This is a genomic window from Paractinoplanes tereljensis, assembly GCF_016862435.1.
Classification (GTDB): domain Bacteria; phylum Actinomycetota; class Actinomycetes; order Mycobacteriales; family Micromonosporaceae; genus Actinoplanes; species Actinoplanes tereljensis.
Map to the genome: position 1 here is coordinate 113,585 of NZ_BOMY01000022.1, position 454,394 is coordinate 567,978.

The following is a 454,394-nucleotide window of genomic DNA, read 5'->3' on the forward strand; positions in this document are numbered from 1 at the left end:
CGAGCAGCTGGCTCAGGCGCTCGTAGCTGAGCTGGTCGGCGACGCCGTCCGTGCACAGCAGATAGACGTCGCCGGCCAGCAGGCTGACATTCAGGATGTCGGGTTCCGGGACCGACGGGTGCCCGAGGTAGCGAGTCAGGCGGTACCGCGCGACCTTGGCCTCATCGGAGTCGGCGGTGAACCAGCCATGGAGAAGACCGAGCCAGGCGATGGTGTGGTCGACGGTCAGGAGTTCTAGAAGGCTCTCGCGGAGCCGGTAGGCGCGGGAGTCGCCGATCTGCACGATCCACGCCGACTCCTCGGCCGCGAGCGCGACGAACGCGGTCAGGGTGCAGCCGGTCAGCTCGTCCAGGGTGCTTGCTGCTCGGCGTACCTCGGCCTGGGCGGAAGCGACCGCCTGCCGCAGCGCGGCAGGTGCGGGAGCCAACTCGGCGCCGGCGAAGACGTCGACCGACGTCCGCCCGGCGGCGGCACTTCCGGGGCCGGCGCCCATGCCGTCGGCCAGGACCGCCAGCGGACGGCCAGGATCCAGGTGTACGACGTCGTAGTTGTCGTCGTAGTGATTGCCGACGACGCTGCCGGCCGCCGCGGTGAGCCGATGCCCGGCGGCCGTCCAGGCCACCTTCTGAATGTCCACCCGCTCTTCTTAGCTCACTTCGGTGTGCAGGAAGGCCCGGGCCGCCGCAACCAGCCCGTCGGCGTCGTCGGCGTGGAACCGGATCTGGGTGACCGGCTCGCCGCGGGTCTTCTTCACCGGCACCACCAGCGGCCGGGCCAGCACCACGTCGACCGTGGTGCCGCTGGCCATGCCGAGCGACAGCACGCCGTCCTCGACCTGGGTCTGCCCACCCGGCGGCAGCGACCGGGGCCGGACCCGCACCGATTCGACGTCGGTCCAGGCCACCGGCAGGTCGAGGGTGATGCTGTTGCGGATGCGCAGGCCGGCCGGCCCGACCAGGTGCGGGTAGACGCGCATGGTGGCGGCGAGGCCGACCATCCAGAACAGCCCGTAGCAGCCGACGAACAGCGAGATGGCCCGGACGGTCGCCCACGGCAGCATGAGGTGCAGGATCGGGATCTCGATGGCCGACACGATCAGCAGCACGGCCAGGATCATGGTGACCGCGCCGGAGTACTGGAACGGGACGGTGCCGGGCGGCAGCGTCACCGGGCGGCGGAACACCCAGCGGAACAGGGCGATCCACAGGCGGACCTCGTACATGATGACGAACTTGACGATGCGCATCAGAACGGGCTCCTCAGGCCGAGTGCGTGCAGGGTGCCCAGCACGTCGTCGAGCCCGGCGACCAGGCCCGCGAACCTCTCGGGCGGCATCGCGGCGAACAGCTGCCGGCTGAACTCGCGCTGCTGGGCGATCAGCGAGTCGACCGCGGCGGTGCCCTTCGCGGTGAACGTGACGAGCACGGCGCGGCGGTCGGCCGGGTCGGGTTCACGGGTGACGAAGCCCGTGGCGACCAGCCCGTCGACCAGGCCAGTCACCGTCCGGGGGCTGATCTGCATGGCGGCCGCGATCGCCTTCTGGGAGCAGGGCCCGATGCGGCGCAGGGTCCAGAGCAGCGACGTGCGCGACGGGGTGAGCCCGTCGGTGGCCAGCCCGCGGTGCATGTCGTCGTTGAGCATCACGGTCAGCAGGAGCAGCCGATCGAGCGCCGCGTTATATGAGTCATCATCATAATGAGCCATGCTCACTATGCTAGCAGCACTACCTCTGTAGTGAATCTAACTACGATGGTAGTTTGACGGCATGACGAGCCGCCGGGACACCCTGCTCGACGCCGGCGTCCAGATCATCGGCGAGCGCGGCCTGCACGCGCTCACCCACCGCGCGATCGACGCCGCCGCCGGCCTGCCGGCCGGCTCCGCGTCCAACCTGTTCCGCACCCGCGACGCCCTACTCGACGCGATCGTCGAGCGTTTCGCCGAGCGGGAGCGGGCCGACGCCGAGGAGATGTTCGGCAGCGGGCCGCCGCGATCCGCCGAGGAATTGACGCAGGCACTCGTGCGGTTCGCCCGGCACGCGACCGGGCCGGGGCGGGCGCTGACCCTGACCCGCTACGCGATCCTGGTCGAGGCCGGCATCCGGCCCGAGCTGCGCCAGAAGCTCGGCTCCACCGGCGCCGGCGTCAACGCCTGGTTCCGGGCCTGGCTGCTGCTGGCCGGCTCAGCCGACCCCGACCGGGACGGCCCGGTCATCATGAACCACTGGACCGGCATCGTCCTGCACGAGCTGGCCAACCCGGCGCCGGCGTTCGACCCGTCCGGGCAGATCCGCACCTTGATCGAAAGCCTGGTGGCGCGATGAGCCGCGACGAGATCTGGCAAGCGATCGACGCTCAGCGACTGGCCTTGGCGGCCATCCTGGACGACCTGTCCGCCGACGAGTGGCAGGTGCCGTCGCTCTGCGCCGGCTGGACGGTGCGGGACGTGGCCGCCCACCTGACGCTGCAGCAACTCGGGCTCCGCGATCTCGGCGCGATGATGCTGAGCTGGCGCGGCAGCATGGACCGGACGATCGCGCACGCCGCCCGCCGGAAGGCACGAATGCCGACCGGGCAGCTCGTCGCCGAGCTCCGCGGCATGGCCGGCTCCCGGCGGCACACGCTCGGCGTGACCTACCTGGAGACGCTCACCGACATCCTGGTGCACGGCCAGGACATCGCCGTCCCGCTCGGTCGCGAGCTGGTCATGCCGCCCGCGGCCGCGGCCGTCGCCGCGACCCGGATGCTGACCATGCGGATCCCGCCGCCACTCCCCGCGGCCCGCCGGGCGAAGGGCGTGAGACTCGCCGCCACCGATGTCGACTGGTCGTTCGGCACGGGACCGGAGGTGAGCGGCCCGATGGAAGCGCTTCTGTTGGCGGTAACCGGGCGGGGTGTCGCGTTGCCACGGCTCGCCGGTCACGGCGTACCCAGGCTGGGTCTTTGATCTTGATTTGATGTGAAAAGAGAAACACCAGGCCCCGCTCCTCGTGGGAAGAGAGCGGGGCCCGGCGTTTATGGGGGCGGGTAACGCTTACTTAGAGCGCCGGGTAGGCGTTGGCCATCAGCTGCTGGAACTGGGCCGAGAACCAGGCACCGGAGATCGGGGCGTTCGGGAGCGCACCCGACAGGCTGTTGCCGTTGCGGGCATTGCCGGTGTAGGTCGGGTCGCACATCCGGTCGAAGCCCTTGCCCTCGTCGTTCGGGATCAGCGAGGAGGAGCCGTCCGACTCACCCGGGGGCTTGACCCAGACGTACGCGTCGATGCCGGCGGCCGGAGCGGCCTTGGGACGCTCGCCGAGGCCCGCACCGGACTGGTTGCACCAGTTACCGGCGTGGATGCGGCGGTCGATCCGCGACGCGTTGACGTAGGTGTCCACGACGGTCGAGGTGCTCGCCGCGGTCGGCCGGGCCGAACCGCCCCAGCCGTTGCGGGAGGTGTCGATCAGCATGCCGATGTTGGAGTTGAAGCCGATCGAGACCAGCTTCGTCCGGAACGCCTGGGCGAAGGTCAGCTCGTCGGTGTACTGGTTCCAGTCGACCCACTTGGACTGCCGGACGCTGGTGCCGCCGACCGTGGTGGTGGGCTGGACCCACGGCTCCTGCAGGGCCGAGTAGTTGGCCGTGTTGGTGATGAAGCCGGTGACGTTGTTGACGCTGCCGGAAGCCTGCGCGGCCTGCAGCATGATGTCCGCGGTCGGGCCGAAGTTCGAGTCCCAGCCGATCCAGCCGTGGTGCGCGGCGTCCACGTAGTTGTACGAGTTCGCGAGCGCGCCGAGCTTGTTCAGGGCGTAACCGACACCCTGCACGTACCCGCCGTTGGCCTTCATCGTGTCGCACGTCGCCGTGCCGCCGGCCTGGCCGGAGGTGTTGGTGACGAGGTTCGGCAGCGAGTCGATCTCGATCACGTTGATGATGCGGAGCGACGCGTACTTGGCGTCGGCCTCGATCGCGGCGATCGGGTCGATGTACTCGGTCTTGTAGCGGGGCAGGTCGTTGACGCCCAGCTCACCGTTGGAGGCGAGGGCGGCACAGTCGCGGCCCGGCAAGTTGTAGATGACCAGCTGGATGTAGCCGGCGTTCTGCGCGAGCGCGGCGTCCAGGTGGGCACGCAGACCCATCGCACCGTTCGAGCTGCTGTCGGTGGTGCCGGCGATCGCGGCGATCCGGTCCAGCCAGACGGCGGTCGGGTTGTTCGAGACGCGGCTGCCGCCAGTCTCGGCGTCGGCCTTGGCCTTCCACTCCGGGTTCACGTAGCCCTTGGCACCCGAGTACGGGTTGTCGACCTTGGCGCCCGGGTTACCGGTCGGGCCGGTGGTCGGCGACGTCGTCGGCGACGTGGTGGGCGTCGTCGTCGGGGTGGTGGTCGGCGTGGTCGTCGGCGTCGTGGTCGGGACGCTTCCGGTGCAGGCCGTACCGTTCAGCTTGAACGACGACGGCGCGGTGTTCGTGCCGGAGTAGTTCGCGTTGAAACCGAAGTTGGCGGTGGCGTTGGTGCCGAGCGACGTCGACCAGGACGGGTTGGTCGCCGTAACGTTCGCACCGGACTGGGTGATGGTGGCACTCCAGCCCTGCGTGACCTGTTGGTTGCCCGGGAAGGCCCAGGTAACGTTCCAGCCGTTCGAGATCGGGTCGCCCAGGTTGGTGACGGTCACGTTCGCGGTGAAACCAGTGGACCACTGGTTCACCGAGTAGTCGACACGGCAACCTGCGGCCGCACTTGCGCTGGTAGCGGCAAAGATGCCGACACCAGCGACCAGTGAGGCCGCGGCGGCCGCGGTCAGTCCGCGGATGAGGACAGGTCTCATGTGGTGGCTCCTCGAGACATGCGATGGCGCGCCCTGGCGCCAGGGGGATCAGCCGTTCGCGTATCGAGGGGCATCGCTCCCGGCTGTTCGCACAGCATTACATGGGAGCGCTCCCACCGCAATCACTCAGATACTCCTCGGAAACATTTGTTTGCCCTCCCAGGTGGGAGCCGGGTCACCAGAGTTGTAGACCTCTGGCCCGGGTGTCGTATAACGGGCGCATGCGGATTTTCGAACTGCTCGAGGCGCTGGAAGAGATAGCCACCGCCAAGGTGAAAGTCCGTCGCGGCGCCGTCAACATCCACCAGCCGGCCCTGGGCGACACCGCTGTCCTGGAACCGGACGACGTGACCGAGGCGGCCGCGGTCTTCGTGCCGACCGGTGCCCCCGCGATCCAGCTGGACATCCAGCGCCACCGCGAGATCATTCCGCTGATCGTCACCGACGACGACTTCGTCTTCACCCCGGTCTACGCCGACGCGGTACTCGCCGAGGGCGCCGAACTGCGGGTCCCCGCGATGCCCAGCCTGATCTCATATTCCGAGATGCACCGCGACGTCCGCGCCTTCGGTAAAGCGATGGACGAGGAGCAACTCGAGCCGGACATGCTGGCCGCGACCCTGCTCGCGCACCGCTGCTTCCTGGCCGGCGCGATCCGCGTCGGCCTCTGGCCGGTCCGCGCCGCCGCCTGGTGGGAATACGCGAATGCCCGCATCGCCCCACGAATGCCGCTGCCGCCGTTCCGCCCCGACGAGGTCTGGGACGACCTGATGGCCGACGTAGCCGAGGCCAGACGCCAAACCGAACAGGCCAAAATCCTCTGACGGTACGGTCTTCCCCGCCCCCAACCGCACCGGCGGCGTCCCGCCGCGGGGCCCGGCCTGGCTGCAACGCAAGGCCGTCCCCCGCCACCGGCCCGGCGGATCAAGGCCTGGGTCGCCGGTCTACGCCGGGGTCACCGGCGGCTGGCTCGACCAGGGGAAATTGATCCACTTGTCGGTGCGCGACCAGACGTACTCGCACTGCACGATCGACTGCGGCTTCTCGTAGATGACCGCGCAGCGCGCCTCGGCCACGTGCCCCTCGCAATAATCCCGGACCAGCTTGAGGGTGGCTCCGGTGTCGGCGACGTCGTCGACGATGAGCACGGTGGCGCCGGAGAGGTCCACGGTCTGTGGCACCGGCGGAAGCATTACCGGCAGATCCAGCCGCTCGTCGACACCGGTATAGAACTCCACGTTCACGAGATGCAGATTCTTGACGTCGAGGGCATAGCTGACCGCCCCCGCCGGAAGCAGCCCGCCCCGGGCGATGGCCAGGATCAGGTCGGGCCGATAGCCGTCATCGGCGACCTGCTGCGCCAGATCCCGCCCGGCACGCCCGAAGTCGTCCCAGGTCAGCGTCTCCCGCTCGGTCATGCCCGCTCCCCCACTCGCTGATTTCGCCGCTCACGCACTTCGCCGTTCACCGGCTGGCCGATCGCCGTGCTGCCCGGTGCGAGCGCCACGACTCGTAATGATCCAGCACGGTCTCCGCGGCCGGCCGGTAGGTCAGGCCCAGCTCGTCGACGCTGCGGTGGTTGTCGACCGGGAACCGGATGCCGAGGTGCTTACGGATGTAGTCCGGGGTCAGCCCGAACCGCGGCCCGAGCACCCGCACGGCCCAGTCCGGCACCTGGTGGCGCGGCAGCCGGAGGTGGCGTGGGTAGCGGTCCCGGATGATGGTGCCCATCTCCTGGAACGACACCATCTCCGGCCGGGCCAGGATGTAGCGCCCGCTCGCCGAGGGCAGCGCGGCCGCCCGCACGTGGGCGAGCGCCACGTCCCGCACGTCGACGAGGGTGAAGCTGAAGTTGGCCGCGCCGTAGAAGAAGTAGCCGCTCATCAGCTCGTTCATCAGGAAGAGGCTGCCCGAGTCGGACGCCGGCGTGAACGACGGCCCGAGAATCAGCCCCGGGTTGAGCACCACCATGTCGAACCGGTCCTGCGCACCCACCAGCCGCCAGGCTTCCTGCTCCGCCTGCACCTTGGCAAAGTGATAGGGGTTGTTGGCCAGAGTGCTAGAAGTGTTGAAGTAGCGTTCTGAAAGAGTCCGGCCAGCCATCTGCTCCACGTCGACGTAGTCGCCGAAGATCGCCCCGACCGTAGACGTGAGCACCAGCCGCTCGACGCTAGAACTCTTCGCCAAGGCTTCTAGAACGTTCCGAGTGCCCTGCAGCGCCGGCTCGAGCACCTGGTTGCGCCCGTCGGAGATCTTCTCCGGCATCAGGAACGGCGACGCCACGTGAAAGACCACCCGGCACCCGGCCACCGCGTCGTCGAACGACCCCGGTTGCAGCAGATCGGCCCGAAACAATTCGAGCCGCCCCGGAAACTCATCACCCAGTCGCCGCAGCGGCGCTGTCTTGACCGGATCGCCGGGATCCCGCACGGTGGCCCGCACCGCATACCCGTCACCGAGAAGCTGCCGCACCAGATGGCTCCCGACAAACCCACTGCCACCGGTAACCAGAACAGTGTCCGCCATGAATAGATCCTTCCGCCCCACCGCCCCAATCTCAAGATCGCCCAACGCCGGGATCCACATCCGCGTCGATCAGGAAGATCGTTGCGGTCGCCGAGACCAGGGCGGCCACCACGATCACCACTCCCGGCGCCGGCCAGCACCGACCCAGCCACCACGAAGGCGACACCACCCAGCCGGGCGGCCGGAGCTGCCAGCGCGACGAGGCTGATTCCGGCCGCGCCGACCAGGGACGCGGCGACCAGCACCCGGCCGGTGCCGAAGCGGCGGGCCAAGCCGGGGCCGACCAACGCGCCGGCCAGGAACCCGCCGCCGGTGGCGGCCACCGCGAGGCCGAAGACCGCGGCACCGAGATCGAGAGTGCGCACCACGAACAACAGCAGCGCGGCCAGCAGCAGCCTGCGCCGGGACACCCGGTCGGCGAGCAGGCCGACCGGGATCGCCAGGAGCAGGAACGGCAGGGTCCGGGCGGCTGCGGCCCGGGACGTACGTCAGGACAGGTCGAAGGTGGCTACCACGGGGGCGTGGTCGGACTCGGGGAACTTTCGGTCGGTGGCGAAGGACTGGGACTCGTCGTGGAGGAGCTCGTTGTGGATCTCGGAGCCTCGGTAGAAGGCGAGCAGGTTGCGGGTTACCAGCATGTGGTCGAGCATGTTGCCCTGGCCCTGGTGGAACAGGGTGTAGCGGCTCGATGACGGGATGGTCTGCTCGATCGGGACCAGCACCCGGCCGGACAGGCCGCCGTTGCCGGTGTCCTCGACCTGGCCGCGGATGGCCAGCACCGGGATCTCCTCGGGGGTGGCGTTGAAGTCGCCGCCGACGACGATGCGGGCGTCCGGATCGTGGTCGAGGATCTGGTCGACCAGGCGGCGTACCTCCAGAGCCTGGCCCATCCGTTTCATCGAGGAGATGAAGGCGCCCTCGGCCCACGAGTCGGCGCTGCGCCAGGTGAAGGTATCGACCATCTGGCCGGGGATGTCGGTGGGCAGTTTCGACTTGAGGTGCACGTTGATCACGTGCAGCGGGCGGCCGCTGACGTTGAGTTCGACGTGCAGGATGGGTCGTTCGACGCCGATCTCGATGGCGAACTGGTCGGGCGGGACGGCGGTGAGCCGGCGGTAGGTGGGCGCGGCGACCAGCTCGTTGCGCAGCTGCTGGCGCGAGAGCACCGGCAGGTGGGTGGCGACGACCAGGTTGCGCTCGTTGTAGACGCCGTCGTCCTTCGGTTTGGTGCTGACCAGCTCGGCGCCCTCGAGCGCCGTACCGGAGAGCAGAGCGCGCAGGGCGTGCAGGGCGCGCGGCTGGCCGGGCCGTTCCTGGCCGTGCACTTCCTGGAAGAGGGCGATGTCGGCGCGCAGGCGCTGGATCTGCGGCCGCATGAGGACGATCCGGTCGGCGAGATCCGGAGTCTCGTCGAAGTTCTCGAGGTTGAACGTCGAGATGCGCAGTTCCGTCATGCCGTCAAAGTAAGCCCGTGAGCAGCACAAACACCCGGATCTGTCGTAGATCGTCCAGCATGGAGCGGGGTCGATGCGTCGACCCCGCTCCATCGAAACCTAGCTGCCGGAAACGAACAGCTGCTGGATCTCCGTGGCGGACAGCGCACGGTCGTACAGGTGCACCTGGTCGACGACCCCGTCGAGGTAGTCGACCGAGTTGCCGCCGTACTTGCCGCGCCCGATCACCGTGTTGCCGGTCGGCGCCGCCTGCGGCGTGCACGCGCCGGCCGTGCCGGCCAGCGCCCCGTCGACGTAGAGCCGCAGCTCGCCCTTGACGGTGTCACGCACCCCGACCAGGTGGTACCACTTGCCGACCTCCGGCTTGAACCCGGCGAGCGCCCGCACGCCGGCGAAGCTCATCGCGAACTTCTGGTCGGCGCCGGAGTACTGCAGGAAGAAGTCGCTGTTCGACGGCCCGTCCTGGCTGATCACAGTCTGGAAGGCGCCGTCCGCCTTGTCGAGCTTCACCCAGGCCGCCGCGGAATAGTCGGAGGCGGTGTCGAGTACCGGCTTACCGGCATCCAAGAACTGAGCCCCGTCAAACGAGACGCCCTGCCCGGAATGTCCCTCGACAAACGAAGGTCCGTTAACCGGCGTCAAAGATCCATACGAGCCATCGAGCGGCCAGAACGCGATCCCGGTCAACCCCGGAGTGCCGGCCGGCGGCTGCGGCACGTTCGCCCCGGACCCGTCGGCCGACGCGATGATCTTCTTGTTGATCGCCCGCACCTGCCGCAGATCCATCTTGGCGAGCTGCCGGTCGTAGGTGAAGAACCCGTTCAACTCCCCCTCGACGTCGGTGATCTGGGTGTAGATCGCGGCGCTGATCCCGCAGTACTTGGCCGAGGTGATCACCGCCTCCTGATTGGCCACGTACTTGGCGGTCAAAACCGAAGAATCAGGCTCCATCTCGTACGCCTGACCGTCCCCGAACCACATGTGGTTGGACGTCTTGAGCCCGAACCCACCGTGCTCACCATCGATAGCGACGCGCGTCGACGAGGGCGCCGGGGTGGCCGGACCGAGGTACTGGTGGAAGTCGATCACGTCCCCCGCGCCGGAGTCACCGTGCGAGTTGCAGCAGTTGACGCCGCTGTGCGCGTTGACCAGCCGAGACGGGTCCTGCGCCTTGACCGCGGTAGCGATCCGCCCGGTGTCCTCCCGGCTCCACTCGCCCCAGCCCTCGTTGAACGGCACCCAGGCGATGATCGACGTCCAGGACTGGTGTTCGCGGACCATCTCGTGCAGCTCGGACTCGAACTGCGGCCGCCACTCGGCCGGGATCGGCCCGGTGTTGGCGGCCGGCATGTCCTGCCAGACCAGCAGCCCGAGCTTGTCGGCCCAGTAGTACCAGCGGTCCGGCTCGACCTTGATGTGCTTGCGCACCGCGTTGAAGCCCATCGCCTTGTCCTGCTCGAGGTCCCAGCGCAGCGCCGCGTCGGTGGGCGCGGTGTTCAGCCCGTCCGGCCAGAACCCCTGGTCAAGGTTGGCCTGGTTGAACAGGATCTTCCCGTTCAGGGTGATCCGGAGCTTCCCGTCGGCGCCGGCCGCGGTGCCGACCTCGCGCATCCCGAAGTACGACCCGACCGAGTCGACGGCCTTACCCCCGGAGATCAAAGAAACAGACAGGTCATAGAGGTACGGGTTGTCCGGCGACCAGAGGCGGGCACGGGGCATGGGCAGCGTCAAGACGGTGTCCGCCGCCCCGGAGACAGAGCCGCCACCCTTCACGGAAACACGCGTGCTGAGACCCGTACCCCCCGAAGTGTTGACCTTGATCTTGACGTTGGCCTCGGAGACCGAGGGCGTCACGGTCAGCGAGGTGATCGAGGCGGCCGGCGTCGGCTCCATCCAGACCGTCCGCCAGATGCCGGAACTGCCCTGGTAGAAGATGCCGCGGTCGCTGGTGCGGCGCTGCTTGCCGATCGGCTGGCCGGTGGCGTCGGTGAGGTCCTCGGCCCAGACGATCAGCTCCTGTGGCCCGGTGGTGAGCGCGTCGGTGACGTCGACGTCGAACCCGTCGTAGCCGCCCCGGTGGGTGGTGACCTGGACGCCGTTGACGAACACCTTGGCGTCGTAGTCGACCGCCCCGAAGTGCAGCTGCAGCCGGTTGGCGGTGCCGACCTTCCAGCCGGCCGGGACGGTGAAGGTCCGGCGGTACCACATGCGGTCTTCGTGGCGCTGAATGCCGGAAAGGGCAGATTCGATGGGGTACGGGACGAGGACGCGCTCGCCCAGCGCCTTACCGGCCGGCACCGCCTCGCCGACGGCGGCCTTGGCGAACTCCCAGACGCCGTTGAGGTTCTGCCAGCGGTCCCGGGTCAGCTGCGGGCGCGGGTATTCGGGCAGGGCGTTGTTCGGCCCGACCTTGTTGGTCCAGGGGGTGGCCAGCGGCGGGATGCCGGCGTGCCAGGCGGTGGCGTCGGCCTGCACCTCGGAGGTCAGGGCGGGGGTGTCGGGCTGGTCAAGAACGCCGGGAGCGCTCGACGCGGGGGCCGACAAGGTCAGGAGGAGGGCGGAGGCGGACGCGGCGGCCAGCAGCCACCGGCCCCGGACATGTTTTGTCACGCGCGTTTTCCCTTCGGAGCGGAAGAGTGCGCTCGTGTTTCACCATGAGCCAACACAGCTCAACAACAGCGCTCAGGTTTCGTCAAGGTTTCACGGTGATCTATGTCCAAGGGGGCAACGCCTCCGGCAGGCGGTAGGGAAGGCGCAACCGAACTGCGACCGGCCCTGTGCCGATGGCCACTCAACCGCCAGCGCCAAGTGCCGACTCATAGGCCATGAGCGTTAGCAGTGGTGTGCGGCCGGTGGGCGCCGTGCTCGGATCGTCGGGGGCGCCCGGCGCCGTCGACGACCCGCAGGACGCCCTCCTCGCGGGCCTCGTCGCGTTCATGACCAAGGACACCCCGTCCGTGCAGCACGTGCTCGACCTGGCCGAGCCGTTCCTGCAGAACGCGGCCGGGCTGACCGCCGCCACCGTCTTCGAGCTCGACTCCGAGACCGGCCTGCTCAACCCGACCGCCCGGGTCGGCGCGGCCGGCGGCCGGGACCTGCTCACCGCCGGCAAGGTGTTCCGGATGGCGGCCGGCGCCGCGCCGCTGGTCGACGCCGATCGGATGGCGATCCGGCTGCGCATCGGCGGGCAGACCGTCGGCGTGCTGCTGCTGACCGGAACCGAGCTGGCCGTGCTGCGCCCGGAGACCATCTCCCCGCTGGCCCTGCACTTCGCCACCACCCTGCAGGGCATCGCCGCCGAGAAGCAGCGGCAGTTCCTGTCGCACGTCTCCACCACCATCCGGCGGCTGTTCGAGCAGGGCATGGCGGCCACCAGCGTCGAGGCGGCCGGCCGCACCCTGGTCACCTGCACCACCGAGGCGTTCCGCACCGACTACGGCGTGCTGTGCCTGGTCGACGGCGACGGCAACATCCGGTACGTGCACAGCGTCGGCATGCCCGACGGCGACGCCCCCTTCCGGCACCTGATCGGCACTGCCGCCACCAACTCACCGGTGTGGCGGGAGATCAGCCAGGGCACGCCCGCCCTGGTCGCGGACAGCACCAACGCTGCCGTGCTGACCGGCGGTTTCGTGCGCACCATGGGCCTCAAGTCGTACATCGCGATCCCGATGATGTCGGCCCAGGGCTGCCTCGGCATGATCATGTGCGGGGACACCGGCAACACCCGTGACTGGACCAGCCGCGACCGCATCCTGGCCGAGCAGCTCTCGGTCGAGGGCGCGCTGATCGTGGACAGCGCCGGCATGCGCCAGGCCGCCCAGGCGCACGTGGCGCAGCTGTCCCACCAGGCTTTCCACGACTCGCTGACCGGCCTGCCGAACCGCTCGTACCTGCTGGAACGCGCCGAGCAGGCGGTCGGCGAGGCGGCCTCGACCGGCGGCCGGGTCGCGCTCATGCTGCTCGACCTCAACGGTTTCAAAGAGGTCAACGACACCGCCGGCCACCAGGCCGGCGACGAACTGCTGCAGCAGGTGGCAAAACGCCTGCTGGGCACCGTACGCGACAACGACGTGGTCTCCCGCCTGGGCGGCGACGAGTTCGCGATCCTGCTGACCCGCGACCCGGACGAGGAGATCGCCACCCGGGTGGCCAGCCGGATCGTCGACCGCCTGCGCGAGCCGTTCAGCATCGAGGGCGGAGAGGTGAGCATCGGCGGCAGCGTCGGCATAGCCCTGTACCCCGACGACGCCGACGCCTACGACGACCTGATGCGCGGCGCCGACGCCGCAATGTACGAGGCGAAACGAGACACCAAGAAGCTGGGCGGCGGCAGCCGCCGAGCCCACCGCGACGCGGACTAACCGAACATGGCGACGATTGGCAGGCCGATCAGGACGCCGCCGATTATCAGGCCGGTGCCGAAGCGGCGGGTTTCCGGGAAATAGAGGCTGCCCGCCGCTACCAGCAGGAACAGGGGCACCCAGGCCCAGTAGGTCAGGTGGGCGCCGGACAGGGCCGGGATGACCGAGGACGGCACCACCGTGCTGATGCAGGGGCCCAGGCAGCCCGCGCCGAAGCCGGCCGACAGGCCGGCTACCAGGGCGCGGTCCAGGAACGGCTGCGGGATCGGGGGCGACGCGACGGTGAGGATCGGGTCGTCGTCCGCGTGCCGGACCAGGGAGATGACGTAGCCGGCTGAGTCCTGCGCGACAAGCAGGCGGCCGTCCAGGCCTTCGGCGTCCTCGATGTGTGCGCCGGAGTCTCGCCACAGCTCGGCTACCACCTCGAACACCTCGTCGTCGGCCTCCGGCAGGCGGCCGCCGCGCAGGATGCGGATGCCCGAGGTGGTCGGCGGGGTGCGCAGGAACTGGGCCGGGACGGTCTCCAGGCGCAGGCCGGGGTAGGCGTGCAGGGTGGTCTCCAGGCGCTTGTCCACGCCCTGGGTGACCTCGGCCCGGCTGGGCCCCGCTCGCTGCACCACCTGGGCAGAATGTCTGATAAGCGGGCATATTTCAGGTTTTTCAGAAAACGATCAACTCGCTCCGTCCGCCACCCGCGACACGCGAACACGCAGCTCATCGCCCGGCTCCGGCAACCCGGGGATGCGGCCCAGGTCCTCGCGCAGACCGTCCAGCCAGACCCGCAGGTCGGCGATGGTGTACAGGTCCTGGCCCAGGTCAGTGGGCCATTCCACGGCCGCGGGCAAAGGCTCGACCACGGTGCGCCGGTGCGCCGACAGATCGGCGGCGGCCCGGTCGTAGCGGCCCGCCACGTCGGCCGCCGCGGCGGTCAGCGGGGCCACGCACGGCAGCAGCCCGCCGGCCGGGCAGGATCGCACGAGCGCCTCCGCACCGCGTACCGCATGGTGGCCGGCCAGCAACGTCGCCTGCCAGTCCACCGCGGCCGCGGGGTGTCGTTCGCTCTGGTACAGCGCGAACGACGCGTCCGCGAGCTGCCCGGCCAGCCGGGCCTGCGGCAACGCCGCGCCCGGCGTCTGGCCCTCGGCCATCACCGCGACAGTCTCCCGGATCACCCCGGCCGACGCGCCCAGGAACGTGCCGGCCGCCCGGTGCAGCTCGCCGCCCCCACCGCGCGGCCAGGCGAACAGCCCGGCCAGGATGCCGATCCCGGCGCCCAGCAGCACATCGAGCACGCGAGCCTCGGCGAGCCGCCAGTCGACCGGTGTGACCTGGGCGAACACCAGCGTGATGACGAGCGTGAACAGTGCCTGCGACCAGCCCAGCCCGAGCAGCGGCCCGGCCGCGAACCCGACAAGCATCACCACCGGCAGCACGAACGCGTAGACCGTCGGATGCACGCCCACCACCAGCAGGACCGCCGCCACCAGCGACCCGGCCACCGTCCCGACCAGGGCGGGCCGCAGCGCCGATCGGGTCTCGGCAGCCGAGGTGCGCAGCACGGTCAGGATCGTCAGCAGGACCCAGAACCCGTGCGACAGATCCAGCTCACCGGCCAGCAGCCGGGCCACCGCCAGGGCGGCGGCCAGGCGCAACGCGCCCTGAAAGGCGACGGAGCGAGGCGTGAGATTTTCCCGCAGGCGGTGCCAATAAAGGCTCGGGGTGCTTCGGTACGCGTACCAGAACGGTCCCGTCGGATCGACATGGGCCGGGCGCTCGCCGGCCGCCAGCCGGATCGCGACGACAAGGGATTTCGTCCACTCCCCCAGCGCCAGAGCCAACGCACCCAGCCGCAGCCGTTCCGGCGCGAGCCCGCTCGGGTCGGTGTTCATCCGGGCGATCCGGAAGTCGCTGAGCGCCGCCGCGACCTGATCGGTGTCCGGCAACGGCCCCTGCCCCCGTAGCCACGCCGCCGCCGAGGCCGTACAGCCGGCGGTCCGCCGTACCAAATGGGTTGCCGCCGGCAGGGTCACCGCCTCGTGTTGCTCGGTGAAGAAAAGGTCGACGGCCCGGCCGAGCAGCAGGCGGGCGGTGCCGGCCGCGGCGCTGAGCGCCCGGTCCCGCCGCCCGGCCGAGGCGGGCCGCTGAAGCGGCGGCAGCCGCGAGGGACGCAGCGCGTCGGCCCGATCGGTGGCCTCCGGAAGGAGTTCGGCCAGCCGGTCCTTGGACTGGTGCTCCCAGGAGTCGGCCACCGCGGCCAGGCAGGCGGCCAGACTGTCGATCGCGTCGGCCAGCCGCGCGGTGTACGGCGTCGGCACCGGGTCCGGCCAGAGCGTCACCTCGGCCACCGCGAACAACACGATCGCGCAGGTCACGCCGGCCAGCCGGGACCGCAGCGACCCCGGGTCGTAGGGCGGGAAGCACGGCAGGATGTAGAGCAGCTGCATGCCGGCGGCGAGCCCGGCGAGCCGCGGCCCGCCCACCCCGACATAGCTGACCACAAACCCGAACAGGAACATCCCGGCCGCGGCGGCCACGTTGCTGACGCTCAGCAGCGTCCCCAGCGAAACCAAGATCCAGGCCACCGGGAGTACGGCGAGAAGAGTGCCGGCCCGGCGCTTGGGCGTACCCGGGATCTGCGACAGCGCACCCAGCGCGACCGCCCCGAACAGCGCGTAGGGCGCCATGGCCGGCGCGTCCAGCAGGTACCGGCAGACGTAGAAGCCGAGACAGGCGACAAGCGTCACGCGCGCGGCGCGGCGTACCGCCAGAAGTTGCGGGTCCCGCCGCCGAAGCCAGCCCATCGGCTGATCCTAAAGGGGTACATCGAACGGCGGTGGGAAGTGCCGCTCCGACGCATGGTCGCCGCGGCCCGGGGCTGCAACCGTTATGTCGTGATTCGATGGAAGCTCGCGGCGGCCGGCTCGCTGACCGTTGTCCTCCTCGCGAGCGGCAGCTACCTGATCTATCTCGGCGCCGGCCCGGGCGCCGCAACCGCCGGCCCGCCCCACGTCCTGGCTTCGGCCGATATTTCGGCCGAATCGCTGCGGTTGATCCACGAGCTGACGGTGGCCGACTGCCCTGAGTCAGCGGCCGGCGCGGTGGGCGTAGGCCCAGATGGCCCGGTCGACGTCCGCGACCCCGGCATCGTCCGGCGAACCCGAGCCGAACAGCTCCGCGCGCAGTTCCTCGGACGGCCCGTCCTCGGCCAGCAGCCACAGCTCAGTCTCGTAACCCACGGGGACGCCGTCCGCGACGGCCTGCCGCAGTTTGTCCCGGTCGAGCCAGCCCAGCACGACCGGTAGCCGCTCCCCCAGGCGCGCGACCAGCCGAGCGGTGACCGTCGCGCACGCGGCCCGATCGGCAACCACCCACTGCTCGACGAAGTCTTCCCCGTCCACCCAGTCGGCCGGGTTCACCCGCTCCCACCAACTGCCGTGCGAGCTGTCCGGCCGCGTCCCCGGCGGGTACCCGTCGTGCCGCCAGATCGGTTCGAGCAGAAAGGCAAGGTTCACAAAGAACTGCGTGTCACCGAGAAACGACCGATGCGGCTGCAGCTCAACGATGACCACGTCACCGCCCGAGTTGTAGCGGCGAAAAACGAGCCCGTCCGCCTCGAACCCGAACTGCCGGAGGTGCGCACCCAGCAGCCGCGCACACGTCTTCAGGACCGCTCCCGCCACGGCCGGATGTCTACCACACCTCTTGTAGGCTGCGCCGAATGATCGATCTGCCGCATGAGCCGTCGGGGCTGGAGAAAGCGACCTGGACCGCGGCCGACTTCGCGGTTATGGGCTGGCATGACTGCCGGGTTCGGGCAATCAGCGTCGGTGAATACGAGGACGGCACGCTACCGCCGGCCCGGGTGCTTCTCGACCTGGACTACATCGTGCGGTGGGTGCATCCGGCGGCCGACCAGGAACCCTTCACGTTCTGGGTCTTTCCGGCGACGCTGGTCTTCGACGGTGCCTCGGACATCACCGGTGAGCTGGGGCCGTTGCACGAGGTCTTGGAGATCGCCGACATCCATCGCGGAGAGCAGACGGACGGTGAGCCCTCGTGGCACGTCGAGGGCCAGAACTTCGACCTCCGGCTCCGTGCCGCCGGCTACACGCAGTACCTCCGGCGGGCGCCGCTGCACGTGCCCCGGATGATGCTCACCTCCGCCGAGCGCGGTGGGATCAGCTTCGACGAGCGCGCTTTCGCCTGAACGGTTGGCGTCAGGCGATTTCTCGGTCGCCGAGGCGGACGGCTACTACGCCGGCGATTACCAGGATGCCGCCGGCCAGCTGGGCCAGGCCGGGGAGCTGGTCTACCAGCAGCCAGGCGAACAGGACCGCGGCGACCACCTCGAGCAGGGCCACGAAGGACGCCACCCGGGAACCCAGCAGGCGGATCGCGGCCACGCCGGTCGCGTAGGAGATGGCGGCGGTCACCACGCCCAGCAGGAGCAGCGGGGCCCACCAGGGCAGGCTGCCGAACGCGTACTCCGTCGGGGCGCTCGTCGCGTGCATCGGCAGCAGGCCGGTCGCGGCCAGCAGGCCCAGGGTTACCGCGCCGACGACCAGGCCGGCGCCGGCCAGGGCCAGCGGCGGGAGGCCGCTTCCGGTGTCGGCGGAGATCAGGAAGTACGCGGTGGCGCCGATCATCGCGGCGAACGCCCAGGCCACGCCGGACCAGGCCAGGTCGGCGCCGGAGACCAGGTCGAGCACCAGGACCAGGCCGGCGGCGGCCAGGACCGCGCCGATCACCGTCAGGCGGCTCGGGCGCTGGCCCTTGGTGATCCACAGCCAGGCGACCACGGCAGCGGGAGCGGTGTATTCGATCAGCAGGGCCGGCGCCACGTCCATCGTGGCCACGGCGGAGAAGTAGCAGAACTGTGCGCCGGCGACAGCCAGAACTCCGTACAGCAGGATCTGGACGGCCTGACTGCGAAGCAGGTGCCACTTGCCGCGCAGGGCGACCACGGTGAAGGGGGCCAGCGCGAGCGCGGCGATGGCGATCCGGGCTAGCACGATCGCGCCGGGGCTCCAGCCGTTGGCCAGCAGGCCGGTGGCGAGCGGGCCGGAGAGGCCGAAGGTGGTCGCGGAGAAAGCGGCCAGCAGAATGCCGCCGCTGACGCCGACCGGGATCGTGCGGGTGTCATTGGCTATCTGCGTCATGACACATGACGCTAGGAAGTTGTGCGTAAGATGTCAAGGTGCTCTTAGCCCATGACACAGAGGCGGCGCTGCAGGCGGTGGTCGAGCTCGTCAACAGCGGCGAGGACCCGGACACGCTGCTCACGATCGACGACGTCGACGCCTGGTACGCGAAGTATCGCTACAGCGGCCGGCGCGACGGTGACCAGGCCGAACTCGACCAGCTGCAGGCCGCTCGCCCGCTGCTGCGCTCACTGCTGAACGCCGACCGGGACACGGCCGCCGCGATGGTCAACCGGATGCTGGCCGAGGCGGGCGCCATCCCGCAGCTGGTCCGGCACGACGACCTCGACTGGCACGTGCACGCGGTGGCCGCCGACCAGCCGCTGGTGACCCGGGTGGTCGTGGAGACCGCGATGGCGGTCGCCGACCTGGTCCGCGGCGACGAGATGTCCCGCCTCGGCCTCTGCGCGGACGACGACTGCGCGGGCATCGTTCTAGATCTCACCCGCAACCGTTCTAGACGTTTCTGCAGCACGACGTGCGCCAACCGCAACGCGGTAGCCGCCTACCGCCTCAGACAAAAGCACTCTCTCCGGTGACCGCGCGGCCGACGATCAGGGTGTTGATCTCGCGGGTGCCCTCGTAGGAATAGAGGGCCTCGGCGTCGGCCACGAAGCGGCCGATGTTGTAGTCGAGGACGATGCCGTTGCCGGCCAGCAGTTCGCGGGACCAGCCGGCCACCTCGCGCATCCGGGTCGTGCAGTACGCCTTGGCCAGTGCGGAATGCTCGTCGCGGTAGCGGCCGTCGTCCTGCAGCTGGGCCAGCCGCACGCACATGCCCAGTGACGCGGTCACGTTGCCGGCCATCCGCACCAGCAGGTCCTGCACCAGCTGGAAGGCCGCGATCGGCTTGCCGAACTGCTGGCGCTCCTTGGCGTAGTCCAGGGCGATCTCGTAGGCCGCCAGCATCACGCCGACCGCCTCCCAGGCCACCCCGCTGCGGGTCGCCCGCAGCACCTTGGCGGTGTCCTTGAACGAGTTCGCCTGCTGGAGCCGATCGGCCTCGGGCACCCGGACGCCGTCCAACACGATGTCGGCGTTCTGCACCGTACGCAGCGCGATCTTGTTCTCGATCTTCGTGGCCGTGAACCCGGGTGCGTCGCCGGGCACGACGAAGCCCTTCACCTGGTCGTCTGCAACGTCGCGGGCCCACACCACGATCAGGTCGGCGAAGGTGGCGTTGCCGATCCAGCGTTTCTGGCCGTTCAGGATCCACCCGGAACCGTCGCGGCGGGCGGTCGTGCGCAGGCCGGCGGCCACGTCGGAGCCGCCGGTCGGCTCGGTCAGCGCGAACGCGCCCACCTGATCGAAAGCGGCCATCGAGGGCAGCCAGCGTTCCTGCTGGTCCGGCGAGCCGCAGGCCTTGATGCTGCCCATCGCCAGGCCGGCGTGCACGCCGTAGAAGGTGGCCATCGAGGCGTCCACCCGGGCCATCTCCAGGGCCAGCCAGCCGTTCAGCAACGACGACCCCGGGCGGCCGGCGATCTCCAGATCGGCGTACCGCTTGATCAGCTGCGAGGGGAAGGCCGCGCGCGACCACTGATCGTTCGCGATCGGGGCCACCTCGGCGGCTAGAAAGGTGCGGACGCGTTCCACAACTGCGGCCTCGTCCTCCGAAAGGAGGTCCTCGAAGCTGTACAGATCTCCAGCGAGCATATTCCGTACCTACCCCGTCAGCGTCTCTCCTAGACTTGCCCACCATGCTCACCATGCAGGACGCACTGGCCCGGTTGACCGCGTATTGGACGGAACAGGGTTGCCTGACCGTCCAGCCGATGAACACCGAGGTCGGGGCGGGAACACTCAACCCCGCGACGTTCCTGCGGGTGCTCGGGCCGGAGCCGTGGCGGGTCGTCTACGTCGAACCGTCGGTGCGCCCGGACGACTCGCGCTACGGCGAGAACCCCAACCGGCTGCAGACCCACACCCAGCTCCAGGTGATCCTCAAGCCCGACCCGGGCAACCCGCAGGAGCTCTACCTGGGCAGTCTCGCCGCGATCGGGATCGACGTGGCCGCGCACGACGTCCGGTTCGTCGAGGACAACTGGGCCTCGCCCGCGCTCGGCGCCTGGGGCCTGGGCTGGGAGGTCTGGCTGGACGGCCTGGAGATCACCCAGTTCACCTACTTCCAGCAGGCCGGCGGGGTCAATCTCGACCCGGTCAGCGTCGAGATCACCTACGGCATCGAGCGCATCATCATGGCGCTGCAGGACAAGAGCCACTTCAAGGACATCGAGTACGGCCGGGGAGTCTCCTACGGCGAGGTGTTCGGCCAGGGCGAGTACGAGATGTCCCGCTACTACCTCGACGACGCCGACGTGGCCGCCAACCGGCAGCTGCTCGAGCTGTACGCGGGCGAGGCCCAGCGGATGATCGATGCCGGACTGCCGGTGCCCGCGCACACCTACGTGCTGAAGTGCTCACAGGCGTTCAACGTGCTCGACTCGCGCGGCGCCGTCTCCACCGCCGACCGGGCCGCCGAGTTCGGCCGGATGCGCCGGCTCGCCGGGGAGGTCGCCAAGCTGTGGGCGGCCCGCCGCGAGGAGCTGGGCCATCCGCTGGGCCTGGCCGCCGTGCCGGCACTCGCGGCGCCGGTCGCGCTGCCCGCCGAGAAGGACGAGACCCGGCTGCTGGTGTTCGAGATCGGCACCGAGGAGTTGCCGCCGGCCGAGTGCCGGGCCGCCCTCGGCTACCTCGAGCGGGAGATCAAGAACGGTCTCGGCGGAACCCGCCTCGCCCACGGCGACGTGCGGGTCTTCGCCACGCCGCGGCGGTTGGTCGCGGTGGTCGCCGACGTCGCGGCCCGGGAGACCGATCATGTACGCACGGTGCGCGGTCCCAAGCTCGCGCAGGCGTACACCGCCGACGGCAGCCCTACGCCCGCCCTCCAGGGGTTCCTGCGCGGCCAGGGGGCGACCGTCGAGCAGGCCGCCGAAGGGGACTTCAACGGCGTACGCCATGTGGTTGTCAACAAGCCGGAAGCCGGCGGCGCGGCAGCCGCCGTCCTCGCGCCGGTGCTCGCGAAGGTTGTCACCGGCCTGCGGGGCGCGAAGAACATGCGGTGGAGCGACCCGCAGCTCTCCTACAGCCGCCCGGTCCGCTGGCTGCTCGCGCTGTGGGGCGACGACGTCGTGCCGGTCGCGGCCGGCACTCTCGCGGCCGGCCGGGAGACCCGGGTGTTGCGCACCGCGGCCACCCCGGTGCTGACCATCGAGTCGGCCGAGACCTTCATGGAGACGCTGGCCTTCAACGGCATCGTCGCCGACCCGGAGGACCGCACCGAGCTGATCGTGACCGGCGCGCAGGACGAGGTGTACCCGGACGGCAAGATCGACGTGCGCGGCGAGCAGGCGCTGATCGACCAGATCACCTACCTGGTGGAGGCGCCGACGCCGCTGCTCGGCACGTTCGACGAGTCGTACCTGTCGCTGCCGGACGCGGTGCTGACCACGGTGATGCGCAAGCATCAGCGCTACCTTCCGGTGCGCGACGCCGAGGGCGCGCTGCTGCCGATGTTCGTGACCGTCGCCAACGGGCCGGTCGACGTCGAGCTGGTCCGGCAGGGCAACGAAGCGGTGCTGCGGGCCCGCTACGAGGACGCGGCGTTCTTCTACCGGGCCGACCGGGAGGTTCTGCCGGCCGACATGCGCGCCCGGCTGGACCGGCTGACCTTCACCGACAAGCTCGGCTCGATGGCCGACCGCGCGAGCCGGATCGCCGCGATCGCGCTGGCCCTGGCGGCCGACCTCGGGCTGTCGTCGGCCACCCTGGACCGGGCCGCGGCCCTGGTGAAGTTCGATCTCGGGTCGCAGCTGGTCACCGAGATGACCAGCCTGGCCGGCGTGATGGCCCGGGACTACGCGCTGCACGCGGGCGAGGCGCGCACCGTCGCGCAGGCGGTCTACGAGGCCGAACTGCCCCGCAACACCGGCGACGACCTGCCGGCCTCACTGCCCGGCGCGCTGCTGTCGCTGGCCGACCGGCTCGACCTGGTGGCCGGGCTGGCCGCGACGGTCGGGCTGCCGACCGGCAGCAGCGACCCCTTTGCCGTACGGCGGGCCGTGCTCGGCCTGCTCGCGGTGCACCGGGCGCACCCGGCCCTGGCCGGCCTGTCGCTGACCTCGGGGCTGCGGGCGGCCGCCGCGCTGCAGCCGGTCGAGGTGTCCGCCGCCGTGCTGGCCGCGGCGGCCGACTTCCTGGCCAAGCGGTTCGAGCAGGCCCTGGTCGAGGAGGGCTACCCGGTCGACCGGGTGCGGGCCGTGCTGCCGCACGCCGACCGCCCGTCGGTGGCGGTCAACCTGCTCACCCAGCTCGCTTCGGTGTCCGCGAACCCGGACTTCGTGGCCGTGGCCGAGGCGATCCAGCGCTGCCGCCGGATCGTCCCGGCCGGGACGATCGCCGGTTACGACGCCGGGCTGCTGAAGGAGCCGGCCGAGATCGCCCTGCACGAGGCGGTGTCCGCGGTGACGCCGCCGGCCTCGCCGGACCTGTTCGAGTTCACCGGCGCGGTGGCCCGGCTGGCCGCCCCGCTGGGGACGTTCTTCGACGAGGTCTTCGTGATGGCCGACGACCCGGCGCTGCGGGCGGCCCGGCTGGGCCTGCTGGCCACGGTCCGTGACCTGGGCGAAGGGCTGCTCGACTGGTCGGAGCTGCGCTAGACCCTGGGGATCGCCCGGCCGCCGCCGTAGAGGTAGCGGCCGCCCTCGAGGAACATCGCCGTCGGATGGACACCCTCGTCCGTCTCGACGGCGACGAAACGGTCACCGCCGACGGCGAGGTTGCGGACGGTCTTGGGTTTCTCGCCCGCCTCGGCGGCGAGGCCCTTCGGGATCCAGGTGATGTCCAGGCCACCGTCGGCGGCGGCCACGTCGTAGCGGGCGAGCGGCCCCTCGAAGCTGCCGACGTAGGGGGCCGGATCGAACGGCACCGGCTCGGCCGGCGGCCGCAACCGGTCCGGCAGCCGGATGCCGGCCGTGTCGGCGAGGACGGCGGCCAGCACCTCGTCGATCAGCGGCGTGGCGTCGCCGCCGTTCGCGTTGATCGCGACGACCACGTCCCGGCTCGGCACGATCCGCCAGCAGGTGCTCTGGCCGATGGTGCCGCCGTCGTGCCCGACCACCAGGACGCCGTCGTGGTCGAACAGCTCGAAACCGAGACCCCAGCGGGCCACGTAGCGCTCGCCCATCGCGGGCACCGTGACCTGCGGCTCGAGCATGGTCGCGAAGGTGCCGGCCGGCAGAACCCGGGTGCCGTCGGCGGCCACGCCGTCGGCAAGGAACATCCGGCCGAACCGCACCAGCTCGCGCGGCGCCGCGGCCGGGATCGAACCGGCCGGGGCGTTGGACCGGGGCAGACCGATCCGGGAGACCTGCCGCTCCTCGCCGACGTGACCCACCGCGGCCCGGAACCACAGGCCCTCGTCCAGATGCAGGGCCATGTGCGTGACGCCGAGCGGCTCGACCAGCCGCTCCCGGGCGACCGACTCCCAGGTGCCGCCCCGCAGCGCGGCGACCATCGCGCCCAGCACGACGAAGCCGGAGTTGGCATAGGAGTGCATCGCTCCGGGCGGATGCACCTGTGGGGCGTTCGTGTGCATCCAGGCGATCAGCTTGGCGACGGCGTCGTCGCCGCGACCGGTGTCCTCGAACAGGTCCCCCTCGAAGCCGCCGGTGTGCGACAGCAGCTGGCGGACCGTCACGGTCGCGGTCGCCGTCTCGTCCACCACGCCGAACGACGGCAGGTAGTGCCGGACCGGCACGTCCAGCTCGACCAGCCCGTCGGCCACGAGCTGCATCACCAGCGACGCCGTCCACACCTTGGTGACCGAGCCGATCTGGAACACGCTGTCCGGTGTCGCGTCGACCCCGGTGTCCCGGTTGACCACGCCGGTGGCCGCCTCGAACAACTCCCCGCCGGCCCCGACCGCGACCGCCGCACCCGGCACCCCGTGTCGTTTCGCCGCCCCGTCGAGCAATCCCTGAAGGTCCATATCGACGACCGTACCGGCCCCCGGCCAGAATGCATTCTTCTGCAGGATGCATCAAGTTGCGTTCTCGGTTGCCGATCAGTAGCGGTGCGTGACCACCCCGTCATTGCGTTCGCGAAAGGCGCCCCCCGTGAAGAACCCGTCCCGCCGTAGATTCGGTGACCTCCCCACCGGCGTGAAGATTCTCAGCTCGGTCGGCGTAGCCGGCGTAGCCGCCCTGGCCATCGGCATCACCGGCCTGATGTCGCTGTCGAAGGCCAGCTCGGCCGCCGACAAGATCTACAAGAACAACCTGCTGTCGGTCAGCGCCCTCGGGGACGCCCGCGCCGCCGCTATCACGGCCCGCCTGGACACCGCCAGCCTGATGCTGGCCACCGACGCCGCCTCCACCCAGAAGTACGCGGCCGCGTTCAAGACCGACTCGGCGACGTTCGGCACCGCCATCGACGCGTACCGCGCGGCCAGCACCACCGACGTCACGGTCGACGCCCTCGTGCAGGACTGGGACGCGTACGTGACCGCGGTGCAGGACAAGCTGATCCCGGCCGCGGAAGCGGGTGACACGGCCACCTGGAACCAGGTACGCACCGACACGGTGGTGCCGCTGATGGAGAAGATCGGCGCGAACGTGGAGAGCCTGCTGGCCGCCGAGAACACCGAAGCGGCAAGTGCCGACGAGGCCGCCCGCAGCGCGTACCAGGACAGCCGTACCCTCTCGATCGGCCTGATGGTCGGCGGCCTGCTGCTGGCCGGCCTGATCGGCCAGCTGGTCAGCCGGTCCATCGTCCGTTCGCTGCGGAAGGTCGAGGAGGTGGCCGAGGCCCTCGCCGAGGGTGACCTGACCCACCGCACCAGCCTGACCAGCGGCGACGAGCCCGGCAAGATGGGCCGCGCGCTCGATGCCGCGGTCGACCGGCTGCGCACCACGGTGTCGACCATCAACAACTCCGCGACCGACCTGGCCGCGGCCACCGAGGAGATCTCGGCGACCGCCGAGCAGATCGCCGGCTCGGCCACCGAGACGTCCCGCCAGGCCGCCGCGGTGTCCAGCGCGGCCGGCGAGGTGTCGGTGAGCGTCACCACGGTCTCGGCCGGCGGCGAGGAGATGGCCGCCGCGATCCGGGAGATCTCCCAGAACGCCAGCGAGGCAGCTCGGGTCGCCACCGAAGCGGTCGCCGCGGCCACCGCCACGTCGGCCACGATGAACCAGCTCAGCGTCTCGTCGGCGGAGATCGGCAACGTGATCAAGGTGATCACCTCGATCGCCGAGCAGACCAATCTGCTGGCCCTGAACGCCACCATCGAGGCGGCCCGGGCCGGCGACGCGGGCAAGGGCTTCGCGGTGGTCGCGTCCGAGGTCAAGGACCTGGCCCAGGAAACCGCGAAGGCCACCGAGGAGATCTCCCGCCGGGTCGAGGCCATCCAGGCCGACGCGGGCGGCGCGGTCTCGGCGATCGAGATGATCACCGACGTGATCGGCCGGATCAGCGACTTCCAGACCACCATCGCGTCCGCGGTCGAGGAGCAGACGGCCACCACCGCCGAGATGAACCGCAGCGTGATCGAGGCCGCCGGCGGCACCACCGAGATCTCGCAGACCATCACCGGGGTGGCCGACGCCGCCCACCACACCAGCGAGGGCGTGGCGCACACCAAGCAGGCCACCGCCGAGCTGGCCCGGATGTCCGGCGACCTGACCAGCCTGGTCGCCACCTTCAAGTACTGACCGTGCACCCCGGCCGCCGGCTCTCGCCGGCGGCCGGGGTTTCATGCGGCGAGAACGCTTTTGATCATCACCGTCGTGCTCTGTTGATCGAGGCACCTCCGGCTCAGCTGCGCGAACACGTCGCGGTACTGCCCGACCTCGGCCGGCTGCCGGACGAACTGCCTCGACCGGATCGGACCCTCCACATAGACGATGTCCGGATCGGCGCCGCCCGGGAACTCCAGAATCGCGATGGACACACCCAGCAGAGCGTGTTCGCCGGCGTCGTACGGAAGAACCCGCAGCGTCACGGTCGGCAGTTCCGATACCGCGAGCAGATGGCGCAACTGCTCGGCCATCACCTGCCGGCCGCCGATCGGGCGGCGAATCACCGACTCGTCGACGATCGCGAAGAGTTTCAGCGGAGGGTCCTCGCGGAGCCGGCGTTGGCGGGCCAGGCGCAGCGAGGTGATGCGGTCGATGAGCACCAGTCGCTCGGCCGACAACGACACCGCGAACAGCGCCCGCATGTACGCCTCGGTCTGCAGCAGTCCCGGCAGGACCACCGGTTCCCAGCTGCGTATCGCGGCGGCCTCCGCCTCGAAGCCGACAAAAGAGTCCGGCGGAAGAATGTCGCGATATTGGGTCCACCAGGACTGCTCGCGCGACGAACGGGCCATGTCCACCAGGGAATCCCGGTACTCCCGGTCGTCAACGCCGTACATGTCGAGGAGATCGCGAACGTCGCGCGGGGTGACCGAGACCTTGGCCGTCTCGATCCGGGTCACCTTGGCCGGGTGCCACTCGAACCGCTGCGAAACCTGCTCCTGGGTGAGTTTGGCCGCCTCGCGGCAGCGCCGCAGTTCAGCGCCCAGACGGCGGCGGCGCAGCGTCGGTCCCTCGGCTCGGGGCACCGGCCCATCATATTCAGTCGTCCCGGTGGATGCGCAGGTCGCGTTCCAGTTCGGCGATCGTGCTGCGGAGGTCGTCCAGGCGTTGGGTGATCATGATGCGGTCGATGTCGTCCGGGATGCCGTCGCCGTCGTCGTCGGTGGCCAGGGCTTCGGTCATCTCCAGGCGGCGGGCCTCCTCCATGGAGTTGACGATGACCGCGATCAGGATGTTCAGCAGCAGGTTGACCGTGATCAGCACGTAGCTGACGTTCCAGCCGTGCTTGAAGAAGTCCTGCGGGCGCTTGCACGCGACGGTGATCGGCATCAGCGCAGGCCGGCGGCCATCTCCAGCAGGTGGCTCAGAACCGCGTCGCCCGAGGTGCGCAGGCCGTCGTGCTCGTGCTCGTTCGTCACCCACGTGCGGACACTACCCACGGCGGCGGCCGTCTCCAGGGATAGGCCGGCATCGACGTACATGTCGTCGGCGTAGACCGCGGCCAGCACCGGCACCTCGTTGGCGGCCAGCCGTTCGCGGTCGTAGAGGACCGGCCAGTCGTCGGACTCGGCCAGCAGGTGGGCGGCGGCCGCGAACGGGCGCAGGGCGGCGATCTGCTCGAACATCCAGGGGTACATCATCTCGCCGGTGAACAGCAGCGGGTCGGCCTCGGCGGCGAACGCCGGGTAGTTCTTGATGGCGTGCGACGCGGCCCAGCCGGTCGGGCCGTTGGCCTGGCCGTAGCAGTACTCCTGCAGGGCGAACAGCGGCTGGTCGATGAAGCCGGTCAGCGCCATCACCTCGTACCGGAAGGTGTCCGACAGCCGGTCGCCGTGCCAGGCCTCGTCCAGCAGCCAGTGCAGCTGGGCGTAGCCGTCGCTCATGCCGAACATGCTGCCGAGGAAGCGGAACCGCTCGACGGTGAGGCGGTCACCGTCGGGCAGGCGTACCTCCGCTTGGGTCAGATGGTCGGCGATGCGGCGCACCGCGGCCGCGTCGGCCGGGAAGGCCCGGTAGAACTCCGCGTTCTTCGCGGCGACCCGCGGGTAGGTGCGGGCGTAGACCTCGTCGGCGGTCGTGGCCAGGCCCGGCAGGCCGCCGGTGATGAAGCAGTTGCGCAGGCCCTGCGGGGCGGCCGACAGGTACGCCAGGGTGACGAAACCGCCGTAGCTCTGCCCGAGGGTGTCCCATTTGGACCCGCCGGCCAGTTGCCGGCGCAGGATCTCGGCGTCGGCGACGATGCTGTCAGCCCGGAACAGGCGCAGGTAGGCGGCGAGTTCCTCCGGGGACCGGCCGGCCGCCTCCAGACGCGAACTGCGGCCGGTGCCACGCTGGTCGAGCAGCAGCACCCGGTGGGTGCGCACGGCCCGGCCGATCCAGCTCTCGGCGCGCACCGGCCGCGGCGACTTGCCGCCCGGCCCACCCTGCAGGAACAGCAGCCACGGCAGGTCGTCGCCGGCCCGGTCGGCCGCCACCACCTCGCGGGCGAACACCTCGATCGTGCCCTCGTCCGGCCGCCGGTGGTCGAGCGGCACGGCGACGGTGTGATCGGCGAAGCGCAGCCCCGGGTGAGCGATCATCAAAGCAGCCTATCGAGGCCGTACTCGAAGCGTTCCGCGAAGCTGTCCACGCTCAGCTCAGGCAGCACGCGGCGCAACGCGGGGCGGTCGCCGACCTCCAGCTCGCGGGTGAAGCGGGCCGGTGCGGCCTGCTCCTCCTGGGTCAGGCCGAGGGTGAAATAGATCAGGCTCCAGCACGTCCAGGCGGCGTCGCGCTCCGCCATCCCGCCGTCGAGCAGCGCGCCGACCAGCGCCTCGGCGACGTCGAGGGTGGCCGGCTCGGCCGCGTAGGTGCCGGTCACCACGGCCGCGCCGTCGCGGTGGGCGAGAAGGGCGCCCCGGTAGCGGCGGACGATCTCGGCGGCCCGCTCCCGCCAGCCGGCCGGCAGGCCTTCGAGGCTTACGCCTCCGATGATCGCGTCGGCCATCAGCTCGCCGAGCCGGGCTCGGCTCTTGGCATGCCACAACACCGAATTCATCCGTACGCCGAGCCGCTCGGCGATCGCCCGGAGGGAGACGGCGGCCGCGCCGTGCTCGTCGAGGATCGCCAGGGCGGTCCGCACCACATCCCCTTGACTCTTGGTCACTGACCAAGTGTACTCGGCCCATGAATTTGGTCAGTGACCAAGAGACCGATGTCGTCATCGTCGGAGCCGGCCCGACCGGGCTGTGGCTCGCCGCCGAACTGCGGCTGGGCGGCGCCACCGTCACCGTGCTGGAGACCCGCACCGAGCGGGACCCGAACTCGAAGGCGTTGACGATCCACCCCCGCACGATCGAGATCCTCGACTGCCGCGGCGTCGCGGAGACGTTCCTGGCCGAGGGCGTACGCATCCCGAACGGCCACTTCGGCGGACTGCCCGACCGGATGGACTTCGCGGTGCTGGATACGCCGTACCCGTTCACGTTGGCGCTGCCCCAGGCCCGTACCGAAGAATTGCTGGAAGCCCGCGCCCGTGCACTAGGCGCGACCATCCGCCGGGGTTGCCGGGTGATCGGCCTGGCCGATCGCGGCGTCGAACTGGCCGGCGGCAAAACCGTGCCGGCCCGTTTCGTGGTCGGCTGCGACGGCACCCGCAGCGTCGTGCGCACCGCGGCCGGCGTCGACTTCCCCGGCACCGACGCCACCACCTGGGGTTTCCTCGGCGACGTGGTGCTCGACGAGCCCCGGCTCGCGAACTACGCCGGCCCCGACGGCGGCCTGATGATGGTGCCGATGGGCGGCGGGATCACCCGGCTGGTCGGCGCGACCCCCGACACGACCGGGCCGGGCGAACTCGGGCTCGACGAACTACGCGCCTCGGTGCAACGCATCGCCGGCACCGACTTCGGCATGCGCGACCCGGTCTGGCTCTCCCGTTTCGGCAACGCCACCCGGCAGGCGGTGACCTATCGCCGGGGTTCGGTGCTGCTCGCCGGCGACGCCGCCCACCAGCACTTCCCCACCGGCGGCGTCGGCATGAACGTCGGCATCCAGGACGCCCACAACCTCGGCTGGAAGCTGGCCGCGGTGGTCACCGGCCGCGCCGCCGAGCCGCTGCTCGACACCTACCACGAGGAACGGCACCCGGTCGGCGCCGCGCTGCTCGAACACACCCGGGCGCAGACCGCCCTGATGACCGGCTGGACGCCGGAGGGCCAAGCGCTGCGGGCGTTGCTGAGCCGCCTGATCGCCACCGCCCCGGACATGTCCCGGCAGCTGGCCGAGCGTCTGTCCGGCTTGGACGTGGCCTACGCAACCGGCCGCCGGGTGCCCAATCTGGACGGCACGCTCTTCGAGCGACTGCGCACCGGCCAGCACATCAAAACCGAAGCAGGACTGGTACGACCGGACGGACACCTGGCATGACCATCGAACGCCTCAACCCACCCACCGTCTTCGCCATCCCCGACCTGATCAGCCAGGCCGTGACCGTTGGCGGCCTGCTCTTCCTCTCTGGCCAGGTCGCCTGGGACACCGACGGCGCGCTGGTCGGCGCCGGCGACCACGCCGCCCAGGCCGCGCAGATCGCCGACAACATCACCGCGCTGCTGACCGCGGCCAGCGCAGCCTGGGCCGACGTCATCAAGGAGACCATCTACGTGGTCGACTACCGCCCCGACCTGGTGCCGGCCATCTTCACCGCCCTGCGCCGAGGCCCGGCCCCAGCCAGCACCCTGGTCCCGGTCCCGGCCTTGTTCCAGCCGGGCTTCCTGCTCGAGGTCGAGGTGGTCGCCGCAATCTAGACACCTTTCGCGCTCGAGGTCTGGCGGTCCGCACTCGCCGGCAGGCGCCGGCTCACCGCGCCGACCAGGACGAACACCAGCCCGTTCGACACTTTGCTCTGCTCATAGGTGAGCAGAGCAAATCCCGCCGGGGGTGGGCGTGTGGTTGCGCGGCACGTGCCGGAGTTGCACGCCGGTCGGGGGCCCGCCCGCGTGGGGTCGGGCCCGCCCGCAGCGGGCGCGCGGAGGGTGAGTCGCACCGTGCGGGACCGAGTGCCACGGGACTGAGCCGGCGCGTACGGAAAAGGTTCAGCTCTTCTTTTCGACCTGGGCGGTCAGGGCGTCCACCTTCGCCGTCAGGATGGCCAGGTCTTCCAGGAGCTTGGCGAAGACGCCGTCCGGGGGGAGGGGGTCGCCGCCCTTCGTCGTGCCGACCATGGCGGCGAACCAGACGTCGCCGGTGATGTCGGCCAGGTTGCGGGTGTAGGTCGAGCCCGGGGTGTTGGTGCCTGGCATGCGGTAGTCGGTCGTCACCTCCTTGCCGATGGCGGTCAGCCGGGAGTCGATGGCCTTCTGCGTCTGGGCCACGACCGTGTTGGTGATCCAGGTCTTGTCGGCAGCGGTCAGCGCCACGGGGATGTCCTCCAGGTGCCAGGAGGCGGTGCTCGCCTCGAGGGATGTCGTGTACGAAGCGGAGAAGTGAGCGTGTTCGGTGTGCGGGCTGGCGCCGGTGTAGGTCTTCTGGACCCAGTCGGAGCTGGCCGACCAGATGCGCTTGTTCCAGATGATGTAGCGCAGCCGCTTCTCGGCACCCGACCGGCAGCGGCCGAGCAGGAACTGCACGACCTTCTCCATGGTCAGGTCGCTCTCGTTCAGGTTGTTGTCGACGTCGATCGCGTGGACCTCGTTGACCTTGTCGGCGTCGTGGATCGGCACCGAGCCGGTCTCGTCCGGGTTGTGGTCGGACGAGGTCTGCGAGTGCGCGGTGTCGCCGATGCTGCCGTCGCTGGCCCTGTCGCGCTGCGGCGCGATCCGGTCGAACTCCGCGAACAAACTCTTCAAGCAGGGAATGAGAACCCAGCTTGCCATCGGGGGACCTCCGGGAGCTGATCAAGGTAGGCGAGCGGAACTGTACTGCGATGTTCACCCACCCGCACTCAGCGCAAACGTCACCCCGGAGATCCACAGTGGTGATCCACACCAGCCGTTTGGCCGACTAGCTGCGCAGATACCGCAAATAGCACGACGGTGTGCCAAATTCTAAAGATCCCTCCGAAGGGGACCTCACCTAGAGTGACGAAATGGACCCGCACCTGTTCGCCGGTATCCCGGTCACCGACTTCCCCGCCGCCCTGAGCTGGTACGAGAAGTTCCTCGGCGGGCCGCCCGCGTTCTTCCCGAACGACATCGAGGCGGTCTGGAACATCGGCGACGGTCGCTCGGTCTACATCGTCGTCCGGCCGGAGCACGCCGGCCACAGTCTGGTCACGCTGTTCGTCGACGACTTCGACCGATGGGTGGCCGACAAAGCGGCGCGCGGGGTCGAGCCGGCCAGTCGGGAGGAGTACGAGAACGGCGTACGCAAGGCCGTCTACCGCGACCCGGACGGCAACGAGTTCGGCGTCGGCGGCTAGCCGTCTGGGGGTAATCCCCCAGGTGAAGACGCCGGTCAGCCGGATCCCGGCCGGTCACCTCGATGCCTAGCGTCATCTTCCGTAAGCACCGACTACGGAAGGAGCTACCGGTGATCGAGGCCCGGAATCTCACCAGGCGATATGGACCTACGGTCGCGGTCAACGCGCTCAGCTTCGACGTGCGGCCGGGCAGTGTCACCGGCTTCCTCGGCCCCAACGGGTCGGGCAAGTCCACCACCATGCGGCTGATCCTCGGGCTGGACCGGCCCGACGCCGGCCGGGCCCGGATCGGCGGCCGCCGCTACCGCGACCTGCGGTTCCCGCTGCGCGAGGTCGGCGCACTGCTGGAGGCCCGGGCGTTCCACCCGGGCCGCAGCGCCCGCAGTCACCTGACCGCGATGGCCGCCGGCAACGCGATCCCGCGAGGCCGGGTCGACGAGGTGCTCGACATGGTCGGCCTGACCAGTGCGGCCGGGCGGCGGGCCGGGAAGTTCTCACTCGGGATGGGACAGCGGCTCGGGGTCGCCGCGGCGCTGCTGGGCGATCCGGCGGTGCTGCTGCTGGACGAACCGGTGAACGGACTGGACCCGGAAGGGGTCCGGTGGATCCGGGAGCTGCTCAAGTCACTGGCCGCGCAGGGCCGCACGGTGTTCGTGTCCAGCCATCTGATCAGCGAGATGGCACTGACCGCCGAGCGACTGGTGGTGATCGGCCGGGGGCGGCTGCTCGCGGACACCACGGTGGCCGAGATGTCGGCCGGAGCCGCGTCGCTGGAGGACGCGTTCTTCCGGCTCACCAGCGAGGCCGTCGAGTACCGGGAGGTGCCGTCATGATCGCGCGGGTGGCCCGGATGGAATGGATCAAGCTGCGCAGCCTGCGGTCGACCTGGTGGACCCTGGCGGTCACCGTGGCCGGGACGGTCGGTATCGGCGTCGCGGTGGGCCGGAACAGCCGGGACGCCGCCGTCGACCTGACCAACAACGCGCTGGCCGGGGTGGTCCCCGGCGTACTGCTGGCCGGAATCCTCGGGGTGCTGACGATGACCGGCGAGTACAGCTCGGGAACGATCCGGGTCACCCTCGCTGCCGTACCGCGGCGGTCGGTGCTCCTGGCCGCGAAGGCGGCGGTGTTCGGGGTGGTGGCCCTGATCGTCGGAGAGGTCGCGTCGTTCGTCGCGTTCTTCGCCGCGTCAGCCAACGTAGGCCACGGCCTCGCGGCGCCCACGCTGGGTCAGCCCGGCGTGCTGCGGGCGGTCGTGCTGACCGGCGCCGCGTTCAGCCTGATCGGGCTACTCGGGCTGGGTCTGGGCGCGATCGTCCGGCACAGTGCGGCCGCGGTCGGCGTGCTGGTGGCCGGCGTGTACGTGGTGGTCCAGGTCATCGGGTTCCTGGCGCACGGCGTCGCGGCGTACATGCCGATTCTGATTTTGGCGAATTCGCTGAGCACGACCAGACCGGTGGCCTGTACCGACTGCCCGCAGTTCTTGTCGGCCTGGGCCGGCCTCGGCATGCTCTCGCTGTACGCGGCGATCGCCCTGGCGATCGGCGGCTGGCTGCTGGCCCGGCGGGACGCGTAAGTGGAGGATGGCGGCATGGGTCGATCGTTCCTCCGGCGGGCCGGCCGCGAGCTGCTGTTCGGCCTGGCCGGCCTGCCGTTCGCGGTGATCAACCCGGTCGTGCTCTTCATCGGCACGGTGGACCTGATCTGGCTGGTGGCGGCCGGCGGCCGGGGCAACCCGTCCCCGGCCGAGATGGCCGCCGCCGCGATCGGCGTGGTCCTGCTGTTCGTTCTGCTGGCGGCAACGCCGGCCGCCCGGCGGCTCGGTGAAGTGCAACTCGCCCTCGCGGCCCGGCTGCTCGGGGTCCGAGTCGAAGGACGGCCGGCGGGATGGCGAGTCATCGCCTACCTGTCGGCCAAGCTGCCGGTCGCCCTGCTCCAGCTGTACGCCGTGTTGCTCTGGGTCGGCGGGCTGGTCAACCTGAGCTACCCGCTGCTGTGGGGTGCGTTCCGGAACCACCCGCCGGGGACGAGCCTGAGCCCACTGCCGGTGTTTACCCCGTTCGGGATGTTCGGCGACGGCACGTTCCAGGTGGCGACCTTCCCCGGCACGTTCGCCGCCGCCGGAGCCGGAGCGGCGATGCTGCTGGCCGCGCCCTGGGTGACCCGGGCCGTCACGGCGCTCGACGTCTGGCTGATCCGGGGCCTGCTCGGGCCGGGGCGGCTGGCCCGGCGGGTGCACGACCTGGAGCTGAGCCGGGCGCTGGCGGTGGACGACTCGGCCGCCCGGCTGCGGCGCCTCGAGCGGGACCTGCACGACGGCGCGCAGATGCGGCTGGCCACCCTGGCCATGAACCTGGGCATGGCCAGGGAGAAGCTGGACGGCGCCGACCCGGACACCGCGGCCGCCCGCGAGCTGGTCGACGCCGCGCTGCGCGGGGCCAAGGACGCGCTGGGCGACCTGCGCGGCCTGGTTCGCGGGATCCACCCGCCGGTGCTCGACAACGGGCTGGCCGACGCGCTCGCCTCGCTGGCCGCCGACAGCGCGATCCCGGTCGAGCTGGAGGTCGGCATCCCGGTCCGGCCCACCCCGGCGATCGAGTCCATCGCCTACTTCTGCGCCGCCGAACTGCTGGCCAACGCGGCCAAGCACAGCTTCGCGACCAAGGTCGCCGTCCGGGCGGCGGGCCGGCCGGAGATGTTGCTGCTCAGCGTCGCCGACGACGGCACCGGCGGGGCCGACCCGGCCCGGGGCAGCGGTCTGTCGGGCCTCGCACAGCGGGTGGCCGTGGTGGACGGTGGACTCACCATCGCGAGCCCACCGGGCGGCCCGACCACGATCACCGTCGAGCTGCCGATGCGCGCATGACCGTAAAAGTGGTGATCGCCGAGGACGCGGTTCTGTTCCGGGCCGGGCTCACCCGGCTGATCGAGGACCACGGGCACCGGGTGTGCGCGGCCGTCGGCGACGGTGACGCGCTGCTGGCCGCGGTGGCCGAGCACCGGCCCGACGTGGTGGTGGCCGACATCCGGATGCCGCCGACACACACCGACGAGGGGCTGCGGGCCGCGCTGGAGATCCGCCGCACGCACCCCGGCACCGGGGTGCTGGTGCTGTCGCAGTACATCGAGACCAAGTACACGGCCCGGCTGCTGGCCGGTAACGCGGCCGGCGCCGGATACCTGCTGAAGGAGCGGGTGGCCGACGTCGCCGAGTTCGCCGACGCGCTGGCCCGGGTCGCGGCCGGCGGCACCGCACTCGACCCCGAGGTCGTCGGTCAGCTGCTGCGGGTCAGCCGACGGGCCGACGGCGTGGCCGCGCTGACCGGGCGGGAGCGGCACGTGCTCGCGCTGATGGCCGAGGGCCGGTCGAACGCCGGCATCGCCGGTGCGCTGGTGGTGACCGGCGGAACCGTGGAGAAGCACGTGGCGAGCATCTTCGACAAGCTGGGCCTGCCGCCGGGCGAGGCCGACAACCGCCGCGTTCTCGCCGTCTTGCGCTACCTGAGTGGCTAGGCCGCTCGAAGGGTCAGTCGCAGCAGGTTCTCGTTGTCGGCGGCGTACTGCGCGAACATCGTGAACGTCGGGAAGCTCCACTGGCCGGTCGTGCCCGGGTCGGGGCGGCCGAGCGCGGCCATCAGGCTGTTCCGCTTCGGGATCGTCCCGCCCCGGCCGGGAATCGCGCCCGGGTAGGGCTGGAAGCCGGCGTCGCCGTGGAAGTGCAGGAAGATCATCGCGATCCGGCCGTAGTCGTCGGCCAGCAGCGAGACGCCCAGGTCCGGGGAGAGCAGTGACCGCGCCGGTCCGGCGCCGAGCCCGGGCAGCAGCGCCCACTCCCGCAGCACCTCCTGGGTCAGGTAATCACCGAGGTGGCGGCCCAGGAGAAGCGTCAGGTCGGTCCGGACAGCCAACGGCGGGGGCGGCGGAGCCGGCGCAGGCGGGGGCGCGACCGGAACGGGAACAGCAGCATGACGTGGGCCGGCAAACGGAAATCTCATGACCTACTCCGCCCGTGAGCGCGCTCTGGCCACACCGTATCGGCGCGGTGATTACCCCCGAAAGATGCTTTCCGATTCGTTTCCTTGATCGCCATGTCGAGGTCGCCGTCACGACGTCCGGGTCCAGTCGACTGCCACGGGGACCGCCGGCGACGGACGCCGGGTGCGAAACCCCGTGGAGGAACTCGTGGCAGACCGACGTCAGGTGCTGCGTATGGGCGCCGTCGCCGCCGCCGCACCCGCGCTGGGCACGGCCGTCGCCCCGGCGGTGGCGCACGCGCATGGGCACGACACCAAGACCACCGAGGTCTTCGGCCACCGTGGTGCGTCCGGTTACCGGCCGGAGCACACGCTCGCGTCGTACGAGCTGGCCGCCCGGCTGGGTGCCGACTATCTCGAGCCCGACCTGGTGTCCACCAAGGACCACGTGCTGGTCTGCCGGCACGAGCCGGAGATCGGCGGCACCACCGACGTGGCGACCCGGCCCGAGTTCGCGGCCCGTAAGAAGACCGTGCTGCTCGACGGGATCAGCGTCACCGGCTGGTTCACCGAGGACTTCACCCTGGCCGAGCTGAAGACGCTGCGCGCGATCGAGCGGCTGCCCGCCGTCCGCCAGCGCAACACCCTCTACGACGGCCTGTTCGAGGTGCCGACGTTCGAGGAGTTCCTGGCCCTGCGCGGGAAGCTGTCGAAGGAGCTGGACCGCGACCTGGGTGTCATCCCGGAGACCAAGCACCCCACCTACTTCCGGCGGCTCGGCCTGGAGCTGGAGACCCCGCTGCTGCGTTCGCTCGACCGGGCCGGCCTCAACCGGCGCGGCGCGCGGGTGTGGATCCAGTCGTTCGAGGCCGCCAACCTCAAGGCCATCCGCTCCAAGGCCCGGGTCAACCTGGTGTTCCTGACCAGCGCGGCCGGCAGCCCGTTCAACGACACCAGGACCTACGCGGACTACCTGACGCCGGCCGGGCTCAAGGAGCTGTCCGGTTACGTCGACGGAATCGGCCCGGACAAGAGCCAGGTGATCCCGCGCAACGCCGACGCCACCCTGGGCACGCCGACCAGCCTGGTGAAGGACGCGCACACGGCCGGCCTCAAGGTCGTCCCGTACACCTTCCGCGCGGAGAACCAGTTCCTGCCGGCCGACTACCGGGTGGGCACCGACCCGAACGCCTACGGCCGGGCCATCGCCGAGCAGATCACGTTCCTGAAGACCGGCATCGACGGCCTGTTCACCGACCAGTCCGACATCGGCGTGCTGGCCCGCAAGCTGCGCTGACCGCGGTCACGACGCGAGCGAGGCCCGGATCTTCGACATCAGGATCCCCTCGTTCGCGTCGTACCGGCCGACCTCCCGGTTGAGCTTGCGCACGTTGAAGTTGCCGCTGTGGTGCAGCGCGAACACCCGCCACTCGTCGTCGAAGACCGGGCTGCCCGAGCTGCCGCCCTCGGTCGGGGTGCGGTAATGCGCGACCCGGTCGTCGAAGTCGAGCAGCCGGGTGTCGTGCAGCGAGAACGCCACGTCCGACCGGCCACCCGGATAGCCGATCACGAAGGCCCGGTCGACCGGCGGTTCGATCAGGCCGGCCGTGCGCACCGGCAGCGGCACGATCGACTCGTCCGGCGGGACGGGCAGTTCCAACAGCGTGGCGTCCAGGTCAGGGACCGGCGAGGTCCACAGGACGTTGCCCAGCGGGTGGCGGGACGACGGGTCGTCGACGCCGAGGAACGACGCGTAGCACTCCCCCGGGTTCAGCCGGTCCGGCACCACGTGCGCGTTGGTCAGCAGCACCCGGGCCGGCAGCCCGGCGGCCAGGTCGCGGCCATCCAGCAGGAACCCGGTGCCGACCCCGACCCCGGTCGGCGTCTCCACCCGGGCGACCGCCCGGCAGCGGGTCAGTGCGGTCCGCAACCACCTCGTCGTACGGAATTGGTCGTCGCTGAAATTCTTCTCCAGGACCTCGTCGATGGCCCGCATGCTCTCGCTGCCGACGACGTCGGCGGTCAGGTCCACCCAGCCGCCGCTGGCGGCCAGCTGGCGCGCGCGCAGCAGCGGCAGCACCTGCCGGCCCGGCGGCACGTCCGGGGCCAGCCCGTGCAACAGCTGGAACTGCCGCAGGGTGGTGTTGACCTCGAACGCGTCCACGCCCGGGTGCGAGAGGTAGCGGTTGAGCCAGTCGAACGGGTCCCGGTCGAGGATGAGGCAGGCCTCCACCGCGCAGGCCAGCTGCCACTGGTCGGCGGACGGGCCGATCCGGGCGAGGATCTCGGCGGCCAGCGACCGCGCCTCCGCCTCGGGCCGGGCGAAGCCCTCGACGTGCGTGCCGTCGGCGGCGGCCAGCCGCAGCATGGCCGCCGCGTTGATCCCCGGATAGTGGTTGGTGGCCGGGTCGTCGAGATAGGTCGAGCGGTACCAGCGGACCGCCTCGCGCAGGTCGAGCGGCGATCCGCCGGCCAGGTAGCGGGCCTTGTGCACGCGCCCGATCGCGGACCGCACGTCGGCGTCACCCCGGATGATCTCCGGTGGCATGCGCAGCAGGATCGCCTCGGCCGCCGCGACCCGGCCCTGGTCGAGCAGGGCGAGTGCGTACAGATAGCGGATCGGCGGCCGGTCCAGGCCGCTGCGCAGCAGCGACTCGGCCAGCGTGAGCAGCACCGGCACGTAACCCTTGTGCTGCAGGCGGCGCAGCAGCGCGACGGCCGGCTCCAGCCAGGCGTCCCCACCGCCGCGCTCGGCGATCACCTCGGCGAACTGCGCGGCCGACGCGGCCACCTGCCGCCGATCGAAGTTGCTGAACGCCTCGTCGCATCGCCGCCGGTCGGCCTCGGTCCACCTCTTCATCGTGGAGTCAGGTTTCCGGTCGCACGGCGAGCGGTCAAGCCGTGCCACTGTCGGATGACCGCATCGACAATGTTGATCAGTACAGTACGCTGCATGCTTGTGAGCCCGGAGCGTCTGCGGCTGGCCAATGACCACGCGGCCGTCGCCGTGCGCCCGGCCGGTCTGGCCGATCTCGCGGCCACCATCGGAACGCTCGGGCTGAGCCGGCCACGGCCGGTGGTGGCGGTGGTCGGCGGCGCCGGCCTGATGGACGACGACGATCTCACCGACCTGTTCGCGCACCTGATCGCGACGGCGATCAGCGAGATGGGCGCGGTCGCGGTGGACGGCGGCACCGACGCCGGCGTGATGCGCATGCTCGGCCGATCCCGGGAGAGCGAGAGCCGCGCGTTTCCGCTGGTCGGGGTGGCTGCACTGGGCACGGTGATCTTCCCCGGCAATCCGGGCGGCGCGGAGGCGGTGCCACTCGAACCGCATCACTCGCACTTCGTGCTCGTGCCCGGCGCCGATTTCGGCGACGAGGCGCCCTATCTCGCCCGCACCGCGACGCTGCTGGCCGGCGGCGCGCCGTCGGCCACGATCCTGGTCAACGGCGGCGAGATCGCCTTCGAGGACTGCCTGCTCAGCGTCGCGGAACACCGCCCGGTGCTGGTGCTGGGCGGGACCGGCCGAACGGCCGACCGCATCGCGGCCGCTGCCGCCGACCCAGCTTCCTGCCGCGACGAACGCGCCGTCGATCTAGCGCTTTCCCCATGGGTACGCGTGACGGACGTCCACAACCGCAGGGCGGCCGTCACGAACCTACTGAAACTCCTGCGATCGGGTCCCGAGATCTAATTCAGTGCTTGGGCACGATGGTGGGGTAGATGTGCTCGAAGCTCAGCGCCTTGCCGAAACCGGTCGCCACGATGAACGTGATGCCGAGCAGCACGCCCAGGATCACCACGGCGAACAGCCCGTAACCGAGGGTCTTGCCGGCCGGCCGGACCACCCCGCCGGCGTCGGCCCAGGCCAGCGAGCGGATGCCGAGGGCGAACAGCACCGGCAGCCCGGCCCCGAGCAGCAGTCCGGCGAGCAGCACCCGCCACGCCCCGTCCAGGGCGAATCCGAGGTTGTGCATCAGACGCGGCCCTTCGTCAGTTCCGGGGTGGGCAGGGTAGCCGGGACGTCGGCGGCGTGGACCGGCACCGCATCGGGCACCGGTTCCTCCGCGGCCACCGGGTCCCAGTCGTCGTTGACGTTGTGGCTACCGACCGGGGCGCGGCGCGAGCGGAACCAGACCCCGATCGCGGCCGCCACCAGCACGGCGAAGACCACGAGCGCGCCGGCCAGGCCGCCGATCAGGTGCCCGATGCCCCACATCGCGGCGCCGACCACACCGGCCGCGGGCAGGGTGATCAGCCAGGCGGTGACCATCCGGCCGGCGACCCGCCAGCGCACCTGGGCGCCGGGGCGGCCGAGGCCGGAGCCGAGCACCGAGCCGGTGGCGACGTGCGTGGTGGACAGCGCGAAGCCGAGGTGGCTGGAGGCCAGGATGACCGCAGCCGAGCTGGACTGGGCGGCCATGCCCTGGGCCGGGGCGATGTCGACGAGGCCCTTGCCGAGGGTGCGGATGATCCGCCAGCCGCCCAGGTAGGTGCCGAGCGCGATGGCCAGGGCGCAGGCGACCTTGACCCAGAACGGGATGTTCTTGGTGTCGGTCCAGTCGCCGGAGGCGATCAGGGCCAGGGTGATGACGCCCATCGTCTTCTGCGCGTCGTTGGTGCCGTGCGCCAGCGAGACCAGCGAGGCACTGCCGATCTGACCCCACTTGAAGCCCTGGTCGGTGTAGCGGGCGGCGAGCCCGGCGGTGATCCGGTGGATGATCCAGGTGCCGACGAGCGCGACGAACCCGGCGATGGCCGGGGACAGGATGGCCGGCAGCAGCACCTTGCCGACCACGCCGTCCAGCTTCGAGCCGTCGCCGTTCCAGTTGACCCCGGCCCAGCCGAGCCCGGCGATGGTGGCGCCGATCAGGCCGCCGAACAGCGCGTGCGACGAGCTCGACGGCAGGCCCAGCAACCAGGTCAGCAGGTTCCAGACGATGCCGCCGACCAGGCCGGCCAGGATTATCAGCAGCAGCGCACTGCCGCCGTCCGAGACCAGCGCGGCTTTCGGCGTACCGTTCGAATTCTGGATCTTGACCACGGCGTTGGTGACGGTGAGCGCCACCTGCACGGACAGGAAGGCCCCGACCAGATTCAGGATGCCGGAGAGCGCGACCGCGGTCTTCGGCTTGAGGGCCTTGGTGGCGATGGTCGTGGCCATCGCGTTCGCGGTGTCGTGGAAACCGTTGGTGAAGTCGAAGGCCAATGCCGTCACAACCACCAGGGCGAGGACCACCGAAGCTTGTGTCACGTGGGTGATCGTCGCTCGGCATTCTGTGCGGTTTCTAGAGGATGAACGTCACCTTTTCGATGTTCGATCCTCGTTAACCTCATGTTTCCCAAAGATGAACTCTAGGTAGTTTTTTAGCTACGCAGAGCGAACGGCCGGGTGCTTTGCACCCGGCCGTTCATGTGAGGTTCATCATTCCGTGGGTGGATCCACCAGCGGCCAGCCACCGGCCGCCAGATGCGCCGACACCCGGGCCACGTCGGCCGGAGTGGCGGTCTGCAGCATCGATTCGCTGATCAGCTCCTCGATGTCCGAGGCGCTGATCGGGTCCTCGGAGACGACCGACTGCTCGGCGAGTTCCTTGGCGATGCCGCGGATCTCGTCCTCGGTCAGCTTGCGGCGCAGCACCCCGAGCAGGGCCACGTAGTCCTGCCGCGGGACACCGGTCGGATAGCCGGCGCGCAGCCACTCCACGCTGCGCGTCAGAAAGTTCGAACGATCGCTCAACGCAGGCTCCCAGTCAGTGCTTGTCGATGATCGTCGGGTAGATGTGTTCGAAGCTCAAGGCCTTGCCGAAACCACTGGCCACGATGAACGTGATGCCCAGCGCGATGCCGAGCAGCACGATCGCGAAGAGCACCCAGCCCAGAACCGTGCCGATCGGCTGCGGCTTCGGGCCGGTGACGCCGCTCTCGTGCACCTCGGCCTCGCCGCCGGCCCCCCAGGCGAGGGACCGGATGCCCAGCGCGAACAGTAGTGGCAGCCCGGCCCCGAGGACGAGCCCCGCGAACAGCACCTTCCAGGCCCCTTCGAGGGCGAATCCCAGGTTGTCGCTCACGATGCACTCCCTGCGCCGGCGGGAACCTTCTCCGCGTCCGGAGCGCCTTCCCACTCGTCGTTGACGTTGTGGTGCCCGACCGGCTCCCGGCGGGACCGCAGGTACATGTAGACGGCCGCCGCGACCAGCAGCAAGAAGATCGCGATGGCCCCGCCCAGGCCGCCGATCAGGTCGCCGATGAACCACATGACCGCGCCGACGATGGCCGCCGCGGGCAGCGTGATCAGCCAGGCCGAGATCATCCGGCCGGCCACCCGCCAGCGCACCTGCGCGCCCGGCTTGCCGACGCCCGAGCCCAGGATCGAGCCGGTGGCAACGTGCGTGGTGGACAGTGCGAAGCCGAGGTGGCTGGAGGCCAGGATGACCGCGGCCGAGGCCGACTCGGCCGCCATCCCCTGCGGCGGCGCGATCTCGACGAGACCCTTGCCGAGGGTACGGATGATCCGCCAGCCGCCCAGATAGGTGCCGAGCGCGATGGCCAGGGCACAGGAGACCTTCACCCAGAACGGGATGTTCTTGGTGTCGGTCCAGTCCCCCGTCGCGATCAGCGCCAGGGTGATGACACCCATGGTCTTCTGCGCGTCGTTGGTGCCGTGCGCCAGCGAGACCAGCGAGGCACTGCCGATCTGGCCCCAGCGGAACCCGTTGTCGGTGAACCGCTGCGCGACCCCGGTGACCACCTTGTAGATCAGCCAGGTGCCGACCGCGGCGATCACACCCGCGATGACCGGCGACATGATGGCCGGCAGGATCACCTTCCCGACCACACCGTCGAGCTTGGATCCGTTGCCGTTCCAGTTGACCCCGGACCAGCCGAGGCCGGCGATGCTCGCCCCGATCAGGCCGCCGAACAGCGCGTGCGACGAGCTGGACGGCAGGCCCAGCAGCCAGGTGAGCAGGTTCCAGACGATGCCGCCGACCAGGCCGGCCAGCACGATGATCAGGAGTGCCTCGCCGCCGCCGGCGGTGAGCGACTCCTTGGGCGTACCGTCCGAATTCTGGATCTTCACGACGGCATTGGTGACGGTCAGCGCGACCTCGACCGAGAGGAACGCACCGATGAGATTGAGCAGACCGGAGAGGGCGACGGCCACCTTTGGCCGCAGCGCGTTCGTAGCGATGGACGTGGCCATCGCGTTCGCGGTGTCGTGGAACCCGTTGGTGAAGTCAAAACCGAGAGCGGTGATGACCACCAGGGCCAGAATGACCGTTGACTCTGTCACGACGTCAGCCTCTGCCCGTAAAGGTCAGACCTGAAAGACCCCTGAGCAGGGCAGATTAGTGTTCTTCCGGGGTTGGGACGCTGTTTACCGCCGGGAACAGCCGCTGCACGGCGGCGACGATCGCGGCCCGGCGCGCCGCCAGGAACGAGGCGCGGTCCTCGGTGGAGTCCAGGCCGACGTGCGGCTGGGCGGCCCAGGACATCGCGATCTGGTTGACGAAGACCAGGATGTCGATCGGGTCCCAGGCCGGATCCAGGTCGCCGGCCTGCTGTGCGGCTCGCAGCTGGTCGATCTTGCGGCGGATGGACAGCTGGAACGGGTCGTCGGGCTGGGGCGCGTCGGAGGTGACCTCCAGCTGCCCCCAGTTCATCAGGCGCAGGCGCTCGGGGTGCGCGACGAAGTAGTCGTGGATGCGGCCGGCGTAGCCCGGTAGATCGGTGGGGTCCAGCCGGGTGGCCTCGGCGATGGCCGCCAGCTCACGTGCCGCCACGAACCGGTAGAGGGCGTCCTTGCTGCGGTAGTAGGCGTAGACCCGTTCCTTGCTGGTGCGGGCGGCCCGGGCGATGCGTTCGATCCGCGCCCCGGCGATCCCGTGCTGGGAGAACTCGGTGGTGGCGGCCGCGACGATCCGGTCGCCGGTCGAGTCGGTCATGGTGACCATGGTAACCAACCGAACCGTTTGGTTTGGTGGCGGCACGTTGCCGGGGTAGCGTCCTCCGTACCGAACCGTTTGGTTTGACTCGGAGGAGCATCCCATGCAGCAGCGCACTCTCGGCCGGCACGGCCTGACCGTCTCCGCCCTCGGCTACGGCGCGATGGGCCTGCATCTCGCCTACGGCCCCGGCGACGAGCAGGAGGGCATCGCCACCATCCGGCGCGCCTACGAGCTCGGCGTCACCTTCTTCGACACCGCCGAGCTGTACGGCTGGGGCGAGAACGAGAAGGCCGTCGGCAAGGCGGTCCAGGGCTTCCGCGACGACGTCGTGATCGCCACCAAGTTCGGCTTCACCCACAGCTACGGCTTCGACAGCCGGCCCGAGCACATCCGCGAGGTCGTCGAGAACAGCCTGCGCTACCTCGGGGTGGACACCATCGACGTGCTCTACCAGCACCGGGTCGACCCGACGGTGCCGATCGAGGACGTGGCCGGCACCGTCAAGGAGTTCATCGACGCGGGCAAGGTGAAGTACTTCGGGCTCAGCGAGGCCGGGCCGGAGACCATCCGCAAGGCGCACGCGGTGCAGCCGGTCTCCGTCCTGCAGACCGAGTACTCATTGTTCGAGCGGGAGGTGGAGAGCCTCTTCCCGACGCTGAATGAGCTCGGCATCGGCTTCGTGCCGTACTCGCCGCTGGGCCGGGGCTTCATCACCGGCGCCGCCAAGCCGGCCAGTGAGTACGACGCTACCGACATGCGCCGCAACGACCCGCGCTGGCAGCCCGGCAACTACGAGAAGAACCTGGACGCCGTACAGCGGCTTGCTGATCTTGCTGCCACCAAGGGTGCGACGGTCTCCCAGCTCGCCCTCGCCTGGCTGCTCGCCCAGGGCGAGCACATCGTGCCGATCCCCGGTACCCGCACCACCGCCCGGGTCGAGGAGAACATCGGCGCCGCCGACCTGAAGCTCACCGACGCCGACCTCGCCGCCATCGCCGAGATCCTGCCGACCGGCGGGTTCGGCGCCCGGTACGCCGGTGGCAGCATGCCCACCTGGGTCTGATCGCTCATAAAGCGGGGCTCACCGCCGAAGGGGTCGGCGATGAGCCCCGCCGCCGACCTGTCGCTCCCCCGCCACCGCCGCACCGTCGAGGCGGGGCAGTTGATCGCGCGCGGCGCCGGCATCCTGTTCACCGCGATGCTGATGGCCGGTGTCTTCCGGGTCTTCCCGAGCGGGATGCCGGCCGGCCTGGTGGTGGCGTGCGCCGCGATGATCGCGCTGATGGCGGTGGCCCAGACCGCGGCCGTGGTCAACTACCGCCGCCCGACCGGCCCGCAGTACGCCTGGTGCAGCGCGGTCCAGGTGGTCTCCGACCTGGTGGTGATGTGCACGTTCGTGGCCGCGATGCGGGTCTACGCCAACACCACCACCTGGACCGCGCTGATCGTGCCGGTGGTCGCCGGGGCCTTGCGTTTCCGACTGCCCGGCGCCCTCGCCACCTGGGCGGTGACCTCGGCTTTCCTGCCGTTCGCGCTGCGGGTCGGCGGGCACACCATCGTCCCCGGCGACCTGACCTTCGCGATCCTGATCAACCTGGTCATCGCGTTCATCAGCGGCACCCAGTCCGGCGCGTTCGCCCGGCAGATCGGCGAGCTGGACGAGGCTCGCCGCGCGCTGGAGCACCAGGCCGGCCACGACCCGCTGACCGGCCTGCCCAACCGCACCCGCCTGGCCCAGTTCGCCGACGCCGAACACGGCCGCGAGCTGACGGTGCTGCTGCTCGACCTGAACGGCTTCAAGCAGGTGAACGACGAGCTGGGCCACGCCGCCGGCGACGAACTGCTGTGCGAGACCGGCCACCGCATCCGTGCCGCCCTGCGCGCCGGCGACCTGGCCGGCCGGGTAGGCGGCGACGAGTTCCAGGTGCTGCTCCCCCAGACCGGCCCGGCCGAGGCCGCCGAGGTGATCGCCCGCCTGCGCGCCGAGATCACCCGCCCGGTACCGGTAAGCGGCGGCCAGGCGACGGTAGGCGTCAGCATCGGCGCCGCCCACCGCCAGGCCGGCCAGGACCTCACCCTGGAAACCTTGGCCGCCCAGGCCGACCAGGCGATGTACCGGGAGAAGTCGGCGCTCAGGCCCGCAGGAACGTCAGGACGGCCAGCACCCGGCGATGCTCGCGCTCATGCTGGACCAGCCCGAGCTTCGTGAAGATCGACGTGACGTGCGCCTCGACGGTCTTGGTCGCCAGGTGCAGGTCGGCGGCTACCGCGGCGTTGGACAGCCCCTGGGCCATCAGCCCGAGCACGGCCCGCTCCCGGTCGGTGAGCGCGTCCAGCGGGTCCCGCTCGCGGCGCCGGGCCACCAGCCGGGCCACCAGCTCGGGGTCCAGGACGGTGTCGCCGCGGGCCACCCGCCGCACGTCGGTGCCGAACGCGGTGAGGTCGGAGACCCGGTCCTTGAGCAGGTAGCCGACGCCGCCGTCGAACTCGGTCATCAGCCGCAGCGCGTGGTGCACCTCGACGTACTGGGACAGCAGCATCAGGCCGACGCCCGGCGCCGACGCCCGGATCGCGGCCGCGGTCTCGATGCCCTCGGCCGCGAACCCGGGCGGCATCCGCAGGTCGATCACGGCGACGTCGGGCGGGTCGGCGCGCACCAGGCCGAGCAGCGCGGCCCCGGTGCCGGCCTGCCCGGTCACGGTGAACCCGACGTCGGTGAGGATGCGGGCCATCCCCTCGCGGAACAGCACGGCGTCGTCGGCCAGCATCACCCGCACGGAATCACCGTCCGCAGCCGGGTGCCGGCCGGCCCGCTCTCGACCCGCAGCCGGGCATCCAGCGTCGCCAGCCGGTCGGCGAGGCCCTCGAGGCCGCTGCCCGCTCGAACCTCGGCCCCACCGCCGCCGTCGTCGGACACCTCGACGACGAGGCCGCCCTCGGCGTCCTCGACCCGAACCGCCACCGCCTCGGCCCCGGAGTGCTTGGCCGCGTTCGTGAGGCCCTCGCTGACCACGAAGTACGCCGTGGACTCGACCTCGGTCGGCAACCGCCGCGGCACCGACATGGTCAGCCGCACCGGCAGCGCCGATCGGTCGGCCAGGAACTCGATCGCGGCCGCCAGCCCGTCCTGGGTCAGCACGGCCGGGTGCAGCCCGCGCGCCATCTCGCGGAGCTCGGCGATGGCCGCCAGCAGGCGGCGGCGTACCTCCTCGGCCCGCGCCCCGACCTCGGTGTCACCGGCCAGCCGCACCACCGCGCCGAGCTCCATCGCGACGGTCACCAGCCGTTGCTGCGCGCCGTCGTGCAGGTCCCGCTCCAGCCGCCGGCGAGCCGCGTCGCCCGCCGCGACCAGGCGCTGGGCGGTGGCCCGCAGCTCCAGCACCAGCCCGGCCTGCGCGGCCAGGTCCCCGACCAGCCGCGACTCCGCGGTGGTGACGGCCTCCCCCGGCGCTTTCGTCACCGTGATCGCGCCACGGAACCGTCCGTCGTGCCGGACCGGCGACACCGTGATCGCGCCACCGGACCGTCCGTCGCCCCTTTCTGCTGGCTGGACCGGCGCGGCCGGGCGGGTGGGCAGGTCGGCCAGGGTGCGCGGGCCGGGTGGCAGCGGCGTGCCGGGTGGCCAGATCGATGCCGCCCGGAGCTCGTCGGCCGGGCCGGTCCACAGCGTCACCTCGCGCGCCCCGACCGCGTCGGCGACGGTGCCGCAGATGCTGTCGAGCAGGCCGCCGGCCGGCGCGGTGAAGTGCGCGGACAGCCGGGCCAGAGCCTCGTAGGGGGTGGCGCGCCGGCCGTAGACGACCCGGTCGGCCAGCCGCTGCACACGCCGGCGCAGCGGCTCGAAGGCGACCGCCACTCCCCCGGTGGCCAGCAGCGACAGCAGCGTGCCGTACCCGTCGACCAGCCGGCCCGCGCCGGTCACGACCACGGCGTAGGCCGCGGTCACCAGCACCGCCATCGCGCCGAACACCAGCGACTTGTTGATCACCGGATCGATGTCGTAGAGCCGATACCGAAGGATCGCGGCGCCGGCCGCCACCGCGAGCAGCGGCGCGGTCAGCGTGCCCGGAACCGGCGACCCCCACACCGCCAGGCCGACCACCATCACCGCGGCCGACACCGCCGCCGCGTACAGGAACCAGCGCAGCTGCCGGGTCTCGTCCCCACGGGCCTGCCGCACCCGCACGACCACGCAGACCACCCAGGTCAGCTGGAACAGCAAATAGCCCACCGGCCGGGCGACCCGGTAGAAGGCGTCCGCAGCCGACTGCCCGGCCAGGTCGAACGGAAAGTCGGCAACCAGTCCGGTGCGGGGCCACTCGACCGGCCACAAGGCCGAGACCACCGACAGAACCAGCCCGATCGCGGCGAGGCCACCGACGACCGGCACCCACCGGCGGGACGGCAGCCGCCCGGTCGGGAAGCACATCACCGCCACACCGACAAGCACCAGCACGAGCGGCAGCGGCCAGACCCCGAACCAGCCGACCCAGGAAGCGCCCGGCAGCGGCCCGTCCCGCAGCCCGTACTGCCGGCCCGCGAACATCACCGCGTGCGCGGCGCCGACCGCCACGAACAACCGGCCTTCCCGGTTGTCCGGGCGGCGGCGCAGCACGTAGAACCCGACCGCGGCGAACGAGACGGCGATCAGTCCGTTGTGCAGGTTGCCGAGATGGAAGCCGAGCACGAGGCCACCGGCGACCAGCACCGCGGTCGCCGCACCCACCACCCAGCGCAACACGTCTGTATGGTGCCAGCGCGCGGCCCCGATGTGATCAGGGTTAACCCGGCAGTTGTCGAGGGCCGGCCCCGATGCCGGCCCGCTCCGGCTCGACGACCGTGAGCGACATGACTTCCACGCCCCTGGACCGCCTGCTCACCGGATCGCTTTTCGTCGCGCCCGCCGTCTACCTGACCGCCGACCTGCTCTACGCGACCCGCGGCTGGGACGATCCCACCGCCGCCGTGGTGCACGTCCTCGGCGCCGTCGGCTACACCATCGTCCTGGTCCGCCTGGTGACGCTGGGCGATGGCGTCCTGGCCGCCGTCCTGCTGGTGGTCGGCGCGTTCGGCGCGGCCGGTGACGTCGCCTACGGCTTCAACACCATCCACGTCTCGCTCGGCGACACCGACCTGGTCGACGCCACCGGCGCCGCCACCCTGATCAAGCCACTGGGCCTGTGCTTCCCGCTGACCCTGTTGCTCGGCGCGGTGGTCCTGCGCGGCAAGGCCCCGACCTGGGCGGTCACCCTGCTGGCAGTAAGCGCCCTGGCCTGGCCGGTGGCCCACATCGGTAACATCGGCTGGCTGGCCGTAGCGGTCAACGCCGCCCTGGTCACCGCACTCGGCGCCGTCGCGCTGCAGTCCCCGACCCGCCCGGCCGCGTCCGCGTCGCCATCGGCGGCAGCGATCCCGACGGCGGAGCCCGGCCGATCCGGCCGGTAGGCAGTCCCCGGCCGGGCCTGGGGGGCAGGCCCGGCCGGTGCGATCTCAGGCTGCCGGGGTGAGGACCACCTCGTCGGTGCCGGTTTGGGGTGGGGTTCCGGTGTCGGTGTAGGACGCCACGAAGACCGCTGTCAGGTTGGCGGAGCCGGCGTGGCCGGGGTCCAGGAACGTGGTTATCGAGCCGGTGCAACCGGACGATGTGGACAGTGGGTGGCCGTGCTGGTCGTGGCCGAGGATGTAGGTCACGGTTACCCGGGCGCAGTCGACCGGGGCGTCGTCGGTTACCGCCACCTGGTAGGTGACCGTGTCGCCGAAGCTGAACGGCTGGTCCTCGGTCGGGGTCACGAACCGCACGACCGGGGCCAGGGTGCCGACCGGGAGGATCACCTCGGCGCCGGCCGAGCGGCCGGTGCTGTCGGTGACCTTGAGGACCGGGCGGTAGTTACCGTTCGCGGTGAACGTGTAGCTGGCGTTGGGCTGCCGCGAGTCGACGCGGCCGTCGGCGTTGAAGTCCCAGGCGTACGCCAGCGGGTCGCCGTCGGGATCCACCGTGCCGGCGCTGGAGAACGCGACGGTGAGTGGCGCCTGGCCGCTTGTCGGCGTCGCCGACGCCTTGGGGATCGGGGTGCGGTTGCCGCGGACGTAGTCGATCCGCGCCAGCTGGGCGTCGGGGTTCTCGCTGAAGTAGCCGTCGCCGTATTCCAGGACGTAGAGCGCGCCATCCGGGCCGAACTCCAGGTCCATCGGGTTGTCGAAGACGATCTCCGGGAGCACCGGGTCGACCTGGGTGACCTGGTGGCGGCGGTCGAGGTGGAAGGCCTTGACGTAGTCGCGGGTCCACTCGGCGAACAGCGGCAGGCCGTCGAACGTCTCCGGCCACTTGACCCGCGAGCGCAGATGACGGTCGAAGTTGTAGGCCGGGCCGCCCATCGGGCCGATACCGCCGGTGCCCAGTTCGGGCCAGGCGGCGGTCACGCCGTACGAATAAATGACCTCGGCCTTCTCCACCGGTGGCAGGTTGCGCAGGCCGGTGTTGTGCGGTGACTCGTTGACCGGCTTGGCGCAGTTGAACGGGGCTCCGGAGACGCCGGTGGCGAAGTCGTAGTCGACGTACGGCTGGTCGGGCGCGACGCAGTACGGCCAGCCGTAGCTGGCCGGTTTGTCGATCGCCATCCAGCGGCCCTGCCCGGCCGGCCCGCGCGCCGGGTTGGCGACCTGCGCGTCGGGCGAGTAGTCGGCCAGGTAGACCACGTCGGTCTCCGGGTCGACGGTGAACCGGAACGGGTTGCGCAGGCCCATCGCGTAGATCTCGGCCCGGGTCTTCGGGGTGCCCGGCTTGAACAGGTTGCCGCGCGGGATGGTGTAACCGCCGTCCCGGCCGACCTTGATCCGCAGCAGCTTGCCGCGCAGGTCGTTGGTGTTGCCGGCCGACCGCTGGGCGTCGAAGACCGGGTTGCGGCCGGCCCGCTCGTCGATCGGGGCGTACCCGTCGGAGAAGAACGGGTTGCTGTCGTCGCCGGTGGACAGGAACAGGTTGCCATCGCTGTCGAAGTCGATCTTCCCACCGACGTGGCAGCACATCCCCCGATCGGTGGCGACCTGCAGGATCTTCTGTTCCGAGCCCAGCACCAGGGTGTTCCCGACCAGCTTGAACCGGGACAGCTGCAGATAGCCCTTGAACCGGGCGAAGTCGGCGGCGGTGCCGGTGGACGGCGCGTCGCCCTCGTTGACGGTCGGCGTGGTGGGATCGTCGGCCGGCGTGTTCAGCACCGGTGAGTAGTAGATATATACCCATTTATTTCGGGCGAAATCCGGGTCTACCGCGATGCCCTGCACGCCTTCCTCGTCGTGCAGATACACCGGGATGGTGGCAGCGAGGACGTTGCGGCCGGTCGACGGCTCGTGGATGCGGACCGCGCCGTTGCGGGCGGTGTGCAGCACCCGCCCGTCGGGCAGCACGGCGAGCGCGATCGGCTCACCCGGGAAGTCGTTGAGGGTGACCTTCTGGAAGTCGGAAGCCGGCGGCAACTCATGGCCCGGATGGGCCAGGGCCGCGGTCGGCACGGCCAGGAGGGCCGCGCCAACGAAACCAACCAGTCCGGTACGGCGGAACATCAGAACCGCAACCCGGCCAGGTAGTTGTACCCGACCCGGGCGGTGTCGAGCGCCTGGGCCGGAGTGCGCGGCGGCGACCCGGCGTCGTCCCGTTCGACGATGTACTCGATCAGGCCGGCCTCCCGCGAACGCGCGAAGATCCGCCCGAAGTCGATGAGCCCGTCGCCGGGGTCGGCGAAGCTCGCGTTGATGTCCAGGTCCTTGACGTGGACCTGCTTGATCCGGCCGCGGTGCTCGCTGATCAGGTCGACCGGGTCGTGCGCGCCCCGGAACGCCCAGAACAGGTCGACCTCGAGGTGCACGTTTCGCGGGTCGGTCTCGCCGGTGAGGATGTCGAAGCCGGTCAGCTTCGTCCCGGTCTGCCGGAAGAACTCGGCGTGGTGGTTGTGGTAACCGAAGTCGAGCCCGGCCCGGCGAGCCAGGGCGCCGGCCCGGTTGAGGTCGGCGGCGAACGCGCGGTAGACGGCGGCGTCCCGGATCGGTCCGGTGGGGCCCTGCCCGAAGAACGGGTGGACGATGAACTTGTTGCCGACGATCGCGGCGTCCTCCAGCGAGCGCTGCCACGCGGACGCGTCGAACGGCTGCGGGATGCCGACGTGGCCCGAGGTGGCCCGGATGCCGGCGTTGTCGAGCGCGGCCCGGAACTGGGCGGCGGTGCGGCCGACGAAGCCGGCGTGCTCGACCCTCGTGTAGCCGATCTCGGCGAGCTCGGCGAGGCTGGCCTCCAGGTTGACCTGGAGCTGATTGCGCAGCGTGTAGAGCTGCACGCTGATCTGGTCGCGCGGCACTCGGTGAAGTTTCCCGCCGGCCGAGGCTGCTGACGGGGTGGCAAGCGTGGTGGCGGCACCGGCGGCTGCGGCGGCACCGAGGAGTTGGCGGCGATTCATTGACGCTCTCCTTTGAACGGCTATCCGGGCAGATTACCGAGAAGTTTCGTCCACAGTGAACCCAAGTTTCTTCATATCCAGCAAAAGTTCTCGAAGTCTCGGCAAAACTACGCAGAGTAATTTTTTTGCGGAGATGCAACGTATTACTGGGTGCGGCACGTCTTTTACCGTGAAGCGCCGGAGCCCCCGGGGGACAAGTGAACAACGAATGCTTGAGGGGACCGGAAATGAGCCTTACCGGATTCGAGGCGATCACGCCCGAACAGCGCGACGAATTCCAGCAGGAGGGGATTCTGCTGATCCGCGGCGCGCTGACCGAGGAGCACCGGGCCCGTCTCGAGGAGGCGGTCGACCGGGTCTACGCCGACGAGCGGCAGGCCGGGCGGCTCAAGTCCGACGGCACGCTGCACATGCTCGGCTTCCTCGACCGGGACGAGGAGTTCGGCGAATTGCTGACCCAGCCGAGCACGTTCCCGTACATCTGGGGGCTGGCCGGCTGGAACATCTACTCGCACCACAACCACCTCGACGTGACGCCGCCGTCACCGCAGGAGGAGGCGCCGGCGTGGGGCTGGCACCAGGACGGGTACCGGCAGAATTCGGACCCGGAAGCCCTGGTCGGCGACCCGCGCCCGATGCTCTCACTCAAGGTGGCGTATGTCCTGTCGGACCTGTCGCGGACCGGCCGGGGTGCCACCAAGGTGATCCCGGGCAGCCACCTGCGCAACACCCTGGAGCGCACCGAGGGCGACCCGCGCGGCACCGTCGAGATCACCGCGAACCCGGGCGACGCCTTCGTCTTCGACCGCCGGCTGTGGCACTCGCGCTCGGTCAACCGCAGCTCGGTGACCCGCAAGATGCTGTTCGTCGGCTACACCTACCGGTGGATCCGGCCGCTCGACGACATGCCGGTCGACAAGGACGGCGCGTGGTGGGCGAACCGCACGCCGGTCCAGAAACAATTGCTCGGCGAAGCAACCCACACCGCCAATCACTGGGGTGTGAATTGGGACGGATACATCGACGAGAAGATCCCGCTGCGGCACGAATTGCAAACGCGCGGCCTGCTCGACCGAACAATTCCGTGGCTCCGATAGCCAAACACGGAGCGTAGTCTCGACGGCCCACCCGGGCCAAGAGTAGGGCCGGCGAGCAAGCCTCCCACCCACGGTCCGCCAGCCCCCTGGCGGTCAAAGGTGGGGAGGCCAGGCCGGGCCGGCGGAGTAGCGACCCCGCCGGCCCGGCCGCCGAAGATCAGGAGATGCGGGATTCCGCGTCGACCCGGCTGATCGCGTCGACCAGGATCGCCAGGCCCTCGCGGGCCTCGTCCCCGGAAAGCGTCAGGGCCGGGCCGATCCGCAGCACGTTGCCGTAGAGCCCGCCCTTGCCGACCAGCAGGCCGCCGGCCCGGCACTCGTCGAAGACCCGGACCGTCGCGACCGGGTCGGGCTCGCTGGTGCCCGGCCGGACGAACTCGACCCCGATCATCAGGCCGCGCCCGCGCACCTCCCCCACGATCGGCACGTCCAGCGCCCGCAGCCCGTCCAGGATGATCGTGCCGACCTCGGCCGCGTTGGCCTGCAGGTCGTGCGAGAGCACGTAGTCGAGCACCGCGTTGCCGGCCGCCGCGGACAGCGGATTGCCACCGAAGGTCGAGAAGCTGATCGCCGGCACCGCGTTCATCACCGAGGCCCGCCCGACCACGCCGCCGAGCGCGAAACCGTTCCCGATCCCCTTGGCGAAGGTGACCAGGTCGGGCGTCACGCCGTGGGCCTGATAGCCCCAGAAATGCGACCCGGTGCGTCCCCAGCCGGTCTGCACCTCGTCCGCGATAAGCAAGATCCCAGACTCATTCAAGACCTTCTGGTACGCCCCCAGCACTCCATCGGGAGCAGCCACGAAGCCCCCGACTCCCTGGATCGGTTCGGCGATCAGCGCGGCCACGTCCCCGGCGGTCACCGTCGCGAGCACCTCGCGCAGGTCGTCGACCGCCGCCTCGGCCAGATCCCCGTCGGACAGCCCCACCATCCGCCCGCGCAGCCGGTCGGCCGACGCCAGCCAGGACACCGTCAGCGGGCTCAGCGAACTCGACGACCAGGACCGGTGCCCGGTGACGGCCATGGTGGCGAAGGTGCGCCCGTGGTAGCTGTTCTTGATCGCCAGGATCTGGTTGGAGCGACGGGCGTTGGTCGCCATCAGCAGCGCGGTCTCGTTGGCCTCGGTGCCGGAGTTGGTGAGGAACACCCGGGCGTCCGGGATGCCGGAGAGCCGGGCGATCTTCTCGGCCAGCTCGACCTGCTGCCGGATCAGGTACAGCGTCGAGGTGTGCACCACGCCGGTGCTGAGCTGCCGCTGCACCGCCTCGTTGATCTCGGCGATGTCGTACCCGATCATGTTGGTCAGCACGCCGCCGAAGAAGTCCAGGTAGGTGCGGCCGTCGCTGCCTACGACTCGCCGTCCCGAGCCGGAGACGATCTCGATCGCGTCGTCGCCGTAGTAGATCGGCATCCAGTCGGGCAGCACGGCTTTGTGACGAGCCAGCAGGTCATCGGTCATCGGGAGACTCCAAGCGATCAGCGCCAGCCGCGGGGGTGCTGGCGGGTTCGGGGGCCGCTGCCGCGGCTGTCCAGGATGGCCGCCGAGGCGAGGGCGTCGGCGAGTTCGTCGTAGCCGTCGGCGACCAGTCCAGCCGTGACACGAAGGTGGTCGCTGTCGATCGGGGTGACACAGAACGGGGCACCGGGCGCCACCGCGATCCCCTGCGCGGCCAGCGAGACGAGCGCGATCTGCTGGTCGTCGACCGCCATCCACAGGTTGATGCCGTCGCCGGCGGTGGCGGTCACCCCGCGGTCGTGCAGGCGGGTGAGCAGGGCCGTGCGTCGCGCGGCGTACGCCTCCCGGGCGTCGGCGACCTGCGCGGCCGCGATCGGGTCGGTGAGCAGATCGAGCAGCACGGCCTGCAGCAGCCGGCTGGACCAGCCAGGGCCGAGGTGGCGCCGGTCGGCGACCGCGGCGACCACGCCGGCCGGTCCGCCGATCGCGGCCAGCCGCAGGTCGGGCCCGTGGCTCTTGGAGAAGCTGGCGACGTGCACGGTCCGGTCCGGCAGGTGCGCGCCGAGGCTGACCGGGGCCGCCGACGCGATGTCGCCGACGTGATCGTCCTCGACCACGGTGACCGACGGGAATTCCTTCAAGACGCGGGCCAGCGCGGCGGCCCGCACCGAAGTCAGGCTGGCGCCGGTCGGGTTGTGGGCCCGGGGCTGCAGGAACACCGCGACAGCCGGGTGTTCGACCAGGACGCCGTGCAGCCGGTCGGGTCGCATGCCGGATGAGTCCATCGGCACCCCGATGACCGTGGCGCCGACCGTCTGCAGCAGGTCGAGCAGCGGCGGGAAGGCCGGATTCTCCACGATCACGTGGTCACCGAAGCGAACCACGGCGGCGATCACCCGATCGAGGGCGTCCAGCGCGCCGTCCACCACGGTGAGCCGCTCGGGCCGGAACGGCCAGCGCTCGCGCAGCACCGCCTCGAGCTCGGGCAGCACCGGGGCGTCCAGGTAGCCGGCGGTCAACCGGCCGTCGCCGAGCCGCTTGAGCGCGTCGGTGAGGTCGGGCAGCAGGTCGTGGTCGGGCACCCCGGTGGACAGATCTTGCGACACCACGGCGTGCGCGCCCATCTGCGCGTACCGCCAGCCCTGGCGGGGTCCGCCGGGCATCGCCACGAACGTGCCGGACCGGCCGCGGGTCTGGATCGCACCGGCCCGGGCCAGGCTGCGCCAGGCCTCGCTGACCGTGGTCGGGCTGACGCCGAGCTCGCGGGCGACGTCCCGGACGGTGGGCAGCCGGGTCCCGGCCGGCAGGCTTCCGGCGCTGACCAGACGGCCGACGGCCGCGGCAATTCCCCGGGCGCTGCGATCATCCACCGCCCCGGCGATTAGCGCGATCAAGTTTGCCTTCCTGAAACATTTTGTAACGTACGGGCAATTGTTCGGCTCGATGTGTGTCGTTAGTGTCCTACGGCATCTGAACCTGACAAGCAAGACCTAGCGAAGGCCGTATAACGGGGAGTAGACAACTGATCACAGGCGCTCCACCGTGCCCGTGAGCTGTAACTAGATCAAGGAGGGCAGTCATGACCGACATCGTCCGCGCCGCTCTGGTCCAGACCACCTGGACCGGCGACAAGGAATCGATGATCAAGGCGCACGAGGATTACGCCCGTGACGCCGCCGCCCAGGGGGCGAAGGTGATCTGCTTCCAGGAGCTCTTCTACGGCCCCTACTTCTGCCAGGTGCAGGACGCCGCGTACTACGAATATGCCGAATCCATCCCCGGCCCCACGACCGAGCGTTTCCAGGCCCTCGCGGCCGAGCTCGGCCTGGTGATGGTCCTGCCGATGTACGAGAAGGAGCAGGAGGGCGTCCTCTACAACACCGCCGCGGTGGTCGACGCCGACGGCAAGTACCTCGGCAAGTACCGCAAGCACCACATCCCGCAGGTCAACGGCTTCTGGGAGAAGTTCTACTTCCGGCCGGGCAACCTCGGCTTCCCGGTGTTCGACACCGCGGTCGGCAAGGTCGGCGTCTACATCTGCTACGACCGGCACTTCCCGGAGGGCTGGCGCGAGCTCGGCCTGGGCGGCGCCCAGATCGTCTTCAACCCGTCCGCCACCAGCCGCGGCCTGTCCAGCTACCTCTGGCAGCTGGAGCAGCCGGCCAGCGCGGTGGCGAATGAATACTTCATCGGCGCGATCAACCGGGTCGGCATCGAGGAACTCGGCGACGACGACTTCTACGGGCAGAGCTACTTCGTCGACCCGGAGGGCAAGTTCGTCGGCGAGGTCGGCGACACCCACAACCCCGAGCTGATCATCCGCGACCTCGACCTGGGCCTGATCAAGACGGTCCGCGAGCGCTGGCAGTTCTACCGCGACCGCCGCCCGGAGGCCTACACCCGGACGGTGGAGCTGTGACCATCCTGATCAAGGGCGGGACGGTCGTCGGGCCGTCCGGCCCCTACTCCGGCGACGTGCTCGTCGACGGCGAGACCATCGCGGCGATCTTCGCACCGGGCCAGGCTCCCGAGGGCCCGGAGATCATCGACGCGACCGGGAAGTACGTGATCCCGGGCGCCATCGACGCGCACACCCACATGCAGATGCCGTTCGGCGGCACCGAGGCCAGCGACACCTTCGACACCGGCACCCGGGCCGCCGCCATCGGCGGCACCACCACGATCATCGACTTCGCCATCCAGCGGTACGGCGAGGTCGTCCAGGACGGGCTGGCCGCCTGGCACGCCAAGACGGCCGGCGAGTGCCACATCGACTACGGCTTCCACATGATCGTCGGCGGGGTCGACGACGACTCGCTCAAGGCGATGGACTACCTGGTCGCGAACGAGGGCATCAGCAGCTTCAAGCTGTTCATGGCGTACCCGGGGGTCTTCTACTCGGACGACGGCCAGATCCTGCGGGCGATGCAGAAGGCGCGCGAGAACGGCGCCATGATCATGATGCACGCCGAGAACGGGCCGGCCATCGACGTACTCGTCAAGCAGGCCCTGGAGCGCGGCGAGACCGACCCGATCTTCCACGGCCTGACCCGGCCGCAGGAGCTGGAGGCGGAAGCCACCAGCCGGGCCATCTGGCTGGCCAGCGTGGCCGCCGACTGCCCGCTCTACATCGTGCACCTGAGCGCGTCCAAGGCGCTGGAGCAGGTGCGCAACGCCCGCGACCTGGGCCGCAACGTGTTCGCCGAGACCTGCCCGCAGTACCTGTACCTGACGCTTGAGGACCAGCTCGGCGCGCCCGGCTTCGACGGCGCCAAGTGGGTCTGCTCGACGCCGCTGCGCTCCGGCAAGGAGAGCCACCGCGCCGACCTGTGGCAGGGCCTGCGCACCAACGACCTCTCCGTGGTCTCGACCGACCACTGCCCCTTCTGCATGAAGGACCAGAAGGAGATGGGCATCGGCGACTTCTCCAAGATCCCGAACGGCATCGGCAGCGTCGAACACCGCGTCGACCTGCTCTACCAAGGCGTCGTCGACAAGAAGCTGTCGCTCGCCCGCTGGGTCGAGACGATCGCGACCACGCCGGCCCGGATGTTCGGCATGTACCCGAAGAAGGGCATCATCGCGCCCGGCTCGGACGCCGACATCGTGCTCTACGACCCCAACGGCCGCACCCGGATCAGCGTCGAGACCCACCACATGAACATGGACTACTCGGCCTGGGAAGGCTGGGAGATCGACGGCAAGGTCGACACCGTCCTGTCCCGCGGCGAGGTCCTGGTCAGCGGCGGAAACTACCAAGGCCGAAAAGGCCGCGGCAAGTACGTCCCCCGCTCGCTCAGCGATTACCTGGTCTGAGGGGCGCACGATGGATATCGGAGTCGTTTTACAGAACGACCCGCCCGCCCGGGGCGTGGTCGAGTTGGCCAAGAAGGCCGAAGCGGCCGGCTTCAGCCACGTGTGGACGTTCGACTCGCACGTGCTGTGGCAGGAGCCGTTCGTCATCTACTCGAAGATCCTCGACGAGACCGAACGCGTAATCGTCGGGCCGATGGTCACCAACCCGGGCACCCGGGACTGGACCGTCCTCGCCTCGACCTTCGCCACCCTCAACGAGATGTACGGCAACCGGACCGTCTGCGGCATCGGCCGGGGCGACTCGGCCCTGCGGGTGCTCGGCGCCCAGCCACAGACCCTCGGGCAGCTCCGCGAAGCGGTCCAGGTCATCAAGGGCCTGGGCAGCGGCGAAAAGGTCACCCTGCGCGGCAAGGAACTCCAGTTCGCCTGGGCGCCCGACTCGCGCCTGGAGGTCTGGGTCGCCGCGTACGGCCCGAAAGCCCTGGCCCTGACCGGTGAGGTGGGCGACGGCTACATCCTGCAGCTCGCCGACCCGGACATCGCGGCCTGGATGATCGGCGCGGTCCGCGCCGCCGCCGAAAAAGCCGGCCGGGACCCCCTCGCCATCAAGTTCTGTGTGGCCGCGCCGGCCTACGTCGGCGACGACCTCGAACACCAGCGGGAACAGACCCGGTGGTTCGGCGGCATGGTCGGCAACCACGTCGCCGACATCGTCGGCCGCTACGGCGAGGGCGGGGCGGTGCCGCAGGCACTGACCGACTACATCAAGGCCCGGCAGGGGTACGACTACGCCGAGCACGGGCGGGCCGGCAACAGCCACACCAGCTTCGTGCCCGACGAGATCGTCGACCGGTTCTGCATCCTCGGCCCGGTGGAGAACCACCTCAAGAGGCTCGAAGAGCTGAAAGCACTGGGCGTGGACCAGTTCGCCGTCTATCTCCAGCACGACGCCAAACTGGAAACCCTCGAAGCGTACGGGTCACAGATCATCCCGGCGTTCGCGTGAGAAGAACCCTGTACGTCCTCCTCGGCGTCGCGATCTTCGCGGCGCTGTGGGAGGGCTACAAACTCGTCGGCAGCCCCGACGGCACGGTGCTGTTCGGGGTGCGGTTCCTGCCGCGCGCCGACGACCTCTCCATGCCGCACCTGTGGACGGTGCTCCAACGGCTCGGCCGGCCGGAACTCACCGGCGGCGACCCGGTCTGGATCGTGGTGCTGCACGCGTGCGCGTTCACGTTCGGCATCACCGCGGTCGGCTTCCTCGGCGGTGCCCTGGTCGGGCTGCTGCTCGCGGTCCTCATGCAGCAGTTCCGGATCGTCGAACGCGGCCTGCTCCCGTACGTCATCCTCAGCCAGACCGTGCCGCTCATCGCGATCGCGCCGCTGATGGCCGGCTGGGGCGGCACCATCATGCCGCCCTGGGCCACCGTCTCGGTGATCGCGTCCTACCTGGCGTTCTTCCCGGTCGCGGTGGGCCTGCTGCGCGGACTGCAGTCGCCGACCGCGAGCGGGGTGGAACTGATGCGCAGTTACGCCGCCGGGTGGTGGCGCACGCTGATCAAGCTCCGGCTGCCGGCCTCGCTGCCCTACCTGTTCCCGGCGCTGCGGCTGGCCGGCGCGGCCGCCGTGGTGGGTGCGGTGGTCGGCGAGATCTCCACCGGCACCCGCGGCGGCATCGGCCGCCTGATCATCGAGTACTCCCGCGAGGCCACCTCGGATCCCGCGAAGGTCTACACCGCGATGCTCGGCGCGGCCCTGCTGGGCCTGTTCGTCGCCGGCGTCGTCAGCCTGCTGGAAGTGCCGCTGATGCGGCACCGGCGCCACGTGGAGGTGGTGACTCTGTGACCGCAGTGGTCGTGGACAACGTGACCAAGGTCTTCAACCAGGGCAGGTCCGACGAGGTGACTGCCCTCTCCGATGTCGAGTTGACCGTGGGCGACGGCGAGTTCGTCTCGCTGATCGGGCCCTCCGGGTGCGGCAAGAGCACCCTGCTGCGCCTGGTCGCCGACCTGATCCAGCCCACCACCGGCACGGTCACCGTGGCCGGTAAGAGCGCCGACAAGGCGCGCCGCGACCAGGACTACGGCATCGCGTTCCAGCAGGCCGGGCTCTTCGAGTGGCGGACCGTGCTGCGCAACGTGGAACTCCCCCTCGAACTGCGCGGGCTGAAGAAGGCCGAGCGCCGGGCCAAGGCCGAGGAGATGCTCGCGCTGGTCGGTCTGGCCGACTTCGCCGGGCACTACCCGGCCCAGCTCTCCGGTGGCATGCAGCAGCGGGTCGCGATCGCCCGGGCCCTCGCCGTGCAGCCGCCGCTGCTGCTGATGGACGAGCCGTTCGGCGCGCTCGACGAGATGACCCGGGAACGGCTGCAGACCGAACTGCTCGGCATCTGCGCGAAGACCGGCACCAGCACCGTCTTCGTCACCCACTCGATCTCCGAGGCGGTGTTCCTGTCCACCAAGGTGGTGGTGATGTCGGCCCGGCCCGGCCGGATCACCGCTTCCATCGACGTCGACCTGCCCGCCCGCGACGAGGCGGCCCGGCAGTCCGAGAAGTACTTCGAGCACGTCACCGCCGTACGGCAGGCTCTGCGAGGCGTACCCGCGAAGAGCGCGACATGAAGTTCCTGCGCAGTGTCCTCCCGCCGCTGGTCGTCGGCGTAGCCGCGATCGCGGCCTGGCAGTTGACCGTGACCCTCGGCCGGATCGCGCCGTTCATCCTGCCCGCCCCCAGCGCGATCTGGGCCGAGCTGGTCGAGCAGAAGCAGAACGTCTGGGAGGCGGGCCTGGCCAGCGGCGAGAACGCGCTGATCGGGCTGGTCGCCGGGGCGATCCTGGGAGTGCTCGCGGCGATGGCGGCCAGCCGGTTCCGGCCGCTCGCCGAGGTGTCCATCCCGTTCGCGGCGTTCGTCAGCGCGCTGCCGATCATCGCGCTCGCGCCGATCCTCAACAACATGTTCGAGGCCACCAGCAGCATCCCCCGCCGGCTGGTCGCCGCGATCATCGTGTTCTTCCCGGTCTTCCTCAACACGCTGCGCGGGCTGCGCGAGGTCGACCCGATCCACCAGGAGCTCATGCACACCTACGCCGCGAGCGGCTGGACCTTCGCCCGCAAGGTCCGGCTGCCCGGCGCGCTCCCCTACGTCTTCACCGGCCTGCGGCAGGCGTCGTCGCTGGCCGTGATCGCCGCGGTCGTCGCCGAGTACTTCGGCGGGCTGCAGGACGGGCTCGGCTCCCGGATCACCTCCGCGGCGTCGTTCACCGCCTACCCCCGTGCCTGGGCCTTCGTGGTCGGCGCCTGCCTGCTCGGACTCGCCTTCTACCTGACCACGCTCCTGCTGGAGCGGCTCGCCATGCCGTGGCGTACACGGCTGATCTCCTGATCTTTTGATCTTCCAAAATTCCCTCGGAGGTTCTTTAATGCGCAAATTCCGGATATTTACTGCTATCGCCGCCACATCCGCTCTCATGCTCGCCGGCTGTGGTACGGCCGACGAGGAACCGACCACGACCGCCAGCAACGGCGCCCTGACCCCGATCAAGCTGCAGCTGCAGTGGTTCTTCCAGGCTCAGTTCGCCGGTTACATCGCGGCCGTCGACCAGGGCTTCTACAAGGAGCAGGGCCTCGACGTGCAGCTGCTCGAGGGCGGCACCGACATCGTGCCGCAGACCGTGCTGGCCACCGGCAAGGCCGACTACGCGGTGGCCTGGGTGCCGAAGGCGCTGGCCTCCCGGGAGCAGGGCGCCGGGATCACCGACGTCGGGCAGATCTTCGGCCGCTCCGGCACCTACCAGGTGGCCTGGAAGGACAGCGGGATCACCTCGGCCGCCCAGCTCAAGGGCAAGAAGGTCGGCAACTGGGGCTTCGGCAACGAGTTCGAGCTGTTCGCCGGGATGACCAAGGCCGGGATCGACCCGGGCAAGGACGTCACCCTGGTGCAGCAGCAGTTCGACATGCAGGCGCTGCTCAAGCACGAGATCGACGCGGCCCAGGCGATGAGCTACAACGAGTACGCCCAGCTGCTGGAAGCGAAGAACCCGAAGACCGGCAAGCTGTACACGGCCGATGACTTCTCGATCATCGACTGGAAGACCGAGGGCTCGGCCATGCTGCAGGACGCGGTGTGGGCCAACACCGAGAAGCTGAACGACCCGGCCTATCAGCAGCAGACCGTGAAGTTCCTGACCGCCACGATCAAGGGCTGGGCGTTCTGCCGGGACAATGCCGAGAAGTGCCGCGACATGGTGGTGGCCAAGGGCTCCAAGCTCGGCAAGAGCCACCAGCTGTGGCAGATGAACGAGGTCAACAAGCTGGTCTGGCCGGCCACCGGCGGGATCGGCGTGATCGACGACGCGGCCTGGAAGCAGACCGTGGACATCTCGCTGACCACCAAGAACCAGACCGGTGACACCGTGCTGAAGAAGGCCCCCGAGGGTCTCGCCTACACCAACGACTACATCAACCAGGCGATCACCGCGGCCAAGGGGGCCGGCGTGGACGTCAACGGCGCGTCCTTCGCGCCGACCACCGTCACCCTCACCGAGGGCGGCGCGTAAGCACCTACAGCGGGATCAACCTAGCCGCGAGGGCGACCGCAGTGAGGTCGCCCTCGCGCAGTTTGGCCGCCGCCCGGGGTTCGCCCATCGTCTCCAGCCGGAAGGCGGCCCCGTCGATCAGCGTCTCGTCGCCGTTGAGCAGGCGGCGGGCCATCTTCGACTGGGCCGGGCTCAGCTCGGCATAGGCACACTGGTCCAGCGCGGTGATGGTGTCGTCGTCGAGCGTGCCGGCCAGCGCCCGCTCGGTGACGATCTTGAGGAGCCAGGTCGGCCACCACGAGTACTTGCCGACCACCAGGCCGGCCTGGACCGCGGTCTGCGGGCTCTGCCCGGCGCGCAGCAGCCGCACCGCGAGCGCGTTGTCGAACCGTTCCAGGCGCAGCGCCTTCACGAACGCCTTCAGCAGGACCTGGGTGCCGACCAGCGGCTCGGCCTCGGCGGCCGCGTCGGCCCAGCGGCCGTCCAGCGCGTGACACAGGGCGTACGCCGCCTCGGTGCCGGTCTCGTCGCCGGTGGCCCGCTCGGTCAGCCGTTCCACCGTCGCCACCAGGCGATGGATCGCCCGCATGGCCCGTACCTTGAGTTCCTCGCTGAGCGGCTTGTTGAGGTGCAGCACCACCACCTCGGCCGCGATCTCGGCCTCCCGCCGCAGCAGCGGCGACGGGATCTTCGGGATGATCACGTCGGCCATCGCCTCGGTGATCGAGGCCGCGTCGAACCGCTCCGAGACCTCTTGGAACTGCGTCCACCACTCGGTGGAGTGCCCGCGGTACTGAGCGGACTGCGCGGCCATCGCCATTCCTGGAAACACGATCGCTGCTCCTTCCGCTTTGTTGTGCGGGTTTCTAATCGTCCGGGGATTGCTCGGTATTAGGACGGTTGCGGTTGTCCTCGGTCACGTTGCCGATCGGTAGTTCGCTGATCTCGGCGGCCGCGGTGGTGACCGAGTGCTGCGGCGCGGGCCGGTCGGTGACGGTGTGCCAGAGGCCCCGGGTGCGCGAGGCCTCCCGAGTGACCAGGTGGACCGGTAGCGGGGGCGGGCGGAACGGGCCGCTCCCCCAGCGCACCCAGATGGCCAGCCGGCCGGCCGCCGCCTCGGCTAGCAGCTTGTCGACCGTGCGCTGCCGGTCGAGGCGGTCCACCTCGATCGCGATCGGCTGCTCCCCGGGCCGCGCGCACGCGACGTCGAGCACCGAGTGACCCTTGAGCGGTGCCGGCAGCGGGAACACGCTGGGCGCCCGCCGGTAGACCCGCCAGCCCTGGGATTCACCCCATGCGGTGACCGCGTCGACCAGCCGGCTCGTCGCCTGGGCCTCGTTCAGGTCGGCGAACTGCAGTCCGGCCAGCCACTGCTCAAGAGAATTGGCCTCGTCCACCGCCGTACCTTAAGCGGTGGCCTTTTCCCGCTGTGCGGCCAGCAGGCGGGTCATGTCCTCGGCCGGCATCGGCCGGGCCAGGTGGTAACCCTGGCCGAGGGTGTAACCGAGGCCGAGCAACCGGTCGGCCTGCCCCTGGTTCTCGATGCCCTCGGCCACCGTGTCCAGGCCGAGCGCGCCGGCCATCTGGATCACCGCGCGGGCCACCGCCTGCCGGGCGTTCGCCTCCGGGGTGCCGTCCTCGTCGAGCTCGATGCCGTCGACGAACGACTTGTCCAGTTTCACGATCGACGCCGGGAAGGCCCGCAGCAGCGACAGCGACGACTCGCCGGTGCCGAAGTCGTCAAGCGCCAGCCGCACGCCCATGTCGTGCAGCCGGTGCAGGGTCTGCAGCACCTGCGGGCCGCGCAGCACCGCCGACTCGGTCAGCTCCAGCACGATCCGCTCGCAGGGCAGCCCGGTCTCGGCCAGGATCTGCCGCACGTCGGCGAGGAAGTCCGGGTCGTGCAGCTGGCGCACCGACACGTTCGGGGCGATCTTCTGCAGCGCGTCCGGGCCGAACTCGGCCAGCCAGGCGGCGGTCTGCCGGCACGCCTCGCGCATCACGAACCGGCCCAGCGGCACGATCAGTCCGGTGCCCTCGGCGGCCGGGATGAACTCGGCCGGCGAGACCAGCCCGCGGGTCGGGTGCTGCCAGCGGACCAGCGGCTCCACCCCGATCACCCGGCCGGTGGCCAGCTCCATGATCGGCTGGTAGACGAGCCGGAACTCGTCCGCGTCCAGTGCCCGGCGCAGCTCGCCGCCGAGCTGGGCGTGCGCGAAGACCGGCTGTTCCATGCCCCCGGTGTAACGGACGTAGTTGGCCTTGCCGCGCTGCTTGGCCGCGTACATGGCCACGTCGGCGTCGCGCAGCACGGTGTCCAGCGGGGTGCCGGCGTTAGCAGTGGCGATCCCGATGCTGGCGTGCACGAGCAGGTGGTGGGCGCTCATCGGGCCGCCGAACGACTCGAGGATCCGTTCGGCCACCGGCTCGCCGATGAGGTCGCCCTCGAGCAGCACGGCGAACTCGTCACCGCCGAGCCGCACCGGCAGGCCGTCGGCGCCGGTCGCGACGCGCAGCGACTCGGCCACCGCGATCAGCAGGTGGTCGCCGATCTCGTGGCCGAGTGAGTCGTTGACGGTCTTGAAGTCGTCCAGGTCGACGAGCAGCACGGTGGCCGGGCCGCGCTCCAGGGCGGCACCGAGCCGCTCCCGGAACAGGCCCCGGTTGGCCAGGCCGGTCAGCCCGTCATGGGTGACCTCGTGGCGCAGCCGCTCCTCGGAGGCGCGCTTCTCCCGCAGCAGCCGGTGGTTCTCCCGGGTCGCCACCAGCTGGCGCACCGCGACCAGGCCGTTGACCAGCACCGCCGAGGTGATCACCAGGCGGCCGGTCCAGCCGAGCTCGTGGTGCCACAGGAGGCTCAGCAGCGGGACGTCGACCGCGGCGATGGCCAGGTAGGGCAGCCAGGTGTTGGCCCGGCGGGGCTTGGCGCCGGTGGCGATCCACTGACGGCGCACCGCGATGGTGGCCAGCAGCGGGGCGAACGGCATCACCACGGCCTGGGTGGGGATGACGCTGTCGGCGCCGCCGGCCACCGACACCAGGGCGATGCCGGCGCCGACCATGCCGCAGGAGCCGATCAGCCGGATCGCCACCCGATCGACCGGGCCGCCACCGATGTACGACACCTTGGTGATGCCGCCGACCGCGAGCACGAACGACATGCCCAGCAGCACCAGCATCTGGGCGCTCCAGCCGGCCGACGAGCCGATCATCGGGGCCAGGCCGAAATGGAAGAGCAGGGTGCTGCAGCCGAAGAACGCGATCGACCGGTCCAGCCACTGCTTCCAGCGCTGGCTGCCGCTGCCGATGCCGAGCGGGACCCGGGCCACCGACCACATGGCGACCAGGAACGCCGAGCCGACCAGGGCGGCGGACGAGAGCGGCATGTCCGGCAGCACCGGCTGCTGCCGGAACCCCTCCATCGCGAGGATCGTGTAACCGGCCGCGACCAGGGCGAACGCGATCAGCAGCCCGCGCCAGAAGCGGCGGGCGACCGGGTCCAGCGCGACGGTCCGGATCAGGCGGTAGACGCTGTGTGCGGCCACCGCCGCCCCGAGCGGCATCGCGATGTAGGCGAGGGCGGCCGGCCCCGGCCCGCCGGCCAGCCAGGCGAGGTACCACGCGGTCCAGACCAGCAGAATCCCGCCCGTCGCCACCAGGTGCAGCTTCGGGGCGCGGGATTCTGGGTTCACCTGATTCGGTTCGGCGATCCGAGCCGTCACTGTAGGACTTTGGGCGTTCACGCTGCGTGGATAGCGCGCTGGTCGGCCAGCATCGCGGCGACCTGAGCCGGGCTCATCGGCTCGGCCAGGTGGAAGCCCTGGCCCAGCGAGTAGCCGAGCCGGCGCAGGCGCTCGGCCTGCTCCTCGTTCTCGATGCCCTCGGCCACCGTGTCCAGGTCCAGCGCGCCGGCCATCTGGATCACCGCGCGGGCCACCGCCTGCCGGGCGTTCGCCTCCGGGGTGCCGTCCTCGTCGAATTCGATGCCGTCGACGAACGACTTGTCCAGTTTCACGATCGACGCCGGGAACGCCCGCAGCAGCGACAGCGACGACTCGCCCGTGCCGAAGTCGTCAAGCGCCAGCCGGACACCCATGTCGTGCAGCTCGTGCAGGGCGCGGGACACCTGGTGACCGCGCAACACCGCCGACTCGGTCAACTCCAGCACCAGCAGCTCGCCGGGCAGGCCGCTGTCGGCCAGGGCGGCCCGTACGTCGTTGACGAAGTCCGGGTCGTGCAGCTGCCGTACCGACACGTTCGGGCCGGCCTTCTGCAGCACCTCCGGGCCGAACTCGGCCAGCCAGGCGGCTGCCTGCATGCAGGTCTCGCGCAGCACGAACCGGCCCAGCGGCACGATCAGGCCGGTACGTTCGGCGGCCGGGATGAACTCGATCGGGCTGATCACCCCACGGGTCGGGTGCTGCCAGCGGACCAGCGCCTCCACCCCGATCACCCGGTTCAGGTGCAGGTCGACGAGCGGCTGGTAGACCACGTGGAACTCGCCGTTCTCCAGCCCGCGGCGCAGCTCGGCGCCGAGCTGGGCGTCGGCCACCACCGGGCGTTCCATCTCCGGGGTGAACCGCACCCAGTTGGCCTTGCCCCGCTGCTTGGCGGCGTACAGGGCGGTGTCGGCGTCCCGCATCAGGTGATCGAGCGGGGTGCCGGCCGAGGCGGTGGCGAGCCCGGCACTGGCGTGCATCAGCAGCCGGTGCTCGCTGAGCGAGCTGCCGAACATCGCGCCGATCCGGTCGACCAGGTCCTCGGCATCGACCGCCGGGTCGTCGATCAGCACCGCGAACTCGTCGCTGGCCTGCCGGGCGACCAGGCCGTCCCGGCCGACCGCCTCGATCAGTCCGTCGGCCACCGCCACCAGCAGGGCGTCGCCGATCTCGTGGCCGAGCGAGTCGTTGACGGTCTTGAAGTCGTCCAGGTCGACCAGGACGACAGTGGTCGGCCCGCTCTCCAGGGCCAGGGCCAGCCGGTCGCGGAACAGGCCACGGTTGGCCAGCTGGGTCAGCGCGTCGTGAGTGGCGTCCCAGCGCAGCTGCTCCTGCGCCACCAACTGAGCGGCGATCAGGCGCTGGTTCTCCCGGTAGGCCATCAGGTGCCGCAGCGAGGCGAGCAGGGTGACCGACACAGCCAGCAGCACGACGATCCGGCCCGGCCAGCCCATCGGCCCGAACACCGTGATGACCAGCGGGATGTCGACCGCCACCACGGCCAGGTAGGGCAGCCAGGCCTCGCGCTTGGCCTGCGCGCCGGAGTAACGCCACTGCCGGGCCACCGCCCAGACGATCAGCAGCGGGCCGAACGGCAGCAGCACCGACCGGCCGAAGTCGGCGACGTGGTGCCCGGCGTGGGCGGCCACCATGGCGTACGCGGCGGTGGCCAGGCCGCTGCAGGCAACCAGCCGTACCGCGGCCCGGTCGACCGGGCCGCCCGGCACGTAGGCGACCCGGCTGATGCCGACCGCGCTCATCAGCAACGCCAGACCCACCATGATCTTGGCTCGCAGCGGCCACGGCTCGTCCGCGTTGACCAGCGGGCCGAGCGCGGCGAACCAGAGCAGGGTGGCGCAGCCGTAGAAGGCGATGAGCCGGTCCAGCATCCGCTTGCGCCGCTCGGCCCGGGAGATCCGGCCGAGCGGAACCAGGCTGATCGCGGCGATCGCGGCGATCAGGCCGACCGCGGTGAACGCGGTGGCGAACCCCGGCGTCCGCGGCGGTTCCGGGTAGGCGGCGATGGCATAGCCGGCCTGCACACCCCGCCCGATCGCGACGGTGACCTCAAGAACCAGGATCAGCCGCCAGAACGTACGGGCGGCCGGCTCCAGCGGCACCCAGCGCAGCAGCGCCAGGATGGCCACGGCACCGGTGGCGGAGGCGAGCGGCGATCCGAGGTAGGAGGGCACCGAGGAACCGAGTCCGAGAACCCGGTAGGCCAGGTACCACAGCACGGAAAGCCCCGCGATGCCGGCGGTGGCCAGCACGTACGGGCGAGGCGAGGGCCGGCGGAGGGTCATGCGCCTGAAATCGGCTGAGCGCGCCGTCACTGTAGGACTTGCACCACTCGCGAGATTTCACCTCGTCGCGGCGGGCACGGACGGAGGATGGGCGGATGGAGGATGGGCGGGAAGGGGAGATCCGGACGCGGCTGGCCGATATCGGCGGGCCCGAGCCGGGCGACGGGGAGCGGGCGCTGATGGCGCGGCTGGTCCGGTCGTTCGTGGGCAAGACGCCGGCCGGCGTCGAGCTGCTCGGGGAGCTGCTGCGCGGCGGTGACCCGGAGGCCGTACGCGATCACGCGCACAGCATGAAAGGGTCGGCCGCCAACATCGGCGCCGACCAGCTCGCGGCGATCTTCCGCGAGGTGGAGGATGCGGCCCGGGACGGTGCCGTCCCGGATCCGGACCTGACGATCGGGCGGCTGGCCGCCGAGCAGGCCCTGGTGCTGGGCCTGCTCGAGGACGTCGCCGCCGAGCTGGAGCGGGTCTAGCCGTTCAGGTCACTGTCGGCTACTTCGAGCGGGTTGAGGGCGCCCGGGATGGCCAGCACCGGCTCGATGATCTCGATCATCCGGGCGTAGTTGTCCAGCCGGTCGAGCAGCAGCGACGTCACGGTCATGCCGCGGCCGATCAGCACCAGGCCGTTGGTGGCCGCGATGTCCTCGGCGACCCGCATGCCGACCTCGAGCTCGGCCACCTTCAGGCCGCGCACCTGCTTCTCGGCGACCTTGTCCAGGCCGTTGACCTCGCGCAGCGCGCTGAGCACGTTCAGGGCGCTGTGGTCGCGGCACTCGAGCACCGTGATGGCGCTCTCCAGCTCCATGCCGCGGCTCTCGAGGGTCTCGAAGTCCATCGCGGTACGGATGACGTCGATGGCCGCCTCGATGAGCGGCGACTGCGGCTTGGACGGGTCCTTCACCCGGCCGGGGGCGAGGCCGCGAACGATCTCGAGGACGTCCTCCATCATCGGGATGCCCTTGAGCAGCTCCACCGCGACGCCGGGCATGGCGTCGATCATGTGCTGCTCCTCCTCGGTGCACGGGAGGCCCTTGTCCAGCTTGGCGAGCACGCTCGGCGGGATGGTGACCGCGCCGAGCTGGGAGGCCATCGCGGCGACCTCGATCTCCCAGAGCGCCTCCAGCTGCATCGTCACGCACAGCTCGGAGACCCGGGTGCGGATCCGGCCGGCCCGGGCGAACGCGGCCGGGCTGGCCAGCTCGAGACAGCCGAAGACGGCCTGGATGCTGGACTTCAGGGTGGTGTCGAGCAGGTGCCGCTCGGTGGTGGTCCGGCCGTTCAGCTCGACCGCGTCCTGCACGGTGGCCCGCAGCTCGTCCGACTTCACCGGCTTGGCCAGGTAGCGGTAGACGCCGCCGTCGTTGATGGCGGAGATCGCGGCGCTCAGGTCGCTCTGCGCGGTGTGCAGCACCCGGGTGGTGTCCGGGTATTCGAGCTGAACCCGGCGCAGCAGTTCGACGCCGTCCATGCCGGGCATCCGCAGGTCGCTGATCACCGCGGCGACCGGGCCGGTCTCGGCCAGCACCCGCAGCGCGTCGTCGCCGCTGGCTGCGGTGAGCACCTTGTGGTCGCGGCGCAACTGCAGCGCGAGCGCCTCGAGGATCTCGTTCTCGTCGTCGACCAGCAGAACGGTCGGACGCCCATGCTCGTTCACCATCGTTTAGACCCCGCCCTGTGTGCGCTGGCTTACGTCCGAATATTCGGACGGAAGGCGCCACCGGATGAGCGTTATCCGCTTATCGGGCGGCCGGTTCGGGTGGAGATGTGCGGGGGTGGCTTGATCCCGGGCGGAAGCAACGGGTCGGCAACCGGGGTGCCCCAGGTCGCGACGACCGGCAGGCGGCCGGCCCAGAGCCCGAGCGCGGCGTCCGGGCCGTCACCGTCGTCCGGTGGCCCGTCGCTGATCTTCACCGACGCCTCGGCGAGCGGGATCGCCAGCAGCGTGGTGGCGGCTAGTTCCTTGTTCGACGGGCGCCGGGTGTAATCCCACTGCCCGGGGGCCACGTGTTCGGTGAGCAGGCGCAGGCCGTACAGCAGATCGTCGGGGTCGTTGATCTTCTCTGGAATGCCGTAGATCATCGCGCTGCGGTAGTTGATGCCGTGCTCGAAGACCGAGCGGGCCAGGATCAGGCCGTCCAGCACCGTGACGGTCACGCAGACCTCCGCGCCGGTGGTGAGGCTGCGGCTGGCCACCGACCCGTGCAGGAAGATCCGCTGGTGGTCGTACCCGTAGACGGTCGGCACCACCATCGGATGGCCGTCGACGAGCACGCCGAGGTGGGCGACCAGGCCGGCCGCCAGCACCTCCGGCAAATCGGCCGGATCGGTACGGCCGTTGTCCTTCATCCGGCGGTGCCGGGTACGCGGTGTCGGGGACAGCATCCGCAAACCGTAGGTCAGGCGCTCACCGCGTGGTGGGCCGGGCAGCTCCCGTTGGCGATGTGCGCGTGCGGGCCGCGGTCGGCCAGCTCCTGGATCACCTCGCGCAGCTTGTCGTTCGGGCACGGTTTGAGCAGTACGGCGCAGCAGCCGGCCTCGATCGGCTGATTGTCGCCGGGGTGCAGATGGCCGCTGAGCATGACGATCGGCAGGTCGGCCAGGTCGGCGCTGCGCCGGATCGCCCGGGTGAGTTCGAGGCCGTCCATCTGTGGCATGCCGAGATCGGTCAGCAGCACGTCGGGGCGCTCGGCGACAGCCTGCTCCAGCGCGGCCAGCCCGTCCGGTCGATGGACCACGGTATGCCCGGCCCGGGTCAGCAGCCGGCTCAGAATCACCGCGATGTCCTGGTCGTCCTCGGCGACTAGTACTACGGCCATGGCACCAGCATGCGCCGCGTCTACTACAAGATGTGGGGGTTTGCGGGTTATACCTTGACCGCCACGCCCGCGATGAGCGAGTGCCGGGCCACCTCGCCCGCCTCGTCCGCGCCGGGGCCGGCCCGCCAGTCCACGGCCGGCACCACGCCCGGTTCGAGCAGCGTCCAACCGCCGAAGAACGCCCGGAACTCGTCGCGTTCGCGCAGCATCATCGGCGAGGTGGTGTGGTTGTAGAGGCGCAGCACCTGCTGGGCGTGCGGCGGTTCGTCGGCCTGGCGGCAGGCGTGCGACAGCGCCAGCCAGCTGCCCGGCGCGAGCGCCTCCCGGTAGCGCTCGAGAGCCAGCCCGAGCCGCTCGGTGTCCGGGATGAAGTGCGCGACGGCGACGGCGAGCAGGCACACCGGCCGGCCGAGGTCGAGCGTGGCGCGCACCTCGACGGCATCGAGCACCGCGTCCGCGTCGGTGAGGTCGGCGTGCAGCACGGCCGCGCAGTCGCCGGCCCGCCGGGTGTGCGCCACCGCGACCGGGTCGATGTCGACGGCGACGATCTTCGCGGCCGGCCGGATGGCCTTGACCGTGGACGGCACGTCTCCCGGGGCCGGGATGCCGGCGCCCAGATCGAGGAACTGGTCCAGGCCGGTGGCAGCGGCCGCGGTGACCACCCGGTTCAGGAAGGCGCGGCCGGCCCGCAGCACGGCCGGCAGTTCCGGCATGGCCGCCAGCGCCACCCCGGCGGCCTCCCGATCGGCCGCGAAGTTGTGGCGTCCGCCCAGGTAGTAGTCGTAGACCCGGGCCCCGCTCGGCCGTTGCGGGTCCACCTCGACATCCATGGAGGGGAGCGTAGGGAAACCGCATCCTCGGCGCTGGTCGAATGGTTAAGGTAGGTCCGGTAATGGGGGAAACGTACGGTATTTCGGGACCTCAGCTGGACGAACTGCTGCGGGCGATGGTCCGTACCGCCCATGACGCGATCTTCGCGGTCGGCCGTGATTTCACCGTCCTGTTCTGGAACCCGGCCGCCGAGGCCCTCTTCGGCTACCGCGCCGACGAGATCGTCGGGCACAGCGTCGACGTCCTCGTCCCACCCGACCGGCAGGCCGACCAGCGCGAGATGCTGCTGCTGATGGAGTCGGGCGCCCGGCTCGAACGGTTCCGCACCCGTCGCCGGCACCGCGACGGGAGCTGGCTGCAGGTCACCCTGACCATGTCGCCGCTCTGCGACCGCGAGGACTACATCGGCTACACCGTGATCGCCCGGGCGGTCAGCGCCCGGGAACGCCACGAGTCCAGCTTCCAGGCGCTGGTGGAGGCCGCGCCGGACGCGTTCGTCGGGGTCGGCGACGACGGCCGGGTGGTGCTGGCCAACACCCAGGCCGAGACGCTCTTCGGCCTGACCCGGCACGGCCTGATCGGCAAGGAGATCGACAAGCTGCTGGCGCCGCCGCTGGGGGCCGAGGGTGACGCGCACGCCAACCGGGCCGACGGCAGCACGGTTCCGATCGAGGTGTCGTTGAGCGTCCTGCCCACCGACGACGGCCGGATCCGCTGCGCGGTGATCCGGGATATCACCGAACGGGTACGCGCCAACGAGCGCGTCCAGCAGTTGCAGGCCGAGGCGCAACTGCAACGGGTCCAGCGCCTCGAGGGCCTCGGCCAGCTGGCCGGCGGGGTCGCCCACGACTTCAACAACCTGATCGCGGTGATCAGCAACTACGCCATGTTCATCGCCGAGGCCGCCGCCGACCACGGGCTCGACGAGATCGCCGGGGACGCCGCCCAGATCGTCAAGGCGGCCCAGCGCGGCGCCGACCTGACCCATCAGCTGCTGGCCTTCGCCCGGCGCGAGGTGGTGCGGCCCCGGCCGCTCAGCCTCAACGACGTGGTCATCGACATCGAGGCGATGCTGCGCCGCTCGATCGGCGAGCACATCCTGCTCGACCTGAACCTGGACGCCGGCCTCCCGACCATCACCGCCGACCCCGGCCAGCTCGACCAGGTGCTGGTCAACCTGGCGGTGAACGCCCGGGACGCGATGCCGCGCGGCGGCACCATCACGATCGAGACCGACGACCTCGTGGCCGACCCCGGCCACTTCGTGCGGCTGAGGTTCAGCGACACCGGGACCGGCATGCCGCCCGAGGTGATCGAGCGGGCGTTCGAGCCGTTCTACACCACCAAGCCGGCGGGCAAGGGCACCGGACTGGGCCTGGCCACCGTCTACGGCATCATCACCGCGGCCGGCGGCGACCTGAGCATCTCCTCCAAGGCCGGGCTGGGCACCACGTTCACCATCCTGATGCCCACCACCGACGCCGAGCCGGCCGCCCCGGCCGAGCCCGAGGCCGCGCCGGTCGACTACCGCCGCGGCACCATCCTGGCCGTCGAGGACGAGCCGGCCCTGCGCGACGTGCTGCAGCGGATCCTGGCCGGCGCCGGGCACGAGGTGCTGATCGCCGCGGACGGCCCGGCCGCGCTGGCCCTGGCGACCGGGCATCCGGGCCGGATCGACGTACTGCTCACCGACGTGGTGATGCCGCACATGCTCGGCAAGGACCTGGCCGAACGCTTCCTGGCCGCGTGCCCCGGCGCCGGCGTGCTGTTCATGTCCGGCTACGCCCGGCCCGCGCTCGCCTCGCAGGGCACCCTCGACCCGGACGTACCGCTGGTCGAGAAGCCGTTCTCCAAGAACCAGCTGCTCGCCGCGGTACAGCAATGCCTCGACCGGCCGTAACATTTCCGACCATGACGGTGATCGGGTTCCTGCACACCGCCGACGTGCACGTGCCGGTCTTCCACGACCTGCGGGCCGAGCTGGCCCCGGGCTGGGCCGACCTGCACGTCGTCGATCCCAGCCTGCTGGCCGACGCTCAGGCCGCGGGCGTCACCGCCGAACTGGCTGCCCGGGTCGACGCCCGGCTGCACGAGCTGGCCGACCGCGGCGCCGACCTGATCGTCTGCACCTGTTCCTCGCTCGGCGAGTACGCCGAGACCCGGACGGCCGACCTGGGCGTTCCGGTGCTGCGGGTGGACCGGCCGATGGCCGAGGCGGCGGTCGCGGCGGGCTCGCGCATCGCGGTTCTGGCCACCGTCGATTCGACGCTGGCGCCGACGGCGGCGCTGCTGCGCGCGGCCGCCGAACGGGCCGGGCGGGTGGTCACCCTGATCGAGACGCCGGTGCCCGGCGCGTGGTCACTCTTCGAAAAAGGCGACCTGCACGGGTACGCCGTGCAGGTCGCCGATCAAGCGCGGGTGGTCGCTCCGCGGGCCGACGTGATCGTGCTGGCGCAGGCCAGCCTCTCCCCCGCCGCCGCGATGCTCGCCGATCTGCCGATCCCGGTGCTCACCAGCCCGCGAACCGCGGTTGCCCGGGCCATCGCGACCTTGTAGAGGTCCCTACGGAGCTCAGCGCTCGGCGAGCTCTTCCTCGAGTTCGCCCTCGTGCTCGTCCTCGGCCGGCTGGCGCTGGGCCGGAACCGGCTCCTCGCCGTCGTCGGCACCGTGCCGCGGGGCGGCCGACACCGGCGCCTCGGCCTGCTCCGGGAGCTCGGCGTTGACCTGGGGCTGGTCGACCCAGAGGGCGCGCAGCTGGCCCTGCATGAAGGTGGTGAGCCGCTGGCGGTACTCCCGGTCGAAGTGCTCGAGCGCCTCGATCTGCTGCTGCAGCGCCTCACGCTTGGTGCCGAGGCTGCCGACCACGTCGTCGTACCGCTGGCGGGCCTGCAGGTTGAGGTGGTCGGCGTTGGCCTGGGCGTCCTCGTTGATCTGCTCGGCGCCGGAGCGGGCGTCGGCGACGATCTTCTCGGCCGAGCGGCGGGCTTCCTCGGTGCGCGCGTGCGAGTCGCGGGCGATCTGCTCGGCGGCGGCGCGGGCGTCGGTGAGGATCTTCTCGGCCTCACGGCGGACGTTGTGCGCGTGCGCCTGGGCGTCACGGGCGATCTGCTCGGCGGCGGCCAGCGCGTCCGTACGGATCTTGTCGGCCTGGTGGTGAGCGCGGGCGACATGTTCCTCGGCGGTGCGCTGCGCCAGCGTCAGAACCTGCAGGGCCTGGTTGGGGTGAGCCTGCGGGGGCGCGACAACCGCCTGCTCCGAGGTCTGACCTTCCGCGGACGTCCCATTCAGCAGCACTTTTACTCGATCCTTCATGCGGTTGTCGGACAAGGAAGACCTCCGTACGTACGAGCCGATCCACGAGGCCTAATCGCACGGGCACTGGCTTGATTCGGCCGGGATGCTACCAACTTGAGAAGGCGTTCCGCGAGACTGAACGGATCGTGATAAGGCTTTTACCGAAAATGCTGGTGGCGCCGTGTTTCCGGTTCGAATGCATGGTCCGAATCGGCAGCCGGCGTCACCCGTCTGTCGTAGTCGGAACGGCGGTGCGGCGCAAGGGCCGGGCGCCACTACCCTGAGATGGTGGCAGACGACGCCGTGACCTCCGCCATACGCGAGGTGCTCTCCGTTATTCCGGCGGGCTGTTCCTGGCTGCGCCCGGTGAAAAATCCCACCGGCGAGGTCGTCGACTTCGAGGTGGCGGCGGCCAGCGGCAGCGGTCACGACATCTACCGCCGCGGCACCGGCCGGGTCCACTCCCGGCTCAGCGAGCTCTATCCCGGCATCGTCGACGGCCCGCTGTGGCGGCTCTACTTCGAGGTGCTGAGCACCGGCGAGCCGGCCCGGATGGATGAGTTCCGCTACGAGCAGGAGCAGGCCGGTTTCACGCCGCGCTCGGTCTTCGACGTCAGCGTGCATCCGGTGCTCGGCGGCCTGCTCGTCTGGTGGCAGCGCCTCGACGAGGACCGCCGCCGGATCGAGCGCACCGAGCAGCTGGGCAACCTGGGCTGGGCGGAGTACGACCTGGTCACCGGGGAGAGTCAGTGGTCGCCCGGGGTCTACCGGATCTTCGAGCGGGACCACGCGCTCGGCCCGATGAGCCGCGCCGAGCAGGCCGCCGCCATCCAGGTCGACGACCGCGGCCTGGGCGAGGCAGCCTGGCAGACGATGGAGGTCGGCGGCGTCTCCGACGTGACCGTCCGGTTCCGGGTCGGCGCGACGGTCAAGGACCTGCGCATCCTGTCCGACGTGCTGAGCGACGCGGCCGGCACCCCCATCAAGATCCACGCGGTGGTGCAGGACGTGACGGCGCGCGAGCAGTCCCGCGGCGCCATCGAGCGGCTGAGTGACCAGCTGCGCAGCCGCGAGCTGACCGCGCTGGCCGAGCACCGCCTGGCCGCCCGGTTGCAGCACATGATCCAGCCGGTGCCGGAGGCGCCGTTCCCACTGCCCGGCCTGCAGGTGATGGTCGGTTACCTGCCGGCCGAGCGGGCGATCCGGGTGGGCGGCGACTGGTACCACGCCCAGGAGCTGGGCGACGGCCGCGCCGTGCTGGCCGTCGGCGACGTGGCCGGGCACGGGCTCGCGGCCGCGAACAGCATGGCCCACCTGCGGTTCGCCCTGATCGCGTGGCTGGCCATCGGCATCGACGAGCCGGCCACGCTGATGCGCCACCTGAACAGCCTGTGCACCCGCCTGCGGGTGACCGGCACCGCGGTGATCGCCGTCTACGACCCGGCGAACCGCGGCCTGACCTGGGCCCGGGCCGGTCATGCCGCGCCGCTGCTGGCCCGGGGCGGCGTCACCATGCCGCTGGAGATGCCGGCCGGCCTGCTGCTGGGCGCCGATGACGACTCCACCTACCAGGTGCTGACGCCGTGCCTGTCGGCCGGTGACCTGCTGCTTCTTTACACCGACGGGCTTGTCGAACGGCGCGCCTTGGGCGTGCCGGCGCTACTGCCCGAGGTGATGGGCATCCTGGGTGCGGCCTCCACCGACCACGGCGACCAGGCCCTGCCGGCCCTGGCCGCCCGCCTGAACCGGCCCAGCCCCGACGACGACACCTGCACGGTGGCCGTCCGCGTGCTCTAGTTTCGCGTGCTCTGGTTTCGCGTGCTTCAGAGCAGCATGGTCAGGCAGATCGCGGTGCCCTCGGGGCTGCTGGAGATGCCCACCTCGTCGCAGATGCGCTCGACGATGGCCAGGCCTCGGCCGCGCGGCTGGTCGGCGGCCGGCATGGCCCGGCCGAACGACGGCGGCGCGCCCTGGTCGACGATCTCGCAGAGCACCCGGTCGGGCTCGGCCCAGATCAGCACCCGGCCGCCACCGCCGGTGTGCTGCAGGGTGTTGGTGGCCAGCTCGCTGACCGCGACGATGAGCAGATCGCCGCGCAGCCGGGGCAGGCCGAGCGCGGCCGACTCGAGGCGCACGAACTCGCGCACCGCCGCCAGGTCGCCCGGCTCGAAATAGGCCTTCTCGGCCGGGCGGGTCGCGGCGGCCGGCGGGTCGGCGGGTGTCGTCATGAGGTCTGGCCGCCCGTCTGCCCGTTGCGGCTCAACAGGCCGCCGACGCCGGTCAGGTCGAGCACAGCCGCCACCGAACCGGTCGGGTTCTCGACGAACAGCCGGCCACCGCGGGCGACCGCGGCCCGGTGCGCGGCGACCAGGCCGTGCAGGCCACTGGAATCGAGGAAATCCACCGCGGTCAGGTCGACGACGACGGTGTCGCAGCGGTCCACCGCGGCCAGCAACGCCTCGCTCAGCTGGTCACGCACCGCCAGATCGCAAGCGCCCACCAGCGCGACCCGGACATGCTCGGGCCCGTCGGAAACCGTCGCCGCGAATTCAGCCATCGGCCGTAGCTCCCCCTCGTCTGGCAGACCGCCGCCATCATGTCACCCGCCGACGCCCGGTTCCAACGGGTTCCAACCGCCGAGCGACGCCCCTGCGCACCCTTTCAAATAGTTCGGGCACTTTGACAGCCTAAGGGTGCTTAGTATCGTTATGTCTGATCAACACTGACGGGGGACGAGCCATGAGAAAACGACGTCTATGGATCGTCGCGCTGGCCGCGACGCTCGCCGCCGCCCCCGTCGGCGGCACTCCCGCGCGGGCTGACGGCGGCCTGGTGGCCTACTGGGCGATGAACGAGGAGCCCGGTTCCCGCTACATGTACGACAGCAGCGGCAACGGCCTGCACGGCAACATCGGCACCGAGGTGGTGACCGGCCGCAGCTACGGCGACGGCCTCGGTTACGGCTTCGGCCGCCTCCAGCCGGACACCCCGCCGACCCACCCCCAGCACCTGGTGGGGGTGGCCGACTACGCGGCGCTGGACCCGGACGACCGCGATTACTCGGTCTCGCTGCGGATCCGGACCATCTACCAGTTCGGCAACGTCGTACAGAAGGGACAGGCGACCGCCGCCGGCGGCAGCTTCAAGATTCAGATCCCGAGCGGCAAGGTGCAGTGCTGGTTCCGCGGCTCGGCCGGGCAGGTCCTGGTCACCGGCCCGAAGCCGATCAACGACGGCAACTGGCACACGGTCACCTGCACCCGCTACGGCTCCGGTGTGGCCCTGGCCATCGACGGCGTCATGGCCGCCAGCAAGGCCGGCCCCACCGGCATGATCTCCAACGCGTGGCCACTGTCGATCGGCGGCAAGCCGAGCTGTGACCAGGTCTCGGTCGGCTGCGACTACTTCGCCGGCGACCTCGACTGGGTGCGCATCGACGCGGCCGGCCACGACTGGTAGCGCTTACGACACGCTCCGATAGTTCGAGCAAAGGCTTTCCCTCCGAGGTTGACACTCGGGGATGAACCGAGCGAATGTTCGACGATGAGCGATGACTGGCCCGCCGCGGGGACCCTGCTGGCGACCCGCTACCGGCTCGTCGTTCTCCTCGAGACCGGCGGCATGGCACAGGTCTGGCGTGCCACCGACGAGTTGCTCGGCCGCCCGGTCGCGATCAAGCTGGCGGCCGGCCCGCAGGTGGCCTGGCGCGAGGCCCGGATGGCGGCCAAGCTGTCGCATCCCAACATCGCCGCGGTGCACGACTACCGCGAGGCGGTCCGGGACGACGGCTCGGTCGCGCCGTTCGTGGTGATGGAGCTGCTGGCCGGCGAGACGGTCGCGGCCCGCCTGGAACGCGAGACCTTCAGCTGGCCGGAGGCGGCCCGGGTGGGCGCGGCGGTCGCCGACGCCCTGGCGGCCGCCCACGACAGCGGCGTGGTCCACCGCGACATCAAGCCCGGCAACGTCATGCTCACCCCCACCGGCGTCAAGATCCTCGACTTCGGCATCAGCGCGACGGCCGGCGAGCCGGACGACGACGACACCGGCGCCACCTTCGGCACGCCCGCCTACGTCGCTCCCGAACGCCTGGACGGCATGCCCGCCGAGCCGGCCACCGACGTGTACGGCCTGGGCGTCCTGCTGTTCGAAATGGTCACCGGCGACCCGCCCTACCCGGTGAACACCTGGGAGGAACTGGACGAGGCCCGCCTGACCGGCCCCACGACACTGCCCGACTCGTTGCCGGCCGACTTCCGCGCGGTGGTGAACCACTGCATGGAGGAGTCCCCCACCGACCGCCCCGGCGCCGACGAGATCCGCTTCACCCTGACCGCCCTATGGCTGGCCGACCAGCCAGCCGACGAAAAGCCCTCCACCCAGCCCGCTCCCGCCCCGCCCGAGGGCGCCCCGCAGCCTGGCCCGGACGGCTCTCCGCCCGGCCAGAGCGGCCCGCAGCCCCGCCAGAGCAGCCCGCAGCCCGGCCAGGGCGGCCCGCATGGTTCGCAGCACGCACCGGGCCGCCCGTCGCGCGGCCAGGGCACGTCACAGCCCGGACCGGGCAACCCTCATCCCGGACCGGGCAGACCGCAATCGGCGCCGGGCACCACGATTCCCGCACCGGCCCGCCCCGAGCTGGAGCCGGTTGCGGCCGGCGCCCAGCCCGGCATGCATCCCCGCGTCGCACAGCTCTGGTCGGGCGAGCCCCGACCCAATACCCGCCCCGGATACGTGGCCGGCCGGGCCGCTCCCGCCACCGTGCCGATGTCCGAAAAGGAACACTCGGTGGAGGCCCCGCCCCGCCGCGTCGGCATGATCGTCGGCGTGCTCGCCCTGCTGCTCGCAGCGATCGGCGCCTACACCCTGATCAACCGTCCGAAGACAAAGACCGACGCGAACCCGCCCGCACAGCAGATCAACCCCGCCACGCCCCGCTACTCCCCCGGCCCGACCACGGCGGCCACCACCACCGCCCCCACCACCCCGCCGGTGGTGCCCAAGACCTCGATAGTCCCCAAACTGAGCTTCGACGACGCCGTGAGCCGACTACGCACGTCGGTCGAGGACGGCGCCGCGACCGGCGACATCCGCGGCGACGTAGCCACCGACCTACTCAACCTGATCGCCAACCTGGAGCGAGCCGGCAGCAAGGACGTAGACGCGCGCATCGAGGAGATCCGCCTGAAAATCACCCAACGCGCCCGCGAGGGAGCCAGCAGCCTAACCGCAGCGCGCGCCACCATCCTGCGAGCCCGCCTGACCGATGTAGATCGCGCCGCCGGCGCCTAGGGCCTGTCCTGCCGATCACGAGGGGCTGCGGCGTGGCCCAGGTGGCGCCTGACGGCGGCCGCGAAACGACCACATACAACACCGGTATGCGGCCGCTTCGCGGCCGACGCCAGCCACCACCTGGACCTCGCCTCGCTCCCGCGTGATCGGCAGGACAGGCCCTAGCCCCACCGCCCGCCACCCCGCCGCCCGCCGCCCGCGATGCGGGACGCCGGCCGTGCGGTCCGGATCTGTGGGGCCGATCGCCGCTGGGGTCCGCCTCGCTCTCGCTTGAACGGGCGGGCAGACCCCTGCGGAAGGTCAGGCGGAGCCTCGGATCACCAGGCGGGTGGGCAGGACTATGCCGCCGTCGTCGTTGTCGTAGCCGTCCAGCTTGGCCAGCAGGAGTCGGACCATTTCCCGGCCCATCTCCCCTATCGGCTGGTCGACGCTCGTCAGCGGGGGCTCGGTGTGCAGCGCAACCACCGAGTCGTCGAAGCCGATCAGCGCTACGTCCTGGGGCACCCGCCGGCCGTAGTGGCGCAGCACCCGCAGCGCACCCGCCGCCATCGTGTCGGAGGCGGCGAAGACCGCGTCGACGTCGGGGTACTGATCCAGCAGGCGCTGCATGGCGGCCTCGCCGCTCTCCTGGCTGAAGTCGCCGAACGCTACCGGGCCATCGCCGACCACGTCGCGGTAGCCGTCCAGGCGGGCCAGGCCGGCTGCCATGTCGAGCGGGCCGGTGATCGCCGCGATCCGGCGGCGGCCCTGGCTGCGCAGGTAGGCGACGGCCTCGCGGGCGCCGGCCCGGTTGTCGGCGTCGACGAACGTGCCGCTGTCGGTGTGCATCGGGCGGCCGACCCGGACGGTGGCGACCCCGCGGTCCTCCAGCAGGGCCGGCAGCGGGTCGTCGCCGTGCAGCGAGAGCAGCAGCGCGCCGTCGACGTGCTGGCGGGTGAGGTAGCCCTCCAGGCGGCGGCGTTCCTCCGGCGCCTGGGCGATCATCAGCACCATCTGCAGGTTCCGGGCGACCAGGACCGACGAGATGGACTGGACCATGCGGCCGAAGAACGGCTCGGCGAAGAACCGCTCGCCCGACTCGAAGATCACCAGGGCGACCGAGTCGGTGCGCTGGGTGACCAGGGTGCGGGCGGCCCGGTTGGGCACGTAGCCGAGTTCCTCGATGGCGTCCTCGACGGCGGCCTTGGCGCGTGGGCTGACCTGGGCCGATCCGTTCACGACGCGGGACACCGTGCCACGGCCGACGCCGGCGCGCAGCGCCACCTCTTCCAGGGTCGGCCGTCCGGAAGCCCTGCTCCGGTCCGTGGTCATCGGTGACACCTCCTCCGCGCGACTGGTGGTCGCGCCCGACACAAAGTACCTGGCATATGCAGCCCCGAACATGATCGAGACAGCCAAACCCTATTAGCCATGTAGGTCACTCCCGGTCAAGGCGCCCTCGTCGGGCACGGTGAACCGCCGGAGCGCGGGTGTGCTCACGGCAATCAGTACGGTGGCGGCGAGCGCGGTGGCGCCGCCGATGGCCAGTGCCGCGCCGCCCGAGGTGGCCGAGGCCACCAGGCCCGCGCGGAGATTTCCGAGCTGCGGTCCGGCTTCGCCGACCATCGCCTCCAGCGCCGAGACGCGCCCGCGGTAGGCATCCGGCGTGGTGCTTTGCACCACGGTGCCCCGAGCCACGACGGCCCAGGTGTCGGCCGCCCCGGCCACAGCCACAAGCAGGAGTACGACGGAGAGCGTCCCGACCGTGCCGACTACCCGTGGACCGAGTGCCACCAGCCCGAGGCCGCCCAGCGCGAGTGCCCAGACCGCGCCGCAGGTGAGCATCAGGCGGCCGGGGTGGGGGCGGCCGGTGGCCAGGCCGGACAGGACCGAGGCGGTTACGCCGCCGGCGGCCAGGGCGGTGGTGAACAGGCCGAGGATCTCCGGGCGGTCGCCGAAGAGCTCGGCGTTGACCACCGGGAACAGCGCGATTGGCATCGCGAACAGGGTGGCCACCAGGTCGGCCAGCAGCGCGCCGCGTACCGCGGGAGTGCGCGCCGCGTACGCCAGACCGGCCCGGACCGCTCGGATTCCGGCCCGGCCCGGCGAGGCCGGCACGCCGGACGGCAGGCCGGCCAGGCCGATCAGCGCCGCCCCGAAGGTCAGCGTGTCGAACGCGAAGCACCAGCCCACCCCGGCCAGCGCGGTAAGTCCGCCGGCGGCGGCCGGTCCGAGCAGCATGGCCAGCTGGAACGACAGGTGGTTGAGGGCGAGCCCGGCGGCCAGCCGCTGCCCGGACAGCAGCGCCGGGATGAAGGCACGCCGGGCCGGGTTGCCGAGCGCACCGAGAGCGGAGGCGGTAGCGGCCAGCCCGAGCACGGCCGGCACCCCGCCGACCCCGGTGAACACCACCGCGGTCATCGCCGCGCCGACCAGGATCTGCCCGCCGGTGCAGCGCATCGCGAGCCGGCGCCGGTCGACGTGGTCGATGAACGCGCTGCCGACCAGCGAGAGCAGGATGAGCGGCGCCGCGATGGCCAGCCCGAGCAGGCCGACCACGGCGGCGCGGTGGGTGGTGTCCCACAGGTAGTAGACGCTGGCGAAAGCGCCGAACTGGCCACCGAAGCCGGAGGCCGTGCTGCCGATCCACAACCGGCGGAATGTGCGGTTCTCCCGCAGCGGCCGGAGATCGACGAGCGCCTTCACGCGGGCACGCTAGCAAACATTGTGATGGGAGCGCTCCCATGACACCATGACTTCACATTAATTACCGGCAGTGGAGTTGTTACGGATGCGCCGAGTCTGGTTCGGGGGGATGGCCGCGCTGCTCGCGGTGGCCGTGGTCGTCGTCCTGCGCGCCGACAACGAGACGGCCGCGCCAGCCGCCGTACTGGACCCCAGTACACCGGTCGGGCAGCGCGTCGACGAGCTGTTGTCGCGGATGACGCTGGCCGACAAGCTCGGCCAGATGACCCAGGCCGAGCGGGCCGGCGTCACGCCCGACCAGGTCACCGAGTATCGCCTGGGCTCGGTGTTGTCCGGCGGCGGCTCCGCCCCCGACGACAACACCCCCGCCGGGTGGGCCGACATGTACGACGCCTACCAACGCGCCGCACTGGCCACGCCTTTGAAAATCCCGATGCTGTACGGGGTGGACGCCGTGCACGGCAACAACAACGTCCCGGGGTCGACGATTTTCCCGCACAACATCGGCCTGGGCGCCACCCGTGACCCCGAGCTCGTGCAGCGGATCGGCGCCGCCACCGCCGAGGAGGTCACCGGCGCCGGTCCGGACTGGACGTTCGCGCCGTGCCTGTGCGTGGCCCGGGACGACCGGTGGGGCCGCACCTACGAGTCGTTCGGTGAGGACCCGGCCATCGCCTCGTCGATGACCACCCTGATCACCGGTCTGCAGGACGGGCCGGCCCCGATCCTGGCGACCGCCAAGCACTACCTCGGCGACGGCGGCACCACCGGTGGCGACGACCAGGGCAACACCGAGCTGTCCGAGGCCGAGCTGCGCCGCATCCACCTGCCGCCGTTCCAGGCCGCGGTCGACCGGGGCGTCGGCTCGGTGATGATCTCGTTCAGCAGCTGGAACGGGGTCAAGGCGCACGGCAGCAAGTTCCTGATCACCGACCTGCTCAAGACCGAGCTCGGGTTCGCCGGGTTCACCGTCTCGGACTGGGCCGGCATCGACCAGCTCGACGGCACGCCGGGCTTCACCCAGGACGAGGTGGTCACCGCGGTCAACGCCGGCCTGGACATGCTGATGGTCCCGGAGAACTGGACGACGTTCCTGGACTACCTGCGGGCCGCGGTCGAGGCCGGCGAGATCCCGATGGCCCGGATCGACGACGCGAACCGCCGCATCCTCACCCAGAAGTTCAAGCTCGGCCTGTTCGAGAAGCCCTTCGCCGACCGCGCGCTGACCTCGACCGTCGGCAGCGCCGAGCACCGGGAGCTGGCCCGGCAGGCGGTGCGCGAGTCGCAGGTGCTGCTGAAGAACGCGAACGACACACTGCCGCTGGCCAGGACCGGCGGGAAGATCTTCGTGGCCGGCAAGAGCGCCGACGACATCGGCAATCAGAGCGGCGGCTGGACGCTGACCTGGCAGGGCGCGAGCGGCAACACCGTGCCGGGCACCACGATCCTGCAGGGCATCCGGGACGCCGCCGGCTCCGGCACGACCATCACCTACGACCGGGCCGGGGCCGGCGTCGACGGCACCTACCGGGCCGCGATCGCGGTGATCGGCGAGACCCCCTACGCCGAGTACGAGGGTGACCGTCCCGGCGGGCTCGGCCTCGACGCCGAGGACACGGCAGTGCTGGCGAAGCTGCGCGCGGCCGGGGTGCCGGTGATCGTGGTGCTGGTGTCCGGGCGGCCGCTGGACGTCGCTTCGCTGGTCGGTGGCTGGGACGCGTTCGTCGCGGCGTGGCTGCCGGGCAGCGAGGGGGCGGGCGTCGCCGACGTGCTGTTCGGCGACTACGCGCCGACCGGGCGCCTGCCGGTGACCTGGCCGGCGTCCGCCGCCCAGGAACCGATCAACAACGGGGACGGAAAGGCCGGGCTTTACGCGTACGGCTATGGCCTGTCCTTTGATGATCGGGAAGCGGACACCGCCCCGCCCAGCTCGCCCGGCACCCCGGCCGCGACCGCCTCGAAGTTGCGCTGGATGGCGGCCACCGACACCGGTGGCAGCGGCCTCGACGGCTACGACGTGCTGCGCGACGGCGCGCTGATCGGCACCACCGTGGCCACGTCCCTCTCCATCGCGAAGCCCTCCCCCGGCGTGCACGAGTTCACCGTCGTGGCGCGCGACAAGGCCGGCAACCGCTCGGCCCCCTCATCTCCGCTGGTGGTCACCGTCCCCGACCCCCGCGGATGCAAGGCACGTGACGGCATCTGTGTCGTGACGTGAACTCCCCGTTCCCCCCACCCTTGGAGTCCCCATGATCCGACGTGTCGCCCTCGCGGCGGCCGCAGCCGGCGCTCTCATCGCCGGCCTGATCACCGTGGCCGCGATGCCCGCGACCGCCGCCACCGGCGGAACCGGCACCGGCTACCTGCACACCAGCGCTAACAAGATCATCGACAGCACCGGCGCGACGGTCCGGCTGACCGGCATCAACTGGTTCGGGATGGAGACCGACAACAAGACGTTCCACGGTCTCTGGGCCAGCAACCCGTGGCGCAGCCAGGTCGACACGATGGCCGTCAACGGCTACAACACGCTGCGCATCCCGTTCTCCGACGACGCGCTCAAGGCCGGCGCGACCGCCACCGGCATCAACGACTACGTGAACCCGGACCTGATCGGGCTCTCGCCGCTCCAAATTCTGGACAAGGTCATCGCGTACGCCGGGGAAAAGGGCATGCGGGTCATCCTCGACCGGCACCGGCCGACCGCGGCCGGGCAGACTGCCCTTTGGTACACCGCGGCGGTGCCCGAAAGCACCTGGATCGCGAACTGGAAGTCGCTCGCGCAACGGTATGCCGGCAACACCACGGTGATCGGCGCCGACCTGCACAACGAACCGCACGCCGAGGGCACCAACCCGGCCGCGACCGGCGCCTGCTGGGGCTGCGGCGTCCAGGAACGCGACTGGCGGCTGGCGGCCGAACGGGCCGGCAACGCGATCCTCGCGGTGCAGCCGAACTGGCTGATCTTCGTGGAGGGGGTGTCCTGCCCGAGCGGCGGTCTGTCCAACGTGTGGGACAACGACACCAGCAACGACGAGGACTGCGGCTGGTGGGGTGGCAACCTGTCCAAGGCCGGCGAGTTCCCGGTGCGGCTGTCGGTGGCCAACCGGCTCGTCTACTCGCCGCACGAGTACGCCACCTCGGTCTACCACCAGGCCTGGTTCGACGCCGCGAACTACCCGGCCAACATGCCGGCGATCTGGGACCACTACTGGGGCTACCTGTACAAGCAGAACATTGCGCCGATCATGATGGGCGAGTTCGGCACCACGCTGGCCAGCGACATCGACAAGGTGTGGCTGCAGAACCTGATGGCCTACACCGGCACCGGGGTCAACGGGATGTCGTTCACGTACTGGTCGTGGAACCCGAACTCGGGTGACACCGGCGGCATCGCCAACGACGACTGGACCACGATCAACCAGGCCAAGCAGGCCATCCTGCAGCCGTACCTGATCGCGCCGGTCGCTTCCGGGGGCGGCACCGGCACGACCTCGCCGACCGTGTCGGCGTCGGTCTCGACCTCGCCCAGCACGCCGACCACCACCGGGGCCTGCACCGTGGTCTACAAGCAGGACAACGCGTGGCAGGGCGGGTTCCAGGGTTCGGTGACCGTCAAGAACACCGGCACCGCCGCGGTCAACCCGTGGTCGGTGACCTGGACCTGGCCGTCCGGGGTGACCCTTGGCAGCGGCTGGAACGCGACGGTGACCCAGAGCGGGACGTCGGTGACCGCGGCGGCTCCGACGTACGCGGCGTCGCTGGCCGCGGGCGCGTCGGTGACCATCGGCTTCGCCGCGAACGGGACGGCCAGCACGCCGGCCACGGTGAAGCTCAACGGCGCGGCTTGCGCCTGACGATGACCGAGCGGTGCGGATCACACGGGCCGGTCCGCACCGCTCTCCCGCGCCTGGTGGGACGCCGGCGCGCTCGCCGACGGGCGCACCGCCGGGCCCGCCTGCGTCTTCTTCCCGCGCGCCTCGACCCGTGAGGCGAGGTAGTCGCTGCCGGACCGGGTGCCGTTGACCGTGATGCTGAAGCCGGTGCCCAGGTCGGCGACGGTGCCGGTCTTGCCGTTCACCCGGATCTGGGCGTTGCCGGTCACCGTGACGGTCATCGACTTCTTGCTGCTGATCTTGATGGTCACCGTGCGGCCGGACACCGCGGCGACCGTGCCGGTGGCCGAGAACCGGGACGGCCGCGACAGAGCCTCGTAGGCGGCGGCGTGCCCGGCCGACGAGGTGGGCGCGGCGACCGCGACCGTGGCGGCCGCGGGGATGACGACGGCGGTGACGAGGGCCGCCGCGACGGCAACGCGTCGAAGACGCACGGGTGACTCCTTGATCGGGGGAGTTTCATCCTTCCCCCGCTCGGTTGCGATTCCGGTTGCCGCCCGGTTGCGGCCGAACCTGACTGGGCGGTGCGGACCGGCTGGGCCGGTCCGCACCGCTCACCCCTTCCCGGAGGCTCAGTCGTCGTCGCCGTGGTGCCCGGAGTCGTCCGACGCGGACGGGCTCGCGGTCGGACTCACCGTCGCGCTCGGCGACGGGCTTGCCGTCGGGCTGCCCGACGGGCTCGGCTTGATCCGCTTGCCGCGCGCCTCGACCCGGGCGGCGACATAGTCGGTGCCGGACTTCGTTCCGGTCACCGTGATGCCATAGCCGGTGGCCAGGTCGGCGACGGTGGCGGTCTTGCCGTTGACCCGGATGCGCGCGTTGGCGGCCACCGTAACGGTGACCGTCGTACCGCGGAGGCCCTTGGTGCCGCCCTTGACCTTGATCGTCACCGTGCTGTCGGCGGCGCTGACGACCGTACCGGTCGCGGAGAATTTGCTCTTCTTGCCGGCCTTGCTGCTGCTGGACGACGGCTCGGCCTCGGGGCGGTGGGCGGCGCTCAGCCCGCTGCCTCCGGACGAGGCGAACGCGACCGTGGCGGCCGACGGGACGGCTACGGCGGTGGCCAGGGCCGCGGCGACGGCGATACGGCGAAACTGCACGGGCAACTCCTTGATCGGGGGGTGTTCCGATCGTTGCCCTGCTCGGGTGCCCGCCGGGTGCGGAACCGGGTGCGGCCGGGTTGCGCTACCGGCGGGCCCGAGCGACTACAGCAGGCCGCGCTCGTGGAACGCGGCGCGGGTCTTGGCGGCGGCCCGCGGGCCGTAGAGCTGCCGGGCGGTGTCCACGGTCCGCTTGGCCGCCTCCGGCATGCTGATCGTCGGGTTGAAGAAGAACTGCGACTCGAGGATCACCCGGTTGGCGGTGGTGCGGCCGAGCGCCCGGTTGACGTCCCACAGCGCGTGCGACCAGATCTCGCCGTCCGCGTGCACCTCGCCCTCCAGATCGGCCGGGTAGACCTTCGGGGTGTCGGTGCGGCGCAGGCAGTGCGGGGTGTCGTCGGTGTATGAGGTGGCGTCCCAGTCCATCACGCAGGCCCACGGGGTGACGGCGGTGTTCCGGCTGGTGGCCTGGGACATGGTGACGGCCCAGTAGTCGCCGAAGCCCTCGCCGATCGAGCCGGCCTCCTCGGACTCGCCGAAGCCGGGCACCTGGTCGTCCTGGATGGCGTGGCCGTACTCGTGCCAGATCACCTCGTTGTCCTCGGCGTCGTCGACGCCGCCGGTGCCGAAGGTGATGCCGTCGACGCTGCCGTCGTAGTACGAGTTGTCGTCCTCGTACCCGGTGGTGCTGAAGTCCTGGGGTTCGTTGTTGACGTCGCGGAACCCGAGCCGGTGGATGTACTCCTGGGTGCTGGTGATGCTGTAGTACGCCATCACCTGCTCGAAGCCGTCCTGGGACCGGTTGAACACGAAGTTCCGGTTGCGGGAGGTGACCTGGCCCTCGCTGACGTTGTAGGCGTACGCCCCCTGCAGTTTGTCGTTCTTCCGGTCCAGTTTGGTCAGCCGCACCGTGCGGTAGGCGCGGGCGAACTGCGGGCCGTCCGCGTTGTCGTTGTCGGTGAGCGACTCGTTCTGCAGCTTGACCACCGGGTTGGGGTCGAAGACGCGGCCCTGGCCGTCGTGGTTCTGGCCGTCGTTGTTCTGGGCGGTGTTCTTCTCCTGCAACACGCTGCCCGAATCGGCGTCGACCAGGGTGCGGTAGGTGCCCTTGCGGGTCGGGGTCAGCGTCAGCCAGGCGAGCTTGGCCGGGCTGCCCGGCACGATCACCAGGTGGGCGCTGTCCGGCTGGCCGCCGAGACGCCCGGCCACCGTGGACTTCGCGCTCTGCGCGGTCAGGTCGGCGGCGGTCCCGTCCAGGCCGGTGACGGCCTTACGCCCGTCGTCGGCGGTCTTCTGCCCAGCGGTGTCGGTGTGCGTGGCGTAATAGCCGCCGAAGACCGGGATTCCCCCATAGGTCTGTTGGTACCAGGTGTGCGTACCCAATAAGGACTGGCGTGTCTGGACCGCGGTCAGACCGTCCGCCGCGGGCGGCGCGGCCTGCGCAGCCGTCCCCCCGACGGCGACCAAACCCAGTGTGACCAGCGGCGCTAACACTCGAACTGCTCTGTTCAAGGAGACCCCCCACGTCGATTCCTCCGAAGGGGGCGATGCTATCAACGTATCCGCATTGATCAATTCCGGACGCGGGGCAGGCGGATCGAGATGGTGGCGCCGTGCCCGGCGGCGCTGTCGATGGTGAGGGTGCCGTCGTGCGCGTCGACGATCGCCTTGACGATGCTCAGGCCCAGCCCGGCGCCCTGCACCTCGTGGCGTTCGGCGGCGGCCGCGCGGCGGAACGGGGCGAGCACCCGCTGCTGATCGGCCGGACTGATGCCGATGCCGGTGTCGCGCACCTCCAGCACCGCGTCGTCGCCGTCGATCACGGCGGTCACCCTGATCCAGCCGCGCGGGGTGAACTTGACCCCGTTGAGCACCAGGCGTTCCACCGCCTGGCCGAGGCGCTGCAGGTCGGCGCGGACCAGCACCGGCTGGTCGGCGACGGCCGAGATCTCCAGGCCGCGGCCCTCGGCGAGGACCCGATTGCGGGCGACCGCGTCGCGGGCCAGTTCGGCCAGGTCGAGGGTGGTGCGGTCGAGCACGAGTGAGCTCTGCCCGGCCTGCGCGGCCAGCAGCATGTCGTCGACCAGGGCCATCAGCCGGTCGGAGTTGCGCCGGATGCGGTCGAGGAACTGCTGGTTCTCCGACGGTGGCGACTCGGGGTCGCCGAGCACCTCGAGGTAGCCGTTGATCGAGGTCAGCGGGGTGCGCAGTTCGTGGGTGACCCGCGAGATGAACTCGTCCTTGATCCGGTCGGCGTCGCGCAGCCGCTCGTTGGCCGCGTCCAGGCCCCGGGCGTACTGGCGCAGTTCGAGCTGGGCCATCACGTGCCGGGCCAGGGTGCGCAGTCCGGTGCACTCGGCCGCGTTGAGCAGCCGGGGCTCGAAGTCGATCACGCAGAGCGTGCCGAGCGGCTGGCCGTCCGCGGTGATCAGCGGGGCGCCGGCGTAGAAGCGGATGTACGGCTCGCCGACGACCATCGGGTTGTTGCGGAAGCGCGGGTCGAGCCGGGCGTCGGGCACCTGCATGACCTCGCCGGCCCGGATGGCGTGCGAACAGAACGAGTGCTCGCGGGCGACCTCGCAGGGGTTGTCCATGCCGACGCTGGCCTTGAGCCATTGCCGCTCGCCGGAGACCAGGCTGATCGCGGCGGTCGGGGTGCGGCACAGCTGGGCGGCGAGCACGGCGATGTCGTCGAAGTCGGCTTCCGGCGCGGTGTAGAGCACGTCGTAGTCGTGCAGGGCGGCCAGCCGCTGCCTTTCCAGTTGCGGATCCGCAACCAACATGTCCGACATTTTACGAACCTCCGGGGCCGGCCGGGGCGTTCCGGCCATACAGGTCCACTCGGCCGCTGGTCGCAGGTGCTGAGCCTAATCCGGGGTGCAGGCCGGTGCGGACCGTGGCAACCGGATGGCAACCCGGCCGCACTGTCCTTGACCCTTTCGCAACCTACCGTCTGAGCTGCATAAACGTATCGAGAGGACGGGTTGCCATGGCCGTAATTGTCGCCGCCGAGGACGACGTCGATGTCGCGGACCTGCTCACCACCACGCTGAGCCGGGCCGGACACGTCGTTCACATGGCCGGCAACGGCCCGCGAGCCCTGCAGATGGTCGCCGAGTGCCACCCCGACCTGGTCATCCTCGACCACGGGATGCCCGGCATGACCGGCCTCGACGTGGCTCGCCGGCTGCGCGCCGACGACGCCACCTCGGGGGTGCCGATGATGATGCTGTCGGCGATCACCCCGGACGGCGCGCGCGAGGTCTTCGACCAGGTGCTGCACAAGCCGATGCCGTTCCGGCAGGTCGTCGACGTGGCCCGGGACCTGCTGGACACCAGCCGGCCGCGACTGACCACCGGCCGCGCCCTGACCGACCCGGAGCGGCTGGCCGCGGTGTCCCGGCTGCTGGCCGAGCCGGACCCGGTCGACGAGCTCAGCCTGGCCCTGGAGATCGCCAACATCGCCGAGGCGACCCGGGCGCAGGCCGCCGTCGTCGGCCTGGTGCTGGACAAGGCGCTGCAGACGATCACCTCGGTGGGGCTGCCCGACCTGGTCGTGGAGGCCGGCGGCGCACCCCTGGACTGGACGCCGTGCGGCGTGCTGGCCGGCACCGACCGGCCGATGCTGTTCGACGACCTGATCACCGACCCGATCTTCCGGGACATCCCGATGGTGACGTTCTCCGGCGTCCGCTCCTACGCGGCGGTGCCGATGCACTCCCCCGAAGGCCTGGTCGTCGCGGTGCTCGGGGTGATGGCGCCGGAGCCGGGCCGGTTCGGCGGCGGCACGCTGGACCTGCTGCGGGCGGCAGCTCCGCGGCTGATGAAGCTGATCGACCGCCGCCGCTGAACGGTCAGTTGCCGCGCCGGTGCTCGAAGATCAGGTGGGTCTCGGTGCCGGCCACCAGGTGGGTGCCGCTGAGCCGCTCGGTGATGATCGTGCGCAGGTCGCTGACGTCGGCGGTGGCCACGTGCAGCAGGAAGTCGTAGGAGCCGGAGACGAAATAGACGTCGCGGACCGCCGGGATGCCCGCGAGGGACTCGGCGAACTTGCCGATCGCGTCGCGGGCGTCCGACCGGATCCGCACCGCGATCATGGCCTGGATCGGGCGCCCGATCCAGGCCGGATCGACGTCGGCGTGGAAGCCGCGGATCGCGCCGAGCTCGCGCAGCCGGCGGATGCGGGTCAGGCAGGTGGACGGCGCGATGCCGACCCGCTCGGCGAGGGCGTTGTTGGGCATCCGGCCGTCGACCTCGAGCAGGGCCAGCAGGTCCAGATCGATGGGATCAAGGGCCCGAAGATCCTTCGGCAGGTCCGTCATGATCGACGCCTTTCCTGCAGCAAGTTTCGTTTCGGCTATCGGTGCAGAATCTTATTCGGTCCCGTTGCGCAATTACTGCACATCATTTCACTCTAGTCACACGAACCGCGAGCCCTGAAGGGACCGGAAACATGTTGATCGGCGTGCCGACCGAGGTCAAGAACCACGAGTACCGGGTGGCCATCACCCCGGCCGGGGTTGCCGAGTTCGTCCGGCGCGGGCACCAGGTGCTCGTGCAGGCCGGCGCCGGCGACGGTTCCTCGATCACCGACGACGACTTCGCCACCGCGGGTGCCCGGATCGTGCCGGACGCCGACAGCGTGTGGGCGCAGGCCGACCTGCTGCTGAAGGTCAAGGAGCCGATCGCGTCGGAGTACCACCGGCTGCGCGCCGGGCAGGTCGTCTTCACCTACCTGCACCTGGCCGCCGACGCGGCCGGCACCAAGGCCCTGCTGGACAGCGGCACCACCGCGATCGCGTACGAGACGGTGCAGCTGACCGACGGTTCGCTGCCGCTGCTCGCCCCGATGTCCGAGGTGGCCGGCCGGCTCGCTCCGCAGGTCGGCGCGTACTCGCTGATGCGCAACTCGGGCGGCCGCGGCGTGCTCCCCGGCGGGGTTCCGGGCGTCAGCCCGGCCAAGGTGACCGTCATCGGCGGTGGCGTCTCCGGCGTCAACGCGGCGACCATCGCGCTCGGCATGGGTGCCGACGTGACAGTGCTCGACCTGAGCGTGCCCCGGCTGCGGCAGATCGACGCCCAGTTCGGCGGCCGGGTCAAGACCCTGGTCTCCAGCTCCTACGCGATCGAGCAGCAGGTCATCGAGGCCGACATGGTGATCGGCGCGGTGCTGGTGCCCGGCGCGAAGGCCCCCACGCTGGTCAGCAACGACCTGGTGAAGCGGATGAAGCCCGGCTCGGTGCTCGTCGACATCGCGATCGACCAGGGCGGCTGCTTCGAGGACTCGCACGCCACCACCCACGAGGAGCCGGTCTACAAGGTGCACGACTCGGTGTTCTACTGCGTGGCGAACATGCCCGGCGCGGTGCCGAACACCTCCACCTACGCCCTGACCAACGCCACCCTGCCGTACGCGTTGCGGCTGGCCGACCTCGGCTGGCAGACCGCGCTCAAGCAGGACCCGGCCCTGGCTCTGGGCCTCAACATCCACGCCGGCCAGTTGACGAACGCGTCGGTCGGCGAAGCGCTGGGCCTCCCTTCGGTAGAGGTCTCGACCGTCCTCTGAGCTGGCTGGCTCCGCTTCGCTCCGCGGGCAATCGCCCCTTTGGGTCGATGAGGAGGGACTTTGCGGACCCAGCAACGGAAAGGGCCGCCCTCGGGCGGCCCTTTCTGCGTCTACAGGTGGCGCGCGATCTGCGACAGGTCGGCCGGGCTCAGCCGGTCGGACGACGTGTTGGCCTGGTGCCAGAACGGGTAGCGCAGCGGCTCGCCGCTCACGTCGTCAAGCGCCTTGACCTCGTCCTCGGTCAGCACCAGGTCGGCCGCCGCCAGGTTGTCGCGCAGCTGGTCGTTGGTGCGCGCGCCGACGATCACCGAGGTCACGCCCGGCTTCTGCACGATGTAGGCCAGGGCCACCTGAGCCGCCGACACCCCGTGCGACTCGCCGATATTCACGGCCAGCTCGATGGTGTCGTACAGCTTGTCCTCGTCGTGCACCGGCGGCTCGGACCACTCGGACAGGTGCCGGCTGCCGGCCGGCGCCTGCACCCCCCGGCGATACTTGCCGGAGAGCAGGCCGCCCGCGATCGGGCTCCACACCAGGATGCCGACGCCCTGGTCGATGCAGGCCGGCACGATCTCGGCCTCGACGTGCCGGCTGTGCAGCGAGTAATAGATCTGGGTGCTGGCGAACCGTTCCAGGTTCTTGAGCGCGGAGACCCCGAGTGCCTTGACCATCTGCCAGGCCGCGTAGTTCGAGCAGCCGACGTAACGCACCTTGCCGCTGCGCACCAGGTCGTCCAGCGCGGTCAGGGTCTCCTCGAGCGGGGTGTGCCCGTCCCACTCGTGCACCTGGTAGAGGTCGATATAGTCGGTCCCCAGCCGGCGCAGGCTCGCCTCGGCCGCGCGGATCAGGTGATGCCGGGACAGGCCGGCGTCGTTGGGGCTGTCCCCCATCGGCATCCGCGCCTTGGTCGCGATCAGCCAGTCCTCCCGGGAACTGCCGAGCGCCTGCCCGACGATCTCCTCGGACAGGCCCGCCGAGTACACGTCGGCGGTGTCGATCAGGTTGACCCCGGCGTCCCGGGCGATCGCGATCTCCTGTTTGGCCGCCTCCACGTCGAGATTGCCGACCGGGGTGGCCCAGCCGGTGCCACCGAAACCCATCGTGCCCAGGGTGAACGTCGAAACCCTCAGGCCGGTCCGACCAAGCTGCCGGTACTGCATCGTCATCGCCCTCTCTGCGGTGCCTTCAACCTTTGCCAGCTTTGCCAGCCTTTACCCGGCCGAGCCCGGTTGACAAGTTTGGCTAACGCTATTAGCTTTAAGCTAACGCAATTAGCCAACCAGGGAGACGACATGACCGAGTACCTCAGCACCGGCGGCGGCACCATCGCGTACGAGGTGGCCGGCGACGGCCCCCTCGTCGTCCTCGCGCACGGCATGGGCGACAGCCGGGCCTCCTACCGCTTCGTGATCCCGCAGCTGGTCGCCGCCGGTTACCGGGTCGCCGCCGCCGACCTGCGCGGCTGCGGCGAGTCCAGCACCGACTGGCCCTCGTTCAGCCGCACCGACGTCGCCGACGACCTGATCGCCCTGATCCGCCACCTCGGCGGCCCGGCCGTGCTGGTCGGCCAGTCGTTCTCCGGCGGCTCCGCCACCATCGCCGCCGCCCAGCACCCCGACCTGGTCAGCGGCATCGTCGAGCTGGCGCCGTTCACCCGCGCCCAGTCGATCAAGCTCGGCGACTTCCGGGTCAAGCGTTACCGGGCCGGCACCACAAGGCTGCTCGGCACCGCCATCCTGGGCAGCGTGAAACTGTGGCTCAGCTACCTCGACGTCGCCTTCCCCGGCCGCAAGCCGGCCGACTGGGCCGACCAGACCGACCGGATCCGGAGCATGATGGGCGAGCCGGCCCGGATGAAGGCGATGCAGAAGATGGGCATGTCCAAGCCCACCGACGCCGGCGACCACCTCGCCCGCGTGCAGTGCCCGGCCCTGATCGTGGAAGGCTCCCTCGACCCGGACTGGGCCGACCCGCGCGCGGAGGGAGAGGCGATCGTGGCCGCGCTGCCGAACGCCGAACTCGCGGTGATCGAGGGCGCCGGGCACTACCCGCACACCCAGTACCCGGACGAGACCGTCGCGCTGCTCCTGCCGTTCCTGGCCCGGACGGCCGCGCGTGCCTAGGGCCGGCCTGAACCAGGCGACCGTGGTCGCGGCGGCCGCCGCCCTGGCCGACGAGATCGGCTACTCCGCGGTGACCATGGGCCTGGTCGCGGAACGCCTCGGCGTGCGCACCCCGTCGCTCTACAAGCACATCGGCAGCCTCGCCGAACTCGGCCACGGCATCGCCACCCTGGCCATGACCGAGGCCGCCGACGCCATCCGGGACGCGGTCAGCGGCCTCTCCGGCCGGGACGCCCTCGACGCGATGTGCCGGGCCTACCGCGACTACGTGCTCAAACACCCCGGCCGTTACTCCGCCACCACCGGCGAGCCGGCCACCGGCCCGGACGACCCGCTCGCCCTGGCCGGTGAGCGGGCGATCGGGGCGATCTCCGCGGTCCTGCGCGGTTACCGGATCCCGGCCGGCGAGATGGACCACGCCCTGCGCACGGTGCGCAGCCTGCTGCACGGCTTCGCCACCCTGCAGGCGGCCAACGGGTTCCAGTGGGACGCCGACGCCGAGGAGAGCTTCACCTGGCTGATCGACTTCGCCCACCGCGGCCTCACGTCCACGTCACCGGGCTCCCGGTCGTGAGCGAGGCGGCACACAGCCGCCGCAGCATCCCCAGCACGTGGGCGAAGTCGGCCCCGGACCGCGTCCGGACCTCCACCGCCAGCCACCGCGGCGTGGTCGGCAGAAAGCTCGCGAACGGCGTCATGCCGGCCAGCCGGACCGTGCCGTTCTCGCCGGTCAGCTCCAGTTCCCCGCCCGGCAAAGCCCGCTGCTCGAACCGGGTCGCCCGGAAAACCGTCACCGGCGGGTCCTCCCGGGCGTCGAGCACGAAAAAGCCGTCCTCGTCGGTACCGCCCCGATAGCGAGGCCCGGTGAACCGCCCGTCGCCCAACACCGTGTCACCAGCCTCGACAACCAGCACGATCTCGTCCGGCAAGCGGGCCTCGCTCTCGAAGACCTCCAGTTCGGCGAGCACCTGCGGCACCTCCTCGGCCGGGATGAAACCGTCGTTCGTTACCGGCAGACGGCGCAACAGCACGGGTAAACCCGCCTCCCGCAGCGCCCGGGCGAGATGCCGGGTGCCGGACCCCAGATGCTCCCGCGCCACCGTCATGTCCTCGTGGGCACAACCCGTCGACAACCAGTGCTCGACCTCCCCGTGCGCCTCCGCGGTGTCCCTGGTCCACTCGGCCAGCAGGCCCAGCCGCCCGTATTCGTCGAACCCGACCGGCCCGACCGCCGGCGGCGTCGCCAACCCGTCCCGCCAGCAACCGCAATGCACGTAGGCGTCGATCCCCATCAGGCCCTCCCCCGAGCGGCAAGCCAGCGGATTGCCGCCGGCCTTGCCAAAATAGACGCATGGCTTCCGACACCGCGCATCCGGCTGAGCGCATCAACCGCTCCGCCGCCGGCGTGTACGCGTACGTCTCCGACCCGGCCAACATCACCGAGTGGGCGCCCGGCCTCGGTGGAAAGGTGGAACAGGTCGACGGTGACTGGTTCGTCGAGACGCCCGGCGGCCGGGCCAAGGTCGTCTTCGCCCCGCCGAACGAGTTCGGCGTGCTCGACCACGAGGTCACCTTCGCGAGCGGCGAGACGTTCTACAACCCGCTGCGCGTCGTCCCGTACGGCGAGGGATCGGAAATTGTCTTCGGGGTTCGCCGGTCCCCCGGCGTCTCCGACGCCGACTTCGACCGCGACGCCGGCGCGGTCGCCACCGACCTGGCCCGCCTCAAGGACATTCTGGAGGCGCACTGAGCAGCGCCCGCACCGCGTCGAGATAGACCGCCAGCACCACCGGGATCGCATCGACGCGGATCCGCTCGTCGGTGCCGTGCAGGCCGCGATAGTCCACGCCGAACCCGGCGGTCGCCGGGATGCCCAGGCCGGCCAGGTAGTTGCCGATGTTCGACGGCCCGGCCACCTTCGTGCGCAGGGCCAACCCGTGCCGGGTCGCGGCGGTCCGGATCGCCGCCGGCAGCGGATGGCCTTCGGCGAGGGCGTACGGCGGCCAGGACGTGACCGCCTCGAGAGTGGTCGGCCTCGTCCCCGGCCAGTCCCGGTCGACGGCGTGCGCCACGGCCTCGAGCAGCCGGTGCGCGTCGTCGTCGCCGAAGTCCGCCGTGGTGCGCACGTCGACCCCGACCGAGCACCGGTCCGGCGTGACCGAGAACCCCTGCCCGCCGCCGATCTCGGTGACGGTGAGCTTCGCACCCGTGCCGTCCAGGGCTTTGGTCGCCGACAGCGCCGCGACCAGGCCCGCGGCCTTGACGATCGCGTTCGGGGTGGCGGCCCGGCCACCGGAGTGCGAGGCGACACCGTGCACGTGCAGCCGGACCCGGTGCACCCCGCGGCCCCCGACGACCAGCGTGTCGATGCCCGGGTAGCCGATGATCACCCCGGCGGGTTTCTCGGCACTTTCGAAGTAAGCCTTCGCCCCGCCGAACCCACCCGTGTGCTCGTCCAGGTCGAACAGCAGCACCAGAGTTCCAGCCAGCCGGTCCCGCCCTTCTAGAACTCTCGCCGCGATGTGGCAGAACACCGCCACCGCGGTTTTGGAATCGGCGGTGCCCCGGCCGTATAGCCAGCCGTCCCGTTCTACAGGTATGGCCGGCGGTGACGACCAGGCGCTCTCGTCCCCGAAGGGTGCCGTGTCCAGGCAGGCGTCCAGCACCAGCCGCGGACCCGGCCGCCGCCCCACGACTTCGCACACCACCGCGACCTCGGCCCCGGCGCCGTCGCGCAGCACCCGCGGGTCGAGGCCGTGCTCCCGCAGCCACCCCTCGACCACCCCGATGACCGGCCCATAGGAGTCGAGGCCACCCCGGCTCGGCGCCGCCACGAGGTCTTTCACCAGCCGCAGAACCGGCCCAGCCTCATCGTCGATCATCACGCCCGATTGTCGTCCCGTCCCGGGCCTCGGCGATCAGGAAGGCCGCCACCGCGTCGAACGGCTCCAGCGAGCGCTCGGCCCGGGACAGGATCACCGCGCCCTCGGCCGCCGCCACCACCGTCGCGGCGAACGCCTCCGGGGTGGGATGGCCGCCGAGGGCCAGCAGTTCGGCCAGCCGGGTGCGCCACGAGCGGAACACCGCCGCGGTCCGGGCCATCATCTCGTCCGAACGGGTCGCCACGGTGACCGCGAGCACCGCACAGCCGGCCGTGGTGTCGCTCTCCTCCAGCAGCGACCGCCAGAATCCCAGATAGGCCTCGGTCACCCGGTCCGGACCGGACCCGGCCAGATCGGCCAGCGCCCGGAGGGTGTCCTCCCCGGCCGAGTCCAGGGCCGCCTCCACCAGCTGGTCCTTGCCACCCGGGAAGTGGTGGTAGATCGAGCCGCGCGGCGTCCCGGTCGCCTGCAGCACCTCGGCGAACGAGGTGCCCTGCAACCCCTGCCGGGCGAGCAGCCGCACCGCCCCGTCGATCATTCGTTCCCGTACGCTCCCGGCCACGCGCAGCCCCCTCCGCTTTCGCCGACCCACCCCTGGTCGCCCGGCACACACCGGCTAAAGCGTCCTAGGAGGCTGGGTTACCGAATCCTCCACGGCCCCAGTCCTCTGTGGAGTAATTCGACAGGCAGGTTACGACCATGTAGCAAGTCCCGCACGGGCGACCCCATTCGGATGAGCCGCGGTACGCCTGGTGCCGCCCGCTCGTTGGTCTGGTCGTGCGGGATCTTCTGGAACGTCGCGGTATGGATATCGCCCTGATCTTCGGCCTGACCGTCTTCTACGGACTGTTCATCGGCGTCGCGCTGAGCAAGTAGGAACCCGCGGCGGGCACCGCGCCCACCGCGAGAAACGCCACCACGCGGCAGGCCGCCGAGCCGCCGCTACCACCAGGCTGCGCCAGCCCGCACCGCGCCGGGCGACGCCAGGCTGCACCGCGCCGCGCCGCACCGCACCGCGCCGGGCCGGGCTGCACCGCGCCGTGCCGGGCTGCACCGCATTCACGAAAACCGATATGCCGCTTATTTTCGGCCGCCGCCCGACCGGCCAAGCCCGACCTTGTCGAGTTGCCGTCCGCGCCAAGCAGCAGATCCACAAGATCCAGGGCCACCGGGCCACCGGGCCACCGGGCCACCGGGCCACCGGGCCACCGGGCCACCGGGCCAGCCGTTAATTTCCGGCGCCGCTCAAATGACCAAGCCCGACCTTGTCGAGTTGCGGTCCGCACCAAGCAGCACAACCACAAGATCCAGGGCCCCACCGGCCCACCGCCACCGGGTATGCCGGTATGCCGGGTTCGCGGCCTATTTTCGGCCACCGGCCGACCAAGCCCGACCTTGCCGAATTACGGTCCGCACCAAGCAGCACAACCACAAGATCCAAGGCCCCACCGGGCCGCCGGGGTTCACGGCCGGGCTGGCGAGGCTGTTTCTGAGGTCGGTGGCGGGAACGCTGGTGATGGCTCCGCGGAGGGTAGCCCCGCGGGCAATGGAGCGGCATCGCCGGCGGCCGGGACGTAGTCCTCCAGCAGGGCCGGAGTCAGGCCGGCCCGCTTGATGGCCCGCAAAGCGGCCAGGAAGTCCTTGATGAACGCCGGCCGGAAGTGCATCAGGATGATGTCGCCGGCCTGCACCGAGTGACCCTCCTGGTAGCGGACCTTGCCCTCGTGGACCGTCTCCTTCCACATGAACGCGGCCGTCATCCCGCACTCCTTGGCCACCCGCAGCGTGGTCGAGTCCTTGTCGCCGAACGGCGGCCGGAACAGCACCGGCCGGCGGCCGTACCACTGGGCGAGCCGGTCGGCGCCGTCGCAGATCTGGTGCTTCTGGAAGCCGTACGAGCGGCCGGCCAGCTCGGGGTGCGAGACGGTGTGCGCCTCGATCACCGCGCCGTAGGAGCGCAGCCGGTCGAAGAAGGCCGGGTCGTCGTGGATGGCGTCGGTGGTCAGGAACAGCGTCACCGGGATGTGCGCCGCGGCGAACAGCTTGATCGCCTCGGGGTTCTTCAGGTAACCGTCGTCGATGGTCAGGAACGCCACCGGCTGGGTGACCGGCACCCGGGACAGGAACGGCACCTGGTCCCCCGGCGGGAGGACGATCGGTTCCGGCGCGGGCGGCGGCAGGAATTCCGGTACGTCGGTGAGCTTCCAGCCCACCGGCGGCGGCAAGGCCGAGGTGGGGATGGCCATCCCGGAGGTGACCCCGATCGGCCCGCCGGGAGTGGCGGTGTCCAGAGTGGGCCCGGTCCAGGACGGCAGCGGGGACGGCGTGACCGGCGGCGACCCGGACGCGGACGGCGACGCCGACGGGCGCAACGCCTGGCCCGCGCTCCAGCCCCCGGCGGCCGGCACCAGGATCAGCACGGCGAGGACGGCACCCACCACGATGCGGCGCCGGGACAGCTGGATCACTCGCGGCACCCTACTCGGCGGCGGCAAACGGTCAGCTCGCCAACCGGAACACCTCCGCGTGCAGCTGCCGGGCCGGCACCTTCAGCTCGCGCAGGCTGCGCAGCACCGCGTCGGCCATCCCGGCCGGCCCGCAGATGAACACGTCCCGCTCCACGATGTCCGGGACCAGCTCGGCCAGGCCGGCCGGGCTGAACGGCTGGTTCTCGGCGGTGGTGCGGCCGGTGAGCAGGTGCAGGCGCATACCGCGTACGGCAGCGATGTTGTGCATTTCGCCCAGCAGGACCGCCTCGGCCCGGTCGCGGACCCGGTAGAGCACCACGACGTCGCCGGTCAGGCGATCGTCCTCCATCAGTGAGCGGATCGGGGTCACCCCGATGCCGCCGGCGATCAGCACCGACTTGCCGGTCACCCGGCGGGCCGAGGTGAACGCGCCGTACGGACCCTCGGCAAAAACCCTCGTGCCGATCGGCAGCTGGCGCAACCCGGCGCTGGTGGTGCCGATGCCCTTCGCCGTCAGGCGGAGGGAACGGCCATCCGGCGCGGCGGAGAGTGACCACGGATTGACCTGCCACCACCGGTTGTGACCGAGGAACCGCCACAGGAAGAACTGGCCGGCCCGCGCGTCGAGCCGGCCGAGGTCGTGCCCGGTGACGTAGACCGACACGACGTCGTCCGCCTCGGGCACCACCGCGGCGACTTTCAGCTGGTGGCGGGCGTTGCGCACGAGCGGCGTCAGCACCCGGCCGGTGAACAGCGCGATCAGCGCGAACGCCCACAGCCCCCACCAGTACACCTGGGTGAGGATGTTGGTCTTGAACGCGCTGCCCTCGTAGATCTGGTGCACGATGCCCAGCGTGATGACCACGTAGACCAGCAGGTGCACGGTGTGCCAGGCCTCGTAGGACAGTTTGCGGCGGGCGATCCGCACCGAGAGCCCGGCCACCACGACCACCAGCACGGCGGCGATCATGCCGAGCAGCACCGGCATCTGCTTGGCTAGGTTGGGGATCTCGGCGAAGAACGAGATCTTGTCGAGTTGGGAGTAACCCAGCATCACGAACGTGGGATGCAGCAGGACCAGCCAGAACAGGGTGAAACCGGTCCACCGGTGCCAGCTGGTGAGCTTGTCCATGCCGATCCGGCGATCGAGGTACGGCAGGCGGGCGATCAGCAGCAGCTGCAACGCCATGACGAAGGCCAGGTGCAGGCCGAAGAAGCGGCCGATCGAGGTGAGCGTGTTGTGCGCCGGCGTGGCCGGGGTGGCGAACATCAACTCGACGATCACCAGGTTGGCGATCAGAAATATCCAGAGGGCGAGATGGGCACTGCGGGCGGGCGTGGCAGGTCGGGTTTGTGACGGACTGACGGCGATCATCCGAATCTCCCGTGTTGGCATGGCCAGCGTGTAACCACAGGTAGCGGACGTAGGGTCAGCGCGCAATCGATCTGCTGACAAGTGGGTTGGCACTGTCCGGGAATACTGGTCACGCGCTCGGACTCACCGGGCCGGTGAGGAGCGGGTTGATGACGGGGGCGGCCGGGCCGGGCGACGGGACGAAGCCGGACACGACCGGAATGTCGGGCGGAGGCCAGGCGAAGGGATCCGCGCGGGTCACTCCGGCGGGGACGCCGCCGGCTTCAAGCCAGGGCCGGGTGTACGGGGGTCAGCCGGCCGCGCCGAGTTCACCCGCCCCGCCGAGGGCGTCGGGCAAGGCATCCGTGCCGATGTCACCGCCGCTTCCGGCCGCGCAGCCCCTGGGTAGCGGGCAGCCGATGCAGTGGGCGCAACCTGCTCCGGCGGCCCCTGCACCGGCACCGGTGGCGGCAACTCCGGCGACTCCAGCAACGGGGACGAAGAAGCCGAAGCGGCGTAAACGGCTTCTTCTCGCCGTACTCCTGCCGGTCGTACTTTTATTGGCTCTCATGGGTGGCGGCGTAGCCGCGCAGTTGCACCGCGCGTTGCCGGCCGCCAGCCTGACCACCGACGTGGCCGCGTCCCTCAAGATCCCCGGCAAGCTGCCGTCGATCCCCTGGCCGGCCAAGGGATCGGCCGAGTTGTTGATCGAGGGAATGGGCCGGATCGGCGGCTCCGGCGACAACGATCCGGAGCCGATCGGCAGCGTCGCCAAGGTGATGACCGCCTATCTGATCCTCAAGAACCACCCGCTCAGCGGCGACGACGAGGGCCCGACCCTCACCGTGACCAGCGCGGACGTGGCCGACTACAACGCCCGCATCCCGCTCGGCCAGTCGCTGGTGCCGATCACGGTGGGTGAGAAACTGACCGAGCGTGACGCCCTCGAGGCGCTGATGCTGCCGTCGGCCAACAATATCGCGCACATGCTCGGCGTCTGGGATGCCGGCTCGCAGGACGCGTTCCTGCAGAAGATGAACGACGCCGCCGCCGAGCTCGGGATGACCGGAACCCACTACACCGACCCGTCCGGCTATCTGCCGACCACCATCAGCACCGCCGCTGACCAGGTCACCCTGGCCCGGGCCGCGCTCAAGGACGAGGTCTTCGCCGAGATCGTGGAGATGCCGTCGGCCACCATCCCGGTCGCCGGCAAGATCAAGAACTACAACGATCTGCTGGGTGAACTGGGCGTCTTCGGCATCAAGACCGGCTCGACCGGGGAGGCCGGCGGCAACCTGGTCTTCGCCGCGCGGCTCACCGTCGGTGACCAGAAGCTGATCGTCGTCGGCGCGGTCTTCAACCAGCCCGGCGCGCACACCCCGGAGCAGCTCGCGAACGTCAATACCGTGGTCCGCAAGCTGCTCAAATCGGTGCGGACGTTCGTCAAGGAGTACACCCTGCTGGCCGACAAAGCGGTCGGACAGGTGAAAACCGCCTGGGGTTCCACGGTGACGGTCAGCCCGGCGATCCCACTCAAGGTGATCGGCTGGCCGGGCCTGACGGTCAACGTCAAGACCACCACGTCGGCGCCGGCCTCCGGGGTCACTCAGGGCCAGGTGGTGGGCGCGGTCGAGGCCTCGGGCGTACGGGTGGACCTGTCCACCGACGCAGCGACCGCCGAACCCACGTTCTGGTGGAAGGTCAAGCGGAAGCCGTAGGGCCTGTATCGAGGTAGGGACCGGGCTGCGGCGTGGCCCAGCCGCCGTCTGGCCGCACGGCGCGAACACCCAGATACAACACCGGTATCCGGGCGCCCGCGCCGCGCACCCAGACGACACCTGGACCTCGCCTCGCTTCGGCCCCTACCTCGATACAGGCCCTAGCGGAGGTGGGCGGCGAACCAGGTGGCCGTCTCCTCGGCCACCACGGCGAGCGCGCCGGGCTCCTCGAACAGGTGCGTCGCGTCCGGGACGATGTGCAGCTCGGCGCGCGCCGTCATGGTTTCCCGGGCCTGCTCGTTCAGGTCGAGGACGGCCACGTCCTTCGCGCCCACCACGAACAGGGTCGGCGCCTGGACCTGCACGATCACGGGCCCGGCCAGGTCGGGGCGGCCACCCCGGGCGACGATCGCGTGCACCCGGTCGGGGCGGGCCGCGGCGGCGACCAGGGCGGCCGCCGCGCCGGTGCTGGCCCCGAACAGTCCAACCGGCAGCATCCGGGTCTCCGGCCGCTCGGCCAGCCAGTCGACCAGGCCGATCAGCCGGTCGGCCTGCATCCCGACGTCGAACCACAGGTGATGACTGCGGTCCTCGCTGACCTCCTCGTCGTGCGAGAGCAGGTCGACAAGCAGCGTGCCGAGGCCGCGCCGGGCCAGCTCGTCGGCGACGTACTGGTTGCGCGGGCTGAACCGGGAGCTGCCACTGCCGTGCGCGAACACCACCACGCCGTGCGCCCCGCGAGGCAGGTGGAGGTCGCCCTCCAGCTCCGTGCCCGCGATCGACGCCATCACCATGCCGACGACATACCCCTTCTTAGGCGTGCCATACCTCTCTAGTCCGGCAATAATCCGCGTAACGCCCGTTCGGCGGTGGGGAATTCGACGGCTCGGCCGCTGAACAGCTCGCCGTACAGGACCGACTCCATGATCCGGACGTAGAGGAAGGCCAGCGGGAAGAGATCGTCACTGCTGCGGCCCGCGCCCGCCTCGACGAAGATGTCACGCTGAGCCAGGATCGCCCGGCGGTGCACCTCCCCCGACGGGGTGAACAGGACCCGGGCGGCGGTCTGCGGTTCGGCGCCGACGAACCGGCGCATCGACCGGGCCGCGCGCAGCCGCTCCGCGAAGCGCCGGGACACCTCGATAACGCCGTCCGGCCCGCGCTGCCGGCGGGCCGCCCGGGACCGGGCCAGCAGCCGGTCGCCGAGAAGCCAGAGGGCGTTGCCGAGCAGCGCGTCCCGGCTGCCCGCGACCCGGTAGAGGGTGGCCCGGCTGACCGCCAGCTGGGTGGCCAGCATCTCCATGTCGACCGACCCCTGCAACCGGAACTGGCGAACCGCGCCGCGCACCACCTCGCCGTGGCCGATCACCCGATGAGATTCCTTCACGCTCGCCTTTTGGGTTTCTTTCACGCTCGCCTCGCAGAGCTCGCCCGGAATCGAGATAACACCGCCCGGGCCGATCCGGTTCAACCGCCCCGGCGCTCCTGCGACCGCCGTCTCACGGTCGCCCCGATATTCGACCGGCCCGCGGCCACGGCCCGTACCAGCGGCCACCAGAAACCATCGTGGGGAGACACCATGCGAAGAAACCTCCGAACCATCGCCGGCGCCACCGCCGGCCTGGCCCTGGCGGCCGCCGCGGTCACCCTCATCCCGAACGCCGACGCGGCGACCGCGGCGTTCCGCCGCGGACCGGACCCGTCGGCGGCGAGCATCCGAGCGACCAACGGGCCGTTCACCATCAGCCGTACGACGGTCGCCCGGCAGAGTGGTTTCGGCGGCGGCGACATCTTCGCCCCGACCGACACGAGCCAGGGCACCTTCGGCGCGGTGGCGATCGCCCCCGGCTTCACCGCCACCCGCAGCAGCATGGCCTGGCTGGCCCCGAGGATCGCGTCCCAGGGCTTCGTGGTCTTCAACATCGACACCCTGACCACGTCGGACCAGCCCGCCCAGCGCGGCCGGGAGTTGCTGGCCGCCCTGGACTTCCTGACCGCCACCAGCACCGTGAAGTCCAAGATCGACAAGAACCGGCTGGCGGTGGTCGGCCACTCGATGGGCGGCGGCGGCACCCTGGAGGCGGCCAAGTCCCGGCCGTCCCTGAAGGCGGCCGTCCCGCTGACCCCCTGGGACCTGACCAAGAACTTCGCCGGCGTCACCGTACCCACCATGATCATCGGAGCCCAGGCCGACACCATCGCCCCGGTCCGGCAGCACTCGGAGCGCTTCTTCGCCAGCCTGCCGTCCAACGTCGACACCGGCTACCTGGAACTGGCCGGCGCGTCCCACTTCGCCCCGAACATCCCGAACACCACCATCGCCTCCACCAGCGTGGCGTGGCTGAAACGCTTCGTAGACGCGGACACCCGCTACGAGCAGTTCCTCTGCCCCGGCCCGGCAACCAGCGCCACGGTAAGCCAGTACGAGACAAACTGCCCGCACCGCGGCTGACCACAAGCGTGGGTGGTCCCGCAGGCGGGCGGGACCACCCACCCGGCCGCCGGAATCAGCGCCGGGAGTAAGGGTCGCGGCCGGGGCTGCGCACCGCGGCCGCCGCGGCCTCGGAGATCTCGGCCGCGACGCCGGACAGCAGGTAGACCCGGGTGGTCGCGTTGCCCTGCGGAGTCAGGAGGCCGGCCCGGGTCAGCGCCTGGATGTCGCGGATGGCCTGATCACGGCTGAGCCCCTCGTCCTGCTGGTAGGTGCTTCGCCGGACCTCACCGAGGGCGGCGGCGTAGAGGGCCGCAAGGACGCGTTCGGGCAGGCCACGTTGGGCGGCGAGCGCGCCCAGATCGGTCCACAGCCGCGCAGTCCACTCGCAGAGTCGTTCTACCCGCCGGGCCTGGCGGTGGTGTGAGGCCAGGACGTACCGCAGCCAGGGGCGAGCGTCCCGGTCGGGAGTCCCCTGGGCGGCGCTCAGCGCCGCGAAGTACCGGACCGTGTTGATCTGTTCGCCCAGCCACTCCTCGATCGAGGAGAACTCGGGAGCCAGTTCGCCGGACCGGGCCAGCACCAGGGTGTGGACCGCGCGGGCGGTGCGGCCGTTGCCGTCACGCCACGGGAGGATGCTGACCAGGTTCAGGTGGGCCATCGCGGCCCGCGCGTATACCGGGGCGTCCAGATCGCCCGCACGCAGCCATTCGACCAGCTCACCCACGAGGCCGGGGACCAGGTCGGCGTCCGGGCCGGTGTAGGCGCGCGAGATGTGGATGCCGCCCTGGCGGTAGCGGCCCGGCCATTTCGCCGGGCGACACTTGGTGATCATGAAGTGCAACGAGGAGAGGAGGGTCTCCGAATATTCGAAGAAACCCAGCTTCGGGGTCTGCCGCACGTACGTCATCGCGTCGCGGTAGCCGGCGACGGCCTGCCTCGTCTGCTCGCTCGTGCTCGCGGACATGGGTGCGTGCTCGACGAGGGCCCGGGCGTCGGCGTCGCTGATCGTGAGGTGGTCGATCGCGTTCGATCCCTGGATTGCCGCGGCGAACAGGCTGCGGCGCAGCTGTGCCTCCCAGCGTGGTTTGGCGTTCAGCCGCGCGCCGAGACCCGACTGCATGGCTTCCAGTTCGCCGAGGACCCGCACGTCTTCCGCATCCAGCGGAGGCATCGCGAAAAGCACGCGACAATACTAGGCGTGGGTACAGGGTCAGGGTTGGCTGACCCCCGGGTCGCCGTCTTCGATGTGGCCGGTCAGGTGGCGTATGTACGTGGGGTTCTGGTCGCTGGTTACCGTTATGTCGTACCAGTTGTGGCGCTGCGGTAGGTGGCGGACCTGGCTCTGGCCGGGGTTCAGGCGGATCACCGCGTGTTCGCCGTTGTAGGCGTCGGTGAGGATCACCCTTGTCGCCTTTGGTGACGGGTTGGCCAGGGTCAGGCGGTCCTGGCGCACCGAGACCTCTACGCCGGCGGCGCGGAAGCGGCGGAAGAAACCGTTCGGGCCGTGTACGCCCAGGTCGGCGTTGTCCGGCCAGGTGCCGGTCAGGTGGGTTCGGGCCGCGGCCGTGTACGTTCGCGGGTCGCCGCCCGCCTCCGTCACGTAGAAGACCGCGCCGGCCCGGCCCCGGCTGGTGAAGGTGACCCGCATCTGACCGGCCGCGAAACGGGCGTCGGCGGCCAGGTCGTAGTGCAGCGGCCGGGCCGGGCGTAACCCGGGCTCGGGTGTCGGCAGCTTCGGGTCGGCCGGCGGAGACGGCACGTAGTCCGGGTGGCGGTCGCGGTCTGCCGGCGCGTACGCCGAAGTGTCTGGCAGTTTCGGCGCAGCCGGGCGGGTTTTGCGGAAGTCGAAGGCGGCCGTCAGGTCGCCGCAGACCGCGCGCCGCCACGGCGAGATGTTGGATTCGTGCACGCCGAAGCGCTTCTCCAGGAACCGGACGATCGAGGTGTGGTCGAAGACCTCGGAGCAGACGTAACCGCCGGTGCTCCACGGCGAAACCACAAGCATCGGGACTCGCTGACCCAGGCCGTACGGGCCGGCGACGTGCCCGTTCGAGGCGGGCAGGAACTCGTCGCGCAGGTCCACGGTGGAGTTGCCGGCGGTGGGGTAGGCGGGCACGGCGTGGTCGTAGAAGCCGTCGTTCTCGTCGTAGGTGATCAGCAGGGCCGTTCGCGCCCAGACCTTCGGGTCGGCGGTGAGCGCGTCGAGCACCTGGGCGATGTACCAGGCGCCGTAGTTGGCCGGCCAGTTCGGGTGCTCGGTGTACGCCTCGGGGGCCACGATCCAGGACACCTGCGGCAGCTTCCCGGTCAGCACATCGTTGCGCAGCGGGGCGAACATGTCCTCGCCGGCCTTGATGTTCGTACCGGTGCGGGCCTTTTGATAGAGCGGTGAGCCGGGCGATGCGTTGCGGTAGGCGTCGAAGTACAGCAGCGAGTTGTCGCCGTAGTTGCCGATGTACGGGTCGGAGGTCCACCCCCAGTAACCGGCGGCGTCGAGCCCGTCCCCCACGTCCTGGTAGATCTTCCAGCTGACGCCGGCCGTCTCCAGCCGCTCCGGATACGTGGTCCAGTTGTAGCCGAGTTCGGCGTTGGTGACGACCGGCCCGCCGCCGGTGCCGTCGTTGCCGGTGTAACCGCTCCACATGTAGTAGCGGTTCGGGTCGGTCGGACCCATCAGGCTGCAGTGGTACGCGTCGCAGATGGTGAAGCTGTCGGCCAGCGCGTAGTGGAACGGGATGTCGTCGCGGGTCAGGTACGCCATCGTGGTCGCGGTCTTGGCCGGCAGCCACCGGTCGTACCGCCCGCCGTTGAAGGCTTCGTGCCCGTCGTTCCAGCCGTGCGGGAGATCCTGCAGGAACTGCAGGCCCAGGTCGTCGGCGTCGGGCCGGAACGGCAGCACCCCGTCCTGGTTCCACACCGACCGCCCGTCCGGCAGCGTCACCGGCGTACGGTCGCCGAAGCCGCGCACCCCGCGCAACGCGCCGAAGTAGTGGTCGAACGACCGGTTCTCCTGCATGAGGACCACGACGTGCTCGATGTCCGCGATCGTGCCGGTGCGCCGGTCGGCCGGGATGGCGGCGGCCCGGGCGATGCTCGGCGACAGGGTGGCCATGGCGGTCGCGCCACCGGCCAGCGCCAGGAATCCACGGCGATTGATGCGTTCCATGCCGGCCAGTCTCGACCGGCTGCCCCTAACTGCGGGCTGCGCCCAGGCGAATTCTGGTCCAGCGATGAGCGACACTATCCCGAATGGATGACGGTTACTGGCTGCCGACCCCGCTCGGCGTCGAGGAGCGGCTGCGGCAGACCGCGGACGGGTGGGACGAGCTGCACCTCTATCAGCTCTACCTGCCGGAGGTGCCGGCCGAGGTGCGCGGTTTCCGGCATCTGCGCACGGCGTACCTCTACAACTGTGACCTGCCGGCGCTGCCGGCCTGGCTCGCCGAACTGCCCGAGCTGAGCCTGCTCGACGTGTCCCGCAACCGGCTGACCGAGGTGCCGTTCGCCCTGCTGGCCCGGACCGGTCTGGAACTCCGGATCAGCGGCAACCCACTCGACCTCGGCCGGGCGTTCCGCACCCTGGTCGAGAACTACAACGAGGCGCGGTTCGAGCAGGTGGCGGCGGCCTGCTCGGCCGAGGTGACCATGCACCTTCCGGGCGTGCGCCCGGCCCACGGCACCGGCCCGGACGGCGTCGCCCGGATGCTCGGGGACGCCTACCCGCGCTTCGGCCGGCTCGAGGTAGTCGAGGCCGGAGCGGAACGGGCGGTGGTCAAACCGGCGCGGGCCGCGCCGATCCCACTGCGATTGACCTGGCGGTACGGCCGCCTGCGCACGGTGATCGGCGGCCTCAGCTGAGGCGGTTGCGGTCGATCTCCGGCTGATGGCGTACGGCCCAGTCGGCCAGGGCCGACAGCGGTTCCAGCAGGCTCTCCCCCAGCGGGGTCAGGCGGTATTCGACGCTGGGCGGGACGGTCGGATGGACGGTCCGGGAGATCAGACCGTCGCTCTCCAAGGACCGGAGGGTACGGGTGAGCATGCGCTGGCTGATCCCGGCAATCGAGCGATGCAGGTCGTTGTAGCGGTACGGCCGCTGCCCGAGCAGCGTCAACACCAGAACCGACCACTTGTCCCCGACCCGGCGCAGCAGGTCAGTCACCGGACAAGCCGCATGCTCAGCAACCGGAATCGGAGTGGGCAGCCGAGTGGCGAGCATCGAGGGCACACCAGTGTTCGTACCGGACATGAATCTGCCTTCTTTCGGCCGCTCGCGGCCGTCGCGAGGATCGTCTTGTGAGCGTAATTCTGATCAGCGGTGGAACGAACGGGATGGGGCTGGCGCTGGCCCGGTCTCGGGCGGCCCGCGGCGATGAGGTCATCGTGCTGGGCCGGGATCCGCGGCTTCTCGGCGGGACGGGGCACTTCCTGCGGGTGGATCTCAGCGATGTCGCGGACACGCTGCGGGTCATTGAGGTCGTTCGGGAGCGGTGGCCGGTGGTGGACGCGGTCGCGCTCTTCGCCAACGGGCAGGGGCCGCGGCGGGTGGAGACCCGGCAGGGGCTGGAGCGGACGTTCGCGCTCTACTACCTGAGCCGCTATCTGCTCGGGCGGGCCTTTCGCGATCGGGCCGCGGTGATCGTCAACGTGGCGGGGGTCGGGATCACCAAGGGCACGATCGCCTGGGACGACCTTCAACTGACCCACGGGTACGGGATGGTCCGCGCCCAACTGCAGGCGGGGCGGCTCAATGACCTGCTCGGGGTGGTGCAGTCCGGCGCGAAGGCGCGCTACGTGCTGTACCACCCGGGCTTCACCCGCAGCGGTGAACTTTCCCCCTTGCCGGCGCCGCTGCGGGTCGCCATCAAGGTTGCCGCCGCGCTGAAAGCCCGGCCCGTCGAGGAGTCCATCCGGCCTGTTCACGGCTGGCTCGACCACCCGCCGGCGGCGCCTCTGACGGCCGTGGATCGGGGCCGTGAGCTGCCGCTGAGCCTGTCCACGCTGGATGCCGGCCAGGCGCGGCGGCTCGAGTTATCCACAGAGCAGATTTTGCTTCGTGCCGGTGCTGTTCGGTCCGACTAAGTTTCGTCGTGGCGACCGAGCCTGGACCGAAGGGACCTGTGGGTGGGAAAGAACAGCCGGGAGCGGCTCAAAGCCAAGCGGAAGGCCGGTGATCCACTGGGGATCTTCAGGGTGCCGGGCCTTCCGGACCAGCGCCAGGTCGCCGAGCGGCTGATCGACGAAGCACTCGGTGCTCGGCACCACCGGCAGGTGGATGCCTTCGAGGACCGACTCGACCTGCTCGCGGAAGGCACCGGTGGCCCGGCGGGAGTGCAGGTGGTGAACCGGGCGCTGTTCGGGCGCCTGCTCCAGGAGGTCGCCAATGCGTGGCGGCGGGGCTGGGAGCCGGCCGAGATCGTCCGGGCGGTTCGCCGGGACGGCTCGGCGGGGCACGGCCGGCTTGTCACCGACGTCATCGCGGCCCGGCTGCGGGAGTTTCCGGCCGCTTCCGTCCCGCCGCGCTGGCAGGTGCAGCTGGCCGCGCTCGACGCGGTCGTGTGGTGGGAGCACGACGACCTGTTCCCGTCGCTCTGGGGTGCGCGGCACAGTGTCGACCGGACCACGACGGTCCAGACGATGATCGACGTGTTGCTGGTGCTGCTGACGATGATGCCGGTCGAGCCGGCCGGGCCGCTGCCCGGCGACCCGCAGCCCGTCGTGGCCGACGCCGGCCGGCTCGACCAGCGCATGCTCGACCGGGTGCGGGCTCTGCTGGCGAAGGCCGAGTCGACCGACTTCCCGGAGGAGGCGGAGGCCTACACCGCCAAGGCGCAGGAGTTGATGACCCGGCATCGCATCGACCACGCGCTGCTGGCCGCCCGGTCGGGTGCGCGTGATCGGCCGGCCACCCGGCGCGTCGCGGTCGACAATCCGTACGAGATGCCGAAATCGCTGCTGCTGCAGGTGGTCGCCGAGGCCAACAGCTGCCGGGCGGTGTGGATGAAACGGATCGGCCTGGTCAGCGTCATCGGTTTCGCGCCCGATCTGGACGCCACCGAGCTGCTGTTCACGTCCCTGCTGGTGCAGGCGACCAGGGCGATGACCGGGTCCGGTTCGCGCACCGACGCATACGGCCGCAGCACCACCCGGTCCTTCCGGCAGTCGTTCCTGACCTCCTACGCCCACCGCATCGGCGAACGGCTAACCACCGCGTCGGACGAGGTCACCGAGGCGGCCGCCGCCGCGGAGACGGGCCGGGAGCTGCTGCCGGTGCTCGCGGCCCGCACCGAGGCGGTCCGCGAGGCCGTCGCCGAGCAGTTCCCGGAGATGACGACCGTCCCGGCCGCCGCCAGCAACCACGAGGGCTGGGCGGCGGGCCGGGCCGCCGCCGACCGCGCGGTCCTGAACGGACGGGACGAACTCAGCAACCGGTGACACCGGTCCCACCGTCGCGCACGATCGGATGACGGGCTTCTCCTGGTGAGTTGATCGCTCGCTACTCTGCGAGCAGAGACTTGGAGGGGCTTTGGCACGTTTGGTTCTGACCGATGAGGAAGCAGCCATCTGCGAGGCCGTCGGCGTGCGAACGTTCGTCGAGGCCAGAGCATCGCTCGCCCGAGGCGAGGTGACCGACGCGCGGTGGGACGGGCCACGGCGGCGGGCGTCCGGACTGGTGCACGGGCCGGTCTCCGGCCGGGTGCGGGCCTCGGTGGTCATCGGGCCGGACGGCACCGTGAAGAGCATCGACGGCACCTGTGCCTGCATGTTCGCGCCCGCCTGTGATCACCCGGTGGCGGTGGTGCTGGCCGCCGGCATGAGTGCTCCGGAGCAAATCGCCGCCCGTTCCTGGGAGTCGGCCCTGACCTCGCTCGTCGGGGACACCGCTTCCGCGGGACGCGCGAGCAGCGCCGAGGTGGGCCTGCAGTTCGAGCTCGAGACCGATCCGCGACGGCTGGCTCTGCGGCCGGTCGTGCCGGGACAGACCGGCTGGGTTCGCGGTGGCATCCACTGGCAGTCGCTGGACTACGTGGTACACAGCCAGTCGCCGCACACCCAGCAGCACGTGGCGCTGCTTCAAGAGTTGCGGTCGCAGGTGTACGGCTCCCCCCGCGGCATGTACCAGTACGGGTACAACAACCGGGTCATCTACCTGGACAAGTCGCCGAGCCGGCGGGTGTGGGACATCCTGCGCGAAGCTCAGGACGCGGGGCTCCCGCTGGTCTACGTGGGAAAGGGCGCGGCGCCGGTGGTGGTGCGGTCCGAGCCGGTCCGGTTCTCGGTACGCGCCGATCGCGATTCGGCCGACCTGCGGTTACGGCCGGTTCTCACCGACGGCGCCGCCACGCTCGACCCGGACCGGCTGATGCTGATCGGGGAACCGGCACACGGTGTCGCGTGGTGGGCGGACGGGCCGAAAGGAGCGCGGCGGTCGTTACGGCTGGCGCCCACCGCGCGGCCGATAACCGCGGAGGCGGCGTTGGCGCTGGCCGCTCCGGCGATCGTCGTTCCCGCCGAGGAGGAGCAGCGGTTCCTGCGTCAGTACTACCCGGGTCTGGCACGTGCGGCCGAGGTCGTGGCGATCGGTGACTCGGTGCAGCTGCCGGACCTCGACCGGGCGACGCTGACGATGACCGCGGACCGGCTTCCTGGGCACCGCATGTCGGTGACGTGGGACTGGGTGACGTCGATCGGGACAGACGAGCACCGGGAGCCGCTGAACAGCGGCCTCGACCTGACGGCCGTACGGGCCCGGACGCTTCGGGCGGCGACCGCCGCGGTCACCGGACCGGCGTACGGGTTGACGGAATCGACGCCGGACGGCCCTCGCCTGCTCAGCCGGGCCGTTGTTGCCGGCGATGCCATGCTTCGCCTGCTCCGTGAGGTCTTCCCGCGTCTGGCCGATGTTCCCGACGTCAAGCTCGAGCTTCGGCTCGACGACGACGGCCCGGACTACGTCGAGGAGACCGAAGCGCCAATCATCTCGTTCGCCGGCGCGGACGGCGATGCGGGAGACGGCCAGCCCGACTGGTTCGACCTCGCGGTCCGGGTGACGGTCGGCGGGGAACAGGTCAACTTCCAGGATCTCTTCATCGCGCTGGCCGCCGAACAGGAGTTCCTGATCCTGCCGAGCGGGCGGTACTTCACACTCGACCGGCCGGAGTTCCGGCAGTTGTCCGACCTGATCGCCGAGGCTCGTGCCCTGCACGACGCCCCGGCCGGCGTCATGCGGGTCGGCCGCTTCCAAGCCGGCGTGTGGGCGGAACTGGCCGAGTTGGGGGAAGTCTCCGGTCAGGCGGCGAGCTGGCAGGAGTCGGTGCGGGCGTTGTACGAGGCCGGTACCGGACCGGCGTGCCCGGTACCGGCGAGCTTGAATGCCACCCTCCGCGACTACCAGAACGACGGTTTCCAGTGGCTCGCCGCGCTCTACCGGCATCGCCTCGGCGGTGTGCTGGCCGATGACATGGGACTGGGCAAGACAGTGCAGACGCTCGCGCTGGTAGGCCACGCGGTGGACGAAGGCCGGACGGACGCGCCGTTCCTGGTGGTCGCGCCGGCGAGCGTGGTCGGGAACTGGGCCGCCGAGGCTGCCCGATTCATCCCGGACCTGGAGGTACGCACGATCCAGCAGACCGATGCCCGCCGCGCCGACACTCTGGCGGATGCGGTTGCGGGCGCTCAGCTGGTGGTCACCTCGTACACGCTGTTTCGTCTGGAGTACGACGCGTACGCGGCTCTGCCCTGGGCGGGGTTGATCTTGGATGAGGCGCAGTTCGTCAAGAACGCGGCGTCGCAGGCCCATCTTTGCGCGAAGCGGTTGCCGGTCGATTTCAAGCTGGCCGTCACCGGCACACCGCTGGAGAACCACCTGGGTGAGCTGTGGGCGCTGCTGTCCATCACCGCGCCCGGGCTGCTGTCCCGGCTCGATCGTTTCACCGATTACTACCGCCGGCCGATCGAGCAGGGCCACGATCAGGAACGGCTGGCCCAGCTGCGGCGCCGCATCCGGCCTCTCATGTTGCGACGGCGGAAGTCGGAGGTCGCCGGGGAACTCCCGGCCAAGCAGGAGCAGGTCATCGAGCTGGACCTCAACCCGCGGCATCGCCGGATCTATCAGACCTACCTGCAGCGGGAACGGCAAAAAGTACTCGGCCTCCTGGGTGACCTGCAGGGGAACCGCTTCGAGATCTTCCGATCGCTGACCCTGCTGCGCCAGGCCAGCCTGGACGTGAGCCTGGTCGATCCGCAACGCCAGGCCGTCCCGTCGACCAAACTGGACGCGCTTGCCGAACGGGTCGCCGACATCGTGGCCGAAGGACACCGGATTCTGGTGTTCAGCCAGTTCACCCGTTTCCTAGGGTCCGCCCGGCAGAGGCTGGAGAACGCCGGGATCGCCTGCTCCTACCTGGACGGCAAGACGACCCGCCGGGCCAAGGTGATCGCTGACTTCAAGGCCGGGACCACACCGGTGTTCCTGATCAGCTTGAAGTCCGGTGGCTTCGGCCTCAACCTGACCGAGGCCGATTACTGCATCATGCTGGACCCGTGGTGGAATCCCGCGACCGAGGCACAGGCCACCGACCGGGTCCATCGAATCGGCCAGACGCGCAAGGTCATGGTCTACCGACTCGTCGCCAGGAACACCATCGAGGAGAAGGTGATGGCGTTGCAGGCGAAGAAGGCCGAGCTGTTCAGCAGCGTTCTCGACGGTGGAGAGTTCGCCTCCGCGGCGCTGACCGCGGAGGACATCCGAAGCCTCCTCGACTAGCGGTCGGCCAGTTCGTAGCTGCGCCGGACCGGGGTGATGTAGACCGACGCTAGGCAGCCGATGTGGAGAAAGGGTGGGCACGCGACGCGAGTTCTGTGGAGGACGTCAGCTGTCGAAGCCGACCCCGAAGTGGTCGAGCAGCCGCAGCCACGCGCCGCGCCGGCCGCCGTTCTCGTCGGCCCGGATCATCTGGTGCCGGGTGAGCGCCACCACCGGCCAGCGCAGCGGCTCCGGCGGGAACGGCACCCCGCGCCGGCGCACCATGGCCAGCTCGGTCAGCTCGGACGGCTCGCCGCGCAGCAGGTCGAGCGCCACCCGCGCACCGAACCGGGAGGACGCCACGCCCAGGCCGGTGTAGCCGACCGCGTACGCCACCCGGCCGCCGTGCGCGGTGCCGAAGATCGGCGTGAACCGGCTTGTCGAGTCGATCACCCCGCCCCACCGGTGGGTGAAGCGCAGCCCGTCGAGCTGCGGGAACGTCGCGAAGAACTGCCGGGCCAGCAGCTCATGGGTGGCCCGGCGCTGCTCGTACTCGGGGCGGACCTGGCCGCCGAAGTGGTAGATCGCGTCGTAGCCGCCCCACAGGATCCGCCCGTCCGCGGTCGGCCGGTAGTAGTGGAACTGGTTGCCGTTGTCGGTGAGCCCCTGCCGTTCGGCCCAGCCGATCGACGCCCACTGCGCGTCCGACAGCGGCTCGGTGACCAGCACGTGGTCGTAGACCGGCAGCACCCACGGGCGGATCCGGCGCAGCGGGGACGGGAACGCGTTCGTGGCGACCAGCACCTTCCCGGCGCGTACCGGACCGCTCGGCGTACGCAACTGCAGGCCGCCGCCGGAGCGCCGGAGCCCGGCCACCGGGGATCGGTCGAACCGCCGCACGCCGAGCGTGTCGGCCAGCCGGGCCAGGCCGAAGACCAGCGCGGCCGGGTCGACCAGTCCGCCCGACTCGTGGATGCGCAGCCCACCCAGGTAGGTGGGCGAATGCACGCCGGCCCGGGCCTGCTCGGCGTCCAGCAGGGTGACCCGGTCGCCGAGCTCCCGGTGCGCGCCGGCCAGCCCGGCCAGTTCGCCGAGGTGGTGCGGGGCCAGCGCGAACGTGGTCTTGCCGACCAGCCGCAGGTCGGCCTCGATGCCGTGGTCGGCGACCGTCTTGGCGATCTCGGCGAGGTTGCGCCGGCCGAGCTCGACCAGCCGGGGGAAGTCGGCGGGCCAGCGGGCCCGGCCGTGGCCCAGGCCGTGGGTGAGCGATTCGCTGAGGAACCCGCCGTTGCGGCCGGACGCGCCGTAGCCGACGTGCCGCGCCTCCAGGAGCAGCACGTCCGCGTCCGGATCGTCCAGCTTCGCCTGCACGGCCGCCCACAGTCCGGTGAAGCCACCGCCGGCGATCACCAGGTCGGCGCTGGCTCCGGCGGGCACCGGCGGCCGGGGTTCGGGGGCGTCGGGCCGGTCGGTCCAGAAGACCGCGGGCTGGGCGTCCGCGAGCGAACGGGCGATCACGCCGGTCCTTCGATCAGGATGCAGTCGTTCGTCCGGCCAGGGGGCCTCTCGAGCAGCGAGAGTATGGTCAGATTGCGTTCGGACATGAGCGCTCCATCCGGGCTCGGATCTGAATCTGAATTCAAACAGGCAGGACGATGACGACTCCCCGTAAGCGCCGCGCCGACCGCCAGCAGGACCTGATCGAGGCGGCCCGCCGCGCGATGGTGCTGCACGGCACCGACGGCGTACACCTCAAGCAGGTCGCGGCCGAGGCCGGCCTGACCTCCGGCGCGGTGCTCTACCACTACTCCGACCTGCAGGACCTGCTGCTCGACGCGCACCACGCCGGGATGGAGCGGTTCTACGAGCACCGGGTCAAGCAGATCGCCGAGGTCGACGACCCGGTCGAGAAACTGGTGGTGACCGTCCGCTCCGGGCTGCCGTCCGGTTCGGACGACACCGACGTGCGCCTGCTGTGCGAGCTGGGTGGCGCGGCCGGCCGCAACCGGGTCTACGCCGCCCTGCTCACCACGCTCTTCGACCGTCAGGTGTCGATGTACCAGACGATCCTGGAGTCCGGGGTGCTGCAGGGCGTGTTCACCCTGGCCGACCACCCGGTCACCATCGGCCGCAACCTGGTGGCCCTCGAAGACGCCTACGGCTACCGGATCGTGGCCCGGCATCCGAGCATCGGCGTCGCCGAGGCGGAGGAGCTGATTCTGAGCTACGCACGCGGGATGACCGGCAATCCATTGCAGGTCAAGCGGCGGCGGACGCGGCGCTGACGGCCGGCGGGATCAGAACCGCCTCGGCCTCCCCCCAACCAAGATCAACGGCCTGATCCGGTACGAAGCCCGGCGCGCCCGGCCGCTGCACCTGGACCGGCTTCTCCCGGCCGGGCACCCGCACCGCGAACCGCGACGTGCCGCCGTAGAAGCTGACGTCCAGCACCGTCCCGCGCAGCACGGCGTCGTCGAGGCCGGTGCCGATCCGGATCTGCTCCGGCCGCACCGCCAGCACCGCGGCATCCCCGGTGGCGACGATGTCGGGGACGCTCGGCGTACCGGGCAACAGGCTGCCGGCCAGCAGGCCACCCTTCACCGCCGTACCGTCGAAGAAGTTGTTCCCGCCGATGAAATCGGCGACGAAGTGCGTGCGGGGCGCGCCGTAGAGGGCGACCGGGGTGTCGATCTGCTCGACCCGGCCGTGGTTGAGCACCGCGATCCGGTCGGCCATCGACATCGCCTCCTCCTGGTCGTGGGTGACCACCGCGAAGGTGATGCCCACCTCGTGCTGCAGCTGCTTGAGCCAGAGCTGCATCTCGGCCCGCACCTTGCGGTCCAGCGCGGACAGCGGCTCGTCGAGCAGCAGCAGCCGGGGCCGTTTCACGATCGCCCGGGCCAGCGCGACCCGCTGGCGTTGCCCGCCGGAGAGCTGGTGCGGGCGGCGTTTCGCGGCGCCGGCCAGGCCGACCCGGTCGAGCACCTCGCCGACCCGCTCGCGGATCTCGGCCCGGCCGGCCTTCTCCCGCTCCAGGCCGTACGCGACGTTCTTCTCGATGCTCAGGTGCGGGAAGAGCGCGTACGACTGGAACATCAGGTTGACCGGCCGGCGGTGGGCCGGGATCGCGGTCAGGTCGTCGCCGCCCAGGGTGACCGTGCCGGCGTCCGGCGATTCGAACCCGGCCAGGATCCGCAGCAGCGTGGTCTTGCCGCAGCCGCTCGGGCCGAGCAGCGCGAAGAACTCGCCCTCCCGGATGTCGAGCGAGACCCCGTCGAGGGCGGTCACGTCGCCGAAACTGCGGCGTACGTCGGTGATCGTCAGCAGGGAGGTCATCGGCGCTCCGTCAACCTGGTCAGTCGCTGCACGGCCAGGATCGCGGTGAAGGTGACCGCGAGCAAGACCGTGGCGAGGGCGTTGATCTCCGGGGTGACCCCGAAGCGAACCATCGAGTAGATGACGATCGGCAGGGTCGGCGACTGCGGACCGGCGGTGAAGAAGGCGATCACGAACTCGTCGACCGAGAGGGTGAAGGCCAGCAGCGCGCCGGCCACGATGCCGGGCGCCAGGGTGGGCAGGGTGATCCGCAGGAACGTGGTCAGCCCGTTCGCACCGAGGTCCCGGGAGGCCTCCTCCAGCGCCGGATCGGAGACCGTCAGGCGGGTACGGACCACGGCGGCGACCGCGGCGGTGCCGAACACGGCGTGCGCGAGCAGCACCGAGTACAGCCCGAGGGTGAGCTGGATCAGCGAGTAGAACGCGAGCAGCCCGATCGCCATCACGATGTCCGGCAGGATCACCGGCAGGGTGGCGATCGCGTCCAGGACCTTGGACCGGGTGTGCCGGGCCAGGCCGACCGCGAGCAGGGTGCCCAGCACGGTGGCGATCGCGGTCGAGCCGGCCGCCACGATCAGGGTGTTCACCAGGCCGGTGCGGATCTCCTGGTCGCCGGCCAGCTCGCCGTACCAGTTCAGGCCGAAGCCACCCCACGAGTACGGCGAGTCGCCGGCGTTGAACGACATCGCGACGACGACCAGGATCGGAACCCAGAGGAAGACGTACGTGAACCAGAACGGGATCCTCTTAAGCACGGTCCGCCCCCTGCAGCCGGCGGCCGCTCCACGCCTGGATCAGCAGCAGCACCGCCAGCATCGCCACCACGGCCAGGGCCAGGGTGGCGCCGAACGGCCAGTCCCGGGCCTTGAGGAACTGATCGCGCACCAGGTTGCCGACCATCGCGGTGCGGCCGCCGCCGAGCAACTCGGGCACCACGAAGTTGCCCAGGCTGGGCACGAAGACGAAGACGCAGCCGGTCAGCATGGCCGGCAGGGTCAGCGGCAGGGTGACGGTGAGGAACGCGCGGGCCGGCCGGGCGCCCAGGTTCGCCGCCGCCTCCAGCAGTTCGTGGTCCTGTTTCTCCAGGGAGGCGTACAGCGGCAGCACCATCAGCGGCAGGTAGCTGTAGAGCAGCCCGGCGATGATGGCCGGTTTGGTGTACAGCAGTTGCAGCGGCTCATCGACCAGTCCCCAGCCGGTCAGCGCGTCGTTGACCAGGCCGGCCGGGCTGAGCAGGACGATCCAGGCGTACGTCCGGATCAGGAAGTTGGTCCAGAACGGAAGGACCAGCGCGACCAGCGCGATCGTCTTGGCGCGGGCCGGGAGACGCGCGATGACGTACGCCGTGGGATAGCCGATCAGCAGCGCGAGCAGGGTGGTCACCCCGGCGATCCACGCCGAGGTGACCAGCACGTCCAGGTAGAGCGGGTCCACGGCCCGGCGGAAGTTCTCCGTGGTCGGCTCGTAGACCAGGCCGCCGAAGCGACCCCGCTGGAAGATCGTGTAGCTCAGCACCAGCGCCAGCGGCACCACCATCAGCGCGGTCAGGTAGCCGAGCCCCGGGCCCAGCAGGGTGATTCGCTCCAGCTTCGCCTTCATCGTCAGCTGGCCGTCACTTCGGTGACGATCCGGCTGTACTGGGTGGCACCCTCGGCCAGGTCGACGAGCGTCTCACCCTTGAGCAGCTCGGCCGGGGTGGTGCCCAGGTTCGGGTACTTCTTGATCAGGGCCGGGTCGATGGCCTCCATGGCGGCCTTGTTCGGCACCTTGTAGAGGATGTTCTGCACCGCCCAGGAGTGGATCGCCGGGTCCAGGATGTAGTTGATCAGGGCGTGCGCGGCCTCCTTGTTCTTGGAGGTCTTGAGGATCACCATGGTGTCCACCCAGAGGTCGCTGCCCTCCTTCGGCACCGTGAACTTGATCTTCGCGTTGTCGGTGATGCCGTAGTTGCACCAGCCGTCCCACGCCTCGACCAGCGCCGCCTCCCCCGACACCAGCCGGGAGTAGAACGTGGTGTCGTCGTACGCCAGCAGCGACTTCTTCGTCGTGACCAGCTGCTCCTTCACCTTCGCCATCTCGGCGGCGTCGGTGGTGTTGGCCGAGTAGCCGAGCGACTTCTGGGCCGGCAGCATCAGCCACCGGTCGGTGCCCAGCATCGTGGTCTTCTTGGCCAGCGCCGGCTTCGGGTTGAGCAGGTCGTTCCAGCTGTCCGGCTCGTACCCGGTCAGGTCGCTGCGGTAGCAGAGCCCGGTGGTGCCCCAGGTGTACGGCACCGAGAACTTGTTGCCCGGGTCGTACGCCAGCGTGGTGGCCTCCGGGTAGAGGTTCTTCAGGTTCGGGATCAGGTCGGCGTGGATCGGCTCGACCAGCCCCTGCTCGGCCAGGGCCTGCGCGAACGGCCCGGAGACGAACGCGACGTCGATGCCGCTGTCCCCACCGGCCGTCAGCTTGGCCATGATCTCTTCGTTGGTGGCGTGCTTGGTCACGGTGACCTTGGTGCCGACCTTCTTCTCGAAGGTGGCCGGCAGGTCGGCCGGCATGTAGGCGTCCCAGTTCGAGACGGTCAGAGTCTGCTTGGTGAGGTCGGCGCTCGGGTTCAGGGTGTCGGGAGCGGCTTGCTCGGTGGCGTTCTCGCCACCGCCGCACGCTGCCGCCGTCATGAGAAGCACGGTGGCGGCGGCCCCGGTGAGGGCACGACGAATCGAAGGAATGCGTGACACGTGGTTCTCCTCCAGGTGGGAGTTCCGGCCTGGCGGCTGAGTGTTGCAGCGCAACTCAACTAACGCAAGACTTCGAAACATGCCCATGACCTGGTAATTTCAAATTTACTTTGAACCAGAGTTCAGCAAATCACCCGCAGAAGTCCGTGCCGGCGGAGACCGGACGCCAGGTCTCCACCTCGGCGCGCTGGGTGTCCAGGACGGACGTGATCGCGGTGATCGCATCCGTGCCGAGCATCAGCAGCTCGGGGGCCTTTCCGCTGTTCACCACGGTGATCAGTGCCCGGGCCGCCTTCGCCGGGTGACCGTGATGCCGAGGGGTTCCAGTTCCTTGCGCAGCGAGCCCGACATGCCCTCCAGCGCGGCCGGTGATGAGCCACGTTGTCATGCCGAAGCCTCCAGGCGGATGGTTACCGGTGCGGCCTTCTCGCCGACGACCGTGCCGACGATCGCCGGGCCGTACGAGTCGTATTTGGTGTGGTAGGCGCGATCCAGGTCGGCGCCGGTGGCCGGGTCGGCCAGGGTGAAGGTGACGTCGCGTTCGACGCCGCCGGCCTGGATGCGGCCGGTGCCGGCCGCGACGGCCCGGCGGAACCACGGGTTGCCCGAGCCATACGCGCTGCGCACGTACAACTCGTCGCCGGAGCGGACCACCCAGATCGTCACGTACTGCCGGAGGGTGCCGTTTGCGCGGCGCGACGCGATCCGCAGTTCGGTGGCGTCGCCGATCGCGGCCAGTTCCTCATCGGTCCAGCTCATTCGCCAACCTCGCATTCCAGCTGGCCAGCAGCTGTAGGGAATCGTATTCGGGAGTGCCCGGCGCGGCGTGGTACGCGTTGAGCCGCAGGCCGGTGTCGGCGGTCAGGTCCATCGACTCGTAGCCGAGCGTCAGGTCGCCGACCTCCGGGTGGTGCAGGCGTTTCACACCCGCTCGGTGCAGCCGCACGTCGTGCGCGGCCCACCAGGTGCGGAAGAGGTCGCTGCGGGTGCTGAGCTCGCCGATCAGGTCGGTGAGCTTCCGGTCGTAGGGGTCCCGGCCGGCCTCGCCACGCAGCAACGCGACGACGTCGGCCGCCAACTCTTCCCAATCGATGTAGAACTCTTGGGCGGAGGGTTCTAGAAAGATGAACCGAGCCATGTTCGGTGTCCCGGAAGAGTTCTGGAACAGTGGCGCGAAAACGGCCCGCCCCAGAGCATTGGCGGCTAGAACGTCGAGCCGGCCGTTCCGCACATAGGCCGGCGCGAGAGTCATCGCGTCGAGCAGGAGTTGCACACCGGGCCGCACCGTCGACGTCGTCCGGCGCCGGCCGCGCACGGTGGAGACCGTCGCGTTGGCGGTGCGGGCGAGGTCGAGCAGGTGGGCGCGTTCGGCCTCGTCGAGGTGCAGGGCACGGGCGAGCGCCTCGAGCACGCTGTCCGAGACGCCGGAGAGGTTGCCGCGCTCGAGCCGGGTGTAGTAGTCGATGCTGACGCCGGCCAGCATCGCCACCTCTTCCCGGCGCAGCCCGCTGACCCGCCGCCGGGCCCCGAAGTCGGGCAGCCCGGCCTGCGCCGGGGTGATCTTCCCGCGCCGGCTGGTCAGAAAGTCGCGGATCTCCGCCCGGTTGTCCATGCCCCGACGCTACGACGCCGCGCGCTGGGCAGGGAGGTTCTGTCAGTACCGGGTTACGCTGCCGGGCATGGCGGAGATGCGGCGGTGCCCGCGATGCGGCCATCCGACCCGTGCCGACCGGATGGTCAAGGGGTACGGGCGGGACTGCGCGGCCCAGCTGGGCCTGATCGGGAGCTCGGTCGACGTCGGCCATGAGGGGCCCGATCTGCTCGACGTGCTTGGCGAACTCGGCGAGGACGCCTGCGACGGGGCGGATCGGCCGGCCGACCGCTAGGCCTGGAGCGCCGGTAGGCGTACCGAAAAGGTTGTTCCCAGATGTGGTTGGCTCTCCACCTCGATGGTGCCGCCGTGGTCGGTGACGATCCGGTGGGCGATGGTCAGGCCCAGGCCGGTGCCGCCGGTGGCCCGCTGCCGGGCCGGGTCGGCCCGCCAGAAGCGGTCGAAGACGCGCCGCAGGTCGCCGGGGTCGATGCCGACGCCGGTGTCGCGCACGCTCAGCACCGCCTCGCCGTCCGCCACGTACGCCCGGACCAGGATCTGGCCGCCGCGGTCGGTGTAGCGGATGGCGTTGGACAGCAGGTTGCCGAGCACCTGACGCAGCCGGTCGCTGTCACCGTCCACCCAGACCGGTGCGGGCGCGTCGGCGGTCAGCGTCACGCCGGCCTCGGCGGCCACCGCCCGGTGCGCGGTCGCGGTCGTCGCGGCCAGGTCGGACAGGTCGAGCGGGGCCCTGGTGTAACCCAGGTCGCCGGCCTCGGCCAGGGCCAGCACCTGCAGGTCGTCCAGGATCCGGCGCTGCAGCAGGGTTTCCTCGTGCAGCGACGCGAACAGTTCCCGGCTCGGCTCGACCACGCCGTCGGACAGTCCTTCCAGGTAGCCACGGAGGTTCGACAACGGCGTACGCATCTCGTGGGCGACGTCGGCGACCAGCCGGCGCTGGCGTTCCTCGCTGCGTTGCACCGCCTCGGCCATGGCGTTGAACGACGCGGACAGCCGGGCCAGTTCGCCGCGGCCGCGGGTGGGCACCCGCACGTCCAGGCGGCCGCCGGCGAGCAGCCGGGACGCGTCGGTGAGGCGGTGCACCGGGCGGCTGATCCGGCGGGCGATCAACGCGGTGCCGAGCGTCGCGACCGCGAGCAGGCCGACGGCGCCGAAGATGGCCGGCCGGCCCAGCTGGGTGAGGTCGAGGTCGTCGCGGCCACCCAGGAACAGTTGCAGCGGTACGGCCGAGGTGGTGGCGACGGCGTTGCCGAAACCGGCGGTCAGGCAGACATCGCCGTTGTACATCACCGCGCGTTTGGCCGTGCAGGCGTAGAAGCTGGCGTTCACGTCGGCCTGCCACGAGGTGTCCCGGAGGACCTTCGTGGTGGCCTCTCTCAGGCAGGCCGGGTCGGCTGCCATCTGGGCCTCGGTCAGGTAGGGGGCGTCGCTGGTGAGCAGCACCGGATCGGCCTTCGTCTTCGCCGCGTGGCAGCGCACCATGACCAGCGAGGCCCGGTACTGGGCGACCTGACGGGCGGCGAGCCACGGGGCGCTGCCCCGGGTCGGGTCGGTCGGCGCCGGGCCGTAGATGTCGGCCAGGAAGTTCTTCTTGATGATCACGTACGCCCCGGGGTCGCCCCCGGCCCGGAAGGTCGACGGGTCCAGGGCCGGACGCGGGTCGATGGTCAGCGACGCGCCGCGCACTCCGCCGGACGGGCGGCCCTGCATGGTGTCCGAGTCGACGAGCACGCCGCCGTCCTCGGTGCGCAGCTGGATGTGCAGGTCGGTGCGCTCGGCCAGGTCGGCGACGACCGCGTCGACCCCGGGCCAGTGGCCGTGCCGGAGGCCGTACGCCTGGATGGTGTTGATGATTTCGTCCTGGTGTTGCACCTGGGCCTGGCGGGAGCGGACCACCTCACGCTGGGTGAGGCTCAGGGTGAGCCAGGCGGTGGCCCCGATGGCGGTCGCCGCGACCAGCAGGACCAGCAAGAAGATGCGCAGCCGGAAGCTCACCGGTCGGCCAGCCGGTACCCGCGGCCGTAGACGGTCTGCACGTAGCGTGGTTCGGCCGGGTTCTGTTCGATCTTGCGGCGCAGGTTGACCACGTGCGCGTCGACGGTGCGTTCGGTGACCTCCTGCTCGAAGCCGAACGTCTTGTCGATGATCTCGCCCCGGGTGAAGACCCGGCCGGGTTCGCGGGCCAGCAGTTCTAGAATGCCGAACTCCTTGGCGGTCAAACTCACCGGTGAGCCTTCTATCCGTACCTCGAACCGGCCGGCGTCCACCTCGATGTCACCGACCCGGACCACCGCGGTCTTCGGATCACCGGCGCCGATCCGGCGCAGCAGCGCCCGGACCCGGGCGGTGAGCTCGCGCGGGCTGACCGGCTTGGCCAGGTAGTCGTCGGCGCCGATGTCCAGCCCGAGCAGCATGTCGTTCTCCGACGAGCGGGCGGTGACCAGCAGGATCGCGACGTTCGACTCGGCCCGCAGGATCCGGCACACGTCCAGGCCGTCGACCAGCGGCATCATGATGTCCAGCACGATCAGGTCGGGCTTGCGGGCCCGGGCCTGCTCCAGCGCGGCCCGGCCATCACCGACGGTGAGCACCTGGTGGCCCTCCCGCTCCAGATAGAGGCGGATGAGCTGCGCGTGCTTCGGGTCGTCGTCGGCCACGAGAATACGTGCGGTCACGACCGCATCATGACTCAGCGGTACCGGGACGGCCAAGAAATGTGCGGAACCTGTGAAGATCGTGGCCGGTTCCGATGCCCGCATCGATCTTGATCGGTTCCGCACAGGTTCCTCACAACCGGCGCCCTACCGTCCCGCCGCATGTGTGGATTCAGCGTCTTCGTGAGCAGCCGGGCCCAGGCCGGCCCGCCCGACCCGGACACCGTCGCCGAGTTCTCCCGCGCCCTGGAGACCATGCACCACCGGGGGCCGGACGACACGCGGGTCGAGTACGCCGACGGGATGGCGTTCGGGTTCAAGCGGCTGGCCATCGTCGACCGGGCGGACAGCGCGCAACCGCTGCACTACCAGGGCCGGTGGACCGTCGTCTTCAACGGGGAGATCTATAACTATCGGGCGCTGCGAGCAGAACTCATCGGCGCCGGAGCGGTCTTCACCACCAGTGGAGATGCAGAAGTGCTGGCCGCCGCGTTCCACCACTGGGGTGCGGCCGCACTGCCCCGGCTGCGCGGGATGTTCGCCTTCGCGGCCTACGACCACTGGACCGGAACCCTGCACGCCGCGCGCGATCCGTTCGGTATCAAGCCGCTTTACATCCTGGAGACCACCGACGGCGTGTTCCTGGCCAGCGAGCGCAAGGCCCTTCAGCCGTTCAGCGGTGGCGAGCTGGACACCGATGCGCTCGCTCACTACCTGACCTTCCAGTACGTGCCCGAGCCGATGACCCTCGACCGTGAGGTACGCCGCCTGCCGCCGGGCCATCGGCTGACCTGGACACCGAGCGGCGGCCTGCGTCAGGAGCGGTACTTCCGGCCCTCGCTGCGCCCGCTCAAGCTGCAACCCGAGGTGGCCTACCAGGCGATCCAGGACGCGCTGCGGGACAGCGTCCGCAAGCACCTGCAGGCCGACGTGCCGGTCGGCGCGTTCCTGTCCAGCGGCGTCGACTCGTCCGCGGTGGTCGCCCTGGCCCGCGAGGTGCACCCCGACCTGCACGTCTTCACGGCCGGCTTCGCCCACGAGGGCTACTCCGAGATCGAGATCGCCACCGACACCGCCCAGCAGCTGGGCGTACGGATCACCCCGACCGTGGTCACCGAGGACGACGTGATCCGGGAGCTGCCGCGGATCATCCACCTGCTCGACGACCCCAGCGGCGACCCGTCGCTCATCCCGCTGTACTTCCTGGCCCGCACCGCGTCGCGGTACGTGACGGTCGCCCTCTCCGGCGAGGGCTCGGACGAACTCTTCGGCGGTTACACGATCTATCGCGAACCGGCGTCGCTGGCCGGGATCGAGCGACTGCCCGGCGGGATGAAGCGCGGCCTGCGCGGGCTGTCGCACGTCATGCCCGAGGGCATGCGCGGCCGAAGCTTTCTAGAACGCGGCACCACCCCGATCGAGGAGCGCTACTACGGCAACGCGCGCATCTTCTCCCCCGAGGAGAAGGCCTCGCTCATGCGTTTCACCGCCGAACCCCACACTTCGATAACCCAGCGGCTGTACGCCGAGACCGCCGACGTCGACGATGTGGCCTCGATGCAGTACGTCGACCTGCACACCTGGCTGCCCGGCGACATCCTGCACAAGGCCGACCGGATGTCGATGGCGCACTCGCTGGAGTTGCGCGTCCCGTTCCTTGACCAGGCCGTGTACGCGGCCGCGGCCGGCCTGTCCACCGAACTGAAACTCCCGGCCCACAGCCGCACCACCAAGCACGCGCTGCGCGAGGCGATGCGCGGCATCGTCCCCGAGTCGGTGCGGTCACGGCGCAAGCTCGGCTTTCCCACGCCGACCCGGATCTGGCTGAAGGGCTCGATCGGCGACTGGGTCGGCGGCCTGCTCGCCGATTCCCGGGCCGGTCACCTGCTCGACCTGAACTACGCGCTGCGCCTGCTGGCCGACCACCGGGCCGGGCTCGCCGACAACTCGCGCAAGGTGTGGGCGGTGGCGATGTTCTGCCTCTGGTACGCGGTCAACGTGGACCGCTCGATCAACCCGCACGCCGGCCATGTCGATCGGACGCCGTCCGCTCCGACTCTTTCCAAAGAGAGGAGTACGGCATGAAATACCTGATCCTGGCCCGCGGCCCCTGGGACGCCCACCTGGCCACCGAGATGATCGACGCGGGCGTGCACGTGGCAGCCGAGGGCCTGACCGGCCCCGACCTGGCCCACGGCACGCTGGCCACGCCCTTGGTGACCGGTTTCTACCTGATCGACTGCCCCACCCGCTCCGAGGCCCTGGCCTGGGCGTCCCGAACTCCCGACACCGAGCTGCGCCCGGTCGAAGACCCAGGCGGCCACGAGTTCTAGCCACCGGCCCGCACAGTTCTAGCCGGCCGCCCGCATGGGTTGTAGCCTGCCGCCCGCATGGTTATAGCTGGTCGCCAGCATGGTTCTAGCTGGCGCCCGCATCGTTCTAGCCTGCCGCCCGCACGGTTTAGCCGGCCGCCCGCATGGTTCTGGCCGGCCCTCAGCATGGTTCTAGGCGGCCGTCAGTTTGGCGCGCACGGCGTCGGCGGTGGGGTGGCCGATTTCGGCGAGGGTGGCGGTCGCCTGGGTCCACGCCTCGCGGGCCTCGTCGAGGCGGCCGGCGGCCTGGTGTGCGTCGCCCATGCGGTCCAGGGTTTCGCCCTGGCCGTGCCGGTCGCCCAGCTCGCGGTAGATGTCGACGGCTCGCTGATAGTCGCGGACCGCCTCGTCGGGCTGGTCGGTCCGGGCGTGGATGTAGCCGAGGCTGTCCAAGGTCTCGGCCACGCCGCGCCGGTCGCCGGCCGCGGTGAACCGGGAGACCGCCTCGGTGCAGTGGCCGAGGGCCGCGGCGGTATCGCCGAGCAGCGACTCGTACCAGCCGAGGCAGTTCAGCGCGTAGGGGTAGATGTCCAGGTCGCGGGCCAGGTCGAGGGCGCGGGCGGCGGCGGCGCGGGCCGGTTCGAGCCGGTCCAGGATCTCCAGCAGCCAGGACAGGTCGAGGTGCGAGTTGGCCTGGCCGCGGCGGTCGCCGATCCGCCGGAACAGGCCGATTGCCCGGCCTAGGTGGCGGTGCGCATCGTCGTACGCCCCGAGTTGGATCTCGGCGCGGGCAATCGCCCGCAGCGCCTTGGCCTGGGCCTGTTCGTCGGCCAGCCGGGCGGCCGCGGCCAGGGCCGAGCGCTGCCCGGTGATCTGGTCATGCCAGTGGCCCTGCCGCTGCAGGTAGGTGGTGAGGTGGTAGGCGAGCGGGATGACCGCGCCGGGCAGCCCGGCCGCGGTGGCCTCGGCGAGCATGGTGAGCAGCGGCTGGTGCCGCCACCGGAACCAGGCCATCGCCTGGTCGGCGTCCGCCAGCGGCTCGACCGTGATGCCGTCGGCCGGCGGCGGCAGCGGAACCGGCGCGCGAGCCGGGTCGAGCAGCAGATCGGCCCGCGCGGCCGTGTGCACGTAGTGGCTGATCATCCGGCCCCTGGCAAGCTCCCCCTCGTTCTCCGGCGCCGTGTTCGTGAGGTCGGTGGCGTAGGCGTGCAGCAGGTCGTGGAGGGTGATTTCGCCCTCGATCAGGCTGGCTCGGCGCAGCTCGGCAACCAAGGCGCTGACCGGGGCGCCGGCCAGGGACGACGCGGCGGCCGGCGACACGTCCGGGACCGGGTGCAGGCCTAGCAGGCGGAACAGGCGGGCGGCCGGCGCCGAAAGGGTGCGCAGCGACGCGGCGAACAGCTCGCGCAGGTCGGTGGCTGGGTCGTCGCCGGCCGACAGCAGTTCCGAGGCCAGGTGGGACAGCGGCATCGTGGGATCGGCAGCCGCCCGCGCGGCCGCCAGGGAAAGCGCCAGGGGCAGGCCGGCCGCGCGGTCGATCAGGCCGGCGATCGCCTCCGGGTCGCCGGCGACCCGGGCGGCGCCGAGTCGTCGCGTCAGGAAGCGGTGCGACTCGGCCCGGGACAGCAGTCCGAGCCGCAGCGACCGGGCCTGCGACGTGGTGACCAGGCCGGTCAGCGGGTCGCGGCTGGTCACCAGTACTACGCAGCCGCCACCGCCGGGCAGCAGCGGCCGAACCTGCTCGGCCGAGCGGGCGTTGTCCAGCACCACCAGCACCGTTCTATCCGCGAGCAGGCTGCGATACAGCGCGCTGCGGTCGTCGAGCTGGGCCGGGATCCGCGCGGCCGGCACCCCGAGCGCGTCGAGGAATCCGCGCAGCGCCACGCCCGGACCCAGCGGCCCACTGGGATCGAATCCGCGCAGATTCACGTAGAGCTGACCGTCCGGGAAGCGGTCCCGGGCCGAATGTCCCCAATGGACAGCGAGGGAGGTCTTGCCTACGCCGGCGGTCCCGTGGATCACGCACACGGCGCCGAGACTGTCGAGAGTGTCCAGTTCGGCCCGGCGGCCGGTGAACCCGGCCACCCCGGCCGGCAATTGCGCGGGCACGGAACGCGGCGGACCGGCAGGCCGTCCGCTCATCCGGGCGTACGCCTCCCGCAGGCGCTCGCCCACCTCGACGCCGAGGTCGTCCAGCAGGCGGCGGGCGATCTCCTGGTAGGTGGCCAGCGCGGCTGCTCGCTGGCCGTCGGCGGTGAGCGCGCGGATCAGCTGGGCGTGCAGCTCCTCGTGGTAGGGGGTGGCCTCGGCGGCGGCCCGCAGCTCGGCCAGGACGGCCCGGAGCTCGCCGGGGCGGTTCTCCGCCTCGGCCCAGCGCACCAGCAACTCCGTGCGCTCCTCCAGCAGGGTCTCGCGCACCCGGCGCGCCCACTCCCCCGGAATGCCCGCCAGGGCTACCGGCTGCCAGCCGGTCAGCGCGCGCCGTAGCAAAGCCGCCCGTTCGCCCGGGTCGCCGGTCTTGCCGGCCTCGATGACCAGGCGCCGGCTGACGTGCAGGTCCACCAGGTCGGGTTCCACCTCGGCCCGGTAGCCGCCGGCGGCGTAACGCAGGGTGACCGAGTCGGGCAGCCGGCCGCGGAGGCGGGTCGCGTACGTCGCGATCAGGTTGCGGGCCCGCTTCGGCGGGTCCATCCCCCAGATGCGGTCGATCAGCACGTCCACCGGGACCGGGCGGCCCGGCTCGAGCAGCAGGCAGGCGAGCAGGCAGCACTGTTTGCCGGGGCCCAGATCGATCTCCCGGTCGGCCAGTTCCAGAAGTGTCGGGCCGAGGATGTGGAAGAGGAGCCGACCGGGCACCCCGCCACTACAGCACGTATTCCATCGATGGTCCATCCGAAATCCATCGGGGCACGCGAACCTGTGCGGCGGGACGGTGCATCGTCTGGGGGCGATGCACCGGCGCGGGTCTCGTCTCGGGGGAGATAAGCACGATGCCCAATGTCGTCATCATGTCGCGTTACCGGGTGCTCGGCCCGGTCCGGATCACCGGGAAGCCGGCCGCGCCCTGCCCGCCGAAGGCACGGGAACTGCTGGCGCTGCTGGTGCTGAACGCCAACCGCCCGGTGCCGTACTCGGCTATCACCTGCGAGTTGTGGGCGGGCGATCCGCCGCCGTCGGCGCGGGCCAACGTGCGCACCTACGCGGCCGGGTTGCGGCAGGCGGGAGCGCGGGTGACCGCGACCGGCGACGGCTACTGGCTGGCCACCGACCCGCATGACGTGGACCTGGTGCGGTTCCGGGCGGCGGTGGCCCGGGGGCGGGCGCTGCGGGATGCCGGTGACCGGATGGCGGCGGTGGCGACCTTCCGGGCGGCCGCGGCGATGTGGCGCGGGCAGGCGCTCGGTGACATTCCGGTCGGCATGCTGCTGCGGCCGTGGCAGGCGGCCCTCGACCGGGAACGCGTCATCCTGACCGAGGAACTGGCCGCGCTGCTCGACCGGGCGCCCCTGGTTTTGTCTTGAGGCGCTGGGGCCGGGCCCGCCCGGCGCGGGCGCGCGGAGGGTGAGTGTCGCTCAGCGGGACCGAGTGCCACGGGACTGGTCCGACGGCGTACTCATAAAGGTTTGAGCAGGCGGCCGAAACGGCTGCGATGGAAGACCAGCGGGGAGGGTTCGGCCTGGCCGGTGTGGGTGGCGGTGTGCAGTTGCAGCAGGACGATGGTGTGGTCGCCGGCCAGCACCTCGCGGTAGATGGTGGTGTCGAAGTGGGCCAGGCCGTCGTCCAGCAGGACCGCGCCGTCGTCCGTCGCGGTCAGCGACAGGTTGTCGAAGCGATTGTCGACCGGGCCGGCCAGCTGGCGGGCTACCGCGGAGTGATGGTCGGCCAGGATCGTCACGCCCAGATGGGGGGCTCGGCGCAGGTCGGGCCAAGTTTTTGAGGCGTTGGCGATGGAGAACGAGACAAGCGGCGGGTCCAGGCTCACCGAGGTGAAGGAACTGGCGGCCAGGCCGGACGGGACGCCGTCGACCAGGGCGGCCACCGCCACGACGCCGCTCGGGAAGATGCCGAACACCTCGCGCAGCCGGGCCGGGTCCAGGTCCTGATTGGTACGCAAACTGGTCATGAGGCGGCTCCGAACGGTACGGCTGAGCCCACCCGGCGAGCCGGTGCGGGGTGCTGCCAGCGGCCGCGGCGGGTCAACTCGGGGAGTACCCCCTCGCCGAAGTGGTACGCCTCCTCGAGATGTGGGTAACCCGACAGCACGAACTCGCTGATGCCGGCGGCCGCATATTCCTCGATGAGGTCGGCGATCTGCTGGTGGCTGCCGACCAGGGCGGTGCCGGCGCCGCCGCGGACCAGGCCGACCCCGGCCCACAGGTTGGGGTAGATCTCCAGGCCGTCCTTGGTGCCGCCGTTCAGCGCGAGCATCCGCTTCTGGCCCTCGGAGCCGCTGCGCTTGAGACCGGCCTGGATGCGGCGGATCTGGTCCTCGGGGATGCCGTCGACCAGCCGGCCGGCCTCGGCCCACGCCTCGTCGGCGGTGTCCCGGGCGATGGTGTGCAGGCGGATGCCGTACCGGAGCTCGCGGCCCTGCTTGTCGGCCAGGTTGCGCACCCGGTCGATCTTCTCGGCCACCGCGGCGGGCGGCTCACCCCAGGTGAGGTAGACGTCGACGTGCCGGGCGGCGACGTCGAGGGCGGCCGGGGAGGAACCGCCGAAGTAGACCTCCGGCAGCGGGTCGGGGATCTGGGCCAGGGCCGCGTCCTCCAGGCGGTAGTGCCGGCCCTCGTGCGTGATCGTCTCGCCGGACCACAGCGCCTTGATCAGGTGCAGGAACTCGCCGCAGCGCTCGTAGCGGGCGTCCTTGTCCAGGTAGTCGCCGTACATCCGCTGCTCGTGGTCCTCGCCGCCGGTGACCACGTTGAGCAGCAGCCGGCCGCCGGAGAGGTTCTGGAAGGTGCCGGCCATCTGCGCGGCCAGGAACGGCGCGATCAGCCCGGGCCGGAACGCGACAAGGAACTTCAGCCGCTCGGAGAGGCTGCTGATCATGGCGGTGGTCAGCCAGGCGTCCTCGCACCAGGCGCCGGTCGGGGTCAGCGCGGCCTCGAAGCCGAGCTGTTCGGCCGAGCGGGCGATCTGGCCGAGGTAGCCGACCGAGGCCGGCCGGCCGCCGGACATGGCCGGGGTGCCGTGGCCGCCGCCGACGATCTGCCGGCCGTCGCCGCCGTTGGTGGGCAGGAACCAGTGGAACTTGAGGTCGGTCATCGCTCACCCCTGACGTCGCAATCTCTACCGCAAATATAGGCTTAGTGGATTATGCTTCCGCAAGGTGCTGGATGGAAGGCGTTGCTTATCACCCCGGCGCCGCCCCCTCTCACGGACGGAACGCTACATGCGGATCGAGCAGCTGGAATACCTGGCCGCGGTGACCCGCTTCGGCTCGCTGCGACGAGCCAGTGAGCGACTGCACATCTCCCAGCCGGCGATCAGCGAGGCCATCCGCAAGCTCGAACGGGAACTCGGCGTCACCCTGCTCGACCGGCACCGCTCCGGCGCCCGGATCAGCCTGGCCGGCCGCGAGCTGCTCCAGCCGATCGTCGACGTCCTGGAATCGGTCGAACGGCTCAAGGCCGCCGCCGGCGACCAGCTGGCCACCCGGCGGCTGCTGCGGATCGGCACGGTCAACGCCGGTACGGCGACGCTGGTGCTGCCGGCCGTGAAAGCGTTCCAGGAGGCGAACAGCCGGGCCGCCGTCGAGGTGCGCAACCTGCAACAGGACGAGATCCACGTGGCGCTGGCCGAGGGCACCCTCGACCTGGGCCTGGTCAACCTGCTCGACGGCGACGACGCACCGCCGGACTTCGAGGTCACTCCCCTGCTGGCCGGCCGCCCGGCCGCGGTCCTGCCGGCCGGGCACCCGCTCGCGGCGAAGGCCGAGGTCACGGCGGCCGACCTGCGGGCCGAGCGGTTCGTGGCGATGCGGTCGGGCTATCTGATGTACCGGTTCGCGCACCGGCTCTTCGGCTCCGACCTGCCGGCCTCGTGGCACTCCACCGACGGCGCCGAGATGGGCAAGATGATGGTCGCCGAGGGCATCGGCCTCACCGTCCTGCCCGATTACAGCGTGCGCGGCGACCCGCTCGAACAGGCCGGGCTGATCGTGACCCGGCCGCTGGCCGGCGACGACACGGTGGTCACCATGGTGGCCCTGCACCGGCGCCAAGCTCGGGTCCCACCGGTCGTGCTCGAGCTGCTCGAACACCTTCGTGGTCGCGCCGGTTCTCCAGCGCCAGCACCCGATCGAGCAGCCGGAACCGGAACGCGGCGGTCAGCACCGCGAACCAACCGGCCAGGGCCGGCACCACGGTGCTGAAGATGGCCGGGCCGGGGCTGGTCAGTCCGAAGTAGGTGGACAGCGGCGAGATGACCAGGACCGCGGCGAAAACCACGAGCAAAGCCAGGACCAGCCGTACGGGATCAGACCCGACAGTACGGCGGTGATCTGCACCGTACGCAGCAGCGAGAGGCCCTCGATCACGGACTGCCCGAGAATGGTGTTGAAGAACGAGAGACGTTGGCCCGCAGGATCTGCGCGTAACCGCGGGTGGAGGCGCCCGCCGAGGGCGTCGCTGCCTATTTCCTCAATTCATTCCGAATTGCATTCGGCAACCCGATTTCGGGAACGGAGGCGAACGAGGCGGCTCGCAGCATAGCCACTGGCAACAGCGACGGCGGCGGAAGGCGGATAAAAGTCCGACCGACGATCGGCTGCCGCATTCTGAGCATGGGAAACGGCCGGGCGGGAGAGGGCGGCATGAGCCGAGCGCGATCGTGGATGGCGAATGTGCCGGTCCAGGCGAAAGTTCTGACGCCGGTGGTGGTGGCCGCGATCGGGATCGCCGTGGTCGCCTGGTCCGGGCTGGCCGCGCTCGCGGCCGAGGGGAACCGCACCCGGGCGATGTACGACGAGGTGGCCCGGCCGCTCGCCGCCCTGGTCTCGTTGCGCGACATGCAGGGAGACTCCCGGGTCGAGGTCCGGGACGTGCTGCTGCAGTCCGGCTCGGCGCAGGCGGACGTCATCTCCGGCATGAGCGACACCGACGCCGCCGCCGACGCCGCGATCGCCACCTACGTCAGTGACCACAGCACGCTGGACAGCAACCGGACCACCCTGATCGCCACCGCACGGGAGGGCCTGGCCAGCTGGCGGGACGTCCGCGACAAGCAGCTCGTCCCGCTGGCCAAGGCCGGCGACCTGGTCAAGGGCGAGGCCCTGCTCGCCTCGGGCGGTGCGCTCACCGTCGCCAACAAGACGTTCGGCGGCGCGCTGGACGCCCTGGCCGAGGCCGAGGCGGCGGCCGGCGCGCAGACCAAGGCCACCGCCGGCGCGGAGGAGAGCCGCAAGCGCACCATGGTGGTGATCATCTCGATCGTGGTGGTCGCCGTCGCCGTACTGATCGGGGTCCTCGTCGCCCGGCTGGTGGTCCACCCGCTGCGCCGGGTCCACGGCGTGCTCAGCGACCTGGCCGGCGGCGACCTCACCGGCGACCCGCGGGTCAGCGGCCGCGACGAGCTCGGCCAGATGGGTTCGGCGCTGGTCGCCGCGAACACCGCGCTGCGGCACACGGTCGGCACGATCGTGGAGTCGGCGGACACCCTCGGCGACGCCGCCGACCACCTGGCCACCAACAGCGGTCAGATCGCCCACCGGGTCAGCGACCTGGCCGCGCAGTTCAGCACGGTGGCGGCCGACGCGGACAGCGCCTCGCACAGCATCTCCTCGGTCACCGCGGGCGCCAGCGAGATGACCGACGCGATCACCGAGATCGCCCGCAGCGCCGAGCAGGCGGCGCTGGTGGCCAGCGACGCCGTCGCCATCGTCACCGGCACCTCGGCCACCATCGAGCAGCTGGGCCGCAGCTCCGCCGACATCGAGCAGGTGCTCAAGGCCATCACCGCGATCGCCGAGCAGACCAACCTTCTGGCGCTCAACGCCACCATCGAGGCGGCCCGGGCCGGGGAGACCGGCAAGGGCTTCGCCGTGGTCGCCGGGGAGGTCAAGGACCTGGCCCAGCAGACCGCGGCCGCCACCGACGACATCGCCCGGCGGATCGGCGCGATCCAGTCGACCAGCGCCGAGGCGACCGCCGCGATCAGCCGGATCGGCGAGGTGATCAACGAGATCAACGATCACCAGGGGGCGATCGCCGCCGCGGTCGAGGAGCAGACCGCCACGACCGGCGAGATGGGCCGCAGCGTCGCCGAGGCCGCCGACGCGAGCGCCCGGATCGCGGCCACCATCACCACGGTGGCGAACGGCGCCCGGCAGGCGGAGGCCGAGGTCGTGGAGTCGCAGGGCCAGATCGGCACGGTCGCCCGGATGTCCGGCGACCTGCGCGAACTGGTCCGCGGCTTCCGTTACTAGAGCTTGCTCAGAACGCGGCGCGAGATCCTACAACTTGTAGGTGAATCTCCGGCCGGATCCGGCGAGTCATGTCGGAAAGGCCCGGAAGGTCGCCATGCTCGGGGGCGTCCTGACCGCACCACCCGACCGGAGCACCCGATGATCGTCACCGAAACCGGCCGTACCGTCATGAAGAAACTGCCCGAGGTGACGCTCGCCTTCTGGATCATGAAGATCGCCGCCACCACGCTCGGCGAGACCGCCGGCGACCTGTTCGCCCAGACGCTGAAGCTGGGCTACTTCCTGACCACCATCGCGCTCTTCGCGGTCTTCGTGGTCACCCTGATCGTGCAGTTGCGGTCGCGGCACTACAACCCGTTCTTCTACTGGACGGTCATCCTGTCCACCAGCACGGCCGGCACCACCATGTCCGACTTCATGAACCGGGACGCCAGCGGCGAGTACCTGGCCGCCGGCACCACCTCGCTGGGCTGGGGGCCGCAGGGCCTGGGGCTGGGCTACCCGACCGGCGCGGCGATCCTGATCTCGCTGCTGATCGCGATCTTCGCGGTCTGGAAGGTCAGCGGCCAGACCTTCGCCATCCGCGACATCACCACGTTCCGCGGCGAGGCCCTGTTCTGGGCGGCCATCCTGGTCTCCAACACGCTCGGCACCTCGATGGGCGACTTCCTGGCCGACAGTTCCGGCCTCGGCTACGCCGGTGGGGCGCTGCTGGTCACCGGGCTGCTGGCGGTGCTGCTCGCCGTCAAGTGGGTGCCGGCGGTCCCGAACGTGCTGTTGTTCTGGCTGGCGTTCGTGCTGACCCGGCCGCTCGGCGCGACCGCCGGGGACTTCCTCACCAAGCCGGTGGCCAAGGGCGGGCTCGCGCTCGGCACGATCGGCTCGTCGATGGTGCTGCTCGCGGTGCTGCTCGGCCTCATCGCGTACGCCTACCGGCAGGAGAACCACCGTCGTCTTCAGGGAACCTTCAGGGCCGGTCTCGGATGATCCGCCGCCATGGCTCACGCGTCACTGACCTATCCCGAGGCGATCGTCATCGGGCTGCTGCAGGGTGTCACCGAACTGTTCCCGGTCTCGAGTCTCGGGCACAGCGTCCTACTCCCGGCGGTGATCGGCGGCGGCTGGGCCCGGGACCTGAACATGAGCGCCGACCAATCGCCCTACCTGGCGTTCGTGGTCGCCGTGCACGTCGCGACGGCAGTGGCGCTGGTGTGGTTCTTCCGCGCCGACTGGGCCCGGATCGTGCGCGGGTTCATCTCGTCGGTGCGCCGGCGCGCGATCACCAATGCCGACGAACGGCTCGCCTGGCTGCTGATCGTGGCCACCATCCCGGTCGGGCTGGCCGGCCTCGTCCTCGAGCACACCGTGCGGACGGCGCTCGGGAGGCCGCTTCCCGCCGCCCTGTTCCTGATTCTCAACGGCATCCTGCTGGCCACGGTCGAGCGTCTGCGTAGCCGGCAGCCGAGAGTAGCGGTGCCGGTCGGCGGGGGCGGCGGCGTGTACGTGAGCAGCGACCGGGACGATCCGGACCAGCGGATCGCCGGTCAGTCGTGGAAGCAGGTGCTGCTGATCGGGTCGGCGCAGATCCTGGCGCTGCTGCCGGGGGTCAGCCGCTCGGGTGCCGCGATCGGCGCCGGCCTGCTCCGCGGTCTGTCCCATGAGGACGCCGCCCGGTTCGCCTTCCTGCTGGCCACGCCGGTGATCGCGGCGGCCGGTGTGCTGAAGCTGCCCGAACTGGCCGGGCCGGAGGGCCGGGGCATCCTCGGCCCGGTGCTGGCCGGCAGCGTGGTGGCGGGTCTGGCGGCGTACGTGTCGCTGCGGTTCCTCACCCGTTACTTCGAGACCCGGACCCTCAACCCGTTCGCGATCTACTGTGTCGTCGCCGGTCTGGGCGGGCTGGTCTGGACGACCCTGGCCGGCTAGGACGGTGTGGCGACCCGGGCCGGCAGCGTGACGGTGACGGTCAGCCCGCCGCCCGGGCGCACGCCGGCCGCCGCGATGCCGCCGTGCGCCGCCGCGATCGAGGCCACGATGGCGAGCCCGAGGCCGAACCCGTCGTCCCCGGTCCGCTCGTGCAGGCGCCGGAAGGGCTCGAAGAGGGTCCGGGCGGCCTCCGCGGTCACGACCGGCCCGGTGTTCTCCACCGTCAGGACCACGTGGGCGTTGGCGGCGCTGGTGCTGACCCAGACGTCGCCGTCCGCGACGTTGTACCGCACGGCGTTGTCCACCAGGTTCGCCGCGAGCCGCTCCAGCAGGGTCGGATCGCCGCTGGTCACGGCCGGTGCCAGGGCGGTGTGCAGCCGGGCCGGGCCGCCGCCGGGCAGCCGGGCGTCGATCGCGTCCTCGGTGACGGTGGCCAGGTCGACGGCCTCCTGGCCGAACCGGCCGCGGTCGGTGCGGGCCAGGGTGAGCAGCGCGTCGATCAGCGCCTGCGCCTGGTGGACGGCGGCCTGCACGTCGTGCCCCATCCCGATCAGCTCGGCCGACGTCGGCTCCGGCTTGGCCAGCACCACGTCGACGGCGGTGCGCATCACGGTCAGCGGCGTCCGCAACTCGTGGCCGGCGTTGGCGATGAAGCGGCGCTGACTGTCGAACGCGGCCTGCAGGCGGTCCAGCATGTCGTCGAACGTGTCGGCCAGCTCACGCAACTCGTCCCGTGGGCCGGTCAGCGCCAGCCGGGCCGCGAGATTTTCCTCGGAGGCGTTCCGGGCAGCCTCGGTGATCCGGTGCACCGGTCTGAGCACCCGCCCGGCCACGATCCACCCGGCCACCGCGGCCAGCAGCGTCACCGCGGCCAGAGTGCTGAGCGAGTACCAGAGCAGGCGCTGCAGGGTCGCCTCGCGCTGCCTGTTCGCGCCGTTGACCAGACCTTCCTGGTAGGCCGTCTTGCACTTCTGCAGCAGCGCGGGGTCGGCCCCCTCCGGGTCGGCCGACGCGCGCTCACAACTCGAGGCGAAGCCGGCCGGAAGCGTCAGATTCGAGTCGGCCGACTCCGGCAGGTTGGTGGCCAGCAGGCCGTAGGTGATCGCGACCAGGATCGCGCCGCAGACCGCGAAGAGCCCGCAGTACACCAGGGTGAGCCGGACGCGCACGGTCACATCCGGTACCCCCGGCCGACCACGGTCTCGATCAGCGGCGGCGGCCCGAGCTTGCGGCGCAACCGGGTCAGGGTCACCGAGACCACGTTGCTGAACGGGTCGGCGTGCGCGTCCCAGACGTGCTCGAGCAACTCCTCGGCGCTGACCACTCCCCCGTCGGCGGCGATCAGCATCTCCAGCACGCCGAACTCCTTGCGGGTCAGCGACAGGTGCCGCCCGGCCCGGGCGGCCCGGTGCCGGGCCCGGTCCACGGTCAGGTCGCGGTGCTGCATCACCGGCGGGGCCGAGGGTGTACGGCGGGAGAGTGCCCGGACCCGCGCGACCAGCTCGGGAAACGCGAACGGCTTGCCGAGGTAGTCGTCGGCGCCCAGCTCCAGGCCGTCGACCCGGTCGTCCACCGACGTCGCCGCGGTCAGCAGCAGGATGCGCGCCCCGGCCCCGGTCGCCAGGGTCCGGCACACGTGGTCGCCGTGCACCACCGGCAGGTCCCGGTCCAGCACGATCACGTCGTAGTCGGTGCCGCCCGCGGCGGCCAGCGCGGCGGCCCCGTCGTGCACGACGTCCACCGCCATCCCGGCGTCGCGCATTCCCTCGCCGATCCGGGTGGCCAACGTGACGTGATCCTCGACCACCAGCACACGCATGCCGACATTGTGCCCCGGCCGGGATGACATCCGTCCAACACGGCCCGTAGCGCTGATGTCATCGCCTCGCCACTACACCTGTTCGCATCCGAGAACGGGAGTCCACAGTGAAGCGTCTACGAACCGCCGCGGCGGCCATCGCGATGATCGGTCTCGCCTCGTGCACCAGTGATCCGCCCGCGTCGACCGTGCCCCGGCTGGCGACAAGCGCCAGCGCCGGGCCGCAAGCGCAGGCCGGGAACGACGACAATCCGAACGCCGTCGCCGGGGACAGCAGCGCCGGGCGCCGGGCCGCACTGCACGCCGCCGCGCAGTGCATCCGGGAGCACGGCGTATCCGCCTACCAGGACCCGGTGCTGACCGCGGACGGCTACGTCTACACCGACGACGTCGCCTTCCGCCCGATCGAGGGGCCGCAACTGGACGCGATCCAGACGGCCTGCCACGACCTCATCCGGGCCGCCAACTTCGCGATCCGCGACCAGGGGCCGCCCCCGCCGAAGCTGATTCAGGCCGGGGTCAAATCGGCCGCTTGCATGCGCGCGAACGGCCTGCCCAACTTCAAGGACCCCACCGTCGACAGCCACTTCTCGGCCGGCAAAGGGTTCGGCCTGGATCCCACCACGCTGCCGCCCGGCGGCAAGCAGAACCCGATCCTGCAGCGCGCCGTGGACGCCTGCCGGACCCTGCTGGACGAGGAGGCGGCCGTGTCGAGCCTCGGGAATCTCGGCAATGCGTAGGCGGGCCGTGCTGAGCGGGGCCGCGTTCGTGGCGGCCGCGGGCGCCGGGGCCGGCTGGTGGCTGCGCGACGATCCGGTGCCGCCGGCCTCCACCGGGGTGCCGACCGGAACCGCGACGGTGACCCGCACCGACCTGTCCGCGACCACGATCATCCCCGGCACCCTCGGCTACCCGGGCACGTTCGACGTCTACTGGCTGGGCTCCCCCGGCATCGTGACCTGGCTGCCCCGGCCCGGCCAGATCATCGGCCGCGGGCAGCCGGTGCTGGCCGTCGACAACCGGCCGGTACGGCTGCTGTACGGCGACCGCCCGGCCTGGCGGACCCTCTCCCTCGGCATCACCGCCGGGCCGGACGTGCGGGCCCTGGAGACCAACCTCGTCGCCCTGGGCCACGCGACCGCCGCGAACCTCACCGTCGACGGACGCTTCACCCGGGCCACCTATGCGGCCGTACGGCGTTGGCAGCACTCGACCCACCAGCCGGTCACGGGGCGGCTGGACCTCGGGGTCGTCACGTTCCAGCCCGGCCGGCTGCGGGTCGCCGACACCGCCGTCAAGGTCGGCGGGCACGCGTCCGGCGACGCACTGGTGTCCGGCACGTCCACGACGGTCGCGGTGACCCTGGCCATCCCGGTCACCGACGCCCACCTCGTCCATCTGCACGACGGCGTCACGGTCAACCTGCCCGGCGGTACGACCGTGCCGGGCCGGGTCACCGCCCTGTCCACGGTGGCGACCGCGCCGACCGAGAACGACCTCGGCCGCGGTAACCAGCTGCCCTCGGTGCCGGCGACGGTGACGCTCGGCCGGCCGATCGCCGGCGGCGGCCTCGACCAGGCCCCGGTCGAGGTCCGGGTGGTCACCTCCGCGGTCCACGGCGTCCTCGCCGTGCCGATCACCGCCCTGGTCGCCCTGGCCGGCGGCGGCTACGGCCTGTGGACGGTCGACGGGGGCGACCGCCGGCTGCTCGGGGTCACGCCGGGGTTGTTCGCCGACACCCGGGTCGAGGTCAAGGGCGACGGCCTGCGCGAGGGCGCGACAGTGGAGGTGCCGGCCAAATGACCACCGCAGTGCTGGAACTGTCCGGGGTCGGCAAGACCTACCCCGCACCCTCCACGGTCACCGCGCTCGACGGCATCGACCTGGTCATCGGGGCCGGCGAGACGGTGGCCATCACCGGCGCCTCCGGGGCCGGGAAGTCGACGCTGCTGAGCATCCTCGGCACCCTCGAACGGCCGACCCGCGGCACCGTCCGGATCGCCGGTGCCGACGTCTCGGCCCTGTCCGATCCGGAGCTCTCCGACGTCCGGGCCACCCGGCTCGGCTTCGTCTTCCAGCAGTTCTTCCTCCTGGAACACCTCAGCGTGCTGGACAACGTGGCCACCGGCCTGCTCTACCGGGGCGTGCCGGCCCGGGCCCGGCGGGAACGGGCCGCCGAGGCGCTGTACGAGGTGGGGCTGGCCGACCGGATCGGGCACCGGGCCGGGCAGCTGTCCGGGGGCGAGCGGCAGCGGGTCGCGATCGCCCGGGCGATCGCCGGGCGGCCGGCGGTCCTGCTGGCCGACGAGCCCACCGGCAACCTCGACTCGGCCACCGGCGCCGAGATCACCGCCCTGCTGGCCGGGCTGGCCGACGGCGACACCACGGTCGTCCTGATCACGCACAACGCCGACGTGGCCGCGGCGATGCGGCGCCAGGTGCACCTGAGCGACGGCCGGATCGTCCGCGACACCGGCGGGGAGTCGTGATGGCCCGCCTGCGCCCGGCCGACGCGATCCGGCTGGCCACCGGCGGCCTGCGCGCCCGCCGGGTCCGCTCGGCGCTGTCCGCGCTCGGCATCGCCATCGCCGTGGCTGCCGTCGTGGCGGTGCTCGGCATCGCCCGGTCCACCCAGGCCGATTTGCTCACCCAGCTCGGCGAGCAGGGCAACCTGCTGACCGTCGCCTCGGCCGAATCGGTCAACGGCCGCGGCGTGCCGCTACCACTATCGGCCGAGCCGATGATCGCGCGGATCCCCCCGGTGCGGACGGTCACCGCGGTCGCCACCGTCGAGAACGTGAGCGTACGGCGCAGCCGGGCGATCCCGGCGGTGCAGACCGGCGGCATGAACGTGCTGGCCGCCGAGCCGTCGCTGCCGGCCGCGCTGTCGGTCCAGCCACTGCTCGGCCGGTTCCTGGACGGCACCGCGGAGCACTACCCGGTGACCGTCCTCGGCTTCGAGGCCGCCCGGATCCTCGGGATCGGCTCCCTGGCGGCACCGACCCAGATCCTGCTGGGCGAGCACTGGTTCACGGTGGCCGGGGTACTGGCGCCGGTCGCGGTGGCCCCGGAGATCGACCTGGCCGCGCTGATCACGTTCGGGCAGGCCGGGACGGTGTTCGGGCGCACCGCCGGGCCGAGCCGGATCTATCTGCGGGCCGACCCGGACCAGGTGGCCGCCGTGGCCGCGGTGCTCACCGCCACCACCGTGCCGGACGGAGCGGGCGACGTACAGGTACGCCGGCCGTCCGACCTGCTGGTGGCCCGGATCGCGGCCAAGGGCGCGTTCGTCGGCCTGTTCCTCGGGCTGGGCGGGGTCGCGCTGCTGATCGCCGGGGTCGGCATCGCCAACATCATGGTGATCTCGGTCCTGGAACGACGCGGCGAGATCGGCCTGCGCCGGGCGCTGGGTGCCCGCCGCCGGCACGTCGCCGCCCAGTTCCTGCTGGAATCGACGCTGCTCGCCACGATCGGCGGGGTGCTCGGCATCGGCCTCGGCGTGCTGGCGACGGCGGTCGCGGCCCGGCTCGGCGGCAACCCGGTGGCGATACCGCCGGTCGCCCTGGCCGCCGGTCTCGGCGCCGCGCTGCTGGCCGGCGCGCTCGCCGGGCTTTACCCGGCGATCCGGGCGGCCCGGCTGTCCCCGGTGGAGGCATTGCGGTCAGTGGGATAGACAGGGGCGCGGCGGTCGGCCACGTACGCGATGAACGTGGCCAGCGCGGCGATGACCGCCGACGCGGCGATGTCGCCCGGGTAGTGGACGCCGGCCCACACCCGGGCGAGCCAGTCGACCGGCGCCCAGCGCCCGGCAAGATCGTTGATCAGTTGAAACAGCTGGTAGTTCACCCGCACACCCTGGCGAAGCGCCGGTAAGAATTCGCTGAACAGGTAATGACAGGGCCTCTCAGACCTCGCCACCGGCGGCCTAGCGTTGGTCGCGGAGAGAGATGAGGTGTGGCCATGGCCATCAGTGAGACGGCCCGCAAGAACCACGACGAGCTGTTCCCGGGGCACGTGTCGACCCTCGCGGTCACCGATCCGGAGCTCATCGAGTACTTCGACAACTTCGCGTTCGACGAGGTGCTGCAGCACGGCGACCTCGAGCCGCGCACCCGGCTGATGGTGCAGCTGGCCGCTCTGATCGGCGGCCAGGCCCTGCGGGAGTACCGGGTGATGCTGGGCGCCGCTCTCACCGCCGGCGTCACTCCGGTCGAGGTCAAGGAGATCGTCTACCAGGCCGTGCCGTACGCGGGCATGGGTAAGGTCTTTGATTTTCTGCATGCCACCAACGAGGTGCTGACCGAGCGTGGGGTCGCGTTGCCGCTGCCGGGGCAGTCGACCACCACGCCCGAGACCCGGTACGAGAAGGGCCTCGCGGTGCAGAAGGAGATCGTCGGGGCCGAGCGGATCGACGCGATGTACGCCGATGCGCCGGCCGACGAGCAGCACATCCAGCGGCTGCTGTCGGCCAACTGCTTCGGCGACCACTACACCCGGACCGGTCTTGACCTGCGCACCCGGGAGCTGCTCACGCTGTCTCTGCTGATCGCGCTGGGCGGCGCCGATCCGCAGGTCAGGGGGCACGTCGCGGCCAACCTCAACGTCGGCAACGACCGGGGCACCCTGCTCGCCGTGATCACCCAGCTGCTGCCGTTCGTCGGTTACCCGCGCACCCTCAACGCCCTGCGCGCCCTCGACGAGATCATCCCCGCCGAATGACTCTACTCAGGTCTATAAAGATAGTACTTGCGATCTTTATAGACCTGAGCTATCAATGAGGCATGGCAACCGTGACGATCACTTTCAACCCTGACCTCGAGGGGGACATCGAGGAAGCTCGTTCCATTCTGGACCGGCTGAGCGAAGGCCGCGCCGACAATCCCACCGACCCCGAGGTTCTGCGCGAGAAGATCATCGCGCTGCTGCGGGGTTACGGCGAGAAGCGCACGGACTACATCCGGCAGGTCGCCCAGGCCGCACCGGGCAGCGCCGCGTTCGCCGACATCATCGCCATCATCGGCTCGGCCAAGGCGATCGGCGGCACGCACTCGGCGATCGAGCGGGCCTGGCGGGCCAAGGGCATGACCACCACGTTCATCTCGACCGACGCCAACGGCGATGCGAGCATGGACCCGGCCCTGGCCGACATCGTGCTCAACGTCCTGCACGACCGGGTCGACGAGCCCGACCCGCTGCCCAGCGCCAGGTTCTGACCAGAGTTCCCGGCGCCGGTCAGCAAGGTCACCTCAGGCGCCGGCCTCCTCGGCCAGCGCTCCGCAACACGTTTCGATGATCATGCCGGCGACCAGGTAGGGATCCATGTTGGCGTTCGGACGACGGTCCTCGAGCCAGCCCTTCTTGGCCTTCTCGACGGCCCACGGAATGCGCACCGAGGCGCCGCGGTCGGACGCTCCCCAGCTGAAGCTGTCCCACTTCGCCGTCTCGTGCGCACCGGTCAGCCGGTCCTTGATCCCGGCACCGTAGTTCTCCACGTGGGCCAGCGCGTTGCGCCCGAGCGCCTCACACGCCGTGACGATGGCGTCGTAGCCCTGCATCGTGGCCTTCGTGGAGAAGTTGGTGTGCGCGCCGGCGCCGTTCCAGTCCCCCGGCATCGGCTTCGCGTCGAACGACACGACCACGCCGAAGTCCTCGGCGATGCGATGCAGCAGCCACCGGGCCACCCACATCTGGTCGCCGATCATCGGCGCCGGCAGCACGCCGATCTGGAACTCCCACTGCCCCATCATGACCTCGGCGTTGGTGCCCTCGATGGACAGTCCGGCCTTGAGGCAGGCGATCGTGTGCGCCTCGATGATCTCCCGGCCGACCATCTTCTCGCCGCCGACACCGCAGTAGTAGGGACCCTGCGGCGCCGGGAAGCCGGTCTCCGGCCAGCCCAGCGGCCGGCCGTGCTGGAAGAACGTGTACTCCTGCTCGATGCCGAACATCGGCTCCTGATCGGCGTACTTCTCCGCCGCCGCCACGCAGGCCGCCCGGGTGTTGGTCGGGTGCGGGGTGAAGTCGGTCAGCTCGACGTCGCAGAGGACGAGGATGTCCTTCTCCCCGCGCAGCGGGTCCGGGCAGGTGAAGACCGGGCGCAGCACACAGTCCGAGTTGGCGCCGGGCGCCTGGTTGGTGCTCGATCCGTCGAAACCCCAGATCTCCGGTTCCTTGCCGTCCGCCACGATGCGGGTCTTGTTCCTGAGAAGCGGCGACGGCTTGGTGCCATCGATCCATATATATTCGGCTTGATATGGCATTCCACATCTCCTTCGCCGGGCGCGGGTCAAGCGCGCTGTCAATCCCCCGATGGCGAGGCAAACGTTTCAGGATTCGCGGTCACCACACGTTGCGGTGATATGACGGACCGGTAAACGGCTCACCGTGCCATCCCGTGCTCGGCGAGCGGGCCGACGGCCAGGCCACGGGCCCGGCAGGTGGTCAGGATCGGCGGTAGCGCGCCGAGCATGGCGAGCCAGCACTTCGGTGCCGCCGAGACGTCGCTGTCGTGCAGCAGAATGGTGCCGCCGCCGTCGAGCTTGCGCAGCACACTGCGGTAGACCGAGTCGGGGGTGCAGGTCGCGGTCCAGTCCCGGCCCCACGTGGTCCACAGCACCGGGCGCAGCCGAAGCCGGCGGGACTCCAGCAGGGCGGCGGTGTTGGCCACTCCGTACGGCGGCCGCCACCAGGCCGGGCGGGTGCCGGTGACGGCGGTGATCGCGGCGGTGGCCCGGTCCAGATCCTCCCGGGTGGCGGCCGGGCCGCGCTTGGTGAGCAGCCGGTGGTCGTACCCGTGCACGCCGATCTCGTGGCCGGCGTCGGCGATCGCCCGGGCCACCTCGGGTAGTTCCTCGGTCATCCGGCCGAGCAGGAAGAACGTCGCCCGCACCCCGGCCCGGTCGAGCAGGTCGAGCAGTTCGGGGGTGGCGTCGGCGTGCGGGCCGTCGTCGAAGGTGAGCGCCACGTGCCGGGGGTGGCCGAGGCCGGCCAGGCCGGGCAGCAGGCGGCGGCGCAGCGGGCCGATCGCGGCCACCGCGGGGAACGGCTGGGTGAGAACCGAGACGGGGTTCACCGGGTCATCGCCCGGATCAGCTCGGCCGCCGAGGGGGCCGCGGTTCGGGTCGGCGGGGCGGTGCGCAGCGCCGCGTGTACGACGTCACCCAGCTCGCCCGCCGTGCGTGGCCACGGCACCTGGCCGAGCCGTTCGAGGACCGCCGCGTTGGCCTCGCCGTGGCCGGGCAGACACCGGTAGCTGATCACCGGCACCCCGCTGGCCAGGGCTTCCACGCAGGTCAGGCCGCCGGCGTTCTGCACCACCAGGTCGGCGGCGCGCAGCAGGGACGGCATGTCGTCGACCCAGCCGAGCGCGATCGCCTTTCCGGTCGCGGCCAGCCGCTCACGCAGCGCGGTGTTACGGCCGCACACCACCACCGGGATCGCCTCGGTCACCGCGGCCAGGTCCCGGACCGTGGTCTCGATGTCGCCGACGCCCCAGGAACCGGCCACCACCAGGGCCAGCCGGGCGTCCGGTGGCAGGCCGTGCCGCTGCCGGGCGGCCCGCACCCCGGCCGGGCCGCGCCCCGGGTGGAAGCGCGGGTCGACGACCGGCGCGTTGGTGGTGACCGGGAGGCCGAAGTCGTCGCGGACCCGGGCGGTGGCGTCCTCGTTCGGGCTCAGGTGCAGGTCGATGCCGGGGGCCACACAGAGCGGGTGCACCGACGGGTCGGTCAGCACCGCGATCGCCGGTGCCCGCAGCCGACCGGACAGCCGCAGTCGGCCGAGCGCCTGGGTGGCCAGTGGATAGGTGGAGACCACGGCGGCCGGGGACGGGCCGGTCGCGGCGAGCAGGCGGCGCTGGGCGGCCCGGGTGGACAGCCAGGCGGCGCCGCGGGTCGCGCCGGGGCGGGCCATCGTGTCGAGCAGCCGGCCCCAGCTGCCGGGTGCGTGTGCGAGCTGGTAGGCGTACGCCTGCTTGATGGTTTGGCCCCAACCGGTAGGCAGCAGGTCGAGATAGTCAAGTCGCCGGACGGCGACGCCGGCCGCCTCCAGGCGGCGGCCTATCTCCCCGGCGGCGCCGTCGTGACCTGCGCCGATGCTTGCCGAAACAACCACGATCTCCATGACCGCAGAGGGTGGGGACCGCGGGCTGAGGAAACCCTGAAGGAGGCCGCCTTTCAACGAATCTTCAGCGTCGGAGACCTACCTTTCCGACCATGAGCGTTCTTGACCCGCAGCACCTGATCTCGACGTTCGGCCTGCTCGGCATCCTGGCCATCGTCTTCGCCGAGTCCGGCCTGCTGATCGGCTTCTTCCTGCCCGGCGACTCGCTGCTGTTCACCGCCGGTCTGCTGGTGGCCGGCGGCACCCTGCTGCACGTGCCGCTGTGGCTGCTGTGCCTGCTGGGAGCGATCGCCGCGATCGCCGGCGACCAGGTCGGGTACGCGTTCGGCCGCCGGTTCGGCCCGGCGCTGTTCCGCCGGCCCGACTCGCGGCTGTTCAAGCAGGAGAACCTGACCCGGGCGCAGGGGTTCTTCGAGCGGTACGGCGCGCGGTCGATCGTGCTGGCCCGGTTCGTGCCGGTGGTGCGGACGTTCACCCCGATCGTGGCCGGGGCGTCCGGCATGCATTACCGCACCTTCGTCCGCTACAACGCCCTCGGCGGCGTGCTCTGGGTCGGCGGCGTCACCACGCTCGGTTACTTCCTCGGGCAGATCGCCTTCGTCCGCGACCACATCGAGCTGATCCTGATCGGCATCGTGGTCATCTCGGTTCTTCCGATCGCGGTGGAGTTTCTCCGGGCGCGTCGCCGGGTGCCCTTGTCCTGAAGAGCAGCGCTATTCCCGGCACCAGGACCAAGACGAAAAACCAGGCGCCGAGTACGTCGGTCGGCCAGTGCACGACGAGCGCGACCCGGCTCAGGCCGACTGCGAACGCCCAGGCCCCGGCGCCGACGGCCAGCACCACCCGGCTCCACCGCTGCTTCAGCAGGGGCCAGCAGACCAGGACGAGAACCAGCGCGAACGCGGCGGAGGCGGTGCTGTGCCCGGACGGGAACGAATAGCTCGAGGCTGCGGCCAGCCGGTCGGCCGGGCGTGGCCGCGCTACCGCGATGAGTACGAGCAGGCGCGCGGTGTGGGTCACCGTCAACGCGACGGCGGCGAACACGGCCGGCCGCCAGCGCCCGAACGCCAGCAGGATCAGGCAGCCGACCGCGGCCAGCGGGCCCAGGACTACGGTGCTGCCGGTGGCGGTGACGGCCAGCATGGTGGCCCGCCAGAGCGGATGGGCGAGCGCCACGGTGTGCGCCGCCCCGCTGATCCAGCCGTCGAAGCTGAGCAGCGGGCCGACCCGGCCGACCACGATCGCGGTGAGCAGCGCGAAGGCCACGGCGGCGCCACCGACCAGCCGCGGCAGAGGAACGATCATCGCCCGAGCCTAGCTCCTACACCTTGTAGGTGCTTGGGTGTCGACGTCCGTTCACGCTCCCGGCCGGGGCTACGCTGGCCCGGGAGGTCTGCCACGGTGAGAGCGAAGGAAGGCCGGCGCCCACCCGGGAGCCTGGAGGCCGCGGTGATGGGCGTGCTGTGGGCGGCCGACGCCCCGATGACGGCCACCGAGGTGCAGCAGGAGGTCGGCGGGGAGCTGGCCTACAACACGGTGCAGACCATCCTGTTCCGGCTGCACGACAAGGGTGCCGTCGAGCGCGGCCGAGCCGGGCGCGGCCACGCCTACTGGCCGGCCAAGGACGCCGCCGCGCAGGCCGCGTCGCAGATGCAGGCAGCCCTGGCCGATCGGGCCGACCGGCAGGCGGTGCTCCAGCTGTTCGCCGCTTCCCTCGACGATGCCGACGCCGCGTTGCTGCGCCGGCTGCTCGCCGACGGCGAGCGGCCGCCGCAACCATGACCCTCACCGTCTACCTGCCGCTGCTCCTGGCGCTACCCCTCGCTCTCGGCGCCCGGCGGATCGCCGCGCGCGGCGCCCCCGGTCCGGCCGCCTGGGCGCTCACCGTCGCCGCGTCGGTGGCCGCGATCTGCTCGACCTGGTCGCTGACCATGCTGGCACTGACCATGCTCGACGACGTGCCGCCGCTGGCCACTCTGGACAATCACCCCTCGCTCGAACTGCCGGAACCGGTGCCCGGACCGATCGCGCTGGTCGCCGGCCTACTGCTGCTCGGTGGCGGGGTGCGGCTGGTCCGCGACGTGACCCGCCGGATCACCACCAACCGCCGGCTGCGGGCCATCGGCGACCCCGCGCACGAGATGGTCGTCGCCGACTGGTCCACCCCGATGGCGGTCGCCGTCCCCGGCACCGCCCGGCGCCCCGGCCACCTGCTGGTCACCACCGGCATCCTCCGGCTGCTGAACAGCGGCGAGCGCCAGGTCGTACTCGCTCACGAGCGGGCCCATCTCGCCCACCGGCACCACCGGCTCACCGCGGTCGCGGCCGCCGCGGCCGCGGTGAATCCCCTGCTGATCCCGGTGCGCCGGCAGGTCGAGTTCCTGGTCGAGCGCTGGGCCGACGAGGACGCCGCGGCCGACGTCGGCGATCGCGGGCTGACCGCCCGCGCCGTGGCCCGGGCCGCCCTCGCGTCCGCCAGCGGCGGCGTCGCCCTGGGCATCGACGGCGGCGTGGCCGTGCAGCGGGTGCGCGCGCTGGCCCAGCCCACGCCGGCGCCGCTGCTGCGCCGCCTGATCGGCCCGGTCCTGCTCAGCGCGGCCATCCTGGCGGTCGCCGCGGCGGCCACCGGGTCGTTCGTCCAGCTAGCGCGCGCCTGGCTGTAAACAGCCGGCGGTCAGCCGTGCCGGGTGAGGATCTCGGCGCCGTCGTCGGTGATCGCGATGGTGTGCTCGCTGTGCGCGGTGCGGCAGCCGGTCGCGCTGCGCAGGGTCCAGCCGTCGGCGTCGGTGACCAGCTTGTCGGTGTCCGCCATGATCCACGGCTCGAGCGCCAGCAGCAGTCCGGGACGCAGCTTGTAGCCGCGGCCGGGCCGGCCGGTGTTGGAGATGTGCGGGTCCTGGTGCATCGTCGAGCCGACGCCGTGGCCGCCGAACTCGGTGTTGACCGTGTAACCGGCCGCGCTCAGCACCGAGCCGATCGCGTGCGAGAGGTCGCCGATGCGGGCGCCCGGGCCGGCCGCGGCGATCCCGGCGACCAGGGCCCGCTCGGTCGCGTCGATGAGCGCCAGGCTCTCGGCGGGCTGAGTGTCGCCGACGACGAAGCTGATGGCCGAGTCGGCGACGACGCCGCCGAGCGAGACCGCGAGGTCGAGGGAGAGCAGGTCACCATCGGCCAGGGTGTAGTCGAACGGCAGCCCGTGCAGCACGGCGTCGTTGACCGACGTGCAGATGTAGTGGCCGAACGGGCCGCGGCCGAAGGAGGGGGCGTAGTCGACGTAACACGACAGCGCCCCGGCCTCGATGATCATCTCCTGGGCCCACCGGTCGATCTCCAGCAGGTTGACGCCGACCGCGCTGCGGCCCTTGAGGGCCTGCAGGATGCCGGCGACCAGGGCGCCGGTGGCCCGCGCGCGCGGCAGTTCGGTGGGGTCGAGGAACTCGATCATGCAGGCGCCTTACTCGTGCAACCAATAAGTATCCCGGCCATATTATCCCGGTACTAGAATCGGGACCATGGTCAGGTTGCCGCTCAGTCCCGCCGAGGTCGAACGCGGGCAACGCCTCGGTGCCCTCCTGCGCCGCGCGAGGGGCGAACGATCGATGCTCCGCACCGCGCTGGAGGCCGGAGTCTCGCCGGAGACCCTCCGGAAGATCGAGTCCGGTCGCGTCGCCACCCCCGCCTTTCCGACGATAGCCGCGATCGCCGACGTTCTCGGCCTCTCGCTCGACGCGGTGTGGTCGGAGATCAACCGGTCGGACCACGAAGCCCTCGCCTCGTAACGCCGGTCAGCCGATCCCGGGCGACCAGTTCGACCGTCACCGCGATCGCGATCGCCTCCACCGCCAGCAGCGCCACCAGCACCAACAGCTGGGTGGCGCCGGCCTGGACGGCTGACCCGCCGCCCAGCAGCACCCCGACGAACGCCCCGGGCAGCGTGACCAGGCCGACCGTACGGGTCTGATCCAGAGCCGGCACCAAGGCCTGGCCGGCGGTCGGGCGGCACACCTCGAGCGCGGCGTCGCGCGGCAGGAAACCCAGGGCCAGCGCCGCCTCGTACTCGCCGTGCCGGTTGCGCAGTTCGTCGAGGGCCCGGCGGCCGGCCAGCGAGGTCGCGGTCATCGCCCCGCCGATCAGGATGCCGGCGATCGGCAGCACCGCGACCTCGGTCAGCGGCACCGTGCCGGCCCCGATCACCACCAGGGCGGCGGGCACGGCACCGGCCGCGATCGGCAGGATCGCGAACCGGACCAGCCGCCAGGAGCCGAGCCGGCGGGCCGAGGTGGCCGCCGCGACAAGCAGCATCAGCGTGACGAAGGCCGCGGTGGCCCACCACGACCGGAGGACGGCCGCGATCAGCAGCGACACGACGGCCAGCTGCGCCACCGCCCGCACCGACGCCGAGACGACCGCCCGGCTCACCCCCAACTGCCCGGCCAGCGCCGCCGCCACCGCGAGCAGCACCAGCGCCGCCAGCACGACCGCCAGTACCGGCCCGACCGTGATCGCCGCCTGGGACACCTCGCCAACTCCTTACGAATCTCTTATTCGCGCACCGTCACCGCACTTAGGAACCGGCCGCAGGCTGTAGTCACCCCCGAGATTCGCACACCGGAAGGAAATAGATCATGACCGAGCCCACCCCGAACACCCCCGACACCGCGACCGCGACCCGGCTGCGGCGCCGCCGCATCGGCGGGGTGCCGGCGCTGGTGGTCGCCGGCACCCTCCTGCTCGGCGGGCTGATCGGTGGCGGCGCGGGCGCCGCGGCGGCGTTCGCCCTGGCCGATCACGGCGACGGCGGCCACTCCGCCGACCGCGACGGCTCCGCGCGGGACGGCTCCGAGCGTGGCGACGGCCGCGGTGGCCGCGGCCACCGTGGCGGCTCGGACCGCGACAACGGAACCACTCCGGCGCCGAGCAGCTCCGGCGCCTCAGCCACCCCGTCGGCGTCCGCGTCCTGATCGGCTCCCGTCTAGTGCGGCAGCGGCTCGGTGCGCAGGCGCGGCACGGCGACCAGCGCGCCGGCCGCGCCGGCCAGCAGCGCGGCGATCACGAACGGATGCTCGACGAGCTGGTCGGCCGGCCCGTTGAGGGGGTTCGCCGGGATCAGCGTGGTGCGTTCGGCGAACCAGGCGCCGGCCAGCATGATCCCGGTCCCGGCCAGTCCGAGCCGGATCCCCGGATAGGCCCGGGTGCGGCTCAGGACCAGCAGCGACGGCATCACCAGGGCGACCACGATCAGCTGGGTGAGCTCGATCCCGAGGTTGAAGCCGAGCAGGTTGGTGACCAGGGAGCCGCGGGTGAGGCCGAGGTCGTTGATCAGGGCGGCGAAGGCGAAGCCGTGCAGGAGGCCGAACCCGGCAGCGATCCAGGTCTCGCCGCCGGGGACCAGCGGCCGGACCGCGTGGACGGCGGATACCAGTACGGACAGGGCGATCGCCGCCTCGACCGGGCGGGTCGGGACCGACAGGTAGCCGAGGGCGGCCAGCGCCAGGGTGATCGAGTGGCCGACCGCGAACGCCGACACCACGTGCACCACGCGCAACCCCTGCCGGCGCAGGTCACCGCCGCGGACCCAGCGCCCGCGGCGGGCCAGCAGGGGCGCCGGGAGCAGCAGCATGATCAGGAACAGCAGGTGGTCGGCGCCCTGACCGATGTGCCGGACGCCGAGGCGCACCGCGGCCAGGAAGCCGGACCCGGTGCTCGCCGGTCGGGCGGTCGGCACGGTGACCGTGTGCGTCCGCCAGTCCAGGATCCCGATGGTGGTGTAGTCGCCGTGACCGGCCGGGCGTGCGGCCACGAACACCTGGTGCGACACGATTTTGTGCAGGATCCCGTCGTACGTCAGCTGGAGATCTTGGGTGTTGCCCGTCAGGGTGAGGTCGAAGACCAGATGGTCGACGTTGTCGACCTTGGCCACCCGGCCGCCGGTCAGGTCGACGGCCCAGGTGCCGGCCGAGGTGTGGGCGAGCACGTAACGGCGCAGCTCGGCGAGCTTGGCCGGCTGTACGACGGTGGTCGCGGTCAGCGGTTCGTCGAGGGCGACCTCGAGACGGTCGATCGGCAGCTCGACCAGCCCGGTCACTCGGCTCGGGCCGGTGTCGAGCAGAATCGCGGTGGTGCTCATCGGGTGCGCCGCGGCCGGGGAACCCGGAAACAGGGCGAGCAGCACGCACGCGATCACGACCGCGATCCTCATGACGGGTTGGTGCTGCCGTAGTCGTTGGTCTTGTCCCGGTAGACCGAGTGGTAGTGGATGTTCGGGGTGCTGCGGCTGCGGGTGTTGATGAACTCGATCCACACGCTCGGCCCGTCGATGCGCAGATAGCTGCTCTCGTCCTCCGGCCCGGTGTTGTTGGCCCAGGCGATCTTGGTGGAGTCGAGTTCGGACTCGTACTTGGCCAGCAGCTTGGCCGCGGCGTCGTCGGCCAGATCGTCGACGTACGGCGTGATCGCGGCCAGCACCAGCTTCTTCTGCGCGGCGGTCACGGTGAGCCCTTCGGACGCCGGGAACACGCCGTCGTCGTGGGTCGGGCCCATCATCAGGTCGTCATAGGTGCCGGAGCTCAGCTTCGCGGACGCCTTCTCGCTGTCGGACAGCGACGCGAACAGGGCGAACATCGCGGTCGACTCGTCCTTGACCGGCGCGACGGTCTGGCCGCCGGTGGTGAACGAGGTCGGTTCCGAGCCGACGAACTGCGGGGTCTCGCTGACCTTCGTCCCGTTGTAGGTGAGGTTGCGGGCCAGGTGGTGCCCGCCGAACTGGAGCATGAACGGGTCGGTGGCGGACGGCGTGCCGTACACCGCGACGTAGTAGTCGACCAGGTTGCCGAATCCGTCCGCGCCGTCCCCGCCGAGGCTGTTGAGGTAGTCGTCGGCCTTCTGGATGTTCAGCACCTGCTGGTAGCCGGCCGTACTGAGCGCCACCTTCATCATCGCCAGGGCGGCCGCCCGCTGGGCCGCGCTGAGGTCCTTGAGCGCGACGCCCTTGCGGGCCACCGTCGAGGCCGGATAGTTCGACCAGGTCTGCCGGGACTGGTTGTCGGTGAAGGCCAGGTTGATCTTCGTCTTCAGGGTGTCGTCCAGGGTGGCCAGGAACGCCTGCGTGGCGGTCACCTCGGCCCGCCGCGTCGTAAAGAATGCTTACTCCACATGCCTCGGCGAAACAGCCGGACGGCGATTCTTACTCCTTTCTTAGAGTGCTCCGCGAATATTGCTGGGAAATTCATATTCTCCGGAAAGGCGATTCACAGACTAATGTTCGTCCAGGCCATGGTGATCACATTTGCCGCGACCGTGGTAAGTTGCCCTCCGACGTGACACCGACCGAGGAGGTGAGACCCATGAACGCTGCTTCTGGGTGCTCCCCCTTGCCGTCACGGTCGGGCGACTGACGTAACCGTCGCCGGGAGCGCCTCGCCAATCAGGCACTCCCGAAAGGTAATACCCATCGTGTTCGATGTGATCATCGCCGGGTGCGGGCCGACCGGCGCGATGCTGGCCGCCGAACTGCGGCTGCATGGCGTACAGGTTCTCGTTCTGGAAAAGGAAACCGAGCCCGCGTCCTTCGTACGCATCGTCGGTCTGCATATTCGCACCATCGAGCTGATGGCGATGCGCGGGCTCCTGGAACGCATTCGCGCCCACGCCCGGCAGCGTCCGGCCGCCGGCTTTTTCGCCGCCATCAACAAACCCCAACCCCAAGGCCTCGATTCGGCGTACGCCTACCTGCTCGGAATCCCGCACCCGGTCATCGTGCGCCTGCTCGAGGAACACGCCATCGAGCTGGGCGCCCAGGTCCGGCACGGTGGCGTGCTCATCGGTCTCGAGCAGGACCAAGAGGGTGTCACCGTCGAACTGGCCGGCGGGGAACGGCTGCGCTCGCGCTATCTGGTCGGCTGCGACGGCGGGCGCAGCAGCGTGCGCAAACTGCTCGGCGTCGGTTTCCCCGGCGAGCCCGCCCGGACCGAGACGCTGATGGGCGAGATGGAAATGGCGGTGCCGCCGGAAGAGGTCGCCGAGCCGCTCCGGATCCGGCCGGTCGGCGTCGGGCTCTACAGCGTTGTCGTTCCCGCCGCCGGGGTCAGCGACCGCGCGGAACCGCCCACCCTCGAGGATTTCCAGGAACGGTTGCGGGCCATTGCCGGAACCGATTTCGGCGTGCATTCCCCGCGCTGGTTGTCCCGCTTCGGCGACGCCACCCGGCTGGCCGAGCGCTACCGGGTCGGCCGGGTGCTACTGGCCGGCGACGCCGCACACATCCACCCGCCCACCGGCGGGCAGGGCCTCAACCTGGGCGTGCAGGACGCGTTCAACCTGGGCTGGAAACTGGCCGCGCAGATCCAGGGCTGGGCACCGGATGCGTTGCTCGACACCTACCAGACCGAACGACAGCCGGTCGCCGCCGAGGTGCTGGACAACACCCGCGCCCAAGTGGAACTGTCGTCCACCGATCCGGGCCCGCAGGCCGTACGCCGGCTGCTTTCCGATTTGATGGATATCAACGAGGTGAACCGCCGCCTGATCGAGAAGATCACCGCGATCGACCTCCGCTACGACTTCGGCGAGGGGCCTGACCTGCTCGGCCGCCGCCTGCCCGACCTCGACGGCCGCCTTTACGACCGGCTGCATCGAGGCCGCGGCCTGCTGCTGGACCGCACCGAACGGCTGACCACCGGCGCCTGGTCCGACCGGGTCGACTACCTGGGAGATCCCACCGCGACCCTGGACGCGCCGTGCGTCCTGCTGCGCCCGGACGGCCACGTGGCCTGGATCGGCACCGACCAGCCCGACCTGAACACCCACCTCACTCGCTGGTTCGGCGCCGGCGGGCTTCGGCCAGGCGCTTGATGTGGGCCGCACGCTGCGTCAACAGCCGCCGCAGGTAGGGAGCGAGCAGTGATCCGAAAGGTGCGCTGACGGTCATCCGGTCCGTCATCGTGGTCCGTCCACCGCCGAGATCCTCGAAGCGGTGTTCGTGCCGCATCGCGCGGAAAGGACCGCTGATCTGCTCGTCGACGAAGCGGTAGGGAGGTTCGTAGGCGGTGATCCGGCTGGTCATCCGCCAGCGAATACCGAAATGTCGGGCGCTGAACGTCACCTCGTCGTCCATGCCCAGCCGGGGACGGCCGGTGCTCGTCGTCGCGGTCTCATCACTGCCGGCCAGGGACTCGGCGTGCACCTGCATGTCGAGTTCCAGGTCGAACACCGTGCTCGGGGCTGCGTCGATGACGGTCACGACCTCGATAAATGCTTCGCTCACGGCAGGCGCAGCCGGGCCTGGACCGGGAGGTGGTCGCTCGGGTACTGGGTTCCGAGGCGGAAGGTGTTCATCAACACGGCCGATGCGGTTACGCCCGGCGAGGTGAGGATCCAGTCGGCCTGGATGCCGCCGGGTACCAGGGCCTGGTAGTTGTGGATCGTCGCGTAGGGCTTGGTGCGTCGCGGGGCGGTGGTCCAGCTGTCCCGGAAGCCGGCCTGGTCGACCAGCAGGTGGTAAACCGCGCTGCTCGACCGGGCCGCGCTGTTGAAGTCACCGGTCAGCACGATCGGCAGCGAGCCGAACGCGGCCAGCCGCTGCCGGATGAGCTGGGCCGCGTGCAGGCGGGCGTTCTCGCTCCGGTTGTCCAGGTGGGTGTTGACGGCGTAGAAGTGCCGGCCGGTCTCCCGGTCGGCGAACAGCACCCAGGTGACCATGCGGGTCGCGAACGAACCCCAGCTTTTGGATCCCGGCACCGTCGGGGTCTCGGAGAGCCAGAAGTTCCCGGACTCCTGCGGGAGCAGCCGAGCCGTCTTGAAGAAGATCGCCATGTGCTCGCCGCTGTCGCCGCCGTTGCGCCCCAACCCGATGTAGTCGTAGCCGGAACCCAGATCCGCCTTGATGTCGGCCAGCTGAGCGGACAGCCCTTCCTGGGTGCCGATCAGGTCCGGCCGTTCGGTGGTCAGCAGGGCGCGGGTGACCGGGCGGCGCTGGGCCCACGAATGGGGTGGGCTGTCGCTGGCGTACCGAAGGTTGAAGGTCATGACGTCCAGGTCGCCGGCCGCAGCCGGCCCGGCCAGGGCGTCCATCGCCGAGGCTTCCCTGGCGGCCTCCGACGGGACCACCGCGGGGGGTGCGGGAGCGGGCTGCGCTGGTTTCTCCGGGCTGGGGCGCCGCCATCCGGTCTCTTGTGTACAGAGGACGGTGAGCGCAACGAGAATCACCGACCGCGCGACGAGAGCAAGCTTGCGGCGAGTCGGCACGCCCCGACGATAGCCGTCCGACCTCAGCGGACGCTGAGTAGTTGCATCGTCAGCCGCGTTCCCGGCCGGGCAGTGACCCGCCGCGCAGGAATGCGTCGTAGACCTGCCGGACGTCGTCATCGACCTCCGCCTGAACCCGGCTGTAGCGAGTGTCGGCCCGGTCCCGATGCGGTCCCGAGAGCCAATACTCCTCGCCGGTATCCACGTCGTAGAAGTTGGCATCGAAGCCCTGCGACCGCCGGAGCGTCTTTCCCCGCCAGTAGGCGGTCTGCCAGCTCTTGCTGAACCCCACCCGGCTGATCCACGCCGACCCCAGGTCACTGCCAAAGCCCGACTTCAGCTGTACGAACATCACCCGCTCCGCCACAGCGCCCATGATCGCAAGACACCGGCGCGGAACGCCCGCGATTTTCGTCCGATCTGAGCGCGGGCCCGCCACCATAGGTGCCGTGAACAGACGTCGCCGTAAGAAATTGCAGCAGCGCCTGACCGAGGCGGCGGGCTGGGCCGAGGTGAGCCGGCTCGTCGGGCTCTTGCGCGCCCACGCGGATCCCAACCTGCCCGGCCCAGGTGGGAGCACGCCGTTGTATCGCGCGAGCGTCCAGAATCGGGCAAACAACATCCGGGCGTTAGCAGCCGCCGGAGCAGACCCGAACGTGGAAAGCGGCACCGGCGAGGAAGGCCTGCCCCTGTGCGCCGCCGCTTGCTGGGGTCACCTCGACGCGGTCCGGGAGTTGCTGGCGGCCGGCGCCGACCCCAGCCTGCGCGAGGACAACGGGCACGGTCGCACGCCGGCCGAGTGGGCCGAGGCCGGCGGCCATCACCACGCCCTCGAACTACTCACCGCGAACGGAAAGCGCGCAGCCGATCAGAATCGCGCACCGTCAGCGTCCTGAGAGTTACTTCAGCTCCCTCCCTTCTTTGATTGGCCGCGCAACTGAGGTGCCGCCGGGCGGCGAACGGTTGGCCGGCGTGCCTGCCTTGCAAAACGCTAGAAAGGGGGATTGACACTCACCGTCCGCGCGCGAATGGTCGACCTGGACGGCCATTCAGGAGGGGGATAAAGATGATCGGCCACAGATCTTTGCAGGCATTAAATGGTCTTACTAATCGCTGGCTTTCCGGTGCGGTCATGATCTCGCTCATCGCGATGCCGACATCGAGCAGCGCCTCGGTCGACGCGCGTTCCTCCGTCGCTCCGGCGCCTGCCAGCGCCCAGGCCGGCTGGGTTGAACGCCCGCCGTTGCACCTCGCTCGCGGAGGACTGGACGTCGTTGCGGTGGACGGCGGCATCTTTGTGATGGGTGGCTTTGACCCCGCCAAGCCGGCTTTCTTCGATTCGGTCGAAATGCGCCGAACTGGAGGTGTCGGAACCTGGCATGACGTCGCTCCGATGCCGACCGCGCGAACGAATCCCGCCGCTGCGGTTCTCGGCGGCAAGATCTACGTCGCCGGCGGAGTCACGAACGATGACACGGACTCCGACGTCGTCGAGGTCTACGACCCGCGCAGCGGCAGATGGTCGACAAGCACGAGAATGCCGTTCGCCCGGAGCGCCGGCGCGGCCGCCGTACTGGACGGCGTGCTGTACGTCGCCGGAGGCGGCCTGGGCGACGAGACTCTGGCTTCGGTTGTCGCTTACGATCCGGCCGCCCGCCGCTGGCGAACCGTCGCGCCGATGCCGACGGCCAGGTGGGCGTTGCGGCTGGTGGCTTCGAACGGGCACCTCTACGCCATCGGGGGCCGGTCAACGGAGGAGAACTCCCTGGCGACAGTCGAACGCTACGACCCGAAGGCGAATACGTGGACCACTGTCGCGCCGATGCACAACACACGAGCAGTTCCGGGAGTGGTTGCCGTCGACCGGGGAAACGATCACTTCATCGTTGTCGTTGCCGGTTGCCCGGTCGCTAACGGCGTGGTCGGCGATTTCTTCACGACAACCGAGGTCTTCAACGTGAAAACCGGTCGGTGGCGCGTCCTTCCGGCGCAATTGCCGCGCGGCCGGTGCAGCCTGGGCTCCGCCCTCGAAGCCGACGGCTCGGTTCTGGCGATAAGCGGCGGCGTCAAAATCAACGGGGTCATCACCGCGACCCCGGAGGTGGAGGCGCTGCGACTGTAACCCCGCATTCCGGCGACGTCCGAGTCCGGGGGCGCGGAGGGTGGCGCGTATGGTCGGGCGGTGAATCCCGCTGACCTGCAAGGCCTTCGTAGTGGCGACCTTGAGAGTCGTGAAGCACACGTGCACCAGCTGCTTGACCGGGCTCGGGTGGATGGGGACGCTTCGGCCATCTCGGCGTTGCATGTGCTTGTTCGTGACTATCGGGATTTTCATCGGTCGTTGTACTCGAGGGCCATGAACCAAGCTGCCGTCTTCGCCGACGCCGGGCTGCAGGAACCGCTGCTGGCCGCGCTCGGCGACACCCGGTACAACTGCCAGGCCTGGGCCGTCAAAGGGTGCGCGGCCATGGATATCCGGGCCGCGGTGCCGCAACTTCTCACGCTGCTCGATCACCCGCAGTGGATCGTCCGGGACGAGACCGTCACCGCGCTCGGTCTCCTCGGCGACGCCTCGGTGGTGCCCGCGCTGGCGCCACTGCTCGGGGACCAGGCCGACTGGCTGCGGCAGCGGACCGCCGACGCCCTGGCCCGGATCGGTGGCGACGCCGCGCTGGAGGCGCTCTGGTCCGAGTTCGAGCATCGGCGGTTCCCGCGGATCGGTTATCTCGCCAGCACGCTTGCCCTGTTCACGCCGGAGGTTCTCCCCCGGCTGCTGGCCGCGGCCGACAGCCCGGATCCGGACCAGCGGTACTGGGCCGCCGTCGCGCTCGGCTCGACCGGCGATGACCAGGCGGTGCCGACGCTGGAGCGGCTGATGGCCGGCGACCGCGGCGTGACCGTGTTCGACGGGGAAGTTCGCACGGCGGCCAAGAAAGCGCTGCGCACGCTGCGCCGCATCCAGGCCGCCATCACCGAACGAGAAACGACAAAGGCCGGCTGAGCCACCAGCCGAGCAGGCGCGCGATCCAGCTCTCCCGGGCGGCGGCGGCCTGGCGGGACATCCGGGCGTACGGGGTGAGGGCCTCCCAGCCATGTGTTCCGCCTGGCCAGACGTGCAGTTCGGCCGGACCGAGAGGGACAGGTCGCCGGGCAGGGTGAAGTCGCGGCGTTCGACGTCGAAGCCGCTCAGGTCCTCGGTGAAGGATGCGACCGCGTGGTCGTCGCCGACGTCCAGCCCAACCGCCTGGCGAAGGCGCTCGAGCTGGGCGCCGACGCGGTCATCGACTCCAGCACCGAGGACGTCCGGGCCCGCCTGGTCGAACTGCACGGCGCGGCCACCGACGCGTTCGGCCGCCCCGGCCTGCCGGGCACCGACATCTACCTCGACGCGGCCGGTGTCCCGGCGGTGGCGAAGACCGTGTTCGCCGGCCCGAAGCAGGGCGCGGTCTTCGGCATCGTCGGCATCTACCACCAGCCGGTCGAGGTCGACTTCCAGATGCTGATCCCGTCGGAGCTCACCATCGTGCACTCGATGGGCCACCCCACCGAGATGGTCGACGTCGCCCACGACATTGCCGAGAACCGACAAGTACGCGCTGATCGTGAGCGACGTCGTCCCGTTCGCCGACGTCGCCGACGCGATCGACCTGGCCGGCAAGCCCGGCGCCACCGACAAGGTGGTGGTGGTCTTCTAGCTGAGGTTGGCGATCAGCAGGCCCAGGCACATCTCGTCGCTGGTGCCGTCGCCCCAGACCACGTAGCGCGGTGGGAGCTCGCGCAGCTGGGGCAGCAGCCGGCGCAGGGTGGCGTCGTGGGTGCAGGTCACCCGCACGGTGTCGCCGGGCTGGAGCTGCACCGGGGTGGGCAGCGGCTGGAACTTCTGGTCGTCGAAGTTGAACTGCTGGACGTCGAGCAGGGTCTGCGCCTTGGCGGTACCGGGATTGACCTCGACCTTGATCGATCGGCCGAGCAGGTGCATGTGGCCCATCGCGGCGTACACCGTGATGGGTTGCGGCACCGGGATGTCGCAGTGCTGGGTGTTGCCGGGCACCGGCGTGCCGCCGCTGCAGTCGCTCACCAGGCGCTGCTCGGCCCGCCCGACGCCGGGGCCGAAGCGGGCGGCCACGTCGGCGATCGCGGCGTCGCGGTCGCACAGCGGGCCGGATTCGCCGCTCGCGCACGGAAGTTCGGTCGGCGCCTCCAGCGGCAACGTCTGCAGCGGCTTGGTGGCCGCGGTGCCATCCGTCAGCCGCAGCCGGACGCCGGACTGATCCGATCCGCCGCCGGCCAGCATGTTGTAGTGGATCTGCAGGACGATCAGGCTGCCCGCCCCGAGCGGGAAGCCGACGTCCTGCTGCAGGACGGTCTCGGGCCCGTTCGGGGTCCAGGTGCCGACCCACGCCGACGGGTGGGTGTCGTCCACGCTGCCGTCACCGAAGCAGGTCCAGCCCTCGCCCGGCGAGTCGGCGTCCGCCCGGTGGGCGGCGGCCGCGGCCTCCGGCGGCACCGCGAAGACGATGGCGTGGTGCACGATCGGCACGTTCTGCGGCTCGAACTGGGTGCCGGTAAGGAACTCCGGCTTGCTCAGCTTCGGATCGACGAGCAGGCACCGGTACTCGTCGGTGCCGCCGTTGGGCGCGGACGGCGTGTACGCCTGCGGCATGGCGAGATCGACGAACCGCTCCCCGGCCCGCAGCGGCTGCGGCGGCGCGGGCGAGCCGCCGCCGTGACCGGCGTGGGTAGGTGCCGGCTCGGACGGGGTCGACGAGCAGGCGGCTATCGCCAGCACGCTCACCAGCAAGATCCACAATGGACGCTTCATGATGGCCTCCGGTTCTGGGTCATTCGCTGCGTGCGGTCTCTGGTCCGGTGATGCGTTCCAGCAACGGCAGAGTGAGGGCGATGACGGCGAGACAGGCCGTGAGCCCGGCGACGATGACAGCGTAGAACTCCGGGCCGGGCGGCTCGAGCGTGTAACCCATCTGCGCCTTGAGGAAGAGCTGGGCGGAGAGCAGGCCCATCCCGACCGCGATCACCGCCACCGTGAGCATCGGTGCGGCGCTCTCCAGCGCGACCACGCGGCGCAGCACCCGGATCGAGGCGCCGCTCAGCCGGAGCAGGCTGAACGGGCGCTTGCGTTCGGTGAGACCGCCGATCACGCTGACCGCGAGGCTGCAGCCCGCGATGGCGAGGCTGGCGATGATGACGACATCGGCGAGCTGCTGCCAGCCGCGCAGGGTGTTGGCGAACTCCGACTCGAAGTCGCCGGGCACGTTCGGAGCCACGAAATAGGCCGAGTAGGCCAGCTCCAGGATGGTGCGCGCCCGCTCGATCGCGGCGGCCGAGCCGTCGGTGAGCACGACGACCGACTCGACCGGCAGTTGCGGCAGGGCGTCGGCGGAGACCGGGGCGGCCGGCCAGATCCGCGCGGCGTCGGCCGATTGGCGCCACGGGATGAAGTTGCTGGACACCGCGGCGACGGTGGTCCCGGCCGCGCACCGGCCGTACGCCGGTGGGATGTCGGCGCAGGCGACGACGGGATCGCCGTACTCGACCGGGTTCTTACGCAGGATGGTCGTGGACCGCACGCCCGGGGTCGGGCGAAGGCCGGCCACCGACGGCGGCCCGTCGTTGAGATAGGTGGACAGCGTGGCGGCATCGGTCGAGCCGGCCGGTGCGGTTCCCCGGTTCGCGACGATGGTGGTGATCACGCCGGTCGCCACGCTGGTGATGAACAGCGCGAGCATGATGCCGCTGATCGCCCGGAAGCCGGCCTTGGGATTGTCGGCCAGGCGCCGCGCGGCGATGAGCGTGGCCGGCCGGGTGGACCGCCGCGCCATGAACCGGGCGCCGGCCATGGTCAGCACCGGGCCGGCCACCAGCAGACCGGTCATCACCAGCAGAATCCCGGGCAGGAACACCGCCATCTGGCCGTCCGAGGTCTCGGGCATCGGGCCGACCAGGAAGAACGCCAGCTCGGCCAGGCCCAGCGGGAGCGGAAGCAAGCGGTACCACCGTGGCGGGCGCGGGGTGACCCGCCGGGTGACGCCGAGCGGGGAGACCCGGACGCGGTTCAGCGAGACCGCCGCCGCCACCGCCGCGCCGGCCGGCACGCCCAGGGCGACGGCCAGAATGTTGAGCGCGCTCAGCGACATGTCGCCGGGGAAGAACGGATCGCCGGTGAAGGGCACGGCGGCGAGCGAGCCCCGGAACGCGAAGAACAGCAGGAAGCCGAGGGCGGTTCCGGCGAGGGCGGCGGCGGCCGCCTCGATCGCCGCGATCATCGAGATCTGCCGGGGGGTGGCGCCGACCAGCCGCATCGCCGCGAATCGCTGTTCCCGGCGGGCGGCGCTGAGCCGGGTCGCGGTGCCGATGAAGATCAGCACGGGAAAGAGCAGCCCGGCGACGATCACGCTCATGATCAGGTCGATGACGGTCGCCGGGATCGCCGGGGTGTTGTCGCCGGTGCTGGTGAGCTGCTGGGCCCGCGGCAGCTTGCCGACCTGGTCGGGGGTGCCGCCGACGATGATCAGCAATGAGTTCGGTGCGGTCAGCGCCGCGTCGCCGATGGTGCCCAGATCACGACCGGGATAGCGGGCCCCGAGCTGATCGGGCTCGGTGGCGGCCAGCAGCCGCTGCATGGCCGGGGAGGCGTAGTACTCCCCCGGGCCGGGGGTCTTCGGGATGCCGATCGGGATGGGCGAGTCGGCTCCGGTGGCGGCGACGTCGGCCCGCAGGATCTGCCGGCCGTGGAAGTAGTCCTCGCGCACGGTCCACCACAGCGGAGCCGCGTCACTGCCACCGGACGACGGCTCCGGATAGAGCGACGCGTACCGGGTGAGCTGCGCGTTGACGGCGTTGACCCCGGCGAACGTGGCGAGCAGCAGCCCGGCCCCCACGGCCACCGCGGCAGCGATGACGATCAGCCGGGTGAGTGCCTCACGCCCGCCGGCCACGGCGAGTCTCAGTCCAAATGCGAGCATGCTCGCACCATACACCGAGGGTATACCCCGAGTATATAGACCGCCTGAGATTTCAAAAGCAGTTAGGCTAGCCTTACTTGATCTTTAAGTGAGGGGTTCTGCGGTTGTCCAGCAATGCGAAGCCCGGCACCGCGATCCTGCGACGGGCGGTCGCCCGCAACGGCAAGCGCCTCTGGCTCGGGACCGTGCTGGCCGGCATCTACCAGATCTCCGCGGCGCTGATCCCGGTGCTGATCGGCGTCATCATCGACCGTGCGGTGGAAACCGGCAGCGTCACCGCCCTGCTGACCTGGATCGCGGTCCTGGTCGGGCTGTTCGGAGTGCTGGCGGTGTCGTACCGGTTCAGCGCGCGGAACCTGCAGCGGGCCATCGCCGAGGAGGGGCACCGGCTCCGGGTCGAGGTCGCCGCCAAGATCCTGCATCCGCGCCTGGTGCGGACCGATCGGCCGGCCGGTGATCTGCTCACCATCTCCACCACCGACGCCGACTACACGTCGTACGTGCTCGACCACCTCCCCCGGGTGATCAGCGCCGCGCTGGCCGTGGTGGTCAGCGCGGTCACCCTGCTGGTGATCTCGGCGCCGCTCGGGGTGATCGTGCTGGTCGCGACCCCGATCATGCTGGTCACCCTGAACCTCGCGGCGCCGCTGATCGCCAACCGGATCCGGCTGCAGCAGGATCAGGCCGGCCGGACCACCGCGCTGGCCACCGACCTGGTCACCGGGCTGCGCCCGCTGCGCGGCATCGGGGCGCAGGACGCCGCGGCCGAGCGTTACCGAGTGGTGAGCCGGGAGGCGCTGGCTGCCACCCTGTCGGCGGCCCGGGCCCAGAACGCGTTCCAGGGCGCCTCGACGATGCTGAGCACGCTGCTGGCCGGCGGCATCGCGATCGCGGCGGGCTGGTTCGCGCTTACCGACCGGATCACGGTCGGGCAGTTCATCATGGTGATCGGCTCGGCCCAGTTCCTGATCGAGCCGTTCGGCACGCTCGCCATCGTGCCGCGCTGGTACGCGGCGGCGCGCGCCTCGGCCGACCGGGTCGCCTCGGTCCTGAACGCCGGGCTGATCCTGCCCGAGGGCACGGCTGACCCCGCCACCAGCGAACTCCGGCTGCGCGGTGTGAAGCATGGGCCTCTCGCCGGACTCGATCTCCATGTACGCCCGGGTGAGTTCGTCGGCGTCGTCGCCTACCGGCCCGCCGAGGCCGAGGCGCTGGTGCGGTTGCTGACCGTGCCCGACGCGTACGAGGGTGACCTGCTCCTCGGGGGCCAACGCCTGGAAGAGGTGGATCGTGCCCGCCGGCTGATGCACGTCGAACCGCACCAGACCGACCTCTTCACCGGCTCACTCGCCTCGAACGTCGACGTCCACGGCACCGGGGTCGAGTTCGCCGAGGTCATCCGGGCCGCGGCCGCCGACGAGGTGGGCCTCGACACGCCGATCGCCGAACGGGGCTCGAACCTCTCCGGTGGCCAGCGTCAGCGCGTTGCCCTGGCCCGCGCGCTGTTCGCCCGGTCCCCGCTGCTCGTCCTGCACGACCCGACCACCGCCGTGGACGCGGTGACCGAACACGCCATCGCCGGTGGCATCCGCGGGCTGCGAGAGGGCCACAGCACCATCGTGATCACCAGCAGTCCGGCGCTGCTCGCCGCGGCCGACCGGGTCGTCGTCATCGAGGACGGCACGGTCGTCGCCGAGGGCGCGCACGCCGACCTCAGCGCCCGCGACGACACCTACCGGCAGGCGATTCTGCGATGACCGACCAACTGACGGTGGCCACCCCGGGCGAGAGTCGGGCCTGGCTGCGCACCGAACTGCGGACCCGCAAGACCCAGGCGGCGCTCACCCTGACGGCCGGGGTGCTGGCCGCCGCGGCCTCGACCATCCCGGCGTACGCCCTGGGTCTGCTTGTCGATCGGATCCGGGCCGGCAGCGATGCCGGCGCGATCGTCCCGGTCGCGGTCGTCCTCGTGGCCGCCGCCGTGGTGGGCGGCATCGCCACCGCGTTCGGCGGTTACCTGACCGCCCGGCTGGGCTCGCAGATCCTGGCCGACCTGCGTGAACGCACGATAGCCCGGGCACTGCGGCTGCCCGCCCAGGTGCTCGACCGGGCCGGGCGCGGCGACCTGCTGTCCCGGGTCAGTGCGGACATCTCGGCCATCGACCGGGCCGTCTCCGAGGTGCTGCCCGGGATGATCTCGGCGCTGCTGCTGGCCGGCATCAGCCTGGCCGCGATGATCGGCATCGACTGGCGGCTCGGCCTGGCCGGTGCGGTGGCGGTCCCGCTGTACGCGATCGGGCTGCGCTGGTATCTCCCCCGGGCCGCGCCGTCCTACGCCGCCGAGCGCGTCGCCATCGCCGACCGCTCCCAGGTGTTCGTGGAGAGCATGCAGGGCACCCGCACCGTGCACGCCTACGGCCTGGAGGACCGCCACCTCGGGAGTATCGAGGGGTTGTCGGCCCGGGCCCGGGACATCTCGATGAACGTGTTCGCGCTCTACACCCGGTTCGTGTGGCGGATCAACCGGGCGGAGCTGACCGGGCTGGCCTCGGTATTGGTGGTGGGCTTCCTCCTCGTACGCCATGGGGTTGTCTCGGTGGGTGCGGTTTCCGCCGCCGCCCTGCTGTTCCACCGCCTGTTCAATCCGATCGCGCTGGTGATGGTCACGTTCGACCGGGTGCAGGACGCCGGCGCCAGCCTGGCCCGGCTGGTCGGCGTGCTGGACATGGACGTCGAGCGCCGGGACGGCGGCACCGCGCCGGCCGGCCGGGAGCTGGTGCTGCAGGACGTCAGCTTCCGCTACCAGGGCGGGCCGCCGGTGCTCAGCGAGGTCAGTCTGCGGGTGGCGCCGGGCGAGGTGGTCGCGCTCGTCGGTTCGACCGGCGCGGGCAAGACCACGGCGGCGTCGCTGGCGGCCGGCATCCTGCGGCCCGAGTCGGGGTACGCCACGGTGGGCGGGGTGGCGGTCACCGAGCTGCCGGCCGACTCGGTCGCCATCGTCAGCCAGGAGACGCACGTGTTCACCGGCCCGCTCGCCGAGGATCTGCGGCTGGCCCGGCCGGGGGCCTCGACCGGTGAGGTCAGCGCGGCGCTGGACCGGGTCGGCGCGCTGGCCTGGGCCCGGGACCTGCCGGACGGCCTCGACACGGTGGTCGGCAGCGGTGGGCATCAGCTGACCGCCGCGCAGGCCCAGCAGCTGGCGCTGGCCCGGGTGGTGCTGCTGGATCCGCCGGTGGTGGTGCTGGACGAGGCGACCGCCGAGGCGGGCAGCGCCGGGGCCCGCGACCTGGAACAGGCGGCGGCCGCGGCGCTGCGGGGGCGCACCGCGCTGGTGGTCGCCCACCGGCTCACCCAGGCCGCGTCGGCCGACCGGGTCATCGTGCTGGACCACGGCCGGGTCGTGGAGAGCGGCTCGCACCCCGAGCTGATCGCGGCGGGCGGCCGGTACGCCGGATTCTGGGCGGCCTGGTCGGCTACCGACCGCCGGTGATCAGGCGTTGGGCGAGCGCCGGGCTGAACACGCCGGCCTTGATGGTGGGCGCCACGCCGCACCGGCCGTCGGAGTTGCCGGGGTTGGCGATCCACAGTTCCAGGGCGGCCGGGTTCGCCGTCGAGCGCTTGCCCAGCTTGCGTCCGGCCGGATTGCACCACTGGCCGTTGCCGCCGTTGCCGTTGCGGCTGGTGTCGATGACGTAGGCGGCCGGCCGGTGCAGGGCGGTCTTCACCTGTTCCGCGTACCGCCGGGAGTCGGTGGTGGCGATGAAGTTGGAGACGTTGACCGCGAAGCCGTGCGCCCGGGCCACCCCGGCCGAGAGCAGCCGGTCGGCCATCGTCGCCGGATCGGTCCAGTTGGCGTGGCCGGCATCGATATAGGTCCAGGTGTTCGGGGCCTTCGCGGCGAGGGTCCGGGTGGCCGCGTTGAGCAGCCCGAGCCGGGTGCTGACCTGGGCCGGGGTCATGCAGCTGAAGTCGCCGAGCGCGTCCGGCTCGAGGATCACGATGGCCGGCCGTACGCCGATCCCGGTCGCGAACGTGGTCATCCACTGCTTGTAGGCCGCCGCGCCGGCCGCCCCGCCCGCCGATTCCGCGCCGCAGGCGTCCCGGCCGGGCAGGTTGTAGGCGACAAGCACCGGTGTCTTCCCGGCGATCTGCGCGGACCGGGTGTACTTGGTGACCGCCTTACCCAGGTCGGCGTCGCTGGTGCCGGTGAACCAGTGCGCCATCGGCTGCCGGCTGATTGCGGCGCGGATAGCGGCCGCCCGCTTGTCGGTGGGATGCGCGGCCACCCACCGGGCGGCCGGCAACTGCGGATCAACGTAGAGTCCGCTCACCGTGACGGCCTGCCGGGCCGCGCTCGGCGGGCTGGCGACCGCCATCGAGGTGGTGCCGGTCGACAACAATTGCATCGCGACGGAGGCCAGCACGACGGCCGCTGTCAGTCTTGTCCCGCTTTGCCGCACACCGGAACGACGTCGACCAGAGTTTCCCCAACTTGAGGAAAACACTCGTGATCGGGCTCACTGCGGCAACAAGATCGTAAGATCACTATTAGACACGCCGTTTCCTCAGGGGGAGGAACAGCGGCTGTCTGGAGGGCGACTTGCAGATGGCAAGTGCCGTACGGCTACTCGGCTGGGCCGCCCGCCGACTGGTCGGTAAGGCCGGCTCGATGTCGTTCGCCGGCACCATGTCGATGTTGTCGGACAACTCCCTGTTTCCACTCTTCCGTAACGGCCTCGATCCGGTGGCCAAGGTCGGCGAACTGCGCGAGCAGTCGCCGGTCAGCCGGCTGCCGGTGCCGCTGGGCATCCGGGCCTGGCTGGTCACCGGTTACGAGCCGGTGCGGGCCGTGCTGGGCAGCACCGACGGTTTCAGCAACGACTTCGGCAAGTTCGCGGCCCGGGTCGGCCTGGCGGCCGGACAGCAGCCCGGCGGTCTCGGCATGGCCGACCCGCCGATGCACACCCGGCTGCGCCGCATGATCATGCCGGAATTCACCATGCACAAGCTGGCCCGCTTGCAGCCGCGCATCGAGGCGATCGTCAATGATCGGCTGGACGCGATGGCCCGGACGGCCGGCCCGGTCGACCTCTGGCAGGAGTTCGCCCTGCCGGTGCCCGCGCTGACCATCTGCGAACTGCTCGGCGTCCCGTACGCCGACCGGGAGTTCGTCCAGCGGGTCAGCACGGCCCGGTTCGACCTCGGCGACGGCGCCTTCGCCCCGCTCGACGCGATCAACGAATCCCGGGCGTACCTGCGCGACCTGGTCGCCACCCAGCGCCGCAAGCCGGGCGACGGTCTGCTCGGCTCGCTGATCCGCGACCACGGCGACGAACTGGACGACCAGGAGTTGTCCGGGCTGGCCGACGGCGTGCTCACCGGCGGCTTGGAGACCAGCGCGAGCATGCTCGCGCTGGGCGCGCTGGTGCTGATGACCCAGCCCGGCCTGGCCGACCCGCTGCGGGCCGGCGAACCGGCCGACGCGCTGGTCGAGGAGCTGCTGCGCTATCTCACGGTGGTGCAGGTGGCCTTCCCCCGGTTCGCCATCCGCGACATGGAGATAGCCGGCGTACCGATCAAGGCCGGCGACGTGGTGATGTGCTCCCTGATCGCGGCCGACCGCGACGCCGTGCTCGGCCCCGGCATGGACGAGATCAACGCCGACCGCCGCACCGCCAAGTCCCACCTGGCCTTCGGCCACGGCCTGCACCGCTGCGTAGGCGCCGAACTGGCCCGAATGGAGCTACGCATCGCGTATCCCGCGCTGATCCGCCGTTTCCCAGCAATGCGCCCGGCAGTCGACCCGGCAACCCTGAAAATGCGCCGAGCCTCAATCGTCTTCGGCCTCGAATCCCTCCCGGTCACCCTGAGCTAGGGCCGCGTCAGTCTTCCAAGAAACCGGCCGCTCTCGCGCGGGTGAGGGGCCGGTTTCCGGAAATTGGCCGCCGGGCCGTTGGTGATCCGGAAGAGCTATCCCTTTTCCGTACGCGCTGGCTCAGTCCCGTGGCACTCGGTCCCGGCAGCTGCAGCTCACCCTCCGCGCGCCCGCTGCGGGCGGGCCCGGCCCCACGCAGGCGGCCCCCACGCAGGCGGCCCCCACGCAGGGCGGCCGCTGGCCGCGGCCAGGCCCCGGATCATTGCGCTGACCAGGCGGCCGACCGACAGCTTCCGGCGCTTTGCACTGCTCACACATACGCGCCGCCCTGCTCCCTGCTTCAAATCTTGTGAGGTTGCCGCCGGGTCTGCACGGTTACTCCACAAGGTCGAGCCGGACAGCGCGGTCCGCGCGGTTTTACCCGGTATCCGGCCCAAGATCTCGCGACGCGAACGTGGCGGCGGTTTGCGCCGCCCATTGGACCAGGGCGGCTTCGAAGGCGTGTGGGAATCCTTACTCGGCAGGGCTTCCAGCGCGGCGACCCGCCGCATCAACACCGGGTTCGAGCCCTCCCGGCCAGCTCCGGCCTCAGATCTTGAGGATCTGCCGTTCGTCCCGCACCGTTGCCCGGCAAAGTCGGAGATCTTGGAACGGTGGAGCACTGAGCGGGGGGTCAATTCGACAACTTCGCCGAGGGCTGGCTCGTCGCTGCCGGATATAAACGGCATATCGGGTGCCGCGACCACAATGTGAGAGCGTCGATCGCCCAGCGGGATCGTAAGTCCACGATGCGGGAGGACCGCTCGGCCGCCCGCCACGTCGCGTCCGACACCGCGCCGTCGAACAATGACAGCAGCGCGTATTGGTAAGCAGAGCAAAGGGGCGGGCGGGGTGGGGGTCTCGTTGCGCGAGAGACGCGGCACGTGCCGGCGTTTCGCGTTGGTCGCGCGGTGTCGGCGGTCGGGTGTGGTTGCGGTTGTGGGGTCGCCGGCCGTACCGGCAAAGGCTTTGGAATTAATTGCCGGCGCTCTCGTAGCGACGCAGGCCTCGGCGGAAGATGAGCGCGGCCACGGCTGCGCAATAGACCGCGGCCACGGGCGTCAGCAAGCCCACCCACTGCGAGGAACCGGTGTCCAGTAGGTAGGCGATCGGGAAGAAGCTGATGAAAGCGAACGGCAGGACCACGCCCAGCACCGCCTTTAGCGCTACCGGATAGATCGAGAGCGGGAAGCGGGCCAGGTCGCCTACCTGGTGCATGGCGAAGGCGAACATCGGGCTGGGGCTGTTCAGCCAGAAGCAGACCGCGTTGGTGGCCAGGTTGATCGACACCTTGATTACCACCGAGCTGAGCAGCAGGAGTACGGCCAGCGCTACCCGCCACGGGGTCCAGTCGACGGCCGAGTGGGCCAGGCCGGCGGCGATCATCAGGCCGCCGGTGACGATGTTGCTCAGGCCGTTGATGCCCAAGGCGGCGCTGCTCACCTGCAGCGCCACCGGGTAGGGGCGGACCAGGAAGTAGTCGAGTTCGCCGCGGTTGATCTGCCAGGCCAGGCTCCACATGCCGTCGAAGAACAGGGAGCCGACGCCCTCGGCCAGGGCTACCGCGCCGAACATCATCAGGACCGACCAGAACGTCCAACCGTTGAGGACCGGCACCTTCGCGAACAGGGCGGACAGGAAGACGATGTTGACCACCTGCATCAGCACCGTGGCGGCGGCCAGGATCAGGAAGTCGGTCTCGTACTCCATCATCGAGCGGAAATGGGCGCCCAGCAGCCGCAGATAAAGACGCATGTCAGCCTCCGTTCACGGTCAGCCGGCGCAGCGCGGCCCGCCAGACCAGCCGGGCGCCGAACCACAGCACCAGCACCCAGCCGAGCTGGACCGCGACCAGCTGCAGGGCCTCCCGGCCGTCGACCTGGCCCAGGAAGATCAGCGCGGGGGTGGAGGTGAGGCCGGCGAACGGCGACCACTGCGCCACCGTGGCCAGCCAACCGGGCAGGAACACCAGCGGGATGAGGGCGCCGGAGAACAGGTTCACCACGGCCAGCCGCGCCCACTGCACGCCCATGAAGTTCTGCGTCCAGAAACAGGCCAGGGTGCTGACATAGACAATCAAGAATTTCAGCGGTACGAGGATCAGCATGCTCGCCGCGAACAGGGCCAACCCCGGTCCGGGCGGCAGGTCCACTCCCCCGGTGACGGCCAGCGTCACACCGACCACCAGCGAGATCAGGGCCAGCTCGATCCAGAGCCCGCCGAGCGACTCGGCCAGCCTGGCCTTCTGGTAGTCGACCGGCTTGACCAGGTCGAGGGCGACGTCGCCGTCGAGGATGCGGAAGGCCATCCGGAAGTCGCCGAGGATCGACACCACGGTGCCGGCCGCGAACGCCACCAGCAGGTAGGCCCGCATCTGTGGCCAGGTGAAGCCGTTCATCGGCGACTGCTCGAGGATGACGTGCCACACCGCCAGCAGCGCGACCAGCTGGACCAGGACCGCGACCATGCCGAGCAGCAGGCTGAACCGGTAGGCGAGCGCCGCCCGCGCGGTCGCCCGGGCCAGGGCCCGGTAGCCCCTCATCGGGGCAGCACCAGGTCACCCGAGTACACCCGGCGGATGACGTCCTCGATGCTCGGCTCGTCGACCCGGAAGTCGACAAGCTCGGTCAGCGTGGCCAGCACGGTGACCACCTGCCCGGCGGTCATCACGAAACGGTCGAAGCGTACGGCGTACCGCAGCGGGGTCTCTTCGATGTTGATCTCCGCGCCGGGCAGTGCGGCCCGCACGGCTTCCAGCGGCAAAGGCCGAGCGGTCTCGACGTGCAGGATGCGCTCGCGGGCGAAGGTGTCCTTCACCCCCTCCAGGTCGCCGTCGAAGATGATCCGGCCCTGGTCGATGATCACCAACCGGCGGCAGAAACCCTCGATGTCGGCCAGGTCGTGGCTGGTCAACATGACCGTGGTGCCCTCGTCCCGGAGGCTGCGGAAGAACTCCCGGACCCGGTCCTTGACCGCCAGGTCGAGCCCGATGGTCGGCTCGTCGAGGTAGACCACCTGCGGGCCGTGCACCAGCGCGGCGGCCAGGTCGGCGCGCATCCGCTGACCGAGCGACAGCTTGCGGCCGATCACCGGCAGGATCTCGCCGAGCTCGAGGACCTCGTCGAAGCGGGCCAGTCGCTTGCGGTAGGTGGCGTGGTCGACGCCGTAGATGTCGCGCAGCACGGCGAGGGACTCCGACACCGGAAGGTCCCACCAGAGCTGGGTGCGCTGCCCGAAGAGCACACCGATCTGGTACGCCACCGTGTTCCGGTCGCGCTGCGGGTGCAGGCCGTTGATGCGCACCTCGCCGGACGTCGGCACCAGGATGCCGCTGAGCAGCTTGACCGTTGTCGACTTGCCGGCGCCGTTCGGACCGACGTACGCCACCGCCTCGCCCGCCTCGATGGACAGGTCGACGTGGTCGACCGCGACCTTGTCGGAGTAGCGCCGGGCGAACAGGTGCTTGACCGCACCGCCCAGCCCGGACCCCTTGTCGGGCCGGCGGAAGACCTTGGTGAGACCACGCGCCTCGACGATCGGCATGCGAAAGCAACCCCCGTATGGATGCCGGCATTGACCGCCATCACCCTACGGAGCCGGTTCCGCACCGCAATCGAATTCTCTGAGGATTCGGTCAGCTCTCGGCCCCGAAAGCCGATGGTCGGGCGTGCCAAAAGCGCTCACCTCCCGGGGCATCAGTGCGTTGACCGTGCTCGGAGCCGTCCTGTTCGTGTTCACCGTGGGCTGGTTCCTGATCGGGCTGGTGCACGTCTGGGCGCATCCCGCCCTGGGCTGGGCCGCCCTGCCGATCATGGCGGTGCTGGCCGGGCAGGCCTGCCTGCGGGTCTCCCGGCGGGCCGACCTCAGCGCCACCGGCCGCTCCTTCTGGCTGCGGATCGGGCTGGCCAGCCTGGTGCTGGCGGCCGGTGTGATCAGCAACGCGATCGACGCCACCGGCGGCCCGGGCGCACCCTCGCGGTACGTCAGCCCGCTCACCTCGGCGCTGCTGCTGGGGCTGCTGTTCTTCGCGTTCGGTGCGATGCTGCGGCTCACCTCGTGGCAGCGGACCGGCCCGGAGTGGATCCGGTTCGGCCTGGACGCGACCATCGTGCTGGTCACCGTCGGCGTGCTGGTCTGGCACTACTCGGTACGCCACATGTGGCTCACCAACATCGGGGCACTGCTACCGGTGGTCGGCGTCATCACGCTGGTGCTCATCGCGGCCCTGGCCATGGTCAAGATGACGTTCGCCGGCTCCGGGCACCTCGACCGCCGCGCCCTGGCCATCATCACCGCCGGGGTGGCGCTGGCCGCGGCCGGCGGCGCCCTGGCCCCGTACCTGCGGGGCACCCCGCAGCTGTCCGGAACCATGCTCGCCGCCGCCGCGGTCTCGCTGGCCCTGCAGCTCGCGGCCGAGCGTCAGCTCCGGGCACCGGTCACCGCGCCGATCCACTCTTCGGCGCGCCGCTTCACCCTGCTCCCCTACTTCGCGCTCGCCGCGGCCGACCTCACCCTGATCGCCGCCACCGCCCAAACCGGCCGAGAACTCCTGTTGCTGGTGCTGTGCGCGGTGGTCCTCAGCGTGCTGGTGGCGGTCCGGCAGGTGTCGGCGCTGCGGGAGAACAACCGGCTGCTCGACACGGTCGACGGCAACATGCGGCAGATGCGCGAATACCAGGAGCAGCTCGACCACGAGGTGACCCACGACCCGCTGACCGGCATGCCGAACCGGACGATGTTCACCGCCGCGCTGGCCGCCTCCCTGGCCGCCGGCGAGCCGTTCCATATGGCGCTGCTCGACATCGACGACTTCAAGGTGATCAACGACCGGCTCGGCCACAACACCGGCGACCAGATGCTCCGGACGATCGGCGACCGGCTGGCCGCCACGATCGGCCCCGGCGACGTCGCGGCCCGGCTCGGCGGCGACGAGTTCACCGTGCTGCTGGCCGCCCGCACCGACGCCGAGGCGGCGGCCGTGCTGGACCGTCTGCTCGACGCCGTCCGGCAGCCGCTGATCGTCGGCCGCCACGAGATGACGCCGAAGATCAGCATGGGCGCGACCGGCCACGAGCCGGGCGACACCCCCGAGGAGCTGATGCGCCGGGCCGACGTGGCGATGTACGCGGCCAAGAGCGTCGGCGGCGACCGCTGGACCTGGTTCGACCCGATCATGGACCAGCTCGCCGCCGAGGACGCCGTGCTCGGCGCCGACCTGATGCGGGCCATCGGCCGCGACGAGCTGTTCATGCTCTACCAGCCGATCGTCGAACTGCCGCACGGCAAGTTCGCCGGGGTGGAGGCGCTGGTCCGCTGGCGGCACCCGGAACACGGGCTGATCTCGCCGGCCGTCTTCATCCCGCTCGCCGAGCGCAGCGGCTACATCCTCGAGCTGGGCCGGTGGGTCCTCGAACAGGTGGTCCGGCAGGCCGCGGACTGGCAGCGAGAGTACGGCGACCGCGCCCCGGAGAAGGTCAGCGTCAACATCTCGGCCCGCCAGCTGCAGGAACCGGGCTTCGCCGCCGAGATGGCCGCACTGCTGGCCCGCGAGGGCGTGGACGTCCGCGGCCTGGTCGCCGAGGTGACCGAGACCGCGGTGCTCGGCACCGGCACCGCGCTGGACGCGGTGAAGGCCCTCAACGCGCTGGGCCTGCGGGTGGCGCTGGACGACTTCGGCACCGGCCAGTCCTCCCTGAGCCTGCTGGTCAACTGCCCGGTCCAGATCCTCAAGGTCGACAAGTCCTTCGTCGACGGCGTAACCACCGACAGCCCGCAGGCGGTGATCGTGGACAGCCTGATCACCATCACCCAGGGCCTGCGCATCGAAGCGGTAGCCGAGGGCGTGGAGACCGCCGAACAGGCCGAACGCCTGCACCGCGTCGGTTACCGCCTGGCCCAGGGCTTCCACTTCGCCCGCCCGCTACCGGCCGAAGACGTGGTCCTGCTCTTCGATCAGGACGGGGCCGGGGACGGGCAGTCTGGGCAGCGGGAAAAGACGACCTCGTTGTTCAGGTCTGGGTCGTCGATGTAGAAGACCAGGACCACCGCTGGGTCTCGGGTCTGGGCCTCCAGTTTGTTGATGCTTGCTCGGACCTCTCGGCCGGCGATCATCAGGAAGTTCAGGCGTACGTAGTCGTTCGGGCCGTTCGGGTCGGCCAGGGATGGGCCCAGCTGCCACTCGCCCAGGCCGGCCGCCCGGTCGGTCTTCTGGTCGAAACCGGCCGGCAGGTCGTCGGGGAACGGCAGGAACATGAAGCCCAGGTCGTCGCCCGCGAAGCGGCCGGCGGCGGTGAAGGTCAGCACGCCGCCGCGCCGGTTGTCCTTCCACGCGCCGACCAGGTCGGCCGGCTTCAGGTCGGGCGGCGGCGACTGCCGCGGTGGTGCGCTGACCGGCGTGCAGCCGGTCAGCGCCACCGCGAGAAGTACCGCGAGGAACGGTTTACGCATCAGGGACAGAGACCGTTCGGCAGGTTGATCGGGATCGGGCCGATGATCGGCACCGGCAGGCACCAGTTCTCCATCGTGCCGGGCGGCGCGAACGGGTCCGGGTTGCCATCCTTCGGGAAGGGTACCGGGATCGGCAGCCCGGGAATCCGGCGCATCGCGATCGGCAGCTGCGGTGCGTCGCCGCCCGGGAAGGTCTCCCGCCAGCGCACCGACTGGCGCAGGTAGTGCTCCCAGGACCTCGCGTCGTGGCCGTCGCCGGAGGGACTGTCCTTTCCGTAGTCGCCGGCCTTCTGCGGGTCGGGCATGGCCGAGCCGATCGTGCTGGCGTTGGTCAGGTGGAACTCCACCACCGGGCTTTCCTCGCCGTCGTAGCCGAGCAGTTGCCAGTTCAGGTCGTACGAGCCGACGAACGCCTGCACCAGCGGCATGCCGAAGGTGCCCCCGCTCTTGATGCTCACCGCGTTGCGGCGGGCCGCGTCCTTGCGCTGGTCGGGCGACTGGGTGGCGTAGTGGTAGTTCTCCGAGCCGTGCACGAAGTGGAACATGAACCCGATGTTGGCCAGCGGCAGCTGGCTGGCGACGTTCGACACCGCGGTGTGGAAGGAGTCGAGCGTCCGGATCTCGTTGGTGAACGGGTCACCGTCGCGGAAGTACATGTTGTGCCGGCCGGCGACCGGGCCGCCTTTGCACCAGAACTCCCACGGCTTGCAGCTGGACAGGGCCACCGCCGCCCACACCCCGAACAGATCGCCCGAGGTGTGCTTGTTGGCGCCGGGCTCGTGGCAGTACTCGGGGGTGTCGTCGCTGCAGGTCGGCGGCGTGACCCGGGGCCGGATGGTCGGGCCGGGCGGGATGATCGGGATCGCGCCGGACGGGTCGACCGCCACCGTCGGCTGGCCGGCCACATAGGAGTACGGGTTTTGCGTCGGCGTCTGCGCGCCGGCCGAGGCCGGGTCGACCCCGCCGAACCGGGCGGTCGCCGGGTCGTAGATCCGGGCCGGGAAGGCGTACTGCCCGCCCAGCGTCGTGTCCTGGTAGGCGCCGGTGAACCGGACCGGGTTCTCCACGGTGGCGGTGGTGCCGGCCGCGGTGCCGTCGCTGCGCGGGTTGCCGTACGGGTCGTAGTCGTACGCGGCCAGCACGCCACCGTCCGGGCCGACCACGTCGGCCACCCCGCCCAGCCAGTCCGGCAGGTACGGGTCGGTCTGCTTGCCGGTGAGCAGCGCCAGCGCGGTGCCCTTGACCCCGTCCAGGAAGCCACGGCGGCTGGTCGCCGTGGCCGTGCTGGTGGTCTCGAGGGCGAGTTGCGCCTGCGGGGCGTTGACGTCGAACGACCAGGCCGTGCTGCGCGGCCCGGAGGCCAGGTTGGTGGTCGCGGACAGCCGCAGGTGCTGGGCGTCGTACGCGTAACTGGTGCGCACCCCGCCGACGGTGGCCGAGGCGAGCGTGCGGTCGATGTTGTAGGCGAACGTGTCGTTGCCCGCCCGCACCTGGTTGCCCTGCGCGTCGTAGGAGTATCCGGTGGTGCCGCCGCCGACCACCGATGCCTCGGTCAGCTGGTCCGCGTCGTCGTAGCGGTACTTGGTGACCGAGCCGCCGGCCGTGCCGGTCAGCGTCTGCGAGACCCGGTTCCCGACCTGGTCGTAGCGGTAGGACCAGCTGCCGGTCGGGCCGGTCGCGGAGGCCAGCCGATCCGACTTGTCATAGGTGTAGTCGACGGTCTGGGCCGCGGCTCGGGTAGTGGTGATCGCGGTCGGGTTGCCGGACCCGTCGCGAGTCAGCTGGTAACGGGCCACCGTCCCGGCGTCGCCGTGGCTGTGCACGTCGACCAGCCGTCCGGCCGTGTCATAACCACGGTCGGTGACCAGCCCGCCGCCGGGATAGGTGGTCCGGGACAGGTTGCCGGCCGCGTCGTAGTCGAAGCCGTAGGCGGCCTGCTGGCTGCCCGCCACCCCGCCCTGCACGGTGAGCCCGGTCAGCTCGTTCGAGGCGTCGAAGCTGGAGCCGACCTTGGTGCCGTCCGGCCAGGTCCGGGTGGTGACGTTGCCGTTCAGGTCGTACCCGTACGAGTAGGTCTGGCCGCCCCGGGTGACCGAGGTGAGCAGGCCGGCCTCGTCGTAGTTCTGCAGGCGCAGCCCGGCCTGGTCGGCCATGCTGGTCGTCTGGTTGCGGGCGTCGTAGCCCCAGGCGTACATCAGGGTGCCACCGACGTCCTGCCCGACCCGGCGGCCGAGGATGTCGTAGGTGGTGCTGATCGTGCGCGCGGTGACGTCGGCCGAACCCGGAACCACCGAGGCGATCGCGTGCCCCTCGGCGTCGTACCGGTAGGTGCCCTGCCGCCCGAGAGGATCAATCGAAGAGATCAAACGACCCAGCACATCGTACGCATACCGGTTGACGTGCCCATTCGGATCGACCCGGGCCGTGGAGCGCCCGTTCCGGTCGTACGCGTAACCGGTGACCCCGCCGTCCGGGCCGGTCACCTTCAGCAGCCGGTCGCCGTCGTCGTAGCCGTACTTGGCGGTGTGCGCGTTCGCGTCGGTCACCGTGACCGTGCGGTTGTTGGCGTCATAGGCGGTGCGCACCGCGTTGCCCAGCGGGTCGGTGACCGAGACCTGGTTGCGGGCCACGTCGTAGGCGTATCGCGTGGTGTAAGCGGCCGGGTCGGCGCCCGGCTCGTTGCCCCGCGCGTCCACCGAGGTGACCAGGTTGCCGTCGTCGTCGTAGGTGAACGTGGTCGACCCGCCGGCCGCCGCGGTGCTCTTGATCAGGTGCCCGGCCAGGTCGTACTCCTGCACGGACGTGCCGCCGGCCGGGCTGTGCGTCGCGGTCGGCCGGTCCAGGGCGTCGTAGTCGGTGGTCAGCGTGCGCCCGGTGGCGTCCACGGTGGCCGACACGTTGCCGTTGTTGTCATACCGCGTGCGGGTGGTCGCGCCGAACGGGTCGATCCGCGCGATCAGCCGGTTCAACTCGTCGAATCGCGAGTCGATGCTGACGAAACCCCCGCCGGGGTACGGGTGCGACGTACGGATCAGGTTGTTGTTGAAGTCGTACGTGTACGTCGTGGTGAAGTCGGCCGGGTTGGCGCCCTTGACGTTGCCGCGCGGCGACACGGTCGACGCCAGGTTGCCGCGAACGTCATAGGCATAGGTGGTGCGCCCGCCGGCCGCATCGGTCGACGACTTCTGCCGGCCCGCCGCCGTATAGGTGTAGCTGCTGGTGTTGCCCTCCGGGTCGGTGGTCGACTGCAGTTGGCTGAGCACCTTGCCGTACCTGTTGGAGGTTTCGTTGCCCAGCGGGTCGATGGTCTTGACCAGCTGCCCGACGGTGTCGTAGACCGACTCGGCCGGGTCCGCCTTGCCCGGCGCGAACGTCTTGCGCAGCCGGTCCAGGTCGTCGTAGACCCAGCGGGTGGTGAAGTCGGCCGGCTTGGCGCCGGTCAGGCTGCCGCGCGGGTCGGTCGTGCTGGTCGGCCGGCCGACCAGGTCGTACGCGTAAAGGGTCTTCTCGCCGAGCGGCGAGGTGCGGGTCAGCAGGTTGCCGAAGGCGTCGTAGGTCATCCGGGTGACCTTGTGCAGCGGGTCCTCCGACGCGGTGATCAGGCCGCGGTCGTCGACGCTCAGCACGGTCTGCCCGCCCAGCGCGTCGGTGATGGTCTGCAGCTGGTCGAACGCGTCGTAGCCGTAGGACACCGTGTGACCGAGCGCGTCGGTGTGCTCGGTCAGGTTGTTGCGGGTGTCGTAGGTGTTGGCGATGGTGAACCCGAACGGCTCCGGCGCGGTGCTGGTGGTGAGGTTGCCGCTGCCGTCGAAGGTGCTGCTCAGCTGGTTGCCCTGGGGGTCGACGCTGAGGTTGGGGTCGAGGCTTTCGTCGTACCGCTGATTGATGGTGTCGCCGTTGCCGTTCTGCGAGAAGACCAGCACGTTGCCGCGGTAGGTGTCGAAGTACCGCACCCCGTCCGGATCGGTGGTGATGGCCTGCTGCTTACCGGCGTCCCAGACCGTCTTGGTCACCGCGCCCAGCGCGTCGGCCTGCTGGGAGATGCGGCCGCCGGCGTACGTGTTGGTCACCTGGACCCGCTTCTCCGGGTCGGTCATCGTGGTGAGCAGCCCGGCGGTGTAGCCGAACTTCCAGGTGTTGCCCTCGGCGTCGGTGACCTCGGTCAGCCGGGCCGACTTGTATTTGTACTGCGTCTTGCGGCCGTCCGGCAGGGCGATCTTGCTGATCAGCCCGTCGGTGCCGAGGCTGACGGTGACCTTGCGGCCGGCCGCGTCGGTGACCGTCCACTGTGTCGCGGTGTACGCGATGGTCAGGCCGAGCCCGCGCGAGTTGCGCACGCTCGTCAGCCGCCCGGACGTGTCGAACGCGTAGGTGACCTGGTCGGGCGTGACAAGTTGCCAGCCGCCGTCGACCGCCTTGAGGGTGGAGCGGACCCCGGGCGGCCGGACGTAGGAGCCGTCGTCGGCGCGGGCGAACGTCACCTGGGCGCCGTCCTCGGCCCGCACGGTCACCGCGGTGACCCCCTCGGCCGGCGGCACCACCCGCAGGTCGAGCGTCCACGACCAGCCGACGCCCATCGAGCCGGCGGTGGCGTTGACCGAGGAGTAGGTGCGGCGTGCCTGGAACGGCAGGCCGAACCCGGCCATCGCCAGGTCGGACGCGGAGAGCGTGAAAGCCCCGGTGCCGGTGTTGATGCCGGTCCCCCGGATCAGCTGGCCGCCGGTGCTGGGCGCGAGCGCATTACCGCACGAGCAGCCGGCAGCCTGGGCAGCCGGCAACGCGGGTGGCGTCTTGGTGGTGCGTGCCTTGGCCGTCGGCGACGCGGCCGAGACCGCCTGGGTGCCGTCGGCCAGGGTGGCGGTGATCGTCACGAAGTAGCCATGGTCGGCGGTCAGCGCCCAGCCGTCGGTCACCCCGAAGCTGCGGCAGAACTCGCGCGGGGTGGCACAGACGACAGCGTCGGCCGGTGTCAGCGGCCGGGACTCCTGCGCGGTGCCGCCCTCCGGGTCGTAGACCGTGGCGATCCAGGAGGCCCAGCTCTCGACGCCCGGATCGGGCACGTCGAAATACACCACGAGTGAGGTGTCGTCGAGCTCGAAGCCGGGGCGCAGCAGCACATCGGTGGCGGCGCCCGGGTCGGCCGCCAGTTTTTGCACGAGCTTCTTCTCAAATGCCTTACCGGCCGCCGGAATGCCCGGCGGCACGGCCGGCGGCAGCTCGTGCCGGGCCACCGCGTTCGCCGGCAGCGGCCGGTCGACCGGCCCGCGCCCGGGCGGCGCGACCGGCACTTTCGGTTTGTCAAGCGCCCGCGCATAGGCGGGCCCGGAAACCCCGAAGGGCAGGCAGAGTACGGCGCTGAGAGCCAGAGCCACGCCGAGGCGCGTTCTCCGGGCGCGCGTCATCGCCAGAAGTGACATGCGATCCCCCGTGTGATCTAAGTGATGAACTTAAATACGGGAAATCACGATGCCACCCGGGTGCATGATCCGGTGACCCGCCAAAAGTCATGCCATTTCAGATCCATTGGCGCATGGTGCGAACGCTCAGGCCACCGGGGTGTGCGACATCGCGGCCAGCCGGTCGCCGACCTCGCCGGCCGGCAGCGGACGGCCGAACAGGTAGCCCTGGCCGTACTGGTAGCCGAGGCTGTGGATCATCTCCCGCTGCTCGTCGGTCTCGATGCCCTCGGCGACCGAGGAGAACTCCAGCGCCGTCGCCATCTGGCTGACCGCGGTGGCGACCGCCCGCGGCCGGCCGGCCGTGGTGATCGACTCGACGAACGAGCGGTCCAGTTTCAGGGTGGTCACCGGGACGGTCAGCAGCAGCCCGAGCGAGGACGCCGCGGTGCCGAAGTCGTCCAGGGCCAGCCGGATACCGAGGCCACGCAGCCGCAGCATCGCCTCGGCCGACTCCTCGTCGTCGAGCACCGCGGTCTCGGTCACCTCGATGCTCAGGTTGCTCGCGGGCAGACCGGCGTCGGACAGCGCGGCGGCCACCTCGTCGACGAAACCGCTGGTGCGCAGCTGCCGGCCGGCCACGTTGACGTTGACCGTGAGGTGGTCGGCGGCCGGGTATTCCGCCCGCCAGCAGGCGGCCTGCCGGGTCGCCTCGCGCAGCGCCCAGGCGCCGATCGACACGATGTGCCCGGACCGCTCGGCCAGCGGGATGAAGTCGTCCGGCGAGACCAGGCCGCGGGTCGGGTGGTTCCACCGGATCAGTGCCTCGACCCCGGTCATCCGCAGGTCGTCGAGGCGCACGATCGGCTGGTAGAGCAGCATGAACTCATCGGCGTCGACCGCCGTGCCCAGCTCCCGCACCAGCTCGGCCTCGTCGGCGATCCGGGCGCCCATCTCGTCGCTGTAGTGCACGCAGGTGTTCTTGCCGCGCCGCTTCGCCTCGTACATCGCGATGTCGGCGTGGCTGATCAGCGTCGACGACTCGTCGCCGGGGCGGGCGCAGGCGACGCCGACGCTGGCCCGGGTGGCGATGATCCGCCCCTCCAGGGTCATCGGCTCGCCCAGCCGGCGCAGGATGTCCGCGGCGATCCGCTCCGCGCCGGCCGCTCCGCCGTTCGGCAGCAGCACGGTGAACTCGTCGCCGCCGAGCCGGGCCACCAGATCGTGGTCGCGCACCGCCGCGCGCAGCCGCTCGGACACCTCGACCAGCAGCGCGTCGCCGGCCGCGTGGCCCATGGTGTCGTTGACCGACTTGAAGTCGTCCAGGTCGATCAGCAGCACGGCGGGCGAACCGATCAGTGCAAAGCCGAGCTCCTCGGTGAAACGGGAGCGGTTGGCCAGCCCGGTGAGCCCGTCGGTGGAGGCCTGCTCGCGCAGCATCGTCTCCTGGTCGGTGAGCCGGTCGACCGCGACGTCGAGCCGCCGGACCAGCATCACGTTGTCCTGGAAGGCAATCAGCTGCCGCCCGCAGACCAGGCCGGTGATCACCACCGCGCCCAGGGTCGCACCCCACAGCCGCGCCGAGGTGTGCTCCGGCAAAACCAACAGAAAAACGACGAAGGTCAACCCGATCATGCCGTACGGCAGGAGGCTGTACGGCCTGCGTCGCGCCGTTCCCGCCGGTCCCTCGGTCCGGGCCAGCGTCTCCTGGATCCGTGGGCCGACCGCGATCAGCAGCGACGGCAGCAGCAGCACCATGAAGACGTAGTAGTGGTTCTGCAGCTGGAACGGCCCCGGAAGGAACGCCGCGATGCCCTGCACGACCGGCGCCGCGACCATCGGCCAGGCCGCGAACCGGGCCATCGGCGGCCGCGGCACCAACGCCACCTTGGTGGCCGAGAAGGCACCCACCACGACCAGCGCGGCGGTGATGGTGGCGGTGACCCGGTCTTGCTGCTCGACCGCCCCGTTGACCGCGAAACACCAGGCCGTCACGCCGCCCGCGACCAGCACAGTCGTGGCGTCCAGCCAGAACACCAGCTTCTCCCGGCCGGTCTTCAGGCCCTGCGGGAAGAGCAGGCAGGCCAGGACGTTGCTGAACATCCCGACGATGAAGAACGCCGACTGCACGGTTCCGCCGTCGGTCGACGCCCCACCCGGATCGAACAGCACGTTCAGGGTCTGGAAGCTGTCGCCGACGCTGAACGAGCAGCCGGCGAACGCGATCGCCGACCAGAACCGCCGGTACTGCGGGGCGAGCAGCCGCAGCCGCCACGCCCCGTAGGCGAGGGCCAGGTCCATCGGCACCTGGACCGCCCAGAGCACCTGGATCTGCCGTACCCGGTCGCCCTCGAACACCCCGAACAGTACGAAACTGAGCAGCGTCACGGCGAACAGCGCCAGCAGCACCGGATCTCGCCGCAACGCTCTCATCGGATCAGGCAGCTTCCTGGTGCAGCCGGCGCTCGTTGATCTCCCAGGTCATCACGTACAGCCGGATCACCTGGGCCAGGCTCTCCTCGGTGTTGAAGGTGAGCACGACGTGCCGCCCGGGGTCGCCGTGCGGGGCCTCCCGGACCGTCAGGATGGTGCCGCTCAGCTCGACCTCGCCGGCCTCACCGAGCCAGACCGCGGCCCGCAGGTGGTCCCCCGGGCTCAGCGCCACCGGCATGTCGATCCAGCAGCGCAGGCCACCCTCGCTGATGTCCAGCAGGGCACCGTCGACCTCGTGCTCACCGGCCGAGATCCGGACGGCCGCGCCGCCACCGCCCCGGACGTACTCGCGCCGGTTGCTCTGCCGCGGCGCCTCCACCGGGGCCAGGGTCCACCGGAACGGAGCCTCATCGGAGACCGAGATCAGGCGGGTGGGAAGCACGATCCGGGTACGCGGCGGCGCCCAGAAGACATCGAACTGGTGACCGGCCACCAGCGTGGCCGGGTCCGCGGTCTCGAGCGGCGCGGCAACGGTGAAGGTGTCCCCGTCCACGGACTCGAGCCGGGACCGGAAGTTCACTCCCTCGCCCAGGACGAGGAACATCGGCGCGCCGATGGCGGGCAGTTCGGTGATGGCAGAGACCGACGCAATCATGGTTGAAGCACCTCACGACGGGGGGATCCGGTCGAGGATTCATTCGGCCGGTCCCGCGCGACCATGAGGATTTCGGTAGCGATCCGGGAGTGATCCGCCGTCAGCAGGTCACCGTGATCCGCTCGTAGCGGGCGTGGAACGGCGTGGGCTTGGCCCCGAACTGAGCGCGGTTGAGCGCGGACACCCCGACCCGCACCGTCTCCGGCAGCGTCATCTTCACCGTGGCCAACTCGGTGAACGCGGTCTTGTCAGCCGGCCGCCAAGACCCGGTGATGGTGCCGCCCGCCCGAACCATCCGCAGCACGAGCCGGGTGGCGCCGGTCTTGATCGGCCGCTGGCTGGGCAGCGGCCCGTGCACCCACTGGTGCGCCCCACCGTCCCGGTATTCGAACCCAACGGTCCCGGTCTCACCAAAGGCCCGCTCGATCCGCACGTAACTGACCGGCGAATTCCACAGCAGCAGCCCCGCCCCCTGATAAAACACGGCCGGCGACACCTCCATGGCGGCTTCGATCACAAAGTCCCCGGCAATCGGCCGCAGCAGCATCTGAGCCGTGACGTTGCCCTGATAGATGTCGGTACCGTCCGGCGCATCAAGGTCAGCCGCCCCACCGCTGACAGTGACGGCAAGGTCAGCCCGATTGCGCTCCCAGGCCGGGTCAAGCACAGCCCCGTCAAATTCCTCGGCAAACCCGCACCCCGGCGCCGAGGCGCTGGCGCTGGCCGGGGGCACCGCACCGGGCTCACCGTCGGCCCGAAGCAGCCGCACGGCTACCGACGCTCCCACCGCCACCACCAAAACCGCCACCCCCGCAACCACCATCCGAACCCGCCGCCCACCCATCCGCCCCGCCTCAACGGCCGCCCCCAGCTCAGCAGCCGACGCGGGCGCAGCAGCCGACTTGAGCTCAGCGGCCGGCTTGTGCTCAGCGGTCGGCTTGTGCTCAGCGGTCGGTCCTGGCTCGGCAGCTGGCCTCGGCTCCGCGGCCTCCGGTATCACCGACGGCGGGCTCGAGGGCTCCAGCAACGTGGGTGGCGGCTCGACCGGCACCGGCAACGGCAGTGCCGGGCCGGCCGACGATGTCAGACCCGGGATCGGCGCCCGGCCAGCGGTGAACGCCACAGGCCGCGCAGGCGGCGACGCCGGCACGGCCGACGACTCCGGAGCTGGAACGGACACCGGGTTAGTGGTGGCCGCCTCGGGCCGCGCGGGCTGCGCCGGCGCCGGGGCGGCGGTGGGCGCTATCGGTCGCGGGGGTGGCGGGGTGCGGCTGGTCAGGCGGGCTGCGCCGAGCGCGATGCTGTGTTCCGGGTCGGGGTCGACCACGACAGGCCGTTCGAACGCCTCGGCCACCAGCGCCCCCACGAGCGGTATCCGGGACGACCCGCCGGCCAGCAGGACTGCCCGCAGCCGGTCCGGGCCGACCTCGGCCGACCGCAACGCCCGGGTCAGCGCCCGCACCGTCTCCTGCAGCGCCGGCGCGATCATCGCCTCGAACTCGCGCCGAGTAAGCCGCACCCGGGTGTGCAACCCCGGCAGCGCCACCGGGATCATCACCTCGGTGTCGAAGGAGAGCGCCTCCTTGGCGTCCACGCAGTCGCGCCGCAGCCGGGTGAGCGCGGCGACGAGGTCGGGATCGTCCCCCGCGAGCCGCTCAGCCGGCAGAACCCGAGTCACATGGTCAAAGACCGCCTCGTCAAAGTCGATCCCGCCAAGCTGCTCGATCCCCTCAGGCGCACCGAGCAACTCGAACCCGCCCGCGCCACGGCGCAGCACCGCCGCGTCGAAGGTGCCACCACCCAGGTCATAGACGGCCACGATGTCCCCGTCGGCCATGTGCTCGCCGGCCGCATACGAGACCGCCGCCGCCTCCGGCTCACTGCGCAACACCACCCGAGGCGAGTCAGCCAGCCGAGCCGCCTGTTCCAGCAGGTCACGCTTGTAAGGCCCCCAGTTGGCCGGGCAGGTGAGCACCACCAACGAGGGCGCCCCCTGCTCGACGGTGGCAGCGACCGCGAGCACGTGCTCCAGCAGTCGCGCGACCAGCGCATGCGCGGGATAGGGCGACCCCCCGACGAGCAGCGGCACCGGATCCCCGATCCGCCGCTTGAACTCCCGAGCCACCCGCCCAGGCTCCAGCTCACCACGGCGCACAGCGGCCTCACCGACCACCACCGCCCCGTCCGAGGCCAGAAAGATCACCGAAGGAATCTCCGGCCGCCGCCCACCAAGCCGCAGGACTTCCACATGGTCACCGCGCCGCACGGCAGCCGCAGTCCAGGTGGTCCCGAGGTCCACCCCCAGCCCATAGGTCATCGCGGCCCAGCCCCTCCGATCCGACACGGCCGCACCGACGACCGGCACCCAGCATCGACCGTCCCCCGCACCCCGACAAGACCAAGATGGACGCTTGCCCAAAAGGCCGTCCAAATGACTCCACCCCAGCCCCCCAGGAAAGCCCAACCCAGCCACCCACCGAGACCACCAAAGCCCAAGCCCCCACCCCGCCGGTGCCAGCGACATCGCCGACGACAGCAGCAGCGGTTCTGGTTCCGGCCTTCAAGGACTGCGCTTCCCACATATCAGAGCGCCTGTGCCAAAACAGAGCCCCCGAGCCCGCAATCCGGGCGCGCGCCCAAACAAAAACCCGATATCCGGCCGAACGCCGCGCGAGGGGCCCGCTGAGCCGCGAACTTGTCGATTCGACCCTCCGCTGAGTGCTCAAACTTTCCAAGATCGCAGCCAAGCCCGCCGAACCGCCTAGATCTCGGAGCTGCGGGCCGCAACCAAGCCGCCAAGCGCGCAAATACGGCCAACCCAACCGCCGCAACCGGCGCGGAATGTTCGCCTGACCACCACCCCAGCCCGGCCTGCCCGACGCAATCCCCACCGCCACCACAACGCGGCAGCCCGACCACCACCAGCAAGGGGACCGCTCAGCCCAGCCACGCCCCCAGCAGCGCAGAACCAAAGACGAACCCGCAGCGTGCCCCCACGCAAGGTGGTGGGCCGGGGGTGACCAGGCAGGGCATAGATGCTTTACCGCCCAGCCTGGTCACCCCCGGCCCACCACCGTCCCAGCGCGACCGAAACGTCCCACCGCCCAGCGCAAGAGGACAGCGAAAGAGCAACCCCTAGCTGAAGCGGTAAGCCGCAGCCGGATGATCGTCACGGACCCGGGTAACGCCCGGCCCGTAGAAGTGCTCCCGCAACGTACTGCCCGAGTACGAAGTGCGGGTAAGCCCACGCCGCTGCAGCTCCGGCACAGCGAGGTCGACGAAATCCCGGAAGGTAACCGGCGGCACCGGATCGGCGATGTTGAAACCGTCCACACCGGATTCGTCGGCCCAGCGCTCCAGCGCATCCGCGACCGTGGCAGGGCTGCCCACGATCACCGGCCCGCCCCCGCCCACCCCCACGAACTCGGCAATAGCCCGAGGAGTCCAGGTCCGCGAGGGGTCAAGGGTGGTGAACAGCTCGACCATGCCGCGAATCCCGTCGGTCTCCACATATTCGAGGGGCTTGTCGAGATCAAGCGCGGACAGGTCGATGTGCATCAGCGCGCTCCACCGGGCAAGCGCCCCCTCAACGCTGGCATAGCGCTGATAGTCGGCCAGCTTGGCCCGCGCCTCAGCATCGGTCTCAGCGACGATCACGGTGGCGATAGCAAAGAACTTGACCGCCGCCGGATCCCGCCCAGCCGCCACCGCTTCGGCCCGCACCCCGTCGACCAGAGTCCGAGCCATCGACGGCAGATAGGCGGAGAGAAAGACGCCTTCAGCGTGCCGCCCCGCGAAGGCCCGCCCAACTCGGGAGGTCCCAGCTTGGTAGAGCACCGGCGTCCGCAGAATCCCCGGCTCGGAGAGAGCGATCCCCGGCACCCGATAGTGCACGCCGTCATGCTGAATCGGCCGCACCCGAGAAGGATCGACGAACACGTCGCCGGAGCGGACCACCGCGTCATCCGCCCAGCTGCCCTCCCACAGCTTGTAGACGACCTCCATGAATTCCTCGGCCTTGGCATACCGGTCGTCGTGCGCCAGTTGCTTATCCAGCCCAAGATTCCGAGCGGCACTGTCCAGCGCAGACGTAACGATGTTCCACCCGATCCGCCCGTCGGTGAGGTGATCGAGGGTGGTCATCTTGCGGGCAAAGGCGTACGGCAATTCGTACGTAGAGGAGACCGTGACCGAGAAACCAAGATGTTGGGTCGCCGCCGCCATCGCGCTGATCGGCAGCAGCGGGTCATCGGTAGGCGTCTGGATGCCGTCGCGCAGCGCGGCATCGACGCTGCCCTGGTAGACGTCGAGCGGCCCCAGCGCATCCGCGACGAACAATGCGTCGAACTTCCCGCGTTCCAGAATCTGCGCTGTCTCCACCCAATAGCGCAGGTCCCGATAACGATGGGCCTGGCTGTCCGGGTGCCGCCACAGCCCGATGGCGGTGTGCCCGACGGTGGACTGCCGCAGTCCGTTCAGGTGGATGCGCATGGTTCCTCGTTCTCGATGATCAGGTCCGCCCGTTCACGGACTAGTTCGGCCGCGTAGAACGCGTCCTCGTGCTCCGCCCACCGCCGCCAATGCGGCGCATAGGTTTCCCCATCCCGGGCCAGGGCCCGCCGCTTACGCACCGCATCGGGGCTTTCCAACCAAACCAACCCGCTGATGTACGGCCGGAGCACCGACCCACCCGCACCGACACCCTCGACCACAAGCCAATCCGCGTCGGGCACCGGATGTTCTTCGGCATAGCGATCCCCGGCCCAGTCCCACCGCCGCCAACTGGCCACCTTCCCGGCCGCGAGCGGAACCAGCACCCAGTCGCGCAGCGCGGTAACCCCCTGGTCGAGCCCGTCCCACCCGGCATAGAGGTTGTCCATGTGAATGAGCGGCGCCCCGAGCCGTTCCGCCACCGCCCGAGCGAGCGTGGTCTTCCCCGACCCCGACCGCCCTTCGACGGCAAGCACCCGCCGCGCCCCGGCGGCGGGTTCCCGGTTCCGGGCCCAGGTGACGACCAGCTCGACGGCTCCGGCCAGCCAGTTGTCGGTCATGGGACGTACAGCACCCGCTCAGCCGTGATCCGCAGAACCACCCGGTCGGATTCCTGGTCGTCGACAAGGTGATCCGCCCCGGTGTAACTCCGGGCCAGCCGGTCGACAAGTGCCCGAGCGTCCTCGTCGGTAACCCGGGCGGTCCCGCGAATCTCGGCATACCGGGTAGGCCGCCCCCGGTCGTAAAGCAGCACGGTCACCCGAGGATCCCGCCGGATGTTGCGCACCTTGCGCCGCGCCCCCTTGGTAGCCATCAGCAGCTCGTCCCCGTCCCGCCCCACCCACATCACCGAAAGCTGAGCACTCCCATCCGGCTCACTGGTGGACAGCACCGCAAACTCCGGCCCATCCACCAGCTCCCGCACCCCATCCCCCAGCGCGACACGCACGCCGCCGACCGGAGCCACACCGTCGGCGCTCACGCCGGCCGCCCGAGTTCCAGCGGCAGCGCGGGATCGGCCGACCACTCTTCGAGGGAGCCGTCGTAGATCGCCACGTCCGGCCGGCCGGCCACGGTCAGCGCGAGCGCGACGACCGTGGCCGAGATCCCCCCGCCGCAGTAGATCCACACCGGGTCGGGATCGTCGGCGAGCCCGCCGAGGGCGGCCCGCAGCTCAGCCTCGGGCAGGAACCGGCCGTCCGCCCCGACCAGCGACCGGGCCGGCAGGTTCCCGCTGCCCGGAATGTGCCCCCGGCGCGAGTAGCGGGTCGGCACCTCCCCGGCGTACGCCTCCGGGTTGAGAGCGCAGACCAGGGTCGCCTCCACCTCCCCCTCGAGCCACGCCTGGATGTCGCTCTTCCCGATCCACCGCCCATCCCGCACCCGCGCGGTCAGCCGCCCGCCCGCCCGCGGCACCGCCTCGCTACGCGCGGACGCCGAAGGCGCCGCAGGCCTGGCGGAATCCGCTGAGTCGGACGACACCGGGAGGCCGGACGACTGCCAGGCGGCGAAGCCGCCGTCCAGGACGTAGGCCTCTACGCCGAGCCAGTCCAGCAGCCACCACAGCCGGGCCGCCCACATGCCGCCGTTGCGGTCGTAGGTGACGACCGGGACGCCGTCGCGCACGCCCAGCGCGGACAGTGCGGCCGCCAGCACGGCTGGTTCCGGGGCCGCGAAGTGGTAGCCGGCCGCCGGGTCGCTGAGCAGGTTCAGCAGGTCGGCGTGCCGGGAGCCGGGGATGTGCGCCTCTTGCCAACCGGCCAGGCCGGAGACCGAGGTGTGGTCGCCGTCGTGTCGCGCGGCGGCCAGCTCCACCGTGGCGTCGAGGACGAGAACGCTCTCACCGCGTACGGCCAAATCGGCGGGACCGAGAAGCGGACCGGTCATCGCGGCAGCGCCCGGACCGGCGCGGAGGCCGCGCGAACGGCCTGGCGCCAGTCGAAGTCCGCGGGCAGGATCGCATTCTGCGCGAGCCAGGCGGTGTACGGCGTCATCAGGTCCTCCCGGATCTCGCCCCACTGCTCACCGTGCCACCAGGTCGGCGCGATCAACTCCAGGGAGCGGGCCAGGATCGCCCGCGGGAAGTACGGGATCACCCGGTCCAGTACGTCGAGGGTGCCCGCCGGATCATCCGTGGCGGCGCGATAGCCGCGTGCGGTGACCTGGAGGAACGTGTCCAGCAGGGCCGGGTCGGTGAGCGCCGGACCGGTGCCGAGCAGATAGCTGTGATAGGGCGGCGCGCCGATCTCGTCCACCGGCCACACGATCCGCTGCGAACCGGGCAGCTGGGCGAAGAGCGCATCCCAGGCCCAATAACCGCCGAAGGTCGCGTCGACCGTGCCGGCCGCGATGTCGTCCACGCTCAGCTCGCGGTGACCGCTGTCCACCAGCACCACCGCGTCCGGGTCGCCGCCGTCCGCCGCGACCAGGTGCCGGACCATGGCTACGCCGCGTGGGGTCGGGTTGAGCGCGAGCCGCTTGCCTTCCAGGTCGCGTGGGCGGGCGATGCCGCGGCCGGCGACGGTCTGGATGGTCTCCATCCCCCGGTGGTTGATCGAGGCCACGCCCTGCAGCGGCTGGCCGGCGGCGCTGCGGACCAGCAGCCGGTTGGTCGGGAAGACGCCCAGGTGCACCTCGCCGCGGGCCAGGTGTTCGAGGGTGTCGCCGCGCAGCGCGTCGAAGACGGTCAGCTCGACGTCCAGGCCGGCGTCGCGGTACCAGCCGTTGCGGCTGGCCACGTAGAGGCCGGCGGCGTTGGTCCAGGGGTGGAAGTACTCGAGCATCACGCGCAGGTGAGTCAGGCTCATCGGGGGTTACCTGTCAGGAGATCGGTGAGGCGGCGGCGCAGTTTGACGAACTCGGGGTCGTCGACGACGGTGCCGCGGCGTGGGCGGTCGAACGGCACGGTGACCTTTTCCAGGACCGTGGCCGGGCGGTGCGAGAAGACGTAGACGGTGTCGGAGAGCAGGAGTGCCTCCTCGATGTTGTGCGTGACGAACAGGACGGCCCGGCGGTTGGCCTCCCAGATGTCCAGCAGCCAGCGGTGCATCTCGGCGCGGGTCATCGCGTCGAGGGCGCTGAACGGCTCGTCGAGGCAGAGCAGTTCCTGGTCGGAGATGAGGGCGCGGAGGAAGGCGACCCGCTGCTGCATGCCGCCGGAGAGCTGGTGCGGGTAGGACCGCTTGAAATCACCGAGCCCCACCTTCTCCAGCCAGTCCCGGGCCAGTGCGAGATCCGATTTCCCGGCGATCTCACGGGCCAGGACGACGTTCTTCTCGATGGTTCGCCAGGGCATCAGGGCCGGTTGCTGCGGCATGTAGCCGATGCGGCCTCGTCGCGCGGGCTCGCCGTTGATCTCGATGGTTCCGGACGACGGGGTGTGCACGCCGCCGATCAGGTGAAAGAGCGTGCTCTTGCCGGATCCGCTCGGCCCGACGATGGAGGCGAACTCACCACGACCAACCGAAATGTCCAGATTTTTCAGGACTTCGAGATCCTGGAAACTGTGGTTCAAGCCGGTAACGCTCAGGGCGTCAGCGCTCACGACGAACAACCAGCCTCTCCACCAGCAGGACCAGCCCGAACACCAGCAGGGCCAGGATGATCACGATGACGATCGCGACGAACAGGCGGTCCGCCCGGAACGCCGACTTCTGCACGATCATGTAGTGGCCGATGCCCTTGTCGCTGCCGAGCCACTCCGAGATGATCGCGCCGAAGACGCTGTAGGTCGCCGCGATCTTCAGCCCGGAGAACATCGTCGGCAGCGCGTTCGGCCACTGCAGCTTGGCGAACAACTGCCCGCGCGAGGCGCCGCTCATCAGCAGGTAATCGGCGATCCGGGGGTCGCTGCGCCCGAGCCCGTCCAGCGTCGCGACGGCCACCGGGAAGAAGCAGACCAGGATGATCACCACCAGCTTGGGCGCCAGCCCGAACCCGAGCCAGACCACCAGCAGCGGCGCGATCGCGATGGTCGGCACGTTCTGGCTGATCACCAGCAGCGGGTAGACCGCGGCCCGCAGGAACGGCACCAGGTGCAGCACGACCGCGATGAGCAGGCCGGCCGCCACCCCGGCGGCGAAGCCGTACAGGGTGAGCTCGGCGGTGGCCAGGGTGTGCGTGGTGAGCACCGAGCGCTGCTCGACCGCGGCGTCCCAGATGTCCTTCGGGCTGGGCAGCAACCAGGTGTCCACGCCGGAGACCGTGCAGTAGAGCTGCCAGCCGGCGATCAGCAGGATGAGCGTGATCGCCGGTGGCAGCGCCTTGCGCAGGGTGGTCACGCCGCAGGCAGGAACTCGTTGGTGTACGCCTTGGACGCGTCGACCTCCTTGCTGAGCACCTTCTGCTGGAACAGCCAGGCCGAGAAGTCGGTCCACACCGTGTCCTTCTGCTCACCCCAGCGCGCCGCGTCGTCGGTGTACCGCGGGCTCAGCCACTCCTGGCTCTTCTTGACCAGGGCGGCGTCGAGGTCGGGGGCCGCCTTGAGCAGGATCTCGGCCGACTCGGCGGCGTTCTTCCCGGCGTAGGTGTAACCCTCGGACACCGCCGCGGTGAACTCCTTCACCAGCGTCGGGTTGCTGGAGATCTGCTTCTCGTTGGTGATCAGGATCGGGGTGTAGAAGTCGAGCGCCTTGTCGTAGTCCTTGACGTACTGGATGTTCAGCGCCTGGCCCTTGAGCTCGGCGTTGATCCCGTCCCAGCCGTAGAAGATCCACTCGAAGTCGATCCCCTTCTTGGTGGCGGTGAGGAAGTCGGCGTCGCCCACGTTCACCACCTTGACCTTGTCCGGGTCCCCGCCGTCCGCCTTGACCAGGGTCTTGAGCAGCGGCTCCTCGATCGGGCCGCCGTACCCGCCGTAGGTCTTGCCGGCGTACTGGGCGGGGCGGGTCAGGCCGCGGTCGTTGGGCGAGCCGAAGCCGGAGGTGTTGTGCTGGATGATCGCGGCGATCGAGACCAGCCCGGCCCCCTCGGCGCGGGCCTGGGTGAGCGACTCCTGGGCGCTGATCGCGAACGGGATCTTGTCCGCGGCCACCAGGGTGCTCGGGTCGGCGTCACCCGGCTGGACGATCTCCACGTCCAGGCCGTGCGCGGCGAAGAAGCCCTTGGACTGGGCGACGTAGAGGCCGGTGTGGTTGGTGTTGGGCGTCCAGTCGAGGGAGATCTTGACCTTGGTCAGGGCCTGGCCGCTGGCCCCGGTGGCGGGTGCGTCGTCATCGTTGCCGCAGGCCGCGGTGGCCAGGGCCAGGGAGGCGGCCGCGAGGGTGGTCAGAACACGACGCCGGCTGATGGCGTTATTCATGAGGGCGACTTTCGTTTGCGGTGATTTCTGCACGAAATTTAGGTGTATACAGCTGACTCCACCAGGCAAAAGTGACCCGCATTACATACTGTTCCCACATATCAGACTGGCTTCATAGGAATAACTCGATGTTGACCCGGGCCGCGCTCGCTGCGCCGCTGGCCCCCTCAGGCCAACTTCGGGACGCGCCCGCCAGTGGCCACATTTGTGGGCTTTGCAGCCCTAGCCGCCAACACAGAATCACAGAAGGCCACAAAACCGGGCGCATAAAACGTCCGAACCGTCGGCCACAGATCGGCGAACTCCGGTATTTCCAGATCCGTGACTACGACATTCTTCCAAGCCCCCCAGAACTCATTCGCCAAGAATCCTGATTCATAGTTCAAGAAGTTCAACTGGTGAATATCCATCCTGGTCAAGACATACAGGCTGCGCTTGTTATTCTCGTACGCAGACGTCGGATACCCTCGCGATGAGAGGTACCATTCGAGCAATTCAGGATCGTCCCGAAAGAACTCGGCGCGATGATCAGTCTGGTTCCGAGTCAGCGCGATTTGCGCATTCTGCGCCAGCGAATCAGCAACGTGCCTGCTTTGGGTGGCCGAGAATCGCGTCTGCTGGACCATGGCGCGCGTTTGAACCGCGCTCGCGAAGAGGGCCAGGGCGACGAGCGGAAGGGAGAGAGTCTGCGCCCAATCAGCGACATTCATGGCCTCATGATACGGAAAGACACAAGGCCATCACTCTCAGTAATGCACGCCATCGACAGACTGGCCATACGTCACGCTGTGATCGCGACCGCAGACGATGGATGCCGGTCGCTGGCATGATCACTCGATCGAGGGCGCGACTGCGTCACGTTTGCCATGACGGAGTTGCACCATTAGCGCCATATACACGGTCGCCCGACGGAAGCCGTACGGGAAGCTTCTGATTTTGATCGTCGCCGTTGTCGTGATCGTCGTGGGGGCGGTGGTCGCGATCAAGATGATGCGGCGGCCCGAGCTGACGCCGAGCGGGCGGACCATCGCCGGGGTCCCGGTCGGCGGGCTGGACGAGAAGAAGGTCCGGGCGGCGGTCGAGTCGCAGGTGCGCGCCCGGGTCGAGCAACCGGTCACCGTGCAGGTCACCGGGACGGATGCGACGTTCACCATCAATCCGGTGGCGGCCGGCCTCGCCCTCGACGTCGCCGCGACCGTCCGCGCCGCGTTCGCCGCCTCGGGCGACGCGGTCGTCATCACCGACGCGGCCGAGCTGCGGGCGGCCCTGTCCGCGCACCGCGAGGCGGCCACCGACACCGTGGTGAAGCTGGCCACCCCGGTGCCACGGCTGGAGGCCAAGGGCGACGCCTCGTTCACCTCCTCGACCAAGGGCGTGCAGCGCACCGAGGGCACCGCCGGCTGGAGCATCGACCCGGCCTCGGCCGCTCCCGCCGTGGTGGCAGCGGTCCAGGCCGGCCGGCCCGAAGCGTCGGTAGCCGGCACCACGACCGCGCCCGGCGGCGACCTGGCCGGCGTGAACCAGCTGATCGGCACGTTCACCACGTACCACCCCTGCTGCGCGCCCCGGGTAACAAACATCCACCTGATCGCGAAGATCGTCGACGGCACGGTCATCGCCCCCGGCACGACGTTCTCGCTCAACGAGAAGGTCGGCGAGCGCACCCGCGACCGCGGCTTCGTGCCCGCCCCCGCGATCGTGACCGGCGAGCTGGAGGACCAGATCGGCGGCGGCATCTCGCAGTTCTCCACCACGCTGTTCAACTCGGCCTGGTTCGCCGGCCTGCCGATCCTGAAGCACCAGCCGCACAGCAAGTACATCTCGCGCTACCCGCCCGGCCGCGAGGCCACCCTCGACTGGGGCAACATCGACCAGGTGATCCGCAACGACACGGCGGCCCCGGTGGTGATCCGCACGGCGACCACCGACACGTCGGTGACGGTCGCCCTCTACGGCAGCACCGGCAAGCGCAAGGTCGTCTCGGAGACCGGCCCGCGCAGCCCAGGCACCGACGGCGGCTTCAGCATCCGAGTAACCAGAACCGTCTACGACGACGGCGCCGAAACCGGCACAACCACCCTCCGCTGGCGCTACACGGGCCTGGACTGACGCTTGCTTCGCCGGGCGGTCCGCTTACGCTCCTTTTCGGATACGCCGTAGGAGCAGTCCCGTGGCACGCGGTCCCGCTGAGCGGTGCTCACCCTCCGCGCGCCCGCATCCGGGCGGGCCCGGCCCAAGACGCTGGCATTTGCCCGCCCCCGCCGCGCGCCGCGCCGCACGCACCCCGACCAAACACGCCGGCCCACCGCCCACACCGCCCTGCGCCGCGACGCACGCACCCGACCCAACACGCCGGGGCGCTGCCCGTCCCGAGCGCCGCGACGCGCTAACCAATCCGAGTCGACCGACTGCCGAAACACGCCGCTCCGCCGGAAAGCCCCTGCACCTTCAGCCGTTGCGGCGCGGCCCAGCCCACCGCCGATTTGCAGCTGCAGTCCACGCGTTCACGACTTCCGCATGGTGGACCATCGCTCTCGGATCCTGAGTCGGCGCCCCGTATCGCAGGCATGGTCCCGCTTGGTGGACAGCGCTCCCACCTGCTGAGCCCTGCGCAAGCAGAAGAGCATGACATGCCGTATAAATCGCCCGCCAGCTTCCAACGCAGGTCAGATCTTGTCAATTTCACCCCCCGCTCGTTGCTCAACCGCTCCAAGATCTGAAGCTGATCGCGGAACGGGCGGGCGAGGCGAAGCGCGAGACGAGGCGGGACTCGAGGCCCGTGGACGCGAGACGCCCACCTGAATCAACGGCTGGCTGGAGCGGTGACGCCGCCGTCCACCCGACGCAAGCACCCCGCACCGCTCCGCAGCGCTCCTGCCGCCCAAGGCCCCAGCGCCACGGCACGAGGCACGAGGCAGCCCGCGGGCTGCAGACCGCGGGCGGCGGGCGTCTTGGGCCGGGCCTGCCCGGATGCGGGCGGTGGCCGGCGTCTTGGGCCGGGCCCGCCCGGATGCGGGCCCGCGGAGAGTGAGTGCCGCCCAGCGGGACCGCGTGCCACGGGACCGGGCCTACGGCGTACTGGGAAAGGCAGTTAATAGCCTGCGTCGTCCAAGGCCTTGGTGGCCAGCTCTCGGCCCAGGGCGACCATCGCGGCAGCGTGGTGGAAGTCCAGGACGCCGCTTGCCGTCACCGGGACGGCTATGTGCACGTCGGGTGGTAGGCCGGCCATGCGGTAGCGGGCGATCATGTCCTGCATCGCGTCCAGCGAGTTCATGATCACGTCGCTCAAACGCATCTCGGGCGGCATCGGCTCGGCCGCTCGGGCGTGCCGCAGGCGGCCCAGCCAGTCGGCCGAGCGGGTGCGCTTCGCCGCCGCGCGGATCGGGGCGGCCGACTCGTGGCCGGGGCGGCGGGCCAGCAGCGAGACGGCGACCGTCAGGTCGGCGGGGACCGACGCGGTCGGCTCGATCGGCACCGGGTTGAGCAGGCCGCCGTCGGCCAGCACCCGGCCGTCGGCGACGACCGGCGTGATCAGGCCGGGGATGGCGATCGACGCCCGGATCGCCGAGCGCAGCAGGCCCTTCTGGAACCACACCTCGCGGCGGCTGGTGATGTCGGTGGCCACCGCGGTGTACGGGATCGGCAGGTCCTCGATCAGCGCGTCGTCCAGGAAGCTGTCCAGGTGGTCGATCAGCCGGTCGGCGGCCAGCACGCCGGCCAGCGCCCACTTCGGGTCGAGCAGGCGCAGCACGTCGCGCTGTTTGAGGCTGGTCGCCCACTCGGTGAACTCCTTCAGGCGCCCGGCCGCCATCACCCCGCCGACCAGGGCGCCCATCGACGAGCCGGCGACCGTGACGACCTCGAAGCCCCGCTCGTCGAGCACCTGAATGACCCCGATGTGGGCAAACCCCCGCGCACCACCGGAACCCAGCGCGAGCGCGACCCGTCGAGACACGATCCGATGCTAGTGCCCGATAGTCTCGGACGGCTCGAATCCTGCGGAGGGGCGATTCCCATGGATGCGTTCGCGGCGCCGCCCGACCCCGGGCCGGCCGGTAACGTCGATGACCTGGTGGAACGGCTGCGGCTGTTGAAGATCTGGGGCGGTGATCCGTCGTACGAGATGATCAAGGAGCGGGTCAACGCGGCCTGGACCGGCGCCGGGCGGCCGGCCGGTGAGCTGGCCCGGCGGTCGACGGTGGCCAGCTGCTTCCAGCCGGGCCGGCGGCGGCTGAACACCGACCTGGTCATCGCGGTGGTCGAGGCGCTGCACCCGGACGCCGGATATGTCGCGCAGTGGCGACAGTCGCTGCGGGTGGTCGGCGGCGAGATCGCGGCGGTGTCCCAGGTGCGGGTGCAGGACTCGCTGCCGCCCGACCTGCCCGACTTCACCGGCCGGGTGGCCGATCTGGATCAGCTGCGGGCGGCCGCGCAGGTCGGCGACGCCGTGGTGATCTCGGCGCTGGAGGGCATGGCCGGGGTCGGCAAGACCCAGCTCGCCGTCCACGCCGGACATCAGCTGGCTTTTGAAAAAACCTTCGATCGGGTGCTGTTCGTCAACCTGCGCGGCTTCCATCCCGACCCGGCCCAGCCGCCCGCCGACCCGGCCGCCGTTCTTGACGGCTTCCTGCGCCTGCTCGGTATGCCCGGCCACCGCATCCCGTTCGAGCTGGACGCCCGCACCGACGCCTACCGGTCCCGGCTGGCCGGGCTGCGGGCGCTGGTGGTGCTGGACAACGCGGCCACCGCCGAGCAGGTCCGGCCGCTGCTGCCCGAGGTGCCGGGCTGTCTGACCCTGATCACCAGCCGGCACCGCCTCACCGACCTGCGCCGGGCCGACCACCTCGCGGTGGACGTGTTCACGATGCCGGAGGCCCTCGCCTTCCTGGCCGCCGCGGTGCCGGGGGTGCCGGCCGGCACCGACCCGGACGCCGCCGCCCGGATCGCCGAGCGCTGCGGCTGCCTGCCGCTGGCCCTGAGCCTGATCGCCGGGCACATCCGCAAGACGCCGGGCTGGACCCTGACCGACCACGCCGACCGGCTCGACGAGCGCCGCGACGAACGCCGGATGGACTCCGGCGTGCAGCTCAGCCTCGACCTGTCCTATCAGGACCTGCCGGCCGCGCCGCAACGGCTGCTGCGCCTGCTGGCGCTGCATCCGGGGCAGGACTTCGACGGGTACGCCGCGGCCGCCCTGGCCGGCACCGACCTCCCGGCCGCGCTGACCCGGCTGGCCGGACTGCGCGACGACCATCTGCTGCAGGAGTCCACGCCGGGCCGGTACACGTTCCACGACCTGGTCCGGGCCTACGCCACCGACCGGGCCCACGACGAGGACGCGCCGGGCGACCGCCGGGCCGCGCTGACCCGGCTGTTCGACCACTTCCTGGCCACCGCCGGGGCGGCGATGAACGCGCTGTACCCGGCCGAGGCCCACCGCCGCCCGCCGCTCTCGGTGGCCGGCACCCCGGGCCCCGACCTGACCGACCCGGACGCCGCCGTCGGCTGGCTGGACACCGAACGCCCCACCCTGGTCGCGGTGGCCGGCCACGGCTCGACCACCATGCTGGCGCAGACCCTGTCCCGCTACCTGAACAACGGCTACTACACCGACGCGCTGACCCTGCACGGCCTCGCTCACCGGGTCGCCCGGGCCGGCGGCGACCGCACCGGGCAGGCGCACGCCCTGGCCGGCCTGGGCTTCGCGCACCTGTGCCTGGGCCGCACCGGCCCCGCGGCTGAGGAGTTCCAGCAGGCCCACGACCTGTTCCAGCTGACCGGCAATCCGTCCGGGCAGGCTCGTACCCTGTTCAACCTGGGCAGCATCGAACTGCAGGCGGGCCGGTACGCGGCGGTCGTCGACTACATGGCCCGGGCGCTGACCTTCTACCGGCAGAGCGGCGACCGCTCCGGCGAGGCGGTCGCCCTGAACGGCCTCGGCCTCGCCACCGAACGCCTGGGCCGCCTCCCGGAGGCCATCGACCACCTGCGCCAAGCGCTGGAACTGGCCCGGGAGACCGGAAACCGGCGCGGCGAGTCGATCGCCCTGCACACCCTGGGCGAGTTGGAGACGCGCACCGGCGAGTACGGCCCGGCCGCCGACCACCTCGACCACGCCCTGATCCTGGAACGGCAGCTGGGCAACCGCCCCGGCGAGGCCGGCACCCTGGACAGCCTCGGTGCACTGCACACCCGCCTGGGCCGGCGCGACCAGGCGACCGACTATCACCGGCAGGCGCTGACCATCTTCCGCGAGACCGGCCACCAGGAGGGCGAGGCGTGGGCGCTGAACGGCCTGGGCGAAGCCGCCGAGCCGGCCGACGCGATCACCTTCCACACCGAGGCCCTGACCATCGCCACCGACATCGGCGCCGGCGCCCAGCGGGCCCGCGCCCAGGCGGGTCTGGGCCAGGCCCATCAGGCGCTCGGCGACCAAAACGAGGCACGGACACACTTCGAGCAGGCCTTGGCCGGCTACACCACTCTCGGCCTCCCCGAGGCCGATCAGATCCGCACCCACCTGGCCGGCATAAACGACATCAAAGATCCGGTGATAAGTACGCCGTAGGCCCGGTCCCGCGACACTCGGTCCCGCTGGCCGGCACTCGCCCTCCGCGCGCCCGCATCCGGGCGGGCCCGGCCCAAGACGCCGGCCACCGCCCGAGCCCGCCGTATCCGAAAAGGAGGGCGAGAGGACCGCCTGCGTGGCGCCGGAGGAGGTCGGCCTTGCGAAGCAAGCACCAGTCGAGTCCGGAGGCCGAGGAGATCGGCGCCAAGCCGGTTTGACATCCATAGATCTCGATATATAGCTTCGGGGGCAACCTTCCGCCGAGCCGACCCCCACCATCGGCCCACTCCTGCGGTGCGTACCAAAGGAGTGAGGCATGTCCTGGCTCGCCTGTGTCACCTGCGCGGCCGTCGCCCTGGTCGCCCCGGCGGCGGCCGACGCGGCACCCGCCGCCTGCACCGGCACCGCCCCGATCGTCTGCCACTACGACGTCGCGCCGGGCAACTACGACATCACCGCGACGATCGGCGCCGGGACCGGGCTCGCCGTCGAGGCCCGCCGCCGGATCTTCACCCCGGGCGAGGCCGGCACCCGCAGCGCGACCGTCAACGTCCGCGAACCCGAGGGCCAGCCCACCGGGCAGGGCGGCACCGGCACGCCCGGCCTGACGCTCACCTTCGACGGCACCACCCCCGCCGTCAGCCGGGTGACCGTGAAACCGGCGCGGAAGGCCCGGGTCGTCTACCTGGCCGGTGACTCCACGGTCTGCGATCAGCCGACCGCGCCGTACACCGGCTGGGGCCAGATGATCACGCAGTGGGCGCCGCGCGGGATCGTGGTCGCCAACTACGCCGACTCCGGGGAGAGCGCGGGCAGCTTCCTCGCCGACCCGGCGCTGTTCCCGACCATGCAGCCGCTGATCGCGCCCGGTGACCCGGTGCTGATCCAGTTCGGGCACAACGACAAGGCCACCACAGCAGAAAACTTCCGGGCCGATCTCACGGCACTGATCAACGGCGTACGGGCAAAGCAAGGTTTTCCGATTTTGGTCACGCCAACCGTCCGGCGGTTGTTCTCCGGAACCGAGCTGACCCCCACCGCCCTGCACATCAACTCGCTCGGCGTGGACCTGCCGGCCGAGATGCGCGCGGTCGCCGCCACCGAAGGCGTGCCGCTCATCGACCTGACCGCCAAGAGCGAAGCGCTGGTCGAAAGCCTGGGCCCGGCCGAATCGAGCCGGCTCTACCTGACCCTGGCCACCGACGGGGTCAACGACAACACCCACTTCTCCGAGTACGGCGCCACGAAGATGGCCGAGCTCGTGATCGACAGCCTGAGGTAACCATGAAAACCCGTATCTTTCTCGCCGTCGCGCTCCTGGCGGGTGCCGCCGGAATCGTCGCCGTCGCCGGTAACGCGTCCGCGGCCAGCACCTACTACGTCTCCCCCAGCGGCAGCGACAGCGCCGCCGGCACCCTGTCGGCACCGTTCAAGTCGATCGCGAAGGCGCAGAGCACGGCCGCGTCCGGCGACACCGTCTACTTCCGGGCCGGGACCTACAGCTACACCACCGCGACCACCAGCTGCTCGTCGCAGACCGCGGTGGTCGACGCGATCACGCTGAGCAAGAGCGGCATCGTCTACGCCAACTACCCGGCCGAGAAGGTGCAGTTCAACTTCGCCGGGATGACCGGGGTCAACTGCCGGATCAAGGGCTTCGACGTCACCGGCAGCTCGATCACGCTGCGCGGTTTCGAGATCGTCGGTGTACGCCAGAACAACAGTCTCAACCACGAGTCGTGGGGGGTCTGGATCTCCGGCAGCAGCAACACGTTCGAGAAGCTCAACACGCACAACAACATGGGGCCGGGGCTGTTCATCGCGAACGGCAGCAACAACCTGGTGCTCAACTCGGACTCGCACGACAACTACGACCCGTACAGCTCGTCGGGGGCCGGCACCAACGCCGACGGCTTCGGCGCGCACGTCCCGGCCGGCAAGCCGGGCAACGTCTTCCGCGGCTGCCGGGCCTGGTGGAACACCGACGACGGCTTCGACCTGATCAACGCGTACTCGTCGGTGACCATCGAGAACTCGTGGGCCTGGCGCAACGGTTACCTGCCGCAGACCACCACGGCGGCGCAGGACGGCAACGGCTTCAAGGCCGGCGGTTACGGCGGGGTGTACGTCTCCGGCGGCGTCAAGCACACCGTGCGGCAGTCGGTGGCGTTCCTCAACCGGGCCGCCGGTTTCTACGCCAACCACCACACCGTGGCCAGCGACTTCATCAACAACACCAGCTACAGCAACGGCACGGATTACAACATGCTGGGGATCAACTCCAGCGGGGCTGCGGTCGGCCTCGGAAACCTCAAGAACAACATCGCGTACGGCGGAACGCTCACCGCCAACATGAGCGGTACGAGCGTCGCGAACAACTCGTGGAACCTGAGCGTCACCATGTCCAACAGCCAGTTCCAGAGCGTCGCCACCACCGGCTGGGAGGTGTCCCGCCAGTCCGACGGCAGCCTGCCCGCCCTGACCTCGCTGCACCTGGCCGGCGGCAGCACCCTGATCAACAAGGGCGTCAACGTCGGCCTGCCCTACAACGGCTCGGCCCCCGACCTGGGCGCCTTCGAAACCCCCTGATCGACGGCTTGTCACGGTGGCAGTCCCCGTCTGCCACCGTGACACTGCACCCTGGCCGCGATGTTCACCATCATCCCGTTCGGCTCGGCCCGGGCGGACCGCCTCTGGCCAGACCAAAACCTCCTGGCGTACGCCGCAATCGTCGCGATCGCGGTAGCACTGACCGCCTCCGCGACGGTGGGCGCCACCCGCCGCTCGGTCCGCGGGCCGGCCACGGCCTGACCGAGCGTGGGGTGCCGGACGGGCCGGCACCCCGCCGCGATCAGGACTTCAGCCAGGCCAGCAGGTCGGCGTTGATGGTGTCGGCGTGCGTCGTGGGCATCCCGTGCGGGAAACCGGCGTACGTCTTGAGCGTCCCGTTCTGCACCAGCTCGGCGGAGAGCGGGGCCGAGTCGGCGTACGGCACGACCTGGTCGTCGTCGCCGTGCATGACCAGCACCGGCACCGAGATCTTCTTGAGGTCCTCGGTGAAGTCGGTCTGCGAGAACGCCACGACGCCGTCGTAGTGCGCCTTGGCGCCGCCCATCATGCCCTGGCGCCACCAGTTCTGGATGATCGCCTCGACCGGTTCGACACCCGGCCGGTTGAAGTTGTAGAACGCGGTCGACGGCAGGTCCCGGTAGAACCCGGACCGGTTCGTCGCCACCTGGAGCTGGATGTCGTCGAAGACCTTCTTCGGCAGCCCGCCCGGGTTGGCCTCGGTCTGCAGCATCAGCGGCGGAACCGCGCTGATCAGCACACCCCGGGCCACCCGGCTCTCGCCGTGCCGGGCGATGTAGTGCGCGACCTCGCCACCGCCGGTGGAGTGCCCGACGTGGATCGCGTCGTGCAGGTCCAGGTGCGCGGTGAGCGCGGCCAGGTCGTCGGCGTAGTGGTCCATGTCGTGACCGTCGCCGACCTGGGTCGACCGGCCGTGACCACGCCGGTCATGAGCGATGACCCGGTAGCCGTTCGCCAGGAAGAACATCAACTGGGCGTCCCAGTCGTCGGACGACAGTGGCCACCCGTGGCTGAAAACGATCGGCTGACCGGTGCCCCAGTCCTTGTAGAAGATCTCGACGCCGTCGTTCGTGGTGATGTAGCCCATGCGTAACCTCCGATGGTTTTGCTCGCTCGGCCAGTTAAACAGTTTTGTGACAACCGGGCGCCGGACCGAGGATGAACGTCACAAGATGCGGAGTTTTCAGCAAGCTGCCAGCCCGCTCAGATCGAACCGAAGAATGCCGACTATTGGGTATGCGGGTACCACGCAGCCTCCGGCTCTCGTGGCGGCCGGTGGTCGTGCCGCTGCTCGTGTGGCTCGTGCTGGTAGCAGTGGGGACCGGCGTGCTGCTGTGGCAGCAGAGGCACAGCCGCCAGGCCGTGGCCGAGCGCTTCGACGGCGGCGTGAGCGTGCTGGGCACCTTCATGACCAGCGTCGTCGGCCAGCAGATCCTGAGCGAGCGGGTGCAGGCCGAGACCGCGTTGACCGATCCGGTCGTCTCCGCACGCGAGTTCACTCGCCTCGTCGGCGGCCTGGGCTATCCGGCCGCCGCGCTGCTCGACTCCCGCGGGCGGGTGATCCAGAACTATCCGGCCGAACCATCGCTGGTCGGCCAGGACCTGTCCGCCCGCTATGACTATCTGAGAACCGCGCTGCAGGGTCAGACGGCGGTGTCGCAGGTCGTGCGCAGCGCCACGCGGGGCGTCCCGATGGTCGGGTTCGCGGTGCCGTTCGAGACCACGTCGGGGCGGCGAGTGTTTGCCGGTGCCATCCCGGTCCGGGCCAGCCCGCTCGCCGTTTACTTCACCACCGCGCTCTCGCTCACCGGCGCGCGGGTGCAGATCGTGGACACCGCCGGCAGCATCGCCGCGGCCACCGACACGTTCGACATCGCCGACCCCACGCTCGCCGCCCAGAACGGCCCGCTGGCCACCGCCCTGGACCAGGGGCCGAACGGCCGTTACCGGGCCGGCGGGAAGTGGTGGCGGTACTCATCCGGCGCCATCGACGGAGCACCCTGGCGGCTCTCCGCGACCGTGCCGGAGGACGTACTGTTCGCCTCGCTCATCGACAACGAGATCGCCGGGCGGGCCGCGCTCGGCGGGGCCGCGCTTGTCGGCCTGGCCGTCGTGCTGGCCGCCGGGCGGGCCCGCACCAGCCGGCGTGACCTGCTGTTCAGCGAGCGCCGGTTCCGCAAGGTGTTCGACGGCTCGCGCAGCGGCATGCTGCTGACCGACATTCAGAACCGCTGCCTGCGGATCAACCCAGCCGCCTGCCAGATCTTCGGGCGCACCGAGCAGCAGGTGCTCGGCCGCCCGATCGAGGACTTCACCCATCCCGAGGACGCCGGCCGGACGGCCGAACCGATGCAGGATTGTCTGGATGGCCGGAGCGACGGCTTCGACCTGGAGAAACGGTACGTACGACCGGACGGCCAGGTCATCGAGGCGTCGATCACCACCGCCGTGCTGCGCGACGAGGACGACCGGCCGCAGTACTTCGCCACCCAGATCGTCGACACCACCGAGCGCAGCGCCCTGGAACGCGAACGCGAACACAACCGGGCCGAGCTCGCCCGCCGATCGGCCGAGTTGCAGGACGCCAACACCCACCTGGCCGACGTCATGGCGATGCTCGGGCACGACGTACGCCAGCCTCTTGCCAAGATCGTCGGGCTGGGTGGTCTGCTGCAGGAGGAGTGGGCCGGCATCCCCGGGCACACCCGGCTCAACTACGTGCAGCGGATGACCGCGGGCGGGCACCGGGCCAACGACCTGGTCACCGACATCCTGATGCTGGCCCAGTTCGACGCGGGCGCGATGCTCGCCCATCCGGTGCGTATCGACCTCTCGGAGGCGGCCCGCGAGGCGGTGGCCGCCCACCACATCAGCGCCGGCACCCCGATCTCGGTGATCGCCCCGGACGAGACGACCGGCCTGGCCGACGCCGCCCAGCTCCAGCTGATCCTCGGCAACCTGCTCACCAACGCCACCAAGTACGGCCGCCCGCCGATCGAGGTGACCGTGCTGAACGCCGGGGAACAGGTGGCGGTCCGGGTAGCCGACCACGGCGAGGGCGTGCCGGCCGACTTCGTGCCCCACCTGTTCGACCGGTTCGCCCGGGCCGGCTCCGGCGTCGCCACCACCCAGGCCGGCACCGGCCTCGGCCTCTACCTGGTACGACAGCTCGCCCAGGCGGGCGGCCTGGACGTCACCTACGAGCCGAATCAACCCAGCGGAGCCGTCTTCGTACTCACCGTTCCGAGAGTTCACACCGCCGACCCGGTTGGCGCTATCTGAAAACTATCTGCACCGCTGGTGAGAAATCCGACCGTCACGATCAAGATGGCCCGATGCCCGGACGTCATCGGCAACTTCAGCGCACCGGCCTCGTCGTCACCGCCGCGGCGGTCGCCCTGGCCGTGGTCACGGGCGGTGCCTGGGCCGGCTTCCACGAGTTCTCCGGTAAGGACTGCACCGCCCCGGAGTCCTTGAAGGTGGCCGCCGCCACCGAGATCGCGCCGGCCGTGCGCACGGTCGCCGCCGCGTGGTCGGCGAAGGACGACACCTGCGTGACGGTCACCGTGACCGCCGCCGACCCGGCCGACACGGCCGCCGCGGTCGGTGGCCGGCACGGCGTCAACCTGGCCGGTGTCGGCGCCAAGGAGCTGCCCGCCGCGACCGACGCCGACGCCTGGATCCCGGACTCCAGCACCTGGCTGCTGCGGATCGCCTCGGAGGCGCCCGGCTTCCAGCCGGCCGTGCTCGGCTCGATCGCCCAGAGCCCGATCGTCCTGGCCGTGCCCCAGCCGTCGGCCGCCGGGTTCGGCTGGCCGGCGAGCGCACCGAAGATGGCCGACCTGGCCAAGAAGGTGGCCACCGACAAGACGCTGCGGGCCGGAACCGTCGACCCGGCCCGCGACGCGACCGGCCTGGGCGGCCTGCTCGCCTTCGCCGCCGCGGCCGGCACCGGCACCACCGGCGGCGCCCTGCGGGTCGGGGTGATGCGCGCCCTGTCGGCCAACAGTTCCAGCATCCGCGGCGACATGCTGCAGAAGTTCGGCACCAGCGTCGGCCTGGCCCCACTGTCCGAGGCGGACGTCATCGCCTACAACGCCGGCCGCCCGGACACCGAGCTGGCCGCGCTCTACCCGAGCCCGGCGTCGGTGGTCCTGGACTACCCGTTCGCGGTGATGCCCGGGGTGGACCCGCAGAAGGCAGCGGCCGCGGTGGCCCTGCGCGAGGCCCTCAAAGCCGCCGCCTTCACCACCGAACTGGCGAAGGCCGGAGTCCGCGGACCCAACGGCGCAGCCGGTTTCACCACGCCCACCGGTGCCCCGGCGCTGGTGCCACCCCCACCGAGCCCGAAGAACGCCGCCACCACCATCAGCCAGCTGCTCGGCAGCTGGACGGCGATCACCCAGCCCGGCCGCATGCTGGCCGTCTTCGACGTGTCCGGCTCGATGAAGGCCAAGGTCCCCACCGCCGGCGGACTGACCCGGGCCCAGGTGACACAGGCAGTGGCCCGGCAGGGCCTGGCGCTGCTGGACGACCGCTGGTCGGTGGGCAACTGGACGTTCTCCACCAACATGGCGGGCAAACGCCCCTGGGTGGAGAACCTGCCGATCCTCTCCTGCGCCGGGCACCGCGACGAAATGGACACCGCGATCAACAAGATCGTCCCGAAGGACGGCGGCGACACCGGCCTGTACGACACCGCAGTGGCCGCCTACCAGCGGGTCCAGGACGGCTGGCAGCCCGGGGTGTCCAACTCGGTGGTCATCTACACCGACGGCGACAACGACAACCCGGACGGTCTGACCAGCGACGAGACCGTCGCCAAGCTGACCAAGCTCCGCGACCCGAAGCGCCCGATCCGGCTGATTATCATCGGCATGGGCACCGCGATCCACCGCGAACGCCTGGAGGCCATCACCAAGGCGGCCGGCTCCGGCGGGGTCTACATCGCCACCGACCCGGCCAAGATCGGCGAGATCTTCCTGGAGGCCATCGCCAGCCGCAAGGGCGCGTAGACCGAGACCACGGGGAGACATCTTGAAGCTGTTGCTCACGTCCGGCGGCGTCACCAACCCCAGCATCCACGCGGCCCTGGTGGAGCTGCTCGGCAAGCCGATAGCCGAGTCCCACGCCCTGGTCGTCCCGACCGCCCAGTGGGGGCATCCGATGTGCGGTCCGGCCGGAGTGCGCGGCCTGATCGCCGCCGACTCCACTCACCGCCACCTGACCGGCCTGGGCTGGGCGTCGCTCGGCGTCCTCGAGCTCACCGCGCTGCCCACCATCGGCGCCGAGCGCTGGGTCCCCTGGGTCCGGGAGGCCGACGTGCTCCTGGTCGACGGCGGCGACGCGACCTACCTGGCGCACTGGATGCGCGAGTCCGGGCTGGCCGATCTGCTGCCGTCGCTGCCCGACACGGTCTGGGTGGGCATCAGCGCCGGGAGCATGGTGATGACGCCGCGGATCGGCGACTACTTCGTCGAGTGGGCGGCCGCGCCGGACGACCGCACCCTGGGCGTCGTCGACTTCTCGATCTTCCCGCACCTGGACCTGTTCCCGACCAACACCCTGGCCGACGCGCAGCGCTGGGCGGCCGGCCTCGGCGTCCCGTCCTACGCCATCGACGAGCAGACGGCCATCAAGGTCGCCGGCGGCACCACCGAGGTGATCTCCGAGGGAAAGTGGACCCGGTTCGACTCATAGCCGGGCGATGAGGAACTTCGGGGCCATCAGGCAGTAGCTGTCGGTGAGCAGCTCGGCGATCTCGCTCCAGTCGGTGTGGTCACCGAGGACGGCGCAGGCGACGTCGCCGCCCCACGGGGCCTTGAAGTAGGGGAAATCGCCGGCGATCAGGCCGAGCAGGTCGTCGAGGGGCACCCGGAAGGTCAGCACGGCCGGCATCTCGCCGTCGACCAGATGCCGGGCGTAAGCCGGGGACCGGTCCGGGTCCGGCGTGTAGACATGCGCGATCGTCCGGCTGCGGATCCGCCAGCGGACACCGATCCAGGCCGGTTCCTCGTACGCCTCGGGCAGCCGCGCACCGATCGGGCGCAGCCGCTCCAGGATCTCCGGGGGCACATCTCCAGGGCCGGACATGGCCCGACAGTAACGCGTGCCGGCCCGAAGTTAGGATCGAGCCGATGACTGACTCGATTCGGCCGCTGCGGTGGTACGCCGGCCTCGCCGTGGTGTTCTTCGGCCTGCTCCCGGCGACGATGGTGACCCTGCTGGTGCTCGGCGGCAACACCCCGTCGCAGGTCGGCTTCCTGCTGGTGGGTGGCATCCCGCTGGTGCTGGCCGCGGTCGTCTTCGCGGTCCGGGGCATGATCAGCGCCGACCCCGAGGTCGCCACCCGCCGACTTCAGCTGAGCATGGCCCTGGTGGCCGGCGCCGACGTGCTGCTGCTGGGCGGCAATGCCCTGATCCGGATGGCCACCGAATAACCGGCCCGGCCTTTATCCGGCCGTTCAGGACGCCACGTCGTCGATGACCTGGTCGACCGGCAGGCGCGGGGTCTTGGCCGGGCGCACGCCCGCGTCGTCGAGGTTGCCCAGCCGCACCACCAGGTAGGGCGCGCCCAGGTCGCCGATGATCCGGCGCAGTTCGTGGCGGGTGTAACCGACCTCGATCGGGCTGCTCAGCGGCAGCAGGCCGGCGCCGTGCGCGGTCGCGGCCAGCCACAGCGCGTTGAGCGCCTCGCCGGCCCGCAGCCATTCCTCCCGCTCGTCCCCGGTGCCGTAGAGCACCGCGTAGGTGGCGGCGGTGTCGTGCCCGTCGCCGGCCGCCAGGGTGCCGGCCTGGCCGAAGTCACGCTCGGCGACGGTGGTCAGCGGCAGGCCGGCCGGCAGGTTGGCGGCCGGGATGCCGGTGCCGTCGGTGCGCTCGCCGCCCACCCACTCGGAGATCTCCTGCTGCAGGCGCTCGTCCGAGGTCTCGGTCTTCTGCGCCCGCTCGACGATCACCGCGAGGTCGATGACCTGGTCGCGGGTGATCAGGTGCAGCCGGGTGTCCTCCTGCTCGGTGGCGGCGACCAGGTCGTCGAGCACCTTGGCGTCCAGCGGGGTGTCGCGGACCGTCCGCCGGTCGGTGTGCCGGGCCTTGAGCTGCTCGAACCGCTCGACCGCGGCCGGGGCGGGCTCGCCGTGCTCGGTCGGGTAGAGCACCGCGAGCGGGTCGCCGGCCGGCCGCTCGACGCGGCTCTGCCAGCCGGCTGCCTCCAGCGCGAGCCGGGCGTGGTGCAGCGCGGCGCCGCAGCTGAGCAGCAGCATGTGGCCGTCCGGGTCCTGGACGGTCAGCTGCCGGTCGGTGACCGCGTGCAGCTCCAGCCGGTCCGGGTGAACGGTCCATTTCCAGGGCTGGGTGTTGTGGATCGAGGGGGCGTACCGGGCGGCGTCCGCGGCTTGCCGGAGGGCCGGGCGGCGGTCGTTCTCGGCGGTCATGAGAATCCTCTCCAGCTCAGTACGCGCACCTGTCCGATTCAACCAGGCCTTGGGCGCCGTCGCACACATTCGGCACAGTTGCACGCGCCACGTCCCGCCCGGCAGGGACCAATGGCCCTGCCCGGCCCCGACGCCGAACTGACAACCTCGATCCATGAGTGCTCCCGTCAACCTGCTGCCGCACCTCGAGGCGCGTGACGCCCTCGAGGCCGCCGCCCGCGCGTCGCTGCGTGCTCCCTCGGTGTTCAACACCCAGCCGTGGGTGTGGCGGATAAGCGGTCACGTCATGGAGCTCTCCGCCGACCCGACCCGGCGCCTGGCCGTGACCGACGCCGAGGGCCGCCTGCTGCTGATCAGCTGCGGCGCCGCCCTGCACCACGCCCGGGTCGCGCTGGCCGCCGCGGGCTGGAGCGCCGACGTCGAACGGCTTCCCGACGCGCGAAAACCCGACCTGCTGGCCCGCATCCAGCTCACCGGCTACCCCGGCCCCGATCCCACCGCCGCGACGCTGGCCGAGGCGATCATCCGCCGCCGCACCGACCGCCGGGCCTACGGTGACCGCCGGGTGCCGCCCGCCGCCCTCGCCCGCCTGGCCGAGCTGGCCGAGGCCGAGGGCAGCCAGCTGCACGAGGTGCCCGACGAGCGGGTGCCGGAACTGTCGGTCGCGGTCGACGAGGCCGCCGACGTCGAATACTTCAGTCCCGCCTTCCGCAGCGAGCTCACCCGCTGGACCCACCGCCCGGCCTGGACCGGCGACGGCATCCCGCCGTCCACCGTGGTGCGCCCGGCCATGCGCCGGGTCCCGTCCCGCAACTTCCTGCCCGGCGGCACCCCCGGCCTGACCGCCGGTCCGGGCGGCGACGAGGCCGCCAGCTACGTCATCCTGGCCGGCACCGACGACCACCCGCTTCACCTGCTGCGCGGCGGCGAGGCGCTGTCGGCGGTGCTGCTGCAGGCCACCGCCGAGGGCATCGCGACCGCCCCGATCAGCGAGGCCGTCGAGGTCCCGTGGCCACGCCGGCTGCTGCGCCGGTTGCTGGCCGCCGACGCCGACCCCTACCTGATCGTCCGGCTCGGCTATCCCGACTCCGGCGAGGCCCCGCCGCCGTCACCACGCCGGGAGACCCGCGAGACCATCCGCATCCTGAGCTGATCAGAAGGCCGATCAAAATTCGACCGGAGGCGCGTTGTGCGGGGTGATCACTTGAACGGCGGACGGGTTGGTGCGCACCGGTCCCGGCAGCACGCCCTGCGCCTGCATGATCGCGTGGCAGGCCCGGCGCAGGTCGCCACGCAGGTCGTGGTGCAGCACCGCCGACAGCTTCCGTTCCCGCAGCAGCGCGGTGTTCTCCCCGTCCAGGTCGTGCGCCACGAACACGTCGTAGGCCCGGCCCTGCGCGGCGAACGCGGCGACGACGGCCGCGTTCCCGCCGGCCCCGGCGTACAGCGAATAGATCGCCCGCACCGACGGGTGCCCGGTCAGCACCTCGCGGATGCCGGCGCCGACCGCGTCGGCCCGGTCCTCGGCGTCGACCACCTCGAGCACCCGGCGGGCCGCTCCCCCGGCCAGCTCGGCGCGGAAACCCGCCTCCCGCTCGTCCTCCCCGCGGAACGAGCCATGCCCGCGCACCACCAGCACGTCGCCGGAGCGGTCGCCCAGCCAGTGCTGGAGGAGATAGCCGGCGGTCGCCCCGGCCGCCCGGTTGTCGATGCCCACATAGGTGATGCGCGGGCTGCCCGGCAGGTCGGTCACCAGGGTGACAAGCGGCGCGCTGAGCCGGCGGGTGGCCGCGACGATCTCCGGCACGTCCGGCGCCTTGACGATCACGCCGTGCGTCCGGGCCCGGCCGACCCGGTCGAGCACCGCCACCACCTCGGCCGGCGACGCCGAGTCGAGCAGATGAAACCGGGCCCGGAACACCGCCGGTCGCAGCCCCGGCAGCTCGGCCTCGAGGGCGGCCCGGATCGCCGCCGAGAACCGCGGCGGCGCCTGCACGACCACATCCACCATGAACGTCCGCCCACCGAGCCGCACCTGGGTTCGCTGCCGGTCGAGCTCGGCGATGGCCTGCCGCACCTCGTCGACCGTGCTCTCCCGCACGCCGGCGCGCCCGTGCAGGACCCGGTCCACGGTGGCCTCGCTGAGACCGGACTGGGCGGCGATGTCCCGGATGCGGAAAGCGTGCTTCACCCGTACCACCATGATGGGGTTTTGAGGGTTTCTCAAGGCTCTTCGATGCCTCGATGCGACCTAGCGTGACGGCATGACAACCTGGTTCACCGCCGCGGACTGCGACCTGGAGGAATTCCGGACAGTCTGCGAGCAGAAAACGGAAATCGCCGACTACCCGCACGCCCGCGACGTCGTGGACGGCGTGCTGATCTACCCCGGCGACCTGCCGAACACCCGGGAGATCCAGTCCGAACTGGCCCGCGCCCTGATGGACGGCCCCGGCATCGTGGTCTTCCGCGGAGCGTTCGCCCCCGAGGTGGTCGACCGGGCCACCGCCGTGTTCACCGACATGATCGTCGAGCAGCGGGCGGCCGGCGTGACCGGCGGCGACCACTTCGCCAAGCCCGGCGCCAACGACCGGGTGTGGGGCGCGCTGGACAAGTTCGCGCTGCGTGATCCGGCCGCGTTCGCCGACTACTACGACAACGACACCCTGGCCCTGATCTGCCAGGCCTGGCTGGGCACCGGCTACCAGGTGACCTCCCAGATCAACGTGGTCAACCCCGGCGGCGTGGCCCAGACCGCCCACCGTGACTACCACCTGGGCTTCATGTCCCAGGACCAGGCACTGCGCTACCCCGCGCACATCCACGCGCTGTCCCCCCTGCTGACCCTGCAGGGCGCGGTGGCACACGTGGACATGCCCTTGGAGACCGGCCCGACGCTCTACCTGCCGCATTCCCAGAAATATCCCGCCGGCTACGTGGCGTACCACCGCCCCGAGTTCACCGAGTACTTCGAATCCCACCGCGTGCAGCTCCCCCTGTCCAAGGGCGACGCCGCCTTCTTCAACCCCGCCGTCTTCCACGGCGCCGGCACCAACCATTCCGCCGACGTGCGCCGGATGGCCAACCTCCTGCAGGTGTCGTCGGCCTTCGGCCGAGCGATGGAAAAGGTGGACCGCACCGCGATGGTCCAGGCGCTGTATCCGGTGCTGCGCACCTTCCCCGGCCGGGTGGAAAACGTAATCGCGGCCGCCGCCGAGGGCTACGCCTTCCCCGCCGACCTGGACCACGACCAGCCGATAGACGGCCTGGCCCCACCAACCCAGGCCGACCTGCTGCGAAAGTCGCTGGCCGGTTAGTTCAACCCTTTTTCAGTACGCCGTAGGACCAGTCCCGTGCCACCCGGTCCCGCTGAGCGAAACTCACCCTCCGCGCGCCCCCGCCGGGCGGGCCCGACCCCCAACGCCGGCCCACTGCCCCCTCACGCCGCGTGCCGCAGCCCCCGGCCCCGCCGCACCCCGCGCGGCGGCACCCGCACGGCCCGGCCCGTGACCGCGGGCGTGCGCCCGCTGCGCCTGCTGCGGCACCCGCGCCCCGCTGTGGCTTCTAGAACGCGGCGACCGTTAAGCCGGCGCCACCGGCGCCGATCGGCGCCGCCAGGATCCGGGCAACTTGGTTGCGTCCGGCGTCGACCCGGGACACCCCACCGTCCACCACCCACACGCTCGCCTTCCCCGCGAGCAGCCCGAAGGCGGGATCGTCCGGGTCGGCGGCCGCAACCGGCATCCGAGCCCGGACCTCCCCGCTAGCCCCATCGATCCGCACAACCTCAGAGGCGATCTCGTCACCGACCCAGAGATCCCCGAGCGCCATCACCGACGGAAGGTCCTGCGAGACCTCTGAAACCCGCACGCTGAGCCCGTCGGTAAGCCGGACCACGTTGCCGCAGTTCCCCATCGCCCATTCCCCGGCCAGCGACAACGCCAGCTCGTCGTCCCGCAGCCGAGTCTGCCCGACCACCGCCCCGGTAACCGGGTCGAGCCGATGCACCACCGCCGAGTTGATCCCGGTGACGTAAAGGCCGCCACCGGCGTACGAGAGCTCCCCAGCACTCTGCGGAAGCGCAAGCTCGGCGACATCGGCCGGATCAGCCGGGTCGACCCGCAGCAGCCGTTTCCCCGAGGCCAGCCACAACCAGTGCTCGGTAGCGACCGCCGCCCACGGCTGAAACCCGTCCGGCAGCGCAGTCCCACTGACCTTGCCGTCCACAGTGATCCGCCAAAGCCGCCCAGGCTGAACAATCCACAGCGCCCCGTAGGCGTACAGGACCCGGTTGTCGATCAGCGGTGTAACCGGTTTGACGGTGGCCCGCCCGGCAACGACCCCGCGAGCCGGATCGATCAGCGCAACCGCCCCGGTGTCGAACCGGTAGACCCACAGCCGCCCGCCCCCAGCGACAAGCGCAGGCACCATCCTCGGATCGACCCCGGCGACGGCGACCGTAGCGGTGGCTTCCCCGGTGCGCCCGTCGATCCGCCGCACGGCCCCGCTCCCGTCAGCGACCCAGAGAGCACCCACCGCAGCCGGCGGCCGGGACGCCGCGACGGCCGTGACCGGCGTGATGTCACCGCCTGGGCAGTCACCCTCCCGAACCGGAATTCCACAACCATCGAGCAGCCCCACCACCAGCACCAGAGCCGCACCCACCCCAGCCCAACGCCTCACGGGTCCGGGACCCTACACCGCCCGTTCCCAACCCGCCGCCCCGCTCAGAGTGGGCTCATCTCGTCCAGCACCTTGGCGGCCACGACAATGATCTCCTCAACTTTCGGAACATCGCGTTCGACCTCGTCGGCGCGGGCGGCCGGCGCATCCGCATGGGGATATTCGACCTGATTGCGCCGCCGCGAGGAGCCGATCGAAGGGACGCAGGACGCTACCCAACGGAGGGTCCAGTTGGGCTGACACCGCATCGCGCACCGCGATGTGCCCGCCCCGGCTGGTAGCCCGCACACCCTGGTTCTCCAGAACCGCGACGAGTGCCTTCCGCGCGGCGTCGTACAACCGCCACCTCACCGCGGATCTCCCGGCTCGACGATGGCGTAGGTCGGACGGGACCGCACCGATGTCAGAAACGGATCGTCGGCGGAGCGCCAGCTCGCGACCGAGACGCGGTGGACGTTCACCTCCCGGCCGAGGCGCCTTTCGGCGTCGCGGGCCGCGTCGGCCAAATCGTCGTCGTCGACGTCACCCACCACGAGCACGTCGACGTCATGCGGCGGCGGCCCGGGCTCGCCTGAATAGCGGGCCGCCCACGAGCCGTAGATGTAGGCCTCCGCCACACCGGGCAGTGCCGGGAGCAGGTCCGCGAGGACGGCCGACGGACCGTAGGTAAGCGCCAGGAGTTCCGTGAGCGGCCGGGCAAGCGGACCGGTGAGGTCGGCCCGCAGCAGGCGCATATTTCCGCGCCGCTCGGTCTGGATGAGGCCGGCCTCGGCGAGTCGATCGGCCTCCCGGCTGACGGTTGACTGGGACACCTTGAACCGGCGGGCGAGCTCAGCCACCGAGGAACTCTCCTCGGGGTGCAGGTAAATCCAGGCCAACAGCTCGCCGAGCAATGGCGAGCGCAACAGCGGAAGAAGCCGAGACCTAGCTTGCATGTTCTGCACACTACCTTGCAGGACGCGCAAGGAGGCGTCAACGGCGGTAGTCATGGGAGCATCTTGTCATGGGGCAACCCAAGGCATCAGATCCGAACCCCGGTCAGCGGGGTGCGCCGACGAGGGCGTAGGCCGGACTGGAACGCACCGACATCAGGAACGGGTCCCGCTCCGGCCAGCGCCATTCCATGCTGGATACCTGGTAGAGGTGCACCGCCCGGCCCAGCTGGCGTTCCGCGAGGTCGGCCGCGCCGGCCAGCTCCGCGCCGTCGGCGTCACCCACCACCAGCACGTGGACGTCCGGCGGTGGCGGGCCCGGCTCGCCGGCGTAGTGGGCCGCCCACGACCCGTACAGATAGGCCTCGACCACGCCCGGCACCGCCGGCAACAGGTCGGCCAGCACCGCGATCGGCCCGTAGGTCAAGGCCAGCAGTTCGGTAAGCGGCCGCGCGAGCGGATTGGACGGTTCGGCCCGCAGCAGGCGCAGGTTGCCCCGCCACTCGGAGCGGACCAGCCCCGCCTCAGCGAGCCGGTCGGCCTCCTTGCCGATGGCCGACTGCGAGACGTTGAACCGACGAGCCAGCTCGGCCAGCGAGTAGTTCATCTCCGGGTGCAGGCAGATCCACGCCATCAGCTCCCCGAGCAGAGGCGAGCGCAGAAGCGGAAGCAACCGGGACGTGTTCTGCCGCCGACGCGCGAACGACCGCATAGTCATACGACAATGGTCACGCTGATCGAGGCGGGGCAACGGACAGCGGGTGCGCCGCGCATCGACGCAGGTAAAATCGATCGATTCTGCAACAAATCTGCAAATGGAATTCGTTGACTGCTGGATATTTATGGTGGCAGATTTTAATGCGGTTAGGGCAATGCAAATCGGTGGCCATTTGTTGCACTGGGTTGCCCGAAAAGGATCACCGGCTGAGGCCGGTTGAGGGGGTGCCGGCGCCGGCTCCGACCGGCACCCCCACCGGCGGGATCAGCCCAGCGAACGAAGGCGCGTGGCGACCTTCTCGGGTGTCGTGTCGCTGATCCACGAGCCCATCGCCGATTCCACCCCGGCCAGATACTTCAGCTTTCCGGGCGCTCGCAGAATCGAGAAAACCTGCAGGTGCAGGCGGAAAAGGTCGCGGTGGGTGCGACTCGGGGCCTGGAACACCCCGGAGATGTACGGCGTTTCGCGCACCCCCGGGAAGTACCGGTCGAAGCGCCCGAGCACGTCCAGGTAGATCAGTGCCAGGTCGTCCCGCTCGGCCGAGGTGAGCGCCGGCAGGTCGGGCACGTCCCGGTGCGGCGCCAGGTGCACCTCGACCGGCCAGCGCGAGGCGGCCGGCACATACGCGATCCAGTGCGCCGACTCCACCACGATCCGGGTCCCGGCGAGCCGCTCGGCGTCGAGAATGTCGCGGAACAGGTTCCCGCCGGTGTGCGCCTCGGCCATCGCGATCATCCGGGCGGCCTTGGGCGGCACGAACGGGAACGCGTAGATCTGCCCGTGCGGATGCGGCAGCGTCACCCCGATCTCCCGGCCCCGGTTCTCGAACGGGAAGACGTACTCGACGTCGTCGCGCGAGCCGAGGTCGGCGGTCCTGTCCGCCCAGGCTTCGATGACGGTGCGGGCCCGGTGCGGGCCCAGGCCGCCGAACGACCCCTTCGGGGCCGAGGAGAAGCAGACCACTTCGGTACGCCCAGCAGCCGGCCGAACCGGCCACAGCGAACTGTCGTCCAAGAGTTCTACATCGCCCGACACCCGTGGCGAGAACGACGGAAAACGGTTCTCGAACACCACGACGTCGTAGGAAGCTTCGGCGATCTCGGTGGGAAAGCCGCCCGGCGTACTCGGCGCGAGCGGGTCCTGATCGGCAGCGGGCAGGAAGGTCCGGTCGTTGCGGTGCGCCGCGATCGCGATCCACTCCCCGGTCAGCGGGTCGTACCGCATCTCCGGCCCGGGAGCGTCCGCGGCCGCCGGCAGCGCCCGCTGATCGACGGCCTCGCGAGCGACGAACGGCTCGGTGTCGTCGAAGTAGATGATCTCCCGCCCGTCGGCCATCAACCGCGAGGTGCGCCGCACCCGATGCGGCTCCCGCCAGACCGTCCGCCCCTCGACGGTGAGGGAGTCGATCGCGAGAAGCTGCCCGTCGGCGGCCGCAAGCCGGTCCCCCGCGTCCTCGGGCAGCGAGATGGTCGTCCCGACCGCGAGCGGCAGCAGGTGCAGCGTGACCTCGGACCCGTCCCGCACCCCGGCGTCCCGCAGGCTGACGACCCACTCCGACCCGTCCCAGAACCGGTCGGTGACCACCCGCCCGTCGACCCGAAGCTGCCCGACGTCCCCGGCCCACCGCAGCCGCAGGTAGCCGTCGCTCCCCGCCGCCGCAGCCCAGTCCGGCAGCGCGACCCGGTAGACGGCCGCAAGCTCGTCGAAGACCTCAGCCGAGGGCGCCGACTGCCGCCCATCGAACTTCGCATAACCAACCGGAACAGCCCCACCGGCCGCCCGCACAAGCTCAACGCCAACCGCCACAGCCGCGGCCCCCGACGAACGCAAGGCCCCCAAACGTTCCTCCGACGAACGTTCGTCGCCCAAACGTTCGTCGCCCTTACGTTCGTCGGACGAACGTTCGTCGGACGAACGTTCGTCGCCCTTACGTTCGTGGCCCAAACGTTCGTGGCCCAAACGTTCGTGGGACGAACGTTCGTGGGACGAACGTTCGGTGGGCGATGCGCTTTCCAGCGGGAGGTTGCCGAACGCCTGGGCGGTGGGGTCGTAGACCCGGACGTCCGGGGCGGTGGACTCGATGCGGCCGTCCGGGCCCCAGGTCAGCTCGCCCGACGACAGCAGCAGGCGGCGGGCCGGGCCGGCCTCGCAGACCCACAGATCGGCGGCGACGGCGGCGGGCAGGACCAGCAGGTCCAGCTCGCCGCCGTCAGGCCGGAGCCGGACCGGCGACAGGCCCGGCTCAACGGTGGCGGCTACGCCGCCGACCGAGTAGGTGACATCGATGCCGGCCTCGGCGACCAGCACCAGCGTGGGCACCGCGCCCGGCAGCACGGTCAGCGCCGACGCGGTGGCCCAGTCCAGCCGCACGCCGCCGAGCGTGAGTGCCAACGGCCAGCGCGCCAGGGTGCCGACCGGAATGTCGATCGGTTCCGCCGGAAGAACAACTTCGGAGCCGGAGAGTTCTACCCGGAACCGCGCACCGTTATAGAGCTCCAGCGGCACATGGGGCTGATGCCAGGCGATGAACAGGAAACCGCTCTCTCCATCGCTACGCACCGCCCAGCGCAGAGTTCTGGAATCCTCGACGCCGGTGGGCCGCACCTCGGGCAGGCTGGACGGCATCTCCGCGAGCGAGGAACCGAACGCGGCCAGGAACGCGTGCTGCTGCCGGAGCAGGGCGTGGCTCCCGGCCAGCAACCCGGCCTCGCCGATCGGCGCACCGAAGTCGTAGCCGAGCGTCGGCAGGTCGTTCGGATAACCGGTGGCGTGCGACTCCTGCAGGCCGCCGGACGGGTTCGTTCCCCCGGCGTACATGTAGTAGCCCTGCCAGGCCGACCCATTGCCGATCTTGCAATGCGCGATGGTCGCGACGTCGAGGGCCGCCGGCCTCGGCCGGCGGTGATAGGCGGTGGCCATGCCACCGCCGAGTTCGCAGGTCGCCGGCGGGAAAAGATCGGAGGGGGTACGGGGATGAGCCGTGTCGGCCCGCATCCCCTGCAACTGCATCCGGCGTACGTCGGCACCGATCCCGGGGTCGTCCCAGACGTGCGAGAAGAAGTAGTGGTCGCGGAACGTCGGGTCCCACGGCGCGTCCGAGTCGACCCAGAATCCGTCACCGTAACCGCCGTAGAGCGGCAGCAACTCCTCGGCCGGCAGGTCGGCGCCACCCCACGCGGTGGCGGTCCACAGCGGCGCCGACATCCCGGCCTCGCGGGCCAGCCGCTTGAGCGTGAGCAGGTGCCCGGGCTGGTCGTACAGCTCGTTCTCGATCTGGATCCCGATCACCGGGCCGTCCGGGCCGCAGCGCCCATCAAGGGCAGCCCCGATCTGCCCGAACCACTCGCGGACCATCGCCAGGTAGCCGGGGTCGTCGGTGCGGTGCCGCACCGGCGCCTGCTGGACCCAGTCGGGGAAGCCGCCGTTGCGGGTCTCGCCGTGACACCACGGGCCGATCCGCAGGATGACGTCGAGGCCCTCGGCTACCGCCAGGTCGACGAACGCGGCCACGTCGAGATTGCCGTCGAAGCGCGGCGAATCCCGCTGTTCGACGTGGTGCAACCAGAAGACGTAGCTGGCCGCGACGGTGACGCCGCCGGCGCGCATCTGCCGCAGGCGCTGCCGCCAGCGGGCGCGCGGGATGCGGCTGTAGTGGATCTCCCCGGACACGGGAATGACCGGGACGCCGTCGCGGGTGAGGTACCGGCTGGTCAGCGAGACCCCGAGGCGCGCGTCCTCGTCGTTGCTCATCCGGGGCCGGCGCAACGGCTGTGACCAGGGATGGTGCCGAACGGCGAGGGGTTCGGTAGGCACGGGTGACTCCTCTGCGACGAACGGTGTGGCAAACAAAACCGGGCCGGACTGTAACCGGTCACAGGTTCAGGTCTCCGCACGATACAGCGTTTTAACCGGCTGGACGCAAGCACTTGACAATCCCGTAAACGAGCAGCACTGTAACCGGTCACAGGTCCTGTTCGGTGACGCACGTCTCCCCCGGCAGCGACCGCGGCCGCGCCCACCGTGGCCCGCCGATCGAGGAGGATCGATGAAGAAGACATTCGCAGGCGTTCTCGCCGCCGCCCTTTTGATGACCGGTGCCTGTTCCAGCTCCGACGACAGCGACAGTGGCACCACCGCCACCAAGCCCGGCGAGAAGGTCGAACTGACCTACTGGACCTGGGCTCCGAACATGGACAAGGTCGTCGAGGGCTGGAACACCGCCCACCCCGACATCCACGTCACCGTCAACAAGCAGGACGGCGGCGACCCCGCCGTCACCAAGCTGCTCACCGCGATCAAGGCCGGCAGCGGCGCCCCCGACGTCATGCAGGCCGAGTACCAGAAGGTGCCCACCCTGGTCTCGGCCAACGCGCTCGCCGACATCTCCAAGGAGGCCGGCAGCCTGAAGGCGAAGTTCCCGGAGTCGGCCTGGAACGCCGTCACCCTGGGCGGCGAGGCGCTCTACGGCGTCCCGCAGGACTCCGGCCCGATGCTGTTCTACTACCGCACGGACGTCTTCACCAAGCTCGGGCTCGAGGCCCCGAAGACCTGGGACGACTACGCGGCGGCCGCTCGTAAGATCCACACGGCCAACAAGAAGCAGTACCTGGGCACCTTCTCGGCCAACGACCCGGGCTGGTTCGCCGGCCTCTCCCAGCAGGCCGGTGCCTCCTGGTGGGGCATCAACGGCGACACCTGGTCGGTCGCGATCAACGACGCCAACACCCAGAAGGTCGCCACCTACTGGGGTGGCCTGGTCCAGGAGGGTGTCGTCGACAACAAGCCGATGTACACCCCGGAGTGGAACGCCGCCCTCAACGACGGCACCCAGGTCGGCTGGCTCAGCTCGGTGTGGGGTCCCGGCGTCCTGGAGGGCAACGCGGCCAGCACCAAGGGCAAGTGGAAGGCCGCCCTGCTCCCGCAGTGGGACGCGGCGGCGCCGGCCAACGGCAACTGGGGCGGCTCGGCCACCAGCGTCACCACCCAGAGCAAGCACAAGGAGCAGGCCGCGCAGTTCATCGCCTGGCTCAACACCGACCCGGCCGGCATCAAGGCCCTGGCCGGCACCGCCAACGTCTACCCGGCCAGCGTCGACTCCGCCGCCGCACTGACCGAGCCGCCGGCGTTCCTGTCGAACCAGCCCGACTTCTACACGATCGCGGCCGAGGCCGCCAAGATCACCAAGCCGTTCACGTACGGGCCGAACGTCAACGTGGCGTACTCCGCCTACAACGACGCCTTCGGTAAGGCGGCTGCCTCGAAGAAGTCCGCCGACTTCCCGGCCGCGCTGACCACGATGCAGACGACCACGGTCGACGACATGAAGAACACCGGCTTCAAGGTCGCCGGCTGACGCACCCCTGATGCGGCGCGGCGAGAGCCGCGCCGCACACAGCTCGAGAAAGGTGTCGGCCGTGACGGCACTCCCCACCGAAACACGTACGCCGCGGACGGCTACCCGCCGCGGCCGGCGCGCCGGGGCGCCGTACTCATTCCTCGCGCCGGCACTGATCCTGTTCGTGGCGTTCTTCGCCGCCCCCATCGGCTACGCCGCCTACCTGAGCCTGCGCCGGGTCAAGGTCAGCGGACTCGGCCTCGGCGCCGGGGCCCGCACCGAGGTGTGGGCCGGGATGAGCAACTACGCCCGCTCGCTGACCGACCCGGACTTCCTGCCCAGCGTCTACCGGATCGGCGCGTACGGCCTGATCGTGGTCCCCACCATGCTCGGTCTCGCGCTGCTGATGGCCCTGCTGCTGGACGCCGGCCGCACCCGGGTCGGCACCTTTTCCAGAACGGCGATCTTCCTGCCGTACGCCGTACCCGCCGTGGTTGGCTCTTTGCTCTGGGGTTTTCTCTATCTTCCCCGGGTCAGCCCGTTCACCGACGTCGTGCAGCTGTTCGGCGTCGAGCCGCCGGACGTCCTGACCGGCTCCTGGGTGCTGTGGGCGGTCGCCAACATCGCGGTCTGGGGCGGCACCGGCTTCAACATGATCGTCATCTACACCGCGCTGCGGGCCATCCCGACCGACCTGTTCGAGGCGGCCCGGCTGGACGGCGCGACCGACAAGCAGATCGCCTGGCGCATCAAGATCCCGATCGTGCTGCCCAGCCTGATCATGACGTTCGTCTTCTCGCTCATCGCGACGCTGCAGGTCTTCGCCGAGCCGATGACGCTCAAGCCGCTGAGCAACACCATCTCCAGCACCTGGACGCCGCTGATGAAGGTCTACCGGGACGCCTTCGTCCGTAACGACATCTACTCCGCCGCCGCCACCTCGGTGGTCATCGCGGTCGCCACCTTCGCCGTGTCCTTCGGGTTCCTCAAGCTCGTCGGGAACCGGGCCTTCAACCAGGAGGACTGATCATGACCGTCTCGACCGTCATCCCGGCGGCCCCGATCTCGACCGCCGCCCCCTCCGGAAAACGGCGTATCGGCAACCGCAAGAACAGCACCCTGGCGACAGTTCTACTACTGCTCGGCGCGGTGTACTGCCTGTTCCCGGTGCTCTGGGTGCTGATCGCCTCGACCAAGAGCTCGGGTGAGCTGTTCTCGACGTTCACCCTGGCGCCCAGCACCCACCTGTTCGACAACATCGGCGACCTGTTCGCCTACCGGGACGGGCTGTACTGGCGCTGGATGGCCAACACCGCCCTGTACGCCGGGGTCGGTGCGGCCGTCTCCACCCTGGTCTCGGCGATGTCCGGCTTCGCCCTCGCGAAGTACGACTTCCCCGGCAAGAAGTTCGTGTTCAACGTGATCCTGGCCGGCGTGCTGGTGCCGGGCGTCATCCTGGCCATCCCGCAATATCTACTGCTGGCCAAGATCGGGCTGACCAACACGTACTGGTCGGTGCTGCTGCCCAGCATGATCTCCCCGTACGGCATCTATCTGTCCCGGATCTTCGCGGCCGCGACCGTTCCGACCGAGGTCCTGGAGGCGGCCCGGATCGACGGCGCCGGCGACTGGCGCACGTTCGGCCGGGTGGTGCTGCCGATGATGAAGTCCGGCCTGGTCACGGTGTTCCTGTTCCAGTTCGTGGCGATCTGGAACAACTTCATGCTGCCGTACATCATGCTCGGCGACGACCACTTGTATCCGCTCACGGTCGGCCTGTCCGGCCTGCTCAACCAGGGTGCAAACCAGCCGTCGATGTACATCACGGTGGTCACCGGGGCGCTGATCTCGATCATCCCGCTGGTGGTGCTCTTCCTCAGCCTGCAACGGTACTGGCGAGTGGATCTCGGCGCGGGCGCGGTGAAGGCCTGATGTCGCAGTCTATAGTCCCGAACGTGCGAAAGCGGCCCACCATCCGCGACGTGGCGCGGGAGGCCGGGGTCTCCTACGCGACCGTCTCCCGGGTGCTCAACGGCCGGGAATGGGTCAGTCCCGAGGCCGTCCGAGTGGTGCGGGAAGCCATTGCCCGGACCGGTTACACGGCGAACCCGCACGCCCGCTCGCTGGCCACCGGCAAGTCCGGGTCGATCGCGTTCCTGCTCACCGAGCCGCAGCACCTGCTGTTCGAGGACCCCAACTTCTCGGTGCTGCTGCGCGGCGTGGCCCAGGCACTCTCCGACCGCGAGCTGACGCTGATCCTGATGATCGCGTCGACCCCCGAGGAGCGGAACCGCACCACCGCCTACCTGTCCGGCGGGCACGTCGACGGCGTGCTGCTGGTGTCGCCGCACTCCGGCGACCCGCTGCTGTCCCACCTGGTGCAGGCCGAGGTGCCGATCGTGGCGTGCGGCCGGGTCCTCGGTTACGAGCAGCAGATCAGCTCGGTGATGGCCGACGACCGCTCCGGCGGCCGCTCGGCCGTCGAGCACCTGATCGCCATGGGCTGCACCAAGATCGCCACGATCACCGGCCCGCAGGACACCGCCGGTGGCGTCGACCGCCTGCAGGGCTACACCGACGCCCTGCTCGCGCACGGCATCCCGGTCGAGCCGGCCCGGATCGTGCACGGCGACTGGGGCCGGGCCAGCGGCGCCACCGCCGCCCGGCAGCTCCTCGACCAGGACCCCGAGCTGGACGCGGTGTTCGCCGCCTCGGACGCGATGGCCGCCGGCGCACTGCCGGTGCTGCGCGAAGCCGGCCGCTCGGTGCCGGGCGACGTGCGGGTGGTCGGCTTCGACGACTCGGGTCTCGCGGCCACGCTGGATCCCTCGCTCACCACGGTCCGGCATCCCCTGGACCGGATCAGCGAAGAGATGGTCCGTCTCCTCACGGACGTCATCAACGGGCGTACGCCTCTCTCGATCACCGTGCCCACCACCCTGGTGATCCGGGACTCGTCGCCCGCCTGAGTTCCCGGCGGAGCCACCGACCGCCGGGTTCCCCCCGTTTCTTCCATCGAAGGAGCGTCATGAAACCGTCCCTCAGAGTCGTGGCAGCAGCGCTCGTCCTCGCGCTTCCGCTCGCGCTCGCCACCCCCGCCCACGCGGCGAACACCCTCACCATGCTCGGTGCGGACGTGTCCTCGCTGCAGCGCAGTCTCGACCTCGGCGCGAAGTACTACAACAAGGCCGGAACAGCCGCCGACCCGTACGACATCCTCAAAGCGGCCGGCGCCAACTACATGCGGCTGCGCATCTGGAACAACCCGGCCAGCGGCTACAACAACAAGGCCAAAGTTCTGCAACAGGCGAAGGCGATCAAGGCCAAGGGCCTGAAGCTGCTGATCGACTTCCACTACTCCGACACCTGGGCCGACCCCGGCAAGCAGTATCCCCCCGCGGCCTGGTCCTCCCACTCGCTGTCGCAGCTGGGCACGGATGTCTACAACTACACGTACGACGTGTGCACCGCGCTGAAGGCACAGGGCACCACGCCGGACAGCGTGCAGATCGGCAACGAGATCAACGTCGGCATGCTGTGGCCCAAGGGCCAGGTGACAAGCAGCAACTTCGCGCCGCTGGCCGGCCTGCTCAAGCAGGGCTACAACGCCACGAAGGCCTGCAACAGCTCGACCCAGGTGTGGATCCACACGGCCGACGCGGACAGCGACGCGAACGCCCGCTGGTTCTACGACGGCATCAAGGCCCAGGGCGTGGTCTGGGACGTGACCGCCCTGTCCTACTACTGCATGTGGCACGGCACGCTGGCGAACCTCTACAACGTCATCGCCGACGTGAAGTCCCGCTACGGCAAGCCGGTGGTGATCGCCGAGACGGCGTACCAGTTCACCACCGCAAACGCCGACAGCCAGTCCAACTCGATACCCGGCACCGTCCTCTGCGACGGCCAGCCGGCAAGTTGGGCCGGCCAGGCGACCCAGTTCACCTACGTGCAGAACACCGCACGCAACGCCGGCGCGGTTGGCGTCTTCTACTGGGAGCCCACCTGGTACGCGATCAGCGGCAACGGCTGGGACCCCGCCAACATCAACGGTACGGGCGACGGCTGGGACAACATGGCCACCTTCGACTGGACCGGCCACGTGAACCCGAACCTGGTCTGGACTCCTTAAACCCAGGAAGGGCCCGGCGTGATGTTTGTCGCCGGGCCCTGTTCGGTGCTCAGGGTCACGGCATAATCACCCCGGTCAGGGCGCTCTATATAGCGCACGAGACGGGAGCGAAAATGCATCGTGTAGTCGTCATCGGCGCGGGTTTCGGCGGCCTGTTCGCCATCAAGTCTCTGAAGAACGCCCCGGTCGACATCACCCTGATCAACGGCACGGCCTACCACCTCTTCCAGCCCCTGCTCTACCAGGTGGCCACCGGCATCCTCAGCGAGGGCGAGATCGCGCCCCCCATCCGCGAGGTGCTGAAAAGGCAGAAGAACGTGGACGTACGCCTGGGCTGGGCCCGCGAGATCGACACCGACAACAAGGTGGTCAAGGTCTCCGGCCCCGGCATCGACTACGAGGTCGAATACGACACGCTGATAGTCGCGGCCGGCGCCACCCAGTCCTACTTCGGCAACGACGGGTACGCCGACCACGCCCCCGGCATGAAGAACATCGACGACGCCCTGGAGCTGCGCGCACGGATCTTCGGCGCCTTCGAGATCGCCGACCTGCACACCGACCAGGAAGACATCGACCGCTGGCTGACCTTCGTGGTGGTAGGCGCCGGCCCGACCGGCACCGAGATGGCCGGCCAGATCGCCGAACTGGCCCACCGCACGCTGCCCGGCCAGTACAAACACATCGACCCGCGCAAAGCCAGAATCATCCTGGTAGACGCGGTCGGAGCAGTCCTGAACACCTTCGGCGACCACCTCTCCACCAGGGCGCTGCGCCAACTGCACCTGCTGGGCGTAGAGGTAGAGCTGAACACCAAGGTGGTAGGCGTGGACGCCACCGGCATCGAGGTGGAGACCGAACGCGGCCACGAACGCATCGGCTCGATGACCAAGGTCTGGGCAGCCGGCGTGGCCGCCCCTCCCCTGGCCCGCAAACTGGCCGAGAAGACCGGCGCGAAGGCAGACCGAGCAGGCCGCATCTTCGTAGAGAAGGACCTGACGGTCCCCGGCCACCCCGAGATCTTCGTCCTGGGCGACCTGATGAACCTCAACGACGAACACGGCCAACAGCTGCCCGGCGTAGCCCAGGTGGCAATTCAGGGCGGCCGTTACGCGGCCGGAACGATCAAGACGCGCCTGGAGGGCAAGCCGGCCGGCAAGCCCTTCAAGTACTTCGACAAGGGCAGCCTGGCAACAATCTCCCGCTTCTCAGCGGTGGCAAGCATCGGAAAGCTGCGCCTGGACGGCTTCCCCGCGTGGCTGATCTGGGTGGCGGTACACCTGCTCTACCTGGTCGGCTTCAAGAACCGGGTAACCGCGGTAATGCACTGGGCGGTGAGCTTCCTGGGCCGAGGCCGTTCCGAGCGAGTGGCGACGGTCCAGCAGGCCTTCGCCCGGAGAGCAATCGAAGAGTACGGCGACCCCTTCGAGCGCACCCGCCTGGAGGCGATAGTCCGCAAGGACTAACCTCGACGAGCGCAGATCTTGGAGAGTTAGCGTCCGCTCCTGACGCAAACTCTCCAAGATCGCCCCAACGCGAGCCAGCAAGGGCCCAGCAGGGCCCAAGGTCGTGGAGCTAGCGTCAGCTCCGAGCAGAACTCCCACAAGATCGCCCAACAGCGCCACCCAGCAAGCCGGACCACGTCGGTTGGCGAGGGCGATCTCCTCGCGGCGACACGTCCCCCGCGCGATCTCACACGCTCGGTTTTGGCTTGGGTGATCTCCTCGCGGCGGCACATCGGGCCCAAATCACGCCGGTGGTCGGTGTGCAAGCGGGGTGTGCTTGCGCGCCGGCCGCCGGGGTGATCGCGTGAAGTGCCGCCGCGAGGAGATCACCCAAGCCCGCCTTTCACCCACCCCAGCCCACCAGAAAGCCGCCAACGACCGGCAGGCTGATCTCCGAGCGCCCGGCCGGGGTCCGGGGCAGCGCCCCGAAAGGGTCCGGGGCAGCGCCCCGAAAGGGTCCGGGGCAGCGCCCCGAAAAACCACCCCGAAAGCCGCACCCGAAAAGCGACCCCTAACCCCCCGGCCGCATCTCGATGTCCTCGACCGAAGGCTCCACAAGAACATGCCCGATAGGCCGCTGAGGAGCCCCACCCCAAGCCCGCCCAGGCAACCGATCAAACCCAGGAGCCGGATCAGCCAGAGCCCGCTGCACAGCCCCCAACAACCGCCCGGCCTCCTCAGCTTGATTGGCATACCAGGCGGTAGACCAAACCCGGTGCATATGCCAGCCCAACTCCCGCAACTCCTGCTCCCGCAGCCGATCCCGATCCCGAGCGGCCGAAACCCCCCGATACCCAGGCCCGTCAAACTCGATCCCCACGGCATAGACCTCGTCGGGATGCTCCGGATGCAAAACCCCAAGATCGATCCAGTGCCCAGCAGCCCCAATCTGCCGCCGCACCGAGAATCCCCACCCCTTGATGGTGGAAAGCACCGACTCCTCGAACGAGGTCATGCCTTCCCGATCAGAAACATCCTTGCCAAGGGTCGCCGCATCCCGCTCGGCATACTCCAGGAACGCCTTGAGATGCCGAATACTCTCATTCCCCATATCGGGAACATCAGAGGCGTGAATAGAGGAAACAACTTCGATCCGCTGCCGAGCCCGGGTAATGGCAACGTTCAACCGCCGCCACCCCTTAGGCCGGTTCAACACCCCAAAGTTCGTAGAAATCTTGTCATGGTCGTCATACCCATAACCAACCGACAAGATGATCACGTCCCGCACATCACCCTGAACAGCCTCGAGGCTCTTGACAAAGAACCCATTGAGCCGATCAGTGTCATCAAGCAGATGCTCGAGATCAGGCCGCTCCGAGATCATCTGCTGCACCGCGGTATCAATAGCATCAGCCTGAGCCACCGACAGCGTCACCACCCCAAGTGACCGCCCAGGCCGATGCGTGAGGTGATGCAAAACCCGGGCAGCAACAGCGTCCGCCTCAATCGGATTATCCGAGGTGGTAAGCCGGTGGTAAATGCCATCGACGTGATAGAGCTGCACCCCATGATCAGGCTCCCTTGCATAAGCGCGAGGTAAACTGACCAGCCGCCCCGAGTAATAGGCAAGGTTAGCAAAGGCGAACAGAGCCTCATGCCGACTCCGGTGATGCCAACCCAGCGAAAGAGTAGGAAAGGTCTCCTTAGCCAGATCAAGAATAGACGGAAAATCAACAACGTCATCCTCGACCCGATCATAGAAGGTGGTAGGCGGCAATTGCCGCTCATCCCCCACCACAATCAGCGCGTCCCCACGATAAACACAGTTGATCGCATCAGCCGTCGTAACTTGAGAAGCCTCATCAATGATCACGACGTCGAACTCGATCTCCGGCGGCAACAGCCGCGAAACCGCCAGCGGCGACATCAACAGGCAGGGCTTGAGCGCCTGCACCGCATGCCGAGCCTGCGCGATCAGATCCCGAACGGCCAGATGCCCGGTCCGCTTACTGCCCTCCCGGCGAATAAGGGCCGGTTCCCCAGCGTTGGCCGCCGACGGCCGCCGAGCCTCAACGGCATAGACGATGTCAGCCAACGCAGCCCCATTCAGCTCCTTGTCGAGCAGCTTGAACACCTCAACAAGGTGCACCCGCTCCTCAGCATCAGCCGGTGAAAGCCCACCATCCTCCCGGAGGATCGCGTCGACCCACCCCCGATAGAGCGCCTTTTCCAAAATCGGCCAGATCTCGTCCGGCGGCGTGTGATGGTCGGCGCAATATTCAAGAGCCTCCTGCAAGCCGTACGCAAGGATCACGTCCCGCGCATCGGAGTGCACGAACCACTCCTGCTGCCCGTCCGTATCGTGCAACAACTGCAGAAGCAGGTCCCGCGCGCTGTCGTAATCCCCGAGGTGAGTGGTCAGCTCGATCCGCCGGTCCGCCCCAAAGGCACTGAGCACCTGCTCCCGAGCGGAATCCCAGCCCGCCACCGCCGCCGACAACCCTTCGCTGGGCGTAGCCTCGCCGAGCGCGTGCGCCTGGTCCGGGGTGAGCGAGGCGTCGTCCCCGGTATGGATGCGACGGGCCGCGGCGGTCCAGGTGACGATCTGGTTCATCAGCTCGTCGTTGGTCTTGGTGCCCCGGTAGATCGAGCCAAGAACCGAAGCGTGCGGCCCGGCGTTGCTCCAGATCGCGGCCTCGGCGTCGACCGCGGCCTGGCGCTGCTGCGCGATCTCGACCGCCTCGGCGAGCGTGATGTCGCCGCGGCCGGTAGGCCCGCCATAGGCACGCAGCATCTCGGCGGTCGCTCGCAGCGGCGAGATGTGCGCGCGCAGCCAGGTGACCGCGTCCTGCACGGCCCCCTCGCCCAGCTCCGGCCGGGGTGCCCGGGCCGGTGGTTCGCGCAGCGTGGTGCGGAACCGGTCGAACTCGTCGCTGGCCTCGCTGACGATCCGCAGCAGCGCGCCGTTCGGCCGGGGCGCGCTGACGTGCACGACAACGGCGGCCAGAGCGTCGGCCGGGGTCTCCCGGATCACCTCGTCGGCGTTGTGCAGCGCGTCCTGGATCGCGGTGAAGTCGGTGTCGAGACCGTCCCAGTGCCGGCCGAGGATGGCGGCGTGCTCCTCGGCGAGGTCGTCCAGTTCGTCCAGGGCCGCCTTCCAGGCCGCGGCGTCCTCGACGTTGGCGACCGCGTCCTCCGGCTTGACCTCGGGCAACGCCGCGTCGATCGCCGCCTTCTTGTCCCGCCGGTAGGTGCGCAGCAGCTTGCGGGGGCCGCGCCGGTTGGTCAGCCGATCGGCCATCTCCTCGATCGGCTCGTTGAGCACGCCCTCGTCGAAGTGCCGGCGGGCGGTCGCCTCGGCCGCGTTGACCGCCTCGACCCCGCGGCGCAGCGCTCGCACGGCGGCGTGCGCGGCGGCCATCCCGCCCTCGGCGAACCAGGCGGCCTCCGGCTTGCTCTCCCGGTTGATCAGCTCGGCGATCTTGATGACCCGGGCCGAGTCCGGGAAGGTGACGACGTTGGGCAGGCCGAGCCGGGCGGTGACCCGGTCGAGGCTCTCCTGCCGGGTCTCCAGGCGGTCGGCCTCCTCGGCGAACTTGTTGGCCAGGTGTTCGGCCTGGGCGGCGTTCAGCGGGTGCAGGTCGATCGCCGGGGGCGTCAGGGCCAGGTCGGGCACGGCAGTGAGCTCGGCCGCAGACGGCAGCTCGGCCCACGGGATGCCGCCATAGCGGAGCGCGGCCAGGTGTTTGGTGAGGTCCTCGGCGGCCTGCTGGACCGGCTGCAGGCTGGACGCGATCAGCCATTCCTCGACGATCACGCTGGGCCGGTGGCCGGCGTGCGCGGCGAGCGCGGCCAGCGTGCCGGCGCCGGCCGGTTCGTGCAGGTCGAACGCGTCGGCCAGGGCCGAGTTGGCGATCACCGTCTCGGCCAGGGTGCCGAGGGCACCCATCGCGGTGCGCAGCGTGATCTCCAGCGGTTCCCGCTCGATGGCGTCCCGCCACAGGTAGCTCTCGCTGCGCAGCCGGCCGAGCCGGCCGACCGCGTCGCGGATCTGGTGCAAGGCCTCCGGGGTCAGTTCGCCGGGGATCTCGCCGGGGACCGGCGCGGCGGCCACGTCCTGCAGCGTGGCGCAAACCCCGATGATCTCGTGCAGGGTCCGGCCGAGCGGCGGCCGCACGCGATTGAGGCTTTCGGCGTACGCCGTGAGCCGTTCCCGCCGTTCGCGCACCGCGCGCCGGTCGATCGGGTCCATCGCGGCCAGCGGCACCGGGTCGGTATCGAGCGCGTCGACAAGCGCAGCGGCCACGTCCCGCCGCCCGGTCAGGTCGCTGTGCAGCGGCAGCAGGTAGTTGCCGAGCCCGGCCTCGTCGAGGCGCCGGTGCACGGTGTCCAGCGCGGCCGCCTTCTCCGAGACGACAAGCACCCGCTTGCCGGCGTGCAGCAGGCAGCCGACGATGTTCGCGATGGTCTGCGACTTGCCGCTGCCGGGCGGCCCGTCCAGCACGAAGCTGTGCCCGGCGGTCGCGGCGGCGATGCAGGCCCGCTGGGAGGCGTCCGCGTCCAGCAGCAGCGGTACGTCCTCGGCCGGCACTAGCTCGTCGATCTTCTCGAGGTCGATCGGGTCGAAGGCGAACCGCCGCTCGGCGTCGTGGGTGGCCAGGGCGCGCACGAGCGGGTGCTCGGCGATGTGCGGTTCGCTCTCCAGCAGGTCGGCGTGGATCGACTCGCGGTGCACCCCGAAGGTGGACAGGATCACCGTCTCGTCGGCGTACCAGCCGGGCCGTTCGCCGATGGCCACGTCGATGTGCGCCCACAGCACGGTGACGTCGAGCTCGGCGAGCGACCTCACCTCGGGCAGCTCGACGTCCTGCGGGTCCATCCGCAGGGCGAGCGCCGGGTTGACGATCGGGTCCTCGTTACGGGCCCGCAGCAGCGGCCCGGCCGGGTCGATCTCCACCGGGATCAGCAGGATCGGGCTCTGATGCGGGGTGTTGCGCTCGTCGGTCCAGTGCAGCATGCCCAGCGCGAGGTAGAGCGAGCACACCCCCCGGTCGAGCAGTTCCTGCCGGGAGCGCCGGTAGAAGCGGTGCAGCAGCGCGCCCAGGTCGTGCTCGGGCAGCTCGGTCTTCAGCACCGGCCGGCCCGGGTCCTCGTCGTCGCCGGGGAAGCCGAACGCGCCCTCCTCCTGGAGCACCTTGAGGATGCCCTTGGGTGACGGCCTGGTGATCTCCACGGCGTCCGAGGGCGTTCGGCCGAAGTTCAGCAGGCGGTTGGCGTCGGTGAGGTCGACGAGTCCCGAGCGCCACGTTTCGAGCGCAGCTCTGACCTCGCCGTCGGGTTGCTCGCTCAGTTCCGCTGCATCATCCGGCCGCATACCTCCAATTGCAGCAAGTCGGATGGCTGTCACGCTGGCGATTCGCCCGCTTCCTTCGGATATTCGCCAGATTTCTGGAGCATTCCGGCGAGTCGGTAGGAAGCGGGCGAAACTTCGATCAGCCGATGGGGGCCTTCTCGGCCTCGGCCGGGGCCGGGGCGCGACGCTCCAGGGCCGCTCCCTCGACGTCCAGCTCGGGCAGCTTGGCCAGCCACTTCGGCAGCCACCAGGCCGCCCTACCCATCAGCGCGAGCGCGGCCGGGATGGCGATCATCCGGACCACCAGCGCGTCGAACAGGATGCCGATGGCCAGCGCGAACGCGATCGGCTTGATCGTGTCATTGCCCTGCGGGACGAAGCCGGCGAACACCGAGAACATGATCGTGGCCGCCGCGACCACCACCGGGGCGGCCTGCCGGAAGCCGGTCACCACGGCCTGCCGCGGCTCGGCGCCGTGCGCGTGCGCCTCGTGCATCCGGGACACCAGGAACACCATGTAGTCCATCGCCAGGCCGAACAGGATGCCGACGATGATGATCGGGGACAGGCTCAGCAGCGGGCCGTTGACCTTGGCGTTGACGATCACGTCCAGCCAGCCCCACTGGAACACCGCGACCGTGGCGCCGAACGCGGCCCCGACCGTGAGCAGGAAGCCGAGCACCCCGGCCACCGGCACCAGGATCGACCGGAAGACCAGCACCAGCAGCAGGAACGCGAGCCCGACCACCAGCACCAGGTAGATCGGCAGCGCCTGGTCGAGCTTCTGGGACACGTCGATGCTGATGGCGGTCTGCCCAGTGACGTACACCTGGGCGTTGGGTCCGTCGTTGATCTTGTCGCGGAGGGCGTGCACCAGGTCGACGGTCGCGGTGTCGTCCGGGCCGGTCTTCGGGATGATCGTGATGAGGGCGGCGGTGCCGTTCGCGTCCGGCTGCGGCGCGGTCGCCACCAGCACGCCCGGCAGGGAGCTGATCTGCTGCTGCACGGTCGCCGCGTACGCCGTCGAACCGGACCCGTCCACCAGGACCAGCAGCGGGCCGGCGAAGCCGGGGCCGAACCGCTCGGCGATGATCGCGTCGGCCTTCTCCTGGGTGCTGCCCGGCACCTCCTTGAGGATCAGCGAGGTCTGCATCTTGGTCACCGGAATGGCGATCACCGCGAGCGCGGCCACCGCGATGACCAGGCTGGCCCAGCGCTTGGTGGTGATCAGGTGGGCCCAGCCCTTGAAGAAGCCGCGGCCGCTCTCGTCCTCGTGCACCTCGACCGGCGGCGCGTTGCGCAGCTTCTTGGGCAGCGCCCGGTAACCGATGAAGCCGAGGATGGCCGGGACCAGGGTGATCGCGACGAGCACGGCGATGACGATGGTGGCCGCCGCGGCCAGGCCCATCTCGGTGAGGAACGGAATGCCGGCCACCGAGAGGCCGGCCAGCGCGATCACCACGGTCAAACCGGCCGTGACCACCGCCGAACCGGCGGTGCCGACCGCCATCGCGGCCGCCGCCGGCACGGCAAGTCCATTACGAAGCTCCTGGCGGAACCGGGTGATGATGAACAACGCGTAGTCGATGCCGACCGCGAGGCCGAGCATGATCGCCAGGATCGAGGTGGTCGACTGCAGCTCGACGAAGCCGGTCAGGGTGAAGATGCCGGCCGCGCCGATGCCCACGCCGACGATCGAGGTCAGCAGGTTCATCCCGGCCGCGACCAGCGAACCGTAGGTCAGGGCCAGCACCAGCAGGGCGACCACCACGCCGAGGCCCTCGGCCGGGCCGCCCACGTCGGCGCCGGACTCCTTGGACGTCTCGCCGCGCACCTCGACGGTCAGCTGACCGGCCCGGGCCTGGTCGACCGCGGCGAGCAGCGCCTCGCGCTCCTCGACGGTGATCTCCGAGCCCTGCACGCCGTAGGTGACCGTGCTGTACGCCGCCGACTGATCCTGCGACACCACCGGTTGCTTCGGGTCGAGCGGGTTGCTGGCCGCGACCACGCCGGGCAGCTTGCCCAGGGCCGCGACGGTCTGGGCGATCGTGGCGGCGTTCTGCTCGGAGGTGACCTTGTCACCGGCCGGAGCCGCGAAGACCACCTGCGCGGTGGCCCCGGCCGAGGCGTCGCCGAAGCGCTGCTTCATCAGATCGAGCGCGGTCGTCGATTCCTGGCCCGGGATCGAGAACGTGTTGACGGTCGGCCCGGACAGGGTCGCCGCGCCGACGCCGACCGCGACCAGCGCCACCAGCCAGGCGATGGTCACGATCAGCCGGTGCCGGACGGCACCCAGTCCGAGGCGATGCAGCAGGGTTGCCATCTTGGGGAGTCCCTATTTCTTCGGGCGCTCGTGACCGAGCGCGTCGTAGCTGACCTCGACGATGTCGGCGAGGGCGACGGGGGTGAGCTTGTCGTGCATCGCCACGCTGGTGACCGCGACCGCGCCGAGCGCGCCGACGATCCGGATCATGCGGGGCAGGTCGTGCTCGGTGACGCAGGCGGGGTCGCCGGCGATGCCGAAGGCGGCGAACACCGCCTCGCCGAACTGGTGCAGGGTCTCGCCCTCGGGAGCACTGGTCAGGCTGCTGAGCAGCAACGCGACCGCGCCGGGGCGATCGAGGGCGAGCTGGGCCACGCCGGTGATGACGACCCGGTCGCGCTCCGGGCCGACCGGGAGGGCGGCGGCCTCGGCCGAGATCGCCCGCAGGTCGGCCAGCGCCCGCTCGATCACCGCTTCCTGCAGAGCTTCCTTGGACGGGAAGCGGTGCAGGAGACCGGTTTTTGAATAGCCGACCGCGTCGGCCACGCGCTGGACGGACGTCTCCTTGAAGCCGTGCCGGGCGAACAGCGCGGCGGCGGTCTCCAGAATCTCGTCCTCGATCTGCTGCTTCGTGGGGCGCGGCATGCGGCCAGCCTAGACGGCAATGGACCAATCCGGTCGGGAACCGACCGTGTTGGTCCTCACACGAAATTCGGGGGAAGCCCTGAGCGATTCTCGGGGTCCGGCGTCCCTTTTGTGGGTCTTGGGGCGGCGCCGAGTCACCTATCTGATCGTTCTCGGCGCGCGACCGGATGGGGGCGCGACCGGGGTCCGACCCCGATGTACCCAGCTCCCGCACTGCCTAACTTCAGCTTCGACACAGAAAACAGGGGGTCGGGGAAAATGGGCAAGCGGCCGATGACGGTACGCATGGCGCGCTGGAGCGCCGAACACCCGTGGCGTGCGATCGCACTCTGGGTGGTTTTCGTGGCGGTGTGCTTCGTCGGCGGCAACATGGCCGGCACCCGCGATGCATCGGCGTCCGACGACGCCATCGGCGAGGCCGGCCGGGCCTACGTCATGATCGAGGACGGCAAGTTCGCCGAGGAACCGGCCGTCGACAACGTGCTGATCACCGCGCGGTCCGGTGCGCTCGACATGAAAGCCGCTTCATCCGCGGCAGCGGACGCCCGGGCAAAGCTGGCCAACGTGACCGGAGTTTCCACCACAGGGGAGCCGATCGCGGCCACCGATGGCACCGCGCTGCTCGTGCCGATCACCATGACCGGTGTCTCGGACACCGCCTCCGACCGGGTGGCCCCACTGCTCGCGGCCACCGCCGAGGTGCAGGCGGCGCATCCCGACCTGCGCATCGAGGAGGTCGGCGGGCCGTCCATCGGCAAGGCGCTCGACGACACGCTCGGCGACGACTTCAAGAAGGCCGAGATCCTCAGCCTGCCGGTCACCCTGCTCATCCTGATCATCGCGTTCGGCGCGCTCATCGCGGCCGGCGTGCCGCTGCTGCTCGCGCTCTCCTCGGTCGCCGCCGCCATGGGCCTGTCCACGCTGGCCTCGCACCTGGTGCCGATGGGCGACGCCACCAGCAGCGTGATCCTGCTGATCGGCATGGCCGTCGGCGTCGACTACTCACTGTTCTACGTACGCCGGGAACGCGAGGAACGTGCCAAGGGCCGCAACCACGTGGACGCCGTGGAGATCGCCGCCGAGACCTCCGGCCACGCCGTCGTGGTCTCCGGCACCGCGGTGATCATCGCGATGGCGGGCCTGTTCCTGGCCGGCGACTCCACCTTCTCCTCGCTCGCCACCGGCTCGATCCTGGTGGTCGCGGTGGCCGTGATCGGCTCGCTCACCGTGCTGCCGGCCCTCCTGGCCAAGCTCGGCCGCTGGGTCGACCGCCCCCGGGTGCCGTTCATCTGGCGGCTTACCGCCAACCGCGGCGGCGAGAGCAGCAAGGTCTGGCGCAAGATCCTCAGCCCGGCGCTGAAGCGCCCGGCAGCAACCCTTCTGGTCAGCGTGCTTGCTTTGCTTGCGCTCGCTGCTCCCGCGCTCGGGATGAAACTCAAATTCCCGGGTACGGAGGACCTGCCCCGGACCACACCGGCGATGCAGGCGTACGACCGGTTGACCGCCGCGTTCCCCAGCAACGGCACCACCCACCTGGTCGTCGTGCAGGCCCCGGCCGCGCAGGCCACCAAGGTAAAGGCGGCGCTGACCGGGCTCGCCCAGCGCACCCAGACCGACCCGCTGTTCGCCACGCTCGAGGCGGACGGCCCGCAGATCGACGTCTCGGCCGACGGCACGGTGTCGGTGCTGGATATCGCCACCCCGTTCGCCACCCGCAGCGACGAGGCCGCCGACAGCCTGCACGAACTGCGGCAGAGCCTGGTGCCGGCCGCACTGGGCGGCATCGCCGGCGCGAAGTACGCGGTCGGCGGCGGGGTCGCGGACAGCGAGGACTACGCCGAGCACGTCTGGAAGACCCTGCCGATCGTGGCCGGCTTCGTGCTGATCCTGACGTTCCTGGTGATGGCGTGGACGTTCCGGTCGGTCGTGGTGGCGCTCACCTCGATCGCGCTCAACCTGCTCTCGGCCGGCGCGGCGTACGGCCTGCTGGTCCTGGTCTTCCAGGGTGATTGGGCCGAAGGCCTGCTCGGCTTCACCTCGATGGGTGCGATCGTCAGCTGGCTTCCGCTGTTCCTGTTCGTGGTCCTGTTCGGGCTTTCGATGGACTACCACGTCTTCGTGGTCAGCCGGATCCGCGAGGCGGTCAACCGGGGCGTGCCCACCCGGGAGGCGGTCGCCGAGGGCATCACCGGCTCGGCCGGCACGGTCAGCAGCGCCGCCATCGTGATGGTCGCGGTCTTCTCGATCTTCGCGACGCTCAGCACGATCGACATGAAGCAGCTGGGCATCGGCCTGGCCGCGGCGATCCTGCTGGACGCCACGATCATCCGGGCCGTGGTGCTGCCCTCGGTGATGACCCTGTTGGGTCCGGCGAACTGGTGGGCGCCGCGCTTCATGCGGCGCCGCGCGCAGGCGGCGGTTGTTGAGGACCGCCAGCCGGAGCTTGCCGGCGTCTAGAGGATTTCGCGGACCGCTCCCTAGTGGAGCGGTCCGCCCGTTTTTTGTAGGCTTTGTCAGCTGCTACCGCTGTTACCTTCCGGTAACGTAACCGGAACAAGAGAAAGTCTCACGTCGATCGACGGGTGGCCCACACAATGCCCCTGGATTCCTCCCTGAACGGCACGGTGGCGGCACTCGTGCAAGAGCTGGCCACCGACACCGACCTGGTCGACGACGTGGTGGCGCACGCCCGCGCGCACTTCCCCGAGGTGGCCCGGCTGCCCTGGACGGAAAGCCGCCGGCACGTGGCCGCCCTGCTGGCCGCGGGCTTCACCGCGTTCGCCCGGGCGATGGCCGACGGCGACTTCGGCCCCAACCTCGACTTCAGCGAGGCGAGCCGGTTCGGCGCCGAGCGGGCCGCGCTGGGCGTGCCGGTGGCCGGCCTGCTGGCCGGCGTGCACGGCGGCCGCAGCCGCCTGCTGGAGATCGCCATCAACCGCGGGCGAGAGGCCGGCATTCCGTACGACGAGCTGCTCCAGGCCCTGCTGAAACTCGACCGGTACGGCACCGAGCTGGAACGCCACGTGATGGACGGCTACCGCGAGGCCGAGCGCGACCTCAACCGGGACGACCGCACCGCCCGCATCCGGGTGCTGCGTCGCCTGCTGCTGGACGACGACGGCGGCCCGGCTGTCCCCGAAGAAGACCCGGCCCGGTTCGGCCTGCACAACGGCGGCAGCTACCACTGCGTGATCTCCGACGTGGTCGACCCGACCCGGGTGCGCGCCCTGGAACAGGCCTTCGCCCGCTGCGGTGGTGTGCTGGCCCCGGTCGGCGGCCGGCTGAGCGGGCTGACCCCGCGCCTGCCCGGCGGCCGCGCCCTCGACCCGGCCGTGCTCGTGGTGACCACCCCGCCGATCACCCTCGACCAGGCCCGCTCCGCCTACCGGCTGTGCCGCACCGCGCTGCACGCGGCCCGCTTCCGGGAGTCCACCGGCATCTGCGACGTGGTGGAGCTGGCCGGCGAGACGGCCCTGGCCGCCCAGCCGATGCTGGCCGGGTTCCTCAGCGACGGGCTGCTGGGTGCCCTCTCCCCCACCGAGGACTTCCACCGGGAGCTGGTCGGCACCGCCCTGGCCTACCTCGACCACGGCCAGCGCCTCGACCTGACCGCGGGCGCCCTGCACCTGCACCCCAACACGGTCCGCTACCGGCTGCGGCGCCTGCAGGACCTGACCGGCTTCGGCACCCCCGCCGAGGGCCTGCCGGTGCTGGAAACGGTCCGCTGGTGGTGGGCGCTGAGCTCGTGGTCGCACCATCCCACCGACCAGACCCCCTGACCCGCACCTATCGGACGGCCCCGACGCTTAGCGTGAGGGGATGGGGATCGAGGAGGTCCGGACGGCCGGGGAACTCGCCGGCCGGCTGACCGGGCAACTGCGCCGGATCATGCCGCCCGGGGCGCGGCGGGAGCGCCTGGTGGACGCGCTGGACTCGACGTTCGCCGGGGACCGGGCACCGGCCGACGCGGCCGTCTGCAAGGCGATCGAGGCGGTCGCCCGGCAGCACTCCCGGCACCTCGAACTGCACCTGGAGCCGAGCGGCATCCGGGTGGGCGGCTCGTCGGACGACGAGATGCCCGGCTGGCCGCCGCCCGACCCGGTCGCGATCGCCCACCGGTCCGGCGGCGTCGGCGCGGTGCGGCACCTCGACCACGGGGACTGCCTGATCACGCTGAACTCGCTGGAAGCGCTCGGCTCGGCCCGCCCCTACCTGGACGCCGCCGCCGTGCTGGCCCGCGCCGCCGACCGGGTGATCCTGGACCTGCGCGCGAACCACGGCGGCGACCCGGCCACCGCCGCCGCCGTGGCCGGCTGGCTGCTCGGCGAGAAGTCCCAGCAGCTGTCGGTGGTCCTGTACCCCGGGTACCGCCGCCAGTGGTGGACTCCCGAGCTGGCCTGCGGCACCGCCTTCGCCGGCGAGGTGACCGTGCTGATCAGCAGACACACCTACTCGACGGCCGAGGCGCTCGCCTACCACCTGGCCGTCCGCAACCGGGCCACCCTGATCGGCGAGACCACCCGGGGTGCCGCCGACCATGTCATCCCCGTACGGCTGGGGAAGGAGGTCCTTGCTCTTCTGCCGGAGGCCGAGGTGCGGGACGCCGAGACCGGAAGCAACTGGGAGGGCGTCGGCGTGGTCCCGCACATCCCCTACCCCGCCGAGAACGCCCTGCACCGGGCCCTGACCGACCTGCAGCCGGCCTAGCTGCTGCGGCGGAGAATGCGCGGCTCGCCCGGCACCGGGGACACACTTCTCGGCGAGATCGACGGCCGGGCCCGCTTCGGCTGGATCTTCCCGCAGCCGTCCCGGGCCCGGGACGCGAAGGCATCGCGACCCACCACCTTGAGCTTGCCCTTCGAGGTGTTGGTCAGGACCTGGTCCGCCCCGAGCGCGGCCAGGTCGTCGACGGTGAAGTGGACGAAGATCGCGTGGCGGAAACTGAGGCCGCTCAGCGAGTAGCGCTCACCGGCCTCCAGACTGGTCAGCTCCTCCTCGTCGATCTCCCAGGGCGCGGCCGGGCGATCGAACAACGGCAGCTCGACCGCCGTGCCCGGCACGGCGTCCGAGGTGATGAACCCCCAGCTCGGAGCGGGCGGCCGGGACCGCAGGTCGTGCGGATCGGGGTAGTCGCGGGAGACGCTGACGGTGGCGAACTCCTCGCAGGGCAGGAAGAGGACGACCGGCTTGCCGTCGCGCATGGCCATCCCCGCGATCGGCTCGGCCGCCGGGCTGCACGCACTGAGCAGCCCCGCGACCGGCACCAGGACCATGATCAAACGGAACAGACGCATGATCACACCCTGTTCCACAGTGGTCACCCGGCCGCTGCGGAAGGGACACGATCAGGTCCCGATGACTCCGTACTTCCGGCACAGCTCCTGATAGTTGCCGGCGCACAGCGGACCCGCCTCGACGAAGCCGTCCGCCACCACATCCTTGACCTCGGTCGCGGTGATCGGCAGCGGTACCAGGCCGTTGAACGGGATCTCCCGGTTGGACTCCGGGTCGTTGATCGTCGCGCTGACCGGCGGCTTCTGCCCGCGCAGCAGCTGAACCGCGATGTTGGCGGCGGTCTGGGCCTCGAGCTTGATGCGCTTGTAGACGGTCATGCACTGATCGCCGGTCAGCACGTTGCGCAGCCCCTCGACGGTCGCGTTCTGCCCGGTCACCGGAACCTTGCCGTTGCGGCCCAGCCCGCGCAGAACCCCGATGGCGGCGGCCGCGATGCCGTCGTCGGCGGCCAGCACCCCGTCGATCCGCGGCTGCTGCCCGATCATCTGGGTGAAGATGTCCTTGGCCTGGGCCGGCGCCCAGCCCGGAACGTACTGCGACGGGCCCTTGGTGTACTCCGCGTCGGCGTACCTGGACTCCAGCACGATGTCGTGCCCCGCCGTCAGCTGCGCGGCGTTGTAATCGGACGGCGCCCCGTTGAGCTCCGCGACCAGTGGATTGGCCGACTTGGTTCCCAGGCATTTGATCATCGCGTAGCCCTGCATCCGGCCGATCTCGGCCGAGTCGAACCCGACGACGTAGTCGGCACTCCCGCCGACGGTGAGCCGGTCATAGTCGATGACCGTCACCTTCGCCTCGCGAGCACTGGCGATGAGGGCTTTCCCGGCGGCGGAGTCCGGGCTGGTGATGATCAGCACCTTGACGCCCTGCTTTATCAGGGCCTCGCCGACATCCCGGAATTCCGACCCGTCCACCGCCACATGCCGAACCTCAGCAGAAACGCCGGCGTTCCGGAATGCGTCACGAAAATACCCCGGGTCCTGATTCTTCCAGCGCGGCGAACTGGTCACATCGGTCAGCACCACACCCACGCCGACACCGGATCCACCTGCGCTTTTAGAGTCATCCGCAGCGCTGCAGCCAGCGAGAAGAGTGACTGCCAGAGCCCCAGCAATGGCAAGCCGAACTTTTCCGAAAGAGGGTGTCCAAATATGGATCATCATCGCTGCCGAACAGTAATTACTCAACCTCGATGTGTCAACACAGCCCCACCAAGGACGTAAAAGAAGCCAAAGTGGTCAATAATCCTAGCCGCCCTAACTTCCCAGCACGAGTCTCCTCACCCACAAGTGCTTCCGTTAACGCGGCCGATATCAAGATAGTTTCCTATTTATAGATCAACAAATAATAAATGCACCCCAAGTACCAAATCCCAAACCCCCAGCCCACCGCTCCCCCGCACCAGGCCCAAGCGCCAGCCCGGCCCGACCCACGCGCCTGTCCCACGGCACGGAAGCCGAAAGCGCGGGCCTACGGCACGAGGCCGAAGGCGCGGGCCCCAACCGCAGGGCCGAAGGCGGGGCGCGGGGCCGGAGCGCGGGCCTGGCAGGCCAGGGCCGGGCCCGCCAGGGCAGGCCGAGCCGGGCAGGCAGGCCGGGCAGGCCGGGCAGGCCGGGCAGGCCGGGCAGGCCGGGCAGGCCGGGCAGGCCGGGCAGGTCTTCGCCCCGCCGCGGAGGGTGTTCTCCGGATCCGGCACGGCGGGCACGCCGCCCCTCTCCCCCGGCTCCAACGCCTTCGCACTGCTTCCAGATCTTGTCGATCTGCGGCGAAACGGTAGGTACGAATTCGACAAGATCGGCCAAGTCAGGCCATCGCGCGGTCGATATAACCGTTATTTCAGCCTTTTCCGCGCGGCGCAGCCCACGAGGTGCTGGCCTCGCCCGAAATGCGGTGCCGAGTCCGCATTGCGGGAAGCAAGGCGAACAACGGCCCCATTGGGCAACCGCGCGTGTCGCTCTATAAAGGGTCAAACGCGCATATCGGCAGGCAGAGCGAAGCCGAAGCCGCCGGCCGGACAGGGCTCCGCCGCGACGGTTGCCGCTTTCCGCGCGCACTCCGACCCGGGCACGACTCCAGGTAGGTCGGGCTCGTCAGGCCGGCGTCGCACCGGGGCCGCGGCGCACGTCGCCCCAGGCGGCTGCCGTCGGGCGTGCCCCTCGCGCGGCTGCCTCCGGACATGCGGCCTCAGCCAGCCGCGTCCGGACATCCGGCCCTAGCGGGCGCCTCCGGACACGCGGCCGAGACGGACGCCTCCGGACACGCGGCCCAGGCGGGCGCCTCCGGGCGTGCGCCCCGGGGACGCTGCCGCCGGGCGTGGGGTCAATCTCGCGGCGGTCGAACGATCACGACGTGGGGATCAGGGGGCCTGGTAGACCTTTACCCAGTCGATGTCCATGACGACCTTGTCGGGGGTCTGGGCGTTGCGGCAACCCATGTACTCGTCGCAGCCCTGGTCCAGCTGGATGCCCAGGTGCATGACCGTCTCGGTGGGCAGGCCGGTCTTGAGCATGTCGGGGGTTACGTTCCAGACCTTCTTGCCGTCCATGTAGTACGTGACCCGGTCGGGCAGCCAGTCGACGGCGGCGGTGTGCCACTCGGTGAAGTCGCCCTTGACCCACTCGTGGCCGATCTGGTTGTTGTCCGAGCCGTGGTGGATGTACGTGCCGTACTGCTGGCGGGTCGGGTCGCCCATCTCCATGAAGTCGATCTCGCCGTACGTCGGCCAGTCCTCGTTGTTCTTGGGCCACAGCAGGATGACCGGGCCGTAACCGGCACCCGCGTCCACCCGCCAGCGGACCTCCCACCGGCCGTACTTGAGGTTCTTGTTGTAGCTCACCCCGGCGCCGACGTCCTTGCCCAGCTTCGAGTTCACGCTGCCGGTCAGGTGCATCATCCCGCCGGAGACCGTGACCTGGTCCTCGCTGCGGGGCGGATCGCTGTTCGGCGCGTCGTACTTACCCCAGGTGCTCGACAGCGCGCCGTCGAAGTTCTCCACCGCGACCGGGTTGCCCCAGCCGGCCGGGTTGGACGCCGTGGCGCTCTCGGTGTCGCCGCCGGTGGCGCCGGCGGCCGGCGACTTCGACGTGGGCGCGCTGGTGGTGTAGATAGCGGCCCCGAGTTTCTGCAACATCGGGCCCGCGTCGGCCCCGGCACCGACGCCGAGGCCGGTGGAGGCGGACGGTGACGGCGACTGGCTGCCGGTGACAGCGACGGACGCGCCAGGGTCGGGCAGGGCGGAACTGTCCGCCGTTTCCGATCCGCACGCCGCCACGGCACACGCAAGAACAAGACCCGCGCCGGTCGCGACGACCCTTTTAAGCAAAACCCCTCCAGGCGTACGACGATCGGCCACAAGCTGGCGCGACCGTTGGCGTCCAGGCACGTCAAGCCATCCTTCAGGGGGAATGGCGGAGTGCGCGACGGAGGAATGGCCTGGGATTCTGACCCTCCGGCCGAGGTCGATCTCGAATTCCCGACCTACGGCTTGTAGTTTTTGGGCATTTTGTAGATTTTGACCCAGTCAATGTCCATGACCACTTTGTCGGGGGTCGCGTCATTACGGCAGGGAATGAACTTGCGACAGCCCTGATCGAGCTGGATCGCCAGGTTCATCACCGATTCGTCGGGAAGTCCGGACTTCAGATCGCTCGGCACGGCGTTGAAGACCTGCTTGCCGTCCAGGTAATAGGTGATCCGGTCGGGCAGCCAGTCTGCCGAGATGGTGTGGAACTTGGTGAAGTCGCCCTGGTAGCTGTCGATGCCCACGGTCTCGTTGTCCTTGCCGTGGTGCACGTAGCCGCTGGCGGTCTGCCGGGTCGGGTTGTTGATCTCGATGAAGTCGATCTCGCCGGCCTCGGGCCAGTCGTCGTTGTTCTTGGGCCACATCAAAATCGCCACCGCGTAGCCGGCCCCGGCATCCACCCGGAAGCGGATCTCGAAATGCCCGTACTTGTAGTCCTTGAGGTACATCACGCCGGCGCCGAGGTCGGTGCCGTAATTCGGGTCGACGCCTCCGGTGAGGTGCAGCAGGCCGTCGGAGACCGAGATGTGGTTACGGCTGCGGGGCGACTTCTTGGCGTCCGGAGTGTGGTAGCGGGCCCAGCGGCTGGAGAGCGGCCCGTTGAAGTTCTCCTCCATGATCGGGTCGCCCCACTTCACGGTCTTCACCGGTTTCGCGGTGCTGGCCGGACTCTTCGCCCCCGAGGCGGTGACGCCACTGGGGGTGACGAAGGTGGGCTCGGCCGCGTCGGTGGCCGCGTCCGGACCGCACGCCGCGAGCGCGCCGACGAGAGCGAGGCCCGCACCGATGGCGGCTAACCGCTTGAGCAAAACCCCTCCAGGCAGACGAACACCGGCCGGCAGGCGGCGCGATCGAGTGACCGCGCACATCTTGCCATCTTTGGAGTGAACGCCGGGAACCGCGAGGGTTGATCAGCTTCAAGATTGCGGCCATTCGGCCTACTTCCGACAAACAGCCTGACCAGGGCACACAATAGGCAACTCAGTGATCACGCAGAGGCGTGGTTCGATTCGTCGGAAGTCAAGTCACCGAACGCGGGAACGACCGGGATGCCGGGCGCCGGGTGGCCGCCGGGAGTCTCGCCGCGGGCCACCGCGCCGGGGGCGGTGCTGCGGTCGATGCCGGCCGCGGCGTACGCGTCGTCCTCGTCCAGGGTCTCGCTCTCCAGCAGCTTGTGGGCCAGCTGGTTGAGCTGGGGCCGGTGCTGCTGCAGCAGGCGCAGGGCGTCGGCGTAGCACTCGTCGACGATCTTGCGGACCTCGGCATCGACCAGCTCCTTGGTCGCCGGGGCGACACCGTCGAGGCCGAGCGGTGATTCCTGCCCGGGCGGCGGCAGCACGGTGACCGGGCCGATCGCCTCGGACATGCCCCACCGGCCGACCATCTGGCGGGCGATGTTGCTGACCTGGTCGAGGTCGGACTCGGCTCCGGTGGTCATGTCGCCGTAGACGACCTCCTCGGCGGCCCGGCCGCCGAGCGCGCCGATGATGCGGCCGCGCAGGTACTTCGCCGAGTAGCCGTAGCGGTCGGCCGACGGGCTCTGGAACGTGACGCCGAGGGCCTGGCCGCGCGGGATGATCGAGATCTTGCGGACCGGGTCGGCGCCGGGGGTGAGCATGCCGAGCAGGGCGTGCCCCGACTCGTGGAACGCGGTGCGCTCCTTCTCCTCGGTGGTGAGCATGATGCCCCGGACCGTGCCCAGCATGATCTTTTCCAGGGCGTCGGTAAAGTCGGGCGTCTGCACCTGGTCGTGGCCACGCCGGGCGGCGAGCAGGGCCGCCTCGTTGACCAGGTTTTTCAGGTCGGCGCCGACCATGCCGGGGGTGGACGAGGCGAGGGCGTCGAGGTCGACGCCCTCGGCGACCGGGACACCCCGGGTGTGCACGGCCAGGATGGCGCGCCGGCCGGCCAGGTCGGGTGGGCTGACGGTGACCCGGCGGTCGAACCGGCCGGGCCGCAGCAGCGCCGAGTCGAGGATCTCGGCGCGGTTGGTGGCGGCCAGCACCACGACACCCTCGCTGCCGGTGAAGCCGTCCATCTCGGTGAGGATCTGGTTGAGCGTCTGCTCGCGCTCGTCGTTGCCGCCGAGCGACTGGGAGCCGCCGCGGGCCCGGCCGATCGCGTCGAGCTCGTCGATGAAGATGATCGACGGGGCGACCTTCTTGGCCTGGTCGAACAGGTCGCGGACCCGGGAGGCGCCGACGCCCACGATCATCTCGATGAACTCGGAGGCCGAGATCGAGAAGAACGGCACCTGGGCCTCGCCGGCGACCGCGCGGGCCAGCAGCGTCTTGCCGGTGCCGGGCGGGCCGGACAGCAGCACGCCGTGCGGGATCTGGGCGCCGAGCTTGCGGTATTTCTCGGGCTCGCGCAGGAAGTCGACGATCTCGGTGACCTCCTGCTCGACCTCCTCGATGCCGGCCACGTCGGCGAACGTGGTGCGCGGGCCGGACTCGGGCTGGTAGAGCTTGGCCCGGGAGCGGCCGAAGCCACCGAGGCCACCGCCCCCGCCGCCCAGACCGGCCGCGGCCCGCCGGCTGAACCAGACGAGCAGGCCGACCAGAAGCAGGGTGGGGCCGAAGCCGACCAGGATCTGCTGCCACACCGGCGCCGACTTGTCGGGTGAGTTGGCATTGACCGGGACGTTGGTGGCCTGCAGCTTCGCGAACAGGTCATCGTCGGCGAAAGACGGACGCTGGGTGGTGAACCGGTCGACGTCTTCGGCCTTGGTCTCGCCGGACGGCGTGTAGGACGCCTTCTTGGTGAACTCGCCCTCGATGGTGTCGCCGGTCGAGGTGATCTCCTTGACGTTGGCCGACTGCACCTGGGTCAGGAAGAACGTGTACGACACCGAGGTGCGCTCGGGCGGCGACAGCAGGAACGACGAGATGATCCAGTTGATCGCCAGCAGCACCACCAGCATCCAGCCGAAACGCATCCACGCGGGCCTGGGCTTCTTGGGGCCGTCGGGCTCGGTGGCGGGTGGCGCTCCCTCGACCCGCCAGGGGTGGCGGGCGGGCGGTTTCGGCGCATCGGCGGGCATGAGCAAAACGTACCGCTCGGATGTGACAGGAATACACGTGCGTAAGCAAGATCTCCGGGCACCCCACCACCGTTGGGGGCACCCGGAGATCCGATCAGGTTGTCGCTACTTCACGACGGTGCAGGTCTTGAGACCCTCGGCGTTCAGGTTCGGCTTGGCGGCGTTGCGGCCGATCGCCGTCTCGATCCGGTTGATCGTCGAGTTCCGCTTGTCGGCCAGCGGGCCGAGGATCGCGTTCTGCACGAAGTTGATGCCGCCCTGCCCGACCGTGCTCTCCAGGCGCTTCTGCGACTCGGCGATCTGGGTGTCGAGCAGGTCGAGGTTGCGCTGCACCTCGGCGGCGGCCTGAGCCGGGATCGCCACGTTGATGTTCACGGCCGGGCAGCTGATCTTGCCAGCCGACGCGGCGACGGCCGCGGCGTCCTGGACCTGGACCCCGGTGCCCTGTGCGGCACCGGCGCTGTTGCTGACCGTGCAGGTCTTGAGACCCTCGGCGTTCAGGTTCGGCTTGGTGGACTGGCGGCCGATCGCGGTCTCGATCCGGTTGATCGTGGCGAACCGCTTGTCCGCCAGCGGGCCGAGGATCGCGTTCTGCACGAAGTTGATGCCACCCTGCCCGACCGAGCCCTCGAGCCGCTTCTGCGCCTCGGTGATCTGGGTGTTGAGCAGTTCGAGGTTGCGCTGCACCTCGGCGGCGGCCGACGCCGGCACCGCGACGTTCACGTTGACCTGCGGGCAGCTGATGTTGCCGACGCCGGCGGCCGCGTTGCCCGAGCCGGCGGCGGCACCGTTGCCGGCGGCCGCGGTGGACGGCACCGCGGTGGGCTGCGCGGCGGACGTGCCGCCGTTCTGGTTCAGCGTGCAGGTCTTGAGGCCCTCGGCGTTCAGGTCCGGCTTCGCGGCGTTACGCCCGATCGCCGTTTCCATCCGGTTGATGGTGGCGAATCGCTTGTCGGCCAGCGGGCCGAGGATCGCGTTCTGGATGAACTGGGGGCCACCCTGGCCGACGGTGTTCTTCAGCCGGGTGTTGGCCTCGTTGATCTGGGTGTTGAGCAGTTGGAGGTTGCTCTGCACCTCGGCCTGCGCCTGAGCCGGTACCGCAACGCCGATCTTGACGGCGGGACAGTTGACCGTCGGGACCGCCTCGGCGGCGGAGGCGACGCCGAGACCGACGCCCACGATGGCGAGCGCAACCCCGGCCACGGCACCGATCTGCCAGCGGCGCGCGTTACTGGTGGGTTTCTTGTACGACCGGGACCTGTACATTGGATCCTGCGCCTTCCGGTAAGCCTGACCAATTCGCTTCGGCTGGCTATACGGGAGCGCTCCCACGGGCGGATCAACGCTTAAGAATTATTTTATCTGCGCAGGTTGTTACCGGTTTACTTGACATCCCCCAAGATCGCGTCCAACCAGGGGTTTCGGAAGGTTCCGGTCGGGTCGTAACGGCGTACAAGATCTTGAAAATCGCCGAACCGCTCGTAATCCGCGGCCAGCACCGCCGCCGGGGTGGTGAAGACCTTGCCCCAGTGCGGGCGCGGGTGCAGCGGCGCCAGCCGCTCCTCGATCTCGGCCACCACCGGCAGCACCGCGTCGGTGTCGGCGATCCAGGTGAAGTGCAGCGCCACGCTGGCCCGGTGGTAATTCGGGCTCAGCCACAGCTCGTCGGCCGCGACCGCGCGGATCTCACACACCTGCAGCACCGCGGCGACCCGCTCGCGGATCGAGGCGACCGCGTCGATCGCGGCCAGCGCGTCGGTGGCCGCCACGTGCCACTCCGACTGCAGCTCGGCACCGGCGCTCGGGGTGAACTCCATCCGGAAGTGCGGCAGCCGGGTGTGCCAGGCGCCCGGCTCGCCGGACTGGTCGGTGCTGTTGGCCGGCGGCATGCCGGGCACCGGGTGCCGCGGACCGTCCGCCCGGCGTGCGCCGTACCAGTCGCCCTCCAGCAGTGAGGCGCGCTTCAGCCAGCCCATGTTGGCGTCGAGCCCGGTCCAGTCGGTGAACAGGCTGACGCTGTAGCCGTCGGCCAGCATCTCGGCCAGGCTGCTCTCGATCGAGGCGCGCGGCACCGCGTCGTACACGTATTGCCGCAGTTCGAAGGCCTCGACCACGTCGAGAGTCAGCGCCGTGACGATGCCCGGCGCGCCCAGCCCGACGACCGCACCCAGCAGGTCGGGGTCGTCGCGGGTCAGGGTGACCGACCGGCCGGTGCCGTCGATCAGTTCGAGCGAGGAGACCGCGGTGGCCAGGTTGGCGTTGCGCACCCCGGAGCCGTGGGTGGCGGTGGCGACCGCGCCGGCCACCGAGATGTGCGGCAGCGACGCCATGTTCCGCAGGGCCAGGCCCTCCTCGGACAGCCGGACCGCAAGTTCGCCGTAGCGGATGCCGCCGTCGACCCGGACCGACCGGCGGTCGGCCGAGATCTCCACGATTCGCGGCAGATCGGCCAGCGAGATCAGATCGCCGTCGGTGTCGGCCATCCGGTTGAAGGAGTGCCCGCTGCCCAGAACGCGCAACGGTCCACCCGCCACGACCAGATCCCGGACCTGTTCGACATGGTGCGGCCGGTGCAACTGCCTTGCACCGAAGACGATGTTGCCGGCCCAGTTGGTTACGCGCTCGCTCATCGCCCCAGCTTAGGACGTTGGCAAAAGATCTTGGATAGCGCGCGGGACAACCGATTCTGTCCCGCGAGGTGATCTGACTTGAGGTATCGACTTCCGGCCGCAACCGCAGCGGTCATCGCCGCGGCAACGCTCGGCGTATCCGTAACCGCAACGCCGGTCTTCGCGGCGGCCACGAGCACGACTCCGTCCCAGCTGATCGTCGGTCTGCGCTCGGCGTCGACCGCGGCCGCGACCGTCCGGAAGCTCGACGCCGACCCGGACGTCAAGGTGCTGTCCAGCGACGCGTCGGCCGAGCTCTCCGCCGTGACCGTGGCCGTGCCGGCCGCGGACCGGGCGGACGCGGTGGCCACGCTCAAGGCCGACCCGAACGTCGCCTACGTGGAGACGAACGCGGTCGCTTCGGCGGACGACGTCACGCCGGACGACGCCTTCTACGCGCGGCAGTGGGGTCTGGCGACCAGCAAGACGCCGGCCGCCTGGGACGTCACCACCGGCGACGCCGTGGTGGTAGCCGTGGTCGACACCGGGGTCAACGAGGTCAGTGAGATCGCCGGCCGGGTGCTGCCCGGCTACGACTTCGTCAACGACGACAGCGACCCGAGCGACGACGCCGGGCACGGTACGGCGGTGGCCACCGTGGCCGCGGCGGCCGGCAACAACGGTGCCGCCATGGTCGGCGTCTGCTGGCAGTGCCGGATCCTGCCGGTCAAGGTGCTGGGCGCGGACGGCACGGGCACCTACGACAACATCGCGAAGGGCATCACGTACGCCGTCGACAACGGCGCCGACGTGATCAACCTGTCGCTCGGCGGTGCGGAGAGCAGCCAACTGCTCGACTCGGCCGTCCAGTACGCCTACGCGCACAACGTCGTCGTGGTCGCCTCGGCCGGTAACGACAGCAAGACCACCCGCACCTACCCGGCCGCCAGCATCCCGGCGATCGCGGTGGCCGGCTCGACCCAGGGCGACGGCCGGTACTCCTGGTCGAACTACAACGCGACGGCCGACCAGTGGGTCGACCTGGCCGCGCCGGGCAGCAACATCGCCCAGTCGGCAAGCGGTGGCAACTTCACCATGTTCGAGGGCACCAGTTCGGCCGCCCCGCTCGTCGCGGGCGCCGCCGGTCTGGTGCTGTCGGCCAAGCCGGACGCCACCGCCGACCAGGTCCGCGACGCGCTGGAGAACTCCGGCGACAGCATCGGCACCTGGGTCGCCAAGGGCCGTCTCAACGTCGGCCGGGCCGTCCAGCAGATCACCGCGAGCCCGGCGCTCAGCATCTCGGAGATCGCCACGTCGCCGGTCTCCCCGGCCCGCGGCAAGGTCACCGTGACCCCGACGGTCGCCTCCACCGCCGGCGGCATCAAGACGGTGAAGATGACCGTGACCCAGCCGAACGGCAAGACGATCGCGACCACCGCCACCAAGGCGCCGTTCTCGATGGTCTACAACAGCACCGGGATCACCGGCGCGGTGGCCATCTCGATCACCGCCACCGACACCGCCGGCAACAGCACCACCGCCGGCACCGTGCTGAACGTGGACAACACCGCCCCCTCGGCGGCGCTCACCCTCTCCTCGTTCGTCACCGGCCCCACCGCGGTGACCCTGGCCAACCCGTCCGACGACATCGCGGAGATGGACGTCTACGTCAAGAACGTCCTGGTCGGTACGGTCACCTCCGCGCCGTGGACGTACGACTGGGACACCAGCGGGCTGGCCGGCACCATCCCGGTCAAGGTCTCGGTGACCGATCTGGCCGGCAACAGCAGCACCACCACGAAGAACGTGGGCGTCGACAACGCCGGACCGAAGCTGGCCTGGGGCGGCCCGACCGTCGCGACCAAGTCGGCGTTGCGCGGTACGGTCGAGGTCAAGGCCACCGCCACCGACACCGCCGGGGTCGCCTCGGTCGAGGTGCTCGACGCCGCCGGCAACGTGCTCGGCGCCGACACCACGACGCCGTACGTCATCCCGGTCGACGGCAGCTCGTTCAGCGGGGACACCACGCTGACCCTGCGCGCCACCGACAAGCTCGGCCAGATCACCACGGTGGACAAGACGGTGCTGTTCGACAACACCGCCCCGGTCGTCGGCGACATCGCCGCGAGCGCGGCCCGCGGCAACCTCGTCCTCACCCCGGACGTCACCGACGACACCGGCCTGCGCAGCGTGAAGATGGCGCTGACCCTGCCGAGCGGCAAGACCGTCACGATCAGCAGCCCCACCACGGCGCCGTACGCGGCCAAGTGGGGCAGCGCCGGCATCACCGGCACCGTGTCGGCGGCGATCACCGCGACCGACTGGGCCGGCAACGTCACCACGGCGACCAGCACGTTCGTGGTCGACAACACGGCGCCGTCGGCGGCCTGGACGCTGCCGAGCGCGTACGCCAACGGCATCGTGCCGATCGCGCTGACCACCGCGTCGGACGACACCGCGACGATGGACGTTCTGGTCAAGGGCAAGTCGATCGCCCAGCTCACCTCGGCCCCGTGGTCGATCGACTGGGACACGACCGGTCTGTCCGGCGCCTTCGCGGTGGCGGTCAAGACGACCGACGCGGCCGGCAACACGACGACCGTCAACAAGACGATCAACGTGGACTACGCCGGCCCGAAGGTGACGGTCTTCACCGTCAAGTTCCCGGCCGCGGCCGCCACCCAGATCCGGACGAGCGTCACCGACCCGGCCGGCGTCGAGTCGCTGGAACTGCTCGACGCCGCCGGGCAGAGCCTGGCGACCAGCACCACCAGCCCCTACACGCTGACCGTCGACACCTCGGCGATGAGCAAGGGCGCCGCCACCTGGACGCTGAAGGCGACCGACAAGCTCGGCAACGTCAGCACCACCACCAAGGTGGTCACGGTTTCCTGAAGTGCTTCTCCACATATTGATTGACCAGTGACAGGTTGGAGCGGGCCGATTCCTCGGCCCGCTCTTCCCATGCGAAGACACAGACCGTGGCGATGCCGTCGAACCCGACCTCGGCCAAGGTCGCGAAGAACAGGTCCCAGTCGACCTCGCCCTGCCCGATGTCGAGGTGCTGGTGGACCCGGGCGGTCGAGCCGGGCGGATTCACGATGTACCGCAGGCCGGACGACCCGCGATGGTCGAACGAATCGGCCAGGTGCAGCTGGGTCAGCAGCGGGCCGGCGTGCTTCAGCACGGCGGCGAGGTCGCCGCCCTGGTGGAAGGTGTGCGGCGCGCAGTACAGGAACGAGACGTTCGGCGAGTTGATGCCGCGGACCAGGTTGACGCCCGCGATGCCGTCCTCGACGAAGTCGTCCGGGTGCGGTTCGAGAACCAGCCGTACGCCCTCCCGCTCGAAGATCGGCAGCAGCTCCTCCATCGAACGCCAGAACTGCGCCTCGCTCTCGCCGGGTTGCGACGGGCGGCCGTTGAACTCGGAGTTCATCACGTCCACGCCGAGGTCCACGGTGATCTCGATGGCTCGCTTCCAATAGCGCACGGCCGCCTGCCGGGCGTCCTCGTCCGGCCCCGACCAGCGATAGAGCGGCAGCACCGAGGAGACCGAGACGCCGGCGGTGGCCAGGGCCCGCTTGAACGCGGCCACGCCGGCGTCGTCGATCCGCGGATGCAGGAAGAACGGCAGGAAGTCGTCCCGCGGCGACATCTCGATGTACTGATAGCCGAGGTCGGCCACCACCCCGGGCAGCGAGAGCAGCGGCACTGTCCGGAGCATGTAGGGGTCCAGGGCGATCTTCACGCGGAGACCCCCAAGTACAGCTTCGGCTGCTCGGCCAGGGTGACCTCGACCCGCTCGCCGGTGCGCAGCGCGGCCACGCCCGCGTCGGAGACGACCGCGGCGGCATAACCGTCCCAGGCGGTGGGGCCGAGCGGCCGGCCACCGAGGGCCAGCGCGTGCACCCATTCCTGGAGCTCCACGTCGTACGCCTGCAGGAAGCGCTCCCGCCAGTCCGCCGGAACCGGCGTGACCAGCTGTTTCGCCGTCCGGATCTCCAGCGGTGAGAGGGAGCCCAGCGCCGCCGTCCCGTCCTCCCCCACGATCTCGCCGCGGATGTCGTACCCGTAGCGGATGTTGACCGAGAGCTCGACGTCGACGATCACCCCGCTGGCCATCTCCAGGATCAGCAGGAGCGGGTCCTGCAGATCGCCGCCGTTGCGGCTCTTGCGGGGAACGAGGACCCGGGCCGCCGCGATCTCCTCGCCGAACATCCAGCGCACCATGTCGATCTCGTGCACCGCCGTGTCGGTGATCGCCATCTCCTTCTGGTAGAACGGCGGCACGCTGGCGTTGCGGTGGGCGCAGTGCATCATCAGCGGCGAGCCGATCTCCCCCGACTCGAGGGTCAGCTTGAGCTGCCGGTAGGCGAAGTCGAACCGCCGCATGTAACCGACCTGGACCAGCCGGCTGCCGTACGCCACCTCGGCCTCGACGATCCGCAGGCAGGCGTCCTGGGTGGTGGCCAGGGGTTTCTCGCAGAACACCGGCTTGCCGGCGGCGATCGCGGCCAGCACGTACTGCTCGTGGGTGGGCCCCCACGAGCAGACCAGCACCGCGTCCACGTTCGGGTCGGCGACCACGTCCTCGCCGGTGGCGTGGACGGTGGCCCCGATCCGGCCGCCGACGTCGGCGGCGACCGCCGAGTCGACGTCGCTGACCGCGGTCACCGCCACCCCGGACAGCACCGTGGTCATCCGCCGGATGTGGTCCTGACCGATCATGCCGGTGCCGATCACACCAACGTTGAGCATGGAAACCTCACTTCCGGCCGAGTTCGTGGGACAGCTCGGCCAACTCGTCGCCGCCGGCCATCTGGGTGGTCAGCTCGTCCAGGCTGACCTCCTTGCGGGTCTTGTCGAGGGTGGTCTCGCCGAGCTTCAAGATCACGAAGTGGTCCCCGACCATGTAGGCGTGGTGCGGGTTGTGGGTGATGAAGACGACCCCGAGGCCGGCCGCGCGGGCCGCGGCCACGTACTTGAGCACCACCCCGGACTGCTTGACGCCGAGCGCGGCGGTCGGCTCGTCGAGGATGAGCACCCGGGCGCCGAAGTAGACGGCACGGGCGATGGCGACGCACTGCCGTTGACCGCCGGAGAGCGTACCGATGGGCTGGTTGATGTCTTTGACGACGATGCCCATCTTGCGCAGTTCGGTGTCGGCGATCTCCCGCATCTGCCGGACCTTGAGCCCGGCCAGCGGGAACTTCCCGGCGGTGAGTTCGGAGCCGAGGAAGAAGTTGCGCCAGACCTCCATGAGCGACACCACCGCGAGGTCCTGGTACACGGTGGCGATGCCGTGCCCGAGGGCCTCGCGCGGGCTGCTGAACGTCTCCGGCTTGCCGTCGACGCGCAGCGTGCCCTCGTTGTGCGGGTGCAGCCCGGACATGATTTTGATCAGCGTCGACTTGCCGGCCCCGTTGTCGCCGAGCACGCAGGTGACCTCGCCCGCGTTGACCCGCAGGTTGATGCCGCGCAGCGCCCGGATCGCGCCGTACGACTTGCCGACCTCCTCCATCTCGATGAGCGGCTCGCCCCGATGAAGGCCCTGATCCGCATGGGAGGCAAGGGTGTCGGTCATGGCTCAGCCCACCTTCCGCATCGTGGACATCCGCTTCACATACAAATTCACGAGTACGGCGAGCAGCAGCATCACGCCGAGGAACGCCTTGAACCAGTTCGGGTCCCAGCCGGCGTAGATGATGCCGAGGCTGGTCATGCCGAAGATGAACGCGCCGATCGCGACGCCGATCGAGTTGCCGAAACCGCCGGTCAGCAGGGTGCCGCCGACCACCGCGGCGATGATGTAGAGGAACTCGTTGCCGACGCCGCCGCCGGCCTGCAGCGTGTTGAACCGGTACAGCTGGTGCATCCCGACGAACCACCCCAGGAACGACACCGTCATGAAGAGCCCGATCTTGGTACGCAGGACGGGCACCCCGACGGCTCGCGCGCTGTCCGGGTTGCCGCCGACCGCGAAGATCCAGTTACCGACCCGGGTGCGTTGCAGGGCCCAGGTGGCCAGGGCCACGAACAGGATCCACCAGATCACCGAGGTCCAGACCGTCACCGAGCCGACCTTGAAGCTCGACGAGAAGACCTTCCCCAGCGAGTCGTAACCGTCGATGTTGCTGACGTCGAGGCTGGAGACGGTCTTGGTGACCAGCTTGGTGACGCCCAGGTTGGCGCCCTGCAGCACGAAGAACGTGCCCAGCGTGATCAGGAAGCTGGGGATCCCGGTGCGCATCACCAGATAGCCGTTCAGGAACCCGATCAGCAGGCAGAACGCCAGTGACAGGAACGCGCCGATCCACAGGTTCACCCCGAAGTACCAGCAGAACATCGAGTTGAACAGGCCGGCCGTGTAGACGATGACGCCGGCCGACAGGTCGAACTCGCCGCCGATCATCAGCAGGCCGACCCCGCAGGCGACGATGCCGATCACCGACGACTGGTAGAGCACGGTGAAGAACGACTCGGCCGACCGGAACGACGGCGCGAGCGACAGGAAGAAGATGAAGATGATCACGGCGGCGACCAGGGCGCCGATCTCGGGCCGGGCCAGCAGGCGGTTGGAGAGTCCCAGTTTGACCCGGCCGGCCGCCGGCGCGGGCGCTTCAATCGTCGAAGTCATGACGTCACCGCGTGTTGTTCTTGGTGAAGGGGATGATCTTGTCGATGTTGTCCTTGTCCACGAAGGACGGACCGGTCAGCACGGCCTTGCCGCCACCGATGTCGTTGCCGTTCTTGATGTTCAGGTACAGCGACGTGACGGCCATGTAGCCCTGGACGTACGGCTGCTGGTCGATCGAGAAGACGATCTTGCCGTCCTTGATGTCCTGGGCCGCCTCCTGGTTGAGGTCGAAGGTGACCACCTTGGCCGAGCTGCCGGCCTGCTCGATCGCCTTGAGCGCGTCGATCGCCTGCGGGGCGCCGAGCGTCACGATGTAGTCGATCGTCTTGTCCTGCGCCAGCTTGGCCTGCAGCGTCGACGTCACGGCCGCGTCGTCGGCCCCGTTGACCTGGATGTTCTCGGTGCCCGGAGCCGAACTCAGCACGCCCTTGCAGCGCGCCTCGAGGGCGACCGACCCGGTCTGCTGGATCACGCACAGCGGGTGCTTGCCGCCGGCTTCGGCGATCCGCTTGCCGGCGGCGGTTCCGGCCAGTGTCTCGTCCGAGCCGAAGTACATCAGTGCGCCGAGCCGCTGGTAGTCGTCGATGCCGGAGTTGAAGCCGACCACCGGGATGCCGGCGTCGGTGGCCGCCTTCACCGAGCCGGCCAGGGCGTCCGGGGTGACCAGGGTGGTGGCGATGCCGTTGACCTTGGAGTCGACCGCGTTCTGGATGAGCACGGCCTGCTTGGGTGCCTCCGGGTCGTTGGAGTACTTGATGGTGACCCCGGTGTCCTTGGCCGCCTGCTGGGCACCGTTCTTGACCTTGTCCCAGAAGGTGTCGCCGGGCGTCTCGTGGGTGATGAACGCGATCGTGTAACCGGTACTGCCGGCGGCGTTGCCACCCGCGGTGTCGGTGTCGTCGGTCTTCTCGCGGCCGCCGCCGCTGCAGGCCGCGGCCGCGAGGGCGGTGACGGACAGGGCGGCGGCGAACCGGAGGGTACGGCTAAGCCGGATCATCGGGTGTCTCCTCATGTTGGACGGTGCCGGCCCGGGAGTGGAGGCCGACGGAGTTGAGGTAGGTACGAGTCCGCTGCGCGATCGGCAGCGGCACGTCGAAGGCGATCGGGTACATGTCCTGCTCGACCACGACGAACAGTTCGGCGTCGAGTTCGCTCAGCGCGTCCATCACGGCCGGCACGTCCGGGCTGCCGGAGGGCGGCTCGACGCTGGCACCCATGGCCACGGCCTGGCCGAACGCCAGGTCCTCGGCAGCGGCGCGAGCGGCGATCGCCGGGTCCATCTGCTTGATGTGCACGTAGCCCACCCGTTCCGGGTACTTCCGGATCAGCCCGGGGACGTCGGCGTTGCGGTACGCGAGGTGCCCGGTGTCCAGGCACAGCGAGACGAACCGGGGGTCGGTCTCGGCCAGGAAGCGCTCGGTCTGCTCCTGGGTCTCCACCTGGTAGTCGGCGTGCGGGTGGAAGCGCATATGTACGCCGTACTCCTCGAGCAGGATCCGGCCGAGGGTGTTGCTGTTGTCGGTCAGCGTCTTCCACTGGTCGGCGTCCAGGCCGGCCGGCTCGCGGTAGGCGCCGGTGACGTCGTCGCGATAGCCGGGCACCGGCACGAAGACGACGTTCTTCCCGCCGACCGCGGCGGTCAGCTCGGCGACCTTACGGGTGGCCTCGACGACCGCGCCGAAGTCCTTGTGCGGGCCGCCGGCCCCGGCGACGGTGCCACCGGCCACCGACAACCCGCGGGACTCCAGCTCATCGCGCAGCCGGGAGGGGTCGGTCGGCAGATATCCGTACGGGCCGAGCTCCAGCCAGTGGTAACCGGAGGCGACCATCTCGTCGAGGAACCGCTGCCAGGGGGTCTGCCGGGGGTCGTCGGCGAACCACACACCCCACGAGTCGGGGCAGGAACCTAATTGCAGGTGACGAATCTCCATGAGGAACCCTTTGTCAGCTAGCTGTCGGGAAGTGCAGGGAGGCGCCGGACGCGTGGTCCACGTGCGGCCACCGCGAGGTCACGACCTTGCCGCGGGTGTAGAACGAGACCCCTTCGGGACCGTGGATGTGCTTGTCGCCGAAGAGCGAGTCCTTCCATCCGCCGAAGGAGTAGTAGGCCATCGGCACCGGGATGGGGACGTTGATGCCGATCATCCCGACGCGTACGCCCCGCTGGAACCGGCGGGCGGCCTCGCCGCTGCTGGTGAAGATCGCGGTGCCGTTGCCGTACGGGTTGCTGTTGAGCAGGTCGATCGCGCTGTCCACGTCGTCGGCCCGCACGGTGGACAGCACCGGCCCGAAGATCTCCTCGGTGTAGACGTCCATCGACGGCTGCACCTGGTCGATGACGGTCGGCCCGACGAAGAAGCCGTTCTCGTGGTCTTTCACGGCCAGACCGCGCCCGTCGACGAGCAGCTTCGCGCCCTGCTTCTCGCCGGTGCCGATCAGCGACTCGATGCGTTCCTTGGCGGCCGCGGTGATGACCGGCCCCATCTCCGAGCGGGGATCGCGGCCCGGGCCCACCTTGATCTCGGCGGCCTTGCGGGACACCAGGTCCATCAGGGTGTCCCCGGCGCTGCCGACCGCGACCGCCGCCGAGATCGCCATGCACCGCTCCCCGGCCGACCCGAACGCCGCCGCGACCAGGTGCTGGGCGGCGAAGTCGAGGTCGGCGTCGGGCAGGATGATGGCGTGGTTCTTGGCTCCGCCGAGGGCCTGCACCCGTTTGCCGGCCGCGGTGCCCTCCTGGTGGATGTACCGGGCGATCGGGGTCGAGCCGACGAACGAGACGGCCGCGACGTCCGGGTGCTGCAGGAGGCCGTCGACCGCCTCCTTGTCGCCGTGCAGGACGTTGAAGACCCCGTCCGGAAGCCCGGCCTCGCGCCACAGCCCGGCCACGTAGTTGGACGCCGACGGGTCCCGCTCGCTGGGCTTGAGCACGAACGTGTTGCCGCAGGCGATGGCGACCGGGTGCATCCACATCGGCACCATGGCCGGGAAGTTGAACGGGGTGATCCCGGCGCACACGCCGAGCGGTTCGCGGAAGCTGAACACGTCCACCCCGGTGGACGCCTGGTCGGTGAAGGAACCCTTGAGCAGTTCCGGGATGCCGCAGGCGAACTCGATCACCTCGAGGCCGCGCTGCACCTCGCCGGCCGCGTCCGAGAGCACCTTGCCGTGCTCGTCCGACACCAGTTCGGCGATCTCGCCGACCCGGGCGTTGACCAGCTCGCGGAAGTTGAACAGGATCTTCGTGCGCTTGCTGAGCGAGGCCTGGCTCCAGCTCTCGAAGGCCTGCCTGGCCGCGGAAACCGCCGCGTCGACGTCGTTCCTGGTGGCCAGAACCACCTCGTGCTGCTGCTCGCCGGTGGCCGGGTTGAAGACCGGTCCCCGGCGACTGCCGGACCCGGCGGTGAACGATCCGCCGATCCAGTGCTCGATCGTTGACATCGGATTCCTTAGAGGTAGATCCGCTGGCCGCGCTTGGCGGTGTCGTAAACCCCGCGCGCCGCCTGCGTAGTCGACAGGTCGGAAATTTCCGGAACTGGCACGTCCCACCACGACTCCGAGGACGGCACCGGCGAGAGCGGGTCGGTCTCGATGTGCACGACCGTGAGCCGCTCCGCCTCGCGCGCCTTCTTGAGGCCGTCGCGCAGGTCGGCGATCGTGCGGCAGCGGATGACGTTGGCGCCGAGGCTCTCCGCGTTGGCCGCGAGATCCACCGGCAGCAGGCCGCCGTCGTAGTCCTGGTCGGCGCCGCGATAGCGGTAGCTGGTGCCGAACCGCTGCGAGCCGAGCGACTCCGACAGCGCGCCGATCGAGGCGAACCCGTGGTTCTGCACCAGGACCACGATCAGCTTGATGCCCTCGGAAATCGCGGTCACGATCTCCTGCGACATCATCAGGTAGGAGCCGTCGCCGACCAGCGCGTACACCTCGCGGCTGGGGTCGGCCATCTTGATGCCGAGCGCACCGGCGATCTCGAAACCCATGCAGGAGAAGCCGTACTCGACGTGGTACTGCTTCGGATCCCGGGCCCGCCACAGCAGCTGCAGATCGCCCGGCATGCTGCCGGCCGCCTGCACCACCACATCGCGTGCTGCGCACGCTTCGTTGACCACCCCGATCACCTCGGCCTGAGCGGGCAGCGGTCCATGCCCCATGCGGTACGCGGCGTCCACCGTCACCTGCCACTCGGCGACGCCGACCCGGTAACCGGTCGGGAACCTCTTGCCATCCAGCGCGGAGAGCAGCTCGGACAGACCGTTCCGGGCGTCCGCGACGATCGGGTGCGCGGACTGCTTGGCCGCGTCGAACCCGGCCACGTTGATGTTGATGAACTGCACGTCCGGGTTGGCGAACGCGGTCCGGGAGGCGGTGGTGAAGTCGCTGTAGCGAGTGCCCACCCCGATGATCACGTCGGCGTCCCGGGCCAGCCGGTTGGCGACCGGGGTGCCGGTCGAGCCGACGCCGCCCACCGAGTTGGGGTGGTCCCAACTGAGCGCGCCCTTGCCGGCCTGGGTGTCGGCGACCGGGATGCCGGTCTCCCGGGCGAACTGATCCAGCTCGCCCGACGCCTCGCTGTAGATGACTCCCCCACCGGCGATCAGCAGCGGCCGCTGGGCGTTCCGCAGCACCTCGGCCGCGCGTTCCACCGCGGCCGGTTCGCCCAGCGGACGAGCCACGTGCCAGACCCGCTTGGCGAACAGTGCGTCCGGGAAGTCGTACGCCTCGGCCTGCACGTCCTGGGGAAGGCAGAGGGTGACCGCGCCGGTCTCCACCGGGTCGGTCAGCACCCGCATCGCGGCCAGCAGCGCCGACGGCAGCTGCTCGGGCCGCCAGATCCGGTCGAAGAACCGGGACAGCGGCCGGAACGCGTCGTTGACGCTCACGTCGTAGGACCGCGGGTCCTCCAACTCCTGCAACACCGGCGAGGCGGCCCTGGTGGCAAAAACATCGGAAGGCAGCAGGAGTACGGGCAACCGGTTGACGGTCGCCAGGGCCGCCCCGGTGAGCATGTTGGTCGAGCCCGGCCCGATGGACGCGGTGCAGGCCATCGTGGACAGCCGGTTCTTCATCCGGGCGAAGCCGGCCGCCGCGTGCACCATCGCCTGCTCGTTGCGGGCCAGGTGATAGGGCAGGCCGGCCTCCCCGGTGCGCTGCGCCTGCAGCAAGGCCTGGCCGATGCCGGCGACGTTGCCGTGGCCGAAGATGCCGAAGCACCCGGCGATCGTGCGCTGTTCCACTCCGTCGCGCTCGGTCCACTGGTTGGCCAGGAACCGGACGACGGCCTGGCCGACGGTGAGTTTCACGAGCGAGTCCTTTCCTTGTCGGAGGTCAGCGGGAGGCGCGGGTCGACCGGGACGCCGGCCCAGGAGCCGCGCACCCAGCCGTGCGCCGGGTCGTCGCGCACCAGCCACTCCCGGGTGCCCGGCCCGGCCATCACGTTCAGGTAGTAGAGGTCGTAACCGGGGGCGGCCATCGACGGCCCGTGCCAGCCGTACGGGATCAGCACCACGTCGCCGGAGCGCACCTCGGAGCAGACGTCGATCGGGCGGTCCGGGTGGCCGTACACCCGCTGGAAGCCGCACCCGGCACCGCCCGCCGGCGAGGGCGCCACCTCGAAGTAGTAGATCTCCTCCAGGTTGGACTCCCCCTCGCCGACCTCGTCGTGCTTGTGCGGCGGGTAGGACGACCAGTTGCCGCCCGGGGTGAGCACCTCGCAGGCGATCAGCCGGTCGGCCTCGAAGCTCTCCGGCGTGCAGAAGTTGTTGACCTGCCGGCTGGCCTGCCCGGCGCCGCGCAGCTCGACCGGCACGTCCTCGGCCGGCCCGTAGCGGAACGGCAGCCGGTTCTCGGCCCGCGCCGACGGCAGCGCGAACCGCCCGCCGTTGGGCGCCCGCACGGTCACCGCCGAGTCCCGCGGCACGTACGCGAAGTCGGTGACCCGGGAGAACACCGACCGCCGCCCGGTCAGCGTGACCCGCTCGTCGTCGCAGGTGACGTCGCAACCCCCGGACAGCGGCAGCACGAGCATCTCGTCGTGCCCGGTGTAGAACCGCGCCCGCGCCCCGATCGGCAGATCGAGCACCCGCAGCCCGCTGTACCGCCACCCGGCGTTCTCCGGCGACACCACCGTCTCGAACGGCTTGTCGGCGGTGCTCCCCCGCCGCATCAGCGGGTTGACCCTGGCCCGCAGTGTCATAACAGCCCCACCGCCCGGTCCACCGCGTCGGCGACGCCGCCCGTCGCGGGATAGAGCAGCGAGCGCCCGATGACCAGGCCCTGCACGGTCGGCTGGCTGAGCGCCTTGGCCCACTGGGCATACGCCCCGGAGGCGTCGTCGGACACCTCGCCGCCGAGGATCAGCGCCGGCAGCGTGGTCGCCGCCATCACCCGTTCCATGTCCGGCACCACCGGCACCTTCAGCCAGGTGTAGGCGGACGTGTTGCCCAGCCCGGCGGCCACCGTCATCGCCCGGATCATCGCCTCGGGGGTCAGGTCGTTGCGCACCCGCCCGTCCACCCGGTGCGAGATGAACGGCTCCACCATCGCCATCCGCCGGTGCGCGGCCAGGTCGGTCACCGCGTTGCCGCAGGCCTCCAGGGTGGCCACCGTGCCGGCATCGTCCGGGTCGATACGCAGCAGCATCTTGCCGCCCTCGAGCCCGGCGGCCGCGATGCTGCCGGCGTCGTAGGCGGTGAACCGGTCGTCCATCTCGAACGTCGTCCCGGCCAGCCCGCCCCGGTTCATCGACCCGATCACGACCTTGTCGTCGAGCGCGCCGAGCAGCAGTAGATCTTCGAGGATGTCCGGGGTGCCGAGCACTCCGTTGACGCCGGGCCGGCCGAGCGCGGTGCGCAGCCGGTCGAGCAGATCGACCCGGTTGGCCATGGCGAGCGGGTCGGCCCCGGCCCGCAGCGCCCCTCGGGCCGGGTGGTCGGCCGCGATGATCATCATCTTCCCGTGCGTCCCGAACAGGCTCACCGGCCGCCGCCGCGCCGCCGACGCCTCGGCAATCGCATCCGGCCGCGTCGTGCGCACCGCGAGAAGATCAGCGAACTCAGGCACTGCGGACCTCCTCGCCGAGCAGGGTGCGGACCTCGGCCTCGGTGGGCATGGCGTCGGCGCAGGACAGTCGCGAGGCGACGATGGCTCCGGCGGCGTTGGCGAAGCGCATCGTCGCCCCGAGTTCCCAGCCGGCCAGCAGGCCGTGGCACAGCGCACCGCCGAACGCGTCGCCGGCGCCGAGGCCGTTGACCACGTCGACCGGGACCGGCGGAACCTCCACCCGCTCGCCGTTCTTCCGCGAGGCGAGCACGCCCTTGGGGCCCTGTTTGATGACGGCCAGCTCGACCCCGGCGGCGTGCAGCGCGTCGGCCGCCTCGGCCGGGGTGCGCACGCCGACGGCGGTGTCGGCCTCGTCGAGGTTGCCGACCGCGACGGTCGCGTAGGGCAGGGCCTCCGCGTACCACCGGCGGGCCGTCTCCCGGGACTCCCAGAACATCGGCCGGTAGTCCAGGTCGAAGACCGTGGTGCCGGCCCGGTCCCGGGCGCGCAGCGCGGCCAGCGTGGCCGAGCGCGACGGCTCCTGGGACAGGCCGGTCCCGGTGATCCAGAAGATGCCGGCCGCCCGGATCGCGTCAAGGTCCAGTTCGGACTCGTTGATCTCCAGGTCGGGGGCCTTCGGGAAACGGTAGAAGTAGAGCGGGAAGTCGTCCGGCGGGAAGATCTCGCAGAACGTCACCGGGGTCGGCAGCGTCGCGACCGGCGTGACGAAACGATCGTCCACTCCGAAGCCGTGCAGCGCGTCGTGCAGGAACTCGCCGAACGGGTCGGCGCCGGTGCGAGTGATCAACGCCGTGCGCCGGCCGTACCGGGCGGCCGCGACGGCCACGTTGGACGCACTGCCGCCGAGGAACTTCGCGAAGGTGCGCACCTCGCGCAGGGAGACCCCGATCTGTTGTGGGTACAGGTCGACGCCGATGCGTCCCATCGTCAGTACCTCGTCGGCGGGCATGCGAGTCCCTTCGCTGATTCCCGGCGAATGCTCAGAATTTGGGCACGACGAAGCGTGCCGAGTGCCGTGCTCGTTACGGCGCGATGAAGAAGCGGTGGAAGCCGTCGGTAGCCGACCGGCGACGCTATGTTTGCTGCCCTCGATGTAATAACGTGAGGTCTCTTACGTCAATACTTTGTCCTGACAAAGTCTTGTGCAGACATCGAAATTCATTGGGGGAATGTCGTGACATCCGATCCAACCCCGGTGCGCCCGGTCGAGGTTGACCGGACAAGCCCGGTGCCGCTGTATTACCAGGTGGCGACGCGTTTGCAGGAGCTCATCGAGTCCGGTGAGATCGGTGTCGGCGACCGCATCGAGAACGAGGTGGACCTGGCCGACCGGCTCGGCGTCTCCCGCCCGACGACGCGCCGCGCGATCCAATACCTCGTCGAGCGCGGCATGCTGGTGCGCAAACGGGGCGTCGGCACCCAGGTCGTGCACCCCAAGGTGCGCCGCCCGGTCGAGCTGTCCAGCCTCTACGACGACCTGATCGCCGGCGACCAGCGCCCACGCACCGCCGTCCTCAGCCTCAAGGTCGTGCCGGCCGACGCAAAAGTGGCCGCCGCCCTCAACCTGGTGCCCGGAGCCGAGGTGACCTTGATCGAGCGCCTGCGTTACGCCGGTGACGAGCCACTCGCCCTGATGCACAACGCCATCCCGCTCGACATTCTCGACTTCAAGCACGAGGAACTCGAGGTGCGCGGCCTCTACGAGCTTCTGCGCCGGGCCGGCCGGGTGCCGCGGATGGCCACCCAGGTGATCGGCGCCCGCAACGCGACAATGGCCGAGGCCAACATGCTCGGCGAGAAGCGCGGCGCCTCGCTGCTGACCATGGCCCGCACCGCCTGGGACGACCGCGGCCGGGCCCTGGAGTACGGCAGCCACCTCTACCGGGCCAGCCGCTACAGCTTCGAGCTCAACCTGTCGGCGGGCTGAGCTACGAACTGAAAGTGAAACGAGCGAGCCGAACCCTCGGAAACGGTCGGTAGCCGCTACTCACCATTCCTGACAGAACGGACGCTGCAAGTTGCTCCGGACCGGGATCGATCAGCACGATCGGCCACGCCCCCGATCTCGGAAGGACGGCGCCACGTGCAGTCATCCCTCTCCACGAGCGGCGACGCAGCCGCTACCGCCGATCTGAGCGGACGCTGCGTCGGTAACTCCTACGTGCTCGTCTGCCCGGTCGGGCACGGCGCCACCGGCACCGTGTGGCGCGGCATCGACCGGTCGACCGGCGAGGCCGTGGCGGTGAAGCTGCTCCACGAGGGACTGTTGCGGCAACCGAAACTGGTCATCCGCTTCGTCCAGGAACGCACCATCCTGATGATGATGCGGCACGAGAACATCGTCGGCGTGCACGACCTGTTCAGCGTGGGCGGCTCGCTCGCCCTGGTGATGGACTACGTCAGCGGCGGCAGCCTGCGCAACCGGCTGCACGCGGCCGGAACCCTGCCGCCGGCCGAGGCCGCCGACGTTCTCGCCCAGGTCGCGGCGGCCCTCGCCCAGGCCCACGAGCTGGGCGTGGTGCACCGGGACGTGAAGCCGGACAACATCCTGCTGCAGGACGGTAAGGACGGCCGGCCCGAGGTCCGGTTGACCGATTTCGGCATCGCCCGGGTGCTCAACACGGCCGGCCTGACCACGCCCCAGGCGATCGTCGGCACCCCGCACTACATGTCGCCCGAGGCGGTTCGTGGCGAGGCCGAGCCGGCGTCCGACGTCTACTCCGCCGGTGTCGTGCTGTTCGAGCTGGTCACCGGCCATCCGCCGTACTCCGGTGAGCCCTACGCGGTGCTGCGCAAGCACCTCGAGGAGACGCCGGTGCCGCACCCGGACATGCCGCCGGCGGTGTGGTCGCTGATCGAGTGGTGCATGGACAAGGACCCGGCCCGCCGCCCTTCGGCCGGCGAACTCGAAACCGCGCTGCGGGAGCTGGCCCGGCAGGTGGCCGGGCTGCCGGCTCTGGCGTCGGTCACGGCCGCTTCCGATCAGGCGTACGGGGTGACCGCCCAGTTGGGTGTGCCGCATCCGTCGCTCCGGCCCGCGGCCCGACGAAGACCACCGCGCAACGGCCCACGGTCCTGGATGTTCCGCCGGCACGGCCTGATGGCCACCCTGGTGGCGGCGGCCGTGGTGCTCTCCGGCCTGGGCGGCTTCAACGCCTGGAAGCTGATCAACAAACCGGGGAACCCGGCGGTGTCGGCGCTCCAGCCGGTTCTGCCGAGCACCCCGGCCGCGAGCGGTGCTGCCGGGGTGGCCGGCGCCGACCCGGCGAAACCGGCCGGTCCACTCCCGTCCGCACTCCCGATCGGTCAACCGGCCGCGCTCACCGGCGGCACCGCCGCGCTCGGCCCCGCACCGGACCAGCCGGGCGCACCCCGGAAAGCCAAGAAGGCTGAGGTCTCGGCCGGTGTTTCGGCCGGCCCGGTGCAGGCGGGCGCGAAGGTCGAGTTCGGGCCGTGGCACTGCGGCGACGAGTACAGCTGGGCGCTCGGTCATCCGGTGCTGGCCCGGCCATGTCACGCCGAGGGCCCGGTGGTCCGGGTGATGGGTCAGATCGAGGCGGCCCCCGGCATCCAGGCCGACGTCTCGCTGACCGTACGGGACGCGGACAGCGACGAGGTGGTGGCCGGCCCGTACGTCTGCAAGGGTTTGATGTTCACCGATTTTGCCCTGAAGCACAGCTGCGGGCCGGCCGACCTGAACCCGCCACGCGGCGGACGTTACGTGGTGGCGCAGAGCTGGCGGTACACCGAGCGCCCGCTGCTGCCGGCCGGAAGTGCCCGCGGCCCGGCGTTCGACTGGTAGCCGGACAGCGCGAAGGGACGTGACCGGACGGTGGTCACGCCCCCTCGCGGCAAAGGCCGGTGCGTCAGACCTTGCGCCACATCCGGAAGAACGGCGTGCCGTCCGGCAGCGGCATCTCGAACGGCTCCATGTCGGAGTAGCCCGTCCGCCGGTAGAGACGCACGTTGTTGGCGTTCGTCGCCTCCAGGTACTGCGGAACACCCAGCGCGTCGAGCTCGTCGTGGGTGCGCTTCATCAGCTTGCCACCGAGACCGTGCTCCTGGTGGTCGGCGTGCACCGCCAGGAACGCGAGGTGCCAATGAGGGTCGTGCGGGTGGTGTGCCGCGAAGAGCACGTCGAGTGCCTCGAACCGGTCGAGGTACTCGCCGGCCAGGGCCCGCAGGCGCTCGTCGTAGTTCGGCGGGTCGGGCGCCTCACGCGTGTAGTCGAACCAGACGGCGGTGGCCGCCAGCCCGTTACCGGCCGGGTCGTCGATCACGTCGACCCGTCCGTAGTTGTTCGCGTGCTCGGTGAGCAGGGTGAAGTAGTCGGTGTGCACCTGCAGCCGGTCCTCCAGCGGCGGCACCAGGTACTCACAGGCGCCGAGGTGGAAGAAGGACTGGCTGATCAGGTGCCCGACCGCACCGAGCTCGTCCTCGCGGGCCGACCGGATCTCGGGGTATTCCGTCACGCCGATTCTCCGCTTCGCTCCGAACCGACGCGACAAACCGTGCTGAGCCCAATGGTTCGCTCGCTGCGCTCGCTCACGAGTGCGACCCCTGGTCACCGGCGAGCGCGGCGGCGAAGCCACCGCCGCCGCCACCGGCGGAGGTCGCGCTGCGGGCGCCGAGACCGATGCCGGAGTAGACGTCGGGGCGGCTGCTGCGCAGGATCAGCGCCCAGATGATGCCGGCGAGAGCGATCACGGCGTAGGCCAGCGGAACGACCCAGGTCGGCGTGCTGCCCGGCTCGACGCCGAACAGGGTGGCGATGTTGGCCAGCGCCAGGTAGCTCATGACCAGCAGCAGGATGGTGCCGAGGACCGGGGCGCCGATGCGGTGCCAGAAGTCCTCGCCGGTCGGGTTCTTGGCGAAGTAGCCGATGACCGCGATCGAGGTGACGGTGATCAGCAGCAGAACGCCGATGCCGCCGGCCGAGCCGCCCCAGAAGAACATCTGGACCAGCGGGTCCCAGCCCATGACCGCGTAGAGCACCAGGACGATCAGGCCGAGCGCCGACTGGGCGAGCGAGCCGTTCTTGGGCGCGCCGGTGCCCGGCACGGTGCGGCCGAAGGCGCGCGGCAGCACGCCCTCGCGGCCGAGCGAGAAGGTGTACCGCGAGATGATGTTGTGGAACGAGATCATCGCGGCGATCAGCGAGGTCAGGAACAGCGCGTGGCCGAGGTGAATTGCCGTGGTGCCGAGCTGGTCGGATGCCACGTTGAAGAACAGGTCGGGACCCTCGTTGCCGGCCCGGCCGACCACGTCGTCACCGGCAGCGGAGATCATCGCCCAGGCGGCGAAGCCGTACAGCAGGGCGATCAGCGCGATCGAGATGTAGGTGGCCCTCGAGACGGTGCGCCGTGGGTCGCGCGACTCCTCGGAGAACACCACGGACTGCTCGAAGCCGACGAAGCCGGTGATCGCCATGGCCAGCAGTGCACCGGACCCGGCGCCGACCAGACTGCCCAGGTCGAGCGGGGCGGACGAGGCGTGGAAGCTCGGCGAGAACAGGTCGGCGAAGCTGAACACCACGACCAGGATGATCTCGGCGACCAGCAGGGTGGCGAGCACCTTGCCGTTGACCGCGACGTCGCGCACACCCAGGATGGCGGTGATCGCCCAGCAGACCAGGGCCAGGATCCACCACTGGATGTCGACGCCGAACCAGTCCTTGAACAGCGGCTGCGCGATCGCGCCGAAACCGCCGTACGCGGCGATCTGGAAGCAGTTGTAGGCGAGCAGCGCGAGCCAGGCGGCGCCCACGCCGACCGGCCGGCCGATGCCCTGCGAGATGTACGCGTAGAAGGCGCCCGCGTTGGCGATGTGGCGGGACATGGCGACATAGCCGACCGCGAAGAGCGCGAGAACGACGGCCATGGCGATGAACGCAATGGAGATGCCGGTCAGGCCGGTGACCGCGAGGCCGGTGGGCACGACGCCCGCGACCACGGTCAGCGGCGCGGCCGCGGACATGACGAAGAAGACCACCGCGGCGACGCCGAGGCGGTCGCGTGCCAATGCTGATGAAAGCTGGCTCTGCGGCGGTGATGCGGTGGTGGACACGCGTGTCTCCATGAGGGGGTTGAGGGGGTTATCGAGGGGGTGGGGTGGATCAGGCGCGCCGGGCCATGACGGCGTCGCCGACCGAGGCCTCGGTGTGCGCGACGAGATCCTGCAACATGGCCGGAAGGCGCCGCCGGAACTGATCGAACAGCTGCCCGCGGCCACGGGCGTCGAGGGTGAGGAAGACGTGTTGATCAAGGCCGGTGGCCATGATCAGACCGCCGAGCACCAGGTCAGGGACGTCGAGCAGCTCACCGCGGCCGATGAAGGTGCGGATCCGGGTGGCGGGCCAGCCGGCGACCATGGAGTCGGCGGGGACGAACGACACCTTGGTGCCCAGCAGGCCGCGTTTCTCCTGCCGCAGCAGCAGTCCGGCCCGGGACAACCGGCGTTCCACCAGGTCGGTGGCGATGCCGGTGGCCAGGAAGGAGATCCAGTCGCGGATCGCCCGGTGGTGTCCCTCGCGCAACAGCTGGTCGAGGACGGCGGTGGTGGCCGGATCACCGGTCGGCCGATCGTCGATAAGCGCAAGCTTTCCGTCGATCAGGTCCAGCCTCCGCCAGAAAACGAGTTCGCCGATAAGTGCCGCTGCGAGCCCGAGGCCAAGAGTGGCCGGCGTCAGCAGGGACTTGCCCTTGACCGTGTCGTGCGCGGTCAGGAACAGATCATCAGCGAGGGGAAGCTGCGGCGACGACGCCACGCCGGGCCCTCCTTATGTGGTGCGGTCACTTCAGGCAGCGATTACCGACGGTAGTTTCCGTCGTTCGTCGCTATTGGTTACTTTGAGCGCCCCCCTGCGCAACATCGCGTAGCATGCCAGCGTCCGGTGCAAGTTGCAACGTCCTATGCGGAGCAACTTTCGGTCCGGTGTGGTCGGCGAAAAAATGCATTCTGCACAAAGCCTCTGACCAGCGATCGTTAAAAAACATGCGTGAGAACGTAAAACGAATTTAACCCCCGTACGGGTTACCCCGCGTGGATCATGTCGATCGACAACGATGGCTTGAGTCGGGCGCAATCGACTGATAACGGACAGTATTGATGATCGTTAACGTATACGCAGAGTAACTATTTGACGGTGCAAGTAAATCCGCGTACTCTTGGGCTCACTTAGTTGAAGCTTCAACGGAGGTTTCCCGTGAGCCGCATGCCCGCCCTGTTCCTCAGCCACGGCGCCCCGCCCCTGGTCGACGACGCGCGCTGGGTCGCCCAGCTGCAGGAGCTCACCGCGGGCCTGCCCCGGCCGAAGGCGATCCTGATGGCCTCGGCCCACTGGGAGTCGGCGCCGCTGATGCTCGGTGCCACCGAGACCGTCCCGCTGGTCTACGACTTCGGCGGCTTCGAGCGCCGCTACTACGAGACGACCTACACCGCCCCCGGCGCTCCGGAGCTGGCCACCCGCATCGAGAAGCTGATGCCGGACAGCGAGCACGTCGCCCGCACCAACCGAGGCCTGGACCACGGGGCGTATGTGCCGCTCACCGTGATGTACCCCGACGCCGACATCCCGGTGCTGCAGATGTCGCTGCCCACCCTCGAGCCCGACCGGCTCCTGGAGCTGGGGCGCCGGCTCGCCCCGCTGCGCGACGAGGGCGTGCTGATCGTCGGTTCCGGCTTCACCACCCACGGCCTGCCGTTCCTGCGTGACTGGCGCACCGACGCGGCCGCCCCCGGCTGGTCCCGCGAGTTCGACGCCTGGACCGCCGAGACCCTGGCCCGCGGGGCCGTCGACGAGCTGGCCGACTTCCGCGACCGGGCGCCCGGCATGCCGTTCGCGCACCCGACGATCGAGCACTTCGCGCCGATGTTCCTGACGCTGGGCGCCGCCGACGACCCGGAGCGGGCGCCGGAGCAGCCGATCGAGGGCTTCTGGATGGGCCTCTCGAAGCGGTCTTTCCAGGTCGCGTAGGCCGTTTATCAGGTACTTCCCAGGGGAAGCGGGGACAATTCAAAGGAATCACCCCGCTTGATCAGCCCGGAGGTTCCCCTTAATGCTTGAGGTCACCGCGCTCGGCTGGACGCTGACCATCGGTGTCATCGTCGCCCTGCTCGCCCTCGACCTGACCCTCGGCGTGCTGCGACCGCACGCCGTCGGTTTCCGCGAGGCGGCCGCCTGGTCCGCCTTCTACATCGCGGTGGCGGTCGGTTTCGGCGTCGTCTTCGGCATAGTGGCCGGCTGGGACTACGGCGCCCAGTACTACGCCGGCTACATCGTCGAGAAGAGCCTCTCGGTCGACAACCTCTTCGTCTTCGTGATCATCATGGCGACGTTCGCCGTGCCGGAGAAATATCAGCAGGAGGTGCTGACCTTCGGCATCATCATCGCGCTGGTGCTCCGGGTCATCTTCATCGCGCTCGGCGCGACCCTGCTCAATCTGTTCTCGTTCACGTTCCTGCTGTTCGGCCTGCTGCTGATCTGGACCGGCGTGCAGCTGTTCCGGCACCGCGACGAGGATCCGGACATCGAGAACAACATCGTGGTCCGCACCGGCCGCCGGCTGCTGCCGCTGACCGACGACTACGTCGGCGGCAAGATGATCACCCGGATCGACGGCAAGCGGATGTTCACCCCGCTGTTCCTGGTGCTTGTCGCGATCGGCGGCTCCGACCTGCTGTTCGCGCTCGACTCGATCCCGGCGGTGTTCGGCGTGACCGACGAGGCGTACATCGTCTTCGTCGCCAACGCTTTCGCCCTGCTCGGCCTGCGCGCCCTGTTCTTCCTGGTGAAGGGTCTGCTCGACCGCCTGGTCTACCTGTCCACCGGCCTGTCGATCATCCTGGGCTTCATCGGCGTCAAGCTGGTGCTGCACTGGGCGCACAAGGACATCAGCGACTCGGTGCCCGAGGTCAGCATCGGGCTCTCGCTCGGCGTGATCGTCACGGTCCTGGTCGTCACCACGGTGGCGAGCCTGGTCAAGGTACGCAAAGACCCGGACGCGAAGGCCCATGCGGGCAGCGTCCGGGCCGGTTCAACGGTGGAGGAGCAGAAACCTCAGCCGAGGTAACCGCCGAGGCCGGCGGTCTGCCGGGCGGCGGACTGCTGACGCTCGATGTCCTGGCGGTAGAGGATGGCCCGGATCTCCCGGGTCTCCTCGCTGCTGTGCCGGCTGAGGAGCTCGTCCAGTTCGGCGCGCTCGGCGGTGGTGCGGAAAGAGGCGAGCTCGTCGGCGAGCCGGCGGGTTTGGACGCGCATGGTCCGGCGGTTGGCCAGAGTGGTACGCGCGTCGCGGATTCTCCTGGAGAGCTGCATGATGGCTGGTCTCCTATACGGATCGTAGTGGCGATAGGCTTCGTCGCCTTCGTTCACAACGATCCTCCACCGGCGCTTCTTCCCCAAATCAAGCAGGTAAAACTCCCGATCCAAAAGTGACCCGGGCCACCGAATCCATGTCGCCGGGGTCACTCTCCGTCGACAATGTGCAGCTCAGACGGTGGTGGTGACTTCGGACACCTCGGGGGTCTGCAGACGGGACAGCAACTGGGTGCGGGAGCGCACCCCGAGCTTGCGGTAGACCCGGGTCAGCGTCGCCTCCACGGTCTTGACGCTGAGGTAGAGCTGGGTGGCGATCTCCCGGTTGCTGGCGCCGTCCCGGACCAGGCCGGCGATCTTCAACTCGGTCGAGGTCAGGCCGAAGTCGGCCGGGGCCGAGTTGCCCTCGGTGCGGGCCAGCGCCCGCTCGGTCTGCTCGGCCCAGGGCTTGGCGTCGGCGGCCAGGAAGATGGTCAGCGCCGCGCTGATCGCCATCCGGGCCGCCGCGTACCGTCGCCGGCGCCGTTCGGCCCCGCCCTGCACCAGCAGCGCGTGTCCCTGCTCGATCGGCTGGTGCAGCTGCTCGAAGTGCTGGGCGGCGGCGGCCGACAGCACCACGGCCGAGTCGGCGTGCCCGCTCTCGGAGAGCACCACGGCGGTGGCCCGGTCGAGGTATCCGACCGTGCCGGGGTTGTTGCCGAGCCGGTGCGCGGCCGCCCGCGCCTCGGCCAGGATGGCGGCCGCCTCGGTGTGCTCGCCCAGCGCGGCCAGCCCACCGGCCAGGTCGCCGTGCCAGCGCACGATCATCGGGTCGGCCCCGCCGGACTCGGCCTCCAGGTCGCGCAGCCGGCGCAGGGTGGCGACCCCGGCCCGGGTCTCCCCCGCCCGCAGCTCGGCCTGGCCCAGGGCGTGCAGGTTGCGTCGCAGGTAGAGGCTGTCGCCCTCCTGTTCGGAGGCACGCACGCCCCGGCGGGCGAACCCGGCCGCGGCGGCCAGACTGCCGCCGGCCTGCTCGGCGACCGCCGCCGTGTACCAGGTCGGGCCGGGGCTGAGCCCGGCGTACTGGGCGGCCTCGACCGCCCGGTGGGCGTACTGCAGGGCGTCACGGCAGCGGCCGGCCCGGGTGGCCACCTCGGACAGGCTGCGCAGCACCTCGACCCGGGCCTCGCCGATCCGGTCGTGCTCGGCCACCACCAGCAGCTTGAGCAGCTCTTCCCGGGCCTCGTCGACCCGGTCGTCCATCATGGCGAACCGGGCCGCCATGTAACGCGGCCCGTAGTGCAGCCAGTCCGGGGCCGGGGTGGCCGGCAGTTCGAGGGCCTGGCTCAGGGTCGCGGTCCAGCGGGCCTCGCCGCGCAGCCGCTGCACCTGGGCGATCAGGCTGAGCGCCATCGCCTCGGTGGTCGGGTCGCCGGCCTGCCGGGCGGCGTCGACGGTGCGGCCGGCCTCGGTGGCGGCCCGGTCCGGGTCGCCGGTCAGGAACGCGGCCCAGGTGAGCCGCAACCGGATCGGGGCGAGCAGGGCTGGGTCGTCGCCGGCCTCGGCCAGCGCGGCCGCGAACGTCTCGCCCATCTCGGCGATCGCCTGCCCGGCCAGGTCGAGCAGCACCAGGCGGGCGCGCACCCGGTGCCCGGCCGGGGCGTCGCCCGCGATCACCGCCTCGGCGGCCCGGCCGGCCAGCGCCGACGCACCGCCGGTGAGCGCGGTGCGGGCGGCCACCACCAGCCAGTCCAGCCGCTGGTCGGCGAGGGTGTGCGGGCAGCGGTCGGCGGCCAGCAGGTAGAGCTCGGCGGCGGTGCGGCCGGCTCCCCGCTCAGCGCACCGGTCGGCCGCGGCGGCCAGCGACCGGGCGACGGTCGCGTCCGGCCGGGAGGTGCGCAGGGCCCGGTGCCGAAGAGCTTCGACGGGTTCGATCGCGCCGGCCGCGAGCGAGGCGTGCACGGCCGACCGCTGGGCGGCGGTGGACTCCTCGGCGAGCACCTGGGCCAGCAGCGGCGGGGTGAACCGGATCGCCTCGCCGTCCAGCTCGACCGTCCCGCCCGCGGCGGCCACCCGAAGGTCGCGGTCGGCGTCGTCGCGACCGGCCCGCCGCAGCACGGTGGTGGTCGGCTCGGTGGCCAGGGCCGCCACCAGCAGCGTGCCGGTCACCTCGGGCGGCAGCGCGCGGAGCCGGTCGCGCAGCAGTTCACGGGCGGCCTCCGGGATCGCGGCCGGCCGCCAAGCCGGTCCGGGGGCCAGCGCCGCGCCGAGGGCCAGGGCCAGGAACGGGTTGCCGGCGCTGGCCTCATGCATCCGGCTGGCCGTGCGGCAGGGCAGGCCGCGGGCCTCCAGCAGGGCGGTCAGGTCGTTGGCCTCGAGCGGGGGCACAGCCAGTTCGAGTACGGGCGCCGGGCACAGCCGGGCGGCGCGGCGCTTGCCGGCCGGGTCGGGGCGGCGCTGGGCGGCGAGCACCCGCACCTTCGGGCCGGGGCGGCGGCGCATCGCGAAGCCGATCATCTCGGCCGACTCGGCGTCGAGCCACTGGGCGTCGTCGAGCACCAGCAGCACGGCCCGGCGCCGGGCGCAGTGGGCCAGCAGCGACGGCAGGACCAGGCGACGGACCAGCGCCGCGGTGCCGCCGCGCGGCGGCAGCCCCTGCCGCAGGGCGGCCAGCACGGCACGCTGGGCGGGTGGCAGGGCCGCGGCGGCCTCCTCCGGCAGCTGCGACACCAGGTCGGCGATCCCGGCGTACGGCAGGGAGCGCTCGGTGCGCACCGGCCGCAGCCGCAGCACCAGCTCGCCCCGGGCGGACGCACCGGTCGCGACCGCGTCGAGCACCGCGGTCTTACCGATACCGGCCGGGCCGTGGAGGGCTACGCCGCCTCCGATGGCCAGCCGATGGTCGACGGCGGCGAGGAGTGCGGCGCGACCGCGCAGGGTGGTCGCGTCGGCCTGCACGCGAGAGTCACCCCCTAGGTCCGAGCTGGCTCTCAGCGTAGGAACCCAGGGGGCGCCCATCAATGCTTTCGAATATGACAAGATATTGACCTTGTCACATACTTCACATCGATCTATTTAGGTGTAGAGGTCACCGAGGTGGCCGTGACCGTGCCGTCGGTGCCGGTAGCACCCTCGACGGTGATCGACTGTCCGGCCTTCACGTCGGAAAGCTTGCCCTTGGTGGCGGTCGACACCGACGTCTTGCCATCGGTCTTGACCGTCACCACATCGCCGTCCGGCGTCTGCACGTAGATCGTCGTCCCGTTCACGAGTTTGACGGTTCCGGTCGTACCGGCGGCCGCGGCGGTGGTCGCGCCCGCCTGCGGGGCGGTCCCGGTGCCGCCACCGGGGAAGCCGCCGCCGTACGCGCCGGCGCCGGTGCCCGTACCCCCGCCGTACCGTCCGGCTCCGGTTCCGGTGCCGCCGGCGCCGAAGCCGCCCGCGCGCGCTCCGCCGGCCGCGTTGGTGCTGCTGGTGCCCCACTGCTTCTGCGCCTGCAGGCCGCCGACGAAACCGCCGACCAGCAGCGCGGACGCGGCGAGCACGATGGTCGCCTTGTTCCACCACTTCTTGGGCGCGGCCTTGGCCAGTTCCTTGGCCAGGTCGTCGTCGCGCGGGTCGTCGAGTTCCGGGTCGGTGGGAATGGTGGAGATTATGGCGGTGTCGTCATTCATCCGGTTCACAGCGGATCCTTACTCGTAGCGCAGCGCGTCGATGGGACGCAGCCGGGCGGCGCGGCTGGCGGGCAGGCCGCCGAAGAACAGTCCGATGGCGATGGACACGCCCAGGGCGAGCCCCACCGAGCTGGGCACGATCACCGGTTTGACCCCGACGATCTCGAAGTTGCTGCCGATCAGCGCGGCCGCGACGCCGAGTGCGCCGCCTATCACGCTCAACAGGGTCGCCTCGATCAGGAACTGATTGAGGATCACCCGCCGCGGGGCGCCGAGCGCCTTGCGGATGCCGATCTCCCGGGTTCGCTCGGTCACCGTCACCAGCATGATGTTGGTGATACCGATCCCGCCGACCAGCAGACTGATCGCGGCCACCGCCCCGAGCAGGGTGGTGAACGTGTCGGCGGTCGCGGTCTGCGTCTCCAGCAGCTGCGACGCGTTCTGGATGCGGTACGGCGTGCTTGTCGAGCTGGTCGACGACGCCGTGGTGGTCAGCCGCTGGTCCAGGATCGTGGAGACCTCGGACTGCACCAGGTCGACCTTGTCCGGGTCCTTCGCCTCGATCAGGATCGAGCTGAGCGCGCCGTACCCGCTGAGCACCTGCCGCACCGCGTTGAGCGGCGCGATCGCGGTGTCGTTGGAGTCCTGGTTGCCGGTCGAGCTCTTCTCCTCCAGCACGCCGACCACGGTGAACAGGGCGCCACTGACGGTGACCTGCTTGTCGATCGGGTCGACGCCGGGGAACAGCTCCTCGGCCACGGTCTGGCCGATCACCACCACCCGCCGGCCCTGGGCCACGTCGTCCGCGCTGAACGCCGCGCCCTCGCCGACCGGCGTGTTCGACGCCTTGAACCAGTCGGTGGTGGTGCCGACGAACGTGCTGACGTCGTGGTCGGTGCCCTCGTAGGTGATCGTCGCGGACGAGCTGACCACTGGCGACACCGACGCCACGTCGGGGGCCATGGTCTGGTCGGTCAGCGCGTCGGCGATCTCGGTGGTGAGCGACGTGTTGGACGAGCCGCCCCGGTTGGTGCTCATCACGGTGATGGTGTTGGTGCCGAGCGCCTCGATCCGGTCGCTGACCGCCTTGGCCGAGCCGTTGCCGACCGCGACCAGCAGGATCACCGAGGCCACACCGATCAGGATGCCCAGCATGGTCAGGGCCGAGCGCAGCTTGTTGGCGGAGAGACCCCGCAGCGCGAACCGGACTACTTCCCGAAAGCTCATCCGGAGTGCCTGCCTGCGAAGGCGCCGACCGGCCGCTGGTTGAGCGGCGACTGGCGGGTGTCCTGGACGATCCGGCCGTCGACCAGGCGGACCAGCCGCTTGGCGCGGGCGCCGACCTCGTCCTCGTGCGTGATGATCACGATGGTGCGGCCGGCCGCGCTGAGGTCGTCGAAGACGTTGAGCACGTCCTCGGTCGAGCGGCTGTCCAGGTTACCGGTGGGCTCGTCGGCGAGCAGCAGAGCCGGCTCGGTGACCAGTGCCCGGGCTACCGCGACCCGCTGTTGCTGACCACCACTGAGCTGGTTGGGCTCGTGCTTGGCCCGGTCGTCCAGGCCGACCACGCTCAGCGCGGCCAGGGCCCGGCGGCGCCGCTCGCGCGGCTTCACCCCGGCGTACGCGAGCGGGAGCTCGACGTTCGCCACCGCCGTCGTGCGCGGGATCAGGTTGAACGACTGGAAGATGAACCCGATGAGCCGGTTCCGGGCCAGGGCCAGCTGCCGGTCGCCCAGCTTGCTGACGTCCACCCCGTCCAGGTGGTAGGTGCCGTGGGTGGGCACGTCGAGCGCGCCGAGGATGTTCATCAGGGTCGACTTGCCGGAGCCGGACGAACCCATGATCGCCACGTAGTCGCCGCGTTCCACCACCAGGGACACCCCGGCCAGCGCGTGCACGGTGGCCTCGCCCTCGCCGTAGATCTTCTGGAGGCCGCGGACCTCGATGACCGGCCGGCTCATCGCGGGCCCCCACCGGTGCCGCCACCGAAGTTGCCGCCGCCGGCCGGGGCACCGCCGCCACCGAAGTTGCCGAACCCGCCACCCTGCTGGTTGGTGGTGGTCGTCGTGGTCGTCTTCAGCTGGACCTGCTCGCCGGCCTCGACGCCGGAGGTGATCTGGGTGGCCTCGTCCCCCTCCAGGCCGATCTCGACCTGGCGCACCTCGGTGGCACCGTTGCTGACCACGGTCACCGTGTGCCGGGTGCCGACCGTGGTGAGCGCCGCCGAGTTGACGAAGGTGGCGTTCTCGACGCTGCCGGTGGTGACCGAGACCGACACGGTCTGGCCGACCTTGGCGCCGGTCGGCACCTTGTCCAGGGTGAGCGTGACGCCGTAGGTCACCACGCTGTTGCTGGTGGTGCCGGACGGGTCGATCGCGGTGACCTTGGCGGTCGCGGTGGTGCCGGACAGCGCGTTCCAGGTGACGTCGGCGACCTGCTTCTCCTTGAGCTTGGTCGCGTCGGCCTCGGCGAAGTCCGCGCTGACCTGCATCTTGGTCAGGTCGGCGATCTCCGCGAAGCCGGACGACGAGCTCGAGGAACTCGACGAGGAGCTGCTGCCGCCGCCGGCGCTGGAGCCGCCGCCGCTGCTGCTGCCGGTCGACGAGGAACTGCCGGAGGAGGAGCTTCCGAGCGTGCCGTTGACGGCGGTGATCGTGCCGGCCATCGGGGCCTTGAGCACGGTGCCGTCCACCCCGGCCTGGGCCGAGTCGACCGCGTCCTCGGCCTGGGCGACCTCGTTCTCGGCACTGGAGGTGTCCGACCCGGCGTCCTCGGCCCGGGTGAGGGCGTCGTTCGCGGCGTCCAGGTCGGTCTCGGCGGCGTCCAGGGTGCGCTGCGCGTCGGCCGGATCGACCTTCGCGAGCACCTGTCCCTTCTTCACCACCGAGCCGACTTTCACATTGATCGCGGTGACCGTTCCTCCGGTCTCGAAGCTGGCGGTCGCCGTACTCGCGCTCTCCAGGGTCCCGTCCGCGGACACGGTCTTGGTGACCGTCCCCTGCTGGACCGAAACCGAGCGAACCGAGGCGTTGGCGGCCGTCGTGGTGTCCGGTCCTTGCAGGGTCTCGTACGCCCAGAAGGCCCCGGCGACGAGGGCGACTCCGAGGGCGGCGTTGACCGCCACTGTCGGACGTCGCAGGTTAAGGCGCGCTGGCATGCGGGACACTGTGGTGGGGCGGCCTGGGAGGATCTTCGTCGGAAGCTCGGAGCCAGCTCGGAATCTCACGGGGTGTCACCGGAAGTCGGTAGCAGGACCCGGAAAGTCGCCCCTCCCCCGTGCGGTGCATCGAGCTCCACCCACCCTCCGTGACCGTGAACGATCGCCGCGACGATGGACAGCCCGAGCCCCGATCCGCCGCCCCGGCCGCGGGTGCGGCTGGAGTCGGCCCGGTAGAGCCGTTCGAAGACCCGGGCGGCGTGCAGCGGCGGCACGCCGGGCCCGTCGTCGGTGACCTCGAAGACGGCCAGCGGCAGCCCGGGACGCACGGTGGCCGGGCCGGACAGCACGGTGGTGGCCCGTGGCGGCCGGGCCGGCAGCCGGCCCACCCGCACGGTGACCTGGGACCGGGCCGGGGTGTGCTGCAGGGCGTTGGCGACCAGGTTGGTGGCGACCTGGCGCAGGCCGTGCTCGTCGCCGAGCACGGTGGCCGGTTCGAACGTGTCGGCGTCGTCCTCGAGCCCGGAGAGCCGCACCGGCCGGCTCGGCACCCGGGCGTGCGCGTCCCGGATCGTGTCGGCGGCGATCTCCAGCAGGTCGACCGGGCGCAGCGCGGGCGGCGGTCGCTGCTGGTCGAGGCGGGCCAGCATGAGCAGGTCCTCGACCAGCACGCCCATCCGGCCGGCCTCGCCCTCGATCCGGCTCATCGTCTCGTCCAGGGCCGCACCGGGCGGTGCGCCGCCCCGCCTGTACAGCTCGGCGAAGCCGCGGATCGAGGTGAGCGGGGTGCGCAGCTCGTGCGAGGCGTCCGCGACGAACTGCCGGAGCCGCTGCTCGCTGGAGGTGCGGGCGTCGACCTCGGCCTCGATCCGGGTGAGCATCGAGTTGAGCGCGAGGCCGAGCCGGCCGGGCTCGGTGTGCGTGTCGGTGTCGGCGACCCGGCCGGAGAGGTTGCCGGCCGAGATGTCGGTGGCGAGCCGTTCCATGTCGTTGAGCGGGCGCAGCCCGAGCCGCACCACGAACCAGGCGCCGCCGGCCAGCAGGGCGAGCACCAGCGCGGAGACGCCGGCGTCGATCAGCATCAGCTGGTCGGTGGTCTGCTGCACCTCGGAGAGGGAGACCCCGATGACCGCGTAGCCGCCGGTCGAGGTGTCCGGCACGGCGATCACCCGCCAGTCGTTGTCCGGCCCGCTCATCGTGAACGGTTTGCCGGCCGCGGCCCGGGTCTTGATCTCGGCGAAGGTCTCGGCGGACAGGTCGGCCTTGTCGGCGTTGTAGCTGCGGTCGGGGTTCAGCGAGCCGTCCGGGTTGTAGGAGTACGTCAGCTGTTCGGGCCCGAGGCGCTGGAACCGGCCCCGCGGGATGGCGCTGAAGGTGGAGATGCGGTCCTCGGCGAACGGCCGGGCCATCCCGCTCAGCTGGTCGTCGATCCGGCTGAGCAGGTAGCCGCGAATCAGCACCAGGCCGGTGATGTTCGCGATGAGCAGGGCGACCGCGGCGAGCGCGCCCACGACCAGAACCAGTCGCGAGCGCAGCGTCCAATGGCCCCACCGCCGCGGTCGCCAGCGGAGCCGGGTGGTCAATGAACCTTTTTCAAGCTGGCCTAGGGCCAGCGGTTCCGGCGCCGTTGATCGGCGCCGGGCGCTGCCGCCCCGGCCATCTTGAAAAAAGTTCACTCCTCCCCACCGCGTGGCAGCCGCAGCGCGTAGCCGACACCGCGGACGGTGTGGATCAGCGGCGGGTCGGTCTTGTCGATCTTGCGGCGCAGGTAGTACACGTAGGACTCGACGATGCGGCCGTCGCCGCCGAAGTCGTACTTCCAGACCCGGTCCAGGATCTGCGCCTTGCTGACCACCCGGCCCGCGTTGATCATCAGGTAGCGCAGCAGGTTGAACTCGGTCGGCGACAGGTCGATCAGGCGGCCGGCCCGGCGCACCTCGTGCGCGTCCTCGTCGAGCTCGAGATCGGCGTACCGCAGCACGCCGGCGTCGGCGCCCGGCGCGTCCAGCTCGGGCTGGCTGCGCCGCAGGATCGCCCGGATCCGCAGCACGACCTCCTCCAGGCTGAACGGCTTGGTGACGTAGTCGTCGGCGCCGGCCGAGAGACCGGAGATCCGGTCCTCGACCGCGTCCCGGGCGGTCAGGAACAGCACCGGGACCCGGCTGCCGTTGGCCCGCAGCCGCTTGGCGACGTCGAAGCCGTCCAGGTCGGGCAGCATCACGTCGAGCACGACCAGGTCGGGCTCGAACTCCTCGATCGCGACCAGGGCCCGGTGGCCGGTGTCGACCACCCGCACCTCGAACTCGACCAGCCGGAGCGTGGCGCTGAGCAGGGCGGAAATGTTGGGCTCGTCGTCGACCACGAGGACCCGGGCGGCCCGCGCCGGGGGCTCGCGCAATGCGACAGAGGTATGCGAATCAGTTAGCACCCGGAATGAGTATCAACGCTACCTAGGAATTCCCTATGAATCGCGCGAGAGCGAGCTGTATACCCACCGTCACCAAGATCGGGTGACCTGATCACCTTCGGTGAGACCGCTGGTGATCTCGGTGTACTGGTCGCCGCGCAGCCCCACCCCGACCGACACCTGGCTGCCGCCCTTGAGCACGGTGCCGGTGTCGCCCTTGACGTTGTGCACCGCGGTGCTGGGCACCCGGAGCACGCCGGTCTTCGAGCCGGTGGTGATCTTCACCGACGCGCTCTGGCCGACCAGCAGCTCGGTAGGGGCCTCGTCGAAGGAGAGCACGGTACCGAAGGTGACCATGGTGCCGTCGCTGGTGCCGGTCGGGTCGACCTGCACGACGGTCGCCTTGAACTCCTTGCCCACCCGGTCGGCCAGGGTGACCACGGCCTTCTGCTTGACCGCCAGCCGGTCCGCGTCGGCCTCCGGGAAGGACGCGCTGATCTGCATGTCGTAGACGTCGGCCAGGGTGATGAAGGTCGATCCGGAGCTGACGCTGCTGCCTACCTTGCCGCTGACGCTGATGATCCGGCCGGCGATCGGGGCGGTGATGGTCGCGCCGGCCAGGGCCTCCTCGGCCTCCTCGAGCGAGGTGGTGGCCGAGGTGACCCGCTGCTGGGCGCTGAGGATCGCGTCGCCGCTGCTGCTCTGGCCGCCGCCCTGCTGACCGCTGCCGCTGCCGCTGCTGCCACTGCTGCCACTGGTCGAGCAGCTGCCAGAGCCCGAACCGGTGCCGGCGCCGCTGCCGCGGGTCGCGGTGGCGGTCGGCTTGGCAGTGGCGGTCTTCGTGGCGGTGGCCGTGGCCGTGGCGGTCGCCGTCGGCGACGACGTGGCGGTCGCGGTCGGCGAAGCGGTCGCGGTCGGTGAAGCGGTCGGCGTCGGCGAGGCGGTGGGAGAGGTGTACGCGGCCGCCACGTTGCATCCGGAGGAGGACGTCGTGGTCGACGTCTTCGAGGCATTCGCCTTGGCCTCGGTCAGCGTGTCCTCGGCGTCGTCGAGGGACTCCTGCGCGTCGTCCACGGCGGTGGCCGCGTCGGTGTCGTCGACCTTCGCGAGCACCTGCCCGGCGGTGACCGTGTTACCGGCCCGCACCGACACGCTCTCCACCGTGCCCTGCACCGCGAAGGAGAGGCTGCGCGTCTGCGCCGGCTGCAACGTGCCGGTGGTGGCCACCTCGGTGGTCACGTCGCCGAGGTCGGCCGCCGAGGTGGCCGCCGCCTTCGGCTTCTCCGCGGCGTCCGCGGTCAACGCGTGCACCACTCCGTACGCGATCAGCGCGAGCACGACGACAGCCGCAGCGATCCAGATCCAGCGCCGTCGACCGGCCAGTACTTCACCCATGGCGGGGAAGTGTTCCGGGTTGTCCTCGCCGGATGCTCGGTTCTGGCTCGGAGTTGGCTCGGAGCCAAAGATCTTGAGCACAGCCCCGGCACAGGGTCTCCAAGCGAACTATGAGGATCTCCCGACGTTGCGTGCAGGTTGCCGGGCTTGGGTGGGGCCGACATCCCTGGCCGGAGAAATGAGGCATAGTGCGCAAAGTCGGTTCGAAAGCGCCCCGCCGAGCGGCGGCGCTGTTCGTCGCGTCCGCAGCCGTGCTGCTGGTCGCCGCGTGCGGCGGTGGCAGCTCGGACGACTCCTCGGGCGGCGGGAACGGTGACGGTGGCGGCGGTCAGAACACCGCGTTCGCCGCGTACCAGCAGTGTCTGGCCAAGAACGGCGTGACCATCACGATGCCGTCCCGCCAGCCGCGCGAGGGCGCGTCGGGCTTCCCCGAGGGCGGCCGGCCGTCGGGCAACCCGTCCGGCATGCCCCGGCCCTCCGGCAGCCGCGGCGCCGGTGGCGGCGGCTTCCCGGGCGGTGGCGGCGGCTTCCAGAAGCCGGACGGCGTCGACGAGGCGACCTGGACGAAGGCGCAGGAGGCGTGTGCCTCGGTGCGCCCGTCGTTCGGCGGCGGCATGAACGGCGGCAACGGCCGGAACGGTGGCGGTGGCGCGAACGCCGCCTACCAGAACTGCCTCAAGGAGAACGGTGTCACCGACACCAGCAACCTGAACACCGCCGACGCGACCGTCAAGAAGGCGATCGAGACCTGCAAGGTGCTCCAGCCGCAGGCCAGCGCCACCCCGACCGCCTAGGCGGTCCCCTCTCCGCGCCGTCGGTGCCGTACCCCCCGTAACGGCATCGGCGGCGCGGTCTTCTCCGGGTCGTTCGCGACGTGGCCCCCCGGCAAGTCGCGAGCGACCCGGTCTGTTTCTACCGCCGGTCCTGGTGGTTGAGCTGCGCCCAGCGGCCGGCCATCTGGCGGCGGCGGCAGGCGACGAGGTGGCTGGCCAGTATCGCCGGCTGGCCGCCGCGCACGCACGCGTCGGCGCCGGCGGTGAGCACGCCCGCCACCTGCTCGGCCGGGGCGGCGTCGTCGACCAGCGCGATGATCTGCGTACGGCCGGGCAGCAGCCGCCGGGCCAGCGCGATGTCGCGCACCGCGGCCCCGGCGAACAGCACCAGCTCGTCGGACTCGACGTCGTCGATGTCACCGGCGAACCGCACCGACCAGCCGGCCGGCAGGTGCTGGGCGAGGCCGGCCACCCGGCTGGCCAGGCCGAGGACCGCCACCACCGGGCGCGGACCGGCGCCGGCCGGCAGGCTCGCGGGGTTGAGCGGGAGGTCTGTCGCGGTGGCGCTGAAGTCGCGGCTGACACCGGAGCGGTTGAGCTGCACAAGCATGGCGGACCCCCTGGTGGGCGGGTTAGTCGTTCTGTTCCCTTCACGATTCGCCGGAGAGCTGAGCCACCCATGTGGCGTGCCTGTGCGTTTCATGTACGACTTTGATCAAGCACTCTCCCTGCGCACGAGCTGGACCAGGTCGGCCGTGGGCACCGCGGGCGCCGGGCGACCGTTGATCGCGGCCACCACGGTCGCCGACAGGTAGGCGGCCACCGCGGCCTGGTCCGTGGTGACGGTGGTCAGCGAGGGTATGACCAGGCGGGCCGGCGGGATGTCGTCGACGCCGATCACCGCCAGGTCGGCCGGCGCGGTGAGACCGGCCAGCCGCACCCCGGCCAGGACCGCGAGCGCCACCTCGTCGTTGTAGGCGCACACCCCCGTGACACCGGCCGCGTGCCAACGGCGTACGGCCGCATGGGCCTGATCGCGATCGAGGGTGACCGTCTCGGTCGCCGGACCACCCACCTGGCTGTCCCGGCATTCGTCCTGGACGCCGGCGAGCCGCGGCTCGGCGAAGGTGCGCACCCGCTCGTCGTCGGGGTAGGCGTAACCGAGCCGGGTGTGCCCGGCGGTGATCAGGTGCGCGGCCTGCTGCCGCCCGATCAGCTGCTGAGGGACCGCGGGCTGGGCCTCCCGCCCGAAGATCGGCACCACCAGGGCCACCCCGGCCGACCGCATCGCGGCGATCTCCCCCACCGAGAAGTCGGTGTAGGCGATCACCGCGGCCGGGGTGATCGCCTTCCAGATCTCGCCGATCGGCCGGTCCTCCCGGTTGCCCGGGTGCACCACCAGGGTGAGCCCGTGCCGGGCCAGCGCGGTGGACAGATTGCCCAGCATCGAGCCCACCTCGGGCCCGATCGGCCAGTCCGGCAGCAGGCAGAGCACCACGTCGGAACGCCCGGTGCGCAGGGTGCGGGCGGCGGCGCTGGGCGAGTAGCCGAGCCGGGCCGCGGCGTCGAGCACCCGGGTGCGGGTGGACGGCGAGATGGTCTGCCGCGGGGTGTCGTTCATGACGTAGCTGACCGTGGCGCGCGAAACACCGGCCAGCCGTGCCACGTCGGCACTGGTGATCCGGCGGTGGGTCTGTTCGGACATGATGACAAGCCTACTTACACGTGTAACCATGGGTCCATGACCACCGACGACCTCGCCCCGCTCGTCAAGTCGCTGGATCTGCCCGCCAAGGTGCGGCTCCTCACCGGCGCGTCCACCTTCACCCTCGCCGCCGAGCCATCCATCGGGCTCAGCGCGATGAACTTCTCCGACGGCCCCACCGGTGTGCGGGGGCTCAAGTTCTCCGGCGGCCGGGTGGTGTCGCTGTTCCCCAACGCCACCCTGCTCGCCTCCGCCTGGGACGTCGACTCCGCCTACGAGGTCGGCCGGCTGCTCGCCGAGGAGGCCATGGCCCAGGAGATCCACGTCGTCCTCGGCCCGACCATCAACCTGCACCGCACCCCGCTGGGCGGGCGCCTCTTCGAGGCGTACTCGGAAGATCCTCTGCTGACCGGCCGCCTGGCCGCCGCCTACGTGCGCGGCCTGCAGGACGCCGGGGTTGCCGCCTGCCTGAAGCACCTGGTCGCCAACGAGTCGGAGACCGACCGCAACACGGTCGACAGCGTCGTCGACGAGAAGACGCTGCGCGAGCTCTACCTGCTGCCGTTCGAGATGGCGACGGATGCCTGGGCGATCATGGGCGCCTACAACGACGTCAACGGCGTCGCCGCCACCGAGCAGCACCACGTGATCAACGAGGTGATCAAGGACGACTGGGGCTACACCGGCCTGGTGATGTCCGACTGGTTCGCCACCAAGACCGCCGCTCCTGCCGCCAACGGCGGCCTCGACCTGGTCATGCCCGGCCCGAACGGCCCGTGGGGCGACGCGCTGGTCGCGGCGGTCCAGGCCGGCGAGGTGGACGAGGCGGTGATCGACGATCACGTCAGCCGGCTGCTGCTGCTGGCCAAACGGGTGGGCGCGCTGGGTGCCCCCCGCGTCTGGCCGTCGTCGCTTCCGCTCCCCGATTCAGCCGTACGGCGTGAGCAGCTCACCCGCCTCGCGGCGTCGGGCATCACCGTGCTGAAGAACGACGGTGACGTGCTTCCCCTGGACCGAGCCGGTTCGGTGGCGTTGATCGGCCGGCACGCGCTCGAGACGATCGACATGGGTGGCGGCTCCGCCCAGGTCAACCCGCCCTACCAGATCAGCGTGGCGACCGGCCTCGGCGATCTGGCCCGGCTCACCGTGGTGGACGGGGTCGAGGTGCGCACCCGGCCGGTGCCGGCCCGCGACGGTTTCCTGACCGACCCGGTGACCGGCGAGGCCGGCATCCGCATCGTGCTGTACGACGCCGCCGGCAACGAGCTGGAGCAGCGCTTCAGCGCCCAGGCCAAGACGATGATCGGGATGGACGACGACTTCTCCGGCACGGTGACGTCCGCGGTCCTGTCCGGCGTGGTGGCCGGCTCTTCTTCCACCGAGGTAGAACTCGGCGCGATGGGCGTCGGTGACTGGAAGATCTCCGCCGCTTCGTTCGATTTGTCCTACTCACTGCGGACCAGCGGTAGCGGCTTCGGCGAAGAGGTGCTCACTCCCCCGCTGCGGACCGACCGGTTCACCGTCCCGGCCGGCACGCTCTTCACCGCGACCGTGACGCTGACCTCAGACATGGGACTTTTCGGTCTTATCGCGCGGTCAGCCTCCCGCGAGACGGTCGACGTGATCGACGAGGCGGTCCGCGCGGCCGCCGGCGCCGACGTGGCCGTGGTGGTGGTCGGACTGACCGAGGAGCAGGAGACCGAGTCGGTCGACAAGTCCACCCTGCAGCTGCCCGGCGCCCAGGACGCCCTGGTCGAAGCGGTGGCCGGCGCGGCCCGCCACACCGTGGTGGTGGTCAACGCGGCCACCCCCGTGCTGATGCCGTGGCTGTCCCGGGTAGATGCGGTCATCTGGGCCGGCCTGCCCGGCCAGGAGGGCGGCCACGCCATCGCGGCGGCGCTGCTGGGCGACATCGAACCGGCCGGCCGCCTGGTAACCACGTTCCCCGCTGCCGACGAGGCGTCCCCCGCGTGGTCGGTGACCCCGGTCGACGGCAAGTTGGTCTACAGCGAGGGCACGTTCATCGGTTACCGGGGCCACTTCGCCGGCAAGGCCCCGGCGCCGGCGTTCTGGCTGGGCCACGGCCTGGGTTACGGCAAGTGGGAGTACACCGACGTACGCCTGGTAACCGGCGACGCCCCCGCGGTAACGGCCACGGTGACCAACGTCGGGTCCCACCCCAGCCGCGAGGTGGTCCAGGTCTACCTGCGCCCCACCGAACCGGACGAGCCCACCCGCCTGGTCGGCTGGACCGCCGTGACGGTGGCCCCCGGCGAGGCAGCCCGGGTGGTCGTCGAGACCGACCCGCGGCTGTGGCGCCGCTGGAACCCCACCACCAACACCTGGTCCCGCCTGGCCGACGGCGGCGAGTTCCTGGTGGCTCGAGGCCTGGGCGACATCCGAGCCGTCGTCTCCTGACCCTTTAGCCGTTGGCGCCCGCCCAAATGCAGCGAGCGCCAACGGCGGAACGAGCCGCCAGAGCCCAAGCCGACACCGCCGCCCCGGGCGAGGATCGCCCGGGGCGGGCGTTCAGCCAACGACTCCGGCCAGCCGGGAAATCCCCTACGGAACACGCGCCTCGTCGGGCCTCAGCCGACGGCACCGTCCCAGACAAAGTCCTCTCGGCCAGGCGCATCCGTCGCCGAGACCCCAGCCGACCTCTCCGGCCCAACCAAGGCCTCTCGGCGGGAGCCGTCATTGGCTGGGCTGTCAGCCATGGCTGGCGTCGGCCATGGCTCGGGCGCCGATGGCGGGGAGTCCGGCGAGGGCTGCGGCGGTGATGACCGCGCAGGCGAGGAAGACAGCGCTGTAGCCGAGGCTGCTCGCGGCAGCGATGCTGATGATCGGCCCCGAGACGATGGCGCCGACCCGCCGGGTGTTGATGTACAGGCCGGAGGCCAGCCCCGGCCGGGGGATCAACTCCTGGAAGAGGGTCAGGCCGATGCCGGCGATCGCGGCGAAGAACCAGGCGTTGAGGACCTGGAGCCCGATGAGAGTCACCGGACCCCCGGCATACGCCATGGCCACGTAGTAGGCGATCCCGGCGACACAACCGGAGGCCAGGAGCCGGGGGCCGGAGAAGCGATCGCTCAGTCGCCCGATGATCAGCAGCGCGGGAATCTCCAGGGCAGCGGCGACGCCAAGCGTGACACCGGCCCAGGTAACCGCGAGATGCATCCGCTCCGTGACGAACAACGTCATGATCGACACAGCGGCACTGTTGGTCGCCTGCAACGCGACAAAGACGACGAGGACGATCGCGATCCGCCCCCGCTTCCCGGAATCCCCCACACTCGCGCCGTCGACCGCCCCGCCACCTCCCGTCGCGCTCTTTCCTTCGGTCACCCCGGCGACGGGCGTGCCGGCGCGCAGCATTGCTGTTGTTGTGGCGGTGGTCAGGACGGCGACCCCGGCCAGCAGGGCGAGGACCGCTCGCGGCCCCGAACCGGCGATGACCAGGGTGGCCAGCGGCGGGCCGGCCACCCAGGCGAAGGAGACGATCGCCCGGGTTCGAACCACCTCCCGGGCAGCGGCGCCGCTGTTCTTGAGGTGGGCGAACAGCAATGAGTTGCCGACACCCGCCGGGCCGCCGACCACCGCGAGGGCACAGACCGCGACCGGCAGCGACGTGGTGACGGCGAGCAGACCAGCCAGGACGAGAGTGAGAATCCCGCAGGCGATCATCGGGCGGAGGTAGTCGCGCCGGCGGTCGGCATACGCGGGCAACACGAGCGAGGCGATGAAGCCGCTGCCGTTGTAGACGGCGAGGACCACCCCCACCTCGCCGGCCGAGGCGTCGAAGACCTCCACGAGCAGCACCGCAAGGGCCGGGTTGAGCAGGGCGAACTGCAATCCCCACAGCAGCGCGGCGGAGTTCATACCCCGCTGAGTGCAATACCGTTCCAAGATCCGCGGCCCCTGCCGGCGCCAAAGCGCGGAAGCACAAGCGCCGAAGCCCGCAAGCGCGGGACGAGCTTGCCCCTGCCGGGCAGCCGCGCAAGCCTCTCGAACCGCCCTCAAACCCGGTCCGGCGACCGTCAGGCGGCGCCGGGCGCGGGAAGGTCAGTCGGGCTCGGGGCAGTCGCAGCGGCGGGGTGGGTCCAAGGCGTCGGCGGCGCGACGTTCGGCGTGGACGCCGGTTGCGCCGGGGTGGTCGGTGTCGTGGATGGGCTGGTCTCGCTCCCAGGAGCGAGTCTCGGCCAGCACGCCGGCCACCGCCGAGGCCGGGGGTGTGGGGCGGCGGCGGAAGCAGCGCCGGAACAGGCGGCCTAGCAGGCCCACGTCGCCCCCCTTTCACCGGACCGCTTAACGATCATGAAAGTTAGCGGCGGCGGTGAACCTGGGCTCTCGGCCGAAGGGCTTTCTTGTTGATCATTCGTTTGTGCTGGTAGGACCGTCCGGTTAGGACTGAGCGCGACCGGCCACCAGGTTGCCCGCGTCGCGGGGCAGGCGGAAGGCGTCCACGGCCGGCACGATCAGCAGCGCGGCCAGGAACAGGAACGCGAACCGGTACGCACCGTCCACCGAGACGCCGGCGCCGAGCCGCACCAGCAGGGCGCCGACCGCCACGCCGAGCCCGCCACCCAGCTCCTGCACCGTCGACATGAGCGTGTTCGCGCTGGTCATCCGGGAACCGGGGACGTCGGCGAAGGCAACCGTGTTGTACGTGGTGAACCCGATCGACCGGAAAATACCGCTCAGCGCCAGCAACCCGAGCAACGCGACGATCGGCGTCGACGGCCGCAGGTACGCGATGCCGATCAGGCAGACCGCCGACGCCAGCACCGCGCCCAGCATCACGGTCCGGATCCCGAGGCGCCGCATCAGCGGGGTGGTGACCGGCTTGATGCCGACGTTTCCGGCGAACAGCGCGATAACCACCAGGCCGGCCTGCGCGGCGGTCCAGCCGAAGCCGATCTGGAAGAACAGCGGCAGCAGGAACGGGATGGCGGTGATGACGGCCCGGAACACCGAGCCGCCGAGCGCGGTGACCCGGTAGGTGCGTACCCGCAGGATGCTCAGGTCGACAAGCGGCTGACGCGCGCGAAGCAGATGCACGACGACGGCGGTGAGGGCGACCGCGGCCAGCGCCAGGGCACCGATCGCCAGGGGCCAGTCCGGATGGGACTCGGCCACGCCCTCCAGGCCGACCACGAGCGCGGCGATGCCGGCCGCGCCCAGCAGGAAGCCGCGCAGGTCGAGCGGGCCGGGGTTGTCGGCGCGCACGTCGGGTACCAGCCGGAAGGACAGCAGCAGGGCGACCACGCCGAGTGGCAGGTTGATCAGGAAGATCCAGCGCCAGGAGGCGTACTCGCTGAGGAAACCGCCCAGCGCGGGTGCCAGCAGCGGCGCGACAAGCGCCGGCCAGGTCAGGTAGGCGACGGCCCGGACCAGGTCGGTCTTCTCGGTCGTGCGGATCACCACCAGCCGCCCCACCGGCACCATCATCGCCCCGCCGACGCCCTGCAGCACCCGGGTGCCGACCAGCATCGGCAGGTTGACGGCGACCGCGCAGCCGGCCGAGGCCAGCGTGAAGACCGCGATGGCGACCGCGAACACCCGGCGGGCGCCGAATCGCTCGGTGAGCCATCCGCTGATCGGGATCAGTACGGCGATGGTCAGCACGTACGCCGTGATGGTGACGTTGACTGTGACCGGCGCGACGCCGAGGTCGGCGGCGATGTGCGGCGCGGCCGGCGCGATCACCGTGGCGTCCAGGAACTCCATGAAGTACGCGCCGGCCACCAGCAGCGCCAGCCAGCGCGCACTCCTCGTCATGCCTAGATCATGCCCGGTCAGGCATTCCAGGAGTCGATCGCCGGATTGCCGTGCTCGAACCCGAGCGTGGAGATCGTCGCGGTGCCGAGCTTCAGCAGGCCGCCGCCGCTGGCCGGCAGGCCGATCCAGCGCGCACCGGTCACCCGCAGCGAGTGCCCGTGGGCGATCAGCACCACGTCGCCGCGATCCTCGTCGAGGATCTTGCGGGCGTGCGCGAGGACCCGGTCGATCCGGGTGGCGATCTGCTCGGGTGACTCGCCGCCGGGGGCGCCGTCGGTCCACAGCGACCAGGTCGGGTTGGTCTCGCGGATGGTGGCGGTGGTGATTCCCTCGTACTCCCCGTAGTTCCATTCGGCCAGGTCGTCGGTGGTTTCGGTGACCGTCAGCCCGGCCAGCTCAGCGGTCCGCAAGGCCCGCTTGCGCGGGCTGGAGACAACGGCCGCGAAGGTACGCCCATGGAGGCGTTCCCCGGCCGCGCGGGCCTGCCGTTCGCCCTCGCCGGTGAGTTCCAGATCGGTGTACGACGTGTGCCTGCCCGCCGCGCTCCATTCGGTCTGCCCGTGCCGGATCAGCACAATCTCCGCCATGCGTTCTTTCTACCGTGTCCCGCGCTCCCCCGCCGCCGGTAGCCGTTCACAGCGCCGCATGAGCCGCTCGGCGACGGGCCATTGCGTACCGCCTATATATCTGCTTTTGTCGATCTAACCCGGTGGGGCCGCCGCCCGTCGGGAGGCTTCCGTCAGGGGGTCACCGTGGTGATCAAGGTTTCCACTGCTAGGTCCTTCGAGCCCGAGGTAATACGAGCGTTCCGCTTCCTGGTGACGGAACACGCCCTGATCGGCCCGTCGAGCCCCGGCCCCACCCAGGTCTGCTATGTGGGTCCGGAAGTCGCCTACACGATCACGTACGACCCGGCCGGCCACACGGTGACGACGAACGTCGCCCGGGACGTGGGCCCGGTCCGGCTGACCGCCGAGCTTCCGGCCCTGGTCGTGAGCGCGGCGCTAGGTCATCCGGCGACGGTGCCGTGCACCGCGCGCACGCCGCTGGAGATGCGCGCCGCGATTTTGACCCAGGCCCATTACGTACGCCGTCTGCAGCCCTATCTCACGCCGCTGAACGTGCTGCCCCTGATGCGGGCCGCGCACGCCCGCTCCGGGTAAAAGGCGTGGGGCCGCCGCGCCGCGACGGCCCCACCACTTCTCAGGACGCGTACGTCTCGAACTCGGAGATCCGCGGGGTGCCGGACGAGCTCACGATCTCGAAAGTGATCTTCTTGAGCGAGGTGCTGGTGAAGCTGATGGTGCCGGGGGTGCCGCTGCCGGTCTTCAGGACCGCGCCGGTGTCGGCGTTCTTGACCTGCCAGGAGGCGATGCTGGAGCCGGACGCCTCGCGGATGATGATCCGGGAGACCGACTTGGCGGCGCTCCACTTGACCGAGACGTAACCGGTCGCGCTGCTCGGCGACCAGTAGGTCGAGGTGCTGGCGTCGATCACGTTGCCGTAGCTGGTGCCACTGGCCTTGCTGGAGCCGTCGGCGCCGGCCCCGATGCTGAGGTTGGTCCCGCTGGGCGCGGTGGTGGGGCTGGTGGTCGGGGCGGTCGTCGGGGCGGTCGTCGGGGACGTGGTCGGCGTCGAGGTGGTCGGGGACGTCGTCGGGTTCTGCGAGGAGCAGCTGCCGTTGGAGGTCTTGATGCCGGTGTTCGCGCCGGCCGTGGCGGCCACCAGGGCCGGCACGCAGGCGGCGGTGTCCAGGCTGTACGAGTAGGGGATGCTCACGGTGGTGTTGGACGGCATGCTCGGGCCGGCCGGGTTGGTCTCGGAGTCGGCCGCCGACCAGGTCACGTTGTCCAGGATGTTGCCGCTGGCCTGCCAGTACCCGGCCGCGTCGGTGTAGAAGGTGCCGAGCACGTTCATCGAGTTCTTGAAGTAGTTGTTCTCCACCTTGGCCCGCGCACCGGCCCGGGAGTTGATACCGGACTCGTTGAGGCTCACGTACGAGTTGTTGTAGATGTGCGCGATGCCGCCGCGCAGCAACGGCGTACGGGAGTCGATGTTGGTGTAGAGGTTGTGGTGGAAGGTCACGTAACCGTTGGTGGTGTCGGTCTCGCTGGAGCCGATCAGACCGCCGCGGCCGGAGTTGCTGAGCTTGCTGTAGGACAGCGTCACGTACTGGGTGTTGTCCTTCATGTCGAACAGGCCGTCGTAACCGGCGTCCTCGCCGCCCGATGCCTCCAGGTTGACGTGGTCGACCCAGATGTTGCGGACGGTGCTCTCCATGCCGATCGCGTCGCCGCCGTTGGAGGTGGGCGAGCCGGACTTCTTGACGTTCCGGACGGTCACGTTCTGGATGATGATGTTGCTGGAGTCCCGGATGTGGATGCCCAGCTGGTCGAAGATCGCCCCACCACCGACCCCGATGATCGTGACGTTGCTGATCTCCTTCAGCTCGATCTTGTCGGCCGCGGTGTTACAGCTGTCGCCGGACACCTTGGTGGTGTTGCCGTGGTTGATGGTGCCCTCGACCTCGATGGTGATCGGGGTGCTGCTGCTGGCCCGGTTGCACAGCGCGGTGTGGATCGCGGTTCCGGTGGTGGCCCGCACGGTGGTCCCGCCGTTGCCCCCGGTGGTCCCGCCGTTCTGACTGGCATACCCGGTGGCACTGCCGACGGCGGCCGCGGAAGCCTCCAGCATCGGCGCGGCCAGCGCGACCGCTCCGGCGATGGCAGCCGTGCCACCTGCGATCAACAGGCGCACAGCGACTGATCGCTTCATGTCTTCCTACTCTCGTGGTTCGGAGACCGCGCCCGGCCGCGCGTGCGCTCGGGGAAAGCGCTTTCCTCAGCGAGGATAGGAAGGTGTCTATAGAGCAGGCAAGCGCTTGCCCGTATTACGGGGATATGAACCAGCGATTTCGCGGCACTACCGCGGCCCACCGCCTCGCGCGAGAGGGGCGCTGCGGCCCGGTGTTGCAACCAGGCCGCCCGGCGCTCGACGGGACTTACCGTGACGCGTACTTGGGAAGGTTTTGTCTTACTTCTTTCGGGTTGCGGCGATGATGATGCCGACTATTACCGCGATGACGATGACCACGAGTGCACAGCACAGCATCAGGTGCCACGGCTTGATCGCTCCCATGAGCAGGCACCCTATCGATCTTCGTCAAATCTGTGACGCGCGCCGCAGCGCAGGTTCTTTGAATTTGAAATAGTTGCGGAAGCAACGACGTTGTGGCGGGCAAGGGAAAGCACCACCGAGGGAGCGGGTCATGCAGTTCGGGATCTTCAGCGTCAGCGACATCACCACCGACCCGACCACCGGGCAGACCCCGACCGAGGCCGAGCGGATCAAGAACATCGTCACCATCGCGAAGCACGCGGAGGAGGTGGGGCTTGATGTGTTCGCGCTCGGTGAGCACCACAACGAGCCGTTCTTCTCGTCCTCACCGACGACCACACTCGCCTACATCGCGGCGCAGACCTCCACGCTGCAGCTCAGCACCGCGACCACGCTGATCACCACGAACGACCCGGTGAAGATCGCCGAGGACTTCGCGATGCTCCAGCATCTCGCGGACGGCCGCGTTGACCTGACGCTGGGGCGGGGTAACACCGGGCCCGTCTACCCGTGGTTCGGAAAGGATATCCGGGCCGGCATCCCGCTCGCCATCGAAAATTACGCGCTGCTGCACAAGCTGTGGCGCGAGCACACCGTCGACTGGCAGGGCAAGTTCCGCACCCCGCTGCAGTCCTTCACGAGCACGCCGCGACCGCTCGACGAGATCCCGCCGTTCGTCTGGCACGGCTCGATCCGCTCGCCGGAGATCGCCGAGCAGGCCGCCTTCTACGGTGACGGCTTCTTCGCCAACCACATCTTCTGGCCGGCCTCGCACACCCAGCGCATGATCGCGCTGTACCGGGAGCGCTTCGCGCACTACGGCCACGGCCAGCCGGACCAGGCCATCGTCGGCCTCGGCGGCCAGGTGTTCATGCGCAAGAACTCGCAGGACGCGGTGAACGAGTTCCGCCCGTACTTCGACAACGCCCCGGTCTACGGCCACGGCCCGGCGCTCGAGGACTTCACCCGGGAGACCCCGCTGACCGTCGGCTCGCCGCAGCAGGTCATCGACCGCACGCTGGGCTTCCGCGAGTACGTCGGCGACTACCAGCGTCAGCTGTTCCTGATGGACCACGCCGGCCTGCCGGTGAAGACCGTGCTCGAGCAGCTGGACCTGCTCGGCAGTGAGGTGGTTCCGGTGCTGCGCAAGGAGTTCGCGGCCCTGAAGCCGGCCCACGTGCCGGACGCCCCGACCCACGCCGCCCTGCTGGCGGCAAAGACGGCCGCTTCCGAGAAGGACGAGGTCAACGCATGAACCAGCGCACTCTGGCGGTCGTCTCCGCCGGCCTGAGCCAGCCGTCCTCGACCCGGCTTCTGGCCGACCAGCTCGCCACGGCCGCCGTCGCGGCCGCCGCAACGAGCGGCATCCAGCTCACCGTCACGGTCATCGAGCTGCGCGACCTCGCCCACGACATCGCCAACCACCTGCTCACCGGCTTCCCGCCGGCCGCGCTCAAGGAGGCTCTCGACACTGTCGAGGCCGCCGACGGCCTGATCGCGGTCACCCCGATCTTCACCGCCAGCTACAGCGGCCTGTTCAAGTCCTTCTTCGACGTACTCGACAAGGACGCCCTGGCCGACAAGCCGACGCTGATCGCCGCGACCGCCGGAACCGCCCGGCACAGCCTGTCACTCGAGCACGCCCTCCGCCCGCTCTTCGCCTACCTGCGGGCGGCGGTGGTCCCCACGTCGGTCTTTGCAGCCAGCGACGATTGGGGCGCCGACTCGGCCGACGGCATGCTGCGCACGCGCGTCGACCGGGCCTCCGCCGAACTCGCCCGCGAGATCGAACGACGCGACCCGGTGTCGGTCACCGACCCCTTCGCGCTCACGGTTTCCTTCGAGGACCTACTGAAAAACCCATAAAAATACGGGCATCGAAGAGTCCCGTGGCACTCCTGGCCCGGCCCCGTGCAACACCGGGCCGGGCCGCCACTCTCGCGTGAGTGGTGGCTCGCCGTTACCTTGAATGCGCTTTGGTAAGCGCATGATCGGTCGTCCTGCCTTGCGGTGGGACGGTCCCGGTCTGACCGACTGGTGTCGTGCCGGGTTCACGCTTCAACGCCACCTGCCCGCATGCGCGGGTCTTCCGGTCGGCTCCACGTGCTGCCACCGGGCCACTCCCGGCGGTGTCGAACTCAGCCGCCAGCGCGGCCAGGTTCAAGGCGGCGTTGCGGTCCCGGTCGATGAGCAGACCGCACATCTGACACTGGTATTCGCGTTCGGACAGGGCCAGTTTGGTTCTCACCGCGCCACATGCCGAGCAAGTTTTCGAGGACGGGTACCAACGGTCGGCCACCAGCAGCCGGCCACCGTTCCACACAGTTTTGTACGCGAGTTGCCGGCGGATCTCGCCGAAGCCGGCATCGGCGACGTGTCTCGCGAGCCGGCGGTTGGCGAGCATGCCGGTGACGTTAAGGTCCTCGACCACGATCGTGCCGTGCTCAGCCGTCAGTCGGGTAGTGAGCTTGTGCAGGCCGTCGCGGCGCAGGTTCGCCACCTGAGCATGCGCACGAGCGAGCCGGGCCCTGGCCCGTTCCCACCGTTTCGACGGCCGCCGTCCAGTTCGGTTATCCGGGCCGGTCTTCCGCGACATCGCACGGCTCAAAGTGCGCATTCTGCTCCGCGCGGCGGCGAGGTGGCTGGGATTCGGCACGAGTAGGCCGGTGGACAGCACCGCGAGATGCTTGATCCCGACGTCCACGCCCACCACGGAATCGGGCTGGGCAGGCATCCGCTCGACGCGCTCGACTTCGGTGGTGAACGACACGTGCCAACGGCCGCCGTCACGGCGCACGGTCGCGGACATGATCCGGACACCCCACTCCACCATGGCGCGACTTGGGGCTTCGCGAGGTTCCAGGCTTTGCGCAGCCCAGGCAGCGACCAGGAGACCAATGCGGTGAGTTGTTCGGCAGGGATGCCGTACGTTCGCTCGGCAGCCCGCTGGTCCATCACCGCCTTGACCTTGGCCAGCGCCCAGTTGTGCGAGAACCGGGCCGCACCCGCGTGGGCGTAAACGTCACGCTCCTGCGACGGGGTGAGATCCAGAGCGAACCGGTACGCCTGGACGCTCTTCACAACGGACCGTCTCCGTTGAGTGCCGGGCCGACATCCGCTGCCCATTCCTTCGAACTCACGCCGCCACTATGGACTACCGAAACGCCATCAGGCACTGCCCCTTTTGGTTGATCGTGCACGAACGTTGCGCACTCGACGTGACTGCGTTGTGATGGAGCGCAATGTCGTCGCCGGGGGGTCACCGTGCGTGTCGGACTCAAGCTACTCATCGCGGCCGCCGTGGGCGGTCTCAGCTACCTGTTCACCGGTCTCGGTGACCAGCGCTCGATCTGGCGCCTGGCCGTCGCCGTCGCGGTCGGCGCGTTCACCCTGGTCGCCCAGCTGCTGATCGAGGCCGCCGAGGCGTCCCGTCACCTGGAGCTGGCCCGCCAGGCCACGATGTCCCGGCGGGACGTGACCCGGCTGGTCGCGGCGGGCGGCGTCCCCGATGCCCCCGGCCGGCAGCTGCTCGACGGCGTGCGCGCCGAACGCGGCGACTCGGACTGGCTGCTCGGCCTGACCGAGACCGCCGCGACCGGCATCGACGCGGTCACCATCGCCTCGTACGGCGAGGGCGAGTTCTGGTCGAGCGACCTGGGCCGGCAATACCTGGAACGCCAGCGCGACGCGATCGCCCGAGGCGTGCGCATCCGCCGCCTGTTCCTGCTGACCGACCGCACCCCCGACCCCCGTCGGCTGGACGCGCTGCTGGAACCGCACCGCGCGATCGGCGTCCAGACCCGGGTCGTCCCCGGTTTCCGGCAGACCGTCCTCGACGACTTCACGGTCTTCGACCAGAAGGTCAGCTACGAGTTCCGCACCGCCCGGGTCACCGACGACGGCATCATCCCGATGGTCGCGAGCGTGGCCCTGGTGGCCGACCCCCGCTTGGTGAAGCGCCGTCAGGAACGCTTCGAGCAGCTGTGGTCGGGCGCCGTCCACCCCTGACGGCCCAGCCGGCTCCTCAGCGCAGGGCCATCCGCACGCCCGGCGAGAGCAGCGTCTCGTGCAGTTCGATCTCGGTGAGCTTGGTGCCGGCCGGCACGTCGAACACCAGCCGCCCGGCGACCGTCTCACTCGGAACGATCGCCTCGGTCCAGCTGAACGGATTGGCCTGCCGCTCGGCGCTGGTGTCGCTCGTGTACTCGGTGCCGGTGCCGTCGAAAACCTTCTGAGCACTGCCGTCAAAGGTCCGCGGCGTGTCGGTCCGGTTGGTCACCTTGATACCGACCAGACAGTAGATCCCCTGCGCGGTGCTCGCCGCGGTCCCGGTGCCGACCGTCTTGGTGCCACACTTCAATTCGGTCACGACGAACGCGAACACCCCGTCCCGCCCGGCCGACCCGAGCACGACCGGCGCGGCCGCGTCGCCGTCGCTCCCGCCGCGCCCGATGGCGAACCAGGCGACCGCTCCCCCGCCCAGCACGACCAGCACCGCGGTCGCGGCGATGATCCCGCCTCGTCGCCGCCGGTGACGCGCGTGCGCGGGACTCACGGACGGTGACGACGACATCGTCGGGTGGTAGGCCATGTGAGCACATAACGACCATTGATGATCTCGCGCATGGTCCGAGTGGCCGACGTTGATCGGATGATCGGCCACATCAGATCACCGTCGTCATAACTTCGACTCGAAAGCGACATCTTGCCGCGCGAACCACGGGCACCGCTCGATAGCAGGATGGTGTCACCCTCGGACAGAGAGTTACTCTCGGCGAACGTTGCCCCGGTCTGCTCCGATGGAAGCACCGAGGGTCCCGGGCCGCACCGTAAGGTTGCTGCGGCAAATATCCCCGGCGCAAGCAGGTCGTCGGCCGGAAAAGTTACGGGTGAAAAACTTCAAGATTCCAATCCGACGACACTCGCTAGGCGTATCGCTAAGTACAAAGGGGATGCCCTAATGTGCATCCGTCACGCCGCGAGCATTCGGATTGGTGCGCCATGTCTCGGCTGAGGGTTACCCTGAGTGAACCAGCCGATTTCGCGCGCCTCCCGCACCTCGGCCAGTGACCGATAGAGTCCCCGAGAGGCGGAGGATACCTGTGCTCGACGAAGACCCACGCGCGGCGGCGCTGGCTGACCACCTCGTCGCCGATCCGATCGGTAACGAGGACGTCGACTGGGACGACTTCGACTCACGGGCTTACTTCGAGCACAACTACGGCGCTCTGCGCTGGGACGACACCGCGATCATCAAGATCATTGCCGACTTCTTCAAAGCCAGCCTGCCGGAGAAGTTCATCGGGCACGCGATCGACGTCGGCGCCGGCACCAATCTTTACCCCGCGCTGACCATGTTGCCGTACGCCAGTCGGGTGACCCTCTACGAACGGGCGTACTCCAACCGGGTCTGGTTGGAGCGAACCCTACCGAAGCCGCAGGAGTCCTGGGGCCGGTTCTGGAAAGAGATCTCAACGACCCGCGAGACCTACGACCGGATCAGCAGCCCGTTCGACGTGCTCGCCGACCGGGCCGAGGTGGTCAAGGGCAACGTCTTCGACCTCAAGCCGAACCAGTACCACCTGGGCACGATGTTCTTCGTGGCCGAGTCGATCACCACCCGGGACGACGAGTTCCGCCGCGCGACCCGGCTTTTCGTCGAGTCCCTGGTGCCCGGCGCACCCTTCGCCGCCGCGTTCATGCGTAACTCTTCCGGCTACTTCGTCGCCGGCACGCGGTTCCCGGCGTGCTCGGTGAGCGAGGAAGACCTTCGCGAGGCCCTTGCCCCGGTTGCGCGCAGGGTGGAAATTGAAACTGTGGAGAGCGACGACCTCCGGGACGGCTACTGCGGGATGATGGTGGCAACCGGCCGGAAGAGGTAATCGCCTTCTCCGCCTGACCTGACAACGCAGACCCACGGACGGGTAGCCGATGCAGATCAAGCCACGCCAACAGCTGCTGGACATCTGGCGGGCCACGGCCCGAGTCTCCTATCGCGACGGGTGGGTGCCGGGCGGCCTCGGCGGCAGCAACTCGATCAGCGACGCCGAGCAACTTCTCTGCATCATGGCGCCGGCCACCGAGATCCCGCTGTTCCGCCTCGACCAGCCCGACACGGTCACCGACGACGTGCTCGAGGCGCTCCGGCCGCTCGGCGACAACCTGCAGATCCCGCAGCGGCTGCTCCGCGCGCTCTACGACTACCTGCACCGCTACACCGCGGCCGACAAAATCACCCCGATCTTCTCCGGCGGCACATATTTCAGCCCGGAGCAGGGCGGCGACAAGGTCGAGCAGGAACAGCTCGACATGGACGTGGTCGACTCGTTCTCCATCTCGGTGACGCTGACCCTGGCGATCATCGGCTTCACCAAGGTGTTCCGCCAGGTGGTCACCCGGGCGGCACTGCTGCGACAGGTCGAAGAGGTCGAGCAGATGGCCAACCGGCGGCTGACCGCCGCGATGGCCGGTCTGCTGCGCAGCTTCACGGTCAACGTGTTCACCGCCGACAGCCCGTTCGGCCAGGAACTGGTGCGCACGGTGAACCAGGAGCGCCGGGCCACCCACGTGGTCGTCGACGAGCTGCGCCTGGCTCTGCGGGAGATCAACGCCCGACTGCGGGACGACGTCACGATCGGTTCCGGTGCGTCCGAGGGCAGCGAGCTGGACAACCCGAACCGGTTGTTCGAGTGCGGCTGGTCGTGGGGCGTGGTGCGCGACGCTCCTAAGATCGAGACCTCGGCCGAGGTGGGTGAGCAGCGCGACGGCGTGGCGCAGAACGCGCCCTATCTCTACTTCACCACCGTCGCTCTCGACGCCATCCAGGCACTGTCGTCCGAGCGCACCCGGCTGCTCGGCCTGCTCGACCCGGAGCAGGCCCGTCTCGCACAGTCGCTGCAGCTGCGTTTCGAGCTCACCCGCTCCTACTGGACGACCATCGCCACCTTCGGTTCCGGCCGCTGGCCGCTGGAAGACCTGCCCTGGCGGGCCACCGACGGCATCGAGTTCGACTACTTCAGCCTGCTGATCAGCGGCATGGTCATGCAGAGCATGCTGGCCGTCCGCGCCACCAACGCCAACCTGCGCCGGGTTGCCGACGTGCTGGAGGAGCTGGCCAACCGCAGCCGGATCACCCGCCGCTCGACCGAGCCGGAGACGGCCGTCGGCGTGCACTTCCCCGGCCTGCACTTCCCGCTGGAGGGCAGCGACGCGCTGGGCGGGCCGGGCCTGCAGTGGACGGTCGCCGACATCTCCCCCACGCTGTTCAAGCGCACGCTCAACCTGGCCAGCATGACCACCGACGGGCCGACCCGCAGCCGCATGCTCGAGCTGTCCGACTCGATCTGGCAGCACCTGAGCATCCGGGTGATCCGGCACGGCGACGACCACGGCCTGTGGGACTGGGCCGCGGGCGCCTACGCCTACCTGCCGAACGGCGGCAGCCAGGTTTCCTGGTACTACACCAAGCGGGTGGTCGACTGCCTGGTCAACGCGGCCAACGTGATCAACGAACCGCCGCTGCGCAGCGAGTTGCTGCTGCAGATCGCGGCCGACCTGCTCAACGAGGCCGACCATCTGTACGACCGTGAGCTGCTCAGCGGCATCGCCATCCGGGGCGAGGCGCTGCGGGTCGACCTGGAGCGGGTCGGCGCCGAGCTGAAACGAGCCCGGGCGGTCTATCGGGAACGCCCGGGTGTGGCGGTAGCGGTGGCCGAGGAAGTTCTGCGCAAACTGGACCGGCTGGCCGCCGCTCGTCGCGCCGACATCGGGTGAGCCGCAGATGATCATCTTCGCGACCTCCGACAAGGGCGGCACCGGCCGCTCGGTGACCAGCAGCAATCTCGTCTACCGGCAGGCCCTGCAGGGCAAGGACGCCTGCTATCTCGACTTCGACTTCGGCTCGCCGACGGCCGGTGCGATCTTCGATCTGTCCGACGTGCAGGCCGGCTCCGACGGCGACGGGCTGCACAGCTACCTCGCGGGCGCCATCCCCGAGCCTCGCCGGATCAACGTGTGGGCCGAGACCCAGCGGGAGTCGTTGCGCAACCGGCCCGCCGGGGTGGGCCGGTTGACGCTGGTGCCCAGCGACCGCGGGCGCGGCGAGTTCCCGTCCACCCCCGGGATCGTCCAGCGCTGCGTCGAGCTACTGGTCCGGGCCGACGAGGAGTACGACGTGGTGCTTGTCGACCTGAGCGCCGGCCGGTCGTACGCCACCGAGATCGTCCTGGAGGCGACCGCCCGTCCCGAGCTGGCCGACGTCGAGGCTCGCTGGGTGGTGTTCCACCGGTGGACCAGGCAGCACATCGTCGCGGCCGGCAGCCTGGTGCACGGCGCCCGGGGCATCCTCGACATCGGCACGGCCCACGGCCACAAGCGTGCCGAGCTGGCGGAAAAGGTCCGCTTCGTCCGCACGGCGGTGCTCGACCCGGCCGCCTCCGACCAGGCCGCACTGCGTCCCGAGCAGCTGGTCTGGCTGGACGTGTGCAACATGCGGCTGAAGGACCTGGCCGTCACCAACAAGGTGGGCCAGGTCAAGCTGCTCGGCATCATCCCGCTCGACCCGGTGCTGCAATGGCAGGAGCAGCTGCTCACCAACGACGACGTGTGGCTGCACCGCACCGCCAACGAGCGCACCGTCAACGCCTTCGAAGATCTGGCCAAGAAGATCGTCGACGTGGACGCGTGGGAGGGCCTGTGACGACAGCCGACGATCTGTTCACCGAGGAGAGTGCCTCCCCGGTCGTCCAGTCGGTCGCCCTGTCCCACCTGTCCGTCGAGCTCGGTCATCTCTACATGGACGACTTCCGGGCCGGCGAGAGCCGGTTGCGGGAACACTTCCGGCGGGTGGCCCCGTGGGCGCGGGCGGCCGTCGACCAGACCGCCGGGCTGCTCGGGCCGCGCCGCACTCCGCGGATCAGCACCTGCTTCCTGATCGACGACTATTTCACCCGCTTCTCCAGCCCGCCCGAGGTGGTCGCGTCGCTGATCGCGGCGGCCGACGCCTCCGGCCTGCAGATCGACTACGTGGCGCGGGAGTCGGGCTGTGCCCGGGCCGGCGACGTCGACGTGGCGACCCTGGTGCAGGAGCATCTGGTGCACGAGCCGGTCGAGGGCGTCAACGGCGGCCGGCCGCCGGCCCAGGAGTCGGGCTGGCTCAGCAACGGCGAGCGCTCACCGGCGGCGGCCGCGGCGGCGATGTCCGGCCCGGCCCGGTGGAAACCGCCCCGGCAGAGTGCTGTGCAAAATCATTCGATCTTCGTGGACATCGAGCTGTGGAGCGGCCCGGCCGAAGACAGGTTGTGGTCGTGCCCGTTCCTGGCGGCGGTCTGGCAGCTGCAGCGGCTCGGCCTGGTGCGGCATCTCGGCCGGCCGGTCGCCGAGCCGGTCGCGGTGCCGGTGGCCGAGCTGTCCGACGACTGGGACGAGATGCCGGCCATCGTGCAGCTCAACCCGCGGGCCGCGGCACTGCGCGCCTACCGCACCTTCACCCCGCTGGACAGCCGCTTCCTGCCGATCGAGTTGGCCGTGCGGACGATCCTGGGTCAGGTCTGGATCGACCCCGCGGTGGACGGTCAGGTGTGCGGCCGGGCCCGGGGTGAGGGCATGGAGTTGCCGACCGAGCCGGTGGGCCGGATCTCCTACGCCTTCCTCTGACCGTCCTGCACCGGGTGCAGCTCGCTGGAGGCCTCCCACAGCTCCTCGAACAGATCGGCGTACTCCCGCACCCGGGAGCTGGTGAGGACCAGCCGGGTCTCGGCCACCTGGGCCCGTCTCGGGTCACCGGTGGTCGGCATCGTCTCGTACGCCAGGATCTCGTCGAAGATGATCAGGTCGCGCACCTGGACCCGCAGCGGGGTCAGCACCTTGGCCCAGTCGAGCAGCCGCACCCGGATCTTCATGCCGCTCTGTTCCTCGTACACCTGGCGCAGCCTCGGGTCGTCGGCCATCTCCGGGTCGTCGAGCACGAAGATGCGCCGCACCCGTTTGCCGTCGCCGGCCGCGCGGCGCTGCGCGTCCAGGTAGCGCTGACCGATTTCGCTCTCCCAGAGATCGTGGTCGACGGCGGCCATGCTGATCGCGTCGATGCTCTTGGTGGCGGTCTTGGTCAGCCCGAGCAGCCAGTCCCGGTCCTCGCCGTAGTACGTGGTGGTGCCGCCCTCGGCGAGCTGCTTCAGGAACTCCGACATCTCCTTGATCTTCGCCTGGGCGAACTGGTAGACGATCGGCGGCGAGTTCGGCGAGATCTGCGTCGAGTTGCGGACCAGCTGGGTGACCAGGTCGGTCTGCAGGGCCGACGCCTCGATCAGGCCGAACAGCGCGGTCGCCTCGCTGATCTCGGAGAAGGCGTCGCCGATGAGCCGTTTGACGTCGGCCATCCCGTCCTTCTCCAGCTTCTCCACGGCCAGCAGCCGCTTCTCGAAGTCGACCAGGAACCGCACCATCAGCGCGATGCCGCCGATCAGGATGGACAGCATGATGGAGATGCCGGCGTCCTGACGGAGACCGTTGGTGATCAGGAAGGTCACGCCACCACTGGCGACCGTGACCATCGCGGTGCGGATGACGCTTGACGACTCCCGCAGCTGCGTGGGCCGGGGCTCGTTACTCACGTCGACACCGCCGCTCACGACCGCTTCGCCGCTCACTGCCGGATCGCCGCCGACAGGGCGGCCACGGCCCCGGCCGACAACTGGTCCCGGATCCGGTGGACCAGCAGGTCCCACTGCCGGCTGAAGCCGACCCGGCTCTCCAGCACCCGCCACAGTGCCCGGGCCAGCTCGTCGTCGGCCATCCGGGGCAGCCACAGGTGCAGCAGGTAATCGATGGCCGGCAGCAGCCGGGTGATGACCTCCTCGCGGGGCAGCACCCCGATCGCGGCCTTGCGGGTGATCTCCAGCAGGGCGGTGATCAGCCAGTCGTGCAGGGCCAGGTCCTCGGCGACGGTGGCCAGCCGGGACGGGTCGGCCTCGGCCGCGGTGAAGCTGAGCACCCGCAACTCGTCACCGTGCACCGAGAAGCGAACCCGGCACGGACTCGGATCGCACGGCTCGACAAGCACCACCCAGCGCAGCCCGGTGCGGGCGGCGCGCAGGGCCGGGCGGCCGCCGCGGGAGTTGCGCTGCACCCGGTCGGCGGCCTGGCGGGCGATGCCACCCAGATCGAGCGACTCGGGCGCGCGCTGCGGCATCGCCAGGGCCTCGGCCAGCTCGTTCCACCGGGTGCGCCCCACGCTCTCCACCACGCCGGGCCGGGACAGGTAGTGCGACCAGGGCCGGCGGTTGCTGCCCTCGGCCCGGACCACTGTCGCGTACGCCGAGCCCTGCACGACGTGCCCGTCGACGATCGCCGCCCGCTGCCAGACCGTGCCGATGCCGCGCACCTGCCGGGTCGGTCCGGGCAGGCCGAGCGGGCAGTCGACACCGACCGGTTTGTCGGGGGCGCGCACGTGGGAGCGGGGTCGCTCGGAGACCCGGACCGGTTCACCGGCCACCAGGTCCACCAGGGTGCTGGCGATATCGCCGCTCACCGGACCGCCCCCGCGCAGCAGTCCGGTTTGCACCTCACCAACGATGAGCACGTCAAGGCCCCCCATCCTCGACGGCCACGGGAACCCGGGGAGGACCGCCTGACGTATCAGGATCAGCGATGACCATTGCCTCCCCAGCGGCGCGTCCCGGGCCGCATGACGCCAGCCGTTCGATTGGAACTCAAAGGTCGGCGGATTGCAACACCGTGAGTGATCAATCGAGGACGATGAGTCATAGTTCCTACCATCCCGGCTGGACACCCGACAAGGCGGGAACGCCATTGTCTTCAGTCGCCGTAGATTTTCCTCAGACCGTACGTTCAGGCATCGATCACCGTTAGCGTCAGGAGGGTGCCCTCTGATGTTCTCATCGTCGGCGCCGGCGTGTCCGGCCTGACCACCGGGTTTCAACTGGCCCAGCAGGGCCTGCGTGTCCGGATCCGGGCCGAGGACGCACCCGGCCGCACCAACTCGGCCGCGGCCGGCGCGATCTGGGACCCGATCTACGCGGAACATCCGCGGGTCGGCGTCTGGGCGGCACGAAGCTACGAGGTCTTCGCCCGGCTGACCGAGGAGGGCTTCCCCGGCGTGCGGATGGTCAACGGGGTGGAGGCCTCGCGCGATCCGATGGAGACCCCCGACTGGGCCCGCGAGCTACCCGGCTACCGCGAGTGCACACTCGCCGAACTACCGCCCGGGTTCGTGCACGGCTGGCACTACCGCGCTCCGATCATCGACATGCCGCCCTACCTGGCCCAGCTCGAACTCCTCGTGCGGGAGCTGGGCGGCGAGTTCGAGTTCGGCGCGCACCTGAGCGCCCTCGCCGAGGCCAACGCCCCTATCGTGATCAACTGCAGTGGCGCCGGAGCCCACGACCTGGTGCCCGACCCCGAGGTCGTCCCGATCCGCGGCCAGCTGGTCGAGATACGCAACCCCGGGATGGCCGAGTTCTTCGCCGAGCACACTCCCGAGCTGGGCGAGATGATCTATCTACTGCCGCAGGGCGACGTGCTGCTGCTGGGCGGCAGCGCCGAGCCCGGGGTGGCCGACCCGGCCCCCGATCCCGCGGTGGCGACGGCGATCCAGGCGCGCTGCGGCGACATCTTCCCCGAGATCCGGACGGCCGAGGTACTCGGGCACCGCGGCGGGATCCGGCCGTCCCGCCCGAAGATCCGCCTGGAACTCGAGGAGATCGACGGCCGGTACATCGTGCACAACTACGGCCACAGCGGAGCCGGCGTGAGCCTCTCCTGGGGCTGCGCCGACGACGTGACGGCGATCGTGCTGGGCCTGCTCGGCCGCTAGCGAAGACCGATAAGAGCCGAACCCGGCCGGGTCGGTGGAAGGTGGACCCGGCCGGGACGGCGCCGCCGCTCACCCGCGGAGGGGGACTCGGAGGAGGCGGCGGCGCGGCTCAGCGGCCCTGCAGGGACTTCACGTTGTCGCCGAAGGTCCAGGACTTGGAGCCGTCCCAGTTGATCGACCAGGTCATCACGCCCTTGATGGCGCTGACGCCGTTGTACGCCTGGGAGACCAGTGCGGGGGTCATGTAGCCGCCGCCCGCGCCGGACTGGGCGGGCAGGCCCGGGACCTGCTTGTCGTACGGCACCTTGATGGTGGTGCCCTGGATCGTCAGGCCGTTGTTCAGGCACTGGGTCTGGACGGTGAAGCCCTGCACCGTGCCGGCCGAGTACGAGTCGCCGGCGCAGCCGTACATCGAGCCGTTGTAGTACTGCATGTTGAGCCACCACAGCCGGCCGTTGTCCGCGTACTTCTTGATGATCGGCAGGTAGGAGCCCCAGATCGAGCCGTAGGTGACGCTGCCGCCGGTCACGTACGCGGTCTCCGGCGCCATCGTCAGGCCGAAGTTGGACGGCATCGCGGCCAGCACCCCGTCGATGATCCGGATCAGGTTGGCCTGCGAGGCCGACAGGGTGGTGATGCTGCCGCTGCCGGTCAGGCCGGTCTCGATGTCGATGTCGATGCCGTCGAAGTTGTACTGCTTGAGGATCGGCACGATGGTCGCCACGAACCGGTCGGCGACCGCGCTGGAGCTCAGGTCGATGCCGGCCGCGGCGCCGCCGATCGACATCAGGATGGTGCTGCCGGCCGCCTTGGCCGCGCACATCTCGGCCGGGGTGGAGACCTTGACGCCGGCGTCCATGCCGTTCTCCCAGAGCACCGTGCCGTCCGACCGGATCACCGGGAAGGCCGCCGCCAGCACGTTGTAACCGTGCTGCTTGATCCGGCTGTCATTGATCGGAATCCAACCCAACCCGGGGTGTACGCCGTTGGAGGCGCCGTCCCAGTTCTCCCAGTAACCCTGCAGCACCTTCCCGGCCGGCCGCGACTTGACCGCGCAGGTGGAGCCGGTCGGCGACACGGTCGGCGAGGTCGTCGGCGGAGTCGTGGGCGTCGTGGTGGGTGGAGTGGTCGGCGGCGTCGTGGTGGGCCGAGTAGTCGGCGTGGTCGTGGGCGGGGTCGTGGTGCCGCCGGTGCAGGCGCCCAGGTCCTTCCACAGCGACGGCGTCGCGGCCGGGTTCCAGCCCGCTCCCGCATAGGCGGTGTGCGTGACCAGCGCCTGATAGAGGTGCGCGTTGTAGGTGACCTGCTGCCCCACCGTGTAGGTGGGCCCCTCGGTCCACACCGTCCCGGAGCAGACCACCGCCGCGAACGACGTGCCCCCTCCGGCGACAACGACAGCCATCGCCCCGGCCGCCACCGCCACCCCTGCGACCAGCGCTAACACCCGACGACGGACGCCCATGGCAGCCCCCTTGAGATCGAACGTGACCCGCGACACTCACATAGTGGCGTTCACATTCGTAAATATCAAGGGTTCTTAACAGTGAGCGGAAGCTCGAGGAACGCGGCGAACGGTTCGAGTGCTTTCGCGGCCCGGCGATGATCGGTGGCAGTGAAGTCGATCAGTGGCCGGACGGTGACTGTCACCCCCTTCGGCCCGATGACCCGCTTCCAGGTCGCGACCACCCGCCCGCCCCGCACCAGCGTCGACTGGAACACCCCGTTGTTGCCCGGGATGATCGCCGCCAGGTCGGCCGGCGACGCCATCAGCGACCGGTCCTTGTAGCCGAGCATGTATTCGTCAAACCCCGGCAACGCCAGCCACGACTGATCTGCGGGGTTCTCCAGTGCCTCAGCCGCGACGATCATCTCCACACCGTCCACGTCGACCGTCAGCAACGCCTTGCCCGCCTCGCCCAGGCCGATCTTGACGTCGGACATCGGCAAGCCGGTCCAGCCGGCGAAGTCCTTCCGCGTCGCCGGGCCGTGACTCTGGAAGAACCGCAGGGCGATCAACCCGAGCGCTTCCGCACGCGACGGACGGAACGGGTCGGGCACCCACGAATCCAGGAGCACGAACGTCTGCTCCTTGCCCACGTGTGGGGCGATGGCCGTGACGCCGATCTGTGCCGCGTACCAAAGCAGGTGGTAGCTCCGCTGCCCGGCCACGTCGATGCCGCCGTCGGTGAGCGCGGCCAGGCACTCGGCTCGCGTCAGGCGGCGATCGCCCGCCAGGGCGGCGCCGAGCAGCTCGGCCGCCTTCTCGACGGTCGGCCGGTCGAGGCCGAGATATTCCCAGCGTTTCGCCACGCCGGTGAGCGACCGCGAGCCCATGACGTCGAGCATCCAATGTGCGTCGCGGGCCGGGACGAGGTGGACCGTGCCCCGCATCGGCCAGGTGCGTAGCACCGAACGGTCTTCCAGCGCCGCGTTGACCTCGGCCAGCGACCAACCCGGCAGCCGGGCGCCCAGCGACCACAGGACGCTGTTGACGTCTTGCGCCTGCATGGCGCCGAACCACGACGCGATGCCCTCGACCGTGGCCGGCCCGCCACCGCGCAGCAGCAGGCTGGTCAGTCGCAGGCCCAGGGCCGTCCGTGCATCCATGGGACGACCCTAGGCCCGGGGTACGACAAAAATCAGCGGCCGCGACCGGCCCGGTACAACTTGATCAGGTTGTTGGTCGACGAGTCGTCATCGTCGGCCGGGGCGGACGCCGAGGTCAGCTTCGGCGCGAGCTGGTTGGCCATGACCTTGCCCAGCTCGACCCCCCACTGGTCGAAGGAGTTGATCTCCCAGATCGTGCCCTGGGTGAAGGTGATGTGCTCGTAGAGGGCGATCAGCTGCCCGAGCACGGCCGGCGTCAGCTTCGGCGCGACGATCGTGGTGGTCGGGTGGTTGCCCTGCATGACCCGGTGCGGCGCGACCGTGTCGCTGCTGCCCTCGGCCTTGACCTGGTCGAGCGTCTTGCCGAAGGCCAGCGCGCCGGTCTGCGCGTAGAAGTTCGACATGAACAGGTCGTGCATGCCGCCGATGTCGTGGTTGGGCTGGGAGAACCCGATGAAGTCGGCCGGGATCAGCTTGGTGCCCTGGTGGATCAGCTGGTAGAAGGCGTGCTGCCCGTTGGTGCCGGGCTCACCCCAGTAGACCTCGCCGGTCTGGAAGCCAGTCGGCGAGCCGTCCAGCCGCACCGACTTGCCGTTGCTCTCCATCGTCAACTGCTGGAGGTAGGCGGCGAAGCGGTGCAGGTACTGCGAGTAGGGCAGGATCGCGTGCGACTGGGCACCGAGGAACGTGTCGTACCAGACGTTGATCAGGCCCAGCAGGGCCGGCACGTTCGACTCGAGCGGCTGGGTGCGGAAGTGCTCGTCGACGGTGTGGTAACCGGCGAGCAGGTCGGCGAACTGCTCCTTGCCGACCGCGATCATGACCGACAGGCCGACCGCGGACGGCAGCGAGTAACGCCCGCCCACCCAGTCCCAGAAGCCGAACATGTTGGCGGTGTCGATGCCGAAGTCGGCCACCCGGGACGCGTTGGTGCTGACCGCGACGAAGTGCTTGGCCACGGCCGAGTCGTCGAACCCGTCGGCGGCGAGCAGCCAGTTGCGGGCCTCGGTGGCGTTGGTCAGCGTCTCCTGGGTGCCGAACGTCTTCGACACGATGACGAACAGGGTCGTCGCCGGGTCGAGGTCGTGGGTCTTCTCGTACAGATCGGTGGGGTCGATGTTCGAGATGAACCGGCACTCGATCTCGGGCGACTTGTACGCCTTGAGCGCCTCATAGGCCATCACGGGACCGAGGTCGGACCCGCCGATGCCGATGTTCACCACGGTCTTGATGCGCTGGCCGGTGTGCCCGGTCCAGGCACCCGAGCGCACCTTGTCGCTGAACGCGCCCATCCGGTCGAGCACCTCGTGCACGTCGGCGACCACGTCCTGGCCGTCCACCACGAGCGTGGCGTCGCGCGGCAGGCGCAGCGCGGTGTGCAGCACCGCCCGGTCCTCGGTGACGTTGATGTGCTCGCCGGCGAACATCGCCGCGATCCGCTCGCTGAGCTTGGCGCGCGAGGCCAGCGCCAGCAGAGCGGTAACCACCTCTTCGGTGATCAAGTTTTTGCTGTAGTCCACGGTCAGGTCGGCGACGGTAGCGGTGAGGCGCTCGCCGCGCCCCGGTTCGCTGCCGAACAGGTCGCGCAGATGCACCGCGGAGAACTTCTCGGCGTGCCCCTGGAGAACCTGCCACTCGGCGCTGTCGGAAACGTGTTCGCTCATTGGCCTTGTCTCTCGCTCGAACCCGGACTCTCGTCCTCATCCTGGCATGAAACGGAGCGGACCACCGATCAGTTCACCACTAGGCCGGCCAACCGTCGCATGGTCGGCATGAGCGCATCGGGATCGGGCCCGGCGAGGCGTTGCGCGGCCCGGAAACAGCCCATCGCGACCTGGGTGGCGAGCACCGCAATCACCCGGTCGGCACCTTTCGCGAGCAGCCGATCTTCCAGCACCGAGGCGATTCGTCCCAACGTGAAACACGCCACCGCGCAGATCACCGAGCCGCTCGACGGCTTCGGAACCTTCCGCTCATAGACACCGCACAGCAGCGCCACAGAGCGGACGTAGCCGCCGAGGACAACGTTGTGACTCATGACGACCTTGATGGAACGCCCGCGGGCGGCCGATCCCCGGCCAGATACACCGCCACCTGCACGCCGCGCGCGACGATGGCCCGTCCTGGTCCTGCTCGCCGCCACCGCCGTCCTCTACCTGTGGGACCTGAGCGCCTCCGGCTGGGGCAACAGCTTCTACGCGGCGGCCGCCCAGGCCGGCGCGCAGAGCTGGAAGGCCTGGCTGTTCGGCTCGCTCGACGCCGGTAACGCCATCACCGTCGACAAACCACCCGCCGCCATGTGGATCATGGGCCTGTCCGCCCGGATCTTCGGCGTGAACAGCTGGTCGATCCTCGCCCCGCAGGCGCTGATGGGCGTGGCCAGCGTCTACCTGCTCTACGCGACCGTGAAGCGCTGGTTCGGCCAGAACGCCGGCCTGCTCGCCGGGGCCGCGCTCGCGCTGACTCCGGTCGCGGTGCTGATGTTCCGCTACGACAACCCCGACGCCCTGCTCGTGCTGCTGATGACCGCCGGCGCGTACACCACCGTCCGGGCCGTCGAGAAAGCCTCCTGGAAATGGCTGGCGCTGACCGGCGTACTCCTGGGATTTGGTTTTCTCACCAAGATGATGCAGGCCTTCCTGGTCCTGCCCGCCTTCGCCCTGGTCTATCTGATCGCCGCGCCGACCGGCCTCGGCAAGCGGATCCGCGACCTGCTCATCGCGGGTCTGGCCTTGATCGTCTCGGCCGGTTGGTACGTCGCCCTGGTCTCGCTCTGGCCGGCCGGCTCGCGGCCGTTCATCGCCGGCTCCACGAACAACTCGCTGTGGGAACTCGCCCTCGGTTACAACGGCCTGGGCCGGATCTTCGGCGGCAGCGGCAACGGCGGCGGGGGCGGCGGCAGCCAGAACACCGGCTTCGGCGGCGCCACCGGCATCGGCCGGCTGTTCGGCAGCTCGATGGGCACCGAGATCTCCTGGCTGCTGCCCGCCGCGCTGATCGCGCTGATCGCGGTGCTGGCGCTGACCTGGACCGCGCCGCGCACCGACCGGGCCCGCGCCGCGATGATCATGTGGGGCGGCTGGCTGCTGGTCACCGGCATCACGTTCTCCTACATGAGCGGCACCATCCACCCCTACTACACCATCGCGCTGGCCCCCTCGATCGCCGCGGTGGTCGCCATCGGCGGCCGGGTGCTCTGGCTCTACCGCACCAAGATCTGGGCCCGGGCCCTGCTGGCCGGCATGCTGATGGCCACCGCGATCTGGGGTTCGGTGCTGATGGGCCGGGCCGACTGGCTGCCCGCTCTGCGCTGGGCGTCGCTGGTGCTGGGCGTCGTACTCGCCCTGGTCCTTCTCCTGCCCGGCGCCAAGCTGCGCGGTTTCGCGGTGGTCGCGCTGGTCGCCGCGATTCTCTCGGCCGGCGCCTCCGGCGCGGCCTACGCCGCATCGACCGCTTCGGTGGCCCACACGGGTTCGATTCCGACCTCCGGGCCGTCCGGCCAATCCTCAGGCATGGGGGGTACGCGTGGCGGGGCGGCCAACCGCACCGGCGGGCCGACGGGAAGCGCGGGTGACTCGTCGTCCTCCACTGAATCATCCAGCTCGACTTCGACCGACTCCGACTCGACAACCCAGGGTGCCCCCGGTGGCGGCGGCATGGGCGGCGAGGGCCAGAGCAGCAACAGCGAGCTGACCGCCCTGCTGGAGGCCAGCACCACCAAGTGGTCGGCGGCAATCAGCGGCGCCACCTCAGCCGCCGAGTTGGAACTGGACAGCGGCACCTCGGTGATCGCCCTGGGCGGCTGGAACGGCAGCGACCCAAGCCCCACGCTGGCCCAGTTCGAGGCCTACGTAGCGGCCGGCCAGATCAACTACTACATCGCCAGTGGCAGCGGCATGGGCGGCGGCGGAACGGGCGGGTCGACCACCGACGCCTCCCAGATCGCCACCTGGGTGGCCGCCCACTACACAGCCACCACGGTAGGCAGCACCACCGTCTACGACCTGACGCAGGCAGCATCCAGCTGATCTGCCCCGCACCGGAAGCCCCGCGCCCTCGTGGCGCGGGGCTTCTGCTTTCCCGCACCCTTCGTGGCGCTGCCGGCGTCTCGGTTAGCATCGCGCCTTACATGAACGTTCTGACCCGCGTCGCCCCGCTCTCCGCCGTGACCGCCGGCCTGCTGGCCACGATCGTCGGCGTGACCAGCTCGGCGGCGATCGTCTTCAGCGCCGCCCGAGCGGCCGGCGCCAACGACGCCGAGCTGGCATCGTGGATGCTGGCGCTGGGCGTCGGCATGGGCCTGACCTGCATCGGCCTGTCCCTGCGGTACCGGGCCCCGATCATCACCGCGTGGTCCACCCCTGGCGCCGCGCTGCTGGCGACGGGCCTGGACGGGGTCACCCTCCGCGAGGCCACCGGCGCCTTCCTGATCTCCGCGGCCCTGATCACCCTGTCCGGCATGACGGGCTGGTTCGCCCGCATCATGAACCGCGTCCCGCTGTCGCTGACCGCGGCCCTGCTGGCCGGCGTACTGGTCCAGTTCGGCATCGGCTTGTTCGCCTCGATGCAGAACAGCCTGGCCCTGGTCCTGACCATGTTCAGCACATACCTGCTGTGCCGCCGCTTCCTCCCCCGCTACGCCGTGCTGGCCGCCCTGGCCGCCGGCACCGCGGTAGCCGCCATCACCCACTCCCTGCACGCCAGCGAGATCAACCTGGCCCTGGCCAAACCGATCTTCACCGCCCCCACGTTCTCGGTACAGGCCGCGATCGGCATAGCCCTCCCCCTGTTCGTGGTAACCATGGCCTCCCAGAACCTCCCCGGCGTAGCGGTCCTGCGCAACGACGGCTACCAGGTCCCGGTCTCCCCCTTGATCACCTGGACCGGCGCGACCAACCTGCTGCTGGCCCCGTTCGGCGCCTTCGGCCTGAACCTGGCCGCCATCACCGCCGCCATCTGCACCGGCCCAGCCGCCCACCCCGACCCCCGCCGGCGTTATTTGGCCGGCGTCTGGGCCGGCCTTTTCTACCTGGTGGTGGGCGCCCTGGGCGCCACGGTGAGCTCCCTGCTAACGGCGCTGCCGGCAGCCTTGGTCCTGGCCATAGCCGGCATCGGCCTGCTGGGCACCATCGGCTCGTCCCTGACCTCCGCCCTGACCAACGACCGCTGGCGCGAGGCCGCCGTAGTGACCTTCTTGGCCACCGCCTCCGGAGTGAAGTTCCTGGGCGTAGGTTCCGCCTTCTGGGGCCTGCTGGCCGGCCTCCTAACCGCCGCCGCCACCAGCGCCTTCCGCCCCCACCCACCCAAAACCACCCCCACCCCCGGGCCCGCCCCCGCTCCCACGTCCGCCGCCGCCCCCGCCTCCGCGCCTGCATCCGTCTCCGCGCCCGCTGAGCCTGCAGCGGCTACCCCGCCAACGGCCACGCCAAGACCCGCCGCAGAGGCCGGCCCACCAGCAGCCGGCCCATCGCAGCGGTAAAGGCGCCCAGGAGCCGGCTCACCACTGCCGTAGAGGTCGCTCACCAGGCGGGTCATCGCAGTCGTGGCGGGCGCCTTGCCGCTGGGCCAGCATCGTTCGAAGCACATCGCGGCCGCCGGACGCGGCTTAACCGGTGAGCACGCGAGAGCGACGGCACCAGGCGGTGATTGCCGAGGCTCCAGCACCACTTCCCGCAGATCCTGGCGATTTGACACCCCGCTGGTTGCTCCAGCTCGACAAGTTCGCCGCAGGCTCCATCGCGCCTGGGGTGATATGAACGGCATGTCGGGTTTCTGCTCCCACGGCGTGGGAGGGCTTCCCACCGAGCAGGACAGCCGCCACGATGCGGACGCCCAGCTCAGGTTTCGGGAGCGACTGCCACTATGCGGGACGTCGGACGCACCAGCACCGGAAATGGCGCGGCGGCGACGCCGGGCGGGCCAGCGTCAGCCGGCGAGAAGCGCGATGACGTCGGCGGGGGCCGGCGTCAACCGCGAGGAGCCCGGTGACATCGGCCGGGGCCGGCGCCAGGCCGGCGCCAGCCGCGAGGAGGCCGGTGAGGTCGGGCGACGGCCGGCGTCAGCTGGTGAAGAGGGCGGTTACGTCGGGTGGGCGGAAGTTCGGGCCCTTCTGGACCTTGCCGTCTTCGCGGAGCAGCGGGCGGCCGTCGCTGCCCAGCTTGCTCATGTTGGCTCGGTGGACCTCGGCGATCACCGCGTCCAGATCGATGCCGTGGCTGATCGCAGTGCCGTAGGCGACGTAGACGACGTCGGCCAGTTCGCAGGCCAGGTGGGCCAGCCGGGCCGGGGACGGGTCGCGCTGCGCCGCCTCGGCCGCCTCCCCTACCTCGCTCGCCTCTTCCTCTAGCAGTCGCTGGCGAACGGCGGCCAGTTCGGGCGGGATCGGGGTGGGACGGTCGGGGTGGGCGAGGCCGAAGACCTCATGGAACTCACGGACCATCCGCCACGGCGACTCACTCACGCCCGGCACCCTATCGGTCCGTCGGCCGCAACTGTCGCAGCGTATGGCCGGTGGCTCGCTTGAAAAGGTATTCGGCCCGCTCATAGGAGAGGCGGCCACGCCCGGTGTGCGGGCACCGGTCGCCCGGCGCGCCGGGGGCTGGGCGGCGATCGGTGAGGAAGAGCGGGCCCGAGGTACGACCGGCGATCAGCTCCGGCAACAGGCGGGCGGTTCCGGAACGCCAGGCCACCCAACGGCCGCCCACCCGCGCGCGTCGATCGTCGAGATCCAGACCTTCGACATCGAGGGCCAGGACCGCGGTCACCGCGGCCGACGACTCGTGCAGCAGGCACCAGAGGGTGCGCTCGCGCAGCGCCTGCCTGCCGTCGCCGAACAGCGTGGCCAGGTCGGCAGCCGGCAGCGGTGCGACCGGCGAGACTACCTCGGCCCGGCGGGCCAGCCCGGTCGCGAGATCGGACCGGCCGCACCACGCGCCGAACGAACGAAGGGTGGCGCGATGCCGGTTCCACGTCTTCGGGGCGGCACTCCCCCACGCGGTGGCGAACACCGTGGCCACGGTCTCCGCGGTGAGCAGGCCGAGCGGCAGGCTGTCGCCGAGCGCCCGCCGCAGCCGGGTGACGGTCTGCCGATAGGACCGCACCGTCGCCACGTCCAGGTCCGCCCGCCCGAGAAACGCGCCGGCGACCACCCCGAGCGTCGCCGCCGGATCCACAGTCCCCACCCGCCCCGCCGGGCCGTCCACCCCATCAGCGCTTCCCCCGTCGCCCGCGCCGGCCGGTGGCGAGCCGGGCGGCAGCGCGCCGGATCCCGGCGAGCTGGGAGCGGTGGCCGGGTCGGGCGCTGCGGGGCTGTGTGGGTCGGCTGCGGGCTCGGAGGGCGGGGCGGTGGCTAGCAGGGCGGTCATCTCGGTGGCTCGGCGTTGCAGGAACTGCTGTTCGGGGCCGTTGCGGGTCAGGGTCAGGGCGCGTTCGAACTCGCGGCGGGCCTCAGCCGGGCGGCCCAGGCGGGCCAGCAGGTCGCCTCGGACTCCGGGCAGCAAGTGGTAGTCGCGCAGGGCGGGGTCGGCCAGCAGGGCGTCTGCCTCGGTCAAGCCGAACTCGGGGCCGTAGGCCATACCCACGGCCACTGCCCGGTTCAGGCGGATCACCGGGCTGGGCTGCAGCTGGGCCAGGGCGTCGTACAGCTTGGCTATGCGCGGCCAGTCGGTCTCGGCGGCCGTGGGGGCCTGGGCGTGGCAGACGGCGATCGCGGCCTGTAGGACGTACGGGCCGGGGGGTTTGCCGGTTTCTCGCGCTCGTAGCAGAGCGGCGAAGCCGCGTCGGATCAGCAACGGATCCCAGCGGCCGCGGTTCTGGTCCTGCAGCTGTACCAACTCGCCGGCCGGGCCGATGCGGGCCGCGGAGCGGGACGTCTGCAGTTCCATCAGGGCTACCAGGCCGTGCACCTCGGGTTCGGCGGGGACCAGTTCGGCCAGCATGCGGCCCAGGCGCAGGGCCTCCCGGCAGAGGTCGCCGCGGATCAGGTCGTCGCCGGCCGTGGCCGCGTAGCCCTCGTTGAAGACCAGGTAGAGCACCTCCAGCACCGACGACAGGCGGCCGGCCAGCGCCTCGGCGTCGGGGCGGGTGAAGCCGGCGCCCTCGTCGGCCAGGGTCTGCTTGGCGGCGGCGATGCGCCGGGTCACCCGCGGCTCGTCCAGCAGGAACGCTCGGGCGATCTCCGCGTTGCTGAGGCCGGCGACCAGGCGCAGGGTCAGCGCGATCCGGGCGGCGGCGGGCAGGACCGGATGGCAGCACACGAAGATCAGCCGGAGGACGTCGTCCTGTTCCGGAGCTGAAGGCTCAGTGAGTGGTAACGGAACCGTGCGGGAGCGGCGGATGTGGTCGACCGCCCGGCGCCGGGCGACCGTGGTCAGCCAGGCGCCGGGGTTGTCGGGGACGCCCGCGGCCGGCCACTGCTCCAGCGCCGCGACCAGTGCGTCCTGGGCCAGTTCCTCGGCCAGGCCGACGTCGTGGACCAGCCGGGCCAGCCCGCCGATTATGCGGGCCGACTCCAGCTTCCACACCGCGTCGATCGTGCGGTGGACGTCGGACATGGCGGGGGTCAGCCGAAGACCTGCTGGATGGTGCTCTCGCCGTCGCCGACGATCTTGCGGAAGCGGCGGGCCAGCTCGATCGCCTCCTCGCGGGAGCCGACCTCGATCAGGGCGAAGCCGGCGGCCGCCTCCTTCGCCTCGGCGAACGGGCCGTCGGTCACGGTGATCTCGTCGCCGAGCGAGGACATCAGGACGCCACCGGGCTCGAGCCCGCCGGTGGCCAGCAGCACGCCGGCCGCGGTCAGCTCCTCGACGAACGCGGCCATCTCGGCGAACAGCTTCTGGTCGGGCGCGGTGTCGGTGGGCTTCTGCATCATCAGGAAACGCATGGTGACTCCTCGGTAGGCATCGCGGTGACACCCTGACGTCGGCTCAGCATAGCGACAGGGAACGGCATCATTCCCTGTCGCATGACGGACCGCCTGGAGGAATCGTCCTGACCGCCGTCTCGCTCACCGCCGCACCGGCTCGCCCGACCACCTGCTGCTCACCTTCGGCGTCGCGGCCGGCCCGCTCTGGGCGGCCGTCTCGCTCGCCCAGCCGTTCACCGGCTCCACACTCCGTAAAGCGTCCTAGGAGGCTAGGGATCCGGCGGGGAGGGGGAACGGGGTGTTCCTCTCCAGCAAGGCTGTGGCGTCGGCAGCCGGCACCGGGCGGGACAGCAGGTAGCCCTGGGCGGTGTCGCAGCCCATCTCCTGCAGGACGGCGAGCTGGGTCTCGTTCTCGATGCCCTCGGCGACCGTCGACATGCCGAAGCGCTGGCCGAGCCGGACGATCGTGCGGACCAGGGCCTCGTCCTCGGTCTCGCCGCCGAGGCGGTCGACGAAGGAGCGGTCGATCTTCAGTACGTCCATCGGGAACCGCCGCAGATAGGCGAGCGACGAGTACCCGGTGCCGAAGTCGTCCATCGCGAGCAGCACCCCGAGCGCCTTGAGCCCGAGGATCCGGGACAGGTTCTCGTCGGTGTCGGTGAGCAGCACGCTCTCGGTCATCTCCAGGCAGAGCTGCTGCGGCGGCATGCCGGTCTCGGTGAGCACCGCGGCCACCATGCCGGTGAGGTCGTCGTCCTCGAACTGACGTACCGAGACGTTGACCGCCATCTTCAGCGGCCGGTTCCAGGCGACGGCCTGCCGGCAGGCCTCGGTGAGCACCCAACGGCCGAGCGGCACGATCAGGCCGGTCGACTCGGCGACGCCGATGAACTCCAGCGGCGGCACCATCCCGCGGGTCGGGTGGTTCCAGCGGACCAGCGCCTCGAAGCCGGTGATCTCGCCGGTGCGCAGGTCGACGTTGGGCTGGTAGTGCACGACGAACTCGTCGCGCTCGAGTGCCAGCCGCAGGTCGGTGGCCAGCTCGATCCGGCTGGCCAGGGCGTCGTGCATGCTCGGGTGGTAGGTGGCGTAGGTGCCGCCGCCCGCGTCCTTGGCCCGGTACATCGCCAGGTCGGCGTCGCGCAGCAGTTGGTCGGCGTCGAGGCAGTCGCCGGAGGTGGCGATGCCGATCGCGGCCCCGATGTGCAGCTCGCGGTCGTCGACGTCGATCGGCTCGGCCAGCGCGGCGAGCAGTTCCATCGCGATCAGCTCGGCCTCGTCGCGGGCCTCGTCCGCCTCCATGATCACCGCGAACTCGTCCCCGCCGACCCGGGCCACCACCTTGGGCGCGGGCAGGCGCCGGCGCAGCCGTTCGGCGACGTGCACGAGCAGGTGGTCGCCGGCGTCGTGGCCGAGGCTGTCGTTGATCTCCTTGAAGCCGTCCAGGTCGAGCAGCAGGATCGCCACCCGGCCGGGCTCGTTGCGGGCCACCGCCTCGGCCAGCCGCTCCCGGAAGCCGGCCCGGTTGGCCAGCCCGGTCAGCACGTCGTAGTAGGCCTCGTGGCGCAGCTGGTCCTGCAGCTCCTGGGCGTCGCTGATGTCCCGGGTGTTGAAGACCAGACCGCGGATGTACGGGTCGTCGAGCCGGTTGGTGATGGCCATCTCGGCCAGCCGGGGCTGCCCGTCCGCGTGGAACAGGGTGATCTCGAAGACGGTGGTGGCGCCGGGGACGTCCTTGACCTCGTCGATCGCGGCCTGCACCCGGCTACCGACCTTGCGCCCGGCCACCTCGACGAACCGCCTGCCGACCAGTGCCGACGCCGGGTAACCGAAGATCCGCTGGACGGACTCGCTCTGGTAGCGGACGGTCGAGTCGGCCTCGAGGATCGCGAGGGAGTCGGTGCTCTGCTCGACCAGGGCCTGGAAGCGCAGTTCGCTGGCGTGCAGGGCGGCGGACCGCTCGGCCACCCGGGTCTCCAGCCGGCACACCAGCCGCCGGTTGTCGATCACCAGAAGAAGCTGGCGTACGACGATCAGTACGACCAGGATCGAGCGGGTCCAGGTGCCGACGGCGGTGGGTTGCGCACCCAGGATGAGCCGGCCGAGTCCGACGACCAGGCTCACGGTCAGTACGACGTACGGCAAATAGATGGCGACGGCCTGACGCCGGTCCTCCTCGCCCTGGCTCGCGGGCCATCGGCCGCAGGCCGCCGCCGTCAGGCCGGCGAAACCGGCCAGCCAGCCGATCGAGCCCAGGGTGGTCAGGCCGGCATAGCCGGCGCTGCTGGCGGCGGCGATGACGAACGTCGAGGCGGCGGCGAGCCGCAGACCGCGATGGCCGGGCAGGGCCCGGCTGATCCGGGTGAGCACGGTGAGGCCGGCGGTGGCCAGGAGGATGTCGGCGATCGGGTACGGGGGGACCGCCGAACCGTCGGCCGGGCCGATGATCAGGTGATAGCTGAGGGCGGTCAGGGACGTGCCGACGATCAGCAGGTCCAGCAGAGCGCGCACCTTCTCGGCGCCGGATCGCGCCGGCATCGGCAGGACGAACAGCCCGGCCCAGCTCAGCGCGACAAGCACGAGGTAACCGGCGGCCGGCGCCTCGACCGTTCCGCCGAACAGCCCGGCGGCCGCGGCACCCAGTCCGAGCCCGGCCCAGGCCAGTCGGATCCGGCCGGTCCGTTGCCGGGCCCGGATCAGGCAGGCAACGGCGGCGGTAAGGGCTGCCACCGCGGTGGCAGCACCGATGACCGTGGTCATCGGAACCCCCTTTCCCATGGCCGACCTGTCCGAGCACCAAAATCGGGCGAGCGACCGGCCATCTGAGGGGTTGTCCGGAAAAACGACGCGGGCGGTCCCGGGGAACCCCGGGTACCGCCCGCTTGTCGAGCAAGAAGAGTTACTTCTTCTTCTTGTTCTTCTTGTCCTTCTTCTTGTCCTTCTTCGACTTCTTGGCCATCGTCGGACCTCCCTTCGGCGCACGGACTTCCCTTGCGCCGCAACGAAAAACGCGCGGCTGCGGGTAAACAATACGGAAACGCAAGGGGTCTTGGGGTCATCCCAAGATGAACTCCGTGCGGATCGGGCCTCAGACTCGCGTCAAAGCCCAGCACAGTGCGACAAACGCCCCGAGACAGAGCAGCGTGCGCACGTGGTTCCAGGGCACCCAGCGGGGCTCGAACGCCCGTCGCGCCGCCTCCGGATCGTCCCGGCCGGCCGCGTCCAGCGCGTTGTTGAGCGGGATGTGCAGGCCGGCGGTCAGCGCGAGCTGCCCCGCGTACAGCACCAGGCCCACCGCGGTGGGCACCAGCACCTCGGCCGGGCCGCTGATGGCATAGAGGACCGTCGCGGTCGCGGAGAAGACCAGTGCACCGGCGAAGCACAGAAAGAACCATCCGTTGGTGATGGCTCGGTTGATGCGCTGCATCACCTCGGTGAAGACCGCGGCGTCGGCGTCGCGCAGGGCGGGCATGACGGAGATGGAGTACGCGTAGAAGAGTCCCGCCATCATCCCGGTGGTGATCGTGGCAGCCAGCAGAACGGCGATCCGCATGTTGCGGAACGCTAGCGCTTTTCGAACTCACGGGGTAACCAGGTTTACATGATGCCGATCATCGACGGGCACAACGACCTGCCCATGCAACTGCGCGCCCGCTTCGGTTACCGGGTCGAAGGGCTCGACGAGAGCCGGCCGGACGTGCAGACCTCGCTCCCCCGGCTGCGGGCCGGGCAGGTGGGCGGCCAGTTCTGGTCGGTGTACGTACCGTCCGACCTTTCCGAGCCGGACGCGGTGGTCGCCACCATGGAGCAGATCGACGCGGTCTACCGGATGGCCGCCGCCTACCCCGAGGACCTCGCGATCGCCTACAGCGCCGACGACGTCGAGCGGGTCATCGGCTCCGGCCGGATCGCGTCGCTGATCGGCATCGAGGGCGGCCACAGCATCGCCACCTCGCTGGGCGTGCTGCGGGCGTTCGCCCGGCTGGGCGTGCGCTACATGACCCTCACCCACAACCACCACACCTCGTGGGCCGACTCGGCGGCGGTCGAACCGGCGGTCGGCGGCCTGAACGACGAGGGCCGCGCGGTGGTCCGCGAGATGCAGCGGATCGGCATGCTCGTCGACCTCTCGCACGTCGCCACGGTCACCATGCACGCCGCCCTGGACACCGCGTTCGCCCCGGTGATCTTCAGTCACTCCGGCACCCGCGCCCTGCACGACCACCCGCGCAACGTGCCCGACGACGTGCTGAGGCGGCTGCGCGACAACGGCGGCGTCATCCAGCTGACCTTCGTGGCGCCGTTCATCTCGGCCGATTACCGGGCCTGGTTCCTGGCCGCCGACGCCGAATGGCGCCGGCTCGACCTTCCCGAGGTGGGCTGGTGGCCGCCGGCGCCGCGGCCGGGCGAGGACCCGGCGACGGTGCGCAACTGGCCGGCCGGCGACCCGCAGGCCGCGCCGGAGTTCCAGCCCTGGCTGGCCGCCCACCCCCGGCCGCTGGTGACCGTTGCGCAGGTCGCCGACCAGGTCGAACACGCCCGCGAGGTGGCCGGGGTCGAGCACATCGGACTGGGCGGGGACTACGACGGCACCACCGATCTGCCGTCCGGTTTGGAGGATGTCTCCGGATATCCGCGGCTGCTCGACGAACTGGCCGGCCGCGGCTGGACGCCGGCCGACCTCGGCAAGCTCACCGGCGGCAACATCCTGCGGGTGCTGCGCACGGCCGAACAGCTGGCGGAGGAGCCGCTGTGGCCACCGGCCGCGGCCCGCTGACTTTGGTCGATGCCTCCATAGACCAATGACTCCGGCCGTCGACCTCCGGCCGACGCGGCCGGGCCGGGCGTTTCGGCACGCTGAAACGCATGATCACGGTCAACAACCTCACCAAGAGGTACGGGAGACACAGCGCCGTCGATGACGTGTCGTTCACCTGCCCGCCCGGCACGGTGACCGGCTTTCTCGGGCCCAACGGGGCCGGCAAGTCCACCACCATGCGGATGATCTGCGGCCTGACCACCCCGACGTCGGGCACCGCCACCATCGGCGGTGTCCCCTATCGCCGCCTCAGCAACCCGGGACGCCAGATCGGCGTCCTGCTGGACGCCTCCGCCCAGCACGGCGGCCGCACCGGCCGGGAGGTGCTGTCCCTGGCCGCTTTCACCATGGGCGTACGGGCATCAGCGGTCCGGCCGGCCCTCGAGCGGGTGGGCCTGGACGCCACCGCCGCCCGTCGCCGGGTGCGGCGCTACTCGCTCGGCATGCGGCAACGGCTCGGGCTGGCCCACGCGCTGATCGGCGACCCGTCGGTGCTGGTGCTCGACGAGCCGGCCAACGGTCTCGACCCGGAGGGCATCTTCTGGATGCGCGGCCTGCTGCGGGAGTTCGCCGACCGCGGCGGCACCGTGCTGCTCTCCTCACACCTGCTGCGCGAGGTGGAGGCGGTCGCCGACCACCTGGTCGTGATCGGCAACGGCCGGATCGTGGCCGGCGGCTCCCGCGACGAGTTGCTCGCCACCAGCGGCACCCTGGTCCGGGCGGCCGACCCGGCGGCGCTGCGCGACCTGCTCGACCGGGCCGGGCTGGACGCCGCCCCGGCCACCGACGGCGGGGTCGTGGTGCGCGCGCCCGCCGAGACGATCGGCCGGGCCGCCGCCGAGGCCGGCCTGGTCCTGCTGGAGCTGCGGCCGGCCGGCCCCGGCGGCCTCGAACAACTCTTCCTGGAGCTGACCCGATGAGACTCACGCTTGTTGAGTTGCGCAAGCTGGCCGACACCCGGGCCGGGCTCTGGCTGCTTCTGCTGATCGGACTGGGCAGCGTCGGCACCGCCGCCATCCTGCTCGGCTGGGGGGCTGACGAGGAGCAGCGGTTCGCCGACTTCTTCGCCTTCGGTCTGCTGCCACCGACCGTGCTGCTGCCCATCCTCGGCATCCTGTCGATGACCGGCGAGTGGTCGCAGCGCACCGCCCTCACCACGTTCGCCCTGGTTCCGGCCCGGCTGCGGGTGATCGGCGCCAAGGTGGCGGCGGGCGCGATCGTCTCGGTGGCGGCCACCGCCGCGACCATGCTGCTGAGCGCCGCCGCCAACCTGATCGCCATCGCGGCCGGCGGCGACGGCGGCTGGCACGTCGACGGTTCGCTGATCTGGCAGAGCCTGCTGACCGAGCTGCTGTTCGTCGGGATGGGCATGGGCTTCGGTGCCGTGCTGCTCAATTCGCCCCTGGCGATCGTCGCCTACTTCGCCGTGCCGACCCTGTGGGGTGTGCTGGCCGAATCGATCCGGGCGCTGCGCACGGTCGGCGAGTGGCTCAACATCGGCATCACCACCGAGCCGCTGTCCACCCCGTCGATGACCGCCGGCGAATACGGCCGGCTGACCGTCTCGGCCCTGGTCTGGGTGCTGCTGCCGCTGTTGCTCGGCGCCTGGCGGATGTTCCGCAAGGAGGTGAGCTGAGGCTTTGCCGGCCGGGCGGGAGTAGGCTCCGGCGATGCCCATCGGAGCGCAACCGCCCGGCCGGCACGGCACCGTCGACGAGCCGTACAGCGCGCTCAACCTGCGGCTCGTCCTCGCCGCGTTCGGCTTCGTGGTGTGCACGGTCCTGTCCATCTGGCTGTTCCACGCGGGCTGGACACTGCCCGGCTGGCTGCTCGCCGCGTGGGCGGTCGCCGCGGTGATCGACATGGTGGTGGTGCAGCTGCGGCGACGGGCCCGGCGGCGCGCTGAGGGCGACAGCCACCACTCCCTGTTCGAGTAGCGAGTCTTGCCGAACCCCTGGTCAGGTACGGGGTAGCTTCACGTTTTATGACTTACGTCCGGTTCGGGGGATTTCTCGTTTCGCTCCTCTGCGCGACGGGTGCTTTTGGCGCGGCTCCCGTGAACGCGGCTCCCCTGAGCGCGCCTGACGACTCCCGGGAGCTCGATCTGTCGCGGTTCCCGGCCGGCCCGCGTTACCACCCGCGGCCGGAAGGGCGCCGGGTGGCGGCCGGGACGCCGGCGATCGGCACCCAGCGGCAGTGGGTCGGGCTCGACGACACCACCAGCAAGGTCTATCCGAAGTCGTACCGGCTGCGGGCGGTCGGCCGGCACATCGAGGTGTGGGTGGCCGACGACATCGCGTTCCCGGCGACCGACTGCCGCACGGACGCGGTCGACGTCACCGACGCGCAGATCGCCGGCCTGATCCACGAGTTCGACGACACGATCTATCCGAAGGAGACGGCCGCCTTCAGCGTCCCGCCCGACCGGGACGGCACCAACGCGACCCGCAGCGGCGATTACACCGGCGACGGCGACAAGACGGTCACCCTTGTCGACAACATCCGGGACGACAACTTCTACCAGTTCCCGAAGGCGGTCACCTTCGTGGCCGGGTTCTTCTCGCCGGACCTCAACCAGATGTTCGACCGCAACGTCATGACGATCGACGCGTACGACTGGAAGCACCGCTTCGGCGCCGAACCGGCCGACGAACCCACCGGCAACCTCTGCACCAGCCGCCCGGCGCACCCCCGGATGTACGAGAGCACGTTCGCGCACGAGTGGCAGCACCTGCTCGAGTACTACGCCGACCCGGACGAGGAGACCTGGCTCAACGAGGGCCTGGCCGACTTCGCGCAGACCCTGGTCGGCTATGTGGACGGCCGGGCCGGCGTCAACGACCCCGGCAACGACAACCACCTGTTCTGCTACCAGGGCTTCGGTCCGGTCAAGACGAAGTACAACCCCGACCCTCGGCACTGCGGCGGCCCGCAGAACTCGCTGAACCTGTGGGACGAGGGCGCCCCGAGCGAGGTGCTGGCCGACTACGGCATCGTCTACCAGTTCATGCTCTACCTGCGCGACCGCTTCGGCCTGCCGACGATCACGCTGCTGCACCGCGACGGCCTGCGGCACGGCCTGGCCGGCGTCCAGGCGGCTCTGCCGACCGGCACGGCCCTGTACGACGTGCTGCACGACTTCCAGACCATGACCCTGGTCGACAAGATCGTCGGCGAACCGGGCGGCGAGATGAAGGGCGTACCGCGCGGCCGGGTGACGGCCGACAGCGTGCGCTCCACCGTCAACCTCGACAACCCGACGGCTTTCGACCAGCCCGGCGCCGCCCCCAACGGCGCCGACTACGTGCCGCTGCCGACCCCGCTGAGGTCACTGTCCTTCGAGGGCGGAAAGACGCTGCCCGCCCTGCCGACCGGCTGGACGGTCGCCGAGAACACCCTGTTCTGCGGCAACACCCCCAACCTCGACTCCGAGGCGGTCCACCCGGTCACGGTCCCCGCCGTGTCACCCACCCTGAAGCTGGAGACCGCGTACGCCCTGGAGGACGGCTACGACTTCGCCTACGTCTCGGTCTCCACCGACGGCGGCCGGACCTACACCCCCGTGGCGAGCGACCGGAACCGCAAGGGAGCGCTGGGCCCCGCCCTGACCGGTCTGAGCGGCAAGGTGGTGACGGTCAGCTACGACCTGAGCGCCTACGCGGGCAGGAAAGTCCTACTGAGCCTGCGCTGCACAGCCGACGACGTCGTCAACCGAGGCGGCTGGCGAATCGGCAAAATCACCCTGGGCGACAAGACGGTGAGTGACGGCACCTCCTTGGCGGCTTGGCGCTCCCCCACCGCGATCGTCCCCACCCCGGTGCATGCCTGGCACGCCACCCTGGTCGGCATCGACGGCCACCGCGCCCGCCTGGTCCCGATCAACAGATGGGCCGACCTGAAGGCGTACCCCAAGGTCGTCGCCATCATCGCCTACGACGAGCCCACCGAAAAGATCAACCGCTACGCCCCGTACCGCCTGGTCGTAAACGGCAAGCTCCAGCCGGGCGGCTCCACCCCGACCCCAGCGCCACTTCAGCCGGGCGGCTTCGTTTCGGTGCCGGTGTCTTCGGGCGGGGGGAGCACGCCGTAGATCAGGGCGGTGGAACCGGCGCCGGCTCGGTTGATGTGGCCGCCGCAGAGGATGTGGGCGCCGGTTGGGGGCAGGGCCGCCAGGTTGGCCAGGATCTCCAGGCTGATGCGGTGGCGCTGGTAGACCAGCCGGGACACCGCGTAGGTGGTGTCGATGCCCGGATCGGGGCTGAACGCGTCGGTGCCGGTGCCGCCGCGATGGCCGATCCGGCCGGTGTCGGCCAGCCAGCGCACGGTGTCGAGCGCGAAGCCCGGGTGGTGCAGAGCGCCGCCGGCATCGGTGTTCAGGTAGGCGGGGCTGCCCCACTTCGCGTCCCAGCCGGTCCAGATGATCACCATCGACTCGGCTGGGATCTGGCCGTGGTGGCGTTCCCACTCTTCGACGTCGCCGATCGTGACCTGGTAATCGGCGTCTCGGGCGCAGCTGTCGCGCACGTCGATCTTCACGGCCGGCAGGAACAGGTCGCCCAGGTCCAGGTCGTCGGCCAACGCCTCGCCCTCGTTGAAGTGGCCGGGCGCGCCCCAATGCGTGCCGGTGTGCTCGCCCTGCCGCACATATCGCGTGTAGTAGCCGTCCTTCTCGATCGTCGCCACGGTCTCGAGTTCGAACGGCGGGTCCCCCGGGTAGATGTTCGTGGTGGCCGGGTCGTTGACGTGCGAAAGGCTGACCAGTAACTCCCGCTTCATCCCGCACCCTCGGTTTCTCGTCGCCCGGAAACATTGACACTGTCATGGTGACAGTGTCAAGCTCGCAGCGTGTGGACGATGGAAGAGTTGGTCGAGCGAGTGCGCCAGGCCCTGGAGGCCGAATACCCCGGCGCACCGAACGGCCGTGTCCGCGACGTGCCCGACCGCCGAGCCATCCGGTGGTATACGACGATCGGCCTGGTCGACCGCCCGCTCGGCATGCGTGGGCGCACCGCGCTCTACGGCCCCCGTCACCTGCAGCAGCTGGTGGCGATCAAACGGATGCAGGCGGCCGGCCGCAGTCTGGCCGAGATCCAGGCCGACTTCGTCTGGCTCAGCCCCGAGGCCCTCTCCGAGGCCTCGCGGGTGCCGGACAGCCTTCTCGGCACCGACGACGCCGAGGCACCAACCGAACAGGCGGCGCGCCCGCGTTTCTGGGCGGACCACCCGGCCGCCACTGCGGCCGCCGCCACTGCCGCGGAACCGTCCGTGCGCCGGGCCGCCCTAGGGCTGTCCGAGAGCGGCATCCCCGCGCCGGTGCACGGCGTGACGCTCGGCGGCGGCGCCATCCTGCTCCTGCCCCATCCCGCGTCCGACGGCGACCGCACCGAGATCGCCGCGGCCGCCGCTCCCCTGCTCCGCCTGCTCGAGTCCCGTGGCCTGATCGATGGGAGACCCTCATGACCATTTCCGTCACTCCGATGAGCCCGGGTGAGCTCGACCGCATCCGGATCCTGCCCGACGCCGGCTTCGGCCACCTGGTCACCGACCGGGGCAATCTGCCGCTCGATCGGCTCGACGTCCGCGCCCGGGTGAGCGGGCTGACCGCCCGCACCACGGTGGTCACCGAGTTCGTCAACGCGCACGACACCGCGCTCGAGGCGACCTACGTCTTCCCGCTGCCCGACCGGGCCGCGGTCACCGGCATGACGATGACCGCCGACGACCGCACCGTCGAGGCCGAGCTCAAGGAGCGGGGCGCGGCCCGCGAGGAGTACGACCAGGCGATCGCCGCCGGGCAGCGCGCCTCGATCGCCGAAGAGGAGCGGCCCGACGTGTTCACCATGCGGGTCGGCAACATCCTTCCCGGCGAGCGCGTGACGATCGAGCTGCGTCTGGTCGGTCCGCTGCCGTTCGAGGACGGCGCGGCCATGTTCCGCTTCCCGCTGGTCGTCGCGCCGCGCTACGTCCCCGGCACTCCCCTGCCCGGTCCCTACGTCGGCGACGGCCAGGTGCCCGACACCGACGCGGTGCCGGACGCCTCCCGCATCTCCCCGCCGGTGCTGCTGCCCGGCTTCCCCAACCCGCTGCGGCTGTCCGTCGGCGTCGCCATCGACCCGGCCGGTCTCACCCTCGGCGAGGTTCGCTCCAGCCTGCACACCGTCACCGACAAGGACGGCACGCTGAGCATCGAGCCGGGCGAGCGCGCCGACCGCGACTTCGTGCTGCGCATCGCCTACGCGGGCGGCACCGAGACGGCGATCGCCGTGCCCGACGAGACGGCCGACGAGCCCGGCGGGGTCTACCAGTTGGTCGTCCTTCCGCCGGAGAGCAGCGCCGCGGCCCGCCCGAAAGACGTGGTTCTGCTGCTCGACCGGTCCGGCAGCATGGGCGGCTGGAAGATGGTGGCCGCCCGCCGCGCCGCGGCCCGGGTGATCGACACGCTGACCACCGCCGACCGCTTCGCCGTGCTCACCTTCGACCACCAGATCGACCGCCCGGCCGACCTGGGCGAGGGCCTGGCCGAGGCGAGCGACCGCAACCGTTTCCGCGCGGTGGAGCACCTGGCCCGGGCCGACGCCCGCGGCGGCACCGAGTTGCTCGCCCCGCTCACCGAGGGCCTGGGCCTGCTGCGCGCCAGCGATGGCCGGGACCGGGTGCTGGTGCTGGTGACCGACGGCCAGGTGGGCAACGAGGACCAGATCGTCCACGATGTCACGGCACTGATCGGCACCACGCGCGTGCACACCATCGGCATCGACCGTGCGGTCAACGCCGGCTTCCTGGGCCGGCTGGCCGCGCTCGGCGCCGGCCGTGCCGAGCTGGTGGAGAGCGAGGACCGGCTGGATGAGGCGATGGAGCACATCCACCGCCGGATCGGCGCGCCGGTGGTCACCGGCCTGCGGGTGGAGGCCGACGGCCTGCGGCTGATCGACGACGAGCGCACTCCGGCGCGGCTGCCCGGCCTCTACCCGGGCGTGCCGCTGGTGGTCGCCGGCCGCTTCGCCGGAAAGCCCGGCGGCACTCTCACGGTGACCGGCCGCACCCGAGACGACCAGGAGTTCCGTACGACGGTCGAGGTCCACGAGCGCACCGAGCCGGCGATCGCCGCCCAGTGGGCCCGAGCCCGCCTGCGCGATCTGGAAGACGCCTACGCGGCCGGCGAGCGCACCCTGGAGCAGCGCATCGTCGCGACCTCGCTGCGCTACGGCGTGCTGTGCCGCTTCACCGCGTTCGTCGCGGTGGACAGCCGGGTGGTCAACGAGGGCGGGCAGACCCGCCGGGTGACCCAGCCGGTCGAGCTGCCGTCCGGCTGGCAGGGCAGCGGCGACGTCGCCCCCGCGATGCTCCGGATGAGCGCCTCGGCCGCGATGCCGCCCGCCCCGCCGTTCGCGGGAGCCCCGGCCGGCCCGGCCCGCTTCGCCCCGGCCCGAGCCGAGGCGGCCCCGGCCGACGGCCTGCGGTCCCGGGCCCCGATCGGCTTCGCCACCGTCCCGTCGATGCTGCGAGCCGGAAAGATGGCCGTCCCGGCCGGCGCTGCGCCCACCCGCGACCAGGTGCGCGAGATCGCCGCGACGGAGGCGACCCGCCTGCGCGAGGCTGCTTCGCGGCCCGCCTACGAACGCCGCGACCTGCTGGACGACCTCTCCAGCCGTCTGGCGGTCCTGCTCGGCTCCCTCACCGACAAGGAGTTCAGCCCCTTGCACGACCTGGTGACGCTGCTCGACGGCGACACCGGCCTGGACGAGAAGTGGACCAGGGCGGTGGAGGTCCTGACCGCGTTCGGCGGCGAGAGCCCGAAGCCGGAAAACGCCGGCCCGTCCCGCAAGACGTTCTGGAAGCGCTGACGGCGGATGCCCCGTCCCTGGTTCGGGGCGGGGCATCCGGTGAGGTGGGTTGTGGGGTGGGTCAGTGGACTGGCGGGAGCACCTTCGGGGCGTTCGGGGCCGGGAGGCCTTGCGCGGCGATCTCGGCCGGGGTGGCCGTGGCCAGGTCGAACGGCACCGACTGGGCGGCGGCGTCATCGTCGTTGTCGAGCGGGGTGCGGAACGGCTGCACGTCGCCGACGCAGGTGGTGCCCTTGGTGGGCAGCGAGCGGTACAGCAGGTAGCGGTCCGTCGCGCCGGTCGCGCAGACCGACGTGCCGTAAGCGGTGTGGCCCCAGTTGTTGCTGGACAGCAGGCGGCTGTTCGGCAGCAGCTTCGACGACGCGACCGCGTCGGCATAGTTGGTTGCCGGGTCCCAGAAGCTTCCGACGATCAGGACGGGGTGCTTGGTGCGCTTGGTGAACGGGCCGGTGTAAGCGTCCTCGTCGCGGACCGTCCAGTGGTCGCCGGCGCACTGGACGCTGGCCCACGCCCAGGCGCGGCCGAAGTAAGGGGCGCGCTGGTCGGCCTTCGCCGCGGCCTTCGGCCAGGACGTGCCGTGCGCGGGGTGGCGGCCGTCGGTGCACATCACCGCGGAGTAGGCGTCGAACGAGTTGTCGTAGGGAAAGGCGCGGCCCTCGGCCTGCTTGCGCATCCGGCGGAACAGGTCGGCCGCGGCGGTCAGCTTCGCGCTGCTCGGCCGGTAACCGGGGGTGGTCAGCGCGAAGACCTCGGCCGCCAGGCCGGTGACCTCAGCACCTGCGGCCGGCTCGTACAGGGCGCCCAGCACCATGCTGATGAACGTGGCGTAAGTGACCGTCTGGTCGTCGACGACAAGCGGCTTCTTCTTCAGGCGCTCGGCGATCACCCGGAAGTTCTGCATCGGACTCTGGCTGAACGCGCACTTCGTGTGCCCGGCCGCGGAGCAGCGGCGCAGGATCTCGGCGAGAGCCTTGTAGGCACCGTCGGCGGAGTGCAGGCGGTCGTCCTGGATCTGCCCGGCGGTCTTCGCGTTGCCCACCCAGGCCTGCGGGTTGATCACGCCGTCGACGGCGATGGCCCGGAAGCGGTCGGGGAACATGTTGGCGTAGTACTGGCCGAGCGCGGTGCCGTAACTGAAGCCCAGGTAGGTCAGCTTGCTGTCACCGACGGCGCGGCGCATCACGTCCATGTCCCGGGCGACCTCGGCCGTCGACATGCTGCCGGCCAGCTCCCGGCCGGTCGTCGAGCAGGCGTGCGCCATCTTGCCGGCCGCGGTGGTGTACGCCTTCTCCTGCGCGGCACCCCACGGGAAGCCGATGCTGAGCTGGTTCATCACCGGCGTCTGCCGGGCCGCGTCGCCGAAGCAGTTGACCTGGTCGCTGAACCCGATGCCGCGCGGGTCCATGCCGACGACGTCGAAGCGGTCCAGCAGGGCGTCGCTCATGAAGTACGGCGCGGCGAGCGCCATCGCGGTGGCGGAACCGCCGGGGCCGCCCGGGTTCACGAACAGGCTGCCGATCCGGTTCTTCTGGTCCCGGGCCTTCACCCGCAGGAGCGCGAGGGTCACCTGCTTGCCGTTCGGCCGGTCGTAATCGAGCGGCACCTTCGCCGTCGCGCACTGACCCCAGCCGTAACAGGAGTACCAGCGCAGCTTCGGAGTGGCGACCACGTCGACGCGGTGCCGCTCGACGGCACCGGTCCGATCCCCGGAGGCCGCGGGTGCGGCGATGACCGGAGTGGGTGCGATCATCGCACCGGCCAGCGCCAGCCCCGCGGCGCCGGCCGCGAGCAGACGGGTGGAGAGCCGCATGTGTGACCTTCCTGGTGACCCGGTCCCCCTGTTGTCCCGGATAGTCAGAAAGGTAGGTTCGCGGCGGATCTTCTCGGTTTGCGGTAAAGGTGTAGCTCCGTTGCGACCGTTCGGTGTCCGCTTCCCGACCGTTCGGGCATCGCCGCAGGTCAGTATGTGTCGTGTCGGCCCGGATGAGCTCATCACACGGAAAGTCGGATGTTTCGCGCCGGGCGTGTCCCCCACCGCCGCGGGTAGGTTGGGCGGTCGATCGTCTCTGACAAGCTCGATGGCGGCGGGTGATTCGTGACGGACGGCGACTACGACGAGGAGCGTGACCCGCTTCTCGTCCGGCCCTATCTGCATGGTGACGCGGGCGCCGAGAGCGGCGACGCGTCTACGCAGACGTGGCCGTCGGCGACCACTCGCGAAGTCCGGTCGCACATCGCCCTCGACGGTGCCGACGACCCCACCGCCATCCTCTTCCTGCCCGATCCGCCTCGCCGCCGGCACCACCGTCTGCTGATCGTGGCCGTCGCCGGGTTGCTGATCGTGCTCGGCGCCGCCGCCACCGCCGTGGCGACTCTGCGCACCGACGGCCGCCCGTCGGCTTCGGCGACCCTGCCCGAGCCGCCGGTTCCGGCGCTCAACGGCCTGGTCCCCTCGGCGAAACCGGTGTCCTCGGCGGTCACCTCGTCACCCGTACCCAGCAGATCGGCGCGCCGGAACGCGACCGTCGCACCGACCGCGACCAGCGGCAAAGCGTCCGGCAAGCCGAGCGTGACCGGCACCGTCGGCGAGGACGGCAAGACGGTGATCGCGCCGGGCGACGCCGTCGCGCCCGAGGTGCCGGCGACCGACCGCACCGGCACGATCCGCGGGCAGAACGGGCTCTGCCTGGACCTGAACGGCGGGGTGGCGATCGCGTTCAACCACGTTCAGGTCACCGACTGCAACGGCACCGAGGCGCAACGCTGGACGCTGGCCACCGACGGCACCCTGCGGGTGCAGGGCATGTGCGCGCTGATTCTGGGCGACGACACCGTCCACATCGTCGGCTGCGACGGCCGCACCCCGGCGCAGTGGCGCACCTCCGGCCAACTGATCATCAACGCGGCCAACGACGAATGCCTGACCGACCCGGCCGGCGGCGCCACGGCCGGCACCGCCGTAACGGTGACCACCTGCAACGGCCGCGCCAACGAACGCTGGTCCCTCCCCTGAAGCCGGCTCCGACCAAGCCGGACCGCGGGCTCTTCACGGCGCTCAACCGGCACCTGATCCGGCGCCGGATCAATGCGACGCACAAGCGCGCCGTCGCGGGCAGTTTGGCGAACCGCACAGGTGGCTGACGGGGGTAGCGGGCGAACCGCACAGGGTGGCCCGCGACCGGTAGCTGGCGAACAGCATGGGTGGCTGACGGGGGTAGCGGGCGAACCGCACAGGGTGGCCGGCGGTCGGTAGTTGGCGAACAGCGTGGGGTGGCCGGTGGCAGACTCTGTGGCCGGGAAATCGGGTGCGGGCGGCGGCGGGCGGTCGTAGAACTGGTGGATGGGATCTCGACTCTCCGCGGTCTGCTTTGCTGCTAACCGACCCGCGCGGGTGGCGCGGTTCTGGGTCGAGCTGCTGGGCTGGGCGGCGGTCGACGCGGTCACTCTTCGGCCTGGTGACGACGATGGGTTCCGGATTCGGTTTGTGGCGAGCGATGAGCCGAAGGCTGGGCAGAATCGGGCGCATTTCGACCTGACCAGTGACTCCCTGGCGGGGCAGGAGCGGACGGTGGCTCGGGTCCTTGAACTCGGCGGGCGGCACGTCGATGTCGGGCAGCTCCCGGAGGAGGAGCACGTCGTGCTCGCCGACCCGGAGGGCAACGAACTGTGCGTCATCGAACCGGGGAACAAGTTTCTGGCCGGCTGCGGGTTCGTCGGGGCGCTGGCCTGCGACGGTTCGCAGGCGGTCGGCTATTTCTGGAGTGCGGCGCTCGGGTGGCCGCTGGTCTGGGACCAGAACCAGGAGACCGCGATCCAGTCACCGCGGGGCGGCTCGAAGATCACGTGGAGCGGTTCGCCGGTGGGGCCGGGAATCGGCCCGGACCGAGTGACGTTCGACCTGACCCCGACCGGCGATTTGCGGGCCGAGGTCGACCGGCTGATCTCCCTCGGCGCGACGCACCTCGGCACCAGCGCGGAGAGCGTGCGGCTCGCCGACCCCGACGGCACCGAGTTCCGCGTCCTGGCCCGCCCGACCGAACCAGCCGAGAAGACCACCGGCCACCCGGCCGAACCAGCCGAGGAGACCGCCCACCGGCCGGCCGGACCAGACGATGAGTCCGCCCGCCGCCCGGCCGCCTAGCGGGCAGATCTTGTGGAACTCCCGTTAGGCGTGAGCGGCAATTCCACAAGATCGCGGGCACTGGCGCCCACCAGCTGCGGCTGCAGCAGCAGCGGCTGCGACCGCGGCGGCTGGGACCGCGACTGCGGCGACCGCGGCAGCTGCGGCGACCGCTGCGACTGCGACCGCGACTGCGGCAGCTGCGGCGACCGCTGCGACTGCGGCGGCTGCTAGAGGGAGCGGGCCAGGGACTGGCCGGCGGCTCGGCCGCTGAACAGGCAACCGCCTAGGAACGTGCCCTCCAGGGCGTTGTAACCGTGCACTCCGCCGCCGCCGAAACCGGCCACCTCGCCGGCCGCGTATAGGCCGGGGATGGGGGTGCCGGCCGCGGAGAGCGCGCGTGACTCCAGGTCGGTCTGGATGCCGCCGAGGGTCTTGCGGGTCAGGACGTGCAGTTTGACCGCGATCAGCGGGCCGGAGGCCGGGTCCAGGAAGCGGTGCGGGGCCACCGTGCGGCCGATCCGGTCGCCGCGGTAGCGCCGGGAGTTGTGGATGCCCTGGATCTGCGAGTCCTTGCTGTACGGGTTGTTGACCTGCAGGTCGCGCGCCTCGATCTGGCGGCGGATCAGCGCGGGGTCCAGCAGCGGCTCGTCGGTCAGCTTGTTCATGCCGGCCACCAGGTCGTCCAGCGACGTCGAGACGATGAAGTCGGCGCCGTTGCGCTTGAACGCCTCCACCGGGGCGGGCGCGCCCTTGCCGAGGATGCGCTCGCGGACGAACGCGCGGCGGTCCTTCGCGGTGATGTCGGGGTTCTGCTCGGAGCCGGACAGCGCGAACTCCTTGCGGATGATCTTCTGGGTGAGGATGAACCAGGAGTGATCGTGCACCGCGATGTCGGGGGTCGTGCGCAGGTGACGCAGGGTGGCCATGGTGTCGTAACCGGGCAGGCACGGGTCGGGCAGCCGGCGACCGAGCGCGTCGAACCACATCGACGACGGGGCGGGCAGGATGCGGATGCCGTGGCCGGGCCAGATCGGGTCCCAGTTGCGGATGCCTTCGGTGTAGTGCCACATCCGGTCGCGGTTGACCAGGCGGGCGCCGGCCTCGTCGGCGATGCCCAGCATCCGGCCGTCGACGTAGGCGGGCACGCCGGTGACCATGCTCTTCGGCGGGGTGCCGAGGTTCTCCGGCCAGAACTCGCGGACCATCTCGTGGTTGCCGCCGATGCCGCCGGTGGTCACCACGACCGCTTGCGCGGTCAATTCAAAGGCCGCGGTCTCGTCGCGGTTGGAGGTGATGCCGCGGGCCGCGGTGTCGGGGGCGAGGACTTTGCCGCGTACGCCGGTGACGGCGCCCGCCGTCACGATCAGCTCGTCCACCCGGTGCCGGTGATGGAACGTGACCAGCCCGGCCTCGGCCGCCTTGAGCACCGAGGCCACGAAGGGTGCGACCACGCCGGTGCCGGTGCCCCAGGTGATGTGGAAGCGCGGCACGCTGTTGCCGTGCCCGTCGGCGCGCAGGCTGCCGCGCTCGGCCCAGCCCACGGTGGGCAGCCAGCTCAGGCCGAGCGAGGAGAGCCAGGAGCGCTTCTCGCCGGCCGCGAACTCGACGTAGGCCCGGGCCCACTTGGCACCCCAGACGTCCTCGTCGTCGAGGCGGTCGAACTGGGCGCTGCCCTGCCAGTCGGACCAGGCCAGGTCGACCGAGTCGCGCACGCCGAGGCGGCGCTGCTCGGGGGTGTCGACCAGGAAGAGGCCGCCGAACGACCAGAACGCCTGGCCGCCCAGGTTGGCCGCGTTCTCCTGGTCGACCAGGGCGACGCGCTTGCCGGCGGTGACGAGCTCATGGGTGGCGGCCAGACCGGCAAGGCCGGCGCCGACTACGATGACGTCCGCATTCACGATTCAGGAATGTATCGGATACATCTTTGTATTGGATAGGGTTCGACGAGTGCGGGTCACGAAGAGGCGGGCCGAGACGCGCGGCCGGCTGCTGGAGGCCGCGTTCCGGGTGTTCGCGGCTAAGGGGTACGGGCAGGCGCGGATCGACGACGTCTGCGCCGAGGCCGGCTACACCCGCGGCGCGTTCTACTCGAACTTCGGCACCCTCGACGAGCTGTTCTTCGCCCTCTACGACGAGCGCGCCGCGATCATCGCGGCCCAGGTGACCGACGCGCTGACCGCCGACCGGGCCGCCCCGATCGAGCCGTCGATCCACGCGGTGATCGCCCGGACCGCCGCCACCCTGCTGCTCGACCGCGACTGGCTGCTGGTGAAGACCGACTTCCTGCTGCACGCCGCCCGCCACCCCGAGGTCGCCACCCGGCTCGCCGAGCACCGCACCCAGCTGCGCACCGCGATCGAGAGCCGGCTGCGCGGGGTACAGGGCCGGCTGGCCCTGCCCCCGGGCGTCGCCGACGTGCCGGCGGCGGCCCACGCGGTGGTGGCCGCCTACGACGGCGTGACCGTCCAGCTCCTGCTGGACGGCGACATGCCGGCCGCCCGAGCCTGGCTGACCCAGCTGCTCACCGCCCTGCTGGTCCGCTGACCGGCCGCCGCCCAACTCCCCCACCCGAGCCAGGACGGCCAGCGCGGCGCGGTCAGGCGGCGATGTCTTCGGCGGTGGCAGCCAGCACGCTTCGGACCGCGGACAGCAGGTCGTCCTCGGCGCCCAGGCCGGCCAGCACGCCGATCAGGTAGGCGCCGACCAGGTCGTAGTGCTCCTGGGCGATGTCCAGGCCGGCGTGCGCCGCGCGCAGCTCGCGACCGGAGTAGGACTCGGGGCCGCCGAGCAGTTGGCTCAGCAGGGCGACCATGTGCGATTTCAGGCGGGGCAGGTCGACGCCGACGAAGTAGGGCTGCAGGCGGTCATCGGCGAGGATCACGCGGTAGAGGCGATTGACCGCCTCGGTCACCGCGGGCTCCCCACCGGCTCGGGCATAGAGCGATGTGTCCACTGTGGCCTCCCGGCCACAAGCTAACCAACCGCGCCCGGCCGGCGCGGCCCCGCGCGGGCGCCCGAATCGGCACCAAATGGCGCGGCCGGCGGCGCGAAACGGCGAAGGTCGACGGCGCGAAACGGGGCGGATCAGCGGCGCGCGGCGAAGCGGCGCCAGGCGTCGTTGGCCACGGTGTGCACCGAGTCGAAGGCCTCGCGCAGGTCGGGCAGGGTGAACACCTCAGGGCTGCCGGTGCGGAACGCGGCCGCGCGGCGGGCCAGCGCGGCGTGCTGCGGGAACTGCGAAGCCAGATAGTCAGCGGCGGCGGCCTTGGAGATGATGTCGCCGGTGGCGGCGGTGTGGTGCAGGCGGGCCGGGCCGGTGACGAACCAGACCACGGTCTCGGCGTCCAGCGGCTCGGCGGGATCCAGCGCGGCCAGGTGCGGCTCGTTCGCGACCACCGACGGCTGCCAGTAGTCGCGCAGGTTGTCCAGGTTGTAGCGGAGCAGCTCACCCGGGTCGACCCGAACATCCAGATCGGCGATCTCCGGGCCGCGCACCTTCACCCCGTACCGCTGGAGGACCTGCCAGACCACCGGGGTGAGTTCGCCGCAGGGTTTTCCGGTTTGGAAGGCGCCGTTGACCACGAACGGGACCGGTTCCTTGTGGGTGGGCCAGGTGGTGGCGAGCGACGGCGGGACGTAGACGCTGTCGAAGTACGGGCGGGTGGCCAGCGACCGGTGGATCCGGTCCAGGGTGGCCAGGTCGTCGGCGGCCGGCTCGCGCGCGGTGAAGACGATGGTGTCGATGTCGCTGAGTTCGGGCTGCCAGGCATCTAGAACGGCCGAGCCGACGAGGTAGAGGCCTTGCACGAAACCGGGCAACTCCCGGTCGACGAGTTCTAGATAGGTGTTCGTCACCTGATCGATCACTCGGGCGATCCTAGGGTGTCGAGGAGGTCCACCCCGTGCGCCGCCGCGTGCGCCACCAGCAGCCGGCCCACCAACTCGGTCAGGTCGGCGCGGTCCCGCGACGGCAGCACCCCGAGCATCGCGGTCACGTCGGACTCGAAGCCGGCCGCCACCCCGGCCCCCAGCTCCCGGGCCCGGTCGGTGAGCACCACCAGGGACGAGCGGCGATCGGTGGGCGACGGGACCCGGGTGACCAGGCCCCGGCGCTCGGCCCGGTCGATCAGGCCGGTGACGCTCGACTTGTCCAGGCCGAGGAGTTTCGCCAGCTCCTGCATGGTGGGCCGGCGGTCGCGCAGGACGCCCAGCAGCCGGGTCTGGATCAGGGAGAGGTCGTGTTCGGCGGCCCGGCGCTCGAGGGCGCCCTGGATCAGGAACGAGAGCTGGGCGAGACCGTCGACGGTGCTGATGGCGGGCATGACGGCGAGACTACTTGATTTAGTATGTGCCACCAACTATCTTAGTTTGTGTCACGTACTAAATCCTGGAGGTCACCATGAAGATGCACGCCGCGGTCGTCACCTCGTTCGACGAGGCCCCGCACTACCTGCCGTTCGAGGTTCCCGAGGTGGGCGAGGGGCAGGTGCTGCTGGACGTCCTCGCGGTCGGGCTGCACCCCCGGGTCCGCACCGGCGCGACCGGGCAGCACTACACGAGCAGCGGCACGCTGCCGATGATCCCGGGCGTCGACGGCGTCGGCCGGCGCCCGGACGGCACAGCCGTCTACTTCGTGACCGACGACGACGTCATCGGGACCATGGCGGAGAAGGCCGTGGTGGACGCGCGCCGGATGATCGCGCTGCCGGCCGGCGCCGACGTCGCGAAGGTGGCGGCGGCGATGAACCCGGCCATGTCGTCGTGGGTCGCGCTGCGCCGGCGGGTGCCGATCCAGCCCGGCCAGAGCGTGCTGATCCTCGGTGCCACCGGAAACGCCGGGACGATGGCCGCGCAGGTGGCCAAGCGGCTCGGCGCCGGCCGGGTGGTCGCCGCCGGCCGCAACACCGAGCGGCTGGTGGCCGTGCCGGCCGACGCACACGTCGCGCTGGGCGACGGGCCGGACGCGCTCGCCGCCGCGGCCGCCGAGGTCGACATCGTGCTCGACTACCTGTGGGGCAAGCCGGCCGAAGCGGCGATCGTGGCGCTGCTGACGGCCCGGTCGGACCGCAGCCGGCAGCTGGACTGGATTCAGATCGGCTCGATGGCCGGGCCGACGATCGAGCTGCCGTCGGTGGCGCTGCGGTCGGCCAACTTCCGGCTGCAGGGCAACGGGCAGGGCGCCGTCTCGCCGCGCGCCTACCTGGCCGAGTTGCCGGCACTCATCGACGAGATCGATGCCGGATCGATCGCGGTCACGCCGCGGACCGTGCCGCTGGCCGACGTCGAGCGGGTCTGGAACGAGCCGGATGTTCCGGGCGAACGCCTCGTACTGACCCCGGCCGGAACCGGTTCCATCAGTGAGAGCGCTCTCTAGTTCCGGAACCTTTAAGGGAACCTTAAGTCGGGCAATGTGGACTTGACCGGGTGCTTGCGGGACGGGAACTGTAAACCCACTTTCCGGTTTCCCCCATCCCCAATCCGGGAGCATCCCCCATGCGCAAACGCGCCCTATTAGCGGCTTTCACGGCCTTGGTCGCGGTCGGTGGCGCCTTCGGCGTCCGCCTCGCGACGGCCGACGCCGCGCCGATCACCTTCAGCCATCCGGGCGTGCTGGTCAGTCGCGCCCAACTCGACTTCGTGAAGGGCCAGGTCACCGCCGGCGCCCAGCCCTGGACGGCCGCCTTCAACCAGCTCAAGGCCAGCTCGTACGCGTCGCTCTCGCGCACCCCCAAGCCGAGAGCGACCGTCGAGTGCGGCTCCTACTCCAACCCGAACAACGGCTGCACGGACGAGCGTGAGGACGCGATCGCGGCCTACACCGACGCGCTGGCCTGGTACATCACCGGCAACGCGGCCTACGCGCAGAAGTCGATCGCGCTGATGGACGCCTGGTCGGCCACGATCAAGGCACACACCAACAGCAACGGTCCGCTGCAGACCGGCTGGGCCGGATCGGTCTGGCCGCGCGCCGCGGAGATCATCAAGTACACGTACTCCAGCTGGCCCAACTCGGCCCGGTTCGCCACCATGCTGCGCACCGTGTACCTGCCGACCGTCATCGTCGGCAGCTCCAGCAACGGCAACTGGGAGCTGCCGATGATGGAGGCGGCCGTCGGGATCTCGGTGTTCCTCGACGACAAGGCCAGTTACGACCGGGCGATCACCCGGTTCAAGGCGCGGGCCGCCGCCTACATCTACATCACCGCGGACGGCGCGCAGCCGAAATACCCGCCGGTGGGCAGCGTCGACACCACCAGCGAGCTGATCAGCTTCTGGCAGGGCCAGAGCACCTTCGTGGACGGCCTGTCCCAGGAGACCTGCCGCGACTTCGTGCACACCGGCTACGGCATCTCGGCGATCAGCCACGTTGCCGAGACCACCCGCATTCAAGGCGAGGACCTGTGGCCCTCACTCCAGGACCGCATGCGCCAGGCCCTCGGTTTCCACACCAAATTCGAGAATGGTACGGCGGTCCCGTCGAACATCTGCGGCGGCAAGGTCACCAAGGGGCTCGGGCCGATCAGTGAGGTGGCGTTCAACGCGCTGCACAACCGGCTCGGTATCGCCATGACCAATTCGCAGACCTACACCGAATCGCGCCGCCCGCAGGGAACGAACAATCTGTTCGTCGCCTGGGAGACGCTGACCCACGCCAACAACCCGGCCTGAGGGGCTTCATCGTGAGATCTCGCAAACTTCTGGCCGGCGCGGTCATGTCCGTGGTCATCGGCGCGCTCGGCATCGTCGGCATCACCAGCGCTTTCGCCGCGTCATCCGGGACCCTGGTCAGTTCGGCCAACGGGAAATGCCTGGACGTCACCGACGGCTCGACCGCCAACGGCAATCTGCCGCAGATGTGGTCGTGCACCAGCAGCAATCAGAACCAGGTCTGGACGCTGGCCGACAACGGTTCGGTGCAGGGCCGCGGCAAGTGCCTCGACATCGTCAGCGGGGCGACCGCCAACGGTTCGGCCGTGCACCTCTGGGACTGCTACGACACGGTCGCCTCGCAGAAATGGACGCTGAGCGCGGGCAAGGATCTGGTCAACACCGCGTCCGGCAAATGCCTCGACATCAAGGACAACAACCTGGCCGACGGCGCGAAGCTGCAGATCTGGGATTGCGGCGGCTCGGCCAATCAGAAATGGACCTTCTCGGGAGGGACCACGACTCCGACGACGCCACCCACGTCCCCGACTACCGTTCCGCCGAACCCGGGCAACCCCGATCTCGGGCCGAACGTCACCGTGTTCGACCCGTCGATGTCGGCGTCGACCGTTCAGAGCAAGCTGACAAGCGTCTTCAACGCGCAGGTCAGCAACCAGTTCGGGTCCGCGCGCTACGCCCTGCTGTTCAAGCCGGGCAGTTACAACGTGGACGCCAACGTCGGCTTCTTCACTCAGGTCGCCGGCCTCGGCCTCTCCCCCGACCAGGTGACCATCAACGGTCACGTGCACGTCGAGGCGGACTGGTGGCCGGACGGCTCGCAGAACGCCACCCAGAACTTCTGGCGCTCGGCCGAGGGCCTGTCGGTGACCCCCGGTGACGGGCTGGACCGGTGGTCGGTGTCCCAGGCCGCCCCGTACCGCCGCATGCACGTACGCGGCAACCTGGCGCTGTCCGACGGCGGCTGGTCGTCCGGCGGCTTCATCGCCGACTCCAAGATCGACGGGCAGATCCAGTCCGGGTCGCAGCAGCAGTTCCTCACCCGCAACACCCAGATGGGCAGCTGGAACGGCTCCAACTGGAACCAGGTCTTCGTCGGCAGCCCGGGCGCGCCGGCGCAGAGCTTCCCGTCCCCGCCGTACACCACGGTCGGCTCGTCGCCGGTCATCGCCGAGAAGCCGTACCTGTACGTCGACAGCGCCGGCGCCTACCAGGTGTTCGTGCCGGCCCTGCGGACCAACGCGAGCGGCACCAGCTGGGCGGCCGGCACCCCGGCCGGCACCTCGCTGCCGATCAGCACGTTCTACGTGGTCAAGTCCGGGGACACCGCGGCCACCATCAACGCGGCCCTCGCGGCCGGTAAGAACCTGCTCGTCACGCCGGGTGTCTACCAGCTCAACCAGACCCTGAACGTGAACCGTGCGGGCACTGTCGTTCTCGGGCTCGGCCTGGCCACCTTCCAGCCCACCGGCGGGGTCGACGCGATCCACGTCGCCGACGTCGACGGGGTGCGGCTGGCCGGCATCCTGCTCGACGCCGGCACCACCAACTCGAACATCCTGCTGCAGGTCGGCCCGGCCGGTTCGTCGGCGTCGCACGCCGCCAACCCGACCGTGCTGTCCGACGTGTTCGTGCGGATCGGCGGCGCGGTCGCCGGCAAGGCCACCACCAGCGTCGAGGTCAACAGCAACAACGTGATCGGCGACCACGCGTGGATCTGGCGGGCCGACCACGGGGTCGGCACCAACACGGTCGGCTGGACGTACAACCCGGCCAAGACCGGCCTGGTGGTGAACGGTCAGAACGTGACGTTCTACGGCCTGTTCGTCGAGCATTACCAGCAGTACCAGACCATCTGGAACGGTAACGGCGGGCGGACCTACTTCTACCAGAACGAGATGCCGTACGACCCGCCGAACCAGGCCGCCTACATGAACGGCTCCACCCAGGGCTGGGCCGCCTACAAGGTGGCCGATTCGGTGACGTCGCACGAGGCGTGGGGGCTGGGCAGCTACGCCTACTTCAACGTCAATCCGGCGGTCGTGAACGCTCGCGCCTTCGAGGTCCCGGTCAACGCCGGCGTGAAGTTCCACGACATGGTGACGGTGTCGCTCGGCGGCGTCGGCACGATCAGCCACGTCATCAACAACACCGGTGCCGCGGTGAACAGCGGTCACCAGGTGACCAGCATCGTCAGCGGGCCTTGATCCCCCGGCTCGGCCCGGTCGTTTCGCGGCGACCGGGTCGAGCCCACTATTCGAGTTCCGCGGTTATCTGCGCGGTGGTCGCCGCGCGGCCGGACCGGCTCGCCTCGGCCGCGTCGGCGGGAGACAGCTGGGCGGCGACGGCGGCCAGCGCCGGTTCGACCACCAGCCGATCGTCGGCCGACCGGGGCTCGTCGATCCGCTGCCGGATCGCCTCGGCGTGGCCGAGCAGCCGGGCCGCCATCCGCGCCTGGCCGAGGCGGGCCCGGCAATGCGCCAGCCCCTCCAACGAGCGCACCACGCCGCCGAGGTCGCCGACCGTCAGTCGCAGCGACAGCGACTCCCGGTGCAGCGGATCGGCCTCGGCGTGCCGGCCGGCCAGGTCGAGGACGCGGGCCCGGGACTCCAGCGCCCGCGCGGTGCCGCGGTCGTCGCCGAGCGTCCGGAACCCGGCGATACTGCGGTCCAGCAGGTCCATCGCCTCGTCCAGCGCGCCGATGGTCCGCAGCGCGAGAGCCAGATTGTTGCGGAGCAGAGCCGTGTTGTAGGCGTCCCCGCCCGCCTCGAACGCGGCCAGCGAGCCGCGGAAGCGGGTCACGGCGCGGTTCCACTCGCCGGCGTCGAGGGCGACGTTGCCGAGGTTGTTGAGAGCGCTGGCCGTGCCGAGGGTGTCGCCGGCCCGGTCGAACAGGGTCAGCGCGTCCTCGTGGAAGCGTCGGGCGGCCTCGAAGTCACCCTGGTCACGGGCTAGATTACCGGCGGCTTTGAGTGCTCCCGCCCGTACCGTCGCGGGAATTTGATCTTGATCTTGATCTGGCCCGAGGACGCGGTCGAGCCAGCGGCGGCCGGCCACCAGATGCCCGCGGATCTCCCAGAACCGCCACAGCTGACCGGCCATCTCGTGCGCGGTCGACGCCCGGCCGGTGCGCAGGCAGCGTTCGAGGACCTCCTGGATGTTGCGGTGCTCGGTGTCCAGTTCGCGCAGCGCCTCCTGCTGGCGGGGACCGGTCAGCTCGGCCGCGAGCCGGGCGACCAGCTCGGCGAACACCTCGGTGTGCCGCTGTTCGACGGCGGCCTCGGGCTGCGCGCCGGCGAATTCGCGGACCAGCGCCGGCATCGTGAAGCGATTGCCGTCGACCGGAGTGACCAGGCCCGCCTCGACAAGTTCGGCGGTGCCGCCCAGCGCATCGTCGACCGCGCAGATCTCCTCGGCGCGGGCCAGGTTCCAGCCGCCGGCGAAGACCGCGAGCCGGCGCAGAAACGTGGCCGCGTCCGGGGTGAGCAGGGCAACGCTGTAGGCGAGGGCGCCGGTCAGCGAACGCTGCCGCTCGGGCGCGTCCCGGTCGCCCCGGTCGAGCAGGCGCAGCACCGGGCGGCCGACCAGCTCGCGCGGCGAGACGATGCGCACCCAGCCGGCCGCCAGTTCCAGCGCGAGCGGCAGGCCCTCGACCGCCCGGCACAGGTCCGCGACGATCACCCGTTCGTCGTCGTCCGGGGACCAGCGTGGCGCGACCACCCCGGCCCGGTGCAGGAAGACCTCCATCGCCAGGGCCGGTTCCAGCGCGTTCAGGCGCAGCTCGGTCTCGCCCCGCAACCGCAGCGGGGCCTGGCTGGTGATCAGCACCCGGAGGGTGGGGCAGGACGCGACCAGGTCGCTGACCACCGGGGCGGCGGACATCAGGTGTTCGAAGTTGTCCAGGACCAGCAGGGCGGGTGCGCCGGCCGCCCAGGCGCGGATGCCGTCGGCGCCGGCCGACCGCAGCCGCAGCGACTCGGCCACCGCCGGCACCACCAGCTGCGGGTCCTGCAGGTCGGCGAGGGGCGCGAAGCCGACCGGATCGGACCAGGCGCGGGCGATCTCCACGGCGAGCCGGGTCTTGCCGACGCCGCCGCGGCCGGTGAGCGTCACCAGGCGCCGGGCCGGGTCACGCAGGACGGTGGTCGCCTCGGCGATCTCGTCCTGGCGCCCGAACAGCGGAGTGGGTTCCCCCGGCACCGCCGCCGGCTTGGTGACGCTGTTCCTGGCCGCGCCGAGCAGCGCCGACCGGTCCGGGTCGGGCAGCCGGAGCGCGTCGGCCAGGCGGTGGATCGTCGCGGTGCGCGGGTTCAGCGTGATGCCGCGCTCCAGATCGCTCACCCCGCGGGTGCTGATCTCGGCGCGGTGGCCGAGCTCCTCCTGCGTCAGGTTGGCGCGGATCCGGAACGCGCGGAGCACCCCGGCGAAGCTGTCGGTCACACCTCCATTTCATCGGCCCACAGTGCACCCACGTAACGGGTGTACGGACAACTGTGGGCGGTACTTCATGGTGACTGTGGGTGGCTGCGGCGGAGGCTGAGCACATCGAAAACAGCTGGTCCCGACTCTGCTGGAGGTCCCCAATGACTCACCACCACACGCGCGCCGGTCTCGGTCTCGTCCGTAAGGCGAGCAAGGAAGCGGAAACAAACTCGGATGCGGTGGGTGTCCTCGCCGGTGCCGCCGCCGGCGGAACGGCCGCCTGGCTCGGCATCACCGCGGGCGTGGGTCTGCTCACCGCGGTCTGCCCGCCCGCCGGGCTCGCGGTGGCCGCTCACCTGGCGCTTCCGGCGTTCGGGGCGGCGGTCGGGGGTGGCGCGCTGGCCGGTGTGAAGGGGGCCAAGGCCATCCGCAAATCGCGCACCTGAGCTGCGCGTCGAGCCGGCCACCCAGGCGGGGGTGGCCGGCCTCGGCCGTTAGTCCAGGTCGGACATGTCCAAGACGAAGCGGTAGCGGACGTCGCCCTTTTCCAGGCGGGTCAAGGCTTCCTCCACCTGCGCGGAGGGCAGCACCTCGACGTCGGCGGTGATGCCCTTCTCGGCGCAGAAGGACAGCAGTTCGGCGGTGTACTTGGTGCCGCCGGTGCCGGAGGAGGTCAAATTCTTGCGGCCGAAGGTCAGCTCCATGATGCGCACCGAGGTCTCCAGCGGGGCGCCGAGCACGCTGAGGGTGCCCTCCAGGGTGAGCAGGCGCAGCAGCGGCGAGAAGTCGTGCAGCGCGGCGATGGTGTCGAGGATCAGGTCGAAGCGGCCGAACGCCTGCTTCATCTGCGTCTCGTCGGTGGTGAGCAGGAGATCCTTCGCGCCCAGCGACAAAGCGTCGGCGGCCTTGTCCGGGGTGCGGCTCAGCACGGTGACCTCGGCTCCTAGCGCCACGGCCAGCTTCACGCCGAGGTGGCCCAGGCCGCCCAGGCCGGCCACCGCGACCCTGCTGCCCGGGCCGATGCCGGCCGCGCGCAGCGGCTCCCACATGGTGATTCCGGCGCACATCAGCGGGGCCGCGGCGGCCGGGTCGAGGCCCTCGGGCAGGTGGTAGGCGAACTTCTCGCGCACCACGTACTCCCGGCTGTAGCCGCCCAGGGTGGTGCTGCCGTCGACCCGGTCCCGGCCGCCGTAGCTGCTGGTCACGCCCTGGTAGCAGAAGTTCTCCTGGCCGATCCGGCACATCGCGCACTCGCCGCACGAGTCGACGATGGTGCCGACCGCGACCCGGTCGCCCACCGCGAAGCCGGTCACCGCCGGGCCGGTAGCGGTGACCGTGCCGGTGAACTCGTGGCCCGGCACCAGGCCGTCGGTGGGCTTGCCGGTGACGCCGTGGATCGCGTGCAGGTCGCTGCGGCAGACGCCGCAGTAGTCGACGCGCACCGCGAGATCGTCGTCGCGCAGCTCGCGGCGCTCGATCGGGACACGCCGCAGCGCGGTGGAACGGTCGCTGCTCTGCCATCCGGTGGTGGTGCGCATGGTTCCTCCAAAGACAGACTGTTCGGTCTGTCTTCGACCGTAGCCCGGGTCGCGCAGGAAAACAAACCAACTCGTCTGTTTGTTAAAGTTGCCGCATGCCCGCCCTGCCGACCACCGCCAAAGGCGCCGCGACCAGCCGTCGCATCCTCGACGCGGCCGCCGAGGAATTCGCCGAACGCGGCATCGCCGGCGCCCGGGTCGACCGCGTGATCACCGCGGCCAACACCAACAAGGCCCAGCTGTACGGCTACTTCGGCAGCAAGGACGGCCTGTTCGACGCGGTGATCGCCGACCGCACCGGCCGGCTGATGAGCAACGTCCCGTTCGACGCGGGCGACCTGGCCGGCTGGGCCGTGCGGATGTACGACGAGAACCTCCGCCACCCCGACCTGCTCCGCCTGGTCGCCTGGCTGCGGCTGGAGCGGCGCCCGGCCGGCCGACTGGCACCGGACAGCCCCCGGGACGAACCGAAGCTGGCCGCCATCGCCGCCGCCCAGGCCGCCGGCCGGGTGCGCGACGGCGACCCGTTCGACCTGTTCGCCCTGGTCCTGTCGATGGCCTTCGCCTGGTCCTCGGCCAGCGGCTTCTACGCCGCCTCGGCCGACGACCCGGCCGACGACCATGACCGGCGCCGCACCCTGCTGCACGAGAGCGTGCAACGCGCCGTGACACCGCTCGCGTAGACACTGTCTACCCGAGCTGGTAGACACTGTCTATGAGTTCGGGGGATCTTGAGGCTCGGCTCGTGGCGGCCGGGGTCGAGTTGCTCGCCGAGGCCGGCACCGATGCGCTCTCGCTGCGGGAGATCGCCCGCCGGGCGGGCGTTTCGCACGGCGCTCCGCGGCGCTACTTCCCCACTCGGCAGGCGTTGCTGGCGGCCATCGCCCGTGAGGGATATCGGAAACTCGGCCTACTGGTGGCCGCCACCATCGGGGACGACGCGGCCGATCCGCGCACCGCACTTCTGGCGCTGGGCCGGCAATACGTCGCGTTCGCCCGGGGCGAGTCGGGGATGTTCGCCCTGATGTTCCGGCACGATCTGCTGCGCGGTAACAACATCGGCCTGCGCGAGGAGAGCACGCCGCTGTTCGGCGTACTCGTGGAAATGCTGAAGCGGGCCGGCCAAGCGCAACCGGCCGCCGAGGCCGCGGCTCTCTGGGCCGCCCTGCACGGCATCGCTCAGCTCTGGCACTGGGGAACGCTGCAGGTGGTGACCGGATTGGACGATCCGGAACCGCTGCTCGTCGCCGCCGTCGACGCCCACCTGCGAAAGGTTTCCGAATGATCCTGCCCACCGTGCTCCGCGCCGCGCTGCTACCGCTGAACCGGATCGCGTTCCGGCCCGAGGTGCACGGGGTCGGCAACATTCCGGACCACGGGCCGGTCATTCTCGCCGCCAATCACCTGTCGTTCCTGGACAGTTTTCTCATTCCGCTGGTGACGCCGCGGCGGGTGTCGTTCATGGCCAAGCAGGAGTATTTCGATCGGGGCGGGGCCAAGCAGTGGGTGACCCGTAACTTCCTGACCGGGATCGATGCCATTCCGGTGCCGCGCGGCGGTTTCCGGGCCGCGCAGGAATCCCTCGAAATCGCGTTGCGGCTGCTGGAGAACGGCGGCGTGTTCGGCATTCACCCGGAGGGCAGCCGGTCCCGCGACGGACGGCTCTACCGGGGGCGGACCGGGGTGGCCTGGCTGGCGATCGCGTCCGGGGCGCCGGTCGTGCCGGTGGCGCTGGTCGGCACCGAGCGGATCCAGCCGGTCGGCGCGCGTTTTCCCCGGCCCGGGAAGGTCGTCGTGCACTTCGGCGTGCCGTTGCGGTTCACTCCCCCGGCCGACGGCAAGCAGGGGCCGGCCCGGCGCCGGGCCGCCGACGAGATCATGGCGGCCATCGCGGCGCTGTCCGGCCAGGAGGTGGCCGACGAGTTCAACGAGCTGTCGGCGGGATGAGCGCTTTAACCCAGACCGAGCAGAGGCGCGGCCGCGCGGAACCGGGCGGGATCGCCGAGCAGGTCGGTGGAGTCGACGGCCTGGTCGATGGTGCCGGGCAGGCGCGGAATCACGCCGTGCCGGACGCCGACGCGTTCTAGAACTCCGCGCAGCGTTGGGTCGGTTATCTCGGCGGAGAGGGCAATCGTGTAGCGGTCGGCCTGCAGAACTCTGATGTCACGGTTATAGAACTGTCGCGGTGACGGATCTAGCGGCGGGCACAGGCCCAGCTCGTTTGTCGCGGTGGCGAGAGTGCTCATCGCCGTACCGATGGATGCCTCTCGGTCCGGCCAGGACGGCGCGGCCAGCGCGGCAGCCAGCGCCGGGCCGACCGAGGTCGCGATCGGCAGTTCCGCGAAGGCTCGGCCCAGCCACTTGCCATAGGGTGCCCAGCAGCGGGAGATGAGAAACGCCAGCCGGACCAGCTCGCGGGTCAGGCGGGCGGCCAGCAGGCGGGAACCCAGGTCGTCGCCGGTCGAGCCGGTGCGAGCGACGAACGCCTCCTCCTGCGAGACCTTCAGCCAGCCGGCGGCGAGGGCGTAACGCCAGACGTCGTCCGGGTACCAGGCGAGCGCGTCTCGGCGGCGGGCCAGCGAACCCGCCGGATCGTGGAAGACCGCACCCCGGGTCAGGCTCGCCAGCAGCTGGGTCGGGGTGAGCAGCCAGTCCGCGACGGTCACCCCGGCGCCGGGGTCGAAGCCCAGGATGCCGGTGAAGAACTCGCCGACGGTGTCCCGACCGGGCCGGAACACCTGCACCCGGGGGCCGAAGTCGTGGTCGGGCGACACCTCGTCGTCGTAGCCGAGCACCTCCGAACCGGGCCCCAGCAGGGCGGCCGCGTGCGGCACCCCGGCCAGCCCGGGCGCCACCTCGTCGAAGTAGTAGCGCCGTGCGATCTCGATCCCGTTCATCCCCACCAGAGGTACCACCCGCACGCCCGGTGCGTCTTCGGTTGCGAACCCGGGTGGAACGTCAGAACCGCACCCGGACGAACCGATCAGACGGGCCGTGATGAGCAGAACCCTGCGCCGCCTCGCCACGATGGTGGTCTCGGCCGCGCTGATCTTGGCGCCGGCTCCCTCGGAAGCGGCCCGGCCGGACGCCGACGCGGCGAGGCCGCTGAGGGTGATGCCGCTGGGTGACTCGATCACGTTCGGGGTCGGGTCGCCGAGCTACGACGGCTACCGCACCGCGCTGCGCCGCTGGCTCGCCGCCGACGGCGTGCAGGTCGACTACGTCGGCTCGATGCGCAGCGGCACCGGGCCGGACCGGGACAACGAGGGCCACAAGGGCTGGACCGTCGCGCAGCTCGCCGAGCAGGTCGACGGCTGGCTGGCCATCTACCGGCCGGACGTGATCCTGCTGCACATCGGCACCAACGACATGGTGCGCCGGGTCCCGGACGCGGCCGGGCAGCTCGACCGGCTGCTCGACCGGATCGCCGCCGACGCGCCGCAGGCGGAGGTGTTCGTCGCCCGGATCGTCGGGATCGCCGACGACCGGGAGGTGGGCAGCCGGGTGCGGCGGACCGCCGCCTACAACGACGCGGTCACCGAGATCGTGGCGAGCAAGGGAGTGCGGTTCCATCTGGTCGACCAGAGCGACGTGCGCGGCGCCGACATGTGGAACCGGGAGCACCCGAACGACTTCGGCTACCACAAGATGGCGTGGAACTGGTACCGGGCGATGCGGCCGGCGGGCCGGGAGGCGGCCGACGACCCGTACCGGGTGCGGGAGGCAGTGCGCTGCAGCGCGAAACTGGGCTGCCACACCGATCAGCTGAACAGGTACAGCAGCGCGCCGACCGCGACCACCGCGGCACCGGCGACGACCGATGGCCAGGGCAGCGCGAACGCCAGCAGCAGGCATCCGGCCAGCCCGGCCAGGGGCACGAACCGCACGAGACGGAACGCGGCGGCGTTGGCGATCGCGTAGTAGAGCAGCACGCCGAACGACGAGAAGCCGATCGCGCCGCGCAGGTCCACGGTCGCGACGAGCGCCGCGACCAGCAGACCGACCGCGAGCTCGGCCCGCCGGGGAACGCCCGAGCGGGTGTCGACGACGGCCAGGGCACGCGGCAGGAAGCCGTCCCGGGCCATCGCCAGGCCGGTTCGGGAGACCCCGAGGATCAGCGCGAGCAACGCCCCTAGCGACGCCACGGCCGCACCCACCCGGACCACCGGCGCCAGCCACCCGGCGGAGGCGTCGGCCAGCGGCGAGGTGGAGGCCGCGAGCCCGGCCGGGCCGAGAGCGGTCAGGAGGGCGAGCGCGACCAGGGCGTAGACGACCAGGACCACGGTCAGCGAGATGGTGACGGCGCGCGGGATGGTGCGGGCCGGGTCGCGCACCTCCTCGCCCAGGGTGGCGATCCGGGCGTACCCGGCGAAGGCGAAGAACAACAGCCCGGCTCCCTGCAGGACGCCGAAGGGGTGCAACTCTCCCCCGGCAGTTATAGAACTCGGGCCGGCGAAGGCGGACACCACGACCGCGGCCAGCACGGCCAGGACGACCACCACGATGACCCGGGTGGCCTGCACCGAGCGCTGCACGCCGAACAGGTTCAGCACGGTCAGGCCGAGCACGGCCGCCACGGCGACCGGGCGGGCGAACCCCGGGACGGCATAGGTCGCGAAGGTGAGGGCCATCGCCGCGCAGGAGGCGGTCTTGCCGACGACGAAGCTCCAGCCGGCCAGGTAACCCCAGAACCGGCCGAGCCGTTCCCGCCCGTACACATAGGTGCCGCCGCTGGCCGGATAGCGGGCCGCCAAGCGTGCCGACGACGTGGCATTGCACCAGGCGACCGCCGCGGCGAGCGCGAGCGAGAGCGGAAGCCAGCCGCCCGCCGCGTGCGCGGCGGGCGCGAACGACGCGAACACCCCGGCGCCGAGCATGGCGCCCAGCCCGACCACCACCGCGTCCCGGGTGTCCAGCCGGCGGCTGAGCTCGGTCATTCGGCCTCCCCGCGGCGCATTCCTTGGCGACCATAGAGGTATGGGTCGGCTGCTGCGCGTCGAGGGGCTCGTGCCGGTCGCCGGGGTGCTGGCGTTCCTGCTGCTCTTCGGTGCGCTCGGCGGGCCCGCCGACCCGTCGCCGCAGGCCCGGTGGATCGGGCTCGGCGCGCTGCTGGCGCCGGCGGTGATGGCGTACGCGCATCGCGGTGCCGCCGCCTGGGCCGGGGTGCTGTCCGCGGTGGTGTGGACCTCGCTGGCCGGCAGTGTGGCCACGGCGCTTGTCGGCTGGACGTACGCGCTGATCGCCATTGCCCTCACCCGCCGCGACCGGTCCCCGACGACCGCGCCGGTCCCGCGCCGGCAACCGCCGGCGCCGGCGGCCGGCCTTCCGCATGTGGCCGTCCCGGCCGAGGTCGCCGGTTTCACCCTGCTGGTGCTGGCGACGGCCGGCTTCGTCGCCGTCCTCACCAAGTACGCCGGCACCCCGTGGCTGGCCGCCGTGATCGCCGCGTTCGGGCTGGGCTGCGCGCTGCTGGCCCGGGTCGTAGCGCAGCGCGCCCAGCTGCGCGGGCTGTTCGGCACCGCCCAGCCGATGCACGCGGTGCGGGTGGTCGAGCAGCCCGGCTACCTGCACGTGCTGCTGCCGGAGCCGAGCGGGCTGCTGGCCCTGGAGTTCGCGTTCGACGTGGCCGAGGACGCGTTCTGGGTCGACGACGACGAGGATCCGCACACCCTGCCGGCCACCCTCTACGGCGATCCGCGGCCGGGCGCCTGGTGCGCGGCCGAGGTGCGGGGCCGGGTGCACGTGCCGGTCGGGCCGGTCGGTGCGGTGATCGAGGTGGCCTACGACGCGGTGCAGGGGCTGCCCCGCGAGATCGAGGACGACGAGGAACAGCTTGTCGATCCGGAGGCGCTGCTGCCGGCCGACCGGGGGGACGCGTTCGAGTGCCGGGAGCACCGGATCGCGCCGCCCCGCGCCTGGGGCGCGACGATCGCGATCGGGCTGGGCGGGGCACTCGCGGCCGGCGAGCTGGCCCAGCTGGCCGGTCTGCCGGCGGCGGCGCTGGGCGCGGTCGCGGCGGTGGCGGCGTTCGGCGGGTACGAGTTCGGCTGGCGCACCCAGCTGCGGCCGCGGCTGCGCTGGCACGCGGGCGGGGTGGCGGCGGTCGGCTTCCGTGGCCCGGACCGGCAACCGTGGGCGACCGACAGCGCGGTGGTGCACGACGACGCCGGCACGGTGCTGCTGACCGCGGGCGAGTCGGTGCTGACCGTGCCGGTCCCGCCGCCGTGGCCGTCGGCCGAGTCGCAGCGCAGCGCCGACCAGCTCGTGGCGGCCTTGCGGGTGGCCCGCAACCAGTCGTTCGCGATCAGCCCGCTACCCCCGCCGCCCGACATCGACCTGCCGCGCCGCCCTATTGCGCTCTATGGCGCATGGTTGCTCTCTGTTGTGCTCACGGTGCTCATCCTCGGCTGAGTGCGAAGATCTGAAACACATTCCAAGTAGCGTATCTACGTGGATCTGAACACCGTCACGGAAGTGATCAGCCCCGCCGAGCCGGGCCAGTGGCGCCCGGGTGACGCCTGGTTGGGCGGGGGGACGGTGTTGTTCGCGGAGCCTCGGCCGCACCTGAGCCGACTGCTCGACCTGACCGGGGCCGGCTGGCCGGCGCTCACGCTGCGCGACGACGTCCTGGAGATCGCGGCCACCTGCACGATCGCCGAGCTGGCCGGGAGTGGCTACGAGATCGCCCGGCAGTGCTGTCAGGCGTTCCTGGCCTCGTTCAAGATCTGGAATGTCGCGACGGTCGGCGGGAACCTGTGCGCGGCGCTGCCGGCCGGGCCGATGATCTCCCTCGGGGCCGCGCTGGACGGGATCTGCCTGGTGCTGGGTCCCGACGGCGCTCGGGAGGTGCCGGTGGCCGAGTTCGTCACCGGGGACGGCGTGACCGTTTTGTCCGAAGGTGAGTTGTTGCGGTCGATCAGGGTTTCGGAAGAGACGCTGAGCCAGCCCTTTGCGATCAGGCAGGGCTCGCTCCACACCCACGGCCGCTCGGGAGTGCTGCTGATCGGCCGTCGCGCCGGCAACGGCTTCGTCCTCACGGTGACCGCAGCGACAAAACGCCCATATGTTCTGCGTTTCCCTCACATGCCAAGCGCCGAGGTCATACAAATCGCCCTCACCGAACGAATCCCCATTGACGCTTACATGTCGGATATACATGGCCTGCCGGCCTGGCGACGCCACCTGACCAGGCTCTACGCGGAGGAGATCCGGCAGGAGCTGGCCGCATGAAGATCAACGGGACCGAGCACGAACAGACTCCCCGACCCGGCCAGTGCCTGCGCACCTACCTGCGCGAACAGGGCTGCTTCGGGGTCAAGAAGGGCTGCGACACCGGCGACTGCGGTGCCTGCACGGTGCACGTCGACGGCAAACCGGTGCACTCCTGCGTCTACCCGGCGTTCCGGGCCGCCGACAAGACCATCACCACGGTCGAGGGCCTGGCCGGCGAGGACGGCCTGCACCCGGTGCAGCAGGCGTTCCTGGACGCCCAGGGCTTCCAGTGCGGCTTCTGCACGGCCGGTCTGATCATGACGACCGCCGCGCTCAGCGACGACCAGCGCGCCGATCTCCCGCGTGCTTTCAAAGGCAACCTCTGCCGTTGTACGGGCTATCGCGCCATCGCCGACGCCGTGGCCGGCGTGGTCAACGCGGCCGAACCGGCCCCCGGCACCGCGGTCGGCGCCAACCTCGGCGCCCCGGCCGGCCCGCAGGTGGTGACCGGCACCGCCCGTTACACGTTCGACCTGGACGTGCCCGGGGTGCTGCACCTGAAGGTGGTGCGCTCGACCGTCGCCCACGCGCGCATCGCCGCGATCGCCACCGAGGCCGCGCTGTCGGTCCCGGGCGTGGTGGCGGTGTTCACCCACGCCGACGATCCGGGCAAGCTGTTCTCCACCGCCCAGCACGAGAACGTCGGCGAGGACCCCGCCGACTCCCGCGTGCTGGACGAGGTGGTCCGTTTCGCCGGCCAGCGGGTGGCCGCGGTGGTGGCGACGAGCGAGGCGGCGGCCGAGGCGGGCTGCCGGGCGATAAACGTCGAGTACGACCTGCTGCCCCCGGTGTTCACCCCGGCCGCGGCGATGGCGCCGGGCGCGCCCCAGCTGCACGCCGCCGAGCGCAACGTGATCGGTGAGCTGCACGCCGAGATGGGCGACGTGACCGCCGGGTTCGCCGAGGCCGACGCCGTCTACGAGCAGACCTTCACCACCGCCCGGGTCCAGCACGCCAGCCTGGAGACGCACGGCGCGGTCGGCTGGCTGGACGACGACGGCCGCCTGGTGATCCGCAGCAGCACCCAGACCCCGTTCCTGACCCGCCGCGAGGTCGCGTCCCTGTTCGACCTTCCCCTCGACCGGGTGCGGGTGATCGCCGGGCGGGTCGGCGGCGGCTTCGGTGGCAAGCAGGAGATGCTTGTCGAGGACCTGGTCGCCCTGGCCGTGCTGCGGCTGGGCCGGCCGGTGAAGTGGGAGTACACCCGGGCCGAGCAGTTCACCGGCGCCACCACCCGGCACCCCTTCGAGGTCACCCTCAAGGCCGGGGCCAAGGCCGACGGCACGCTCACCGCGCTGCAACTGGCGGTCGTGGTCAACACCGGGGCGTACGGGAACCACGGCCCGTCGGTGATGTTCCACGGTTGCCACGAGTCCCTCGCGGTGTACCGCTGCGACAACAAGAAGACCGACGCGGTCTGCGCGTACACCAACACCGTGCCGGCCGGCGCGTTCCGCGGCTACGGCCTGGGCCAGGTGTCGTTCGCGGTCGAGTCGGTGCTCGACGAGCTGGCCCGGATGCTCGGCCTCGACCCGATCACCGTGCGGGAACGCAACATCGTCCGGGCAGGCGAGGCGTTGCTGGCCCCGGGCGACCACGTCGAGGACCTGTCGATCGCCAGTTACGGCCTGGACCAGTGCCTGGACCACATCCGGGCCGCGGCCGGCGCGCCGGTGCCGCCGGTGCCGGACGGCTGGCTGGTCGGCGACGGCATGGCGATGGCGATGATCGCGGCCGGCCCGCCCGGCGGGCACTACGCCGACGCCACCGCCACCCTGCTGCCGGACGGCCGGTTCGAGATCGCGGTCGGCACCGCCGAGTTCGGCAACGGCAGCACCACCGTGCATGCCCAGATCGCGGCGGACATGCTGCGCACCACCCCGGACCGGATCAGCGTGCGGCAGTCCGACACCGACGTGGTGCGGCACGACACCGGCGCGTTCGCGTCCACCGGCGTCGTGGTGGCCGGCAAGGCGGTGCTGCGGGCGGCGACGCGGCTGTGGGAGACGCTCGTGCAGGCGGCGGGCGGCCGTGACCTCGACGAGGCCACCCTCAAGGAGATCGCGGCCAAGGCCGGCCGGCCGCTCACGGCCGAAGGCCACTTCGACGGTACGCCGCGGTCGGTCGCCTTCAACGCCCAGTGGTTCCGGATCGCGGTCGACCCGGACACCGGCGACCTGCGCATCCTGGGCAGCGTGCACAGCGCCGACGCGGGCACCGTGATGAACCCGCTGCAGTGCCGCGGCCAGATCGAGGGCGGGGTGGCCCAGGCGCTCGGCTCCACCCTGGCCGAGCACGTCGACATCGACGCCGACGGCCGGGTCACCACCACCGGGTTCCGGCAGTACCACCTGCCGACGTTCGCCGACACGCCGCGCACCGAGGTGCTGTTCGCCGCGACCGGCGACGCGATCGGACCGCTGGGCGCCAAGTCGATGAGCGAGAGCCCGTTCAACCCGGTCGCCCCGGCCATGGCCAACGCGCTGCGCGACGCCACCGGGGTCCGCCTCACCGACCTGCCGTTCACCCGGGACCGCATCTGGGCCGCCCTGGAACGGGCGGCTAGGACCTGATCTCGGCCGTGACCAGGGCGGGTAGCAGCACCGTGAAGGTGGAGCCCTGGCCCACCTCGGAGCGGACCGCGACGGTGCCGCCGTGCTCGGAGACGATGTTGCGGACGATCGCCAGGCCCAGGCCCGGGCCCTGCACCGCCTGGTCCATCGCGTTGGCGGCCCGGTGGAACGGGGTGAACAGGCCGGACAGGTCGTCGGCCGGGATGCCCATGCCGGTGTCGGTCACCGTGACCACCGCGTTCGGGCCGTCGACGGTCAGCCGCAGCTCGAACCGGCCGCCGGACGGCGTGAACTTGATCGCGTTGTCGACCAGCTTGCGCAGCGCCCGCTCCAGCTGAACGCCGTCGCCGCGGACCCACGCCGGGTCGACCTCGAGCACGCTGTCCACGTGCTTGGCCTCGGCCGCCGCGGCCAGCTCGCCGTGCACCCCGGTGACCATCGCGGCCAGGTCGACCGGCTCCGCCTCGGTGCCGATCCGCTCGTTGTTGCGGTCCAGCAGCAGCAGGTCGGCCACGGTCGCCTGCAGCCGGTGGGCGTTGCGCAGGATCGCGGCCAGGCTGCGCTCCTGCATCGGGGTCAGGTCGCCCGGTTCCCCGTCGCTGAGCATCTCGGTGTAGCCGAGGATGCTGGTCAGCGGGGTCCGCAGCTCGTGCGTGACGGTCGAGACGAAGACGTCCTTCTGCTCGTCGAGCACCCGCAGCTCACTGATCAGCCGGGACTGACGCAGCTGCAGCCGCTGCTGGCGGAGCGCGTGGTCGATCTCCCGGCCGAGCCCGGCCAGCACGGTTCGTTCCTCCTCGGTCCATTCCGGCCGGTCCGGGCGGACCACCAGCACCAGTCCGGGCGGGCAGTCGCCGTCGCCGCTGAGCGGCACCGCGAGACCGCCCGGCAGGCCGGCCACGTCGCGGGCCTTGCCCGGCTGGCCGGCCCGGATCCGCTGGATCAGCTCCGGGTCCAGCGCGGGGGCCTGCTCCGGCCAGCTGACCGCGAAGGTGGCGCCGCGCAGGACGGTGCAGCGGCCGTAGACGGCCTCGGCGCCGAGCGCCGCACCGATCATCCGGGCCAGCCGGCGCCCGGTCTCGACCGGGTCCTCCCGCTTGGCGCGCAGCTCGGCCGCGACCCGCTGGCGCAGCTCGCCGGTGCTGGCCCGGGCCTGCTCGGCGGTGAGCAGGCGCTCGATCTCGCCGGCCAGGTCGTTGAGGGTGCCGATGACGGCCCGCATCTCGGCCGGGCCGGTCTCCTCGGCGCGGGCGCCGCGCTCGCCCTCGGCGAGCCGGCGCAGCGTGTGCCGGATGTGCTCGACCGGTTGCAGCAGGTGCCGCTGGTGCAGGAAGGCCAGGCCGAGGCCGGTGATCAGGACGAGTACGGCGAGCCCGGCGAACAGCAGTTGCACCCGGTTGGTGGTGCGCTGGTCATCGGCGACCATCCGGGCGTGCTCGGCGTCGACGGCGGCGGCCACCGCGGCGTTGGCGGTCCGGACGTCGTCGAACAGCCCCCGGCCCTGCGCGGCCCGCAGCGGGTCCATGTCGATCGTGTCGGCGTTGACGATCGGGATCCCGTACCCGTAGAGCCATTGTTCCGCCGCGGCGCGCTCCGCCTCGACCAGCGCGGTGATCTCGGTGTTGTCCACCCCGGCGGCAAGCCGGTCCAGCTCGACGAAGGCGCCCCGCCGGCCGCTGTCGTAGGGCCCGAGGAAGGCGCGGTCGGCGGTGAGCTGAAAACCGCGTACCCCGGTCTCGGCGTCGGTCATGTACTGCAGCACCGACCGGTTGGAGTCGAGCATCCACTCGATCTTCGCGACCCGCTCCGCGTGGCCGGCCTGCAACCGGTCCCCGGCCACCAGTTGCAGCGTGACCAGGGTGAGGAACAGGATGCACAGGATCGCGAACCCGGCGGCGATCCGCCGCCGGAGGTTCATCGGTGGCCCACGGCGACGGCCGCCGCGGCCGGCAGGGTGAAGATGACCGTGGTGCCGCCGCCCGGGGTGTCGGTGGCGGCGATCCGCCCGCCGTGCCGGTCGACGATCCGCTGGCAGGTCGACAGGCCGACCCCGTGCCCGGTTCGGGCGGCCGGGTTGACCTGGGCGAACATCTCGAAGACGCGGGTCCGCTGGTCGGCCGGGATGCCGACGCCGTTGTCGGTGATCGCGACCACCCACTCGGCGCCGTCGCGGTGGGCACCGATCGCGATGCGGCAGGGGCGGTCCGGGTGCCGGTACTTGAGCGAGTTGCCGATCAGGTTCTGCAGCAGCTGCCGGACGAGGGTGGGGTCGCAGTCCACCGCCGGCAGGTCGCCGCTGACCGTCACCGCGGCGCCGTCGACCCGGTCGCCCAGGTCGGACAGCGCCAGGTCGACCAGGTCACCGAGGCGGGCCGCCTCGAACCGGCAGGGCGCGTTCCCGACCCGCGCGTACGACAGGAGCGAGGTGATCAGGCCGGACATCCGGTGCACCGCGCGGCGCGCGGAGCCGATCCAGCCAGCTGCCTGCTGGTCGGCGGCGTTACGGTCGGCGAGCATCTCCAGGTAGCCGCCGACCACGCTGAGCGGGGCGGCCAGGTCGTGGCTGACCACGGCCGCGAAGTTCTCCAGTTCGGCGTTGGAGCGGCGCAGCTCGGCGATGGTGGCGGCCCGGTCGGCGTGCGCGCGTTCCAGCTGGGCGTGCTGGGTGCCCAGCTCGATCGCGAGCTCACCGTTGACCCGGGCCTGCCGGCGACGCTCGAACAGGGCCAGGATCACCAGCGCCAGGTCCTCGAGCCGGGCCACCTGATCGTCGGTCAGCTCGCCCGGCACGGTGTCGAAGACGCAGAGCGAGCCCAGCGCGTACCCCTGCGGGGTGACCAGCGGCATCGACGCGTAGAACCGCACCCGGCCCAGCTCGCCGGTGACCCACGGGTTGACCCGGTAGACCGGGTCCTCGGCGGCGTCCGGGCGCTGCACGAACTCGCCCTTCTCGAAGTGCACCGCGCACATCGAGTCGGCCCGGGCCGAGATGCTCCCCTCGAAGCCGAACGAGGTGAGCTGGCACTGCCGGTTCTCGTCGATCAGGTTGAGGGTGGCGTTGGGTACGCCGGCGACCATCGCGGCCACCCGGACGACCGCCTCGAGCTCGTCTCCGGCCGGCAGGTCGAGCAGGCGGTACTCGTGCAGGGCGGCGAGGCGTTCCTGCTCGCGGGTGGTCACCTTGCTAAATTCGGCAGGTGACCACCCGGTCCTGAGTTTTCAGCCGCCGAAGGCGATCTGGGTGCCCGGCGCGGTGAAGTCGTCGTAATCGTCCCCGGATGCCGTACGCAGGGTCTTGGCCACCGCCACGATCACCTGGGCCTGGATGGCGCTGCCGACCTTGTTCGACGAGCTCTTGGGGTCGGCCGCGATGCCGGCCACCACCGCCTTGCGGGTGAAGCCGACGAACGACTCGGTGGTGTTGTCCTCGGTGCTGCCGGTCTTGCCGGCCACCGGGCGGCCGCCGAAGATCGAGTTCACCGAGGTGGCGGTGCCGCCGTCACACTTGCCGTAGGTGCTCTGCTGGCCCACCGGGCAGCGGGCCGCGTCGGTGGCGGCCCGGGCCACCTCCGGGTCGAGCACCTGCTTGCAGTTGCTCGGAAGGCTGACCTTGGTGCCGTCCGGCCCGGTGATCGAGTTGACCGGCAACGGCGAGCAGTAGGTGCCCTCCGAGGCCACCGCCGCGTACGCCGCGGCCATCTCCAGCGGGGTGGTGTCGATGACGCCCAGGGTGAACGAACCCCACTGGTCGGCGCTGTTCGCGGCCATGTCGGCGTCGCTCTTGGCAGCGAAACTGATGCCGAGCTTCTTGGCCATCGCCACCGCGGCAGCCGAGCCGACCTGCTCCTCCAGGTGCACGAAGTAGGTGTTCACCGACCGGCCGAAGGCGTTCCACATGGTGCGGTAGCCGTCCATCCAGCTGGGGTTGCTGTTGCCCGGGCAGTAGTAGCCGTTGCAGGTGCCGGCCCCGCTCGCCGGGTACTGCGACTGATATTTGGCCGGCGAGTCGAAGCCCGAGTTCAGCGGCATCCCGGCCTCGAGTGCGGCCAGCATGGTGAACATCTTGAAGGTCGAACCGTAGGGATAACCGGTGACGCCGGAACTGCCGCTGATCAACGGATTCACCGTGTTCTCGGTGCCCTTGGCGGTCGAGTACTTCCGGTTGATCGCGAGGGCGAGGACCTTGCCGGTGCCCGCCTCGACCGCCGCGATCGGCGCCACCTTCGAGCTGTTCAGGCCGTAGACCGAGCGGGCCTGTTCGCTCGCCTGCTTCTGCACGGCCGGGTCGAGGGTGGTGACGATGGTGTAACCGCCCCGGCGCAGCGCGGCGTCCCGCTCGGTGCTTGTCGCGCCGAACTGCGTCTGGGTGTCCCACCAGCGCTGCACGTAGTCGCAGAAGAAGCCCCAGCCGTTGGCCTTGCCGGCCGCGGCCACGCAACCGTTGGGCTGGGTCTTGCCGGAGTACTTCAACTTCTCCGCGGTGGCCGCCTTGTGCTGCGCGGCGGTGATCATGCCGGCTTTCTCCATGGCGCTCAGGACGTACTCCTGGCGGGCCTTGGCCTTGGTTTGTGAGCCGGTGCCGACCGGGTTGTAGGCGTCCGGCGACTGCGCGATGCCGGCGATCAGGGCCGCCTGGGCCAGGTCGAGCTTGGCCGGGGTGGTGCCGAAGATGCGCCGGCTGGCCGCCTCGATGCCGTAGGCGCCGTCCCCGAAATACACGATGTTCAGGTAGTTCTGCAGGATCTGTTGCTTGGAGAGTTTCTGCTCCAGCGCGATCGCGTAGCTGATCTCCTTGAGCTTCCGGGCCGGGGTGTCCTCGGTCGCGGCGGCCCGCTCGGCGGCGGTCAGGCTCGGGTCCTCCTTGAGCACGTTCCGCACGTACTGCATGGTCAGCGTGGAGGCGCCCTGCTCGGCGGTGCCGGCCCGGGCGTCGTTGACCAGCGCCCGCGCGACGCCCTTGACGTCGACGCCGCCGTGCTCGAAGAACCGGACATCCTCCGCCGCGACCATGGCGTTCTGCATGACCGTGGCGATCTGGCCGAGCGCCACGTCGTGCCGGTCCTCGTCGTAGAACGTCGTGATCAGCGTCTTGCCGTCGTTCGCGTAGACCCGGGTGACCTGGGCACTGGACGGCGTGAGCAGCTGCGTGGGCAGCTCATCCTTCTGTTTGTCGGCCCATTTCGTGCCGGCGAGGACGAGCGTGCCGGTCGGGATGGCGGCCACCCCCACGAGAACACCGACAAGCAGCAGCACGCCGCCGAGTCGGCCCAGGGCGCCGCCGCGCCTTCTCTTCGGTTCGGGGTGGATCATCCGCAAGGTCCTTTCGACATGAGTCCTTCAGTCGGTACCACCGTTTTCTGAGATCAAGCTGGGTTTCGTTACTGATCCGTAACCTTCGGGCCCGCTTATACACGTGGTGACCATCACAACGGACAACCGGTATCGATCTGTCCAGATTAAGGACGGAATTCCGGCTCTCACGATGAGCAAGGTCACTCAGTGTCACCAAGATCCAGTGACTTGGGTTACTGACTGGTAGGTCTGCCACTTGTAGTCCGTGACCTGGGGCGGCAACATTTCCCGCACGTTAAACGACGGCATCGACGGGATTCACTGCTGGCGGTTGATCGATAGGGTCTCCCGTCGATGCGAGCCCATAGCCGTGTGGCCCGCGAGAGTCGTCTCATCAATAGGAGGATCCGTGAAGGATGCGCTGAGCGCGCAGGGCGAGGGGCGCACCAACTGGCGCCGTTTCGCCATTGCCGCCGTCATCCCGGGTGCTGTCGCCGGAGCGCTGGTCGCGGGTGTCGCGTCCGGAGCGCTGGCCGCCAGCTTCTCGGTGTCGGGCACCACGTTCAAGCTGTCCGCCGACAAGCTCGTCGGCAACGGCTTCACGCAGTACAGCGGGGCCCTTGGCACCGAGGCCGGCAAGACCGACCCGACCAAGAACATCCCGGCCGCGATGTCCGGCATCAAGACTGCGCAGATCTACAACCTCTGCCAGACGGTGAAGGTCGGCACCTTCGTCCTTCGCATCGAGGCCGGCAAGGACGCGGCCCACCCGGTCGAGGCTTCCGACCTGGTCATCGGCATGTCGGAACTGAGCGGCGACGCGACGTTCAAGAACATCGACATCGGGGTTGACGCGGGCACGCTGACCCGCGACGGCCGCCCCGGCTCCGCGCACGGCGAGGCGGGCACGAAGGCCTTCGGCCAGGAGGCGGAGAGCGTCACGATCGACGGTCTCAAGCAGGTCGCGTACTCGACCTCGGCGTCCACCTTCAAGCTCACCGGCATGCGCTTGAAGCTTTACCTGGCCGGTGGCCAGGAGTGCTTCGCCGACCAGTAGTGACTAGGGCGGGGCTCGCGGGTAATCTCCCGCGAGCCCCGTTCATGTTCCGCCTTTATCCGTAATTTCTGGAGGACCCGTGGCGACCGACAACTTCTGGGGCAAGTTCCGCCGCTGGCGGCGGCTCCGCCCGTTCTGGGGCGGTCTGTTCCTGATGCTCTCGGCGGTCGAGCTCTACATGAGCGCCAACCTCACCCTTAACGGGATCGAGGTGCACCTCGGGCCGCAGGGCTTCCTCTCCTACCTGATCCCGCTGATCCTGCTGGTCAGCGGAATCCTGATCTGGGTCACCCCGGCGCAGCGCCTGTTCTACGGCATCGTCGCGCTGCTGGCCGCGCTCTACTCGTTCCTCGGCCTCAACCTCGGCGGCTTCTTCATCGGCATGCTGCTCGGCATCCTCGGTGGCGCGCTGGTGATCGCCTGGGGCCCGCCGCGGCCCAAGTCCGGCACCGAGCAGGACCAGCCGCCGACCGGCGAGCCCACCGACCACGACGAGGACGAGCCGCAGGACGCGGGCGACGACATCTTCGGCGACCGGTCCCCCACGCAGGAGGACATCGAGGAGACCCAGCAGATCCAGATCGCCGGGCACGACGACCGGCCGCACGATTACCAGCCGGTCCGGCCGGCCGGCCAGGCGTCCTTCTCGGCGCCGGCCCCGCGCCCGGGCGTCTCGCGGTTGAGCCGGAACAAGAAGAAGGCCGCGGTGCTCGCGCTCGTCCCGGTGGCGGTCACCGCCACCATCCTCGTGGCCGGCAGCACGCTGCCGGCCAGCGCCGACGAGTGCCCCGAGGGCCTGCCGTCCCGCTCGACCTCGGCCACCGCTACTTCCGCGACGACCACAACCGCGGCTGCTGCTGCCGCCGCCGCGAAGAAGAAAACCACCGCGCCTGCCGCGGCCAAGACGACCACTCCCGCTGCCACCACCACTACGGGTACGGCCGATACGGCCGACGACAGCAGCGGCAACCCCATCCTCGACGGCCTCGGTGACCTCGTCGACGGCGTCAGCAACCTGCTCGGCATCAGCGGCGAGGAGTCGTCGTCTCCGAGCGAGTCGCCGTCCCCGTCGGAGTCAGCCACCTCCTCCGCTCCGGAAACCACGGCTCCGTCAACCACCGAGCCGACCACGGCCGCTCCCACCACCACGGCTCCCTCCGCTACTTCGGCCGCGGCCACCACCGCCACCACCAAGCCGGCGTCGGTGCTGCCCACCGCGAGCGGCGACGAGATCCCCTGCCTGGGTGCCCGCCAGTTCGGCCTGCAGGCCAGCGCCGACGACATCCCGAAGGTCGCCGGCGAGCCGGGCCTGATGGAGGTCGACTCGCTGACCATGTACAACTCGACCTACGACGGCGTGGTCGACATGCCGCGGACCGACGGCACGAGCTACAAGGCGCTGAAGTTCAGCATGGACAAGGCGGTCAACAAGCCGTTCAGCCTGACCATGAACGAGCCGAACGGCAGCAAGACGGTCATCACCAGCAAGGAACTGACCACCGACGGAACGGTGAAGTTCTACACCCCGGAGTTCAAGGGCAACCTGTTCGGTCTGATCCCGGTCACCTTCACCCCCGAGTCACCGCCGCCGCTGACGCTCCCGATCCTCTGGTTCACCGACGCGAAGATCAAACTCTCTTACGTACGCTGTGACGTCCTGACCGGCAAGCCGTTGAAGATCGCGGGTTAACTCTTCCCCCGACGCTCCCGCCAAGCGGCGACGACCCGGTCGGCGTCAACCGGCGGGAGCACCACGGGTGGGCCGTCCATCAGGCCCACCCGAGCCTTACGAAGCCGCTCGTTGAGCTCGGCCAGGTGATCCCGCACCTCACCCTCGGTGCGCAGCCGGTCAACCTTGACCTCGAGATCCTCGACGTCGCGCCGCAGGGCCAGGGTAGGCGGAATGACCCCCGCGGTGGCGCCCTCCCGCTCCAGCCAGTCCTTGACCCACCAGTCCTCCTGGTACTCCCGCCCGGCGTCCGGAAGCGGTTTCCCGAGCCCTTTCAGCTTGTCGAACTCGCCCCGCTCAGCGGCCTCCCGCAGCTGCCGGTCGATCGACGACTCATACCAGTGCACCATGCCTTCTACGGTAACTTCCGCCCCGCGAGACCATTGGCCCGCGCATAGCTGAGCGCGACCGGCGGCGCCGCCCCACCGGCACCCACAGCTTCAGCGGCAGCGACCGCAGCGGCCAGCGCAGCCCGAAACAGCAGAGACCCGGTGCTGACCCGAGCTACCCCGAGCTCGGCCAGCCGCCCAACGGTCATCCCCGGCAGAAGCAGTACGTTGAGCGGCCCCCCAAGCTCCCCGACGAGGGCCCGAATCTGCTCGTCGTCGGCCACCGCAGGCACAAAGATGCCATCCGCCCCCGCCGCCAGATAGGCCCGCCCCCGAGCAACCGCCTCCCCAAGCTCCCCCCGACCACTCACCGCCGAACCGGGAAGAGCGGCGGGCGCAGGCACGGCCGCGGCCATAGCCGGGGCGGCGGGCCCGGGCACGGCTGCGACCGAGGCTGCGGGCGCGGCCGGCGCGGCTGCCGCGAGCCAGTGGGTGTCGGTTCGGGCGTTGATGAACAGCGTGGGGACCCGGGCCCGGACGGCCGCGATCAGCTCGGCCTGGGCGGAAACCTCGGCGAGGGTGCCGTCCGGGCGGCCGTCCTCGATGTTGATGCCGGCGGCACCGGCCTCGGCCAGGTCGGCGGCCAGGTCGGCCACCTCGGCCGGGCCGCCGCCGAAACCCGCCTCGATGTCGACGGTCAGGGGAACGCCGAGACGGCCCCGCAACGCGCGGACCAGGGACAGGGTCTCGTCCCGGCCGTATCCCTGCCCGTCGGGCAGACCAGCGGCGGCTGCCACACCCAGGCTGGTCGTGCCGATCGCGGCGAAGCCGGCCTCGGCCAGGGCCAGGGCGGATGCCACGTCCCAGGCGTTGGGCAACAGCAGCGGAGCGCCGGGGCGATGCAGGGCACGGAAGTCGGTCATACCGCGAACGGTAGGCGCGGAACACTTCGGCCACGGCCGAAGATTGTCGTACCCCCGGCGTAAGTTGATCGAAGCTTCAGCCCCTGCCGAGGAGGACTGTCCCCATGTGCCGCAACATCCACCAGCTGCACAACTTCGATCCCCCGGCCACCGCCGAGGAGATCCACGCCGCCGCCCTGCAATACGTGCGAAAGGTCGCCGGTGCCGCCCGCCCGTCGCAGGCCAACCAGGCCGCCTTCGACCAGGCCGTGGCAGCGGTAGCGGCAGCAACGGCCGACCTGCTGGCCGAACTGGTCACCACCGCCGCGCCAAAAAACCGCGAGGAGGAAGCCGCCAAGGCCCGAGCCCGAGCCGAACGGCGCTACGCCTCCTAACCGGCGAGCCCGCCCAGACGCACCCTCACCGATAACCCGGCGCCGGCCCCCAAACGCGCCTCCCGGCAACCCACCAGGCGAGAAGGTGCGGGCATCCGGCCCCCAATGCGCTCTCCCGACAACCCACCAGGCGAGAAGGTGCGGGCCCCGGCCCTCAAACACGCTCTCCTGACAATCCGGCGGGCGACAAGGTGCGGGCCCCCCGTCCCCCAAACGCGCCCTTCCCGACAATCCAGCGGGCGACAAGATGCAGGCCCTGGGCCCCCAAACGCGCCCTCCCCGACAATCCAGCGGGCGAGAAAGGCGCAGGCCTCCCGCCCCCTCGCTGGCGATGACAATGCCGACTCCGCCGCCGGGGAGAGGCCCGACCGCCCTCTCCATCCGATTCCGAGGCACGCCCCCGGGGCGCTACCAGTCGGCTTTCTTGCGCTTCACTGCGTCCTTTCCAAACGCGCTCGATGCGGCGCACATTCGACAATGTTTGGCGGATAAACCGGGCCGCACACGTGAATTTTGGCATGATCGACAAGAGATGTCGGTGGGCTTTCCGAGTCGGGCTGAGGGATAATTTTCACATGCGACAGATATCATTGTTCTCCCCGTCAGAACTCGCGGCCATGCGCGATCGGACCGCCCGGCGAAACTATTCTCCCCTTGGCGAGCAATTCCGCCGCGAGCATCAAATTCATCGCGATTGGGGTAAAGCCCACCGGCACGAGCAGCGAGAGTGGCGGATACTGGCCGGCTCGCGTGATCCACGCGATGCGCCAGTCATCGACGAAAGCCGCAACGGCCTGAACCGACCCCGGCCACCTTCCCGCGCGGCGCCGGCGGGCATGGGCGCGTCCGCGGACACCGGCGCGGGCACGGGCACGCCCGCGAGCACCGGCACGTCCGCGGGCACGGGCACCGGCACGTCCGCGGACACCGGCACGTCCGCGCGGGCGCGGGCGCGGGCACCGGCGCGCGCAGGGGCGCGTCCACGGGCGCGGGCACCGGCGCGGGCAGGGGCGCGTCCGCGGGCGGCAGCCCGGCAAGGCCGCCTCGCCACGCCGATCCGGCCGCCCTCGCCAGTTCCGCGGAGAGCGGAGGGTGATCATCGGCACGGGCCGCACAGAACGGCCTGAGGCTGCCCAACCCGGAACCAGTCGCGCCCGACACCGTTCGGGCCGAGCACGTCCGGGTTTGGTGGGCATGCGCGACAGGTAGATATCGGGAAAGTCTGATGGGACGCCGTCGCGCCTGGCGGATGTGGGGCCGGCGTGACGGCGAAACCATCAGGTAACCGTGTCTCGCCGTGGCCGGAATCAGATGGAGCTCGGCGTTCGGCGCCACCATTCTCGATTCCGCGCCACGGCCATTCCCCCTAGGCTCGAAACGTCCGCTATCGGAGCCGATCCGCTGAATGGAACCGGGCGGTTTCAGGAAGCGTAATCGGCATTCAGTTGGGACGGTTTATTGACTCGTACGTTCAAGAATGCGTTCCACCGTGGCGGGGTGGTCAATTGGTTACGGTCAAGACTATTTTGCCTGGAGCGCGTGGGGCTTTGGGGTCGAAGGCGCTGGGGGCCTCTGACAGCGGGACTGTGCGGGCGACGATGGGGCGCAAGGTGCCCTCGTCTACCAAGGTGGCCAAGTGGGTCAGCTCTTGCTGGTCGGGGGTTACCACGAAGAAGTAGGCGTGGATGTTGTGTTGGCTCGCCTTCTCCTGGTCGGGTGGGGCGGCCAAGGTCACCAGGCGGCCGCCCGGGGACAGGACTCCGTAGGAGCGGGACAGGGTGTCGCCGCCTACCGCGTCCAGGACCACGTCTACCGGTGCCAGCTCCTCGTCGAAGCGGTGGGTGGTGTAGTCCAGGAACTCGGTGGCGCCCAGGGCTCGGACGAAAGGCTCGTTCTGGGGTAGGTCGGTGGCGATCACGTGGGCGCCCAGCAGGGCGGCCAGCTGGACGCCGTAGACGCCTACGCCGCCGGCGCCGCCGTGGATCAGGACCCGGTCGCCTGGCTTTACCTGTGCGTGGTCTACCAGCGCCTGCCAGGCCGTCAGCGCGGCCAGGGGCAGGGCCGCTGACTCCACGTGGGTGGCCTTTGCTGGCTTGGGGGCCACCGCGGTGGCGGGGACCGTCACGAACTCGGCGGCTGCTCCGTTTCGGTCGAAGTCGACCAGGCCGTAGACCTCGTCGCCTACCCGCGAGGTCGTCACGCCTTGGCCCACGGCGGTTACTACGCCGCTCACCTCGTGTGACGGGATCACCGGGGTTCGGTCGGCGCCGTCTCTGGTCTGCCAGGACAGGTCCCAGGTCAGCTCGGTCAGCGTGATGGCGGCGGCATGTACCGCGATCAGGACCTCGCCGGGGGCCGGCACCGGGACCGGGGCCTCCTCCACGACGAGCTGTTCGGGGCCGCCACGCTGGTGTGCTCGCATTGCCTTCATGGTCAGAGGCCCTGCTTGCGCAGCCAGGTCAGGCTGGTGTCGGCTACCTCGGTCCAGCCGCTGTCGATGGTCAGGGAGTGGCCGCGGTCGGCGAACTCGATCAGGTCGGTTACCGCGCTGGAGTGGCGGTACTGCTTCTGGGTGGCCTTCGTGATCACCTCGGGGACGGTGTGGTCCTTGCCGCCGGCGATCAGCAGCAGGGGGCCGCGGTCCTCGTTGCCGGTGTTCACCGCCGCCGGCGAGTGCAGGGCGAAGTTGGCCGCGGCGGCCTCGAACAGCGGCTTTCCGGGGGCGGGGATGGTCCACTGCTCCCAGAGGGCGTACGACTCGTCCTCGCTTACCGCGTTGCCGAAGCTGAAGCGGAACTGGTCGGCGGTCAGTGAGACGGCGCGGTGCAGGTTCGCCGGGTTCTTGAAGACCGGCAGGGTCGAGTGCAGGGCCGACAGCGGCAGCGGGAGCACACCCTTGATCTGGGCCGCGTCGATGGCCACGGCGGCGGCCGCGTGACCCAGGCCGAGGATCTTCTCGGCGATCATGCCGCCGAACGAGTGACCGATCAGGATCGGGGGCTCGTCCAGGTTCTCGATGATGCCGATGTAGTGCTGGGTGACGTCCTCGATGCCGTGGTCGGCGATCGCGTCGGGGTTCGCGCGGGCCCCGGCTACCGTGTCCGCGATGCCGGGCCACTCGGGGGCGAGGGTGGTGTAGCCGGCCTCCTCGAAGAAGGCGCGCCAGGCGTTCCACGAGGTCGAGTGCAGCCAGAGTCCGTGGATGAAAACGACGGTCGGCATGTCGTGTGCTCCGATGTCCGATGACGGGGTGACACCGGAAATCGTCGCGCCGGCAGTCACCGGCGCGCTTCGGTCGAATGACTGCGCCCCGCCAGCGCGATGGGGGCGCAACGGCCCGGTGTTGCAGCCGGGCCGCTGCGCGTGTCAGGGGACTCTTCGGATCCCGTATTTATGGGAAAGCGTCAGACGGAAACCTTGGCCTCTGCGGCGGGGGTTTGTTCGTCGGCCGGCTTGCGGCCGGCGCGCTGCAGGGCCAGCAGGGCCAGGACCAGCGCCAGCAGGCCTGCTACCAGGCCGGCGATGCCTACGGCGTCCGGGCCGCTGTCGCTTCCCTCCGCCGGAGCTGCCGCGGCGGGAGCGGGGGCAGCAGCGGCGGCGGCTGTGTCGGTTGCGGCGGCCAGCTTCAGGACGGGGGCGGGGTGTTCCGGCTCGGAACCGTCGGTGGTGGGCTCGTCGATCCAGCGGACGATGGTGCCGTCGGAGTAGGTCTGCAGGGCCTTGAAGATCAGCTGGCCGGACTCCGGCAGGGGGCCCAGGGAGACGTCGAACTCCTGGAACTGGGCGGGCTTGATCTCGGAGCCGGGCTGGGCGGTCCAGGTGATCTTGGTGACCGCCTCGGTGATCTCGGTGTCGTGGGCCTTGATCGGGGTCGCCAGCTTTGAGCGGACGGCCTCGGCGGTCCAACCCGGCAGCGGCTTCAGGGAGACCGACGCGACCGGATTGTCCACCGGGAGGTTGATCTCGACCTTGGTGGTGTTCGCGGTGTCCATCTCGTTGGGGACACGGAAGGTGACCTTGGTGTAGCCGCCGGCGGTGGCGGTGTTCGGGTTCACGGTCACGTGCGCCGAGGCCGGGGCGGCCAGCGCGAGGGTCAGGCCGCCGACTACGGCGGTTACCAGGGCCGAGCGCTTGAGCAGGGACATCGGTGTCGTTGCCTTCCGGAAGGGTGGTCGCCCGGGGCCGGGCACAACCCGTTGGTCGGCGCGCGGCGCCGAAAAGTTCCGGGATTAAACCGGCAGGCGTACGTCTACCCGCAGTCCCGGGTTCGCGTCGCCCAGCGTGACCGTGCCGTGGTGGCGGCGGACCAGCTCGCGGACGATGGCCAGACCCAGGCCGGAGCCGCCGGCGTCGCGGGCCCGGGCGTCGTCCAGGCGGGTGAAGCGGTCGAAGACCCGCTCCCGGTCGGCGGCGGGGATGCCGGGGCCGTCGTCGGTGACCGTGATCCGGGCGTGTTTGCCCTCCTCAGCCACCTCGACGGTGATCTTCTCGCGGGCGTGGCGCTCGGCGTTGTCGATCAGGTTGGCGACCACCCGGCCGATCGCATCGGGCTCCACCGTCGCGGTGACTTCCTTCCGGTCATAGCCGACATTGGGGTAACGGGAGGTTATGTCGGCCACCAGCGCGCCCAGGTCCACCGAGGCCAGGCGGGCCGCGGGTGAGCGGCCGGGCGGGGCGCCGTCGTCCGAGCGGGCCAGCAGCAGGAGGTCCTCCACCAGGCGATGCAGCCGGTCGACATCCGTCAGCAGGTCGGCCGACAGGGCCGGCCAGTCGGTGTCCGGCAGGCGCTGGGCGACCTCGAGCTCGGTGCGCATGTTGGTCAGCGGGCTGCGCAGCTCGTGCGCGGCGTCCGCGACGAACGCCCGCTGCCGCGCCCGCGCCGCGTCCAGCCGGTGCAGCATGCCGTTCAGCGTCACCGCCAGCCGGTAGACCTCGTCGCGGGACTCGGGCAGCGGCAGCCGGCCGGCCCGGGTGCCGCCGGTGATCTCCTCGGCGCCGGCCCGCAGCGCGTCGACCGGGCGCAGCGCGGCGCCGAGCATCCGCCAGATGATCACCGCGAGCATGCCGAGCAGCAGCGGGAAGGCGATCAAAAGAGTAATTCGCAGGATGTGTACGCCCTGCGTGAGGTCATCGGTCGAGCGGGCCACCAGCACCCGGACCGGTTCGGTCGGCGGGCCGGCCACCTTCATCACCACCCGGGCCTCGCCGTCCAGGCCGATCCGATGGCCGGGGATGGTTCGGGCGTCGCCGTCGGCCATGCCGCGCAGCTCGTCGTCGTGCAGCATCGCCACGATCGGGTCGGCGCCCGGCGAGACACTGAGGATCCGGCCCTGCGAGTCGACGACCTGCATCTGCATGGCCGGGTTGACCGGCACGACGTCGGCCAGCTGATGCTGATCGACAAGCTTGGCGACGCCGCTCGCGGTGTCCAGGGCCTCGGTGTTGACCGCCCGCAGCAGCGCGAAGTTGAGCACCCCGATCAGCAGGATGCCGCCGACCGCCAGGCCGGTGGTGACCACGGCCACGGTCAGCCACAGCAGGCGCGCCCGCAGGCTGAGCTCGCTGGGCCGGCGCACTAGTTCGTCGCCAGCCGGTAGCCGGCGCCGCGCACCGTCTCCAGGCGGTCCCGGCCGATCTTGCGGCGCAGGTAGCCGACGTAGACCTCGACGGCGTTGGGGGCGGTCTCCACCGCGGCGTCCCACACGTGGTCGAGCAGCTCGATCTTGCTGACCACCTCGCCGGGACGCCGGATCAGGTACTCCAGCAGGGCGAACTCCCGGGTGGTCAGCACCACCTCGGTGCCGGCGACGAGGACCCGGCGCTCGGCCGGGTCGAGCTCGATCTCGCCGAAGCTGAGCACCGGCGGCCGCTCGTGTGCGCCACGGCGCAGCAGCGCGCGCAACCGGGCCAGCAGCACGATGTAGGAGAACGGCTTGGTCAGGTAGTCGTCGGCGCCGCAGTCGAGGCCGTCGGCCTGGTCGTACTCGCCGTCCTTGGCCGAGAGCATCAGCACCGGCACCCAGTTCCGCTCGGCCCGTAACTGCCGGACGATCCGGTAACCGCTGAGCCTGGGCAGCATCACGTCCAGGATCATCGCGTCGTAACCGCCGTGCCGGGCCATCTCGAGCCCGTCCTGGCCGTCGCCTGCCACGTCCACCGCGAAGCCCTCGGCCTGCAGTCCACGCTGCAACGCCGACGCCAGCCGCGCCTCATCCTCCACCACCAGCAACCGCACGCTCATACCTTTACATGCGGGGTGCCACCCTTAGGGGAAGCTCTCAGCGCTGTCACAGCGCCTACGCCGCACAGTTATGGGCAGAGAACAACGGGAGGTGGACATCGTGTCCGTGTTCAGGTCCAGGCCGGCTCTGCGCTGGCTGGTTCCGTCGGCCGCGGCGGTCGTCGTCATCGGGGGCGGCGCAGCGGCAGGCACGATCGTCGCCAGCGCGGACCCGTCACTGCCGGAACGCAGTGCGGCTCAGCTGCTCGTCGACGTGCAAGGCGCCAAGATCGACGGATTGTCCGGAACGATCGTGGAGAGCGCCGACCTCGGGCTGGGTGCCCTCGGGAACCTCGCCCAGAGCAGCGGCGATCTCACCGCCCTGCTGGGCGGCAGCAACACCGCCCGCGTCTGGTACGCGGGAGAGACCAAGGCGCGGGTCGCGCTCATCGGCACGCAGGGTGAGACCGACGTGATCCGCAACGGCTCGGACGTCTACGTGTGGAAGAGCACCGAGAAGACGGCCAGCCACCTGACGATTCCGGCCGGCTCGGAGTCGAAGCACCAGCAGCTCAGCGAGCTGCCGTCGACACCGCAGGAGGCGGCCGCGGCCGCGCTCGCGGCGATCGACCCGACCACCACGGTCAGCACGACGGGCGCGGCCAAGGTGGCCGGGCGCGACGCGTACGAGCTGGTGCTCAGCCCGAAGGACACCGGGTCACTGATCGGCCAGGTGCGACTGGCCATCGACGCCGAGAAACACATCCCGCTGCGGGTGGACGTGTACGCGAAGAACGCGACAAGCCCGGCCGTGCGGGTGGCGTTCCAGCAGATCAGCTTCGCGGTGCCGGACGACGAGCAGTTCGTCTTCAAGGCTCCCCCGGGCACCAAGGTGAACGAGGGCAGCGCGGCCGACATCGAGAAGGCGCACGCGGACGCCGTGGAGAAGGCCACCACGGAGAAGCCGCAGCTCGCGACCGCGGGACCGACGCTGATCGGCAAGGGCTGGACGACCATCGTGTCGGCCAAGCTGCCCAAGACCGACGGCTCGGCCGAGTCCTCGCAGGCCGCCGGCCTGATCGGGGCGCTCCCGGCGGTCAGCGGCAGCTGGGGTAAGGGCAACCTGTTCGCCGGCACGCTGTTCAGCGTGCTGCTGACCGACGACGGCCGGGTCTTCGCCGGCGCGGTCACCCCGGAGAAGCTGTACGAAGCAGCCGCCGCCAAGTAACAAAGTTCTAGAACTCTCCGCCGCGATATGCAACACTGCGGCGGAGAGTTCTATAACTGTTGGAGGCGGCGATGTCCCCCATGACTTTCATGGCCGAGCCCGTCGGTGGTCGTTTCGGCGACTTCGGCGGGCGGTACGTTCCCGAATCACTGGTGCCGGCCTGCGCGGCGGTGGCCGCCGCGTTCCGTGACGCCTGGGCCGACAAGACCTTCCGGGACGAGCTCGACGGGCTCCTGTCCGTCTACGCCGGCCGGCCCACCCCGCTCACCCCCGCGTCCAACCTGAGCGCCCAGCTGGGCATCTCGCTGTGGCTCAAGCGCGAGGACCTCGCCCACACCGGCAGTCACAAAATCAACAACGTGCTCGGGCAGGGGCTGCTCGCCCGCCGGATGGGCCGCACCCGGCTGATCGCCGAGACCGGCGCCGGCCAGCACGGCGTCGCCACCGCCACCGCGGCCGCCCTGCTCGGCCTGTCCGCGACGGTCTACATGGGCACCCGGGACATCGAACGGCAGCGGCTCAACGTGCACCGGATGGAGATGCTCGGCGCCACCGTGGTGCCGGTGACCAGCGGCAGCCGCACCCTCAAGGACGCCACCAACGAGGCCATGCGGGCCTGGGTCGCGGACACCGAGCGAGCCCATTTCCTGCTCGGCTCGGTCGGCGGCCCCCACCCGTACCCCTGGATGGTCCGGGAATTTCAGCGGGTGATCGGCAGCGAGGCCCGGCGGCAGGCGCCGGTCGTCCCGGATGTGGTGGTGGCCTGCGTGGGTGGTGGCTCCAACGCGGCCGGTACGTTCGCCGGGTTCGTCGACACTTCTAGCAGGCTGATCGGCGTGGAAGCCGCCGGTGGGGCGGCGATGTCGAACGGTGCTCCCGGAGTTGTCCATGGCGCCCGCTCGATGGTGCTGCAGGACGACGAGGGTCAGGTGGCCGAGGCCGAGTCGATCGCGGCCGGGCTGGACTACCCCGGCGTCGGGCCCGAGCACGCGTACCTGGGCGCGATCGGGCGCTCGGAATACCGGACGGTCACCGACGACGAGGTGGTCGAGGCGGTGCGGCGGCTCGCCCGTACCGAAGGGATCATCTGCGCTCTGGAATCGGCCCACGCCGTGGCCTGGGTGCTGCGGGCGGCCGGCACGGCCGACCTGCCGGCCGGCTCCGCCGTCCTGCTGACCCTGTCGGGCCGCGGCGACAAGGACATGCACACCCTGATCGGAGGTACGGCGTGAGCACCTCCCTGCTGGCCCGGGTCGCGGACGGCCGCAAAGCGCTCGTTCCTTACATCACCGGTGGGATCACGGCCGACTGGACCGACTACCTGCTCGCCTGCGAGGCGGCCGGGGCGGATGCGATCGAGATCGGGCTGCCGTTCTCCGATCCGGTGCTGGACGGGCCCACGGTTCAGGAGGCTTCCGACCGCGCCCTGGCCCGGGGCGCCACGGTGGCGTCGATCCTGGCCGATCTGTCGGCGGTCACGGTAGGCGTGCCGTTGGTCGTCATGACGTACGCGAATCTGGTCATGCGGGCCGGGCCGGCGATCTTCTGCGCGCGCCTCGCTGAGGCCGGCGTGGCCGGCCTTCTGGTCTCCGACCTGCCGGTCGACGAGGTCGCCGAGGTCGAACTGGCCGCCGCCGAGGCCGGGCTCGCACTGATCCTGCTGGTCGCGCCGGTAACCAGCGACGAGCGGCTCGCCGAGATCGCCCGGCGGGCGAGCGGCTATCTCTACGCGATCAGCGTGATGGGTACGACCGGCGAACGCGCCACCGTGGCCGGTTCCGCCGCCGCCCTGGCCACCCGGGTCAAGGCGGTCAGCGACCTGCCGGTGCTTGTCGGCTTCGGCATCTCCAGCCCGTCGCAGGCCGCGGCAGCCGCAGAGGCGGCGGACGGTGTGGTGGTCGGTTCGGCCCTGATGCGCAGAATTCTCGACGGTGCCACACCGGGCGAACTGGCTGTGGACATCGCCTCGATGCGGTCGGCGCTCGGTTAAGGTTCTGGCTCGCGGATCGCCTTTTCGCCGGGCGGTCCGCGAGTCCTTTCCACCGCCCTGGAGGAACCGCCCACCGTGCCGCGCACGCCCAAATACCAGTCCATCGTCACCGACCTCGCCGCCAAGATCCGGGGCGGGGATCTGCCGCCCGGGTCGGCACTGCCGCCGCAGAAGGTGCTCTGCACCGACTACGGGGTCACCCTGGCCACGCTGCGGCAGGCGCTGCGGCAGTTGCAGGACGAAGGGCTGCTCTCCCAGCAGGCCGGGCGGGGCACGTTCGTCGCCGAGCCCAAGGCCGCGTACCAGCTGGACTCGCTGCGCGGCTTCGCCGAGGACCTGCGGGCGCAAGGGCAGACGGTGAGCACCCAGATTCTCGGCCAGGTCCTGCGCAAGCCGCCGGCCTGGGTGGCGGCGCGGCTCGGCGACCGGCCGCAGGCGCTGCGGCTGGAACGGCTGCGGCTGGTGGCCGGGCGGCCGGCGGTCCACCAGCAGTCCTGGATCCGGGACACCGGGCTGGCCGACGCCGACCTCAGCGGCACCTCGCTCTACGCCGCGCTCGCCGAGCGGGGCGTGGCCGTGCACCGGGCCACCGAGACGGTGCAGCCGGGCGTGCTCACCGACGTCACGGCCGAGTTGCTCAAGCAGCCGCTCGGCACGCCGGCCTTCGTCTCCGACCGGGTCACCTACGGCCTCGACGACACTCCCCTGGTGTTCGACCGGGCCACCATCCTCGGCACGGTCATGGAGATCCGCACCGAACGCACCCTGTCCGGCCTGTCGGTCCAGTGGAGTCGCCGGGACTGACCCATCCGCTGTCCCCCGCGCGCCGAACCATTGCCGGCGTGAACCGCGCCACTTGGGTTGTTGCCAGATCATGGCAACAGCAAGACTGCTGACGTGGGGGTACCGGTGAGAGACGTGCGAAGCCTTGGCGGGATGACGGCGTTCGTTCTGCTCCTGCACGTGATCGGCTTCGGCCTGCTGTTCCTGGTGATCGTCCCGGCGCACTACCAGGTCGGTGCGGCCGGCGTGTACGGCGTGGGGCTGGGCATCACCGCCTACACCCTGGGGATGCGGCACGCGTTCGACGCCGACCACATCGCCGCCATCGACAACACCACCCGCAAGCTGATGGGCGGCGAGCGCCGCCCGCTGTCGGTCGGGTTCTGGTTCTCGCTCGGCCACTCCAGCGTGGTGTTCGCCCTCTGCCTGCTGCTCGGCCTGGGCGTGCGGTCGCTGGCCGGCCAGGTGGAGAGCGACTCGTCCCGGCTGCAGCAGATCACCGGCGTGATCGGGGTCAGCGTCTCCGGCGTCTTCCTCTACCTCATCGGGATCATCAACCTGGTGCTGCTGGTCGGCATCTGGAAGGTGTTCCGCCGGATGCGCCAGGGCGACTTCGACGAGGCCCAGCTCGAGCACCATCTGAACAACCGCGGCTTCCTCAACCGCATCCTGTCCCGGGCCACCGGCATGGTGACCAAGCCGTGGCAGATGTACCCGATCGGCCTGCTGTTCGGCCTCGGCTTCGACACCGCCACCGAGATCTCGCTGCTGGTGCTGGCGGGCGGCGCGGCCGCGTTCGCCCTGCCCTGGTACGCCGTGCTGACCCTGCCGATCCTGTTCGCGGCCGGGATGAGCCTGCTCGACACGATCGACGGCGTCTTCATGAACTACGCGTACGGGTGGGCCTTCGCCAAGCCGATCCGCAAGGTCTACTACAACCTGACGATCACCGGCCTGTCGGTGGCGGTGGCCCTGGTCATCGGCACCATCGAACTCGACTCGATCCTGGTCGAGAAGCTCGGCATCACGTCGGGCCCGCTGGCCGCGATCGGCGGCCTGGACCTCAACTATGTCGGCTTCGTGATCGTCGGCCTGTTCGTGGCGACGTGGGTGGTGGCCCTGCTGGTGTGGCGCTTCGGCCGCATCGAGGAACGCTTCCAGGCGGCCGTCACGACCGCAGGCGCCGGCGCACCGCCTCGATAGCGCGGGCCGGGACGCCGATCTGGCGCAGGTAGGGCTCGGCGCCGCCGTAGAGCACGTCGACGTGGGTCAGCGTGCGGGCCATCGCGGCCGGGGACGTCTCCGGGCTGCGGCCGTAGTCGGCGACGATCGCCTCCGGGGTCACCCCGGCCACGGCCAGGGCCAGGGCGATCAGGCCGCCGGTGCGGTCGCGGCCGCCGTGGCAATGAATCAGGACGCCGCCGGGCGGCGCCGTGGCCAGCGCGGAGAAGGCTCGGGCGATGCGGTCACCGTTGTGGTCGAGCATCGGGCCGTACGAGTCGTGCGGCGGATCGTAGGACAGCACGTCCTCCAGCAGCGGCACGTGCAGGTAGAGCGGGTCGCCGGCGAACGGGCTCGGGTGCCGTTCGCACTCCCACGGCCAGCGCAGGTCGAGGATCCGGCTGATGCCGGCGGCCCGGATCGCGGCGATGCCGGCCGGGGTCAGCCGGAAGAGGCCGTCGGCGCGGTAGAGAACCCCCGCGCGGGTGACGCCGCCGTCCACCGTGGGCAGACCGCCCAGGTCGCGGGCATTTCGGCAGTCCGGCCAGTTCAGCGCGGTCGCCGCCGGGTCGGTCGTGTTATCGGGTCTCATCGGGCCACCCGCCTTCCGGCTCAGTGACGACAGGCTACCGAACGAGTGACGGCTACTTGCTAATGGGAATCGTTTCCAACAAGATGGACCTGCCCGGTTCTATGACCGCATTTGAGAGGAAACCCATGTCGCTCAACGTCTCCCCCGACCTGCTGTCCATCGCCGAGCGCGGCGACGTCTCCGACGCCGAGTTCGTGGCCTGCGTGCGCGAGTCCCTCCCGTACGCCTGGGAGGTCGTCAGCAAGGTGATGACCGACCTGCGCTCCGGTGGCGCCGAGTTCGCCGACCACGAGGTGCCGCCGCCGAGCGAGACCGAGCGCGGGCAGTTGCTGCGCGCGCTGGCCAGCGACGCGATCCGCGGCGGGCTGGAGCGGCACTTCGGCGCCAAGCTGGCGTTCCAGAACTGCCACCGGGTGGCGGCCTTCTCGTTCAACGCCGTGGGCAACGACCGTTACCAGGCGTTCGTCTCGCCGCGCGGCCAGCTGCTCAACCAGTCCCCGGAGCTGCGCAACTGCTGACCTTTTGACGCTGCCCGGCTCCGCACCTGGCCGGGCAGCGTCAGCGGTCAGCGGTTGCCGCGGCCACCGCCGGGGTCAGCCGGTTGGCGCGAGTGCCGCCGGGATCAGCGGTTGGCGCGGCCACCGCCGGGGTCAGCGGTGGTCGCCGTTGCGGTCCGGGGGCTTCGGGGTGTCGGACCAGGCCTCGCGGAGGTCCTTCTTGGTGGTCTGCCACCACTCGCGGAACTCGCCGGCCAGATCGCGGAACGCCTGCCGGTAGCCGGGGTCGTCGAACCCGGCGGACAGCAGCTCCAGCCAGCTCAATCCCCACAGCACCGGCGCGAGCAGGAGCGCGGCCAGCGCCCACCCCCACCCGCCGGTCACCGAGTGGGCGACCAGGAACAGCACCGCGACGGCGACCACCGCCAGGCCGGCGATGTTGGCCCGGCGCATCAGCGGTGGCAACAGCGGCAGGCACCGCCACGGCAGCTTGCCGGCCGGCAGCAGCACCCGGGCGGTGAACCCGGCGAGCACGGCGGCCAGGACCGCGGACAGGATGCGGGCGAAGGTCACCGCGTGCGTCCACCAGTGCCCGGCGATCAGGCACGCGCAGACCAGCAGCGCGCCCACGGCCAGCCCGCGGCGCAGGCCGCTGAGCACGCCCCGGATCGGCCAGGTCATCGAGATCAGGTCGGGGCGGGCCGGGTTGTCGCGGGCGACGTCGCGCAGCCCGCGCATCGACCGGCGCACGTTCAGCCGTTCCGCGTCGAGCATGGCGATCAGCCACCGGCCGTACGCGTTCTCCGGATCGATGGCCAGGGCGGCCTGGGCCGCCGCCGTCGCGGCCTCCCGGTTGCCGGCGTCGCGTTCCACGTCGGCCACCGTCAGCAGGGCCTCGACCGAGCGCGGCGCCATCGACAACCCATACGCGGCGACCTGCCGGGCCCGGTCGTAGTCGCGGGTCGAGGCCAGCGCCCGGGCCAGCACGAGGTGCCCGGCCGGGTCGTTCGGCGCCAGCCGGACCGCCTCGGTGGCCGCCTCGACCGCCTCCTTGGAGCGGATCAGCAGCAGCAGGCACTCGGCCCGCTCGGCGTGCGCGTCGGCCGAGTGCGGCGCCGCCTCGATCGCCGCGGTCACGGTGAGCAGGGCCGACGCGTACTCCCGGCGCAGCCGCAGCACCGACGCGAGCAGCGTGAGCAGGCGCGCGTCCTGCGGGTCCGCGGCCAGGCCGTCGCGGGCGATCCGCTCGGCCTCTTCGTATCGCCCGACCTGGGCGAGCCGCTGCGCCTGCCAGTAGGCGTCGTCGAAAGTCATCGGCCGACCCGGCGGCACGTGTCCGGGATCAAGAGCGCTTGCGCTTCTTCAGATAGGCGGCCAGGTCGTCGTATTCCCCGCTCTCGTTGGCGAACATCGCCACGTTGCGGGCCGTCGCGAACCAGGCGTCGGTGGACGGCCGCACCTCGCGCACCGCGGCCACCATGTCGGCCTGGCCGATCATGCGGATCTCGCCGGTGGCGATCGAGTCGCGCATGGCGAACTCGGCGGCCGTCTCGCACACGTGGGCCAGGTCGGCACCCGAGTAGTGCTCGGTCACGTCGGCGATCTTGCCGAGGTCGATGCCGGCCACCGGGCGGTCGCGCAGGTGGTATTCCAGGATCGCGGCCCGGGCGGCCGTGTCGGGCGGCAGCACCAGCAGCGTACGGTCGAGCCGGCCCGGCCGGCGCAGGGCCGAGTCGATGTCCCACGGTGCGTTGGTGGCGGCCAGCACGAAGACGCCGTCGTTGTTGCCGTCAACCCCGTCGAGCTCGGTGAGCAGCTGGTTGACCACCGTGCGCATCGACGACGAGTTGAGCTGGCTGCGCTTGTGGCCGAGCGCGTCGATCTCGTCGAGGAACAGCACGCACGGCGCGTGCCCGCGGGCGGAGTCGAACAGGTCGTGCAGGTTGCGCTCGGAGCTGCCCACCCACATGTTCAGCACGTCGGTGATCGACAGCGAGATGAACGCGGCCCCCATCTCGCCCGCGACCGCCCGGGCCAGGAACGTCTTGCCGCAGCCGGGCGGCCCGTAGAGCAACAGGCCACCGCGCAGGCTCTTGCCGAACAGGCTGCGCAGTTTCGGGTTCTTCAGCGGCCCCAGGAAGGAGACCTCGAGGCGCTTCTTGACCTCCTGCATGCCACCCACGTCGGCCAGGGTGATGGTGGAGGTCTCGACGTCGAAGGTGCGGTCGGCGTGCCCCTGCACCGGGTCGGGCTCGTCGGCGGCCTTGGCGAAACGCGGCGGCACGATATCGCCGAGGTCCTGCTCCATGGCCGCCCAGTCGACCTTTTCGTCAGGTTTCTCGGCTTTATCGGCGGCGGGGGCCAGCGCCGACGTCATCAGCCGCTGCGCGGTCGCGTTGGCCGGGTCACGGGCCAGGACCTGAGCGGCGTGCCCGATCGCCTCCGCCCCGCGCCCCGCCCCCACCAGCAACTCGGCGAGGTGCAGGCGCAGCGGCAGATCATCCGGCCGGGCCTCGACGGCCGAGAGCAGGCTGTCGATCAAGGGCGAGTCGCTCATGGAAGTGAATTATGCCCGCACCCCCTGACAAGATCCCGGCGCTGTCACAGGCTCCCGAAGAACGCCGCGATATCCGCGGCGAGGAGCGCCGGGACCTCCAGCGCGGCGAAATGGCCGCCACGCGAAAATTCCGACCATCGGCGTACGTCGTGATTCTGCTCGACCAGCGGCCGCACCGACTGGACGATGTCGTACGGCAGCACCGCCACCCCCAGCGGCACCGGGCACGGAGCCGGCTTGCCGCCCAGCCCGGTCTCCTTGATCAGGCGCGAGGAGGAGGCGGCGGTCCGGGTCAGCCAGTAGTGCATGACGTCGTCGAGGATCGTCTCGTCGGGGATCGGGTGCGCGGGGTCGGCCCAGGTCGTGAACTTCTCGGCCAGGAACGCCAGCTGGCCCACCGGCGAGTCGGTGAGCGCGTAGGCGACGGTCTGCGGGGCCGCCGCGAACTGGACCTGGTGCGGGTGGCGGTTGGCGGCCTGCTTTTGGGTCCTGGCCAGCCGGGCCTGGTCTTCCGGGCTCAGCGGGCCGTCGTAGGGGCCGCCGGTGGGCAGGAAATTGACGTGTACGCCGGCCACGTGATCCTGGTCCAGCGAGCCCAGCAGCTGCGAGATGCCGGAGCCCCAGTCGCCGCCCTGGGCGCCGTACCGGTCGTACCCCAGGCGAGCCATCAGCGTCGACCAGGCCTCAGCCACCCATCGGAGGCCCCGGCCGCGTGAGCGGGTCGGGCCGGAGAAGCTGTATCCCGGGATTGCCGGGATGACCAGGTGGAAATGCGGCGTGAGCAGCGGGATCAGGTCGAGGAACTCGACCGGCGAGCCGGGCCAGCCGTGGGTGAGGATGAGCGGGAGCGCGTTGGGGTCGGCCGACCGGATGTGCAGGAACCAGACGTTCTCGCCGTCGATCGTGGTGGTGAACTGGGGGTACGCGTTGAGGCGGGCCTCGTGGCGCCGCCAGTCGTAGTTCTGCCAGGCGGCGGCCAGGTGCTGGACGCGTTCGAGCGGAATGCCGTAATCCCAGCCGCTCCCAGGCAGCTCATCAGGCCAGCGAGTGCGCCCGAGCCGGTCCCGAAGGTCGTCAAGGTCAGCTTCCGAAACGTGCACCTCAAATTCGTTCATGCCCCTAACGTTAGGCCGACTAACGTTAGTCACCCTAACGTTTGTGACGTAAACGTTAGGCCCACTAACGTTAGGGCGACGAATGTTAGGGTCTGCGCATGGAACACCTGCCGAGTTGGCTGCTCAATCAGAACGCCGCTTACGCGGGTCGACTCGTCAGCGAGGGCTTCTCGGCGGCCGGCGCGCGCGGCTACCACTACCGCGTCCTGACCTCATTGGACACCGAGGGACCGACCACCCAAGCCAACCTCGGCCGCCGCACCGGCATCTACCCTAGCGACATGGTCGCGACCATCAACGACCTCCAGGCCAACGGCTACGTCATGCGCAGCATGGACAAGACGGACAAGCGCCGCTACCTCGTCACCATCACCCCGACCGGCCGGAAGCGCGCCAAAGAACTCACCAAGACCGTGGCCTCGATCCAGGACTCACTGCTCGAGCCGCTGGATGAAACCGAGCGCGAAGAACTCACCCGCCTGCTTGTCAAGCTGCACAAGCACCACAAGCAAGGGATTCCCCCGTTGCCCAGCATGTAAGAAAACATTCAAGCTCGTCGAATGATTAGACGCATTATCCCGGCTCTGCTCGCGATCGTTGCGGGCATCGCCGTGCCGGCCACCCCGGCCCACGCAGCGGCCGACGCGACCCGTACTCCGGCCACCCCGGCGTACACGATCAGCCTGACCAGTAACGCCACCGGCGGGGTCTGGACCGGGCACGAGAGCGTCACCTTCACCAACGCCTCCGCGGTCGCCCTCACCGAGGTCTACCTGCGGTTGTGGGACAACGCGCACGGCACCTGCACCACCCTGCCGATCAAGGTCAGCAACGTCACCGGTGGCACCGCAGGCACGCTCGAGGTCGCCTGCACGGCCCTGAAGATCACGCTGTCGGCACCGCTGGCCCAGGGTGCGAGCGGCAGCATCGGCTTCGACGTGTCGATCACGGTCACCGAGGGGATCGACCGGTTCGGCCACAACGGCAGCTACTACTACATCGGCAACGCGATCCCGGTGCTCGCGGTCCGCGACGCGGCCGGCTGGCACCTCGACCCGTACACCAACAACGGGGAGAGCTTCTACGCGCTCGCCTCGGACTACACCGTGAGCCTCGATCACCCGAGCACCATCTCGGCGCCGGCCACCGGCACGTCGACCGACACGGCCGGCAGCACCGGCCGTACGGTCACGAAGGCCGCCGGGAAGCAGGTGCGGGAGTTCGCCTGGGCCGCCGGGCCGTTCAAGAAGATCTCCGGGACCACCGCGGGTGGCGTGGCCGTCAACGTCTACTCGGTGAGCTCGATCAGCACCACCAACGCCAACTCCATGCTCAGCACGGCCAAGGCCGCCCTGGATGCGCACTCCGGCCGGTTCGGCGCCTACCCGTACGGCGAGGCCGACGTGGTCCTGGACAACGGCTACTGGTTCGGTGGGATGGAGTACCCGGGCTTCGTACTCGACGTGGTCAGCTCCACCGCCCTGGCCCACGAGCTGGCGCACCAGTGGTTCTACGGGATCGTCGGCGACGACGAGTACACGACGCCGTGGCTGGACGAGGGCTTCACCGATTACGCCACCGACCTGTACTTCAACAAGACCGGCTCGGGCTGCGGCATCACCTGGCAGTCGTCGGCGGAGAAGCTGACCAACTCGATGGCCTACTGGGACGCGCACTCGAGCCGCTACAGCACCGTGATCTACGGATACGGCAAGTGCACGTTGCACGATCTGCGCCGTCTGATCGGCACCACCGCCATGACAAACCTGCTCAAGTCGTACGCCGCGAGTCACTGGTACGGCGTCTCGACGGTCGCCGACTTCAAGGCCGCCGCGCAGGCCGCCACCACGACCGACCTGACCTCGTTCTGGGCCACGCACCGAGTCGAGGGATAAAAAAAACGGGCCGCCGGAGACAATCCGGCGGCCCGTAACTACAAGATCTCTAGCCCGGTCGCCGATATCCGGCGATCGGTCCTCGCTCGATCGTCGCCATCCGCACATGGTCGCCCGTGTGCGGGGCGTGCACCACCATGCCGCCACCGATATAGATGGCCACGTGGTGGAGGCTGCCCGGATAGTAGAAGACCAGGTCGCCCGGTTGCAGTTCGCTGCGGGAGACCGCCTTGCCCTCGTTCCACTGGTCTTTCGTGTAGTGCTCGAGGGAGACGCCCACGCTGGCCCACGCCGCCTGCGTCAGGCCCGAGCAGTCGTAACTGTTCGGACCGTTGGAACCGAAGACGTAGGGCTTGCCGATGAGGTCGCAGGCACGCTGCGCCGCACGGCCACCCTTGTCGTTGGAGTAGGTGACGGGACACGGACCGGTCTTGTACGGGCCGTCCGACTCGCCGGCCGCCCCGTACGCCTGGATCCGCAGTTTCTGCAGGTCGTTGATCTTCTTTTCGATCGCCGCCTTGCGCTTGCCGAGGTCGGCGTCGCGCGCGGCGATCGAGCTGGTCAGCACGTCCAGGTCCGACTTGGTACTCGCGTACTTGTCGCGAAGTTTCGCGACGCCGGCGATCTGGTCCTGCTGATGGCGTGCCAGCTGATCGAGGTAGGTCAGCTTGGCGGTCAGCCCGGTCGGCGATCCGGTGATGATCATGGCGTTGAGCGCGTTCGGTGAGCCCTGCATGTACGCGTCCGTCGCCAGACCCCGCACCTGTGACAGCGCGACGTCGACCTGCACCTGCAGCGGGGTGATCTGCGAGGCGAGCTTCTTCTGCTGAGCCTGGTTCTTGAGCAGTTTGCCGTGCACGTCGTTGTACTGCTCGATGACCGGCTCGAGTTCGTTCCACTGCTTGTCGATCTGGGCCTCGACGCTGGCCGGGGAGGGTGCCGCCTGCGCCACGGAGGGTCCGGTGACAACGATCCCGGCCGCCGCGACGACACAGACGAGTCCACGCAGAACTGCGGCGCGTCGCGCCCCAATCCGTTTCACGTAGGTGCGTAGTCCTTTCTTCCCTCGGCCGCCGACCGGGTTAGCTGACGGGTTCGAGCGGGAAGCGCGCCCGGCCGCCGGAATTGCGCGGCTTCACCCCAACTACACGGGTCCCCGGTTCGCCACGAATGGCGATTAGGCGGTGGTCCGTCAGATCGCCCGGTTGGACGATGGGGGGCTGCCAGACCGGGGACCACCGTACTCCGGATCAAGTCGTTAACTGAAGCAGGCACGACAGGGAAACTGCTTGCACGCCCTCAACCACGGAGCGTTATCTCAACGGCCATTTATCCAGCGCCTCGCCCAGCCACGGCACCACCAGGATCACGGTGGGTAATACCAGCAGGCCCAGGGCGGCGGCCGTGACGACCGCGTTGAGGCCGACGGACCGGGTGTGCGACACCGCCAGCCGGGCCATCCGACGGCGCCGCGCATCGCCCTTCGGGTCGGCCGCCACGCCTTCGGCGAGCGGAACAGCGTCGCTCAACCGCTCCAACGCGGCCCGCAGCGGCCCCGGCCCGGTGCGGCGACTCGCGGCATCGTCGGCCACCATCTCCAGCAGCAGGTGTACGGCGTCAAGCGGTGCCCGGCTACGGAGTGGACGCGGCACCGCCCGGTAGAACGCGGTGAACGACTCCATCACCACCTCGTGCCGGTGCCGCAGGTGGGTCTGCTCGTGGGCGAGCACCGCGTCGATCTCCGGCCGGTCCAGCACCTGCAGCACGCCGTCGGAGAGCACGACCCGGGCTTCCCGGCCGGGCACGCAGTAGGCGAGCGGCAGCGCGCCCTGCAGCACGCGCACGTTGTCGGCGCCGAGTTCCTGCCGCTGCTCGACCCGGTCGAGCAGGTCGACGAGCAGCCGGTGCCGCTCCCGGCGCACCCGGGAGCGTTTCGAGACGCCGTAGAGCGACCAGAGCAGCCGCAGCACGATCACCGCCGCGACCACGAGCGCCGCGACCAGAGCGGCCGCGCCAAAGGGCTTGTCCGACGTACGCGTCAGCTCCTCTGGGGCCGCGAGCACGACGCCGAGTGCGCAAAGCACCCCGGCCAGGGTGATCGCCTGCCAGAGGAAGACGGCGGCAGCCGGCGCCCGGTCGGGCCAGTCGGCATTCGCCAGAATGCCCGGCACGACCAGCGAGAGCGTCAGGCCGAGCGCACCCAGCAGGAGCGCGGTCATCTCTTTTTGGCGGCCTCGATGGCGGCGGCCAGCGCGGACGGCGGGAGCCGGCCGACGAAATAGGCGAGCGCCGCGTCCTGGTCGGGGCTGGCGGTGAGCGCGTCGAGCATGACCGAGGCGGTCATCTCCTCGCGGGTCTGCGCCGGGGTGTAGCGATAGGCGCGGTCGGCCTTCTGCTGCACGACCACGCCCTTCTTGGCGAGCCGGTCGAGCACGGTCATCACGGTCGTGTAGGCCAGGTCGCGGTCGCGGCTGAGCCCCTCGTGCACCTGCCGCACGGTAAGCGGCTCGGCCGAGTCCCACAACTGCGTCATGACCTCGCGTTCGAGGTCCCCGAGTGCCATGTGGCCCATCCTACTGCACGGCGTCGTACTACGCGTCGTAGTATCTACTACGAGACGTCGTAGAGGGGTGCTCATGGACGTGCTGGACCTGACCCGGCTGCAGTTCGCGGTCGTCACGATCTACCACTACTTCTTCGTGCCGCTGTCGATCAGCCTGGCCGCGGTGGCGGCCGGTCTGGAGATCGCCTGGCTGCGCACCCGCCGGGAGCGCTATCTCGACCTGACCAAGTTCGTCGGCAAGCTGCTGATCGTCACGTTCGCGGTCGGCGTGGTCACCGGGCTCGTCCAGGAGTTCCAGTTCGGGATGGGCTGGAGTGCGTTCGCCAAGTTCTACGGCGACGTCTTCGGCCCGACGCTGGCCATCGAGGGCATGCTCGCGTTCTTCCTCGAGGCCACGTTCCTGGCCCTGTGGTATTTCGGCTGGGACCGCCTTCCCCGCCTGCTGCACGCGGCCACCATCGTCATCGTGTCGCTGGGCACGGTCCTGTCGGCGTTCATCATCCTGGCCGCCAACAGCTTCATGCAGAATCCGATCGCGTACGCGCTGGACCCCACCACCGGACGCGCCCGTCTCACCTCCTTCCACGAGCTGCTGCTCAACAAGGTGAACCTGGCCGCCTTCCCGCACACCCTGGCCGGCGCGGCGATGGTCGGCGGCGCGCTGCTGCTCGCCATCGCGGTGTGGCGCCTGGCCGCCGAGCCCGCGCATCGCACCCTGGCCCGGCTGGGCGCCTGGCTGATGGTCGCCGGTGGGGCGATGACCGCGCTGACCGGCGACCACCTCGGCAAGGTGATCACCGAGGTCCAGCCGATGAAGATGGCCGCCGCCGAAGCCCTCTACGAGACGACCAAGGGCGCGCCGTTCTCGATCGTCACCACCGGCCCGCCGTTCCCGTCGTTCTCGCTGGATATCCCCTGGCTGCTGTCGATCCTGGCCAAGGGCTCCCCCGGCGCCACCGTCCAGGGCCTGGACGACCTGCAGGCCCAGTACGCCGCGCAGTACGGCCCCGGCAGCTACATCCCGATGATCCCGGTCGCCTTCTGGACGTTCCGGCTGATGATCGGCGCCGGCATGCTGGCGGCGGCGATCGCCGCCTACTACCTGTGGCGTACGCGTAAGAACCGCGACGCCCCCACCTGGCTGACCCGCTGGCTGCCGCTGATCCCGGTGTTGCCGGCCGCGGCCAACACGCTCGGCTGGATCTTCACCGAGACCGCCCGGCAGCCGTGGATCGCCTTCGGCATCTCGAAGGTCGCCGACGGCATCTCCCCCGGCCTGACCAGCGGCGAGGTCCTGGCGTCGCTGATCGGCTTCACGGTCGTCTACGGCGTGCTGGCCGTCGCCTGGTTCCGGGTGATCCGGCACGTGTCCCGTCAGCCGCTGCACCCCGCCGAAACACCGTCCGAAGATTCCGCCGAACCCGCGCCCGTCTACTGAGGGGACAGCTCCGTGATCACCTTCTGGTTCTGGATCGTCGTACTCGCCTGGGTCCTGTTCTTCGTCCTCGAGGGTTTCGATTTCGGCGTGGGAGTTCTAGAACCCCTCCTGGGCCGGGACGACCACGAGCGCGGCGCGATCGTCCGCACGATCGGACCGTTCTGGGACGGCAACGAGGTGTGGCTGGTGGCCGCGATCGGGGTGACGTTCGCGGCGTTCCCCGCCTGGTACAGCGCCCTGCTCTCCGGTCTGTATCTCCCGATGGCCGGTCTTCTACTACTGCTGGCCGTCCGAGGTGTAACTCTCGAGTTCCGCGGCAAGGGCCCCGATGCCGCCTGGCGGCGGCGCTGCGACCTGTTCCTGGCGCTGAGCTCGGGCGCGATCGTGCTGCTGTGGGGTGCGTTGCTGGCCGTCTTCGTCCAGGGCCTGGCGCTGGGCCCCGACGGTTCGGTGCGCGGCGGCGGCCTGTCCCGCAGCCTCGACCCGATCCTCACCCCCGCGGCCGCCCTGGGCGCCGCCGCGGCTCTCTTCGCCGCGCTGCTGCTGGGCGCCACCTTCCTGGCCCTGCGCACCACCGGCCCGGTCCGCCGCCGGGCCCGCACCCTGGCCCGCTGGCTGGGCACCGGCGGCGCGGCCGTGCTGGTGCTGGCCGGGATAGCGATGTCGTCCCGCCTGGTCCTGGCCGCCGCCGCGATCTCGCTGGCGGCCGGCATGCTGGCCCGCAACGGCCGCGAGGCGCTGGCCTTCGCCACCACCGCCCTGGCCGTAGCCGGCGCGGTGGTGGCGGTGCTGACCGCCCACGGCCACGTGGTCCTGCCCAGCACCCTCAACGACTCCTGGTCACTGACGATGACCGCGGCCGCCGCCACCCCCACCGCCCTGACCTTGCTGACCGAGTTCGGCGTGGTGATCCTGCCGGGCGTCCTGGCCTACCAGGCGTTTTCGTACGTGGTCTTCCGCCGCCGGGTAGCCAGCGAACGGGTCCCGTCATGACCCGGAAGGCCGGTCGGGGGCCGATCGACCCGCGGCTGCTGCGCCACGCGCGCAGCAGCCGGGCCGGGGTGGCCGCGCTGGCCGTGCTCGGCGCCGGCCAGGCGGCCGCCACCATCGCGATCGCCGTCGCACTCACCCTGATCATCGCGGAGCGGCGCGGGTGGGCGGTCGCGCTACTGGCCGGGGCGTACGCCGCCCGCGCCGCCCTGTCCTGGGCCGAGCAGGTGGTAGCCGTCCGCACCGCGGCGCGAGTGACCGACGAGCTGCGCCGCCGCCTGCTGCACGCCCTGCCCCGGCGCGGCCCGGCGTGGGTGGCCCGGTTCGGCGCCGGCCGCCTCACCACCGTCCTGACCACCGGCCTCGACACCCTGCGCCCGTGGTTCAGCGGCTACCTGCCGTCGGTCGTCCTCGGGGTCGCCCTGCCGCCGCTGGTCATCGTCGTGATGGCCGTGGTCGACCCGGCCTCGGCGCTGATCGCCCTGGTCACCCTGCCGCTGATCCCGGTGCTGGGCGCCCTGATCGGCTGGGCCACCGAGGCCCGGGCCCGCGCACGCTGGCAGGCCGACGCCCGCCTGGCCGGCCACTTCCTGGACGTGGTCCGCGGCCTGCCCACCCTGCGAATCTTCGGCCGCGCCGAACGCCAGACCAGCACCATCGCCGCCCTGACCGACAAGCACCGCACGGCGACTCTCCGGGTGCTGCGGGTGGCGTTCCTGTCGTCGACCGCCCTCGACCTGGTCGGCACCCTGTCGGTCGGCCTGATCGCGGTCGAAGCCGGCCTCCGGGTAGCCGCCGGCCACCTCCCCCTGGCCCCCGCCCTGCTGGTGATCCTGCTGGCCCCCGAGGCCTACCGCCCACTGCGCGAGATGGCCACCCGCTACCACGCGGCGACGGACGCCACCGCCGCCATAGACGACATCGACGAGGTCCTCCACGACCCCGCCACCGCACCGCGCCCGGTCACCGCCGCCTGGCCGGGGCCGGTTGGCGTTTTTGTCTCGGGGCTTCGCGCCCGCTATCCCGGCACGGCCTCCGACGCGCTCGTCCTGCCGGCGCTGACCATTGCGGCCGGCGAGATCGTCGCGCTGAGCGGGCCGTCCGGGGCCGGCAAGACGACCGCCCTGCGCGTCCTGGCCGGCTTGCACCCGGCCCGGACCGGCGCGGTCACTGCCGGCGAGACCCGATACCTCCCGCAGCGGCCCACCCTGCCGCACGCCCGCACGGTCGCCGACCTCTTCCCCGGCGGCGGAGCCGAGGCGGCCCTGGCCGAGGTCGGCCTGACCGGCGAGCTCACCTCGGAAACCCCGCTCGGCGACCACGGCACCGGCGTCTCCGCCGGCCAGCGGCACCGCCTGGCCCTGGCCGCTCTCCTGCACCAGGCCGCCGCGACACCGACGACCCTGCTGCTCGACGAGCCCACCGCCCACCTGGACCCGGAGACCGAACGTCAGGTGATCGCCCAGCTCCGGGCGGCCGCCGAAGCCGGCTCCGCCATCCTGGTGGTGGCCCACCGCCCCGCTCTACTGGCCGCCGCCGACCGGGTCACCGACCTCGCCCCGCCGCCCAGCCCACTCATCGCGCCCACCGCCACCGAAGACCCCGGCCCAAGGCAAGCACCAGACACCTCTCGCGGTAGGCCCGGGTCCGAGGTTGGTGGCGGCTCAGCGGTAAGTCGATCTTCGGGGAGCCTCCGCTCGCGGGCAGTTCTCCGCGATCTTGCGGAGTTGCCGTCAGGACCTAACAGCAACTCCGCAAGATCGCGGAGTGAGCGGCGGCGCGCCTTCAGCTGGCCGGTCGCGGTTGCTCTCGGCAGTGGATCGTCGCTGGCAGGGGTTCTGCTGACCGGTGCGGCTGCCTGGTTGCTGGTGCGCGCCGCCACCCTGCCGCCGGTCCTCACCCTCTCGGCCGCCGTGGTGCTGGTGCGCGGCAGCGCTGTGGCGCGGCCGTTGCTGCGCTACCTGGAACGGCTGCTCGCCCACGACATCGCCTTCGCCCGCCTGGGCCACCGGCGGGCGAGCGTCTACTCCGCACTGATCCCCCGCACCCCCGGGCCGAACCTGCGCCGCCGCGGCGACCTGCTGGACCGGGTGGCCGCCGACGTGGATGCCCGGGTGGACGGCCTGCTCCGGGGCCGGCTCCCCGCCGCGAGCGCCGCCGTGACCCTGGCCGTGGCTCTGGCCACCGTCGTAGCCCTGGCGCCGGCCCTGGCTCTCCCCTTGGCCGCCGGGCTCCTGGTGGCGGCCGTCCTGGCCCCCGCCCTGGCCGCCCGCCAAACCACCCGCGAGGACTCCGCGACCGCGACCGCCCGCACCCGCCTGCGGGACGCCATGGTGGAGACCGTCGACGGCCTGGAGGAACTACCGGCCGGCAGCCCGGTACCGGAAAACCGCAGCCGCACGCTCGCGGCCCTGGAATCCCGAGCGGCCCGAACCGCCGGCCGAGCCATTGCCACCGCCCACCTGGGCTGGGGCATCGCCGTCACCGGCGCCGCCTGGTCCCTGGCCGGCACCACCCTCGCGCCTGAGTGGAAAGCCGTACTCCTGCTGGCCGTCGTGGCCCTCGGCGAAACCATCCTCACCCTGCCCGACGCAGCCATAGCCCGCCGCCGCGAAGCGGGCGCCACCCTTCGCCTGGCCGACTTGACCTCCACCGAGGTCCCGGCCGTCTTCCCCACGGACAACCCGCCACCTGCCGACGGGGATCGGCCGGCCGGCGTGCTCGGTGATCTCTCCGTGCGAGGGCTTTCCGCTGGCTGGGAGCCGGATCGGGAACCGGTTCTGCGCGGCTTCGACCTTGACCTTCCGGCTGGGGCTCGGGTTGCGGTGACTGGTCGCTCCGGCTCGGGTAAGTCCACGCTCGGGGCGGCGCTCGCCCGGCTGCTCGACCCCCGGGCCGGGACGATCACCATCGGTGACGGGCGGGATCTGTGTGCCCTCCCGGAAGCGGCGGTGCGCGGGCGGATCGTGCTGGCCGGGGACGACACCGGTCACATCTTCGCGTCGACCGTTCGGGAGAACCTGCGGCTCGCCCGGCCCGCCGCTACCGACGCCGAGCTGCGCGCCGCGATCGATCGGGTCCGGCTCGGTGGCTGGCTCGCCGGGCTCCCCGACGGGCTGGGCACCTGGCTGGGGACCGGGGGCACGACCATGTCCGGTGGGCAGGCGCGCCGGCTCGCTATTGCCCGTGCGCTGCTGGCCGACCCGGAGATCCTCATCCTCGACGAACCGACCGAAGGGCTCGACGCCGACCTGGCCGAGAGCCTGATGGCCGACCTGCTGGACGCGACCACCGGCCGTACCGTCCTCTTGCTGACCCACCGCCGCGAGGGCCTGGACCGGGTCGACCGGATCATCGATCTCGATGATCGACGGGCGATGGTCCTCGCGAGCTGATCTTCGTCGGCTGGGAGTCCCACCAGGTCACCACCCGGTCCACCACCTGGCCGGCGCCGCGGACCCAGGTGACGTGGCCGTTGCTGTGCCCGGGGCGCACGTCGGCGCGGCGGTACTCCCAGCGGGTCGTGTGTGCGGGGTCGAACAGCCGGGCGGCGAAGGCGTCGACCGCGCGGGACGGCGCGTAGTTGTCGCCGCCCAGGCTGACCACCAGGGACGGCGTCTGTACCAACCCGTCCGCCGGGAAGGGCAGCCGGTCCGACACCGCGATCCGGGCCCATTCCCGCATCAGGGTCCGGGCGCCGGGGCCGCCGAAGGCCGGTTTGGGGAGATAGCCGTACGCCGCGGTCAGCACCGGCACGATGACCGTCGCCAGCGCCAGGATGTGCGCCCCGCCGAGCGGATAGTGCCGGTGGTAAGGCAGCGCACCGCCGACGGTGACGACCCCGTCGACCGGGTCGCGGCTCAGCTCGTGGCCGGCGGCCAGCTGGGCGCCGAGACTGTGCCCGAGCAGCAGCACCGGCCGGTCGGGTTCCTCGGCCCGGCCCTGCGCGACCGCCTGGGCGATGTCCTCGATCTCGTCGGCGTAGGACCAGTCGTTGACCCGGCTCGCCCTCGGCTGTCCGCGCTCGAAGCCGCGCCGCCCCAGCGCCCGGGCCGGCCACCCGCGTCGCTGGAAGTCCTCGACGAGCGGGCGGTAATAGGCGGACCCGATGCCCATGGCCGGTGCGATGAGGACGAGCGGCGCGGTCATAGTGGTTCCCTACCAGCCGTACGATGAAAGTTAACAGCGCAAACATACCGGGGAAGTGAGCAGTGTCAACATCGGCACGGGATGGCTATCATCACGGCGATCTGCGGGCTGCCCTGCTCCGGTCGGCCACCGAGATGCTCGAGGCGGGCGAGCCGTTCTCGTTGCGCGCGGTGGCCAAGCGGGCCGGGGTGTCGGCGACCGCCCCCTACCGGCACTACGCCGACAAGGACGCTCTGGAGTCCGCGCTGGCCACCGAGGGCTTCCGTGACCTGGGCGAACGGCTCGCCGGGGCGGGCGGGCTGGCCGAGTTGGGCGTCGCCTACGTGGCGTTCGCGCTCGAACGGCCGGCACTGTTCCAGCTGATGTTCGGCAATCCCTGCGACGACGCCGACGACCCGCGGGTCCGGGCCGCGACCGAGATCCGGCGGTTCGTGAAGCGGGTGATCGCCACCACCTATCCGGAGGCCGACGCCGCCGCCCTGGCCACCGCCGGCTGGGCCCTGGTGCACGGCCTGGCCTTCCTGCATCTCGACGGGAAACTGCCGGCCGGCGACCCGGCCGAGGTCGCGGACCGGGTCCGCACCTCGATGGCCGCCATTCTCACGGCCGGCCGGGAAAGCCCAGCAGGCGGCGGCTGACCCGGTCGAGGGCGGCGGTCAGGGCCTCGTCGGAGATCGCGGCCGGCAACGGGCGGGACTCGAGCAGCCCGGCCGCGGCCGCCGTGTGCGAGGCCACCGCGTCGGGCAGGGTGGACGCGTCCCACACCGCCCGTACCCGTCCGGCCTGCTCTTCGGAGCGTAGGAAATGCTCCTGCCGGTCGGAGCCGGTCTCGGCCAGGGAGCGCCGCCGGGCGACCACGATCGGCACCCGCCCGAGGCGCTGCACCAGCCGGACCGTGCTGCCGGCGTGGGTGATCACGATGTCGGCGTCGGACAGCCGGCGCTGCATCTCGTCGAGCGGCACCCAGCGGGCGTGCGGGCACGACGGCACCACCGGCGACGCGCCGGTCTGCACGAACACGTCGTGGTAGGCGCACAGCGGCTCGACCGCCCGGATCAGCCGGTCGAAAACCCACGGTCCCATGCCGACGGTGACCAGGATGCCGGCCATCAGTACAGCTCGCCCACCAGCACCGCGTCCCGGTGGGCGGTCACCCGGTCCGGCCGTTGTACCAGCACGACGCGGGCGAGGCGGGCGCTGAGGCGGGCGGTGCCACACGGCGTACTCGTCTGGGTCAGGGTCTCCACGAACACGGCCGGCACCCGGCGCAGGCGCGCGGCCAGGAAGTACGGCACGGTGAGCCGCCGCCCGGCCGACACCAGCAGGTCGGGCCGCGACCGGCGCAGGTGGTGATAGGCCCGCCAGACCGCGGCGACCGTGTGCGGCCAGCCGGGCGGGTCGGCCTGCCAGGTCACCGGCAGGCCGGCCAGCGCGATCTCGGTGTCGGCGGCCGGCACCGCCACCCACGAGGTGTCGTGCCGCTGCCACCACGGGCGCAGGGCGAGCGTGTCCAGCAGTACCCCACCACTGCCGGACACGATCACCACCCGTAACCCCCCGCTCATACCGGCCGACGCTAGACCCCGGCGCCGAACCTGTGGATCCACTGTGGAGCGGATCCGGCTACGCCGTTCAGTGGATGTTCAGCGCCTCTCGGAGGAAGCGCAGTTGGGGGGTGAGCAGGTCGGTGCCGGGTGCCATGTGACTGGCGCCGGGCAGCGGCAGCACGGTGTGCGGCCGGCCGGCGGCCAGCAGCGCCGCGGACAGCCGCATGGTGTGCACCGGGTAGACGTTGTCGTCGCGCAGGCCGTGGATCAGCATCAGCGGCCGTTCCAGGCCGGCGGCGTCGTCGATGAGCGACGAGCGGCGGTAGGCGTCCGGATCGAGCCGCGGATCGCCGAGGAAACGCTCCTGCCAGTGGGTGTCGTAGAGCAGGTGGTCGGTGACGGGAGCGCCGGCGACGGCGGCGTGGAAGACGTCCGGCCGCCGCAGCACGGCCAGCGCGGCCAGGTACCCGCCGGCCGACCAGCCTCGGATACCGACTCGGGTCAGGTCGAGTTCTGGATGTTTGCCGGCGACGTAGTGCAACGCGTCGACCTGGTCTTCTAGAAGACTGGTGGACCGGTCACCGTGAACGGCCCGCTCCCAGCGCGGTCCACGCCCGGGGGTGCCGCGCCCGTCCGCGATGATCACCGCGAACCCCTGGTCGGCGAACCACTGCGACGCGTAGTAGGCGTCGCGGTCGGCGACCACCCGCTGCGCGGCCGGACCGCCATAGGGATCCATCAGCACCGGGAGCCGCTCACCCTGCCAGCCGGCCGGAAACAGCACGGCCGTCCGCAACTCACGCTCACCGGCACGCAACAGAGACACCAGGGGTACGGACGGGGAAGGCACCGACAGGTCCTTGACCGTACGGCCGGAGACGGTGACCGCGTGCCCGTCCAGGGTGGCCGCGTTGACCACGGTGGTGCCGGCCGCCCGGATCCCCGAGTACCGCCCCGGCCGGGTGGTCACCCGCTCGATGCCGGTGCCGGGGGTCCACGTCCACAGGTGCCGTTCGGCCGGCTCCTCGGACGCCCCGAACAGGACCGTGTCGCCGTCGCAGCCGTGCACCTCGGCGACCTGCAGCCCGGCCGGGGTGACCGGTTGCCCGTCGACGGTCAGGTAGCGGGTGTCGCCGAGGTCGGCGGTGCCGACCAGGGCGCCGGACGCGGTGCGCGACGGCACCCCGGGGACGATCTGGGTCCAGGCGGCGTCGCGGCTCTCGGCGATGGTCTCGACCCGGCCGGTGTCCGGGTCGACGGCCACGGTTCGTAGAACTGTCTGCGGACGGTTCTGCAACACCGCCAGCAGCCCGTGCGCGTCCCACACCACGGCGACCAGATATTCGTAGTCGTCCCACCCGAAATCGATGTCGACCCGGCCGCCGACCCGGTCGAGCAGGTGCAGGCTGACCAGGGCGTTGGCGGTGCCGGCGGCCGGGTAGCGGTGCGCGGTCGGCGGCTCGTCGGGCCGGGCCGGATCGCTCAGGTACCAGGTGGCGACCGGTCCGTTGTCGACCCGGCACACGGCGAGCCGGTCGGACGCCGGTGACCACCAGTGCCCGCGCTGGCGGTCCATCGACTCGGCCGCGACGTGTTCGGCCAGGCCGTAGGTGACGTCCGGGTTCTCCGGTTCGGCCAGCGTGCGGTCGCCGGTGCCGTCCGCGCCGATCAGCCGCAGCGCACCGGAATGCACGTAGGCCACCGCGCTGCCGTCCGGGCTGAGCACCGCGTCGGTCAGCGGCGTGCGGGCCGGCAGCCGCTCGCCGTCCCCGGTCCACGGGTCGACCCGGTGCAGTTCCTGCGCGACCGTGTACGCGACCACCCGTACACCCTGGTCGAAGCTGTAATCGACGATGCCGGAACCCTGATCGCGGGCCCGCTCCCGGCGGGTCTGCTCCTGCGCCGTAGGCGCGTTCTCGCCCGCGAGCGGATCGGCCAGCAGGCGTTCCACCCCGGTCTCGAGGTCGAGTTGCCAGAGCAGACGCACCGGGTCCTCGCCGCCGCGGGAGCGCAGGAACAGCACCCGCCGCCCGTCCGGGGTCAGGCTGAGCCGCTGCGGACGGCCGAGCCGGAAGCGCTGGGTGCGGGCAAGCAGACTCGGGTACGTCGACGACATACCGGCCAGTCTGTCCTAGAACTCCAAGCGCTCGATGATGGTCGCGTTGGCGGTGCCGCCTGCCTCGCACATGGTCTGCAATCCATAACGCCCGCCGGTGCGTTCCAGAACTCCCAGCAGGGTGGTGGCGAGCCGGGCCCCGCTGGCGCCGAGCGGGTGACCGATGGCGATCGCCCCGCCGTCCACGTTGACCTTGGCGAGGTCCGCCCCGGTCTCGGCCTGCCAGGCCAGCACCACCGACGCGAAGGCCTCGTTGACCTCGAACGCGTCGATGTCACCGATCGCCAGACCGGCCTTGGCCAGGACTTTCGCGGTGGCCGGGATGATCCCGGTGAGCATCATGACCGGGTCGTCGCCGGTGACCGCGACGGTGTGGATGCGGGCCCGCGGCCGCCACCCGTGCCGCCGCGCGATCTCCCCGGTGGTGACCAGCAGCCCCGCCGCCCCGTCGTTGACCGGGCTGGAGTTACCGGCCGTGACCTTCCAGTCGATCTCGCCGAACCGCTCGGTCCAGCGCGGATCCGCGAAGGCCGGCCGCAGTCCGGCGAGGACGGCGGCGTCGGTGCCCGGCCGGATCGTCTCGTCGGTGGCCAGGTCGGTGACCGGGGTGATCTGCGCGTCGAAGTGGCCGAGCTTCCACGCCTCGGCGGCCCGCTGATGGCTGGTCGCCGAGAACTCGTCGAGCTGGGTGCGGCTGAGCCCCCACTTCGCGGCGATCAGCTCGGCGCTGATGCCCTGCGGGATCAGCCCGCCCGGGTAGCGGCGCGCGACGGCCGGCCCGCCCACGTCCGCGCGCACCCCACCGACCAGGGCGGAACTGCCGATCGGCACCCGCGACATCGACTCGGCCCCGGACGCGATCACGACGTCGTAGGCCCCCGCGACCACGCCCTGCGCGGCGAAGCTGAGGGCCTGCTGGCTGCTGCCGCACTGCCGGTCGACGGTCACTCCCGGAACAGATTCCGGAAAACCCGCGGCGAGTACGGCGAGACGGGTGGCGTTGGTGCTCTGCTCCCCCACCTGACCGACCGTGCCCCCGATGACGTCGTCGATCTCGGCCGGGTCGAGGTGGTTGCGCTCGGCGAGCGCCCGGAGGACGTACGCGTGCAGGTCGACCGGATGCACCTGGTGATAGGCGCCGCCGGGTTTGCCTTTGGCGATCGGAGTGCGTACCGCATCGACGATGACCGCGTCCCGCATGGCTTTCTCCTTTGTCGGACCGACCGGTCCGATACTAAACGCCTGCCGGACTGATCGGTCCGTTAAACTCGTCACTCATGCCACGCCCAGCGGACCCGACCGGCCGCGACCGCATCCTGTCCACCGCGACCGCGCTGTTCTACACACACGGCGTCCGCGCGGTCGGCATGGCCCAGGTGATCGAGGCCGCGGCCTGCGGAAAACACATGCTCTACCGCCATTTCCCCAGCAAGGCCGCCCTGGCCGCGGCGTACCTGGAGCAGGTGCGCACCGAGCGCGACCGCTCCGCGGGCGCCGCCGTCGCCGAAGCGTCCGACCCTGCCGCCCAGCTGGTGGCCCTGGTGGCCGAGGTAGCCGCCTGGACCCGCCGGGGTGACTATCGGGGTTGCGCCTTCCGCAACTACCTGACCGAGTTCCCCACCGCCGACGACGACCCGGCCCGGGTGGCCCGCGCTTATCTGCGAGACACCCGCCACCAGATCGACGACCTGGTCCGCGACCTGGGAAAGCCCCCGCTGGTCGCCGACCGCCTGTGGTTGCTGATCGACGCCCTCTACGCCGCCACCGGCAGCGATCCCGAGGTGGCCGTCAGCTGGGCACGCGAGCTGGTGTAGCCACGTCGAGGCGATCCGGTGGGACCGGGCGTCCGAAGTGGTAGCCCTGCAGGACGTCGAAGCCGGCCGCGGTCAGGATGTCGGCTGTCTCCTGGTCCTCCACGCCCTCCGCCACCAGGGTCAGGTGCAGGCCCTTGGCCATCGCCGCTACCGCCTCCACGATGGCCCGCTCCCGGGCGTGGTGGATGCCGTGCACGAAGGTCTGGTCCAGTTTCAGCTCGTCCAGCGGGAGCTGGGTCAGCAACGCGAGTGACGTGTAACCCGTGCCGAAGTCGTCCATGGCCACCCGTACGCCCAGCTCTCGGATTTTTCGCAGGTGGTCGGCGCTTCGGTCGGGGCGGGTCATCACGGCGCTCTCGGTTATCTCGACTATCAGAGCGTCGGCCGGCAGGCGGTGCTCGGTGAGCAGGCCCTCGATCACGCCGACGATGCGGTCCTGGGCCAGCACCGGCGCCGGCAGGTTGACCGCGACCGGGACCGGCCAGCCGGTTCGGTGCCAGCGGGCGGTCTGGGCGATCGCCTCGCTCAGCACGCGGTCGGTGAGGGCCTGGATGACCTCGGAGCGTTCGGCGCCGGGCAGGAACGCGGCCGGGCTCAGCAGGCCGTGCCGGGGGTGGTCCCAGCGGACCAGGGCCTCCAGCGAGACGACGGCGCCGGTGCGGGCGTCGACAAGCGGCTGATAGTGCAGCACCAACTCGCCCTGGTCGATGGCGGTGCGCAGTTCGGCCTGCAGGCGCAGGTCGGTGCCGGCGGCCAACTCGGGGCGCCATCGTTCGACGGCGGTGCGGTGGCGTTTGGCGGCGTACATCGCGGTGTCCGCGCCGGCCAGGAGTTCGGCCAGGTCGCGGTGGCCGGGGGTGGTGCGGGCGATGCCGAGCGACGCCTCGACGGTGATCGGGACGCCGGCCACGGTGAACGGGCCCTGGATGTCGTGCAGCAGGCGGCGGCCTAGGTTTTCCAGGTCGTCGGCCGGGTCGTCCAGCAGCAGCACGAACTCGTCACCGCCGAGCCGGAACACCTCGGCGAACTCGGGCGCGGCGGCGAGCACCGACGCGACCCGGCGCAGCAGCTCGTCGCCGCGGGTGTGGCCGAGCTCGTCGTTGATCTCCTTGAACCGGTCCAGGTCGAGCAGCATCAGCGCGACCGGGCGGTCGGAGCCGGCCAGGGCCGCGCCGGCCACCTCGGTGAGCCGGCGCCGGTTGCCGAGGCCGGTGAGGACGTCCTGCTGGGCGAGAGTTTCATAACGCCGGCTCAGGTGTTCTACAAGGGGGCCGACCGGGGCGATGCCGAGCCGGCCGTCGTCGAACTGGACGACGACCGGGTTGGGCTTGGCCGAGTTGGGGCGGGCCAGCACGGCCCGGGCCGCGTCGACCCAGGCGGTGCCCTCCGGCAGCACCAGGGCCGGGCGGCGCAGGACGGCCCGGGCCGGGCGGCGGAACAGCAGCGCCCGGCCGTAGCCGAGCCGTCCGGCGAGGACGGCTTCCAGGTAGGCGCGGTCGAGTACGTACAGGGTGCCGCCGTCGTCGGCGACCAGGCCGAGGCAGTCCGGATCGGCCCTGATCATGGCCTCGATCGCACCGACGCCGACGTCCGCGGCGACGACGGTCACCGGGGTGGCGAGGTCACCGAGCACAGGTGCGTTCGGCACGCGGAAACAGTACGTCAGCAGCGGGGACAAGATCGGTTACGCAATGAAGAATTCATTAATGCCGGTTGGTCACACGGACGGGGCGCGCCAGCGCGTGCCCGCTCGATCGCTTAGAGTCCGCCCATGGCGACAATCCACCAGGCCACTCTCACTCCGACCAAGCTCGAGTTGCTCACGACCTGGCTTTCCAGCCGCCACTGGTACCCCGGCGAGTACGTCAAGGACCTCCAGCGGGTCGGCGCGTGCCGGTTCGACGACCCGGCCGGCGAGGTCGGGCTCGAGATGATCGTGGTCCGGGCCGAGGACGGCCCCCTGGTCCACGTGCCGCTCACCTACCGGGGCGCCGCGCTCGAGGACGCCGAGCAGCACCTGATCGGCACCATGGAGCATTCGGTGCTCGGCACCCGCTGGGTCTATGACGCGGTCGCCGACCCGGTCTACCTGTCGGTGCTGACGGCGACGATCCGCACCGGCGGCGAACAGGCCGAAGAGCTGGTGGAGACCCAGGACGGCCCGCAGCGCCGCGAACCCAACATGCGCGTACGCGGTAGCGGCCAGGACCGGACGTCGGCCCCGGTGGGGCCTCCGGTCCGGCTGGAGGAGGGGGATCCGGCGGTGGTGGTGACCGAGGAGGTACGGCTAGAACTGCGCCGCGTGCTCAGCTCCGAGCCGGCCGACGGAGTTCTATATCTCTCCGGCACCTGGGAAGGGAACTCCTCGCCGACAGTTCTAGCTGAGCTCCACTGAGCTGGCTTTACTTGGCGACGCCTATCGTGTGCCCGATCGTCTCGGGCTGCTCCAGGCAGGCGAGCATCTGGTGGGCCACGTCGGCGCGGGAGGCGGTGAGGCCGCCGCGCACGTTGCGGTCCACCGCCGTCCGGTACCGCCCGCTCAGCGGCTTGTCGGTAAGTCGCGGCGGGCGGCTGATCGTCCAGTCCAGACCGCTCGCGCGCACCGCGTCCTCCATCTCGGCCAGGTCGGCGTAGTGCTCGCGGAACATTCGATGGGTGAACGGAACCCCGAGGTGGCGCATGAAGAAGCCGTCACCCGGGTCGTGTCGCGGCGGATGCGGCCGGGCCGGGGACGGCAGCGTCCCGATCGGCGCCGCGCTCACCACGATCAGGCGCCGGACGCCGACCCGCCGGGCCGCCTCGATCAGCGCGGCGGTGCCCCGGGTGGCGACCCCGGCCTCGGACGTGGTGCGGGCACCGAGCCCGGACAGCACGGCGTCGGAGCCCTTGATCGCCTCGGTCAGGGCCGGCAGGTCGGGGTGCGCGAGATCGGCATAAGCCGTACGCACCGGTGCGGTGATCTTCTCCGGGCTGCGTGCCACGGCGGTCACGTCGTGCCCCGCGTCGACGGCCTGCAGCAGTAGTTGCCGCCCGATTCCCCCGGTGGCAGCGACAATGGTGAGCCTCATGCCGTTCCTCCCCCACGTCAGTCAGTTACTATGAAAACCATAACATCTCCTTTGGGGTTCGTACTATATGGAATCCGTACCATCTTCCGACGCGCGTGACCGCCGCCGGCTCACCAACGGGGTCAAGCAGGCCCTGCGCGAGACCACGCTCCGGATCGCGCAGCTGAACCACCAGGTCAGCGGCAAGCTGGGGCTGCGCGACGTCGACTACGACTGCCTCAACCTGCTCAACCTGCACGGCCCGATCAGTCCGGGCGCGCTGGCGAAGCTGGCCGGGGTGCATCCGGCCACGATGACCGGCATCCTCGACCGCCTGGAGAAGGCCGGCTGGGTGGCCCGCGACCGCGACCCGGCGGATCGCCGGGCCACGGTGATCGTCGTGCACCGCGAGCGCGGCGGCGAGGTGCGCGCCCTCTACGCCGGCCCGAACGCGGAGATGGACGACATCTGCGCCGGCTACAGCCCCGAGCAGCTGGCAACGATCATCGATTTTCTACAACGCGCGGCCGACGTAGGACTACGGGCGACCCGAGAGTTGTAGAAGTTCCTTGGCCGCGAAATCGAGGAAGCCGTCCATGTCGGGACCGCAGTTCATCAACGCGATGTGGTCGTAACCGGCGTCCTGGTGCTTGCGGATCGCCTCGAGGTACGGCTGCGGATCCGGCCCGACGACGAACTGTTCCCGGACGTCCTCGGGCCGGACGGTCGCGCTGGCCGCCTCGAAGTTGACCGGGTTGGGCAGCTCGGACATCACCTTCCAGCCGGTGACCGCCCATCGGGTCGTCTCGTGCGCGGCCCGCACGGCGTCGTCGGCATTCGGCGCCCACGCGACCGGGATCTCCGCGTACTTCGGCCCGTCGCCGCCCGCGTTCGTGAAGGCCTCGACCAGGTCGGCGCGGGGCTCGGTGGCGAACAGGCCGGAACCGTGCGTGGCCGCCAGCTCCGCGGCCTGCTTCCCGCCGGCCGCCACCGCGATCCGCGGCAGCCGGTCCGGCAGATCGAAGACCTGGGCGTCCTCCAACGTCAAATACTTTCCGTCGTACGACTGGTAGCCGCCCTGCCACAACAGGTTGATGATGTCCAGCGCCTCGGCGAGCAGCGCCTGCCGTTCCCGTACAGCCGGAAAACCGCGACCCACCACGTGCTCGTTGAGCCTCTCACCGGAACCGACGCCCAGCGTGAATCGATCATCGGAGATGATCGCCAGGGTCGCCGCGGCCTGCGCGATGATCGCCGGGTGGTAACGCACGGTAGGGCACGTGACCCCGGTCGCCAGCCCGAGCCGGGACGTCCGCGCGGCCACCGCGCCCAGCACGCTCCAGACGAACGGCGAGTGACCCTGCACGTCCAGCCACGGGTGGTAGTGGTCGCTCATCTCGACGAACGCGAACCCGGCCTCCTCGGCCCGCACCGCCTGCCGGATCAGCTCCTTGGGCCCGAACGCTTCCGCCGCCAGCTTGAATCCCAGTTCCATGGCCTCGGCATGCCCGGAACACAGCCTGTTAACCTCGCGAATCGTGGGCGACGCGGAAAAACGGATCATCGGCGGGCGCGAGTTCGACTTCGCGCGGCAGGTCGCGGTGATGGCGATCGTGAACCGGACACCGGACTCGTTCCACGATCGGGGCAGCACGTTTGCGCTCGAGAAGGCCCTCGAGCGGGTCAAGCAGGCGGCCGACGAGGGGGCCGACTGGATCGACATCGGCGGGGTGCCGTTCGCGCCCGGGCCGGAGGTCAGCGCGGCCGAGGAGATCGACCGGGTGTTACCGGTAGTGACCGAGGCGCGCCATCTGGCGGTGGTCTCGGTGGACACCTTCCGCCCGGAGGTGGCCCGGGCGGTGATCGAGGCCGGCGCCGGCGTCATCAACGACACGTCCGGCCTGCGCGACCCGGCGATGGCCGACGCGGTGGCCGGCACCGACGCCCAGCTGGTGATCACGCACAGCCTGGCCCCGCCGCGCACCCCGTGGCCGAGCCCGCGGTACACGGACGTGACCGCCCAGGTGGCCGGGTTCCTGCGCGAGCGGGTCGCGCTGGCGCTGTCCCGCGGCGTACGCCCGGATCAGCTCATCATCGATCCGGGCCACGACCTGAACAAGAACACGCTGCAGACGCTGGAGGTAACCCGGCGGCTCGACGAGATCGCCGCGGTCGGCTACCCGCTGCTGGCTGCGGTGAGCAACAAGGACTTCATCGGCGAGACCCTGGACGCCGCCCAGACCGACCGACTCAGCGGCACCCTGGCCGCGGTCGTCTTCTGCATCACCCGCGGCGCCCGGATCGTGCGGGTGCACGACGTGGCGGCCACGGTGGACGCCGTCCGGATGACCGAGGCCATGCTCGGCTGGCGCCCACCCGTCTACACCAGGCACAACGTGTAGGGCCGGTCCTAGTGCTTGTGGTCCCAGGTGGCCATCAGGTCGACCATCCACGGCTGGCGGGGCACCGGGTCGGGACCGACCACGTGCATCGCGCCCAGGCAGGTGAGCAGCATGCCGATCGAGAAGAACTCGCGGGCCTCGGTTGAGCTGACCCCGGTCACCTCGCGCACGGTGTCGTAGAGCAGGCCGAAGCAGGCCCGCACCGGGTCGCCGATGGCCGGGTCGGCGGCAGCCGTGAAGCCGTGCAGCAGCAGGACGATCAGCTCCCGCTCGGCCAGCAGCTCGTCGTACGCCTCGCCGAGCGAAGCCAGCGTCGGCTCGGCCGCGGCCGCTTCCCGGAACTTCGCCTCGATCCGGGCGCCGGCGTGGTTCACCGCCGCGATGAACAGCTCCTGCTTGGTGCGGAAGATCCGGATCACGTACGGCTGGGACACGCCGGCCAGGCGCGCGACCTGGTCGGTGGTGGTGCCGGCGTAGCCGCCGTGACTGAACGCGGTGACGGCAGCGGTCACGAGTTGCTCGTGCCGTTCCTCCGCGGTGAGACGAGTGCGGGTGGTCATGGTTGACAGGTTATCAGTCAATAACTAACGTGGTCCGCAGAAGTTATCAGTCGATAACAACTACCGGGGAGCGCAGCATGTCCACCTCTACCGCCGTACGCCCGCAGGCCTCTCGGCCCGCCCGCCGCCCGCGCCCGCTGGCGGCGGTCCTCGCCGCCGTCGGCATCCCGATCTTCATGGTCACCCTCGACAACCTGGTGGTGAGCACCGCGCTGCCAGTGATCCGCGAGGACCTGGGCGCGTCCCTCACCGACCTTCAGTGGTTCGTCAACGCCTACACGCTGCCGTTCGCCGCGTTCCTGCTCACCGCCGCGGCCCTGGGCGACCGGATCGGCCGGCGCCGGATGTTCATCGCCGGCATCACCGTCTTCACGCTGGCTTCGGCCGCGGCCGGCCTGGCCAGCGAGAGCTGGCAGCTGACCCTGGCCCGGGCGATCCAGGGCCTGGGCGGCGCCGCTGTCGCACCCCTGTCCCTGACCCTGCTGGCCCAGGCCGTCCCCGACCGGCTGCGCACCGCGGCGGTGGGCATCTGGGGCGGCATCAGCGGCCTCGGCGTCGCGGTCGGCCCGGTGGTCGGCGGCGCGGTGGTCGAGGGCCTGGACTGGCACTGGATCTTCTGGCTGAACGTGCCCGTCGGCGTGGTGGCGGTAATCCTGGCCATCACCGTCCTGGACGAGTCCCGCGGCGGCGCCCGCCGCCTCGACCCGCTCGGCCTGGTCCTGTCGGCGGCCGGCATGCTCCTGCTGATCTGGGGCGTGGTGGACGGCCCCGACCACGGCTGGGCCTCCGCCCGGGTCCTCGGCATGCTCATCACCGGCGCGGTCCTGGTGATCGCCTTCCTGTTCTGGCAGTCCCGCAACACCACGCCCATGCTGCCGCTGAGCCTGTTCCGCTCACGCGGCTTCAGCCTGGTCAACCTGGTGACCCTGACCTTCTCGGCCGGCACCTTCGGCGCGGTGTTCCTGCTCGCCCAGTTCTTCCAGGTGGTCCAGGGCCTGAGCCCGCTCGACTCGGGCCTGCGCACCCTGCCCTGGACGATGGCCCCGATGGTGGTGGCTCCGCTGGCCGGCATCTTCGGCGACCGGCTGGGCCAGCGAAACCTCATCGTCGCCGGCCAGGTGCTGCTGGCCGGCGCCATCCTCTGGATCGGCCTGGCCAGCACCACCACGGTCAGCTACTCCGACCTGGTGATCGCCTTCGCGATGGCCGGCGTCGGCATGGGCCTGACCTTCGCCCCGATCAGCACGATGGCCCTGGCCAGCGTCTCCGAACAGCAGCGCGGCGTGGCCTCCGGCGCCAACAACACGGTCCGCGAGCTGGGCGTGGCGGTCGGCGTGGCCACCCTGGCCTCGGTCTTCAGCTCCTACGGCGGCTACACCACCCACACGGCCTTCGTCGACGGCCTGCGCCCGGCGGTCTTCGTCGGCGCGGCGATCGTCGCGGCCGGCGCGGTAGCCGCGCTGTGGCTCCCCCGCCGCGCCAGCTGACCGGCCCCGAACAGCGACGCAACCGCCCGGCGGTTGCGTCGCTGAAATCGGTTTGCCGGCCTGCATGAGCCGCCTACTGTGGCGGCGTGACGGCGGATCTGTTCGACGCGGCATCGATGTATGACGAGGATTATCTGCATTTCTTCGCGCCCGGAAGCGGAGCCGGTGGGCCGACGCACGGCCCGCTCGTCGGGACCGCCTACAGCGACACCAACCCGGCCGCCGAGCTCGTCTGGCAGCTGCTTGGTCTGGAAGCCGGCATGACCGTGCTCGACCTCGCCTGCGGGCACGGCACCCTGGCCAACGCCCTGGCCGCGCGCGGCTGCGTGGTCACCGGCCTCGACTCGTCCGCGGTCTTCCTGGAACGGGCCGCAGCCGCCGGCACCAAAGTCGAGTACGTCCGAGGTGACATGCGCGCGCTTCCGGAGTGGACCGGCCGCTTCGATCGGGTGGTCAACTGGACGACCGCGTTCGGATACTTCGACGACGACACCAACCGGGTCGTCCTGGGGGAGATCGCGCGGGTGCTGCGGCCCGGCGGCCGGCTGGCGATGGACCTCGACAACCTGGCGAAGTTCCTGGCCGGCTGGACGCCGTCGCGGATCACCGTCGCCCGCGACAACGGTGACATGCTCGTCGACCGGCACCACCTCGACCCGCTGACCGCACGCTTCGAGGTGGAACGCACGGTGATCCGCGACGGCCGGGTCCGGAAACTGACCTTCCTCAAGCGGCTGTTCGCCTACCCGGAGCTGCGCGACTGGCTCACGGCCGCCGGTTTCACCGGCGTGCAGGGCCACGGCGAGGACGGTACGCCACTGACCGCCGCCCACCATCGCATGATCGTGACCGCCACCCGATGACCACGGAACGGCACGACCCCATCAAGATCATTTCGTACGATCCGGGCTGGCCGGCCGCGTTCGAGCAGCAGCGGCCGCGGGTGGCGGAAGCGCTGCGCCGGTGGGTCGACGGCCCGGTGGAGCACATCGGCAGCACCTCGGTCCCCGGGCTCGCGGCCAAACCGATCATCGACATGCTCGCCCGGATTCCTGATCGCGACGCGGGCGACATCGCCGGGGCGATGGCCGGCATCGGCTGGGTGCACGCTCCGGAGCCCGGCGACGAGCCGGCTCGCAAGTGGTCGTTCTGCTTTCCGGACGCGGCCTGGCGCACCCACCACCTGCACATCTTCGAGACCGCCTCGGACCGGTGGCCGCAGCTGCTCGCCTTCCGGGACCACCTGCGCACGCACCCGGAGGACGCCGCGGAGTACGGCCGGATCAAGACCGCCCTCGCCGCCGAGGACGACCGCGACCGTCCCCGCTACCGATCGGGCAAGGCACCGTTCATCGAGGAATTGCTGCGCCGGGCCGCGTTACAGTGACGCCGTGGTGGTCAGTTCGCGGGATGTCGATCTGTTCGAGCGGTCGCGGGGGCGCCTCGAAGCGATCGCCTACCGCCTGCTCGGGTCGGCCGGGGACGCCGAGGACGCCGTGCAGGACACCTTCCTGCGCTGGCAGGCGGCCGACCGCGGGCTGGTCGAGACGCCCGAGGCGTGGCTGACCAAGGTCCTCACCAACGTGTGCCTCAACCAGCTCACCTCGGCCCGGGCCCGCCGCGAGACCTACGTCGGGCAGTGGCTGCCCGAGCCGGTCCTGGCCGGGGACCGGATGCTCGGGCCGGCCGAGACGGCCGAGCAGCGCGAGTCGGTCTCGTTCGCCGTGCTGACCCTGCTGGAGCGGCTGAGCCCGAAGGAGCGCGCGGTCTACGTGCTGCGCGAGGCCTTCGGCTACCCGCACGCCGAGATCGCCGGGATCCTCGAGCTGAGCGAGTCGAACTGCCAGCAGATCCACCACCGGGCCAAGCAGCACGTGGCCGGCGGCCGGGCCCGGGTGGACACCGACGCCGCGGCGGCCCGGAAGATCGTCGAGGAGTTCCTGGCGGCGACGCTGAGCGGTGACGTCGAGCCGCTCGTCAAGCTGCTGACCGACGACGCCGTCAGCATCGCCGACGGTGGCGGCCAGGTGCCGGCCCGCACCACACCGCTGGTCGGGGCCCTCGCGATCGCCCGGCTGCTGCGCGGCATCTCCCGGCCCGCGACGTTCCAGCGGTTCATCGACGGTGGCAGCTACGCGATGCACGCGGCCGAGGTCAACGGCGCGCCCGCGCTGCTGGTCACGGTGGACGACCGGATCGTCACCGCGATCGCGCTGCAGGTCACCGCGGACGGGATCGCCGGCCTGCACATCCAGGCCAACCCCGACAAACTCGGCCGGCTCGCTCGGCACTGGGCCGCCGGCGGGGAGCCGCTCGCCGAGAACTGGTGAGCCGGCTCACCGCCGTACCTGTCAGGAATTTTGGTTCTGCCCGGTTCTGGAACCGAGCGCAACCGAAGCAGACAGGAGCGACCCATGAAGCACCGCATCGTCGTCCTCGGGGCCGGCTATGCCGGCACCAACGCGGCCGGCCGGCTGGCCCGCCGCCTGCATCCGGACGACGTCGAGATCACCCTGGTGAACGCCGACGACGATTTCGTGGAGCGGATCCGCCTGCATCAGCTGGCCACCGGCCAGGAGATGCGGCGCCGGCCGCTGGCCGGCACGTTCGCCGGCACTGCGGTACGGCTACGCATCGCGCGGGTCACCGCGGTCGACCCCGAACAGCGGACGGTACGGCTGACCGATGGCGAGATCAACTACGACACCCTGGTGTACGCCCTGGGCAGCACCGCCGCCGGCGTGACCGTCAACGCCCATCACGTGGCCGGCCGCCCGGCCGCCGAACGCCTGAGCGCGCGGCTGACGGAGCTGGCCGCCGGGTCGACGGTCCTGGTCGTGGGCGGCGGCCTCACCGGCATCGAGGCGACCACCGAGATCGCCGAGGCCCGCCCCGACCTGCACGTCGCGATCGCCGTCCGCGGTGGCCTGGGTGACTGGCTGAGCGACAAGGCCCGGCGGCACCTGCGCACGGCCGTCACCCGGCTGGCGATCACCGTCCACGAGCACACCCAGGTCGAGCGGTCCGACGAGACCGGCGCGCGGACCGCCACCGGTGAGCGGATCCCGGCCGACGTGACGGTGTGGACGACTGGCTTCGCCACCCATCCGATCGCCTCGGCGACATCCCTGCGGGTCGCCGCCACCGGCCAGATCGTCGTGGACGCCACGATGCGCTCGGTCTCGCACCCCGAGGTCTACGCCGTGGGCGACGCCGCGATCGCCGAGGGTCCGGGTGGCAAGCCGCTGCGCATGTCCTGCGCGTCCGGCGGCCCGATGGCCTGGCAGGCGGCCGACGCCATCGCCGCCCGGCTGACCGGCCGCAAGGTCCCCCGGTTGCCGATCCGCTATTACGCCCAGTGCATCAGTCTGGGCCGGCACGACGGCATCATCCAGTTGGTGACCGCCGACGACCGCGCCAAGCCGTCAGCGATCGTCGGCCGCCCGGCCGCCCGGGTGAAGGAGTGGATCAGCGCGGGGGCGGCCTGGGGCAGCGCGAACCCCACCCTGCTGCTGCCCTTCCGCCGCCGCCACGTCACCGCTCAGGCGTCGGCACAGGCGTCGTCGAGCTTCTGACCGACGGTCTCGAAACCGCCGTTGACGTAGGCCTTCGGGTCCGGTTGCTGGGCGGCCGCGGTCAGGTCGGACGAGACCGCCGACAGCGCCTGCTTGAGCTCCGGGCCCGAGGTCAGCGCCGCCTCCTTGTCCAGCTTGCCGGCCATGTCGGTGAACGTGTCGCGCATCTTCTGCTTGGCCGAGTCGGAGGAGCTGCCGGCCACACCGGCCAGCTGCACCGCGCCGTCGGTCAGGATCTTGTAGGCGGCGGTGCAGGTGTATGCGGGCACGCCGGCCGACGCCGACGGGGTCGGGGCCAGGCTGAACGGCACCGGCACTCCGGCGGCCTCGGGCGAGATCTCGATCGCACAGCCGGCGGTCAACCCCGCGGTCGCGACCAGGGCGATGGTCAGGGCGGTGAGGCGACGCTGCGGCACGGTGGGTCTCCCTGAGGCTTCGCGTACGGGGTGCGGACAAGCATAGATACCCACCGCTCGGCGCGTTGATCGCCCGCAGTCGATACGTGGGGAATTAAGCCGATCAGTGGTTTTTGCCACCCGTTAGCGACACATCTCGGTGCGGCAAAGCTCAGTTAGCCGACAATGTGCCCAACATGCGAAAAAGCGGTAAATCTGCCGTCCGCCGCCGCGTTCTGATCGTCGGTGTGGCCACGGCCCTCACCGCAGCCGGTGGGGCCGCCCTGGCCGGAGTGGTCTCCCCCGACCCCGTCGTCTCGCCGTCCTTCAACGGCCCGGTCTACGCGGTCGCCTATCGCGGCGACACCGTCTACGTCGGCGGCAACTTCTCCAGCGCCAACGCGGGCGGCAAGAACGTCACCCGGACCCGGCTGGCCGCGTTCAACGCCCGCACCGGTGCCCTGCTCGACTGGAGCCCGGCCGCCGACGCGAACGTGCGCGCCCTCGCGGTGGACGGTGACGTCGTCTACGCGGCCGGCGACTTCGACAACGTCAACGGCACCGCCCGGGACGCGGTGGCCGGCATCGGGGCGACCTCCGGACAGCTCACCCCGCTCCGGCACACCGTGCTCGGCCAGCCGAACGCCCTGGTCACGGGCAACGGCCGGCTCTACCTGGCGGGCCGGATCACCGGGGTCGACGGCCAGCCCCGCACCAACCTGGCCGCCTTCACCCTGGCCACCGGCGCGCTCGACGCCTGGGCGCCGACCACCGACGACACCGTGAACGCGCTCGCCTACGGCGGCGACCGGGTCTACCTGGGCGGACGGTTCCACAAGACCAACGGGGTCGGTTCCACCCTGCGGCTGAGTGCGGTCGACCCGGCCACCGGCGTACTGGACAAGACCTTCGTCGCCAAGCCGGTGTCGCAGGTCTTCGCGCTCGCCGCCGACCAGGCCGGCGTCTATGCCGCTCTGGGCGGCCAGGGCGGCCGGGCGGTCGCCTACACCCGCACCGGCCAGACCCGCTGGACCCGGGTGTTCGACGGGGACGCGCAGGCCATCGCCACCCTGGACGGCACCACCTACGTGGGCGGGCACTTCGACAAAGCCTGCACGACCTCCAACAACGGCATCAAGGGTCAATGCACCGACGGCTCGGTGGTCCGCGGCAAGCTCGCCGCGATCGACGCGCAGGGCAACCTGCTCGCCTGGTCGCCGCAGGCCAACGGCGTGGCCGGCACCCGGCAGCTGGCCACCAGCCCCACGCTCGGCACGATCAGCGCGGTCGGCGACTTCACCACGGTCGGCGGGGTGACCCGCAAGCGGTACGTGTCGTTCGGCGGCGGGCTGCCGTCGGCCTTGGCCGGCGCGCGGTCGGTCACCGAGAAGGCCGACGCCGCGAACGACTACGTGGCGTCCTACAACTTCGACACCACGATCGCGGACGGTACGTTCGACGACGGTTCCGGCCACGGGCATCTGTTGCGCGCGGTCGTCCGCAACGGCGGCAAGCCCACCATGACGCCGCGTGGCGCCGGGCAGGCGCTGACCTTCCCGCCCAAGTGCACCGGCGCCACCTGCCCGCGCGTGGTGCTGCAGGCCCCGGACACCGCCGACCTGAACCCGGGCAACCGGCCGCTGCGCTACGGCGCCGCCGTGCTGCTGGCCGCGGCCGAGACCGCGACCGGCGAGAACATCCTGCAGAAGGGTTACTCGACCGGTGGCGGGCAGTACAAGCTGCAGGTCGACGGGGTGTCCGGCAAACCGAGCTGCGGGATGGGCGGCAAGGACGAGACCGCCGTGCACATCGCCCGCAGCCGGGAGTCGATCGCCGACGGCAAGTGGCACAACCTGGAGTGCCGCCGCACCGGCCCGACGCTGTCGATCGTGGTCGACGATCAGGTGAAGACGAGCGTGGCGGTGCCGGTCGAGCTGTCGGTGCTGTCGAGCATGCCGTTCAGCGTCGGCGGCAAGGGCGTCGGCGCCGACAACGACCAGTTCCACGGCAGCCTGGACGACGTCTGGATCCACATCGGCTGATCTTTGTCAGGGGGTGGCCGTCGGCGCGGCCGCCCCCTCTTCCTCGCCACCACCGGTGCCGGAGTCACCGCCGGTGGTCTCGGTGGCGGCGGGCGCGGCGGCGGTGGTGGGCGTCGTCTCCTCGGGCGCGGCCGTGGTCGGCTCGGCGGTCGGTTCCTTGGTCGGCGCCTTGGTGGTCGCGGCCGGCGCGGCCGGGGCGGTCGTCCCGGTCGTCTTGCCGGGCTTCGAAGCCGGCGCCTGGCCCGGATTGTTGTTGTTGCCGTTGCCCCGCTTGCCGGTGGTATGGGTCGCGGCCGGGGACTGGACGCCGCCCGGCTTGGTGGTCGCCGATTCGGCCGGCGTCGAGCCGGGCAGCAGACCACCGTTGACGAACGCGAACACCGCCACCGCCGTACCCAGAATGACCAGGACCAGGGCGGCCATCAACGCCGTACGCCCGCGGCCGCCGCCCTTGCTGGGGGGAAAGACGGCCGGAAGCACCGCGGTGTGGCCACTGACCGGCGAGGCCGGCCGCGCCGGAGCCGGAGTGGCCGCCAAGATCGCCGTGGTTGCCGAACCGGGCGCCACCGCCTGATCGGCCAGGGCGAGTTCGGCCGTGTCGGCCATCGCCGACGCGGACGGGAACCGGTCCGCCGGGTCCTTCACCATCGCCGTGCTGACCAGGGCGGCCACCCTCGGCGGCACGTCGCTCGGCAGCGGCGGCGCCTCGTCGCTGACATGCTGCACGGCCACCGCGATCGGGCTGTCACCCATGAACGGCGGATGCCCGGCCAGGCAGTGGTAGGCCACCACGCCGAGGGCGTAGACGTCGGCGGACGGCCCGGTCGTCTCCTTCGAGACCTGCTCCGGCGCGATGTAGAGCGCGGTGCCCACCACCTCCTTCGCCCCGGTCAGCGCGGCCGACTCGGCCGAGCGGGCCACCCCGAAGTCGACCAGGACGACGGTTCCGTCCGGCTGGATGATCAGGTTGCCCGGCTTGACGTCGCGGTGCACGATCCCGGCCTGGTGGGCGGCCTCCAGGGCGCGCCCGGCCTGCGCGACGATCGACATCGTCTCGGCCGCGCTCAGCCGGCCGCGCTCGGCGATCCGCTCATTGAGGGCCTGCCCGTTCACCCGGGCCATCACGATGTACGCGTCCGGACCGCTCTGCCCGTAGTCGTAGACGTCCGCCACGCCCGGGTGCTGCAGCACCGCCATGGCCCGCGCCTCGTGCCGGAACCGGGTCTGGAATCCGGGGTCACCGGCCCGGCCGGCGTGCAGGGTCTTGACCGCGACGTCCCGGCCGAGCACGGTGTCGGTCGCCCGCCAGACCTCGCCCATGCCGCCGGCCGCGATCCGGTCGTCCAAGCGGTATCGATCGCCGAGTATCTCTCCGGGAAGGGGCATGGCATGTCCACTACCCACTCGGGGCTCCGGATTAACGGCGGAAGCGTGCGGCCGCCGTACCTTCCAGGCGCGCGGCCGGCAAACGACGGCCGGACACCACCAGCAGTAGGTCCTGGGCGGTGCCGCGCAGCGGCGCCCCGGCCCCGAAGGTCCAATCGAGATCGGTCGCCTCCAGCCGCACCTCGCTGAGGTCCACGCCGAAATACCGGACGTTCCGGTCGCGCATCCCGGCCAGGATCAGGCCGACCCGGGACACCGGCGGCCGCCGGTCGAGGCCCAGCGCGACCGAGATGTCCAGCCCGTGGATCACGTCGTGCGACAGCGCACCCACCGACCCACCGCCCGGCGGCCGCCACGGATGCTCGATGTTGGCGCGCAGGCAGGCGAGCAGGTCGGCGTCGGTGAGGCGGGACGTGTCCCGGCGGGCCACCCGATCCGACATCCGGTTGAAGTTGCCGAAGTCCCGGAGCATCTCGCCGAGAAACCTCGGCGGCGACATCCGGAACGGCATGGTCATGTGGGCCACCACTTCCCGCACCCGCCAGCCGGCGCACAGCGACGGCGCATCCCACCGCCCGGCGTCCAACTCGCCGAGCATCGCCGCCAGTTCACCGCGCTCGGCGACGACCGCCGCCCGCACCGCTTCCTCGTCCATAACCCCTCCAGATCAACAGCTGTTCGGAGGGGATACTCACGGCGCGGGTCATTCTCATCGGTCCGGCGGCGGCTTTCTCAGATCAAGGCAGCGGTACGACGTACGAGTCGACGCGGGCGATCAGCCCGTCCCGGAAGGTGAACAGGTCGTTGAAGGCGAACCGGAACGGCCCGTGCTCGACGCTGACGCCGCGGCCCTCCCCCGTCGTGACGACGACCGGGCCGTCCTCGAAGACCCGCTGAACGTCGAGGTCGGGGCTGCCCTTGAACCCCGGGTTCTCGATCTCGCCGTCGAACTCGTCCTTGCCGGCGGTGGTCCGGTGACCGTGGATGACCCACTCGACGTCGTCGGTGAGGGTCGCGAGGATCCGCGGGTGGTCACTCGCCCGGAAACCGGCGAAGTATTCGGCGACAAGGTCACGCTGGCTCATTTGATGGCCTCCGAGAGGTGTGCGGCGAGGGCGTCCAGGATCGAGGCGAGCCCGTCGGCCGCCTGGGCGGTGCGCAGCTCCGGGGGCAGGCGCCGCTGATGAACGGTGAGATGGGTGCCGTCGCCGTCCGGGCGGAGGGTGACGGTCGTCCGTAGCCCGGTGACGGGTTCGTCGAAGACGAGGTCGTGCGGCGCGGCGATACTCACGTAGACGAACCGGAGCCGCCGGCCGGGACCGCCGCCCGGCGGCCAGGTGTCCAGAGCGAACTCACCGCCGGGCCGCAGGTCTACGAGCACCGATGAAGGCGGCACGACGGCGTGCGAGCCACCCCAGAACGCCGCGATCCCACCCGGCGAGGTGAACGCGGTCCACACCCGGGCCGGTTCCGCCGAAAGGTGCCGCCGGGCGATGAGCTCGTCGCCGCGGAGTTCGCTCACCGCAGGTGCTGTTCGAGCGCGTCGAGCCGGTCGTTCCAGGCACGACGCTGATCGTCGACCCACGAGCCGAGCAGGGAGAGCCGGTCGACACTCAGGCGGCAGGGTCGCCGGGTGCCCTCGCGCCGCTGCTCGACCAGGCCACTTCGCCGCAGCACACCGACGTGGTGAGAGATCGCCTGCTGGGTGACTTCGAACGGCTCGGCGAGTTCACCGACGGTGGCATCCCCCAGGGCGAGCCGAGCCACCAGCGCACGGCGAACCGGGTCGGCGAGAGCCACAAAGATCAGGTCGAGGTCACCTTCGGGGGCGGCCAATGAAGCAGACATGACCACACCCTAGTACAAACGCTTATTTGCACAAGTGCTCGCTTGTTAAGACCAGAATCCCGGTGCTCTTAACAACTGTAAGAGCCCTCTATGCGTATTTGTCCGGCATATCCGTCTCAACCGTATCCAGGGGACGCACGCAAAGTGCGACGGCATCGCACGGCTGATCCGCGATAGTCAACGTCGATAAAAGGGGCGGCGGCCGTATGCAGACGACCACCGCCCATGTCCACGGTCAGGCCGCAAAACCCAAACGGAGGGACATCATGAACCTTAACGAAAGCAGCGGGCCGACGACACGGCCCGAGGCGTCGAGAGCGAGACGGATCTCGCTGCGCCACATCGTGATCATCGCGGTTTCCGCCGCCCTGGGGAGCTTCGCCTGGAATCGAACCGGCGGCGACTACCTACTCAGCGCCCTGATCGTGTGCCTCACGGCATCGGCGATCGACGTACGGGTCACTGATTCCGGCAAGTAAGAATCTTCTCGACTGGTGGCCGACCCGAGTCGGCCACCAGATGCCCGGAGGACGACCATGTGGATTACTCGAGCGCGACTACAGCGACCACAGCCGTACGACGTCGCCCGAGCCCGGCTGACGAGCCTCGCCGAGAACTCGGGAGCGAGCATCTCGTTCGAGACCAACGGCGACGTGGTCGTGAGCACTCGCCAGATGTCCGACGATGCCGCCGGCGCCGTCCGGGCCGGCCTCTCGGAGATCGAAGGGTTCCTCGCCACCACCCGCCTCGATCTGCGCGTGGTTTCGATCAGCACCCAGCAGGTCGGGGCGGACGAACCCGCTCCCGACCTGGTCGGTATTGCGGAGATCGCCCAACTGATGGACGTCTCGCGGCCGAGAGTGCATCAGATCGCGCGACGGAGTGCCTTCCCCCGCCCACTCGCCGCGTTACGGATGGGTCCGGTCTTCGCGCGCCGGGCGATAAAGGAGTACATCGACTTCGAGCGACCTGCCTAGACCACTAGGTAGAGCAGGAAGACGAAGATGAAGCCGACCACCGAGATGATCGTCTCCATCACCGACCAGGTTTTGATGGTCTGCCCGACGGTCATCCCGAAGTACTCCTTGACCAGCCAGAACCCGGCGTCGTTGACGTGCGAGAAGAACAGCGACCCGCAGCCGATCGCCAGCGCCAGCAGCGACACCTCGGGCTTGTCCAGGGTGGCGGCCAGCGGCGCCACGATTCCCGCCGCGGTGATGGTGGCGACGGTCGCCGAGCCGGTGGCGACCCGGATGCCGACCGCGACCAGCCAGCCCAGCAGCAGCGCGTTGATGTTGGCGTCCTTGGCCGCGTCGGCGACGATGTTGCCCACCCCGACATCGACGAGCACCTGCTTGAAGCCACCGCCGGCGGCCACGATCAGCAGGATGCCGGCGATCGGCGGCAGCGACCCGCCGAGCACGGCGTTGGTCTCCCGCCGGTCCATCCCGGACCGCTTGCCCAGCGACCACATCGCCAGCAGCACCCCGAACAGCAGCGCCACCGGCGGATTGCCGAGCACGTCGAGCGCGTCCCGCACCGGATTGCCCTTGTCGGCGGTGAGTTCCCCGACGGCCCGGGCCAGCATCAGCACGATCGGCAGCAGCACGGTCAGCACCGCCGGCCAGAAGCCGGGGTTCCGCCGGTTACGGTCGGGCTCGGTGGCGTCCTTGGCGTAGTCCTCGTCCCCCGAGGCAACAGCCGCGTCGGCCGGTCCCAGGAGCGCCGGCACCGGCAGCGGCACCCGCTTGGCGATCCAGTTACCGAAGACCGGCCCGGCCACGATCACCGTCGGGATCGCGCAGATCAGCCCGAACAGCAGCGTGAGCCCGAGGTCGGCGTTGAGACTGGAGATCGCCACCAGCGGCCCCGGGTGCGGCGGCACCAGCCCGTGCAAGACCGAAAGCCCGGCCAGGGCCGGAATGCCAACCCGCAAAAGCCCGATGTCCGTACGCCGAGCGACGAGCAACACGATCGGCACCAGGAGCACCACGCCGACCTCGAAGAACAGCGGCAACCCGACCAGGGCGGCGACGCCCGCCATCGCCCACGGCAGCGCCGAGCCGGAGACCCGCTCGACGATCCGGTTGACGATGCCGTCGGCGCCACCCGACTCGGCCAGCAGAGCACCGATCATCGAGCCGAGCGCGATCAGCAGCCCCACGCTGCCGACCGTGCTGCCCAGCCCGGTGGTGAAGGAGGTGACGGTGGTGCCCGGTGAGGCGCCGGCGACCAGCCCGAGCGTCGCCGAACCGAGGATGAGGGCCAGGAACGGATGCCACTTGGCCCAGGCGATGAGAAGAACGACGACCACGATGGCCAGCACCGCGGCGAGTACTAGTTGACCGGTTCCGGCATCAGTGATGGCCTCGGCAGCGAGGGACGTCATGGGCCGGGCATACCCCCGCCCGGTTGCTTTGAATCTTCGTCGGGTAAAAGGGATAAATGGCCAAGTTGATCATGCCCGAGGTGCGCGCGGCCGCGAAGGTCCGGCCGGTCGACGCGGCCTGGGCCTTCGCCCTGCGGGCCGGCCTGGCGGTGGCGGTCCCGCTGGTCGTCCTGGTAGCGGCCGGCCGCCCGGCCTGGGCCGGGGTGGCGACCTTCGGAGCTTTCACCGCCCTGTACGCCCGGGACGAGCCCTACGCCCGCCGCGCCCGCGTGCTGACCTTCGCCGCGGTCGGCCTGCTCGCCTGCGTCTTCACCGGCACTCTGGCCGCGCTGAGCCCGCATCCGGAGGCGTTCGGCGCGGCTGCGGTGGCGCTGACCGGCGGCGTGGCCACCCTGCTGTGCGGCCGCTTCCGGGTAGGCCCGCCGGGCGGCCTGATGTTCGCCTTCGCCACCGCCGTGACCAGCGCGATGCCGGCCACGCCCACCGACCTGTGGCGGCACCCGCTGCTCTGCGGCGGCTCCGCCGCCCTGGCCTGGCTGATAGCCATGGCCGGCGTCCTGGTAGACCGAGACGCCCCCATGCGCCTGGCGGTGGCGCGGGCCTTGCGAGCAGCCGCCGCCCTGAACGACACAGCCCCCACCTTCCCCACCCCGAACGAAGCGACAGCAAATTCCGCCGACCGACAGCAAACGCCAGGCGGCCCCGCCGCAGAACAGCCGCCGCCCGGCACGCGGAGGAGCGACACACCCCCGAGCCCCGCCGGGCTTGTTGCGCGGCAGCAGGCGGCGGCCGCGATCGAGCGGGCCTGGCGGGCCGTTCCGCCGGATCGGCCGGCGGAGGCGCTGCTGGTCGCCCGAGCCGAGACCGAGCTGAGCGGCATCCACGGCCACAGCCCGGAGGCCGCGAAGGCCCTGCGCGCCCTGGCCGACGCCGTCGCCCGCCGCGGCCCGGCCCCGATCGCCGAGATGCGGAAGGCGGAGACCGACGAGGTACTCGGCCGCCGCGTCTACACGCTGCTGCTGCGCGAGCCCGGCGCCCGCCGCCCCGGCCCGGTCTGGCCGGCCGCCGCCCGGGTAGCGCTGGGCGCACTGGCCGCGGGCGCGGCAGCCGGCCTGCTGGCCCACGTCACCGGCCTGGGCCACCCCTATTGGGCGGCGCTGTCGGCGGTAGCGGTGCTGCAGGCGGACTCGATGCGGCTGTCGCTGCACAAGGCGATGCAGCGAGCGGCCGGCACCACCATCGGCCTGTTCCTGGCCGGCGCTGCGGTGGCCCTGCCCGGCGACCACTGGACCCTGGTCGCCGCGATCGCGATAGCGCAGGTCTGCGCGGAGCTGCTGGTGGTCCGCAACTACGGCCTGGCGATGCTGGCGATCACTCCGCTGGCCCTGCTCGTAGGCGAGCTGGGCCGCCCGACCCCGGCCGCCGACCTGATCGGCGACCGCCTGGTGCAGACCCTGCTGGGCTGCGCGCTGGGTCTGCTGGCGGCGGCGATGGTGCGCAACCGGGCCGCCGTCCGCCACCTGAACGAGGCGATAACCGCGGTGACAGCGGCCACGACGGCCCTGCGACGCGATCCAGGCGGTCCCTCCGGCGAGGCGACGCGGGTCGCCCGAGCGTTGCTGACACTGCGCGAGGCGTACGCCGTAGCAACCGGCGAACCAGGCCTGGCCCCCGACACCACCGAGCGAGTCCTGGCCACCGAGCGAGAGGCCCGCCAGTCCCTGGCAAAGCTGAACCGCCCAGACGCAAACAACCAAACCGACTCCCCCACCTGACACCCCCGAATCGCGACCTTGACGAACTCCCGTCACCTCCCAACAGCGGCCCCACAAGATCGACAGCGCCGGGCAGCGCCAAGCCGAGCCAGCCATCCCCGCATCACGACCTTGGCGAGCTCCCGTCAGCTCCGAACGGCCGCTCCACAAGATCGGCAGCGGTGGGTGGCGGCGGGCGGGACGGGCGGTGCCACGCCGGGCTGGGCTGGGCGGTGGGTCAGATTCGTTCGGCGCTGAACCAACCCGACGCGGACGGGCCCAGTGGCTCGTCCAGGTGCACCGCGAAGACGGCTCGCACCGCCGTCGCCACCACGTTGAGCAGGGCCGTCACGCCGCGGGCCTGGGCTTCGGCGGCGGGGCCTACCGCCCAGAAGTAGGTGGCCTGCTGTTTGACGATGCGGATTCGGTGGCTCTCCTCGGTGAAACCGAAGGTCAAGTGGGCGAACTGCTCGTAGTCGATGCGGAACTCCCGGGGCTCCTGCCGCATGTGTGGGCCGGGCACGCTGTGGCAGTGCACGCCCCGGTTGCTCAGGCCGATCAGAGAGCCGGCGTCCAGGTCGCCCAGCCGCACCAGCCACAGCGGACGCTCGGCGGTGCGCAGTGAGAGCACCGGCAGCCAGCGGTCCACCGGGCCGGGTTCGCGCAGCACCCGGCGCAGTTCCTCGACGGCGGCCGCGCGGGCCAGCTCGACCCGGTCGCCGGTCCAGTCGCCGCGCAGGCCGGCGGCCCGCGGCGAGCCGCCCAGCAGATGCCCGATGTAGGGGCGGACCCACCGGCGGCCCGGGTCGTCGAGCAGCATCCGCACGATCCGGCCGGCCATCGGGCTGCCGTCGCCGGCGTCCAGCTCGTCGATCAGGGCGGCGACCTCGCGCGGCGACCGGTACTGGATGACCAGGTCCAGATAGCGGTCGACCAGGTCGGGGCGGCGGCCGCCGGACGCGGCCGGTTCGGGGGCGATGTGCCACAGCCGGGCCACCCATTTGACCGTGTCGGGGCCCCGGGCCAGCTCGCCGAGGATCGCGTCGACGACCGGGACGGCCGCGACGGCGCAGGCCCGGGTCAGCACGGCGGCGATCACCCCGGGCGGTTCGCCGGCCAGTTCGGCGGCGAACGCGCCCGGCGCGGCGAGACCGGTCAGCCGGGCGCTGTGCACGGCCGAGGCCACCACGAGGTCGATGAGGACCCGGGTGCCGGCCTGGGACGGCCAGGCGAACCCGGGCGGTACGGCGGTGGCGATCGCCCGGGACAGCACCCGCCGGTCGGCCCGCACCAGCTCGGCCATCACCTCGACCACACCGCTCGGGGTCAGCCCGGCGAGCCGCGGGACGAACCGGCGCATCGGTTCCGGGTCGAGCCGGGCCAGCACCGGCCCGGTCGTGCCCGGCCCTTCGGCGACCACCGCGTCGGCCAGGGCGTCGGCCGCGTCGTGGTCAGTGGTCTCGAGGTGGCCGATGAGCGCCGCGACGTGCCCGGGGTCGCACCGGGCAGCCGCCCGCGCGAGCGCGTCGTCGATCGGGACCGCCCCCAGCAGCCCGATGAACTCGATGGCGTGCTGACAGTGCCCGGCCGCCCGACCGATCAACCGACCGGCCCGCTCGTCGGCGCCGACGTCGCGCAGCGCGGCGCCGAGCGCGGCCGCCACCGGGATCCGGGCTACGGCCCGATCCAGCACCCCGTCCAGTTGGCTCTCAGACCGCTGGCCGGCGGCGGAGTGATGCTCGGCCCGCCCATCGTCCGGTTGACGCTCGGACCGCCGGTCGGCGGCGGAGTGATGCTCGGCCCGCCCACCGTCCGCTTGACGCTCGGGCCGCTGGCCGGCTGCAGCCTGGTCATGTTCGGCTTGCCCACCGTCCGCTTCGGACAGCGCCGCCACCAGCGCGATCATCTCCGGGCGCCGATCGAGCCGGACCTCGACGGCTGCGTCGAGCAGGGCATCGCGTTCCGGCGGTTCGAGCAGGCCGGACACCGCGACGACCTCGGGGGCACCAAGCCCGGCGGCGAAAGCGGCGAAGGCCGCGCGGCCCGGATCGGGCAGTGCGGTGAGGATCGCCGCGATCTCGGCGGCGGGCCGCTGGCAGGCGGCAGCCAGCACCCGGCCGGCGTCGGCCGGGTCCAGGACCTCGACGACGCCGGCCACCTCGCCCGCCGTCCGGCTCGCGCCGATCGCATCGAGCAGCATCTCGGCCGGCCGGTGCCCACCGGCGGCGCGCATCTCGGTGATCCGGCGCACCACGGCGGACGGGGCAAGCCACGGCAGGCGCCCGGCCGGGCTGCCGTCGACCATCATGGACGGATTGAAGCACGTGACGGCCGCAAGCGGGCCGCACAACCTGTCAGCCATCCGCCGTCATCAACGACGGCCGGCCCCGGCGCACCACCGCGATGCCCCGGCTCCGGCCGGGGACACCGCCGTCACGCCACCGCGATGGCCTCGATCTCCAGGAGCCATTCCTCGGCGTAGATGCCGGTGATGATGATGGTGAGAGCCGGATGGTGATCGCCGAGCACCTCGGCCCGGATCCGGCTGTTGGCCGCCCGATACCGGCGATCGGACAGGTACGTGGTGACCTTGGCCAGGTGGCCCAGGCTCAGGCCGGCCTCGGCCAGCACGGCGCCGATGTTCGCCCAGACGAGCCGGCACTGGGTGTCGAAGTCGTCCGGCACCTTGCCGTCGCTGTCCGCCCACGGCACCTGACCGCTGACGAAGACGATCCGCTGGGCACCGGTAACGAGCGTGCCATGGGTGTAGTTGCCGGTCGGCGCGGGCAGGGCGGCCGGGTCGACGGCCGTGATGCTGGCGTGGTCCACGTGATCTCCCCCGGTGAGCCGGCGCGGGTGGCACCGGCGACTCACCGGACGATATCGACAGCGGCCAACCCGTCGTCAGCCGGCGAGGCCGGCCTTCACCGCTCGGGTTACCTCGTCGGCAAGGATTTCCGGGCGGCCCTCGGCTAGGCCGTCCAGGGCCAGCGCGGCCACCACGGCCGGGTCGGTCTTCTGGTCGGCGGGGACGTGCGCGGCCATGTCGGTGGCCATGTAGCCGACGTGCAGCGCCGCCACTTCGATGCCGCGCGGGGCCAGCTCGTCGCGTACCGCTCGGGTCATCGCCCAGCCCGCCGCCTTGGCCGCGGAGTAGGCACCGGCCTGGGCCGGGTGCCACCACGACAGCACGGACAGCACGTTGAGGATCGCGCCGCCGCCGTTGGCCTCGATCGCCGGGACGAACGCCCTGGTCACACCGAGGGTGCCGAAGTAGTGGGTCTCCATTTCCAGGCGGATCTGGTCCAGGTCGCCGTCGATCAGGCTCTGGCCCAGGGACGTGCCGGCGTTGTTGATCAGCAGGGTGGCGTCGCCGGCCGTCTTGGCAGCCTGTGCGATCGAGGCCGGGTCGGTGATGTCCAGCTGCAGCGGGATCGCGCCGGGGAGATCGATGCTGTCCAGCACCCGCGCGGCGGCGTAGACCTTGGCGCCGCGCTCGAGGAGCTGGGCGGCGAAGTGGCGGCCTAGGCCGCGGTTGGCACCGGTGACGACGGCTACCGAGTTCGTGATGTCCATGCGACTTAGATTACGAGTGACATCTAAAGGCCGCAAGGTAATAGATGACACACGCCATCTATACTCAGGTTCATGGGACGGGTGTCGCAGGCGCAGGCGCAGGAGAACCGGAAGCGGATCGTCGAGACGGCGGCCCGGCTGTTCCGCGAGCGCGGGGTGGACGGGGTGAGCGTGGCCGACGTGATGGCCGAGGTCGGGCTGACCCACGGTGGCTTCTACAAGCAGTTCGCATCCAAGGACGCGCTGGTCGCCGAGGCGGTCGAGCACGCCTTTGCGGGGATGGCCGAGCGGCTGCGCGGGCTCGACCGGGAGACCTTCCTGCGGGAGTACCTCTCCCCCGAACACCGGGACAATCCGGGGATCGGCTGCCCGGCGGCCGGGTTCGGCGGCGACCTGGCGCGTGAGGATGGCGCTCTCCCGGCGTACACGCAAGGGGTTGATCTTTATGCGGAATGGCTCGGAGATGATCTCGCGGCGGTAAGCACCCTGGTCGGAGCGATGGTGCTCGCGCGCGCGACGGCCGGCACCGAGCTCTCCGACCGGATCCTGGAGGCGGCGAAGGCCGCCCTAGCGTAGGCGGAAATTGGCCTCGAGGATGTTCAGCGCCTCCTCGAGCTGCCCGAGATCTTCCGGGCCGAAGCCGTTGGCCGAACCGGGCGGGGTGATCGCCACGACGACGCCGACGATGGCGCCCGCCACCACCCGGTAGCTGAGGTCGTCGGCGCTCCCGCCGTCCCGCTCGGCCAGGGCGGCGGCGAGCATGTCGACCGCCATCACCGTCTGGTTCATCACCCGCGCCCGCAGCTCGGGCACCGCCTGGTAGATCCGCTGGCGGCGCCGCTCGCTCTCCCACTCCTCCGCGCTGAACTGCAGGAAGACCGACTTCATGCCGTTCAGCAGCGCCTTGACCGGGGAGACGCCGGGCGGCTGCGCCTTGATCGCCTCGACGATCAGCGGGTCGTAGTCGTCGGTGAGGATGACGTCTTCCTTGGTCGGGAAGTAGCGGAAGAACGTGCTCGGCGAGACCTCGGCCGCCTCCGCGATCTGGTCCACGGTGGTTGCCGCGTACCCCTGCTCCTCGAAGAGCCGGATCGCCTGCTCGCGGATGGCGAGCCGGGTCTTTGCCTTCTTGCGTTCCCGCAGGCCGGCTGGCAGGGGCGAGGTCATAGCCCCGATTCTGCCAGGGCCAGCCGTTCCTCTTCCACGACCGCCGCCGCGGGCGCCTCCCGGCCGGGGAGCATCAGCACCGCGAGGATCACTCCGGCGGCCGCGACGGCCGCCGCGACCACCAGCGAGACGTCCATGCCGTGGGTGAACGCGGTGCGGATCGCCTCCAGCGCGCCGGGGTCGGTCGCGGTCGCGACACCGCCGGCGACACTCTCCCGGGCCGTCGTGCTCGCGCTGCCCGGCAGGTGATCGCGGTAGGCGCCGTTGAGCACGGTGCCCAGCACGGCCACCCCGATCGCGCCGCCGACCTGGCGCATCGCCTGCAGCAGGCCGTTGCCGACGCCGCTGCGCTCGGCGGTGAGCGCGCCCAGCGCCGCGTCCATCGACGGCGGCAGGGTGAAGCCGAGCCCGAGACCGGCCAGGCTGACCCAGGTGGCGATGAATCCAAACCCGCTGGTCGCGCTGGTCTGCGCACCGATCAGCAGGGCGACGGTCATCAAGGTCAAACCCCCGGCGATGACCGTACGGCTACCGAGTCGCGCCGCGAGCTTCTCGGCCGTACGGGCGCCGACAAGCAGTCCGCCGATCACCGGCAGCAGCCGCAACCCGGAACCGAAAGCGTCCTGCCCCTCGACCGCGCTGTAGAACTGTGGCAGCGAGAACATCAACCCGAGCATCCCGAAACTGGCCACCGTGGCGAGCACGGCACCACCGGTGAACTGCCGGGAGCGGAACAGTGCGAGGTCGACGAGTGGAACTGTGGCTCGCCGCTGCCAGAACACGAAGCTCGCGAGTAGTAGAACTCCGGCGATCATGGTGATCAGCGAGCGGGCGTCGGACCAGCCCCGATCGCCGGCCTCGATGATGCCGTAGGTGACCGAGACCAGGCCGGCCGCACTGAGCAGCACGCCGGGCAGGTCGAAGCGCCGGGTGCGGTCGCCGTGCGACTCGGGCACCCAGAGCGACACCGCGACCAGGGCGATCGCCACCAGCGGCACGTTGATCAGGAAGACCGAGCCCCACCAGAAGTTGTCGAGCAGCCAGCCGCCCAGCAGCGGGCCGAGCGGGATGCCGAGCGCACTCGCGGTGAGCCAGATGGACAGCGCCCGGGAGCGCTCCTTGGCCTCGAACAGCACGGTGAGCACCGCGCCGGACAGCGGCATCAGCACGGCGGCGCCGAGGCCGAGCGCGGTGCGGGCCGCGATGAGCTGACCGGTGGAGGCCGACCAGGCGCAGGCGGCCGAGGCGGCCCCGAACACGAACAGGGCGCCGAGCAGGAACTTCTTGCGGCCGAAGCGGTCGCCGAGCATGCCGGCCGGCAGCAGCACGGCGGCGAGAACCAGCAGGTAGGAGTTGGTGAACCACTGCAGGTCACCGGTGGAGGCGTGCAGGTCCCGGCTGAGCGTCGGCAGGGCGACGCTGAGGATCGTGGTGTCCAGGCCGATGGCCAGGGTGCTGAGGGCCAGCGCGGCGAGCGCGTACCAGCGCGATTTGGAAGTAGCCATGTTTTGACAGTAGCTGTCACTTCAGAGTGACTGTCAAGATGTGCCGTCTCAGCCTGCCCTCAGAATGGGGTGGTGATCGATGACGAGGTGCCGGCGTTCTGGGGCTCGCTCGGCCTGCCCGGCCTGGCCGACGTGCACACGCACTTCCTGCCGCCACGGATGGAACGCCGGGTCTGGCACCACTTCGGGTCGGCCGGCCCGCTGATCGGACGGGAGTGGCCGATCAGCTACAAATCGGATCTTTCGGATCGGTTGGCCGTGCTGCGGCAACTCGGGGTGCGGACCTTCAGCGCCCTCGCCTACGCCCACCGGCCGGACATGGCCGCCGACCTCAACCGCTGGACCCTGGACTTCGCCGCCGCCACCCCAGGTTGCCTGGCCAGCGCGACGTTCTTCCCCGAGCCGTCGGCGCTCGCCTACACCCGGGCGGCGCTGGCCGAGGGTGCGCAGATCTTCAAGCTGCACCTGCAGGTGGGCGGCTTCGACCCACGCGCCGCCGAACTCGACCCGGTGTGGGGACTGCTCGCCGAGGCCGGCACGCCGATCGTCGTGCACGCCGGCTCCGGCCCGGTCGCGGCCGGCTTCACCGGCGCCGGCCCGATCGGCGACGTGCTGCGCCGCCACCCACGGCTGGCGATCATCGTGGCGCACATGGGCGCCCCCGAATACCGCGAATTCTTCGACCTGGCCGCCACCTTCGCGAACGTCCGGCTGGACACCACGATGGCGTTCACCGACTTCTTCGAGGAGATGGCACCCTTCCCGCCGGGCCTGCGGCCCGCGCTGCGCGACCTCGGCCTGGCCGGAAAAGTCCTGCTGGGCAGCGATTTCCCGAACATCCCCTACGCGTACGGGCATCAGATCGCATCACTGGCCCGGCTCGATCTGGGCGACTCGTGGCTACGCGCCGTGCTCTGGGAGAACGCCCGCGACCTGCTCGGTTCGGCGCCGCGCGGGTGAAGATCCCGGATTTAGGTGCGCGGGCATGCCACGATCAGGTAGGACACGCCCGGGTCACCGAAGGGGGCCGACACATGAAGAAGGCCGTCGGCTGGATCCTGCTCATCCTGCTCATCTTCTACATCGGCACCCAACCGGGCCCCGCCGCCGACGTAGCCCAGAGCCTCGGCGACGCGATAGCGGAGGCGTTCCGAGGAATCGGCACGTTCTTCCAAGACCTGGCCAATTGACCCGGTTGCTGTGCGTCGGCCTGGCCACGGTCGACCTGATCTACTCGGTGGACCGCATCCCGGGAGTGGACGAGAAGGCGCAGGCCACCGGGTTTGCGGTCGCGGCGGGCGGGCCGGCCGCGAACGCCGCCGTCACCGCGGCCGCGCTGGGCACGGACGTCACCCTGGTCACCGCGGTCGGCGCACATGCGCTGGGCGATCTCATCCGCGCAGACCTGCAGAACCATGGCGTACGAGTTCTAGATGTCTCGCCGGACTCTTCTGCACCGCCGCCCGTGTCCGCCATAACTGTGCTCACCGGAACCGGCCAGCGGACGATCGTCAGCCGCAACGCCGGTGACGTTCTGGTCCGCGTACCGCAAGAGGGTCTGCCGGACGCCGACCTGACGCTTGTCGACGGGCATCACCCCGCGCTGGCCGTCGCGGCGGCGCGCAGCGCCCGCCGCCTCGTCGTGGACGCCGGCACCTGGCGCCCGGTCTTCACCGAGATCTTCCCGTTCGCCGAGGTCGTGGCCGCGTCAGCGGCCTTCCGCCACCCCGCCGAGGCCGCTCCCACCGACGAAGCCCTGGCCGCCGCGATCGGCGCACCCCACGTGGTCGTCACCCACGGCCCGGACCCGGTCCGCTGGTTCAGCGACCCCCAATCCGGCACGATCCCGGTGCCGCCGGTCGCCGCGGTCGACACCGCCGGCGCCGGCGACGCGTTCCACGGCGCCCTGGCCGCGGCGCTGGCCGACGCCGATCTCCCGGCAGCGATCGACACCGCCGTACATGTCGCCGGGGTTCGCGTCATGCACGCCGGGCCGCGAGCCTGGCTCGCGGCCCTTCCACGACGCCGCTGATCAGACCGTCTTGGCCAGGCGGTCGGCGAGCAGCTTGGCGAAGCGGGCCGGGTCCTCCAGGTCGCCGCCCTCGGCCAGGAGCGCCGTGCCGTACAGCAGCTCGGCCGTGTCCGGCAGGGACGCGTCGTCGGCACTGCGCTCGTGGGCCTCACGCAGGCTGCTGACCAGGGCGTGGTTCGGGTTGAGCTCGAGGATGCGCTTGACCCGCGGGCCCTCCTGGCCCATCGCCCGGTACATCTTCTCCAGCGCCGGCGTGATGTCGTCAGTGTCGCTGACCAGGCAGGCCGCGCTGGTGGTGAGCCGGTGCGACAGGCGTACGTCCTTGACCTGCTCGTCCAGTTTCTCCTTGAGGAAGGTCAGCAGCGGCGCGAAGTCGCCCTCCGGTTCCGGCTCCTCGGCGTCCTTGGGCAGGTCGACCGAGCCGCGGGCGATCGACTGGAGTTTCTTGCCGTCGTAGTCGGGGACCGCCTCGACCCAGATCTCGTCGACCGGGTCGGTGAGGATCAGCACCTCGTAGCCCTGCGCCTGGAACGCCTCCATGTGCGGCGAGTTCTCGACCTGGGAGCGGGAGTCGCCGGTCAGGTAGTAGATCTCCTCCTGACCCTCCTTCATCCGCTCCACGTACGCGGCCAGGGTGGTCGGCTCGGCGCCGGCCGTGGACGAGAACGTCGAGACGTCGAGGATGGCCTTCTGGTTGTCCTGGTCGTTGAGCAGGCCTTCCTTGAGGGCCTTGCCGAACTCCCGCCAGAACGTCGCGTACTTCTCGGCGTTGTTGTTGAGCAGGTCCTTGATCGTGGACAGCACCTTCTTGACCAGCCGGCGGCGGATCATCTGGATGTGCCGGTCCTGCTGGAGGATCTCCCGGGAGATGTTCAGCGACAGGTCGGCCGCGTCCACCACGCCCTTGACGAAGCGCAGGTAGTCGGGGATCAGCTCCTTGCCGTCGTCCATGATGAAGACACGCTTGACGTACAGCTGGAGGCCGCGGCTGGAGTCACGCTGGAACAGGTCGTGCGGGGCCCGCGAGGGCAGGAAGAGCAGCGCTTCGTACTCGAAGGTGCCCTCCGCCTTCATGTTGATGATCTCGAGCGGGTCGCTCCAGTCGTGGCTGATGTGCCGGTAGAACTGGTTGTACTCCTCGTCGGTCACCTCGGAGCGCGGCCGCGCCCACAGCGCCTTCATCGAGTTGAGCGTCTCGTCGCCCATCTTGATCGGGAACGAGATGAAGTCGGAGTACCGCTTGACGATTTCCTTGATCTTGCGCTCGTCGGCGTAGTCGTAGAGCGCGTCCTCCTCGTCCTTGGGACGAAGGTGGACGGTCACGGTGGTGCCGACCGGCGCGTCCGGAGCGTCGTCGATGGTGAAGGTGCCCTCGCCGGCCGACTCCCAGCGGGTGCCGTGGCCCTCGGTGCCGGCCTTGCGGGTCACCAGCTCGACCCGGTCGGCGACCATGAACGTCGAGTAGAACCCGACGCCGAACTGGCCGATCAGCTCGGGGCTCGCCTTGGCCTCCTTGAGCTTGGTGAGCAGCTCCGCCGTACCCGATTTGGCGATCGTGCCGATGAGGTCGACGACCTCCTCGTGGGTCATCCCGATGCCGTTGTCGCGGACCGTCAGGGTCCGCGCCTCGGTGTCGGCCTCGATCTCGATGTGCAGATCGGAGGTGTCCGCCTCGAGCCCGTCCTGAAGCGTGGCCAGACGCAGCTTGTCCAGCGCGTCGGAGGCGTTCGAGATCAGCTCGCGCAGGAAGATGTCCTTGTTCGAATAGATCGAATGGACCATCAACTGCAAGAGTTGCCGAGCCTCAGCCTGGAACTCCAACGTCTCCATTCCCCGCACTCCCAAAGGTCGCCGACAGTGGTTGGTCACTCGCCCAGATCGTATGACCTGAGCGTCACAACGTCGGCACCGGCCGGGGTTCTTACCTCCCGGGTGATCACCCGGCGCGCCTCGGCGACGAGCAGCAGGACCGCGGCCAGCGCGAACACCACGTGACTGACGACGATCAGCCACCCGGGCGCGGCGATGACCGGGGTCATGGTGAAGCTGTGCCAGGCGTACGTCAGGAGGCCGCCCGCCGCGAGGGCCAGGCGATGCCGGCCGTCCCAGCCGGGCCGGCGCGACCAGCGGGCGACCGCGACGACGATCGCGGCCAGCACGGCCAGGACCACCGGGACGCCGATCCCCCAGGGAAGCGGGTCGACCGCCGAGAGCGCGCCGCCGCCGGCCAGCGGATCACGATGGCAGCGCCGCCGTAGGCCGGGCCGAGCAGGAACAGGAAGGGCAGCTGGGCCAGCGTGAAGTCGCCCAGCAGGAACTCGGCCACCAGCGGTGACAGGAAGAACAGCGCGATCGCGGGTGCGGCTCGGCGGATGGACATGAATTGATGTTCGGCCCGCTCGGCGCGGATCATCTGGGCCTTATGTCACGGCCGTCCCGTGACATCCGCAGGGCCTGGTTTGATCACCGCCGGGGCCTCGGCGCGGTAGCCGAGGAACGTCGTGACCTCGGAGATCAGCTCGTCGCCGAACTCGAAGACCAGCAGCGCGAACCGCTCGAACGACCCGCCCGGCCCGGTCGGCCGCTCCTGCCAGAGGGCCAGGCCGCCGTTGGCCGTCACGGGCACCAGCCGGGCGCCGTGGCACGACCCGTCGGAGGCAGCCATCACGGCGGCCACCGTGTCGCGGCCGCGGATCCACCAGGTGAACGGCGGCATCGAGTTGAGCACGTCCTCCTGCAGGACGGCGACCAGGGCGGCGATGTCGTCCCGGTGGAAGGCGTCCGCGTACCGCTCGACCAGGGCGAGTTTCGCCTCGTCGGACAGCGTGCTGGGCGGCGCGAGGTCGGTCTTGCGCAGCGCGGCGCGGGCCCGTTGCAGGGCGCTGGTCACCGACGGCACGGTGGTGTCGAGCAGGACGGCGACCTCGTCGGCGGGCCAGCAGAACACGTCCCGCAGGATCAGCACGGCCCGCTGCCGGGCGGGCAGGTGCTGAAGCGCCGCGACGAACGCGAGCCGCACGGTGTCCCGCCGCACCGCGACCTCGGCCGGGTCGCCGAGGATGGGCAGCACCCAGGTCGTCTCGGGCAGCGGCGCGCCAAGGGTCAGGGTGGCCTCGAAGTCGACCGGGCGGGCCCGGCGCCGCGCCGACCGCAGCATGTCGAGGCACACGTTGGTGGCGATGCGATAGACCCAGGTGCGCACCGAGCCGCGCGCCGGGTCGTAGTCGCCGCCGTGTTTCCAGGCGCGCAGCAGCGTCTCCTGAGCCGCGTCCTCCGCCTCGTAGGGCGAGCCGAGCATCCGGTAGGCGAACCCGACAAGCTCGGGCCGCAGCGCCGCGAGCTGTGCCTCCATGCCCGAGAAGCTACTCCAGGAGGGCGTCGCTGACCGCACACTGATGCGGCGACCGCCCCGGACCGCCGCCCAGCCGGTTGGTCAGGTAGGCCACCACCAGCCGCCGCCCCGGATCCGCCCACCCGAAACAGGCGTTGGACCCGTTGTGCCCGAACGCAAGCGGGTCCGCTCGGCTGCCGAAGAACCGGGCCCGGCCCGGCTGCCCGAGCTGGAATCCCTCCGACCAGCGGATCGGGATGCCGGAGACGAGATCGGTCTCGCCCTCGCTGGTCGGCGTGGTCGCCTCCCGCCAGCTCCCGTCGTCCAGCAGCGACTGATAGAACGCGGCCAGGTCCCGCGCGGTGCTGGAGACGGTCGCCGCCGGGATCACCGCGTCACGTACCGCCCGGCGGTTGAAAAGCGCCCGTGGCACGACCGGCCCGCCACGCATCGGCACCCGCGACCCCGGCGGCCCGAGCCGCGAATGCCGCATCTTGGCCGGTGCGAACATCTCGTCCCGGAACACGCCGGGCAGCGGCCGCCCGGTGACCCGTCGCACCACCTCGCCGAGCAGAAACCCGTGGCTGAGCACGTGGTAGGCGCAGACCGCGCCCGGCGCGCTGTGCGGCCGGGCCCGCGCCAGGGCGCGGACCGACCGATCCCACCGGGTGGCGATCAGGGCATCACCGCGAATACTCCGGGCGTACGGGAGTCCGGACCGATGCCGGAGCACGTGCCGAATGGTGATCCCGTCCTTGCCGTGCTCGGCGAATTCCGGCCAGTGCCGGGCGATCGGGTCGTCCAGCCGCAGCGCCCCCTGCCGGGCGAGCCGGTGCACCAGCATCGCCATGACCGGTTTGCCGGCCGAGAACAGCACGAACGGCGTGTCCGCGCCGACGCCCCAGGCCCGGTCGAGCACCACCTCGCCGTCGCGCAGCACGCACAGCTGGGCGCGGGTCCCGCCCTGCTCGACCAGCTCCACCACCCGCCGCAGGTCCACAATTGCCCACGCTAACCGCACGTCGTTTCCGGTTGGTTCCGCCCGAGACCTCGGAAATAGCAGATCCCGGAGTTCGGCAAATCAAAGCCGACAGAGCTGTTGCATCGACGGTTCTTTCGGTGTCTGATTCGATGGGCGTGGTCGTGGGCGGGTGGCCGCCACCGCACGTTCGCGGCCGCGTCAATCTTCGGCATCATCGGCGTCGGCGCGGCCGAGCAGGAAGCGCCGCTCGGCCGCGTTCCCGGCCAATTCGGCGGCGCGGCGGAACCCGGCGGCAGCCTCGGCCCGCCGTCCGAGCCGATGCAGAAGTTCGGCCCGCACCACATGCCAGACGTGATGCCCAGTTATAGAACTCAGCCCCTCAACGATCTGCAACGCCGGCCCAGGCCCTTCTACCTCAGAGACCGCGACGGCCCGGTGCAACGCCACCACCGAGGTAGGCGTGAGCGCGAAGAGTTGGTCATAGAGGGCGAGCACCTGCCGCCAGTCGGTCACCCCGTCGGCATGCACGGCGTTGATGGCGGCCTGGATCTGATAGGGCCCCGGCCGCCCGCGCCGCAGGCAGCCGCGCACCAGCGCCTGCCCCTCGGCGATCAGCTCCCGGTTCCACAGCCCACGGTCCTGCGCGGCCAGCGGCACCGGATCGCCGTCCGCGCCGACCCGGGCCGCCCGCCGCGACTCGATCAGCAGCATCAGCGCGAGCAGGCCGCGAGCCTCCGGCTCATCCGGCATCAAAACCACGACAAGACGGCCCAGGCGAATAGCTTCCGCCGTCATTTCGGTACGGGTGACAAGCGCACCACCGCTGGGCGCGTAACCCTCGTTGAAGATCAGATAGAGCACGGCCAGCACGGCACCGAGCCGGTCCGGCAGATCAGCGTCCCGGGGCACCCGATAGGGAATGCCGGCGTCCCGGATCTTGGCCTTGGCCCGGCTGATCCGCTGGGCCATGGTCGCCTCCGGCACCAGAAACGCCCGCGCGATCTCCCCGGTGCTGAGCCCACCGAGCAGCCGCAGCGTGAGCGCCACCCGAGACGCCGGCGCCAGCGCCGGATGGCAGCAGGTAAAGATCAGCCGAAGCATGTCGTCAGGCTCCTCCGCGAGCGTGGTGTCCCCCGACGCGGTCACCTCCCTGGCGGGGCGCTCTGACTCGCGGCGCAGGTGGTCGATCGCGCGGTTGCGGGCGGTTGTGATGATCCAGCCGGCCGGGCTGGGTGGGATGCCCAGCTCCGGCCAGCGTTGCACGGCCGCGACGAACGCCTCCTGGACCGCTTCCTCGGCGAGTTCTATATCGCCGAAGTACCGGATCAGGACGGCGACGGCGCGGCCGTACTCGGCGCGGAAGATCCGCTCGATCTCGGTCACCACTGAATCGGACGGACCTCGATCGCCAGGGGTGCGAGCACCTTCGCCATCCGTGAGCCCCAGTCCAGGGCCGCGTCCAGGTCTTCGGCGTTGATAACGGTGAAGCCGCCCATGTGTTCCTTGCCCTCGGTGAACGGGCCGTCGGTGAGTGTCGGCTCGCCGTCCCGGTCGCGGATCACCGTGGCGCTCGCCGGCGGGTGCAGCCCGACCGCGAAGACCCAGGCCCCGGCGGCCTTCATTTCCTCGTTGAGCTTCCCGAGCTCGGTCATGATCGGCTCGAGGACCTCGGGCGGAGGCGGTGGCCCGTCGGGCTGGTAGATGCTGAGCAGGTACTGGCGCATGATGCGCTCCCTTCCGTCACCATCCATACGAACCGGGCGTCCCCGTTCTCGACACTCAGCTCCGAAAAACCTCAGCCCCGCGAAACCTCAGCCGCGAAGAATTTCGGCGAGCTGCCGGTGGTCGTGATAGTCCCGCGTCTCCACGATCAGCCCGTCGCGCACCCGCATCACCTGAATGTTCTGCAACAGCCGACCGCCGACCTCATACTTCCACTCGGCGATAACCACCTCCGGGTCGTCGGTGTTATAGATCTGCACATCGCGGGGTTCTAGAACGATCCGCCCGGCGTGCAGCGCGAAGTGCTCCCGGATCCGTTCCCGCCCGTGGATCCGGTCCGGCCGGAACGGGATCTCGACCTCCGCGTCCTCGGCGTAGAGCAGATGCAGCTCGGACCAGTCGGCGCTGCCGATCGCCGCATTGAGCTTCAGAAAGACCTCTCGTGGTGTCATCGCGAACTCCCGTGGCAAAATAGAAGTCATCACTCCGCTTGTCACTATACGGAGCAGCCACTCCGCTTACTACCCCTCGGGAGTGCCATGACGCCACCGCGCGCCGACGCCATCCGCAACCGGGCCCGCATCCTCGAAGCCGCCGAACAGGTGCTGGTCGAGCACGGCACCACGGTGTCCACCGAGGAGATCGCGAAGGCCGCCGGAGTCGGCATCGGCACCCTGTTCCGGCACTTCCCGACCAAGGAGGAGCTGATCCGGGGCGTCTTCGAGGCCCGCCTGCAGCGCCTGGCCGCAGATGCCACCCGGCTGGCCACCGACGGCGACCCGGCCACGGCGCTGGCGACCTTCCTGCGCCAGGCAGTCGAGCAGAGCGAGGTGAAGAATGCCCTGACCAGCATGCTCGCCTCGGCCGGCGTAGACGTGCGCGACCTGACCGGCGAACCCCAGCGAGCCTTGCGCGAGGCGCTGGCCACGCTGCTGCGCAAGGCGCAGCAGTCCGGCGCCGCGCGCCAAGACCTGGAGGTCCCCGAGCTGATCGGCTTGCTGGCCGGCACCTCAAAGGCCCTGGAGTACGCCGGCGACGCCGCCAGCCGCAGCCGAATCCTCGCCGTAGTCCTCGCCGGCTTGCGCGCAGGCTGACCGTCGACCCAGCCGCGTCAGACCGGGGCGGCGAAGATGCGGGTGAAAATGTCGTCGATTACGTCGTTCTTGGCCATGTTGTAGTCGCTCGGGTTGGCTGCGGTCTCTCGGGCCACCCGCCGCTTCGTGTCCGCGTAGCGGGAGCGGTCGTCGGGGTGGGTCCGTAGCCAGTCGCGGAACAGGCGGTGGCGCACCAACTCGGGTGAGTGGGGTGGCCAGACGTGCAGGTTGATGTCCGCGTTCGGTGGGATCAGCATGCGGTGGCCGTGCCACCAGGGCTCGCGCAGGATCAGCCGGTAACCCAGCTTCTCCAGCGGCGGCAGATAAGCCGCCTCGAACTCGGTGTCGTCCAGCGTCAGGTCGATGTCGATGACCGGCTTGGCGGGCAGGCCGGGCACCGACGTGGAGCCCACGTGTTCCAGGCCGCGGATCTGCGAACCGAGGGCCGAGCGGATCGGCGCGGCGGCATCGTCGAAGCGGGTGACCCAGTACGGGTCGTAGTCCTCGATGACGATGTGGTCCCACCGCGCCGGCCGCTCACCCACCAGGCGGGTCGCGTTCTGCTCGGGAGTGCCGACCAGGCGCTCCCGAATCTCGTCGGGATATTCGGCCAACTCACACCTCCGGGAAAAGGGAAGTCGGCCAGAATACGACGATTACTCCCCCGGCGTGAGCCGGATCGCGGTCCAGGAGACCGGGGCCAGCGAAACCCGCAGCTCACCGTCGGCCACCGAAGCCGACGACAACGAAGCTGACGACAACGAAGCCGGCGACAACGGAACGGCGGTCACCCGGTCCGGGTCGGTGGCGGTGTTGGTGGCGTTCGGGTCGTCGTCGTGGACGGTCCACGACTCGGCTACCCGCAGCGCGCCGCCGAAGCCGGCCAGGGACACCGTCAGGTCGGTGGCCGAGTCCTGCGAGCGGTTGACCGCGAAGATCGTCACGTCGCCCGAGTCGGGGTCGTGGGTGGCTACCGCGTCGACCACCGGGACGTCGCCGTAACGCTCGGTCGCGTAGACCGGCGAGTCCGGCTCCACCCGCAGCACCGCGCCCTTGGCCAGCCTGGAGGTGATGGCGAACGGGTGGAAGATGGTCTGCCGCCAGGCCGGGCCGCCGGGTTCGGTGCGGATCGGGGCGATCACGTTGACCAGCTGGGCCTGGCAGGCCGCCGTGACCCGGTCGCTGTGCCGGAGCAGGGAGATCAGCAGGCTGCCGACCACCACCGCGTCGGTCACGTTGTAACTGTCCTCGATGACCCGAGGCGCGACCTGCCACTCGGTCTCGCGGGTGGCCTGGAAGCGGGTCTGGTACCAGACGTTCCACTCGTCGAACGAGATCTTCAGGCGTTTCCTGCTCTTCAGCTTGGCGCCGATGCTGTCGGCGGTGGCGACCACGCTGTTGATGAAGTGGTCCATGTCCACGGCCGACGCCAGGAAACTGCCGATGTCGCCGTCGAACGGCTCGTAGTACGCGTGCGCCGAGATGTAGTCGACCTGGTCGTAGGTCAGTTCTAGAACTTCCGACTCCCAGGCGGCGAACGTCGGCATCGAGGAGCTGGAACTGCCGCAGGCGACGAGCTCCAGATCCGGCTCGGCGGCCCGCATGGCCCGTGCGGTTTCGGCCGCCAGACGCCCGTACTCGTAAGCGGTTTTGTGTCCGGTCTGCCAAGGTCCATCGAGTTCGTTGCCTAGGCAGAACATCGAGATCCCGTAGGGCTTGTCCGCGCCATGCGAGCGGCGCAGCTCGGCCAGCCGGGTGCGGTCGGGGTGGTTCAGGTATTCCTGGACGTCCAACGCCTCGGCGACGCCGCGGGTGCCCAGGTTCAGCGCGTACATCACCTCGACGCCGGCCTTGCCGGCCCAGCGCATGAATTCGTCGATGCCCACCTCGTTGGTCTCGAGGCTGTGCCAGGCCAGGTCGCGCCGGACCGGCCGGTCGGCGACCGGGCCGATGCCGTCCTCCCAGCGGTAACCGGAGACGAAGTTGCCGCCGGGATAACGCACCGTCGACACGCCCAGCTCGCGGGTCAGCGCGAGCACGTCCTGCCGGAAGCCGTCCGCATCGGCGGTGGCGTGCGTGGGCTCGTAGATACCGGTGTAGACGCAGCGGCCCATGTGCTCGACGAACGAGCCGAAGGTGCGGCGGGAGACCGGCGCGATGGTGAAGGCCGGGTCGAGCCGGAAGGACGCGTTGGGCAACGAAATCTCCTACTTCAGGCTGCCGACCGCCAGCCCGCCCCGCCAGTACTTCTGCAGGGTGAGGAAGGCGATGACGAGCGGCACGATGGATACCAGCGAACCGACGATGATCAGGTTCCACAGCGACTGACCGCCGCCGTTGTTGGAGCTGGCCAGGGTGGTCCACAGGGTGATGCCGACGGTGAGCGGATAGAGCTTCGAGGTGGAGAGCATGACCAGCGGCAGGAAGAAGTTGTTCCAGGTCGAGACGACCGAGAGCAGCAGCACGGTGATCACGCCGGGACGCATCAGCGGCAGCGCCACCCGGAAGAAGGTGCGCAGCTCGCCGGCGCCGTCGATGCGGGCCGCGTCCAGCAGTTCGTCCGGGATGGACGCGGCGGCGTACACCCGCATCAGATAGACCGCGAACGGGCTGAGCAGCGACGGCAGGATGACCGCCCAGATGGTGTCGATCAGCCCGATGTTGGTCATCATCACGAAGGTCGGGATGACCAGCGAGGTCAGCGGCACCACCACCGAGCCGAGGACCGCGGCGAAGACCAGGTTGCGGCCGCGGAACCGGAACTTCGCAAATCCATAACCGGCGAGTACGGAGATGATCGTGCACCCGATGCCGCCGGTGAGCGCGTACAGCACCGAGTTGCCGAGCCAGGTCAGGAACTCACCGTTGTTGTACGCGAACAGGTCGTGCAAATTCTCGAAGAAGTGGAAGCCACCCTTGAACCAGAGCGCGCCACTGCCGGAGAACAGGCCCTCGGCGTTCTTGGTGCTCGCCACCAACAGCCACCAGACCGGCACCAGGAAATAGCAGATCAGGGCCAGCAGCAGCAATTTCCCCCAGATATGCCGGGGAATACGACGCGGGGTGTCACTCATGTGAAGAGGCTCCCTCGCTTGCGAGTAACGAACATGAAGATCGCCACGGCCAGGAACACCACGAAACCGAGCGAGAACGAGATGGCCGACGCGTAGTTGAACTGCGCGTACTGCAGGGCCAGGGTCACCGCGTAGATGTTCGGCGTGAAGTCGGGGGTGACCGTGCCGTTCGCGATCGGGCCGAGGACCTTCGGCTCGACGAAGAACTGCAGGGTGCCGATCAGCGCGAAGACCAGGATGAGCGCGAGCGCCGGCGTGATCATCGGGATCTTGATGCGGAACGCGATCTGCTTGCTGCTGGCGCCGTCGGTCCGGGCCGCCTCATAGATCGAGGTGTCGATCCCCTGCAGCGCCGCGTAGATGATGATCATGTAGTAGCCGGCCCACTGCCAGGTGACCACGTTCAGCAGCCCGTAGAAGATGTTGCCCTGGCTGAGCAGGAACGGCGCCTGCACATTGAACAGCGTGGAGATCTGCTCGATCGGCCCGAAGCTGGGGCTGTAGAGGAAACCCCACATCAAAGATCCAAGAACGACCGGGATGGCGTACGGCAAGAAGATGATCAAACGCGCGAATCGGGCCAGCCGGCCGACGATCTCGTCCAGCAGCAGTGCCGCGGCCAGCGCCACGAACACCTGCAGTGGGATCACCACGAGGCTGAACTTCAGCACGAACCACAGTCCGTGCAGGAACGACGGGTCGGTGAACGCGCGCTTGTAGTTGTCGATGCCGGCGAACGTGGTGCCGGTCGCCAGACCCTTGGTGTAGAGGCTCAGGTAGGCCGCGTAGGCCAGCGGCGCCACCAGGAAGGCGAGGAACACGACGAGGAACGGGAAGATGAAGAACCAGCCGACCCAGTGGCGCCGCGCCGATCCGCGACGGCCGCCGGGGGCCGCCGGGGTGTCGGGAACGACGGCGCCGTCGCTCAGCGCGGTCGGCGGTGTGATGCTGACCATGACACTCCTATCGCCAAGCCGGGCGGCCGAAGCCGCCCGGCCCGAGCGGACTACTTGACGGTGAAACCCTGGCTCTTGGCGTACGTGACCAGCGCGTTCTGCAGGTCGGTGGCCGCCTTGTCGCCGGTCGTCTGCCCGGCGTTGAGCTTCACGATCTGGGCCTGCAGCTGGGCGTAGTAGTAGACGGTGAAGGGGCTGTAGACGGCGCCCTTGTAGGCGTTCTCGGCCGGGATGTAGATGTCCTTGTTGGCCGTCTGACCGTTGAAGAAGTCGACCTTCGCGTTGATGAACTCGTCCGACTTCAGCACGCTCTGGTTGAGCGGGAAGATCGTCTGGGTCTTCCAGCCATCGGTCAGTGACGCCTCGTCGGCGTACAGGCCGAGCGCGACCTTGGCCGCGGCCGCCTTGTCGGAGGCCTGGCTGGTCACCGCGAACGCGGAACCACCCCAGTTGACCGAGACCGGGCTGGCCGCGTCCCACTGCGGCAGCGGCGCCACCGCGAACTTGCCCTTGGACGAGCCGTTGCCGACACCCGCGCCGGTCAGGTAACCGGGCGCCCAGGCGGCCGAGACGTAGGTGGCGTACTTACCGCCGACCATGCCCGCCACGTAGTCGGTGGTGAACTGGTCTTCCTTGCCGATCTGCTTCTTGGTCGACAGGTCGGCCCAGTAGTTCAGCACGTCCTTGGTGGCCTGGTCGTCCACCTTGATGCCGATGTTCTGCTTGTCGGCCAGGTCGTACTGGAACGGCGTCGCGCCCTTCTGGATCATCAGCGCGGTCGTCACCGCCGGCACGTTGCTGGCGAAGTCGCCGAACGGCGGGCCACCGGCCGCCTTGACCTTGGCGGCGTCCGCGGCGTACTCGGCCCAGGTCGCCGGGGGCTTGGTGATGCCGTACTTGGCGAAGACGTCGGTGCGGTAGATCAGCGCCATCGGGCCGCCGTCGATCGGGGCCGCGTAGACCTTGTCGCCCTGCGAGACGTCCTTCCAGGCACCCTCACTGAAATTCTTTTTAACATCATTTGCCCCGTACGGCGACAGGTCGACGAGCGCGTCCTGGATCTCGAAGCCGACCAGCTGGTCAGCCTCGAGCATGACGACGTCCGGCGCGCCCTTCTTGGCCGAGACCGCGGTCTGGAACTTCGAGTACTCGTCCTGACCCTGGCCGGCGTTGGTCCAGCAGACCTGGACGTCGGTGTGCTGGTTGTTGAAGTTGTCGACGACCTTGGCCATGTTCGGGTACCAGGCCCAGACGAGAACGCGCGGCGCGTCCTCTTTTACGATCTTGTTCGTGCAGTTGGTGGGCTTGGCCGCCGTGCTACCGCTGCCGCCGTCATCGCCGCCACCACTGCAGGCGGCGAGTCCGAGAGCGAGTACAACGGGGGCCACGACGGACAGGGTTTTTGTTAGGCGCATTCCTGGCCTCCTGAGATCGCACCGGAGCAGACAAAACGGGCAGGATTGATTACCCGGCGTGATGTCAGGCTCGGGGTGGGGGTGCACTATCTGAATGGATGCCGAGGGTGGGGGGAGCTCACCACTCGCCGGTGATGTGTGATGTAAGTTCCGATTGCAGCGCTGCAAAGGACTATGCCTCGACCGTTAGGGTCTGGCAAGGGGCAACGTCGCGGAAATACTTTCGTTACCTCGGACTCTTCTGTCCGCTCGAACGGGGAGGCAACCCTTGCGAGAAACTACGCTGCGTGATGTGGCGGACCTGGCCGGCGTCTCCCCGCGCACGGTCTCCAATGTGGTCAACGGTTACGCCAAGGTCACCGACAGCACCCGCGCCAAGGTCGAGGCGGCGATCGCCGAACTCGGTTACCGGCCCAACGTTCTGGCCCGCAACCTGGCCACCGGCCGGTCCGGGCAGATCGTCGTGGTGGTGCCCTACCTGGACACGCCGTACTTCGCCGAGCTGCTGCAGGCGATCATCCCGGCCGCCCGCAAACTCGGTTACAACGTGCTGATCGACCAGACCGACGGCGACCGCCAGCACGAGGGTGAACTGATCGGGCGCGGCTCCCGGCGGCACCTGTTCGACGGCATGATCATCAGCCCGCTCGGCCTGGCCCAGGAGGACCTGACCGCCCGCGACCCCTCCCTGCCGCTGGTGGTGCTGGGCGAACGGGTCTCGGACGGCACCTTCGACCACGTCGGGATCGACGACGTGGCGGCGTCGACCGAGGCGGTAGCGCACCTCATCGCGATCGGACGACGCCGGATCGCGGCGATCGGCGACCAGCCGTACCCCACGGGTGAGGCCGCCCAACTGCGGACCCGGGGCTTCCGCGCCGCGCACGAGGCGGCCGGCCTGCCGGTCGACGAGTCGCTGATCATCGGCACCGCCCGCTTCAACCGGATCGACGGCGCCACCGCGATGACCGCCCTGCTGGATCGGGCCGACCCGCCCGACGCGGTGTTCTGCTACAGCGACCTGGTCGCCTCGGGCGCGATCCACACGGTGCTCGGCCGCGGCCTGCGGGTGCCCGAGGACATCGCGGTCATCGGCTACGACGACATCGAGGACGGTCGCTACAGCCAGCCCACGATCAGCACCATCTCCCCCGACAAGAAGGCGATCGCGCAGCTGGCGGTGGACCGCCTGGTGCTGCGCATCGCCGCCTCCGAACCGATCCCCGGCGTCGAGCTGCGCGCCCCGCACGAACTGGTCCCCCGGCAGAGCACTCTCGGATATTGATCAATACCACCCGAACGGACAGTGCCGCTCCGTGCACCCAGCGCACTATCTTCTGGGCGACAATCGGTCCCTGAACGGGCGGAACTCTCATGACTGGTGGCACGATCACCGCCGTCGGCGGCGGTGTCGGATGCGCCCTGTTGATCGTTCTGGCCGCCGTGCTGGCGGCCACCTACAACCGGCTGGCCCGGCTGCGCAGCGCCGCCGAGACGTCGTGGACGCAGATCGAGAATCAACTCGACCGCCGCTACGCGCTGATCCCCGACCTCGTCGACACGGTGCAGCGTTACGCGCCGCACGAGCGGGCGGCGCTCGAGGCGGTGGTGGCCGCGCGCGGTGGCGCGATGGCCGCCGCGCAGGCCTCCGGCCTGACCCGCCGGGCCGAGGCCGAGGGCACGCTCACCCAGGCGCTCGGCCGCCTGCTGGCGGTGGCCGAAACCTACCCCGACCTGCGGCACCACCAGCACTTCGTCACCCTCCAGGTGGAACTCTCCAACGCCGAGGACCGCGCCGCGTACGCCCAGCAGGCCTACAACACCGCGGTGCAGGACTACAACGCTGCCTTCCGGGCACTTCCCGGCTTCCGGCGACGTGATTTCTTCCGGGCCCCCGGTGGTGAACGCGGGCCGGTCCACGCCCGCTTCTGACAGGCAAGTTGACGAATCATCGACTCGCGGGAATGTAGGTTGTCCCTGGCATTTCCTGTCGGGCTTCCCTAAGGAGCGGGTCGTGGTGTCCTTCTCATCGCGCGAACGCTGGATCATGCTGGTGGCCAGTGCTTGGCTGGTCACCGGGCTGCAGCTCGACGCGTACGCGCACGCGACCACGCCCGAACTGGAAACGTTCTGGACCCCGTGGCACGCCGTGCTCTACTCCGGCATCGCCGCGTCCGGTCTCACTCTGGTGTGGTTGTTGCGTTCCCGGCTGCCGAACATTCCGACCTACGCGACGGTCATCGCACTGCCCAACGCGCTGCGGGTGCCCCTGCTCGGGATGGCGTTCCTGCTCGTCGGCGGCGGCATCGACACGCTGTGGCACAACATCTTCGGCATCGAGCAGGGCCTGGAGATCTTCGTGAGTCCCAGCCACGAGTTCATCATCCTCGGCATGGTGCTGGTCGCGGTCGGCCCGGCGCTGATGACGACCAGCGACCGGCTCTCCTTCGCCGATGGCACGCTGGTGACGATCTCGGCGCTGCTCACGGTGCTGCCGCTGCACATCTACTCGCTGCACGCCAACCTTCTCGGCACGATCTTCTTCGGGGACGGCGAGAACCCCGTACGCATCTATTCGACCGACGCCCAGATCATGCACGGCTTCCTCTTCACCACCGTCCTTCTGCTCCTGCCGATCATCCTGATCGGCCGCCGCTGGCGGCTGCCGATCGGCGTGCCCAGCCTGCTCGTCGGCCTGCCCGCCATCGCCATGCACCTGATGTTCCTCGAGGGCGAACCGTGGTGGCTGCCGCTGACCGTGGCGTTCGGCGCGGTCGGCGTCGAGCTGGTCGCCCGGGTGCTCGGCCCGGTCCTGCCGCTGTCGCCGGGCCAGGCCTGGGTGCTGCTCGGCCTGGTCGCGCCGCCGCTGGTGTGGGGCGCGCTGCTGGTGGTCGCCGACCTCGAGATCGGCGTCGGCTGGAACGTACACATCGTCAGCGGCCTGCTGACCTACACCGCGCTGACCGGCATCGGCACCGTGCTGATCGCCCGCAATGTGCGCCCGCCGTCGTCGCCCGCGCCCGCGGAGACCTCGCCGGCGTCCGTCGCCGCGCAGTGACCCGGTTCGGCCTGCTGTTCCTTGTCGCGTGCGCGGTGGTGCTGGGGTGGGGCGCGCCGGCGTCCGCCCACGCGGGCGGCCTGGTCGCCACCGACGCCCGCAGCCGGGTCGTGTCGATCTCCCCGCCGGTCCCGGGCCTGTCGGTGACCACCATCGAGGACGGCGCCAAACTGCGGCTGGTCAACCGGACGAGCTTCCCCGTCGCCGTCCCGGCATTCTCGACGGTCGCCCCGGGTTCGTCGCTGACCTGGGCAGACCCGCACAGTACGCCGGTCGGCCGGCGCTCCGGCGGGGACTGGTCGCTGACCCTGGACGCCGGCGGCACTCCCGTCACGGTGCGCGGGGTGTTCGACCACGTGCCACCGCCGTCGTTCGTGCCGTGGTGGGCGCTCACCTTGGCCGTGGCCGTGGCTGTGCCGCTGATATGCCGCCGCGTCCGGCGCGCTGACCTGGTGCTGGCCGGGATCGGGGTGGCCGCGATGGCCGCGTCGGTCGCCCACGTGACCGGGTCGAGCCTGGCGGTGACCTCGGCCCCGCTGCTCGGCACGTTCGTGAACGCGGCCGGCATCAACCTGCTGGCCTGGCCGCTGATCGCCGGCGGTTTCCTGGCCGTCGTCCGGCACAAGCCGGCCGGCCTGCTGGCGGTCTGCGCCGGCGCCGCGCTGACCGCGGTCTTCGTCCTGCCGGACGTGACGGCCTTCCACCGCTCGGTCCTGCCGTTCGCCGGCCCCGCCGCGCTGGAACGCCTCCTCGTCGTGGTCGCCCTGGGCGGCGGCGCGGGCGCGGCAGTGGCCGGCGCATCGGTGCTACGCACCCTGGCCGCCCGCCAGGCCGCCGCATGAAGCGCGCGGACATCGCTTTCGCCGCGGTCGGGATGGTCTTGCTGGCCGGGTGCAGCCAAGCGTCGGCCGCGCATGCCGTGACCGGCTGCTCGTCGGCCGCGCCCGGCACGGTGACCGTGACCGCCGCCGTGCTGGACGGCCGGGCCGACCCGGCGCCCCACCGGGTCGCGGTGCCGCTCGGCGGGACGGTACAGGTGCAGATCAGCGCGGACAGAGTCCGACAAGTGCACATCCACGGTTATGACCTGGAGTACGACGCCGCGCCCGGCACGCCCGGCTGCGTGTCCTTCACCGCGGACCGGGCCGGACTGTTCGACGTGGAGGCCCACCCCGACACCCTGCTGGTGCAGCTCGAGGTCCGATGACCGTCCTGGCCCACGGAGTCGGCCAATCCACCGACCTGCCGCTCCCCCTCGACCTGGTCCTCCAGGCCGGGGCGGCCACCGTGGCCATCTCGTTCCTGGGGTCGGCGTTGCTGTGGCGCAGAGCCCGGCTCTCCCCCGCCACCGAATGCCACCCCCGCTCGACGTGGTGGCGCCTTCCAGCGCGGCTGGCCGTCCTGGCGGTCTCGATCTACATCGTGGCCGACGCGCTGTTCGGGCCGCGCGATGCATCGAATCCGGCGGCGCACGCCCTCTATGTCTGGTTGTGGGTCGGGCTGATCCCGCTGAGCGTGGCGCTGGGCCCGGCCTGGCGGGCGGTGAATCCCCTGCGGACCGCTTACCGCCTGCTACGCCTGGACCGCATCCCTCATCCGCCGACCCCAGCCGTCGGCGCTGCGGGGCCGTGGGTGGCGACGGTGGGGCTGCTGGGGTTTGCCTGGCTGGAGCTGGTGGCGCCGGGGCGGACGGATCCGCTGGTCATCGGGCTGGTCCTGGTGGGATACGCCGCCGTGCAGCTCGGGCTGGCGGCGCGCTTCGGGGAGGACTGGTTCGGGCGCGGGGACGCCTTTGAGGTCTACTCGGATCTCGCCGGGCGGCTCAGCCCGCTCCGGTGGCGGCCCTGGCTGTCCGGGCTGGCGGTGGATCATCCGGCCGGGATCGGGCGGGCGGCCTTCCTCGCGGTCTGGTGGGGGTCGACCGTCTTCGACAGCGCCACCGGCTCGCCCGCCTGGGCCGGGTTCGTGCAACGCCACGGGCATGCGACCGGGCTGGGCACGGCCGGGTTGGTCGCGGTCTGCGGGTTGGTGTTCCTCGGCGTACGCCGTTCGGGCGTGGCCAATTCGCTGATTCCGATCGCTGTGGGTTACACCGTCGCGCACTACCTGACGTCACTGCTGGTGGAAGGGCCACGCGGCGTGCTGCTGCTGGTGCAGCAGTGGGGGCTCGCCGAGGGTGCAGTCTGGACCGTCGGGCCCGACGCGCGGGTCGTCTCGGTGCTCCAGGTGGTGCTCATTTTGTCTGGTCACGCCGTCGGGGTGCTGGTCGCGCACGACCTCGCCCTGGCCGCCGCGCCGCCCGGCCGGCCGCCACTGGCCACTCTGGCCGATGAGCTTCCGGTAGTGCTTTTCATGATTGCCTGCACGTGGGCGGGACTGTTCCTGCTCTTCGTCCGGTAACTGACAGTGCAACCGCCCACGTCTCAACACATCGACACACAAAAGATCGCTAAGCTACCCGCCGTCCGACCCGACCGCCATCGAGGGAGATGTTGGTGACAGGCACGCCATCGGACCATCCCGATCCGGCTGACGTACCAGCCCAGCGCCCGTCCTCCGACGAGGGCCGCCCGTCCGCATCGGAAAAGGCCGCGACCGAGCGGGCCGCCGCCCTGCGCGCGGTCTTCGCCGCCTCGCCCCGACCGGGCCAGTCCACCCGCGACCTCCGCGGCTTCCGCACCTCCGGTTCCCCGGCCACCGGGCGGCCAACCGGCCCCGGCCCGGCCACCGACCAGGCGGCCACCTCACGCACCCCAAAGCGGCCGTCCGGTCTGAACGCCCCCGGTACTCCAGCCACGGGTCGGCGCGGCGGCAAGAACGCCTCGGGGTCCCCGGACATCGGCTGGCCGGCCAGCCAGAACGGCGCCGGGTCGCCGGCCGCCTCCGGGCGGCGTCGGCGTCGGCTCTGGCTGGTGCCGGTCGTCGTTGGAGCGGTGGCGCTCGGGGCGGTCGCCGGCGGCATCGCGGTGCACCGGGCGAAACCCACCACCATCGACGGCACCGCTGCGGCCGACTCCAGCGGGCAAGCCGGTGTTCAGCTGCCGGCGACCGGCGTGACTGACGCGCCCACGCCTTCGCCGTCCTCGCCGGTGGCATCGTCGGTCGCGCCGACCTCGGCGTCCGCACTGCCGTCATCGCCCACGGCGACCGCCACCAGCAAACCCACCCCGTCGTCCTCGCCCACGGTCACCGGCCGGGCCAACCCGAGCGGCACCAACCTGGCCCTGAACAAGACGGCCACCGCGTCCAGCATCGAGTCCGCCCCCTGGCCGGCCTCGGCCGCCGTGGACGGCGACATGGCCAGCCGGTGGAGCAGCGGCTTCGCCGATCCGCAGTGGATCAAGGTGGACCTGGGCGCGGTCTGGGCGATCAGCGACGTACGCCTGGCCTGGGAACACGCCTACGCCCTCAGCTACCGGGTAGACCTCTCCCTAGACGGGAGCAA

The 454,394-nt window shown here is 70.5% G+C and carries 405 protein-coding genes, 3 pseudogenes and 1 riboswitch (2 of these 409 running past the window's edge); of the genes and pseudogenes, 175 read left to right on the plus strand and 233 right to left on the minus strand.

Translation table 11 applies throughout. The features are described from left to right. The 3 genes in view from Ate02nite_RS15725 to Ate02nite_RS15735 are tightly spaced (at most 9 nt apart) and all read right to left on the minus strand, a layout consistent with a single transcriptional unit that may run on beyond the window. A protein-coding gene (locus Ate02nite_RS15725) for a PP2C family protein-serine/threonine phosphatase (protein ID WP_203806026.1) crosses the window boundary here: on the minus strand, nucleotides 1-637 show its 5' portion. The gene continues 113 nt to the left of window position 1, outside the view; only the first 637 of its 750 coding nucleotides appear in the window; it begins with the start codon at nucleotides 635-637; its stop codon lies beyond the left edge, outside the window. A gap of 9 nt (nucleotides 638-646) precedes the next feature. After that, nucleotides 647-1,246: a hypothetical protein gene (locus Ate02nite_RS15730; protein WP_203806028.1), complete on the minus strand. Its 600-nt coding sequence runs from the start codon at nucleotides 1,244-1,246 to the stop codon at nucleotides 647-649. Then, nucleotides 1,246-1,704, minus strand: coding sequence for a MarR family winged helix-turn-helix transcriptional regulator (locus Ate02nite_RS15735; protein WP_203806030.1), 459 nt, complete (start codon nucleotides 1,702-1,704; stop codon nucleotides 1,246-1,248). Before Ate02nite_RS15735 ends, Ate02nite_RS15730 begins: the two co-directional genes overlap by 1 nt. 61 nt (nucleotides 1,705-1,765) lie before the next feature. Here Ate02nite_RS15735 and Ate02nite_RS15740 point away from each other — a divergent pair, with 61 nt between their 5' ends. After that, nucleotides 1,766-2,323: a TetR/AcrR family transcriptional regulator gene (locus Ate02nite_RS15740; protein ID WP_203806032.1), complete on the plus strand. Its 558-nt coding sequence runs from the start codon at nucleotides 1,766-1,768 to the stop codon at nucleotides 2,321-2,323. Beyond that, on the plus strand, nucleotides 2,320-2,946 hold the full coding sequence (locus Ate02nite_RS15745) for a maleylpyruvate isomerase family mycothiol-dependent enzyme (protein ID WP_203806034.1): 627 nt from the start codon (nucleotides 2,320-2,322) through the stop codon (nucleotides 2,944-2,946). The genes Ate02nite_RS15740 and Ate02nite_RS15745 overlap by 4 nt, the downstream gene beginning before the upstream one ends. A gap of 91 nt (nucleotides 2,947-3,037) precedes the next feature. Here Ate02nite_RS15745 and Ate02nite_RS15750 read toward each other — a convergent pair whose 3' ends face one another. After that, complete coding sequence (locus Ate02nite_RS15750) at nucleotides 3,038-4,807, minus strand: glycoside hydrolase family 6 protein (RefSeq protein ID WP_203806036.1); 1,770 nt, start codon at nucleotides 4,805-4,807, stop codon at nucleotides 3,038-3,040. Between the two features lie 221 nt (nucleotides 4,808-5,028). Between Ate02nite_RS15750 and Ate02nite_RS15755 the strand changes: the two genes are divergently transcribed. Continuing rightward, entirely contained in the window at nucleotides 5,029-5,631 is a 603-nt protein-coding gene (locus tag Ate02nite_RS15755; protein WP_203806038.1) for a hypothetical protein, read from the plus strand. 120 nt (nucleotides 5,632-5,751) lie between these two features. Here Ate02nite_RS15755 and Ate02nite_RS15760 read toward each other — a convergent pair whose 3' ends face one another. From Ate02nite_RS15760 to Ate02nite_RS15780, 4 genes are all read right to left on the minus strand, one after another. Next, complete coding sequence (locus Ate02nite_RS15760; protein WP_203806040.1) at nucleotides 5,752-6,225, minus strand: phosphoribosyltransferase; 474 nt, start codon at nucleotides 6,223-6,225, stop codon at nucleotides 5,752-5,754. Between the two features lie 46 nt (nucleotides 6,226-6,271). Further along, nucleotides 6,272-7,333 (minus strand): NAD-dependent epimerase/dehydratase family protein, encoded by a 1,062-nt coding sequence (locus Ate02nite_RS15765; RefSeq protein ID WP_203806042.1) that lies wholly within the window; start codon nucleotides 7,331-7,333, stop codon nucleotides 6,272-6,274. Between the two features lie 488 nt (nucleotides 7,334-7,821). Continuing rightward, nucleotides 7,822-8,787: an endonuclease/exonuclease/phosphatase family protein gene (locus Ate02nite_RS15775; protein ID WP_203806044.1), complete on the minus strand. Its 966-nt coding sequence runs from the start codon at nucleotides 8,785-8,787 to the stop codon at nucleotides 7,822-7,824. 99 nt (nucleotides 8,788-8,886) lie between these two features. Then, nucleotides 8,887-11,397 carry a LamG-like jellyroll fold domain-containing protein gene (locus Ate02nite_RS15780; protein WP_203806046.1) on the minus strand — a complete coding sequence of 837 codons (2,511 nt, stop codon included), beginning with the start codon at nucleotides 11,395-11,397 and terminating at the stop codon, nucleotides 8,887-8,889. Nucleotides 11,398-11,612: 215 nt separating this feature from the next. On the opposite strand from Ate02nite_RS15780, the gene Ate02nite_RS15785 reads away from it, so the two are divergent. After that, on the plus strand, nucleotides 11,613-13,151 hold the full coding sequence (locus Ate02nite_RS15785) for a sensor domain-containing diguanylate cyclase (protein WP_203806048.1): 1,539 nt from the start codon (nucleotides 11,613-11,615) through the stop codon (nucleotides 13,149-13,151). Here the strand turns inward: Ate02nite_RS15785 and Ate02nite_RS15790 are convergent. From Ate02nite_RS15790 to Ate02nite_RS15800, 3 genes are all read right to left on the minus strand, one after another. Further along, nucleotides 13,148-13,771: a hypothetical protein gene (locus Ate02nite_RS15790; RefSeq protein ID WP_203806050.1), complete on the minus strand. Its 624-nt coding sequence runs from the start codon at nucleotides 13,769-13,771 to the stop codon at nucleotides 13,148-13,150. The two genes, Ate02nite_RS15785 and Ate02nite_RS15790, sit on opposite strands and share 4 nt — an antisense overlap. Nucleotides 13,772-13,822: 51 nt before the next feature. Continuing rightward, nucleotides 13,823-15,952: an FUSC family protein gene (locus Ate02nite_RS15795; RefSeq protein ID WP_203806052.1), complete on the minus strand. Its 2,130-nt coding sequence runs from the start codon at nucleotides 15,950-15,952 to the stop codon at nucleotides 13,823-13,825. Nucleotides 15,953-16,234: 282 nt separating this feature from the next. After that, a complete protein-coding gene (locus Ate02nite_RS15800; protein ID WP_203806054.1) occupies nucleotides 16,235-16,831 on the minus strand; it encodes a DUF4304 domain-containing protein in 597 nt (198 codons plus the stop codon). A gap of 38 nt (nucleotides 16,832-16,869) precedes the next feature. On the opposite strand from Ate02nite_RS15800, the gene Ate02nite_RS15805 reads away from it, so the two are divergent. Beyond that, nucleotides 16,870-17,358 carry a hypothetical protein gene (locus Ate02nite_RS15805; protein ID WP_203806056.1) on the plus strand — a complete coding sequence of 163 codons (489 nt, stop codon included), beginning with the start codon at nucleotides 16,870-16,872 and terminating at the stop codon, nucleotides 17,356-17,358. A gap of 10 nt (nucleotides 17,359-17,368) precedes the next feature. Here Ate02nite_RS15805 and Ate02nite_RS15810 read toward each other — a convergent pair whose 3' ends face one another. Next, complete coding sequence (locus Ate02nite_RS15810; protein WP_203806058.1) at nucleotides 17,369-18,310, minus strand: EamA family transporter; 942 nt, start codon at nucleotides 18,308-18,310, stop codon at nucleotides 17,369-17,371. A gap of 38 nt (nucleotides 18,311-18,348) precedes the next feature. On the opposite strand from Ate02nite_RS15810, the gene Ate02nite_RS15815 reads away from it, so the two are divergent. Continuing rightward, nucleotides 18,349-18,891, plus strand: coding sequence for a CGNR zinc finger domain-containing protein (locus Ate02nite_RS15815; RefSeq protein WP_203806060.1), 543 nt, complete (start codon nucleotides 18,349-18,351; stop codon nucleotides 18,889-18,891). Here Ate02nite_RS15815 and Ate02nite_RS15820 read toward each other — a convergent pair. Further along, entirely contained in the window at nucleotides 18,866-20,008 is a 1,143-nt protein-coding gene (locus Ate02nite_RS15820) for an acyl-CoA dehydrogenase family protein (protein ID WP_203806062.1), read from the minus strand. The two genes, Ate02nite_RS15815 and Ate02nite_RS15820, sit on opposite strands and share 26 nt — an antisense overlap. Nucleotides 20,009-20,052: 44 nt before the next feature. Here Ate02nite_RS15820 and Ate02nite_RS15825 point away from each other — a divergent pair, with 44 nt between their 5' ends. Beyond that, on the plus strand, nucleotides 20,053-23,010 hold the full coding sequence (locus Ate02nite_RS15825; protein ID WP_203806064.1) for a glycine--tRNA ligase: 2,958 nt from the start codon (nucleotides 20,053-20,055) through the stop codon (nucleotides 23,008-23,010). On the opposite strand, the gene Ate02nite_RS15830 is transcribed toward Ate02nite_RS15825, so the two are convergent. Continuing rightward, on the minus strand, nucleotides 23,007-24,341 hold the full coding sequence (locus Ate02nite_RS15830) for a serine hydrolase domain-containing protein (protein WP_203806066.1): 1,335 nt from the start codon (nucleotides 24,339-24,341) through the stop codon (nucleotides 23,007-23,009). The two genes, Ate02nite_RS15825 and Ate02nite_RS15830, sit on opposite strands and share 4 nt — an antisense overlap. Before the next feature lie 127 nt (nucleotides 24,342-24,468). On the opposite strand from Ate02nite_RS15830, the gene Ate02nite_RS15835 reads away from it, so the two are divergent. Beyond that, entirely contained in the window at nucleotides 24,469-26,064 is a 1,596-nt protein-coding gene (locus Ate02nite_RS15835; protein WP_203806068.1) for a methyl-accepting chemotaxis protein, read from the plus strand. A 41-nt stretch (nucleotides 26,065-26,105) separates the two neighbouring features. Here the strand turns inward: Ate02nite_RS15835 and Ate02nite_RS15840 are convergent, their stop codons facing one another. Genes Ate02nite_RS15840 through Ate02nite_RS15855 form a run of 4 tightly spaced genes read right to left on the minus strand, consistent with a single transcriptional unit; the run spans nucleotide 26,106 to nucleotide 29,077 of the window. After that, nucleotides 26,106-26,957, minus strand: coding sequence for a helix-turn-helix domain-containing protein (locus Ate02nite_RS15840; RefSeq protein ID WP_203806070.1), 852 nt, complete (start codon nucleotides 26,955-26,957; stop codon nucleotides 26,106-26,108). Nucleotides 26,958-26,970: 13 nt separating this feature from the next. Beyond that, nucleotides 26,971-27,261, minus strand: a complete 291-nt coding sequence (locus Ate02nite_RS15845) for a hypothetical protein (RefSeq protein ID WP_239147437.1) — start codon at nucleotides 27,259-27,261, stop codon at nucleotides 26,971-26,973. Next, nucleotides 27,261-28,511 (minus strand): alpha/beta fold hydrolase, encoded by a 1,251-nt coding sequence (locus Ate02nite_RS15850; protein WP_203806072.1) that lies wholly within the window; start codon nucleotides 28,509-28,511, stop codon nucleotides 27,261-27,263. The genes Ate02nite_RS15845 and Ate02nite_RS15850 overlap by 1 nt, the downstream gene beginning before the upstream one ends. Beyond that, complete coding sequence (locus tag Ate02nite_RS15855) at nucleotides 28,511-29,077, minus strand: TetR/AcrR family transcriptional regulator C-terminal domain-containing protein (protein ID WP_203806074.1); 567 nt, start codon at nucleotides 29,075-29,077, stop codon at nucleotides 28,511-28,513. Before Ate02nite_RS15855 ends, Ate02nite_RS15850 begins: the two co-directional genes overlap by 1 nt. Nucleotides 29,078-29,097: 20 nt before the next feature. Between Ate02nite_RS15855 and Ate02nite_RS15860 the strand changes: the two genes are divergently transcribed. Then, nucleotides 29,098-30,339 carry an FAD-dependent monooxygenase gene (locus Ate02nite_RS15860; RefSeq protein WP_203806076.1) on the plus strand — a complete coding sequence of 414 codons (1,242 nt, stop codon included), beginning with the start codon at nucleotides 29,098-29,100 and terminating at the stop codon, nucleotides 30,337-30,339. Next, entirely contained in the window at nucleotides 30,336-30,716 is a 381-nt protein-coding gene (locus Ate02nite_RS15865) for a RidA family protein (RefSeq protein WP_203806078.1), read from the plus strand. Before Ate02nite_RS15860 ends, Ate02nite_RS15865 begins: the two co-directional genes overlap by 4 nt. 288 nt (nucleotides 30,717-31,004) lie before the next feature. Here the strand turns inward: Ate02nite_RS15865 and Ate02nite_RS15870 are convergent, their stop codons facing one another. Then, entirely contained in the window at nucleotides 31,005-31,757 is a 753-nt protein-coding gene (locus Ate02nite_RS15870) for a hypothetical protein (RefSeq protein ID WP_203806081.1), read from the minus strand. Nucleotides 31,758-31,996: 239 nt separating this feature from the next. On the opposite strand from Ate02nite_RS15870, the gene Ate02nite_RS15875 reads away from it, so the two are divergent. From Ate02nite_RS15875 to Ate02nite_RS15895, 5 genes are all read left to right on the plus strand, one after another. Next, the gene (locus tag Ate02nite_RS15875) at nucleotides 31,997-32,329 is read left to right on the plus strand and encodes a VOC family protein (protein WP_203806083.1); all 333 of its coding nucleotides are present in this window, start codon (nucleotides 31,997-31,999) and stop codon (nucleotides 32,327-32,329) included. A gap of 110 nt (nucleotides 32,330-32,439) precedes the next feature. After that, nucleotides 32,440-33,162 (plus strand): ABC transporter ATP-binding protein, encoded by a 723-nt coding sequence (locus Ate02nite_RS15880; protein ID WP_203806085.1) that lies wholly within the window; start codon nucleotides 32,440-32,442, stop codon nucleotides 33,160-33,162. Next, on the plus strand, nucleotides 33,159-33,905 hold the full coding sequence (locus tag Ate02nite_RS15885) for an ABC transporter permease subunit (protein WP_203806087.1): 747 nt from the start codon (nucleotides 33,159-33,161) through the stop codon (nucleotides 33,903-33,905). The genes Ate02nite_RS15880 and Ate02nite_RS15885 overlap by 4 nt, the downstream gene beginning before the upstream one ends. A 15-nt stretch (nucleotides 33,906-33,920) precedes the next feature. Beyond that, on the plus strand, nucleotides 33,921-35,195 hold the full coding sequence (locus Ate02nite_RS15890) for a sensor histidine kinase (RefSeq protein WP_203806089.1): 1,275 nt from the start codon (nucleotides 33,921-33,923) through the stop codon (nucleotides 35,193-35,195). Continuing rightward, a complete protein-coding gene (locus tag Ate02nite_RS15895; protein ID WP_203806091.1) occupies nucleotides 35,192-35,842 on the plus strand; it encodes a response regulator transcription factor in 651 nt (216 codons plus the stop codon). Before Ate02nite_RS15890 ends, Ate02nite_RS15895 begins: the two co-directional genes overlap by 4 nt. Here Ate02nite_RS15895 and Ate02nite_RS15900 read toward each other — a convergent pair. Further along, complete coding sequence (locus Ate02nite_RS15900) at nucleotides 35,839-36,324, minus strand: hypothetical protein (RefSeq protein ID WP_203806093.1); 486 nt, start codon at nucleotides 36,322-36,324, stop codon at nucleotides 35,839-35,841. The two genes, Ate02nite_RS15895 and Ate02nite_RS15900, sit on opposite strands and share 4 nt — an antisense overlap. A gap of 187 nt (nucleotides 36,325-36,511) precedes the next feature. On the opposite strand from Ate02nite_RS15900, the gene Ate02nite_RS15905 reads away from it, so the two are divergent. Beyond that, nucleotides 36,512-37,600, plus strand: a complete 1,089-nt coding sequence (locus Ate02nite_RS15905; RefSeq protein ID WP_203806095.1) for a glycerophosphodiester phosphodiesterase — start codon at nucleotides 36,512-36,514, stop codon at nucleotides 37,598-37,600. A 6-nt stretch (nucleotides 37,601-37,606) separates the two neighbouring features. Here the strand turns inward: Ate02nite_RS15905 and Ate02nite_RS15910 are convergent, their stop codons facing one another. After that, nucleotides 37,607-39,163, minus strand: a complete 1,557-nt coding sequence (locus tag Ate02nite_RS15910; protein WP_203806097.1) for a serine protease — start codon at nucleotides 39,161-39,163, stop codon at nucleotides 37,607-37,609. 93 nt (nucleotides 39,164-39,256) lie between these two features. Between Ate02nite_RS15910 and Ate02nite_RS15915 the strand changes: the two genes are divergently transcribed. Next, on the plus strand, nucleotides 39,257-40,000 hold the full coding sequence (locus Ate02nite_RS15915) for a hypothetical protein (protein ID WP_203806099.1): 744 nt from the start codon (nucleotides 39,257-39,259) through the stop codon (nucleotides 39,998-40,000). Between the two features lies 1 nt (nucleotide 40,001). Here Ate02nite_RS15915 and Ate02nite_RS15920 read toward each other — a convergent pair whose 3' ends face one another. The 6 genes from Ate02nite_RS15920 to Ate02nite_RS15945 form a co-directional block, all read right to left on the minus strand. Continuing rightward, complete coding sequence (locus Ate02nite_RS15920) at nucleotides 40,002-40,283, minus strand: hypothetical protein (protein WP_203806101.1); 282 nt, start codon at nucleotides 40,281-40,283, stop codon at nucleotides 40,002-40,004. Continuing rightward, nucleotides 40,283-41,560 carry an inorganic phosphate transporter gene (locus tag Ate02nite_RS15925; RefSeq protein WP_203806103.1) on the minus strand — a complete coding sequence of 426 codons (1,278 nt, stop codon included), beginning with the start codon at nucleotides 41,558-41,560 and terminating at the stop codon, nucleotides 40,283-40,285. The genes Ate02nite_RS15920 and Ate02nite_RS15925 overlap by 1 nt, the downstream gene beginning before the upstream one ends. 171 nt (nucleotides 41,561-41,731) lie before the next feature. After that, nucleotides 41,732-42,046 (minus strand): DUF3349 domain-containing protein, encoded by a 315-nt coding sequence (locus tag Ate02nite_RS15930; protein ID WP_203806105.1) that lies wholly within the window; start codon nucleotides 42,044-42,046, stop codon nucleotides 41,732-41,734. Nucleotides 42,047-42,059: 13 nt separating this feature from the next. Beyond that, on the minus strand, nucleotides 42,060-42,377 hold the full coding sequence (locus Ate02nite_RS15935) for a hypothetical protein (RefSeq protein WP_203806107.1): 318 nt from the start codon (nucleotides 42,375-42,377) through the stop codon (nucleotides 42,060-42,062). Continuing rightward, nucleotides 42,374-43,600 carry an inorganic phosphate transporter gene (locus Ate02nite_RS15940; RefSeq protein WP_203806109.1) on the minus strand — a complete coding sequence of 409 codons (1,227 nt, stop codon included), beginning with the start codon at nucleotides 43,598-43,600 and terminating at the stop codon, nucleotides 42,374-42,376. The genes Ate02nite_RS15935 and Ate02nite_RS15940 overlap by 4 nt, the downstream gene beginning before the upstream one ends. A gap of 55 nt (nucleotides 43,601-43,655) precedes the next feature. After that, complete coding sequence (locus tag Ate02nite_RS15945) at nucleotides 43,656-44,252, minus strand: TetR family transcriptional regulator (protein WP_203806111.1); 597 nt, start codon at nucleotides 44,250-44,252, stop codon at nucleotides 43,656-43,658. A 103-nt stretch (nucleotides 44,253-44,355) separates the two neighbouring features. On the opposite strand from Ate02nite_RS15945, the gene Ate02nite_RS15950 reads away from it, so the two are divergent. Then, nucleotides 44,356-45,318: an aldo/keto reductase gene (locus Ate02nite_RS15950; RefSeq protein WP_203806113.1), complete on the plus strand. Its 963-nt coding sequence runs from the start codon at nucleotides 44,356-44,358 to the stop codon at nucleotides 45,316-45,318. Nucleotides 45,319-45,357: 39 nt separating this feature from the next. Further along, the gene (locus tag Ate02nite_RS15955) at nucleotides 45,358-46,464 is read left to right on the plus strand and encodes a GGDEF domain-containing protein (protein WP_203806115.1); all 1,107 of its coding nucleotides are present in this window, start codon (nucleotides 45,358-45,360) and stop codon (nucleotides 46,462-46,464) included. Here the strand turns inward: Ate02nite_RS15955 and Ate02nite_RS15960 are convergent. After that, on the minus strand, nucleotides 46,388-47,032 hold the full coding sequence (locus tag Ate02nite_RS15960) for a response regulator transcription factor (RefSeq protein WP_203806117.1): 645 nt from the start codon (nucleotides 47,030-47,032) through the stop codon (nucleotides 46,388-46,390). The genes Ate02nite_RS15955 and Ate02nite_RS15960 overlap by 77 nt on opposite strands. Beyond that, nucleotides 47,023-48,996, minus strand: coding sequence for a sensor histidine kinase (locus tag Ate02nite_RS15965; protein WP_203806119.1), 1,974 nt, complete (start codon nucleotides 48,994-48,996; stop codon nucleotides 47,023-47,025). Before Ate02nite_RS15965 ends, Ate02nite_RS15960 begins: the two co-directional genes overlap by 10 nt. 107 nt (nucleotides 48,997-49,103) lie before the next feature. Here Ate02nite_RS15965 and Ate02nite_RS15970 point away from each other — a divergent pair, with 107 nt between their 5' ends. Continuing rightward, nucleotides 49,104-49,700 (plus strand): hypothetical protein, encoded by a 597-nt coding sequence (locus Ate02nite_RS15970; RefSeq protein WP_203806121.1) that lies wholly within the window; start codon nucleotides 49,104-49,106, stop codon nucleotides 49,698-49,700. A gap of 45 nt (nucleotides 49,701-49,745) precedes the next feature. Here Ate02nite_RS15970 and Ate02nite_RS15975 read toward each other — a convergent pair whose 3' ends face one another. After that, nucleotides 49,746-51,815, minus strand: coding sequence for a PQQ-dependent sugar dehydrogenase (locus Ate02nite_RS15975; RefSeq protein WP_203806123.1), 2,070 nt, complete (start codon nucleotides 51,813-51,815; stop codon nucleotides 49,746-49,748). Next, entirely contained in the window at nucleotides 51,815-52,702 is an 888-nt protein-coding gene (locus Ate02nite_RS15980) for a sugar phosphate isomerase/epimerase family protein (RefSeq protein WP_203806125.1), read from the minus strand. Before Ate02nite_RS15980 ends, Ate02nite_RS15975 begins: the two co-directional genes overlap by 1 nt. Nucleotides 52,703-52,929: 227 nt before the next feature. Between Ate02nite_RS15980 and Ate02nite_RS15985 the strand changes: the two genes are divergently transcribed. Beyond that, nucleotides 52,930-53,799, plus strand: coding sequence for a phytanoyl-CoA dioxygenase family protein (locus Ate02nite_RS15985; RefSeq protein ID WP_203806127.1), 870 nt, complete (start codon nucleotides 52,930-52,932; stop codon nucleotides 53,797-53,799). A gap of 157 nt (nucleotides 53,800-53,956) precedes the next feature. Here Ate02nite_RS15985 and Ate02nite_RS15990 read toward each other — a convergent pair whose 3' ends face one another. Both Ate02nite_RS15990 and Ate02nite_RS15995 read right to left on the minus strand, forming a co-directional pair. After that, on the minus strand, nucleotides 53,957-55,258 hold the full coding sequence (locus tag Ate02nite_RS15990) for an aspartate aminotransferase family protein (protein WP_203806129.1): 1,302 nt from the start codon (nucleotides 55,256-55,258) through the stop codon (nucleotides 53,957-53,959). Nucleotides 55,259-55,275: 17 nt separating this feature from the next. Then, nucleotides 55,276-56,649: an aminotransferase class I/II-fold pyridoxal phosphate-dependent enzyme gene (locus Ate02nite_RS15995; protein ID WP_203806131.1), complete on the minus strand. Its 1,374-nt coding sequence runs from the start codon at nucleotides 56,647-56,649 to the stop codon at nucleotides 55,276-55,278. Between the two features lie 185 nt (nucleotides 56,650-56,834). Between Ate02nite_RS15995 and Ate02nite_RS16000 the strand changes: the two genes are divergently transcribed. The 7 genes from Ate02nite_RS16000 to Ate02nite_RS16030 are packed head-to-tail and all read left to right on the plus strand — an operon-like array spanning nucleotide 56,835 to nucleotide 63,627. After that, complete coding sequence (locus Ate02nite_RS16000; protein WP_203806133.1) at nucleotides 56,835-57,674, plus strand: nitrilase-related carbon-nitrogen hydrolase; 840 nt, start codon at nucleotides 56,835-56,837, stop codon at nucleotides 57,672-57,674. Continuing rightward, nucleotides 57,671-59,071, plus strand: coding sequence for a dihydropyrimidinase (gene hydA, locus Ate02nite_RS16005; RefSeq protein ID WP_203806135.1), 1,401 nt, complete (start codon nucleotides 57,671-57,673; stop codon nucleotides 59,069-59,071). Before Ate02nite_RS16000 ends, hydA begins: the two co-directional genes overlap by 4 nt. A gap of 10 nt (nucleotides 59,072-59,081) precedes the next feature. Beyond that, nucleotides 59,082-60,077, plus strand: a complete 996-nt coding sequence (locus Ate02nite_RS16010; protein WP_203806137.1) for a TIGR03842 family LLM class F420-dependent oxidoreductase — start codon at nucleotides 59,082-59,084, stop codon at nucleotides 60,075-60,077. Beyond that, nucleotides 60,074-60,916, plus strand: a complete 843-nt coding sequence (locus Ate02nite_RS16015) for an ABC transporter permease (RefSeq protein WP_239147438.1) — start codon at nucleotides 60,074-60,076, stop codon at nucleotides 60,914-60,916. The genes Ate02nite_RS16010 and Ate02nite_RS16015 overlap by 4 nt, the downstream gene beginning before the upstream one ends. Further along, nucleotides 60,913-61,692, plus strand: a complete 780-nt coding sequence (locus tag Ate02nite_RS16020) for an ABC transporter ATP-binding protein (RefSeq protein ID WP_203806139.1) — start codon at nucleotides 60,913-60,915, stop codon at nucleotides 61,690-61,692. Before Ate02nite_RS16015 ends, Ate02nite_RS16020 begins: the two co-directional genes overlap by 4 nt. After that, complete coding sequence (locus tag Ate02nite_RS16025) at nucleotides 61,689-62,453, plus strand: ABC transporter permease (protein ID WP_203806141.1); 765 nt, start codon at nucleotides 61,689-61,691, stop codon at nucleotides 62,451-62,453. Before Ate02nite_RS16020 ends, Ate02nite_RS16025 begins: the two co-directional genes overlap by 4 nt. A gap of 37 nt (nucleotides 62,454-62,490) precedes the next feature. Next, nucleotides 62,491-63,627, plus strand: a complete 1,137-nt coding sequence (locus Ate02nite_RS16030) for an ABC transporter substrate-binding protein (RefSeq protein ID WP_203806143.1) — start codon at nucleotides 62,491-62,493, stop codon at nucleotides 63,625-63,627. 4 nt (nucleotides 63,628-63,631) lie between these two features. On the opposite strand, the gene Ate02nite_RS16035 is transcribed toward Ate02nite_RS16030, so the two are convergent. Genes Ate02nite_RS16035 through Ate02nite_RS16050 form a run of 4 tightly spaced genes read right to left on the minus strand, consistent with a single transcriptional unit; the run spans nucleotide 63,632 to nucleotide 69,628 of the window. After that, on the minus strand, nucleotides 63,632-64,438 hold the full coding sequence (locus Ate02nite_RS16035) for a hypothetical protein (RefSeq protein ID WP_239147439.1): 807 nt from the start codon (nucleotides 64,436-64,438) through the stop codon (nucleotides 63,632-63,634). A 34-nt stretch (nucleotides 64,439-64,472) separates the two neighbouring features. Beyond that, entirely contained in the window at nucleotides 64,473-65,003 is a 531-nt protein-coding gene (locus tag Ate02nite_RS16040) for a hypothetical protein (protein WP_203806145.1), read from the minus strand. Nucleotides 65,004-65,012: 9 nt separating this feature from the next. Beyond that, nucleotides 65,013-67,328: a putative bifunctional diguanylate cyclase/phosphodiesterase gene (locus Ate02nite_RS16045; RefSeq protein WP_239147440.1), complete on the minus strand. Its 2,316-nt coding sequence runs from the start codon at nucleotides 67,326-67,328 to the stop codon at nucleotides 65,013-65,015. 17 nt (nucleotides 67,329-67,345) lie between these two features. Continuing rightward, nucleotides 67,346-69,628 carry a putative bifunctional diguanylate cyclase/phosphodiesterase gene (locus tag Ate02nite_RS16050; RefSeq protein ID WP_239147441.1) on the minus strand — a complete coding sequence of 761 codons (2,283 nt, stop codon included), beginning with the start codon at nucleotides 69,626-69,628 and terminating at the stop codon, nucleotides 67,346-67,348. Between the two features lie 95 nt (nucleotides 69,629-69,723). Between Ate02nite_RS16050 and Ate02nite_RS16055 the strand changes: the two genes are divergently transcribed. Beyond that, a complete protein-coding gene (locus Ate02nite_RS16055) occupies nucleotides 69,724-70,101 on the plus strand; it encodes an Hpt domain-containing protein (protein WP_203806147.1) in 378 nt (125 codons plus the stop codon). Here the strand turns inward: Ate02nite_RS16055 and Ate02nite_RS16060 are convergent. The 4 genes from Ate02nite_RS16060 to Ate02nite_RS16075 all read right to left on the minus strand — a co-directional run bounded on the left by Ate02nite_RS16060 (nucleotide 70,098) and on the right by Ate02nite_RS16075 (nucleotide 73,274). Further along, nucleotides 70,098-71,285, minus strand: coding sequence for a response regulator (locus tag Ate02nite_RS16060; protein WP_203806149.1), 1,188 nt, complete (start codon nucleotides 71,283-71,285; stop codon nucleotides 70,098-70,100). The two genes, Ate02nite_RS16055 and Ate02nite_RS16060, sit on opposite strands and share 4 nt — an antisense overlap. A gap of 71 nt (nucleotides 71,286-71,356) precedes the next feature. Beyond that, nucleotides 71,357-72,010, minus strand: a complete 654-nt coding sequence (locus tag Ate02nite_RS16065; RefSeq protein WP_239147442.1) for a pyridoxamine 5'-phosphate oxidase family protein — start codon at nucleotides 72,008-72,010, stop codon at nucleotides 71,357-71,359. Nucleotides 72,011-72,024: 14 nt separating this feature from the next. Then, nucleotides 72,025-72,444 carry a response regulator gene (locus Ate02nite_RS16070; RefSeq protein WP_203806151.1) on the minus strand — a complete coding sequence of 140 codons (420 nt, stop codon included), beginning with the start codon at nucleotides 72,442-72,444 and terminating at the stop codon, nucleotides 72,025-72,027. 47 nt (nucleotides 72,445-72,491) lie between these two features. Continuing rightward, nucleotides 72,492-73,274 (minus strand): SAM-dependent methyltransferase, encoded by a 783-nt coding sequence (locus Ate02nite_RS16075; protein WP_203806153.1) that lies wholly within the window; start codon nucleotides 73,272-73,274, stop codon nucleotides 72,492-72,494. Between the two features lie 62 nt (nucleotides 73,275-73,336). Between Ate02nite_RS16075 and Ate02nite_RS16080 the strand changes: the two genes are divergently transcribed. After that, the gene (locus tag Ate02nite_RS16080) at nucleotides 73,337-75,175 is read left to right on the plus strand and encodes a PAS domain-containing hybrid sensor histidine kinase/response regulator (RefSeq protein ID WP_203806155.1); all 1,839 of its coding nucleotides are present in this window, start codon (nucleotides 73,337-73,339) and stop codon (nucleotides 75,173-75,175) included. A gap of 11 nt (nucleotides 75,176-75,186) precedes the next feature. Further along, the gene (locus tag Ate02nite_RS16085) at nucleotides 75,187-75,831 is read left to right on the plus strand and encodes an aspartate/glutamate racemase family protein (protein WP_203806157.1); all 645 of its coding nucleotides are present in this window, start codon (nucleotides 75,187-75,189) and stop codon (nucleotides 75,829-75,831) included. Nucleotides 75,832-75,846: 15 nt separating this feature from the next. Here Ate02nite_RS16085 and Ate02nite_RS16090 read toward each other — a convergent pair whose 3' ends face one another. Then, nucleotides 75,847-76,569, minus strand: coding sequence for a hypothetical protein (locus tag Ate02nite_RS16090; protein WP_239147443.1), 723 nt, complete (start codon nucleotides 76,567-76,569; stop codon nucleotides 75,847-75,849). Between the two features lie 285 nt (nucleotides 76,570-76,854). Here Ate02nite_RS16090 and Ate02nite_RS16095 point away from each other — a divergent pair, with 285 nt between their 5' ends. Then, complete coding sequence (locus Ate02nite_RS16095; protein WP_239147444.1) at nucleotides 76,855-78,366, plus strand: PP2C family protein-serine/threonine phosphatase; 1,512 nt, start codon at nucleotides 76,855-76,857, stop codon at nucleotides 78,364-78,366. Nucleotides 78,367-78,392: 26 nt separating this feature from the next. Here Ate02nite_RS16095 and Ate02nite_RS16100 read toward each other — a convergent pair whose 3' ends face one another. Both Ate02nite_RS16100 and Ate02nite_RS16105 read right to left on the minus strand, forming a co-directional pair. Beyond that, complete coding sequence (locus tag Ate02nite_RS16100; protein WP_203806161.1) at nucleotides 78,393-78,797, minus strand: ATP-binding protein; 405 nt, start codon at nucleotides 78,795-78,797, stop codon at nucleotides 78,393-78,395. Continuing rightward, nucleotides 78,794-79,126 carry an STAS domain-containing protein gene (locus Ate02nite_RS16105; protein ID WP_203806162.1) on the minus strand — a complete coding sequence of 111 codons (333 nt, stop codon included), beginning with the start codon at nucleotides 79,124-79,126 and terminating at the stop codon, nucleotides 78,794-78,796. Before Ate02nite_RS16105 ends, Ate02nite_RS16100 begins: the two co-directional genes overlap by 4 nt. A 182-nt stretch (nucleotides 79,127-79,308) precedes the next feature. Between Ate02nite_RS16105 and Ate02nite_RS16110 the strand changes: the two genes are divergently transcribed. Both Ate02nite_RS16110 and Ate02nite_RS16115 read left to right on the plus strand, forming a co-directional pair. Then, nucleotides 79,309-80,028 (plus strand): LamG-like jellyroll fold domain-containing protein, encoded by a 720-nt coding sequence (locus tag Ate02nite_RS16110; protein WP_203806164.1) that lies wholly within the window; start codon nucleotides 79,309-79,311, stop codon nucleotides 80,026-80,028. Nucleotides 80,029-80,112: 84 nt separating this feature from the next. Next, the gene (locus Ate02nite_RS16115) at nucleotides 80,113-81,855 is read left to right on the plus strand and encodes a serine/threonine-protein kinase (protein ID WP_203806166.1); all 1,743 of its coding nucleotides are present in this window, start codon (nucleotides 80,113-80,115) and stop codon (nucleotides 81,853-81,855) included. Between the two features lie 300 nt (nucleotides 81,856-82,155). On the opposite strand, the gene Ate02nite_RS16120 is transcribed toward Ate02nite_RS16115, so the two are convergent. Together Ate02nite_RS16120 and Ate02nite_RS16125 are read right to left on the minus strand one after the other, a co-directional pair. After that, nucleotides 82,156-83,166 carry a LacI family DNA-binding transcriptional regulator gene (locus Ate02nite_RS16120; protein ID WP_203806168.1) on the minus strand — a complete coding sequence of 337 codons (1,011 nt, stop codon included), beginning with the start codon at nucleotides 83,164-83,166 and terminating at the stop codon, nucleotides 82,156-82,158. Between the two features lie 93 nt (nucleotides 83,167-83,259). Continuing rightward, complete coding sequence (locus tag Ate02nite_RS16125; RefSeq protein ID WP_203806170.1) at nucleotides 83,260-84,540, minus strand: MFS transporter; 1,281 nt, start codon at nucleotides 84,538-84,540, stop codon at nucleotides 83,260-83,262. Between the two features lie 85 nt (nucleotides 84,541-84,625). Between Ate02nite_RS16125 and Ate02nite_RS16130 the strand changes: the two genes are divergently transcribed. Then, nucleotides 84,626-86,758, plus strand: a complete 2,133-nt coding sequence (locus Ate02nite_RS16130; RefSeq protein ID WP_203806172.1) for a glycoside hydrolase family 3 N-terminal domain-containing protein — start codon at nucleotides 84,626-84,628, stop codon at nucleotides 86,756-86,758. Between the two features lie 31 nt (nucleotides 86,759-86,789). Further along, nucleotides 86,790-88,397 (plus strand): cellulase family glycosylhydrolase, encoded by a 1,608-nt coding sequence (locus Ate02nite_RS16135; protein ID WP_203806174.1) that lies wholly within the window; start codon nucleotides 86,790-86,792, stop codon nucleotides 88,395-88,397. Between the two features lie 20 nt (nucleotides 88,398-88,417). Here the strand turns inward: Ate02nite_RS16135 and Ate02nite_RS16140 are convergent, their stop codons facing one another. The 4 genes from Ate02nite_RS16140 to Ate02nite_RS16155 all read right to left on the minus strand — a co-directional run bounded on the left by Ate02nite_RS16140 (nucleotide 88,418) and on the right by Ate02nite_RS16155 (nucleotide 92,319). Then, nucleotides 88,418-88,870 carry a hypothetical protein gene (locus Ate02nite_RS16140; protein ID WP_203806176.1) on the minus strand — a complete coding sequence of 151 codons (453 nt, stop codon included), beginning with the start codon at nucleotides 88,868-88,870 and terminating at the stop codon, nucleotides 88,418-88,420. Nucleotides 88,871-89,008: 138 nt separating this feature from the next. Continuing rightward, on the minus strand, nucleotides 89,009-89,536 hold the full coding sequence (locus tag Ate02nite_RS16145; protein WP_203806179.1) for a hypothetical protein: 528 nt from the start codon (nucleotides 89,534-89,536) through the stop codon (nucleotides 89,009-89,011). A gap of 105 nt (nucleotides 89,537-89,641) precedes the next feature. Further along, complete coding sequence (locus Ate02nite_RS16150) at nucleotides 89,642-91,030, minus strand: M36 family metallopeptidase (protein WP_203806181.1); 1,389 nt, start codon at nucleotides 91,028-91,030, stop codon at nucleotides 89,642-89,644. Nucleotides 91,031-91,107: 77 nt separating this feature from the next. Further along, the gene (locus Ate02nite_RS16155) at nucleotides 91,108-92,319 is read right to left on the minus strand and encodes a GAF domain-containing sensor histidine kinase (RefSeq protein WP_203806183.1); all 1,212 of its coding nucleotides are present in this window, start codon (nucleotides 92,317-92,319) and stop codon (nucleotides 91,108-91,110) included. 206 nt (nucleotides 92,320-92,525) lie between these two features. Here Ate02nite_RS16155 and Ate02nite_RS16160 point away from each other — a divergent pair, with 206 nt between their 5' ends. After that, nucleotides 92,526-93,386: a response regulator gene (locus Ate02nite_RS16160; protein WP_203806185.1), complete on the plus strand. Its 861-nt coding sequence runs from the start codon at nucleotides 92,526-92,528 to the stop codon at nucleotides 93,384-93,386. A 4-nt stretch (nucleotides 93,387-93,390) separates the two neighbouring features. Here the strand turns inward: Ate02nite_RS16160 and Ate02nite_RS16165 are convergent, their stop codons facing one another. Beyond that, nucleotides 93,391-93,858 (minus strand): Lrp/AsnC family transcriptional regulator, encoded by a 468-nt coding sequence (locus Ate02nite_RS16165; RefSeq protein ID WP_203806187.1) that lies wholly within the window; start codon nucleotides 93,856-93,858, stop codon nucleotides 93,391-93,393. Nucleotides 93,859-93,989: 131 nt separating this feature from the next. Here Ate02nite_RS16165 and ald point away from each other — a divergent pair, with 131 nt between their 5' ends. Next, a complete protein-coding gene (ald, locus tag Ate02nite_RS16170; protein WP_203806189.1) occupies nucleotides 93,990-95,102 on the plus strand; it encodes an alanine dehydrogenase in 1,113 nt (370 codons plus the stop codon). A gap of 110 nt (nucleotides 95,103-95,212) precedes the next feature. Here ald and Ate02nite_RS16175 read toward each other — a convergent pair whose 3' ends face one another. Further along, nucleotides 95,213-96,268, minus strand: a complete 1,056-nt coding sequence (locus Ate02nite_RS16175) for an aldo/keto reductase (RefSeq protein WP_239147445.1) — start codon at nucleotides 96,266-96,268, stop codon at nucleotides 95,213-95,215. 126 nt (nucleotides 96,269-96,394) lie between these two features. Here Ate02nite_RS16175 and Ate02nite_RS16180 point away from each other — a divergent pair, with 126 nt between their 5' ends. Together Ate02nite_RS16180 and Ate02nite_RS16185 are read left to right on the plus strand one after the other, a co-directional pair. Continuing rightward, a complete protein-coding gene (locus Ate02nite_RS16180; RefSeq protein WP_203806191.1) occupies nucleotides 96,395-97,225 on the plus strand; it encodes an alpha/beta fold hydrolase in 831 nt (276 codons plus the stop codon). Then, entirely contained in the window at nucleotides 97,218-97,799 is a 582-nt protein-coding gene (locus Ate02nite_RS16185; protein ID WP_239147446.1) for a TetR/AcrR family transcriptional regulator, read from the plus strand. The genes Ate02nite_RS16180 and Ate02nite_RS16185 overlap by 8 nt, the downstream gene beginning before the upstream one ends. Here Ate02nite_RS16185 and Ate02nite_RS16190 read toward each other — a convergent pair. Further along, a complete protein-coding gene (locus Ate02nite_RS16190) occupies nucleotides 97,768-98,517 on the minus strand; it encodes a hypothetical protein (protein ID WP_203806193.1) in 750 nt (249 codons plus the stop codon). The two genes, Ate02nite_RS16185 and Ate02nite_RS16190, sit on opposite strands and share 32 nt — an antisense overlap. A 59-nt stretch (nucleotides 98,518-98,576) precedes the next feature. On the opposite strand from Ate02nite_RS16190, the gene Ate02nite_RS16195 reads away from it, so the two are divergent. Then, nucleotides 98,577-98,975 carry an SRPBCC family protein gene (locus Ate02nite_RS16195; RefSeq protein ID WP_203806195.1) on the plus strand — a complete coding sequence of 133 codons (399 nt, stop codon included), beginning with the start codon at nucleotides 98,577-98,579 and terminating at the stop codon, nucleotides 98,973-98,975. On the opposite strand, the gene Ate02nite_RS16200 is transcribed toward Ate02nite_RS16195, so the two are convergent. The 4 genes from Ate02nite_RS16200 to Ate02nite_RS16215 form a co-directional block, all read right to left on the minus strand. Then, on the minus strand, nucleotides 98,950-100,107 hold the full coding sequence (locus tag Ate02nite_RS16200; RefSeq protein ID WP_203806197.1) for a M20 family metallopeptidase: 1,158 nt from the start codon (nucleotides 100,105-100,107) through the stop codon (nucleotides 98,950-98,952). The genes Ate02nite_RS16195 and Ate02nite_RS16200 overlap by 26 nt on opposite strands. Next, nucleotides 100,094-100,669 carry a TetR/AcrR family transcriptional regulator gene (locus Ate02nite_RS16205; protein ID WP_203806199.1) on the minus strand — a complete coding sequence of 192 codons (576 nt, stop codon included), beginning with the start codon at nucleotides 100,667-100,669 and terminating at the stop codon, nucleotides 100,094-100,096. The genes Ate02nite_RS16200 and Ate02nite_RS16205 overlap by 14 nt, the downstream gene beginning before the upstream one ends. Nucleotides 100,670-101,570: 901 nt before the next feature. Beyond that, entirely contained in the window at nucleotides 101,571-102,575 is a 1,005-nt protein-coding gene (locus Ate02nite_RS16210; protein WP_203806201.1) for a polysaccharide deacetylase family protein, read from the minus strand. Between the two features lie 31 nt (nucleotides 102,576-102,606). Continuing rightward, complete coding sequence (locus Ate02nite_RS16215; protein ID WP_203806203.1) at nucleotides 102,607-103,950, minus strand: ferredoxin reductase family protein; 1,344 nt, start codon at nucleotides 103,948-103,950, stop codon at nucleotides 102,607-102,609. A 548-nt stretch (nucleotides 103,951-104,498) separates the two neighbouring features. Here Ate02nite_RS16215 and Ate02nite_RS16220 point away from each other — a divergent pair. Then, nucleotides 104,499-105,650, plus strand: coding sequence for a D-alanyl-D-alanine carboxypeptidase family protein (locus Ate02nite_RS16220; protein WP_239147447.1), 1,152 nt, complete (start codon nucleotides 104,499-104,501; stop codon nucleotides 105,648-105,650). Between the two features lie 161 nt (nucleotides 105,651-105,811). Here Ate02nite_RS16220 and Ate02nite_RS16225 read toward each other — a convergent pair whose 3' ends face one another. Together Ate02nite_RS16225 and Ate02nite_RS16230 are read right to left on the minus strand one after the other, a co-directional pair. Beyond that, nucleotides 105,812-106,444 (minus strand): dienelactone hydrolase family protein, encoded by a 633-nt coding sequence (locus Ate02nite_RS16225; RefSeq protein ID WP_203806205.1) that lies wholly within the window; start codon nucleotides 106,442-106,444, stop codon nucleotides 105,812-105,814. A gap of 38 nt (nucleotides 106,445-106,482) precedes the next feature. Further along, nucleotides 106,483-107,037, minus strand: coding sequence for a QsdR family transcriptional regulator (locus Ate02nite_RS16230; protein ID WP_203806207.1), 555 nt, complete (start codon nucleotides 107,035-107,037; stop codon nucleotides 106,483-106,485). A gap of 192 nt (nucleotides 107,038-107,229) precedes the next feature. On the opposite strand from Ate02nite_RS16230, the gene Ate02nite_RS16235 reads away from it, so the two are divergent. After that, entirely contained in the window at nucleotides 107,230-108,102 is an 873-nt protein-coding gene (locus Ate02nite_RS16235) for an alpha/beta hydrolase family protein (protein WP_203806209.1), read from the plus strand. Between the two features lie 55 nt (nucleotides 108,103-108,157). On the opposite strand, the gene Ate02nite_RS16240 is transcribed toward Ate02nite_RS16235, so the two are convergent. Together Ate02nite_RS16240 and Ate02nite_RS16245 are read right to left on the minus strand one after the other, a co-directional pair. Then, nucleotides 108,158-109,267 (minus strand): Fic family protein, encoded by a 1,110-nt coding sequence (locus Ate02nite_RS16240; RefSeq protein ID WP_203806211.1) that lies wholly within the window; start codon nucleotides 109,265-109,267, stop codon nucleotides 108,158-108,160. A gap of 27 nt (nucleotides 109,268-109,294) precedes the next feature. Beyond that, nucleotides 109,295-111,250: a phosphocholine-specific phospholipase C gene (locus Ate02nite_RS16245; RefSeq protein ID WP_203806213.1), complete on the minus strand. Its 1,956-nt coding sequence runs from the start codon at nucleotides 111,248-111,250 to the stop codon at nucleotides 109,295-109,297. A gap of 83 nt (nucleotides 111,251-111,333) precedes the next feature. Here Ate02nite_RS16245 and Ate02nite_RS16250 point away from each other — a divergent pair, with 83 nt between their 5' ends. Further along, on the plus strand, nucleotides 111,334-111,942 hold the full coding sequence (locus tag Ate02nite_RS16250) for a leucine-rich repeat domain-containing protein (protein ID WP_203806215.1): 609 nt from the start codon (nucleotides 111,334-111,336) through the stop codon (nucleotides 111,940-111,942). On the opposite strand, the gene Ate02nite_RS16255 is transcribed toward Ate02nite_RS16250, so the two are convergent. Next, on the minus strand, nucleotides 111,935-112,243 hold the full coding sequence (locus Ate02nite_RS16255) for a winged helix-turn-helix transcriptional regulator (protein ID WP_438871214.1): 309 nt from the start codon (nucleotides 112,241-112,243) through the stop codon (nucleotides 111,935-111,937). The two genes, Ate02nite_RS16250 and Ate02nite_RS16255, sit on opposite strands and share 8 nt — an antisense overlap. 170 nt (nucleotides 112,244-112,413) lie before the next feature. Here Ate02nite_RS16255 and Ate02nite_RS16260 point away from each other — a divergent pair, with 170 nt between their 5' ends. The 3 genes from Ate02nite_RS16260 (at nucleotide 112,414) to Ate02nite_RS16270 (ending at nucleotide 117,847) form a co-directional block, all read left to right on the plus strand. Beyond that, nucleotides 112,414-113,163 (plus strand): Rossmann-fold NAD(P)-binding domain-containing protein, encoded by a 750-nt coding sequence (locus tag Ate02nite_RS16260; protein WP_203806219.1) that lies wholly within the window; start codon nucleotides 112,414-112,416, stop codon nucleotides 113,161-113,163. A gap of 111 nt (nucleotides 113,164-113,274) precedes the next feature. Further along, nucleotides 113,275-114,516, plus strand: coding sequence for a DUF2786 domain-containing protein (locus tag Ate02nite_RS16265; RefSeq protein WP_239147448.1), 1,242 nt, complete (start codon nucleotides 113,275-113,277; stop codon nucleotides 114,514-114,516). Nucleotides 114,517-114,607: 91 nt separating this feature from the next. Further along, complete coding sequence (locus tag Ate02nite_RS16270; protein WP_203806222.1) at nucleotides 114,608-117,847, plus strand: DEAD/DEAH box helicase; 3,240 nt, start codon at nucleotides 114,608-114,610, stop codon at nucleotides 117,845-117,847. Nucleotides 117,848-117,952: 105 nt separating this feature from the next. Here the strand turns inward: Ate02nite_RS16270 and Ate02nite_RS16275 are convergent, their stop codons facing one another. Further along, nucleotides 117,953-119,344 (minus strand): NAD(P)/FAD-dependent oxidoreductase, encoded by a 1,392-nt coding sequence (locus Ate02nite_RS16275; RefSeq protein WP_203806225.1) that lies wholly within the window; start codon nucleotides 119,342-119,344, stop codon nucleotides 117,953-117,955. A 137-nt stretch (nucleotides 119,345-119,481) separates the two neighbouring features. Here Ate02nite_RS16275 and Ate02nite_RS16280 point away from each other — a divergent pair, with 137 nt between their 5' ends. Continuing rightward, entirely contained in the window at nucleotides 119,482-120,111 is a 630-nt protein-coding gene (locus Ate02nite_RS16280) for a TetR/AcrR family transcriptional regulator (RefSeq protein WP_203806227.1), read from the plus strand. Here Ate02nite_RS16280 and Ate02nite_RS16285 read toward each other — a convergent pair. The 7 genes from Ate02nite_RS16285 to Ate02nite_RS16315 form a co-directional block, all read right to left on the minus strand. Further along, nucleotides 120,086-121,162, minus strand: a complete 1,077-nt coding sequence (locus Ate02nite_RS16285) for an ABC transporter ATP-binding protein (RefSeq protein ID WP_203806229.1) — start codon at nucleotides 121,160-121,162, stop codon at nucleotides 120,086-120,088. The genes Ate02nite_RS16280 and Ate02nite_RS16285 overlap by 26 nt on opposite strands. Continuing rightward, nucleotides 121,159-121,917 (minus strand): ABC transporter permease, encoded by a 759-nt coding sequence (locus Ate02nite_RS16290; protein WP_203806231.1) that lies wholly within the window; start codon nucleotides 121,915-121,917, stop codon nucleotides 121,159-121,161. The genes Ate02nite_RS16285 and Ate02nite_RS16290 overlap by 4 nt, the downstream gene beginning before the upstream one ends. Further along, entirely contained in the window at nucleotides 121,910-122,761 is an 852-nt protein-coding gene (locus tag Ate02nite_RS16295) for an ABC transporter permease (protein WP_203806233.1), read from the minus strand. The genes Ate02nite_RS16290 and Ate02nite_RS16295 overlap by 8 nt, the downstream gene beginning before the upstream one ends. A 2-nt stretch (nucleotides 122,762-122,763) precedes the next feature. Next, entirely contained in the window at nucleotides 122,764-123,882 is a 1,119-nt protein-coding gene (locus tag Ate02nite_RS16300; protein WP_203806236.1) for a polyamine ABC transporter substrate-binding protein, read from the minus strand. 130 nt (nucleotides 123,883-124,012) lie between these two features. Continuing rightward, entirely contained in the window at nucleotides 124,013-124,153 is a 141-nt protein-coding gene (locus tag Ate02nite_RS16305; protein WP_203806238.1) for a hypothetical protein, read from the minus strand. A gap of 113 nt (nucleotides 124,154-124,266) precedes the next feature. Then, a complete protein-coding gene (locus Ate02nite_RS16310) occupies nucleotides 124,267-124,641 on the minus strand; it encodes a DUF2255 family protein (RefSeq protein ID WP_239147449.1) in 375 nt (124 codons plus the stop codon). Beyond that, complete coding sequence (locus Ate02nite_RS16315) at nucleotides 124,625-125,494, minus strand: helix-turn-helix transcriptional regulator (protein WP_203806242.1); 870 nt, start codon at nucleotides 125,492-125,494, stop codon at nucleotides 124,625-124,627. The genes Ate02nite_RS16310 and Ate02nite_RS16315 overlap by 17 nt, the downstream gene beginning before the upstream one ends. 67 nt (nucleotides 125,495-125,561) lie before the next feature. On the opposite strand from Ate02nite_RS16315, the gene Ate02nite_RS16320 reads away from it, so the two are divergent. Further along, nucleotides 125,562-125,768, plus strand: coding sequence for a hypothetical protein (locus Ate02nite_RS16320; RefSeq protein ID WP_203806245.1), 207 nt, complete (start codon nucleotides 125,562-125,564; stop codon nucleotides 125,766-125,768). Here the strand turns inward: Ate02nite_RS16320 and Ate02nite_RS16325 are convergent. Together Ate02nite_RS16325 and Ate02nite_RS16330 are read right to left on the minus strand one after the other, a co-directional pair. Continuing rightward, nucleotides 125,765-127,489, minus strand: a complete 1,725-nt coding sequence (locus Ate02nite_RS16325) for a sensor histidine kinase (protein ID WP_203806247.1) — start codon at nucleotides 127,487-127,489, stop codon at nucleotides 125,765-125,767. The genes Ate02nite_RS16320 and Ate02nite_RS16325 overlap by 4 nt on opposite strands. Then, nucleotides 127,486-128,169: a response regulator transcription factor gene (locus Ate02nite_RS16330; protein ID WP_239147450.1), complete on the minus strand. Its 684-nt coding sequence runs from the start codon at nucleotides 128,167-128,169 to the stop codon at nucleotides 127,486-127,488. The genes Ate02nite_RS16325 and Ate02nite_RS16330 overlap by 4 nt, the downstream gene beginning before the upstream one ends. 141 nt (nucleotides 128,170-128,310) lie before the next feature. On the opposite strand from Ate02nite_RS16330, the gene asnB reads away from it, so the two are divergent. Further along, complete coding sequence (gene asnB / locus Ate02nite_RS16335) at nucleotides 128,311-130,233, plus strand: asparagine synthase (glutamine-hydrolyzing) (protein ID WP_203806251.1); 1,923 nt, start codon at nucleotides 128,311-128,313, stop codon at nucleotides 130,231-130,233. Then, nucleotides 130,230-130,481, plus strand: a complete 252-nt coding sequence (locus tag Ate02nite_RS16340) for a YciI family protein (protein WP_203806253.1) — start codon at nucleotides 130,230-130,232, stop codon at nucleotides 130,479-130,481. The genes asnB and Ate02nite_RS16340 overlap by 4 nt, the downstream gene beginning before the upstream one ends. A gap of 171 nt (nucleotides 130,482-130,652) precedes the next feature. Here Ate02nite_RS16340 and Ate02nite_RS16345 read toward each other — a convergent pair whose 3' ends face one another. Beyond that, complete coding sequence (locus tag Ate02nite_RS16345) at nucleotides 130,653-133,316, minus strand: AfsR/SARP family transcriptional regulator (RefSeq protein ID WP_203806255.1); 2,664 nt, start codon at nucleotides 133,314-133,316, stop codon at nucleotides 130,653-130,655. A 134-nt stretch (nucleotides 133,317-133,450) separates the two neighbouring features. Between Ate02nite_RS16345 and Ate02nite_RS16350 the strand changes: the two genes are divergently transcribed. Beyond that, complete coding sequence (locus Ate02nite_RS16350) at nucleotides 133,451-133,981, plus strand: AfsR/SARP family transcriptional regulator (protein WP_203806257.1); 531 nt, start codon at nucleotides 133,451-133,453, stop codon at nucleotides 133,979-133,981. A 92-nt stretch (nucleotides 133,982-134,073) separates the two neighbouring features. On the opposite strand, the gene Ate02nite_RS16355 is transcribed toward Ate02nite_RS16350, so the two are convergent. Together Ate02nite_RS16355 and Ate02nite_RS16360 are read right to left on the minus strand one after the other, a co-directional pair. Further along, nucleotides 134,074-134,583 carry a flavin reductase family protein gene (locus Ate02nite_RS16355; RefSeq protein WP_203806259.1) on the minus strand — a complete coding sequence of 170 codons (510 nt, stop codon included), beginning with the start codon at nucleotides 134,581-134,583 and terminating at the stop codon, nucleotides 134,074-134,076. Beyond that, nucleotides 134,580-135,725, minus strand: coding sequence for an LLM class flavin-dependent oxidoreductase (locus Ate02nite_RS16360; RefSeq protein WP_203806260.1), 1,146 nt, complete (start codon nucleotides 135,723-135,725; stop codon nucleotides 134,580-134,582). Before Ate02nite_RS16360 ends, Ate02nite_RS16355 begins: the two co-directional genes overlap by 4 nt. A 127-nt stretch (nucleotides 135,726-135,852) precedes the next feature. Here Ate02nite_RS16360 and Ate02nite_RS16365 point away from each other — a divergent pair, with 127 nt between their 5' ends. From Ate02nite_RS16365 to Ate02nite_RS16380, 4 genes are all read left to right on the plus strand, one after another. Further along, a complete protein-coding gene (locus Ate02nite_RS16365) occupies nucleotides 135,853-136,833 on the plus strand; it encodes a LysR family transcriptional regulator (RefSeq protein ID WP_203806262.1) in 981 nt (326 codons plus the stop codon). A gap of 441 nt (nucleotides 136,834-137,274) precedes the next feature. After that, nucleotides 137,275-138,885 (plus strand): methyl-accepting chemotaxis protein, encoded by a 1,611-nt coding sequence (locus Ate02nite_RS16370; protein ID WP_203806264.1) that lies wholly within the window; start codon nucleotides 137,275-137,277, stop codon nucleotides 138,883-138,885. Between the two features lie 138 nt (nucleotides 138,886-139,023). Then, a complete protein-coding gene (locus tag Ate02nite_RS16375) occupies nucleotides 139,024-139,872 on the plus strand; it encodes a COG4705 family protein (protein ID WP_203806266.1) in 849 nt (282 codons plus the stop codon). Nucleotides 139,873-139,881: 9 nt separating this feature from the next. Then, nucleotides 139,882-140,808 (plus strand): undecaprenyl-diphosphate phosphatase, encoded by a 927-nt coding sequence (locus Ate02nite_RS16380; protein WP_203806268.1) that lies wholly within the window; start codon nucleotides 139,882-139,884, stop codon nucleotides 140,806-140,808. Here Ate02nite_RS16380 and Ate02nite_RS16385 read toward each other — a convergent pair. Further along, the gene (locus tag Ate02nite_RS16385; RefSeq protein WP_203806269.1) at nucleotides 140,805-141,983 is read right to left on the minus strand and encodes a sensor histidine kinase; all 1,179 of its coding nucleotides are present in this window, start codon (nucleotides 141,981-141,983) and stop codon (nucleotides 140,805-140,807) included. The genes Ate02nite_RS16380 and Ate02nite_RS16385 overlap by 4 nt on opposite strands. Next, on the minus strand, nucleotides 141,980-142,627 hold the full coding sequence (locus Ate02nite_RS16390) for a response regulator transcription factor (protein WP_203806271.1): 648 nt from the start codon (nucleotides 142,625-142,627) through the stop codon (nucleotides 141,980-141,982). The genes Ate02nite_RS16385 and Ate02nite_RS16390 overlap by 4 nt, the downstream gene beginning before the upstream one ends. A 107-nt stretch (nucleotides 142,628-142,734) precedes the next feature. Between Ate02nite_RS16390 and Ate02nite_RS16395 the strand changes: the two genes are divergently transcribed. Genes Ate02nite_RS16395 through Ate02nite_RS16410 form a run of 4 tightly spaced genes read left to right on the plus strand, consistent with a single transcriptional unit; the run spans nucleotide 142,735 to nucleotide 146,300 of the window. Continuing rightward, entirely contained in the window at nucleotides 142,735-143,367 is a 633-nt protein-coding gene (locus tag Ate02nite_RS16395) for a hypothetical protein (RefSeq protein ID WP_203806273.1), read from the plus strand. Next, complete coding sequence (locus Ate02nite_RS16400) at nucleotides 143,360-144,430, plus strand: peptidoglycan-binding protein (protein WP_203806275.1); 1,071 nt, start codon at nucleotides 143,360-143,362, stop codon at nucleotides 144,428-144,430. The genes Ate02nite_RS16395 and Ate02nite_RS16400 overlap by 8 nt, the downstream gene beginning before the upstream one ends. Continuing rightward, the gene (locus Ate02nite_RS16405; protein WP_203806277.1) at nucleotides 144,427-145,116 is read left to right on the plus strand and encodes an ABC transporter ATP-binding protein; all 690 of its coding nucleotides are present in this window, start codon (nucleotides 144,427-144,429) and stop codon (nucleotides 145,114-145,116) included. Before Ate02nite_RS16400 ends, Ate02nite_RS16405 begins: the two co-directional genes overlap by 4 nt. Continuing rightward, the gene (locus tag Ate02nite_RS16410; RefSeq protein ID WP_203806278.1) at nucleotides 145,116-146,300 is read left to right on the plus strand and encodes an ABC transporter permease; all 1,185 of its coding nucleotides are present in this window, start codon (nucleotides 145,116-145,118) and stop codon (nucleotides 146,298-146,300) included. The genes Ate02nite_RS16405 and Ate02nite_RS16410 overlap by 1 nt, the downstream gene beginning before the upstream one ends. Here the strand turns inward: Ate02nite_RS16410 and Ate02nite_RS16415 are convergent. Beyond that, nucleotides 146,240-146,473 (minus strand): phosphatase PAP2 family protein, encoded by a 234-nt coding sequence (locus tag Ate02nite_RS16415; protein ID WP_203806279.1) that lies wholly within the window; start codon nucleotides 146,471-146,473, stop codon nucleotides 146,240-146,242. The genes Ate02nite_RS16410 and Ate02nite_RS16415 overlap by 61 nt on opposite strands. Nucleotides 146,474-146,587: 114 nt before the next feature. Here Ate02nite_RS16415 and Ate02nite_RS16420 point away from each other — a divergent pair, with 114 nt between their 5' ends. Together Ate02nite_RS16420 and Ate02nite_RS16425 are read left to right on the plus strand one after the other, a co-directional pair. After that, on the plus strand, nucleotides 146,588-147,346 hold the full coding sequence (locus tag Ate02nite_RS16420) for a carboxymuconolactone decarboxylase family protein (protein WP_203806280.1): 759 nt from the start codon (nucleotides 146,588-146,590) through the stop codon (nucleotides 147,344-147,346). A gap of 62 nt (nucleotides 147,347-147,408) precedes the next feature. Next, nucleotides 147,409-147,840 (plus strand): hypothetical protein, encoded by a 432-nt coding sequence (locus Ate02nite_RS16425; RefSeq protein ID WP_203806281.1) that lies wholly within the window; start codon nucleotides 147,409-147,411, stop codon nucleotides 147,838-147,840. A 33-nt stretch (nucleotides 147,841-147,873) separates the two neighbouring features. Here Ate02nite_RS16425 and glnII read toward each other — a convergent pair whose 3' ends face one another. From glnII to Ate02nite_RS16440, 3 genes are all read right to left on the minus strand, one after another. After that, nucleotides 147,874-148,887, minus strand: coding sequence for a glutamine synthetase GlnII (glnII, locus tag Ate02nite_RS16430; protein ID WP_203806283.1), 1,014 nt, complete (start codon nucleotides 148,885-148,887; stop codon nucleotides 147,874-147,876). 119 nt (nucleotides 148,888-149,006) lie between these two features. Then, complete coding sequence (locus Ate02nite_RS16435; protein WP_203806285.1) at nucleotides 149,007-149,699, minus strand: polysaccharide deacetylase family protein; 693 nt, start codon at nucleotides 149,697-149,699, stop codon at nucleotides 149,007-149,009. Beyond that, on the minus strand, nucleotides 149,696-150,748 hold the full coding sequence (locus tag Ate02nite_RS16440) for a glycosyltransferase (protein WP_203806287.1): 1,053 nt from the start codon (nucleotides 150,746-150,748) through the stop codon (nucleotides 149,696-149,698). The genes Ate02nite_RS16435 and Ate02nite_RS16440 overlap by 4 nt, the downstream gene beginning before the upstream one ends. A gap of 92 nt (nucleotides 150,749-150,840) precedes the next feature. On the opposite strand from Ate02nite_RS16440, the gene Ate02nite_RS16445 reads away from it, so the two are divergent. Further along, nucleotides 150,841-151,452 (plus strand): DedA family protein, encoded by a 612-nt coding sequence (locus Ate02nite_RS16445; protein WP_203806288.1) that lies wholly within the window; start codon nucleotides 150,841-150,843, stop codon nucleotides 151,450-151,452. Here the strand turns inward: Ate02nite_RS16445 and Ate02nite_RS16450 are convergent. Beyond that, complete coding sequence (locus tag Ate02nite_RS16450; RefSeq protein WP_203806290.1) at nucleotides 151,388-152,053, minus strand: phosphatase PAP2 family protein; 666 nt, start codon at nucleotides 152,051-152,053, stop codon at nucleotides 151,388-151,390. The two genes, Ate02nite_RS16445 and Ate02nite_RS16450, sit on opposite strands and share 65 nt — an antisense overlap. Nucleotides 152,054-152,149: 96 nt before the next feature. Here Ate02nite_RS16450 and Ate02nite_RS16455 point away from each other — a divergent pair, with 96 nt between their 5' ends. Next, nucleotides 152,150-152,530, plus strand: coding sequence for a BlaI/MecI/CopY family transcriptional regulator (locus Ate02nite_RS16455; protein ID WP_239147451.1), 381 nt, complete (start codon nucleotides 152,150-152,152; stop codon nucleotides 152,528-152,530). Further along, entirely contained in the window at nucleotides 152,527-153,411 is an 885-nt protein-coding gene (locus tag Ate02nite_RS16460; protein ID WP_203806292.1) for a M56 family metallopeptidase, read from the plus strand. The genes Ate02nite_RS16455 and Ate02nite_RS16460 overlap by 4 nt, the downstream gene beginning before the upstream one ends. Before the next feature lie 11 nt (nucleotides 153,412-153,422). Here Ate02nite_RS16460 and map read toward each other — a convergent pair whose 3' ends face one another. Beyond that, nucleotides 153,423-154,193 carry a type I methionyl aminopeptidase gene (gene map / locus Ate02nite_RS16465; protein WP_203806294.1) on the minus strand — a complete coding sequence of 257 codons (771 nt, stop codon included), beginning with the start codon at nucleotides 154,191-154,193 and terminating at the stop codon, nucleotides 153,423-153,425. A 67-nt stretch (nucleotides 154,194-154,260) separates the two neighbouring features. On the opposite strand from map, the gene Ate02nite_RS16470 reads away from it, so the two are divergent. After that, nucleotides 154,261-154,527 (plus strand): helix-turn-helix transcriptional regulator, encoded by a 267-nt coding sequence (locus Ate02nite_RS16470; protein WP_203806296.1) that lies wholly within the window; start codon nucleotides 154,261-154,263, stop codon nucleotides 154,525-154,527. Here the strand turns inward: Ate02nite_RS16470 and Ate02nite_RS16475 are convergent. Then, a complete protein-coding gene (locus Ate02nite_RS16475; protein WP_239147452.1) occupies nucleotides 154,493-155,266 on the minus strand; it encodes an ABC transporter permease in 774 nt (257 codons plus the stop codon). The genes Ate02nite_RS16470 and Ate02nite_RS16475 overlap by 35 nt on opposite strands. 107 nt (nucleotides 155,267-155,373) lie before the next feature. On the opposite strand from Ate02nite_RS16475, the gene Ate02nite_RS16480 reads away from it, so the two are divergent. Further along, nucleotides 155,374-155,709 carry a hypothetical protein gene (locus tag Ate02nite_RS16480; RefSeq protein ID WP_203806298.1) on the plus strand — a complete coding sequence of 112 codons (336 nt, stop codon included), beginning with the start codon at nucleotides 155,374-155,376 and terminating at the stop codon, nucleotides 155,707-155,709. Nucleotides 155,710-155,720: 11 nt separating this feature from the next. Here Ate02nite_RS16480 and Ate02nite_RS16485 read toward each other — a convergent pair whose 3' ends face one another. Further along, on the minus strand, nucleotides 155,721-156,947 hold the full coding sequence (locus tag Ate02nite_RS16485; protein ID WP_203806300.1) for a HupE/UreJ family protein: 1,227 nt from the start codon (nucleotides 156,945-156,947) through the stop codon (nucleotides 155,721-155,723). Continuing rightward, complete coding sequence (locus tag Ate02nite_RS16490; protein ID WP_203806302.1) at nucleotides 156,944-157,864, minus strand: DUF3500 domain-containing protein; 921 nt, start codon at nucleotides 157,862-157,864, stop codon at nucleotides 156,944-156,946. The genes Ate02nite_RS16485 and Ate02nite_RS16490 overlap by 4 nt, the downstream gene beginning before the upstream one ends. Nucleotides 157,865-158,200: 336 nt before the next feature. Here Ate02nite_RS16490 and Ate02nite_RS16495 point away from each other — a divergent pair, with 336 nt between their 5' ends. Continuing rightward, complete coding sequence (locus Ate02nite_RS16495; protein WP_203806304.1) at nucleotides 158,201-159,598, plus strand: FAD-dependent monooxygenase; 1,398 nt, start codon at nucleotides 158,201-158,203, stop codon at nucleotides 159,596-159,598. Here Ate02nite_RS16495 and Ate02nite_RS16500 read toward each other — a convergent pair. Genes Ate02nite_RS16500 through Ate02nite_RS16510 form a run of 3 tightly spaced genes read right to left on the minus strand, consistent with a single transcriptional unit; the run spans nucleotide 159,555 to nucleotide 161,366 of the window. Continuing rightward, a complete protein-coding gene (locus Ate02nite_RS16500; RefSeq protein ID WP_239147453.1) occupies nucleotides 159,555-160,010 on the minus strand; it encodes an SRPBCC family protein in 456 nt (151 codons plus the stop codon). The genes Ate02nite_RS16495 and Ate02nite_RS16500 overlap by 44 nt on opposite strands. Continuing rightward, on the minus strand, nucleotides 160,007-160,990 hold the full coding sequence (locus tag Ate02nite_RS16505; protein ID WP_239147454.1) for an endonuclease/exonuclease/phosphatase family protein: 984 nt from the start codon (nucleotides 160,988-160,990) through the stop codon (nucleotides 160,007-160,009). The genes Ate02nite_RS16500 and Ate02nite_RS16505 overlap by 4 nt, the downstream gene beginning before the upstream one ends. A 49-nt stretch (nucleotides 160,991-161,039) precedes the next feature. Next, nucleotides 161,040-161,366 carry a hypothetical protein gene (locus Ate02nite_RS16510; RefSeq protein WP_203806305.1) on the minus strand — a complete coding sequence of 109 codons (327 nt, stop codon included), beginning with the start codon at nucleotides 161,364-161,366 and terminating at the stop codon, nucleotides 161,040-161,042. A gap of 73 nt (nucleotides 161,367-161,439) precedes the next feature. On the opposite strand from Ate02nite_RS16510, the gene Ate02nite_RS16515 reads away from it, so the two are divergent. The 4 genes and pseudogenes from Ate02nite_RS16515 to Ate02nite_RS49825 form a co-directional block, all read left to right on the plus strand. Continuing rightward, nucleotides 161,440-161,886: an ankyrin repeat domain-containing protein gene (locus tag Ate02nite_RS16515; protein ID WP_239147455.1), complete on the plus strand. Its 447-nt coding sequence runs from the start codon at nucleotides 161,440-161,442 to the stop codon at nucleotides 161,884-161,886. A gap of 236 nt (nucleotides 161,887-162,122) precedes the next feature. Further along, nucleotides 162,123-163,112, plus strand: a complete 990-nt coding sequence (locus Ate02nite_RS16520; protein ID WP_203806309.1) for a Kelch repeat-containing protein — start codon at nucleotides 162,123-162,125, stop codon at nucleotides 163,110-163,112. 234 nt (nucleotides 163,113-163,346) lie between these two features. Next, entirely contained in the window at nucleotides 163,347-163,991 is a 645-nt protein-coding gene (locus Ate02nite_RS16525) for a HEAT repeat domain-containing protein (RefSeq protein ID WP_203806311.1), read from the plus strand. 213 nt (nucleotides 163,992-164,204) lie between these two features. Then, nucleotides 164,205-164,522: pseudogene (locus Ate02nite_RS49825) on the plus strand (zinc-binding dehydrogenase); the annotation flags it as partial. A gap of 159 nt (nucleotides 164,523-164,681) precedes the next feature. On the opposite strand, the gene Ate02nite_RS16535 reads toward Ate02nite_RS49825, so the two are convergent. Both Ate02nite_RS16535 and Ate02nite_RS16540 read right to left on the minus strand, forming a co-directional pair. Further along, on the minus strand, nucleotides 164,682-165,812 hold the full coding sequence (locus Ate02nite_RS16535; RefSeq protein ID WP_203806313.1) for a monooxygenase: 1,131 nt from the start codon (nucleotides 165,810-165,812) through the stop codon (nucleotides 164,682-164,684). Nucleotides 165,813-165,831: 19 nt separating this feature from the next. Continuing rightward, entirely contained in the window at nucleotides 165,832-167,973 is a 2,142-nt protein-coding gene (locus Ate02nite_RS16540) for an ABC transporter permease (RefSeq protein ID WP_203806315.1), read from the minus strand. A 104-nt stretch (nucleotides 167,974-168,077) separates the two neighbouring features. On the opposite strand from Ate02nite_RS16540, the gene Ate02nite_RS16545 reads away from it, so the two are divergent. Together Ate02nite_RS16545 and Ate02nite_RS16550 are read left to right on the plus strand one after the other, a co-directional pair. Further along, on the plus strand, nucleotides 168,078-169,730 hold the full coding sequence (locus Ate02nite_RS16545; protein WP_239147456.1) for an ABC transporter ATP-binding protein: 1,653 nt from the start codon (nucleotides 168,078-168,080) through the stop codon (nucleotides 169,728-169,730). Continuing rightward, nucleotides 169,727-171,463: an ABC transporter ATP-binding protein gene (locus Ate02nite_RS16550; protein WP_203806317.1), complete on the plus strand. Its 1,737-nt coding sequence runs from the start codon at nucleotides 169,727-169,729 to the stop codon at nucleotides 171,461-171,463. Before Ate02nite_RS16545 ends, Ate02nite_RS16550 begins: the two co-directional genes overlap by 4 nt. Here Ate02nite_RS16550 and Ate02nite_RS16555 read toward each other — a convergent pair. After that, nucleotides 171,447-172,397 carry a glycoside hydrolase family 6 protein gene (locus tag Ate02nite_RS16555; protein WP_239147457.1) on the minus strand — a complete coding sequence of 317 codons (951 nt, stop codon included), beginning with the start codon at nucleotides 172,395-172,397 and terminating at the stop codon, nucleotides 171,447-171,449. The genes Ate02nite_RS16550 and Ate02nite_RS16555 overlap by 17 nt on opposite strands. Nucleotides 172,398-172,579: 182 nt before the next feature. Here Ate02nite_RS16555 and Ate02nite_RS16560 point away from each other — a divergent pair, with 182 nt between their 5' ends. Beyond that, nucleotides 172,580-173,848, plus strand: coding sequence for a cytochrome P450 (locus Ate02nite_RS16560; protein WP_203806842.1), 1,269 nt, complete (start codon nucleotides 172,580-172,582; stop codon nucleotides 173,846-173,848). Nucleotides 173,849-174,862: 1,014 nt separating this feature from the next. On the opposite strand, the gene Ate02nite_RS16565 is transcribed toward Ate02nite_RS16560, so the two are convergent. The 3 genes from Ate02nite_RS16565 to Ate02nite_RS16575 are packed head-to-tail and all read right to left on the minus strand — an operon-like array spanning nucleotide 174,863 to nucleotide 177,430. Next, nucleotides 174,863-175,642 carry an ABC transporter permease gene (locus Ate02nite_RS16565; protein ID WP_203806319.1) on the minus strand — a complete coding sequence of 260 codons (780 nt, stop codon included), beginning with the start codon at nucleotides 175,640-175,642 and terminating at the stop codon, nucleotides 174,863-174,865. A 1-nt stretch (nucleotide 175,643) separates the two neighbouring features. Next, on the minus strand, nucleotides 175,644-176,429 hold the full coding sequence (locus Ate02nite_RS16570; RefSeq protein WP_203806321.1) for an ABC transporter permease: 786 nt from the start codon (nucleotides 176,427-176,429) through the stop codon (nucleotides 175,644-175,646). Beyond that, complete coding sequence (locus Ate02nite_RS16575; RefSeq protein ID WP_203806323.1) at nucleotides 176,426-177,430, minus strand: ABC transporter ATP-binding protein; 1,005 nt, start codon at nucleotides 177,428-177,430, stop codon at nucleotides 176,426-176,428. Before Ate02nite_RS16575 ends, Ate02nite_RS16570 begins: the two co-directional genes overlap by 4 nt. 124 nt (nucleotides 177,431-177,554) lie before the next feature. Between Ate02nite_RS16575 and Ate02nite_RS16580 the strand changes: the two genes are divergently transcribed. Next, entirely contained in the window at nucleotides 177,555-179,918 is a 2,364-nt protein-coding gene (locus Ate02nite_RS16580) for a putative bifunctional diguanylate cyclase/phosphodiesterase (protein ID WP_203806325.1), read from the plus strand. On the opposite strand, the gene Ate02nite_RS16585 is transcribed toward Ate02nite_RS16580, so the two are convergent. From Ate02nite_RS16585 to Ate02nite_RS16650, 14 genes are all read right to left on the minus strand, one after another. After that, nucleotides 179,840-180,334, minus strand: coding sequence for a lipoprotein (locus Ate02nite_RS16585; protein WP_203806327.1), 495 nt, complete (start codon nucleotides 180,332-180,334; stop codon nucleotides 179,840-179,842). The genes Ate02nite_RS16580 and Ate02nite_RS16585 overlap by 79 nt on opposite strands. Beyond that, entirely contained in the window at nucleotides 180,334-185,622 is a 5,289-nt protein-coding gene (locus Ate02nite_RS16590; RefSeq protein WP_203806329.1) for a DUF6531 domain-containing protein, read from the minus strand. The genes Ate02nite_RS16585 and Ate02nite_RS16590 overlap by 1 nt, the downstream gene beginning before the upstream one ends. A 255-nt stretch (nucleotides 185,623-185,877) precedes the next feature. Continuing rightward, nucleotides 185,878-188,163, minus strand: a complete 2,286-nt coding sequence (locus Ate02nite_RS16595; protein WP_203806331.1) for a putative bifunctional diguanylate cyclase/phosphodiesterase — start codon at nucleotides 188,161-188,163, stop codon at nucleotides 185,878-185,880. Between the two features lie 4 nt (nucleotides 188,164-188,167). After that, nucleotides 188,168-188,818 (minus strand): PilZ domain-containing protein, encoded by a 651-nt coding sequence (locus Ate02nite_RS16600; protein ID WP_203806333.1) that lies wholly within the window; start codon nucleotides 188,816-188,818, stop codon nucleotides 188,168-188,170. A gap of 100 nt (nucleotides 188,819-188,918) precedes the next feature. Then, nucleotides 188,919-191,162: an Hsp70 family protein gene (locus Ate02nite_RS16605; protein ID WP_203806335.1), complete on the minus strand. Its 2,244-nt coding sequence runs from the start codon at nucleotides 191,160-191,162 to the stop codon at nucleotides 188,919-188,921. A 791-nt stretch (nucleotides 191,163-191,953) separates the two neighbouring features. Continuing rightward, nucleotides 191,954-193,309 carry an LLM class flavin-dependent oxidoreductase gene (locus Ate02nite_RS16610; protein ID WP_203806337.1) on the minus strand — a complete coding sequence of 452 codons (1,356 nt, stop codon included), beginning with the start codon at nucleotides 193,307-193,309 and terminating at the stop codon, nucleotides 191,954-191,956. Continuing rightward, complete coding sequence (locus tag Ate02nite_RS16615; protein ID WP_203806339.1) at nucleotides 193,294-193,869, minus strand: nucleoside/nucleotide kinase family protein; 576 nt, start codon at nucleotides 193,867-193,869, stop codon at nucleotides 193,294-193,296. The genes Ate02nite_RS16610 and Ate02nite_RS16615 overlap by 16 nt, the downstream gene beginning before the upstream one ends. Further along, the gene (locus tag Ate02nite_RS16620) at nucleotides 193,866-194,291 is read right to left on the minus strand and encodes a PPOX class F420-dependent oxidoreductase (RefSeq protein ID WP_239147458.1); all 426 of its coding nucleotides are present in this window, start codon (nucleotides 194,289-194,291) and stop codon (nucleotides 193,866-193,868) included. The genes Ate02nite_RS16615 and Ate02nite_RS16620 overlap by 4 nt, the downstream gene beginning before the upstream one ends. Beyond that, a complete protein-coding gene (locus Ate02nite_RS16625; RefSeq protein ID WP_203806341.1) occupies nucleotides 194,288-195,196 on the minus strand; it encodes a sulfurtransferase in 909 nt (302 codons plus the stop codon). Before Ate02nite_RS16625 ends, Ate02nite_RS16620 begins: the two co-directional genes overlap by 4 nt. Beyond that, entirely contained in the window at nucleotides 195,193-196,116 is a 924-nt protein-coding gene (locus Ate02nite_RS16630) for an ABC transporter substrate-binding protein (RefSeq protein WP_203806343.1), read from the minus strand. The genes Ate02nite_RS16625 and Ate02nite_RS16630 overlap by 4 nt, the downstream gene beginning before the upstream one ends. Beyond that, on the minus strand, nucleotides 196,113-196,853 hold the full coding sequence (locus Ate02nite_RS16635; protein ID WP_203806345.1) for an ABC transporter ATP-binding protein: 741 nt from the start codon (nucleotides 196,851-196,853) through the stop codon (nucleotides 196,113-196,115). The genes Ate02nite_RS16630 and Ate02nite_RS16635 overlap by 4 nt, the downstream gene beginning before the upstream one ends. Beyond that, the gene (locus tag Ate02nite_RS16640; protein ID WP_203806347.1) at nucleotides 196,843-197,589 is read right to left on the minus strand and encodes an ABC transporter permease; all 747 of its coding nucleotides are present in this window, start codon (nucleotides 197,587-197,589) and stop codon (nucleotides 196,843-196,845) included. Before Ate02nite_RS16640 ends, Ate02nite_RS16635 begins: the two co-directional genes overlap by 11 nt. Further along, entirely contained in the window at nucleotides 197,586-198,608 is a 1,023-nt protein-coding gene (locus Ate02nite_RS16645) for an ABC transporter substrate-binding protein (RefSeq protein ID WP_203806349.1), read from the minus strand. The genes Ate02nite_RS16640 and Ate02nite_RS16645 overlap by 4 nt, the downstream gene beginning before the upstream one ends. Before the next feature lie 167 nt (nucleotides 198,609-198,775). Next, nucleotides 198,776-199,318: a hypothetical protein gene (locus tag Ate02nite_RS16650; protein WP_203806351.1), complete on the minus strand. Its 543-nt coding sequence runs from the start codon at nucleotides 199,316-199,318 to the stop codon at nucleotides 198,776-198,778. A gap of 226 nt (nucleotides 199,319-199,544) precedes the next feature. On the opposite strand from Ate02nite_RS16650, the gene Ate02nite_RS16655 reads away from it, so the two are divergent. Further along, on the plus strand, nucleotides 199,545-200,717 hold the full coding sequence (locus Ate02nite_RS16655; protein WP_203806353.1) for a VanW family protein: 1,173 nt from the start codon (nucleotides 199,545-199,547) through the stop codon (nucleotides 200,715-200,717). A 982-nt stretch (nucleotides 200,718-201,699) separates the two neighbouring features. On the opposite strand, the gene Ate02nite_RS16660 is transcribed toward Ate02nite_RS16655, so the two are convergent. Continuing rightward, nucleotides 201,700-202,563: a patatin-like phospholipase family protein gene (locus Ate02nite_RS16660; protein WP_203806355.1), complete on the minus strand. Its 864-nt coding sequence runs from the start codon at nucleotides 202,561-202,563 to the stop codon at nucleotides 201,700-201,702. A gap of 60 nt (nucleotides 202,564-202,623) precedes the next feature. On the opposite strand from Ate02nite_RS16660, the gene Ate02nite_RS16665 reads away from it, so the two are divergent. The 4 genes from Ate02nite_RS16665 (at nucleotide 202,624) to Ate02nite_RS16680 (ending at nucleotide 207,987) form a co-directional block, all read left to right on the plus strand. Continuing rightward, a complete protein-coding gene (locus Ate02nite_RS16665) occupies nucleotides 202,624-205,176 on the plus strand; it encodes an ATP-binding protein (protein WP_239147459.1) in 2,553 nt (850 codons plus the stop codon). Nucleotides 205,177-205,492: 316 nt separating this feature from the next. After that, a complete protein-coding gene (locus Ate02nite_RS16670; protein ID WP_203806359.1) occupies nucleotides 205,493-206,458 on the plus strand; it encodes a rhamnogalacturonan acetylesterase in 966 nt (321 codons plus the stop codon). A 2-nt stretch (nucleotides 206,459-206,460) separates the two neighbouring features. Beyond that, a complete protein-coding gene (locus Ate02nite_RS16675; protein ID WP_203806361.1) occupies nucleotides 206,461-207,765 on the plus strand; it encodes a right-handed parallel beta-helix repeat-containing protein in 1,305 nt (434 codons plus the stop codon). A gap of 60 nt (nucleotides 207,766-207,825) precedes the next feature. Beyond that, the gene (locus Ate02nite_RS16680) at nucleotides 207,826-207,987 is read left to right on the plus strand and encodes a hypothetical protein (protein WP_203806363.1); all 162 of its coding nucleotides are present in this window, start codon (nucleotides 207,826-207,828) and stop codon (nucleotides 207,985-207,987) included. Nucleotides 207,988-208,027: 40 nt separating this feature from the next. On the opposite strand, the gene Ate02nite_RS16685 is transcribed toward Ate02nite_RS16680, so the two are convergent. Continuing rightward, nucleotides 208,028-208,852 (minus strand): alpha/beta fold hydrolase, encoded by an 825-nt coding sequence (locus tag Ate02nite_RS16685; protein ID WP_203806365.1) that lies wholly within the window; start codon nucleotides 208,850-208,852, stop codon nucleotides 208,028-208,030. A 149-nt stretch (nucleotides 208,853-209,001) separates the two neighbouring features. On the opposite strand from Ate02nite_RS16685, the gene Ate02nite_RS16690 reads away from it, so the two are divergent. The 3 genes from Ate02nite_RS16690 to Ate02nite_RS16700 are packed head-to-tail and all read left to right on the plus strand — an operon-like array spanning nucleotide 209,002 to nucleotide 213,465. After that, nucleotides 209,002-211,047, plus strand: a complete 2,046-nt coding sequence (locus Ate02nite_RS16690) for a sensor histidine kinase (protein ID WP_203806367.1) — start codon at nucleotides 209,002-209,004, stop codon at nucleotides 211,045-211,047. Between the two features lie 53 nt (nucleotides 211,048-211,100). Continuing rightward, entirely contained in the window at nucleotides 211,101-212,780 is a 1,680-nt protein-coding gene (locus tag Ate02nite_RS16695; RefSeq protein WP_239147460.1) for a substrate-binding domain-containing protein, read from the plus strand. Nucleotides 212,781-212,802: 22 nt separating this feature from the next. Beyond that, complete coding sequence (locus tag Ate02nite_RS16700) at nucleotides 212,803-213,465, plus strand: Type 1 glutamine amidotransferase-like domain-containing protein (protein WP_203806369.1); 663 nt, start codon at nucleotides 212,803-212,805, stop codon at nucleotides 213,463-213,465. On the opposite strand, the gene Ate02nite_RS16705 is transcribed toward Ate02nite_RS16700, so the two are convergent. Next, entirely contained in the window at nucleotides 213,460-213,858 is a 399-nt protein-coding gene (locus Ate02nite_RS16705) for an MmcQ/YjbR family DNA-binding protein (protein ID WP_203806371.1), read from the minus strand. The genes Ate02nite_RS16700 and Ate02nite_RS16705 overlap by 6 nt on opposite strands. Before the next feature lie 44 nt (nucleotides 213,859-213,902). Between Ate02nite_RS16705 and Ate02nite_RS16710 the strand changes: the two genes are divergently transcribed. Next, entirely contained in the window at nucleotides 213,903-214,205 is a 303-nt protein-coding gene (locus tag Ate02nite_RS16710; protein ID WP_203806373.1) for a hypothetical protein, read from the plus strand. 24 nt (nucleotides 214,206-214,229) lie between these two features. Here the strand turns inward: Ate02nite_RS16710 and Ate02nite_RS16715 are convergent, their stop codons facing one another. After that, nucleotides 214,230-215,201, minus strand: a complete 972-nt coding sequence (locus Ate02nite_RS16715) for an Acg family FMN-binding oxidoreductase (protein ID WP_203806376.1) — start codon at nucleotides 215,199-215,201, stop codon at nucleotides 214,230-214,232. Between the two features lie 154 nt (nucleotides 215,202-215,355). On the opposite strand from Ate02nite_RS16715, the gene Ate02nite_RS16720 reads away from it, so the two are divergent. Continuing rightward, the gene (locus Ate02nite_RS16720) at nucleotides 215,356-216,354 is read left to right on the plus strand and encodes an Acg family FMN-binding oxidoreductase (RefSeq protein ID WP_203806378.1); all 999 of its coding nucleotides are present in this window, start codon (nucleotides 215,356-215,358) and stop codon (nucleotides 216,352-216,354) included. Between the two features lie 12 nt (nucleotides 216,355-216,366). Here Ate02nite_RS16720 and Ate02nite_RS16725 read toward each other — a convergent pair whose 3' ends face one another. After that, a complete protein-coding gene (locus Ate02nite_RS16725; protein ID WP_239147461.1) occupies nucleotides 216,367-217,392 on the minus strand; it encodes a LacI family DNA-binding transcriptional regulator in 1,026 nt (341 codons plus the stop codon). A 73-nt stretch (nucleotides 217,393-217,465) separates the two neighbouring features. On the opposite strand from Ate02nite_RS16725, the gene Ate02nite_RS16730 reads away from it, so the two are divergent. Beyond that, nucleotides 217,466-218,518 (plus strand): phytanoyl-CoA dioxygenase family protein, encoded by a 1,053-nt coding sequence (locus Ate02nite_RS16730; RefSeq protein WP_203806380.1) that lies wholly within the window; start codon nucleotides 217,466-217,468, stop codon nucleotides 218,516-218,518. Nucleotides 218,519-218,765: 247 nt separating this feature from the next. On the opposite strand, the gene Ate02nite_RS16735 is transcribed toward Ate02nite_RS16730, so the two are convergent. The 4 genes from Ate02nite_RS16735 to galT all read right to left on the minus strand — a co-directional run bounded on the left by Ate02nite_RS16735 (nucleotide 218,766) and on the right by galT (nucleotide 225,347). Beyond that, a complete protein-coding gene (locus tag Ate02nite_RS16735) occupies nucleotides 218,766-219,884 on the minus strand; it encodes an NHL repeat-containing protein (protein WP_203806382.1) in 1,119 nt (372 codons plus the stop codon). 347 nt (nucleotides 219,885-220,231) lie between these two features. Further along, nucleotides 220,232-220,873, minus strand: a complete 642-nt coding sequence (locus Ate02nite_RS16740; protein WP_203806384.1) for a winged helix-turn-helix domain-containing protein — start codon at nucleotides 220,871-220,873, stop codon at nucleotides 220,232-220,234. 49 nt (nucleotides 220,874-220,922) lie between these two features. Then, nucleotides 220,923-221,534 carry a winged helix-turn-helix domain-containing protein gene (locus tag Ate02nite_RS16745; RefSeq protein WP_203806386.1) on the minus strand — a complete coding sequence of 204 codons (612 nt, stop codon included), beginning with the start codon at nucleotides 221,532-221,534 and terminating at the stop codon, nucleotides 220,923-220,925. A 264-nt stretch (nucleotides 221,535-221,798) separates the two neighbouring features. Next, a complete protein-coding gene (gene galT, locus Ate02nite_RS49715) occupies nucleotides 221,799-225,347 on the minus strand; it encodes a galactose-1-phosphate uridylyltransferase (protein WP_307873281.1) in 3,549 nt (1,182 codons plus the stop codon). A gap of 232 nt (nucleotides 225,348-225,579) precedes the next feature. Here galT and Ate02nite_RS16760 point away from each other — a divergent pair, with 232 nt between their 5' ends. The 6 genes from Ate02nite_RS16760 to Ate02nite_RS16785 all read left to right on the plus strand — a co-directional run bounded on the left by Ate02nite_RS16760 (nucleotide 225,580) and on the right by Ate02nite_RS16785 (nucleotide 232,467). Further along, nucleotides 225,580-226,887, plus strand: a complete 1,308-nt coding sequence (locus Ate02nite_RS16760; protein WP_203806388.1) for an ABC transporter substrate-binding protein — start codon at nucleotides 225,580-225,582, stop codon at nucleotides 226,885-226,887. A gap of 61 nt (nucleotides 226,888-226,948) precedes the next feature. Further along, nucleotides 226,949-227,896: a carbohydrate ABC transporter permease gene (locus tag Ate02nite_RS16765; RefSeq protein WP_239147462.1), complete on the plus strand. Its 948-nt coding sequence runs from the start codon at nucleotides 226,949-226,951 to the stop codon at nucleotides 227,894-227,896. 2 nt (nucleotides 227,897-227,898) lie between these two features. After that, a complete protein-coding gene (locus Ate02nite_RS16770; protein ID WP_203806392.1) occupies nucleotides 227,899-228,801 on the plus strand; it encodes a carbohydrate ABC transporter permease in 903 nt (300 codons plus the stop codon). Nucleotides 228,802-228,824: 23 nt separating this feature from the next. Continuing rightward, entirely contained in the window at nucleotides 228,825-229,838 is a 1,014-nt protein-coding gene (locus Ate02nite_RS16775; RefSeq protein ID WP_239147463.1) for a LacI family DNA-binding transcriptional regulator, read from the plus strand. Nucleotides 229,839-229,897: 59 nt separating this feature from the next. Further along, entirely contained in the window at nucleotides 229,898-231,001 is a 1,104-nt protein-coding gene (locus Ate02nite_RS16780; protein ID WP_203806396.1) for a glycoside hydrolase family 53 protein, read from the plus strand. A gap of 113 nt (nucleotides 231,002-231,114) precedes the next feature. Then, on the plus strand, nucleotides 231,115-232,467 hold the full coding sequence (locus Ate02nite_RS16785) for an NAD(P)/FAD-dependent oxidoreductase (protein ID WP_203806398.1): 1,353 nt from the start codon (nucleotides 231,115-231,117) through the stop codon (nucleotides 232,465-232,467). A gap of 550 nt (nucleotides 232,468-233,017) precedes the next feature. On the opposite strand, the gene Ate02nite_RS16790 is transcribed toward Ate02nite_RS16785, so the two are convergent. The 3 genes from Ate02nite_RS16790 to Ate02nite_RS16800 form a co-directional block, all read right to left on the minus strand. Further along, nucleotides 233,018-237,820: a PDDEXK-like endonuclease domain-containing protein gene (locus Ate02nite_RS16790; protein ID WP_203806400.1), complete on the minus strand. Its 4,803-nt coding sequence runs from the start codon at nucleotides 237,818-237,820 to the stop codon at nucleotides 233,018-233,020. Between the two features lie 118 nt (nucleotides 237,821-237,938). After that, nucleotides 237,939-240,122, minus strand: a complete 2,184-nt coding sequence (locus Ate02nite_RS16795) for an MMPL family transporter (RefSeq protein WP_203806402.1) — start codon at nucleotides 240,120-240,122, stop codon at nucleotides 237,939-237,941. A 12-nt stretch (nucleotides 240,123-240,134) separates the two neighbouring features. Then, nucleotides 240,135-240,707, minus strand: a complete 573-nt coding sequence (locus tag Ate02nite_RS16800) for a TetR/AcrR family transcriptional regulator (RefSeq protein WP_203806404.1) — start codon at nucleotides 240,705-240,707, stop codon at nucleotides 240,135-240,137. A 258-nt stretch (nucleotides 240,708-240,965) separates the two neighbouring features. Between Ate02nite_RS16800 and Ate02nite_RS16805 the strand changes: the two genes are divergently transcribed. The 3 genes from Ate02nite_RS16805 (at nucleotide 240,966) to Ate02nite_RS16815 (ending at nucleotide 245,414) form a co-directional block, all read left to right on the plus strand. Continuing rightward, nucleotides 240,966-243,164, plus strand: a complete 2,199-nt coding sequence (locus Ate02nite_RS16805) for an MMPL family transporter (protein WP_203806406.1) — start codon at nucleotides 240,966-240,968, stop codon at nucleotides 243,162-243,164. A gap of 137 nt (nucleotides 243,165-243,301) precedes the next feature. Next, nucleotides 243,302-244,486 carry an RsbRD N-terminal domain-containing protein gene (locus tag Ate02nite_RS16810; RefSeq protein ID WP_203806408.1) on the plus strand — a complete coding sequence of 395 codons (1,185 nt, stop codon included), beginning with the start codon at nucleotides 243,302-243,304 and terminating at the stop codon, nucleotides 244,484-244,486. A gap of 40 nt (nucleotides 244,487-244,526) precedes the next feature. Further along, nucleotides 244,527-245,414 (plus strand): S41 family peptidase, encoded by an 888-nt coding sequence (locus tag Ate02nite_RS16815; RefSeq protein WP_203806410.1) that lies wholly within the window; start codon nucleotides 244,527-244,529, stop codon nucleotides 245,412-245,414. On the opposite strand, the gene Ate02nite_RS16820 is transcribed toward Ate02nite_RS16815, so the two are convergent. The 7 genes from Ate02nite_RS16820 to Ate02nite_RS16850 all read right to left on the minus strand — a co-directional run bounded on the left by Ate02nite_RS16820 (nucleotide 245,411) and on the right by Ate02nite_RS16850 (nucleotide 255,195). Beyond that, nucleotides 245,411-246,001: a hypothetical protein gene (locus Ate02nite_RS16820; RefSeq protein WP_203806411.1), complete on the minus strand. Its 591-nt coding sequence runs from the start codon at nucleotides 245,999-246,001 to the stop codon at nucleotides 245,411-245,413. The two genes, Ate02nite_RS16815 and Ate02nite_RS16820, sit on opposite strands and share 4 nt — an antisense overlap. Before the next feature lie 51 nt (nucleotides 246,002-246,052). After that, nucleotides 246,053-247,165 (minus strand): sugar ABC transporter substrate-binding protein, encoded by a 1,113-nt coding sequence (locus tag Ate02nite_RS16825; RefSeq protein ID WP_307873282.1) that lies wholly within the window; start codon nucleotides 247,163-247,165, stop codon nucleotides 246,053-246,055. A gap of 1,193 nt (nucleotides 247,166-248,358) precedes the next feature. After that, nucleotides 248,359-249,132 (minus strand): glycoside hydrolase family 16 protein, encoded by a 774-nt coding sequence (locus Ate02nite_RS16830; protein ID WP_203806415.1) that lies wholly within the window; start codon nucleotides 249,130-249,132, stop codon nucleotides 248,359-248,361. Between the two features lie 347 nt (nucleotides 249,133-249,479). Further along, nucleotides 249,480-250,331 (minus strand): glycoside hydrolase family 16 protein, encoded by an 852-nt coding sequence (locus Ate02nite_RS16835; RefSeq protein WP_203806417.1) that lies wholly within the window; start codon nucleotides 250,329-250,331, stop codon nucleotides 249,480-249,482. Nucleotides 250,332-250,510: 179 nt separating this feature from the next. After that, entirely contained in the window at nucleotides 250,511-252,565 is a 2,055-nt protein-coding gene (gene ftsH / locus Ate02nite_RS16840) for an ATP-dependent zinc metalloprotease FtsH (RefSeq protein WP_239147465.1), read from the minus strand. A 105-nt stretch (nucleotides 252,566-252,670) separates the two neighbouring features. Then, nucleotides 252,671-253,831, minus strand: coding sequence for a hypothetical protein (locus Ate02nite_RS16845; protein WP_203806419.1), 1,161 nt, complete (start codon nucleotides 253,829-253,831; stop codon nucleotides 252,671-252,673). A 116-nt stretch (nucleotides 253,832-253,947) separates the two neighbouring features. After that, entirely contained in the window at nucleotides 253,948-255,195 is a 1,248-nt protein-coding gene (locus tag Ate02nite_RS16850) for an FAD-binding protein (RefSeq protein WP_203806421.1), read from the minus strand. Between the two features lie 78 nt (nucleotides 255,196-255,273). On the opposite strand from Ate02nite_RS16850, the gene Ate02nite_RS16855 reads away from it, so the two are divergent. Continuing rightward, complete coding sequence (locus Ate02nite_RS16855; protein WP_203806423.1) at nucleotides 255,274-258,069, plus strand: S8 family serine peptidase; 2,796 nt, start codon at nucleotides 255,274-255,276, stop codon at nucleotides 258,067-258,069. Here the strand turns inward: Ate02nite_RS16855 and Ate02nite_RS16860 are convergent. The 11 genes from Ate02nite_RS16860 to iolC are packed head-to-tail and all read right to left on the minus strand — an operon-like array spanning nucleotide 258,056 to nucleotide 269,822. Next, the gene (locus Ate02nite_RS16860; protein ID WP_203806425.1) at nucleotides 258,056-258,922 is read right to left on the minus strand and encodes a sugar phosphate isomerase/epimerase family protein; all 867 of its coding nucleotides are present in this window, start codon (nucleotides 258,920-258,922) and stop codon (nucleotides 258,056-258,058) included. The two genes, Ate02nite_RS16855 and Ate02nite_RS16860, sit on opposite strands and share 14 nt — an antisense overlap. Beyond that, the gene (locus tag Ate02nite_RS16865) at nucleotides 258,919-259,932 is read right to left on the minus strand and encodes a Gfo/Idh/MocA family protein (RefSeq protein WP_203806427.1); all 1,014 of its coding nucleotides are present in this window, start codon (nucleotides 259,930-259,932) and stop codon (nucleotides 258,919-258,921) included. Before Ate02nite_RS16865 ends, Ate02nite_RS16860 begins: the two co-directional genes overlap by 4 nt. Before the next feature lie 7 nt (nucleotides 259,933-259,939). Continuing rightward, a complete protein-coding gene (locus tag Ate02nite_RS16870; protein WP_203806429.1) occupies nucleotides 259,940-260,758 on the minus strand; it encodes an ATP-binding cassette domain-containing protein in 819 nt (272 codons plus the stop codon). Between the two features lie 3 nt (nucleotides 260,759-260,761). Continuing rightward, a complete protein-coding gene (locus Ate02nite_RS16875) occupies nucleotides 260,762-261,811 on the minus strand; it encodes an ABC transporter permease (RefSeq protein WP_203806431.1) in 1,050 nt (349 codons plus the stop codon). A gap of 4 nt (nucleotides 261,812-261,815) precedes the next feature. Next, nucleotides 261,816-262,808, minus strand: a complete 993-nt coding sequence (locus Ate02nite_RS16880; RefSeq protein WP_203806433.1) for a sugar ABC transporter substrate-binding protein — start codon at nucleotides 262,806-262,808, stop codon at nucleotides 261,816-261,818. Further along, entirely contained in the window at nucleotides 262,795-263,742 is a 948-nt protein-coding gene (locus Ate02nite_RS16885; RefSeq protein ID WP_203806435.1) for a TIM barrel protein, read from the minus strand. Before Ate02nite_RS16885 ends, Ate02nite_RS16880 begins: the two co-directional genes overlap by 14 nt. A 13-nt stretch (nucleotides 263,743-263,755) precedes the next feature. Then, on the minus strand, nucleotides 263,756-265,252 hold the full coding sequence (locus tag Ate02nite_RS16890; protein WP_203806437.1) for a CoA-acylating methylmalonate-semialdehyde dehydrogenase: 1,497 nt from the start codon (nucleotides 265,250-265,252) through the stop codon (nucleotides 263,756-263,758). 8 nt (nucleotides 265,253-265,260) lie between these two features. Then, nucleotides 265,261-267,114: a 3D-(3,5/4)-trihydroxycyclohexane-1,2-dione acylhydrolase (decyclizing) gene (iolD, locus tag Ate02nite_RS16895; protein WP_203806439.1), complete on the minus strand. Its 1,854-nt coding sequence runs from the start codon at nucleotides 267,112-267,114 to the stop codon at nucleotides 265,261-265,263. Continuing rightward, entirely contained in the window at nucleotides 267,111-268,007 is an 897-nt protein-coding gene (iolB, locus tag Ate02nite_RS16900; protein WP_203806441.1) for a 5-deoxy-glucuronate isomerase, read from the minus strand. Before iolB ends, iolD begins: the two co-directional genes overlap by 4 nt. Further along, nucleotides 268,004-268,873: a Cgl0159 family (beta/alpha)8-fold protein gene (locus Ate02nite_RS16905; protein WP_203806443.1), complete on the minus strand. Its 870-nt coding sequence runs from the start codon at nucleotides 268,871-268,873 to the stop codon at nucleotides 268,004-268,006. The genes iolB and Ate02nite_RS16905 overlap by 4 nt, the downstream gene beginning before the upstream one ends. Further along, nucleotides 268,866-269,822, minus strand: a complete 957-nt coding sequence (iolC, locus tag Ate02nite_RS16910) for a 5-dehydro-2-deoxygluconokinase (protein ID WP_203806445.1) — start codon at nucleotides 269,820-269,822, stop codon at nucleotides 268,866-268,868. The genes Ate02nite_RS16905 and iolC overlap by 8 nt, the downstream gene beginning before the upstream one ends. A gap of 225 nt (nucleotides 269,823-270,047) precedes the next feature. On the opposite strand from iolC, the gene Ate02nite_RS16915 reads away from it, so the two are divergent. After that, nucleotides 270,048-270,800, plus strand: a complete 753-nt coding sequence (locus tag Ate02nite_RS16915) for a GntR family transcriptional regulator (RefSeq protein ID WP_203806447.1) — start codon at nucleotides 270,048-270,050, stop codon at nucleotides 270,798-270,800. 156 nt (nucleotides 270,801-270,956) lie between these two features. After that, on the plus strand, nucleotides 270,957-272,675 hold the full coding sequence (locus Ate02nite_RS16920) for a serine/threonine-protein kinase (protein WP_239147466.1): 1,719 nt from the start codon (nucleotides 270,957-270,959) through the stop codon (nucleotides 272,673-272,675). A gap of 64 nt (nucleotides 272,676-272,739) precedes the next feature. Here the strand turns inward: Ate02nite_RS16920 and Ate02nite_RS16925 are convergent, their stop codons facing one another. The 3 genes from Ate02nite_RS16925 to Ate02nite_RS16935 form a co-directional block, all read right to left on the minus strand. After that, on the minus strand, nucleotides 272,740-273,345 hold the full coding sequence (locus Ate02nite_RS16925; protein WP_203806449.1) for a GNAT family N-acetyltransferase: 606 nt from the start codon (nucleotides 273,343-273,345) through the stop codon (nucleotides 272,740-272,742). Between the two features lie 73 nt (nucleotides 273,346-273,418). Continuing rightward, nucleotides 273,419-274,939 carry an APC family permease gene (locus Ate02nite_RS16930; RefSeq protein WP_239147467.1) on the minus strand — a complete coding sequence of 507 codons (1,521 nt, stop codon included), beginning with the start codon at nucleotides 274,937-274,939 and terminating at the stop codon, nucleotides 273,419-273,421. Between the two features lie 49 nt (nucleotides 274,940-274,988). Then, the gene (locus Ate02nite_RS16935) at nucleotides 274,989-275,639 is read right to left on the minus strand and encodes a GOLPH3/VPS74 family protein (RefSeq protein ID WP_203806453.1); all 651 of its coding nucleotides are present in this window, start codon (nucleotides 275,637-275,639) and stop codon (nucleotides 274,989-274,991) included. Nucleotides 275,640-276,086: 447 nt separating this feature from the next. Here Ate02nite_RS16935 and Ate02nite_RS16940 point away from each other — a divergent pair, with 447 nt between their 5' ends. Continuing rightward, a complete protein-coding gene (locus Ate02nite_RS16940; RefSeq protein ID WP_203806855.1) occupies nucleotides 276,087-276,848 on the plus strand; it encodes a dioxygenase family protein in 762 nt (253 codons plus the stop codon). Nucleotides 276,849-276,930: 82 nt separating this feature from the next. Continuing rightward, the gene (locus Ate02nite_RS16945) at nucleotides 276,931-277,944 is read left to right on the plus strand and encodes a TerC/Alx family metal homeostasis membrane protein (protein ID WP_203806455.1); all 1,014 of its coding nucleotides are present in this window, start codon (nucleotides 276,931-276,933) and stop codon (nucleotides 277,942-277,944) included. Here the strand turns inward: Ate02nite_RS16945 and Ate02nite_RS16950 are convergent. The 9 genes from Ate02nite_RS16950 to Ate02nite_RS16990 form a co-directional block, all read right to left on the minus strand. After that, nucleotides 277,932-278,189, minus strand: coding sequence for a hypothetical protein (locus Ate02nite_RS16950; protein WP_203806457.1), 258 nt, complete (start codon nucleotides 278,187-278,189; stop codon nucleotides 277,932-277,934). The genes Ate02nite_RS16945 and Ate02nite_RS16950 overlap by 13 nt on opposite strands. A gap of 174 nt (nucleotides 278,190-278,363) precedes the next feature. Next, a complete protein-coding gene (locus Ate02nite_RS16955; protein WP_203806460.1) occupies nucleotides 278,364-281,126 on the minus strand; it encodes a helix-turn-helix transcriptional regulator in 2,763 nt (920 codons plus the stop codon). A 113-nt stretch (nucleotides 281,127-281,239) separates the two neighbouring features. Beyond that, a complete protein-coding gene (locus Ate02nite_RS16960; protein WP_203806857.1) occupies nucleotides 281,240-281,842 on the minus strand; it encodes a hypothetical protein in 603 nt (200 codons plus the stop codon). A gap of 18 nt (nucleotides 281,843-281,860) precedes the next feature. Continuing rightward, on the minus strand, nucleotides 281,861-283,069 hold the full coding sequence (locus Ate02nite_RS16965; protein ID WP_203806462.1) for an ABC transporter permease: 1,209 nt from the start codon (nucleotides 283,067-283,069) through the stop codon (nucleotides 281,861-281,863). After that, nucleotides 283,066-283,803: an ABC transporter ATP-binding protein gene (locus Ate02nite_RS16970; protein WP_203806464.1), complete on the minus strand. Its 738-nt coding sequence runs from the start codon at nucleotides 283,801-283,803 to the stop codon at nucleotides 283,066-283,068. Before Ate02nite_RS16970 ends, Ate02nite_RS16965 begins: the two co-directional genes overlap by 4 nt. Continuing rightward, nucleotides 283,800-284,999 carry an efflux RND transporter periplasmic adaptor subunit gene (locus Ate02nite_RS16975; RefSeq protein WP_203806466.1) on the minus strand — a complete coding sequence of 400 codons (1,200 nt, stop codon included), beginning with the start codon at nucleotides 284,997-284,999 and terminating at the stop codon, nucleotides 283,800-283,802. Before Ate02nite_RS16975 ends, Ate02nite_RS16970 begins: the two co-directional genes overlap by 4 nt. A 65-nt stretch (nucleotides 285,000-285,064) precedes the next feature. Next, a complete protein-coding gene (locus Ate02nite_RS16980) occupies nucleotides 285,065-286,510 on the minus strand; it encodes a sensor histidine kinase (protein WP_239147468.1) in 1,446 nt (481 codons plus the stop codon). Between the two features lie 161 nt (nucleotides 286,511-286,671). Beyond that, a complete protein-coding gene (locus Ate02nite_RS16985) occupies nucleotides 286,672-287,397 on the minus strand; it encodes a response regulator transcription factor (RefSeq protein WP_203806470.1) in 726 nt (241 codons plus the stop codon). A gap of 99 nt (nucleotides 287,398-287,496) precedes the next feature. Further along, the gene (locus Ate02nite_RS16990) at nucleotides 287,497-288,801 is read right to left on the minus strand and encodes an efflux RND transporter periplasmic adaptor subunit (protein WP_203806472.1); all 1,305 of its coding nucleotides are present in this window, start codon (nucleotides 288,799-288,801) and stop codon (nucleotides 287,497-287,499) included. Between the two features lie 188 nt (nucleotides 288,802-288,989). Here Ate02nite_RS16990 and Ate02nite_RS16995 point away from each other — a divergent pair, with 188 nt between their 5' ends. Next, a complete protein-coding gene (locus Ate02nite_RS16995) occupies nucleotides 288,990-289,595 on the plus strand; it encodes a hypothetical protein (RefSeq protein ID WP_203806474.1) in 606 nt (201 codons plus the stop codon). 118 nt (nucleotides 289,596-289,713) lie between these two features. On the opposite strand, the gene Ate02nite_RS17000 is transcribed toward Ate02nite_RS16995, so the two are convergent. Together Ate02nite_RS17000 and Ate02nite_RS17005 are read right to left on the minus strand one after the other, a co-directional pair. Then, complete coding sequence (locus tag Ate02nite_RS17000; RefSeq protein ID WP_203806476.1) at nucleotides 289,714-290,184, minus strand: hypothetical protein; 471 nt, start codon at nucleotides 290,182-290,184, stop codon at nucleotides 289,714-289,716. Between the two features lie 105 nt (nucleotides 290,185-290,289). Then, nucleotides 290,290-291,279, minus strand: coding sequence for a LacI family DNA-binding transcriptional regulator (locus tag Ate02nite_RS17005; RefSeq protein WP_203806478.1), 990 nt, complete (start codon nucleotides 291,277-291,279; stop codon nucleotides 290,290-290,292). A gap of 36 nt (nucleotides 291,280-291,315) precedes the next feature. Between Ate02nite_RS17005 and Ate02nite_RS17010 the strand changes: the two genes are divergently transcribed. Then, entirely contained in the window at nucleotides 291,316-293,697 is a 2,382-nt protein-coding gene (locus Ate02nite_RS17010) for a beta-glucosidase family protein (RefSeq protein ID WP_203806480.1), read from the plus strand. Nucleotides 293,698-293,988: 291 nt separating this feature from the next. On the opposite strand, the gene Ate02nite_RS17015 is transcribed toward Ate02nite_RS17010, so the two are convergent. The 4 genes from Ate02nite_RS17015 to Ate02nite_RS17030 all read right to left on the minus strand — a co-directional run bounded on the left by Ate02nite_RS17015 (nucleotide 293,989) and on the right by Ate02nite_RS17030 (nucleotide 297,644). Next, entirely contained in the window at nucleotides 293,989-295,158 is a 1,170-nt protein-coding gene (locus tag Ate02nite_RS17015; protein ID WP_203806482.1) for an MFS transporter, read from the minus strand. Between the two features lie 183 nt (nucleotides 295,159-295,341). Beyond that, nucleotides 295,342-295,560, minus strand: a complete 219-nt coding sequence (locus Ate02nite_RS17020) for a hypothetical protein (protein WP_203806484.1) — start codon at nucleotides 295,558-295,560, stop codon at nucleotides 295,342-295,344. A 120-nt stretch (nucleotides 295,561-295,680) separates the two neighbouring features. Continuing rightward, nucleotides 295,681-297,057 (minus strand): DHA2 family efflux MFS transporter permease subunit, encoded by a 1,377-nt coding sequence (locus Ate02nite_RS17025; protein WP_203806486.1) that lies wholly within the window; start codon nucleotides 297,055-297,057, stop codon nucleotides 295,681-295,683. 17 nt (nucleotides 297,058-297,074) lie between these two features. After that, on the minus strand, nucleotides 297,075-297,644 hold the full coding sequence (locus tag Ate02nite_RS17030; protein ID WP_203806488.1) for a histidine phosphatase family protein: 570 nt from the start codon (nucleotides 297,642-297,644) through the stop codon (nucleotides 297,075-297,077). 165 nt (nucleotides 297,645-297,809) lie between these two features. On the opposite strand from Ate02nite_RS17030, the gene Ate02nite_RS17035 reads away from it, so the two are divergent. Continuing rightward, nucleotides 297,810-298,220: a hypothetical protein gene (locus tag Ate02nite_RS17035; protein ID WP_203806490.1), complete on the plus strand. Its 411-nt coding sequence runs from the start codon at nucleotides 297,810-297,812 to the stop codon at nucleotides 298,218-298,220. A 40-nt stretch (nucleotides 298,221-298,260) separates the two neighbouring features. On the opposite strand, the gene Ate02nite_RS17040 is transcribed toward Ate02nite_RS17035, so the two are convergent. Then, nucleotides 298,261-299,832 carry a pectate lyase family protein gene (locus Ate02nite_RS17040; RefSeq protein ID WP_203806492.1) on the minus strand — a complete coding sequence of 524 codons (1,572 nt, stop codon included), beginning with the start codon at nucleotides 299,830-299,832 and terminating at the stop codon, nucleotides 298,261-298,263. Between the two features lie 493 nt (nucleotides 299,833-300,325). On the opposite strand from Ate02nite_RS17040, the gene Ate02nite_RS17045 reads away from it, so the two are divergent. Beyond that, nucleotides 300,326-301,429, plus strand: a complete 1,104-nt coding sequence (locus Ate02nite_RS17045) for an LLM class flavin-dependent oxidoreductase (RefSeq protein ID WP_203806494.1) — start codon at nucleotides 300,326-300,328, stop codon at nucleotides 301,427-301,429. Further along, on the plus strand, nucleotides 301,426-302,040 hold the full coding sequence (locus Ate02nite_RS17050) for an FMN reductase (protein WP_203806496.1): 615 nt from the start codon (nucleotides 301,426-301,428) through the stop codon (nucleotides 302,038-302,040). Before Ate02nite_RS17045 ends, Ate02nite_RS17050 begins: the two co-directional genes overlap by 4 nt. A 94-nt stretch (nucleotides 302,041-302,134) precedes the next feature. On the opposite strand, the gene Ate02nite_RS17055 is transcribed toward Ate02nite_RS17050, so the two are convergent. Both Ate02nite_RS17055 and Ate02nite_RS49830 read right to left on the minus strand, forming a co-directional pair. After that, the gene (locus tag Ate02nite_RS17055) at nucleotides 302,135-302,983 is read right to left on the minus strand and encodes an RNA-guided endonuclease TnpB family protein (protein ID WP_239147469.1); all 849 of its coding nucleotides are present in this window, start codon (nucleotides 302,981-302,983) and stop codon (nucleotides 302,135-302,137) included. 203 nt (nucleotides 302,984-303,186) lie between these two features. Beyond that, a pseudogene (locus Ate02nite_RS49830) lies at nucleotides 303,187-303,300 on the minus strand (hypothetical protein); the annotation flags it as partial. Nucleotides 303,301-303,438: 138 nt separating this feature from the next. On the opposite strand from Ate02nite_RS49830, the gene Ate02nite_RS17060 reads away from it, so the two are divergent. Beyond that, entirely contained in the window at nucleotides 303,439-304,182 is a 744-nt protein-coding gene (locus Ate02nite_RS17060; protein ID WP_203806500.1) for a DUF6879 family protein, read from the plus strand. Nucleotides 304,183-304,198: 16 nt separating this feature from the next. On the opposite strand, the gene Ate02nite_RS17065 is transcribed toward Ate02nite_RS17060, so the two are convergent. Continuing rightward, entirely contained in the window at nucleotides 304,199-304,765 is a 567-nt protein-coding gene (locus Ate02nite_RS17065; RefSeq protein WP_203806502.1) for a DUF4352 domain-containing protein, read from the minus strand. 511 nt (nucleotides 304,766-305,276) lie between these two features. Here Ate02nite_RS17065 and Ate02nite_RS17070 point away from each other — a divergent pair. From Ate02nite_RS17070 to Ate02nite_RS17085, 4 genes are read left to right on the plus strand one after another with little or no spacing between them, the layout of a single operon-like run. Beyond that, the gene (locus Ate02nite_RS17070; protein WP_203806504.1) at nucleotides 305,277-306,056 is read left to right on the plus strand and encodes an SCO2525 family SAM-dependent methyltransferase; all 780 of its coding nucleotides are present in this window, start codon (nucleotides 305,277-305,279) and stop codon (nucleotides 306,054-306,056) included. A gap of 49 nt (nucleotides 306,057-306,105) precedes the next feature. Next, entirely contained in the window at nucleotides 306,106-307,947 is a 1,842-nt protein-coding gene (locus Ate02nite_RS17075) for an SCO2524 family protein (RefSeq protein ID WP_203806506.1), read from the plus strand. 7 nt (nucleotides 307,948-307,954) lie between these two features. Then, nucleotides 307,955-308,872: an SCO2523 family variant P-loop protein gene (locus tag Ate02nite_RS17080; RefSeq protein WP_203806508.1), complete on the plus strand. Its 918-nt coding sequence runs from the start codon at nucleotides 307,955-307,957 to the stop codon at nucleotides 308,870-308,872. After that, nucleotides 308,869-309,828, plus strand: coding sequence for an SCO2522 family protein (locus tag Ate02nite_RS17085; RefSeq protein WP_203806509.1), 960 nt, complete (start codon nucleotides 308,869-308,871; stop codon nucleotides 309,826-309,828). Before Ate02nite_RS17080 ends, Ate02nite_RS17085 begins: the two co-directional genes overlap by 4 nt. Here Ate02nite_RS17085 and Ate02nite_RS17090 read toward each other — a convergent pair. Both Ate02nite_RS17090 and Ate02nite_RS17095 read right to left on the minus strand, forming a co-directional pair. After that, the gene (locus Ate02nite_RS17090) at nucleotides 309,813-310,784 is read right to left on the minus strand and encodes a hypothetical protein (RefSeq protein ID WP_239147470.1); all 972 of its coding nucleotides are present in this window, start codon (nucleotides 310,782-310,784) and stop codon (nucleotides 309,813-309,815) included. The genes Ate02nite_RS17085 and Ate02nite_RS17090 overlap by 16 nt on opposite strands. Nucleotides 310,785-310,816: 32 nt before the next feature. After that, complete coding sequence (locus Ate02nite_RS17095) at nucleotides 310,817-311,734, minus strand: SCO2521 family protein (RefSeq protein ID WP_239147471.1); 918 nt, start codon at nucleotides 311,732-311,734, stop codon at nucleotides 310,817-310,819. A gap of 318 nt (nucleotides 311,735-312,052) precedes the next feature. Here Ate02nite_RS17095 and Ate02nite_RS17100 point away from each other — a divergent pair, with 318 nt between their 5' ends. Further along, nucleotides 312,053-313,006, plus strand: coding sequence for an FAD-dependent oxidoreductase (locus Ate02nite_RS17100; protein WP_203806513.1), 954 nt, complete (start codon nucleotides 312,053-312,055; stop codon nucleotides 313,004-313,006). 109 nt (nucleotides 313,007-313,115) lie between these two features. Here the strand turns inward: Ate02nite_RS17100 and Ate02nite_RS17105 are convergent, their stop codons facing one another. The 4 genes from Ate02nite_RS17105 to Ate02nite_RS17120 all read right to left on the minus strand — a co-directional run bounded on the left by Ate02nite_RS17105 (nucleotide 313,116) and on the right by Ate02nite_RS17120 (nucleotide 317,651). Then, the gene (locus Ate02nite_RS17105) at nucleotides 313,116-314,468 is read right to left on the minus strand and encodes a carbohydrate-binding protein (protein WP_203806515.1); all 1,353 of its coding nucleotides are present in this window, start codon (nucleotides 314,466-314,468) and stop codon (nucleotides 313,116-313,118) included. A gap of 65 nt (nucleotides 314,469-314,533) precedes the next feature. Next, on the minus strand, nucleotides 314,534-315,613 hold the full coding sequence (locus Ate02nite_RS17110) for a winged helix DNA-binding domain-containing protein (protein WP_203806518.1): 1,080 nt from the start codon (nucleotides 315,611-315,613) through the stop codon (nucleotides 314,534-314,536). Between the two features lie 32 nt (nucleotides 315,614-315,645). Then, on the minus strand, nucleotides 315,646-317,277 hold the full coding sequence (gene pgi / locus Ate02nite_RS17115) for a glucose-6-phosphate isomerase (protein WP_203806520.1): 1,632 nt from the start codon (nucleotides 317,275-317,277) through the stop codon (nucleotides 315,646-315,648). A 68-nt stretch (nucleotides 317,278-317,345) separates the two neighbouring features. Further along, a complete protein-coding gene (locus Ate02nite_RS17120; RefSeq protein ID WP_203806522.1) occupies nucleotides 317,346-317,651 on the minus strand; it encodes a hypothetical protein in 306 nt (101 codons plus the stop codon). Between Ate02nite_RS17120 and Ate02nite_RS17125 the strand changes: the two genes are divergently transcribed. After that, nucleotides 317,650-319,641 carry an ArnT family glycosyltransferase gene (locus Ate02nite_RS17125; protein WP_239147472.1) on the plus strand — a complete coding sequence of 664 codons (1,992 nt, stop codon included), beginning with the start codon at nucleotides 317,650-317,652 and terminating at the stop codon, nucleotides 319,639-319,641. The genes Ate02nite_RS17120 and Ate02nite_RS17125 overlap by 2 nt on opposite strands. Before the next feature lie 101 nt (nucleotides 319,642-319,742). Further along, the gene (locus tag Ate02nite_RS17130) at nucleotides 319,743-321,092 is read left to right on the plus strand and encodes a benzoate/H(+) symporter BenE family transporter (RefSeq protein ID WP_239147473.1); all 1,350 of its coding nucleotides are present in this window, start codon (nucleotides 319,743-319,745) and stop codon (nucleotides 321,090-321,092) included. Between the two features lie 579 nt (nucleotides 321,093-321,671). Here Ate02nite_RS17130 and Ate02nite_RS17135 read toward each other — a convergent pair. The 5 genes from Ate02nite_RS17135 to Ate02nite_RS17155 form a co-directional block, all read right to left on the minus strand. Further along, a complete protein-coding gene (locus tag Ate02nite_RS17135; RefSeq protein WP_239147474.1) occupies nucleotides 321,672-322,073 on the minus strand; it encodes a pyrophosphohydrolase domain-containing protein in 402 nt (133 codons plus the stop codon). A gap of 10 nt (nucleotides 322,074-322,083) precedes the next feature. After that, nucleotides 322,084-324,165, minus strand: coding sequence for a DUF6596 domain-containing protein (locus tag Ate02nite_RS49720; RefSeq protein ID WP_307873283.1), 2,082 nt, complete (start codon nucleotides 324,163-324,165; stop codon nucleotides 322,084-322,086). Nucleotides 324,166-324,173: 8 nt separating this feature from the next. After that, a complete protein-coding gene (locus Ate02nite_RS17145) occupies nucleotides 324,174-324,494 on the minus strand; it encodes a YciI family protein (RefSeq protein WP_203806524.1) in 321 nt (106 codons plus the stop codon). A 243-nt stretch (nucleotides 324,495-324,737) separates the two neighbouring features. Continuing rightward, complete coding sequence (locus tag Ate02nite_RS17150) at nucleotides 324,738-327,236, minus strand: putative bifunctional diguanylate cyclase/phosphodiesterase (protein WP_239147475.1); 2,499 nt, start codon at nucleotides 327,234-327,236, stop codon at nucleotides 324,738-324,740. A 328-nt stretch (nucleotides 327,237-327,564) separates the two neighbouring features. After that, complete coding sequence (locus Ate02nite_RS17155) at nucleotides 327,565-328,029, minus strand: anthrone oxygenase family protein (protein WP_203806528.1); 465 nt, start codon at nucleotides 328,027-328,029, stop codon at nucleotides 327,565-327,567. 48 nt (nucleotides 328,030-328,077) lie between these two features. On the opposite strand from Ate02nite_RS17155, the gene Ate02nite_RS17160 reads away from it, so the two are divergent. The 5 genes from Ate02nite_RS17160 to Ate02nite_RS17180 all read left to right on the plus strand — a co-directional run bounded on the left by Ate02nite_RS17160 (nucleotide 328,078) and on the right by Ate02nite_RS17180 (nucleotide 333,385). Continuing rightward, nucleotides 328,078-329,253: a dipeptidase gene (locus Ate02nite_RS17160; protein ID WP_203806530.1), complete on the plus strand. Its 1,176-nt coding sequence runs from the start codon at nucleotides 328,078-328,080 to the stop codon at nucleotides 329,251-329,253. Nucleotides 329,254-329,342: 89 nt separating this feature from the next. Continuing rightward, entirely contained in the window at nucleotides 329,343-330,215 is an 873-nt protein-coding gene (locus Ate02nite_RS17165) for an ABC transporter ATP-binding protein (RefSeq protein WP_203806532.1), read from the plus strand. Next, nucleotides 330,212-330,931 carry an ABC transporter permease gene (locus Ate02nite_RS17170; RefSeq protein ID WP_203806534.1) on the plus strand — a complete coding sequence of 240 codons (720 nt, stop codon included), beginning with the start codon at nucleotides 330,212-330,214 and terminating at the stop codon, nucleotides 330,929-330,931. The genes Ate02nite_RS17165 and Ate02nite_RS17170 overlap by 4 nt, the downstream gene beginning before the upstream one ends. A 34-nt stretch (nucleotides 330,932-330,965) precedes the next feature. Next, nucleotides 330,966-331,232, plus strand: coding sequence for a hypothetical protein (locus Ate02nite_RS17175; RefSeq protein WP_203806536.1), 267 nt, complete (start codon nucleotides 330,966-330,968; stop codon nucleotides 331,230-331,232). Between the two features lie 119 nt (nucleotides 331,233-331,351). Beyond that, nucleotides 331,352-333,385: a M6 family metallopeptidase gene (locus tag Ate02nite_RS17180; protein ID WP_239147476.1), complete on the plus strand. Its 2,034-nt coding sequence runs from the start codon at nucleotides 331,352-331,354 to the stop codon at nucleotides 333,383-333,385. Here Ate02nite_RS17180 and Ate02nite_RS17185 read toward each other — a convergent pair. Further along, the gene (locus tag Ate02nite_RS17185; protein WP_203806540.1) at nucleotides 333,328-334,071 is read right to left on the minus strand and encodes a cyclase family protein; all 744 of its coding nucleotides are present in this window, start codon (nucleotides 334,069-334,071) and stop codon (nucleotides 333,328-333,330) included. The genes Ate02nite_RS17180 and Ate02nite_RS17185 overlap by 58 nt on opposite strands. 78 nt (nucleotides 334,072-334,149) lie before the next feature. Here Ate02nite_RS17185 and Ate02nite_RS17190 point away from each other — a divergent pair, with 78 nt between their 5' ends. Together Ate02nite_RS17190 and Ate02nite_RS17195 are read left to right on the plus strand one after the other, a co-directional pair. Next, nucleotides 334,150-334,755, plus strand: a complete 606-nt coding sequence (locus tag Ate02nite_RS17190; RefSeq protein ID WP_239147477.1) for a MerR family transcriptional regulator — start codon at nucleotides 334,150-334,152, stop codon at nucleotides 334,753-334,755. Next, on the plus strand, nucleotides 334,752-337,139 hold the full coding sequence (locus tag Ate02nite_RS17195) for a VIT domain-containing protein (RefSeq protein ID WP_203806544.1): 2,388 nt from the start codon (nucleotides 334,752-334,754) through the stop codon (nucleotides 337,137-337,139). The genes Ate02nite_RS17190 and Ate02nite_RS17195 overlap by 4 nt, the downstream gene beginning before the upstream one ends. Before the next feature lie 61 nt (nucleotides 337,140-337,200). Here Ate02nite_RS17195 and Ate02nite_RS17200 read toward each other — a convergent pair whose 3' ends face one another. Then, entirely contained in the window at nucleotides 337,201-338,949 is a 1,749-nt protein-coding gene (locus tag Ate02nite_RS17200; protein WP_203806546.1) for an alpha/beta hydrolase, read from the minus strand. A 285-nt stretch (nucleotides 338,950-339,234) separates the two neighbouring features. On the opposite strand from Ate02nite_RS17200, the gene Ate02nite_RS17205 reads away from it, so the two are divergent. Both Ate02nite_RS17205 and Ate02nite_RS17210 read left to right on the plus strand, forming a co-directional pair. Further along, entirely contained in the window at nucleotides 339,235-340,152 is a 918-nt protein-coding gene (locus tag Ate02nite_RS17205) for a ricin-type beta-trefoil lectin domain protein (RefSeq protein ID WP_203806548.1), read from the plus strand. Nucleotides 340,153-340,479: 327 nt separating this feature from the next. Next, nucleotides 340,480-341,280, plus strand: coding sequence for a VOC family protein (locus Ate02nite_RS17210; protein ID WP_203806550.1), 801 nt, complete (start codon nucleotides 340,480-340,482; stop codon nucleotides 341,278-341,280). Between the two features lie 209 nt (nucleotides 341,281-341,489). Here the strand turns inward: Ate02nite_RS17210 and Ate02nite_RS17215 are convergent, their stop codons facing one another. Continuing rightward, nucleotides 341,490-343,160, minus strand: a complete 1,671-nt coding sequence (locus Ate02nite_RS17215; protein WP_203806552.1) for an FAD-binding dehydrogenase — start codon at nucleotides 343,158-343,160, stop codon at nucleotides 341,490-341,492. Between the two features lie 49 nt (nucleotides 343,161-343,209). On the opposite strand from Ate02nite_RS17215, the gene Ate02nite_RS17220 reads away from it, so the two are divergent. Then, nucleotides 343,210-343,806, plus strand: a complete 597-nt coding sequence (locus tag Ate02nite_RS17220; RefSeq protein WP_203806554.1) for a TetR/AcrR family transcriptional regulator — start codon at nucleotides 343,210-343,212, stop codon at nucleotides 343,804-343,806. Between the two features lie 52 nt (nucleotides 343,807-343,858). On the opposite strand, the gene Ate02nite_RS17225 is transcribed toward Ate02nite_RS17220, so the two are convergent. The 3 genes from Ate02nite_RS17225 to Ate02nite_RS17235 all read right to left on the minus strand — a co-directional run bounded on the left by Ate02nite_RS17225 (nucleotide 343,859) and on the right by Ate02nite_RS17235 (nucleotide 345,584). After that, a complete protein-coding gene (locus Ate02nite_RS17225) occupies nucleotides 343,859-344,215 on the minus strand; it encodes a group I truncated hemoglobin (RefSeq protein ID WP_203806556.1) in 357 nt (118 codons plus the stop codon). Between the two features lie 131 nt (nucleotides 344,216-344,346). Next, complete coding sequence (locus Ate02nite_RS17230) at nucleotides 344,347-345,129, minus strand: nucleotidyltransferase domain-containing protein (RefSeq protein WP_203806558.1); 783 nt, start codon at nucleotides 345,127-345,129, stop codon at nucleotides 344,347-344,349. Then, complete coding sequence (locus tag Ate02nite_RS17235) at nucleotides 345,126-345,584, minus strand: MarR family winged helix-turn-helix transcriptional regulator (RefSeq protein WP_203806560.1); 459 nt, start codon at nucleotides 345,582-345,584, stop codon at nucleotides 345,126-345,128. Before Ate02nite_RS17235 ends, Ate02nite_RS17230 begins: the two co-directional genes overlap by 4 nt. A 77-nt stretch (nucleotides 345,585-345,661) precedes the next feature. Here Ate02nite_RS17235 and Ate02nite_RS17240 point away from each other — a divergent pair, with 77 nt between their 5' ends. The 3 genes from Ate02nite_RS17240 (at nucleotide 345,662) to Ate02nite_RS17250 (ending at nucleotide 350,135) form a co-directional block, all read left to right on the plus strand. Next, nucleotides 345,662-346,636: a quinone oxidoreductase family protein gene (locus tag Ate02nite_RS17240; protein WP_239147478.1), complete on the plus strand. Its 975-nt coding sequence runs from the start codon at nucleotides 345,662-345,664 to the stop codon at nucleotides 346,634-346,636. A gap of 119 nt (nucleotides 346,637-346,755) precedes the next feature. Then, a complete protein-coding gene (locus tag Ate02nite_RS17245) occupies nucleotides 346,756-347,931 on the plus strand; it encodes an alginate lyase family protein (RefSeq protein ID WP_239147479.1) in 1,176 nt (391 codons plus the stop codon). A 44-nt stretch (nucleotides 347,932-347,975) separates the two neighbouring features. After that, complete coding sequence (locus Ate02nite_RS17250) at nucleotides 347,976-350,135, plus strand: pectate lyase-like domain-containing protein (RefSeq protein ID WP_203806869.1); 2,160 nt, start codon at nucleotides 347,976-347,978, stop codon at nucleotides 350,133-350,135. A gap of 46 nt (nucleotides 350,136-350,181) precedes the next feature. Here Ate02nite_RS17250 and Ate02nite_RS17255 read toward each other — a convergent pair whose 3' ends face one another. Beyond that, nucleotides 350,182-352,368 (minus strand): ATP-binding protein, encoded by a 2,187-nt coding sequence (locus Ate02nite_RS17255; RefSeq protein WP_203806562.1) that lies wholly within the window; start codon nucleotides 352,366-352,368, stop codon nucleotides 350,182-350,184. A 143-nt stretch (nucleotides 352,369-352,511) separates the two neighbouring features. Between Ate02nite_RS17255 and Ate02nite_RS17260 the strand changes: the two genes are divergently transcribed. Then, nucleotides 352,512-352,796, plus strand: coding sequence for a hypothetical protein (locus tag Ate02nite_RS17260; protein ID WP_203806564.1), 285 nt, complete (start codon nucleotides 352,512-352,514; stop codon nucleotides 352,794-352,796). Nucleotides 352,797-352,844: 48 nt separating this feature from the next. Here the strand turns inward: Ate02nite_RS17260 and Ate02nite_RS17265 are convergent, their stop codons facing one another. After that, on the minus strand, nucleotides 352,845-353,888 hold the full coding sequence (locus Ate02nite_RS17265) for an NAD(P)-dependent alcohol dehydrogenase (RefSeq protein ID WP_203806566.1): 1,044 nt from the start codon (nucleotides 353,886-353,888) through the stop codon (nucleotides 352,845-352,847). A 95-nt stretch (nucleotides 353,889-353,983) separates the two neighbouring features. Here Ate02nite_RS17265 and Ate02nite_RS49435 point away from each other — a divergent pair, with 95 nt between their 5' ends. Genes Ate02nite_RS49435 through Ate02nite_RS17280 form a run of 3 tightly spaced genes read left to right on the plus strand, consistent with a single transcriptional unit; the run spans nucleotide 353,984 to nucleotide 355,835 of the window. Next, nucleotides 353,984-354,571 carry a TetR/AcrR family transcriptional regulator gene (locus tag Ate02nite_RS49435; RefSeq protein WP_203806568.1) on the plus strand — a complete coding sequence of 196 codons (588 nt, stop codon included), beginning with the start codon at nucleotides 353,984-353,986 and terminating at the stop codon, nucleotides 354,569-354,571. Between the two features lie 32 nt (nucleotides 354,572-354,603). After that, nucleotides 354,604-355,173, plus strand: a complete 570-nt coding sequence (locus Ate02nite_RS17275; protein WP_203806570.1) for a TetR/AcrR family transcriptional regulator — start codon at nucleotides 354,604-354,606, stop codon at nucleotides 355,171-355,173. After that, nucleotides 355,170-355,835: a lysophospholipid acyltransferase family protein gene (locus Ate02nite_RS17280; protein WP_203806572.1), complete on the plus strand. Its 666-nt coding sequence runs from the start codon at nucleotides 355,170-355,172 to the stop codon at nucleotides 355,833-355,835. Before Ate02nite_RS17275 ends, Ate02nite_RS17280 begins: the two co-directional genes overlap by 4 nt. Before the next feature lie 5 nt (nucleotides 355,836-355,840). On the opposite strand, the gene Ate02nite_RS17285 is transcribed toward Ate02nite_RS17280, so the two are convergent. Then, nucleotides 355,841-356,809 carry a DUF4037 domain-containing protein gene (locus tag Ate02nite_RS17285; RefSeq protein ID WP_239147481.1) on the minus strand — a complete coding sequence of 323 codons (969 nt, stop codon included), beginning with the start codon at nucleotides 356,807-356,809 and terminating at the stop codon, nucleotides 355,841-355,843. 193 nt (nucleotides 356,810-357,002) lie between these two features. Here Ate02nite_RS17285 and Ate02nite_RS48795 point away from each other — a divergent pair. Then, nucleotides 357,003-357,530 (plus strand): annotated as a pseudogene (locus Ate02nite_RS48795) (SGNH/GDSL hydrolase family protein); the annotation flags it as partial. Nucleotides 357,531-357,649: 119 nt separating this feature from the next. Here Ate02nite_RS48795 and Ate02nite_RS17290 read toward each other — a convergent pair. Beyond that, entirely contained in the window at nucleotides 357,650-358,825 is a 1,176-nt protein-coding gene (locus Ate02nite_RS17290; protein ID WP_203806574.1) for an APC family permease, read from the minus strand. A 40-nt stretch (nucleotides 358,826-358,865) separates the two neighbouring features. On the opposite strand from Ate02nite_RS17290, the gene Ate02nite_RS49440 reads away from it, so the two are divergent. From Ate02nite_RS49440 to Ate02nite_RS17305, 3 genes are read left to right on the plus strand one after another with little or no spacing between them, the layout of a single operon-like run. Continuing rightward, entirely contained in the window at nucleotides 358,866-360,299 is a 1,434-nt protein-coding gene (locus tag Ate02nite_RS49440; protein ID WP_203806576.1) for a hypothetical protein, read from the plus strand. Nucleotides 360,300-360,338: 39 nt separating this feature from the next. Further along, nucleotides 360,339-361,118: an FAD binding domain-containing protein gene (locus Ate02nite_RS17300; protein ID WP_203806578.1), complete on the plus strand. Its 780-nt coding sequence runs from the start codon at nucleotides 360,339-360,341 to the stop codon at nucleotides 361,116-361,118. After that, complete coding sequence (locus tag Ate02nite_RS17305; protein ID WP_203806580.1) at nucleotides 361,115-363,733, plus strand: molybdopterin-dependent oxidoreductase; 2,619 nt, start codon at nucleotides 361,115-361,117, stop codon at nucleotides 363,731-363,733. Before Ate02nite_RS17300 ends, Ate02nite_RS17305 begins: the two co-directional genes overlap by 4 nt. Here the strand turns inward: Ate02nite_RS17305 and Ate02nite_RS17310 are convergent. From Ate02nite_RS17310 to Ate02nite_RS17320, 3 genes are read right to left on the minus strand one after another with little or no spacing between them, the layout of a single operon-like run. Continuing rightward, entirely contained in the window at nucleotides 363,723-365,651 is a 1,929-nt protein-coding gene (locus Ate02nite_RS17310) for an ATP-binding protein (RefSeq protein ID WP_203806582.1), read from the minus strand. The genes Ate02nite_RS17305 and Ate02nite_RS17310 overlap by 11 nt on opposite strands. After that, nucleotides 365,648-366,913: a sensor histidine kinase gene (locus Ate02nite_RS17315; protein WP_203806584.1), complete on the minus strand. Its 1,266-nt coding sequence runs from the start codon at nucleotides 366,911-366,913 to the stop codon at nucleotides 365,648-365,650. The genes Ate02nite_RS17310 and Ate02nite_RS17315 overlap by 4 nt, the downstream gene beginning before the upstream one ends. Before the next feature lie 39 nt (nucleotides 366,914-366,952). Next, entirely contained in the window at nucleotides 366,953-369,043 is a 2,091-nt protein-coding gene (locus tag Ate02nite_RS17320; RefSeq protein ID WP_203806586.1) for a transglycosylase domain-containing protein, read from the minus strand. Nucleotides 369,044-369,434: 391 nt separating this feature from the next. On the opposite strand from Ate02nite_RS17320, the gene Ate02nite_RS17325 reads away from it, so the two are divergent. After that, on the plus strand, nucleotides 369,435-370,082 hold the full coding sequence (locus Ate02nite_RS17325; protein ID WP_203806588.1) for a DUF6230 family protein: 648 nt from the start codon (nucleotides 369,435-369,437) through the stop codon (nucleotides 370,080-370,082). Nucleotides 370,083-370,161: 79 nt separating this feature from the next. Beyond that, nucleotides 370,162-371,772 (plus strand): DUF6114 domain-containing protein, encoded by a 1,611-nt coding sequence (locus Ate02nite_RS49445; protein WP_203806590.1) that lies wholly within the window; start codon nucleotides 370,162-370,164, stop codon nucleotides 371,770-371,772. On the opposite strand, the gene Ate02nite_RS17335 is transcribed toward Ate02nite_RS49445, so the two are convergent. Together Ate02nite_RS17335 and Ate02nite_RS17340 are read right to left on the minus strand one after the other, a co-directional pair. Then, nucleotides 371,769-372,161 carry a DnaJ family domain-containing protein gene (locus Ate02nite_RS17335; protein ID WP_203806592.1) on the minus strand — a complete coding sequence of 131 codons (393 nt, stop codon included), beginning with the start codon at nucleotides 372,159-372,161 and terminating at the stop codon, nucleotides 371,769-371,771. The genes Ate02nite_RS49445 and Ate02nite_RS17335 overlap by 4 nt on opposite strands. 5 nt (nucleotides 372,162-372,166) lie before the next feature. Next, complete coding sequence (locus Ate02nite_RS17340; RefSeq protein ID WP_203806594.1) at nucleotides 372,167-373,063, minus strand: isocitrate lyase/PEP mutase family protein; 897 nt, start codon at nucleotides 373,061-373,063, stop codon at nucleotides 372,167-372,169. Between the two features lie 104 nt (nucleotides 373,064-373,167). On the opposite strand from Ate02nite_RS17340, the gene Ate02nite_RS17345 reads away from it, so the two are divergent. Next, complete coding sequence (locus Ate02nite_RS17345; protein WP_203806596.1) at nucleotides 373,168-373,437, plus strand: DUF2277 domain-containing protein; 270 nt, start codon at nucleotides 373,168-373,170, stop codon at nucleotides 373,435-373,437. 1,501 nt (nucleotides 373,438-374,938) lie between these two features. On the opposite strand, the gene Ate02nite_RS17350 is transcribed toward Ate02nite_RS17345, so the two are convergent. The 5 genes from Ate02nite_RS17350 to Ate02nite_RS17370 all read right to left on the minus strand — a co-directional run bounded on the left by Ate02nite_RS17350 (nucleotide 374,939) and on the right by Ate02nite_RS17370 (nucleotide 379,672). Beyond that, nucleotides 374,939-375,859, minus strand: a complete 921-nt coding sequence (locus tag Ate02nite_RS17350; protein WP_203806598.1) for an NADP-dependent oxidoreductase — start codon at nucleotides 375,857-375,859, stop codon at nucleotides 374,939-374,941. Nucleotides 375,860-375,870: 11 nt separating this feature from the next. Then, entirely contained in the window at nucleotides 375,871-376,659 is a 789-nt protein-coding gene (locus Ate02nite_RS17355) for an alpha/beta hydrolase (protein ID WP_203806600.1), read from the minus strand. A 182-nt stretch (nucleotides 376,660-376,841) separates the two neighbouring features. Beyond that, a complete protein-coding gene (locus tag Ate02nite_RS17360; RefSeq protein WP_203806602.1) occupies nucleotides 376,842-377,582 on the minus strand; it encodes a YcnI family copper-binding membrane protein in 741 nt (246 codons plus the stop codon). Between the two features lie 84 nt (nucleotides 377,583-377,666). Further along, on the minus strand, nucleotides 377,667-379,013 hold the full coding sequence (locus Ate02nite_RS17365) for a sensor histidine kinase (RefSeq protein ID WP_203806604.1): 1,347 nt from the start codon (nucleotides 379,011-379,013) through the stop codon (nucleotides 377,667-377,669). Beyond that, nucleotides 379,013-379,672 (minus strand): response regulator transcription factor, encoded by a 660-nt coding sequence (locus Ate02nite_RS17370; RefSeq protein ID WP_203806606.1) that lies wholly within the window; start codon nucleotides 379,670-379,672, stop codon nucleotides 379,013-379,015. The genes Ate02nite_RS17365 and Ate02nite_RS17370 overlap by 1 nt, the downstream gene beginning before the upstream one ends. 106 nt (nucleotides 379,673-379,778) lie before the next feature. Between Ate02nite_RS17370 and Ate02nite_RS17375 the strand changes: the two genes are divergently transcribed. From Ate02nite_RS17375 to nicT, 5 genes are all read left to right on the plus strand, one after another. Continuing rightward, the gene (locus Ate02nite_RS17375) at nucleotides 379,779-380,885 is read left to right on the plus strand and encodes a LolA family protein (RefSeq protein WP_203806608.1); all 1,107 of its coding nucleotides are present in this window, start codon (nucleotides 379,779-379,781) and stop codon (nucleotides 380,883-380,885) included. 80 nt (nucleotides 380,886-380,965) lie between these two features. Then, on the plus strand, nucleotides 380,966-382,117 hold the full coding sequence (gene trpB, locus Ate02nite_RS17380) for a tryptophan synthase subunit beta (protein WP_239147495.1): 1,152 nt from the start codon (nucleotides 380,966-380,968) through the stop codon (nucleotides 382,115-382,117). Then, complete coding sequence (gene trpA / locus Ate02nite_RS17385) at nucleotides 382,114-382,875, plus strand: tryptophan synthase subunit alpha (RefSeq protein ID WP_239147482.1); 762 nt, start codon at nucleotides 382,114-382,116, stop codon at nucleotides 382,873-382,875. The genes trpB and trpA overlap by 4 nt, the downstream gene beginning before the upstream one ends. A gap of 75 nt (nucleotides 382,876-382,950) precedes the next feature. Next, nucleotides 382,951-383,679, plus strand: a complete 729-nt coding sequence (locus Ate02nite_RS17390; RefSeq protein WP_203806612.1) for a GntR family transcriptional regulator — start codon at nucleotides 382,951-382,953, stop codon at nucleotides 383,677-383,679. Nucleotides 383,680-383,811: 132 nt separating this feature from the next. After that, nucleotides 383,812-384,861, plus strand: a complete 1,050-nt coding sequence (gene nicT, locus Ate02nite_RS17395) for a Nickel transporter NicT (protein ID WP_203806614.1) — start codon at nucleotides 383,812-383,814, stop codon at nucleotides 384,859-384,861. On the opposite strand, the gene Ate02nite_RS17400 is transcribed toward nicT, so the two are convergent. Further along, nucleotides 384,827-385,471 (minus strand): tyrosine-protein phosphatase, encoded by a 645-nt coding sequence (locus tag Ate02nite_RS17400; protein WP_203806616.1) that lies wholly within the window; start codon nucleotides 385,469-385,471, stop codon nucleotides 384,827-384,829. The genes nicT and Ate02nite_RS17400 overlap by 35 nt on opposite strands. A 125-nt stretch (nucleotides 385,472-385,596) precedes the next feature. Between Ate02nite_RS17400 and Ate02nite_RS17405 the strand changes: the two genes are divergently transcribed. After that, nucleotides 385,597-385,989: an SCO5389 family protein gene (locus Ate02nite_RS17405; protein ID WP_203806618.1), complete on the plus strand. Its 393-nt coding sequence runs from the start codon at nucleotides 385,597-385,599 to the stop codon at nucleotides 385,987-385,989. Between the two features lie 132 nt (nucleotides 385,990-386,121). Here the strand turns inward: Ate02nite_RS17405 and Ate02nite_RS17410 are convergent, their stop codons facing one another. Genes Ate02nite_RS17410 through Ate02nite_RS17420 form a run of 3 tightly spaced genes read right to left on the minus strand, consistent with a single transcriptional unit; the run spans nucleotide 386,122 to nucleotide 389,640 of the window. Then, nucleotides 386,122-387,282, minus strand: a complete 1,161-nt coding sequence (locus Ate02nite_RS17410; protein WP_203806620.1) for a tetratricopeptide repeat protein — start codon at nucleotides 387,280-387,282, stop codon at nucleotides 386,122-386,124. Between the two features lie 28 nt (nucleotides 387,283-387,310). Next, complete coding sequence (locus tag Ate02nite_RS17415; protein ID WP_203806622.1) at nucleotides 387,311-388,525, minus strand: AAA family ATPase; 1,215 nt, start codon at nucleotides 388,523-388,525, stop codon at nucleotides 387,311-387,313. A gap of 44 nt (nucleotides 388,526-388,569) precedes the next feature. After that, nucleotides 388,570-389,640 (minus strand): epoxide hydrolase family protein, encoded by a 1,071-nt coding sequence (locus tag Ate02nite_RS17420; protein ID WP_203806624.1) that lies wholly within the window; start codon nucleotides 389,638-389,640, stop codon nucleotides 388,570-388,572. Nucleotides 389,641-389,738: 98 nt separating this feature from the next. Here Ate02nite_RS17420 and Ate02nite_RS17425 point away from each other — a divergent pair, with 98 nt between their 5' ends. After that, the gene (locus Ate02nite_RS17425; RefSeq protein ID WP_203806626.1) at nucleotides 389,739-390,179 is read left to right on the plus strand and encodes a MarR family winged helix-turn-helix transcriptional regulator; all 441 of its coding nucleotides are present in this window, start codon (nucleotides 389,739-389,741) and stop codon (nucleotides 390,177-390,179) included. A gap of 21 nt (nucleotides 390,180-390,200) precedes the next feature. Continuing rightward, the gene (locus Ate02nite_RS17430) at nucleotides 390,201-391,535 is read left to right on the plus strand and encodes a M1 family metallopeptidase (protein ID WP_203806627.1); all 1,335 of its coding nucleotides are present in this window, start codon (nucleotides 390,201-390,203) and stop codon (nucleotides 391,533-391,535) included. A gap of 49 nt (nucleotides 391,536-391,584) precedes the next feature. Here Ate02nite_RS17430 and Ate02nite_RS17435 read toward each other — a convergent pair whose 3' ends face one another. The 3 genes from Ate02nite_RS17435 to Ate02nite_RS17445 form a co-directional block, all read right to left on the minus strand. Then, nucleotides 391,585-392,577 (minus strand): C40 family peptidase, encoded by a 993-nt coding sequence (locus Ate02nite_RS17435; RefSeq protein WP_203806629.1) that lies wholly within the window; start codon nucleotides 392,575-392,577, stop codon nucleotides 391,585-391,587. A 14-nt stretch (nucleotides 392,578-392,591) separates the two neighbouring features. Next, nucleotides 392,592-392,729, minus strand: a riboswitch (cyclic di-AMP (ydaO/yuaA leader). 119 nt (nucleotides 392,730-392,848) lie between these two features. Further along, complete coding sequence (locus Ate02nite_RS17440; RefSeq protein WP_203806631.1) at nucleotides 392,849-393,754, minus strand: M56 family metallopeptidase; 906 nt, start codon at nucleotides 393,752-393,754, stop codon at nucleotides 392,849-392,851. After that, on the minus strand, nucleotides 393,751-394,098 hold the full coding sequence (locus Ate02nite_RS17445; protein ID WP_203806633.1) for a BlaI/MecI/CopY family transcriptional regulator: 348 nt from the start codon (nucleotides 394,096-394,098) through the stop codon (nucleotides 393,751-393,753). The genes Ate02nite_RS17440 and Ate02nite_RS17445 overlap by 4 nt, the downstream gene beginning before the upstream one ends. Before the next feature lie 73 nt (nucleotides 394,099-394,171). On the opposite strand from Ate02nite_RS17445, the gene Ate02nite_RS17450 reads away from it, so the two are divergent. Genes Ate02nite_RS17450 through cydC form a run of 3 tightly spaced genes read left to right on the plus strand, consistent with a single transcriptional unit; the run spans nucleotide 394,172 to nucleotide 399,921 of the window. Next, nucleotides 394,172-395,536, plus strand: a complete 1,365-nt coding sequence (locus Ate02nite_RS17450; RefSeq protein ID WP_203806635.1) for a cytochrome ubiquinol oxidase subunit I — start codon at nucleotides 394,172-394,174, stop codon at nucleotides 395,534-395,536. Nucleotides 395,537-395,548: 12 nt separating this feature from the next. After that, a complete protein-coding gene (gene cydB, locus Ate02nite_RS17455) occupies nucleotides 395,549-396,529 on the plus strand; it encodes a cytochrome d ubiquinol oxidase subunit II (protein WP_203806637.1) in 981 nt (326 codons plus the stop codon). Then, nucleotides 396,526-399,921, plus strand: a complete 3,396-nt coding sequence (gene cydC / locus Ate02nite_RS17460) for a thiol reductant ABC exporter subunit CydC (RefSeq protein ID WP_203806639.1) — start codon at nucleotides 396,526-396,528, stop codon at nucleotides 399,919-399,921. The genes cydB and cydC overlap by 4 nt, the downstream gene beginning before the upstream one ends. Here cydC and Ate02nite_RS17465 read toward each other — a convergent pair. Beyond that, nucleotides 399,878-400,675: an alpha/beta fold hydrolase gene (locus Ate02nite_RS17465; RefSeq protein ID WP_203806641.1), complete on the minus strand. Its 798-nt coding sequence runs from the start codon at nucleotides 400,673-400,675 to the stop codon at nucleotides 399,878-399,880. The genes cydC and Ate02nite_RS17465 overlap by 44 nt on opposite strands. Nucleotides 400,676-400,737: 62 nt before the next feature. Between Ate02nite_RS17465 and Ate02nite_RS17470 the strand changes: the two genes are divergently transcribed. Continuing rightward, nucleotides 400,738-401,313, plus strand: coding sequence for a TetR/AcrR family transcriptional regulator (locus tag Ate02nite_RS17470; RefSeq protein ID WP_203806643.1), 576 nt, complete (start codon nucleotides 400,738-400,740; stop codon nucleotides 401,311-401,313). Here the strand turns inward: Ate02nite_RS17470 and Ate02nite_RS17475 are convergent. The 4 genes from Ate02nite_RS17475 to Ate02nite_RS17490 all read right to left on the minus strand — a co-directional run bounded on the left by Ate02nite_RS17475 (nucleotide 401,276) and on the right by Ate02nite_RS17490 (nucleotide 405,538). After that, complete coding sequence (locus Ate02nite_RS17475) at nucleotides 401,276-401,785, minus strand: hypothetical protein (RefSeq protein ID WP_203806645.1); 510 nt, start codon at nucleotides 401,783-401,785, stop codon at nucleotides 401,276-401,278. The genes Ate02nite_RS17470 and Ate02nite_RS17475 overlap by 38 nt on opposite strands. Beyond that, entirely contained in the window at nucleotides 401,785-402,240 is a 456-nt protein-coding gene (locus tag Ate02nite_RS17480) for a glycosyltransferase family 28 protein (RefSeq protein WP_203806647.1), read from the minus strand. Before Ate02nite_RS17480 ends, Ate02nite_RS17475 begins: the two co-directional genes overlap by 1 nt. A gap of 67 nt (nucleotides 402,241-402,307) precedes the next feature. After that, entirely contained in the window at nucleotides 402,308-404,338 is a 2,031-nt protein-coding gene (locus Ate02nite_RS17485; RefSeq protein ID WP_203806649.1) for a S9 family peptidase, read from the minus strand. A 15-nt stretch (nucleotides 404,339-404,353) separates the two neighbouring features. Next, entirely contained in the window at nucleotides 404,354-405,538 is a 1,185-nt protein-coding gene (locus Ate02nite_RS17490) for a thiolase family protein (protein WP_203806651.1), read from the minus strand. Nucleotides 405,539-405,615: 77 nt separating this feature from the next. On the opposite strand from Ate02nite_RS17490, the gene Ate02nite_RS17495 reads away from it, so the two are divergent. After that, on the plus strand, nucleotides 405,616-406,152 hold the full coding sequence (locus tag Ate02nite_RS17495; RefSeq protein WP_203806653.1) for a TetR/AcrR family transcriptional regulator: 537 nt from the start codon (nucleotides 405,616-405,618) through the stop codon (nucleotides 406,150-406,152). Here the strand turns inward: Ate02nite_RS17495 and Ate02nite_RS17500 are convergent. Beyond that, nucleotides 406,127-407,800, minus strand: coding sequence for a putative bifunctional diguanylate cyclase/phosphodiesterase (locus tag Ate02nite_RS17500; protein WP_239147483.1), 1,674 nt, complete (start codon nucleotides 407,798-407,800; stop codon nucleotides 406,127-406,129). The two genes, Ate02nite_RS17495 and Ate02nite_RS17500, sit on opposite strands and share 26 nt — an antisense overlap. Before the next feature lie 123 nt (nucleotides 407,801-407,923). On the opposite strand from Ate02nite_RS17500, the gene Ate02nite_RS17505 reads away from it, so the two are divergent. Beyond that, nucleotides 407,924-408,547: a CG0192-related protein gene (locus tag Ate02nite_RS17505; protein ID WP_203806655.1), complete on the plus strand. Its 624-nt coding sequence runs from the start codon at nucleotides 407,924-407,926 to the stop codon at nucleotides 408,545-408,547. A 7-nt stretch (nucleotides 408,548-408,554) separates the two neighbouring features. Here the strand turns inward: Ate02nite_RS17505 and Ate02nite_RS17510 are convergent, their stop codons facing one another. Next, nucleotides 408,555-409,220, minus strand: a complete 666-nt coding sequence (locus Ate02nite_RS17510) for an NAD(P)-dependent oxidoreductase (protein ID WP_203806657.1) — start codon at nucleotides 409,218-409,220, stop codon at nucleotides 408,555-408,557. 67 nt (nucleotides 409,221-409,287) lie between these two features. On the opposite strand from Ate02nite_RS17510, the gene Ate02nite_RS17515 reads away from it, so the two are divergent. After that, complete coding sequence (locus Ate02nite_RS17515) at nucleotides 409,288-409,761, plus strand: MarR family winged helix-turn-helix transcriptional regulator (protein ID WP_203806659.1); 474 nt, start codon at nucleotides 409,288-409,290, stop codon at nucleotides 409,759-409,761. On the opposite strand, the gene Ate02nite_RS17520 is transcribed toward Ate02nite_RS17515, so the two are convergent. Continuing rightward, a complete protein-coding gene (locus Ate02nite_RS17520; protein WP_203806661.1) occupies nucleotides 409,738-410,694 on the minus strand; it encodes a TIGR03557 family F420-dependent LLM class oxidoreductase in 957 nt (318 codons plus the stop codon). The genes Ate02nite_RS17515 and Ate02nite_RS17520 overlap by 24 nt on opposite strands. 109 nt (nucleotides 410,695-410,803) lie before the next feature. Between Ate02nite_RS17520 and folP the strand changes: the two genes are divergently transcribed. After that, entirely contained in the window at nucleotides 410,804-411,601 is a 798-nt protein-coding gene (gene folP, locus Ate02nite_RS17525) for a dihydropteroate synthase (protein WP_438871217.1), read from the plus strand. A gap of 8 nt (nucleotides 411,602-411,609) precedes the next feature. Here folP and Ate02nite_RS17530 read toward each other — a convergent pair whose 3' ends face one another. Further along, nucleotides 411,610-412,161, minus strand: coding sequence for a TetR/AcrR family transcriptional regulator (locus Ate02nite_RS17530; protein ID WP_203806665.1), 552 nt, complete (start codon nucleotides 412,159-412,161; stop codon nucleotides 411,610-411,612). 77 nt (nucleotides 412,162-412,238) lie between these two features. Between Ate02nite_RS17530 and Ate02nite_RS17535 the strand changes: the two genes are divergently transcribed. The 5 genes from Ate02nite_RS17535 to Ate02nite_RS17555 all read left to right on the plus strand — a co-directional run bounded on the left by Ate02nite_RS17535 (nucleotide 412,239) and on the right by Ate02nite_RS17555 (nucleotide 417,223). Beyond that, on the plus strand, nucleotides 412,239-413,648 hold the full coding sequence (locus Ate02nite_RS17535; RefSeq protein WP_203806667.1) for a DHA2 family efflux MFS transporter permease subunit: 1,410 nt from the start codon (nucleotides 412,239-412,241) through the stop codon (nucleotides 413,646-413,648). An 86-nt stretch (nucleotides 413,649-413,734) separates the two neighbouring features. Next, nucleotides 413,735-414,511, plus strand: coding sequence for a class I SAM-dependent methyltransferase (locus tag Ate02nite_RS17540; protein WP_203806669.1), 777 nt, complete (start codon nucleotides 413,735-413,737; stop codon nucleotides 414,509-414,511). After that, complete coding sequence (locus Ate02nite_RS17545) at nucleotides 414,508-415,035, plus strand: GrpB family protein (RefSeq protein WP_203806671.1); 528 nt, start codon at nucleotides 414,508-414,510, stop codon at nucleotides 415,033-415,035. Before Ate02nite_RS17540 ends, Ate02nite_RS17545 begins: the two co-directional genes overlap by 4 nt. Nucleotides 415,036-415,039: 4 nt before the next feature. Further along, on the plus strand, nucleotides 415,040-415,978 hold the full coding sequence (locus Ate02nite_RS17550) for an RNA polymerase sigma-70 factor (protein WP_203806673.1): 939 nt from the start codon (nucleotides 415,040-415,042) through the stop codon (nucleotides 415,976-415,978). 84 nt (nucleotides 415,979-416,062) lie between these two features. Further along, nucleotides 416,063-417,223 (plus strand): NAD(P)/FAD-dependent oxidoreductase, encoded by a 1,161-nt coding sequence (locus Ate02nite_RS17555; protein WP_203806675.1) that lies wholly within the window; start codon nucleotides 416,063-416,065, stop codon nucleotides 417,221-417,223. Here Ate02nite_RS17555 and Ate02nite_RS17560 read toward each other — a convergent pair. After that, nucleotides 417,190-417,639: a hypothetical protein gene (locus Ate02nite_RS17560; protein ID WP_203806677.1), complete on the minus strand. Its 450-nt coding sequence runs from the start codon at nucleotides 417,637-417,639 to the stop codon at nucleotides 417,190-417,192. The two genes, Ate02nite_RS17555 and Ate02nite_RS17560, sit on opposite strands and share 34 nt — an antisense overlap. 227 nt (nucleotides 417,640-417,866) lie before the next feature. On the opposite strand from Ate02nite_RS17560, the gene Ate02nite_RS17565 reads away from it, so the two are divergent. Continuing rightward, nucleotides 417,867-419,660, plus strand: a complete 1,794-nt coding sequence (locus tag Ate02nite_RS17565) for a LamG domain-containing protein (protein ID WP_239147485.1) — start codon at nucleotides 417,867-417,869, stop codon at nucleotides 419,658-419,660. Between the two features lie 6 nt (nucleotides 419,661-419,666). Here Ate02nite_RS17565 and Ate02nite_RS17570 read toward each other — a convergent pair whose 3' ends face one another. The 5 genes from Ate02nite_RS17570 to Ate02nite_RS17590 form a co-directional block, all read right to left on the minus strand. Beyond that, entirely contained in the window at nucleotides 419,667-421,046 is a 1,380-nt protein-coding gene (locus Ate02nite_RS17570; RefSeq protein WP_203806681.1) for a serine/threonine-protein kinase, read from the minus strand. A gap of 31 nt (nucleotides 421,047-421,077) precedes the next feature. After that, the gene (locus Ate02nite_RS17575; protein ID WP_203806683.1) at nucleotides 421,078-421,701 is read right to left on the minus strand and encodes a maleylpyruvate isomerase family mycothiol-dependent enzyme; all 624 of its coding nucleotides are present in this window, start codon (nucleotides 421,699-421,701) and stop codon (nucleotides 421,078-421,080) included. An 82-nt stretch (nucleotides 421,702-421,783) separates the two neighbouring features. After that, nucleotides 421,784-422,131, minus strand: coding sequence for a nuclear transport factor 2 family protein (locus tag Ate02nite_RS17580; RefSeq protein WP_203806685.1), 348 nt, complete (start codon nucleotides 422,129-422,131; stop codon nucleotides 421,784-421,786). Next, on the minus strand, nucleotides 422,128-422,568 hold the full coding sequence (locus Ate02nite_RS17585) for an SRPBCC family protein (RefSeq protein ID WP_239147486.1): 441 nt from the start codon (nucleotides 422,566-422,568) through the stop codon (nucleotides 422,128-422,130). The genes Ate02nite_RS17580 and Ate02nite_RS17585 overlap by 4 nt, the downstream gene beginning before the upstream one ends. After that, nucleotides 422,565-422,894, minus strand: coding sequence for an ArsR/SmtB family transcription factor (locus tag Ate02nite_RS17590; RefSeq protein WP_203806686.1), 330 nt, complete (start codon nucleotides 422,892-422,894; stop codon nucleotides 422,565-422,567). Before Ate02nite_RS17590 ends, Ate02nite_RS17585 begins: the two co-directional genes overlap by 4 nt. 206 nt (nucleotides 422,895-423,100) lie before the next feature. Here Ate02nite_RS17590 and Ate02nite_RS17595 point away from each other — a divergent pair, with 206 nt between their 5' ends. After that, complete coding sequence (locus Ate02nite_RS17595; protein ID WP_203806688.1) at nucleotides 423,101-423,373, plus strand: hypothetical protein; 273 nt, start codon at nucleotides 423,101-423,103, stop codon at nucleotides 423,371-423,373. Between the two features lie 57 nt (nucleotides 423,374-423,430). Further along, nucleotides 423,431-423,871 (plus strand): hypothetical protein, encoded by a 441-nt coding sequence (locus Ate02nite_RS17600; protein ID WP_203806690.1) that lies wholly within the window; start codon nucleotides 423,431-423,433, stop codon nucleotides 423,869-423,871. Here Ate02nite_RS17600 and Ate02nite_RS17605 read toward each other — a convergent pair. After that, nucleotides 423,868-425,283 (minus strand): GntP family permease, encoded by a 1,416-nt coding sequence (locus tag Ate02nite_RS17605; protein WP_203806692.1) that lies wholly within the window; start codon nucleotides 425,281-425,283, stop codon nucleotides 423,868-423,870. The genes Ate02nite_RS17600 and Ate02nite_RS17605 overlap by 4 nt on opposite strands. Nucleotides 425,284-425,339: 56 nt before the next feature. Here Ate02nite_RS17605 and Ate02nite_RS17610 point away from each other — a divergent pair, with 56 nt between their 5' ends. Further along, nucleotides 425,340-427,058 carry an FUSC family protein gene (locus tag Ate02nite_RS17610; protein ID WP_203806694.1) on the plus strand — a complete coding sequence of 573 codons (1,719 nt, stop codon included), beginning with the start codon at nucleotides 425,340-425,342 and terminating at the stop codon, nucleotides 427,056-427,058. Between the two features lie 217 nt (nucleotides 427,059-427,275). Here the strand turns inward: Ate02nite_RS17610 and Ate02nite_RS17615 are convergent, their stop codons facing one another. The 3 genes from Ate02nite_RS17615 to Ate02nite_RS17625 form a co-directional block, all read right to left on the minus strand. Continuing rightward, a complete protein-coding gene (locus tag Ate02nite_RS17615) occupies nucleotides 427,276-429,345 on the minus strand; it encodes a hypothetical protein (protein WP_203806696.1) in 2,070 nt (689 codons plus the stop codon). 125 nt (nucleotides 429,346-429,470) lie between these two features. After that, nucleotides 429,471-429,866, minus strand: coding sequence for a RidA family protein (locus tag Ate02nite_RS17620; RefSeq protein WP_239147487.1), 396 nt, complete (start codon nucleotides 429,864-429,866; stop codon nucleotides 429,471-429,473). A 75-nt stretch (nucleotides 429,867-429,941) separates the two neighbouring features. Continuing rightward, nucleotides 429,942-430,613 (minus strand): SDR family oxidoreductase, encoded by a 672-nt coding sequence (locus tag Ate02nite_RS17625; protein WP_203806698.1) that lies wholly within the window; start codon nucleotides 430,611-430,613, stop codon nucleotides 429,942-429,944. Nucleotides 430,614-430,685: 72 nt separating this feature from the next. Between Ate02nite_RS17625 and Ate02nite_RS17630 the strand changes: the two genes are divergently transcribed. Then, nucleotides 430,686-431,189, plus strand: a complete 504-nt coding sequence (locus Ate02nite_RS17630) for a TetR/AcrR family transcriptional regulator (protein ID WP_203806700.1) — start codon at nucleotides 430,686-430,688, stop codon at nucleotides 431,187-431,189. Here Ate02nite_RS17630 and Ate02nite_RS17635 read toward each other — a convergent pair. Both Ate02nite_RS17635 and Ate02nite_RS17640 read right to left on the minus strand, forming a co-directional pair. Next, entirely contained in the window at nucleotides 431,181-431,780 is a 600-nt protein-coding gene (locus Ate02nite_RS17635; RefSeq protein WP_203806702.1) for a TetR/AcrR family transcriptional regulator, read from the minus strand. The two genes, Ate02nite_RS17630 and Ate02nite_RS17635, sit on opposite strands and share 9 nt — an antisense overlap. Next, on the minus strand, nucleotides 431,777-433,285 hold the full coding sequence (locus Ate02nite_RS17640) for an MFS transporter (RefSeq protein WP_203806704.1): 1,509 nt from the start codon (nucleotides 433,283-433,285) through the stop codon (nucleotides 431,777-431,779). Before Ate02nite_RS17640 ends, Ate02nite_RS17635 begins: the two co-directional genes overlap by 4 nt. 72 nt (nucleotides 433,286-433,357) lie before the next feature. Here Ate02nite_RS17640 and Ate02nite_RS17645 point away from each other — a divergent pair, with 72 nt between their 5' ends. From Ate02nite_RS17645 to Ate02nite_RS17655, 3 genes are all read left to right on the plus strand, one after another. Next, entirely contained in the window at nucleotides 433,358-434,245 is an 888-nt protein-coding gene (locus Ate02nite_RS17645) for an amidohydrolase family protein (RefSeq protein WP_203806706.1), read from the plus strand. Between the two features lie 74 nt (nucleotides 434,246-434,319). After that, nucleotides 434,320-434,475 carry a hypothetical protein gene (locus tag Ate02nite_RS17650; protein WP_203806708.1) on the plus strand — a complete coding sequence of 52 codons (156 nt, stop codon included), beginning with the start codon at nucleotides 434,320-434,322 and terminating at the stop codon, nucleotides 434,473-434,475. Then, nucleotides 434,472-435,317, plus strand: a complete 846-nt coding sequence (locus Ate02nite_RS17655) for a PfkB family carbohydrate kinase (RefSeq protein WP_203806711.1) — start codon at nucleotides 434,472-434,474, stop codon at nucleotides 435,315-435,317. Before Ate02nite_RS17650 ends, Ate02nite_RS17655 begins: the two co-directional genes overlap by 4 nt. Here Ate02nite_RS17655 and htpG read toward each other — a convergent pair whose 3' ends face one another. From htpG to Ate02nite_RS17695, 8 genes are all read right to left on the minus strand, one after another. Beyond that, nucleotides 435,318-437,147, minus strand: coding sequence for a molecular chaperone HtpG (gene htpG / locus Ate02nite_RS17660; protein ID WP_203806713.1), 1,830 nt, complete (start codon nucleotides 437,145-437,147; stop codon nucleotides 435,318-435,320). Nucleotides 437,148-437,182: 35 nt separating this feature from the next. Then, complete coding sequence (locus Ate02nite_RS17665) at nucleotides 437,183-437,488, minus strand: hypothetical protein (protein ID WP_203806715.1); 306 nt, start codon at nucleotides 437,486-437,488, stop codon at nucleotides 437,183-437,185. Next, entirely contained in the window at nucleotides 437,380-437,697 is a 318-nt protein-coding gene (locus Ate02nite_RS17670; protein ID WP_203806717.1) for a hypothetical protein, read from the minus strand. The genes Ate02nite_RS17665 and Ate02nite_RS17670 overlap by 109 nt, the downstream gene beginning before the upstream one ends. Nucleotides 437,698-437,742: 45 nt before the next feature. After that, a complete protein-coding gene (locus tag Ate02nite_RS17675) occupies nucleotides 437,743-438,669 on the minus strand; it encodes an RNA polymerase subunit sigma-70 (protein WP_203806719.1) in 927 nt (308 codons plus the stop codon). 10 nt (nucleotides 438,670-438,679) lie between these two features. Then, on the minus strand, nucleotides 438,680-439,648 hold the full coding sequence (locus tag Ate02nite_RS17680) for a serine hydrolase domain-containing protein (protein ID WP_203806721.1): 969 nt from the start codon (nucleotides 439,646-439,648) through the stop codon (nucleotides 438,680-438,682). A 180-nt stretch (nucleotides 439,649-439,828) separates the two neighbouring features. Further along, nucleotides 439,829-441,013 carry an RNA polymerase sigma factor gene (locus tag Ate02nite_RS17685; protein WP_203806723.1) on the minus strand — a complete coding sequence of 395 codons (1,185 nt, stop codon included), beginning with the start codon at nucleotides 441,011-441,013 and terminating at the stop codon, nucleotides 439,829-439,831. Continuing rightward, entirely contained in the window at nucleotides 441,010-441,354 is a 345-nt protein-coding gene (locus Ate02nite_RS17690) for a YciI family protein (protein WP_203806725.1), read from the minus strand. The genes Ate02nite_RS17685 and Ate02nite_RS17690 overlap by 4 nt, the downstream gene beginning before the upstream one ends. An 87-nt stretch (nucleotides 441,355-441,441) precedes the next feature. After that, nucleotides 441,442-441,804, minus strand: a complete 363-nt coding sequence (locus Ate02nite_RS17695; RefSeq protein WP_203806727.1) for a nuclear transport factor 2 family protein — start codon at nucleotides 441,802-441,804, stop codon at nucleotides 441,442-441,444. 87 nt (nucleotides 441,805-441,891) lie between these two features. Here Ate02nite_RS17695 and Ate02nite_RS17700 point away from each other — a divergent pair, with 87 nt between their 5' ends. Further along, on the plus strand, nucleotides 441,892-442,446 hold the full coding sequence (locus Ate02nite_RS17700) for a TetR/AcrR family transcriptional regulator (protein ID WP_203806729.1): 555 nt from the start codon (nucleotides 441,892-441,894) through the stop codon (nucleotides 442,444-442,446). A gap of 17 nt (nucleotides 442,447-442,463) precedes the next feature. Here Ate02nite_RS17700 and Ate02nite_RS17705 read toward each other — a convergent pair whose 3' ends face one another. Genes Ate02nite_RS17705 through Ate02nite_RS17725 form a run of 5 tightly spaced genes read right to left on the minus strand, consistent with a single transcriptional unit; the run spans nucleotide 442,464 to nucleotide 447,864 of the window. After that, a complete protein-coding gene (locus Ate02nite_RS17705) occupies nucleotides 442,464-443,060 on the minus strand; it encodes a GrpB family protein (protein ID WP_203806731.1) in 597 nt (198 codons plus the stop codon). Nucleotides 443,061-443,102: 42 nt separating this feature from the next. Next, on the minus strand, nucleotides 443,103-444,644 hold the full coding sequence (arfA, locus tag Ate02nite_RS17710) for an arabinosylfuranosidase ArfA (protein ID WP_203806733.1): 1,542 nt from the start codon (nucleotides 444,642-444,644) through the stop codon (nucleotides 443,103-443,105). Between the two features lie 9 nt (nucleotides 444,645-444,653). After that, nucleotides 444,654-445,520, minus strand: coding sequence for a carbohydrate ABC transporter permease (locus Ate02nite_RS17715; protein WP_203806735.1), 867 nt, complete (start codon nucleotides 445,518-445,520; stop codon nucleotides 444,654-444,656). After that, a complete protein-coding gene (locus Ate02nite_RS17720) occupies nucleotides 445,517-446,476 on the minus strand; it encodes a carbohydrate ABC transporter permease (protein ID WP_203806737.1) in 960 nt (319 codons plus the stop codon). Before Ate02nite_RS17720 ends, Ate02nite_RS17715 begins: the two co-directional genes overlap by 4 nt. A gap of 50 nt (nucleotides 446,477-446,526) precedes the next feature. Beyond that, a complete protein-coding gene (locus tag Ate02nite_RS17725; protein WP_203806739.1) occupies nucleotides 446,527-447,864 on the minus strand; it encodes an extracellular solute-binding protein in 1,338 nt (445 codons plus the stop codon). A gap of 319 nt (nucleotides 447,865-448,183) precedes the next feature. On the opposite strand from Ate02nite_RS17725, the gene Ate02nite_RS17730 reads away from it, so the two are divergent. The 7 genes from Ate02nite_RS17730 to Ate02nite_RS17760 form a co-directional block, all read left to right on the plus strand. Beyond that, the gene (locus Ate02nite_RS17730; RefSeq protein WP_203806741.1) at nucleotides 448,184-449,176 is read left to right on the plus strand and encodes a LacI family DNA-binding transcriptional regulator; all 993 of its coding nucleotides are present in this window, start codon (nucleotides 448,184-448,186) and stop codon (nucleotides 449,174-449,176) included. An 89-nt stretch (nucleotides 449,177-449,265) separates the two neighbouring features. Further along, nucleotides 449,266-449,823 (plus strand): LemA family protein, encoded by a 558-nt coding sequence (locus tag Ate02nite_RS17735; protein ID WP_203806743.1) that lies wholly within the window; start codon nucleotides 449,266-449,268, stop codon nucleotides 449,821-449,823. An 82-nt stretch (nucleotides 449,824-449,905) separates the two neighbouring features. Continuing rightward, nucleotides 449,906-450,949, plus strand: a complete 1,044-nt coding sequence (locus Ate02nite_RS17740; protein ID WP_239147488.1) for a hypothetical protein — start codon at nucleotides 449,906-449,908, stop codon at nucleotides 450,947-450,949. Next, nucleotides 450,946-451,791, plus strand: coding sequence for a hypothetical protein (locus tag Ate02nite_RS17745; protein ID WP_203806745.1), 846 nt, complete (start codon nucleotides 450,946-450,948; stop codon nucleotides 451,789-451,791). Before Ate02nite_RS17740 ends, Ate02nite_RS17745 begins: the two co-directional genes overlap by 4 nt. Beyond that, nucleotides 451,788-452,156, plus strand: a complete 369-nt coding sequence (locus Ate02nite_RS17750) for a putative periplasmic lipoprotein (RefSeq protein ID WP_203806747.1) — start codon at nucleotides 451,788-451,790, stop codon at nucleotides 452,154-452,156. Before Ate02nite_RS17745 ends, Ate02nite_RS17750 begins: the two co-directional genes overlap by 4 nt. After that, on the plus strand, nucleotides 452,153-453,349 hold the full coding sequence (locus Ate02nite_RS17755; RefSeq protein WP_203806749.1) for a hypothetical protein: 1,197 nt from the start codon (nucleotides 452,153-452,155) through the stop codon (nucleotides 453,347-453,349). The genes Ate02nite_RS17750 and Ate02nite_RS17755 overlap by 4 nt, the downstream gene beginning before the upstream one ends. Before the next feature lie 95 nt (nucleotides 453,350-453,444). Continuing rightward, a protein-coding gene (locus Ate02nite_RS17760; protein WP_203806751.1) for a discoidin domain-containing protein crosses the window boundary here: on the plus strand, nucleotides 453,445-454,394 show its 5' portion. It continues 148 nt past the right edge of the window; only the first 950 of its 1,098 coding nucleotides appear in the window; it begins with the start codon at nucleotides 453,445-453,447; its stop codon lies off the right edge, out of view.

Coding starts and splice junctions, on each gene's coding strand:
- Ate02nite_RS16870 (WP_203806429.1), bottom strand. CDS start 260,758: ATGACCGACACCCTTGCCTCCCATGCGGATCAGGGCCTTCATCGGGGC.
- Ate02nite_RS17695 (WP_203806727.1), bottom strand. CDS start 441,804: ATGACACCACGAGAGGTCTTTCTGAAGCTCAATGCGGCGATCGGCAGC.
- Ate02nite_RS17490 (WP_203806651.1), bottom strand. CDS start 405,538: ATGCGGGACGCGGTCATCGTCGATGCGGTACGCACTCCGATCGCCAAA.
- map (WP_203806294.1), bottom strand. CDS start 154,193: ATGATCGAGTTCCTCGACCCCACCGAACTGCCGCGCGCGCGGGCCACC.
- Ate02nite_RS16085 (WP_203806157.1), top strand. CDS start 75,187: ATGACGGTGATCGGGTTCCTGCACACCGCCGACGTGCACGTGCCGGTC.
- Ate02nite_RS16220 (WP_239147447.1), top strand. CDS start 104,499: ATGGGTGGCGGCGTAGCCGCGCAGTTGCACCGCGCGTTGCCGGCCGCC.
- Ate02nite_RS15845 (WP_239147437.1), bottom strand. CDS start 27,261: ATGCCGATCACCGTCGCGTGCAAGCGCCCGCAGGACTTCTTCAAGCAC.
- Ate02nite_RS16425 (WP_203806281.1), top strand. CDS start 147,409: ATGGCAACCGTGACGATCACTTTCAACCCTGACCTCGAGGGGGACATC.
- Ate02nite_RS16175 (WP_239147445.1), bottom strand. CDS start 96,268: ATGACGATGCAGTACCGGCAGCTTGGTCGGACCGGCCTGAGGGTTTCG.
- Ate02nite_RS17510 (WP_203806657.1), bottom strand. CDS start 409,220: ATGAGGCTCACCATTGTCGCTGCCACCGGGGGAATCGGGCGGCAACTA.
- Ate02nite_RS17340 (WP_203806594.1), bottom strand. CDS start 373,063: ATGACCGACTTCCGTGCCCTGCATCGCCCCGGCGCTCCGCTGCTGTTG.
- Ate02nite_RS16850 (WP_203806421.1), bottom strand. CDS start 255,195: ATGAGCGAGCGCGTAACCAACTGGGCCGGCAACATCGTCTTCGGTGCA.
- Ate02nite_RS17750 (WP_203806747.1), top strand. CDS start 451,788: ATGAAGCGCGCGGACATCGCTTTCGCCGCGGTCGGGATGGTCTTGCTG.
- Ate02nite_RS17425 (WP_203806626.1), top strand. CDS start 389,739: ATGGAACACCTGCCGAGTTGGCTGCTCAATCAGAACGCCGCTTACGCG.
- Ate02nite_RS16570 (WP_203806321.1), bottom strand. CDS start 176,429: ATGAGGGGCTACCGGGCCCTGGCCCGGGCGACCGCGCGGGCGGCGCTC.
- Ate02nite_RS16160 (WP_203806185.1), top strand. CDS start 92,526: ATGGCCGTAATTGTCGCCGCCGAGGACGACGTCGATGTCGCGGACCTG.
- Ate02nite_RS17610 (WP_203806694.1), top strand. CDS start 425,340: ATGGCCAAGTTGATCATGCCCGAGGTGCGCGCGGCCGCGAAGGTCCGG.
- Ate02nite_RS16050 (WP_239147441.1), bottom strand. CDS start 69,628: ATGACCCTCCGCCGGCCCTCGCCTCGCCCGTACGTGCTGGCCACCGCC.
- Ate02nite_RS16000 (WP_203806133.1), top strand. CDS start 56,835: ATGACCGACATCGTCCGCGCCGCTCTGGTCCAGACCACCTGGACCGGC.
- Ate02nite_RS15735 (WP_203806030.1), bottom strand. CDS start 1,704: ATGGCTCATTATGATGATGACTCATATAACGCGGCGCTCGATCGGCTG.
- Ate02nite_RS17630 (WP_203806700.1), top strand. CDS start 430,686: ATGGGACGGGTGTCGCAGGCGCAGGCGCAGGAGAACCGGAAGCGGATC.
- Ate02nite_RS49440 (WP_203806576.1), top strand. CDS start 358,866: ATGGGTCGGCTGCTGCGCGTCGAGGGGCTCGTGCCGGTCGCCGGGGTG.
- Ate02nite_RS16130 (WP_203806172.1), top strand. CDS start 84,626: ATGCGCCGAGTCTGGTTCGGGGGGATGGCCGCGCTGCTCGCGGTGGCC.
- Ate02nite_RS16100 (WP_203806161.1), bottom strand. CDS start 78,797: ATGACGACACCCGCCGACCCGCCGGCCGCCGCGACCCGCCCGGCCGAG.
- Ate02nite_RS17420 (WP_203806624.1), bottom strand. CDS start 389,640: ATGAACGAATTTGAGGTGCACGTTTCGGAAGCTGACCTTGACGACCTT.
- Ate02nite_RS17150 (WP_239147475.1), bottom strand. CDS start 327,236: ATGACCACGGTCATCGGTGCTGCCACCGCGGTGGCAGCCCTTACCGCC.
- Ate02nite_RS17110 (WP_203806518.1), bottom strand. CDS start 315,613: ATGGATGCACGGACGGCCCTGGGCCTGCGACTGACCAGCCTGCTGCTG.
- Ate02nite_RS17450 (WP_203806635.1), top strand. CDS start 394,172: ATGGACGTGCTGGACCTGACCCGGCTGCAGTTCGCGGTCGTCACGATC.
- Ate02nite_RS16675 (WP_203806361.1), top strand. CDS start 206,461: ATGAAAACCCGTATCTTTCTCGCCGTCGCGCTCCTGGCGGGTGCCGCC.
- Ate02nite_RS17580 (WP_203806685.1), bottom strand. CDS start 422,131: ATGAGCCAGCGTGACCTTGTCGCCGAATACTTCGCCGGTTTCCGGGCG.
- Ate02nite_RS16950 (WP_203806457.1), bottom strand. CDS start 278,189: ATGCAGCTCTCCAGGAGAATCCGCGACGCGCGTACCACTCTGGCCAAC.
- Ate02nite_RS15740 (WP_203806032.1), top strand. CDS start 1,766: ATGACGAGCCGCCGGGACACCCTGCTCGACGCCGGCGTCCAGATCATC.
- Ate02nite_RS15980 (WP_203806125.1), bottom strand. CDS start 52,702: ATGAATCGCCGCCAACTCCTCGGTGCCGCCGCAGCCGCCGGTGCCGCC.
- Ate02nite_RS16380 (WP_203806268.1), top strand. CDS start 139,882: ATGGCTCACGCGTCACTGACCTATCCCGAGGCGATCGTCATCGGGCTG.
- Ate02nite_RS16690 (WP_203806367.1), top strand. CDS start 209,002: ATGCGGGTACCACGCAGCCTCCGGCTCTCGTGGCGGCCGGTGGTCGTG.
- Ate02nite_RS15765 (WP_203806042.1), bottom strand. CDS start 7,333: ATGGCGGACACTGTTCTGGTTACCGGTGGCAGTGGGTTTGTCGGGAGC.
- Ate02nite_RS16200 (WP_203806197.1), bottom strand. CDS start 100,107: ATGATCGACGATGAGGCTGGGCCGGTTCTGCGGCTGGTGAAAGACCTC.
- Ate02nite_RS17595 (WP_203806688.1), top strand. CDS start 423,101: ATGCAGACGACCACCGCCCATGTCCACGGTCAGGCCGCAAAACCCAAA.
- Ate02nite_RS17755 (WP_203806749.1), top strand. CDS start 452,153: ATGACCGTCCTGGCCCACGGAGTCGGCCAATCCACCGACCTGCCGCTC.
- Ate02nite_RS15920 (WP_203806101.1), bottom strand. CDS start 40,283: ATGCACAACCTCGGATTCGCCCTGGACGGGGCGTGGCGGGTGCTGCTC.
- Ate02nite_RS17690 (WP_203806725.1), bottom strand. CDS start 441,354: ATGCGCCAGTACCTGCTCAGCATCTACCAGCCCGACGGGCCACCGCCT.
- Ate02nite_RS15990 (WP_203806129.1), bottom strand. CDS start 55,258: ATGACCGATGACCTGCTGGCTCGTCACAAAGCCGTGCTGCCCGACTGG.
- glnII (WP_203806283.1), bottom strand. CDS start 148,887: ATGCCATATCAAGCCGAATATATATGGATCGATGGCACCAAGCCGTCG.
- Ate02nite_RS16945 (WP_203806455.1), top strand. CDS start 276,931: ATGCTTGAGGTCACCGCGCTCGGCTGGACGCTGACCATCGGTGTCATC.
- Ate02nite_RS16245 (WP_203806213.1), bottom strand. CDS start 111,250: ATGGAACGCATCAATCGCCGTGGATTCCTGGCGCTGGCCGGTGGCGCG.
- Ate02nite_RS16365 (WP_203806262.1), top strand. CDS start 135,853: ATGCGGATCGAGCAGCTGGAATACCTGGCCGCGGTGACCCGCTTCGGC.
- Ate02nite_RS17715 (WP_203806735.1), bottom strand. CDS start 445,520: ATGAGTGACACCCCGCGTCGTATTCCCCGGCATATCTGGGGGAAATTG.
- Ate02nite_RS17465 (WP_203806641.1), bottom strand. CDS start 400,675: ATGACCGCGCCGCTCGTCCTCATCGCACCGGCCATGGGCATCGGGTCC.
- Ate02nite_RS16075 (WP_203806153.1), bottom strand. CDS start 73,274: ATGGATGTCGAGGTGGACCCGCAACGGCCGAGCGGGGCCCGGGTCTAC.
- Ate02nite_RS17345 (WP_203806596.1), top strand. CDS start 373,168: ATGTGCCGCAACATCCACCAGCTGCACAACTTCGATCCCCCGGCCACC.
- Ate02nite_RS16120 (WP_203806168.1), bottom strand. CDS start 83,166: ATGACCACGGACCGGAGCAGGGCTTCCGGACGGCCGACCCTGGAAGAG.
- Ate02nite_RS16760 (WP_203806388.1), top strand. CDS start 225,580: ATGAAGAAGACATTCGCAGGCGTTCTCGCCGCCGCCCTTTTGATGACC.
- Ate02nite_RS16525 (WP_203806311.1), top strand. CDS start 163,347: ATGAACCAAGCTGCCGTCTTCGCCGACGCCGGGCTGCAGGAACCGCTG.
- Ate02nite_RS16720 (WP_203806378.1), top strand. CDS start 215,356: ATGAGTGCTCCCGTCAACCTGCTGCCGCACCTCGAGGCGCGTGACGCC.
- Ate02nite_RS16025 (WP_203806141.1), top strand. CDS start 61,689: ATGAAGTTCCTGCGCAGTGTCCTCCCGCCGCTGGTCGTCGGCGTAGCC.
- Ate02nite_RS16665 (WP_239147459.1), top strand. CDS start 202,624: ATGGATGCGTTCGCGGCGCCGCCCGACCCCGGGCCGGCCGGTAACGTC.
- Ate02nite_RS17015 (WP_203806482.1), bottom strand. CDS start 295,158: ATGAACTCCGCCGCGCTGCTGTGGGGATTGCAGTTCGCCCTGCTCAAC.
- Ate02nite_RS17245 (WP_239147479.1), top strand. CDS start 346,756: ATGCGCAAACGCGCCCTATTAGCGGCTTTCACGGCCTTGGTCGCGGTC.
- Ate02nite_RS16695 (WP_239147460.1), top strand. CDS start 211,101: ATGCCCGGACGTCATCGGCAACTTCAGCGCACCGGCCTCGTCGTCACC.
- Ate02nite_RS17290 (WP_203806574.1), bottom strand. CDS start 358,825: ATGACCGAGCTCAGCCGCCGGCTGGACACCCGGGACGCGGTGGTGGTC.
- Ate02nite_RS16155 (WP_203806183.1), bottom strand. CDS start 92,319: ATGTTGGTTGCGGATCCGCAACTGGAAAGGCAGCGGCTGGCCGCCCTG.
- Ate02nite_RS17615 (WP_203806696.1), bottom strand. CDS start 429,345: ATGATGGTCGACGGCAGCCCGGCCGGGCGCCTGCCGTGGCTTGCCCCG.
- ftsH (WP_239147465.1), bottom strand. CDS start 252,565: ATGCCCGCCGATGCGCCGAAACCGCCCGCCCGCCACCCCTGGCGGGTC.
- Ate02nite_RS16315 (WP_203806242.1), bottom strand. CDS start 125,494: ATGGACAACCGGGCGGAGATCCGCGACTTTCTGACCAGCCGGCGCGGG.
- Ate02nite_RS17635 (WP_203806702.1), bottom strand. CDS start 431,780: ATGACCTCGCCCCTGCCAGCCGGCCTGCGGGAACGCAAGAAGGCAAAG.
- Ate02nite_RS17275 (WP_203806570.1), top strand. CDS start 354,604: ATGAGTTCGGGGGATCTTGAGGCTCGGCTCGTGGCGGCCGGGGTCGAG.
- Ate02nite_RS17480 (WP_203806647.1), bottom strand. CDS start 402,240: ATGAGCGGGGGGTTACGGGTGGTGATCGTGTCCGGCAGTGGTGGGGTA.
- Ate02nite_RS16970 (WP_203806464.1), bottom strand. CDS start 283,803: ATGAGCCGGCCGGTCATCGAGGTCCGCGGCCTCCAGAAGATCTACGGC.
- Ate02nite_RS16055 (WP_203806147.1), top strand. CDS start 69,724: ATGGAGGATGGGCGGGAAGGGGAGATCCGGACGCGGCTGGCCGATATC.
- Ate02nite_RS17265 (WP_203806566.1), bottom strand. CDS start 353,888: ATGCGCACCACCACCGGATGGCAGAGCAGCGACCGTTCCACCGCGCTG.
- Ate02nite_RS16715 (WP_203806376.1), bottom strand. CDS start 215,201: ATGACCGCCGAGAACGACCGCCGCCCGGCCCTCCGGCAAGCCGCGGAC.
- Ate02nite_RS16225 (WP_203806205.1), bottom strand. CDS start 106,444: ATGGTGATGGCGTCGATCGCGGGCACGGAGCTGGAGGGCGACCTCCAC.
- Ate02nite_RS16340 (WP_203806253.1), top strand. CDS start 130,230: ATGAAATACCTGATCCTGGCCCGCGGCCCCTGGGACGCCCACCTGGCC.
- Ate02nite_RS16540 (WP_203806315.1), bottom strand. CDS start 167,973: ATGCTCGCATTTGGACTGAGACTCGCCGTGGCCGGCGGGCGTGAGGCA.
- Ate02nite_RS17545 (WP_203806671.1), top strand. CDS start 414,508: ATGACCACGGAACGGCACGACCCCATCAAGATCATTTCGTACGATCCG.
- Ate02nite_RS17165 (WP_203806532.1), top strand. CDS start 329,343: ATGATCACGGTCAACAACCTCACCAAGAGGTACGGGAGACACAGCGCC.
- Ate02nite_RS16645 (WP_203806349.1), bottom strand. CDS start 198,608: ATGAATAACGCCATCAGCCGGCGTCGTGTTCTGACCACCCTCGCGGCC.
- Ate02nite_RS16615 (WP_203806339.1), bottom strand. CDS start 193,869: ATGACCGACAACTGGCTGGCCGGAGCCGTCGAGCTGGTCGTCACCTGG.
- Ate02nite_RS17175 (WP_203806536.1), top strand. CDS start 330,966: ATGCCCATCGGAGCGCAACCGCCCGGCCGGCACGGCACCGTCGACGAG.
- Ate02nite_RS16195 (WP_203806195.1), top strand. CDS start 98,577: ATGGCTTCCGACACCGCGCATCCGGCTGAGCGCATCAACCGCTCCGCC.
- Ate02nite_RS17145 (WP_203806524.1), bottom strand. CDS start 324,494: ATGCGTTTCCTGATGATGCAGAAGCCCACCGACACCGCGCCCGACCAG.
- Ate02nite_RS15785 (WP_203806048.1), top strand. CDS start 11,613: ATGAGCGTTAGCAGTGGTGTGCGGCCGGTGGGCGCCGTGCTCGGATCG.
- Ate02nite_RS16600 (WP_203806333.1), bottom strand. CDS start 188,818: ATGATTGCGTCGGTCTCTGCCATCACCGAACTGCCCGCCATCGGCGCG.
- Ate02nite_RS17050 (WP_203806496.1), top strand. CDS start 301,426: ATGAACCAGCGCACTCTGGCGGTCGTCTCCGCCGGCCTGAGCCAGCCG.
- Ate02nite_RS17155 (WP_203806528.1), bottom strand. CDS start 328,029: ATGCGGATCGCCGTTCTGCTGGCTGCCACGATCACCACCGGGATGATG.
- Ate02nite_RS15985 (WP_203806127.1), top strand. CDS start 52,930: ATGAGCCTTACCGGATTCGAGGCGATCACGCCCGAACAGCGCGACGAA.
- Ate02nite_RS15830 (WP_203806066.1), bottom strand. CDS start 24,341: ATGGACCTTCAGGGATTGCTCGACGGGGCGGCGAAACGACACGGGGTG.
- Ate02nite_RS16065 (WP_239147442.1), bottom strand. CDS start 72,010: ATGCTGTCCCCGACACCGCGTACCCGGCACCGCCGGATGAAGGACAAC.
- Ate02nite_RS17240 (WP_239147478.1), top strand. CDS start 345,662: ATGAAGATGCACGCCGCGGTCGTCACCTCGTTCGACGAGGCCCCGCAC.
- Ate02nite_RS17055 (WP_239147469.1), bottom strand. CDS start 302,983: ATGTCCGCGACCGTGCGCCGTGACGGCGGCCGTTGGCACGTGTCGTTC.
- Ate02nite_RS16485 (WP_203806300.1), bottom strand. CDS start 156,947: ATGAGGATCGCGGTCGTGATCGCGTGCGTGCTGCTCGCCCTGTTTCCG.
- Ate02nite_RS17320 (WP_203806586.1), bottom strand. CDS start 369,043: ATGATCCACCCCGAACCGAAGAGAAGGCGCGGCGGCGCCCTGGGCCGA.
- nicT (WP_203806614.1), top strand. CDS start 383,812: ATGACGGCGTTCGTTCTGCTCCTGCACGTGATCGGCTTCGGCCTGCTG.
- Ate02nite_RS17185 (WP_203806540.1), bottom strand. CDS start 334,071: ATGAAGCGGGAGTTACTGGTCAGCCTTTCGCACGTCAACGACCCGGCC.
- Ate02nite_RS16845 (WP_203806419.1), bottom strand. CDS start 253,831: ATGTACAGGTCCCGGTCGTACAAGAAACCCACCAGTAACGCGCGCCGC.
- Ate02nite_RS17495 (WP_203806653.1), top strand. CDS start 405,616: ATGCCACGCCCAGCGGACCCGACCGGCCGCGACCGCATCCTGTCCACC.
- Ate02nite_RS15860 (WP_203806076.1), top strand. CDS start 29,098: ATGAATTTGGTCAGTGACCAAGAGACCGATGTCGTCATCGTCGGAGCC.
- Ate02nite_RS16405 (WP_203806277.1), top strand. CDS start 144,427: ATGACCACCGCAGTGCTGGAACTGTCCGGGGTCGGCAAGACCTACCCC.
- Ate02nite_RS17130 (WP_239147473.1), top strand. CDS start 319,743: ATGAACGTTCTGACCCGCGTCGCCCCGCTCTCCGCCGTGACCGCCGGC.
- Ate02nite_RS16730 (WP_203806380.1), top strand. CDS start 217,466: ATGACAACCTGGTTCACCGCCGCGGACTGCGACCTGGAGGAATTCCGG.
- Ate02nite_RS16535 (WP_203806313.1), bottom strand. CDS start 165,812: ATGAAGCGTCCATTGTGGATCTTGCTGGTGAGCGTGCTGGCGATAGCC.
- Ate02nite_RS17400 (WP_203806616.1), bottom strand. CDS start 385,471: ATGAGACCCGATAACACGACCGACCCGGCGGCGACCGCGCTGAACTGG.
- Ate02nite_RS16670 (WP_203806359.1), top strand. CDS start 205,493: ATGTCCTGGCTCGCCTGTGTCACCTGCGCGGCCGTCGCCCTGGTCGCC.
- Ate02nite_RS17025 (WP_203806486.1), bottom strand. CDS start 297,057: ATGACGAGGAGTGCGCGCTGGCTGGCGCTGCTGGTGGCCGGCGCGTAC.
- Ate02nite_RS17430 (WP_203806627.1), top strand. CDS start 390,201: ATGATTAGACGCATTATCCCGGCTCTGCTCGCGATCGTTGCGGGCATC.
- Ate02nite_RS16595 (WP_203806331.1), bottom strand. CDS start 188,163: ATGAGAGCGTTGCGGCGAGATCCGGTGCTGCTGGCGCTGTTCGCCGTG.
- Ate02nite_RS16875 (WP_203806431.1), bottom strand. CDS start 261,811: ATGACTTCGACGATTGAAGCGCCCGCGCCGGCGGCCGGCCGGGTCAAA.
- Ate02nite_RS16375 (WP_203806266.1), top strand. CDS start 139,024: ATGATCGTCACCGAAACCGGCCGTACCGTCATGAAGAAACTGCCCGAG.
- Ate02nite_RS15775 (WP_203806044.1), bottom strand. CDS start 8,787: ATGACGGAACTGCGCATCTCGACGTTCAACCTCGAGAACTTCGACGAG.
- Ate02nite_RS49720 (WP_307873283.1), bottom strand. CDS start 324,165: ATGTCCGACGTCCACCGCACGATCGACGCGGTGTGGAAGCTGGAGTCG.
- Ate02nite_RS15865 (WP_203806078.1), top strand. CDS start 30,336: ATGACCATCGAACGCCTCAACCCACCCACCGTCTTCGCCATCCCCGAC.
- Ate02nite_RS16745 (WP_203806386.1), bottom strand. CDS start 221,534: ATGACTATGCGGTCGTTCGCGCGTCGGCGGCAGAACACGTCCCGGTTG.
- Ate02nite_RS16815 (WP_203806410.1), top strand. CDS start 244,527: ATGGGGATCGAGGAGGTCCGGACGGCCGGGGAACTCGCCGGCCGGCTG.
- Ate02nite_RS16865 (WP_203806427.1), bottom strand. CDS start 259,932: ATGCTCAACGTTGGTGTGATCGGCACCGGCATGATCGGTCAGGACCAC.
- Ate02nite_RS15825 (WP_203806064.1), top strand. CDS start 20,053: ATGCTCACCATGCAGGACGCACTGGCCCGGTTGACCGCGTATTGGACG.
- Ate02nite_RS15795 (WP_203806052.1), bottom strand. CDS start 15,952: ATGGGCTGGCTTCGGCGGCGGGACCCGCAACTTCTGGCGGTACGCCGC.
- Ate02nite_RS17625 (WP_203806698.1), bottom strand. CDS start 430,613: ATGGACATCACGAACTCGGTAGCCGTCGTCACCGGTGCCAACCGCGGC.
- Ate02nite_RS16960 (WP_203806857.1), bottom strand. CDS start 281,842: ATGAATGACGACACCGCCATAATCTCCACCATTCCCACCGACCCGGAA.
- Ate02nite_RS16800 (WP_203806404.1), bottom strand. CDS start 240,707: ATGCCGCGCCCCACGAAGCAGCAGATCGAGGACGAGATTCTGGAGACC.
- Ate02nite_RS17310 (WP_203806582.1), bottom strand. CDS start 365,651: ATGAACCTCCGGCGGCGGATCGCCGCCGGGTTCGCGATCCTGTGCATC.
- Ate02nite_RS16250 (WP_203806215.1), top strand. CDS start 111,334: ATGGATGACGGTTACTGGCTGCCGACCCCGCTCGGCGTCGAGGAGCGG.
- Ate02nite_RS15970 (WP_203806121.1), top strand. CDS start 49,104: ATGACTTCCACGCCCCTGGACCGCCTGCTCACCGGATCGCTTTTCGTC.
- Ate02nite_RS16880 (WP_203806433.1), bottom strand. CDS start 262,808: ATGATCCGGCTTAGCCGTACCCTCCGGTTCGCCGCCGCCCTGTCCGTC.
- Ate02nite_RS16940 (WP_203806855.1), top strand. CDS start 276,087: ATGCCCGCCCTGTTCCTCAGCCACGGCGCCCCGCCCCTGGTCGACGAC.
- Ate02nite_RS17405 (WP_203806618.1), top strand. CDS start 385,597: ATGTCGCTCAACGTCTCCCCCGACCTGCTGTCCATCGCCGAGCGCGGC.
- cydC (WP_203806639.1), top strand. CDS start 396,526: ATGACCCGGAAGGCCGGTCGGGGGCCGATCGACCCGCGGCTGCTGCGC.
- Ate02nite_RS16520 (WP_203806309.1), top strand. CDS start 162,123: ATGATCTCGCTCATCGCGATGCCGACATCGAGCAGCGCCTCGGTCGAC.
- Ate02nite_RS17045 (WP_203806494.1), top strand. CDS start 300,326: ATGCAGTTCGGGATCTTCAGCGTCAGCGACATCACCACCGACCCGACC.
- trpB (WP_239147495.1), top strand. CDS start 380,966: ATGACTTTCATGGCCGAGCCCGTCGGTGGTCGTTTCGGCGACTTCGGC.
- Ate02nite_RS16990 (WP_203806472.1), bottom strand. CDS start 288,801: ATGGGTGAAGTACTGGCCGGTCGACGGCGCTGGATCTGGATCGCTGCG.
- Ate02nite_RS16310 (WP_239147449.1), bottom strand. CDS start 124,641: ATGAGCTGGACCGATGAGGAACTGGCCGCGATCGGCGACGCCACCGAA.
- Ate02nite_RS17570 (WP_203806681.1), bottom strand. CDS start 421,046: ATGCCCCTTCCCGGAGAGATACTCGGCGATCGATACCGCTTGGACGAC.
- Ate02nite_RS17555 (WP_203806675.1), top strand. CDS start 416,063: ATGAAGCACCGCATCGTCGTCCTCGGGGCCGGCTATGCCGGCACCAAC.
- Ate02nite_RS16770 (WP_203806392.1), top strand. CDS start 227,899: ATGACCGTCTCGACCGTCATCCCGGCGGCCCCGATCTCGACCGCCGCC.
- Ate02nite_RS15895 (WP_203806091.1), top strand. CDS start 35,192: ATGACCGTAAAAGTGGTGATCGCCGAGGACGCGGTTCTGTTCCGGGCC.
- Ate02nite_RS16820 (WP_203806411.1), bottom strand. CDS start 246,001: ATGCGTCTGTTCCGTTTGATCATGGTCCTGGTGCCGGTCGCGGGGCTG.
- Ate02nite_RS16560 (WP_203806842.1), top strand. CDS start 172,580: ATGGCAAGTGCCGTACGGCTACTCGGCTGGGCCGCCCGCCGACTGGTC.
- Ate02nite_RS16710 (WP_203806373.1), top strand. CDS start 213,903: ATGACTGACTCGATTCGGCCGCTGCGGTGGTACGCCGGCCTCGCCGTG.
- Ate02nite_RS16445 (WP_203806288.1), top strand. CDS start 150,841: ATGAGCGTTCTTGACCCGCAGCACCTGATCTCGACGTTCGGCCTGCTC.
- Ate02nite_RS16360 (WP_203806260.1), bottom strand. CDS start 135,725: ATGACCGACCTCAAGTTCCACTGGTTCCTGCCCACCAACGGCGGCGAC.
- Ate02nite_RS17640 (WP_203806704.1), bottom strand. CDS start 433,285: ATGGCTACTTCCAAATCGCGCTGGTACGCGCTCGCCGCGCTGGCCCTC.
- Ate02nite_RS17170 (WP_203806534.1), top strand. CDS start 330,212: ATGAGACTCACGCTTGTTGAGTTGCGCAAGCTGGCCGACACCCGGGCC.
- Ate02nite_RS16070 (WP_203806151.1), bottom strand. CDS start 72,444: ATGGCCGTAGTACTAGTCGCCGAGGACGACCAGGACATCGCGGTGATT.
- Ate02nite_RS17600 (WP_203806690.1), top strand. CDS start 423,431: ATGTGGATTACTCGAGCGCGACTACAGCGACCACAGCCGTACGACGTC.
- Ate02nite_RS16410 (WP_203806278.1), top strand. CDS start 145,116: ATGGCCCGCCTGCGCCCGGCCGACGCGATCCGGCTGGCCACCGGCGGC.
- Ate02nite_RS17010 (WP_203806480.1), top strand. CDS start 291,316: ATGACCACCGACGACCTCGCCCCGCTCGTCAAGTCGCTGGATCTGCCC.
- Ate02nite_RS16810 (WP_203806408.1), top strand. CDS start 243,302: ATGCCCCTGGATTCCTCCCTGAACGGCACGGTGGCGGCACTCGTGCAA.
- Ate02nite_RS16400 (WP_203806275.1), top strand. CDS start 143,360: ATGCGTAGGCGGGCCGTGCTGAGCGGGGCCGCGTTCGTGGCGGCCGCG.
- Ate02nite_RS16685 (WP_203806365.1), bottom strand. CDS start 208,852: ATGGGCTACATCACCACGAACGACGGCGTCGAGATCTTCTACAAGGAC.
- Ate02nite_RS17520 (WP_203806661.1), bottom strand. CDS start 410,694: ATGGAACTGGGATTCAAGCTGGCGGCGGAAGCGTTCGGGCCCAAGGAG.
- Ate02nite_RS16610 (WP_203806337.1), bottom strand. CDS start 193,309: ATGCGCATCCACCTGAACGGACTGCGGCAGTCCACCGTCGGGCACACC.
- Ate02nite_RS16965 (WP_203806462.1), bottom strand. CDS start 283,069: ATGAGCTTTCGGGAAGTAGTCCGGTTCGCGCTGCGGGGTCTCTCCGCC.
- folP (WP_438871217.1), top strand. CDS start 410,804: ATGGCGATCGTGAACCGGACACCGGACTCGTTCCACGATCGGGGCAGC.
- Ate02nite_RS17195 (WP_203806544.1), top strand. CDS start 334,752: ATGACCATTTCCGTCACTCCGATGAGCCCGGGTGAGCTCGACCGCATC.
- Ate02nite_RS15875 (WP_203806083.1), top strand. CDS start 31,997: ATGGACCCGCACCTGTTCGCCGGTATCCCGGTCACCGACTTCCCCGCC.
- Ate02nite_RS16805 (WP_203806406.1), top strand. CDS start 240,966: ATGGGCAAGCGGCCGATGACGGTACGCATGGCGCGCTGGAGCGCCGAA.
- Ate02nite_RS16350 (WP_203806257.1), top strand. CDS start 133,451: ATGCCCAATGTCGTCATCATGTCGCGTTACCGGGTGCTCGGCCCGGTC.
- Ate02nite_RS16390 (WP_203806271.1), bottom strand. CDS start 142,627: ATGCGTGTGCTGGTGGTCGAGGATCACGTCACGTTGGCCACCCGGATC.
- Ate02nite_RS16575 (WP_203806323.1), bottom strand. CDS start 177,430: ATGCCGATCGTCGAGGCGCGTGGTCTCACCAAGGTCTTCCGCCGGCCC.
- Ate02nite_RS16890 (WP_203806437.1), bottom strand. CDS start 265,252: ATGTCAACGATCGAGCACTGGATCGGCGGATCGTTCACCGCCGGGTCC.
- Ate02nite_RS16095 (WP_239147444.1), top strand. CDS start 76,855: ATGGTGGCAGACGACGCCGTGACCTCCGCCATACGCGAGGTGCTCTCC.
- Ate02nite_RS16115 (WP_203806166.1), top strand. CDS start 80,113: ATGAGCGATGACTGGCCCGCCGCGGGGACCCTGCTGGCGACCCGCTAC.
- Ate02nite_RS16060 (WP_203806149.1), bottom strand. CDS start 71,285: ATGGTGAACGAGCATGGGCGTCCGACCGTTCTGCTGGTCGACGACGAG.
- Ate02nite_RS16010 (WP_203806137.1), top strand. CDS start 59,082: ATGGATATCGGAGTCGTTTTACAGAACGACCCGCCCGCCCGGGGCGTG.
- Ate02nite_RS16825 (WP_307873282.1), bottom strand. CDS start 247,165: ATGATGATCCATATTTGGACACCCTCTTTCGGAAAAGTTCGGCTTGCC.
- Ate02nite_RS17305 (WP_203806580.1), top strand. CDS start 361,115: ATGAAGATCAACGGGACCGAGCACGAACAGACTCCCCGACCCGGCCAG.
- htpG (WP_203806713.1), bottom strand. CDS start 437,147: ATGGAGACGTTGGAGTTCCAGGCTGAGGCTCGGCAACTCTTGCAGTTG.
- iolB (WP_203806441.1), bottom strand. CDS start 268,007: ATGACACTGCGGGCCAGGGTCAACCCGCTGATGCGGCGGGGGAGCACC.
- Ate02nite_RS17575 (WP_203806683.1), bottom strand. CDS start 421,701: ATGGACGAGGAAGCGGTGCGGGCGGCGGTCGTCGCCGAGCGCGGTGAA.
- Ate02nite_RS15885 (WP_203806087.1), top strand. CDS start 33,159: ATGATCGCGCGGGTGGCCCGGATGGAATGGATCAAGCTGCGCAGCCTG.
- Ate02nite_RS16585 (WP_203806327.1), bottom strand. CDS start 180,334: ATGCGTAAACCGTTCCTCGCGGTACTTCTCGCGGTGGCGCTGACCGGC.
- Ate02nite_RS16355 (WP_203806259.1), bottom strand. CDS start 134,583: ATGACCAGTTTGCGTACCAATCAGGACCTGGACCCGGCCCGGCTGCGC.
- Ate02nite_RS17505 (WP_203806655.1), top strand. CDS start 407,924: ATGGCGACAATCCACCAGGCCACTCTCACTCCGACCAAGCTCGAGTTG.
- Ate02nite_RS17335 (WP_203806592.1), bottom strand. CDS start 372,161: ATGGTGCACTGGTATGAGTCGTCGATCGACCGGCAGCTGCGGGAGGCC.
- Ate02nite_RS17005 (WP_203806478.1), bottom strand. CDS start 291,279: ATGTCCGAACAGACCCACCGCCGGATCACCAGTGCCGACGTGGCACGG.
- Ate02nite_RS16705 (WP_203806371.1), bottom strand. CDS start 213,858: ATGTCCGGCCCTGGAGATGTGCCCCCGGAGATCCTGGAGCGGCTGCGC.
- Ate02nite_RS49435 (WP_203806568.1), top strand. CDS start 353,984: ATGCCCGCCCTGCCGACCACCGCCAAAGGCGCCGCGACCAGCCGTCGC.
- Ate02nite_RS16795 (WP_203806402.1), bottom strand. CDS start 240,122: ATGGCAACCCTGCTGCATCGCCTCGGACTGGGTGCCGTCCGGCACCGG.
- Ate02nite_RS15950 (WP_203806113.1), top strand. CDS start 44,356: ATGCAGCAGCGCACTCTCGGCCGGCACGGCCTGACCGTCTCCGCCCTC.
- Ate02nite_RS17440 (WP_203806631.1), bottom strand. CDS start 393,754: ATGACCGCGCTCCTGCTGGGTGCGCTCGGCCTGACGCTCTCGCTGGTC.
- Ate02nite_RS17415 (WP_203806622.1), bottom strand. CDS start 388,525: ATGAGCGACTCGCCCTTGATCGACAGCCTGCTCTCGGCCGTCGAGGCC.
- Ate02nite_RS16295 (WP_203806233.1), bottom strand. CDS start 122,761: ATGAAGGCGAAGCTGGAGCGAATCACCCTGCTGGGCCCGGGGCTCGGC.
- Ate02nite_RS16105 (WP_203806162.1), bottom strand. CDS start 79,126: ATGGCTGAATTCGCGGCGACGGTTTCCGACGGGCCCGAGCATGTCCGG.
- Ate02nite_RS15900 (WP_203806093.1), bottom strand. CDS start 36,324: ATGAGATTTCCGTTTGCCGGCCCACGTCATGCTGCTGTTCCCGTTCCG.
- Ate02nite_RS17065 (WP_203806502.1), bottom strand. CDS start 304,765: ATGGCCTACCACCCGACGATGTCGTCGTCACCGTCCGTGAGTCCCGCG.
- Ate02nite_RS15810 (WP_203806058.1), bottom strand. CDS start 18,310: ATGACGCAGATAGCCAATGACACCCGCACGATCCCGGTCGGCGTCAGC.
- Ate02nite_RS15745 (WP_203806034.1), top strand. CDS start 2,320: ATGAGCCGCGACGAGATCTGGCAAGCGATCGACGCTCAGCGACTGGCC.
- Ate02nite_RS15955 (WP_203806115.1), top strand. CDS start 45,358: ATGAGCCCCGCCGCCGACCTGTCGCTCCCCCGCCACCGCCGCACCGTC.
- Ate02nite_RS17260 (WP_203806564.1), top strand. CDS start 352,512: ATGACTCACCACCACACGCGCGCCGGTCTCGGTCTCGTCCGTAAGGCG.
- Ate02nite_RS17475 (WP_203806645.1), bottom strand. CDS start 401,785: ATGGCCGGCATCCTGGTCACCGTCGGCATGGGACCGTGGGTTTTCGAC.
- Ate02nite_RS16550 (WP_203806317.1), top strand. CDS start 169,727: ATGACCGACCAACTGACGGTGGCCACCCCGGGCGAGAGTCGGGCCTGG.
- Ate02nite_RS17485 (WP_203806649.1), bottom strand. CDS start 404,338: ATGTCGTCGACGTACCCGAGTCTGCTTGCCCGCACCCAGCGCTTCCGG.
- asnB (WP_203806251.1), top strand. CDS start 128,311: ATGTGTGGATTCAGCGTCTTCGTGAGCAGCCGGGCCCAGGCCGGCCCG.
- Ate02nite_RS16450 (WP_203806290.1), bottom strand. CDS start 152,053: ATGATCGTTCCTCTGCCGCGGCTGGTCGGTGGCGCCGCCGTGGCCTTC.
- Ate02nite_RS15820 (WP_203806062.1), bottom strand. CDS start 20,008: ATGCTCGCTGGAGATCTGTACAGCTTCGAGGACCTCCTTTCGGAGGAC.
- Ate02nite_RS17250 (WP_203806869.1), top strand. CDS start 347,976: ATGTCCGTGGTCATCGGCGCGCTCGGCATCGTCGGCATCACCAGCGCT.
- Ate02nite_RS16110 (WP_203806164.1), top strand. CDS start 79,309: ATGAGAAAACGACGTCTATGGATCGTCGCGCTGGCCGCGACGCTCGCC.
- Ate02nite_RS16565 (WP_203806319.1), bottom strand. CDS start 175,642: ATGCGTCTTTATCTGCGGCTGCTGGGCGCCCATTTCCGCTCGATGATG.
- Ate02nite_RS15975 (WP_203806123.1), bottom strand. CDS start 51,815: ATGTTCCGCCGTACCGGACTGGTTGGTTTCGTTGGCGCGGCCCTCCTG.
- Ate02nite_RS17200 (WP_203806546.1), bottom strand. CDS start 338,949: ATGCGGCTCTCCACCCGTCTGCTCGCGGCCGGCGCCGCGGGGCTGGCG.
- Ate02nite_RS17530 (WP_203806665.1), bottom strand. CDS start 412,161: ATGACCACCCGCACTCGTCTCACCGCGGAGGAACGGCACGAGCAACTC.
- Ate02nite_RS16885 (WP_203806435.1), bottom strand. CDS start 263,742: ATGGAGATTCGTCACCTGCAATTAGGTTCCTGCCCCGACTCGTGGGGT.
- Ate02nite_RS17190 (WP_239147477.1), top strand. CDS start 334,150: ATGGAAGAGTTGGTCGAGCGAGTGCGCCAGGCCCTGGAGGCCGAATAC.
- Ate02nite_RS17210 (WP_203806550.1), top strand. CDS start 340,480: ATGGGATCTCGACTCTCCGCGGTCTGCTTTGCTGCTAACCGACCCGCG.
- Ate02nite_RS16830 (WP_203806415.1), bottom strand. CDS start 249,132: ATGTTGCAGAAACTCGGGGCCGCTATCTACACCACCAGCGCGCCCACG.
- Ate02nite_RS17445 (WP_203806633.1), bottom strand. CDS start 394,098: ATGGCACTCGGGGACCTCGAACGCGAGGTCATGACGCAGTTGTGGGAC.
- Ate02nite_RS16780 (WP_203806396.1), top strand. CDS start 229,898: ATGAAACCGTCCCTCAGAGTCGTGGCAGCAGCGCTCGTCCTCGCGCTT.
- Ate02nite_RS16165 (WP_203806187.1), bottom strand. CDS start 93,858: ATGACGGACCTGCCGAAGGATCTTCGGGCCCTTGATCCCATCGATCTG.
- Ate02nite_RS17735 (WP_203806743.1), top strand. CDS start 449,266: ATGACTGGTGGCACGATCACCGCCGTCGGCGGCGGTGTCGGATGCGCC.
- Ate02nite_RS16235 (WP_203806209.1), top strand. CDS start 107,230: ATGCGAAGAAACCTCCGAACCATCGCCGGCGCCACCGCCGGCCTGGCC.
- Ate02nite_RS15730 (WP_203806028.1), bottom strand. CDS start 1,246: ATGCGCATCGTCAAGTTCGTCATCATGTACGAGGTCCGCCTGTGGATC.
- Ate02nite_RS17280 (WP_203806572.1), top strand. CDS start 355,170: ATGATCCTGCCCACCGTGCTCCGCGCCGCGCTGCTACCGCTGAACCGG.
- Ate02nite_RS17355 (WP_203806600.1), bottom strand. CDS start 376,659: ATGCCGACCGTCGTTTTCATCCACGGACTCTGGCTGCACTCGACCTCG.
- pgi (WP_203806520.1), bottom strand. CDS start 317,277: ATGAGCGAACACGTTTCCGACAGCGCCGAGTGGCAGGTTCTCCAGGGG.
- Ate02nite_RS17650 (WP_203806708.1), top strand. CDS start 434,320: ATGAAGAAGGCCGTCGGCTGGATCCTGCTCATCCTGCTCATCTTCTAC.
- Ate02nite_RS16630 (WP_203806343.1), bottom strand. CDS start 196,116: ATGAGCCTGACTCACCTGCGCGTGATGCTCGAGTACTTCCACCCCTGG.
- Ate02nite_RS17700 (WP_203806729.1), top strand. CDS start 441,892: ATGACGCCACCGCGCGCCGACGCCATCCGCAACCGGGCCCGCATCCTC.
- Ate02nite_RS17350 (WP_203806598.1), bottom strand. CDS start 375,859: ATGCGAGCACACCAGCGTGGCGGCCCCGAACAGCTCGTCGTGGAGGAG.
- Ate02nite_RS16460 (WP_203806292.1), top strand. CDS start 152,527: ATGACCCTCACCGTCTACCTGCCGCTGCTCCTGGCGCTACCCCTCGCT.
- Ate02nite_RS17720 (WP_203806737.1), bottom strand. CDS start 446,476: ATGGTCAGCATCACACCGCCGACCGCGCTGAGCGACGGCGCCGTCGTT.
- Ate02nite_RS17590 (WP_203806686.1), bottom strand. CDS start 422,894: ATGTCTGCTTCATTGGCCGCCCCCGAAGGTGACCTCGACCTGATCTTT.
- Ate02nite_RS16740 (WP_203806384.1), bottom strand. CDS start 220,873: ATGACTACCGCCGTTGACGCCTCCTTGCGCGTCCTGCAAGGTAGTGTG.
- Ate02nite_RS16785 (WP_203806398.1), top strand. CDS start 231,115: ATGCATCGTGTAGTCGTCATCGGCGCGGGTTTCGGCGGCCTGTTCGCC.
- Ate02nite_RS16080 (WP_203806155.1), top strand. CDS start 73,337: ATGGGGGAAACGTACGGTATTTCGGGACCTCAGCTGGACGAACTGCTG.
- Ate02nite_RS16975 (WP_203806466.1), bottom strand. CDS start 284,999: ATGCCAGCGCGCCTTAACCTGCGACGTCCGACAGTGGCGGTCAACGCC.
- Ate02nite_RS16680 (WP_203806363.1), top strand. CDS start 207,826: ATGTTCACCATCATCCCGTTCGGCTCGGCCCGGGCGGACCGCCTCTGG.
- Ate02nite_RS16180 (WP_203806191.1), top strand. CDS start 96,395: ATGACCGAGTACCTCAGCACCGGCGGCGGCACCATCGCGTACGAGGTG.
- Ate02nite_RS16190 (WP_203806193.1), bottom strand. CDS start 98,517: ATGGGGATCGACGCCTACGTGCATTGCGGTTGCTGGCGGGACGGGTTG.
- Ate02nite_RS17030 (WP_203806488.1), bottom strand. CDS start 297,644: ATGGCGGAGATTGTGCTGATCCGGCACGGGCAGACCGAATGGAGCGCG.
- Ate02nite_RS15850 (WP_203806072.1), bottom strand. CDS start 28,511: ATGATCGCTCACCCGGGGCTGCGCTTCGCCGATCACACCGTCGCCGTG.
- Ate02nite_RS16030 (WP_203806143.1), top strand. CDS start 62,491: ATGCGCAAATTCCGGATATTTACTGCTATCGCCGCCACATCCGCTCTC.
- Ate02nite_RS16215 (WP_203806203.1), bottom strand. CDS start 103,950: ATGATCGCCGTCAGTCCGTCACAAACCCGACCTGCCACGCCCGCCCGC.
- Ate02nite_RS15910 (WP_203806097.1), bottom strand. CDS start 39,163: ATGAAGAGGTGGACCGAGGCCGACCGGCGGCGATGCGACGAGGCGTTC.
- Ate02nite_RS15755 (WP_203806038.1), top strand. CDS start 5,029: ATGCGGATTTTCGAACTGCTCGAGGCGCTGGAAGAGATAGCCACCGCC.
- Ate02nite_RS16625 (WP_203806341.1), bottom strand. CDS start 195,196: ATGACCGGTCCGCTTCTCGGTCCCGCCGATTTGGCCGTACGCGGTGAG.
- Ate02nite_RS16280 (WP_203806227.1), top strand. CDS start 119,482: ATGACGACTCCCCGTAAGCGCCGCGCCGACCGCCAGCAGGACCTGATC.
- Ate02nite_RS17360 (WP_203806602.1), bottom strand. CDS start 377,582: ATGTCCCTGCTCAAGCGCTCGGCCCTGGTAACCGCCGTAGTCGGCGGC.
- Ate02nite_RS16650 (WP_203806351.1), bottom strand. CDS start 199,318: ATGAATGTCGCTGATTGGGCGCAGACTCTCTCCCTTCCGCTCGTCGCC.
- Ate02nite_RS17235 (WP_203806560.1), bottom strand. CDS start 345,584: ATGCCCGCCATCAGCACCGTCGACGGTCTCGCCCAGCTCTCGTTCCTG.
- Ate02nite_RS17605 (WP_203806692.1), bottom strand. CDS start 425,283: ATGACGTCCCTCGCTGCCGAGGCCATCACTGATGCCGGAACCGGTCAA.
- Ate02nite_RS17535 (WP_203806667.1), top strand. CDS start 412,239: ATGTCCACCTCTACCGCCGTACGCCCGCAGGCCTCTCGGCCCGCCCGC.
- Ate02nite_RS17075 (WP_203806506.1), top strand. CDS start 306,106: ATGCAGATCAAGCCACGCCAACAGCTGCTGGACATCTGGCGGGCCACG.
- Ate02nite_RS15945 (WP_203806111.1), bottom strand. CDS start 44,252: ATGACCGACTCGACCGGCGACCGGATCGTCGCGGCCGCCACCACCGAG.
- Ate02nite_RS16790 (WP_203806400.1), bottom strand. CDS start 237,820: ATGCGGCCGGATGATGCAGCGGAACTGAGCGAGCAACCCGACGGCGAG.
- Ate02nite_RS16320 (WP_203806245.1), top strand. CDS start 125,562: ATGGCGGAGATGCGGCGGTGCCCGCGATGCGGCCATCCGACCCGTGCC.
- Ate02nite_RS17040 (WP_203806492.1), bottom strand. CDS start 299,832: ATGAAGCGATCAGTCGCTGTGCGCCTGTTGATCGCAGGTGGCACGGCT.
- Ate02nite_RS17670 (WP_203806717.1), bottom strand. CDS start 437,697: ATGTCCATCCGCCGAGCCGCACCCGCGATCGCGCTGTTCTTCCTGTCA.
- Ate02nite_RS16510 (WP_203806305.1), bottom strand. CDS start 161,366: ATGGGCGCTGTGGCGGAGCGGGTGATGTTCGTACAGCTGAAGTCGGGC.
- Ate02nite_RS17410 (WP_203806620.1), bottom strand. CDS start 387,282: ATGACTTTCGACGACGCCTACTGGCAGGCGCAGCGGCTCGCCCAGGTC.
- Ate02nite_RS15760 (WP_203806040.1), bottom strand. CDS start 6,225: ATGACCGAGCGGGAGACGCTGACCTGGGACGACTTCGGGCGTGCCGGG.
- Ate02nite_RS16370 (WP_203806264.1), top strand. CDS start 137,275: ATGAGCCGAGCGCGATCGTGGATGGCGAATGTGCCGGTCCAGGCGAAA.
- Ate02nite_RS16260 (WP_203806219.1), top strand. CDS start 112,414: ATGGGGCTGGCGCTGGCCCGGTCTCGGGCGGCCCGCGGCGATGAGGTC.
- Ate02nite_RS17675 (WP_203806719.1), bottom strand. CDS start 438,669: ATGGAGGCACAGCTCGCGGCGCTGCGGCCCGAGCTTGTCGGGTTCGCC.
- iolC (WP_203806445.1), bottom strand. CDS start 269,822: ATGCCCGCCGACGAGGTACTGACGATGGGACGCATCGGCGTCGACCTG.
- Ate02nite_RS15805 (WP_203806056.1), top strand. CDS start 16,870: ATGATCGATCTGCCGCATGAGCCGTCGGGGCTGGAGAAAGCGACCTGG.
- Ate02nite_RS17125 (WP_239147472.1), top strand. CDS start 317,650: ATGACGACCTTGATGGAACGCCCGCGGGCGGCCGATCCCCGGCCAGAT.
- Ate02nite_RS16470 (WP_203806296.1), top strand. CDS start 154,261: ATGGTCAGGTTGCCGCTCAGTCCCGCCGAGGTCGAACGCGGGCAACGC.
- Ate02nite_RS15890 (WP_203806089.1), top strand. CDS start 33,921: ATGGGTCGATCGTTCCTCCGGCGGGCCGGCCGCGAGCTGCTGTTCGGC.
- Ate02nite_RS16135 (WP_203806174.1), top strand. CDS start 86,790: ATGATCCGACGTGTCGCCCTCGCGGCGGCCGCAGCCGGCGCTCTCATC.
- Ate02nite_RS16440 (WP_203806287.1), bottom strand. CDS start 150,748: ATGGAGATCGTGGTTGTTTCGGCAAGCATCGGCGCAGGTCACGACGGC.
- Ate02nite_RS15750 (WP_203806036.1), bottom strand. CDS start 4,807: ATGAGACCTGTCCTCATCCGCGGACTGACCGCGGCCGCCGCGGCCTCA.
- Ate02nite_RS17120 (WP_203806522.1), bottom strand. CDS start 317,651: ATGAGTCACAACGTTGTCCTCGGCGGCTACGTCCGCTCTGTGGCGCTG.
- Ate02nite_RS16420 (WP_203806280.1), top strand. CDS start 146,588: ATGGCCATCAGTGAGACGGCCCGCAAGAACCACGACGAGCTGTTCCCG.
- ald (WP_203806189.1), top strand. CDS start 93,990: ATGTTGATCGGCGTGCCGACCGAGGTCAAGAACCACGAGTACCGGGTG.
- Ate02nite_RS16480 (WP_203806298.1), top strand. CDS start 155,374: ATGACCGAGCCCACCCCGAACACCCCCGACACCGCGACCGCGACCCGG.
- Ate02nite_RS17080 (WP_203806508.1), top strand. CDS start 307,955: ATGATCATCTTCGCGACCTCCGACAAGGGCGGCACCGGCCGCTCGGTG.
- Ate02nite_RS17000 (WP_203806476.1), bottom strand. CDS start 290,184: ATGCTTGTGCAGCTCAACCGCTCCGGTGTCAGCCGCGACTTCAGCGCC.
- Ate02nite_RS17160 (WP_203806530.1), top strand. CDS start 328,078: ATGATGCCGATCATCGACGGGCACAACGACCTGCCCATGCAACTGCGC.
- Ate02nite_RS15915 (WP_203806099.1), top strand. CDS start 39,257: ATGCTTGTGAGCCCGGAGCGTCTGCGGCTGGCCAATGACCACGCGGCC.
- Ate02nite_RS17515 (WP_203806659.1), top strand. CDS start 409,288: ATGGAATCCGTACCATCTTCCGACGCGCGTGACCGCCGCCGGCTCACC.
- Ate02nite_RS16285 (WP_203806229.1), bottom strand. CDS start 121,162: ATGACCTCCCTGCTGACGATCACCGACGTACGCCGCAGTTTCGGCGAC.
- Ate02nite_RS17105 (WP_203806515.1), bottom strand. CDS start 314,468: ATGGGCGTCCGTCGTCGGGTGTTAGCGCTGGTCGCAGGGGTGGCGGTG.